The 442,174-nt window shown below is 69.1% G+C and carries 454 protein-coding genes, 4 tRNA genes, 4 pseudogenes and 1 riboswitch (2 of these 463 running past the window's edge); of the genes and pseudogenes, 220 read left to right on the top strand and 242 right to left on the bottom strand.

All coding sequences use genetic code 11. The annotated features are described in order from the left end of the window. The 5 genes in view from GGQ91_RS12675 to GGQ91_RS12655 are tightly spaced (at most 41 nt apart) and all read right to left on the bottom strand, a layout consistent with a single transcriptional unit that may run on beyond the window. A protein-coding gene (locus GGQ91_RS12675; RefSeq protein WP_182592120.1) for a glycosyltransferase crosses the window boundary here: on the bottom strand, positions 1-451 show its start. 677 nt of this gene lie to the left of the window's left edge; 451 of the gene's 1,128 nt are visible here — the first part of the coding sequence; it begins with the start codon at positions 449-451; its stop codon lies off the left edge, out of view. Further along, the gene (locus GGQ91_RS12670; protein ID WP_043352918.1) at positions 448-1,389 is read right to left on the bottom strand and encodes a glycosyltransferase family 2 protein; all 942 of its coding nucleotides are present in this window, start codon (positions 1,387-1,389) and stop codon (positions 448-450) included. Before GGQ91_RS12670 ends, GGQ91_RS12675 begins: the two co-directional genes overlap by 4 nt. A gap of 41 nt (positions 1,390-1,430) precedes the next feature. Beyond that, complete coding sequence (locus tag GGQ91_RS12665; RefSeq protein WP_053608604.1) at positions 1,431-2,576, bottom strand: glycosyltransferase; 1,146 nt, start codon at positions 2,574-2,576, stop codon at positions 1,431-1,433. Positions 2,577-2,598: 22 nt separating this feature from the next. Beyond that, positions 2,599-3,483, bottom strand: a complete 885-nt coding sequence (locus GGQ91_RS12660) for a glycosyltransferase family 2 protein (protein WP_179698134.1) — start codon at positions 3,481-3,483, stop codon at positions 2,599-2,601. Continuing rightward, on the bottom strand, positions 3,473-5,524 hold the full coding sequence (locus GGQ91_RS12655; RefSeq protein WP_043755491.1) for an HAD-IIB family hydrolase: 2,052 nt from the start codon (positions 5,522-5,524) through the stop codon (positions 3,473-3,475). Before GGQ91_RS12655 ends, GGQ91_RS12660 begins: the two co-directional genes overlap by 11 nt. 93 nt (positions 5,525-5,617) lie before the next feature. On the opposite strand from GGQ91_RS12655, the gene GGQ91_RS12650 reads away from it, so the two are divergent. Beyond that, entirely contained in the window at positions 5,618-6,658 is a 1,041-nt protein-coding gene (locus GGQ91_RS12650; protein ID WP_182592119.1) for a glycosyltransferase, read from the top strand. Continuing rightward, positions 6,658-7,842, top strand: coding sequence for a glycosyltransferase family 4 protein (locus GGQ91_RS12645; protein WP_182592118.1), 1,185 nt, complete (start codon positions 6,658-6,660; stop codon positions 7,840-7,842). The genes GGQ91_RS12650 and GGQ91_RS12645 overlap by 1 nt, the downstream gene beginning before the upstream one ends. 37 nt (positions 7,843-7,879) lie before the next feature. Here the strand turns inward: GGQ91_RS12645 and GGQ91_RS12640 are convergent, their stop codons facing one another. Beyond that, on the bottom strand, positions 7,880-8,863 hold the full coding sequence (locus GGQ91_RS12640) for a glycosyltransferase family protein (RefSeq protein WP_182592117.1): 984 nt from the start codon (positions 8,861-8,863) through the stop codon (positions 7,880-7,882). Between the two features lie 92 nt (positions 8,864-8,955). Here GGQ91_RS12640 and GGQ91_RS12635 point away from each other — a divergent pair, with 92 nt between their 5' ends. Both GGQ91_RS12635 and GGQ91_RS12630 read left to right on the top strand, forming a co-directional pair. After that, positions 8,956-9,600 (top strand): hypothetical protein, encoded by a 645-nt coding sequence (locus GGQ91_RS12635; RefSeq protein WP_182592116.1) that lies wholly within the window; start codon positions 8,956-8,958, stop codon positions 9,598-9,600. Positions 9,601-9,604: 4 nt separating this feature from the next. Beyond that, positions 9,605-10,249, top strand: coding sequence for a hypothetical protein (locus tag GGQ91_RS12630; protein WP_182592115.1), 645 nt, complete (start codon positions 9,605-9,607; stop codon positions 10,247-10,249). A gap of 562 nt (positions 10,250-10,811) precedes the next feature. Here GGQ91_RS12630 and GGQ91_RS12625 read toward each other — a convergent pair. The 5 genes from GGQ91_RS12625 to GGQ91_RS12605 all read right to left on the bottom strand — a co-directional run bounded on the left by GGQ91_RS12625 (position 10,812) and on the right by GGQ91_RS12605 (position 15,942). After that, complete coding sequence (locus GGQ91_RS12625; RefSeq protein ID WP_182592114.1) at positions 10,812-11,996, bottom strand: DUF3095 domain-containing protein; 1,185 nt, start codon at positions 11,994-11,996, stop codon at positions 10,812-10,814. Positions 11,997-12,404: 408 nt separating this feature from the next. Beyond that, a complete protein-coding gene (locus GGQ91_RS12620) occupies positions 12,405-12,731 on the bottom strand; it encodes a hypothetical protein (protein WP_182592113.1) in 327 nt (108 codons plus the stop codon). A 100-nt stretch (positions 12,732-12,831) separates the two neighbouring features. After that, on the bottom strand, positions 12,832-14,703 hold the full coding sequence (locus tag GGQ91_RS12615) for a CHASE2 domain-containing protein (protein WP_343066785.1): 1,872 nt from the start codon (positions 14,701-14,703) through the stop codon (positions 12,832-12,834). Positions 14,704-14,717: 14 nt separating this feature from the next. Then, positions 14,718-15,239 (bottom strand): FecR domain-containing protein, encoded by a 522-nt coding sequence (locus tag GGQ91_RS12610; RefSeq protein WP_043352866.1) that lies wholly within the window; start codon positions 15,237-15,239, stop codon positions 14,718-14,720. 22 nt (positions 15,240-15,261) lie between these two features. Then, positions 15,262-15,942: a Crp/Fnr family transcriptional regulator gene (locus GGQ91_RS12605; protein WP_182592112.1), complete on the bottom strand. Its 681-nt coding sequence runs from the start codon at positions 15,940-15,942 to the stop codon at positions 15,262-15,264. Between the two features lie 642 nt (positions 15,943-16,584). On the opposite strand from GGQ91_RS12605, the gene GGQ91_RS12600 reads away from it, so the two are divergent. Next, entirely contained in the window at positions 16,585-18,198 is a 1,614-nt protein-coding gene (locus GGQ91_RS12600) for a GMC family oxidoreductase (protein WP_182592144.1), read from the top strand. A gap of 106 nt (positions 18,199-18,304) precedes the next feature. Further along, entirely contained in the window at positions 18,305-19,177 is an 873-nt protein-coding gene (locus GGQ91_RS12595; protein ID WP_043755407.1) for a class I SAM-dependent methyltransferase, read from the top strand. A gap of 393 nt (positions 19,178-19,570) precedes the next feature. Here the strand turns inward: GGQ91_RS12595 and GGQ91_RS28125 are convergent. From GGQ91_RS28125 to GGQ91_RS12565, 7 genes and pseudogenes are all read right to left on the bottom strand, one after another. After that, positions 19,571-19,714: pseudogene (locus GGQ91_RS28125) on the bottom strand (DNA-binding response regulator); the annotation flags it as partial. A 33-nt stretch (positions 19,715-19,747) separates the two neighbouring features. Next, positions 19,748-20,131: a hypothetical protein gene (locus GGQ91_RS12590; protein WP_182592111.1), complete on the bottom strand. Its 384-nt coding sequence runs from the start codon at positions 20,129-20,131 to the stop codon at positions 19,748-19,750. A gap of 594 nt (positions 20,132-20,725) precedes the next feature. After that, entirely contained in the window at positions 20,726-21,751 is a 1,026-nt protein-coding gene (gene dctP / locus GGQ91_RS12585; protein WP_182592110.1) for a TRAP transporter substrate-binding protein DctP, read from the bottom strand. Positions 21,752-21,912: 161 nt separating this feature from the next. Then, positions 21,913-23,886, bottom strand: coding sequence for an aconitate hydratase (locus GGQ91_RS12580; protein WP_182592109.1), 1,974 nt, complete (start codon positions 23,884-23,886; stop codon positions 21,913-21,915). A gap of 132 nt (positions 23,887-24,018) precedes the next feature. After that, positions 24,019-25,497, bottom strand: coding sequence for an aldehyde dehydrogenase (locus GGQ91_RS12575; RefSeq protein WP_403091213.1), 1,479 nt, complete (start codon positions 25,495-25,497; stop codon positions 24,019-24,021). 115 nt (positions 25,498-25,612) lie between these two features. Continuing rightward, entirely contained in the window at positions 25,613-26,806 is a 1,194-nt protein-coding gene (locus GGQ91_RS12570) for an iron-containing alcohol dehydrogenase (protein WP_182592107.1), read from the bottom strand. Between the two features lie 43 nt (positions 26,807-26,849). Further along, the gene (locus GGQ91_RS12565; protein ID WP_246410656.1) at positions 26,850-28,502 is read right to left on the bottom strand and encodes an MFS transporter; all 1,653 of its coding nucleotides are present in this window, start codon (positions 28,500-28,502) and stop codon (positions 26,850-26,852) included. A 440-nt stretch (positions 28,503-28,942) separates the two neighbouring features. Between GGQ91_RS12565 and GGQ91_RS12560 the strand changes: the two genes are divergently transcribed. Next, on the top strand, positions 28,943-29,617 hold the full coding sequence (locus GGQ91_RS12560) for a helix-turn-helix domain-containing protein (protein ID WP_182592106.1): 675 nt from the start codon (positions 28,943-28,945) through the stop codon (positions 29,615-29,617). 278 nt (positions 29,618-29,895) lie between these two features. On the opposite strand, the pseudogene GGQ91_RS12555 reads toward GGQ91_RS12560, so the two are convergent. Next, positions 29,896-30,024 (bottom strand): annotated as a pseudogene (locus GGQ91_RS12555) (IS3 family transposase); the annotation flags it as partial. Positions 30,025-31,928: 1,904 nt separating this feature from the next. Between GGQ91_RS12555 and GGQ91_RS12550 the strand changes: the two are divergent. From GGQ91_RS12550 to GGQ91_RS12540, 3 genes are all read left to right on the top strand, one after another. Next, entirely contained in the window at positions 31,929-32,189 is a 261-nt protein-coding gene (locus GGQ91_RS12550) for a hypothetical protein (protein WP_182592105.1), read from the top strand. A gap of 260 nt (positions 32,190-32,449) precedes the next feature. Beyond that, complete coding sequence (locus GGQ91_RS12545) at positions 32,450-32,656, top strand: hypothetical protein (RefSeq protein ID WP_182592104.1); 207 nt, start codon at positions 32,450-32,452, stop codon at positions 32,654-32,656. Between the two features lie 4 nt (positions 32,657-32,660). Next, positions 32,661-32,939 carry a hypothetical protein gene (locus GGQ91_RS12540; RefSeq protein ID WP_182592103.1) on the top strand — a complete coding sequence of 93 codons (279 nt, stop codon included), beginning with the start codon at positions 32,661-32,663 and terminating at the stop codon, positions 32,937-32,939. Between the two features lie 3 nt (positions 32,940-32,942). Here GGQ91_RS12540 and GGQ91_RS12535 read toward each other — a convergent pair whose 3' ends face one another. Continuing rightward, positions 32,943-33,206, bottom strand: coding sequence for a hypothetical protein (locus GGQ91_RS12535; RefSeq protein WP_246410655.1), 264 nt, complete (start codon positions 33,204-33,206; stop codon positions 32,943-32,945). Positions 33,207-33,747: 541 nt separating this feature from the next. Here GGQ91_RS12535 and GGQ91_RS12530 point away from each other — a divergent pair. Next, positions 33,748-34,572, top strand: a complete 825-nt coding sequence (locus GGQ91_RS12530; protein WP_182592101.1) for a BstA C-terminal domain-containing protein — start codon at positions 33,748-33,750, stop codon at positions 34,570-34,572. Positions 34,573-34,620: 48 nt separating this feature from the next. Beyond that, complete coding sequence (locus GGQ91_RS12525; RefSeq protein ID WP_182592100.1) at positions 34,621-35,085, top strand: hypothetical protein; 465 nt, start codon at positions 34,621-34,623, stop codon at positions 35,083-35,085. A 963-nt stretch (positions 35,086-36,048) separates the two neighbouring features. Here GGQ91_RS12525 and GGQ91_RS12520 read toward each other — a convergent pair. From GGQ91_RS12520 to GGQ91_RS12490, 7 genes are read right to left on the bottom strand one after another with little or no spacing between them, the layout of a single operon-like run. Beyond that, complete coding sequence (locus GGQ91_RS12520) at positions 36,049-36,405, bottom strand: hypothetical protein (protein WP_182592099.1); 357 nt, start codon at positions 36,403-36,405, stop codon at positions 36,049-36,051. A gap of 49 nt (positions 36,406-36,454) precedes the next feature. Beyond that, positions 36,455-37,000 carry a 3TM-type holin gene (locus GGQ91_RS12515; protein WP_182592098.1) on the bottom strand — a complete coding sequence of 182 codons (546 nt, stop codon included), beginning with the start codon at positions 36,998-37,000 and terminating at the stop codon, positions 36,455-36,457. Between the two features lie 4 nt (positions 37,001-37,004). Beyond that, positions 37,005-37,844, bottom strand: a complete 840-nt coding sequence (locus tag GGQ91_RS12510; RefSeq protein WP_182592097.1) for a glycoside hydrolase family 19 protein — start codon at positions 37,842-37,844, stop codon at positions 37,005-37,007. A 24-nt stretch (positions 37,845-37,868) separates the two neighbouring features. Beyond that, positions 37,869-38,201, bottom strand: coding sequence for a septal ring lytic transglycosylase RlpA family protein (locus tag GGQ91_RS12505; protein WP_182592096.1), 333 nt, complete (start codon positions 38,199-38,201; stop codon positions 37,869-37,871). A gap of 35 nt (positions 38,202-38,236) precedes the next feature. Next, entirely contained in the window at positions 38,237-38,782 is a 546-nt protein-coding gene (locus GGQ91_RS12500) for a hypothetical protein (protein WP_182592095.1), read from the bottom strand. Positions 38,783-38,792: 10 nt separating this feature from the next. Then, positions 38,793-39,803, bottom strand: a complete 1,011-nt coding sequence (locus GGQ91_RS12495) for a tail fiber protein (RefSeq protein ID WP_182592094.1) — start codon at positions 39,801-39,803, stop codon at positions 38,793-38,795. 17 nt (positions 39,804-39,820) lie between these two features. Continuing rightward, positions 39,821-40,507 (bottom strand): transglycosylase SLT domain-containing protein, encoded by a 687-nt coding sequence (locus GGQ91_RS12490; protein ID WP_182592093.1) that lies wholly within the window; start codon positions 40,505-40,507, stop codon positions 39,821-39,823. 234 nt (positions 40,508-40,741) lie between these two features. On the opposite strand from GGQ91_RS12490, the gene GGQ91_RS12485 reads away from it, so the two are divergent. The 5 genes from GGQ91_RS12485 (at position 40,742) to GGQ91_RS12465 (ending at position 43,658) form a co-directional block, all read left to right on the top strand. Then, positions 40,742-40,894, top strand: a complete 153-nt coding sequence (locus GGQ91_RS12485; RefSeq protein WP_182592092.1) for a hypothetical protein — start codon at positions 40,742-40,744, stop codon at positions 40,892-40,894. Further along, positions 40,894-41,283: a hypothetical protein gene (locus GGQ91_RS12480; protein ID WP_182592091.1), complete on the top strand. Its 390-nt coding sequence runs from the start codon at positions 40,894-40,896 to the stop codon at positions 41,281-41,283. The genes GGQ91_RS12485 and GGQ91_RS12480 overlap by 1 nt, the downstream gene beginning before the upstream one ends. A 268-nt stretch (positions 41,284-41,551) precedes the next feature. Then, positions 41,552-42,217: a hypothetical protein gene (locus GGQ91_RS12475; protein ID WP_182592090.1), complete on the top strand. Its 666-nt coding sequence runs from the start codon at positions 41,552-41,554 to the stop codon at positions 42,215-42,217. 4 nt (positions 42,218-42,221) lie between these two features. Next, entirely contained in the window at positions 42,222-42,464 is a 243-nt protein-coding gene (locus tag GGQ91_RS12470; RefSeq protein ID WP_182592089.1) for a hypothetical protein, read from the top strand. Between the two features lie 321 nt (positions 42,465-42,785). Continuing rightward, entirely contained in the window at positions 42,786-43,658 is an 873-nt protein-coding gene (locus tag GGQ91_RS12465) for a hypothetical protein (protein ID WP_182592088.1), read from the top strand. 549 nt (positions 43,659-44,207) lie between these two features. On the opposite strand, the gene GGQ91_RS12460 is transcribed toward GGQ91_RS12465, so the two are convergent. The 7 genes from GGQ91_RS12460 to GGQ91_RS12430 all read right to left on the bottom strand — a co-directional run bounded on the left by GGQ91_RS12460 (position 44,208) and on the right by GGQ91_RS12430 (position 48,081). Next, positions 44,208-44,783, bottom strand: coding sequence for a hypothetical protein (locus tag GGQ91_RS12460; RefSeq protein ID WP_182592087.1), 576 nt, complete (start codon positions 44,781-44,783; stop codon positions 44,208-44,210). A 294-nt stretch (positions 44,784-45,077) separates the two neighbouring features. Then, positions 45,078-45,869: a Rha family transcriptional regulator gene (locus GGQ91_RS28510; protein WP_182592086.1), complete on the bottom strand. Its 792-nt coding sequence runs from the start codon at positions 45,867-45,869 to the stop codon at positions 45,078-45,080. Then, positions 45,866-46,600 (bottom strand): hypothetical protein, encoded by a 735-nt coding sequence (locus tag GGQ91_RS12450; RefSeq protein WP_182592085.1) that lies wholly within the window; start codon positions 46,598-46,600, stop codon positions 45,866-45,868. Before GGQ91_RS12450 ends, GGQ91_RS28510 begins: the two co-directional genes overlap by 4 nt. Continuing rightward, entirely contained in the window at positions 46,597-46,926 is a 330-nt protein-coding gene (locus tag GGQ91_RS12445; protein WP_182592084.1) for a hypothetical protein, read from the bottom strand. The genes GGQ91_RS12450 and GGQ91_RS12445 overlap by 4 nt, the downstream gene beginning before the upstream one ends. Further along, positions 46,923-47,153 carry a hypothetical protein gene (locus tag GGQ91_RS12440; RefSeq protein ID WP_182592083.1) on the bottom strand — a complete coding sequence of 77 codons (231 nt, stop codon included), beginning with the start codon at positions 47,151-47,153 and terminating at the stop codon, positions 46,923-46,925. The genes GGQ91_RS12445 and GGQ91_RS12440 overlap by 4 nt, the downstream gene beginning before the upstream one ends. Continuing rightward, entirely contained in the window at positions 47,150-47,590 is a 441-nt protein-coding gene (locus GGQ91_RS12435) for a hypothetical protein (RefSeq protein WP_182592082.1), read from the bottom strand. The genes GGQ91_RS12440 and GGQ91_RS12435 overlap by 4 nt, the downstream gene beginning before the upstream one ends. Positions 47,591-47,778: 188 nt before the next feature. Then, complete coding sequence (locus tag GGQ91_RS12430; protein ID WP_182592081.1) at positions 47,779-48,081, bottom strand: hypothetical protein; 303 nt, start codon at positions 48,079-48,081, stop codon at positions 47,779-47,781. Positions 48,082-48,154: 73 nt separating this feature from the next. Here GGQ91_RS12430 and GGQ91_RS12425 point away from each other — a divergent pair, with 73 nt between their 5' ends. The 8 genes from GGQ91_RS12425 to GGQ91_RS12390 all read left to right on the top strand — a co-directional run bounded on the left by GGQ91_RS12425 (position 48,155) and on the right by GGQ91_RS12390 (position 53,369). Beyond that, positions 48,155-48,427, top strand: coding sequence for a helix-turn-helix domain-containing protein (locus GGQ91_RS12425; RefSeq protein ID WP_182592080.1), 273 nt, complete (start codon positions 48,155-48,157; stop codon positions 48,425-48,427). Then, complete coding sequence (locus GGQ91_RS12420; protein WP_182592079.1) at positions 48,420-48,668, top strand: hypothetical protein; 249 nt, start codon at positions 48,420-48,422, stop codon at positions 48,666-48,668. Before GGQ91_RS12425 ends, GGQ91_RS12420 begins: the two co-directional genes overlap by 8 nt. Beyond that, positions 48,665-48,871: a hypothetical protein gene (locus GGQ91_RS12415; protein WP_182592078.1), complete on the top strand. Its 207-nt coding sequence runs from the start codon at positions 48,665-48,667 to the stop codon at positions 48,869-48,871. Before GGQ91_RS12420 ends, GGQ91_RS12415 begins: the two co-directional genes overlap by 4 nt. 281 nt (positions 48,872-49,152) lie before the next feature. Then, entirely contained in the window at positions 49,153-49,431 is a 279-nt protein-coding gene (locus tag GGQ91_RS12410; protein WP_182592077.1) for a hypothetical protein, read from the top strand. Beyond that, entirely contained in the window at positions 49,428-50,252 is an 825-nt protein-coding gene (locus tag GGQ91_RS12405) for a hypothetical protein (RefSeq protein ID WP_182592076.1), read from the top strand. The genes GGQ91_RS12410 and GGQ91_RS12405 overlap by 4 nt, the downstream gene beginning before the upstream one ends. 141 nt (positions 50,253-50,393) lie before the next feature. Further along, positions 50,394-51,131: a DUF2569 domain-containing protein gene (locus tag GGQ91_RS12400; protein WP_182592075.1), complete on the top strand. Its 738-nt coding sequence runs from the start codon at positions 50,394-50,396 to the stop codon at positions 51,129-51,131. A gap of 40 nt (positions 51,132-51,171) precedes the next feature. Continuing rightward, entirely contained in the window at positions 51,172-52,767 is a 1,596-nt protein-coding gene (locus GGQ91_RS12395) for a hypothetical protein (RefSeq protein WP_182592074.1), read from the top strand. Between the two features lie 167 nt (positions 52,768-52,934). Beyond that, positions 52,935-53,369 carry a hypothetical protein gene (locus tag GGQ91_RS12390; RefSeq protein ID WP_182592073.1) on the top strand — a complete coding sequence of 145 codons (435 nt, stop codon included), beginning with the start codon at positions 52,935-52,937 and terminating at the stop codon, positions 53,367-53,369. On the opposite strand, the gene GGQ91_RS12385 is transcribed toward GGQ91_RS12390, so the two are convergent. From GGQ91_RS12385 to GGQ91_RS12335, 11 genes are all read right to left on the bottom strand, one after another. Then, positions 53,331-56,585, bottom strand: a complete 3,255-nt coding sequence (locus GGQ91_RS12385; protein ID WP_182592072.1) for a hypothetical protein — start codon at positions 56,583-56,585, stop codon at positions 53,331-53,333. The two genes, GGQ91_RS12390 and GGQ91_RS12385, sit on opposite strands and share 39 nt — an antisense overlap. Continuing rightward, positions 56,585-58,507, bottom strand: coding sequence for a hypothetical protein (locus GGQ91_RS12380; protein WP_182592071.1), 1,923 nt, complete (start codon positions 58,505-58,507; stop codon positions 56,585-56,587). Before GGQ91_RS12380 ends, GGQ91_RS12385 begins: the two co-directional genes overlap by 1 nt. 20 nt (positions 58,508-58,527) lie before the next feature. Continuing rightward, entirely contained in the window at positions 58,528-59,574 is a 1,047-nt protein-coding gene (locus GGQ91_RS12375) for a lysozyme family protein (protein WP_182592070.1), read from the bottom strand. Positions 59,575-59,577: 3 nt separating this feature from the next. Then, positions 59,578-60,981: a hypothetical protein gene (locus GGQ91_RS12370; protein WP_182592069.1), complete on the bottom strand. Its 1,404-nt coding sequence runs from the start codon at positions 60,979-60,981 to the stop codon at positions 59,578-59,580. After that, positions 60,981-61,385, bottom strand: coding sequence for a hypothetical protein (locus GGQ91_RS12365; RefSeq protein ID WP_182592068.1), 405 nt, complete (start codon positions 61,383-61,385; stop codon positions 60,981-60,983). Before GGQ91_RS12365 ends, GGQ91_RS12370 begins: the two co-directional genes overlap by 1 nt. Beyond that, complete coding sequence (locus tag GGQ91_RS12360; protein WP_182592067.1) at positions 61,382-61,696, bottom strand: hypothetical protein; 315 nt, start codon at positions 61,694-61,696, stop codon at positions 61,382-61,384. The genes GGQ91_RS12365 and GGQ91_RS12360 overlap by 4 nt, the downstream gene beginning before the upstream one ends. Continuing rightward, a complete protein-coding gene (locus GGQ91_RS12355) occupies positions 61,693-63,186 on the bottom strand; it encodes a hypothetical protein (RefSeq protein ID WP_182592066.1) in 1,494 nt (497 codons plus the stop codon). Before GGQ91_RS12355 ends, GGQ91_RS12360 begins: the two co-directional genes overlap by 4 nt. Then, on the bottom strand, positions 63,183-63,917 hold the full coding sequence (locus GGQ91_RS12350; RefSeq protein ID WP_182592065.1) for a phage adaptor protein: 735 nt from the start codon (positions 63,915-63,917) through the stop codon (positions 63,183-63,185). The genes GGQ91_RS12355 and GGQ91_RS12350 overlap by 4 nt, the downstream gene beginning before the upstream one ends. 46 nt (positions 63,918-63,963) lie before the next feature. Continuing rightward, positions 63,964-65,460: a gp53-like domain-containing protein gene (locus GGQ91_RS12345; RefSeq protein ID WP_182592064.1), complete on the bottom strand. Its 1,497-nt coding sequence runs from the start codon at positions 65,458-65,460 to the stop codon at positions 63,964-63,966. Positions 65,461-65,629: 169 nt separating this feature from the next. Next, positions 65,630-66,022, bottom strand: coding sequence for a hypothetical protein (locus GGQ91_RS12340; protein ID WP_182592063.1), 393 nt, complete (start codon positions 66,020-66,022; stop codon positions 65,630-65,632). 96 nt (positions 66,023-66,118) lie between these two features. Then, on the bottom strand, positions 66,119-67,219 hold the full coding sequence (locus GGQ91_RS12335; protein WP_182592062.1) for a N4-gp56 family major capsid protein: 1,101 nt from the start codon (positions 67,217-67,219) through the stop codon (positions 66,119-66,121). Between the two features lie 509 nt (positions 67,220-67,728). On the opposite strand from GGQ91_RS12335, the gene GGQ91_RS12330 reads away from it, so the two are divergent. Continuing rightward, the gene (locus GGQ91_RS12330) at positions 67,729-68,919 is read left to right on the top strand and encodes a hypothetical protein (protein WP_182592061.1); all 1,191 of its coding nucleotides are present in this window, start codon (positions 67,729-67,731) and stop codon (positions 68,917-68,919) included. A 67-nt stretch (positions 68,920-68,986) separates the two neighbouring features. Here GGQ91_RS12330 and GGQ91_RS12325 read toward each other — a convergent pair whose 3' ends face one another. The 16 genes from GGQ91_RS12325 to GGQ91_RS12250 all read right to left on the bottom strand — a co-directional run bounded on the left by GGQ91_RS12325 (position 68,987) and on the right by GGQ91_RS12250 (position 80,255). Next, complete coding sequence (locus GGQ91_RS12325) at positions 68,987-70,003, bottom strand: hypothetical protein (protein WP_182592060.1); 1,017 nt, start codon at positions 70,001-70,003, stop codon at positions 68,987-68,989. A 60-nt stretch (positions 70,004-70,063) separates the two neighbouring features. Then, positions 70,064-70,375 carry a hypothetical protein gene (locus GGQ91_RS12320; protein WP_182592059.1) on the bottom strand — a complete coding sequence of 104 codons (312 nt, stop codon included), beginning with the start codon at positions 70,373-70,375 and terminating at the stop codon, positions 70,064-70,066. A 15-nt stretch (positions 70,376-70,390) separates the two neighbouring features. Beyond that, positions 70,391-72,469 (bottom strand): portal protein, encoded by a 2,079-nt coding sequence (locus tag GGQ91_RS12315; RefSeq protein ID WP_246410654.1) that lies wholly within the window; start codon positions 72,467-72,469, stop codon positions 70,391-70,393. Further along, entirely contained in the window at positions 72,466-73,791 is a 1,326-nt protein-coding gene (locus GGQ91_RS12310; protein ID WP_210281229.1) for a PBSX family phage terminase large subunit, read from the bottom strand. Before GGQ91_RS12310 ends, GGQ91_RS12315 begins: the two co-directional genes overlap by 4 nt. Beyond that, positions 73,748-74,419: a GIY-YIG nuclease family protein gene (locus GGQ91_RS12305; protein WP_182592057.1), complete on the bottom strand. Its 672-nt coding sequence runs from the start codon at positions 74,417-74,419 to the stop codon at positions 73,748-73,750. Before GGQ91_RS12305 ends, GGQ91_RS12310 begins: the two co-directional genes overlap by 44 nt. Before the next feature lie 25 nt (positions 74,420-74,444). Continuing rightward, positions 74,445-74,720 carry a DUF5681 domain-containing protein gene (locus GGQ91_RS12300; RefSeq protein ID WP_182592056.1) on the bottom strand — a complete coding sequence of 92 codons (276 nt, stop codon included), beginning with the start codon at positions 74,718-74,720 and terminating at the stop codon, positions 74,445-74,447. Between the two features lie 16 nt (positions 74,721-74,736). Beyond that, entirely contained in the window at positions 74,737-75,012 is a 276-nt protein-coding gene (locus GGQ91_RS12295) for a hypothetical protein (RefSeq protein WP_182592055.1), read from the bottom strand. Next, positions 75,012-75,287, bottom strand: coding sequence for a hypothetical protein (locus tag GGQ91_RS12290; RefSeq protein WP_182592054.1), 276 nt, complete (start codon positions 75,285-75,287; stop codon positions 75,012-75,014). Before GGQ91_RS12290 ends, GGQ91_RS12295 begins: the two co-directional genes overlap by 1 nt. Beyond that, positions 75,287-75,475, bottom strand: a complete 189-nt coding sequence (locus GGQ91_RS12285; RefSeq protein ID WP_182592053.1) for a hypothetical protein — start codon at positions 75,473-75,475, stop codon at positions 75,287-75,289. Before GGQ91_RS12285 ends, GGQ91_RS12290 begins: the two co-directional genes overlap by 1 nt. Then, positions 75,469-75,696: a hypothetical protein gene (locus tag GGQ91_RS12280; RefSeq protein WP_182592052.1), complete on the bottom strand. Its 228-nt coding sequence runs from the start codon at positions 75,694-75,696 to the stop codon at positions 75,469-75,471. The genes GGQ91_RS12285 and GGQ91_RS12280 overlap by 7 nt, the downstream gene beginning before the upstream one ends. Beyond that, a complete protein-coding gene (locus GGQ91_RS12275; protein WP_246410686.1) occupies positions 75,693-76,643 on the bottom strand; it encodes a site-specific integrase in 951 nt (316 codons plus the stop codon). The genes GGQ91_RS12280 and GGQ91_RS12275 overlap by 4 nt, the downstream gene beginning before the upstream one ends. Before the next feature lie 108 nt (positions 76,644-76,751). After that, positions 76,752-76,994 (bottom strand): hypothetical protein, encoded by a 243-nt coding sequence (locus GGQ91_RS12270; RefSeq protein WP_182592051.1) that lies wholly within the window; start codon positions 76,992-76,994, stop codon positions 76,752-76,754. A gap of 309 nt (positions 76,995-77,303) precedes the next feature. After that, a complete protein-coding gene (locus GGQ91_RS12265; protein WP_182592050.1) occupies positions 77,304-77,765 on the bottom strand; it encodes a DUF6941 family protein in 462 nt (153 codons plus the stop codon). Then, on the bottom strand, positions 77,758-78,249 hold the full coding sequence (locus GGQ91_RS12260) for a helix-turn-helix domain-containing protein (protein ID WP_182592049.1): 492 nt from the start codon (positions 78,247-78,249) through the stop codon (positions 77,758-77,760). Before GGQ91_RS12260 ends, GGQ91_RS12265 begins: the two co-directional genes overlap by 8 nt. A 747-nt stretch (positions 78,250-78,996) precedes the next feature. Continuing rightward, positions 78,997-79,863, bottom strand: coding sequence for a hypothetical protein (locus GGQ91_RS12255; RefSeq protein WP_182592048.1), 867 nt, complete (start codon positions 79,861-79,863; stop codon positions 78,997-78,999). After that, a complete protein-coding gene (locus GGQ91_RS12250; RefSeq protein WP_182592047.1) occupies positions 79,860-80,255 on the bottom strand; it encodes a hypothetical protein in 396 nt (131 codons plus the stop codon). Before GGQ91_RS12250 ends, GGQ91_RS12255 begins: the two co-directional genes overlap by 4 nt. A 448-nt stretch (positions 80,256-80,703) precedes the next feature. Between GGQ91_RS12250 and GGQ91_RS12245 the strand changes: the two genes are divergently transcribed. Beyond that, on the top strand, positions 80,704-81,819 hold the full coding sequence (locus GGQ91_RS12245; protein ID WP_182592046.1) for a hypothetical protein: 1,116 nt from the start codon (positions 80,704-80,706) through the stop codon (positions 81,817-81,819). A gap of 508 nt (positions 81,820-82,327) precedes the next feature. On the opposite strand, the gene GGQ91_RS12240 is transcribed toward GGQ91_RS12245, so the two are convergent. The 13 genes and pseudogenes from GGQ91_RS12240 to GGQ91_RS12180 all read right to left on the bottom strand — a co-directional run bounded on the left by GGQ91_RS12240 (position 82,328) and on the right by GGQ91_RS12180 (position 88,990). Further along, a complete protein-coding gene (locus tag GGQ91_RS12240) occupies positions 82,328-82,576 on the bottom strand; it encodes a hypothetical protein (protein WP_182592045.1) in 249 nt (82 codons plus the stop codon). Then, complete coding sequence (locus tag GGQ91_RS12235) at positions 82,573-83,166, bottom strand: hypothetical protein (RefSeq protein ID WP_182592044.1); 594 nt, start codon at positions 83,164-83,166, stop codon at positions 82,573-82,575. The genes GGQ91_RS12240 and GGQ91_RS12235 overlap by 4 nt, the downstream gene beginning before the upstream one ends. Next, positions 83,138-83,623 (bottom strand): hypothetical protein, encoded by a 486-nt coding sequence (locus tag GGQ91_RS28120; RefSeq protein ID WP_182592043.1) that lies wholly within the window; start codon positions 83,621-83,623, stop codon positions 83,138-83,140. Before GGQ91_RS28120 ends, GGQ91_RS12235 begins: the two co-directional genes overlap by 29 nt. Positions 83,624-83,993: 370 nt before the next feature. After that, positions 83,994-84,611: a TRM11 family methyltransferase gene (locus tag GGQ91_RS12225; protein WP_182592042.1), complete on the bottom strand. Its 618-nt coding sequence runs from the start codon at positions 84,609-84,611 to the stop codon at positions 83,994-83,996. Positions 84,612-84,711: 100 nt separating this feature from the next. Next, positions 84,712-85,116, bottom strand: coding sequence for a RusA family crossover junction endodeoxyribonuclease (locus GGQ91_RS12220; protein WP_343066783.1), 405 nt, complete (start codon positions 85,114-85,116; stop codon positions 84,712-84,714). Between the two features lie 281 nt (positions 85,117-85,397). Further along, positions 85,398-85,667: pseudogene (locus GGQ91_RS12215) on the bottom strand (DUF2312 domain-containing protein); the annotation flags it as partial. A gap of 68 nt (positions 85,668-85,735) precedes the next feature. Next, complete coding sequence (locus GGQ91_RS12210) at positions 85,736-86,029, bottom strand: hypothetical protein (protein WP_182592041.1); 294 nt, start codon at positions 86,027-86,029, stop codon at positions 85,736-85,738. 2 nt (positions 86,030-86,031) lie between these two features. Next, a complete protein-coding gene (locus tag GGQ91_RS12205) occupies positions 86,032-86,295 on the bottom strand; it encodes an Acb2/Tad1 domain-containing protein (RefSeq protein WP_182592040.1) in 264 nt (87 codons plus the stop codon). A gap of 32 nt (positions 86,296-86,327) precedes the next feature. Further along, positions 86,328-86,975, bottom strand: coding sequence for a DUF2829 domain-containing protein (locus tag GGQ91_RS12200; protein ID WP_182592039.1), 648 nt, complete (start codon positions 86,973-86,975; stop codon positions 86,328-86,330). Between the two features lie 3 nt (positions 86,976-86,978). After that, positions 86,979-87,419 (bottom strand): hypothetical protein, encoded by a 441-nt coding sequence (locus GGQ91_RS12195; protein WP_182592038.1) that lies wholly within the window; start codon positions 87,417-87,419, stop codon positions 86,979-86,981. A gap of 359 nt (positions 87,420-87,778) precedes the next feature. Continuing rightward, a complete protein-coding gene (locus tag GGQ91_RS12190; protein WP_182592037.1) occupies positions 87,779-88,195 on the bottom strand; it encodes a hypothetical protein in 417 nt (138 codons plus the stop codon). 250 nt (positions 88,196-88,445) lie between these two features. Then, complete coding sequence (locus GGQ91_RS12185; RefSeq protein ID WP_182592036.1) at positions 88,446-88,751, bottom strand: hypothetical protein; 306 nt, start codon at positions 88,749-88,751, stop codon at positions 88,446-88,448. Further along, on the bottom strand, positions 88,748-88,990 hold the full coding sequence (locus tag GGQ91_RS12180; protein ID WP_246410653.1) for a helix-turn-helix domain-containing protein: 243 nt from the start codon (positions 88,988-88,990) through the stop codon (positions 88,748-88,750). Before GGQ91_RS12180 ends, GGQ91_RS12185 begins: the two co-directional genes overlap by 4 nt. Before the next feature lie 94 nt (positions 88,991-89,084). Between GGQ91_RS12180 and GGQ91_RS12175 the strand changes: the two genes are divergently transcribed. The 16 genes from GGQ91_RS12175 to GGQ91_RS12100 all read left to right on the top strand — a co-directional run bounded on the left by GGQ91_RS12175 (position 89,085) and on the right by GGQ91_RS12100 (position 97,975). Beyond that, positions 89,085-89,474, top strand: coding sequence for a helix-turn-helix domain-containing protein (locus GGQ91_RS12175; RefSeq protein ID WP_182592034.1), 390 nt, complete (start codon positions 89,085-89,087; stop codon positions 89,472-89,474). A gap of 438 nt (positions 89,475-89,912) precedes the next feature. Continuing rightward, positions 89,913-90,125 carry a hypothetical protein gene (locus tag GGQ91_RS12170; RefSeq protein WP_182592033.1) on the top strand — a complete coding sequence of 71 codons (213 nt, stop codon included), beginning with the start codon at positions 89,913-89,915 and terminating at the stop codon, positions 90,123-90,125. 93 nt (positions 90,126-90,218) lie between these two features. After that, positions 90,219-90,593, top strand: coding sequence for a helix-turn-helix domain-containing protein (locus GGQ91_RS12165; RefSeq protein WP_182592032.1), 375 nt, complete (start codon positions 90,219-90,221; stop codon positions 90,591-90,593). 2 nt (positions 90,594-90,595) lie between these two features. Next, entirely contained in the window at positions 90,596-90,814 is a 219-nt protein-coding gene (locus GGQ91_RS12160; RefSeq protein WP_182592031.1) for a hypothetical protein, read from the top strand. Next, positions 90,811-91,107 carry a hypothetical protein gene (locus tag GGQ91_RS12155; RefSeq protein ID WP_182592030.1) on the top strand — a complete coding sequence of 99 codons (297 nt, stop codon included), beginning with the start codon at positions 90,811-90,813 and terminating at the stop codon, positions 91,105-91,107. Before GGQ91_RS12160 ends, GGQ91_RS12155 begins: the two co-directional genes overlap by 4 nt. Then, a complete protein-coding gene (locus tag GGQ91_RS12150; protein WP_182592029.1) occupies positions 91,104-91,499 on the top strand; it encodes a hypothetical protein in 396 nt (131 codons plus the stop codon). Before GGQ91_RS12155 ends, GGQ91_RS12150 begins: the two co-directional genes overlap by 4 nt. Beyond that, the gene (locus GGQ91_RS12145) at positions 91,496-91,795 is read left to right on the top strand and encodes a hypothetical protein (protein ID WP_182592028.1); all 300 of its coding nucleotides are present in this window, start codon (positions 91,496-91,498) and stop codon (positions 91,793-91,795) included. The genes GGQ91_RS12150 and GGQ91_RS12145 overlap by 4 nt, the downstream gene beginning before the upstream one ends. Before the next feature lie 5 nt (positions 91,796-91,800). After that, positions 91,801-92,523 carry a YqaJ viral recombinase family protein gene (locus GGQ91_RS12140; protein WP_182592027.1) on the top strand — a complete coding sequence of 241 codons (723 nt, stop codon included), beginning with the start codon at positions 91,801-91,803 and terminating at the stop codon, positions 92,521-92,523. Next, the gene (locus GGQ91_RS12135) at positions 92,523-93,071 is read left to right on the top strand and encodes an NUMOD4 motif-containing HNH endonuclease (protein ID WP_182592026.1); all 549 of its coding nucleotides are present in this window, start codon (positions 92,523-92,525) and stop codon (positions 93,069-93,071) included. Before GGQ91_RS12140 ends, GGQ91_RS12135 begins: the two co-directional genes overlap by 1 nt. Continuing rightward, the gene (locus GGQ91_RS12130; RefSeq protein ID WP_182592025.1) at positions 93,068-93,748 is read left to right on the top strand and encodes a hypothetical protein; all 681 of its coding nucleotides are present in this window, start codon (positions 93,068-93,070) and stop codon (positions 93,746-93,748) included. The genes GGQ91_RS12135 and GGQ91_RS12130 overlap by 4 nt, the downstream gene beginning before the upstream one ends. Position 93,749: 1 nt before the next feature. After that, positions 93,750-94,217, top strand: coding sequence for a hypothetical protein (locus tag GGQ91_RS12125; RefSeq protein ID WP_182592024.1), 468 nt, complete (start codon positions 93,750-93,752; stop codon positions 94,215-94,217). Further along, the gene (locus GGQ91_RS12120) at positions 94,214-95,476 is read left to right on the top strand and encodes a phosphoadenosine phosphosulfate reductase domain-containing protein (RefSeq protein ID WP_182592023.1); all 1,263 of its coding nucleotides are present in this window, start codon (positions 94,214-94,216) and stop codon (positions 95,474-95,476) included. Before GGQ91_RS12125 ends, GGQ91_RS12120 begins: the two co-directional genes overlap by 4 nt. Further along, positions 95,476-96,372, top strand: coding sequence for a hypothetical protein (locus GGQ91_RS12115; RefSeq protein WP_182592022.1), 897 nt, complete (start codon positions 95,476-95,478; stop codon positions 96,370-96,372). The genes GGQ91_RS12120 and GGQ91_RS12115 overlap by 1 nt, the downstream gene beginning before the upstream one ends. A gap of 4 nt (positions 96,373-96,376) precedes the next feature. Continuing rightward, complete coding sequence (locus tag GGQ91_RS12110; RefSeq protein ID WP_182592147.1) at positions 96,377-96,562, top strand: hypothetical protein; 186 nt, start codon at positions 96,377-96,379, stop codon at positions 96,560-96,562. Further along, positions 96,552-96,824 carry an excisionase family DNA-binding protein gene (locus GGQ91_RS12105; RefSeq protein WP_182592021.1) on the top strand — a complete coding sequence of 91 codons (273 nt, stop codon included), beginning with the start codon at positions 96,552-96,554 and terminating at the stop codon, positions 96,822-96,824. The genes GGQ91_RS12110 and GGQ91_RS12105 overlap by 11 nt, the downstream gene beginning before the upstream one ends. Beyond that, positions 96,821-97,975, top strand: coding sequence for an integrase (locus tag GGQ91_RS12100; protein ID WP_182592020.1), 1,155 nt, complete (start codon positions 96,821-96,823; stop codon positions 97,973-97,975). Before GGQ91_RS12105 ends, GGQ91_RS12100 begins: the two co-directional genes overlap by 4 nt. Here GGQ91_RS12100 and GGQ91_RS12095 read toward each other — a convergent pair. After that, a tRNA-Met gene (locus tag GGQ91_RS12095) sits at positions 97,954-98,030 on the bottom strand. The genes GGQ91_RS12100 and GGQ91_RS12095 overlap by 22 nt on opposite strands. 259 nt (positions 98,031-98,289) lie before the next feature. Between GGQ91_RS12095 and GGQ91_RS12090 the strand changes: the two genes are divergently transcribed. The 8 genes from GGQ91_RS12090 (at position 98,290) to guaA (ending at position 105,215) form a co-directional block, all read left to right on the top strand. Then, the gene (locus GGQ91_RS12090; protein ID WP_182592019.1) at positions 98,290-98,745 is read left to right on the top strand and encodes a CHRD domain-containing protein; all 456 of its coding nucleotides are present in this window, start codon (positions 98,290-98,292) and stop codon (positions 98,743-98,745) included. Between the two features lie 74 nt (positions 98,746-98,819). Continuing rightward, on the top strand, positions 98,820-99,158 hold the full coding sequence (locus GGQ91_RS12085) for a hypothetical protein (protein WP_043348958.1): 339 nt from the start codon (positions 98,820-98,822) through the stop codon (positions 99,156-99,158). A gap of 116 nt (positions 99,159-99,274) precedes the next feature. After that, entirely contained in the window at positions 99,275-100,180 is a 906-nt protein-coding gene (locus GGQ91_RS12080; protein ID WP_111474241.1) for an aldo/keto reductase, read from the top strand. Continuing rightward, a complete protein-coding gene (locus tag GGQ91_RS12075) occupies positions 100,170-100,913 on the top strand; it encodes an NADPH-dependent F420 reductase (protein ID WP_182592018.1) in 744 nt (247 codons plus the stop codon). Before GGQ91_RS12080 ends, GGQ91_RS12075 begins: the two co-directional genes overlap by 11 nt. 106 nt (positions 100,914-101,019) lie before the next feature. After that, on the top strand, positions 101,020-102,393 hold the full coding sequence (locus GGQ91_RS12070; RefSeq protein WP_182592017.1) for an NTP/NDP exchange transporter: 1,374 nt from the start codon (positions 101,020-101,022) through the stop codon (positions 102,391-102,393). A 238-nt stretch (positions 102,394-102,631) separates the two neighbouring features. Then, positions 102,632-103,030 (top strand): hypothetical protein, encoded by a 399-nt coding sequence (locus GGQ91_RS12065; RefSeq protein ID WP_182592016.1) that lies wholly within the window; start codon positions 102,632-102,634, stop codon positions 103,028-103,030. After that, the gene (locus GGQ91_RS12060) at positions 103,027-103,446 is read left to right on the top strand and encodes a hypothetical protein (protein ID WP_043352116.1); all 420 of its coding nucleotides are present in this window, start codon (positions 103,027-103,029) and stop codon (positions 103,444-103,446) included. Before GGQ91_RS12065 ends, GGQ91_RS12060 begins: the two co-directional genes overlap by 4 nt. A gap of 212 nt (positions 103,447-103,658) precedes the next feature. Beyond that, positions 103,659-105,215: a glutamine-hydrolyzing GMP synthase gene (gene guaA / locus GGQ91_RS12055; RefSeq protein WP_043383638.1), complete on the top strand. Its 1,557-nt coding sequence runs from the start codon at positions 103,659-103,661 to the stop codon at positions 105,213-105,215. A 134-nt stretch (positions 105,216-105,349) separates the two neighbouring features. Here guaA and GGQ91_RS12050 read toward each other — a convergent pair whose 3' ends face one another. Continuing rightward, complete coding sequence (locus tag GGQ91_RS12050) at positions 105,350-106,042, bottom strand: SGNH/GDSL hydrolase family protein (protein WP_179698157.1); 693 nt, start codon at positions 106,040-106,042, stop codon at positions 105,350-105,352. Next, complete coding sequence (gene tsaA / locus GGQ91_RS12045) at positions 106,039-106,536, bottom strand: tRNA (N6-threonylcarbamoyladenosine(37)-N6)-methyltransferase TrmO (protein ID WP_043352118.1); 498 nt, start codon at positions 106,534-106,536, stop codon at positions 106,039-106,041. Before tsaA ends, GGQ91_RS12050 begins: the two co-directional genes overlap by 4 nt. Before the next feature lie 113 nt (positions 106,537-106,649). Between tsaA and GGQ91_RS12040 the strand changes: the two genes are divergently transcribed. The 21 genes from GGQ91_RS12040 (at position 106,650) to dprA (ending at position 127,671) form a co-directional block, all read left to right on the top strand. Beyond that, complete coding sequence (locus GGQ91_RS12040; RefSeq protein WP_043383644.1) at positions 106,650-108,143, top strand: AMP nucleosidase; 1,494 nt, start codon at positions 106,650-106,652, stop codon at positions 108,141-108,143. 149 nt (positions 108,144-108,292) lie between these two features. Next, the gene (locus tag GGQ91_RS12035; RefSeq protein WP_182592015.1) at positions 108,293-108,883 is read left to right on the top strand and encodes a hypothetical protein; all 591 of its coding nucleotides are present in this window, start codon (positions 108,293-108,295) and stop codon (positions 108,881-108,883) included. A 214-nt stretch (positions 108,884-109,097) separates the two neighbouring features. Then, a complete protein-coding gene (locus GGQ91_RS12030; protein WP_182592014.1) occupies positions 109,098-110,399 on the top strand; it encodes an SLC13 family permease in 1,302 nt (433 codons plus the stop codon). Between the two features lie 129 nt (positions 110,400-110,528). Further along, positions 110,529-110,930, top strand: coding sequence for a succinate dehydrogenase, cytochrome b556 subunit (gene sdhC, locus GGQ91_RS12025; RefSeq protein WP_043352126.1), 402 nt, complete (start codon positions 110,529-110,531; stop codon positions 110,928-110,930). A gap of 10 nt (positions 110,931-110,940) precedes the next feature. Beyond that, a complete protein-coding gene (gene sdhD, locus GGQ91_RS12020; RefSeq protein WP_182592013.1) occupies positions 110,941-111,360 on the top strand; it encodes a succinate dehydrogenase, hydrophobic membrane anchor protein in 420 nt (139 codons plus the stop codon). A 32-nt stretch (positions 111,361-111,392) separates the two neighbouring features. After that, positions 111,393-113,210 carry a succinate dehydrogenase flavoprotein subunit gene (sdhA, locus tag GGQ91_RS12015; protein WP_043383658.1) on the top strand — a complete coding sequence of 606 codons (1,818 nt, stop codon included), beginning with the start codon at positions 111,393-111,395 and terminating at the stop codon, positions 113,208-113,210. An 83-nt stretch (positions 113,211-113,293) separates the two neighbouring features. Next, a complete protein-coding gene (locus GGQ91_RS12010) occupies positions 113,294-114,118 on the top strand; it encodes a succinate dehydrogenase iron-sulfur subunit (RefSeq protein ID WP_024831121.1) in 825 nt (274 codons plus the stop codon). A 170-nt stretch (positions 114,119-114,288) separates the two neighbouring features. Next, positions 114,289-114,873: a protease inhibitor Inh/omp19 family protein gene (locus GGQ91_RS12005; protein ID WP_075381821.1), complete on the top strand. Its 585-nt coding sequence runs from the start codon at positions 114,289-114,291 to the stop codon at positions 114,871-114,873. Positions 114,874-114,964: 91 nt separating this feature from the next. After that, complete coding sequence (locus GGQ91_RS12000) at positions 114,965-116,830, top strand: ABC transporter ATP-binding protein (protein WP_182592012.1); 1,866 nt, start codon at positions 114,965-114,967, stop codon at positions 116,828-116,830. Between the two features lie 182 nt (positions 116,831-117,012). Beyond that, complete coding sequence (petA, locus tag GGQ91_RS11995) at positions 117,013-117,597, top strand: ubiquinol-cytochrome c reductase iron-sulfur subunit (protein ID WP_078946996.1); 585 nt, start codon at positions 117,013-117,015, stop codon at positions 117,595-117,597. Between the two features lie 13 nt (positions 117,598-117,610). Continuing rightward, positions 117,611-118,897 carry a cytochrome b gene (locus tag GGQ91_RS11990; RefSeq protein WP_043351447.1) on the top strand — a complete coding sequence of 429 codons (1,287 nt, stop codon included), beginning with the start codon at positions 117,611-117,613 and terminating at the stop codon, positions 118,895-118,897. Positions 118,898-118,915: 18 nt separating this feature from the next. Then, positions 118,916-119,827: a cytochrome c1 gene (locus GGQ91_RS11985; protein ID WP_043383665.1), complete on the top strand. Its 912-nt coding sequence runs from the start codon at positions 118,916-118,918 to the stop codon at positions 119,825-119,827. 296 nt (positions 119,828-120,123) lie between these two features. Beyond that, positions 120,124-120,999: an S-methyl-5'-thioadenosine phosphorylase gene (locus tag GGQ91_RS11980; protein ID WP_043760730.1), complete on the top strand. Its 876-nt coding sequence runs from the start codon at positions 120,124-120,126 to the stop codon at positions 120,997-120,999. Positions 121,000-121,083: 84 nt separating this feature from the next. Next, positions 121,084-121,671, top strand: coding sequence for an imidazoleglycerol-phosphate dehydratase HisB (gene hisB / locus GGQ91_RS11975; protein WP_043383667.1), 588 nt, complete (start codon positions 121,084-121,086; stop codon positions 121,669-121,671). A gap of 73 nt (positions 121,672-121,744) precedes the next feature. Next, on the top strand, positions 121,745-122,224 hold the full coding sequence (locus tag GGQ91_RS11970) for a DUF2628 domain-containing protein (protein ID WP_455709730.1): 480 nt from the start codon (positions 121,745-121,747) through the stop codon (positions 122,222-122,224). Positions 122,225-122,243: 19 nt separating this feature from the next. Then, entirely contained in the window at positions 122,244-122,903 is a 660-nt protein-coding gene (hisH, locus tag GGQ91_RS11965) for an imidazole glycerol phosphate synthase subunit HisH (RefSeq protein WP_043351441.1), read from the top strand. A 37-nt stretch (positions 122,904-122,940) separates the two neighbouring features. Then, complete coding sequence (gene hisA / locus GGQ91_RS11960) at positions 122,941-123,684, top strand: 1-(5-phosphoribosyl)-5-[(5-phosphoribosylamino)methylideneamino]imidazole-4-carboxamide isomerase (protein WP_043755576.1); 744 nt, start codon at positions 122,941-122,943, stop codon at positions 123,682-123,684. Positions 123,685-123,716: 32 nt separating this feature from the next. Beyond that, complete coding sequence (gene hisF, locus GGQ91_RS11955; RefSeq protein ID WP_012317478.1) at positions 123,717-124,520, top strand: imidazole glycerol phosphate synthase subunit HisF; 804 nt, start codon at positions 123,717-123,719, stop codon at positions 124,518-124,520. Beyond that, positions 124,517-125,821, top strand: a complete 1,305-nt coding sequence (locus GGQ91_RS11950) for a dihydroorotase (protein ID WP_182592010.1) — start codon at positions 124,517-124,519, stop codon at positions 125,819-125,821. Before hisF ends, GGQ91_RS11950 begins: the two co-directional genes overlap by 4 nt. Then, positions 125,821-126,423 carry a glycerol-3-phosphate 1-O-acyltransferase PlsY gene (plsY, locus tag GGQ91_RS11945; protein ID WP_246410679.1) on the top strand — a complete coding sequence of 201 codons (603 nt, stop codon included), beginning with the start codon at positions 125,821-125,823 and terminating at the stop codon, positions 126,421-126,423. The genes GGQ91_RS11950 and plsY overlap by 1 nt, the downstream gene beginning before the upstream one ends. Before the next feature lie 36 nt (positions 126,424-126,459). Continuing rightward, complete coding sequence (gene dprA / locus GGQ91_RS11940; protein WP_182592008.1) at positions 126,460-127,671, top strand: DNA-processing protein DprA; 1,212 nt, start codon at positions 126,460-126,462, stop codon at positions 127,669-127,671. Here dprA and ruvX read toward each other — a convergent pair. Together ruvX and GGQ91_RS11930 are read right to left on the bottom strand one after the other, a co-directional pair. Next, positions 127,661-128,167 carry a Holliday junction resolvase RuvX gene (gene ruvX, locus GGQ91_RS11935; protein WP_043355472.1) on the bottom strand — a complete coding sequence of 169 codons (507 nt, stop codon included), beginning with the start codon at positions 128,165-128,167 and terminating at the stop codon, positions 127,661-127,663. The genes dprA and ruvX overlap by 11 nt on opposite strands. Beyond that, on the bottom strand, positions 128,164-128,733 hold the full coding sequence (locus tag GGQ91_RS11930; RefSeq protein ID WP_182592007.1) for an SMI1/KNR4 family protein: 570 nt from the start codon (positions 128,731-128,733) through the stop codon (positions 128,164-128,166). Before GGQ91_RS11930 ends, ruvX begins: the two co-directional genes overlap by 4 nt. A 172-nt stretch (positions 128,734-128,905) precedes the next feature. On the opposite strand from GGQ91_RS11930, the gene GGQ91_RS11925 reads away from it, so the two are divergent. From GGQ91_RS11925 to gatB, 5 genes are all read left to right on the top strand, one after another. Next, positions 128,906-129,046 (top strand): hypothetical protein, encoded by a 141-nt coding sequence (locus GGQ91_RS11925; RefSeq protein WP_164706408.1) that lies wholly within the window; start codon positions 128,906-128,908, stop codon positions 129,044-129,046. A 183-nt stretch (positions 129,047-129,229) separates the two neighbouring features. After that, positions 129,230-129,517: an Asp-tRNA(Asn)/Glu-tRNA(Gln) amidotransferase subunit GatC gene (gene gatC, locus GGQ91_RS11920; protein WP_043355468.1), complete on the top strand. Its 288-nt coding sequence runs from the start codon at positions 129,230-129,232 to the stop codon at positions 129,515-129,517. A gap of 78 nt (positions 129,518-129,595) precedes the next feature. Continuing rightward, positions 129,596-131,074: an Asp-tRNA(Asn)/Glu-tRNA(Gln) amidotransferase subunit GatA gene (gatA, locus tag GGQ91_RS11915; RefSeq protein ID WP_170867456.1), complete on the top strand. Its 1,479-nt coding sequence runs from the start codon at positions 129,596-129,598 to the stop codon at positions 131,072-131,074. After that, positions 131,071-131,370, top strand: coding sequence for a hypothetical protein (locus tag GGQ91_RS11910; protein ID WP_043354732.1), 300 nt, complete (start codon positions 131,071-131,073; stop codon positions 131,368-131,370). Before gatA ends, GGQ91_RS11910 begins: the two co-directional genes overlap by 4 nt. Before the next feature lie 211 nt (positions 131,371-131,581). Continuing rightward, on the top strand, positions 131,582-133,054 hold the full coding sequence (gene gatB / locus GGQ91_RS11905; RefSeq protein ID WP_182592006.1) for an Asp-tRNA(Asn)/Glu-tRNA(Gln) amidotransferase subunit GatB: 1,473 nt from the start codon (positions 131,582-131,584) through the stop codon (positions 133,052-133,054). Between the two features lie 708 nt (positions 133,055-133,762). On the opposite strand, the gene GGQ91_RS11900 is transcribed toward gatB, so the two are convergent. The 5 genes from GGQ91_RS11900 to GGQ91_RS11880 form a co-directional block, all read right to left on the bottom strand. Continuing rightward, positions 133,763-134,245, bottom strand: a complete 483-nt coding sequence (locus GGQ91_RS11900; RefSeq protein ID WP_182592005.1) for a DUF3280 domain-containing protein — start codon at positions 134,243-134,245, stop codon at positions 133,763-133,765. A gap of 72 nt (positions 134,246-134,317) precedes the next feature. Then, positions 134,318-135,373, bottom strand: coding sequence for an efflux RND transporter periplasmic adaptor subunit (locus tag GGQ91_RS11895; protein WP_182592004.1), 1,056 nt, complete (start codon positions 135,371-135,373; stop codon positions 134,318-134,320). Beyond that, positions 135,373-135,567 (bottom strand): DUF1656 domain-containing protein, encoded by a 195-nt coding sequence (locus tag GGQ91_RS11890; protein WP_043347071.1) that lies wholly within the window; start codon positions 135,565-135,567, stop codon positions 135,373-135,375. Before GGQ91_RS11890 ends, GGQ91_RS11895 begins: the two co-directional genes overlap by 1 nt. A 24-nt stretch (positions 135,568-135,591) precedes the next feature. Continuing rightward, entirely contained in the window at positions 135,592-137,631 is a 2,040-nt protein-coding gene (locus GGQ91_RS11885) for an FUSC family protein (RefSeq protein WP_182592003.1), read from the bottom strand. A gap of 128 nt (positions 137,632-137,759) precedes the next feature. Then, positions 137,760-138,074 (bottom strand): hypothetical protein, encoded by a 315-nt coding sequence (locus tag GGQ91_RS11880; protein WP_053608680.1) that lies wholly within the window; start codon positions 138,072-138,074, stop codon positions 137,760-137,762. 240 nt (positions 138,075-138,314) lie between these two features. Between GGQ91_RS11880 and GGQ91_RS11875 the strand changes: the two genes are divergently transcribed. Continuing rightward, positions 138,315-138,950: a glutathione S-transferase N-terminal domain-containing protein gene (locus tag GGQ91_RS11875; RefSeq protein ID WP_043347074.1), complete on the top strand. Its 636-nt coding sequence runs from the start codon at positions 138,315-138,317 to the stop codon at positions 138,948-138,950. Between the two features lie 7 nt (positions 138,951-138,957). Here GGQ91_RS11875 and GGQ91_RS11870 read toward each other — a convergent pair whose 3' ends face one another. Continuing rightward, positions 138,958-139,422, bottom strand: coding sequence for a DUF2147 domain-containing protein (locus GGQ91_RS11870; protein WP_043347075.1), 465 nt, complete (start codon positions 139,420-139,422; stop codon positions 138,958-138,960). 268 nt (positions 139,423-139,690) lie between these two features. Here GGQ91_RS11870 and ndk point away from each other — a divergent pair, with 268 nt between their 5' ends. Together ndk and GGQ91_RS11860 are read left to right on the top strand one after the other, a co-directional pair. Further along, complete coding sequence (gene ndk / locus GGQ91_RS11865; protein WP_043073092.1) at positions 139,691-140,113, top strand: nucleoside-diphosphate kinase; 423 nt, start codon at positions 139,691-139,693, stop codon at positions 140,111-140,113. 168 nt (positions 140,114-140,281) lie between these two features. Then, entirely contained in the window at positions 140,282-140,647 is a 366-nt protein-coding gene (locus GGQ91_RS11860; RefSeq protein WP_043383689.1) for a hypothetical protein, read from the top strand. A 131-nt stretch (positions 140,648-140,778) separates the two neighbouring features. Here the strand turns inward: GGQ91_RS11860 and purN are convergent, their stop codons facing one another. Both purN and purM read right to left on the bottom strand, forming a co-directional pair. Further along, positions 140,779-141,429 (bottom strand): phosphoribosylglycinamide formyltransferase, encoded by a 651-nt coding sequence (gene purN, locus GGQ91_RS11855; protein WP_043383690.1) that lies wholly within the window; start codon positions 141,427-141,429, stop codon positions 140,779-140,781. Continuing rightward, positions 141,429-142,508, bottom strand: coding sequence for a phosphoribosylformylglycinamidine cyclo-ligase (gene purM / locus GGQ91_RS11850; RefSeq protein ID WP_043383692.1), 1,080 nt, complete (start codon positions 142,506-142,508; stop codon positions 141,429-141,431). The genes purN and purM overlap by 1 nt, the downstream gene beginning before the upstream one ends. Positions 142,509-142,647: 139 nt before the next feature. Between purM and GGQ91_RS11845 the strand changes: the two genes are divergently transcribed. From GGQ91_RS11845 to GGQ91_RS11825, 5 genes are all read left to right on the top strand, one after another. Further along, positions 142,648-143,772 (top strand): AI-2E family transporter, encoded by a 1,125-nt coding sequence (locus GGQ91_RS11845; RefSeq protein WP_182592002.1) that lies wholly within the window; start codon positions 142,648-142,650, stop codon positions 143,770-143,772. Positions 143,773-143,785: 13 nt separating this feature from the next. After that, positions 143,786-144,496, top strand: a complete 711-nt coding sequence (locus GGQ91_RS11840) for a P-loop NTPase family protein (protein WP_043383695.1) — start codon at positions 143,786-143,788, stop codon at positions 144,494-144,496. A gap of 105 nt (positions 144,497-144,601) precedes the next feature. Further along, a complete protein-coding gene (locus GGQ91_RS11835; RefSeq protein ID WP_043383697.1) occupies positions 144,602-146,980 on the top strand; it encodes an RNA degradosome polyphosphate kinase in 2,379 nt (792 codons plus the stop codon). An 82-nt stretch (positions 146,981-147,062) separates the two neighbouring features. Beyond that, positions 147,063-148,616, top strand: coding sequence for an exopolyphosphatase (ppx, locus tag GGQ91_RS11830; RefSeq protein WP_043383698.1), 1,554 nt, complete (start codon positions 147,063-147,065; stop codon positions 148,614-148,616). A 532-nt stretch (positions 148,617-149,148) separates the two neighbouring features. Then, positions 149,149-151,608: a methyl-accepting chemotaxis protein gene (locus GGQ91_RS11825; protein ID WP_251982304.1), complete on the top strand. Its 2,460-nt coding sequence runs from the start codon at positions 149,149-149,151 to the stop codon at positions 151,606-151,608. Between the two features lie 110 nt (positions 151,609-151,718). Here the strand turns inward: GGQ91_RS11825 and GGQ91_RS11820 are convergent, their stop codons facing one another. Together GGQ91_RS11820 and GGQ91_RS11815 are read right to left on the bottom strand one after the other, a co-directional pair. Next, entirely contained in the window at positions 151,719-153,161 is a 1,443-nt protein-coding gene (locus GGQ91_RS11820; RefSeq protein WP_043350875.1) for an acetamidase/formamidase family protein, read from the bottom strand. Between the two features lie 82 nt (positions 153,162-153,243). Next, a complete protein-coding gene (locus GGQ91_RS11815; protein ID WP_043383701.1) occupies positions 153,244-155,574 on the bottom strand; it encodes an NADP-dependent malic enzyme in 2,331 nt (776 codons plus the stop codon). Between the two features lie 78 nt (positions 155,575-155,652). Between GGQ91_RS11815 and GGQ91_RS11810 the strand changes: the two genes are divergently transcribed. Both GGQ91_RS11810 and GGQ91_RS11805 read left to right on the top strand, forming a co-directional pair. Next, a complete protein-coding gene (locus tag GGQ91_RS11810; protein ID WP_051044887.1) occupies positions 155,653-156,303 on the top strand; it encodes a CatB-related O-acetyltransferase in 651 nt (216 codons plus the stop codon). Beyond that, positions 156,300-156,551 (top strand): DUF3297 family protein, encoded by a 252-nt coding sequence (locus tag GGQ91_RS11805; RefSeq protein WP_182592000.1) that lies wholly within the window; start codon positions 156,300-156,302, stop codon positions 156,549-156,551. The genes GGQ91_RS11810 and GGQ91_RS11805 overlap by 4 nt, the downstream gene beginning before the upstream one ends. Here the strand turns inward: GGQ91_RS11805 and GGQ91_RS11800 are convergent. Genes GGQ91_RS11800 through aspS form a run of 4 tightly spaced genes read right to left on the bottom strand, consistent with a single transcriptional unit; the run spans position 156,521 to position 160,674 of the window. Next, positions 156,521-156,853 (bottom strand): type II toxin-antitoxin system HicA family toxin, encoded by a 333-nt coding sequence (locus tag GGQ91_RS11800; protein WP_182591999.1) that lies wholly within the window; start codon positions 156,851-156,853, stop codon positions 156,521-156,523. The two genes, GGQ91_RS11805 and GGQ91_RS11800, sit on opposite strands and share 31 nt — an antisense overlap. Further along, positions 156,850-157,926 carry an acyltransferase family protein gene (locus tag GGQ91_RS11795; protein ID WP_043755604.1) on the bottom strand — a complete coding sequence of 359 codons (1,077 nt, stop codon included), beginning with the start codon at positions 157,924-157,926 and terminating at the stop codon, positions 156,850-156,852. The genes GGQ91_RS11800 and GGQ91_RS11795 overlap by 4 nt, the downstream gene beginning before the upstream one ends. Beyond that, positions 157,923-158,795, bottom strand: coding sequence for a glycosyltransferase (locus tag GGQ91_RS11790; protein WP_182591998.1), 873 nt, complete (start codon positions 158,793-158,795; stop codon positions 157,923-157,925). The genes GGQ91_RS11795 and GGQ91_RS11790 overlap by 4 nt, the downstream gene beginning before the upstream one ends. 34 nt (positions 158,796-158,829) lie before the next feature. Then, positions 158,830-160,674, bottom strand: a complete 1,845-nt coding sequence (gene aspS, locus GGQ91_RS11785; protein WP_043760740.1) for an aspartate--tRNA ligase — start codon at positions 160,672-160,674, stop codon at positions 158,830-158,832. Positions 160,675-160,818: 144 nt separating this feature from the next. Between aspS and GGQ91_RS11780 the strand changes: the two genes are divergently transcribed. The 6 genes from GGQ91_RS11780 to xoxJ all read left to right on the top strand — a co-directional run bounded on the left by GGQ91_RS11780 (position 160,819) and on the right by xoxJ (position 166,997). Then, on the top strand, positions 160,819-161,217 hold the full coding sequence (locus tag GGQ91_RS11780; RefSeq protein ID WP_182591997.1) for a hypothetical protein: 399 nt from the start codon (positions 160,819-160,821) through the stop codon (positions 161,215-161,217). Between the two features lie 95 nt (positions 161,218-161,312). After that, a complete protein-coding gene (gene rnd, locus GGQ91_RS11775; RefSeq protein WP_182591996.1) occupies positions 161,313-162,500 on the top strand; it encodes a ribonuclease D in 1,188 nt (395 codons plus the stop codon). 131 nt (positions 162,501-162,631) lie between these two features. Further along, positions 162,632-162,898, top strand: a complete 267-nt coding sequence (locus GGQ91_RS11770; protein ID WP_246410651.1) for a hypothetical protein — start codon at positions 162,632-162,634, stop codon at positions 162,896-162,898. Positions 162,899-163,602: 704 nt separating this feature from the next. Continuing rightward, on the top strand, positions 163,603-165,408 hold the full coding sequence (gene xoxF1, locus GGQ91_RS11765; RefSeq protein ID WP_043356691.1) for a lanthanide-dependent methanol dehydrogenase XoxF1: 1,806 nt from the start codon (positions 163,603-163,605) through the stop codon (positions 165,406-165,408). A 132-nt stretch (positions 165,409-165,540) separates the two neighbouring features. Further along, positions 165,541-166,152, top strand: coding sequence for a c-type cytochrome, methanol metabolism-related (locus GGQ91_RS11760; protein ID WP_043383711.1), 612 nt, complete (start codon positions 165,541-165,543; stop codon positions 166,150-166,152). Next, positions 166,137-166,997 carry a rare earth element methanol dehydrogenase accessory protein XoxJ gene (gene xoxJ, locus GGQ91_RS11755; RefSeq protein ID WP_043356681.1) on the top strand — a complete coding sequence of 287 codons (861 nt, stop codon included), beginning with the start codon at positions 166,137-166,139 and terminating at the stop codon, positions 166,995-166,997. Before GGQ91_RS11760 ends, xoxJ begins: the two co-directional genes overlap by 16 nt. A gap of 46 nt (positions 166,998-167,043) precedes the next feature. On the opposite strand, the gene folK is transcribed toward xoxJ, so the two are convergent. The 16 genes from folK to GGQ91_RS11675 all read right to left on the bottom strand — a co-directional run bounded on the left by folK (position 167,044) and on the right by GGQ91_RS11675 (position 180,874). Beyond that, on the bottom strand, positions 167,044-167,514 hold the full coding sequence (gene folK, locus GGQ91_RS11750; RefSeq protein WP_053608686.1) for a 2-amino-4-hydroxy-6-hydroxymethyldihydropteridine diphosphokinase: 471 nt from the start codon (positions 167,512-167,514) through the stop codon (positions 167,044-167,046). Continuing rightward, on the bottom strand, positions 167,511-167,888 hold the full coding sequence (gene folB, locus GGQ91_RS11745; protein ID WP_179698194.1) for a dihydroneopterin aldolase: 378 nt from the start codon (positions 167,886-167,888) through the stop codon (positions 167,511-167,513). Before folB ends, folK begins: the two co-directional genes overlap by 4 nt. A gap of 2 nt (positions 167,889-167,890) precedes the next feature. Further along, complete coding sequence (gene folP / locus GGQ91_RS11740) at positions 167,891-168,727, bottom strand: dihydropteroate synthase (protein ID WP_075381835.1); 837 nt, start codon at positions 168,725-168,727, stop codon at positions 167,891-167,893. 85 nt (positions 168,728-168,812) lie between these two features. Beyond that, a complete protein-coding gene (locus GGQ91_RS11735; protein ID WP_043383718.1) occupies positions 168,813-169,175 on the bottom strand; it encodes a hypothetical protein in 363 nt (120 codons plus the stop codon). Next, entirely contained in the window at positions 169,156-169,881 is a 726-nt protein-coding gene (locus GGQ91_RS11730; protein ID WP_043383720.1) for a hypothetical protein, read from the bottom strand. Before GGQ91_RS11730 ends, GGQ91_RS11735 begins: the two co-directional genes overlap by 20 nt. Further along, positions 169,878-171,023, bottom strand: a complete 1,146-nt coding sequence (gene pqqE / locus GGQ91_RS11725) for a pyrroloquinoline quinone biosynthesis protein PqqE (protein ID WP_182591995.1) — start codon at positions 171,021-171,023, stop codon at positions 169,878-169,880. Before pqqE ends, GGQ91_RS11730 begins: the two co-directional genes overlap by 4 nt. After that, a complete protein-coding gene (pqqC, locus tag GGQ91_RS11720) occupies positions 171,020-172,102 on the bottom strand; it encodes a pyrroloquinoline-quinone synthase PqqC (protein WP_043755616.1) in 1,083 nt (360 codons plus the stop codon). Before pqqC ends, pqqE begins: the two co-directional genes overlap by 4 nt. A gap of 352 nt (positions 172,103-172,454) precedes the next feature. Continuing rightward, on the bottom strand, positions 172,455-173,354 hold the full coding sequence (gene pqqB / locus GGQ91_RS11715; RefSeq protein ID WP_182591994.1) for a pyrroloquinoline quinone biosynthesis protein PqqB: 900 nt from the start codon (positions 173,352-173,354) through the stop codon (positions 172,455-172,457). Positions 173,355-173,386: 32 nt separating this feature from the next. Beyond that, positions 173,387-173,476, bottom strand: coding sequence for a pyrroloquinoline quinone precursor peptide PqqA (gene pqqA, locus GGQ91_RS11710; protein ID WP_012317526.1), 90 nt, complete (start codon positions 173,474-173,476; stop codon positions 173,387-173,389). Positions 173,477-173,700: 224 nt separating this feature from the next. Further along, the gene (locus GGQ91_RS11705) at positions 173,701-174,405 is read right to left on the bottom strand and encodes a response regulator transcription factor (protein WP_043357098.1); all 705 of its coding nucleotides are present in this window, start codon (positions 174,403-174,405) and stop codon (positions 173,701-173,703) included. After that, positions 174,402-176,033 (bottom strand): sensor histidine kinase, encoded by a 1,632-nt coding sequence (locus tag GGQ91_RS11700; RefSeq protein ID WP_182591993.1) that lies wholly within the window; start codon positions 176,031-176,033, stop codon positions 174,402-174,404. Before GGQ91_RS11700 ends, GGQ91_RS11705 begins: the two co-directional genes overlap by 4 nt. Positions 176,034-176,099: 66 nt before the next feature. Next, on the bottom strand, positions 176,100-176,306 hold the full coding sequence (locus GGQ91_RS11695; RefSeq protein ID WP_043357102.1) for a hypothetical protein: 207 nt from the start codon (positions 176,304-176,306) through the stop codon (positions 176,100-176,102). An 84-nt stretch (positions 176,307-176,390) separates the two neighbouring features. Next, positions 176,391-177,185 (bottom strand): formylmethanofuran dehydrogenase subunit C, encoded by a 795-nt coding sequence (locus GGQ91_RS11690; protein ID WP_043357104.1) that lies wholly within the window; start codon positions 177,183-177,185, stop codon positions 176,391-176,393. 3 nt (positions 177,186-177,188) lie between these two features. After that, the gene (fhcD, locus tag GGQ91_RS11685; RefSeq protein ID WP_043357106.1) at positions 177,189-178,136 is read right to left on the bottom strand and encodes a formylmethanofuran--tetrahydromethanopterin N-formyltransferase; all 948 of its coding nucleotides are present in this window, start codon (positions 178,134-178,136) and stop codon (positions 177,189-177,191) included. A 27-nt stretch (positions 178,137-178,163) separates the two neighbouring features. Then, complete coding sequence (locus tag GGQ91_RS11680) at positions 178,164-179,810, bottom strand: formylmethanofuran dehydrogenase subunit A (RefSeq protein WP_182591992.1); 1,647 nt, start codon at positions 179,808-179,810, stop codon at positions 178,164-178,166. Beyond that, the gene (locus GGQ91_RS11675; RefSeq protein ID WP_043383726.1) at positions 179,804-180,874 is read right to left on the bottom strand and encodes a molybdopterin-binding domain-containing protein; all 1,071 of its coding nucleotides are present in this window, start codon (positions 180,872-180,874) and stop codon (positions 179,804-179,806) included. The genes GGQ91_RS11680 and GGQ91_RS11675 overlap by 7 nt, the downstream gene beginning before the upstream one ends. A gap of 469 nt (positions 180,875-181,343) precedes the next feature. Between GGQ91_RS11675 and GGQ91_RS11670 the strand changes: the two genes are divergently transcribed. The 8 genes from GGQ91_RS11670 to GGQ91_RS11635 all read left to right on the top strand — a co-directional run bounded on the left by GGQ91_RS11670 (position 181,344) and on the right by GGQ91_RS11635 (position 188,795). After that, positions 181,344-182,321, top strand: a complete 978-nt coding sequence (locus GGQ91_RS11670) for a beta-ribofuranosylaminobenzene 5'-phosphate synthase family protein (RefSeq protein ID WP_179698202.1) — start codon at positions 181,344-181,346, stop codon at positions 182,319-182,321. Positions 182,322-182,407: 86 nt separating this feature from the next. Next, the gene (locus GGQ91_RS11665; protein ID WP_043357114.1) at positions 182,408-183,301 is read left to right on the top strand and encodes an NAD(P)-dependent methylenetetrahydromethanopterin dehydrogenase; all 894 of its coding nucleotides are present in this window, start codon (positions 182,408-182,410) and stop codon (positions 183,299-183,301) included. Between the two features lie 21 nt (positions 183,302-183,322). Continuing rightward, positions 183,323-184,474: an ATP-grasp domain-containing protein gene (locus GGQ91_RS11660; RefSeq protein ID WP_182591991.1), complete on the top strand. Its 1,152-nt coding sequence runs from the start codon at positions 183,323-183,325 to the stop codon at positions 184,472-184,474. Further along, positions 184,471-185,445: a methenyltetrahydromethanopterin cyclohydrolase gene (gene mch, locus GGQ91_RS11655; RefSeq protein WP_043383730.1), complete on the top strand. Its 975-nt coding sequence runs from the start codon at positions 184,471-184,473 to the stop codon at positions 185,443-185,445. Before GGQ91_RS11660 ends, mch begins: the two co-directional genes overlap by 4 nt. Before the next feature lie 112 nt (positions 185,446-185,557). Further along, positions 185,558-186,466, top strand: coding sequence for an ATP-grasp domain-containing protein (locus tag GGQ91_RS11650; RefSeq protein ID WP_043383731.1), 909 nt, complete (start codon positions 185,558-185,560; stop codon positions 186,464-186,466). Between the two features lie 11 nt (positions 186,467-186,477). Further along, on the top strand, positions 186,478-187,341 hold the full coding sequence (locus tag GGQ91_RS11645) for a triphosphoribosyl-dephospho-CoA synthase (RefSeq protein WP_182591990.1): 864 nt from the start codon (positions 186,478-186,480) through the stop codon (positions 187,339-187,341). A gap of 238 nt (positions 187,342-187,579) precedes the next feature. After that, positions 187,580-188,092 (top strand): 5,6,7,8-tetrahydromethanopterin hydro-lyase, encoded by a 513-nt coding sequence (fae, locus tag GGQ91_RS11640; RefSeq protein WP_043353182.1) that lies wholly within the window; start codon positions 187,580-187,582, stop codon positions 188,090-188,092. A gap of 373 nt (positions 188,093-188,465) precedes the next feature. After that, positions 188,466-188,795: a hypothetical protein gene (locus GGQ91_RS11635; protein ID WP_246410650.1), complete on the top strand. Its 330-nt coding sequence runs from the start codon at positions 188,466-188,468 to the stop codon at positions 188,793-188,795. 106 nt (positions 188,796-188,901) lie between these two features. Here GGQ91_RS11635 and groL read toward each other — a convergent pair whose 3' ends face one another. Both groL and groES read right to left on the bottom strand, forming a co-directional pair. Beyond that, entirely contained in the window at positions 188,902-190,542 is a 1,641-nt protein-coding gene (gene groL, locus GGQ91_RS11630) for a chaperonin GroEL (RefSeq protein WP_182591989.1), read from the bottom strand. Positions 190,543-190,616: 74 nt separating this feature from the next. Then, complete coding sequence (gene groES / locus GGQ91_RS11625) at positions 190,617-190,907, bottom strand: co-chaperone GroES (protein ID WP_010682002.1); 291 nt, start codon at positions 190,905-190,907, stop codon at positions 190,617-190,619. A gap of 213 nt (positions 190,908-191,120) precedes the next feature. On the opposite strand from groES, the gene GGQ91_RS11620 reads away from it, so the two are divergent. Both GGQ91_RS11620 and GGQ91_RS11615 read left to right on the top strand, forming a co-directional pair. Further along, entirely contained in the window at positions 191,121-192,107 is a 987-nt protein-coding gene (locus GGQ91_RS11620; protein WP_043351732.1) for a CorA family divalent cation transporter, read from the top strand. A 206-nt stretch (positions 192,108-192,313) separates the two neighbouring features. Beyond that, complete coding sequence (locus GGQ91_RS11615; protein WP_182591988.1) at positions 192,314-193,774, top strand: methyl-accepting chemotaxis protein; 1,461 nt, start codon at positions 192,314-192,316, stop codon at positions 193,772-193,774. Between the two features lie 121 nt (positions 193,775-193,895). On the opposite strand, the gene pdeM is transcribed toward GGQ91_RS11615, so the two are convergent. The 3 genes from pdeM to GGQ91_RS11600 form a co-directional block, all read right to left on the bottom strand. Beyond that, complete coding sequence (pdeM, locus tag GGQ91_RS11610) at positions 193,896-194,609, bottom strand: ligase-associated DNA damage response endonuclease PdeM (RefSeq protein ID WP_043351737.1); 714 nt, start codon at positions 194,607-194,609, stop codon at positions 193,896-193,898. 41 nt (positions 194,610-194,650) lie between these two features. Further along, positions 194,651-197,248: a DEAD/DEAH box helicase gene (locus GGQ91_RS11605; RefSeq protein ID WP_403091163.1), complete on the bottom strand. Its 2,598-nt coding sequence runs from the start codon at positions 197,246-197,248 to the stop codon at positions 194,651-194,653. A 122-nt stretch (positions 197,249-197,370) separates the two neighbouring features. Next, positions 197,371-198,327, bottom strand: coding sequence for an alpha/beta hydrolase (locus tag GGQ91_RS11600; protein ID WP_043383200.1), 957 nt, complete (start codon positions 198,325-198,327; stop codon positions 197,371-197,373). Between the two features lie 287 nt (positions 198,328-198,614). Between GGQ91_RS11600 and GGQ91_RS11595 the strand changes: the two genes are divergently transcribed. Continuing rightward, a complete protein-coding gene (locus tag GGQ91_RS11595) occupies positions 198,615-198,968 on the top strand; it encodes a DUF6460 domain-containing protein (RefSeq protein ID WP_043351744.1) in 354 nt (117 codons plus the stop codon). 130 nt (positions 198,969-199,098) lie between these two features. Beyond that, on the top strand, positions 199,099-200,457 hold the full coding sequence (locus tag GGQ91_RS11590) for an MATE family efflux transporter (protein WP_246410649.1): 1,359 nt from the start codon (positions 199,099-199,101) through the stop codon (positions 200,455-200,457). Positions 200,458-200,491: 34 nt separating this feature from the next. Here the strand turns inward: GGQ91_RS11590 and GGQ91_RS11585 are convergent, their stop codons facing one another. Further along, positions 200,492-200,833, bottom strand: coding sequence for a hypothetical protein (locus GGQ91_RS11585; RefSeq protein WP_043383204.1), 342 nt, complete (start codon positions 200,831-200,833; stop codon positions 200,492-200,494). Between the two features lie 215 nt (positions 200,834-201,048). Here GGQ91_RS11585 and GGQ91_RS11580 point away from each other — a divergent pair, with 215 nt between their 5' ends. Further along, a complete protein-coding gene (locus GGQ91_RS11580) occupies positions 201,049-201,942 on the top strand; it encodes an HpcH/HpaI aldolase/citrate lyase family protein (protein WP_043383208.1) in 894 nt (297 codons plus the stop codon). Between the two features lie 92 nt (positions 201,943-202,034). Here the strand turns inward: GGQ91_RS11580 and GGQ91_RS11575 are convergent, their stop codons facing one another. The 4 genes from GGQ91_RS11575 to GGQ91_RS11560 all read right to left on the bottom strand — a co-directional run bounded on the left by GGQ91_RS11575 (position 202,035) and on the right by GGQ91_RS11560 (position 206,185). Continuing rightward, positions 202,035-202,310, bottom strand: coding sequence for a hypothetical protein (locus GGQ91_RS11575; RefSeq protein WP_043351746.1), 276 nt, complete (start codon positions 202,308-202,310; stop codon positions 202,035-202,037). Further along, complete coding sequence (locus GGQ91_RS11570) at positions 202,307-204,604, bottom strand: FdhF/YdeP family oxidoreductase (RefSeq protein ID WP_043383213.1); 2,298 nt, start codon at positions 204,602-204,604, stop codon at positions 202,307-202,309. The genes GGQ91_RS11575 and GGQ91_RS11570 overlap by 4 nt, the downstream gene beginning before the upstream one ends. A gap of 157 nt (positions 204,605-204,761) precedes the next feature. Continuing rightward, positions 204,762-205,838, bottom strand: coding sequence for a quinone-dependent dihydroorotate dehydrogenase (locus GGQ91_RS11565; protein ID WP_182591987.1), 1,077 nt, complete (start codon positions 205,836-205,838; stop codon positions 204,762-204,764). Further along, the gene (locus GGQ91_RS11560) at positions 205,835-206,185 is read right to left on the bottom strand and encodes a DUF952 domain-containing protein (RefSeq protein WP_043383220.1); all 351 of its coding nucleotides are present in this window, start codon (positions 206,183-206,185) and stop codon (positions 205,835-205,837) included. The genes GGQ91_RS11565 and GGQ91_RS11560 overlap by 4 nt, the downstream gene beginning before the upstream one ends. A 315-nt stretch (positions 206,186-206,500) precedes the next feature. On the opposite strand from GGQ91_RS11560, the gene GGQ91_RS11555 reads away from it, so the two are divergent. From GGQ91_RS11555 to GGQ91_RS11545, 3 genes are all read left to right on the top strand, one after another. Continuing rightward, positions 206,501-207,133 carry a S24 family peptidase gene (locus tag GGQ91_RS11555; RefSeq protein ID WP_043355978.1) on the top strand — a complete coding sequence of 211 codons (633 nt, stop codon included), beginning with the start codon at positions 206,501-206,503 and terminating at the stop codon, positions 207,131-207,133. Between the two features lie 96 nt (positions 207,134-207,229). Beyond that, entirely contained in the window at positions 207,230-208,327 is a 1,098-nt protein-coding gene (locus GGQ91_RS11550; RefSeq protein WP_182591986.1) for a two-component system sensor histidine kinase NtrB, read from the top strand. A gap of 220 nt (positions 208,328-208,547) precedes the next feature. Continuing rightward, on the top strand, positions 208,548-209,519 hold the full coding sequence (locus tag GGQ91_RS11545; protein ID WP_182591985.1) for a TIM44-like domain-containing protein: 972 nt from the start codon (positions 208,548-208,550) through the stop codon (positions 209,517-209,519). A gap of 45 nt (positions 209,520-209,564) precedes the next feature. Here the strand turns inward: GGQ91_RS11545 and rsmA are convergent, their stop codons facing one another. The 5 genes from rsmA to lptF all read right to left on the bottom strand — a co-directional run bounded on the left by rsmA (position 209,565) and on the right by lptF (position 216,604). Beyond that, the gene (gene rsmA, locus GGQ91_RS11540; protein ID WP_182591984.1) at positions 209,565-210,443 is read right to left on the bottom strand and encodes a 16S rRNA (adenine(1518)-N(6)/adenine(1519)-N(6))-dimethyltransferase RsmA; all 879 of its coding nucleotides are present in this window, start codon (positions 210,441-210,443) and stop codon (positions 209,565-209,567) included. Between the two features lie 10 nt (positions 210,444-210,453). Beyond that, the gene (pdxA, locus tag GGQ91_RS11535; RefSeq protein ID WP_053610019.1) at positions 210,454-211,569 is read right to left on the bottom strand and encodes a 4-hydroxythreonine-4-phosphate dehydrogenase PdxA; all 1,116 of its coding nucleotides are present in this window, start codon (positions 211,567-211,569) and stop codon (positions 210,454-210,456) included. Between the two features lie 120 nt (positions 211,570-211,689). After that, positions 211,690-214,269, bottom strand: a complete 2,580-nt coding sequence (locus GGQ91_RS11530) for an LPS-assembly protein LptD (protein WP_051976088.1) — start codon at positions 214,267-214,269, stop codon at positions 211,690-211,692. Positions 214,270-214,346: 77 nt separating this feature from the next. Continuing rightward, on the bottom strand, positions 214,347-215,435 hold the full coding sequence (gene lptG, locus GGQ91_RS11525; RefSeq protein ID WP_043760753.1) for an LPS export ABC transporter permease LptG: 1,089 nt from the start codon (positions 215,433-215,435) through the stop codon (positions 214,347-214,349). An 8-nt stretch (positions 215,436-215,443) separates the two neighbouring features. Then, positions 215,444-216,604, bottom strand: coding sequence for an LPS export ABC transporter permease LptF (gene lptF / locus GGQ91_RS11520; RefSeq protein WP_182591983.1), 1,161 nt, complete (start codon positions 216,602-216,604; stop codon positions 215,444-215,446). A 287-nt stretch (positions 216,605-216,891) separates the two neighbouring features. Here lptF and GGQ91_RS11515 point away from each other — a divergent pair, with 287 nt between their 5' ends. From GGQ91_RS11515 to msrP, 4 genes are all read left to right on the top strand, one after another. Continuing rightward, complete coding sequence (locus GGQ91_RS11515; protein ID WP_043755661.1) at positions 216,892-218,403, top strand: leucyl aminopeptidase; 1,512 nt, start codon at positions 216,892-216,894, stop codon at positions 218,401-218,403. A gap of 49 nt (positions 218,404-218,452) precedes the next feature. After that, the gene (locus GGQ91_RS11510; RefSeq protein ID WP_043383238.1) at positions 218,453-219,187 is read left to right on the top strand and encodes a hypothetical protein; all 735 of its coding nucleotides are present in this window, start codon (positions 218,453-218,455) and stop codon (positions 219,185-219,187) included. Positions 219,188-219,286: 99 nt separating this feature from the next. Then, the gene (locus tag GGQ91_RS11505) at positions 219,287-221,041 is read left to right on the top strand and encodes an AMP-binding protein (RefSeq protein ID WP_182591982.1); all 1,755 of its coding nucleotides are present in this window, start codon (positions 219,287-219,289) and stop codon (positions 221,039-221,041) included. A gap of 160 nt (positions 221,042-221,201) precedes the next feature. After that, positions 221,202-222,155, top strand: a complete 954-nt coding sequence (gene msrP, locus GGQ91_RS11500) for a protein-methionine-sulfoxide reductase catalytic subunit MsrP (protein ID WP_182591981.1) — start codon at positions 221,202-221,204, stop codon at positions 222,153-222,155. A gap of 124 nt (positions 222,156-222,279) precedes the next feature. On the opposite strand, the gene GGQ91_RS11495 is transcribed toward msrP, so the two are convergent. The 11 genes from GGQ91_RS11495 to carB form a co-directional block, all read right to left on the bottom strand. Continuing rightward, entirely contained in the window at positions 222,280-222,540 is a 261-nt protein-coding gene (locus GGQ91_RS11495; protein WP_043356002.1) for a YARHG domain-containing protein, read from the bottom strand. A 42-nt stretch (positions 222,541-222,582) separates the two neighbouring features. Next, positions 222,583-223,473: a LysR family transcriptional regulator gene (locus GGQ91_RS11490; protein ID WP_043356004.1), complete on the bottom strand. Its 891-nt coding sequence runs from the start codon at positions 223,471-223,473 to the stop codon at positions 222,583-222,585. A gap of 429 nt (positions 223,474-223,902) precedes the next feature. Beyond that, positions 223,903-224,718, bottom strand: coding sequence for an oxidoreductase (locus GGQ91_RS11485; RefSeq protein WP_182591980.1), 816 nt, complete (start codon positions 224,716-224,718; stop codon positions 223,903-223,905). Between the two features lie 110 nt (positions 224,719-224,828). Further along, complete coding sequence (locus GGQ91_RS11480) at positions 224,829-225,416, bottom strand: TetR/AcrR family transcriptional regulator (RefSeq protein WP_053610013.1); 588 nt, start codon at positions 225,414-225,416, stop codon at positions 224,829-224,831. Between the two features lie 101 nt (positions 225,417-225,517). After that, positions 225,518-225,643, bottom strand: coding sequence for a hypothetical protein (locus GGQ91_RS28395; protein ID WP_281375055.1), 126 nt, complete (start codon positions 225,641-225,643; stop codon positions 225,518-225,520). 402 nt (positions 225,644-226,045) lie between these two features. Then, complete coding sequence (gene trxB / locus GGQ91_RS11475) at positions 226,046-227,050, bottom strand: thioredoxin-disulfide reductase (RefSeq protein ID WP_182591979.1); 1,005 nt, start codon at positions 227,048-227,050, stop codon at positions 226,046-226,048. Between the two features lie 46 nt (positions 227,051-227,096). Continuing rightward, complete coding sequence (locus GGQ91_RS11470) at positions 227,097-227,411, bottom strand: hypothetical protein (protein WP_182591978.1); 315 nt, start codon at positions 227,409-227,411, stop codon at positions 227,097-227,099. A 14-nt stretch (positions 227,412-227,425) separates the two neighbouring features. Further along, positions 227,426-228,475: a mitochondrial fission ELM1 family protein gene (locus GGQ91_RS11465; RefSeq protein WP_053610010.1), complete on the bottom strand. Its 1,050-nt coding sequence runs from the start codon at positions 228,473-228,475 to the stop codon at positions 227,426-227,428. A gap of 51 nt (positions 228,476-228,526) precedes the next feature. Then, entirely contained in the window at positions 228,527-229,027 is a 501-nt protein-coding gene (locus GGQ91_RS11460) for a hypothetical protein (protein ID WP_043356024.1), read from the bottom strand. 3 nt (positions 229,028-229,030) lie between these two features. Beyond that, the gene (gene greA, locus GGQ91_RS11455; protein WP_170861838.1) at positions 229,031-229,507 is read right to left on the bottom strand and encodes a transcription elongation factor GreA; all 477 of its coding nucleotides are present in this window, start codon (positions 229,505-229,507) and stop codon (positions 229,031-229,033) included. 90 nt (positions 229,508-229,597) lie between these two features. Continuing rightward, the gene (carB, locus tag GGQ91_RS11450) at positions 229,598-233,071 is read right to left on the bottom strand and encodes a carbamoyl-phosphate synthase large subunit (protein WP_182591977.1); all 3,474 of its coding nucleotides are present in this window, start codon (positions 233,069-233,071) and stop codon (positions 229,598-229,600) included. A gap of 307 nt (positions 233,072-233,378) precedes the next feature. Here carB and GGQ91_RS11445 point away from each other — a divergent pair, with 307 nt between their 5' ends. Next, a complete protein-coding gene (locus GGQ91_RS11445) occupies positions 233,379-233,813 on the top strand; it encodes a pseudoazurin (protein ID WP_043356028.1) in 435 nt (144 codons plus the stop codon). A gap of 35 nt (positions 233,814-233,848) precedes the next feature. Here the strand turns inward: GGQ91_RS11445 and GGQ91_RS11440 are convergent, their stop codons facing one another. Both GGQ91_RS11440 and carA read right to left on the bottom strand, forming a co-directional pair. Further along, positions 233,849-234,226 carry a hypothetical protein gene (locus GGQ91_RS11440; protein WP_043356030.1) on the bottom strand — a complete coding sequence of 126 codons (378 nt, stop codon included), beginning with the start codon at positions 234,224-234,226 and terminating at the stop codon, positions 233,849-233,851. A gap of 162 nt (positions 234,227-234,388) precedes the next feature. After that, positions 234,389-235,621, bottom strand: a complete 1,233-nt coding sequence (carA, locus tag GGQ91_RS11435) for a glutamine-hydrolyzing carbamoyl-phosphate synthase small subunit (RefSeq protein ID WP_182591976.1) — start codon at positions 235,619-235,621, stop codon at positions 234,389-234,391. A gap of 192 nt (positions 235,622-235,813) precedes the next feature. On the opposite strand from carA, the gene GGQ91_RS11430 reads away from it, so the two are divergent. From GGQ91_RS11430 to GGQ91_RS11415, 4 genes are all read left to right on the top strand, one after another. Continuing rightward, positions 235,814-236,275, top strand: a complete 462-nt coding sequence (locus GGQ91_RS11430) for a GatB/YqeY domain-containing protein (RefSeq protein ID WP_043356034.1) — start codon at positions 235,814-235,816, stop codon at positions 236,273-236,275. Positions 236,276-236,375: 100 nt separating this feature from the next. Next, entirely contained in the window at positions 236,376-238,268 is a 1,893-nt protein-coding gene (gene dnaG / locus GGQ91_RS11425) for a DNA primase (RefSeq protein ID WP_182591975.1), read from the top strand. 198 nt (positions 238,269-238,466) lie between these two features. Then, positions 238,467-240,449: an RNA polymerase sigma factor RpoD gene (rpoD, locus tag GGQ91_RS11420; RefSeq protein ID WP_043356038.1), complete on the top strand. Its 1,983-nt coding sequence runs from the start codon at positions 238,467-238,469 to the stop codon at positions 240,447-240,449. A gap of 76 nt (positions 240,450-240,525) precedes the next feature. Beyond that, the gene (locus GGQ91_RS11415) at positions 240,526-241,785 is read left to right on the top strand and encodes an adenylate/guanylate cyclase domain-containing protein (RefSeq protein ID WP_075379617.1); all 1,260 of its coding nucleotides are present in this window, start codon (positions 240,526-240,528) and stop codon (positions 241,783-241,785) included. A gap of 103 nt (positions 241,786-241,888) precedes the next feature. On the opposite strand, the gene GGQ91_RS11410 is transcribed toward GGQ91_RS11415, so the two are convergent. Next, a complete protein-coding gene (locus GGQ91_RS11410; protein WP_246410648.1) occupies positions 241,889-243,010 on the bottom strand; it encodes a glycosyltransferase in 1,122 nt (373 codons plus the stop codon). A gap of 416 nt (positions 243,011-243,426) precedes the next feature. Continuing rightward, on the bottom strand, positions 243,427-243,876 hold the full coding sequence (locus GGQ91_RS11405; protein WP_244447738.1) for a TIGR02281 family clan AA aspartic protease: 450 nt from the start codon (positions 243,874-243,876) through the stop codon (positions 243,427-243,429). 293 nt (positions 243,877-244,169) lie between these two features. Then, positions 244,170-244,298: riboswitch (TPP riboswitch) on the top strand. Between the two features lie 64 nt (positions 244,299-244,362). On the opposite strand from GGQ91_RS11405, the gene thiO reads away from it, so the two are divergent. From thiO to GGQ91_RS11385, 4 genes are read left to right on the top strand one after another with little or no spacing between them, the layout of a single operon-like run. Further along, positions 244,363-245,586 carry a glycine oxidase ThiO gene (thiO, locus tag GGQ91_RS11400; RefSeq protein ID WP_075379620.1) on the top strand — a complete coding sequence of 408 codons (1,224 nt, stop codon included), beginning with the start codon at positions 244,363-244,365 and terminating at the stop codon, positions 245,584-245,586. Then, positions 245,583-245,795 (top strand): sulfur carrier protein ThiS, encoded by a 213-nt coding sequence (gene thiS, locus GGQ91_RS11395; protein ID WP_043356047.1) that lies wholly within the window; start codon positions 245,583-245,585, stop codon positions 245,793-245,795. The genes thiO and thiS overlap by 4 nt, the downstream gene beginning before the upstream one ends. A gap of 2 nt (positions 245,796-245,797) precedes the next feature. Next, complete coding sequence (gene thiG / locus GGQ91_RS11390; protein ID WP_043356050.1) at positions 245,798-246,601, top strand: thiazole synthase; 804 nt, start codon at positions 245,798-245,800, stop codon at positions 246,599-246,601. Further along, positions 246,598-247,242 carry a thiamine phosphate synthase gene (locus GGQ91_RS11385; protein WP_043755682.1) on the top strand — a complete coding sequence of 215 codons (645 nt, stop codon included), beginning with the start codon at positions 246,598-246,600 and terminating at the stop codon, positions 247,240-247,242. The genes thiG and GGQ91_RS11385 overlap by 4 nt, the downstream gene beginning before the upstream one ends. A 152-nt stretch (positions 247,243-247,394) precedes the next feature. Here the strand turns inward: GGQ91_RS11385 and GGQ91_RS11380 are convergent, their stop codons facing one another. The 6 genes from GGQ91_RS11380 to map all read right to left on the bottom strand — a co-directional run bounded on the left by GGQ91_RS11380 (position 247,395) and on the right by map (position 253,164). Then, positions 247,395-248,147, bottom strand: a complete 753-nt coding sequence (locus GGQ91_RS11380) for a proteasome-type protease (RefSeq protein WP_043356054.1) — start codon at positions 248,145-248,147, stop codon at positions 247,395-247,397. A gap of 44 nt (positions 248,148-248,191) precedes the next feature. Then, a complete protein-coding gene (locus GGQ91_RS11375) occupies positions 248,192-249,019 on the bottom strand; it encodes a transglutaminase family protein (protein WP_043755685.1) in 828 nt (275 codons plus the stop codon). Between the two features lie 21 nt (positions 249,020-249,040). Continuing rightward, entirely contained in the window at positions 249,041-249,988 is a 948-nt protein-coding gene (locus GGQ91_RS11370) for an alpha-E domain-containing protein (RefSeq protein ID WP_043383286.1), read from the bottom strand. Positions 249,989-250,053: 65 nt separating this feature from the next. Continuing rightward, positions 250,054-251,487 carry a circularly permuted type 2 ATP-grasp protein gene (locus GGQ91_RS11365; RefSeq protein WP_182591973.1) on the bottom strand — a complete coding sequence of 478 codons (1,434 nt, stop codon included), beginning with the start codon at positions 251,485-251,487 and terminating at the stop codon, positions 250,054-250,056. 96 nt (positions 251,488-251,583) lie between these two features. Next, positions 251,584-252,297, bottom strand: coding sequence for a RadC family protein (gene radC / locus GGQ91_RS11360; protein ID WP_051045073.1), 714 nt, complete (start codon positions 252,295-252,297; stop codon positions 251,584-251,586). A gap of 39 nt (positions 252,298-252,336) precedes the next feature. Continuing rightward, entirely contained in the window at positions 252,337-253,164 is an 828-nt protein-coding gene (map, locus tag GGQ91_RS11355; RefSeq protein ID WP_043383292.1) for a type I methionyl aminopeptidase, read from the bottom strand. Positions 253,165-253,363: 199 nt separating this feature from the next. Here map and GGQ91_RS11350 point away from each other — a divergent pair, with 199 nt between their 5' ends. The 5 genes from GGQ91_RS11350 to GGQ91_RS11330 all read left to right on the top strand — a co-directional run bounded on the left by GGQ91_RS11350 (position 253,364) and on the right by GGQ91_RS11330 (position 255,570). Beyond that, positions 253,364-253,621 carry a zinc-finger domain-containing protein gene (locus GGQ91_RS11350; protein ID WP_043356067.1) on the top strand — a complete coding sequence of 86 codons (258 nt, stop codon included), beginning with the start codon at positions 253,364-253,366 and terminating at the stop codon, positions 253,619-253,621. A gap of 12 nt (positions 253,622-253,633) precedes the next feature. Beyond that, on the top strand, positions 253,634-254,827 hold the full coding sequence (locus GGQ91_RS11345) for an FAD-dependent monooxygenase (RefSeq protein WP_182591972.1): 1,194 nt from the start codon (positions 253,634-253,636) through the stop codon (positions 254,825-254,827). 33 nt (positions 254,828-254,860) lie between these two features. Further along, positions 254,861-254,947: transfer RNA gene (locus GGQ91_RS11340), tRNA-Leu, on the top strand. Positions 254,948-255,053: 106 nt separating this feature from the next. Continuing rightward, positions 255,054-255,218 carry a hypothetical protein gene (locus GGQ91_RS11335; RefSeq protein WP_170861835.1) on the top strand — a complete coding sequence of 55 codons (165 nt, stop codon included), beginning with the start codon at positions 255,054-255,056 and terminating at the stop codon, positions 255,216-255,218. A gap of 103 nt (positions 255,219-255,321) precedes the next feature. After that, a complete protein-coding gene (locus GGQ91_RS11330) occupies positions 255,322-255,570 on the top strand; it encodes a hypothetical protein (RefSeq protein ID WP_043755687.1) in 249 nt (82 codons plus the stop codon). Here GGQ91_RS11330 and GGQ91_RS11325 read toward each other — a convergent pair. The 4 genes from GGQ91_RS11325 to GGQ91_RS11310 form a co-directional block, all read right to left on the bottom strand. Next, positions 255,560-256,258 (bottom strand): YoaK family protein, encoded by a 699-nt coding sequence (locus GGQ91_RS11325; RefSeq protein WP_182591971.1) that lies wholly within the window; start codon positions 256,256-256,258, stop codon positions 255,560-255,562. The genes GGQ91_RS11330 and GGQ91_RS11325 overlap by 11 nt on opposite strands. Before the next feature lie 111 nt (positions 256,259-256,369). Then, entirely contained in the window at positions 256,370-256,741 is a 372-nt protein-coding gene (locus tag GGQ91_RS11320) for a hypothetical protein (RefSeq protein WP_043755691.1), read from the bottom strand. 106 nt (positions 256,742-256,847) lie between these two features. After that, the gene (locus GGQ91_RS11315; RefSeq protein WP_043383304.1) at positions 256,848-257,081 is read right to left on the bottom strand and encodes a hypothetical protein; all 234 of its coding nucleotides are present in this window, start codon (positions 257,079-257,081) and stop codon (positions 256,848-256,850) included. Positions 257,082-257,231: 150 nt separating this feature from the next. Then, entirely contained in the window at positions 257,232-257,867 is a 636-nt protein-coding gene (locus GGQ91_RS11310) for a carboxymuconolactone decarboxylase family protein (protein WP_053610001.1), read from the bottom strand. 163 nt (positions 257,868-258,030) lie between these two features. On the opposite strand from GGQ91_RS11310, the gene hrpB reads away from it, so the two are divergent. The 7 genes and pseudogenes from hrpB to GGQ91_RS11275 all read left to right on the top strand — a co-directional run bounded on the left by hrpB (position 258,031) and on the right by GGQ91_RS11275 (position 265,311). Next, the gene (gene hrpB / locus GGQ91_RS11305) at positions 258,031-260,496 is read left to right on the top strand and encodes an ATP-dependent helicase HrpB (RefSeq protein WP_182591970.1); all 2,466 of its coding nucleotides are present in this window, start codon (positions 258,031-258,033) and stop codon (positions 260,494-260,496) included. A 47-nt stretch (positions 260,497-260,543) separates the two neighbouring features. Beyond that, positions 260,544-260,965 (top strand): annotated as a pseudogene (locus GGQ91_RS11300) (PaaI family thioesterase). Positions 260,966-261,039: 74 nt separating this feature from the next. Then, positions 261,040-262,263 carry an SMP-30/gluconolactonase/LRE family protein gene (locus GGQ91_RS11295; RefSeq protein WP_182591969.1) on the top strand — a complete coding sequence of 408 codons (1,224 nt, stop codon included), beginning with the start codon at positions 261,040-261,042 and terminating at the stop codon, positions 262,261-262,263. Positions 262,264-262,555: 292 nt separating this feature from the next. Next, positions 262,556-263,140 (top strand): DUF1285 domain-containing protein, encoded by a 585-nt coding sequence (locus tag GGQ91_RS11290; RefSeq protein WP_182592136.1) that lies wholly within the window; start codon positions 262,556-262,558, stop codon positions 263,138-263,140. Further along, complete coding sequence (locus tag GGQ91_RS11285) at positions 263,137-263,808, top strand: CoA pyrophosphatase (protein ID WP_182591968.1); 672 nt, start codon at positions 263,137-263,139, stop codon at positions 263,806-263,808. The genes GGQ91_RS11290 and GGQ91_RS11285 overlap by 4 nt, the downstream gene beginning before the upstream one ends. A 10-nt stretch (positions 263,809-263,818) precedes the next feature. After that, positions 263,819-264,076 carry a DUF6111 family protein gene (locus GGQ91_RS11280; protein WP_043755696.1) on the top strand — a complete coding sequence of 86 codons (258 nt, stop codon included), beginning with the start codon at positions 263,819-263,821 and terminating at the stop codon, positions 264,074-264,076. Then, a complete protein-coding gene (locus GGQ91_RS11275; protein WP_182591967.1) occupies positions 264,073-265,311 on the top strand; it encodes a tRNA nucleotidyltransferase/poly(A) polymerase-related protein in 1,239 nt (412 codons plus the stop codon). Before GGQ91_RS11280 ends, GGQ91_RS11275 begins: the two co-directional genes overlap by 4 nt. A 7-nt stretch (positions 265,312-265,318) precedes the next feature. Here GGQ91_RS11275 and GGQ91_RS11270 read toward each other — a convergent pair whose 3' ends face one another. The 7 genes from GGQ91_RS11270 to GGQ91_RS11240 all read right to left on the bottom strand — a co-directional run bounded on the left by GGQ91_RS11270 (position 265,319) and on the right by GGQ91_RS11240 (position 272,192). Beyond that, the gene (locus GGQ91_RS11270) at positions 265,319-265,720 is read right to left on the bottom strand and encodes a F0F1 ATP synthase subunit epsilon (RefSeq protein ID WP_043383318.1); all 402 of its coding nucleotides are present in this window, start codon (positions 265,718-265,720) and stop codon (positions 265,319-265,321) included. Positions 265,721-265,869: 149 nt separating this feature from the next. Then, complete coding sequence (gene atpD, locus GGQ91_RS11265; protein WP_043383320.1) at positions 265,870-267,324, bottom strand: F0F1 ATP synthase subunit beta; 1,455 nt, start codon at positions 267,322-267,324, stop codon at positions 265,870-265,872. 42 nt (positions 267,325-267,366) lie between these two features. Continuing rightward, a complete protein-coding gene (locus GGQ91_RS11260) occupies positions 267,367-268,257 on the bottom strand; it encodes a F0F1 ATP synthase subunit gamma (protein WP_043351709.1) in 891 nt (296 codons plus the stop codon). A 134-nt stretch (positions 268,258-268,391) separates the two neighbouring features. Then, positions 268,392-269,924 (bottom strand): F0F1 ATP synthase subunit alpha, encoded by a 1,533-nt coding sequence (gene atpA, locus GGQ91_RS11255; protein WP_043383323.1) that lies wholly within the window; start codon positions 269,922-269,924, stop codon positions 268,392-268,394. 54 nt (positions 269,925-269,978) lie between these two features. Then, positions 269,979-270,551, bottom strand: a complete 573-nt coding sequence (locus GGQ91_RS11250) for a F0F1 ATP synthase subunit delta (protein WP_043755699.1) — start codon at positions 270,549-270,551, stop codon at positions 269,979-269,981. A gap of 217 nt (positions 270,552-270,768) precedes the next feature. Beyond that, positions 270,769-271,458 carry a DsbA family protein gene (locus GGQ91_RS11245; protein WP_053609995.1) on the bottom strand — a complete coding sequence of 230 codons (690 nt, stop codon included), beginning with the start codon at positions 271,456-271,458 and terminating at the stop codon, positions 270,769-270,771. A 107-nt stretch (positions 271,459-271,565) separates the two neighbouring features. Continuing rightward, positions 271,566-272,192, bottom strand: a complete 627-nt coding sequence (locus GGQ91_RS11240; protein ID WP_043383327.1) for a 2-hydroxychromene-2-carboxylate isomerase — start codon at positions 272,190-272,192, stop codon at positions 271,566-271,568. Between the two features lie 201 nt (positions 272,193-272,393). Between GGQ91_RS11240 and GGQ91_RS11235 the strand changes: the two genes are divergently transcribed. Then, a complete protein-coding gene (locus GGQ91_RS11235) occupies positions 272,394-273,632 on the top strand; it encodes an argininosuccinate synthase (RefSeq protein WP_043356498.1) in 1,239 nt (412 codons plus the stop codon). A 32-nt stretch (positions 273,633-273,664) separates the two neighbouring features. Here the strand turns inward: GGQ91_RS11235 and GGQ91_RS11230 are convergent, their stop codons facing one another. Continuing rightward, positions 273,665-274,309 (bottom strand): hypothetical protein, encoded by a 645-nt coding sequence (locus tag GGQ91_RS11230; protein ID WP_182591966.1) that lies wholly within the window; start codon positions 274,307-274,309, stop codon positions 273,665-273,667. A 155-nt stretch (positions 274,310-274,464) separates the two neighbouring features. On the opposite strand from GGQ91_RS11230, the gene GGQ91_RS11225 reads away from it, so the two are divergent. After that, positions 274,465-274,698, top strand: a complete 234-nt coding sequence (locus GGQ91_RS11225; RefSeq protein WP_075379630.1) for a hypothetical protein — start codon at positions 274,465-274,467, stop codon at positions 274,696-274,698. A 597-nt stretch (positions 274,699-275,295) separates the two neighbouring features. Here GGQ91_RS11225 and mtgA read toward each other — a convergent pair. Continuing rightward, on the bottom strand, positions 275,296-275,940 hold the full coding sequence (gene mtgA, locus GGQ91_RS11220; protein WP_043356502.1) for a monofunctional biosynthetic peptidoglycan transglycosylase: 645 nt from the start codon (positions 275,938-275,940) through the stop codon (positions 275,296-275,298). Positions 275,941-276,100: 160 nt separating this feature from the next. On the opposite strand from mtgA, the gene GGQ91_RS11215 reads away from it, so the two are divergent. Then, positions 276,101-277,072 carry a polyprenyl synthetase family protein gene (locus GGQ91_RS11215; protein ID WP_043356504.1) on the top strand — a complete coding sequence of 324 codons (972 nt, stop codon included), beginning with the start codon at positions 276,101-276,103 and terminating at the stop codon, positions 277,070-277,072. Positions 277,073-277,377: 305 nt separating this feature from the next. Here GGQ91_RS11215 and mmsB read toward each other — a convergent pair whose 3' ends face one another. From mmsB to chvE, 3 genes are all read right to left on the bottom strand, one after another. Continuing rightward, positions 277,378-278,505 carry a multiple monosaccharide ABC transporter permease gene (gene mmsB, locus GGQ91_RS11210; protein ID WP_236962144.1) on the bottom strand — a complete coding sequence of 376 codons (1,128 nt, stop codon included), beginning with the start codon at positions 278,503-278,505 and terminating at the stop codon, positions 277,378-277,380. A 107-nt stretch (positions 278,506-278,612) separates the two neighbouring features. Beyond that, complete coding sequence (gene mmsA / locus GGQ91_RS11205) at positions 278,613-280,148, bottom strand: multiple monosaccharide ABC transporter ATP-binding protein (protein WP_182591964.1); 1,536 nt, start codon at positions 280,146-280,148, stop codon at positions 278,613-278,615. 101 nt (positions 280,149-280,249) lie between these two features. Then, positions 280,250-281,311: a multiple monosaccharide ABC transporter substrate-binding protein gene (chvE, locus tag GGQ91_RS11200; protein WP_182592135.1), complete on the bottom strand. Its 1,062-nt coding sequence runs from the start codon at positions 281,309-281,311 to the stop codon at positions 280,250-280,252. Positions 281,312-281,952: 641 nt separating this feature from the next. Here chvE and GGQ91_RS11195 point away from each other — a divergent pair. Then, complete coding sequence (locus tag GGQ91_RS11195) at positions 281,953-282,099, top strand: hypothetical protein (RefSeq protein ID WP_182591963.1); 147 nt, start codon at positions 281,953-281,955, stop codon at positions 282,097-282,099. A gap of 95 nt (positions 282,100-282,194) precedes the next feature. Here GGQ91_RS11195 and GGQ91_RS11190 read toward each other — a convergent pair whose 3' ends face one another. Beyond that, the gene (locus GGQ91_RS11190) at positions 282,195-282,944 is read right to left on the bottom strand and encodes an SDR family oxidoreductase (protein WP_182591962.1); all 750 of its coding nucleotides are present in this window, start codon (positions 282,942-282,944) and stop codon (positions 282,195-282,197) included. A gap of 216 nt (positions 282,945-283,160) precedes the next feature. Here GGQ91_RS11190 and GGQ91_RS11185 point away from each other — a divergent pair, with 216 nt between their 5' ends. The 5 genes from GGQ91_RS11185 to mutS all read left to right on the top strand — a co-directional run bounded on the left by GGQ91_RS11185 (position 283,161) and on the right by mutS (position 289,518). Continuing rightward, positions 283,161-284,894 carry a patatin-like phospholipase family protein gene (locus GGQ91_RS11185; RefSeq protein WP_182591961.1) on the top strand — a complete coding sequence of 578 codons (1,734 nt, stop codon included), beginning with the start codon at positions 283,161-283,163 and terminating at the stop codon, positions 284,892-284,894. A gap of 101 nt (positions 284,895-284,995) precedes the next feature. Next, positions 284,996-285,199: a hypothetical protein gene (locus GGQ91_RS11180; RefSeq protein ID WP_043356522.1), complete on the top strand. Its 204-nt coding sequence runs from the start codon at positions 284,996-284,998 to the stop codon at positions 285,197-285,199. Between the two features lie 70 nt (positions 285,200-285,269). After that, on the top strand, positions 285,270-286,127 hold the full coding sequence (locus GGQ91_RS11175; RefSeq protein WP_182591960.1) for an alpha/beta fold hydrolase: 858 nt from the start codon (positions 285,270-285,272) through the stop codon (positions 286,125-286,127). Positions 286,128-286,490: 363 nt separating this feature from the next. After that, entirely contained in the window at positions 286,491-286,670 is a 180-nt protein-coding gene (locus GGQ91_RS28590; protein ID WP_374701376.1) for a hypothetical protein, read from the top strand. Positions 286,671-286,800: 130 nt separating this feature from the next. Then, positions 286,801-289,518, top strand: a complete 2,718-nt coding sequence (mutS, locus tag GGQ91_RS11165) for a DNA mismatch repair protein MutS (protein WP_043383346.1) — start codon at positions 286,801-286,803, stop codon at positions 289,516-289,518. Between the two features lie 37 nt (positions 289,519-289,555). Here the strand turns inward: mutS and GGQ91_RS11160 are convergent, their stop codons facing one another. After that, positions 289,556-289,984, bottom strand: a complete 429-nt coding sequence (locus tag GGQ91_RS11160; RefSeq protein ID WP_043356529.1) for a response regulator — start codon at positions 289,982-289,984, stop codon at positions 289,556-289,558. 57 nt (positions 289,985-290,041) lie between these two features. Next, positions 290,042-291,088, bottom strand: a complete 1,047-nt coding sequence (locus GGQ91_RS11155) for a histidine kinase dimerization/phosphoacceptor domain -containing protein (RefSeq protein ID WP_281375053.1) — start codon at positions 291,086-291,088, stop codon at positions 290,042-290,044. Positions 291,089-291,322: 234 nt separating this feature from the next. Here GGQ91_RS11155 and GGQ91_RS11150 point away from each other — a divergent pair, with 234 nt between their 5' ends. From GGQ91_RS11150 to GGQ91_RS11140, 3 genes are all read left to right on the top strand, one after another. Continuing rightward, complete coding sequence (locus GGQ91_RS11150) at positions 291,323-292,711, top strand: AmpG family muropeptide MFS transporter (RefSeq protein ID WP_043383348.1); 1,389 nt, start codon at positions 291,323-291,325, stop codon at positions 292,709-292,711. 25 nt (positions 292,712-292,736) lie between these two features. Then, complete coding sequence (locus GGQ91_RS11145) at positions 292,737-293,675, top strand: EcsC family protein (RefSeq protein WP_043356534.1); 939 nt, start codon at positions 292,737-292,739, stop codon at positions 293,673-293,675. An 82-nt stretch (positions 293,676-293,757) separates the two neighbouring features. Further along, positions 293,758-294,417, top strand: coding sequence for an MgtC/SapB family protein (locus GGQ91_RS11140; RefSeq protein WP_083683302.1), 660 nt, complete (start codon positions 293,758-293,760; stop codon positions 294,415-294,417). 93 nt (positions 294,418-294,510) lie between these two features. Here GGQ91_RS11140 and ilvA read toward each other — a convergent pair whose 3' ends face one another. The 5 genes from ilvA to GGQ91_RS11115 form a co-directional block, all read right to left on the bottom strand. Further along, a complete protein-coding gene (gene ilvA, locus GGQ91_RS11135; RefSeq protein WP_075379635.1) occupies positions 294,511-296,103 on the bottom strand; it encodes a threonine ammonia-lyase, biosynthetic in 1,593 nt (530 codons plus the stop codon). A gap of 24 nt (positions 296,104-296,127) precedes the next feature. Beyond that, positions 296,128-296,475, bottom strand: a complete 348-nt coding sequence (locus GGQ91_RS11130) for a diacylglycerol kinase (RefSeq protein ID WP_043356538.1) — start codon at positions 296,473-296,475, stop codon at positions 296,128-296,130. Beyond that, a complete protein-coding gene (locus tag GGQ91_RS11125) occupies positions 296,472-297,530 on the bottom strand; it encodes an AbrB family transcriptional regulator (RefSeq protein WP_043356540.1) in 1,059 nt (352 codons plus the stop codon). The genes GGQ91_RS11130 and GGQ91_RS11125 overlap by 4 nt, the downstream gene beginning before the upstream one ends. A 110-nt stretch (positions 297,531-297,640) precedes the next feature. Continuing rightward, the gene (locus GGQ91_RS11120; RefSeq protein ID WP_182591958.1) at positions 297,641-299,131 is read right to left on the bottom strand and encodes an argininosuccinate lyase; all 1,491 of its coding nucleotides are present in this window, start codon (positions 299,129-299,131) and stop codon (positions 297,641-297,643) included. Positions 299,132-299,224: 93 nt separating this feature from the next. Then, positions 299,225-300,160: a LysR substrate-binding domain-containing protein gene (locus GGQ91_RS11115; protein ID WP_053609983.1), complete on the bottom strand. Its 936-nt coding sequence runs from the start codon at positions 300,158-300,160 to the stop codon at positions 299,225-299,227. Positions 300,161-300,293: 133 nt separating this feature from the next. Here GGQ91_RS11115 and GGQ91_RS11110 point away from each other — a divergent pair, with 133 nt between their 5' ends. Together GGQ91_RS11110 and GGQ91_RS11105 are read left to right on the top strand one after the other, a co-directional pair. Next, positions 300,294-301,883, top strand: coding sequence for a catalase (locus tag GGQ91_RS11110; protein ID WP_043356544.1), 1,590 nt, complete (start codon positions 300,294-300,296; stop codon positions 301,881-301,883). An 85-nt stretch (positions 301,884-301,968) separates the two neighbouring features. Beyond that, positions 301,969-302,445, top strand: a complete 477-nt coding sequence (locus GGQ91_RS11105; protein WP_043356545.1) for a cupin domain-containing protein — start codon at positions 301,969-301,971, stop codon at positions 302,443-302,445. Here the strand turns inward: GGQ91_RS11105 and GGQ91_RS11100 are convergent. The 7 genes from GGQ91_RS11100 to GGQ91_RS11070 all read right to left on the bottom strand — a co-directional run bounded on the left by GGQ91_RS11100 (position 302,397) and on the right by GGQ91_RS11070 (position 311,395). Further along, positions 302,397-303,641: an MFS transporter gene (locus GGQ91_RS11100; protein WP_182591957.1), complete on the bottom strand. Its 1,245-nt coding sequence runs from the start codon at positions 303,639-303,641 to the stop codon at positions 302,397-302,399. The two genes, GGQ91_RS11105 and GGQ91_RS11100, sit on opposite strands and share 49 nt — an antisense overlap. Next, a complete protein-coding gene (gene lnt / locus GGQ91_RS11095) occupies positions 303,638-305,293 on the bottom strand; it encodes an apolipoprotein N-acyltransferase (RefSeq protein ID WP_051976108.1) in 1,656 nt (551 codons plus the stop codon). The genes GGQ91_RS11100 and lnt overlap by 4 nt, the downstream gene beginning before the upstream one ends. 64 nt (positions 305,294-305,357) lie before the next feature. After that, positions 305,358-306,491: a hemolysin family protein gene (locus tag GGQ91_RS11090; RefSeq protein WP_182591956.1), complete on the bottom strand. Its 1,134-nt coding sequence runs from the start codon at positions 306,489-306,491 to the stop codon at positions 305,358-305,360. A 36-nt stretch (positions 306,492-306,527) separates the two neighbouring features. Continuing rightward, complete coding sequence (ybeY, locus tag GGQ91_RS11085; protein ID WP_043345720.1) at positions 306,528-307,007, bottom strand: rRNA maturation RNase YbeY; 480 nt, start codon at positions 307,005-307,007, stop codon at positions 306,528-306,530. Positions 307,008-307,009: 2 nt separating this feature from the next. After that, positions 307,010-308,116 (bottom strand): PhoH family protein, encoded by a 1,107-nt coding sequence (locus tag GGQ91_RS11080; RefSeq protein WP_043345723.1) that lies wholly within the window; start codon positions 308,114-308,116, stop codon positions 307,010-307,012. 37 nt (positions 308,117-308,153) lie between these two features. Continuing rightward, positions 308,154-309,491 carry a tRNA (N6-isopentenyl adenosine(37)-C2)-methylthiotransferase MiaB gene (gene miaB, locus GGQ91_RS11075; protein WP_075379638.1) on the bottom strand — a complete coding sequence of 446 codons (1,338 nt, stop codon included), beginning with the start codon at positions 309,489-309,491 and terminating at the stop codon, positions 308,154-308,156. A 167-nt stretch (positions 309,492-309,658) separates the two neighbouring features. After that, the gene (locus GGQ91_RS11070) at positions 309,659-311,395 is read right to left on the bottom strand and encodes an L-lactate permease (protein ID WP_043345728.1); all 1,737 of its coding nucleotides are present in this window, start codon (positions 311,393-311,395) and stop codon (positions 309,659-309,661) included. A gap of 262 nt (positions 311,396-311,657) precedes the next feature. Here GGQ91_RS11070 and GGQ91_RS11065 point away from each other — a divergent pair, with 262 nt between their 5' ends. Next, positions 311,658-311,939: a pentapeptide MXKDX repeat protein gene (locus GGQ91_RS11065; protein WP_244447739.1), complete on the top strand. Its 282-nt coding sequence runs from the start codon at positions 311,658-311,660 to the stop codon at positions 311,937-311,939. 123 nt (positions 311,940-312,062) lie between these two features. Here the strand turns inward: GGQ91_RS11065 and GGQ91_RS11060 are convergent, their stop codons facing one another. The 4 genes from GGQ91_RS11060 to GGQ91_RS11045 all read right to left on the bottom strand — a co-directional run bounded on the left by GGQ91_RS11060 (position 312,063) and on the right by GGQ91_RS11045 (position 315,045). Continuing rightward, positions 312,063-312,932: a 1-acyl-sn-glycerol-3-phosphate acyltransferase gene (locus GGQ91_RS11060; protein ID WP_182591955.1), complete on the bottom strand. Its 870-nt coding sequence runs from the start codon at positions 312,930-312,932 to the stop codon at positions 312,063-312,065. A gap of 4 nt (positions 312,933-312,936) precedes the next feature. Then, a complete protein-coding gene (locus tag GGQ91_RS11055) occupies positions 312,937-313,452 on the bottom strand; it encodes a GNAT family N-acetyltransferase (RefSeq protein WP_043345740.1) in 516 nt (171 codons plus the stop codon). Continuing rightward, positions 313,449-314,123 carry a tRNA (adenosine(37)-N6)-threonylcarbamoyltransferase complex dimerization subunit type 1 TsaB gene (gene tsaB, locus GGQ91_RS11050; protein WP_043760775.1) on the bottom strand — a complete coding sequence of 225 codons (675 nt, stop codon included), beginning with the start codon at positions 314,121-314,123 and terminating at the stop codon, positions 313,449-313,451. Before tsaB ends, GGQ91_RS11055 begins: the two co-directional genes overlap by 4 nt. A 355-nt stretch (positions 314,124-314,478) precedes the next feature. Next, the gene (locus GGQ91_RS11045; protein ID WP_043345741.1) at positions 314,479-315,045 is read right to left on the bottom strand and encodes a NifU family protein; all 567 of its coding nucleotides are present in this window, start codon (positions 315,043-315,045) and stop codon (positions 314,479-314,481) included. A gap of 66 nt (positions 315,046-315,111) precedes the next feature. Between GGQ91_RS11045 and GGQ91_RS11040 the strand changes: the two genes are divergently transcribed. The 4 genes from GGQ91_RS11040 to GGQ91_RS11025 all read left to right on the top strand — a co-directional run bounded on the left by GGQ91_RS11040 (position 315,112) and on the right by GGQ91_RS11025 (position 317,452). Next, entirely contained in the window at positions 315,112-315,690 is a 579-nt protein-coding gene (locus GGQ91_RS11040; RefSeq protein ID WP_246410647.1) for an atp-dependent helicase, read from the top strand. A gap of 122 nt (positions 315,691-315,812) precedes the next feature. Beyond that, entirely contained in the window at positions 315,813-316,220 is a 408-nt protein-coding gene (locus tag GGQ91_RS11035; RefSeq protein ID WP_043755748.1) for a DUF2934 domain-containing protein, read from the top strand. A 169-nt stretch (positions 316,221-316,389) separates the two neighbouring features. After that, positions 316,390-317,055, top strand: a complete 666-nt coding sequence (locus GGQ91_RS11030) for an HAD family hydrolase (protein WP_053609976.1) — start codon at positions 316,390-316,392, stop codon at positions 317,053-317,055. 190 nt (positions 317,056-317,245) lie between these two features. Then, positions 317,246-317,452: a hypothetical protein gene (locus GGQ91_RS11025; protein ID WP_043351410.1), complete on the top strand. Its 207-nt coding sequence runs from the start codon at positions 317,246-317,248 to the stop codon at positions 317,450-317,452. Between the two features lie 15 nt (positions 317,453-317,467). Here the strand turns inward: GGQ91_RS11025 and GGQ91_RS11020 are convergent, their stop codons facing one another. From GGQ91_RS11020 to GGQ91_RS11010, 3 genes are all read right to left on the bottom strand, one after another. Further along, the gene (locus GGQ91_RS11020) at positions 317,468-317,755 is read right to left on the bottom strand and encodes a hypothetical protein (protein WP_043383910.1); all 288 of its coding nucleotides are present in this window, start codon (positions 317,753-317,755) and stop codon (positions 317,468-317,470) included. A 109-nt stretch (positions 317,756-317,864) separates the two neighbouring features. After that, positions 317,865-318,158 carry a hypothetical protein gene (locus tag GGQ91_RS11015; RefSeq protein WP_043383909.1) on the bottom strand — a complete coding sequence of 98 codons (294 nt, stop codon included), beginning with the start codon at positions 318,156-318,158 and terminating at the stop codon, positions 317,865-317,867. 168 nt (positions 318,159-318,326) lie between these two features. After that, complete coding sequence (locus GGQ91_RS11010; RefSeq protein WP_043351405.1) at positions 318,327-318,707, bottom strand: DUF6481 family protein; 381 nt, start codon at positions 318,705-318,707, stop codon at positions 318,327-318,329. Between the two features lie 828 nt (positions 318,708-319,535). Here GGQ91_RS11010 and GGQ91_RS11005 point away from each other — a divergent pair. The 10 genes from GGQ91_RS11005 (at position 319,536) to GGQ91_RS10960 (ending at position 329,496) form a co-directional block, all read left to right on the top strand. Further along, the gene (locus GGQ91_RS11005) at positions 319,536-319,730 is read left to right on the top strand and encodes an AtzG-like protein (protein WP_182591954.1); all 195 of its coding nucleotides are present in this window, start codon (positions 319,536-319,538) and stop codon (positions 319,728-319,730) included. Continuing rightward, a complete protein-coding gene (locus GGQ91_RS11000) occupies positions 319,727-321,124 on the top strand; it encodes an AtzE family amidohydrolase (protein ID WP_182591953.1) in 1,398 nt (465 codons plus the stop codon). The genes GGQ91_RS11005 and GGQ91_RS11000 overlap by 4 nt, the downstream gene beginning before the upstream one ends. Beyond that, complete coding sequence (gene hpxZ / locus GGQ91_RS10995; RefSeq protein ID WP_043351400.1) at positions 321,124-321,507, top strand: oxalurate catabolism protein HpxZ; 384 nt, start codon at positions 321,124-321,126, stop codon at positions 321,505-321,507. Before GGQ91_RS11000 ends, hpxZ begins: the two co-directional genes overlap by 1 nt. 109 nt (positions 321,508-321,616) lie before the next feature. Then, the gene (locus GGQ91_RS10990; protein ID WP_053609973.1) at positions 321,617-323,239 is read left to right on the top strand and encodes an ABC transporter substrate-binding protein; all 1,623 of its coding nucleotides are present in this window, start codon (positions 321,617-321,619) and stop codon (positions 323,237-323,239) included. A 258-nt stretch (positions 323,240-323,497) separates the two neighbouring features. Beyond that, positions 323,498-324,451: an ABC transporter permease gene (locus GGQ91_RS10985; RefSeq protein WP_043383901.1), complete on the top strand. Its 954-nt coding sequence runs from the start codon at positions 323,498-323,500 to the stop codon at positions 324,449-324,451. 14 nt (positions 324,452-324,465) lie between these two features. Further along, positions 324,466-325,401: an ABC transporter permease gene (locus GGQ91_RS10980; RefSeq protein WP_043351394.1), complete on the top strand. Its 936-nt coding sequence runs from the start codon at positions 324,466-324,468 to the stop codon at positions 325,399-325,401. Further along, on the top strand, positions 325,398-326,453 hold the full coding sequence (locus GGQ91_RS10975; RefSeq protein ID WP_182591952.1) for an oligopeptide/dipeptide ABC transporter ATP-binding protein: 1,056 nt from the start codon (positions 325,398-325,400) through the stop codon (positions 326,451-326,453). The genes GGQ91_RS10980 and GGQ91_RS10975 overlap by 4 nt, the downstream gene beginning before the upstream one ends. Before the next feature lie 20 nt (positions 326,454-326,473). Next, positions 326,474-327,523 (top strand): ABC transporter ATP-binding protein, encoded by a 1,050-nt coding sequence (locus tag GGQ91_RS10970; RefSeq protein ID WP_374701321.1) that lies wholly within the window; start codon positions 326,474-326,476, stop codon positions 327,521-327,523. Between the two features lie 88 nt (positions 327,524-327,611). Further along, a complete protein-coding gene (locus tag GGQ91_RS10965) occupies positions 327,612-328,871 on the top strand; it encodes a hypothetical protein (protein ID WP_182591951.1) in 1,260 nt (419 codons plus the stop codon). A gap of 298 nt (positions 328,872-329,169) precedes the next feature. Then, positions 329,170-329,496, top strand: a complete 327-nt coding sequence (locus tag GGQ91_RS10960) for a hypothetical protein (protein ID WP_182591950.1) — start codon at positions 329,170-329,172, stop codon at positions 329,494-329,496. Here GGQ91_RS10960 and pdxR read toward each other — a convergent pair. Next, positions 329,471-330,976, bottom strand: a complete 1,506-nt coding sequence (gene pdxR, locus GGQ91_RS10955) for a MocR-like pyridoxine biosynthesis transcription factor PdxR (protein WP_182591949.1) — start codon at positions 330,974-330,976, stop codon at positions 329,471-329,473. The two genes, GGQ91_RS10960 and pdxR, sit on opposite strands and share 26 nt — an antisense overlap. Before the next feature lie 98 nt (positions 330,977-331,074). Here pdxR and GGQ91_RS10950 point away from each other — a divergent pair, with 98 nt between their 5' ends. Together GGQ91_RS10950 and GGQ91_RS10945 are read left to right on the top strand one after the other, a co-directional pair. Beyond that, positions 331,075-331,701 (top strand): FMN-binding negative transcriptional regulator, encoded by a 627-nt coding sequence (locus GGQ91_RS10950; RefSeq protein WP_182591948.1) that lies wholly within the window; start codon positions 331,075-331,077, stop codon positions 331,699-331,701. Next, positions 331,698-332,414, top strand: coding sequence for a GNAT family N-acetyltransferase (locus tag GGQ91_RS10945; protein ID WP_182591947.1), 717 nt, complete (start codon positions 331,698-331,700; stop codon positions 332,412-332,414). Before GGQ91_RS10950 ends, GGQ91_RS10945 begins: the two co-directional genes overlap by 4 nt. A gap of 7 nt (positions 332,415-332,421) precedes the next feature. Here the strand turns inward: GGQ91_RS10945 and GGQ91_RS10940 are convergent, their stop codons facing one another. After that, a complete protein-coding gene (locus tag GGQ91_RS10940; RefSeq protein WP_182591946.1) occupies positions 332,422-333,969 on the bottom strand; it encodes a GMC family oxidoreductase in 1,548 nt (515 codons plus the stop codon). Further along, the gene (locus tag GGQ91_RS10935) at positions 333,966-335,393 is read right to left on the bottom strand and encodes an alpha/beta hydrolase (protein WP_182591945.1); all 1,428 of its coding nucleotides are present in this window, start codon (positions 335,391-335,393) and stop codon (positions 333,966-333,968) included. The genes GGQ91_RS10940 and GGQ91_RS10935 overlap by 4 nt, the downstream gene beginning before the upstream one ends. Before the next feature lie 125 nt (positions 335,394-335,518). Here GGQ91_RS10935 and GGQ91_RS10930 point away from each other — a divergent pair, with 125 nt between their 5' ends. After that, positions 335,519-336,271: a GNAT family N-acetyltransferase gene (locus GGQ91_RS10930; RefSeq protein WP_179698252.1), complete on the top strand. Its 753-nt coding sequence runs from the start codon at positions 335,519-335,521 to the stop codon at positions 336,269-336,271. A 49-nt stretch (positions 336,272-336,320) separates the two neighbouring features. Here the strand turns inward: GGQ91_RS10930 and xseA are convergent, their stop codons facing one another. From xseA to GGQ91_RS10900, 6 genes are all read right to left on the bottom strand, one after another. Further along, a complete protein-coding gene (xseA, locus tag GGQ91_RS10925; protein ID WP_182591944.1) occupies positions 336,321-338,021 on the bottom strand; it encodes an exodeoxyribonuclease VII large subunit in 1,701 nt (566 codons plus the stop codon). Positions 338,022-338,101: 80 nt separating this feature from the next. After that, a complete protein-coding gene (locus tag GGQ91_RS10920) occupies positions 338,102-339,574 on the bottom strand; it encodes an MDR family MFS transporter (RefSeq protein WP_182591943.1) in 1,473 nt (490 codons plus the stop codon). 164 nt (positions 339,575-339,738) lie between these two features. Further along, positions 339,739-341,055, bottom strand: a complete 1,317-nt coding sequence (locus GGQ91_RS10915; RefSeq protein WP_043383873.1) for an MFS transporter — start codon at positions 341,053-341,055, stop codon at positions 339,739-339,741. Further along, positions 341,055-341,261 carry a hypothetical protein gene (locus tag GGQ91_RS10910; RefSeq protein WP_043383871.1) on the bottom strand — a complete coding sequence of 69 codons (207 nt, stop codon included), beginning with the start codon at positions 341,259-341,261 and terminating at the stop codon, positions 341,055-341,057. Before GGQ91_RS10910 ends, GGQ91_RS10915 begins: the two co-directional genes overlap by 1 nt. Positions 341,262-341,328: 67 nt before the next feature. Further along, a complete protein-coding gene (locus tag GGQ91_RS10905) occupies positions 341,329-341,586 on the bottom strand; it encodes a DUF6894 family protein (protein WP_043351991.1) in 258 nt (85 codons plus the stop codon). A gap of 109 nt (positions 341,587-341,695) precedes the next feature. Then, positions 341,696-341,959, bottom strand: a complete 264-nt coding sequence (locus GGQ91_RS10900; RefSeq protein WP_043351989.1) for a hypothetical protein — start codon at positions 341,957-341,959, stop codon at positions 341,696-341,698. Between the two features lie 539 nt (positions 341,960-342,498). On the opposite strand from GGQ91_RS10900, the gene GGQ91_RS10895 reads away from it, so the two are divergent. Together GGQ91_RS10895 and GGQ91_RS10890 are read left to right on the top strand one after the other, a co-directional pair. Next, a complete protein-coding gene (locus GGQ91_RS10895) occupies positions 342,499-343,515 on the top strand; it encodes an NAD-dependent epimerase (protein WP_043755780.1) in 1,017 nt (338 codons plus the stop codon). 246 nt (positions 343,516-343,761) lie between these two features. Then, a complete protein-coding gene (locus tag GGQ91_RS10890) occupies positions 343,762-344,127 on the top strand; it encodes a c-type cytochrome (protein ID WP_024831013.1) in 366 nt (121 codons plus the stop codon). Positions 344,128-344,193: 66 nt separating this feature from the next. Here GGQ91_RS10890 and GGQ91_RS10885 read toward each other — a convergent pair whose 3' ends face one another. The 3 genes from GGQ91_RS10885 to GGQ91_RS10875 all read right to left on the bottom strand — a co-directional run bounded on the left by GGQ91_RS10885 (position 344,194) and on the right by GGQ91_RS10875 (position 345,934). Beyond that, complete coding sequence (locus tag GGQ91_RS10885) at positions 344,194-344,712, bottom strand: MarR family winged helix-turn-helix transcriptional regulator (protein WP_043383865.1); 519 nt, start codon at positions 344,710-344,712, stop codon at positions 344,194-344,196. A 128-nt stretch (positions 344,713-344,840) separates the two neighbouring features. Further along, positions 344,841-345,785, bottom strand: a complete 945-nt coding sequence (locus tag GGQ91_RS10880; protein WP_043351984.1) for a site-specific tyrosine recombinase XerD — start codon at positions 345,783-345,785, stop codon at positions 344,841-344,843. Next, positions 345,782-345,934, bottom strand: a complete 153-nt coding sequence (locus tag GGQ91_RS10875) for a hypothetical protein (protein WP_043351982.1) — start codon at positions 345,932-345,934, stop codon at positions 345,782-345,784. The genes GGQ91_RS10880 and GGQ91_RS10875 overlap by 4 nt, the downstream gene beginning before the upstream one ends. A gap of 255 nt (positions 345,935-346,189) precedes the next feature. On the opposite strand from GGQ91_RS10875, the gene GGQ91_RS10870 reads away from it, so the two are divergent. The 4 genes from GGQ91_RS10870 to GGQ91_RS10855 all read left to right on the top strand — a co-directional run bounded on the left by GGQ91_RS10870 (position 346,190) and on the right by GGQ91_RS10855 (position 350,439). After that, positions 346,190-346,801 (top strand): shikimate kinase, encoded by a 612-nt coding sequence (locus tag GGQ91_RS10870; protein ID WP_051044824.1) that lies wholly within the window; start codon positions 346,190-346,192, stop codon positions 346,799-346,801. A 19-nt stretch (positions 346,802-346,820) separates the two neighbouring features. Continuing rightward, positions 346,821-347,966 carry a 3-dehydroquinate synthase gene (gene aroB, locus GGQ91_RS10865; protein WP_043755786.1) on the top strand — a complete coding sequence of 382 codons (1,146 nt, stop codon included), beginning with the start codon at positions 346,821-346,823 and terminating at the stop codon, positions 347,964-347,966. Positions 347,967-348,076: 110 nt separating this feature from the next. Continuing rightward, a tRNA-Thr gene (locus tag GGQ91_RS10860) sits at positions 348,077-348,152 on the top strand. Positions 348,153-348,960: 808 nt separating this feature from the next. Further along, on the top strand, positions 348,961-350,439 hold the full coding sequence (locus GGQ91_RS10855) for a methyl-accepting chemotaxis protein (protein WP_179698259.1): 1,479 nt from the start codon (positions 348,961-348,963) through the stop codon (positions 350,437-350,439). A 113-nt stretch (positions 350,440-350,552) separates the two neighbouring features. Here the strand turns inward: GGQ91_RS10855 and GGQ91_RS10850 are convergent, their stop codons facing one another. Next, a complete protein-coding gene (locus GGQ91_RS10850) occupies positions 350,553-351,023 on the bottom strand; it encodes a hypothetical protein (protein WP_182591942.1) in 471 nt (156 codons plus the stop codon). Between the two features lie 346 nt (positions 351,024-351,369). On the opposite strand from GGQ91_RS10850, the gene GGQ91_RS10845 reads away from it, so the two are divergent. Continuing rightward, on the top strand, positions 351,370-351,786 hold the full coding sequence (locus GGQ91_RS10845) for an ABC transporter ATP-binding protein (protein ID WP_182591941.1): 417 nt from the start codon (positions 351,370-351,372) through the stop codon (positions 351,784-351,786). A gap of 8 nt (positions 351,787-351,794) precedes the next feature. Here the strand turns inward: GGQ91_RS10845 and GGQ91_RS10840 are convergent, their stop codons facing one another. The 12 genes from GGQ91_RS10840 to GGQ91_RS10785 form a co-directional block, all read right to left on the bottom strand. Continuing rightward, a complete protein-coding gene (locus GGQ91_RS10840) occupies positions 351,795-351,992 on the bottom strand; it encodes a hypothetical protein (RefSeq protein ID WP_043351974.1) in 198 nt (65 codons plus the stop codon). Positions 351,993-352,132: 140 nt separating this feature from the next. Beyond that, positions 352,133-352,504 (bottom strand): hypothetical protein, encoded by a 372-nt coding sequence (locus GGQ91_RS10835; RefSeq protein ID WP_043351972.1) that lies wholly within the window; start codon positions 352,502-352,504, stop codon positions 352,133-352,135. Between the two features lie 54 nt (positions 352,505-352,558). Then, positions 352,559-353,089, bottom strand: a complete 531-nt coding sequence (locus tag GGQ91_RS10830) for a hypothetical protein (protein WP_182591940.1) — start codon at positions 353,087-353,089, stop codon at positions 352,559-352,561. Between the two features lie 309 nt (positions 353,090-353,398). Continuing rightward, positions 353,399-353,677, bottom strand: coding sequence for a DUF6894 family protein (locus GGQ91_RS10825; RefSeq protein WP_043351966.1), 279 nt, complete (start codon positions 353,675-353,677; stop codon positions 353,399-353,401). A 427-nt stretch (positions 353,678-354,104) separates the two neighbouring features. After that, positions 354,105-354,866 carry a hypothetical protein gene (locus GGQ91_RS10820; RefSeq protein WP_182591939.1) on the bottom strand — a complete coding sequence of 254 codons (762 nt, stop codon included), beginning with the start codon at positions 354,864-354,866 and terminating at the stop codon, positions 354,105-354,107. 60 nt (positions 354,867-354,926) lie between these two features. After that, positions 354,927-356,681 carry a proton-conducting transporter transmembrane domain-containing protein gene (locus tag GGQ91_RS10815; RefSeq protein WP_053609958.1) on the bottom strand — a complete coding sequence of 585 codons (1,755 nt, stop codon included), beginning with the start codon at positions 356,679-356,681 and terminating at the stop codon, positions 354,927-354,929. Next, positions 356,678-357,085, bottom strand: coding sequence for a sodium:proton antiporter (locus GGQ91_RS10810; protein ID WP_053609957.1), 408 nt, complete (start codon positions 357,083-357,085; stop codon positions 356,678-356,680). The genes GGQ91_RS10815 and GGQ91_RS10810 overlap by 4 nt, the downstream gene beginning before the upstream one ends. After that, positions 357,082-357,858, bottom strand: a complete 777-nt coding sequence (locus GGQ91_RS10805) for an MnhB domain-containing protein (RefSeq protein WP_182591938.1) — start codon at positions 357,856-357,858, stop codon at positions 357,082-357,084. Before GGQ91_RS10805 ends, GGQ91_RS10810 begins: the two co-directional genes overlap by 4 nt. Then, a complete protein-coding gene (locus GGQ91_RS10800) occupies positions 357,855-358,106 on the bottom strand; it encodes a Na(+)/H(+) antiporter subunit B (RefSeq protein WP_043383840.1) in 252 nt (83 codons plus the stop codon). The genes GGQ91_RS10805 and GGQ91_RS10800 overlap by 4 nt, the downstream gene beginning before the upstream one ends. Further along, positions 358,103-358,387, bottom strand: a complete 285-nt coding sequence (locus GGQ91_RS10795; RefSeq protein WP_182591937.1) for a monovalent cation/H(+) antiporter subunit G — start codon at positions 358,385-358,387, stop codon at positions 358,103-358,105. The genes GGQ91_RS10800 and GGQ91_RS10795 overlap by 4 nt, the downstream gene beginning before the upstream one ends. Further along, entirely contained in the window at positions 358,384-358,635 is a 252-nt protein-coding gene (locus tag GGQ91_RS10790; protein ID WP_043351953.1) for a monovalent cation/H+ antiporter complex subunit F, read from the bottom strand. The genes GGQ91_RS10795 and GGQ91_RS10790 overlap by 4 nt, the downstream gene beginning before the upstream one ends. Further along, positions 358,632-359,036, bottom strand: coding sequence for a hypothetical protein (locus tag GGQ91_RS10785; RefSeq protein WP_246410646.1), 405 nt, complete (start codon positions 359,034-359,036; stop codon positions 358,632-358,634). The genes GGQ91_RS10790 and GGQ91_RS10785 overlap by 4 nt, the downstream gene beginning before the upstream one ends. A gap of 215 nt (positions 359,037-359,251) precedes the next feature. On the opposite strand from GGQ91_RS10785, the gene GGQ91_RS10780 reads away from it, so the two are divergent. Next, positions 359,252-359,821, top strand: coding sequence for an NUDIX domain-containing protein (locus GGQ91_RS10780; protein ID WP_182591936.1), 570 nt, complete (start codon positions 359,252-359,254; stop codon positions 359,819-359,821). A 202-nt stretch (positions 359,822-360,023) separates the two neighbouring features. Then, positions 360,024-361,193: an acetyl-CoA acetyltransferase gene (locus GGQ91_RS10775; protein WP_053609953.1), complete on the top strand. Its 1,170-nt coding sequence runs from the start codon at positions 360,024-360,026 to the stop codon at positions 361,191-361,193. Positions 361,194-361,427: 234 nt separating this feature from the next. Here the strand turns inward: GGQ91_RS10775 and GGQ91_RS10770 are convergent, their stop codons facing one another. From GGQ91_RS10770 to GGQ91_RS10760, 3 genes are all read right to left on the bottom strand, one after another. Next, entirely contained in the window at positions 361,428-362,720 is a 1,293-nt protein-coding gene (locus GGQ91_RS10770; protein ID WP_043383831.1) for an O-acetylhomoserine aminocarboxypropyltransferase/cysteine synthase family protein, read from the bottom strand. A gap of 59 nt (positions 362,721-362,779) precedes the next feature. Continuing rightward, on the bottom strand, positions 362,780-363,166 hold the full coding sequence (locus GGQ91_RS10765) for a response regulator (protein ID WP_043351947.1): 387 nt from the start codon (positions 363,164-363,166) through the stop codon (positions 362,780-362,782). An 85-nt stretch (positions 363,167-363,251) separates the two neighbouring features. After that, positions 363,252-363,908, bottom strand: a complete 657-nt coding sequence (locus GGQ91_RS10760) for an alpha/beta hydrolase (protein ID WP_043351944.1) — start codon at positions 363,906-363,908, stop codon at positions 363,252-363,254. Positions 363,909-364,181: 273 nt separating this feature from the next. Here GGQ91_RS10760 and GGQ91_RS10755 point away from each other — a divergent pair, with 273 nt between their 5' ends. The 12 genes from GGQ91_RS10755 to GGQ91_RS10700 all read left to right on the top strand — a co-directional run bounded on the left by GGQ91_RS10755 (position 364,182) and on the right by GGQ91_RS10700 (position 374,710). Beyond that, positions 364,182-365,351 carry a cysteine desulfurase family protein gene (locus tag GGQ91_RS10755; RefSeq protein ID WP_043755812.1) on the top strand — a complete coding sequence of 390 codons (1,170 nt, stop codon included), beginning with the start codon at positions 364,182-364,184 and terminating at the stop codon, positions 365,349-365,351. A 68-nt stretch (positions 365,352-365,419) separates the two neighbouring features. After that, a complete protein-coding gene (gene sufB, locus GGQ91_RS10750; protein WP_043351940.1) occupies positions 365,420-366,889 on the top strand; it encodes a Fe-S cluster assembly protein SufB in 1,470 nt (489 codons plus the stop codon). Next, positions 366,882-367,154 carry a cytoplasmic protein gene (locus GGQ91_RS10745; protein ID WP_246410645.1) on the top strand — a complete coding sequence of 91 codons (273 nt, stop codon included), beginning with the start codon at positions 366,882-366,884 and terminating at the stop codon, positions 367,152-367,154. Before sufB ends, GGQ91_RS10745 begins: the two co-directional genes overlap by 8 nt. A 15-nt stretch (positions 367,155-367,169) precedes the next feature. Further along, entirely contained in the window at positions 367,170-367,922 is a 753-nt protein-coding gene (gene sufC / locus GGQ91_RS10740) for a Fe-S cluster assembly ATPase SufC (RefSeq protein WP_043351937.1), read from the top strand. 3 nt (positions 367,923-367,925) lie between these two features. After that, a complete protein-coding gene (locus tag GGQ91_RS10735) occupies positions 367,926-369,248 on the top strand; it encodes a SufB/SufD family protein (RefSeq protein ID WP_043351935.1) in 1,323 nt (440 codons plus the stop codon). 187 nt (positions 369,249-369,435) lie between these two features. Continuing rightward, positions 369,436-370,680: a cysteine desulfurase gene (locus GGQ91_RS10730; protein ID WP_053609949.1), complete on the top strand. Its 1,245-nt coding sequence runs from the start codon at positions 369,436-369,438 to the stop codon at positions 370,678-370,680. A 52-nt stretch (positions 370,681-370,732) separates the two neighbouring features. Further along, positions 370,733-371,116 (top strand): SUF system Fe-S cluster assembly protein, encoded by a 384-nt coding sequence (locus GGQ91_RS10725; protein ID WP_043351932.1) that lies wholly within the window; start codon positions 370,733-370,735, stop codon positions 371,114-371,116. A gap of 245 nt (positions 371,117-371,361) precedes the next feature. Continuing rightward, entirely contained in the window at positions 371,362-371,691 is a 330-nt protein-coding gene (locus tag GGQ91_RS10720; RefSeq protein WP_053609948.1) for a hypothetical protein, read from the top strand. Between the two features lie 299 nt (positions 371,692-371,990). Further along, positions 371,991-372,302, top strand: coding sequence for a hypothetical protein (locus GGQ91_RS10715; protein WP_053609947.1), 312 nt, complete (start codon positions 371,991-371,993; stop codon positions 372,300-372,302). Between the two features lie 271 nt (positions 372,303-372,573). Continuing rightward, positions 372,574-372,825, top strand: a complete 252-nt coding sequence (locus GGQ91_RS10710) for a beta/alpha barrel domain-containing protein (RefSeq protein WP_043351927.1) — start codon at positions 372,574-372,576, stop codon at positions 372,823-372,825. Positions 372,826-373,001: 176 nt separating this feature from the next. Further along, positions 373,002-373,934, top strand: a complete 933-nt coding sequence (locus tag GGQ91_RS10705; RefSeq protein WP_043351926.1) for an ABC transporter ATP-binding protein — start codon at positions 373,002-373,004, stop codon at positions 373,932-373,934. Beyond that, the gene (locus GGQ91_RS10700) at positions 373,931-374,710 is read left to right on the top strand and encodes an ABC transporter permease (protein ID WP_043351924.1); all 780 of its coding nucleotides are present in this window, start codon (positions 373,931-373,933) and stop codon (positions 374,708-374,710) included. The genes GGQ91_RS10705 and GGQ91_RS10700 overlap by 4 nt, the downstream gene beginning before the upstream one ends. A 4-nt stretch (positions 374,711-374,714) precedes the next feature. On the opposite strand, the gene GGQ91_RS10695 is transcribed toward GGQ91_RS10700, so the two are convergent. After that, positions 374,715-375,479 (bottom strand): alpha/beta fold hydrolase, encoded by a 765-nt coding sequence (locus GGQ91_RS10695; protein WP_043351922.1) that lies wholly within the window; start codon positions 375,477-375,479, stop codon positions 374,715-374,717. Between the two features lie 116 nt (positions 375,480-375,595). On the opposite strand from GGQ91_RS10695, the gene GGQ91_RS10690 reads away from it, so the two are divergent. Beyond that, on the top strand, positions 375,596-376,438 hold the full coding sequence (locus GGQ91_RS10690) for an FkbM family methyltransferase (protein ID WP_043351921.1): 843 nt from the start codon (positions 375,596-375,598) through the stop codon (positions 376,436-376,438). Here GGQ91_RS10690 and sfsA read toward each other — a convergent pair. Beyond that, the gene (sfsA, locus tag GGQ91_RS10685) at positions 376,425-377,138 is read right to left on the bottom strand and encodes a DNA/RNA nuclease SfsA (protein ID WP_043351919.1); all 714 of its coding nucleotides are present in this window, start codon (positions 377,136-377,138) and stop codon (positions 376,425-376,427) included. The genes GGQ91_RS10690 and sfsA overlap by 14 nt on opposite strands. A gap of 77 nt (positions 377,139-377,215) precedes the next feature. Here sfsA and GGQ91_RS10680 point away from each other — a divergent pair, with 77 nt between their 5' ends. Both GGQ91_RS10680 and GGQ91_RS10675 read left to right on the top strand, forming a co-directional pair. Continuing rightward, positions 377,216-377,956: a competence/damage-inducible protein A gene (locus GGQ91_RS10680; RefSeq protein ID WP_182591935.1), complete on the top strand. Its 741-nt coding sequence runs from the start codon at positions 377,216-377,218 to the stop codon at positions 377,954-377,956. A 50-nt stretch (positions 377,957-378,006) separates the two neighbouring features. Then, a complete protein-coding gene (locus GGQ91_RS10675) occupies positions 378,007-378,876 on the top strand; it encodes a formate/nitrite transporter family protein (RefSeq protein ID WP_179698273.1) in 870 nt (289 codons plus the stop codon). 206 nt (positions 378,877-379,082) lie between these two features. Here the strand turns inward: GGQ91_RS10675 and GGQ91_RS10670 are convergent, their stop codons facing one another. The 7 genes from GGQ91_RS10670 to GGQ91_RS10640 all read right to left on the bottom strand — a co-directional run bounded on the left by GGQ91_RS10670 (position 379,083) and on the right by GGQ91_RS10640 (position 383,225). Beyond that, positions 379,083-379,568: a F0F1 ATP synthase subunit B family protein gene (locus tag GGQ91_RS10670; protein ID WP_182592133.1), complete on the bottom strand. Its 486-nt coding sequence runs from the start codon at positions 379,566-379,568 to the stop codon at positions 379,083-379,085. A gap of 16 nt (positions 379,569-379,584) precedes the next feature. After that, positions 379,585-380,163 carry a F0F1 ATP synthase subunit B family protein gene (locus GGQ91_RS10665; protein WP_043383811.1) on the bottom strand — a complete coding sequence of 193 codons (579 nt, stop codon included), beginning with the start codon at positions 380,161-380,163 and terminating at the stop codon, positions 379,585-379,587. A 146-nt stretch (positions 380,164-380,309) separates the two neighbouring features. Beyond that, complete coding sequence (locus GGQ91_RS10660; protein WP_007566773.1) at positions 380,310-380,537, bottom strand: F0F1 ATP synthase subunit C; 228 nt, start codon at positions 380,535-380,537, stop codon at positions 380,310-380,312. Positions 380,538-380,612: 75 nt separating this feature from the next. Beyond that, positions 380,613-381,368 (bottom strand): F0F1 ATP synthase subunit A, encoded by a 756-nt coding sequence (locus GGQ91_RS10655; protein WP_043351912.1) that lies wholly within the window; start codon positions 381,366-381,368, stop codon positions 380,613-380,615. Between the two features lie 74 nt (positions 381,369-381,442). Further along, positions 381,443-381,817, bottom strand: a complete 375-nt coding sequence (locus tag GGQ91_RS28110; RefSeq protein ID WP_182591934.1) for an AtpZ/AtpI family protein — start codon at positions 381,815-381,817, stop codon at positions 381,443-381,445. A 191-nt stretch (positions 381,818-382,008) separates the two neighbouring features. Then, a complete protein-coding gene (locus GGQ91_RS10645) occupies positions 382,009-382,653 on the bottom strand; it encodes a DsbA family protein (protein WP_043351909.1) in 645 nt (214 codons plus the stop codon). Positions 382,654-382,742: 89 nt separating this feature from the next. Next, the gene (locus GGQ91_RS10640) at positions 382,743-383,225 is read right to left on the bottom strand and encodes a DUF721 domain-containing protein (RefSeq protein WP_043383805.1); all 483 of its coding nucleotides are present in this window, start codon (positions 383,223-383,225) and stop codon (positions 382,743-382,745) included. Positions 383,226-383,345: 120 nt separating this feature from the next. Between GGQ91_RS10640 and mutY the strand changes: the two genes are divergently transcribed. Continuing rightward, positions 383,346-384,680 carry an A/G-specific adenine glycosylase gene (gene mutY, locus GGQ91_RS10635; protein WP_182591933.1) on the top strand — a complete coding sequence of 445 codons (1,335 nt, stop codon included), beginning with the start codon at positions 383,346-383,348 and terminating at the stop codon, positions 384,678-384,680. A 209-nt stretch (positions 384,681-384,889) separates the two neighbouring features. Here mutY and GGQ91_RS10630 read toward each other — a convergent pair whose 3' ends face one another. Further along, positions 384,890-386,080 (bottom strand): site-specific DNA-methyltransferase, encoded by a 1,191-nt coding sequence (locus tag GGQ91_RS10630; protein WP_281375049.1) that lies wholly within the window; start codon positions 386,078-386,080, stop codon positions 384,890-384,892. 585 nt (positions 386,081-386,665) lie between these two features. On the opposite strand from GGQ91_RS10630, the gene GGQ91_RS10625 reads away from it, so the two are divergent. From GGQ91_RS10625 to GGQ91_RS10605, 5 genes are all read left to right on the top strand, one after another. Then, positions 386,666-387,016 carry a septal ring lytic transglycosylase RlpA family protein gene (locus tag GGQ91_RS10625; RefSeq protein ID WP_051044822.1) on the top strand — a complete coding sequence of 117 codons (351 nt, stop codon included), beginning with the start codon at positions 386,666-386,668 and terminating at the stop codon, positions 387,014-387,016. A gap of 123 nt (positions 387,017-387,139) precedes the next feature. Further along, positions 387,140-387,454, top strand: coding sequence for a polyhydroxyalkanoic acid system family protein (locus GGQ91_RS10620; RefSeq protein ID WP_043351901.1), 315 nt, complete (start codon positions 387,140-387,142; stop codon positions 387,452-387,454). 80 nt (positions 387,455-387,534) lie between these two features. Next, positions 387,535-387,771, top strand: coding sequence for a hypothetical protein (locus GGQ91_RS10615; RefSeq protein ID WP_075379679.1), 237 nt, complete (start codon positions 387,535-387,537; stop codon positions 387,769-387,771). Between the two features lie 66 nt (positions 387,772-387,837). After that, positions 387,838-389,640 (top strand): ATP-binding cassette domain-containing protein, encoded by a 1,803-nt coding sequence (locus GGQ91_RS10610; protein WP_182591931.1) that lies wholly within the window; start codon positions 387,838-387,840, stop codon positions 389,638-389,640. A gap of 44 nt (positions 389,641-389,684) precedes the next feature. Next, complete coding sequence (locus tag GGQ91_RS10605; RefSeq protein ID WP_182591930.1) at positions 389,685-391,184, top strand: carboxypeptidase M32; 1,500 nt, start codon at positions 389,685-389,687, stop codon at positions 391,182-391,184. Between the two features lie 39 nt (positions 391,185-391,223). Here GGQ91_RS10605 and GGQ91_RS10600 read toward each other — a convergent pair whose 3' ends face one another. Both GGQ91_RS10600 and GGQ91_RS10595 read right to left on the bottom strand, forming a co-directional pair. After that, positions 391,224-394,700, bottom strand: coding sequence for an ATP-binding protein (locus tag GGQ91_RS10600; protein ID WP_053609940.1), 3,477 nt, complete (start codon positions 394,698-394,700; stop codon positions 391,224-391,226). Between the two features lie 22 nt (positions 394,701-394,722). Beyond that, a complete protein-coding gene (locus GGQ91_RS10595; protein WP_182591929.1) occupies positions 394,723-395,961 on the bottom strand; it encodes a metallophosphoesterase family protein in 1,239 nt (412 codons plus the stop codon). 269 nt (positions 395,962-396,230) lie between these two features. Between GGQ91_RS10595 and GGQ91_RS10590 the strand changes: the two genes are divergently transcribed. After that, positions 396,231-397,016 (top strand): endonuclease/exonuclease/phosphatase family protein, encoded by a 786-nt coding sequence (locus GGQ91_RS10590; protein WP_246410666.1) that lies wholly within the window; start codon positions 396,231-396,233, stop codon positions 397,014-397,016. On the opposite strand, the gene GGQ91_RS10585 is transcribed toward GGQ91_RS10590, so the two are convergent. From GGQ91_RS10585 to GGQ91_RS10570, 4 genes are all read right to left on the bottom strand, one after another. Next, positions 396,934-398,370 carry a phospholipase D-like domain-containing protein gene (locus GGQ91_RS10585; RefSeq protein ID WP_043356343.1) on the bottom strand — a complete coding sequence of 479 codons (1,437 nt, stop codon included), beginning with the start codon at positions 398,368-398,370 and terminating at the stop codon, positions 396,934-396,936. The two genes, GGQ91_RS10590 and GGQ91_RS10585, sit on opposite strands and share 83 nt — an antisense overlap. Positions 398,371-398,436: 66 nt before the next feature. Then, positions 398,437-398,748: a hypothetical protein gene (locus GGQ91_RS10580; protein ID WP_043356346.1), complete on the bottom strand. Its 312-nt coding sequence runs from the start codon at positions 398,746-398,748 to the stop codon at positions 398,437-398,439. Positions 398,749-398,885: 137 nt separating this feature from the next. Next, positions 398,886-399,695 (bottom strand): enoyl-CoA hydratase, encoded by an 810-nt coding sequence (locus GGQ91_RS10575; protein WP_043383785.1) that lies wholly within the window; start codon positions 399,693-399,695, stop codon positions 398,886-398,888. Between the two features lie 176 nt (positions 399,696-399,871). Next, complete coding sequence (locus tag GGQ91_RS10570) at positions 399,872-400,237, bottom strand: AMP-dependent synthetase (protein WP_236952860.1); 366 nt, start codon at positions 400,235-400,237, stop codon at positions 399,872-399,874. A 378-nt stretch (positions 400,238-400,615) separates the two neighbouring features. Here GGQ91_RS10570 and GGQ91_RS10565 point away from each other — a divergent pair, with 378 nt between their 5' ends. Beyond that, complete coding sequence (locus GGQ91_RS10565) at positions 400,616-401,041, top strand: hypothetical protein (RefSeq protein WP_043353176.1); 426 nt, start codon at positions 400,616-400,618, stop codon at positions 401,039-401,041. Positions 401,042-401,056: 15 nt separating this feature from the next. On the opposite strand, the gene GGQ91_RS10560 is transcribed toward GGQ91_RS10565, so the two are convergent. Next, positions 401,057-401,746, bottom strand: coding sequence for a uracil-DNA glycosylase (locus tag GGQ91_RS10560; protein ID WP_043353174.1), 690 nt, complete (start codon positions 401,744-401,746; stop codon positions 401,057-401,059). Positions 401,747-402,030: 284 nt separating this feature from the next. Here GGQ91_RS10560 and hemH point away from each other — a divergent pair, with 284 nt between their 5' ends. Further along, positions 402,031-403,113, top strand: coding sequence for a ferrochelatase (hemH, locus tag GGQ91_RS10555; protein WP_043353172.1), 1,083 nt, complete (start codon positions 402,031-402,033; stop codon positions 403,111-403,113). 93 nt (positions 403,114-403,206) lie between these two features. Further along, positions 403,207-403,365 (top strand): hypothetical protein, encoded by a 159-nt coding sequence (locus GGQ91_RS10550; RefSeq protein ID WP_164706403.1) that lies wholly within the window; start codon positions 403,207-403,209, stop codon positions 403,363-403,365. A 294-nt stretch (positions 403,366-403,659) separates the two neighbouring features. Here the strand turns inward: GGQ91_RS10550 and GGQ91_RS10545 are convergent, their stop codons facing one another. Next, positions 403,660-404,589, bottom strand: coding sequence for a peptidylprolyl isomerase (locus tag GGQ91_RS10545; protein WP_182591928.1), 930 nt, complete (start codon positions 404,587-404,589; stop codon positions 403,660-403,662). A gap of 261 nt (positions 404,590-404,850) precedes the next feature. On the opposite strand from GGQ91_RS10545, the gene secA reads away from it, so the two are divergent. The 7 genes from secA to GGQ91_RS10510 all read left to right on the top strand — a co-directional run bounded on the left by secA (position 404,851) and on the right by GGQ91_RS10510 (position 417,006). Next, positions 404,851-407,745: a preprotein translocase subunit SecA gene (gene secA / locus GGQ91_RS10540; RefSeq protein WP_182591927.1), complete on the top strand. Its 2,895-nt coding sequence runs from the start codon at positions 404,851-404,853 to the stop codon at positions 407,743-407,745. Between the two features lie 7 nt (positions 407,746-407,752). Continuing rightward, the gene (gene bioD / locus GGQ91_RS10535; RefSeq protein ID WP_043755838.1) at positions 407,753-408,424 is read left to right on the top strand and encodes a dethiobiotin synthase; all 672 of its coding nucleotides are present in this window, start codon (positions 407,753-407,755) and stop codon (positions 408,422-408,424) included. Between the two features lie 126 nt (positions 408,425-408,550). Then, positions 408,551-410,494 (top strand): potassium transporter Kup, encoded by a 1,944-nt coding sequence (locus GGQ91_RS10530; protein ID WP_043755839.1) that lies wholly within the window; start codon positions 408,551-408,553, stop codon positions 410,492-410,494. A 307-nt stretch (positions 410,495-410,801) separates the two neighbouring features. After that, positions 410,802-411,206 carry a hypothetical protein gene (locus GGQ91_RS10525; RefSeq protein WP_043353166.1) on the top strand — a complete coding sequence of 135 codons (405 nt, stop codon included), beginning with the start codon at positions 410,802-410,804 and terminating at the stop codon, positions 411,204-411,206. A 159-nt stretch (positions 411,207-411,365) separates the two neighbouring features. Next, a complete protein-coding gene (ahcY, locus tag GGQ91_RS10520; protein ID WP_043353165.1) occupies positions 411,366-412,766 on the top strand; it encodes an adenosylhomocysteinase in 1,401 nt (466 codons plus the stop codon). A 375-nt stretch (positions 412,767-413,141) separates the two neighbouring features. After that, the gene (locus GGQ91_RS10515) at positions 413,142-415,736 is read left to right on the top strand and encodes a sensor histidine kinase (RefSeq protein ID WP_043353163.1); all 2,595 of its coding nucleotides are present in this window, start codon (positions 413,142-413,144) and stop codon (positions 415,734-415,736) included. A 37-nt stretch (positions 415,737-415,773) separates the two neighbouring features. Continuing rightward, positions 415,774-417,006 (top strand): MFS transporter, encoded by a 1,233-nt coding sequence (locus GGQ91_RS10510; protein ID WP_182591926.1) that lies wholly within the window; start codon positions 415,774-415,776, stop codon positions 417,004-417,006. Between the two features lie 210 nt (positions 417,007-417,216). Here the strand turns inward: GGQ91_RS10510 and tolB are convergent, their stop codons facing one another. The 4 genes from tolB to tolQ form a co-directional block, all read right to left on the bottom strand. Then, positions 417,217-418,554 carry a Tol-Pal system beta propeller repeat protein TolB gene (gene tolB, locus GGQ91_RS10505; protein WP_043387949.1) on the bottom strand — a complete coding sequence of 446 codons (1,338 nt, stop codon included), beginning with the start codon at positions 418,552-418,554 and terminating at the stop codon, positions 417,217-417,219. A gap of 66 nt (positions 418,555-418,620) precedes the next feature. Beyond that, positions 418,621-419,958 carry a cell envelope integrity protein TolA gene (tolA, locus tag GGQ91_RS10500; protein WP_182591925.1) on the bottom strand — a complete coding sequence of 446 codons (1,338 nt, stop codon included), beginning with the start codon at positions 419,956-419,958 and terminating at the stop codon, positions 418,621-418,623. Positions 419,959-419,967: 9 nt separating this feature from the next. Continuing rightward, positions 419,968-420,414, bottom strand: coding sequence for an ExbD/TolR family protein (locus GGQ91_RS10495; protein ID WP_179698287.1), 447 nt, complete (start codon positions 420,412-420,414; stop codon positions 419,968-419,970). A gap of 27 nt (positions 420,415-420,441) precedes the next feature. Further along, the gene (gene tolQ, locus GGQ91_RS10490) at positions 420,442-421,158 is read right to left on the bottom strand and encodes a protein TolQ (protein ID WP_043349106.1); all 717 of its coding nucleotides are present in this window, start codon (positions 421,156-421,158) and stop codon (positions 420,442-420,444) included. Between the two features lie 309 nt (positions 421,159-421,467). Between tolQ and GGQ91_RS10485 the strand changes: the two genes are divergently transcribed. Further along, positions 421,468-422,256: an HpcH/HpaI aldolase family protein gene (locus GGQ91_RS10485; RefSeq protein ID WP_043349105.1), complete on the top strand. Its 789-nt coding sequence runs from the start codon at positions 421,468-421,470 to the stop codon at positions 422,254-422,256. A gap of 105 nt (positions 422,257-422,361) precedes the next feature. Here GGQ91_RS10485 and ybgC read toward each other — a convergent pair whose 3' ends face one another. From ybgC to ruvB, 3 genes are all read right to left on the bottom strand, one after another. After that, entirely contained in the window at positions 422,362-422,814 is a 453-nt protein-coding gene (gene ybgC, locus GGQ91_RS10480) for a tol-pal system-associated acyl-CoA thioesterase (RefSeq protein WP_091995287.1), read from the bottom strand. 90 nt (positions 422,815-422,904) lie between these two features. Next, positions 422,905-423,630, bottom strand: coding sequence for a DUF4142 domain-containing protein (locus GGQ91_RS10475; protein ID WP_043755843.1), 726 nt, complete (start codon positions 423,628-423,630; stop codon positions 422,905-422,907). A 368-nt stretch (positions 423,631-423,998) separates the two neighbouring features. Beyond that, a complete protein-coding gene (gene ruvB / locus GGQ91_RS10470; protein ID WP_043349101.1) occupies positions 423,999-425,054 on the bottom strand; it encodes a Holliday junction branch migration DNA helicase RuvB in 1,056 nt (351 codons plus the stop codon). A 235-nt stretch (positions 425,055-425,289) separates the two neighbouring features. Here ruvB and GGQ91_RS10465 point away from each other — a divergent pair, with 235 nt between their 5' ends. Together GGQ91_RS10465 and GGQ91_RS10460 are read left to right on the top strand one after the other, a co-directional pair. Further along, positions 425,290-425,520: a hypothetical protein gene (locus GGQ91_RS10465; protein ID WP_043755845.1), complete on the top strand. Its 231-nt coding sequence runs from the start codon at positions 425,290-425,292 to the stop codon at positions 425,518-425,520. 148 nt (positions 425,521-425,668) lie between these two features. Continuing rightward, positions 425,669-426,058: a hypothetical protein gene (locus tag GGQ91_RS10460; protein ID WP_182591924.1), complete on the top strand. Its 390-nt coding sequence runs from the start codon at positions 425,669-425,671 to the stop codon at positions 426,056-426,058. Here GGQ91_RS10460 and GGQ91_RS10455 read toward each other — a convergent pair. Then, entirely contained in the window at positions 426,030-426,386 is a 357-nt protein-coding gene (locus GGQ91_RS10455) for a hypothetical protein (protein ID WP_111474131.1), read from the bottom strand. The genes GGQ91_RS10460 and GGQ91_RS10455 overlap by 29 nt on opposite strands. A gap of 73 nt (positions 426,387-426,459) precedes the next feature. Here GGQ91_RS10455 and GGQ91_RS10450 point away from each other — a divergent pair, with 73 nt between their 5' ends. Both GGQ91_RS10450 and GGQ91_RS10445 read left to right on the top strand, forming a co-directional pair. Then, a complete protein-coding gene (locus tag GGQ91_RS10450; RefSeq protein WP_043349093.1) occupies positions 426,460-427,356 on the top strand; it encodes a GGDEF domain-containing protein in 897 nt (298 codons plus the stop codon). Positions 427,357-427,568: 212 nt separating this feature from the next. Beyond that, complete coding sequence (locus GGQ91_RS10445; protein WP_043349091.1) at positions 427,569-428,255, top strand: LuxR C-terminal-related transcriptional regulator; 687 nt, start codon at positions 427,569-427,571, stop codon at positions 428,253-428,255. Between the two features lie 35 nt (positions 428,256-428,290). On the opposite strand, the gene GGQ91_RS10440 is transcribed toward GGQ91_RS10445, so the two are convergent. Continuing rightward, on the bottom strand, positions 428,291-429,544 hold the full coding sequence (locus GGQ91_RS10440; RefSeq protein ID WP_182591923.1) for a DNA topoisomerase IB: 1,254 nt from the start codon (positions 429,542-429,544) through the stop codon (positions 428,291-428,293). 136 nt (positions 429,545-429,680) lie between these two features. On the opposite strand from GGQ91_RS10440, the gene GGQ91_RS10435 reads away from it, so the two are divergent. From GGQ91_RS10435 to GGQ91_RS10420, 4 genes are all read left to right on the top strand, one after another. Beyond that, positions 429,681-430,844, top strand: a complete 1,164-nt coding sequence (locus tag GGQ91_RS10435) for a glycosyltransferase (RefSeq protein ID WP_053610970.1) — start codon at positions 429,681-429,683, stop codon at positions 430,842-430,844. Then, positions 430,820-431,506 carry a class I SAM-dependent methyltransferase gene (locus GGQ91_RS10430; protein WP_182591922.1) on the top strand — a complete coding sequence of 229 codons (687 nt, stop codon included), beginning with the start codon at positions 430,820-430,822 and terminating at the stop codon, positions 431,504-431,506. The genes GGQ91_RS10435 and GGQ91_RS10430 overlap by 25 nt, the downstream gene beginning before the upstream one ends. A gap of 163 nt (positions 431,507-431,669) precedes the next feature. Continuing rightward, positions 431,670-432,257 (top strand): NAD(P)H-dependent oxidoreductase, encoded by a 588-nt coding sequence (locus GGQ91_RS10425; RefSeq protein WP_078947308.1) that lies wholly within the window; start codon positions 431,670-431,672, stop codon positions 432,255-432,257. 67 nt (positions 432,258-432,324) lie between these two features. Beyond that, positions 432,325-432,939, top strand: a complete 615-nt coding sequence (locus GGQ91_RS10420) for a cytochrome b (RefSeq protein WP_043354496.1) — start codon at positions 432,325-432,327, stop codon at positions 432,937-432,939. Between the two features lie 51 nt (positions 432,940-432,990). Here GGQ91_RS10420 and GGQ91_RS10415 read toward each other — a convergent pair whose 3' ends face one another. Both GGQ91_RS10415 and GGQ91_RS10410 read right to left on the bottom strand, forming a co-directional pair. Continuing rightward, positions 432,991-433,878: an AprI/Inh family metalloprotease inhibitor gene (locus tag GGQ91_RS10415; RefSeq protein WP_075379696.1), complete on the bottom strand. Its 888-nt coding sequence runs from the start codon at positions 433,876-433,878 to the stop codon at positions 432,991-432,993. Next, the gene (locus GGQ91_RS10410; protein ID WP_043354484.1) at positions 433,875-434,846 is read right to left on the bottom strand and encodes a 2-hydroxyacid dehydrogenase; all 972 of its coding nucleotides are present in this window, start codon (positions 434,844-434,846) and stop codon (positions 433,875-433,877) included. Before GGQ91_RS10410 ends, GGQ91_RS10415 begins: the two co-directional genes overlap by 4 nt. 242 nt (positions 434,847-435,088) lie before the next feature. Between GGQ91_RS10410 and leuC the strand changes: the two genes are divergently transcribed. Together leuC and GGQ91_RS10400 are read left to right on the top strand one after the other, a co-directional pair. Continuing rightward, positions 435,089-436,501, top strand: coding sequence for a 3-isopropylmalate dehydratase large subunit (leuC, locus tag GGQ91_RS10405; RefSeq protein WP_043388616.1), 1,413 nt, complete (start codon positions 435,089-435,091; stop codon positions 436,499-436,501). A 67-nt stretch (positions 436,502-436,568) separates the two neighbouring features. Then, positions 436,569-436,653: transfer RNA gene (locus GGQ91_RS10400), tRNA-Leu, on the top strand. Positions 436,654-437,476: 823 nt separating this feature from the next. On the opposite strand, the gene GGQ91_RS10395 is transcribed toward GGQ91_RS10400, so the two are convergent. After that, positions 437,477-440,158 carry a bifunctional diguanylate cyclase/phosphodiesterase gene (locus GGQ91_RS10395; protein WP_182591921.1) on the bottom strand — a complete coding sequence of 894 codons (2,682 nt, stop codon included), beginning with the start codon at positions 440,156-440,158 and terminating at the stop codon, positions 437,477-437,479. 352 nt (positions 440,159-440,510) lie between these two features. On the opposite strand from GGQ91_RS10395, the gene GGQ91_RS10390 reads away from it, so the two are divergent. Both GGQ91_RS10390 and GGQ91_RS10385 read left to right on the top strand, forming a co-directional pair. Beyond that, positions 440,511-440,813 carry a phage gp6-like head-tail connector protein gene (locus tag GGQ91_RS10390; RefSeq protein ID WP_182591920.1) on the top strand — a complete coding sequence of 101 codons (303 nt, stop codon included), beginning with the start codon at positions 440,511-440,513 and terminating at the stop codon, positions 440,811-440,813. 189 nt (positions 440,814-441,002) lie between these two features. Then, positions 441,003-441,158, top strand: a complete 156-nt coding sequence (locus GGQ91_RS10385; protein WP_158498440.1) for a hypothetical protein — start codon at positions 441,003-441,005, stop codon at positions 441,156-441,158. Between the two features lie 1,001 nt (positions 441,159-442,159). Here the strand turns inward: GGQ91_RS10385 and GGQ91_RS10380 are convergent. Continuing rightward, a protein-coding gene (locus GGQ91_RS10380) for a hypothetical protein (protein ID WP_182591919.1) crosses the window boundary here: on the bottom strand, positions 442,160-442,174 show its end. It continues 375 nt past the right edge of the window; 15 of the gene's 390 nt are visible here — the last part of the coding sequence; its start codon lies beyond the right edge, outside the window; it ends in the stop codon at positions 442,160-442,162.

Raw genomic sequence — 442,174 nt, 5'->3', positions numbered from 1 at the left:
CCCGGGAGGGCGCAGTGATCCGGTGTCCCGGGGCGGGGCTCGCCTGCACGAACCAGCGCAGGGCGTCGTAGGGCGGTACGTGCAGCGACGTGACGGTGGGCGTCGCGGCGGTGCGCCGTTTCTCCAGGGGCAGACGGCTCAGGCTGTTGTTGTGGAGCACATCGAAGCCCCCGGCAGCGATCCGGTCGCAGGCGGAAGCGTAGCCGTCGTCGAGATGAGCCTTCAGGCCTGCATCGCCCCGGTGCTCCAGGCCGGCATGGCTCCGCTCGTGATGGACCGGGATCACAGGATCCAGCGCAAAGCGCGCGTCGCTGTCGCCGGAGGCGAACAGGGCGACGCTGTGGCCCCGGGCAGCGAGACCGTCCGCGAGGCTCCACGTATAGGCTTCGAGCCCCCCCGCGAAGGGCGGGGCGATCGGATGGCGGAGATGGGCAAGGAGCGCGATCCTCACGCCGTCACCGGCGCCGGCGATTTCGCGGCGGCCCCGGCATCCGTCCGGGCCTCGATGGCGCGGATCACCGACGCCGAGTTGGTGTAGGGCTGGTGGCCCAGCTGACCAGTCAGCGCGAGGTCGGCGGCGTCGGGCCGGCGCAGGATGCGGATCGGCCGATCGGGCGTGTCGTCGATCAGGCCCATCACTTTGAAGGCGTAGAGCCAGTGGCCCATGGTGCGGTAGCCCCACTTGGCCTCGAACAATTCGGCGTTGCGCACCACACTCTCGAGGTGATGGACCGGCGGCATGTGGTGCGGGTGGTACTGGTGATAGGCGCGCGCGCCCTTGATCCAGGCGATCGGGATGCCGCTTCGGTCGAGGAGCTTGCCGAAGTCGGTGTCCTCGCCGCCGTAGCCGGTGTAGCGCTCGTCGAAGCCGCCGGTCGCCAGGAAGGTGGCCCGCCGGATCGCGAAGTTGAGCGACCAGAAGCAGCGGTAATCGTTGCAGATCTCGATGCCGGAGGCCGGGGGCCCGCGGCGGTCGGAATGCCGCTCCGCCACGGCATCGAGGCCGGCATAGTCCCAGGTCCCCTGCGTGGCGCGCTCGGGCAGATGCAGCACCTCGCCCATCAGCAGCCCGTCGAGTTCGGAGAGCCCCCGCGCGTAGTCGGCGATGAGGTCGGGCGCCGGGATGCAATCGACGTCGAGGAAGACCACGGCGTCGCTGTCGACCGCCGCCACGCCGCGGTTGCGCGCCGCCGCCAGCGGCAACTCGCGGCCCCGCACCGGAATCTGATGCACCGGGAAGCCGACCTCGGGCAGGTCGTAGGGCGTCTCCTGCATCACCGCGACGATGAAGGCGGCGGGGGGCTGCGTCTGGCGCTCCAGGCCGCGGAGCACGTTGCGCAGATGCGCCGGCCGGCCCTTCGCGAGGGTCACCACGGAGACGGTGGACATAAGGCGATCGGGCTCCGGTTGGGTTGGGGAGACGGCGGCGGTCACTCGGCGGCGATGCCTGGAAGCGGGACGGTTTCGGCGCCGGCCGGTCCGCAATCCCAGAGCGCGTCGGTCAGCCCTTCGAGCCAGCCGGCGGCGCGGGCAGCGGCGTCGGGGGCGTAGAGGCTCCGCAGGGGAGCCCCGTCGAGGGCGCGGGCGCGGGCGAGGAGGTCCCGCCAGCCCCGGAGATCACCCGGCCAGGCGGGCGCCTGCACGGCAGCGCCGAGCCGGACCAGGGCCTCGGCCTTGCGGGTCTGCTCGGCGAAGTAGCGCCATTCCGGCATCACGATCAGGCGACCGCCGACCCGGGCAACCTCGTGGACCGTGTTGTCGCCCGCCGAGGCGATCACGATGTCGGCGGCGGCGAGGTAGTCGGTGACCGAGGACACCCAGCCGAGTTCGCGCAGATTCGAAAAGTCGGTCTCGTGGCCCTCGCGGTGGGTCGGCCCGAGGGTGAGCCACAGGGCGTCGGGTTCGGCGCGGGCCGCGACCGTGAGGGGCGCGAAGGGCGTGCCGCTGCCGCCGCCGCCGGTCACCGCCACCACGATCTCCCGTGCAGGATCGAGGCCGAGCTTGGCGCGGGCCTCCGCGCGCTCCGGCACCCGGTCGACGCTGGTGCACAGGCCGCCGCTGTAGAAGGTCTTGGCGCGCAGGGGTGCCGGGTAATCGTCTTGCTCCAAGCGCTCGTCGAAGGGGGCGAGCATTCCGACGCAGGCCTCGTAGGCGCCGACATGGCCGATATCGGACCGGTCGCCGTGCATGCGGATCTGCACCGCCGGCACGCTGGCGATGCGCGCGAGCAGCGCGATCTCCGCCGAGACATCGACCACGAACAGGCCGATTCCGCGCTCGTCGAGATGGTCGAGGATCGACCGCATCGTCCGGCGCATCGCGTCGAGACCCAGGGGAACGCAGTGCATCACCTGGGGCGTCGGCTCGGCGTAGAGGCGCGCCGTCGGCACGGCGGCGCCGATCATGTTGGGCAGCGCCACGATCTCGATGTCGCGGCCGAAGCCGTCGAACAGGCGTGGATCGGCGGTCAGCACCGAGACGGCCCGGTCACGAGCAAACTCGGCGGCCACCGCCATCGTGCGGTTGGCGTGGCCGCGGCCCTGATGATGAACGAAGAACGCGATCGGCTTCTTCATGGCGGTGGGTTCGGGCTCGCTCTCAAGAGAACAGGGCGTCGGGCCGCAGGGCCGCGGCGATCTCGGGTTCGGTCGGCGGGCGGATCAGGCGGATCGCGGGGGCGGCGACGTCCCAGTCGATCAGCCCGGCCGCGCGGAACTGGTCGAGCCAGTAGGTCATGCACCAGCGCCCGTGCCGCGCCCGGAAACGCGCCGCGTTGGCGAGGATCGACGCGAAATGCTGCAGCGGCGGCACGTGGACCGGATGGTGCTGGTGATAGGCGCGAGCCCCCGCGACCCAGAAGACCGGCAACCCGGCGGCGGCAAGCCGGGCGGCGAGGTCCGTCTCCTCACCGCCGTAGCCCACGAAGGCCTCGTCCATGCCGCCGGCCGTGCGCCAAACCGCGGCCGGTAGGGCGAAGGACAGGCCCCAGAGCTGGCCTGCATCGGGTTCCGGCCGCAGGCCGTTTTCGGGCAGGGCGGGCCGGGCCGGATGGGCTCGGCCGAGGCGGTCGAGTACCGCCGGCGTGCAATCGCCGGTGCCCGCGCCAGGCGGAAGGTAGAGGACCTCGCCGAGCAACAGCCCCTGCGCCGTAGCGCCGGCCCGCGCATAGGCGTCCGTCAAAGTCGGCGACGGGATGCAATCCACGTCGAGGAAGACGAGGAGTTCAGCGCACGCTGCCTCGGCGGCCCGGTTGCGCGCGGCGGCCAGCGGCATCGGCTCGCCCGGCACGTGGAGGTGCCGGATCGGGCAGCCGGGATCGGGCAGGTCCGGCGCACGCTCCGACTGCATCCAGGCGATCACCAGCTCTCGCGGGGGCAGCGTCTGGCGGGCGAGACCCTGCATCAGGTTACGGAGGCGGTCGGCCCGGCCGCGGACCAGGGTCAGGACGCTGGGAGCCGGCCCCTCCTCATGCTCAGCCGGCATCGGCGAGCATCCGGCGGAAGTGCGAGACCCCTTCAATGATGCCCCGGGCGTGGGTCCGGCGGGACACGTAGGAGTGCTTCAGGGCGGCATGGCTTGCGAGGTCGTCGGAATAGTTCGCCACGATGATCGCCTGCACGCGGGCGCCGAGCATCTCGATGTCGTTGCCGGAATCGCCGGCCACGAACACGGCATGCTCCGGCAGGTCGTACAGGGCCCGGACGTGGTCCACGGCAGTGCCCTTCGAGGCGGCCTCGGGCAGGACGTCGAGATACCGTCCATGACTGTGAATCACACGCGCGGCGATACCGGCCTCTGCCAGACGCGCGCGGACGCGCCGTTCGGTCTCGGTGTCACCGAAATAGCTCAGCTTTAGGGCCCGCTGCTCCAGAGGACCCTGGGGGCTCAGCCCATCAAGCCTGTCGAGCGCTGCGTGCACGGCGGGCCGATCCCAGCCGGGCTCTATGATCCGGCGCCACGCGGCGTCAGCCGTGTATGTCACGCCGTTGGCGTCGAGGTGGTAAATTTCGGATCCCACCGAGGTGATCATTACCTGGGGCCGGGGGCTGTCCTGTTGCTCCAGCACGGCCATCGCGCTGTGGAAGGACCGGCCGGTTGCGACGCCGAAGGCGAGCCCCGCCTGCCGGCTGCGCCACCGGCGGAAGATTCCCATGGCCGCATCGCAGCCGACCAGCGTGTTATCGATGTCGCAGACGAGCAGCTGCCGGGGTGTCCGGGTGGGCGGCTCCGGGGACAGCAGCGCGCGCAGCAGGACGTGATAGCGGGCGGCGTGTCGGTCCCAGTCGTAGGCTGCAGCCGCCCGGGCGCCGCCAGCCACGCAGCGTGCGTAGAGGACCGGATCGCCCAGGATCCGCAGGCACGCTTCCGCGATCGCCCCGTGGGTGCGTGGATCGACCAAGAGCCCGTTGCCGCAGGTCTCGACGATGTCGTTGGGGCCGCCGCTGTCGGTGGCGACCAGCGGCAGGCCGGCGGCAGAGGCCTCAAGTAGCGTCAGGCCGAAGGGCTCGTTGAGGGCCGGGTTGACGAACAGGCCGCCGCGCGTCCGGGCATGGGCGTAGATCGCCGGAACGTCCTCCGGACGGTGCGTCTTCGGGTAGGCGACGCGCCCGTAGAGATCGTAGCGATCGATCAGGACGAGGAGGTCGCGCATGGTCGCGGCCATGTCGCCGTCGAGGGTATCGATGTCGTCACGGGTCCCGGCGATGATCACGAGGTTGGCGTGGGCCTGGAGCGCACGACTCTCGCCGTAGGCACGCACCAGCGCAGCGAGATTCTTGCGCGCCACCGGCCGGGCGAGCGCCAGGATTGCCGGCCTGTCCGGATCGTCGAGGAAGCGGTCGATCGCCGCGTCGACCCGGGGATGGGTCTGGGCCGCGGCGAAGCGGGCGAGGTCGCTGCCTGGAGGCAGGACGCGGACGCGTCCGGGATCGTAGGCCGCATAGCCGGCGTACTGCACCTCCGCCTCGTCCCGCGAGGAGGCGATCACGAGCTGGGCTCGCGCCACAGCCTCCTCCTCGGCGGCGATCCGGCGGGCGAGATCAGGCCGGACGGGGGCCGTGCCCAGCATCGTTGCCTTCACGCGTCCGAGGGAATGGGCCGTGAAGACGAAGGGGATGCCCAGGCGATCTTCCACCAGGGCCGCCACCGTCGCCGCGTCCGCGTAATGCGCGTGAATGAGATCCGGCGCCCGGGCCTGGGCGGCGATCCAGGTGATGAGGTTTTCGGCGAAGGACGCGACCTCGGCGTGCATCGCCTCCTTGGCGCGGTAGTCCGGGGACGCGCTCGCGAGCCGCACGAGCGTGACCTTGTCGGCGATCGGCTCTTCGGGCACGGCGTAGGCGGCTCCGAGGGAGCCGCGAAACAGACGGGTCGCCACCACGATCCGCGTGAGATCGCGGTCCTGCACCGAGGCCGAGACCAGATCGAGCAGGTAGCGGATATGGCCGCCCGTGTCGGCGGTGAGCCCGTAGACGACGCCGTCGCCGCGCAGGCAGCCCTGCAGGGCGATATGCAGGACAAACATCAGGCGTGCGCTGCGGCTCTCGCGCGCCGCAGAACGCTTAACTTATGTAAAGCGAACGCCGCGCCCCGGCTTAACATATGTAAAGAGGTTGCCGTGCTTCGCGTCGCGCAGGTCGCTCCGAACATTTTTCCCGTTCCCCCAGACCATCACGGCGGCACCGAGCGGGTTGTGCACGATCTCAGCACGGCGCTACGAAGCTTGGGTGTGGAACTAACATTATTCGCCCCATCGGACAGTGCGACAGACTTACCGCGCGTCGGCAATTACCCGAGTCTCGCGGCGCTGGAACGGCAACACGGGTGCGTCGCACCCGGGGTGCCCGCCGCCCTGGAGGCTCTGCAGCTGGAGGACCTGCGGCAGCGGCTCGACGATTTCGACATCGTCCATTGCCACGGCGAATTCGCCCACGCGGCGCTGCTGGGCGCGCGGCGCCGACGCAGCCTGACCACCATCCACTGGCGGGTCGACGAGCTCGACCGGGCCTTGTTCTTCCAGGGCTTCCCCGACCTGCCCGTCGCGGCGATCTCGGCCGCGCAGGCGACCGGCATCCCGGCCGTGAACCTGGCCGGCATCGTCCATCACGGCATTGACCGGGCGCGCTACGCCTTCCGCGCCGCGCCGGACGACCATGTCGCCTTCGTGGGTCGCATGACCGACCAGAAGCGGCCCGACGTGGCGATCCGGGTCGCCCGCGCCGCCGGTCTGCCGATCCGGCTCGGCGGCACGATCGATGTCGGCAACCCGGACTATTTCGACCGCTGCGTGCGTCCCCTGCTGAGCGTCGACGCGACCTATCTCGGGCCCGTCGACGATACCCGGAAGGGCGAGCTCCTGGGCGGCGCCCGGGCGCTCCTGTTCCCGATCGACTGGCCCGAGCCCTTCGGCCTCGTGATGATCGAGGCGATGGCCTGCGGCACTCCGGTGGTCGCCTGGAACCGCGGCTCGGTTCCCGAGATCGTCGAGGACGGGGTGACGGGCTTCATCGTCTCCAGCGAAGCCGAGGCGGTCGCGGCCCTCGCCCGGATCGGGCAGCTCGACCGCGCCGCGATCCGCCGCCGGTTCGAGGAGCGCTTCACCGCCGAACGCATGGCCCGGGATTACCTCGCCCTCTACCACCGCCTGCACGCCGCCTGATGCGCACCGCCTTCCTGGCCTGGGACTACCCGCCATCGCCGAGCGGGCTCTCCACCGCGGCCCGAGAGATCGCCGAGAGCCTTGCGCAGGCGGGCGCGGAGGTGACGGTGTTCACCCTCGACCGGACCGGACACGAACGGATCGGCGGCGTCACCGTGTCGGGCCTCGCCCTGGCGCCTGGCAGCTCCCTCGCGCGCCTGCGCCTCTGGGGCTCCGCCGGCCATCTCGCCGCCCCGCTCGCCTTCCGGCGTGCCGTACTCGAGGCGCATCGCCAAGGGCCCTTCGCCGTGATCGAGGCGACCAATTGGTATGCGCCGGCTGCCCTGCTCGCCGGCCGGCGGGATCTGCCGCTGGTGACCCGCAGCTCCACGCCGGCCGCCTTCACCCGCGACCCGGCCGGCAGCCTGCGGAACCGCCTCGACGGCTGGACGGCTGACCGCCTGGAGCGTCGGCAGGCTCAGGCGAGCGCTGGGCTCATCGCAAACACCGCGACGCACGCGGGGGTGATCGCCCGTTGCTACGGGCTGACCGGGCGGCAGCCCGAGGCGGTGATCGGTCTCAGCCTGCCCCCCGAGGTCGCCGAGGCCGCGAGTGGCGCCCCCTATCCGGAGGCGGCGGAACCGATCCGCCTGCTCTTCGTCGGGCGGGCGGAGGCGCGGAAGGGGTTCGATGCCCTTCTCGGCGCGGTCGCGATCCTCGGCGCCGAGTGGGCGAGGGGCGCGCTGCCCGCCTTCCGGCTCGACCTCGTCGGGGTGCCGCCGGACGATCTCCCGGCCGATCTGCCCGATGTGGCGCGGCCGCACATCCAGGCCCGGGGCCGGATCGACGGCCGGGCGCTGTCGGCGGCCTACGCCGAGTCTCACGCGGTGCTGGCGCCCTCGCGCTACGAGAGTTTCGGCCTCGTCTACCAGGAAGCGCTCGCCTACGGCCGGCCGGTCGTGGCCTGCGCCGAGGATGCGAGCGCCCGCGCCTTCGTCGGCCTGCCCGGCGCCGGCCCCCTGGCCGCGGCCGCGACCGGGCCGGCCCTCGCCGACGCCCTGCGTCCGCTCCTCACCGATCCGGACCTGCGCCGCGCCTATCGCGCCCGCGCCCTGGCGGCGGCCGGGCGCTTCAGCCGGGCGAGCCTCGGGCGCGAGACCCTGGCGCTCTACGAACGGGCGATCACGGCGGCGCGGGGCGGCTGATCGTGCAGCCGCAGCAGATCCGGTCCGCTCCGACCCGTCAGTCTGCGTATGCGCGCAGCAACGCGGCCTCTTCCTCCGGGCGTCCGCGCCCGGGATCGAGCGCCTCGTAGCGCCGCGACCGTGCCCGGACATGGGCCGCACTCAGGCGATGCTCGATGCCGCCGTGCAGGGCGATGAGGCTCCCGGGCCAGCCGCGGTCGAGAACCGGGCGCTCATGGACGCGGCCGGCGTAGACCAGATGGGTGCGGTTCAACCGATACTGGACATCCGGGAACACGTCCGAGAGGACGCCGTCGACCCGGTTCGCCCGGGCGAGCCCGATCGAGACGACGGCCTCCGCCTCGGCCAGGGCCGCCAGGGCGGGCAGCAAGCGGCCGGTAGCCGGGCCGAGCGCCTCGTCGGCGTCGAGCTGCAGCATCCAGCCGTGGCGGGCGAGGCCCTGGAGGGCATTGCGCTGCGCGGCGAAATCCCCGTCCAGGGGGCGGGCGGCCACGCGCACCGCCCCCGCGGCGAAGCCCGCGACCGGGACCGGCACCGCCGCCCGCGCCGGCCCGTCGATCAAGATCGCGACGTCGTCCGTCCAGCCAGCCTGCGCCGGCAGCGAGGCCAGGACGGCGTCCCGGTCCGCCGGACGGCAGAGGAGACCGAGGGACACCGGGCGCCGGTCGGCGGCTTCGAGGGCGAACAGCTCAGCGTCGGCCGCCCGGGTACCGTGGGGGTGTCGGAGTTCCGCGCGGCCGGCCGCGTCGCGGGGACGGACGCCGAGCCGCCAACGGGTCGCGGCGCTACGCAGGGTATAGAGGTCGAGGCCGTAGGGCGCCTCCGGGTCGGGCGCGAAGACGGGACCGGCGAGGCTTCGGGCCAGATGCGCGCGGCAGGCCTCCGGGGCCGCGGCGTGCGCGAGCAGGACCCCGCAGGCGTTGCAGGCCAGCGGGAAGGCGCGGCGCGCGCCGCCCGGATAGGACAGGGTCCGGTCGCTCGGCCCGATCATGGCGGCGGCACAGACGAAACACCGGCGCATGATCCCATCTCCCACGCCCGCGATCCAGCACAGGGGCCTGGATGCGTCGGGCCCGCGCCTTACCTCCGCGGTTCCCATAACCCCTGCCGCACGTGATCCCGGACGTCGACTCCCTCCCTGCCGGACGCGCCGGCCTGCCAGCCGACGGGTCCCTCGCCATCGTGGGCAACGCGCCCGGAGCGGGGGCGTGCACAGCCGCGATCGATGCGGCGGACAGCGTGGTCCGCTTCAACAACGCGCTCGGCTTCGGCGGCGGCACCGGCCACCGCGTCACGCATCTCGCCCTGGTCAACCGCGGCGGCCAGCCGCGGGAATGGCTGGCGGACCGGCGCTTCCTCGAGCGCCCGGTGGTCCGCGCCGCGCAGGCCTTCATCCTGCCCTTCCCGATGCTGCCGGCAGAGCACAACGTCCCCGAGCCGATCTGCTGGACCCGCGAGCTTCTGGCGCGGCTGCAACCGTTGGGCCGCCCGGTCTTCCTCCTGCCCGAGACGCTGCACCAGCAGGCTCACGCCCTGCTCGGCCCGCGCACGGCGGGACACCCGAACCCGAGCACCGGCTTCCTCGTGACGCTCGCGCTGCTGCTCGGCCGCCCGGCGAGTGCAGGACCGGCGCAGGTCTTCGGCTTTGGTTACGACGGCTGGCCCGGTCATCCCTGGGCGGCCGAGCGCGCATGGTTCGCCGAGGCTGAGGCGGCCGGACGCATCCGTGTGCATCCACCATCTCTGACCGAGCAATAACCTCATGACCACGCTGATCACCGTCCTGAAGGGCGGCGGGCGCTACGACGCCACCTGGGTCGCCCGCCTCGCAGGCGGCATCCGCCGCCATGCCCCGGCTTTCGAACGGATCGTCTGTCTTACGGACCTGCCAGTGGCCGTCGCGGGCGTGGAGACGATCCCGCTCCGGCACGCTTGGTCGGCCTGGTGGGCGAAGATGGAAGCGTTCCGGCCCGGTCTCAGCACGGGTCCGACCCTCCTGTGCGACCTTGATACGGTGCTGACCGGCCCAGCCGATGCCCTCGCCGAGCCCGGCCTCGCTGCGATGGAGGACTTTTTCCACGCGGGGCGCCTCTCCAGTGCGCTGCTGCGCTGGTCCGGGGACGAGCTCGCATCGCTTTACACGACCTTCGCGGCCGACCCCGACCGCTGGATGAGCCCAGGATCCTGCGGCCCCGTGCCGAACGCGGTGCATGGCGATCAGGTCGTCATCGACCACCTGCTGCGTCGGAGCGGGCGGCAACCGGATTTCATCCAGCGCCTCCATCCCGGCCTGCTCGATTTCTATGACCCCCGGCGCGATTCCCATGGCCCGGTCGTGATCTTCATCGGAGCGGCGAAGCCGGATACGGCGACTGGAGCCGTGCATGCTGCGTGGACGCGTAGCTGATGGAGGATTCCCGACGTCGTCTCGGCTACAACTTCTGAAGCGTTATCGTGATCAGGTCGGCCGCGGGTAAAGACGACCTATCTGGACAGAAGCTCCGAAGCTGCCCTTTGCCTACGGGCTACGTTCTCGCATGATCCTACGCGTGCCAGTGGGTCGCAGTCGGGCAAGGAGAATGTCCGCATTTCGGGCGGCGGCATTCCGAAGCGGAATGGCAGGTTTCGGCCAGACCACGTCACGCCGACCCACAAATGCGCGCAGGAGCGGACATTCGGCTTCGCGTCCATCCCGGTCATTCAGCGTGTTTCGAGGACGCTCCGAAGCGGACATCCCTTCCGCAAAGATCCCAGGCCGGAGAAGCTCCTACACGGTGAAGATTTTCGCTCCTTCACCGGTCGCCGCTCGCAGGCAGCGGCACCGATCAGGCTGGCGCCGACCGCGAAGGTCCCGCTATCGACCAAACGCTCGCCGGTGCGGTGCTGCACAGTGATCCTGAACGCCGCTCGAGGTAGGTCGTCCCGAGCGCCCGCGCTTCATCCGGCAGCAGCCACGCTTCACAGCCCCCTCACGGGCTGGTCGGCACCACGGCCCCGACGCTTGCCGCCCGAGCCTTCAGCCTTGCGGCGGCCGCGGCGTAGCCTCCGCCAGCGCCATCGATGAAGTGCATGTGCCCGCGGCCGGGCACCGGAGGGCTGATGCAGGTCAAATGCGCAGCCAATTGCCGTTCCAGCCCGAAATGGCAGATCCCCCGCGCCTCCGCACCGGCGAGCTGCGCCTCCAGCTGATCCGCGAAGGCCTCTGTGCAGTCCAGCGTCATCCGCAGCGCATCATCGTATTTGCGGAAGTCCGTATTCCCGACGATCTCGTGCCGAAGCGCGGCCGGATCGAACCCTCCCACCCGCAAGCCGATGCGGTAGATCAGGTATTCGGGGATCGATCGTGCCACGAGGCGAAGCTTGCGCCAGAGGCGGCTCAGACGGGAGCCCGGCATGGCGCGCAGTTCAAGATCCAGGCCCGCCCACGGTCCGTGCATCTGCGGTCCCTCATCCTGCATCGGATGTGCGACCTCGGCACTGATCTCCACACTGTGCAGGATCTCTTGCACGAGTTGCCGGAAGGCCGGCGCGTCGCCGCTGTGCTGCGGCACGAGCATGAGCGAGAGCATCAACGCGTGGCGGGGACGGATTGCCTGCCAGCGGCAGGAGAGGCCGGTCAGGTCGGGCTGGCTGCCGGGCTCAGCCGGTGCGACGGCATAGTCGCCGGCCTTCATGGCGGCCTCTGCCCAGGGCAGGCCGCCTCCGCTGAACATGGCATAGGAAACGTGAGCACTGGGCGCGTAGCGCGCGACGCGCACGTCGAGCCCGCGATCGCGCACGGCTGAGACCGGTACCAGAGCGGTGCGCAACTCGAGCTGCAGCGCCTCGCGGACCCAGACGGCCGTTGCGGCCAGCGCTTCTCTGGCGGCGTCTACGTCTTCCGGGGCAATCGCGAAGCTTGCCCCGTCGCCGGCGAAGACGAACGGGAACGCGCGCCGGCCGAGGGCATTCGAAACGGCCGCGATGATGGCTGCGCCGGCCGCATTGACCGCCTTGTAGCGGCCGAGCCCGATCTGCTGCTGAGAGCCGACGACATCGGTCACACCCAGCCACCAGGTCGTGGGAAGCGGCCGATAGAGGCCTGGATCCATGAGGCTGGAGAAGGCGGTAAACCGGGGCAGGCTCGCGTAGAAATCAGGGGTCGTGCGGCCCATTGCGGGTTCGATTGGCTCCTCTGCACGTCCCGATGTCCTCGTCGCCGTCATCGCCCTGCTCCCCGGCACAGCCTCGGACGCGCGGCGCGCCCGGAACGCGGCACCGACATCTTCCTTGGTGGGACCACCATCACCACGGTCGCATGCACGCCTTCAAGCGAACGCGCTGCGGCGGCGACAAACTCACGACCGCTCCGCGCTGCCGCTCGGCTCATGTCTAATGCGGTTGCGGTTTGAATTTCGATATTCGGGCGGCGTCTTCGGGACGAATGGGTCCGGGGTGCCGGCTCCCATCCCGTCGTCACGGCAAGCTTTGGTGTGACGACGTCGGCCAACCGGCCGCCGCTGCGGGTGCAGCGGCGGCCGATCGCGCACCGGGGCCTCAATCAGCCGAAGACGGATGCTCCGTCAGCTGCAGACGCGCTCGTGTCCGAAGAACAAGGGGTTGTAGACGACGCGGCAATCCCTGAAATCCGAGCTCAGGAAGTAGCCACCCGTGGGATAATTCCAGTCGAACCCGCCGAAGTGCCGACGGTAGCCACGGTGGTGGAAGTATCGATGGTGGCCAAACCCGCCGTTTCCGAAGCGACCGTACCCGAATCCGCGATGGCCGAAGCCGCCGTGACCAAATCCGCCGTGACCGAACCCGCGGGCATCGGCGCTGGCGGCACCGCCGGCCAGTGTCGCCAGCGCGAGACCTGCGACCATCATCGTCTTCGTCGAAGTCGTCTTCATCGTGCTTCTCCCTGTTGGGGTGACAGCACTCTGCGCCCGACGATGGCCGGCCGCTGTGACCGCGGTCACAGAGGCCCGGAAACGCGGCGTGGCGCGGGATCTATGGCAGCCGCGCAGGTTCGCGCGTCAACCAAACCGCGATGGGTTGGGACCGTCCGCGGATGGAAGCCGTCCGCCGCTCGTCGAAGAGGCCGGCCGGCTCAACGATGCCGGCAGCCGTCAGGAGATCGGCGCTGACGGCGAGGCGGGCCTTGGCCTCCGACGCCACGGCCAGCAGGCGGCTCGCGACGTTGACGGTATCGCCCGTCGCCGTGACCTGCTGATTGGTGTCGCTGCCGAGGCGCGAGAGGATCGCCGGTCCGGAATGCGCGCCGATCCGCACGTCGAGCGCCCGTCCGGCGCCTGCCAGTTCGGGATCGCGCGCGATCCAGTCGCGGGTCCGGACGATGAGATCGCCGGCCGCCCGCACGGCGTTTTCCGCCTGCGCGGGATCGGGGTCCAGGGCGCCGAACACGACCATCGCGCCGTCGCCCATGAAGTTGACGACGAGGCCTTTGTGCGACGAGGCGGTCTCGTCCACGAGATCGTGGAACGTCTTGAGGAGGGCGCGGGTGCGGACCGGGCCCAGGCGCTCACTCTGGCCGGTGAAGCCGGTCAGATCGATGAAGAGCACCGGGATCTCGCGCGTGAGGGGTGCGGCCAGATAGGTCGGGTCCCAGGCGAGCCGTTCCGCGAGCGCGGCGGGTTGAAGTCGGCGCAGGGCCTGCTCCGACCGCGCGAGCCTCAGGCCCTGGCGGCGATCCAGCGTCTGGCGGGCCACCGCGCACAGGAGCGTCGGCAGGCCAGCGGCTGCGAGCGGCAGGGCGGCGCTCATCCAGATGCCCTGGCTGAAGGCGACGGTTCCCAGAGCGAACCAGGCGGCCAGGAGGAGGAGTACGAGGATGGCCGCTGGGAGCGGTGGGGCCAGCGCGATCAGGAGCACGGCGGCGCCCGCGAGAGTCCCGGCCGCCACCCCGTCGAGCCGCCGAACGCGCGCATCGCGCACGAGTCCGTCGCCCGTGGTCAGATGGGCGATGCCGGTCGCCAGCAGTTCGACGCCGGGCATCACGGGATCGAACGCCGTCGCAAAGGTGTCGCTGCCCCCGAGTGCCGTCGCGCCGATCACCACGACACGGTCCGCCAGAGCGGCGACGGGTGCCGTTCCATCGAGAAGTGCGGCGGCGCTCAAGGTCTGGATCGTGCGTCGCGGCCCGTAGGGACGGAGCGGAAGATGATAGCCGAGGTCGAGCCGGATGACGGCAGGCCCGATCCGGACCTGTCCCTCGGTCAGGACCGGATCGCTCCGGGCCGCCAGGGCCGCTGTGCGCAGGACGAAATGGGCCGCAACGCCGTTGTCCGCCCTGGCAACGAGAGGAAGGTGCCGCGGAACGCCGGCGGCGTCCTCGGACAGGTTGACGAGTCCCGTCAGCGCGGCCGCGCCGATCACCGGGATCGGGCGATGCACGGCGGTGGCGACCGGGATGCCCCCTTCGTTCGTGGCCTCGTCGAAGACGGCTGCCGCCGCCAGGACGGCGGGCACCTTGCGGAGGGCGGCGGCGAGGGCATGATCCGCCTCGGGCTGGCGCCCGTCTTCGAGGAACAGGACATCGACGGCGAGCGCACGGGGGTGGGCCGCGGCGATCGTTTCGATCAGCCGCGCCATCGTCGTGCGCGAGATGGGAAAGCCTCCTTCCCGGCGGACGATTTCGTCGTCGATGGCGACGATCGCGACATCTTTGGGCGGCATGCGTGGACCGGCCAGGCGCATGCGCAGGTCCGTCGCCGCCGCCTCCAGGTAATCGAGGGGCGTTGCCCGTCCGGCGATGTGCAGGTGCGCGAGCCAGCCGCTCCACCCCAGCGCGGCCACGAACATGAGGAGGGCGAAGCGTCGCTTGGTCCGCCCGGGGCGCGAGATCGACTCAAGCCGCGGCACCGGACCCGCGGCTCTCACCGCCCGAAGCGCTCGAGCAGGCTTCTGACGCGCTCCTGCGGCCACCGTCGCACGTCCAGGGGGGCCTGATCCTCACCGACATCGACGCCCTCACCCGGGCCGAGCGTGACGAACACGGCCGGGGTGTTCCGGCGCGCGACGGCGACGCGGCCGCGAGCCACGAAAACCGCCGTCTTGGCGGTGGTCACATCGACGGCGTAGATCGTGCCGCGCACGGAGGCAATCGCGTGGGGGGTGAGGATCTGGAAGCCGCCCCGGCGCGTCTTCGAGCGCGTCGGCAGGGTCACGAGTACGGCACTGCCGCCGATCTCCGCTCCCTCGAGCTGCCCGTCGCCGTCCCGATCCACCGGCCGTAACGTGGCCGCTCGCTCGGCTTCGAGCGTGAGCCCGTCGGTGCATCGCAGGATCCGCAGAGGCGGGTCGAAGCGGGTCGTTTCCGTGCAGCGCGTCTGGGCATGGACGGTGACAGGGACGACGACGGCCGCGAATGCGGTCACGACGCGCGCGAGATTCCTCATGGGGTGGATCCCTTCTGCCGCCTCAGAGCCGTGAGGGCGCGCCGAGGGCCGCCAGACGCGGCGCGACCTTCACATGCACGCGTGAGCGCCCAAGATCGATGATGCCGGATCGACGCCAATCCTGAAGGACGCGATTGACGCTTTCCCGCGCCGCGCCAACGTAAGCGGCGAGTTCTTGCTGTGTCACCTGGATTTCTGCGCCGTAATCCTCGGACAGCATAACCAGACGCCGCGCTAGCCGGGCATCGAGGGGAAGGAGCGTTGCCTCCTCCATGCGCTCGCTCATCCAGCGCAACCGTCGGCACAGGAAGCCGATGATCCGCGCCGCCAGGGCCGCGTCGTGCGCCAGGAGTTCGAGGAAGTCCCGCCGGTCGATGACGAAGAGATCCGTCGTCTCGAGCGCGATGGCCTCTGCGGTGCGGGCATGGCCATCGAGCAGGGCGATCTCGCCGAAGACATCGCCGGGGCCGAGGAGGTTGAGCGTCACGGACCGGCCGTCCTCGGTGCCGGTGGCGATGCGGATCTGCCCGCGACGGATCGCGTAGAGGGCATCGCCTGGGCCCCCCTTCTGGAAGAGGATCTCGTGACGCGCAACGCTGCGCATCCGGCAAAGGCCGGCGATGGCACGAAGAGCGTCTTGGCCCAGCTCGGCGAAGAACGCGTTGGCGGCCAAGAGCCCGACAAGCCTGTTCGGCGCGCTCACGACATCCTCTCTCGACTGTGCCGACCCAGGCTCGTGTGCGCTCCGCAGAGTTCTCCGCGGCGCAGCCTGGTGTCAGCATGACGCCGCACCCTGTCGCCTCTGACCGGCGGGCGGGTCCGTGACAAATCTCACAGCCCGGATGGCCACGCCGTCCCACGAGGACCGGCTATCGGCCAGCGATCGCGTATGGCCGCCACCGCCGCTCGGGGAGACGCGATCCGGGCTGCCCGCCGAACCTCCGGACGGGCCTGCTATGTCGGAGGTTCCCGCAGCCGGGATGCGGCTGTGACCGAAGGATCGGTTCGCCCCGAGGCTTTTCAGAAGGCCGGACCAAAACGCATCTCCGTCGGCAGGATCGACGACAATGGCGTGAGGGCGAACCGAGCATATCACGAGAAGCGCGACATGCAGATCTGCGAAGATCTCTGTAACGCATTCGTGAGTCGAAGCGAACAGGCCCTCGTGAACTTCATCCCGCGCTTCCAGTGTGACGTCGATCACAGTCGCGGAGGTCGAAGGCATGGAACATCGACCCGAATTCCTGCGGCTCAGGATCATTTTCGCGGGACCCGCCGTGTTGGCGGGACAAAACTCTCCGTTCATCAGCAACGGCAGCGCAGCATTAGAAGGATGTTACATATCATGAGCCAGTCTCGTCGCGAGGACCGCGATTCATCCCGGCGCGCGCAGGAGAACCAGCAGCGCCTGGTCGCCGACCTGCGCTCGCAATACGATGTCATCATTTGCGGCGCCGGATCCTCGGGCTCGGTCGTGGCGCGGCGCCTCGCGGAAAATCTTGACCTGCGCGTGCTGCTGATCGAAGCCGGAGGCAGCGACGATGCCGAGACGGTGCTCGACCCTGCACAATGGCCGGCCAACTTGGGCAGCGATCGGGATTGGGGATTTGAGGCGCAGCCGAACCCGCACCTGAACGGTCGTGCCCTGTCGATGTCGATGGGCAAAGGTCTCGGGGGCGGCTCCAGCATCAACGTGATGGTCTGGGCGCGGGGGCACCGCAGCGACTGGGATTACTTCGCGGCGGAGGCCGGCGATGCCGAGTGGAGTTACGACAGCGTCCTCCAGATCTATCGTCGAATCGAGAACTGGCGGGGTTCACCGGATCCGCGGTATCGCGGCGAGTCCGGGCCGGTCTGGGTCCAGCCCGCCTCGGATCCCAGCCCCATCGCATACGCGATGCTCGATGCGGCCCGCGAGATCGGCATCCCGACCTTCGCGCATCCGAATGGCAAGATGATGGAGGGGCCGGGCGGCGCCTCGATTTCGGACATGCTGGTTCGCGACGGCCGGCGCCAATCGCTTTACCGGGCCTATGTCCACCCTTGGCTCGACCGCCCCAACCTGACGGTCCTCACCGACACGACCGTGCGGCGCGTCCTGATCGAGCAGCAGCGCGCGGTCGGCGTCGAAGTGGTCCGCGCCGGGCAGGTCCTGGAGATCAGAGCCCGGGCCGAGGTGGTGCTGTCCCTGGGCGCCATCCAGACGCCCAAGGTTCTGATGCATTCCGGCATCGGGGACCATGCGGAGCTGACGCGCTTCGGCATCCCGGTGGTGCAGCACCTGCCGGGCGTCGGCCAGAACTTTCAGGACCATGTCTCGTTCGGATGCATCTGGGAGTATGCCGAACCCATCGCCCCCCGTAACAGCGGCAGCGAGGCGACCCTGTATTGGACGAGCCGCCCCGGGCTCGATGCGCCGGACGTGCTCTTCTGCCAGGTCGAATTTCCCGTGCCGAGCGATCGGACCGCGGCGCGCGGTGTGCCGGCGCAGGGCTGGACGATGTTCGCCGGTCTGGCGCGCCCGGCGAGCCGCGGCCGGCTTCGGCTGACGAGTGCCGATCCCGGAGTGCCGTTGGCGATCGATGCCAACATGATGTCCGATCCCGCGGATCTGACGACGGCCGTCGCCTGCGTGGATCTGTGCCGCGCGCTGGGCAACGCCCAGGCGTTTCGGCCGCATGTCCGCGGAGAGGCCATGCCGGGCGACATCCGGGGAGACGCACTCGAAGACTTCATCCGTGATGCCGCCGTGACCTACTGGCACCAGAGCTGCACGGCCAAGATGGGCCGCGATGCCATGTCGGTGGTCGATGCATCGCTGAACGTCTACGGGATCGACGCTCTGCGCATCGCGGATGCTTCGATCATGCCGCGTGTGACGGCGGGAAACACGCAGGCCCCCTGCGCCATCATCGGCGAGCGGGCGGCACAGATGATCGCTCAGGCGCACGGCCTGTGATCACCCTGCGGGTCGCGGCCCGGCCGGGTTCTGTGGCTGACGGGTCCGGCTCTTCTGCTTCGGGCGCCATGCCGCGTCGTGGTGAACTTCATTCTGGCAGTCGCCGATGACTTTCCAAGACGTTCAACACACGCTGCGGCAGATGGGCGATGCGGCAAGAGGCCTTGCCGCGATCGGTGCAGCCCTACGCCTGCGGCAGGAGGCGCCGGATATTCATCCCGAGGTCGCGCGCCGGTTGCACGACGTGGTCGCCGCCGTGGTGCCGGGCGGCCTCGGTGACCTTGATCAGGCGCAGGTCTCCGCGTCCCTGGCCTCCGTCACGCACGCCCTGCAGGAGGCGCGGGATCTGTTGGAGTGTCCCGAGCGACCGCCCGTCTGGCAGGTCCGCGATCCTGCGATGTTGCAGGCTCAGGGCCAAGCCTCGCGGGTCGTCGTACGGCGCTTGGCGGCCCTGGCGGCCGACCGCCCGGCGCTCGCGGCCGCCCTCACCGGGCGCTTCCTGGATGTCGGCACGGGTGTGGGCGGCATTGCTCTCGAAGCCGCAGCGCAGTGGCCCTCGCTGCGTGTCGTGGGCCTGGACATCTGGGAGCCGGCCCTCGAACTGGCCCGTGCGAACGTGGCGGCAAGCCCATTCCGCAGCCGTATCGATCTCCGCCTGCAGGATGTGACCCAGTTCGATGATCCAGCCGGCTACGCGCTGACGTGGCTTCCGGCACCCTTCCTTTCCCAGGACGCGGCTCGGACAGCGCTCGACCGGCTAACGGTTGCCCTCCAGCCGAAGGGATACCTTGTTGTCGGTCTCTACGCTCCGCCTCCGGATCCGGTCGGCGCCACGCTTGCAGCCCTGCGGCTGGCCCGAAGCGGCGGCCACCTATGGTCGTGTGCTGCGATGGAGGCTGAACTTCGCTCCCGTAAATTCACCGCCATCGAGACTTCTGCGGGACAGCCGGTCACGCTCATGATGGGACGACGCGCGTAGAACGCTTTCCGTCGAGGCGGTGGCCTGCCGCGACGGTGCGCATCAAGCCGGCCAGTACCGACCGGGTCCAAGGCAGCGCTATCAGGACCGACGATCGGGCGGCTCGAGAGCCGCTGCCGCGTCGCGCCTGCGAATGACTTTCGAAGCCGCGATCCGGTTGCTGGGGCGCACCCTGAGGCCTCTGCCTGAACCGCTTCGAGTGGCCGCTCCCGTGCGATTGGCCCCCCGAAGCGGACCGGCGGGTCTCGGCCAAATCCCGTCGTGGTGGCAGGCGCCTCTGAATGACTGGGGTGGGTGGTTTGCCGCCTGTCGGCTTTTGGTCGAGAGGTCGTCAGAGCGGACGAAATCCCATGGCTCCCCGAGGGATAGTTCCTTGAGGGGCGAAATAGGCCAGGCCCCGATTGCGATCCCCACAAGTTGGGCGTCAGTGCGCGCCCCAGGCGTGGCGCGGATCATCGAGAGGTTGTTGTGCACTGTCTTGAGGCTCAGATACAGCGCTTCGGCTACGCTCTGGGCGGTCATCCCGCCAGCGGTCAGGATTGAGGTTTTGGCTCAGGTCGGTGAAATCGCTCAGTAGCGAAACTCTTTCCGCTGGATCTGTCGCGCCCGCATCTCGTCCTCGCGCTCCTTCTCCCCATCCTTGTGCTCCAGGAGCGCCCACTTGGCGCAGTAGGCTATCGAGTCGTAGCTCCCGACCGGATTGGTGCCCGTCCCCGCGCGAGCGCATCGTTCCTGCTCGTCCGGGTAGAGCTGCGGCCACATCCCTTTGACGCTGTCGTAGGCCTCCTGGGCCTTCGTCATGCAGCGTTCGTAGACCGCTTGGTCATCCTTCGACCCGACGGCGCTCCTGCGAAAGGCGCTGCGGCAAATCTTGTCCACGTCGAATTTCGGGATCGGCTCTGCAACTGCGGTCCCGGCCAGGACGATGACAGCAAGCGCGAGGGTCGTTCTCATCGGTATGGGACCACGGAGTGCTCGCGCTACTATGCCATGCCCGAGCGACCAAGTAACCCGTATGACTCGGTGAGGACGAGGCCTCCGGAGAGCACCAGTTCGAGCCGGTCAGCGGCGACCCCCGTGAACCCCGTGGCCGGGCCGTGATACCTGTAGAACGCGAGCTACGCCTTCATGCCGGACGGCTGCTTTGGAGAAGCGCCGAAAGCGCTCTCGGCGGCCGGCATGGGTCGGCAGCGGGCCGTCCGCTTTTCCGGCGGACCTCCTCCGAAGCGGACTGGCGGCTTTCGGCCAGACTGCGTCACGCCGGATCGTCAGCGCACGCAGGACCAGACATTCGGCATTGCGCCCAAACCGGTCATCTGGGTCGAAACGCGGACATCTCGAAATCTGACCTGCGGCTTGAGCGGACATGCGGCTTGACGACCGCGCTGCAGGCCGCCGCGGAGGGCATCGGAGGCATCCCTTCGGTCTCGACGCGTGTCGGCATTCAGGGGGTCGATGCCGCGCTCGCAGATCCCGGCAGACATCTCGGCGAGCGTCGGATATCGCTTACGCGTTCCGCAGGAGGGGGGAGCCGCATCCGGGCGCACCTCACTGCACCTGCTCCGCGAGCCTGAGCAGTTCGGCGCACGAGGCGTTCTTGCCGGCGAAATCCTTCCAGGCCGTGTCGCGGGCCGCCTCACGCCATGTCTGAATGTGATCGGCCGTGAGTTCGTGGATCTTGGCACCGCGGGCGGCGTAGATCTTGGTGATCTCCTCGTCATCGGCCTTGGCGGCCGCGAAGGAGAAGGCCTCCAGCTCCTGGCCGATCTCCTGAACAGCCCTCTGCTGCTCCGGCGTCAGCGCCTCGAACGTTGCCTTGGAGATGATCAGCGGCTCCAGGATGAACCAGAAGGAGCGCCCCCGGCCGGCGGTGAGGTTCTTGGTCAGCTCGTCGAGACGGAACGAGATCAGGCTCGTGGAGGCGCTCACCGCCGCCTCCAGCGCACCGGTCTGCATGCCGATATACATCTCGCTCGACGGCATGGTGGAGACGATGGCGCCGGAGGCCTGGAACACGAGGTCCATCTCGCGGCCGCCGCCGCGGATCTTTACGCCCTTCACGTCGGAGGGCACGAGGATCGGGTGGACGCGCGAGGCGACCGCTCCCGATTGCCAGACCCAGGTCACGATCATCACGCCCTTGTCGTTGAGCGTTTTGGCGAGCCGCTCTCCGACCGGGGCGGTGCGCCACCGGGCGGCCTGATCGTAGTTCGTCACCAGGGCCGGCATCAGGGCGATGTTGGCCTCCGGCAGCTCGCCGCCCGCGTAGGAGAGCGGCACGAGGCTCAGGTCGACGGCCCCTTTGCGCACCGCGCTGAACTGCGCGAGCGTCTTCACCAGCGAGGAACCCGGATAGACCTGTACCGTCAGGCTGCCGCCGGTGCGCTTCTCGAGCTCAAGGCCGAAGCGGCGGCAGATGCGGTCGCGGGCGTCACCGGACTCCAGAGTGCCGCCCGGAAACTGGTGCGAGATGCGCAGCACCTTCGGCGCCTGTGCCCGCAGCACGGCCGGGCTGGTGATCAGGCCGGCGCCGATCGCCGCCGATCCGAGCAGGTTGCGGCGTGTGACGATCATGCTGAGTCCTCCATCTTTTCGTGACGGTGAAGCCTGTCACTGATAGACGTGTTCGATCTCGGGTTCTGGGGCGACCGGCCGGCGGCACCCGACCCGGGCCGGGAGCCAACGTGTGCGGCGCGCGCCTCACAGGTGCCGCTCGCCGGCCTGGTCAACAGTTCTCAGGCGACGGTGCGGGCGGGTTCGGGCTGGATGCGCCCGCGCAGCCAGTTGATCACGCCGCCCGCGAGCAGGATCTCGATCTGGCGCGGCGACAGGTCGTGCCGCAGCCGGATCGTCGCCTTGCCGCCCCGGACGGTCGCGGTGATCTCCCGGCCCGCCGCCAGCGCGTCGGCGACGCCGGTGATCTCCACCGTGTCGCCCATCTCCAGCCGGTCGTAGTCGGCCAAGTCCTGGAAGGTCAGCGGCAGGACGCCGAAATTTACGAGGTTCTGCCAGTGGATCCGGGCGAAGCTCTTGGCCAGCACGACCTCCAGCCCGAGATAGCGCGGGGCGAGTGCGGCGTTCTCGCGGCTCGAGCCCTGGCCGTAATTCAGGCCGCCGACGATGGCGTGGCCGGTGCGCTCCTTGCCGCCTTGCTTCGCCCGCTTCGGATAGGTGTCGTCGATCGGCTCGAAGGTGAACTCGCTCGTCTTCGGAATGTTCGACCAGTAGGGCATCACCCGGGCGCCCGCCGGCATGATGTCGTCGGTGGAGATGTCGTCGCCGGTCTTCAGCATCACCGGCACGCGGATGTCGGGCCCGAGCTTGCCGAGGTCGGGCAGCGTCGTGATGTTTTCGGATTTCTCCAGCCGCACCGCCCGGGCCTCCGCCTCGGCCAAGGGCGCCACCAGCATCGTGGTGTTGGCCGGCACCATCGCGGGCGGCACGATCCGCGGGTAGGGTATGTCGAGGGTGCGCGGATCGGTGATGATGCCGGTGAGCGCCGAGGCCGCGGCCGTCTCCGGGGAGCACAGGAACACGCTGTCCTCCCGGGTGCCGGAGCGGCCGGGAAAGTTGCGCGGCACCGTCCGCAGGGAGTTGCGGCCCGAGGCGGGGGCCTGGCCCATGCCGATGCAGCCGTTGCAGCCGGCCTGATGGACCCGAGCGCCGGCGTGGATAAGGTCGGAGAGCTGGCCGTCCCGGATCAGGGTCTCCAGCACGACCCGGGTCGAGGGGTTGATGTCGAAGGACACCCGATCGTGGGCGGTGCGGCCCTTCACGATGGCGGCCGCCACCGCGAAGTCGCGGAAGCCCGGATTGGCTGAGGAGCCGATGTAAGCCTGGTAGATCTCGGTGCCGGCGACCTCCGAGACGGGCACGACGTTGCCGGGGCTCGACGGCTTGGCGATCATTGGCACGAGGGTGGAGAGATCGATCTCCTCGTGGTCGTCGTAAGCGCAGCCCGCGTCGGCCGCGAGCGGCGTCCAGTCGCCGCCGCGCCCGACACCGTCGAGGAAGGCCTTCGTCGACGCATCGGAGGGGAACACGCTCGTGGTGGCGCCCATCTCGGCGCCCATGTTGGCGATGACGTGCCGGTCCATGGCGGTCAGACGCTCCAGGCCCGGCCCGTAATACTCGATGATCCGGCCGAACCCGCCCTCGACCCCGTGGCGGCCGAGCAGCGTCAGGATCACGTCCTTGGCGCTCACCCAGTCGGGCAGCGACCCGGTCAGCTTCACGCCCCAGACCCGGGGCATGCGCAGCTGTAAGGGCTCCCCCGCCATGGCGAGCGCCACCTCGACGCCGCCCGCCCCGAAAGCCAGCATGCCGAGCGACCCGGCCGCGGGGCTATGGCTGTCGGAACCGACCAGCGTCTGCCCGGGCTTGCCGAAGCTCTGCATGTGGACCGGATGGCTGATGCCGTTGCCCGGCCGCGAGTACCAGACCCCGAATCGGCGGCAGGCCGAGCGCAGGAACATGTGCTCATCCGCGTTGAGCTGGTCGTTCTGGACAAGGTTGTGGTCGATGTATTGCGCCGCGAGACCGACCTTGACGCGCTCGACGCCCATCGCCTCCAGCTCAAGCATGACGAGGCCGCCGAGCACGTCCTGCAGGAGGGTCTGGTCGATCCTGAGAGCGATCTCGCCGCCCGGGGTGAGGTCGCCCTCGGCGAGGTGGGACTGGACGAGCTTCTGCGTCAGGTTCAACGCCATCGGGGGCCTCCCTCGTGATCCGTGTCGCGGGCTGCCGGGCGCTAGCCCGGGCTCCCGTCTTGTCGTCGCCTCCAGGCGCCAGGTCTTGCAGTATTGTCCAGCCTGGACCGGCGCGCTGCACCTCTAGTTACATTATTGCAGAGTGAACGGGTTCGTGATGGACGATTTTGGATTGATAAAGACGCTCTTTGTCTCAAGGTACTCGTGGATCGCCGCGAGCCCGTTCTCCCGACCGATGCCGGAGTTCTTGAACCCGCCGAAGGGCGCGAGGTAGCTGACCACACGGTAGGCGTTCACCCAGACGGTGCCCGCACGCAGGCGCCTGGGCAGGTTCAGGGCCCGTCCGAGATCCGTCGTCCAGAACCCGGCGGCGAGGCCGTAGGGCGTGTCGTTGGCGATCGCCACGGCTTCGTCGTCGGTCTCGAACGTCATGATCGATAGCAACGGGCCGAACACCTCCTCGCGGGCGATCCGCATCTGGTTGGTCACGCCCGTGAAGATCGTCGGCTCGACGAACCAGCCCTCGCCGAGCCGGGGATCGCTCGCCCGCTTGCCGCCGAGCACGCAGCGGGCGCCCTCGGCCTTGGCGATCTCGATGTAGTCCAGGACCTTCGCGAGCTGCGGCTCGGTGGCGATCGGGCCGACATCGGTATCGGCCGCGCGGGGATCGCCGAGCCGGGCCTCCCGCATGCGCGCCACGAGCTTCTCGACGAAGGCGTCGTGAATCGAGGCGTGCAGCAGCAGCCGCGAACCCGCCATGCAGGTCTGGCCGGCGGCGGCGAAGATGCCGGAGATGACGCCCTTGACCGCCGCGTCGATGTCGGCGTCCGCGAATACGATGTGCGGGGACTTGCCCCCGAGTTCCAGCGACACGCGCTTGAACTGGCGGCCCGCGGCCTCCGAGATCTTGGCACCGCCGAGGTCGGAGCCCGTGAAGGCGATGCGCTCCACGAGCGGGTGCTCGACCAGCGCGCGGCCGGCCTCGGCCCCGTAGCCGGTCACCACGTTGACGACACCCTTCGGGAAGCCCGCTTCCTCGAACAGCCGCGCCAGCCCGAGCATGGAGGCCGAGGCGAACTCGGAGGGCTTGACGACCACGGTGTTGCCCGCCGCGAGCGCCGGTGCGAGCTTCCACACCGTCAACAGGAGTGGCGAGTTCCACGGCGTGATCGCTCCGACCACGCCGATCGGCTCGTGTACGACGTAGTTGAACATGCCGACCTTGTCGGTCGGCGGCACCGAGCCCTCGATCTTGTCGGCGAGACCGCCGTAGTATTGGAACCAGCGCGGCAGGTATTTCATCTGGCCGAGCATCTCGACCATGAGCTTGCCGTTGTCGCGGACCTCCAGATCGGCCAGCTCCTGCGCGTTCGCGGCGATCACGTCGCCGAGACGGTGGAGCAGCAGCCCGCGGTCGCTGGCGGTCATGCGCGCCCACGGACCGTCGGAGAACGCGGCGTGCGCCGCGCGGACGGCCGCGTCGACATCCGCGGCGCCGGCCTCGGGGATCCGCGCCCAGACCCGGTTGGTGTAGGGATCCTTGGTCTCAATCCATCGCCCGGTGGCCGAGGCACGCCAGTCGCCGTCGATATACATGTCCAGGTCGCGCACGCCGGCCTCCGGCCCGCGCTCCGACGCGGCGCTTGAACCCGGCTGGCCGGGGGTCGAGGACTCGTCCATCCCTGATCTCCTGATCTGTCTCTGGTTCCCGTGCGTCCCCTGGGCCTCAGCGGCCGAGGCAGCGCTCGTAGATCCGCGTCGCCTGCGCGACGGTCATCGGCCGGGCCGCCGGCGCGACGATGTGGGTATCCTCGTCGATGTGCGGCGGCGTCTGCGGCGCGTAGAGGCCCGGAACCGCGAGGCGGGCCATCTCGGCGCAGCGCTCCGGCGGCAGGTGATCCGGCGACAGATGGCGGGCGAAGCCGATGTCGTCGTAGAGGCGGAACAGGGCCGCGACGCCGGCCTCGACGGCCTGCGCGTCGGTGAGGCCGGCGACGTCGGCTCCGAGGGCCTCGGCAAGCCGTCGGCCCTTGGTGGGCACCGCCGCTGCGTTGTGGGCCATGGTCCAGGGCACGAGCGTCCCGACGCCGAGCGGGTGCGCGAGGTCGAGATGGCCTTCGAGGGGCAGCGACAGGGCGTGCGCGTGGCTGAGCCGGGCGTTGCCGCAGGCGATGTTGGACATGGCCGAGGCGAGCAGGTTGTCGGCCCGCGCGGCCTCGTCGCCGTCGAGGATCGAGGCGCGCATCGAGGCGGCCTGCAAGCGGGCCGATTCCAGCGCCAGCGCGTCGGTGAGCGGCGAGGCGAGATCCGACAGGTAGGCCTCGATCGCGTGCGTCAGCGCGTCGACCGCGGGCAGGACCGCCGCGCTCCGCGGCAGCGTCGCAAGCACCGCGGGATCGAGGACGGCGACCGCCGGGAAGCTCAGCGGCCCGCCGGCGAGGAGCTTCAGGTGCCGTTCCTCGTCCTTGACGATGGTGAACTGCGAAACCTCCGACCCCGAACCCGCCGTGGTCGGCACCATGACCATCGGCAGCGCCGGCCGGTCGAAATTCCCGGCGCCCAGGTGATCGCGCAGGGTGGTGCCGTTGGCCGCGACGATCGCCACGCCCTTGCCGGTGCACATCACCGAGCCGCCGCCGACGCAGACGATGCCGTCGATCCGCTCCGCGCGGCAGCGGGCCGCCTGTTCGTCGATATGCGCGAGCCGCGCGTCGATCCCGCAGGCGTCGAACAGCGCGGTCTCGAGCCCCGCCGCTCTCAGGCTGTCTAGGACGCGGGCGAAGAAGGCTTGCTTGCCGATCACCGGATCGGTGACGACCAGAACGTTGCGACATCCCAGGCCGTGGGTCGCCGGCCCGACGCCGTCGAGGGAACCGGGACCCCAGACGACCCGGGTCGGCATGAAGTAGGTCAGGCTCATGGCACGCTCCGCTGTGGCATCCGGCGTCAGGGCGCGGACTGGGTCAGGCCCGGGAGATGTCCGTCCCGCGCGTCTCGCGCGCGAACAGGAGGCTGAGGATCGCCGCGGCGACGACGACGCCGATCGGGTAGTAGAGGCCGGAATAGACGTTGCCGGTGGCCGCCACGATCGAGAAGGCGGTGGCCGGCAGGAACCCCCCGAACCACGCCGAGCTGAGATTGTAGGGAAACGACATCGCCGTGTAGCGGATGCGCGAGGGGAACATCTCCAGCAACGCGGTGGTGGAGGCCGAGAAGGTCATGGTGCCGAAGCTCAGGAGGACGAACAGCAGCAGCACGATCATCGGCTTGTTGATGGCGTTCGGGTCCGCGTCGCCGAGCGGGTAGCCGGCGGCGGCCAGCGCGGCCTTCAGCTCGCGCTCGAACCGCGCCTTCTGGGTAGCCGCATCGGGCGTGTCGCCCGCGTAGCCGGCCACGCGCGCGGAGCCGACCTGCACCGTCGCCGGACCCGTGCCGCTGCGCCGGTCGTAGCTGAGGCCGAGCTTGGCGATCGCGTCCGTCACCACGTCGCAGGACGACGTGAACGTGGCGGTCCCGACCGGGTTGAACTGCACCGCGCACTCGGCGGGATCGGCCACCACGGTGATCGGCGCATTCTCCTGCGCCCGCGCCAGCGCCGGGTTCGCGTAGGTGGTCAGGGCGTGGAAGATCGGCAGGGTCAGCACCGCCGCCAGGACGAAACCCATCAGGAACACCGGCTTGCGGCCGATGCGGTCGGCCAGGGCGCCGAACACCACGTAGAGCGGCGCCGAGAGCGCGGTGGCGATGATCAGGAGCAGGTTGGCGGTCAGCCCCTCGACCTTGAGGACCTTGGTCAGGAAGAAGAACGAGTAGAACTGGCCCGTGTACCAGACCACCGCCTGGCCGGGGACGATGCACAGGGCCGCGATGAGGATCAGGCGCAGGTTGCGCCACTGGCCGAAGGCCTCGGCCACGGGGGCCTTCGAGCCCTTGCCCTCCGCCTTCATGCGCCGGAACTCCGGGCTCTCGTCGAGCATCAGCCGGATCCAGACCGAGATGGCCAACAGGATCACCGAGACCAGGAATGGGATGCGCCAGCCCCAATCCGTGAACGGACCTGCCCCGAGGCTGAGGCGGAGCGGGATGATCACCCCGACGGCCAGCAGGAAGCCGAGCGCCGCGGTCAGGACCACGTAGCCGTTCCAGGCCGCACGACGGTCGGCCGGGGCGTGCTCGGCCACGTAGATGATGGCGCCGCCGAACTCGCCGCCGAGGGCCAGCCCCTGGATCATGCGCAGGGTGATGAAGGCGATCGGCGCCGTGATGCCGATGGTCGCGTAGGTCGGCACGAGGCCGACCACGAAGGTCGAGAGGCCCATCAGCAGGATGGTGACGAGGAAGGTGTATTTCCGGCCGACGAGGTCGCCGAGGCGGCCGAACACGACGGCGCCGAACGGGCGCAGCAGGAAGCCCGCGGCGAATCCCAGAAGTGTGAAGATGAAGCCCGCTGTCGGGTTCACCCCGGAGAAGAAGGCTTTGGCGATCTCAGAAGCCAGCAGCCCGATCAGGAAGAAATCGTAGAACTCGAACACCGTGCCGAGTGATGCGGCCACGATGACGCGCTTCTCCTTGGCCGTCATGCTCGCGGCACGACCCAACACAGCGGCTGTCGCCATCTCACATCCCCCCGGACGCTGAGGACAGCACTGTGAGGCCGCCCGTCCTGTTCTGAAGTTCGACATCCGAACAAGGAGGTTCGGCCGTCGAGTGCTCAAACTCCGGGGCGGAGTCGGTCTGGGTGAGGCCAGGCTTCGGACGACGTTCGGGCGAAGAGTCTCGCGCCAGCACCGCACGGCCCCGGACCTACGGATCCAGGGGGCATTCTAGGCGCTTCCTTCCCGATCGGCCGTCTCGGCCTTGTTCACCCCGCCCGCGCATTCACGGCCGGAATTGGTGATTCGCGATCACATTTTTCTTCTATAGAAGAATTCACTGGATTGATAGGGGATCATGGAACGGCCCGCGGGCTCATCTTTTCGACGACGCTTGGATCGCCGGTGTAGAGCCCTGTATGGCGGCCCGTGCTGCCGGGATCCTGGGATGTGGCTCGCCTCCGATGAAGACCTCGCCGAATCCTGATCGTGCTTTGACGGCCGACATCGGTCCATCACCGCTCGGCGACGAGAGCAGCGAGCACGACAGGGACGCTGAGTCGCAGGGGCGACTGTGCGAAACGGTCTCGAAAAATCTCGGCGGGCGCGTCCGTGACCTGCGCAAGAAGCGAGGCTTGACGCTCAACGAGTTGTCCGGGCGCTCTCAGGTGAGCCGGGCCTTCCTCTCCGCGATCGAGCGGAGCGAAAAGTCGCCGACCCTGCCGATCGTCGTGCGCATCGCGCGAGGGTTGAACGTTTCGATGTCGTCCCTGCTCGGCGTCGAGCCGGCGGCGACCGGGGTCGCGTCGAACCGGAGCGCGGACCAAGTCACGTTCCGCGATCCGCAGAGCGGCTTCGAGCGGACGGTGCTGTCGCCCCTGCGCGAGGGCGGGGGCGCCGAGATCGTCAAGCACTGCATTCCGCCCGGCCAATCATCCGGGCTTCTGCCCGTCTATCCGACCGCGGTCGAAAAACATATCCTGATGCAGGAAGGCGAATTGACCGCCCTGATAGATGACCAAGAGTACAAAATCTCGTCCGGGGACACCCTCTCCTTCATGATCGAGTCGTCTTACCGTCTGTGTAACGAGGGGTCTGTCCCCTGCGTGTACATCGTCGTCATGGTGGAGAGGGGCTAGCGCGGGCAGCTGGGCGGGTCCGGCGGCCTGCGAGTCGTAGCGGCCTATGCGCGGCGGCCCATGCTTCACTTGCGCCGGGCCCGGGGCGAACCCGGCCCCGTGAACCGGCCAGCCACGACGGGGGCGGCGTTCGGGATCCGGCTTACGGCCGGATAGATCGGGTCTGCTATTGCGGCGTGTCTCCTCCGGAGCGGACCAGCCGCTATCGGCCAGACTACGTCATGCCAAATCGCCATCGCGCGCAGAACCGGACGTTCGGCTTCACGTCCATCTCGGTCGCCGGCCTCAGTAAGGCGCTCAGTGTAGCGGATGCTGACGTAGTGCGAGCCGCGGTCGGAGTGGCAGACGAGGCCACTACCAGCGGAGGGGCGGCGCTCGTGCCTGGCCTGCTCCAGGACATAGAGGAGGCCTTGCTCCGCCCACATCGTCTTGTCCGCCGACGTTCGCAGGTAGTCGCTCACCGCGCAGGACGTTTCGTCCAGCCCCGCCTCGATGATCTCGAGCTGGCGGACGAACGTAGGCCGGACGGCCAACAGGGCTTCGATGTCGCCCGGCACGGGCTTGGGAGCCAGGGAGACCAGAAGGTCCGGCAGGTTGTGCCTTTGGATGAAGGAACGGAACTGCCGCTTGTAGGCATCTCCTTCGATGATCGCCGGCCTGCCTGCGCGGATCAATTCGTCGGCCCATTCCTTCGCGATGCCGATGGCGCTCCTGGCTATGGCCAACGCGAGTTCCGGCGGAACCGTCACCTCGATGAGTTTCAGCAAAGGCGAAACGGGAGGGTGGTCGCCGTTCTCCAGACGGAACCGAGCAATCACGCATGCTCGAAGGTCCTTGTCCGCGGCTAGATATCTTTTCAGATGCGATGCGCACGCGGCGGATGTCGCGGTATTCTAGACCAGTCTTCTGACCTTCGCGTCGACCGAGACCACCTCGTCTTTGCTGCGGGCTTCGTGAAGCGCCTGGACCAACTTTCCTGGCCGCGTCGGCACCACGTAGAGGCTGAACCGCGCCTTCAAGACGTCGATGCTGCCGCGCCGGCACCCTTCAAGCCAATGCGAAGGTCTTCCAGAGATCGGCCGTCCTGTCGGGCACCGGATTCTGCCTGGGCGCGCTCTTGCATTGCTTAAGCAGGACGGAGCCGTCCGGCTAGGGAACGGCGACATCGTCCAGGTGCTCGAGCGGGACGAGCGCTCCCGGCGGAGCCGTCAGAAGGTGATGGCAGAAGCGCACCGGCTGAAGCGCGAAGCCATTATACTGGCCAGGCGCCGCATGCGCGGCTTGCTTCGAGGCGATGTCCATTTCGTAACTTGAGGAACAGTTCCGCAAGGAAGAGGGAAGGTCATCTCCCTCGAGGTGCCCGTCACCCGATTTCCGTCGTTCTCCGCAGGTGCCGATGATGAGCCACTGCCCCCGCCTCGGCGAGCTCTGATGCAAGTGACGCGGGAGCACGCTTCCGGAGAGGCGGTGGGAGGCGACGATAGGACGTCCGCCGACTTGCGATCGGATGCCTCTCCCCTCCGTCCTTTCGATGGGAGGAGGATGCCGCCTACAGGACCCGTCGTCGATGGCGACACCTTCCAGGTGCGACGGCGCAGATCGTCGCCGTTGCCGGTCACGCCGCACGGTTCCTTCCGGCCGCCTGGCTCAGGCCGGGTTGAAGGAACCACTGTTCCTTCATTTCGAGCCTATCAGCTGTGTCGCGGCGCTTGGCGGCGCGAGACCGGTGTACCTTCAGAAGCTGGAGCCGGTGCCGCCGCGGGGGGACAAATCGGGGTCAAACCGCGAATCTAACTTTCGCAAAATCCAGCAAACGCAGCGACTTAGATGATGTCGAGTCATGCTGGCGGAGACGGAGGAAGTCGAACCCTCGTTCCAGCTTGGAAGATGCAACTACAAAAAGATGCCGATGCGACTCCCTTGCTGGCGCAGGACCGGTGGCCGACGTGCCACCACCATCGGCGCGATTGCCGGTCGTTGATCGCTTGAGCTGAAAGAACGAAAGCGCCATTTTAGAGCAATGGACCTGAAGCGGTCCATGCACACAGGCGACATCGGTACCAACCCGGTACGAGTTTACCGGTCGAATCGTCCGTGGCGCCGAAAAGCTCAATAAAATCAGTGGTAGCGAGGGAGGGATTTGAACCCCCGACACAAGGATTATGATGCCCGGCTTATGTGTTTCAGCTCAAGCGCTTAGCTGCTGAAATCGCGGCAAACCACACCACCAGTACCAATGGTTTAGGTGTCGGATTGTCAAACCATTTGTTGCCACCTCGACACCCGAGCGGGCCCGCGCTGCCCCTCGGCCATGGCCAAGGATCCCGCAACCGTCTCCGAGTTGCGCAAGGCCGCCGAGGTCACCGACCAAGAGGTCGACGCCGCGGTCGATGCGGTGCTCGCGGATCTGGCAACCGAGGCCTACCCGCTCGCGAAGGGATGGACGCTCGACCTCGTCGAGACGCTCCGCACCAACACCCGCGCGGCCGAGGCGCTCACCACCGACAAGCCGGCCTGGAAGCGCAACATGGTTCGGACCGCGATCCTGCTGGCCAATCCGATCAAGGGATGACACCGCAGACGGCACCCGGGTGAATCTTCTTCGCCACCATATAGCTCTCAGAACCTATCCTCGGTTACTCGGCATGCACAATGGCTTCGCGATTGGGATCTTCGGAAGCCTGATGCTCGTCAGGGCGCTGCTGCTCATGTTCGTTGAAGGTCGATAGGCCTACGCCATGCCCAGAGACCGCACTTTCCGGTTCGTTATGTACTCACTGGTCGCTGTCGGCGTCGCTCTGCTGTTGCTGCGAGAGTTCTTGGGGTGATGAGATGACCGAGGGTCCCGCTCCTCTACGCCAGCAAGCCGCGATCCAGTACATGATGCGCCGCGTTGACGGATTCGCGCGCGGGCTAGGTCTGGACGAAGCAGTCACACGACAGATCGTTGAGAAGATCGCCGCCGACCTGCTTGATCGATCGGACGAGGAGCGGCTGGAGACGGCTCGCGAATGCCTGCTGATGGCCGCCTTGGCGTAGCAACATGACCTTCGTTTGGCGCCGCACCTTCCCCGACACGCACCACGATTTCGTCGCCGAGGAAGCGGGTCAGCACGTCGGGCGCATCAAGCGGATCGACGGGGGGCCGCAAAACAGCTCGTGGACTTGGACCTGTACGGGCTGCCAGCGCGGGCACGAAGCGACGGGCGTCCGGCCGCTGAACGGCGAGGCCGCGACCCGGGACGAAGCGATCGAGGCGCTCGCCGCCGCGTGGGACCGAGCGAAGGCCTGGAGCGCGCGGACCGGGCGACCGCTGGCGTAAAGGTCAGCGCCCCTTCGCCGCGAACTCCCAGACCGGCGGTCCCCAGTTCTGACCCGGCTTCATCCGGTAGCCGGAGAAGCGATCAAACACGATCCGGTCCGGCTCGACGCCGACGACTTTGCTGTCGTTGACCATCAGGGCGCCGGCATACTCGACCCGCAGGAAGCCGTGCTCCGGGTGAACGCCGAAGAGCAGCGCGGCCGTCCAGCCCAGCCGGTGCGCCTCGGCGCCGTGCTGGTCGAGGAAGGCAAGCGCGTTCGCTCGCATCGCCGCCCATCGCGTCGGGGTCAGATATCGGCACGGAGAGGCGTGCTCAGACAGGCGCTCGATCTGGTCGCGCCAGGAGGCGACGGTCGGCGAGAGGTCGGCAGGAGCGAGGCTGGCTGACATGGCCGCTTCAGTACGGCGCCCAGGTGCGCTTCGCCATCGAGATGATGTCGCTCGTTAAGATCGCGATTTAGCCCATCAACCTCGACGGCCCGATGAGCTCGGCGAGCCTCGTTCAGATCAAGTGTTATCGGCATTGCTGCCCTGTGGAGGGGCTGTTTTGGGCAACCTGTGGATGCGAAGCCAGCTGTGAATATCGGGGCATAAGTCCGGCCCACGCGTCGACTTGCAGGCGACCCGCGTGCCTACTGGGTGTCTCGAAACGAGAAAGGCCGCCCCGACATGAGTCGGAACGGCCTTCCGTTGAGAGGCCGGTCAAGGGACCTGGACCACCTCGGGCAACCGGATCTAAGCGCTGATCCGGAGGATGAGTCCAGACCCTTGGCCGGTGTCATCAACACGCGGTTAAGGAGCTGTCACCGTGCAGCAGCATTTCGATCTCATCCCCCACCAAACGGCTGGCGGCCTTGTCTGCCAGCGGCCGAGCGACGGCTACATCAACGCGACGGCGATGTGCCAGGCGACCGGAAAACTCTTCGCCGACTACGTCCGCTTGCTGAACACTCGGGCGTTCCTGGCGGCGCTGTCGAGCGATATGGGAATCCCCATAACGGATTTGATTCAATCGGTTAGGGGCGGCGACCCGCAGCAGCAGGGAACGTGGGTCCACCCCGATATTGCCATCCACCTGGGCCAGTGGTGCTCGCCGGAGTTCGCTGTTCAGGTCTCCCGCTGGGTCCGCGAATGGGCGAACGGGCGAAATAAGCCGCGGTCGGTCATTCCGTACCACCTGCGCCGCCACATGGCGAACCACGGTCACGTTCCCGCCGGGCACTTCTCAATCCTGATCGAGATGACGACCCTGCTCATCGCCCCGATGGAAGCCATGGGCTACAGCCTGCCCGAGGGCATGCTACCGGACATCTCGCAAGGCCGGATCTTCTGCAAGTGGCTCCGGGACGAGTGGGACATCGACACCGATTCGATGCCCACCTACCCGCACCACTTCGAGGACGGCCGGGTCGTCATGGCGAAGGCCTATCCCGACGACATGCTGAAGGAGTTCCGGCGGCACTACTGGACGGTGTGGCTGCCGCAGCGCGCGGAGGCCTACTTTTCGGGCCGGGACAGCAAGGCGTTGGAGTTCCTGCCGCGGCTGATCGCCAAGGGCGCCACGGCGACGATCGCGGCCCCGTTCAAGAAGCTGCCGCCGCGGCCGATCCCGAAGAAGATGCGCCAAGCATAGCGACCTCTGTCGCCCAGCGCACCTGATAGGGAGTCGGGCGCTATCCTGATGGACTCCGGCTCATCCAATCTAGCCACGGCGATTGGCTCCCCCCCCGCGATCTGTTCAGCTTTCTCGCAGAGATCGCAGCAGTTGCGAGTGGCCGATCAAAGATTGGCGCTTGCGAAATCGCCTCTGCGCATCTTTCGGGCGGCAATATTTATATATCTCACCGAAATTCGAAAAGGGACTAATGTGGCAAAAAATTCAAATAATGAGCTTCGAAAGATTAGAGCAACGTTCTGGAATAACCTGGCGGTTGCTTCTGTTGTTGCCGGGGCCATTGGACCTTATCTGAAATTTTATGTCGGCATTGGCTCATATGTAAAAGAATACCGCGCTGGAACACTCTTTGTCTATGACAATATGGCGAGCCTTGCTGCCTCTTTAGGCGCATTTGTTCTTTCAATGTATGCGGCCAAACTATTTCGCAATTGGGCAGAAATTCAAACTTCCTTGATCAGTGACGATTAGTGCCTGATGCTGAAAGTCAAGAAGCGCGATGTCTGGCTTGCTGATAAGGCGGCTGCGCCTTGGTCATAGCTTCGGAGCGACCCTCTTCCGCTCGGCCCCGCCCCGATCTGCTCACGGGGCGGGCACCACTGTCCTGCAGCCTTATAGCTTGATTACGGAGAATTAGTTTGGATCGGTTTGTGGCCTCGGTTCGAAATTCATTGCAACAACAGAATTGGTATGGAGCTCTAACTCTTGCCTTAGCCCTTCCAGACATGTGTGTTTCCGTAGAGAACGGGCGCAAAGCTACGTGGCGGGAATATGTGGCTTGGTTCTCCAAGTGGGTTGAGCCTAGATACACCACAAAAAAAATGTATTACAATGAGGAGCATGCGGCAGATCCATTTGGATACAGACAGCGAATGCAAGAAGAAGGCCGCATAGACGAATACTTTGGCAAAGCGCCAACATTTGAGGCAACAATAGTGTTTCTGTCAGGCACCGACTGTTACTGCTTGCGATGCGCTTACATTCACGAGGCGTCGAGCGACATCACTAATCAGCGGGTGCGAGAGACAATAAGCAGATTTCACATAGTTTACCCGGTTCCGGGAATTTCACTGCACTGCAACAGGGCGACAGACGGTGATGTTGTAGTTCTTCAAATTCAGGTTGATATTTTTTGTAACGACATCTGCGACGGAGTCGCAGAGTGGATAAAGGACATGAAGAAAGACGGACGAGACATGAACACTGTACCTTTAATTGAAATCCACTCCGCTGCCAAAGGTTTCTGAGAATTAAGATGATAATTAATTATGCATCGTGTTGGATTGGCAAAATATTTCAGTCTTCAATGCTTTAGGCGTAGGAGCTGCTGAACGTCATCAGAGCATCAGAGCGTGATCCTGGCGTCCTGAACCGACAAAAAGCGCTCCGGCCGAAGCCAGGGCGCCTAGGGTGTTGACGGATGTCAACGGCCAGTCAGTCGAGCGGCCGGTGCATGAAGGCCTTCAGCATCGCCTCGCGCGTCTCCTTCATCTCGCCACGCACCGAAGTGACCATGTCGTCGATACGCCGCTCCAGACGGGTGATGACATCGCCGGTTACGTAGGTCCGGGCCACCTCGATCTTGAAGGCATTCAGCTTCTCGTCGAGCGCCCGGATCTCGATCTTGGCCGCGGCCATGTCGATCGTGAGCGGCGAGACCGCCTCCTTCGTGCCGGTGCGCAGCTTCCCGACGATCCAGTCGACGCCCTTGCCGACCGAGAACAGGAACAGCGCGAGCGCGATGAGCTGCGCCCAGGTGATCGGCCCGGGCGACAGGAAGGATGTGTCCATGGCGGCGGTCTTTCGCGGCCCCTTGAGGGGGTAAGGGTAGGATGAGGGGTCAGGCCTTTGTGCCGCCCGGCATCGCGCCGGGAACGCCCTGCGTCCGCTCAAGGGTGCGCTGGACACCGAGGCCGAGCATGCCGGTGAGCAGGACCATGAGCTGGCCGACCTCGATCAGAGGCGCGGCCGGCAGGGCGGCGCCGATCGCCGCGCCGATGATGCCCGTCAGCCAGGTCAGGATCGGGCCGAGCACGAAGGCATAGGCGAGGCCGGCGACGCAGACCCAGCCGGCGGTCGGCCGCCACCGGGCGCTATAGCGGTCGTTCCCCTGCGCCTCGGCGAGGTTCACCGTCGCTTGCGCCTTGGCGATCTCCATTGCCGCGTTGGTGGCGGTCGTGTCGCGCGCGGTGAGCGCCTCCTCGAGCGCGAGCTGCGCCGCGGCTTTCGCCGCGGGATCCGGGACGAGACGCTCCACCAGGGTCTTCGCCGCTTCGGCCGCGGGGGGGAGGGCGATCTTGATGCCCTCGCCGATCGCGGGGCCCATGCCGCCGGTGACGGCACCGCCGACGATGCTGCCGATGAAGCTTCCGAGGCCGCTCGACATGGCTTCAGCCTTTCACGGGGTAGGCCGCGCGCAGCCGGTCGGCGACGCGCTGGAACAGGTTGCGGGAGGGGGAGAGCGCCGGAGCCGGGGCGGGCGCGACCGAGGCGGCCGGCGCGTACGAGGCCGGCGTCGCGGGCTGGGTGGCGACGGGCGCGGGCTTGCCCAGCGCGTCGGGCATCCGGACGCCGACCAGCGGCATGCCGGCGGCGATCAGTGCCGCCTCGGCCTTCCGCGCGTAGCCGGCGATCAGCTCGGCCTTGTCCGTGCCGTTCACGGTCCGGCGGGCGCCGACGTAATCGCAGACGTCGCCGTGGATGTAGTCCTCAAGGGCCTTGCCGGTGAAGTCGCCCTTCTGGGACACGCCCCGGGTCACACCCTCGACGAGAATCCGTTTCGAGATGGTCGGGTCGAGCGCGAGATCCGGATCGTCCGCCAGCGGCACGCCGAGCAGCACGCCCATCCGGCGATAGTTGTCCTCGAAGGTGAGCTGCACGTCGCCGCGGCCGTAGAAGCTGAGGCCGCGGGCGTTCGGCAGCGCGTAGTTCCGGCTGATCGCGCCGCGGGCGAACAGCTTCGCCACCGCCGCGCGGGCGCCGGCATCCGTGGTCGCGAACCCCTCGCGGACCGGCTGCATCCGGCGGCCTGTCTCGTGGAACGAGGTGGCGATGATGTAGGCGAGCAGGCGCCGGTCGAGGACGAGCGCATAAGTCAGGAACACGTCGAGCAGGTGATTGAGCCCGTCGACCTGCGCCTGCGTGTACGAGCCGAACATCGGCTTCAGCGCGGCGAAGAACTTGGTGCGGTCCAGGCGCGCGAAGGCGCCCCCGTCGGTGGACGTGGCCATGGCGGTCTCCGGATCGTCGAGGGTTCAGCCCAGGATGGCGAGGTGGACGCGGCCGACGCCCGACAGGCCGATGGCCCGGGCCGCCCCGCGCGAGAGATCGATCGCCCGGCCGGCGATGAACGGGCCGCGGTCGTTGATCCGCACGACCACCGAGCGAGCGCCGTAGGTCACGCGCACCCGGGTGCCGAAGGGGAGGGTGCGGTGTGCCGCGGTCAGGCCGTCGGGCGCGAACCGCTCACCGTTCGCCGTGCGGTGACCGGAGCCGTACCAGGAGGCAGTCTCGGCCAAAGCGCGCGGCACCGATCCCGCGAGCGCGAGGCACGCGAGCGCGGCCCGCGCCGAAAAGCGCAGGGGCATCGGGATTCCTTGAGGGGGGAGCTTAGGAGGGGAGCTTAGGCGACCAGCTCGTTCGCGCGGGTCACGAGGTTCTGGACGTCAGCATCCGAGAGCGGGATCCCGAGCTGCGCGAGGCCGGCCACTGCCTTCTTCACGATCGGGTCCGTGATCCGGAGCTCGACCGCCAGATCCCAGTCCTCCTGCATGTCGGCATCGGAGGCGAGCATCGCCCGCACCGTCGGCCAGAGGCCCCTCTCGGTGAAGGCGCGCTTGAGCCCCAGCTTCGAGCACGAGGACGGCGGTGGCGCGGGCGGCAGCACCGGCTCCGCGGTCAGGTCCTGCGCCGCCGGATCCCCGAGAAAGTCGACCAGCACGGGCTCCGCACTCTTGAACCAGGTCTCGCCACGGTGATCCGCGACGAAGGCCCATGCCCCGGCCGCGAACACCGCCACCTGTCCGGCTGGCGCCGCTCCCGGCGCGACCGTCGTCGAGAACGCGGGCTCGAGATAGCTGCCGGGGTTCATCGGGTCGTCGTGCGCCTCGACCTCGCCGACATAGGCGCCTGAGCGCGCATCGTAGGCGTAGCGCGTGAGATCGGTCACGGGACGCTCCTCAGTAGGCCCGGATCAGGAAGGGGTAGGCGACGTTGATGGGGCGCGTCTCGGCGCCACCCGCCGGCGCGATGCTGTCGGCGTAGTAGCCGTTGTTCGGATTCCCGACGGACAGGTAGACCGTGTTCGGGCCGCCATAGAGCGTGATCGGCGCGCCGCCGTTTGCCATGGTGTGGTTGTGCGCGCGGAAGAGGTCGCCCTGCAGCGTGCCCATGCCGCGACCGCTGTCGAGCCCGCGTCCGCTGTCGAGCCCACGCAGGAAGACGCCATTGAGCGCAGGCAGGCGGAATGTCGTCGCCCCATCGCCCTGCGAGTAGAAGCCCTGGTAGAGGCCGGCATTCCCGAGCCAGTCTGCGTCGGATGCGGCCAAGCCTGAAGCCTGTGCGTGAGCCCAGAGCTTCGGATAGCTCGCCCGGGGCAACACCGCCCCGTTTGCCACAAGGAAGCCGGTCGGCGTGTTCGAGCCGGTGAACGGCAGCACGCCGCCGATCGGGAAGCCGCTGGCCATCAGTGCGGCGAGATCGGACGGCTGCAGGTCGAGCACGCGCACCCGCGTGACCTTCGTGTCGGTGCCGGCCGCGAAGTCGCCGCGAACCAAGACGGGCGCACCGAGCGGGAGATCGCCGTCGACGAGCGCGGTTCCGTCGCGGCGCAGGATCGGCCCGCAGTCGAACCCATCGACCTTCAGATGCGGGACGTTCGCCGCGGAGCCCGAGAGCGCGGTGTCGAAGGAGAGCCGCAACAGGAACGGCGCGGTGATCGCCGGCGGGATCCCGTTGATGCCGGTGGTGATGTCGACCAGGCCTTCATTCGAGGCCACGGAATAGACGTTGCTCGCCCCGAGGGTCGCGACGAGGCCGCCGAGCGCGTCATCACGCGCGGCCGCGCCGGTCGCCATGAGCCCCCGGATCGCTCCGAGGACTGTGTTGGCGAAGCGGCCTGGGCGCACGTCCGCGTTCGGGTCCGAGAACCCGTTGTCGGCAGGCGCGCGCCGCCAGTGATGGGGAACCATCGGTTGATCCTGATCGGCTAGAGCGGTGAGAACCCGAAGGCGAGGCGCGGCAGGATTCCGGTCAGACCCAGCCCGGTATCGGCCGGGCCCTGCCCGCCATTCGGCAGGCCGGTGACCGACGTCGGACCGCCCTGAGACGGCCCGTTGAGATCGAAGCTTGCGGCCGCCGGTGATGCACCCGGCAGCGCCATCGGCGGACCGACCGGCGCGGTTGGAGCCGGCGCGACGGGGGTGTTGTCGACCTTCCCGACCCACTTCGAGGCGAAGTCCCGGGCGAGCATGTTGGGGGAGCCGCCGTTGCCGGTAGCCGCGTCGCCAAGCCCCAGAGCCCCCATGGTTGACCCTGGGTTCGCCAGGATCTTCGAGGCGCCGACCGCGCCCTGCTGATGGGCGAGGTACATCTCTCCATCGGTCGGGGACCGCCCGAGCGCCTTGCCCAGCGTCCTCTCGTTCGACTGCGTCAGGCGCGCCGCCGCGTTCGAAGCTTCAACCGGGTCGTACGGGTTGCTCAAGCCGAACGCCTTCGCGGTCCTCGGTACGAACTGAAACAGCCCGGCCGCTCCGCTCCCGCTGTGCTTGGCGTTCGGATTCCCGCTGGACTCGATCTGGGCGATGCGCGGCAGATAGTTCGGCCGCGACCAGTTCAGGCCGCTGCGCTCCGCCGCCGCCTGGATCGCGGCGGCGACTTCTGGTGACATCGGCATGTGCGGGAGCGTCCTGAAACGCAAAAGGCCCGCACGGTGGCGGGCCTAGGGGTCGGGCGCACAGCGCTCGCGACAGTGGACATTTCCGACGGTTCGCCCGTCGGGTCAAGACTTCTGATTGTGGGCGCTATTTTTTGGCGCTATAAATTCGCGATGGTCGAGAGACAGGCGAAGCGGCCGCGGGGCCGCCCCAGGACCGAGACCGCAGCCGTGAACGTGCGGATGCCGGCGGACATGATCGACGCGCTCGACGCTGCCATGCTGGCGGCCTCGGCAGACGGGGCGCCGCTCACGTCACGCCCGGACGCCGTCCGCTACGTTCTGCGCGACTGGCTCGTCGGACATGGCTACCTGCGCCACCGCGAAGACCCCGAAGGAGCGAATTGATGTTGCGTCGATCATCTCTGGCGGCGCTGGCGCTGCTCATCTCCACCGCCGCCCAGGCCGCCGGACCGGGGTCGCGGGCGGCCGGCACCTTCGAGCACAAGGCGGACGGCTACGAGCAGGGCGTCACGGTTAAGGCCGCGGGCGGCGGCTACATCGGCGACTTCTCGACGGCGACGAACCGCGGGTGCGGCGGCGGCGTGAAGATGAAAGGCCGCGCCGTCGGCCCATCCACGATCGTGTTCAGCAAGGCCGAGGACGGCCAGGTCTGCCGGATCACCGCCCGCTACGCTGCCGGCTTCCGCTCCGTCGATCTGGATGAGGACGGCTGCACGCTCTGGCACGGCGCCTCGTGCGAGTTCCAAGGGACCCTGAAGCGGATAGGGCGGTAGGCGGTTCGACACATTCCCCAACGACGAGGGCCGGGTGCTTGTGAAAGCGGCCCGGCCCCGTCATCCTCGGAGGTGCGAAGCTACCGATGGATGACTGAATGATCTGCGTAAATGGCCGAAAAGCCAACCCGTCGCGGCATGAAACGTCGGGACGGGCCTCTAGCGGCTGTGCTTCCATTTGCGCCAGGACTGGAGGCAAACTGCCACCGAAGTCGCTACCGCGGCCAAACCCAGCAGCGTCACGAGGGAGATGCTGATGAGGTTGAAGATGTCCATGCCGACCATCTCCTCGCCCCTCGCCAGCCTTCTCTTTGACGTCTCGAACGTTGTGCTCAGCCTCGGAGCCGCCGCCGTCCTGATAGGAACGCTCGGCGTCATTTGGATGGGCTCTGTGAAGGAACGGTACAGCGACGAACGGATCGCCGCAAACGAGGCAAAGACGGCCACTGCCAACGCTGCTGCGGAAACAGCGCGAGCAGATGCTGCACGCGCGGACGAGCGAGCTGGGCTCGCCAACGAAGTTGCGGCTAAAGCCAACCAGCGCGCGAGCGAAGCTGATCTCGCACGAGCCAAGCTCGAAGCCCGCCTGGCGCCTCGACGACTGACAGACGAGGAAAAGCGCGCCCTGCAGCAGGTGTTGGGAAAGCGCCGAGATTACAAGCAAATTGATGTCATTTCGGAAGGCAGTCCGGAAGCGACCTACTTTGCGAGCCAGTTTGTCGAGTTTTTCAGATCTATCGGTCTGGAGAGCACGTTGCGATTAGATACTTTCGTCAGCGGCCCAACGCCCGCAGGACCTTTCGTTTTAAGATCTGATCCTGCCGGCATTATTCGTGAAGCGCTCTCAAGCGCTGGGTTTGCCTTCCGCGGTGAGGGTGGGCGAGACGACGAAGAGCCCAGCTTCATCATACCGCCACGCGCGGTTGAGGAGTGAAGCCATGCGCCGCTGGCCCATCATCGTCCTGTGCTTGGTCCTGTTCGCCGGGATCATGCTCGCCGTGCGGGCGGTACTGGGGGCCGGGCTGCACGCGACAATCCCAGGCTTCGACGCGTGGCGAGATGAAGCGATCGGCCACAGCGGTCATATTGCGATCCTGATCGCGGTCTTGCTGGCGTGCGCACTTTTCGGCTTCTGGCCCCGCGACGCGCGGGGACGCATGAAGCCTTTATCGCGCCGCTGACTGCCGCAATTCTCCAGCACCCCCGTTCGCCAGAGACAGCAGCCGAGACGAGAATAGCTCAGCATTCCGGCTACCCGGCTTTGATTGCGCCAGCGCCCGAAGATCCGGAAACGCCCGGCGGTCGAACATCAGCCGGGCTACGGCCTCGAAATTTTTAAGGTTCCTCGTTAGACTTGTAGCTTCCGCGAAGTGTTTTGAGGCCTAAACATGTCACCGGGTCAGATATGTAAGTTGTATGAAATACCTTATCTGAACCATCAGAGTTTAGGCGGACGATTTGTGAGTTCTCTTACATTTTACGACGGGGACTGGAGAACGTGGTTGCAGACAGCCGATAGCGAACAATTCGTAGAAGTGCATGCATGGCCAGCCGAAGCTTTCTATTGGTCCGCCGAACCGGCGAGCGAACACGATCATGCATTCCTTTTTTTCAATTTTATCGCGCAGTCAGCGAACCACAACAGCGTCATGCGTAGTTTCAAGGCGATACAGGATGATTATCTCAATATAGCCGCATCACTTAATAAGATATCACTCATTCACCGCACGAGCAGCAGTCATGATGGCTCGCCGCGACTTGCGGCGACTGAAGTGGAATACTTACTTACAACCTGCCGAAGCATTTTTGATTTGCTGCAAGAAATAATTTCCAAATTTTGGTCAAATGTCAAACTTGCAACTGAGGCAGTGAAAAAGAAAAATCTTCCTCTGACATTTTCCGACATAACCTTGCACGCGAATAATAGAAGAACCGCTGAGGAAATAGAAGGGAAATTTCGACTGCCTCCGCCAATTGCCCAATGTTATGTGCGCAATAGCGCAGTTTTCCAAAGGATTAGAGATTTTAGAGACAACATCATTCACCGCGGATATCATATGCAGATCATATTTTGGGACGAGAAAGAATTTCTAATCGAAAAAAAATTCGGACCATTCAAGGATCTGGATATATGGCACGCCGATGAGGTGGGTCAAAATCAGCTAGCAAGCTTGTCGGCTGTACTGAATATGATTGTTCAGGCCACGCTGTCTGCGTGCGACGATTTCGCCCTTACATTCTATCAAACGATTGGTTTTCCTCCCCCGACAGTACCAAATATGTACCTATTCATGCGTGGTTTTCATGGCGAGCATATCACGTCCGCTCTCGCGGATGCTGGCAAACGCATTCTTGAGGGGCGCTCACTTTTATAGACGTGCGCTCTACAGCAATTATTAGATGATAAGTTTAATCGCTGATGCATAGCGCATCGCAACAGCCATGAAAAAGTTCTTTAATCTACTGCAGACAAGTGGCTTATTGAGACAACCGTCGGCGAGATCAAGCCGAAGGCGCTGCGGCGGATCGCTGCCACATGGGTCCGGGCTCAGTCACAGCTAATCTAACGCATCAGCGAGAGAGGCCTGATCGCAGGTTTAAAACGCTAAACCGCAGCAGCCGCACTATCGAGCGCGGCTCTCGCGACGTTCGCGATTTCGCGCTTTTCGCCCGTCGGGTCAAACAAGATCGGGAGGCCATGACGCCTCCCGCCAGTGCCTTACCCCGCCTTACCGTGCCTGCGCTGGCCGTGCCGCGCCGCGCCTTGCCAAGCCGTGCCCTGCCTCGCCAGGAGAAATTTGCGGGCAGTGAGCGGCGAGCCGTAGCCCGCCGCCCTTCCTCACCGCGCCGGACCCTTCCGGACCGGAGCACGCCACGCCGAGCCAGGCCTAGCCGGACCCTGCGGGGTTACGGCCCCGCCGCGCTCACAGCGTCTCCACCGTGAACCGCCCGAACCGCGGACGCCAATCGCCGAGACCGACGACCTCGCCCGCTGTCCGAACCATCTCCGCGACCTCTGCAGGGTTCAGTTGACCAGGCATAAAGTCCACGAAGATCTCTGCCGACCAATTCCGGAAGATCGGCCGTGTTCTCATCACGCGAGCCTGTCCGACCCGTACGCCCGCCACGAGACGGAAGCGCTCATCGCTCCACAGATCGTCCGGCGCGCGCGGCCCATCGTAGACGAGCCGGTGATTCCCGTCCGAAAGCAGCCCGGCCTTCGCGGCCGGCCCCCGCTTCGATTTCTTGGCCGCGGCGATCAACGTTGCCTCGATCAGCTCGCCGGGGATGCAAGGGCCATCCTCGCCGACGTAGAGGCCGCCCAGGAACTCTATGCGCGCCAACTCCTCGAAATCAGCGTCGGTCTTGCCCCGCTTTCCAGAGACGACCTTGAGCGCCTTCGCCATCGGGTCGAGCGGGTTCGCCAACCGACCGTTGTGCATGACCAGGGGACTGACGGACGTGAGCTTGAAGCGCAGGCGTTGGTAGCCGTTCGACATGGCGAGCCTCGGAGATGCCCGGCGCGACGCGCGCGGACGGGGTGACGGGGTATGCGCGCGCGGCGTAGCGGCGGCGCCGGATGGTTTCGGTGATGGCGCGGTGGCAGCCGTCCGGGCCGCCACACAGCGTCGTCAGATCCTCGACGGTCTCGGAACCCAGCGGGTCGCCATACCGGATGTGATGGACCTCCAAGCGTTCGGTCGCCCCGCAGCCGCGACAGCGGAAGCCGTCGCGGATCAGGGCTTCTGAGCGCAACCGCGCCCAGGCCGAAGAGGCGATGTACTCCTCGTACGTCATCCCACGGCCCCCGCGGCGAACAGGTCGCCGGGCGAGGGCGGCGGCAGAGCGGGCGCCCGCAGCCGGTCGGCGAGCCAGTGAAGCCCCTTCGCGGTGACGAAGGTCTGGTAGCGCGCCCTCTCGCCGTTCAGCACCGGCTTGACGATGAACAGCCCGCGGTTGGCAAACAGCGCGCGCGGAACGAGGCTGCCGCCCTGGTAGAACAGCACGTCCCGCTTGAGCCGGTCGATGAACCCGTTGGGCGGCTGCCCGAGGGCGCGGGCCGCGTTCTGGAGCCCGTACAGACCATCGGCCGCGACGAACCGATCGACGAAGGCGAGCTTCGGCGCCGCCGCCTCCACAGCCCGTTCTGCCGCTTCGGCCCGCGCCGTCAGTTCGCGGTTCAACTCCACGAGCTGGCCGGCGATGAGGGCGAGCTGGCTGGGGTCGCGAACGTCGATCCGGGCCGACCCGCGTAGCCCGGCCTCCATCGCGTTGAACGCTGCGATGTAGGCCAGCTTGAACGCGAGCGCCCTGGCACCCGTGAACCCCATCGCGAGCAGGGCGAAGCCGTCCCGGTCCATCAGGAAGCGACGGTGTTGCTGTTGCCCGGTGTCCGGCCTCGTGTAGCCCCCCTGCGCAAAACTGCGCGGGGGTAGGGCGACGCCCGAGGAGAGCAGGGCGTCGATGGACCGGAGCACGTCGCGGTGGTTCTTCTCGAACAGCGCCGCCACGTCCCGGCTGTCGGCGACCGCCGCACCGTCGATGACGGCGACGACGGGCGAGGAAGCAAGGGCGGGGGCCGTCACGCGACGCCTCCCGCCAGGACAAGGATATCGCGTACGATCAGCGCCGCAGCGTCCGTGACCTCATCCCCGCGCTCGGTCGCCCGCTGGATGTGCCGAGCTTTCACGGCGAGCCCTTCCAGGGTTGAGGGCGTCGCGTCCTCGATCTCGCGCTCGATTTCGCCGACGACCTTCCCGAGACGCCGAGCCTCGCGCGCCGCCGCAGCGTAGCCGCTGGTCTCGCGCGCCGCTTTCTCCTCGGCCGTCCAGCGGTCCCAGGCCGCGGCGATCTCGTCGGCGCGATCCTGCGCCTCCAGCCAAGGGACCCGGCGCTCGATCATCGTGCCATCCGGCGTGCCATCGTCACCGGTTCCGGGGCTCTGCTCCCACTTCCAGTGGCGCCGCCGCCAGCCGCGCAGCTCGGTCTTGCCGCCCTCGTGACAGTAGCGCGGCCGGTCGTCGTCACCGTCCTCTCCCCGGCCGGTGGCATATTTGCCGAGGCCGAGATTGTGATCGCCTTGCCTCAGAAAAAGAGCCTCCGGGAGGGGCGGGCAGTAATCGTCCAGGGCCACTTCCACTTCGCAGGCTGCCTCGTAAGCGGCATTGGCCGGAAGCCAGCGCCGCTCCAGATCAAGCAGCGCCGCGTCGGGGTGCGGGTTCGCGGCCCGATGGGTCGCCCCGGAGGCGCGGATCTGATGGATGGCCACCGCCGCCGGTACGGCGAGGCCCGCGAGGAGAGTGCGCCGCGTCGTCATGCGCGGCCTCCCCGGCGGTTGGTGCGGCGGGCCGTGCGCTGAACGTCCTCGTAGACCTTCGCGGCGAACGCGTTGGCGGACGCCAGATCCATGAACGCGAACCGGATGCGCTTCTCGGCGTCCTCCGCGTTGCCCGCTCGCGCCGCGTCGAGCGCCAGCATCATGTTGCGGTTGGCATCCAAGAGATTGCGGATGCCATCCATGCAGCCATCCACCGTCGCCTTCCTCAGGGTGAAGGTCACGAGGGCGTTCTGCGGGTGATCGTCCCAGGTCTCCGGGGACGTGTTGTCGCTGACCAAGCGCAGCGTGCGAGGAGCGGGCTTCATGCGGCGGCTCCCACGTCGAAGCGGTGAGCGCCCGATCCGCACCACTCGCGGGCTCCGGTCTCCGGCTCCTCAGTCTCGAGATCCGCGTCGCCGTCGAGGGCGTCGAGGTAATCGATCAGGCCCTCGACCATCGCCTCAACTTCGGCGCGGGACGGGCAGCGCATGTTGCGCGGGAAGGCGATCGGCGAGGCGAGCGCGTCTGCGCGGCGGGTGACGGCGCGTCTCACTGGCGGCCCCTCCCGCCCTCGGCCTGCTTCGCGCAGGCATCGGCCTCGATCAGGCGGCCACGGGCGATCCGGCAGAGTTCGGCCAGCTCCTCGAAGTGATCGACGGCCAGGGCCAACTCGCCGAGGGCGTGCGTGACGTAATCGCCGGGCGCGACGGCACGGGCCTGGGCCGCTCGCTTCACTGCCTCGCGGCCGGACAGGTTCGTGAACTCCACCGAGAACCGGACCGTGCGGAGGTAGACCGCGCTCCAGAGTGAGTCGGACAGCGGGAAGCTGAAGTCGAGCGGGGTGAAGCTCGGCATCCGGCGGGCGCGTACGGCGGCCAGCGAGACCACGGTGGTGTGCGAGGGGTCGTGCTCCAACGCTACGGCGCGGATCGCGGCGGTGACGGGGCCGTGTGCGGTGGGCGCGGGCGTGCTATTGGCGTGATCAGCCATCGTTCTTCTCCAAGGGGTTCGGCGGTGATGGCCTCCGGGGTGTTCGAGCACCTTCGGGGGCCGCTTCGTTTGTAGGCGTCGCTGTCGGCGAAAGTCTGGGGTGAATTGACCCCAGGTTTGGGGTGAGATTTCCCCGGACATTCGCCCGGCTTTGTGCAAGCCGGCGCGCGGCCGGCCGGGTCTCCTCCTCAGTGAGCGATGGCGGCACGGGCGGCGCGAGCGGCCTGCCAAGCGGCGGTGAGGCCGACCGACATGGCGACACCCCAGGCGGCGCCCGTGCGGAGCTGGTGAGCCTTCGCGACCTCGACCGCAGCGGCCATGATGGCGGCCCGGTCGAACGCGCCTGTCGGGGTGACGAGGCGGGTACGGCGGATGCGGGCGAGACCCTGGATCAGCGCGCGGGCCGAGACGACGCCCGGGGCGACAACGGCGCGGTCGGCGCGGACATCGCGGAGGGCGGCGGTCCAGGAGATCTTGCGCTGGAGGGACATGGCGTTGAACCCTTCGTGTTGACGTGATACTTATGGATCACGGCGCGACGGAAGTCAACACCTTCGGATCGATATGAGCCAAAAAGATCATTATACAGCGACGGGCAGGCAGATCGCCGCCGCGCGTTCGCTGCTGGCTATGGGTCAAGCAGAGCTTGCGGCATCCGCCTCGATCTCCGTGCCGACCCTGAAGCGCATGGAGGCCAGCGAAGGCCCTGCGGCAGGTATGCCGAACAATGTCCGGGCGGTGATCGCTGCCCTCGAATCGGCCGGCGTCGAGTTCATCCCGGCCAACGGCGGCGGGCCGGGCGTGCGGCTGCGGGGTGGATCGCATTCCGATGGCTGAGACCCCCGCCGAGATCGCCCGGCAGATCACCGTCCACAACGAGCAGACGAAGATCCGGGCGACGCTGCTCAACACCGTGGCGGCCGGCTTCATCGTGGCTGGTGTCATCACCCCGATCGTGAGCGTCTCCCGCGACGCGGTCCATCCGACCGGCGCGACCCTGCTTCTGATGGTCGTTTGGTTCTTGCTCGCGGTCGCCTTACATTATGCGGCGTACCTGACCCTGGAGCGGCTGAGATGACCGAAGCACTCTGGCTGTCCATCTCCGCCGCCGCCGTCGCAACAGCCTGCCTCACGGCCGCGAGCTTGCTCCTGTCGAAGCGCAGCGCCGCCCGGATCGACCGCATGGTGGCCGAGCGCGAGGCGGCGGACCGTCAGCGCGTGAAGGCGGGCGACGACGCGGACCGGCTGCTGAAGGACAACCTGATCCGAACCCAGCGCTAGGTGTTCGGGGGCGCGATGCTTAGCGATCCGCTCTCGTGGCCGCTGGGCGCGCCGCTGATGCTCGTTGGCGCGGCCGTTATCGTCTACCTCGTGACACGCTTGCTGGACCGGGCGGACGGCGGCGCGCCGAAGTAGATGCGGCCCGGATCTGGGGGGGATTGGGGGGATTGGGGGGGATGTTTCAAGCGCATGCGCGATCGCCTGGAGGGTCGGGCATGCGCGTAAACAGTTCAAATATCCCCCCCAATCCCCCCAATCCCCCCCGAACTTGAGCCGAGGCCATGGAGCCGCTGACGATCCGCCTGCACTATGTCGAGGCGGACGGGCGCGTGGTGGATGCCCGGCGCGAGCTGCGCCTGGACCAGTGCGGTGGCATCGTGCCAGCGATCGGCGACGAGTTCCTGCTGCCGCTGGCGGTCGGCGAGAGCCTCGTCCCGATCCCGCGCCAATTGCTCACCGTGAAGCGGCGCATCTTCAACCCGCGCGACTTCCCCGATTACGTCGCCCTTGTGTGCGAGCGCCGCCCGGTGAACGAGGCCGAGGAGGAGTTATTGCCGTGAGGCGCCTGGATCAAACGACTTTGGTCAAAGACTTTTTCGAAAAACAGGCTCCAGCAGCAGCGGCGGCTCTGTTCTTGTTCGTGGCAGGCCTACTGTACGCCTTTTATCCAGATAGTTGGCCCGGCCGCGACTTGATGAGCAATATATTTGCTGGCGGCATAGATCTCGTATTTACGGTCGTATTTCTTGGATGGATACTTAAACGCAATGAGATGCGGCGCACTAAACCGATTAGATACGCGATATATATTGACGCTTGTCGCATTCTCGCAAAATATTGCGGAACATGGAGCGACGTTGTTAAGGCTACCAGCGATACCGCGCCGGAGGAGGGAACTGATTTCTTCAATGAGGCGACGGTACAGCTCGTATCGACACACTTCGACGCGAGTGCAAGCAGTGGACAGCTTCCCGTTACACCTTGGTGGCGTAGACTTCAGTCAACATCTATAGAAATAACTTCTGGTATCGATATAATAATACAGCGTTATCAGTCAACAATCGACCCAAATTTGCTTGGTGTTATGAAGGTCATAGAAAATAGCCCAACACTTACATGCTGGCGAAATATGCATCTGATACGCGATGTTTTATCTAGTCAGGGTCATAATGCTGATAATTTTCCAATTCTAGTGGAAGGCTTCGCGCAGAGTGATGGGGCCGCTCTCAGGAGACTGCATAGCTATCTTCTGAAAGCGTCAGGTGAGTTTGTCCGCGAGGCAGAGTATGCGCCGCCTTACGATATAACTTTTTTCGAGGCGACTCGTTTGATGAACGAGCGAACTGATATTTCTCCAGGACTTGGCACCGCAAGGCGATAGCTAGCGTCTTAAATCTTCGTGTTGTCACGTGTCGCACTGCCCGGTGGCCCCGGACGGACACGTAATGCGGCGAGACTGTGGCGGGCGTGCAATAGCGCCTCATCCACACTCGCGTAGGTTGTTCGAACAAGGACAACTGCCATGAACCGCTCTCGTATCGCCGTCGGATTCCACCGCGTCGGACTCATCCTCGCCGTGCCCGTCGCGGCAATAGGAGCTGGCCTCCTCATCGCCGGGGCGGCCGAGGCTGGTGATCGCAGCACTCTGGCGGCGGTCGGAGGGGTGGCGCTCGCCGTGGCCGGCGCTCTCTACGCGACGTGCTGGTCAGTCGGCTGGGCGGTCCGGGGGTTCATGGGCGAACCCGAAGTCGAGCCGACCCCGGCCAGCCTGGGCGCCGCCGCCAACCCGGTGCTCGCGCCCGTCGCTGTCGAGGGGCCGCGATGGGTCAAGCGCGCCCCACCGACCGGCTTCCGCGGGTGGCTGCTCCTGCCTGCGTTCGGGACCATCGTCGCCCCGTTCTTCCCCGCCAAGGCCGCGATCGACCTCGTCGAGGTGGTGACGCAGGCGAAGGACCGCAGCCACCCCGTCTTCCTGTTCGTGTACGGCGAGATCGCGCTGAACTGCGCGATGATAGCGCTCAGCGCGTGGGCGCTCGTCCTGATGGTGCAGCGGGACCGTCGCTACCCCAAGGTCTACATCGCCGCGCTCGCGGCCACCGCGGCCCTGGTCACGGCCGACGCGCTACTGGCGCAAGCGCTGTTCGGCGTCGCGATCGATCAGGAGACCGGGCGCTCGATGGGTAGGGCGATCGGCGCCGCACTGATCTGGATCCCGTACATGCGCAAGTCGAAGCGCGTCGCCGGCACATTTTCTAAATAAAACGATAGAAAAAAAACGTATAGCAGACGGAGGCGAAGCTTTGAGCGGTAAAGATGATGGCGATCAAGATGAAGGCCGCCCAATCAACAGCGATGCTCTTGGGGCGGTCGGAGAGGGGCGCTTCGCAACAATCTGCGCCGGCGCAGAGCTCATCGCTAATACGGCTCACCGAGATCGATCAGGATGGGATTTTATTGTTGAGTGGCCCATCAACCATCAGAGCGAAGCTGAATTAGACAAGAGAGAAAATCCCATTTCTGCTCATTTTCAGCTGAAATCTATGTGGCACGACAACAATCAAATTAAGTTTCGAATGACGTCAATTGAGCGTCTTGCTAAGGATCCCAAGCCGTCATTCGTATATATAACTAAGTTTAATCACGATCAGACGCCGAGCGAAGTTTTTCTAGCTCACATCATCGGCGACAATCTTGTTGCCGTTCTCAGAAAACTCCGAGAACTTCAGCAGGCAGGAAAAAAGAAAATCAATAATGAGTATATTTATATGTCCGCCACCATCATCGGCGCGCTGATAGGTGCGGATGGGAAGGCTCTGCGCGCAGCCGTGGAAGAGGCGATCGGGCCAGATCTTACCGCTTATCAAGCAGAAAAGACGCGTCAGCTTGCTGAACTCGGGTACGAGCCGCTGCGGCACACCCTCGATTTCAAACTTTCCGTTCAAAACGAAGAAGAGTTCACCGACGCATTGCTCGGGCTCAAAAGCGACTTGCCTTTCAGTTCCGCGGTAAACAAAGAGACCCGCTTTGGCATTGCCATTCAAACTAAAGATTTCCCCACCGAAGGAAAAATTTCATTCACCCCATCGCCGGCCGACACCTGCTCGATCATTGTCCGACGCAATAGATTTGCCGTTGCTGCGACATTCTCTGGTACAATTTTGATGGCACCTGGTTTAAACGACAACAAGAAAGCTAGAAAAATTGTTATAAGCTCTGAACTATTTAAATTCATTCTAACCGATGAAAGACTTGCGTTTCAGTCGGTTGACATAACTCCCGAAAATCCGAAACTTGATTCATCTCAATGGAAGAATTGGTATAGTTTTGTCAAGGAAATGACTAAGGAGGGCTGCCAAATCGAGCTGCATCCAAAGCGCCTGAAAAAGCAAACATTGAATTTGACCAAGAAAATTGACACCATCACCGAAGAAGAGTGCGTTATATCGCTTAATATTATTGATGATATCAATCTCGTTTTGTCGAGCGCATCTGGCGCTGCAGCGGCGATTTATGGACATGCCGCGATCGTTCGAAATGTGGAGAGCGCACGTGTATGCGCCGCGCTAATACGCGGTGATGATGCGCTATCAGTCAAAATGGGCCTCGGAGCACATTTACCAGAAGGCTTGCCTGAGCGCGAATATGGAAGGTTTATCGATACTATAGTTCTCGACAACCAAGCAGTATTGGCTATTGCGAGCGCTACGTTCATCTTTGATAGTAGCACCGAAATGCATTCGATTTCAGCAGAGGACCTCTCGCTACAAGATCTTGAGATTGTTCCAATCGACGATCTGCGCGGGCGAGTCGCCGAGCTGAAGTCGGAACCTGGCGCAGGAATATGCATGGTTCGCAACTTCGGCGAAGCTGAAGAGGGCGACAACACTACGACATAATGATGAAAGGGCGGCCCGAAGGCCGCCCATACCCCGAGGGGGTCCATACCTGGCCAAGCCCCACCATGCCGCGCGCTACCGCGCCGCGCAGTGCCAAGCCGGAAGAAGCATAGTGGCGTAATTGCCGAGCCTTGCAAGGGCGCCCATGGCGCTGGCATGGTGCAACGATGCCAGATCCCGGCACCCTCCTCGCCATCGTGCTCGTTGGCAGCCTCGCGGCGTGGGCCGCGAGCATGTACCTGCGCGACGCGCACGCCTACCGGGCCGGCCGGGGCGACGAGCGGTACGCATGGCTACGCCGCTCGCACCCTGACCATCCTGCATTGCCGCCCGCACCGCCGAAGCCGCTGCTTCGGGTGCTGCCGCACCGATGGGGGTGGCGGCACGCGGCAATCACCGCAGCGCAGGTTGCGGTGGTTGGCGGCGGGATGTGGCTGACCTTCGCCAGCCCGTATGCGGACAAGGGGCCGGTGCCTTGGCAGGCGTATCCGATCACCCTCCTGCTGTTCGCTGCTCTCGTCGGCATGGCTACGGTCGCGCTCACCCGTCTATGGGATCTCGCCTCAGCGACGCTCGCGCGGCGCCGCGGCGGACCCCGATAGCGCCAGCAGGCGATGGGTGAAGCCGAGGGCGTTCTTGCTCCCCGGCGCCGACTTCGCCAGAGCGCGCAGATCCGGCAGGGCCTTCGGGTCGAACAGCATCCTGGCCACAGCTTCGCCGTTGCGGGCGGCCTGATACCAGGAGAAGGCATCGGCCGCCGCCTTCTTGGCGCCGAGCACGCCGCCCGCCAGGGCGCCGCCCATTCCCGCCGCGCCCGCGCCGGCCGCCGCGTTGGCGAGGGCTCCCGCGATGGCCGGGCCGACCCCCTTCCCACCGGAGAGCTGTTCACCGACGCGGGCGTTGAAGGTCGCGTCGCCGCCCGCCTGCGGTTTGTAGCCGGTCGCCTTGAGCGTAGTCAGGAACCGGTCGAGGCTGCCCCAGAGCACGTCGCCGTCGGGCAGCGCCCGGATCGACGCTTCGAGGTTCTTGGCCTGCTGCGGATTCCCCGCCACGGCCGACGCGAACCCGGCCCCGCCGTACTGCGCCGGCAGGCCGCGCTTCTCGGCCACGGCGTCGTTGAACGCGGTCTCCAGGTGGATGCGGGCGAGTTGGCGCGCGGACTGCGGGTCGGCCTTCGCCAGCGCGCCCATCGCCGCGCCGATCTCGCGCTCACCGCCGGCCAGCGGGTCGCGATCGAACAGCACGCCGATCGCGCGTTTCAGATCGGGATGGCCCTCGGCGAGGTGCCCGAGCGGGGAGCGCTCAACCGCCGCCATGCCTTCGCGCGCCGTCGCGATGCCGGCGATGCGGTCGCGCACGGCCGGCATCTGGTCGAGGAGATCCGCGTGCTGACGGAGCGCGCCACGGAGCTTGCCGCCGTCGAGCACGCCCGTGGTCGCATCGGTCGCGCCGTCGAGCAGGCGGGTGGTGAGTTGACCTTCGAACGCGCGCCGCGCCTCGGGGCTCGCGATGGAGGCGAAGTCGCGCGCCGCGCTCGGACCCTCGGCGATCGCGCCGGGCACCTGCTCGGCCGGCATCGAGAACCGCCCGCTCGTCTGATCCTGCGCCACGATCCGGCCCGGGGCCGAGCCGGACGCGAACGGGTCGAGGTTGCGCGAGGCCGCCTCGAACCCGGACCGGGCCGCTTCGTATTCCGGCACCGCCGACAGGGTGCGGTCGAGGCGGTCACGAACCCCGAGGAGCATGCGCTGGGTCTGGGCCGGCGCCTTGTCGATCAGGTCGGACATCGCCTGCCGGGCGCCATGCAGGCCGGCCACCGTGAGGTCGAGCGTCTTGCCGTCCGGCTCGTACAGGGTGCGCCGGGCCTGCTGGAGCGCCACCGCCGCCGGCCCCTTGGCCGAGCGCATCGCCTCCTCGATGTGGTCGAGCACCGGTTGCGGGTTGGCCTGGCCGAACCGCACATCCGGGATCTGCTCCTGCACCGTGGTTGACTTCACGAACGGGGCGGGCGGCTCGCGGAGGGCTCCGATGGTCCGCTCCAGCGCGTCGAGCGGCTCGGCGGTCTCGCCGCGCATCATGGCGCCGAGGGCCCGGGAGCGGATGTCCGGATGGATGCTCTTCGGGTCGATGCCGGCCTTGCCGAGGTCGGCGTCCAGGCGGGTCTCGGCGTGCGAGAGCGCCGCCGCATACTCGTCGCCAAGTTGCCCGGAGGTCGGGCCGGCGACCTGCCGCTGCGAGCCGAGCGGGTACGAGGGCGCGCCGCGCTGCTCGTTCTGGAGCTTCCGCAGCAGCTCGGAAGAGATGTCCCGCGCCATGCCGCCGTCGGCATCGGGCCGGAAGTACCCCTCCTCGATCAGCCGCTCGCGCCAGAAGTCGTCGATGCCCTTACCATTCTGGCGCGCGACGTTCCCGACGCCAGGGATGTTGAACCGGTGGAGGTCCGTGGCCGCCACGTCGCCGTCGAGGCGCAGTCCGCCGTTGCGGGCGACGAACCGCGCGAGGCTCTCGGGGCCGGCCTCGGCGGGGGTGCCGTCGCCGCGACCGGGCGGCGGGCCGAGCGGGGCCGGCGCCTGATCCGTGAACTGCGGGCGGCTGTACTGCTGCTGGGTCATGATCGGCTCGCCCGGCCGCTCCACCGGCACGGTGCGCTCGATGCCGACGCTCTCCGGCGCGCGCTCGGCCGCGCGGTAATCCTGCTCGGCCAGCGCGGCCCGCATGCCCTCGCGGCGGTCGAACGCCTCGCGGAGCGCGGGCTGGATCACGTTCCCGGCCTGCTCCGGCGTGACGCGCGGGCCGGCGGCCTGCCGCGCCTCGGCGAGCGCCATGCCCTGCGGGGTCTCGGCGACGGCCGTGCGGGCGGCATCCTGCACCGATGCGCCGAGCGCCGAGGGCGCGGCCGGCGCATCGGCCAAGCCCTGGAACGCGGCACGGCCGGCAGCATCCACCTGCCCGGGGCGCGCGGCGTAGAACTCGGTGGCGATGCGCTGGCCCTCGCCGCCGCCCGTCGCGACGGTGTGGGCGAGTTGCGAGGCGCGCGTGGCCTGGCCGCCCGTGACTTGGTTCAGCGCCTCGTCCAGGGACAGCGGGACACCGCCGCCGGGAAGATCGCGCGCCGCCTGCATCACGGCCTGCGCGCGCTCAAGGTGTTCGGGCGAGATCCCCTCCAGCCCGTCGCGCATGACGGCGGATGCGCCGCGCGGAGCCTGCGCCACCGCCGCGCCCACGCCGCCGGCCAGCGCCCCGATGAGCCGGGCCGGCCCTTCCAGTTCCGGCGCGATGGTCCGAACCGCGCGGCCGACGCCCTCGGAGGCGAGGGCCGGCACGACAACCTGTCCGACACGCTGCGCCAGCGTGCCACCGCCCATCGCGGCGTTCGGCGCGAACTCGCCGACCGTGTGTGCCCATTCGCCGGCTGTGGTCTCAGGCTTGTAGGCGGGGCCGGTCGCGGCCTCCATCGACTTGGCGACCGTCGCCGGGGAGACAAAGCCGTCCGCGATCGAGGGACGGGTATCCCCGCCCGGCAAATCGCTGGCAGGCGTGAACCCCGTGGCCCGCACGATAGCTTTCGCTGGGTAGCTGAGAAGCTTGTCGCCGAGTGCCAGCAGCGCATTCGGCGCCCCGACCAAACCCGCCACGCCGGCATCCACGCCCGCCTCGGCTGAGCGCGCCATGTCCTTCGCGACGGCGCCGGCCTTCGCGGCGAGCGACGGCTCGTCCGCGAAGGGGTCGTGGTCGACGGGGATGAGCTTCGTGCCGGCCGACGCCTGCTGGCCCTGGCCGGCGAAGGGATCGAAGTCGACAGGGACGAGATCCACCATCACTGCACCTTCAGATACTTCCCGGGGCGGTTCGGGTCCGCGACGTACCAGTTGCCGTCGCCGGCCTGCCGCGCCCCAGCAGGCGCCCCCTGCGGCGGCCGGGCCGAAGCGTCCTGCCTGGGCTGGCCACCCTGGCCGCCACCGCCCTGCGAGCCTGGGAACTCGACGCTGGAGGCACCGAGCGGCCGACCTGTGAGCGGGCTGTTGATCGGGTGCTTGCGGTCATAGTCCGCGACCACATCGTCCCAGTTCTCCCAGTTCTCCTTCCGGCGCGCGAGCGCGGCGAGGTCGAGTTCATGCTGGGCCTGCTGCTTCTTGATATTGATCAGCGCCGCATTGCCCTCCGGGGTGAGCGTCAGGCCCGGGTTGTTGCGCAGGTACGTCGCGAAGTCGAACTGCGTCGGACGGGCCGTGAGTGACTTGGCGTCGGCCGTGGCAAGCTGCGTCCCGATCTTCGAGATGAGCTCGGACGGCGCGATGTCATCGCCGATGTTGAGGCCGAGCGATCCGCGGGCGAACTGCTTGAGGCCGAGCACGCGATCCGCCATCGGGCCGGTGGTGATCTTGTCGCCGCCGGCCTTCCAGGCATCCTCCAGGATGTTGAGCGCGGCCATCTTATCCCGCGCCGGCCGGGCCGCACCGATGTAATCGGCGAGGTCCGTGCCGATCGCGTCGCCGACCTTCTTGTCCCGCGCCAGCTCTTGCGGGGGCATGTTGATCGTCGTCTGGTTCCGGCCGGCCTGCGCGCGTTCGTTGATCCAGTCCTGAAGCGAGCCGGCGTACCCGCTGCTGCGCTTGGCTTCTTGCCAATTCTTAATATCAGCCGTCGCCTCCACCTCCTTCGGCACCGCCGCAACCGGCTGATGCGTGTCTGGGTCGAGCATGACCTGCCCGGGGCTGAGGATATCAGGCTCCTTCGGCGTGCCGGCGTCTGTGCCCTCGGCCTGCGCCTGTGCGGTTGCCTTGGTCTGCTCCGGCGTCGGACGCTGGGCGGTCGCGACGGCTGCCACCTGCGTCGGATCCTGCTGGCTGCCCGGCACTACCGACATCGTGCCGTCCGCGTTCCGCACCCGGCCATCCTGCGCGCCGAATTGCGAGGAGAGGAAGCCCTGCACGTAGGTGGGGTTCATCGCCAACGCGGTCGCGTCCTCCAGGGGGATGCCCATCTTCTGCGAGATGATCTTGGCCGTCTGGTTCTGCCCGGCGAGTTCGCGCTGAAGCTTGTACTGCTCCATGCGTGACTTCGCCTGCGCAAGGTCGTTCGCGCCCTGGTGCGCATTGAGGGCAGCCGCGTTCTGGACGCCCTGGCTGAGCCCCTCCGCGAAGTTCTTGCCGGAGAGGATGCCCGAGCCGACGCCGAGAAGCGTGTTGTAGACGCGGGGGTCGCTGAGGCGGCTCAGAAAGCCCGGAGAGTTGTCGGCGGTCGGTGTCGACGAAGGGGCGGCCGAGACGGGCTGCGGCGAGCCCGACACCGGCTGGCCCGTCAAAGGGTCAAAGCCGCTGACCGGCGACATGCCGGGACGAAGCGCCGACAGATCGGAGGCGCGCGCAGGCGCCGTCGGCGCGGCGATCTCCTCGCCGCCGCTCGGCGGTGGGGCTGTCTGCGGCTTCTGGATCGCCCCAGTCTCCAACGGCACGTTCGTTGGAGCCGCCTGCATCTGCGGCATCACGGGCGGCTCGGCGCCGAGCATGGACGGCACGGCCGTCGCCGGCGCGGCCACCTGCTGCGGCTGAGCCGAGACGATCGTTCCCGAGTTGCCCGAGAACGCGTTGTCGGGCGCGCCGAGAGTGCTGCGATCGAACAGGAGGCTATCGACCGAAGGGGCGGCCTGCGGCGGCTGCGCCTGAAGGAGCCGCGCGAGCAGATCCGGGGAGAGGCCGTCCAGCAGGGACGAGGCGTCGGTGGTGAGGCCAGCGGACATGGAGCGCCTTTCGTGTCGGGTTACTGTCCGGTCCGCTGCCCGGCGAACTGCATGGGCGACATGAAGCCGAAGGGCTTCGGCCTCACCGTGCGGAACTGCATCGGTGACGCGCCGCCGGATTGCTTCTGGCCGCCCTTGCCGGACCCGCGGCCCTGGCCGCCATCTGCGCCGGCCATGCCGGGCGCCCCTATCGCGGTCGCGCTCGGATCAGCCGTCGCCATGGGGTTCGGCGTCGACATGTCCCCGCCGCCGGCCGGCAGCACGGTCCCGGCACCGCCCGCCTGCGTCGGGCCGGACAGGCCGAACGCTGCCGGACGGCTCGAACCGCCCGGCATCGTCATCTTCGGCGCCGAGCCGCTGACCTTCCCCGCGGCCCAGTCCGTCAACTGGCCCGCCGTCATGTTCCGCAGGAACGGGTTGGCCGCGACCTGGCTGGCCTCAAGCACTTGGCTGACCGGCGTCGACGGGTCGGCCGAGAGGACGGAGCGAGCCCCACCGGCCCCGGCGAAGTGCGAGAGGTAGCGGGTGCCGTCGTTGTCGGGCAGGCCGGCCGCCCGGAGCTTCGCGCCGTTCTCCTCGGCGTAGTGGTTGACCATCTCGCGCGACAGCGCGGGGTCGTTGCGCAGGGAGAGGAGCTGTTCCCTCGGCAGGCTGCCGGCGAGGTCGGGCCGGTACCGCTTCATCATGTCGAGCCACGTGCCCGAGATGAACTGACCCGCCCCCGTCGCGGACGAGTTCGGGTTCTTCGCTGTGGCGTTCCCACCCGACTCCGCGCCGACGATCCGGTCCACGAGCGATGGGCTGACGCCACTCTGCGCCGACGATGCCTGCGCGGCGGCCGGCTGTCGTGGCGCCTCGGGCGGGCTCGGCGACAGGCTCATGGCCATCGGCGCCGGCTGCTGCGCGGGTGCGGGCTGGGCCACCGACGCGGCGGCGGCAGGCTGAGCCGGAGCCGGCGCCGCGGCGCCCCTGGCCGCCATCTGGCTGATCGCCGCGAGCATGTCGGGGGTCAGGCCAAACGCCTGATCCTGCGAGCCCATCGCCGGGATGCTGAAGCCGAAGGCCATGACCTACCTCCCGAAGATCGAAGAGGCGGCGCTGCGTAGGTACGGCGTCAGATACCCGCCCGCGCTGCTCGCACCGCTCATCCCGCCGATCCCGCCGGCGGCGGCGCCGACCGGCCCGAAGGCGCCCGTCATCCCGAGGAGCCCCAGGCCGCTGCTGAGGCCGCCGATGAGCGTCGAGCCCAAGCTCTGGCTCGTCCGGGTCTGCGTGCGGCCAGTCGAATCCGTCGTGCCGCCCAGGCCGGCAAGCCCGCCCATGAGGCCGGCGTATCTGTCCAGATTTGCCCACGGCATCTGGTTGGTCTCGTCGAAGACCTGCTGGGCGGCCCCGATGTTGGCCTGATCCTGCCCCTGCAGGATCGAACCGACACCGAGCATCTGCTGCGCGGGCGCGTACCGGGAGGCGTCGAGCGCCGGCAGCATGGAGGCTGCCTGGAGGGCCTGCGACTGTCCGGTCTGCCCGGCCCCAATGAACCCTTGCGCCTTCGTGACCCCCAGGTTGCTGTTGAACTCGTCCCCGCCCAGGACCTGCCCGAGGACACTCGCTTCCTGGCCCTGCTGGGCCTGCCTGAGCTGAGCACCGGCGAGCCGCTGGCTATTGTTCGTCGACTCCACCCCGCTCTTGGCGTTCGTGATCCCGAGGCCGAGCTGCGAGGCGGCCTGCCGTGCAGCGTCGATCTGCGAGTTGGCCGAGAGCTGACGCTGCGCCTCGGTGTTGTACTGAGAGGCGTAGAGTTGGCTCTGGGTATCGTTCACCGCCTTCGTGGCGGCGCCCGCGAAGGATCCGGACCCGTACCGGCCCGACGCGGCGAATGCCTCCTTCTGCGCCTGGAGGGCGTTGTCGGAGGAGGTCTTCACCAGCTTCTGGAAGATCGGGTTCGTGGTCGGGTCGAGGCTGTTGCCGGCGGCGATGCCCGACAGGTTGGTCTCGGCGGTCGAGGGGGCTTGACTCTTCGCGTAGAGCGCGTCGAGCTGCGGGATGGTGGTCAGGTCCCGCGAACCGGACATGAAGCTGTTGGCAGTCTGGTTGATCGGGTTGCTCGCGCTCCCGATCCGGTCGGCGAGGCCCGACAGCCGCGACGTATCGACGTTCGGCACGTTCGACAGCATCGACAGGCCCTGCGCCGTGGTCGGTGAGATCCCGCTGGAGCCGAGCAGGCTCTGGGCGAACGAGATGCCCTGCGGCGCGGCGTTGTCGGACGCGAACTGGTCGCGGATCGACTGCAGCCCGGTCAGGGCATCATCGCCGAGCTGCGCGACCCGCGGGCCCGAGTAGATGCCCGTGCCCGAGCCGCCGTTGTAGAGCTTGCCCGCGTCGCTGATGACCGCCTGCAGGCCGGGGATCGCCGGAGCCCAGGGCTGGGTCTCAGAATGCTGCTGCTGCGTGGAAGTCTGGGTAGAGCCGCCCATCACAGCGCCTTTCGGAAGTGGGTGTAGGAATCATAATCCGGCAGCAGTCCGGCCCAGCCGGACCGGCCCGCGAACTCGACGGTGGCGCAGCCGAGCCGCCGCGCGCCGGCCTCGATCAGCGCGAGGGTGTGCCGCCACGCCCGGGCGCCGCCGCCGCCGACGGCGAGCACCCAGCAGGAGCGGCTTTCGTCCCGGTGCTGGCGAACTTGCGTGACCCCGGCCGCGACCGGCGCACCGCCCGCGGGACCGATCAGGACGAGCTGGCCCTCACCGGCCCGGCACAGCGCGCGCAAGCCTTCGAGGGTCAGGTCGGATTCCGGCCGGTCGCAGACGCGCGCCAGCCATGGCTCCGCCACTGGCCAGATCGCATCGACCTGGTCGGCGGGCACGGGCGTGAGGATCATCCGCGGCGCCGAAGCTCGTAGTGGAAGGTACGGTCGGTCGCGGCCGAGGAGTCGTGGCCGACCGTGAACTGGCCGTTCTCCGAAGACACCGTCCACGGGCGCGCCGCGGCGGCCGAGGCCGAGGTCGGCGAGTAGGCGATCATCGTCCCTGCGGTGCAGAGGCGGTTCTTGACCACGGTCTGCGTCTTGTCGGGCGCCAGGACAAGGTCGCCCACGGCGTGCGAGGCGCCGGTCACCAGATCCCCGATCGCATCGACGTGCTTGTCGAGTTCGGAGCGGTCGAACGCACCGCTCTTCGATGGCATCTTCATGCCGATCCCTCCGGCACCGCATCGGGCTCGATGGCGGTGGCATAGGTCCACGCATCGCCGGCCGGGATCCGCACCTGCACCCGGTGGTACCGGCCCGAGGCGTGGCAGCAGGCGATGCGCTCGCGGTTCGGCGGGCTCTCGGCGCGGAACCGGACCGGCACCGAGACGCCGAGGCTCTCGCGCGTGCCGACCTGCGCGAACCAGGCGTCCGCGTCGGTATCTACCCGGACGCCCCGGGCGTAGGTCCGCCGCGGGCGCGACAGCATCGCGTCGGGCGTGGCGATCAGCGCTTCCATGCTCGGCCCCTCGAGGAGCGCGAGCCGGTTGTCCGTGCCCCAGACGCCGATGAGCGGCACGCCGCCGGAGAACAGCGCGGAGTCGAGCGAGAGACCGCCCGCGAAGTTGTATGGCGAGGTGCCTGCGTCGATGTCCTCGTTGATGGAATCGATGCTGACCGGCGCCGTCTCGGCGCGCAGCCAGTGGCGTAGGACGAGGTCGAGCTGCGTCCAGCGATCCTGCACGGAGTCGTAGACCAGCACGAGGTCGAGCAGCGTCGGATCCGAGACCCGCGTGCTCTTCATCGCGAACAACACGCGGCTGCCGGTCGGATCGCCTACCGCCACCGCGGTGTGTGCGAAGGTCGGATCGCGCAGGGCCTGGATCCAGCCGTTCACCCGGTTCTTGCCGATCGGCACCGAGGTGCCGGCCGCGAATGCGTAGACGCCATCCCGGTCGAGGAAGAAAATGGTCGGGCCGATCTTCACCACCGACCAGGGCGCCACCGCGCCGCGGTCGTCCTCCAGCTTCGAGCGCTGGAACACGGCGCTGCTGCCGGGGGCGAACACCATCTGCTGGATGGCGCGGTCCTGAAACACCAGCAGGCTCTCGCCGCCGACGAGGCCGGTGACGTGACCGCCGTCGGGGAAGATCTGGACGTCGGAATCCTGCACGCCCGGCGTCCAGAAGGTCGGATCGCCGATGCCCGACCACTGGATCGCGGTTGGGTCGGACAGCAGGCTCCCGAGAAACAGGAACTCGCTGACCACGGTGACGAACCGGGCCTTCGGCGGCGGGTTGGCCGGGTCGGCCGCGACGAGGTCCGCGAATTTGGTCCCGGTCGCGATGTCGATCACCTGCGGCACCGCGCCGAGATGCACCGCGAACAGCCGCGTGCCGTAGAGGGCGAACGACCAGTAATCCCCCTCGGGCACGAGGTAGGGGGTCGACCCGGTGACATCGTCCCAGGCGTTCGTGACCGGGCTCAGCCGGTAGAGCTTCGTCGTAGTCCCGGCGAACGCGACCCAGGAGCCATCCGGCGCCTGCACCGCGATCGATCCCCGGCATTCCTCCGGCAGCGGCTGCGTGACCGGGTTCGGCGCGGGGACGGGCCCGTAGCCGTCGGGACGCGGGAACACGTTGCGCGCCACCGCCGCGACGCTCGCATCGTTCGACGCGACATCGGGCGCCCAGGCGCCGAAGGAGATCTTCACAGGTCGTAGCTCTGCACGACGCCGGTGCCGGCCATCGTGGTGGCCAGCCCCTTGAGCGAGGTCGAGGCCTCGGACACCGCCACGTCCATAGCCTGCTTCAGGGACGGATCCTTGAGGCGGTGCAGGGCGAGGTAGCGCTTCGCGTAGGCCGCGATGAGGTCATAGGCCTCGTCGACCCAGGCGTTCGTGTCGGCATCGGTCGCGGGCGCGCCGAGCCGGACATGGCCGGTGAAGCGGACCGTGTAGACCCCGTCCGGGATCGGGAAGAGCCGGTAGCCCTCCGAGAACTTGGCGAAGTAGGCGGGCTGCCCGGCCTGATCCTGATCGCCCAGCGCGTCCAGGCTGGCGAGCGGCACGGGCTTCAGCTTCCAGGTCGTGTTCGAGCCATCGATGGCCACCGCGCTGTCGATGGCCAGCATGACGTTCTGCCCGGCGAGGCCGGCGCCGCCGTAGCCGGCCTGTCCAGGCACGGTGGCGAACTCAAGCACGCCGTCGTTGAACGGGAATCGCTCGCGCTGCCAGAAGCCGATCGCGAACCGGATCGCATGCCGGACCGCTCCGACGAGGTCGGGCCGGTCGAGCTCGTCGACGATCTGGTTGACCATGCGCAACAGCGTGGGCGAACCGTCGTCCGTCGAGGTGCCGTCCGCCTGGATCAGCGGATTGTCGACCGTCGCGGCGAAGGCCGACTTCACCTGTGCGGTGGAGTCGGGAAACAGTCCGGAGGACATGGCGCTCTCCGTGGTCAGCGATGGAAGGGCGGGGCCGGGACAGGCATCAGTTGCCCCACGCGCGCCAGACGATGTTGAGGTTGGCCTGCGCCGCAACCGCTCCGCCGTTTGTCACCGAGCGCCCGCGGAGGATCGCCGTTGTCTTCGTGAAGCTGTCCGCGGACGTGACATAGGCGACCGTCGCGCCTCCAGCCCCGGAGTTCGGATTGGTTGAAACGCCCCAGCAGGCATTCGGGAAGGCCAGCGGGAACGTCAGAGAAAAATCGGCAGATGTCGAACTCGCAGCACCCCACTGCTCGATGAAGCCATCAGACCACCTCCGGTAGCCATTCGGTCCAAGGCTCTCCGCGATCACGTACGGGGCGGCTGTCGCAGCCCGATCCGCATAGGCAGTCGTCGCGAGCTTCGTGCTGTTGTCGCCTGCGGTCGGGGTCGGGGCGGTCGGCGTTCCTGTGAAGGCCGGCGAAATGGTCGAAGCGGTGCTCGATGTGACCCAGTTGGTGCCGTCGTTCTGAAAGAAGAGCAGTGCGCCCGGCGGGACAGTGAGCGCCGCCCCTCCATAGGTGGACGTGAAGATGTTGGACGCGCCCTGTGAGGCGACGGTGATCGCTCCAGGGGCCGTGTTCAGAATAGCGACGGACTGATCGCTGCCAGTCTGGGACACTGTCGGCAGAGTGATTACGATACCGGCGGTCCCGGTGAAGATGAGCTTCCCTGCGGCCGAGCCATCAAGCGTCATGCTCGCGGATGTCGACTGGATCCCTGTTGGCCCCGCGCCGGCATTCTGCTTGGCTAGAATGCGCTGCGCTGCGGTCAGCGACTGCGCGACATCGGTGCGCACGACGGCGGTGTAGGGCGCCTTGGCGCCGAGCGCGGCCGCGATGCTGAAGGACGTCAGCGCCTTGGCGTCGTCCGTACCGGTCGCGACGTCAGTCTGGGTGGCCTTCGGGACCGTGATCGTGCGGTCGGCGGTCAGATCGCCGCCGCCGGTGGCGAGACCGCCGGTCAAGATCTGGCGGCTCGGCGGGACGCCCTGGTTTCCGCCCGCACCTGCGGCGACCGCCGTGGCGACGAAGTCGAGGCTCGCCGCTTGCGTTCCGGAGGTGCCCTGCGCCGCGGTCGGGACCCGAGGCACGCCAGTGAAGATCGGGGAGGCGAGCGGCGCCTTCAGCACCTCCACCCCCTGTGCACGGCTGGTCTCGTTCGCGATGGCGGTCGCGTTCGCGGAGACGTTGGTGGTGATCGCCTGCTCTGCCGCGATCGCCCGGGCCGTCTCGGCGGTCACCGCACCGCCGTCGGCAACAGTGCCCGCCACCGTCCCGACGTTGAGGTAGGCCGCGGCCCCAAGGGTGTTGAAGCGCCCCGCGACCAAGTTCTGGAGGAAGAGGTCGTTCGCGTAGAGCTTGTTGAAGGCGGTCGGCACCGCGTCGGGCTTCGGCCCGCTCGTCACCGGCTGCTGGAGCGCGGACTGGGCGAGCGCGAGAGACGGCGCCAGGGTAAGCGCAAGGACGCCGACGAGGCGTCGGAACCGGTGCGGGATCATCGACGGCCCTTCGAGCGGCGCGCGGGCTTCCGAGCCGCGGCAGGCGCGGGCTCGGGCTGGCGATCAGGCTGGGGAAGAGGAGCCGGCTCCGGCGCGGAGGCCGGAGCCGGTGCGGGCACTTCGGCGAGTGCGTGAGCGCCCGCGTGCAGCACCCAGAGCGCGGCGTGCATCAGCCGTCGTTGTTCGGGGCGTAGTGCAGCACGATGGTCGCCACGCCCGCGGCCGGGGCGCCCGCGATCGTGCCGTAGATCGGCGTATCGGCGGCGAGCCGGCCCTTCAGGGTGGCGGTGTCGATGCGCTTCACGCCCGCGGCGGTGACCGCGGTGTCACCGGCAGCCGCGAGATCGCTCCCGCCGGGGGCGGACCCGAGGGTGAGCGACGCGCCGGCCGAGAACGCAGCCTCGACGAGCACCAGGAGCGAGGTGATCAGCGCGCCGGCTGGGAGCGAGGCCGGCAGGACGAAGGCGCCGTTGGCGAAGGTGACGGTCAGGCGGACGTACTGCGACTCCTGCCGGCGATACTCGCGCACCGACGGGGACGCGGGGGGGACGTTGGTGGCCACGAGGACCTCCTGTTCAGACGGATCGGGGGAAAGGCGGGACGGGCCGGAGCGCGAGGCCCCGGCCCGGGTCAGCCGTCAGGCTGGATCGGCGGGGGCTTAGCCGGCGGGCGCGGCGTAGGTCGGGACGGTGATGACGCCGAAGTCGTCGCCGTTGAAGGTCGTCTTCTTCAGACCCCAGATCGCCCAGGCGGAGACCTCGAGGTTCCGCTTGTGGTCGTAGAGTTCCTCGTTCCAGCGGTAGCGCTCGTCGCCACCGGCCTTGCCGTAGGCCACGGTCGCGGCCTGGGCGCCGAGGAGGACGGCGCGGCGGGTGTTGGTCACGGCCGAGGTGCCGTCGACGGAGACGCCCTGCGTGACGTCCTGCGCCTCACGGAGCACGACGCCATTGTACATGCCGAGCGCGCCCGAGAAGATCGGGCTCTTGCTCGACTGCATGCCGGCCATCGCGGCCTTCTGGATGTCGAGCCACTGGCCGGCGGCGGTGTTGGTCCGCAGCGAGGTGACCTGCGTGGAGTGCAGGTACATCACGTAGACCTTCTGGCCGTCGACCACGACGGGGCGGATCATCACCTTGCCCGCGGCGCCGCCGGTCTTCGCCAGCTCCACCGCCTGGTCGATCAGGCTGAGGGTGAAGATGTCGCCGGCGACGAGGGCGGCATCGTTGGCGCGGCCGTTCGGGCGCAGGATGCGACCGGCGGACGGGGCCGTGACGAGGTTGTTGCCGTTGTACTTCCGGGCGTTCTTGCCCGGCAGCGCGTTCACTGGGGTGTAGCCGCAGACGTGGGCGAAGAAGATCTTCGCGCGGCGGGTCTGGAACCAGTCGGCGATGCCGGAGCGGGCCTGCTCACGCAGGTTGAACGGCACGCGCTGCGCGTCGATGGTGTTGTCCGACTTCACGCCGACCACGTGGCCGAGTTCGTCGATCGTCACCTTGTCGGAGTTGGTGCCGAGCTGCTCGCCGTTGCCCTCGGCGACGTCGTCGGAGGTGAAGCCGTCGCCCTTGAGCTGCATGCGCAGGCCGAAGGTGACCTGGTCGCCGTTGCCCTTCTTGGTCTCGGTCTTCTCCTGGATGATGGAGCCATCGGAGGTGCCGACCAGCGGGTCGATGTCGATGGACTTGTTGGCCTCCACTGCGAGCTTCTTGCTCCACAGCTTCTGGGCCATCGGATCGCCGATGCCGAAATTCGTGAACGACATGAGAGGTGCCTCTAAGGGCTGGATTCCGTGGGGGAGGGGTGCGTGCGGGCCGTGTCGTCGCCGCGCGGACGGAAGCCGGGCCCCAGGTGACCGTTGGGGACGGTGATCGGACGGGCGCCGTGCGTGGCGCGGACGGAGGCTGTGACGCGGCCGGGCGAGCCCTGTGACGGGGGCCAATCGGACGACCGAACATGCGAGAGCGCCCCGCTGGGAACAGCAGGGTGCGGCGCGGGCCGGTCGGAAACTAGTGGGATGCGGGACGGGGCCTCAGGCCTGCACGTCACGCGACATTGGCGATATCCGGTGTTTCGCCCGTCGGGTCAAGCGATTAGATGGATGGCGATCATTAACTAAGCCGATGAGAAAATCGACCGTCCCGGCAACACATTGGCTCCAACGGTAGAGGAGCACAATCAGCTATCCTCATAAGCTCGCTTCGATCGTTGATATCGGTCGTCCCGCAAAAATGCGTTAAGGAGTGTGTTTTATATTATTTCTTTGAATTCTTGATGGCGCTAATTATGTCAGATCACTCTCCGGAAGTAATCGAAAAAATATCAAAAACCATCAGCGCTGCTGAAAATGCGGTTAATTTTGTGCCTCCAAATGAGCATGTAGCAGAGGGAGAACTAGACAAACTTCGCACGGAGGCACAAGAGATCAAATCTCTTCTACTTACTTCAACGAGAATAGATCTGATAGAAAGAGTTTCTAGTTCTCTTAGGGGCCTGGAGTTTCATTCCATTGAACATGACACAGCGTCGCGCGGCTCTCTGGTTATCAGAATTCAGGCGCTTGAATTAACCAATCGCCTGCAGTCGTTACGAGATACCGCGAGAGAGAGTGGTTATTTCGATCAATCTCTCATGAATTTTAATCCCAGAGATGAAGTTCCCGCAAAATACATACAGGAAATAGACAAAAGACTTCAAGAAGTAAAAGATTTGACGCTTAATCTTGAAAAGCAGTTAGTTGAAAGTAAAAAAGCCAGCCTACGCTTGAGTATTGGGCCAGTTTCAATGCCGGTCAATGCGCTTGTGCAGATAATCAAACAAAATACCTCTGACGCCATCGAATACATTGCAATTCAAACTAACGTCAATGCTTCGGCTCTAAAAAACAAACTTCAGAGTGTTACCGACTCGTCCAGCGATTTGCTGAATGCAATGAAATCAGAGTCAAAAAGTTTCGGATCAAAACTGATAGAAGTATCTACCAAAATGGCGAAGGCCGCTGCGCAATCGTTGGCAAGCGGCCTGAGGTTGATCAAGAAAATATTTGTCAAGGATGTTGATCAATCTGACATTCCACTTGCGCAAGTCACGGATTTGGGTTCGGAGGGAAAGTTTATCTACGAATTTGTTTTTCCAATGTTCAACGATGAGCAAAGACAGCTCGCCAATTTAATCCGAGATGGGATTACAGCACTCAGGGACGTGGATGCATTGCATGAAAATTACATTACGAATGGTTCGGTAATCAACTGCAAGCTCACAAACCGAGACGGGTATTATGGTATTTCGATTACGATCAGGATTGCGAAAGACTTGCTACACGTCGAACGGGATAAGCCGCGGGTTTTCGATTTTACAATAAGCTCAAGCGATTTTATCAGATTCTCCAAACTGTCCAAAATCCAGATACAAGAGGCAGGACGATATGGTTTCAATCAAATGAAAGCCGCCAATCAAGGCGTCTAATGCCAACGCTTGTGGGCGTATAACGTCAAGACAATTCTAAGAAGCAGCGGCTCCAGTTGGTGGACGCTTATATCTCTGCTCCCATCAGGCGCGCCAGCTTGTCCGGGTTCTTGGTCGCGAACGCCTCGAAGTCCTTCTCGCTCATTGCGGCCAGCATCTCGAAGGTCACCTCACCGGCCGGCGCGCCACCGGCGGCCGAAAGCGACTTGCCCGGACCGGCTTGGCCGGCGGCGACGCGTTCGACCTTCTGGGCCGGGGTCTCGGCGGGCGTGGCGGCAGGCGCCGGCTCCGCGGCCTTCGGGGCGAACCCGCGGGCCTTGGCAATCTGGAAGATGCGCTCGGCCGGGGAGACGCCCGCCTTCCGGGCTTCCAGGGCGACCTGGAACTCGTCCTGCTGGAGCGCCTGCTGGATCTGCTCCGCGGGCACGCCCAGCGCCGCATACTCGGCCGTGCGGCTCTGCATGACGTGGCGGAACGCGTCGGCGAAGGTCGGCTCGGCCGAGGCGAAGCGGTTCAGATCGGTCTGGTAGTCCCGGATAACCTCGCCCACCTCGCGCTCCTGGCGCTGGCGGGTCGTTTCCTGCGTGAAGCCGTTCTTCAGCTCCTCGATCTGCTTCTCGAGGTGCTTGGCGTAGCCGAAGATGTCCTCGTCCGGGCTGGGCGGCGCGGGCGGGGTCTCGGGCTGGGCGGCGGCCGCGGGCCGGGCCTGCATCGCCTCCGTGATGACGCGCAGGCGCTCGTCGCCGCGCGCGAACTTCTCGCGAAGGTCGTGCAATTCTTTCTCGACAGCCTTCCGGCGCTCGCGCTCCTGGTGGAAGGCACCGTGGCGGACGAACTTGCCCTTGTTCTCGTCGGGCGTGGCGGCATCGGTCTCGGGGTCGACGACCTCGCCCGGAGCGGCCTCAGGGACGGCAGCGGCGGGTGCGGCAGGCTCACCACCACCTGGGGCGCCCTCGGGGGCTGCCGGAGCCACGGCGGCACTGGACGAGCCGTCCTCGCCCCGCTCGTAGGCGTCCATGGCGGACTGCTCTTCGGGCGTGAAGATGCTGTCGCCCTCGCTGGTGGCGAGATCGTTGTCGAACATGTGGTCCTCGTGACGTGATGGAGACGGAAGCCGACGTGCGCCGCCGGCGGGCGGAAGGGGTCAGCGAACGGAGATCACCTCGCCCGGACGGAGCGGGCGGCCGTCGGCCATGCGCTCGCCCAGCGCGGTGTGGGCGCGGTCGCGGAAGTCATCGTGGGTCCGGCCCATCAGCGCCGCGTCCACCATCGCGGCGACGCGCTGCGGCGAGCCCTCGACCAGCAGCATCGGCACGCCGACCTTGAGCCACACCTGGGAGGCGGGCGGATCGGCCATGCCGTTCTCCACCATGCCGACGTTGTCCGGGGCGACGTAGACCGCCTCGCCGGGCGTCTCGGGATCGCCGGAGTAGATCCGGAGTTGGACGAGCTTCATCGGCAGGCCTGCGGGTTAGAAGCCGACCCGGGTCGGGTACTGCTCGGGCCCGGCGGCTGGCGGCGGCAGCATCGCGAAGGGCGCCCGGTCCACCGGGAGCGGCGTCGGGGCGGGCGAGGCGTGCCGGTGCTGCTCGGGCGACGGGGCGGCGCCTTGCGACGTCTGCTGGGTGCCGTGCGCGATCTCCAGGGTGCGGCCGACCGTGTCGACCTTATCGTACGTGCTCAGCGAGCGCTGGTGCTCGGCCTGGGCGCGCTTCAGCTCGGCGCCGGCCGCCTTCTCCTCGATCGCCGTGAGCGCCGTCTGCATGGCGATCTGCTTCTGCTGCTGCGCCTGCGGATCCTGCTGCTGGGTCGCGAGCAGCTCGCGCATCTTGGCGACGAAGCTGTCCGGGAACGGCGAGTAGGGCAGCACCTCGAGGAGCACCTGCGGGGTGATCATGTCCCGGATGATCGGCAGCACCGACACGAAGGTCTGCCAGACCACCTGCTGCTGGTTCGGCGACGAGGGCGCCTCGTCGATGATCACGTCGAAGTCGCCGGCGGTCTGGTCGCGCAGGAGCGGGATGACCTTCTGGCCGGCCGGCCCGGTGATCCGCACGAGGCGGCCGTCCGAGAGGTAGCGCTGGATGAAGTAGAGCCGCACCCGGCCGATGTGCTTGCGGGCCCGCCGCAGCGCGTTGAACGCGGTGGCGAGGATGTTCATCGCCGCCTGCTTGCGATGGTACTCCAGGATCCCAGCCTGCTCCTGCTGCTGCTGGCCGAGCAGCTCCAGGTTCACGCCCGAGGAATCGCGGATGGAGCCGATGGCGAACTCCATCATCTGCCAGTGCCCGGCGGGCAGGACCGGCAGGGGCTTCTCCTTGATCGCGCCGGAGCGCAGCGCGCCCGGGTTCACCCAGGTGGTCGCGCCCGGCTTGGCCGCAGACGCCTCGAACTGCCGGACGTCCTTCACCGCCGAGGTTTCGGCGAAGTGGCCGCCCTTGGACTGCCGGTTGAGCATGTCCATGGTCTGGCTCAGCCACTTGTTGGCGAAGCGCTGCGGGTCGCGCATCGGGCGCACGATCCCGAACCACGAGCCCTTGTTCTGGTCCCGGTCGCCCGTGAGGAACGCGTAGGAGAAGCGGTCACCGGCCGGGGCCGGGCCCTCCTCCAATACGGTCGCCCCGAGGAACGCGCGCCGGTAGACGCGCTTCATCTGGTGGAACACCTGCACCGGCGGCATGCCCATCGCGGCGGCGCGCTGGACCAGCACCTTCGCCTGGGCCGGGTCCATGTCCATCGGCTCGCCGCTCTGCGGGTCGATGACGATGGCGACCTTTTTCCGCTCCCACCACTGCACCTCGACGATGGTGACGCGGTCGGTACCGGCGTCGGCCGCCTCGCGGCGGTCCATGCGATGCTCGCCGGGCTGGAGCTGGTGGTGCGGCTCGCCGCCGTCGCGATCCTCGGCCCAGGCCGCGTCGAGGTCGGACGGGTCGGCATCCGGGAACAGGCCCTCGGCCTCGGCCCGGTCCATCGTCTTCGCCCGGAACACCCGGCGCGCGTCGGACAGCCCGCGCTTCGTCGCGGTGTGGTCCCAGAACATCTCGAGCGGGTTGACCCGGTCCTCAACGTACGCGCCGTCCGGGTTGATCTCGTAGTCCAGGCGCTGCTCGATCACGCCGACGCCGCAGATCACGGCATCCACGAAGGCGTCGCTCTCCTCGTCCTCGGCGTCGGCCTCGTCCGCGAGGTAGCGGGAGGCCTCGGTGAGCACCTCGTTCAGCGCCGCGTCGCCGACCTCGCGCGGCAGGTACTGGATGTCCTGGCGGGTCGAGACCTCGGAGCCCGCCACCGCCTTGATGACCGGCAGGACGCGGTTGAACGTGATCGGGGGCCGGCCCTGCTCCTTCAGCACCGCCTCATCGGCAGCCGACCACTGGTGGCCAGCCACGAAATCGAAGTCCTCTCGGGCGTCCTCGCGCCACTTCGAGGAGGCGTCCCGGTCCGCGCGGAACCACGCCCGCAGCTTGCGGAACAGGGCGTCGCGGTCGAGTTGCTCCTGCTCCTCGGGCGAGACGGCCTCGTCGGCCGGCGCGTCGGTATCGGTCATGCCGCCCATCCGGTGCCTTGCGTGGTCTCAGCGCGCTCACGGCGACGGCGCCGGTCGTAGCGGTCGTTCGGGGTGTTCACCGGCGGATCGTCCGGCCTGGGCTCGGCGATGGCGACGGCGAAGTAGCGGAAGGCGTCGGCCGCGTGGCTCGCCCAATCGTGGAGCGGGTTCTTCGAGAAGGCCTGCGTCATCTCATCGACGTCGTAGCGGTAGTTCCGCAGCGCCTGGATGCCGTCGGCGCAGCGCTCCTCGTCGAAGAAGCACCGAGCGAACACCTGGCGGGCCGCGTCGATGCCGGATGCCACCGAGAGCTTCGGCGTGATCCGGACCTGATGCCCGGCCGCCCACATCTGCTGCTCGATCGTGCGCTCCGAGGCGAGCAACTCGTTCCGGGCGTCATGCGGGAGCCAGTGCTCGCCGTAGACGTAGCCCTTCCCGCCCTGCTCGACCGGGAGCGCCCGCTCCTTCAGCACATCGAGGTAGTGGCCGAGCGCGTGGCCGCGGTTCTCGTAGAAGTCGATCAGCCGGAACTCGAAGCCGACGATCTGGGCGAACCATATGCTGGTCTTGTCCGCCCGGCCCAGGTCCCAGAACGTGTGAACCGGCTTGGTCGGATCGTAGGGGACCTTCGTGAACCGCTTGGCGGTCGCCGCGGCGAGGATCTCGTTCGCGTAGATCGCGCCGTCGAGGACCTGCTTGCAGTGCCCCTCCCACACCGTGGCATGCGCCACCGGGTCACGCTCGAGCAGGGCGTCCTTCTCGATCCGGAGCTCCTCGGGAAACCACGGGTTCTCGCTCCAATTCACCTTCCGGACGATGGCGTTGCTCGGCGCATTGGCGACGAACCGCTGATAGGTGATGTCGGCCTCAAGCTCCGGATTGAACGTGATCCATATCTCGCTGCCCGGCTTCCGGATCGTGGGGATGAGCGTGTCCCAACTCGATTTCGAGACGCTCTGTGCCTCTTCCACCCAGACCCGGGAGCACCCCTCGAAGCTCTTGATCTTCGATACGTTGTGGCGAAGGCCCGCGAACAGGAACTCGGAGCCGTTGCAGCCGCGGATCGTGGTCTGCTGCACCTCGTAGAAATCGCTGAGCCCGAGGCTCTCGATCTGATCCGCGAGCAACTTATGGACCGAGTCGACGAGCGAGATCTGGAACTCTCGCGTGCAGAGGACGCGCTGCGGGCTTTGCGCCGCCTCGATCAGCAGCGCTCGTGCGAACCCCCAAGACTTACCCGACCCGCGCCCACCGTAGGCGACCTTGTAACGGGCGCGCTCAAACAGAAACGCCAGCGCTTCCGGGAACTGTGCTTGCACCATCCGGCCCACACCTCTCGGCCTTCATGGCCGCCCGGCGCCATCGCTGATCACAGGCCTTCGAGCAGAACCGAACGGGCTTCATGCTCTTGGTCAGCCATTCCGACCCGCAATGCTCGCATACCGCCGGTCGGCCCAGGCGCTCGCGCGTCGCTCGCGCTGAGGCATGTCCGAGCATCCTGATATGAGCCTGCCCCTCTGGCGAGGCACGCCATGCTCCTGCCTTGAGCCGGCCTCGTGCCAGCCCGTCGGTGATTGAGGCTCTCGCCTCGTCGGATAGCTTGCGGTCCCGACCTCTGCCCTTCGCAAGCGCGGCAGCCTGGCGCTCCGTCAGGGGTCTTCCGCTGCACCCTTCGCCGCCGTCGGTTTCATTGATGAGCGCAATGCCCACCGCGCGCATCTCGGCGATCAGCTGACGCTCATGCTCAAATGCATCAAGTTCGGAGACTGCCGGATAGAGCGTGATCAGGATCGCATCCCGGCCATAGCTCTTGATGATGCTGCGGTGGCGACGCTTCCGGCGCGTGGGGCTCAAGTCAAAAGCCCGACGACGTGTGCCCTTCCCCACGTAGAAGACGGAACCGTCTGGTCTCGCGTGGGTGTAAACGAAGAATTGTGCCGGCACGCTCATGTGCCGATACTATCAAGTCCGCCGATCAACCGCCATTCGGTCGAACGAAGGTCACAACAATTCCGGTTGGGATCGCGCCGCCCTCACCATCCCCGTCGATGGGCTGGGTCGGCTTGCCGTAGCCACGATCCAGGATCGCGTTGGCTGCCGCTACGCGCGCGGCCTCGCTCTCGCCGCTCATCGCGATGTCGACGAGGACCTGGATGGCCGCCTCGGTGTGCTCGCGAGCGGCGTCGCGGACGCGGGCCGACGCCTTCGGGCGACCACCAGGGTTGCCCGACTGCCCAGGTTGGAAAGCCATTGCTCGGGCCTTGTTCTCAGAGCGCCCGCACGAACGGCAGCATCTCGGTCGGGACGGACCAGACACCATCGGCATCGGGCTCAAGGTCGACCACCTCGATGCCGGCGAAGCGTGAGGGCTCCCGGGCCTCGGCGGGCCGCATGGTGCGGAAGTCGAAGGCGTCGGATGTCTGCGAGGTGGCCTGACCGAACAGCGTGCTCGCGAGGTTGTCCTCGCGCAGGCGCTGAAGCCGCTCGCTCATCTCGGCCTGGGAGCGGAGCAGCTCCTCGGTCGTGAACGTGGTCGTCGCCATCAGGCCCCCGCCATCCCGTCGACCGCCACGCAGCGCGCCGACAGCGTGCGACCGCGCGGAGCCTCGCCGAACTGCTCGATGGTGGAGGCGTGGCCCTCGCAGGCGAACCGGCCGAGCCAGCGCCGGCCAGAGACCGGGAGGAGGCGGCAGTCGGCGCCGCGGCAGGCACGGACCTCGATGCGGAAGCCGACCGTCTCGGCATGGCCGGTCGCTACCGCCAACATCCACATCAGGAGCGAGACCGCGAGATAGAGCGGGACGATGCGCAGCAACATCAGAGCCGGCCTCCCTGGTGGACGCCGAAGCACCGGAGCGCCTCGTCGTAGGAGAGCTTCGCGATCGGGCCGGCCGGCGCGCCGAGGTCGGGGCCGGTCGACAGCTCGCGCTCGCCACGGTGGACGATCGGCGCGGGCGTGGCCGGCTGACCGCGGAGCAGCCAGCGGAGGACGAGGCGCTTCAGCATGGCCGGGCGTTCCTCATCGCCATGGAGCGCCGGACCTCGAACTCGCCGGCTCGGGCCTCGTCGTACGGGGTCTCGGCCGAGAGCGGCGTCGGCTGACAGAGCAGGCCCTGCCGGCGGAGGTGGTCGCCGTAGGCCTGCGCCGCCGGGTCGCGCTGGAGGCGCTGCGCATGGCGAAGCGCCCGGTCCGCGTCGGCCGGGGTGAAATCGGGGCGAGCTGTCACAGGAACCGCTTTCCGGCGTGATCGTCGAAGGCGCGGGCGCGCCGGTCGTATTTCTGGAGCGTCGTCACCGCGGTGTGCCGGGTGACGTGCATGACCTTGAGGACGTCGGCCCCGGCAGCGAGCGCCGAGGTGACGAAGCCGGCCCGCAGCGAGTGGCCGGAGAACAGCGAGGCATCGAGGCCGGCCGCCGAGGCGTGCCGCTTCACGATGTCGGCCACGGATCGATCGGTGAGGCGCTCGGCCGAGACCGCGCCGCCCTTGCCGACGGCCCGGAACACCGGTCCCGCCGTGATGCCGGCGACCTTCAGCCAGGCGTCCAGCGCCTCGCAGGGCTTGAGCTTCGCGCCGCGCGGGACGGCGATCTCCTGGCCCGCACCTTCCTGGTCCGTCTTGGAGCGGCGGACGTGGACGATGATCCCGTCCGGCACGCGCTCCAGGTCGGCGACGTCGAGGGCGACGAGCTCGGAGCGCCGGAGCGCAGCGGCGAACCCCAGCAGGATCAGCGCGCGGTCCCGCAGGCCTGCCGGGCCGTCGGGGATCTTGCGCAGCATCTTCCGCAAGGTCTCGGCCGTGGCCGGCGCCTTCCGGGTCTGGCGGGTGCCGAGCGCCCGGCGGGCGCCGCGGATCGTGGCCTTAACCGCCTCCGACGCGGTCGGGTTGTCGAAGCCGCCAGCCCGGTGCGCCGCGGCGATGGCCGCCACGTGCAGGTCGATGGTCGCTGGCTTCCGGCCGGTGTCAGCGAGGTGGGCGACGTAGGCCGCGACGGTCAGCGGGTCGGCCGGCATGGGGTCGGCGCCAGCCTCGCGGCACCAGGTCACGAACACGCCGAGGGCCGACGAGTAGGCCGCGCGGGTCCGGTCCGACCGAGAAGCGCCGGCGTAGGCCTTCGCCCGGTCGAGCGGGACGAGCGTATCCGCCGGCGCGGCGGGCACCGGCAGAAGGGACATCGTCACCCCGGAGTGGTCTCGGAACATTTCGAGCGGATTTTTTCCGCCCTCACGCTCTGCGGATCACTTCCGACAAGTTCCCTTGTCGGAGACGATCCGAGGCTCAGATCAGGCCGCTTTTCGCCGCCTCGCGACGGTGAACGGCTTGCCCTTCTCGCTCCGCCCAGCGGTGCCGAAGGTGCGCTTTTCGACGGTCCCGATCAGCGGCCGCAGCTGGCGGATCAGCGACCGGATGCGCCGGCAATGATGGTCGCGGGCTTCGAGGTCGACGTCCTGGCGCCCGGTCGCGCGTAGGCGGCAGAGCGCGAGGCTCTCCTCCTCGATCGCGGTGACGATAGCGTGGGCGCTCATCGGAGACCGATCATGACATGGAACACCGCCCGCGTCTCACGGGCAACGCCTAAGCTGTTCAGCGGGTTCGTTGAAGCTGGGTCCGGACATGCAAACGCCCGGGAGCTTCTCAGCCCCGGGCGTGCGTCTCGCGACGGTCGTGTTTTGCCGGGTTTCGCCCGGCGGGTCAAGACGAAGGCACAACGCCCTTCACGCTGAAGAACTCCAGTACACGCGTCACACCATTTTCTGCCGGCTCATCTAGAATTTGGCGGAGTCTGCGATGCAGTTAGACAGGATGGGGTACGAGTTTGGCGGCATCTATAATGCCTAAAGTTCAGCACTTACCTTGATGTTCGCATTTATCGAAGCAACAAACTTGACAGGAGGCCCAACTGATATCGGTATAGTCTCGCGGTACAATTCTATATTGTCAGCACCGCTAATGACGATTTCGTAATTTCCCGCCCCCGTAAAACGCATAGGAGGAATTTGAAAGTTTATAATTGCCCTATTTTCAGCAGGAGGATCGCCTGGGGCGATGTAGGTTCCTTCTAAATCAATAAAGTTGATCCTATCCGGGCGGACAAACTTTATAGAAAAATCGAATTTCGGAGTTTTTGGCCTAAGCACGATGCTAAAAAACAGAGGGGGCCATGCGGTCGGCGGCTCAGAAAACCTAATATTGCCCTGATAGACGCCAATTAAGATCGCCTTCCCGGAAGCATCCGAGGACACAAAATCGCAGATGTTGACACTTTCGACAGTAAAATGATGCACGTCATCAGCCATTGGTAATTGTTCTTACATGTACAACATCCCCGCCTGAGGATGGGCGAGACTGAAACGCAGTCAGGGTTGTATTCGAGCCAATCGCTTCAGACGAAATTTTGAATCCAGGACTGTAGTCGGTTATCGGACAAAACTTAAACGGCTGTCCGTCGATCAAATCGCTGTATATGTCATAATTGCTTGGAACAATTTTTTCGCGCGCTTTGACTGAGATTTCGATTTTCCCGTTCAAGGCCTCCGCAAGAGTGCCAAGAGTGTTGAGCGTCCAGTTCCCTGGTCCGGCGAGCGAGCGGGTAACCCAAGCGGCGTCGCAACCTACGAGCTTGCAAATGTCCTTCTTCCGCAGCCCTTCCGCTTGCCGCTCAAGCCAAAGATCATAGATCGCGTCAAAAGCAATGTGTTGTGCTCGCGCACGACCTAGCTCCCGCAGGCGATTGGTCTCAGGGCTATCTGATTTCGATAGCGTTTTCTGTGACGTAGTCACTGAGGATATTCCCTCGGAACGGGTTGATATTTGGGAAAAGTTTAGCCCACTCGGCAGAGCAATCTCTGGTCGCTTGACGCCATGTGGAGGAGCCCGCATCGCCCAACATGCCACGGGTATGCATGTGCGTTGCGACAAAAGCATTGGGCGCTACAAAGCGTCCAAACACCCTGATTTGGACCAGTGGCTGTGTGACCCTGAACTCCCAGACATCTGGTGGAGGAGCATCAAGGAGCGCGAGCGATGCTCCGGGCCTCTTGCCACGCAAACGAACGAACATTCGTCTGCCGACGACCCAAGTTTCAAGAAGCGCTTGGACGGATGCCTTGTCGCTGAGGAGGTTGATCGCTGAGTTGGGATCATCGAGAGCCCTCTGCGCCAATGGTGCCAGCCATACTGCCCGCGTGGCCGCCTCGCCTTGGGGAGGGTCGACACGGCGAAGGGCCGACGTGCCTTCGTGCGTTTTTATGAAGGCAGCAATTGACATATAAGTCAACCGGAAAGACGCGCAACCCCTACGCGGGACAGAGCATAAGGAAAGCTGTTGCTGGGAGGTGATGGCGTTGGTGCCTCCTGCAACATAGGGCTATCGAACCTAGCGGGCAACAATCTACGGTATGCCTGCGCCCCGTCGTTCAATCACCTCACCGCTTTTGGGTGAGGGGTCTGCATAGCACCGCTCATACCGGACACGTGGCCGCCAGATCCGATGAAGGCCGAGCAGCGGCCGGGCCAGCAGACCGCACATCAGGCCTCCCCGCCATCCCAGCATCGCACCGCCGTGATGTCTCGCACCCTGCCACGACCGGCGACGGCACGCTGGACATCAGGTTTGGCCTGCGGGGCGTAGCGAGCTACCTCGGCGCCCCAGTACTGGCCATGGCCGTCCGGAACGGCGCGTCCCTGCGCGTCGGTCTCCTCGCCGGTCTTCTGGCCCTGGAAGTAGCGTTCCTGCACGTTCGCCACACCCTCGGCCGCGAAGTCCTCGTCGAGGTTCTCCATCAGGATCCGGAAGTGCTCGGCGATGTAGGCGGTACCGCGGTCGCCACCCTTGCCGCGGGCCTCGGCGAACTGCGCGAAGGTCTGCCGGCCGGTGAGCACCTCGTGAAGGAATCGGGCCCCGGGCACGCCGACCGCGCGGACGACCTTGTCCTTGAGCTTCGCCACCAGCCGGGCGTCGTCGATCGCGTAGATGACCGACAGCTCGTGCGCGATGGTCATGTCCTTCGATCCGCGGACGCCAAAGTCCATGGAGCCGAGCCGGGCGCCGGAGGCGCGCTCGAAGATGGCCTGGACCTGGCGCCCGACCTCGTACTGCGAGACTGTCAGTCGCCCGTGCGAGCGCTCCATCTCCAGCACGTCGACCCGGCGATTGACCGAGGCGAGCGTGCGGCCGCCGGGCGTCCACGGATCGTCAACCGCCACGGCCGCGGTCTCGACCGGCCCGCGCTTGCCCCTGACCGGCTTCGAGAGGTCGGTGCGCGGATCGAAGGCTCCGGCATGGTCGTAACGGTCGCCGCGCGGATCCCGGCGCCGCTCCGGCTTGGCCGCGCGCACGTGGGTGTGGTTGGCCGGCGAGCCGGCGAGGGTGATGGACTTGGCCCTGGACGTCACGTTGACCCCTTTCGGTCGCTGGTCGCGTAGACACGACCGGAATTGGGTCCCGTGTTCGCTTGGGCACCGTCAAGCATTTTCTGTCGAGGCGCCGCAGCCGTTGCAAACAGCCGGTTTTTTTCTGCCGCAATCCTCTGGCAGGCGCGCATCCTCTTCCTGTCGAATGTGCGCCGTTGCATGTGGCGCGCTGCACAGTACTCCGCGATGGACCCGCCGACCTGTCCCTCAGTCACAATCGCCCGCGCCCAAATGAGCAAGATCTTCCGCTCCTCGGAGCGGTCGCCAAGCACCGAGCCGGTAAACGCCAAAATATCGAAGGTTGCACTCGGCTGATCCGCTACTGCACTTTTTAGGGTGTTGCCGCGCGGCGCGTAGATCGGTGTGTAGGGCATCGCCCGGAACGCTGTCTTCAGCCAGCGCTCGACATCAGCGCAGGTCCAAGGCTCACGAGGAGGGGCCGATCCGGAACTGAAGTGCATATTGTACGCGGCGCAAGCGGGAACCCAGTTTTTGCACCTAGATTAGAACAAATTCCCCGAAAAATCAATGTCTATATCTAAGTTGACCGGTTTGCGCAAATAATAATGTCGAAGACTGAAATATACTTGCGATGATTAAATCTCATAGATTATAGATAATCATAAAACAAGGCTGTGTTAAATTCTAATTTGGCGGCAATCTTCAACCAAAATATTCGAAAAGATTTAATGACCGCCAACTTTGTTAGCCTCAGTATGCCAGTAGTGCGCATCAACGATTATTAAGCAGGCGTGACAAATATGCACTCGACTCATGGCCCGCCAGCGATTTCCATGTATACAAGCAATCGTCGGTGATTCCATGCAACTGAAGCACGCCAATGCAGCATTGCTCGCGATTTTTGCGCTGGGTGGATGCTCTTCTCCTTATATAGTTGGCGATCCGTCCACTGGAATACCTGTTGCTGATATCTTGAAATCGATTAAATGCGAAGCTGTGACTTTTTTGGAAGTTAATAGACGCCAAAGAGAGGCATTTGGGATAAGGTTTCGTGCGGGCGACGAGCGGGCGTACCAATTCCCATATCTTGATATAGGAGACGCCCTGTACGCAGGTATATTCGTTGATCTGAAAGATGTCGATACGTTCAGCCTTACCGTAGGAGGCACAAGAGTAGTTCCCTTATCGCCGGAAAAAGCGATAAATTGGACATTTGGTCCATCGGCAAATCAAGTTAACACTTTCGAATTAGTTCAAAATTTTGCAATGCAACAGAACGCTAGCTTGAGCGATCCCCAGGATCTTCCGTTAAATCTGCGACGGACGCATGGGCCGTTAAACGAGCAGTTTCGCTGTTTTGACCGGTTGCGAGATAGCAAATCTGAGTTCATTGACTACGTCAGTTTATCTGATGGAACACGAAATGATTTAGCGCGTTTCGAACGGATATATGTCAATGGCTCTATAACATTATCTCAATGGCTCTATAACGTTGCAAGTACCATGTCAAAGAATTTCTTGTCTAGTGTAGAAAATCGGGAAGTACTAGCGCCAGGCCAGCTATCATATAGCTTCGTCTTTAACTACACGCTTGGTCTAAATGGAAAATATTCTTTGGTAGCTTCTCTATGGAGGCCGCTCGACATTGGCGGATCAGTTTCAAAAGAACACACGAGCAGCTTCCAAATGATTTTCAACACAAATTACGCGATAGCGGCTGCCGGGGCGCGAAATGGATCGGTCGAAAAGGATAGCATTCAAAATCCTCTAGCCATTCTCCTTCAGGACCGAACCGCACCCCCTAGAAGGCATGGTGAAAATTTTCTTCGAGGGGATTCGCGACGGGCTTCCAGACAGCTAGATATCCCTCCATCAACGCAGGATAGAGCACGACAGAGAAGCTTCGACGAGAAAAACAACCCATCTCTTATATTCCGAGCACCTCTCGCACTGCCGTCAACGATTCCTCCCCCTTGATCATTATATGCAGATCTAGTTCCGGAGCTATTGATTGCCGGTCGATGTCTTTTACGATATTAATCTGATAATCAAAAAGATCCTACTTCAGATAAGCGGAGGCGTTATCGCTTTTGCGATAGTGGAGCGCTGGACTGAATATGAAAGGTTGATCATTAAGTCGTCCGCCGGATGGCCACATCTTGGCCGGTAGCGGTCTGGTGTCAGGCTAAAGGTCGAAAGTGTACCATAGGGTCTTTTGATTTCGACCAGCGAAGAGGCTGGCAAGGCCGCTTGGTCGATTGCGTTCCAGATTTCGGCCGGGGTGAGCGTGTTGGCACTGGGGCGCGGTTCCCGCCGCGGCCGCGGATCTCTGCGACGTGCTGTAAATGGCCCCATAGACAGCCGTGAGCACCTCGAGCAGCGTAGAGGCCGGGCGGTGGTTGCTACGGAACCAGGCGGCGATCGCGGCATGAGGGACGGTAGGTCGTGGATTTTGGACATTGTGTCGTCCTATGAGGTCGCGGGTTTAGGCGACATGCGGGACCAGGATCGCCACCCGCGCCTCGATGATCGCGCGGCAGTCCTGGTCGGCGCACGACCACATGCCGTCGCTGCGATTCCGGAAAACACCGAAGCCGAACGAAGCGCCGAACACGCCGCAAGCCGCGCAGGAGCGCTCGACCGGGCGCTTGGCCGCCTGCTCTGCGGCCTCCTCGGCAGCCTGCCGCGCCGCCTCGCGGCGTTGAAGCTCAGCCTTCCAGAGGTCGGGTCTCACGACGCGCCTCCCGTCAGGCCCTGGCGCTGGTCGAGGCGGGCCATCAGCCGGCCGATGTCCGGACCGTGGCCGGTCGCGCGGAGCCGGGCGAGGTCCTCGTCCAGCTTCGCCCGCTGTGCCCGGGCGATCTCGGCCGGCGTCTCGGTGCGGTGCCGCGCAGGCTTGGCCTGCCGCATGCGCTGCAGGTGCGCTTCAGCCGCCTTCGCCACCTCTGCGCGCTGCTCTGGCGTCGGTACGTCGTAGATCTCGGCCTCCAGCACATGCCGGATGTGCAGGATCTGCATTCGAAGGGGGATCAGCCCTTCGCGCGCCTCATCCGCGAACTCGGCCGGGGAGGGCCGGAATCGCTTCGACCAGGGGCGGAGCGTCTCGCCGGACCGGAAGCGCTCTGCCGCCGCGTGAATCGCGGCCAGCGGCAACGCCTTCAGCGCCGACACGTATTCCGCGACGAGTATCTCGTTTTCGTCGTCGCCGCGCCCGCGACCCTGCTCGAATCCCAGCAGCACCCGGGTCACGACCGTGTCGACGTGCCGGGGATTCGAGGCCGCCGTTAGCTCGGCGTTAAGCCGCTCGGCGACGTCGGAGAGCACTCGACGCTCGGCTGTCGTGGCCGCCCTGTCCCGCCGCACGCAGTAGCGGGTCGGAAGGACGGGATGCGCCTCCAGACTGCCATGGAGTGCCGAGATCCTCTCCTCGACCTGAGCCGGCGTCGGGGTCGTTCGCGTCGATGGCAGGCGGTTCGACATCAAGGGCTCCCGTCAGGGATTCGGCGTGTTGGCGGATGAGGCGGGCGGCGAGACCGGTAGGCGCTGGCTGGGCGGGGCGGCCGCGCTCCGGTCGCCGGCCGGTGGCCTCGCGGCGGGCCTGCAGGCGCCGCTCGACCCAGGTCGAGAAATCGGCCAGTTCGCGGCCGTCGGCCTCCTCGATCAGGCCGAGCACCACCACGGCCTCGTCGTGGGCGATGCCGAGCCAGTGGCCGATCAGGCCGCGGGCCGAGTGCTCGGACCGGCCGGTATTGGCGCAGATCAGCCCGATACCTCGGGTCATCAGCTCCCGGCGGAAGCTCCGGGGCTCGTCGCCATCGGCCGCGGCTGCGCCGCCAGCCTGCCCGACGTCGTCGGCCGACCCGTCAGGGTCGGAACCGGGGGTTGGGGAGGGGTTAAGGGGTGGGGGTGGAGGTGCAGGAGGAGGGGGCGGACCATCCGGGGAGGGGACGGGGGGTAACGTGTCATCTGCGGTGTCACGTGACTTCACGTGACGCGTGCGCCCCTGGCGGACCCGGTCGGAGGTCCGGCGCTTCTCGATCGCCTCTACGGCGACCTGTGCCCGGGCGAGCTCCATCGCGACGCGCTGGAGCAACTCGGGATCTAGGCCGGCGCGGGCTAGATCAGCGATGAGGGTGGGATCGCTCATCGGCCTACTCCGCCGCCATAGGCATGGGACCGGGCGCGTGATCGGCCTCGGTGAAGTCCTCCCAAGACATGCGGCTGAGCTGCGTCGGGCCGCGGTGGGAGACGTCCCAGACGAACCACGCGAAGGCCATGTTCGAGGAGGCCTTCGGGCCCTCCCAGCCGTCGCGGTGCATCATCGGCAGCCGCTTGCGGAAGCAATACACCCGGGCCAGCGTGCCGGTGTCGAGGATAGAGCCGCGCGAAATGCTCTCGTAGAACGAGAAGCGCAGCAGCATCATCACGCGCGGGCAGAGGCGCACCGCCTGCTCCACGAAGGCGCGGGCGTCTTTGTAGGGCGGGTTCGTGACGATGCAGTCGATGCCCTCGGGCGCCTCCTCGATCTTGAGGAAGTCGAGGCCCGAGACCTGCCCTTTCCAGCCATAGTCGACGAGATCCGTGGCCAGGACTTCACGACCGGCCGCGCATAGCTCGCGCACGATGGCGCCGGGCCCGCAGGCCGGCTCCCAGATCCGCTGCGGCATCCACTCAATCGCCATCAGCGCCCGCACGGCCACGGCCGGCGTCTCGTAGAGGTCGTTCCCGCGCTCCGAGAGCGCGTGCGCCTTGTTCTCGCGATGGGTCACAGCGCGGAACTCCGAAGGCGCGAGGATTCGGCGCTGGCGCGCTCGACGAGGGAGATGCTTCCGGAGAGCGCGCGGCCCGCGAGGATGGGGAGGTGCCATGTCATGCCACCGCCTCCAGCGGAGGGCGCACGGGGGCGATCGGCTCCAGGGCCGCGCCGTCCGAGAGGCCGCGCACCGTGGCGGTGACCTCGTCGTGCTCCGTGTGCCACTCCAGCAGCGCCCGCACCGCGTTCCGGTCGTTCTCGATGACGCCGTGCCGCTGCAGCAGGTCGGAGATCGCCTTCACCGAATTGTCGAGATCCATGCGGGACGCACGCGGCACGGCCAGCAGGAGGACGTACGGGCCCGGCACGCGGCCGGGCCGCTGCGCCTGGAGGCGCCAGCCAGCGCCGTCGATCCAGGCCCGGTAGACGTCGGACTTGTACGGGCCCTTGCCTCCACCGTGCCGGTAGAGGGCATTCACCGAGGGCGGGACCGGCAGGAGCACGGTGACGGAATCGACCACGCGGCGTCCGGGAGGCGCGAGCACGGGGCCATGAGAAGAGGGCTGGCGGCGCATGGCGATCACCGGCTCGCCACGATGGCGTCTTCGAGGTCGATCTGGCGAGCAGCAGAGCCGCCGCGGCGATTGCGCTTCGCGTGCGCCTCGACGCCGACCGATGCCGACGCGCGAGCGAGGCCAGCACCGGTGGTCTCGACGGGCTCGATGCCCGGCCCTGAGATCGTGATCCGGGCCTCGGCGAACTCCCGGCTTAACGCGGCACGGCCGAGCGGCGTGTCCGCCAGCATTCCGAGGGCCTGCATGTAGAGCTCGAGGATCGCCTCCTGCTCCTGGCGCTCGGAGTGATCCTGCTTGCGGATGCGGAGGATGGTCCGGATCGCCTTCGTGTCGAAGCCGCGACCCTTGGCTTCGGCGAACACCTCTTTGATGTCGCCGAGGATGCCAGCCTTCTCCTCCTCCAGTCGTTCGAGCCGCTCGATGAACTGTCGAAGTTCATCCGCGGCGACGCCATCAGCGGCCGAGACTTGATCGGATGAAGATCTTGTGGCCTTCATAGCTCAACCCGTCGCAGGGGATTTCATCGTCCGCCCGGTCTGTTCGCGCAGACCGGGCGGTTCTCGTTTCAGGGGTGCGGGCGGTTGCCCGGCAGGCGCGGGTCGCAGCCGCCGCGCCGGGGCACGCGCGGCTCCTCGACGACGGGCGAGCGGTCGCCGAGCGGCGCGTGGAACTGCTGCTGCGCGGGGAGGGCCGTCTTCTCGACGAGCAGCTCCGCCATCCGCTCGGCCCAGGCGAGGAGCGTGATCAGCCCGTTCCGCATCAGCACGTTCGCGGCGGTGGCAGGCACGTGCTGCTCGACGCCCTCACGGAGGACGCCGAGATGCCGGGGCAGACTGGTGACGAAGGCGCCGTCGGACATGATCAGGCCGCCGGCTTCGTCTCGTGCGACAGGACCGCGCGCGCGGGCTGGAACACAGCCCGGTTCACGGCCATGAAGCCGTTCTCGATCGCGGTGCGGCCGACGGCGAGCCAGCGCTTGTCGATGTCCGGGCGGGTCGCGAGGCTATCGAGGATTCGCAGCACGCGCTCCTCGGCATCCTTGTTCGCGTTCACCAGGGCCAGCGCTTCGTCGGTCTGCGGCCGGTAGCCCGCGACGGGGAGGCCTTGGTGCTTCTGGTCCGACATCGTCGGCTCCTTCTGTGCGGCGGGAGGGGAAGTCAGGCGGCGTCGGCCGGGAGGACCATCCAGTCCTCGGCGAGCATGTCCGTCTGGGAAGCGAGCCAGCCCATGAGGATCTCGCCCATGGCGGTCTTCATGGTGATGGAGGGGAGCACGGTCGCGGCACCGCCGTTCTGCTCGGCGAAGGCCCGGTTGTGCCGATTCCAGAACTTCTCGGCCGGCAGGTCCGGCGTGCCCTGCGTCAGGGCCAACCACATGCCCTTGCCATTCCAGCCCGCCCGACAGACGCGCTCGCCACCCTTCAGCGCCAGGATCGCGTCGCCGAAACCGAGGCCGGAGGTGAAGGGACGCTCGATCGGCGAGTAGCCGGCCTCGAACACCATCCGCGGCGAGTGCGAGAGGTAGCCGTCGCTCTGGCCCGGGATCGGCTCGTACCGGACGAGCATGTCGCCCTCGGTCGGCGCGCCGCGTGAGGCGAACCCCGCCGGCACGTCGATGAGAATGCCGCCCTTCAGCGCGATCCGACCCGAACCGTCCGATTGGAACTCGGCCGCCACGATCAGGTAGGCCTCGACCTGCTTGTGCGAGACGTGCGTCGGCGAGAACGGCGGAAGCTGGCTGCCGATGACGACACCCTGGTCCGCCGGCACCACGTCGCCGATCGCTGCCTTCGGGCCGATTCCCATCGCTCAATCCTCCTCGTTCGCGGCCCGCCACAGCGGCAGGTCCGTCAGTTCCAGCGGGTGCGTCGGAGCCTGTTGGCGAGCCGCACGCACCACTCGCGGAGCTGCGCCTTCAGCCGGGCCGCCAGCCGCGCGAAGAAGAGCCTCACCCTCGCGAACAGCAGGGTGCGCAGCCCCGGCGATGTGGGCGGTGATCGCGACGTCATGGGCCAGCCTCTCCAGTTGCTGCCGCTTCGCTGCGGCGTGCGCGGCCTCGATCCGCGCCAGGACGTGCGAGGCGATTTCCTTCGGCGGGCGGTATCGGAGCGCCCACAGCTTCCCGAATGGGATGGCGGCGCGCGTCGCGATCCGGCGCATGGCATTGGCCGTGTCGCCTGGACCGCGGCTCTCGAACCGCAGCAGTTCATCGAAGGCGCTGCGCGCCCGCATCACATCAGCGTCCGGCATTTGAGCTTTCCGCAAAAACCTTTTGCACATCAGCAAATCCGCCCGTGGTTACTGGTGACCACGGACGGAGGGAGCCGACATGCAGAGGGAGTTCTTGAGGGTACGCACGACACACAGCGCGACCGCCGGCTTGCAGGCGATGACGGGCGCGCAGGAGAAGGGACGACCCGGCCGAGGGTCCGAGTTTGCGATGGTCTCGGCCGGGTCGCTCGCCGGCGGGAGGCGTGAGCCTGCGACCGCTGCGATGGGGAACGGATATGCACAGGCCAGTATTCGCCGTTAGCGACACTGATCCGGTGTCCGCGTTACTATTGACGTGGACGGCGGACGATCGGGCGATGTGCACGCACAACGACATCTCAGGCGCGCCTCTTCAGACGCGCCAGACCGCGGCCCACGCGCTCGCGAAGCGAGGCGGCGTTGTCCTGCCCGACAACGACAACGTCCGCCGGTCGCGTAGACCGATCGACGGCCACGGGTTCGACCGGCACGAACACCAGCCCGCGGTCCATGGCCTGGGCCATGCGCAGCAAGTCGGCGAACCGACCGCGATGCGGGAGCAGCGCGAGCAACTCGGTGTCCTGGGACTGGTCCTGCAGCACCTGCGCCGCGGCTTCCAATTCCAGCGCGCGCTGGGCGCTTTCCTCGGGTTCGCTGCTGTCGAGGCGCTCGCCGCGCACGATCTCGGCAGCAAGGCGGCTCGCGTGGATCGCGAACGTGCCAGCGGCGCGGCGGCACGCGCAGCCGAGGGACATCAGGCGCTTGGCGTCGGTCACGGTGGGCTCCAGGCAGGAGACCGCCACCGAGGCTGAGGCCTCGACGCTAGCGACGGCAGGGTCACGCGGCGAAAGGCGAGGGGCGGCGCTCACTGGAGCGCTCCGCAGACGATCAGCCCGGCGCCGACGATGAGGCCGATGTGGCTCGCGCGGCAAACCAGGGCGTCAGACGGACCACCCGAGATCAGGGTGCGCCCAGCGGTGCAGCTCGCGACGGACCATGCACCGAGGAAGAGGCATGCCGCACCCATCAGCGCGCCCCCGACTGCGGGGCGACAGGGCCGCGAACAGGGCAGGCGTTCGAGGGGCCGGTGACCCGCAGCGTCGCGCCCTTGAAGGCACCCGAGCATACGACGCCCTGGACACACGCGCCGTTGACGCCGCGCGCCGTGAAGCTGGTGTGGAAGCTGTCGCTGTCGGCGCAGCCGAACGGCGTGTAGCCGCCGATCGCGATGTCGGTGAACCCGTAGGGCTCGACCGTCTGACGAGCGACGTCGCTATCGGAGCAGCCGGCCAGGACGAGCGTCGCGGCGAGGAGGAGGGCGCGGCGCATCACGCGGCCGCTCCCTCGACGGGCGCGGCACCGCGCTCCGCAGCACGAGCCTGCGCGGTGAAGACGTGATCGATTGCCGTGACCTCACCGCCGGTGATGCGCTGGATCTCGGCAGCCACTTCGATGGAAGGCATGGCATCGCCGTTCTTCACCCGCGTGATGAACGACGGATCGCGGCCCAGCTCCTTCGCCAGGGCGACCACTGTCTTGCCTTCGCGTTTGAGCCAGTCTGCGAGCGTCATGCCGCAAAACATGCATCTCATACACAATGCATGTCAAGCACGTTTGTGCATGGGCGAGCGTGGCGCTCTAAGCCCCTATGGCGACACTAGGCGCATGCCACCGATCGCAAAGCCAAAGCGCGAGCGCCGCCCAAACTTCCTCCGCCAGTGGCGCAAGCACCGCGGCTTCACGCTTGAGGCCGTCGGCGCAGAAGTTGGCATGACCGGGCCCAATTTAGGTCGCGTGGAGAAGGGCGAGGTTCCCTATTCGCAGGACCTGCTCGAATTGCTCGCTGACATGTACGGTTGCGAGATCGCCGACCTTCTCGTGCGTGATCCGTCGGACCCAGAAGGCATGTGGTCGATTTGGGAGCGTGCGCAGCCGGCCCAGAGGAATCAGATCGCCGCTGTGGCCAAGGCGCTGATCGGCGAGGAGGCTAGTAAGGCGTCGCAGCAGAGTACACCTGCTCCAAAACGGGCAAAGGCAGCACGCCGAAGCGCTTGAGGATGACTAGGCGACCCTGCTCGCCCGTCCGCATGTCGCCCCTCCACTTGTAGGCCAGGACGCCGGTCGCTCGCTTCTCTAAGGCTTCGGCCTTCGATACTGCTGCCTCGGGCGAGGGCTCTTGGATCGGCTCATCTCCGATCAGATCTCCTTCGCCATCCCGCCTAAACACTTGGACCATAAATCGCTCGACGACCGGCACCCACTCCTCCCAGGGCTGTGGTGACGCCTAGCTCAAATAGAACATATCAGGAACATGTCTCGTCGCTTTAGCGGAGCTTGAATTAGAGAAGTGTCTTCAGGCGCTTGGCCTGTGGATGACTGTGGAGGGAGACGGCCGCGGCAAAATATGCATCGTATGCATTTTCTGGGTTGACCGAGAAATGTGTATGTGATGCACTATCTCCATCGCCGCTCACCGAGCCGATGGAGCCCCTGATGCTCACCGCCTACACCCACATCGTCGAAGACAGCGCGAACCAGCTCTTCGCTGTTCGTGATGCCGGTTCGACCGAACTCGCCCACGCCGTCCGGGCTCTCCCAGTCAAACGGGTCCGCGGCGCCTACGAGCCGAAGAAGGGCGCCGGCGAGGGCCTGATCCGCCGCCTTGGCTGCCGGGTCGTCGCCACGCTCACCGCGCGGGCCGCGTGATGGGCGCCGTCGTCATCCTCGGCGTCGTCGTCCCGGCGCTGATCGTCGGGACCTTTGCACTCGGCGGCAACGCTCTCGGATGGGGGCGCTGACATGGCCGGCCAGCCTGCGACCGACGTCGACGTCCGGATCGGCGAGCGCATCTGCGCCGCTCGGATCCGGGCTCGCCTCACCCAGCGCACCTTGGCCGCCGCGATCAGCGTCTCGGCCGCCCAGCTCCAGAAGTACGAGAAGGGCACGAACCGCATCAGCGCCATCGCGCTGAGCATCATCGCCAAGCTCACCGGAGCACCGATCGCGTCCTTCTTCGACGAGCCGGAGACGCCCGCACCGCTGACGGCTCCGCAGACCGTCGACAGGGCTCGCGAGCATCTGCTGCGAGCTGCCGACCTCTACGTCGAGGCTCGCTTGGTGGCCGGTAAAGTCGCCAGTCGGCGCGCGCTCAACCTCGTTCCAGAGGCGGCCTGATCATGGCGCGCCTCGACCTCCCTGCCGGCTACCGGATCACCGGCTCCTCCGCCGGCTACGCCGCACACAGCCCCTACGGCCTCCTCGGCGACGACTTCGACTGCTGGGCCGCGGCCTGTTTCGCGGCCCAGGACCACGCCGCTTCGCTCGCGCTGGAGGCTGCCGACGAGCTGGCCGCCATCGCGGATTTCGAAGCTGATGAGCTCCGCGAGGCAGCATGAACGCCCAGCATCCCTTCCGCGCTCAGTTCGGCGCTCTGGCAGAGGCTGCCGAGCCGCTGCCCAGCGCCTCCGAGGCTCTCGGGCGCTTCGAATCCTCCCTCGCGATCCTCGACGCGATCAGCGAGTCCACGCTCTCGGCGGTCCACCACCTAGAGCGGGCCACGATCGCCGGCGCCGGACAGCGCGCCGATATGGGCCGCCTGGAGGACGTCGCCGCGAAGCTGGCTGCCGCCGCCCGCCGCGCAGAGGCCGCCCGCGCTCGCGTCTCCGACAAGCTGGCGGGTGCGCGATGAGCTGCGCCGTTCGCCCCGCCCCGGACCATCAGGCGTTCATCGCCCTGATCGACCGCCACCCCGCCGCCTTCGGCGTGCCGAGCTACTCTGAGCTGGTCCACGCCGTCCACGAGCAGGATCAGCGCGCGTCCGAGTTCTATGGCGCCCTGCGCGCCGCCGCCGAGAACGTCCGCGCGGCGCAGATCCTGATCGCCCAGGCCGCCCTCGATCAGCCACGCGACGACATGCTCCGCGACCTCGTCGAGGCGCTGAAGCACGCGACCGCCGCCAGCATGGTGGCCAACATCGCGCTGTTCACTGCCGAGACCCGCGTCGACCTCGACGGGCGCGACGACGTCACGGTGCTGGCCGATGCGCGCACGCGGCTCCGGGCTGCCGGGAGGCGCCTGTGACCCTCCCTCCTTTCTCCCACACCGAGGCTGTGATGACCCGCTCCGTGCTCCCCTTCGAGATGCGCGAGCCCCGCGCGGTCACCCCCGCCCAGCGCGCGACCTTCCTCGGGATCCGGGCGCCGGTCCGCGCCTGCGAGAGCACCCTCCGCGGCCTCGCCGACGCTGATGGGACGGTGTTCGCGCTGCTCATCCCGGCCGGCTCCCCGGGCCTGGATTGCGAGCGTGCCGAGATGCTCGCCGCCGCCATCAACGCGGGGCTCGGCGTCGCAGGGCAAGCCGCACCGGTAGAGGCCTGAGCGCCATGTCTCTGCTGGCCCCCGATACTATCGAGCGCCCTTCCACGGTGCGCATCCACGCCGACCTCTACCAGGGTACCGACGAGTGGATCGCGGCCCGCTGCGGGATGCTCACCGCCAGCGAGATGTCGCTGATCCTCACGCCGACCCTCAAGGCGGCCAGGAACGAGAAGGAGCGGGCGCACCTCTACGAGCTGCTCGCCCAGCGGATCACCCAGTTTGTCGAGCCGCGCTTCGTCAGCGACGACATGCTGCGCGGCCGAGACGACGAGGTCGAGGCGCTCACCCTCTACGCGAAGCACTATGCGCCAACCGAGACGGTCGGCTTCATCACCAACGACCGCTGGGGCTTCACGCTCGGCTACTCGCCGGACGCGCTGGTGGGCGCCGATGGCCTCGTCGAGTGCAAGTCGCGCCGGCAGAAGTACCAAATCCAGACCTTCCTCGAGCACGTGCCCGAGGGCGCGATCCCGGCCGATTACGTCCTGCAGATCCAGACCGGCCTCCTCGTCTCCGAGCGGCTCTGGTGTGACCTCGTCTCGTATTCCGGCGGCCTGCCGCTCGCGGTGATCCGCGCCTACCCGGACGACGCGATCCAGGCCGCGATCCTGTCCGCCGCCGGCGACTTCGAGCAGCGCCTCCGGGACGCGATGGGCCGCTACCGCGACGCGGTCGCCTCCGCCGGCAGCATCCCGACCCAGCGCATCGAACGGGAGATCATGGCGTGATGGCCGAGATCTGGATGCCCGTCGTTGGATTCCCCGATTACGAGGTCAGCGACACGGGCCGTGTCAGACGGTCCAGGCCGGATGCCCTCAACCACGCATGCCGCGTTCTGGTCCCCTGGTTGGGCAACCACCAGTATCCGACCGTCAGCCTCGCGCGCGATGGCCGGGCCTTCCGTCGCCTCGTCCACCGCCTCGTCTGCGAGGCGTTCCACGGCCCAGCGCCGACGCCAGGACACCAGGTCGCCCATGGCGACGGCACGCGCTGGAACGCTCGCGCCGACAATCTCCGGTGGGCGACACGCGCCGAGAACATGCGCGACTGCATAGCCCACGGCACGCGCGCCACCGGCCCGCGCCATGGCCGGACCACGAAGCCGGAGCGGACCCCGCGCGGAGAGCTGCACGGCCACGCGAAGCTCAGCGAAGCGGCTGTGATCGCCATCAGGTCGGCAACCGCGCGCACCGGGAGGTCCCTGGCGGCCGAGCACGGGATCAGTCCTGCCACCGTCTGTCTGATCCGCTCGAAGAAAATCTGGAGGCACCTGTGATCGACATCTCGCAGACCACTGCCCCTCGGTCGGACCAGCTCAACGCCGACGACCTGATCGGCGGCCCGCGCACCATCACGGTTACGCGCGTGTCGAAGATGAAGGAGCCGGACCAGCCGATCGCGATCTACTTCGAGGGCGACGGTGGCAAGCCCTACAAGCCCGGCAAGTCGATGCGCCGCGTGCTCCTGCGGATCTGGGGCCAGGACGGCACCGCCTACGTCGGTCGGCGGATGACCCTCTACCGGGACGACGCCGTGCAGTTCGGCGGCGCGGCCGTCGGCGGGATCCGGATCAGCCACATGTCCGGGATCTCCTCGGCAGTGACGATGGCGCTCACGGTGACCCGGGCCAGCCGCAAGCCGTTCACGGTGAAGCCGCTGCCCGAGAAGCGCTCGCGCGCGCCGGAGAAGAGGCAGGATGATCCTGCTCCGGCCGGTGAGCAGCAGGACGCGCCCCGCCAGCCGTCCTCGCGCGACCGCCTGTACGCCGCCGCCCGGGCCGAGGCCGCGAAGGGCAGCGACGCGCTGCGTTTCTTCCGCGCCGACCTCGACCCGCGGGCCGACCGCGCTTTGGACGCCATCGCCGACGATCTGGAGCGGATCGCCGCCGCCGCTGATGTCGCCGACGACGACGGATTCCCGGGCTTCGCGCCTCCCGCCGAGGAGGCCGCCTGAGATGGCCCCCATCTTCTGCGCCGACTGCGGCACCGAGTGCGCCCTGGTCGACGGCCGCGACGTCGATGCGCACAATCCCGAAATTGCCGACGCGTGGGTATGGGCGTGCCCGGTGTGCCCGGCATCGTGGGCGCATCAAGACAAGGACGGCGGCTGTGTCGGGCTCCCGGCCGGTCAGGCCACGGTCAACGCCCGCGCGCTGCTCCGCCTGCAGGTGATGGTGCCGCTCGTCCGGCAGGCCCCGCCGAACGAGCAGACCCTCGCCGCTGCCCGCGTCCGCGCCTTCCTCGCTGACCATCTGGATCTGGCCGACCAGGAGGGGCTTCTCGCGAACCTCAACCTGGATCAGCTCCGGCAGGCTTGGCGCATCCTCCACGCTGCGACCTACGACGACGTGCGGATCTGGGCGCAGCGGCACCGCGGCACGAAGCGGCGCACCCCGGCGAGCGGCGAAGGGGTGGCGGCGTGAACGCGCCCGCACCGATCCTCCGTGGCTCGAAGCAGCACGACCTCTTCGCGCTGACGGCCGAGCGCTTGGTCTACGATGACGCCGTCGAGATGACCCTCGCCTCGCTCCAGGCCTACGGCCCGCAGCACGAGCACTGGGCGATGGCGTGGTCGGGTGGCAAGGACTCGACCGCAACGCTGACGCTGATTGTCCACCTGATCGAGGCCGGCCGGCTTGCGCCGCCGAAGACGCTCACCGTCTACTATGCCGACACCCGCCAGGAGCTAACGCCGCTCGCGATCGCGGCGGCTGACGTCATGGCGCGACTCGCCCGCTTCCCGTGGATCCGGCTGCGCGTCGTCGCCGCGCCGCTCGATCGACGATTCCTCGTCTACATCCTCGGCCGGGGCGTCCCGCCGCCGAACAACAACACGCTCCGCTGGTGCACCCGGCAGATCAAGATCGACCCGATGGCTGCCGCGATCGAGGCCGACCTCGCCGGCCTGCCCGAGACCGACACGGTGCTGACGATCACCGGCGTCCGCCAAGGCGAGAGCGCGATCCGCGACAAGCGAATCGAGATGAGCTGCTCGAAGGACGGCGCCGAGTGCGGGCAGGGTTGGTATCAGCAGCTCCTCCCCGACATGAAGGGCGTCCGCGGGCGCCTCGCGACCCTCGCGCCGATCCTGCACTGGCGGGTCTGCAACGTCTGGGACTGGCTGCGGGTCTACGCGCCGATGCGCGCCTATGGCGGTTGGGCGACGGCGATGCTGGCCGACGCCTATGGGGGCGTTGAGGCCGAGGAGGCGAACGCGCGCACCGGCTGCGTCGGGTGCCCACTCGCCGCCCGGGACAAGGCCCTCGAGGCGGTCGTGGCGCTGCCGGCCTGGTCGTACCTCGCGCCGTTGCTCGGCCTGCGCCCGATCTACCGGGAGTTGCGGCTCGCCAGGAACCGGCTGCGCCAGCCTGGCGGCGAGACTCGCAAGGACGGCACGCTGGTGCCGAACCAGCAGCGCATGGGCCCGATCACCCTGCCGGCGCGCCTCGACGCGCTCGACCGGATCCTCGCCATCCAGGCGGCCTGCAACGCCGTGGCTGATCGGCTCGGCCGGCCGCACGTCGACCTGCTCAACGCCGAGGAGGAAGCGCGCATCCGCGAGCTGATCGCGGCCGGCACGTGGCCGCAGCGCTGGACCGGCGACGAGCCGACCGCGGACGTGCCGCTCGATGCGATCTTCCCCGACGGCTCGGTGCAGCCGCTCCTCTTCGGAGCGGACTGATGCTCGTTGCCCCCGTCCAGCACATCGAGGCGATCGACCGCGCGGAGCTGAACCGGCTCCTCGTCCGCTGGGGCCATCGCATGGGCCCGTACCAGCGCACGAGCTACGCGATCAAGGCGCACCACGCGATGTTCGAGCGCGGCGAGCCGGTCGCGGTGACGGCCGCGGGTGAAACCGTGCGCCACGTCGTCGGGCAGACCGGGATCCGACGCGAGCAGTGCGTCGAGCTGGCCCGCATGTGTGCGGCCCGGCCCGGTCTCTGCCGGCCGATGCTCCGTCTGTGGTGCGAGATGCTGTTCCCGGCGATCGCCGCCACCCACGGCCGCGCGCTCGCGGTCTTCTACCAAGACGAGGCCCTGCACTCTGGCGACCTCTCCCGCTTCGACGGCTGGCCGCTGGTCGGCCGCGGCGGTGGCGGCGGTCCGGACAGCCGGACCGGCCGCCCGGGGCGCCGCATGAAGATCTGGGCTGGCCGCGCGACGTCGCTGCCGCCGCTCTCACCCCCATCCCCGAAGCCGCGGAGTAGCCCCATGGCCGAATTGGTCTCAGACGGTGATGTCGACCACACGCTTCTGCGACGGGAGAAGGTTCAGACCGCCCTTTCTCTCCTGAATGCTCTCATCGTCGGACCCTTGCACTGCCGCCGTGACGGTATGCAGTCCCGCCCTGTGTTCGATCGCGGCCTCAGCTCGTGCCGATTGGATCATCTCCGTCGCCCTTACAGGCCCGACGGCGTTGATCGAGGTGGTGATCGTCATGGCTCGGACCTCCTCAAGCAGGATCTGAGCACGAGATCATTAAGCGATCAGTTTCGTATATCCGGTCAATTTTTCAGATCCGTGAAAGCGCAGCTGAACAACAGTCTTTCGGCCCTCATCTCTCTGATCTCGGAGTAGGAGCATGGCCGAGTCCAGTTCCATCACGCGCGAGATGATCGACGCGGCCGCTGCGGCGATCGCCAACGCTCGAGCCGGCCGGCGCGGCTCGCCGATGCATCCGACGGCGCGGGGCCGCTCGCACATCCCGGACCACGCCCGGCCGGTGCTGTGGAAGGACAGAAAGCTAGGAGGGGGAAGTGCCGCGTAGCGTCCGCACATCCGAACGGCCGGAGCGCCCCGCACTTCCGTTCGCACCCAAGGGCATCTCGCGGTTGGAGGCCGCCCGCTACGTCGGCGTCTCCGTGACCACCTTCGACGAGATGGTACGAGAGAGGCTGATGCCTCGGCCGAAGCAGGTTGGCACGCGCGTGCTTTGGGATCGCGCGCAAGTCGATCTATTCTTCGAGGCGCTGCCGGAACGCGAGGCGAACCAGGAGAGCGACGAGGATATCCTGGCGAGGCTCGGGTGACGCGCATCCGAGTGAAGGGGTTCAAGATCTTCGCGGACCGGCACGGCGCCATGCGGTGCTACCACCGGACGACCGGCGAGAAGATCGACCTGAAGAAGGCGCCGCTTGGATCCGCTGCGTTCTTCGCGGAGGTGGCGCGGATCGGGAAGAGCGCCGAGACCGCCGCTGCGCCCAAGGCCGGCACGCTCGGCAGCCTGATCGTCGCCTACCGCGCGCACGCGGCCTTCACCGACTTGGCCCCGCAGACGCGCGCAGACTATCAGAAGGTCCTCGACTATCTGAAGGACATCGACGGCACAGACCTTGAGCGGTTCACGCGCCCGTTCGTGGTGAAGGTCAGGGACCGCGCGGCCGAGCGGAAGGGGCGTCGATTCGGCAACTACGTGAAGGCGGTGCTGTCGCTGATGTTCGCCTGGGGGTCGGAGCGCGGCCACCTGCCAGCGAACACGGCCACCGGCATCAAGGATCTGCGCAAGAAGAAGGGTGAGCCCGACGCCAACCGCCCTTGGTCAGACGCCGAGCGCGAAGCTGTGCTGGCCGCCGCGCCGCCGCACATCCTCACTCCGGTCGCCTTGATGATGTTCACCGGCCTCGGACCGAAGGAGGCGCTCGGCCTACCGCGGGAGGCCTTTCGCGATGGTGAGCTGTCGACGAGTCGAGCCAAGACAGGCGAGCCAGTGTTCTGGCCCGCGCCGCTACCGCTCACGATGATCCTGGCCGCCGCGCCGGAGCACACGGCGCCGACCCTGTGCGCGAACTCCGAGGGTAAACCCTGGACGCTCAGCGGATTCCGCGCGTCGTGGCGGCCGATTCGATTGAAGCTGGAGAAGGCGGGGAGGGTGCAGCCAGGCCTCACGCTCTATGGGCTGCGGCACACCCTGGCCGTCGTGCTACGCGAGATCGGGCACGACGAGAGAGCCATCGCCGACGCGCTGGGACAGCGCACGATCGAGATGGCCCGGCACTATGCGAAGGGTGCGGATTTGGCGCCGAAGATGCGAGCGCTGGTGGCTTCGCTAGACGCCGAGTTTGCGCGCCGAAGCGCGGGCGGCCGTCAAACCCAGAGGCCAGAAACGTCAAACCCGCCAGGAGGCGGTTTGGGTCAAACGAGCAAAATCAAGAAGTTAGATGGTAGCGAGGGAGGGATTTGAACCCCCGACACAAGGATTATGATTCCTCTGCTCTAACCAGCTGAGCTACCCCGCCACGCGACACGACCGTCCGCGAGGACGATGCGTGCAGTGGCCGCGGTATAGGAAGAGCGGACGCTCGCTGTCAACGGTTTTGGGTGCGCAAAGCGCGCGTCCGGATCGAGCTCGATCCATGTCCCGCCGATCGCCGACGGGACAGCCCGGCTGTCACCGGAAGTCGACCGTCGCCGATGCGGCGGCCATGTGCGGTCCGTCGAAGCCCGCTAGGTTGACACACGGGCCGCCTGAAGGCCCGTCACATCGCGGAGCGTTCGATGACAGCGCGCACGAACCATCGTCGGAACACTAGCCTCGCCGCCCTTCTCGTGCTGGGCGTGCCGCTCCTCGCCGGCCCGGCCATCGCGGCGGGCAACGACGCCACCTATCGCGCGGCCCTCACCGGCAGCAGCGAGGTCCCGGCGACCACAGGCGCCGGCACGGGCGAGATCACCGCGACCTTCGATCCCGCCGCCAAGCGCCTCAGCTGGTCGGGACGATACAGCGGTCTCACCGGCCCGGTCACGGCCGCCCATTTCCATGGTCCGGCCAAGGCCGGTGAGAATGCCGGCGTGCTGGTTCCGGTGACGGCGGCGAGCAGTCCCTTCTCCGGCGAGGCGATCCTCGACGACGCGAAGGCCGCCCATCTCGCTGCGGGCCGCATCTACTTCAACCTTCACACCGCCGCGAACCCGAAGGGTGAGATCCGCGGCCAGCTGGAGCGCGCGCCCTGATCGGGAATGGCGAGAGCCTCGACGTTCCCGATCGCGCCCGGTAGGCGGATCCCATCCTCCTGCCGGAGCTTTCGATGAAGCAGATCGACGCCATCATCGCCTGGACGCCCCTGCGTTGGGCAGAGCTGAAGCCGGAAACCGCCGGGCAGGTCGTCGTCCTGCCCGCACCCGACACGGCGGGCGAGGCGAAGCGCTACATGATGCGCGCCGGCGCCAGCTCGTCCGCCCTGGCCGCCTTGTCGGAAGAGGCGCGCATCGCCCGCCTCTTCATCGACTTCCAGACCCTCGTGGTCCGCGACGGGATCGACCCGCAGGCGGCCCACCGGGCGTTTCTGACGATCGACGAATATCGGTTCCGCATAGCCCCCGACACCGAGGGTGCGGAGTTCGAGGATCCGCCCGAGGAGGATTAGCCTTCTGCCCGCGGCCGGCCGTTGCGTCGTGCTCACGCAAGCGTGAGAATTATGAATGCACACAGGCCGAAGCCGCCCTATCTTCCGATGGGTCGTAATTTCGTCCGAGGCCGGCCATGCCCGTATCCCGTCGCGCCGTCATCGCCGCAGCGGCCCTCGCCCCGCTCGCAGGGCGATTCGCCACCGCGGCGGAGCCGCTGATCCGCCGCCCGATCCCCTCCACCGGCGAGATGCTTCCGGCCATCGGGATCGGCACGTCCCGACGCTACGAGGTCGAGCCGACGCCCGACGCGGTGGCGCCGCTGAAGGAGGCGGTGAAGACCTTCGTCGCCCTCGGCGGCTCGGTGATCGACACGGCCCCGAGCTACGGGACCGCCGAGGACGTCCTCGGATTGATCCTGGCGGAGCCCGGCCTGCGCCAGAAAATCTTCCTCGCCAGCAAGGTCGACACGACCGGCCGCGATGCGACGCTGGCGGAGTTCGAGCGGTCGCTCAAGCGGATGAAGGTCGATACACTCGATCTCGTGGCGGTCCACAATCTGATCGACGTGACCGAGAATCTGGCGATTCTGCGGGATCTGAAGGATCGCAAACGCATCCGCTATGTCGGCGTCACGGTCTGGCGCGACAACCAGCTCGACGCGCTCGAAGCCGTCATGAAGCGCGAGACGCTCGACTTCATCCAGGTGAACTACGCCATCGACAACCGTGCCGCCGCCGAGCGCGTGATCCCGCTCGCCGCGGACCGCGGCGTGGCGGTGATGACCAACGTGCCGTTCGGCCGCGACCGCCTGTTTAAGGCGGTCCAGGGCAAGGAACTGCCGGCTTTCGCCAAGGACCTCGGCTGCGCGAGCTGGCCGCAGGTCTTCCTGAAATACGTGCTCGGCAATCCGGCCGTGACCTGCCCGATCCCCGGCATGGCGAAGGCCGCCTATGTCGAGGACAACCTCGGCGCCGCGCGGGGCAAGCTCCCGGATGCGGCGCAGCGCAAGCAGATGGAGATGTTCATCGATGCGGTCTGATCTCACCTCGCGCCGCGCGGCGCTCGCCCTCGCGGCCGGACTCGCCGTCGCCGCGGCCATGCCCGCGCTGGCCCAGGACGGCCCGAAAAAGATCCGGATCGGCGTCATCGGGGCCGGAAATATCGGCGGTACGATCGGGACGCTCTGGGTCAAGGACGGCCACGAGGTGATGTTCGCCTCCCGCCACCCGGAGCAGCTGGCGGCGATGGTCTCGGAGCTGGGACCGAACGCCAAGGCCGGCACGCCCGAGGACGCGATCAAGTTCGGCGATGCCGTGTTCATCGCCGTCCCCTACAAGGCCTATCCGGATCTCGCGAAGGAGATTGGCCCGGCTCTCAACGGCAAGGTCGTCCTTGACGCCGGCAACGCCACGCAGAAGCGCGACGGCGCGCTCTACGACGAGGTCCAGGCCAGCGGGATCGGCGCCACCTCGGCCAAGTACTTTCCCGGCGCCAAACTGGTGCGCGCCTTCAATGCGGCCAACTACAAGGTCTTCGCCAAGGAAGGCGCCGATGGCGGCAAGGGTCGCGCAGGCGGACGGATGGCGATCCCGATCGCCGGGGATGACCCGGAGGCTCTGAAGGTCGCCGAGGGCCTCGTCCGCGACGCCGGCTTCGATCCGGTGGTGGTCGGTCCGCTCAAGGAAGCCGACAAGTTCGCCATGGGCTCCCAGGGCTTCGGTCACGACGTGACCGCGTCGGAGATGCGCCAGAAACTCGGACTGGCGCAGTAGGGGCGTCATCCGATCCGTCGCCACGCCGTGCGGAGGCGACGGGTCGGACCGAGTCTCCGTGAGGGAGGCTTGCCCGAGGGAAAGCCCATTCCGGTGAGATCGGCCCATGTCTGAACCCGCACCCGCCCGCGGCACGCTCGCGCGCCTGATTGACGTTCAGCCCGGCGAGGGTCGGGCGCTGGCGTGGTCCTGGGCCTACATCTTCTCGATCCTGGCCGCCTACTACGTGCTGCGCCCGATCCGGGATCAGATGGGCGTCGCCGGCGGCATCGAAAACCTGCCCTGGCTGTTCACCGCCACCCTGGTGGGCATGCTCGCCCTCAACCTGCCCTTCGCCTACCTGGTGAAGCGGATGCCGCGGGCGCGGTTCGTGCCGATCACCTACCGGTTCTTCGCGGCCAACATCCTGGCCTTCGCGCTGACGCTCTATCTCGCCCCCGCCGAGTGGGGCGTGTGGATCGGCCGGGTGTTCTTCGTCTGGCTGTCGATCTTCAACCTTTTCGTGGTCTCGATCTTCTGGGCGACGATCGTCGACGTGTTCTCGAACGCCCAGGGCAAGCGCCTGTTCGGCTTCATCGCGGCCGGCGCGACGCTCGGCGCCATCGCGGGTTCGGCGACGACCGCGATCCTCGCCAAGAACGTCCCGACCTGGGGCCTTATGCTCTGCGCGGTGGTGCTCCTCGAGATCGCCGTGTTCTGCATGCGCGGTCTCGCGGCCCTGTCGACGCAGCTGCACGAGGTGCCGGGCCGCGACCGCAGCGCCGATGACGGGCAGGATCGGACGATCGGCGGCAGCGTGCTCGCCGGCGTCACGCGGACCTTCGCGTCCCCCTACCTGCTCAACATCTCGCTGTTCCTGCTCCTGTTCTCGGTGACCTCGACCTTCCTGTATTTCGAGCAGGCGGGCATCGCCAAGCGGAGCTTCCCGGACCGGGGTGCGCAGACCGCCTTCTTCGCCAGCGTCGACCTCGCGGTGAACGTCCTGACGCTGGGAATCCAGCTGTTCCTCACCGGCCGGATCGTGAATCGCATCGGCGTCGCCCTGACGCTGGCGATCCTGCCGGCCTTCAGCATCCTCGGCTTCGCGGCGCTCGCCGTCTGGCCCACGATCGGCGTGATCGTCGCGTTCCAAGTCCTGCGCCGGGCCGGCAACTTCGCCATCGCGCGACCGGTGCGCGAGGTGCTGTTCACCGTCGTCCCGCGGGAGGATCGCTACAAGGCCAAGAGCTTCATCGACACGGTGGTCTACCGCCTGGGCGACCAAGTCGGCGCATGGTCGTTCACGGGCATCCAGGGCGTCGGATTCGGCAGCGCCGGCGTGGCAAGCGCCGCGATCCCGCTCTCGGTGGCGTGGCTCGTGAACAGCCTCTGGCTCGGGCGCGCACAGGACCGGCGCCGGGACGAGCAGGCGACGGAGCCGGTCGGTGAGTCAGCGCGGCCCATGCCGTTCGGTCGTGGGGCGGCCTCGCCCGGCCGGTGAACGACGCGGGCCGGCCTACCGGTGCCGCATGAAATCCCAGACCAGGTAAGCCGGGAACGGCAGCATGATCGCGAAGAAGATCCAGTCGAACATCTGAGGCATCAAGCCATCTCCCGCTCGGCCCCCTCTGGTTCTACCGGCATGGCCGTGTGAAGTTCCGCGCGGCGGTGGCGGTCCGTTAAGAGGCGGTTTACCCTGACGGGCGACGTATCGCGCTCGGTCCGGGCGGGAGAGAGACATGGCGGGACCCGCATGGTCGGCGCCGCGGCGCTGGTGGCGCTCCGCCGAGCCCGCGATGGCCGTGCTCGGGCTCCTCGCCGTGACGCCGGCTCCGGTCGCCGCGCAGGAGCCGCTCTACATCCGCATCCGCCCCCTACCGGACGCCGAGGCCGCGCGCGTGGCCCGGGAGATGCTCTGGGCGCGCCGGCAGGCCCATGCCCGTGCGGTGATCGAATCCGTCTGCACCGGCTGCCTCGGTGCCTGGAAACCCGAGACCGTCCCGGCCCCGAGCCCGGCTCCGGCGCCGACGGAGGACCGGATTGCGAACCTCACCGTTCCGATAGGGGTTGAACTCGACCCCGGCTCCGGGGCATCCGACCCGCATCCCGATCCATCGACCTCCAAGAGGCATCCATGACGCAAGCGCATCCGACCAGCGGCGCCGAGCCCGAAGTCGATTGCCCGGTAACCCTCGAGGTCCTGGGCTCCGTCTACCGGGCCGACGATTTCGACCTGCCGCTGATCCTGGAGCAGATCCCGCCGCTGAAGCGCGCGCAGCTGGCCACCTACCTCTATGGCAAGAGCCACATGCACAAGCTCGGGCTGAAGGTCGCCCGCTCCTGCGAGCGCGACGACCTCATCCGCGTGGCGGGCGAGATCGGCTCGGTGATTCACGGACAGGCGCACCTGAAGCCGTCGCGGCCGGCGCCCGAGCCGGCTCCCCAGCTGCGTGCCAAGACTCCGCCCGGCCAGAAGAAGGTGAGCCTCGCCGGCGCCGCCGCGAAGCCCGCGATCAGCCTTGGCGGATCGGCCAAGGTCCGCAACTTCGACTGAGAGCAGACGCGTCGGGCCAGCCGAGACCACGTCGCGCGCCTGACCGGATCGGCCGATTCGGGTCCCGGGTCGCGCCGCGTGGCCCCGGGACGATGCAAGAGCGTATGACCGACGGGCGGAATCCGGCATTCCGTCGGCGTCAGCGCGTCGGAAGACCGGACAACCCGGACTTGTGCGTTGCACCCGCCCCGGCCTTCGGATAATCGCCCGCGATGAACACCGACCACGACAAGATCCTGATCGTCGATTTCGGCTCTCAGGTGACCCAGCTCATCGCCCGCCGGGTGCGGGAGGAGGGCGTCTACTGCGAGATCGTGCCCTTCACGAAGGCCGAGGCCGCGTTTCGCGAGCAGAAGCCCAAGGGCGTGATCCTCTCCGGCGGCCCCGAATCGGTAACCGTCGAGGCCTCGCCCCGCGCGCCCCAGCTCGTGTTCGATTCGGGCGTCCCGGTCTTCGGCATCTGCTACGGCCAGCAGACCATGGCGGCCCAGCTCGGCGGCGCCGTCGAGGGCGGACACCACGCGGAGTTCGGCCGGGCCGAGGTCGAGATCCTGGCCGATTGCCCCCTGTTCAAGGGCGTCTGGCACAAGGGCGAGAAGTACCCGGTCTGGATGAGCCACGGTGACCGCGTCACCAAGCTGCCGGACGGCTTCACCACCGTGGCGATCTCCAAGAACGCGCCCTTCGCGGCGGTGGCCGACGAGGCACGCAACTACTACGCGGTGCAATTTCACCCGGAAGTGGCACACACCCCCCACGGCGCCCTGCTGATCCGCAACTTCGTGCGCGACGTGGCCGGCTGCTCGGGCGACTGGACCATGGGCGCCTATCGCGAGGAGGCCATCGCCAAGATCCGCGAGCAGGTCGGCTCCGAGAAGGTGATCTGCGGCCTGTCGGGTGGCGTCGATTCCGCCGTGGCGGCCGTGCTGATCCACGAAGCGATCGGCGACCAGCTGACCTGCGTGTTCGTCGACCACGGCCTCCTGCGCCTGGGCGAGGCCGAACAGGTCGTGGCCCTTTTCCGCGACCACTATAACATCCCGCTGGTCCACGTTGAGGCGTCGGGGATGTTCCTCGCGGCCCTCGAGGGCGTCTCGGATCCCGAGGTCAAGCGCAAGACCATCGGTCGCCTGTTCATCGACGTGTTCGAGGCCGAATCGAAGAAGATCGGCGGGGCGAAGTTCCTGGCGCAGGGCACGCTGTATCCGGACGTGATCGAGAGCGTGTCGTTCACGGGCGGCCCGTCCGTGACCATCAAGAGCCACCACAATGTCGGCGGCCTGCCCGAGCGCATGGACATGAAGCTCGTGGAGCCGCTCCGCGAGCTGTTCAAGGACGAGGTCCGGGTCCTCGGCAAGGAACTCGGCCTGCCCGAGGGCTTCGTCGGCCGCCACCCGTTCCCGGGCCCGGGCCTGGCGATCCGCTGCCCCGGCACGATCACCGCCGAGAAGCTGGAGGCCCTGCGCAAGGCCGACGCGATCTACCTCGACGAGATCCGGCAGGCCGGCCTCTACGACACGATCTGGCAGGCCTTCGCGGTGATCCTGCCGGTGAAGACCGTCGGCGTGATGGGCGACGGCCGCACCTACGATCATGTCTGCGCGCTGCGCGCCGTCACGTCGGTGGACGGCATGACCGCCGATTTCTACCCGTTCGACATGGCCTTCCTGGGCCGCGTCGCGACCCGGATCATCAACGAGGTGAAGGGCATCAACCGGGTCACCTACGACATCACCTCGAAGCCCCCGGGCACCATCGAGTGGGAATAAGCAGGCCCGCAGCCGTCATCGCGAAAGCCGCGAGCCGATTCTGGGGAGCGTGACGGCAGGATTCCGGGCGCTCCCGGATCGCGCCGCGTCGCGCGCCGGGACGATGCGGACGCCGTGCCGCAGACCGCGCCCCGTCACGGCCCGCAGAGCGCCGGCTCGACCGCCTTCAGCGCCGGCCGGAACGCCGCGAGATGCAGCCCGTCCCGCAGGGCACCGGGCTTGGCGTAGCCGGTGTCGCCGTCGCGCAAGGCCGCGAACGGGTCCGTGAACACGCAGCCGAGCCGGCCGCACAGGTTGCGCAGGCGCTGCGAGTAAACTGCCACCGCGCCGGCATCGACGAGCTTGCTGAGCTCACGCCCGACCGGGGGGAGGGCCGTCACCACGACGCGCGGGGTCAAAATCTGGAGCCGCTTGATGATCGCCTCTGCGGCGGCTTCGAACTGCGCCGCCGGCTTGTCCAGCTGCGGGTTGTTCTTCACGAGGATGTCGTTGGTCCCGATCGTCAGCGCGGCGAGCCGGGGAGGGACCTTGAAGGTCAAGCGCGCGAGGTGGTCCGCATAGCTGGCCGCGGTCGAGCCGCTGATCCCGCCGTTGAGGAAGTCGAGGCCGCAGGGCCGCTGGCTGCCCGGCTGCAGCTCCACCTGGGAATCGCCGGCCCAGAACACGTAATCCGGCGGCGCCTCGTCGAGGCTGACCTGCACGGCGATCAGGCGCATCTCCGCGTAGGCCCGCGCATCGGCGGCCGGCCTATGCAGGCGCCACCCGGCGAAACCGCCGATTGCCAGCAGGGCGAGCCCACCGAGGATGAGAAGGGCGACGCGCCTCACGGCTCGGCCCCGGCCCGGTCGACCTGCGCGTCCGGCCGCGCATCCGTGGAGGCGTAGTAGGGTTTGATGTCGAGGAGCGGCGTACCGTCGAGGCAGTCGAGCCCGCGCACGCGGAGCGTGTCGCCGTCCCGGCCGAGCAGTTCCACCACCGACAGGGCGATCGGGTTGGGACGGGCGGGCGAACGCAGGGAGAAGGTGCCGCGGGGACCGTCGGCGTGGCGCGGGCGCTGGATCACGAGGCCGCGGGTCGCCCGGTCCATCCAGTAGAGCAGGATCAGGTGCGTGCAGCCCGTGACGTTGCGCAGGCCGGGGACGTAGGCCGGATCGACCTCCACGGTGCAGACCGCATCGGTCTGCAGGCCGTTCTTCGGACAGTCGGATCGCGCCTGCCAGGGCGTGCGCAGCCGGCCGATGAAGTGGAGGCCCGCATCGAAGGTCGTGGGCAATTCTGCCCTCACTTCGCCGGGACGGGTTCCGAACTCATCCGCGTCCATGCCGCCTCGCTCCGCGCCGGCGGGCTTGTCGGCCATGTGCCCGCGGCCCGCAACCCCGCATCTCGCCCCCGGATGGTGCGGGGTGTAGATCCGGCAGCAGGAACGGAGGCGACATGATCGAGCGGGAATTGCGGCCGATGCAGGCGGTGGCCGATGCCGGGACCGCCGTCGACCGGCTGGTCGAGCTCTACGACGACGCGGCCGGCGCCCTGCGAAATGCCCTGGAGCGCTACCTCGCCGGGGGGCCGCCGCCGGACGCCACCGAGCGGCTCGCCTTCCGCTACCCGGAGCTGCGGATCAGCTATCGCCCGGACGGGCCGCTGCCGCGCGTCCGGCGCGCCACCGCCAAGCTCCAGGCGGCCGGGACCTACGCCACGACGGTGACGCATCCGGCGTTCTTCCGGACCTACCTGACCCGTCAGCTGGAGCCGCTGATCGCGGATTACGGCATCGCCATCGAAGTCGGGCTGAGCGCGCAGGAGATCCCCTATCCCTACGTGCTGGAAGCCGGGCTCGACGCGGGCGGCCGGGCGGTCGACGGCGCGGATCTCGCCACCTACTTCCCGGTCCCGCTCCTGTCGCTCGTCGGCGACGAGATCGCCGACGGGACCTTCGACCAAGTGGCGGGCGAGCCGCTGCCCCTGGCGCTGTTCGACGGCGTGCGGGTCGATTACTCCCTCCGGCGGCTGGTCCATTACACCGGCTGCGACTGGCGCGACGTCCAGCCCTGGATCCTGCTCACCAACTACCACCGCTACGTCGACCAGTTCGTCCGCCACGGCCTGGAGCGGCTGGCCTCGGGCGCGGAGGGGTTCGAGCGGCTGGTCCTGCCGGGCGGAGTCTCCGTGAGCCGCGCCGAGGCCGCCGAGGCCGACCCCGCCGCGGTGATCGCCGCCTCGCCCTGGCACCGGCACCAGATGCCGGCCTACCATTTGGTGGCGCGCGACGCCGACGGGACCCAGCAGGGCACGACGCTGGTCAATATCGGCGTCGGCCCCTCGAACGCGAAGACGATCACCGACCATCTGGCCGTGCTGCGCCCGGATTGCTGGCTGATGGTCGGCCATTGCGGCGGCTTGCGGCAGTCGCAGACGATCGGCGACTACGTGCTGGCGCACGCCTATCTCCGCCGCGACCGGATCCTCGACGAGCTCGTGCCGCCGGACGTCCCGGTCCCGGCGCTGGCCGAGGTGCAGGTCGCGCTCCAGAGCGCCGCCGCTTCTGTGACGGGCGAGCAGGCCGATGCCCTGAAGCGGCGCCTGCGCACCGGCACGGTGGTGACCTATGACGACCGCAACTGGGAGCTGCGCTTCAGCCAGGAGCGGCGGCGGATCAACCAGTCCCGCGCGATCGCGGTCGACATGGAGAGCGGCACCGTCGCCGCGCAGGGCTTCCGCCTCCGCGTACCCTACGGCGCGCTGCTCTGCGTCTCCGACAAGCCGCTCCACGGCGAGATCAAGCTGCCGGGCGCCGCCAATGCGTTCTACGACCGGGCCGTCTCGGAGCATCTCCAGGTGGGATTGGCGGCACTCGACGTGCTGCGCGCCGACCGGCACGGTCTCCACTCGCGCAAGCTGCGCAGCTTCGATGAGCCTCCGTTCCGGTGAGGGGCGCCCGGCGCGGTCTTCATCCGGTCCGCGCCCGAGGACGGCTCTCGCGACGGACTGCCACGTCGCCCCAAATACTCAAGCTTGGATATCGCGGCGTTTTGAAGTGTTGGGAGATTAATACACCTCGCTTCAAGCTGAGATTTCCCATGACTCGTATCGCACTTGTTTCGACCGCTCTTCTGGCAGCGGTCGCTTTCGCTCCGACCGGTGCGGATGCGCGCGGCTTCGGCGGGGGTGGCTTCCACGGCGGAGGCTTCGGCGGTGGCGGATTTCACGGCGGCGGGTTCGGCGGCGGCTTCCGCGGTGGCAGCGTGGGCGGCGGATCGTTCCGGAACGGCGGCTTCGGCGGCGGGGCCTTTCAGAACGGCGGCGTCGGTGGGGCGCGGGTCGGCGGCCTGGGTGGTGGCTTCCGGGGCGCGGGGCTCGACGCGGCCGGCGTGGCCGGAGCCGGCGGGCTTCGGGGCGGCGGCCTCCGGACCGGCGGATTTAACGATGCCGGCCGGTATGGCGGGATCGGGAACCGCGGGATTGTCGGGCGTGGCTACGCCAACCGCGGTTATTACGGCCGGCGCTATGGCCGCGGCGTCGGCTACGGCCTTGCGGGGGTCGGGCTCGGCCTCGGGGTCGGCTACGGCCTGAGCGGCCTCGACTACGGGTACGACAATTGTGCCGACACGTACGGCTACGGGGCTTACGACCCGGCCGCCTGCAACGGCTACTACGGCTACGGCTACTGAGCCACGCGAAGCGGGTCCCCAAACGCTTTTGAGACAGCATTGCGCCCGGCCGGCTCTCGGCCGGGCGTCCGCGTTCGTAAGCAGGCCGGCGCGGCCCATCGCACTAAGAGCCTTCGCGGTTGGCGAAGGCTCGCTCAACAACTCCCGAATTGCGAACCGTTCCAATCCGACGAGGATGCCACCTTCGGCGTAGCGTGGTGCGGGGACGATCGCGGTGAGCGGGGAGGGGTCGATTGCGGCGACGGCGGCACTGCTCGTGGCGTGCATGAGCCTCTGGGCGACCGCCCTGCTGCCCGAGATCGTCACGGCGCTGGCCTTCTTCGGACTGGCGATGCTGCTGCGGCTCGGCTCCGCCGCGACGGTGTTCTCCGGCCTCTCGTCCTCCGCCTTCTGGCTGGTCCTGTCCGGCTTGGTGGTGGGGCAGGGCATGACCCGGACGGGCCTCGGCGCCCGCATGGCGCGGAGCCTCGCCCTGCGCCTCTCGGGCTCCTACGGCCACTTCATCACCGGGCTGGTGGCGCTGAGCTTCCTGATCGCCTTCGTCATGCCGTCGAATCTCGGCCGCATCGCCCTGATGATCCCCGTGACCCTGGCGCTCTGCGACGCCTTCGGCCTCACGGTCGGCCGCCCGGGACGGACGGGCGCGGTGCTGGCGGTCGGCATCGCCACGCCGATCCTGTCGGCAGCGATCCTGCCCGCCAACGTGCCGAACCTCGTCATGGCCGGCTCGGCGGAACACCTGCTCGGGCTGCAGCTCTCGTACCTGTCCTACTTCGTCCTGCACGCCCCGGTCCTGGCCGCGGTCAAGGGCGTCCTGCTGGTGGCTCTCATCGTCCGGCTGTTTCCGGACGACCTCGGCCCGACCGCGCCGACCCTGCCGGTGCTGCCGCCGCTCTCCGCGCCCGAGCGGCGCCTCGCGGTGATCCTCGCCTGCACGCTGGTCCTCTGGATGACCGACGCCCTGCACGGGCTCGCCCCCGCCTGGGTCGGCCTCGCCGCCGCGGTGGTCTGCCTGCTGCCGCGGATCGGGGTGCTGCCGCCCGAAGCGTTTCAGCAGGTCAACCTGCGGACCTGCTTCTACATCGCGGCGCTGCTCGGTCTGGTCGCCCTGGTCAACGAGACCGGTCTGGGCGGGCGTCTCGGCCATCTGCTCCTGGCGGTCGCGCCCCTGGCGCACGACGCGCCGACACAGAACTTCGCGGTGCTCACCGGCATGGCGACGGTGCTGACCCTGCTCGTCACCGCCAACGGCGCGCCGGCCCTCTACACGGCCCTGGCGGGCGAGATGACGGAGGCGAGCGGCCTGTCATCCCTCGCGGTCGTCTCCCTGCAGGTGATCGGCTACTCGACCATCTTCTTCCCTTACCAGGCGCCCCCGATCGTGTTCGCCAGCGAGCTCGGGGGCGTCCGCCTCGGGGACGCGACGCGCCTCACCGTGAGCTTCGGCTTCCTGTCGTTGCTGGTGGCCGCGCCCCTCGACTATGCGTGGTGGCAACTGCTGGGGCAGCTGAGGTGACAGAATCGGCAAAGTGTCGCCCCAGACGGCACATTGCGCCGCACCATGGCGGATTGCGGGTTGCCCGCTCAGCCACTAGCGCTACCAGATTAGAGACGGTCCAGTTCGCAGCTGCGAGGCTTCAACCCGATGGCACCCACCGCCCGCCCGACAGTGGCACAGCCGCTATCGCCCCATCTCCAGATCTATCGCTGGACCTGGACGATGGCGATGTCGGTGTTTCACCGTATCACCGGCACCGCGCTCTATGGCGGGACTGCACTGGTCGCCCTCTGGCTCGTGGCTCTGGCTTCCGGACCGGTCGGCTACTCTTACGTGGCCGGGTTCTTCGGCTCGCTGTTCGGGCGCCTGATCCTGTTCGTCTATACGTGGGTGCTGATGCACCACATGCTGGGCGGCATCCGGCACCTGATCTGGGACACGGGCGTGGGCTTCGATCGGGAGAAGCGCCTGTCGATGGCCCGGCTGACCCTGATCGGCTCGGTCGCGCTCACCCTCGTCATCTGGGCGGTCGCCCTTCTGGTCCGCTGAGGAGGCCCACATGGCTCAGAAAGAGGTCCGGCAGGACACGCGCGTCTCGATCCGCACCCCCCGCGCCCGGGTCCGCGGCCTTGGCGTCGCGCACCACGGGGCCGGCCACTGGTGGCTGCAGCGGCTGACCGCCATCGCCAACGTCGTGCTGATGCTGAGCTTCGTGGTGATCGTCGCCAAGATGTCGGGCCGCGGCTTTGCGGAGGCGCGGCTCCTCGTCGCGACCCCCGTGGTGTCAATTCTCCTGATCCTGGCGCTGCTGTCGGTTACGATCCACATGCGTCTCGGCATGCAGGTGATCATCGAGGACTACGTGCACGCCCCGGCCATGAAGGTTGCCGCGGTTCTCGCCAACAACGCCTACGCGGTCGTCGTGGCCGTGGCCTGCCTCTACGCGGTGCTGCGCATCGGCTTCGGACAGCCGGCCTGAACCCCGCCAACCCCTATTTCGAGGAGCCGAACATGGCCGCCAACGGCACAAACGGCAGCGGGCCTGCCTACACCATTCACGATCACGCCTTCGACGTGGTGATCGTCGGCGCGGGCGGCGCCGGCCTGCGTGCCACGGTCGGCTGCTCGGAAGCCGGCCTGCGCACCGCCTGCATCACCAAGGTGTTCCCGACCCGCTCGCACACCGTGGCGGCGCAGGGCGGCATCTCGGCGTCCCTCGGCAACATGGGCCCGGACGACTGGCGCTGGCACATGTACGACACCGTGAAGGGGTCGGACTGGCTCGGCGACCAGGACGCCATCGAGTACCTCGTGCGCAACGCGCCCGCCGCCGTCTACGAGCTGGAGCACTGGGGCGTGCCGTTCTCCCGCACGGAGGAAGGCAAGATCTACCAGCGCCCGTTCGGCGGCATGACCACCGATTACGGCAAGGGCACCGCCCAGCGCACCTGCGCGGCGGCCGACCGCACCGGCCACGCCATGCTGCACACCCTCTACGGGCAGGCGGTAAAGAACCAGACCGACTTCTTCATCGAGTATTTCGCCCTCGACCTGATCATGGACGAGGAGGGCCGCTGCCGCGGCGTCATCGCCCTCGACCAGGCCACCGGCGAGATCCACCGGTTCCGCGCCCAGATGACCATCCTGGCGACCGGCGGCTACGGACGCGCCTATTTCTCGGCGACCTCCGCGCATACCTGCACGGGCGACGGCAACGCCATGGTGCTGCGCGCCGGCCTGCCGCTGCAGGACATGGAGTTCGTGCAATTCCACCCGACCGGCATCTACGGCGCGGGCTGCCTGATCACGGAAGGCTCCCGCGGCGAGGGCGGCTACCTCACCAATTCCGAGGGCGAGCGCTTCATGGAGCGCTACGCACCGTCGGCCAAGGACCTCGCCTCGCGCGACGTCGTCTCGCGCTCCATGACCATGGAGATCCGGGACGGCCGCGGTGTCGGCAAGAACAAGGATCACATCTACCTGCACCTCGACCACCTGGATCCGAAGATCCTGCACGAGCGCCTGCCGGGCATCTCGGAATCCGCGCGGATCTTCGCCGGCGTCGACGTGACCAAGGAGCCGATCCCGGTCATCCCGACCGTCCATTACAACATGGGCGGCATCCCCACGAACTATCACGGCGAGGTGCTGACGCTGCGCGACGGCAACCCCGACACCGTGGTTCCGGGTCTCATGGCCATCGGCGAAGCAGCCTGCGTCTCCGTGCACGGCGCCAACCGCCTGGGTTCGAACTCGCTGATCGATCTCGTGGTGTTCGGCCGCGCCGCCGGCAACCGCTGCGCCGAGATCGTCGAGCCGAACGGCCGCGCCATGGAACTGCCGAAGGGGGCCACCGACAAGGCCCTCGAGCGCCTCGACCGGTTCCGCTACGCCAACGGCGCGACGCCGACCGCGGAACTCCGCGCCGAGATGCAGAAGACGATGCAGAACAATTGCGCCGTGTTCCGCACCGGCGAGGTTCTGGAGGAGGGCAAGGGCCTGATCCACAAGGTCTGGAACGCCGCCGCCGACGTGAAGGTCACTGACCGGTCGCTGGTCTGGAACACCGACCTCCTGGAGACCCTGGAGTTCGACAATCTGATCGGCCAGGCGGTGGTCACGATGGAATCGGCCGCCAACCGCACGGAATCCCGCGGCGCCCATGCCCGCGAGGACTTCCCGGACCGCGACGACAAGGACTGGATGAAGCACACGCTGTCCTGGCTCGACGAGGGCCGGCACCAGGTGAACATCGATTACCGTCCGGTGCACACCTACACGATGTCCAATGAGATCCAGTACATCGAGCCGAAGGCCCGCGTGTACTGATACGAACCTCTGCTCAACGACTGCGGCGGCGGGGCTTCTGCCCCGGCCGCCACGTCCTGCTCTAGCGGAAGCCGTCGAGAACCATGGCCCAGTTCAACCTTCCGAAGAATTCCCAGATCACGCAGGGCAAGTCCTGGCCGGCGCCTCCCGGCGCCAGGAACCTGCAGACCTTCAAGATCTACCGCTGGAACCCGGATGACGGGGCCAACCCGCGGATCGACACCTATCAGGTCGACCGCGAGGATTGCGGGCCGATGGTCCTCGATGCGCTCCTGTGGATCAAGAACAAGGTCGACTCGACGCTGGTCTTCCGCCGCTCCTGCCGCGAGGGCATCTGCGGCTCCTGCGCGATGAACATCGAGGGCCAGAACGCGCTCGCCTGCACGATGGGCATCGACGAGTGCAAGAGCCCCGACAACGCCCTGCCGGTCATGACCCGCAAGGACAAGGACGGGGCGATCCGGATCTATCCGCTGCCGCACATGCCGGTCCTGAAGGACCTCGTGCCGGACCTCACGAATTTCTACGCCCAGCACGCCGCCATCGAGCCCTGGCTGCAGACCGAGACGCCGGCCCCGGAGAAGGAGTGGCGCCAGACTCCGGAGGACCGCTCCCGCCTCGACGGTCTGTACGAGTGCATCCTCTGCGCGTGCTGCACCACCTCGTGCCCGAGCTACTGGTGGAACGGCGACAAGTTCCTCGGCCCGGCAGCCCTGCTGCAGGCCTATCGCTGGCTGATCGACTCGCGCGACGAGAACACGGGCCACCGCCTCGACGGGCTGCACGACCCGTTCCGGCTGTACCGCTGCCACACGATCATGAACTGCGCCAACACCTGCCCGAAGAGCCTGAACCCGGCCAAGGCCATTGCCGAAATCAAGAAGATGATGGTGGAGCGCACGCTCTGATTGCAGAGCCGGGCCACGTATTGAGGCCTGAAGGCCACACTGGGCCGAAAAGCCCGGCTCTCCGCAGCGGAGTCGTCTGAGCTTGAGAGGGCCGCCTTGCGGTCAGCGCAATTGGCACGGAGTCAGGGGCAAGCGCGTACGCGCCTCCAAGCCTGACCCAAAGTGGACCGATGCTGCGCCCGAGCCTGTCGACGTTCGCCGTTCTCTGCCTGGGCGCCAGCCTCGGCGCCTGTGCCTCGAGCCGCCTGGATGGGCCGCGGACGCGGGCGCCGTCGCCGCAGGCCTCCCTGGACACGGTGCCGGCCATGCCGTCGGGCACCGTGACCGCAGCCCCCCTGGCGCCTCCGCCCGGCGTGGCCGCGAGCCCCGACGCGCCGACCCCGCCCGGTGCGCAGGCGGCCGCGCCGCCCGCCGGTCCGACGGTGATCGCCGAGCCGGTCGCCCCGCCGGCGCCGCCGCCGCCGGTCGCCACCGGCGGCCGCTCCTCCGTGGTCGGAAGCTGGGATGCCCGCGATGCCACCGGAGCGAATTGCAAGGTGACGCTCTCGAGCACGCCGGCCCTCGACCTCTACAGGGCGACGGCGACGGGCTGCCCCAACAAGGATCTGGCCCGGGTCTCGGCCTGGGACTTCCGCGACGGGGAAGTCTACCTCTACCAGCCGGGCGGCTCCGTGGCGGCGCGGCTGCGCCAGGGCGGCGGCGGCCTGGAAGGCGCCCTGACCAAGTCGGGCGCCGCGCTGGCCCTGAACCGCTGAGACACCGCGGCGGCGCGACCACTCCGCACGGTTGGCGCGGGGCCGGTCGCGCTTACATGAGGGGCTCCCGCCGCGTCACGCCCCCGTAGACATGTTCCTCGATTGGCTTGAACGCCGCGTCGACCCCTTCGCGCCCTTCGACGAGGCGCGGATGCCGCCGCGGTCGATCCTCGGCTTTGCCTGGTTCTACCTGCGCCCGATCCGCGCCGCCCTGGCGGCCCTGTTCGTCATCGCGGTGATCGCCGGCACGGTCGAGGCGTCCCTCTACCTCGTGATGCGCTGGTTCATCGACCTGCTCGGCTCGGCCGATCGGGCGACGGTGCTGTCGGACCACGCGGTCGAACTCGGCCTCGTGGTCGTTCTCATCGCGGTGGTGCGTCCGCTGTCGATCTGGGCGCACGAGGTGCTGTCCAACCAGCTCATCGTGCCGCAATCGACCAGCCAGATCCGCTGGCGGGCGCATCTCTACACCCTCGGGCACGCGCTTTCGTATTTCCAGGGCGACTTCTCCGGCCGTCTGGCCAACCGCGTCGTCCAGGTGGGCCCGGCGGTGCGGGAACTCGCGGTCGTCTTCATCGACACGCTCCTCTACGTGGCGATCTACGCGATCACGGCGGTCGGGCTGTTCAGCGCGATCTCGCCGTGGCTCGCCGTCCCGGTGCTGCTCTGGATCGCCGCCTACGCGGCCCTGACCGCGTGGTTCGTGCCCCGGGCCCGGGCGCGCTCGCACAAGACCGCCGACACCCGCTCGACGCTCATCGGCCGGATCGTCGACAGCTACACCAACATCCTGACGGTCAAGCTCTTCGCACGCGACCGCGAGGAGCGGGCCGCGGTGCAGGACGCGGTGGACGTCCACACGGCCGCCTATCTTCACCAGTTCCGGCTGGTGACCCTGACCACCAGCCTGCTCGGACTCCTCAACAGCACGCTCCTGATCGCCACCGGTGCCGCGTGCCTCATCCTGTGGCGCGACGGCGGCATGACCACCGGCGAGGCGTCGGCGGGTCTCGCCCTCGTGCTGCGCCTGATCGCCATGTCGGGCTGGGTCATGCAGACCGTGCGCGGTGTCTTCGAGAATGTCGGCGTGGTCCAGGAGAGCATGCAGACGATGGCCCGGCCGCACGCCCTGGTCGACGCGCCGGACGCGCAGTCCCTCGTCGTCACCGGCGGCGAGATCCGATTCGAGGAGGTCGGCTTCCATTACGGACGCGGCGACGCCACGGTCATCGAGGATTTCTCCCTGACGATCCGCCCCGGCGAGAAGGTCGGGCTGGTCGGCGTCAGCGGCGCGGGCAAGTCGACCCTGGCGGGTCTGCTCCTGCGCCTCTACGACGTGGAGAGCGGGCGCATCCTGGTGGACGGCAAGGACATCGCCGCGGTGACTCAGCAATCGCTGCGCGAAGCCATCGCGATGGTCAGCCAGGACACGTCGCTCTTGCACCGCTCCATCCGCGACAACATCGCCTATGGCCGCCCCGGCGCCAGCCAGGCGGAGATCGAGCGGGCGGCCCGGCTGGCGCATGCGGACGCGTTCATCGCCGATCTCGTCGATCACAAGGGGCGGCGGGGCTACGACGCCCAGGTCGGCGAGCGCGGCGTCAAACTGTCCGGCGGGCAGCGGCAGCGGATCGCCATCGCCCGCGTCATGCTGAAGGACGCCCCGATCCTGATTCTCGACGAGGCGACCTCGGCCCTCGACAGCCAGGTCGAGGCGGCGATTCAGGACTCCCTCGACACCCTGATGGCCGGCAAGACCGTGCTGGCCATCGCACACCGCCTGTCGACCATCGCGGCCCTCGACCGGCTCGTCGTCATCGACCGCGGCCGGATCATCGAGGAGGGGACCCACGCCGAGCTGGTTGCCCGCGGTGGCGTCTATGCCGGATTGTGGTCGCGCCAATCCGGCGGCTTCCTGGATGACGGGACGGCCCGATACGACAGCGTCGTCGCGTGAGCGCCGCACCGGCAGCGTTACCGGCAACATACCGCGACGATCGCGGGTCGACCTTATCGCCGCGCCGCACACAGCGGCTTGACTCGGGGGCGTCAGACAGTCTCATTGCTCAGATTAGAACCATAATGCTTTGTTCCTGGATCGAGCCGGGACGAGGGCACCTGCGGCCCTGACGCCGACGCATGGAGTTCCGAACCTTGGCGAACACATCAGCCGCCGCTCCCGCGGCCTCTGGTCATGAGGGCAGCCGCCGTGACTTTCTCTTCCTGGCGACCGGCGCCGGGCTGGCGGTCGGAGCCGCGGCCGCGGCTTGGCCGCTGATCTCTTCCATGGCGCCCGATGCGGACACGATCGCCGCCGGGGCGCCGATCGAAGTCGATCTGACGCCGATCCAGGACGGCCAGATCGTCAACGTCTTCTGGCGCGGCAAACTGATCTTCGTGCGCAAGCTCACCGCCAAGGAGGTGGGCGACATGAAGGCGGTCCCGCTCTCGGCGATGATCGACCCGGCCGCCTTCCCGACGCGGGTCAAGAACGGCCACGACCAGTGGCTGGTGGTCTACGGCAACTGCACGCATCTCGGCTGCGTGCCGATCGGCCACCAGGGCAATTTCGAGGGCTGGGCCTGCCCGTGCCACGGCTCGCAATTCGACGCGGTGGGCCGCGTGCGCCATGGACCCGCGCCCATCAACCTGCCGATCCCGCCCTACGCCTTCGAGACGGACACCAAGATCCGGATCGGCGAAGGCGGCAAGGAAGCGGCCTGAGGAGGACGGAAGCATGAGCGGAACGGCCAGCACCTACGTCCCCAAGAGCCGCGTAGCCAAATGGTTCGAAGCGCGCCTGCCCATCGCCGGGCTGGTGCACTCGTCCTTCATTGCCTACCCGGTTCCGCGGAACCTCAACTACTTCTGGACCTTCGGGGCGATCCTCGCCGCCTTCCTGGGCATCCAGATCGTCACCGGCGTCTGGCTGGCGATGCACTATGAGCCTTCGGCGACGGGTGCCTTCACCTCCGTCGAGAAGATCATGCGCGATGTGAACTACGGATGGCTGCTGCGCTACGCGCATGCCAACGGCGCCTCGATGTTCTTCGTGGCCGTCTACGTCCACATGTTCCGGGCGCTCTATTACGGGTCGTACAAGGCCCCGCGCGAGGTGCTCTACATCCTCGGCGTCGTCATCTACCTGCTGATGATGGCCACGGCCTTCCTGGGCTACACGCTGCCCTGGGGCCAGATGAGCTTCTGGGGCGCCACCGTCATCACCAACATCCTGGCGGCGATCCCGGTGGTCGGCGACACGATCCAGACCCTGCTCTGGGGCGGCTACTCGGTGGGCAACCCGACCGTGAACCGCTTCTTCTCGCTGCACTACCTGCTGCCGTGGATGATCGCCGGCGTAGTCGTGCTGCACGTGTGGGCGCTGCACGTCACCGGCCAGAACAACCCGGCCGGGATCCCGATCAAGTCGGGCAAGGACGCGGTGCCGTTCACGCCCTACGCGACGATCAAGGACGTGTTCGCCACCTGCGTGTTCATGATCCTGTTCGCTTGGTTCCTGTTCTACCAGCCGAACTTCCTCGGCCACGCCGACAACTACATCCAGGCGAACCCGGCCGTGACGCCGGCGCACATCGTGCCCGAATGGTACTTCCTGCCGTTCTACGCGATCCTGCGTGCGGTCCCGAGCAAGCTCGGCGGCGTCATCCTGATGTTCTCGGCGGTGATCATCCTGGCCTTCGCGCCGTGGCTCGACACGTCGCGGATCCGCTCGTGCAACTACCGGCCGCTCTACCGCCAGTTCTTCTGGGTGTTCATCGGCGCGACCTTGCTGCTCGGCTGGCTCGGCTCGCAGCCGCCGGAGGGGGGCTACGTGCTGGCCGCTCAGGTCTGCACCATCTACTACTTCGCGCACTTCCTGATCGTCATGCCGCTCTGCGGCCTGTTCGAGACGCCGAAGAAGCTGCCGGGCTCGATCCTCGAGAGCGTGACCGGGCCGGGCAAGCAGGTGAGCGGATCCGGCATGCCGGCGGGCGCTGCCGCCGCACCGACCACCAAAGGTTGACGGGCTGACGACAGGACCATGATGATGACCCGCGTCCTCTCGACGACCGCCGCAGCCGCCCTGGCGGCCCTGCTGATCGGCGCCGTGCCGGTCTCCGCCCAGGAAGGGCATGGCGGGCCGATCCCGGCCCGCGTGAACTGGAGCTTCGCCGGCGTGTTCGGCCGCTTCGACACCGCGCAGCTGCAGCGCGGCTTCCAGGTCTACAAGGAGGTCTGCTCCGCCTGCCACTCGATGAAGCTGGTCTCCTTCCGCAACCTCGCCCAGGAAGGCGGACCGGACTTCACCGCCGGGCAGGTGAAGGCCCTCGCGGCGACCTATCAGGTGAAGGACGGCCCGAACGATGCCGGCGAGATGTTCGAGCGGCCCGGCCGGCCCGCCGACACCTTCCCGCCGCCTTTCCCGAACGATCAGGCGGCAGCGGCGGCCAACGGCGGCAAGGCCCCGCCGGACTTCTCGGTCATCGCCAAGGCGCGGACCTTCTCCCGGGGCTCGCTCTACTTCCTGACCGACTGGCTGCCCTTCGTCGGCTACTCGGAGCAGGGCCCCGACTACATCCACGCCCTGCTCAACGGCTACGAGGAGCCCCCGAAGGACTTCGCCCTGCCGGAGGGTGGTCACTACAACAAGTACTATCCCGGCCACATCATCGCGATGCCGCCGCCGATCACCGACGGGCAGGTCTCCTACCCGAAGAACGATCAGGGCCAGCCGGTCGTGCCCGAGACGGTCGATCAATACGGCAAGGACGTCTCGGCCTTCCTGATGTGGGCGGCCGAGCCGCACATGATGGACCGCAAGGCCCTGGGCTTCCGGGTGATCCTGTTCCTCATCATCCTGTCGGCACTGCTCTACTACGTGAAGAAGAAGATCTGGGCCGATGTCGGCGGCGAGGTGCACGGCCTCCAGCCGGAGCTGCACAAGACCTACTGAGGCGCTGCGCCGCGATCGACGAGACGGATGGGCTCCCGAAAGGGGGCCCATCTTTTTTGGGCTGGATCGCCATGTTAACCCGTGGCCACCGCGACGATCGGCTGGACGGAAGCGGGTTGAACCATCCCTCAACCTCATCCTGAGGTGCTGCGCAGCAGCCTCGAAGGACGGCTCCAGAGATCGCTGCGAATTCTGGAGCCCTCCTTCGAGGCCTCCGCTTCGCTCCGACACCTCAGGATGAGGTGGCGGATGGATCAGGCGGCCGTTATGTGCTGCGCGACCAGGGGAATACCTTCATGACGGCAGCGGTCCTCGGAGTGATGGGCGGGTCCGGCGTCTACGACCTGCCGGGTCTCGAGGACGTGCGCGAAGAGCGCGTGGCGTCGCCCTGGGGCGAGCCCTCGGACGCCCTGCGCATCGGGCGGATCGGCGAGACCAAGGTCGTGTTCCTGGCCCGGCACGGGCGGGGACACCGGCTCTCGCCGTCGGGCATCAACTACCGCGCCAACATCGACGTCCTGAAGCGGGCCGGGGTCACCGACCTCGTCGCCCTCTCGGCCTGCGGCTCGTTCCGCGAGGAGCTGCCGCCGGGCCTCTTCGTGCTCGTCGACCAGTTCGTCGACCGCACCCACGGGCGCGCCACCTCGTTCTTCGGCGACGGCTGCGTCGCCCACGTGTCCCTCGCCCATCCGGTCGGTCCGGGGCTGCAGGCGCGGATCGCCGTCGCCGCGAAGGCCGAGGACATCGCGGTGCATCGCGGCGGCACCTATGTCTGCATGGAGGGGCCGCAATTCTCGTCGCTCGCCGAATCCCGGGCCTACAAGGCCCAGGGCTTCGACGTGATCGGCATGACCAACATGCCCGAGGCCAAGCTCGCCCGCGAAGCGGAGATCACCTACGCCACCATCGCGATGGTCACCGACTTCGATTGCTGGCACCCGGGCCACGACGCGGTGGACGTCGCCTCGGTGATCGCGGTCGCCCGGGCCAACGCCGACAAGGCGGCGCGGCTCGTCGCCCGTCTCGCCCGCGATTTCCCGGCCGAGCGCGAGCCGTGCCCGGCGGGCGCGCACCGGGCGCTCGACGGCGCGATCATGACGGCGCCCGCGGTCCGGGATCCGGCATTGCTCGCCAAGCTCGACGCCGTGGCGGGACGGGTCCTCAACGGGTAGCCGGCCGCCCTTTCCATTCGGCGGCGAGTCCCTCTAGAAGGCGCGGGCGGCCGCGGCCGCCCCAGACGCGAAGTCCAGACCGAAATGCGCAGCGCCTCCATCAGCCGGAAGACCGCGGAAACCGATATCGCGGTCACCGTCCATCTCGACGGGACCGGGCGATCCAATATTGCCACCGGGATCGGCTTCCTCGACCACATGCTGGATCTGCTGGCGCGGCACGCCCTGTTCGACCTGGACGTGAAGGTCGTGGGCGACCTGCATATCGACCAGCACCACTCGGCCGAGGATTGCGGCATCGCCCTGGGCCAGGCCTTCGCCAAGGCACTCGGCGACAAGCGCGGCGTCACGCGCTACGCCGACATCCACCTGCCGATGGACGAGGCGCTGACCCGGGTCTGCGTCGACATCTCGGGTCGTCCGTTCCTGGTGTTCCGCACCGCCTTCCGCGTGGAGAAGATCGGGACCTTCGACACCGAGCTGGTGCGCGAGTGGTTCCAGGCCTTCGCGATGAATGCCGGCCTGACCCTCCACGTGGAGACTCTCTACGGCGACAACGCCCACCACATCGCGGAGAGCTGCTACAAGGGGCTGGCCCGGGCCTTGCGGAAGGCCGTGGCGATCGATCCGCGGGAGGAGGGGCGCGTTCCCTCCACCAAGGGCTCCCTGTAGACCTGTTGTCGCCGGGCGCCCGGATCGGCCACGCGGCCGTCGCGGCGCACGCTGTCGGAGTTTCGCGATGCGGATGCGCAGCTACACGCTCCACCTGCCGGCCGATGCGCGGCCGGGCGAGTCGGTCGAACTCGACCGGGCCGTGCTGGTGCGGGACGGCTTTTCCTGGCCGGCCTTCGCCTTCACGGTGCTGTGGTTCCTGTTTCACCGCCTCTGGCTCGCCGCCCTGATCGTCCTCGTCGGCCTCGTGGCATTGGCCGCGGCCGGCTTCGTGCTCGGGTTGCCGACCGGTGCCGGCTTGATCGTCTCCCTGCTGGCCGCTTGGCTGATCGGCCTCGAAGCGTCGAGCCTCCGCCGCTGGACCCTAGCCCGGCGCGGCTGGCCGGCGCGTGACGCGGTCATCGCCGCGACGCCCGAGGAGGCCGAGGCGCGGGCCCTGAACCGCTGGCTCGAAGCCAGCACGACAACGCCGCGGGCCCCGTTCCCGAGCGGTCCCAGCCGGCGGTCCGAGCCGGTGATCGGGCTGTTCCCCGCCCAGGAAGGCGCCCGGTGAGAGTCCGGGCGAGACGCGCATGAGCACCGAGACCGTCGCGATCATCGATTACGGGTCGGGCAACCTCCATTCCGCCGCCAAGGCTTTCGAGCGCGCCGCCCGCGAAAGCGGGCGCGATGCGCGGATCTGCCTGACCTCGGATCCGGAGGTGGTGGCCGCGGCCGACCGCGTCGTGCTGCCCGGTGTCGGCGCCTTCGCGGATTGCCGCCGCGGGCTCGATGCCGTCCCCGGCATGGTCGAGGCGATGACCCAGGTCGCGCACGAGGCGGGGCGCCCGTTCCTCGGGATCTGCGTGGGGATGCAGCTCCTGGCGACCCGCGGGCTGGAATATACCACGACGCCGGGCCTCGGCTGGATTCCCGGCGATGTCGGTCCGATCCGGCCGTCGGATCCGACCCTGAAGGTCCCCCATATGGGCTGGAACACCCTGCGGACCGAGCGCGACCATCCCCTGCTCGCCGGCATTCCCACCGGCGATGACGGGCTGCACGCCTATTTCGTGCACAGCTACGCGCTCAATGCGGAACGCCCGGACGACGTGGTGGCGCGCGCCGAGTACGGTGGCCCGGTCACCGCCCTCGTCGCCCGCGACAATGTCGCCGGCACGCAGTTCCACCCCGAGAAGAGCCAGCGGCTGGGCCTCGCGCTCATCGCCAACTTCCTGAACTGGCGCCCGTGAGCGCCGTTCGGCCCAGGCAAGAAGGACAGAAGCGCCCGTGATCCTGTACCCGGCGATCGACCTGAAAGAGGGGCGTTGCGTCCGCCTCATCCAGGGGGACATGGCGCAGGCCAAGGTCTTCGGCGACGATCCGGCCGCACAGGCCGCGATCTTCGAGGCGCAGGGCTTCTCCTGGCTCCACGTGGTCGATCTCGACGGCGCCTTCGCGGGCGCGCCGCGGAACGCGGAGGCCGTCGACGCCATCCTCGCGCGGGTGAAGATCCCGGTCCAGCTCGGCGGCGGCATCCGCGAGATGAAGACTCTGGAGGGCTGGCTGAGCAAGGGCGTCGCCCGGGCGATCATCGGCACCGCGGCGGTGCGCGATCCCGGCTTCGTCCGGGAGGCCGCCCGCAAGTATCCGGGCAAGATCGCGGTCGGGATCGACGCCAAGGACGGCCGCGTCGCGGTCGAGGGCTGGGCCCAGACCTCCAGCATGACTGCGGAGGAGCTGGGGCGCCGGTTCGAGGACGCGGGCGTCGCGGCGATCATCTACACCGACATCGCCCGCGATGGCATCCTGAAGGGCCTCAACGTCGAGATGACCCTGGCACTCGCAGAGGCCGTGCGCATCCCGGTGATCGCCTCGGGCGGCCTCGCGTCGATCGACGACGTGCACCGGCTGCTGCAGCCGGATTGCGCGCTGATCGCCGGCGCGATCACGGGCCGGGCACTCTACGACGGCCGCATCGATCCGGAAGCGGCCCTGGCGGCGATCGCTGCGGCGCGCGGCCCGGCCGCGTGATAGTCTGAGGCCTGCGATATGAGACGGCGCCCGTGCTGAAGACCCGCATCATCCCCTGCCTCGACGTGAAGGACGGGCGCGTCGTGAAGGGCGTGCGCTTCGAGGGTCTGCGCGACGCCGGCGATCCCGTCGAGGCCGCCAAGGTCTACGACGCGGCCGGCGCCGACGAGCTGTGCTTCCTCGACATCACGGCGAGCCGCGAGGCCCGCGGCACGCTGCTCGACATCGTCAGCCGCACCGCCGAGGCCTGCTTCATGCCGCTCACCGTGGGCGGCGGCGTGCGCACCGTCGAGGACGTCCGCGCCCTGCTGCTGGCCGGCGCCGACAAGGTCGCGATCAACACCGCGGCCGTGAAGGATCCCGACCTCGTGGCCCGGGCCGCCGAGAAGTTCGGCGCGCAGTGCATCGTCGTCGCGATCGACGCCAAGCGCGTCTCGCCGCCCGGCGCGCCGGCCGCCTGGGAGATCTTCACCCATGGCGGCCGCGACCCGACGGGGATCGACGCCGTGGCCTTCGCGCGGCTGGTGGCCGAGAAGGGCGCCGGCGAGCTGCTCGTGACCTCCATGGACAAGGACGGCACCCGCTCCGGCTACGACCTCGCGCTGACGCGGGCGATCAGCGACGCCGTCACCGTGCCGGTGATCGCCTCGGGCGGCGTCGGCGGCCTCGACGACCTCGTGGCCGGCGTGGCCGAGGGCGGCGCCAGCGCCGTGCTGGCGGCCTCCATCTTCCATTTCGGGCAGGCGAGCGTCGCCGAGGCGAAGGCGCACATGGCGGCAGCCGGCCTCGCCATGCGCCTCGACGGCCCGGCCTCTTCCGCGAGGGCGCCCCTGTGAGCAGCTATCTTCTGGCGAACGCCAACCTCCTCGATCCCGAAACCGGCCACGAGACCGCCGGCGCGGTGCTGGTACGGGACGGCCGCATCGCCGACATCGCCGCCGGCGCGGCGCCGGGTGCCCCGGCCGACGCGAAGCGCGTCGATTGCGCGGGCCGCGTGCTGACCCCCGGGCTGATCGACATGCGCGCCTTCGTGGGCGAGCCGGGGGCCGAGCACCGCGAGACCCTGGCCTCGGCGAGCGCCGCGGCGGCCGCGGGCGGCGTCACGACGCTCGTCTGCATGCCCGACACCAACCCGGTGATCGACGAGCCGGCCATCGTCGATTTCGTGCTCCGCCGCGCCCGCGACACGGCGAGCGTCAACGTCCTGCCGGCGGCCGCCATCACCAAGGGGCTTGCCGGCCGGGAGATGACCGAGTTCGGTTTGCTCAAGGAGGCCGGCGCGGTCGCCTTCACGGACGGGCTCCGGGCCGTGGCGAACGCCCAGGTGCTGCGCCGCGCCTTGACCTACGCCCGGGATTTCGACGCCCTGATCGTGCAGCACGTGGAGGAAGCGTCTCTCGTCGCCGAGGGCGTGATGAACGAGGGCGAGCTCGCCTCGCGCCTCGGGCTGATGGGGATCCCCCGCGAGGCGGAGACCGTGATGCTGGAGCGGGACATCCGCCTCGTACGGCTCACCGGCGCCCGCTACCACGCGGCGATGATCTCCTGCGCCGATTCGGTCGAGATCGTCCGGCGGGCGAAGCAGGACGGCCTGCCGGTGACCTGCGGCGTCTCGGTGAACAACCTCGTCCTCAACGAGAACGACATCGGCCATTACCGCACCTTCTGCCGGCTCTCGCCGCCCCTGCGCCACGAGACCGACCGGCAGGCGGTGGTGCGCGCCCTGGACGAGGGTGTGATCGACGTCGTCGTGTCGGATCACAACCCGCAGGACGTCGAGACCAAGCGCCTGCCCTTCGCCGAGGCGGCGGACGGGGCACTGGGCATCGAGACCCTGCTTGGCGCCGCGATGCGCCTCGTCCATACCGGCGACCTGGCGCTGCCCAAGCTTATCGCCGCGCTCACCGTGAACCCGGCGCGGATCCTCGGCCGCGAGGCTGGCCGGCTGGCGGTTGGTGCCCCCGCCGACCTGGTCCTGATCGATCCCGATCTGCCCTACGTCCTCGACAAGCGCCGGCTGAAGTCGCGCTCCAAGAATTCCCCGTTCGACGAGGCGCGCCTCCAGGGCGCGGCGGTGCTGACGCTGGTCGGCGGACGGATCGTCCACGCGGTCGACGATCTCGCGGCCGCCGCATGATGCTTCCCGATCTCGCGACACCGGCCGCCCTCGGCGGCCTCGCCCTCGGCTACGCCCTGGGCTCGATTCCGTTCGGGCTGATTCTGACCAAATTCGCCGGCCTCGGCGACGTACGGGCCATCGGCTCGGGCAATATCGGCGCCACCAACGTGCTGCGGACCGGCCGCAAGGGCCTTGCCGCGGCGACCCTGCTGGGTGACGCCCTCAAGGGAACCATCGCCGTCTTGCTCGCCAAGAACCTGGGCGAGGGTGCGGCGCTCGCCGCGGGGCTCGGTGCGTTCCTGGGGCACCTGTTCCCCATCTGGCTCGGATTCAAAGGCGGCAAGGGTGTCGCGACATTCATCGGCGTGCTCCTGGCCTTCAATGCCGCGGCGCTCGGTCTCTTTGCAGCGATCTGGCTCGGGCTCGCCTTCGCGCTCAAGTATTCGTCGCTGGCGGCACTTGCGGCATCCGCGGCGACACCCTTGGCCCTGTGGGCTCTCGGCGCGCCGACCCAAGCTTTGCTGTTCCTCATCTTGGCCGTGCTGCTATGGTGGAAGCACGCGCCCAACATCCGCCGGCTCGCAAACGGCACCGAGGGGCGCATCGGCCAGAAAGGCTGAGCGCACGCGCGCCACGCGCGGACCTTGGGGAAGTGCATGCAGCTCACCGACGCGCAGCGGCTCGACTGGCTGCGGCTGATCCGGACCGAGGGCGTCGGGCCGCGCACCTTCCGGAGGCTGGTGAACCGGTTCGGCGGCGCGGCGGCCGCCCTGGACGCCCTTCCGGATCTCGCAGGCCGCCAGGGTCGGCGGATCACGCCTCCGACGCGCAGCGAAGCCGAGGCCGAGATCGCGGCGCTCGCCCGCCTCGACGGCCGGCTGATCGCCACGGGCGAGGCGGACTACCCCCGGCTCCTCGCGCAGGTCGACGCGGCGCCGCCGCTCCTGGCCCTGCGCGGTGCCGGCATCCTGAACCGGCCGGCCGTTGCGCTCGTCGGTTCGCGCAACGCCTCGACGGCAGGGCTCGCCTTCACGGAGCGGCTGGCCCGCGGCCTCGGCGAAGCCGGCCTGACGGTGGTCTCGGGCCTCGCCCGCGGGATCGACGCCCGGGCGCACAGGGCCAGCCTTCCGACAGGAACCATCGCCGTGATGGCGGGCGGCCAGGATCGGATCTACCCGGCGAGCCACGCGGCCCTGGTCGAGGCGATCCTGGGGGAGGGCGGTGCCGTCCTCGCCGAGATGCCTATGGGCTGGGAGCCCCGCGGACGCGACTTCCCGCGGCGCAACCGGATCATCTCCGGCCTGTCCTACGGGACCGTCGTGGTGGAGGCCGCCCGCCGCTCCGGCTCGCTGATCACGGCTCGCTACGCCCTGGAGCAGAACCGGGAGGTCTTCGCGGTCCCGGGCTCGCCGCTGGACCCGCGCGCCGAGGGCACCAACGACCTGATCCGCCAGGGCGCCACCCTCGTCTCCGAGGTCGCCCACGTCGTCGAGGTGCTGGGCCCGATCATCGAGCGCGGCCCGGACGCGGAGGCGGCGCCGGCGCGCGGTCGGCCGGACCTCGCCGAGCAGCCGGATTTCTGGGACGAGATCGAGTTCGACGCGGCCGGCGCGGATTGCGATCCGGTCCCGCTGTGGCCCGACCGCGAGACTGCCGGCCGCCCCGTCTGCGAAGACGAGCCGCCCCAGCCCGCGGATGACCGGGCGCGGATCGTCGCCCTGCTCGGCCCGAGCCCGGTGGGCACCGACGAGCTGGCCCGGAGCGCCGGGGTCGGCGCCCGGACCGTGCAGAGCGTGCTGCTGGAACTGGAGCTCGACGGACGGATCGAGCGCCACGGCAGCGGCACGGTCTCCCTGGTCAGTCGCTGAGGAAATCGTCCTCGGTGTCGGCATCGGCGTCGGCGAGATTGCGCATGACGTCGAGGCAGCCCTGCAGGATGTAGGCGGCGGCGAGCTTGTCCACGAGTTCGCCGCGCCGCGCCCGCGAGGCGTCGGCTTCGATCAGCGCGCGCGTGACCACGGCGGTCGAGAGACGCTCGTCGAAGAAGACGTGGGGCAGGGGGAGGATCGGCGCGAGGTTGCGCATGAAGGCGCGGGTCGACTGCACCCGCGGCCCCTCGCTGCCATCCATGTTGAGCGGCAGCCCGACCACCAGGCCGCCGACCGCGTGCTGCCGGCAGAGGGTCGCGAGCCGCTGCGCGTCGGGGGTGAACTTCACCCGGCGGATCGTCTCCAGGGGTGTCGCGATCTGGCGGCCGAGATCCGACAGGGCGAGCCCGATCGTCTTGGTGCCGAGATCGATGCCGATCAACCGGGCGCCGCCGCGGGACTCGGCCGCGAAGGCGCGGATCGCGTCGAAGTTCATGACTCCGCCTGTGCGGTGCGCGCCAGGGTGGCCTCGGCAATACCCTCGAACCGGGCGGGGAGGGGCTCCGCGCCCGGCCCCAGAACCAGCGCCGCGGACGGCGCGGCGACCCGGGTGAAGAAATCGTCGAGGCTCTCGCCGCCGAACCGCACCGTCTCCAGATCGGGCGCGAGCAGCCAGACGTCGTACTCGCCGTCCGTCCCGGAGACGTCCCAAAACAGGAAGCTGCCATCCTCGCCCGCGCCGAAGAAGCAGGCGCGCTCGACGACGCTCGCTTCGCCGCCCTCGACATCGAAGCGGTGCGGCTCCGCGCCCTCTTCCAACATGGCGACGGCGGCACCGACGCTGTGGGCGATGAGCCCCGCCTGGGTCACCAGATCGCAGGCCGCGAACGGCGCCGGCACGGCGATGCGGAACTGTCCCCCCGCGAGGCCGACGCCGCAGGTCCGGCAGAAGGCGCGATAGGAGGCCGGCAGCGGAAAGCCGAGATTCGCCGCCGCACGGTCGAGAGCCCCTTCGTCCGGCACGAAGCCCGGCGCGAGATCCGCGAAAACCTGCTCCCACATCGATCCCGCTCCACCGTCCACAGGCTTCAGCTCCTGCGCAGATCGCCCCCGGTGCGCGCGGAGCCGTTCGCGTCTAGGTAGGTTAATGTTCCGTTAAACCACACTGTAGGGGCCCGCCTTGTCGACGAACGGCCAGCTCTCCTGTTCCGCACCGTCCGGATATCGGCGGGCGATGCCGCGCAAGCACCGCTGGATGCTGCTCCTCGCCTTCGAGATCCTGGTCGCGGGCTTCACCCAAGCCATGATCCAGCCGGTCCGGCAACCGGGAATCACCATCGAGATGTCGGTGACGCCCCACCACGTCGTGACCTGATCGGCCCCACACGAGTGTCGGCCTGCGGGTTCGGTCCCGGTGACGTCGCCAGGGCCGGCCTTCGTCTGCTCCGGCACGCCGGCCTTCCGCCCGCTTCGACCCGCGTTGCAGCGCGTCGAGCGCCGATGCTATAGCCCGACCGACTTCGGGAGAGTGCTCCCGGGCAGGGACGAACGGGACGGCATGTCGGTCGACGAGAAGACGGTTCGGCGCATCGCGCATCTGGCGCGGATCGCGGTCACCGACGACGAAGTCGGGCCGCTGCAGGGCGAGCTGAACGCCATCCTGGCCTTTGTCGAGCAACTCGGCACGGTCGACGTCACGGGCGTCGAGCCGATGACCTCGGTGACGCCGATGGCGATGAAGAAGCGTGAGGACGTCGTCACCGAGGGCGGCCGCGCCGCCGACGTCGTCGCCAACGCGCCCGAGACCGAGGACAATTACTTCCTGGTCCCGAAGGTGGTCGAGTAGGCCGAGGACGGCCCGGACCTTGCGGACCGGATTTCTGGCGGGCAGGCGCGCGACAGCGCGCGCGGGGACGTGAACAGCGTGGATCCGAACGAACTCACCCTGGCCGAAGCGCGCGATGCCCTGAAGGCGAAGCGGATCTCGGCCCGCGAGCTGACCCAGGCGCATCTCGACGCCATGGCCAAGGCCCGCGTCCTGAACGCGTATATCCGGGAGACCCCGGACCGCGCCCTGGCGATGGCCGAGGCTTCCGACCGGAAGATCGCATCGGGCGAGGGCCGCCCCCTCGAGGGCATCCCCCTCGGCATCAAGGACCTGTTCTGCACGCACGGCGTGACGACCACGGCGGGCTCCAAGATCCTCGAAACCTTCGAGCCGCATTACGAATCGGCCGTGTCGGCCAATCTGTGGCGCGACGGCGCCGTGATGCTCGGGAAGCTCAATCTCGACGAATTCGCCATGGGCTCGTCCAACGAGACCAGTGCCTACGGCAACGTGGTCTCGCCCTGGCGGCGCAAGGGATCGGACACGCAGATCGTGCCCGGCGGCTCCTCGGGCGGCTCCGCCGCGGCGGTCGCCGCGCGGCTCTGCCTCGGCGCCACCGCGACCGATACCGGCGGCTCCATCCGGCAGCCCGCCGCCTTCACCGGCACGGTGGGGATCAAGCCGACCTACGGGCGGTGCTCGCGCTGGGGTACTGTGGCCTTCGCCTCCTCCCTCGACCAGGCGGGCCCGATCGCCCGGACGGTGCGCGACTGCGCCATCCTCCTCGGCTCCATGGCGGGCCCCGATCCCCGGGATACGACCTGCACCGACCTGGCGGTGCCCGATTTCGAAGCCGCCGTGTCGCGCGGCGTGAAGGGCCTCACCATCGGCATCCCGAAGGAGTACCGGGTCGACGGCATGCCCGCCGAGATCCAGAAGCTCTGGGACGAGGGCGCCGCGTGGCTCAAGGCAGCCGGTGCGACGATCCGGGAGATCTCGCTGCCGCACACCGCCTACGCGCTGCCGGCCTACTACATCGTGGCCCCGGCGGAAGCCTCCTCGAATCTCGCGCGCTACGACGGCGTCCGCTACGGCCTGCGCGTGCCCGGCAAGGACATCGCCGGGATGTACGAGAACACCCGGGCCGCCGGCTTCGGCCGCGAGGTCAAGCGCCGGATCATGATCGGCACCTACGTGCTCTCGGCCGGCTACTACGACGCCTATTACGTCCGCGCGCAGAAGATCCGCACGCTGATCAAGCGTGACTTCGAGGCGGCCTACGCCGCCGGAGTCGACGCGATCCTCACGCCGGCGACGCCGTCGGCCGCCTTCGGCATCGGCGAGAAGGCCTCGGCCGACCCGGTGGAGATGTACCTCAACGACGTGTTCACCGTGACGGTGAACATGGCGGGCCTCCCGGGCATCGCCGTGCCGGCGGGGCTCGATGGCCAGGGCCTGCCCCTCGGCCTCCAGCTCATCGGCCGGCCCTTCGACGAAGAAACGCTGTTCGCGGTCGCGCAGGTGATCGAGGAAGCGGCGGGCCGCACCGTCCTGCCCGAGCCGTGGTGGTCATGACCGTCCCCTATTACCCCTGGACGATCTGGATCTGGGCCGGGTTCGATCCGGCGCTGATCGTGGTGGCGGTCTATCTCGGCTGGACCGCCAGCCAGTTCGGCAAGGTCTTCATCGCGGCGATCGCGGCGCTCGGATTCTCGGTGCTGTTCTCCTACGCGGTCAGCGCCGCCGGCATCCCCTGGCCGGCGCCGATCACCCGCGACGGCCCGACCTTTTTCCCGGTGCGCGCCGTCGCGGCTCTACTCTGGGCCATCCTCGGCTACGGCGCCCGGCAGGCGGTCAGACGCCGCGCTTGATCTTTTCGCGACGCCGCCCGTAAGTGACCGGACGACATCCACGCCCACCCGCGCCCTCGTCCCGAGGTGCCCGCGTGAGCGGGCCTCGATGGAGGCCTCCAGCCGGCCGCGCGATCCCTGGAGCCCTCCTTCGCGGCTGCTGCGCAGCACCTCAGGATGAGGGCGTGGGTGGGGGGATCACGCCAAGCTCCTTTTCTCGGCCCGGACGACCATGAACGCACCCGTCGACCCCAAGAAGCTGATCAAGGGCGGCCTCCACGATTGGGAGGTGATCGTCGGCATGGAGATCCACGCCCAGGTGTCCAGCCGGGCGAAGCTGTTCTCCGGCGCCTCGACGGAATTCGGCGGGGAACCCAACGACCACGTCTCCCTGGTCGATGCCGCGATGCCCGGGATGCTGCCGGTGATCAATGCGGAATGCGTGGCCCAGGCGGTGCGCACCGGCCTCGGCCTGAAGGCCAAGATCAACCTGCGGTCGGTGTTCGACAGGAAGAACTACTTCTACCCGGATCTGCCCCAGGGCTATCAGATCTCGCAGTACAAGGATCCGATCGTCGGCGAGGGCGAAGTTCTCGTGGATCTGCCCGACGGTGCGTCGATCACCGTGGGCATCGAGCGCCTGCACCTCGAGCAGGATGCCGGCAAGTCGCTGCACGATCAGGACCCGACCCGGAGCTTCGTGGACCTCAACCGCTCGGGCGTGGCGCTGATGGAGATCGTCTCCCGGCCCGACCTGCGCTCCTCCGAGGAGGCGAAGGCCTACGTGACCAAGCTGCGCACGATCCTGCGCTACCTCGGCACCTGCGACGGCGACATGGAGAAGGGATCGCTCCGCGCCGACGTGAACGTCTCGGTGCGCCGCCCCGGCGAGCCGCTGGGCACCCGCTGCGAGATCAAGAACGTCAACTCGATCCGCTTCATCGGGCAGGCGATCGAGACCGAGGCGCGGCGCCAGATCGCCATCCTCGAGGACGGTGGAAAGATCGACCAGGAGACGCGCCTTTTCGACCCGACCAAGGGCGAGACGCGCTCGATGCGCTCCAAGGAAGAGGCGCACGATTATCGCTACTTCCCCGATCCGGACCTGCTGCCGCTCGAATTCGACCAGGCCTATGTCGACGCCCTGGCCGAGGGGCTGCCCGAGCTGCCGGATGCCAAGAAGGCGCGGTTCGTCTCCGCGTTCGGCCTCTCGCCCTACGACGCCGGCGTGCTGGTCGCCGAGCGTGCCTCCGCCGACTACTACGAGGCGGTGGCCAAGGGCCGGGACGGCAAGGCCGCGGCCAACTGGGTGATCAACGAGCTGTTCGGGCGCCTCAACAAGGAGGGCCTGTCCATCGAATCGACACCGGTCTCGGCGGACCAGCTCGGCGCGATCATCGACCTGATCGGCGAGGGCGTGATCTCCGGCAAGATCGCCAAGGACCTGTTCGAGATCGTCTGGACCGAGGGCGGCGACCCGCGCGCCATCGTCGAGAGCCGCGGCATGAAGCAGGTGACCGACACGGGCGCCATCGAGGCGGCGGTGGATCAGATCATCGCGGCCAATCCCGACAAGGTCGCCCAGGCCAAGGAGAAGCCGACTCTGCTGGGCTGGTTCGTCGGCCAGACCATGAAGGCCACGGGCGGCAAGGCAAATCCCGCGGCGGTGAACGCGTTGCTCAAGGCGAAGCTCGGGATCGATTGACACCCGATGGCCCGAGCGGCGCGAAGTAGGCCAGCTCTGGGATATCGCGTGTGGGCCGAGCCATCGGCGCGGCGACATCGCAGGCCGATTGACCCGGAGCGCGGACGGCGCGCCCGGGCGCTCGAACCACCGTCGGTGCAAGATCGCGTCGTGACGGCAGGCCTGCCTTCCGGGCTCAGCTCCGCGCAGACAGGCGGTGAGCCGGCCGCCCTCGGGGCCACGACGAAATCCCGCCACGGCGAGGCCGGGCAGGCAATGGACCAGCAGCTTCTGTCTTAGGGAAACCGCGGCGGAACGGCTCAAAGTGGGGCATTTTGCGTGTTCGAAGGCGCGCCATAATTGGCCGCTTCTGCGCCCCTGGAGCCGCGTCCGTCCGGCTGTCCGTGTGCTGCCGCTAAGTTCCGGGCCGAACCTGTCCCTGAACCGTCTAGGCGGCTTTCCGCTGCGGTGGAGTCATCCCTGTCTCCTCCAGCTTCCGGCAACCGGACGTCTTACGAAACCTGACACCGTCAAGGTTTCCGTCCGGTCGGTGCCGGCTTTCGCCAAGCACAGGTGGAGACTGCGCCCGTCTTGCCGAGCCGTCAATAGCCATTTTGCCGGCACAGCGGCACCTCGCACGACATCGCCGGGGGATCGCAGTGCAGCGCCAAGCCCGTCAATCACTTGGATCGATCCTTCGGCGCTGCGAAATATCGGCTGGGGGGCGCGTTACTTGCCGGCACCCATAGTGTTCTCGACGAGAAAGCGAATACCGCGGTCGAAGGACTCGTCCGTGTTACCGCGCAGGTCGACGCTGTAGGCCCGCTCGGGCGCGTCGCCGGTGAGGGGCTTCACGTAGACGTTCAGGTTGAGGATCAGGTTCGAGACCTTCTGCACCTCGCCGGTGATGGCGACGTCGGCGCCGAGTTCGCGGGCGAAGTCATCCGCACAGCCGTTGCAGCGCCGCAGGTCCGCGCTCTTGGCGACCGCCGCCCGGACTGGATCGGTCGAGATCACGATGTACAGGCCCTTTCTCTCCAGCAGAGCGCGCAGTTTGGCGCTCACCCGCTCGAGGCGCGCGGCGTCCGCTGCATCGCTCGGAACCGGGGACAGGTTCGAGAACTGGAAGTCGAACACCGCCGCCTTCAGCGGCGCGGCCGCGGCGGGCCCTGCGGTCAGCAGGAGGCAGGCGAGTCCAAGCCATCGGTTCATCGGAGTCTCCCACGCGGTGGTGTCTCCGGGAAACCGCATCACCGGCCATCGGGATCGCGGCGGCGCGGCGATTCACCTCTGATCGGCCGCCGCGGTGGGTCCGGCTGCCGGCGTCATCAGGGCGGAGACCCGGTCGCGCAGGTCCATGAACCAGTTGGGCGCCGGGCCGCGGCCGCCGTTGACGAACACGGTCGCGGTCATGCCGGCGATGAGCGGGACGCCCGGCGGAACATGGTCGATGCGGATGCGGACCGGGACCCGCTGGGCGAGGCGCACCCAGGTATAGACCGGGTTGACGTCCGGCAGCCCCTGCGTGCTCGCAGCGGCATTGGCCGTGGAGATGCCCAGCGTGATGCTGTGAACCGTCCCGGTGAGATGTGGATCGAAGCCCATCAGCTTCACGTCGGCGCTGTCGCCGACCCGGATGTTGGACATCTTGGTCTCTTCGAAATAGCCGTCGATCCAGAAGGAATCGGTGTCGACCACGTTGATGTTCGCGGTGCCGGCCCGGGCATAGTCGCCGACGCGCATCAGCAGGTTCGTGACCCGCCCGTTGACGGTGGATGTCACCCGGGTGCGCTCCAGGTTGACCTTGGCCTGCCGCAATTGCGCCTGGGCGCTCTCCAGCGCCGCCTCGGCGATCTTGGCCGCGCCGGCAAATTGCTGCTTCTCTTCGACGGAGGTCGACACCGTCGAGAGCGCCTGCCGCCGGGCCGACTGGGCGTTCTTCACCTGCAGGTCGGCCTCGCGGTTCTTGACCTCGGCATCCGCCGACGCGACCGCGACCTCGAAGTCGATCGGGTCGATGACGTAGAGGACGTCGCCCTTGCGCACGGTCTGGTTGTCCTGGACGCGGACCTCGACGATCTGCCCGGCGACCTGCGGCGCGATGTTGGCGACCTGCACCCGGACCGTGCCGTCGCGCGTCCAGGGCGCCGCCACGTAGAATTCCCAGACGAAGGCCGCCGCCAGGATCGCGGCGAGCAGGATCACGCCGGTGGCCGCCAGCCGGAAGATCTTGGCGGCTCGGCCCCGGCGCGGGATGGCGGGCAACGGATCGCGCCGCCCCGGCGCATCGTCGCGGGCGGCGGGCTTCGGATCGTCCTCGTCGGCGGTCGTGTCGGGCATCAGATGAACGCTATCAGGAGGGCGAGAACACAGACGTAGAGGCCGGCCTCGGCGAGCGGGGCGTTGGCGACGTAGCGGCTGAAGCGGAGGCGCGCGAAGGCGAAGCGCAGAATGATCAGGATCACGAACGCCGCCAGGGCATAGGCGACGAAGGCCGTGACCAGCACCCCGCCGACATGGATGTCCTCGTGCATGGTAACCCCGGAAGAAGTCGCCCGTCAGAAGAGCGCGATGTCGAGGCGATGGAGGAATCGCCGGTGGCGGGTGATGGTCCGTGATGCCGTTACGAGATCGCTGGCCGCGCGGGCGGTGGTGAGCCGCACGGCCCGGCCCTGGCCGGCGGCGGCCCGGATCAGGTCACGCGCCGCGGTCTCGAGCCCGCGATCGTTGCCCGAAGCGAGGGCCTCCCGCGCCCGCGGGATCGCGCCGCGCAGGGCCTCGATGGACCAGAGGCGGCGCAGCTCCGCGTGGGCCCGGGCGGCGGCGGCCTCCAGACGGGCGAGGGCAAAGGCGTGATGCAGGTTCGCCCGCCGCACGGCGCCGCTCCCCGAGCTGTAGCCGGCGAACTGAAACAGCCGGTCGGCATTCAGGCTGGTGCGGGTGGTGGCATCGCCTCCCTGGCCGATTAGCGCGTCGGCGAGCGCCCGCCGGGCCGAATCGAGGGCGAAGCCCCGCTGCTGCGCAGGCGTGACCGGCAGGACCAGGCGGACGACGATCGACAGGATCACGGCCGCCGCGACCACGAGGAACGCGTTCAGCAGGAAGGTCAGGGCGTCGTAGGTCTGCGGATTCGAGGGGCCGAGCAGGACTGGAAAGAACACGATCAGGATGAAGCCGATGCCGAAGGTCTTCGGGTTCAGCGACAGGAAGCAGCCGAGGAAGATCACCGGAGCCATGACGATCGCCAGCATCGGGAACCCCTGGACACCGTTCAGGAGCGCGAAGCGGGCGATGCCCGCAAGGGTCGCCGCGAGCGTCATCCCGATGACGACCCCGTTGGCGAATTTCTTCGGATCCGGCGTCACGGAGGACAGGGCCGCGGTGGCGGCCACTTGGACCAGCGCGAAGGAGGCCTGCGGCAGGCCGAGCGCCACGAAGGCGGCGGCCGTCACGGCGAAGCTCAAGGCGACCCGCAGGGCGCCGCGGAGGGCGACCGGGAAGTCGCGATGGGTCGGCAGCCGGGCGTCGCGCAGGGGCTCGTGGCCGTCCGCCACCGCGCGGATGCCGTCCTGCGCGAAGGTCGCCGCACAGACGAAGTCCAGGGCGCGCTGGAGAACCACCACCTCGTCGAGGGGCCGGTGCCCGTCCCGGATCGCGGAATCGACCAGGTCGCGCAGGCGCTCGTCGTCGCGATCGAGGGCATCGGGATCGGGCGCGTCGGCCACCCTTCGGCAGATCGCCATCGCCTCCGCGACCGCCGGGCTCGGATGGCGCAGGCACGCGGCCGCAGCCGCCACGCTGCGGATCGCAGCCGCCATCGCGTACAAGGCGGCGATGCAGCTGCGCGCGCCGGCCGCACGGAACCGGCCGTCGTCGAGTTCGCCCGCGATGGCGCTGGCATCGGCCCGCATCGGCGCGATGGTGCGGATCAGCGCGGCGGTCCGCGTCGCGCCGAGATCGCCGGATTCCAGCGTCTCCCGGGCATAGCTCCGCGTGTCGTCCCAGCCCTTGCGGAGTTGGGGCAGCAGCGCCCGCCACGTGCTCGGGGAGGCGAGGGCGTCGTTGATGAAGGTGATCACGACGATGCCGAGAACGATCACGGCGACGCGGGACACGGCGGCGTCGAAGGTGCCCTGCGGGTCGTCGATCTGGCCCAGGGCGACGATCGCCACGGTGTAGCCGGACAGCATGGCGCCGTAGGCCCGTGTGTCCTGCAGGTACTGGGCGACGAAGACGCAGAGGCCGAGCCAGACGGTGAAGCCGAGGAGCAGAAGCACCCGGTCCTGCCCGAACAGGGCCATGAAGACGATCGACACCGCGGCCCCGATGAGCGTGCCGAGAAGGCGGTACACCGCCTTGGAAATGGCCTGCCCGCGCTTGGGCTGGGCGAGGATCGCCACGCAGGTGGCGGCGGACGAGGCGCTGTCGAGCTGGAGCCAGAAGGCCATCGCCAGCGCCAGCATCATGGCGATCCAGATGCGCAGGGCAAAGGCCCAGGCCGCCGGCTTGGGCACCCAGGCATCGAGGAACGCCACCGCGCGGTCGAGAAGCGACCCGGCCGACGGATCCGCGGCGGGCGCGACGGGGGCCTCAGCCATGCCGGACCCGGCGCGGTGCGCCGTCCGCCGCCCGTGGGGACGGATGAAGGTCCAACATGTCCTCGCCTTTCCCGCCGCCCCGCCGCGGATGTCTGAACAATCGAGAAGCGCTGCGGTTCGCGACCGGCTCAGGCTTTATCGCCGCCCTTCAGCCGCTTGTTGCACTTGCTCCAGTACTGCGGCCATTTCGGCCCCTGCGCGGCCTTCTGAGCGTCGGTCAGGGCGCGCCATTCGGCGCCGCAGGTCTTCTGCCGGTCGCGGGCGGCGGACTGGCCGGGGCTCGGCTGCTTCGCTGCGGGCGAGGCCGGCGCCGCCGAGGGCGCCTCGGAGGCCGGCGGCGCCTTGGCTGTCGACTCTTTGGCGGCCGGCTCCTTGGCGAGGACAGGCTGGGCGGCGAGCAGCGGCACGGACAGGATCGCGATCCTGACGAGACGATCGATCATCGGATATTCCCCCTCGGGCGTCGTTGCGACGCCCGAGACGCAGTCTCGCCGCTCGCCCCGGGAGACGGCAAGCCCGGCGCCGCAGCCGCCAACAGCTGCCGCCACGCCGTGTCGAATCCTCAGGCCCGCTCTCGGGATGCCCTTGAGCGTGGCCGGGAAATCGTCTTCACTGTCGGGGTTGTCCGGAAAAGGCGGAGGACCATCGCACCGCCGACGATTGGGTCCAGGAGCAGACAGAGCATGGCAGCGGTGTCCGGGCGGCCGATCGACGTCCATACCTGGAGTACGCCGAACGGCTGGAAGATCCCGATCATGCTGGAGGAGTGCGGGCTCCCCTACCGCATCGTTCCCGTGGATATCGCCAAGAACGAGCAGTTCGCTCCCGATTTCCTGGCGATCTCACCCAACAACAAGATCCCGGCCATCGTCGATCCGGAGGGTCCCGGCGGACAGCCGATCTCGGTCTTCGAATCAGGCGCGATCCTGCAGTATCTCGGCCGGAAAACCGGGCAGTTCTATCCGGCCGACGAGCGCGCCCGCGTCCTCGTCGACGAGTGGCTGTTCTGGCAGGTGGCGGGCTTCGGGCCGATGCTCGGGCAGACGCACCACTTCAAGATCTACGCGCCCGAGAAGCTGCCCTACGCGATCGACCGGTTCACCGCAGAGGCGAAGCGTCTGTACGGCGTGCTGGAGCGACGCCTCGAGGGCCGCGCTTTCTTGGCCGACGACTATTCCATCGCCGACATCGCGACGTTCACCTGGGCGAAGCTGAACTTCAAGCAGGGCGTCGACATCAACACCCTGCCGAACGTGGCGCGATGGCTCGAGAGCATCCTGGCGAGGCCGGCGGTGCAGCGCGGCCTCGCAGCGATCTGACAGGCGCTCAGTTCTTGTTCGCCGCCTGCTGGTTCACGTCCGGCACGCGGGTCCAGGTCTGGGATCCGCACAGGATCTTGAGCATGCAGCCAGAGACGTTGAGTTCGGCCTCGCTCTCGCGCTCCAGGCTGACCGTATAGATCTTGCCTTCTTCGATGTTGTAGAGTTCGCCGGTGTATTTCTCGTCGTCCGGCTTGAGGCCTTCGATGAGCTGCAGGCCGATCACCGGCCGCGCGCGCTTCTTCGGGTCGGGATTCTTGAGATCGGTGCGGGGAGCGCCGTTGTCGAAGGTCGGCGTCTTGAGCCAGACGACCTTGCCGCAGACGAGCTTCTGACCGGGCCCGCAGCGATCGATCCGGATCTTGGCGCGGCCGTCGCCGGTGAGCCAGGTGCCGGACGGATCCTTCGCGGTGTCGGCGGCGGCGGCGGTGAGGCCGGCGAGAAGCAGGCTGGCGCTGAGAGCGAGTCGCATGGTTCGTCTCCGGGATTGGGGCGTCGCGGACGCCCGAGGGGTGGACGAAGTCGGTTGGTGCGCGACTAGGCCGTCGCAATCGGGCGATTTTTCGGCCGTGTTGCGGCAGAGCCACGGCCGCGCTTGGACCGGCCGGTTCCGGGACGCCGCTTGAGACACGGGGGGGCGCCCGCTATAAGCCCGGCGCCGAAGCGAAATTTTCGCTGCCGCGGCGCGTCCGGCCTCCCGGCGTGCCGCAAACCTTTTCCACAGACAGACCGGACGCACCATGGCCACCGAGCGCACCTTCTCGATCCTGAAGCCCGACGCGACGCGGCGGAACCTGACCGGCGCGGTCAATGCCGTGATCGAGGAGGCGGGCCTCCGCATCGTCGGCCAGCGTCGCATCCGCATGACCAAGGAGCAGGCCGAGAAGTTTTACGAGGTGCACAAGGAGCGCCCGTTCTTCGGCGAGCTCGTGACCTTCATGACCTCCGGCCCGGTGGTAGTCCAGGTTCTCGAGGGCGAGAACGCGGTGGCCAAGTACCGTGAGGTGATGGGTGCGACCAATCCGGCCCAGGCCGCCGAGGGCACGATCCGCAAGAAGTTCGCCGAGTCCGTCGGCGAGAACACCGTGCACGGCTCCGACAGCGCCGAGAACGCCAAGATCGAGATCGCGCAGTTCTTCAAGGATTCCGATATCGCCGCTTGAGGCAACGGGCGGTGGCGGGTTGGGCACACCGACCCGCCATCGTCACGCACCGCACCCGGCGGCATCGGGAATGCCGCCGTGTGTGACCGGGCCGTCCTTGACGGGACGGAGCCCGGAAGCGTCCAACAGCCGAGCTTAGCCAACCTCAGCCCTCGGACGACCCCGACCATGACGATGCGCCGCCTGCCCCTGCTGATCGCGACCGGCCTATTCGCCCTCGGCGCGACCGCCGCCCTCGCGGGCGGATCCTCGGCCCCTTTCCAGCAGTACGAGCCGGATCCGGCCCTCAAGACCGCCAGCAAGGCCAATCTCGAAGGCCGCGTGCGCCACGCCTGCACGATCGTCCAGGCCCGCATGACCAGCGCCCCCGAGGCGTCCCTGGAGCGCCCCTGCGGCTGCTACGCCAAGCAGACCCTGCGCAGCCTCGACGCCGCCGAGATCGAGGCCTACCGGACCACGGGCTACTTCAACGATTCCGCCCGCGCGAAGGCCCTCTCGGCGCTGGACAGCTGCAAACTGCAGCGCCCCGTCTGAGGACGCAGACAGGGCTGCTTCGGTAGATGTCGCCTCTGCGAGCGCAGCGAAGCAGCCCAGCGCATCGGAACGTCGGCGAGCGGGCGATGCCGGATCGCCGGGCTCCGCCCGCAGGGACGATGGGCCGCCCGCTAAAGGCTTAACAGAACGCCGTCGGGCGCCTCGTCGGCGATCACCACGCGGTCGCCGTCCAGGCGGGCGCGGCCGCCGGCCACCAGGGCGAGCACGGCGGGGTAGAGACGGCGCTCCTGCACGATCACCCGGTCGGCGAGGCTGTCGGGATCGTCGTCCTGGCGGACCGGGATCGCGGCTTGAGCGACGATCGGACCCGCATCCAGTTCCGGCACGACGAAATGCACGGTGCAGCCGTGCAGGCGCACGCCGGCGTCGAGCGCCTGCCGGTGCGTGTGCGTGCCCTTGAACAGGGGCAGGAGCGACGGGTGGATGTTGAGCATCCGGCCGGCCCAGGACGCCACGAAATCCGTCGTCAGGATCCGCATGAAGCCCGCGAGGCACACGAGGTCGACCTCGGCCCCCCGCAGGGCGGCGTCGAGGGCGGCATCGAAGCCGGCGCGGTCGGCGAAGGCCTTGTGGTCGATGGCCTGCGTCGGGATGCCCGCCTCCGCCGCGCGGGCGAGGCCGGCGGCTTCCGGGCGGTTCGACACGACGAGCACGATCTCGGCCGGGAAGGCGGGATCCTGCGCCGCCTCCAGCAGCGCGACCATGTTCGAGCCGCGCCCCGAGATGAGGATGGCGACGCGGGTCTTGCGGGCGGTCGCCATCAGAGGGCGAGGTTTCCGCTGAAGGTCACGGGCTCGGAGCCGCGCGCCGTGATCCGGCCGAGGCGCACGGGCGTCTCGCCGGCCCGGGTCAGGGCCTCGTCGACGTCGTCCACCGCGTCGGCGGCGGCGATCACCACCATGCCGATTCCGCAATTGAAGGTGCGCAGCATTTCCGCCTCGGCGACGCCGCCCTCGCGGGCGAGCCAGCCGAAGACCGGGGGCGGGGTGACCGCGTCGAGGTCGATGGCGATGCCGACATCGTCCGGCAGGACGCGGGGCAGGTTGTCCGGGAAGCCGCCCCCCGTGATGTGAGCGAGCGCCCGGATCCCGTCCGTGGCGCCGAGCGCCGCCAGCAGGGGCTTCACGTAGATCCGGGTCGGCTCCAGCAGCGCCTCGCCGAGGCTGCGCCCGGGGGCGAACGGGGCCGGCGCGTCCCAGCCGAGGCCGCTTTTCGCGACGATCCGGCGGACCAGCGAGAAGCCGTTGGAATGCACCCCGGAGGAGGGCAGGCCGAGCACAACGTCGCCGGGCCGGATCCCCGGACGCGGCAGAAGCGTGCCGCGCTCAGCGGCTCCCACCGAGAAGCCCGCGAGGTCGTAGTCGGATCCGTCGTAGAGGCCCGGCATCTCGGCGGTCTCGCCGCCGATCAGCGCGCAGCCCGCCTGCCGGCAGCCTTCGGCGATGCCGCGCACGATTTCGGCGCCGACGCCCGGGACCAGCTTGCCGGTGGCGTAGTAGTCGAGGAAGAACAGCGGCTCGGCGCCCTGGACGATGATGTCGTTCACGCACATCGCCACGAGATCGATGCCGATCGTGTCGTGGCGCCCGGTCTCGATGGCGATCTTGACCTTGGTGCCGACGCCGTCATTGGCCGCCACCAGGATCGGATCGTGGAAGCCCGCAGCCTTCAGGTCGAACAGGCCGCCGAAGCCCCCGATCTCGGCGTCGGCGCCCGGGCGCCGGGTCGAGCGCACCAGCGGCTTGATCGTCTCGACCATGGCGTTGCCGGCATCGATGTCGACGCCCGCCGCCGCGTAGGTGAGCCCCGTCTTCGGCTCGTTGCCGTCTTTGGCCGTCATGCCCGCGCCACCTCGTTCCAATCTGGCCCCGCTCTAGCGGCTTCGCGCGCGCCACGCGAGTCGGCTGCGGCGGCGCCTTGATCGGCACGCGCCGCATACCCACTCTGCCCGCGGGCGGGGTGTCTGGGGGAGCGTCGACGTGCGCGCACGGGCTGTGATCGGGCTGGCCGCCGTGGTCGCTCTGGGATTGATCATCTACCTCCTCCGGGAAGTGATGCTGCCCTTCGTGGCCGGCATCACCCTGGCCTATCTCCTCGATCCCCTGGCCGACCGGTTGGAGCGCCTCGGCCTCGGCCGGCTGGCTGCGAGCCTGCTGATTCTGGCGTTGTTCGTCGTCGTCCTCGTGGTGACGCTGCTGATCCTGATCCCGCTCACGGCCAATCAGGTCGTCGCCCTGGTCAATGCGCTGCCCGGAATGGTGTCGCGGCTCCAGGCCATCATCGCGGAGCGCTCCGGGTCACTGCTGGAACGCGTCGGCGGCGCGAATGTCCTCACGGAGCTGCAATCCTCCGTCGGAACGCTGGCGACCCAGGCGGGGACGTGGCTCCTGGCCTTTCTGAAATCCCTCTGGTCGGGCAGCCAGGCCCTGATCTCGATCGCCTCGCTTCTCGTGGTGACGCCGGTCGTCGCGTTCTACATCCTGGTGGATTGGGACCGGATGGTCGCGGCCATCGACGGCTGGGTGCCGCCCCGGCACCGCGCGACGGTGCGTGACCTCGCGCGCCAGATCGACGGCGCCGTCACCGGCTATGTGCGCGGCCAGACCCTGGTCTGCCTCATCCTGGGCAGCTTCTACGCGATCGGCCTCTGGCTGGTCGGCCTCAACTTCGGCGTGCTGATCGGCCTGATCGCGGGGTTTCTCACCTTCATTCCCTATGTCGGCACGCTCACCGGCTTCCTGCTCTCCGTCGGCGTCGCCCTGGTCCAGTTCTGGCCATCCGGGGACTGGCTGTATCTCGGCCTGACCGTGGGCGTGTTCCTCGTCGGGCAGTTTCTCGAAGGCAACGTCATCTCGCCGAAGCTCGTCGGCGATTCCACCGGGCTTCACCCGGTCTGGCTGATGTTCGCCCTGCTCGCCTTCGGCACGCTGTTCGGCTTCGTCGGGCTGCTGCTCGCTGTCCCGATCGCGGCCTCCATCGGCGTGCTCGTCCGCTTCGCCCTGGCCCGCTATCTGGAGAGCTGCCTCTACCATGCCGGACAGCCGATCTTGATCGAGCACGACGGCAAGGACGCTGCGGCCTTGACCTCCACGGGCGGGGGGTGATCCTGGGCGACACATGCGCGAGAACGCACCACCCCGACAATTGGCCTTCGACCTGCCCCTCGACCCACGCTATGGGCGCGAGGATTTCCTCGTGGGACCGGCCAACGATGCCGCCTACGCGCTGATCGAGGCTTGGCCGGACTGGCCGGACAGTGTCCTGGTCCTCACCGGTCCCTCGGGCAGCGGCAAGAGCCATCTCGCGGCGATCTGGGCAGAGCGCGCCCATGCCTGGACCCTCCCGGCCGCCGAGCTGGGCACCGACGCGATTCAGCACCTCATCTCGAACGGCGCTCTGGTCATCGAGGACATCGACCGGACGGAACGGCTCGACGAGGCGGCGCTGTTCCATCTGCTCAACCGGGCGCGGGAGCGCGCCTGCCCGATCCTGCTGACGAGCGGCACCGGGATCGACGCCCTCGGCCTCGCCACGCCGGACCTGCGCTCGCGGCTCCGGCTGGCGCCGCGCATCGCCATCGAGGCGCCGGACGACGCCCTGCTGCGGGCGGTCCTGGTCAAGCTGTTCGTGGACCGTCAGCTGGTGGTCGATCTCGGGGTAATCGATTCGCTGGCCCTGCGCATCGACCGGTCGCTGGGCCGCGCCCGGGACGTCGTCGCCGAGCTCGACCGCGACGCCCTCGGGCGCGGACGCCGGATCAGCCGGCCGCTCGCGCTGGCCGTCCTGCGGCGCATGGGACTGGACGACGAGCCCGATCCGGCCGGCTGAACGCGGAATGCGGCGGCCGTCACGAAACTGTCGTGAAGGCCGCCGGTCTAGGGTGATACACGCTCCGCCGCCGCGAGGAGCGACGCGTAGAGACAGGGATCGGGGATGGAATCGACGCAGAAGCCCGTGGACCGCGACGCCGCCGACGAGGCAGCCGAGCCCCGTCGGCGCGCGGCGGCCAATCCGACGACGCGGCGCGCGCCCGCGACCCGGCGCACGCAGACCGACTCGATCGCCGCCGGGGCCGCTCCGGCAGCCGCCGCCGACGCCAGTGACGAGTGGCCGGCAGCCGCGGCTCCGGCGGAGCCCGTTGCCGGCGCGGCCCGCGAGCCGGTGCTGGAGGCCGGTCGGTCCCTCCGCCACTCGCCGGAGCGCTTCGTGAACCGCGAGCTGTCCTGGCTGCAGTTCAACCGGCGCGTTCTGGAGGAGGCGTCGAACCCGAATCATCCGCTGCTGGAGCGCCTCCGCTTCCTGTCGATCTCGGCCAACAACCTCGACGAGTTCTTCATGGTCCGCGTGGCCGGCCTGATCGATCAGGTGCGGGCCGGGATCACGGTCCCGTCGCAGGACGGCCTGTCGCCGTCCGAGCAGCTGGCCCGGATCGGCGTGGAGGTCTCGCGCCTCGCCGCCGACCAGCAGGCCCGCTGGCGTGAACTGCGCGCGGAGCTGCACGCCGCCGACATCGACATCGTCGAGCCCGCCGCCCTCTCGGCCGATCAGGCGGCGTGGCTGGAGGAGTATTTCCTCAACCACGTCTTCCCGGTCCTGACGCCGCTCGCGATCGATCCGGCCCACCCGTTCCCGTTCATCCCGAATCTCGGCACCACCATCGCGCTGATGCTGGTGCGTCCCAAAGACGGCCGGCTGCTGCGCGCCCTCATCCGCCTGCCCGGCGTGATCGACCGCTTCGTGCGCCTGCCGGTGAGCGACAGCGAGACCGCGGCGCGGCTGATCACGATCGAGCAGGTGATCGGGATGTTCACCGGGCGGCTCTTCCCGGGCTACCTCGTCAAGGGCAGCGGCGCATTCCGCGTCGTCCGCGACTCCGATCTGGAAATCGAGGAGGAGGCGGAGGACCTCGTCCTGCATTTCGAGACGGCCCTGAAGCAGCGGCGCCGGGGCGTCGTGATCCGGCTCGAGGTCGAGGCGGGCATGTCGGAGGATCTGCGCAGCTTCGTCGCCGACGAGCTGGAGATCGCCGCGGACGCGATCTTCATCGTGGAGGGCATGCTCGCCCTGAACGAGCTGTCCCAGGTGGTCGGGATCGACCGGCCGGACCTGAAGTTCAAGCCCTACAATCCCCGATTCCCGGAGCGCATCCGCGAGAGCGGCGGCGATGTCTTCGCGGCGATCCGACAGAAGGATTTCATCGTCCACCACCCCTACGAATCCTTCGATTCGGTGGTGCAGTTCCTCGCGCAGGCCGCCCGTGACCCGAACGTGGTCGCGATCAAGCAGACGCTCTACCGGACCTCGTCCAACTCGCCGATCGTCGCGGCGCTCGCCGAAGCCGCGGAGCTGGGCAAGTCCGTCACCGCGCTGGTGGAACTGAAGGCGCGCTTCGACGAGGAAGCGAATATTCGCTGGGCGCGCAACCTTGAGAAGGCCGGCGCGCAGGTGGTCTTCGGCTTCGTGGAGCTGAAGACCCACGCCAAGCTGTCGCTGGTGGTCCGTCGGGAGGGCGACAAGCTGGTCACCTACTGCCACGTGGGCACCGGCAACTACCACCCGATCACCGCACGGGTCTACACGGACCTGTCCTTCTTCACGGCGGACCCCGCCATCGCGCGGGACGTGTCGCGCATCTTCAACTTCATCACCGGCTACGCCGAGCCCGCGGAGCTGGAGCGGATGGCGGTCTCGCCATTGACGCTGAAGAATCGCCTCCTCGAGCACATCGACGCGGAGGTCGCCCATGCGAAGGCGGGTCGCCCGGCGGCGATCTGGATCAAGTGCAACTCGCTGGTCGACAGCCAGATCATCGACGCGCTCTACGACGCCTCGGAAGCCGGGGTTCAGATCGACTGCGTGGTCCGCGGCATCTGCTGCCTGCGGCCCGGCATCCCGGGCCTGTCGGAGACGATCCGGGTGAAGTCGATCGTCGGGCGCTTTCTGGAGCACGGGCGCATCTACGCCTTCGGCAACGGCGTCGGGCTGCCGCACCCGAAGGCCACGGTCTACATCTCCTCCGCCGACCTGATGAGCCGGAACCTCGACCGCCGCGTGGAGGCGCTGCTGCCGATCACCAATCCGACGGTGCATCAGCAGGTGCTCGATCAGATCATGCTGGCCAACCTGCTCGACAACCGTCAGAGCTGGCGCCTGCTGGCTTCGGGCGGCTGCGAGCGGATCCAGCCGGCCGATGGCGAGGAGCCGTTCAATGCCCACAAGTACTTCATGACCAACCCCAGCCTCTCGGGACGCGGGAAGGCCTCGAAGAAGTCGAGCCCGCGCGCCCTGAGCCGGCGCGCGCAGCGCAGCTGAGTTTCGCCGCGCAGCGACACTGGGCTAAACCTCCCGCACGGCGCGCCGGCAGGCGCACCGGGCTCATGAAGGACTCGGACGCTTGGGCAGCCCTCGTGCCAACCTCACCCTCGCGCATGATGCGGAGACGATCGGCAGCGCCGCGCATCAGCCGGTGGCAATCATCGATATCGGCTCCAATTCGGTGCGGCTCGTCGCCTATGACGGCCTGACGCGGGCACCGACGCCGCTCTACAACGAGAAAGTGCTGTGCGGTCTGGGCCGCAACGTCCTGACGACCGGTCGGCTGAACGAGGAGGCGGTGACCCGGGCGCTCGCCGCCCTCGCGCGGTTTCGGGTGCTGTGCGAGACGATGCGCGTGGGCCAAGTGTTCGTGCTCGCCACGGCGGCGGCCCGGGACGCCGAGAACGGTCCGGATTTCCTGCGCGCCGCGGAGGCGGCCTGCGGCCAGGAGATCCAGCTGCTCTCCGGACGGCGCGAGGCAGAATTGTCGGCGCTCGGCGTCGTCTCGGGCTTCCACGCGCCGAACGGGGTCGTGGGCGACATGGGCGGCGGCTCCCTCGAACTCGTGGACGTTCGCGGGACCGTGGTCGGTCAAGGGGTGACCATGCCCCTCGGCGGCCTTGCCCTCCAGGATCTGTCCGGCGGCTCGCTCAAGAAAGCATCCAAGATCGTCCGCGAGTATATGCGCAAGGCCGCGCCGCAGCTCGAGACCCTGCGCGGGCGGACCTTCTACGCGGTCGGCGGCACGTGGCGGGCGATCGCGCGGCTTCACCAGGCGGCCCGCGGCTATCCCGTCCACGTGATGCATGGCTACGCGGTAGAGCCGAGCGACGAGCTGAGTTTCCTGCAGGTCGTCGAGCAGACGGATGTGGCGCTGCTGCAGGACGTCGACGCGATCTCGGAAGCACGGCGCCCGCTGCTCGCCTACGGCGCCGTCGTGTTGGAGGAGATCATCCGGGTCGGACGCCCGCGGGAGGTGGCGATCTCGGCATCGGGGGTCCGCGAGGGCCTGCTGTTCGAGCAGCTCGACCGCGACACCCGGCTGCTCGACCCGCTTCTGGCCTCGGCGTCGGAGTTCAATGTTCTCCGGGCGCGCTCGCCCCGCCACGGGGAAGAGTTGATCGCCTGGACGGACCAGTTCGTCGCGACCCTCGACGGTCACGAGACCGCCGACGAGCGCCGTCTGCGCCATGCGGGCTGCCTGCTGTCGGATGTCGGCTGGCGGGCACATCCCGATTATCGCGACGAGCAGAGCATCGCGGTGATCCAGAACGCAGCGTTCGTCGGTGTCGACCATCCGGGGCGGGCCTATCTCGCCCTGGCGGTATCGCTGCGGCATACCGGGCTCGCCCCGGAAAAGGCGAACCCGATGCTCCGGAGTGTGGCCGGTCCGCGCCTGTTCGAGCGGGCCCGTCTGCTGGGCGCGTTGCTCCGCGTCGCCTTCCCGATCTCCGCCGGCATGGATGGCGCCCTCGGGCGGGCCCCGCTGGCCGTCGAAGACGGCCGCGTGGTGCTGCGGCTGCCCCATGCCTGGGAGGCCTTGAGCGGCGACCGCCTGTTGAACCGCGTTCGCGGTCTCGGACGCATCATCGGCCTCGACGGGCGCGTCGAGATTACGGGCGGATCCTTCTGATCTGATCCAGGCCGGGACCGGACGGAGCGACAGCGCACGTACGAGTCCGCCGCCGCAGGTCGGGTGAGCCACGTGGCGGATTCTTCGCCTTCGGGAATGCGGCGCGTCGCGTTCCTGCGCGCCCTCGTCGCGAACGCGCGATACGCCTCACCGCGACCCAGGCCTCGCAGGCAGCAGTTCCGAAGACAGGCAGACCGGCGCACGCCGGTTCTCGGACGCGATGGGCATTCCCCCTTAGAACGAGCACGACACAGCGAAGCATTTCGCTAGATATCGCATCTCTTGAGATTTCATTTTTTCGTTTTCAATTTCGAATGGGCCAGAATTACTCATAAGCCCGCTTAACAACAGTCGTAATTATCGACACGACCTCGTCAAACCAAGAATGATTCATTTTTAGCGCGTGCAATCGGCAGATTCTTCCGCTAAGAGGCTGGAATAAATTTCTTCCAGAACGATCTTGGAATAAATCAGCATGAATTTGCTCGGCATATTTTCAATTAGAGCAATAATGCTCACGATCATAATTGTAATGGCCGTTATGCTTCTGGGCTATTCGGGAGATAATCTGGTCTCTGCACACCTGACGGCGCAGCAGGCCCGGGAAGCCGTCAGTCTGTCCCGCGCGAGCCGGCACCTGCTCAAGACGATTCTTCCAGTACGGCTCGAACGGGGCTCCTCTCTTACCCTCGGCGGTGAGGACGTCGCCGACAGTGACAGCCTCGCCGCCATCGCCACGAACCGCGAGGCGATGATCACAAACCTCAAGGTCGTCCTGGACCTGCTGCGGGACCAGAACGTGCCCGCCGTGACTGCAACGCTCAACCGTCTCCATGCGGCTCAGGAGGCCGTGAACGCGCTCCGTCCCCGCGTGGATGCCGCCCTGCGTGTCCCGAAGGCGCAGCGAGACCCCACGCTGCTGCCAATGGTCCTCACCGCCTTTCAGGAACTTCTCGACGCGCTGACGGCGACCACGGACGCCGTGGATGCGGCGATCCCGCGATCCGACGCGATTCTGCAGCGCTATCTCGTCCTCAAGCGGTCCGCCTGGACGACTCGCGTCGCGATCGGGAACGTCGCCCTGCGGGTCCAGACATCGTTGGCCGCCGGAACCTCCTGGTCGCTTCCCGAGACGGTGGCCGCGGCCGAGGAGCGGGCTCAGGTCCGGACGGCCTGGCTGAACACGAGCGAGGCTGCCGCCGACCTGTCGGAGACCGCGCGCGCGGCGTTCGAGAAGGCCAAGCACAACAATTTCGAGGGGGAGGCCGCCGCCGGGGCCAAAACGATCTTCGATGCCCTGAGCCAGCAGCGGCCCGCGCCCTACACGTTCCAGCAAGTGCGGCGACGGAACACCACCGAGCAGATGACCATCGTCAATCTCGCCGATTCGGCCCTGGACGAGATGGTCGCCCGCGCCGAGACCCTTTCGGACTTGGCGCGCCACGGTGTTCTGCGCAATGCTGCGGCCCTCCTGGCGGCCGCGCTGCTCGTCGTCCTGGGACTCATTGCCCTGGTCGGCGGCGTGCTGCGGCCACTCCGGATCGTCGCCGGCGCGATGCGGTCGCTGACTGCCGGCGAAACGACGGTCGATCTTCCCGTGGCTGCGTATCGGAACGAGTTCGCCCCGATCATGGCGGCCGTGCAAGCGTTCCGGGACAACCTGACCCGCACCCGCGAATTGGAGGTCGAGGCCGAGCGGGCGCGCCTGGATGCCGATGACCAGCGGCGGGAGAGCCTGCGCCAGATGGCCCAGCGCTTCGAGCAGGCGGTCGGCGGCATGATCGGCCAGGTCGGGACGTCAGCCTCCGCACTGCAGGTGACGGCGCAGACGATGACCGCGACCGCCACGCAGACGGCCGGACAATCGGCAACGGTCGCGGCCGCCGCCGAGCGGGCGTCCAAGAACGTCAACACCGTCGCGGTCGCCGCCGAGGAACTGGGTGCATCCGTGCAGGAGATCGGGCGTCAGGCCGATGGTTCGGCGGAGCTCGCGCAGGTGGCTGCGGCCGAGGCCGATCGGACCGCGGCGCGCGTGCGAGAGTTGAGCAGCGCCGTGGACAAAATCGGCGACGTCGTGGGGCTCATCTCATCGATCGCCGAGCAGACCAATCTGCTGGCCCTCAACGCCACGATCGAGGCCGCCCGCGCCGGCACCGCCGGTCGGGGCTTCGCGGTCGTGGCCTCCGAGGTCAAGGCACTGGCTGAGCAGACGGCCAAGGCCACGGCGGAAATCTCCGGCCAGATCGCGGCGGTCCAGGCGTCCACCGGTCAGGCGGTCGAAGCCATCGGGGCGATTACCGCCCGGATCCAAGAGATCAACGGCGTGGCGACCTCGATCGCGGCGGCCGTGGAAGAGCAGGGCGCGGCGACCCAGGAGATCGTGCGCAACGTCGGGCAAGCCGCCGTCGGAACCGGGGAGGTCACCAGCAATATCACCGGCGTCGCTCAGGCGGCGGAGAGCACCGGACAGGCCGCGAGTCAGGTTCTCGATGCGGCCTCCGTCCTGTCGAATCAGTCCGAGCACCTGACCGCCGAGGTCGGACGATTCCTGGCCAGCGTCCGCGTGTCCTACGCCGTTTCGGCCGCGCAGGTCAGGCTGGTGCAGGACAGCTTCGCGAAGGTGCAATCGCTGGGCGACACCGCCTCGGACTTGTTCTACGGGCGCCTCTTCGAGACCGCCCCCCAGGTCCGCTCGCTCTTCCCGAACGATATGAGCGCGCAGAAGCGGAAGCTGATGGCCATGCTGGCCCTGACGGTGGCGAACCTGGATAAGCCGGAAGCTTTGGTCGCGACGGTGCGCGACCTCGGGGATCGGCACGTCGGCTACGGCGCCCTGCAGGCTCATTACGAGCCCGTCGGCGCCGCGCTGCTGTGGACCCTGGAACAGGGTCTGGGCTCGGACTTCACGCCGGAGATCCGACAGGCATGGTCCGAGACTTATCGGGTCATCACCGGTCTGATGACCATGGCCGGAACCGCGAAGGCCGCATGAGCCGGTTTCCCTGCGCAGGCTCGATCGACATCGGCCTCTCCGCGCGCATGATCGCCCGGAGATGACCTGGAGAAGCGCGACGCCGTCCGTGATCGGGGCGTCGCCGCATCTCAGGCGACCCGATCGGAGAAGATCGCCTTCTTGACCACGGCGTGGACGCCCCAATTGCCGTCCACGACCTGCGTGATCCCGAAATCGACCGCCACCGACATCAGCGAGATGGCCTCGTCCTCGGTGAGCCCCTTCGCGTGCATCAGGAACTGGCGCATCTTCCGGAAGGCGTCGCGCATGGCGAGGTCGATGGAGGATTTCTGAAAGATCGCAGTCTGTGCGTCCGGGCCGAGATCGCGCAGGTAGTTCGGGTAGCTGAAGCCCGACAGCACCCAGTCTTCCCGGGTTTCGATCATCGGGAAATCGAGCGCTTCGAGCGGCGTTCCGGGCAGGTCGGCCTTCTTGTGCAGGATGAACTGAAAGGTGCCGGTGAGCGAGCACTCGATCGCGGTGCCGCACAATTCGGAATCGCCCTGGCTGGCATGGGGGTCCCCCACTGAGAACAGGGCGCCCGGCACCGCCACAGGAAAGTACAGCGTCGCGCCCTTGCCGATCCGCCAATTGTCGATGTTGCCGCCGGTATAGCTCGGCGGGATCGTGTTGACCCGGTCGGCCTCGGCCGGCGCGACGCCCATGGTGCCGAAGTGCGGACGGATCGGTACCCGGATGCCCTTGAGAACCTCGTAGGTCTTCTGCGTCTTGGAATGATCGACCGGCAGGCCGGGGTAGTCGATGGTCGGGTGGGAGACGCCGAACGGATCGGTGACCCCGGGCCAGCGGAAGCTGTAGACCGCCCGGGCCCAGTCGCGCTCGCCGGTGGCGTCGACCTCGTAGATCGTGACGACCTCGCGCGGTTTATCGCCGGTGATCAGGTCGTTGTAATGATAGCCCCACCAGGCTGCCGCGTTGCTGCCGAAGGCGAGACCCTTGTATTTGGGATTGGCGCAGGGGCGGGGCGCCACGTCGAGGATCCGCACTTCCAACACGTCGCCGGGCTCGGCGCCGCGCATCGCCACCGGGCCGGTGCAGATATGAACGCCCTGACCGCCGCCGGGGCCGATCTTCGCGTCGAGGGCGCCGGCACCACGGGGCGAGACGCCCATCTTATCCTTGGTCCAGAGATAGACGCTCTCGGCGCCCGGATCGCCCTGGATCATCCGCTCGGCATCGTCGCTCGCCTGATGGGTGAGCGTCTCGATGGTGACGAAGTCCCCTGAGCCGATCTCGACCTTCGGCTTGAGGCTGCGGCTGAAGAAGCCCCAATGGACGGTCTCGGCATTCGCCGGCAGGTGATAATGCGCGGTGGCGGCGATCTTGGCCCCACTCGCCTGTGCCAGGGCCGGGCTCACCAGCGAGGGGCCGCCGGCCGCGAAGGCCGCGGCGGCGCCGGTCGCCGCGAAGCTGCTCTTCAGGAACGCGCGCCGTTCCGGTTCCAGATCCCGCCGGAACCGGCGGCGATGCTCCTCGAAGGCGTGGCAGGTTGGATCGTCGCCCGCGCACATAGCGTCTTCTCCCGATGGTTTCGTAACCGCGGGAGCAATAAGCAAATCGACGGCCACGCTCGCGGCCGTCGACCGGCGTTCCTCATTCGGAGATCATGCCGACGCCGCTCTCTTCGACCCTGGCCGAAACGGCCTCGTCCGCCTGAGCCTCGACGACGGCCGCAGCCGTGACGTTGACGATGCCGCGCGCGGTCACCGAGGGCGTCAGGATGTGGGCGGGCTTGGCCGGCCCGATCAGCAGGGGGCCGACCGGCAGGGCATCCGCCAGCACCTTGGCGAATTGGAACGCGATGTTGGCCGCGTCGAGATTCGGGAAGATCAGCACATTGGCCGCGCCCTTCAGCCGCGACCCTGGAAGCACGCGCTCCCGGACCATCTCGCTCAGCGCCGAATCCGCCTGCATCTCGCCGTCGACCTGAAGCTCCGGGTCGCGCCGCTGCAGGAGCGCGAGGGCGTCGCGCATCTTCATCGCGGAGGGAGAATCCGACTGGCCGAAATCGGAATGGCTCAGGAGCGCGATCTTCGGGGTCATCCCGAAGCGGCTGACATGGCTGGCGCAGGCCTGCGCCACGTCGGCGATCTCCTCGGCGGTGGGATTCTGGCGGACATGGGTGTCGGCCAGGAAGTAGGCGCCGTTATGGGTCACCACGAGGCTCATCGCCGCGCATTGCTCCACGCCCGGCGCGAGCCCGATCACATCGCGGATGATGCGCAGCCGGGTCTCGAACCGGCCCTCCAGGCCGCAGATCAGTGCGTCGGCCTCGCCCCGGCGCACCGCGATGGCGCCGATCACGGTGTTGTTGGTGCGCACCAGCGTGCGGGCCGCGTCCGGCGTGATGCCGCGCCGGCCCGCGACCTCGAGATAGGTCTGCACGTAGGCGCGGTAGCGGGGATCGTCCTCGGGATCGATCAGCTCGAAGTCGCGGCCGTGCTCGATCGACAGGCCGAAGCGCTTCAGCCGGGTCTCGACCACCCGCGGACGGCCGACCAGGATCGGCCGCGCGACCTTGTCCTCGACGATCGCCTGGACGGCGCGGAGCACCCGCTCGTCCTCGCCCTCGGCGTAGATCACGCGCTTGGGCTCGACCTTCGCCTTCGAGAAGAGCGGCTTCATGATCAGGCCCGACCGGTGCACGAACCGGTCGAGGCTGTCGACATAGGCATCGAAATCCGCGAGCGGCCGGCCGGCCACGCCCGAATCCATGGCCGCCTTGGCGACCGCCGGGGCGATGCGCAGGATCAGCCGCGGGTCGAAGGGGCTGGGGATCAGGGATTTCGGCCCGAACGGCCGGGCCTCGCCGCCATAGGCGCGGGCGACCACATCGGAGGTGGTCTCGTGGGCCAGACCCGCGATCGCCTTCACGGCGGCCTTCTTCATCTCCTCGTTGATCTTGTGGGCGCCGACATCCAGCGCGCCGCGGAAGATGTAGGGGAAGCAGAGGACGTTGTTGACCTGGTTCGGGAAATCCGACCGGCCGGTGCAGATCATCGCGTCCGGCCGCTCTTTCTCGGCCAGATCCGGCATGATTTCCGGATAGGGATTGGCGAGCGCCATGATCAGCGGCTTCTCGGCCATCTCCTTCAGGTATTCGGGCTTCAGCACGCCCCCGGCCGAGAGGCCGATGAACACGTCGGCACCCGGGATCACCTCGGCGAGCGTCCGCTTGTCGGTCTCCTGGGCGTAGATGTCCTTCCAGCGGTCCATCAGCTCCGGGCGTCCCTTGTAGACCACGCCCTTAATGTCGGTGACCGTGATGTTCTCGCGGGTCGCGCCGAGCGAGACGAGCAGGTTCAGGCAGGCCAGGGCCGCCGCGCCCGCGCCGGAGGTGACGATCCGGACGTCCGACAGGTTCTTGCCGGCGAGTTCCAGGCCGTTGAGGACGGCGGCCGCCACGATGATCGCCGTGCCGTGCTGGTCGTCGTGGAAGACCGGGATGTTCATCCGGGCCCGGCACTGCTCCTCGACCTCGAAGCACTCGGGAGCCTTGATGTCCTCGAGGTTGATGCCGCCGAAGGTCGGCTCAAGGGCACAGACCACATCGACGAGCTTGGACACGTCCTTCTGGTCGACCTCGATGTCGAAGACGTCGATGCCGGCGAATTTCTTGAACAGGACGGCCTTGCCCTCCATCACGGGCTTCGAGGCGAGCGGACCGATATCGCCCAGGCCCAGCACGGCCGTGCCGTTGGAGAGCACCGCCACGAGGTTCTGGCGGATCGTGAGGGTCGCGGCCTCCTGGGGATCGTCGTGAATCGCCATGCAGGCGGCGGCGACGCCCGGGGAATAGGCCAGGGCGAGGTCGCGCTGGTTGCCCAGCGGCTTGGTTGCCTGGATCTCCAGCTTCCCGGGCTTGGGCAGGCGGTGGTAGACGAGCGCCCCGGCCTTGAGGTCCTCGGACATGTTATCGGCCATCGCCCACGCTCCCGCTCACCTTTTTCACCGAGGACGACGCGGTCGCGCCTCGCACGGGCTCGCGTCTTGACCGGTCTGTTGCACCGGCTGCGCAGGGGGCGCAACCCGCACAACGAGACGCGGCTCCACCTCGCCAAACTGGCGAGGACCTACGGCTTCTCCATAGGCGCCTATTCGTATGGGCGTCCAAAAGTCCGCTTCCCGGAGAGCGGGCGGCGGCTGACGATCGGCCGGTATTGTTCCATCGCCGACAAGGTCGAGATCCTTCTCGGCGGCGACCACCGGCTCGACTGGGCGTCGACCTATCCATTTGCCGCCATGCGCGGGCTGTTCCCGGATGCCCGGGCGCCCGAGGATTACCATGCCTCCCGGGGCGACGTGGTGATCGGGCACGATGTCTGGCTCGGGTCCGGCTGCATGATCCTGTCCGGCGTCACGGTCGGGCACGGGGCCGTGGTGGCGGCAAGGGCCGTCGTGACGCGCGACGTCCCGCCCTACGCCATCGTGGCGGGCAACCCGGCCCGGGTGGTGCGGCACCGGTTCGACGCGGCCACGGTGGCGGCGCTCGTGGCGGCGGCGTGGTGGGATCGGCCGCACGACACGGTCACCCGGCTGGTGCCGCTGCTGCAGAGCGGCCGGATCGCGGATCTGCTCGCGGCGTTGCGCGTCAGCGCGGATTCCCGTACCGGCGGGGCCCAAATCGACGACGACCCGAGACCTGGACGATGACCGACACGCCTCCCGACCGCCTCGCCGCCAACCCCAACAGCCCGTTCTACGACGAGAAGGCGCTGGAGCGCGGAGTCGGTGTCCGATTCAAAGGGGTCGAGAAGACCAACGTCGAGGAATATTGCGTGAGCGAGGGCTGGGTCCGGCTCTCGGCCGGCAAGACCCTCGACCGGGCCGGCAACCCGATGACCGTGAAGCTGAAGGGTACGGTGGAGCCTTATTTCCGAGACCCGTTCGCGGAGGCCTGATCGCCCTTCCTGGCAAGAGCGCCCTGGAAGTTGCGCACGGCCTCTGCGACGAGAATCCGAAGTCGCTCCGGGGAGCGCGGTCCGTCGATGATGAGGCTTGCGAGAATATCGGTGCGGCGGGACCGTTGCTTGGCGGTGCGCGGGTGGTTCGACACGCGCAGGTGCCACGGGCCATCGGGCCGCTTCAGATACAGGCTGTCGCCGCGTTCGTTCCGGGCGACGACCGTGAAGCCGTTGGCCTCCAGCATCCGCGCCGCGAGGGCCAGCGCCTTCAGCGGCGAGAGCGGCCCGTCGGCGCTCACGATCCGGCGGGCTCGATCGTGCCGAGGCGACGCCGCCCCAGCGCCCGCACCTTGAGCGCCAGGGCCGGCCGCTCGATTCCGTACCAGGACACGGCGGCGACCGGTACGGTCAGGGCGAGGGCGGGGGCCAGCAATGCGGCTCCCGAGACGTCCGGCCACAGGGCATGCAGGCTCTGCTGGATCGGCCAGCCGTAGAGATAGATCCCGTAGGACAGGTCGGCCGGCGGATCGAACGGTCCACGCGCCAACGGGCCGAGGGCGAGCCAGACCACGCCGTAAGCCTCGGCCAGGAACAGCAGGGCCGGATAGGCCGGTGTCCGCGCGAGGACGAACGCGCCGAAGGCCAGGCAGGCGAGGGCGGCGGCCGAGACCCGCAGGCGGGCGCGCCACAGATAGAGCCCGGCCCCGGCCGCGAAGATCATCGGCAGGCGCAGTGCCGTCTCGGTGCCCTTGGGCAGGTCGAGGCCCCGCAGGGCGCCCATGACGACCAGCGCCAGCGCCAGGCCCACGACAATGATCAGGGCCGACCAGCGCCGCCGGAGCAGACCGCACAGGGCGGCGACGAGAACGCCGAGATAGCACAGCACCTCGTATTTCAGCGTCCAGACCGTTCCGAGGGGCGCCCGGTACGGGTTGCTCTCGAAGACGCCGGGGAGGGCGGCGTTGCTCTTGAAGGTCGTCAGCGTCCCACGGATGAACGACCACAGGCCGGGGTCGCCCAGATACGCGGAGACGGGCAGGCGGGTCATGGCCGCGCCGAGCCCCAGCGATACGACCAGCGTCGCCGCCACGAGTCCCGGCAGGATCCGCAGCGTCCGGGCGATGGCGTAGTCGCGGATGCCGCGGCGGTCGCAGCTCATGGTGACGAGGAAACCCGACACGGCGAAGAAGCCGTTCACCGCGTGCTCCCCGAGCGTGTAGCCGGTCAGACGGGCGAGAGGCTCGTCGCCGGCCGCGCCGGTCGCGACGCTGAACGCGTGGGACACGACGACCGCCAGGGCCAGCATCAGCCGCAGGCCGGTGAAGCCGTTGCGCTGGGCTTCGAGTGCGGCCGCGATCGTCGAGGCGCTCATTCGGTCAGGCCCTCTTGGGCCAGGGCGTCGCGGCCGCGCAGGAAGGCGAGGGCGCCCGCGGCCGAGCCGCCATAGCGCTCCAAGCCCGACCGGCGCAGAACCAGCGCCGACAGCAGCGCCTTCGGGACGTTGGTCATCAGGGTGGCGCGGCTCGGGTCGGGAAGGCCGTACTTGCGGCTGACATAGGCGCGCGACCAGGCCTGATGCCAGCGCGATCGGAACACGCGGCTCGGCTCCGGCGCCGAGGACCGGCCGCGACCGTGCAGCGCTTCGGCACCGTGGACGTGGATCAGCGCTCGGCCGCGATCGGCGACGCGCCGGCAGAGATCATCGTCCTCGTAGAACAGGAAGATGTTCTCGTCGAAGCCGCCGAGATCGAGGAACAGGGCGCGCGGCATCATCAGGCAGGCCCCGGAGAGGAACGGTGCGCAGGCATCGCCCTGGGGCAGCGCAGGCCGGCCGCCGGGATTGGCGAGATAGGGCGCCAGCAGCGAGCGTGCCTGGAAGAAGAAGCGCCCATCGGATTCGACGAGGCGCGGGGCCAGAAGGCCTGCATCGGGCCACATCCGGGCGGCCTCCAGCAGGGCATCCACCGCCCCCGGACGCAGGACCACGTCCGGGTTGACGATCAGGATGTGCTCCGCCGTCTCGGCGGCCCGGACGCCCCTGTTGTTGGCGCGGCCGTAACCCTCGTTGCGGGCGTTGCGGATCACCTGCGCGCCGGCGGCTTCCGCGACCGCCGCGGAGGCGTCGCGGCTGGCATTGTCGACCACGATCGCCGGGACGTGCTGACCGGCGAGCGCGGCGAGGCAGCCGGGCAGCACCGCGGCGCTGTCGTGGGCGACGACGATCGCGACGAGGCTCGGCACCGCGCGGCCGGTCCGCGGCCGGTCTAAGCGGACCTCAGGCCTTCTTCTCGGGCAGGTTGAGGCGGATGTGCAGCTCGCGCAGCTGCTTCGGGGTCGCCTCGGAGGGCGCACCCATCATCAGGTCCTCGGCGCGCTGGTTCATCGGGAACAGCACCACCTCACGGATGTTCGGCTCGTTGCACAGGAGCATGACGATGCGGTCCACACCCGGCGCGATGCCGCCGTGCGGCGGGGCGCCCATGCGGAGCGCATTCAGCATGCCGCCGAACTTCTGCTCCAGCACCTCGTGGCCGTAGCCGGCGATGGCGAAGGCCTTCTCCATCACGTCCGGGCGATGGTTGCGGATCGCGCCCGAGGACAGCTCCACGCCGTTGCAGACGATGTCGTACTGGAAGGCCTTGATCCCGAGGATCCGCTTGGTGTTCGCGCCGTTCTCATCCTCGCTGGCGAGGGCGTCGAGGTCGAGCGCCAGGAACTCCTCGCGGTCGATGTTCGGCATCGAGAACGGGTTGTGGGAGAAGTCGATCCGCTTCTCCTCCTCGCTCCACTCGTACATCGGGAAGTCGGTGATCCAGCAGAACGCGTACTGGTCCTTGTCGCAGAGGCCCAGCTCGTCGCCGATGCGGATGCGCGCCTTGCCGGCAAGGCCGGCGGCCTTGGCCTCGGGACCGGCGGAGAAGAACACCGCGTCGCCGGCCTTCGCGCCCGCCCGCTCGGCGATCAGCGCCTGAACCTCGGCCGGGATGAACTTGGCGATCGGCCCCTTGCCGGAGAGCTGGCCGTTCTCCTCCTCGAACACGACGTAGCCGAGGCCCGGCGCGCCCTCGGAGCGGGCCCAGTCGTTGAGCCTGTCGAAGAACGAGCGCGACTGCGCCGCCGCGCCAGTCGCCGGAATCGCCCGGACCGCGCCGCCGGAGGCGATCACGCCCTTGAACGCCTTGAACGCCACGTCATCGCGGGCGAACAGGTCGGTGACGTCGGCGATGATCAGCGGGTTGCGCAGGTCCGGCTTGTCGACACCGTATTTCAGCATCGAATCCGCGTAGGTGATGCGCGGGAATTCCTTCGTGACGCGCTTGCCGTCGGCGAACTCCTCGAACACCCCGCGCAGGACCGGCTCCACCGCCTGGAACACGTCCTCCTGGGTGACGAAGCTCATCTCGATGTCGAGCTGGTAGAACTCGCCCGGCGAGCGGTCGGCGCGGGCGTCCTCGTCGCGGAAGCAGGGCGCGATCTGGAAATAGCGGTCGAAGCCCGCGATCATCGTCAGCTGCTTGAACTGCTGCGGCGCCTGCGGGAGGGCGTAGAACTTGCCGGGATGGACCCGCGACGGCACGAGGTAGTCGCGGGCGCCCTCGGGCGAGGAGGCGGTCAGGATCGGGGTCTGGAACTCGAAGAAGCCGCCGTCGCGCATCCGGCGGCGGAGCGAATCGATGATCGCGCCACGCTTCATGATGTTGGCGTGGAGCTTCTCCCGACGCAGGTCGAGGAAGCGGTACCGCAGCCGCGTCTCCTCGGGGTATTCGAGGTCTCCGAAGACCGGCAGGGGCAGCTCGCCCGCCGGGCCGAGCACCTCGAGGTCGTCGATGTAGACCTCGACCGCGCCGGTCGGCAGCTCGGCATTCTCGGTGCCGGCCGGGCGCGTGCGGACGCGGCCGTCGATCCGCACGACCCATTCCGAGCGCACCGCCTCGGCGGCCTTGAAGGCCGGGGAATCGGAATCGATCACGCACTGCGTCAGGCCGTAATGGTCCCGCAGATCCACGAACAGCACGCCCCCGTGGTCGCGGATGCGGTGGCACCAGCCGGAGAGGCGGACACTCTGCCCGACGTCGGACGGGCGGAGCGCCCCGCAGGTGTGGGAACGGTAACGGTGCATGATGGGCTTCTTCTGAGGGAAGGCCGGCACCATTCACGCAAGGCCCCCCAAGTCAAGCGCGCGGCAAGCAGGACCGCTCCGAAAGCCGCGCCGCAATCGCCGTGCGGCCTACCGGGCGGACCCTCGAATCCCCATATGATGTTCATGAAAGACAACGTTTTTTTCGCGCCGGAGCGACCCGCGAGGCCCGCGCCTGGAAGCGCTCCTGTCGGGTGGCGGACCCTGCCCCTCGCAGGCCATTTCAGCCTCGTCTACGAGGACGCGGCCGGCGCCTGGAGCAACCGCTCCCTCGACGCGCGCGAGCTCAGGCTCGGTCCGGGCCGGACACTGCTCGGCGGCATCGACGCGCGACGCGGCGGCTATCGCGGGTTCCGGGTCGACCGGATCCGCCGGCTCGTCGATGGGGCGACCGGTGAGCGTATCGAGACCGGGATCCTCGACCGTCTGCTCGGGCGCGCGGAGGCGCAGCGACGGGCCGACGCCCTGCGGATCCGCCGGCAGACGCGGCTGCGCCGAAAGGCGGCTGTGGGGTCTCCGGCGTGACGAACGTCGCGCGGCGGTAACGGAACGCGCGCGAAAGATGGGGACCCGAGCGGGTGCGTCTCCCCATGTCGGCTGCGGTTGCGTATAGCCGATGCATGGACCTGATCACCACCACTGACGCGCTGCGCCAGATCTGCACACGTCTCGCCGAGCAACCCTTCGTGACCGTCGACACGGAGTTCATGCGCGAGACGACGTACTATCCGAAACTCTGCCTGATCCAGATGGCGGCCCCGGACGGCACAGGCGTCCTGGTCGATCCGCTGGCGCCGGGAATCGACCTCGAACCCTTCATCGCGCTCATGGCCGACGAGCGTACGGTCAAGGTGTTCCATTCCGCCCGGCAGGATCTGGAGATCATCTGGCTGATCGGCGGGATCCTGCCGCATCCGTTCTTCGATACGCAGGTCGCCGCCATGGTCTGCGGCTACGGCGATTCCGTCTCGTACGAGCAGCTCGTCAACGACGTCGCCAAGGCCAAGATCGACAAGTCTTCGCGGTTCACCGACTGGTCGCGGCGACCGCTCTCCGAGGCGCAGTTGAGCTACGCGCTGTCGGACGTCACCCACCTCGTGAGGATCTACGAGGTTCTCGTGGCCGAGCTGCTGCGCACCGATCGGGGCGCGTGGCTCGACGAGGAAATGGCGGTGCTGACCTCGCCCGAGACGTACCGTGCCGATCCCGCCCAGGCGTGGCGGCGGCTCTCCGGGCGGATGCGCAAGCCGCGGGAAATCGCCGTGCTGATGGAAGTGGCCGCGTGGCGCGAGAGCGAGGCGCAGGCGCGCAACGTTCCGCGCGGGCGGATCCTGAAGGACGAAGCGGTCATCGATATCGCATCCGCGGCGCCTCGGAACGCCGAGGCGCTCGGGCGGCTGCGGACGATCCCGGCGGGATTCGAGCGGTCCCGGACCGGGGCCGACATCGTCGCTGCCGTGGAGCGCGGCCTCGCTCGCGACACCAGCGCCGTCCGGATGCCCGAGCGGGTGCGGCGGAGCGGGGGCAACGGGGCCATCGTCGAGTTGCTGAAGGTGCTGCTCAAAGCGGTCTGCGAGACGGAGGGCGTCGCGCCCAAGATCATCGCGACGGTCGACGACCTGGAGGCGATCGCCGATGACGATACCGCCGAGGTTCCGGCCCTCCAGGGCTGGCGCCGGACCCTGTTCGGGGACAAGGCCCTGGCTCTGAAGCAGGGACGTCTGGCGCTCTCCGTCGAGGCCGGCCGCATCGTGGTGCGCCCGCCCCAGGGGGACACCGCGGCGGACGGCGTCGAGCGGGCCGGATGACAGCGCCGAGCCTGCAACGGGACAAATGACGCGCTCGGGCGTGACTCGCAGAAGGGCCGGGATTAAATGGCAATCGGATTGCCGCTTAGTCCCGCCCTTGCGCCCCGCGTATGTTCGAATCCAACGAGATCTTGAAGACGCTGACGGGGCGCGGTCTCGTATCGGCGGAGGGCTGTGAACCGGCCCGCGTCCGCTACCGGCTCGTGGTCGAGCGGCGCGAAGGCGGCATCGTCGCGTACGGCAACCTCTACGGCAGTTCAGCAGGCCTCCGGCCGATATGGCTCGAGCCGGATGCCCAGCTCAGGCTCTCCAACGGCCGCCGGCTCAACATCTCCGTGACGGATCTGGTCGGCGACGTCGCCGAGTTCGAGAGTACGGGACCGGTCGGCGCACTCTGACGCCCCGTCCAACACAGCACACCTGACAATCAGGCCCCCGGCGGCATCACCCCGGCCAGAACCCGATCGTTCCGGACCCGGGACGATTCGGCAATTTGTCGCGCCTGACGCCGGCTGCGACGGACCGGATCCGCGAAAAATTCGGATGCGGCGACTGGGCGCAGACGGGCAAACCGGGAAAATTCGGCAATGACCGGGCGTCGGACCGTTCTGCAGTGCAGTTGACTCGCCGACGTCCCGCGCGTTCGCTTCGACCCGCCATGCGGCCAGACCAAGCGGGCGGCGCATGCAGACACCCAGCAAAGCTTGTTCGTTTGCAAGATCCGCATGGGAGGCGCCGACGTCTCCTTCAGTTCTGCCTCAAAGAACGGCAAGCTCCTTGTGCATCGCAGCATTTCTTTTCGCAAACGCATGACATCGACCATGCCTTTGTCATGCGAAGAGAAGCTTTCACCGTGTGACCACAGCCCTCGAACGGCGAGTTGACGGCGCTCAAAAATCTCTTAAGGTCCGTTCAAGCCTCGGTTTCGAGGGAGCCGCCTCAGGGATGGCGGTTCCTGGCTAGGGGATCAGTAGATCTCCTCGAAGTCCACTATGCCCGCTACCGAGGCGTCCATCCCTGTCGCAAACAGTCAGGTCGGAGTCCGCGTGACGCCGTTATCGCTGCGCGTCGCAAATACTCTCAAGACTTGTCGGAGGAACCCATGAGAGCGGTACATCTCCTTGCGCTCGGCGCAGGTGTCGCGGCCGTCGCCGCGCCGGCGCTGGCCAATGAAAGCGTCATGAAGGGCATCGCCAACCCGGCGGAACAGGTTCTTCAGACGGTTGATTACGCGAATACGCGTTATTCGAAGCTCGACCAGATCAACGCCAAGAACGTCAAGGATCTCCAGGTCGCCTGGACGTTCTCGACCGGCGTTCTGCGCGGCCACGAGGGCTCGCCGCTCGTCGTCGGCAACATCATGTACGTGCACACGCCGTTCCCGAACATCGTGTACGCCCTCGACCTCGACCACGAGGCGAAGATCATCTGGAAGTACGAGCCGAAGCAGGATCCGTCCGTGATCCCGGTCATGTGCTGTGACACGGTCAACCGTGGCCTGGCCTACGCCGACGGCGCCATCCTCCTGCACCAGGCCGACACCACCCTCGTGTCGCTCGACGCCAAGACCGGCAAGGTCAACTGGTCGGTCGTGAACGGCGATCCGAAGAAGGGCGAGACCAACACCGCCACGGTTCTGCCCGTGAAGGACAAGGTCATCGTCGGCATCTCCGGCGGCGAGTTCGGCGTGCAGTGCCACGTCACCGCCTACGACCTGAAGACCGGCAAGAAGGTGTGGCGCGGCTACTCCGAGGGCCCGGACGATCAGATGATCGTGGACCCGGAGAAGACCACGTCGCTCGGCAAGCCGATCGGCAAGGACTCCTCGCTGAAGACCTGGGAAGGCGATCAGTGGAAGACCGGCGGCGGCTGCACCTGGGGCTGGTTCTCGTACGACCCGAAGCTCGACCTGATGTACTACGGCTCGGGCAACCCCTCGACCTGGAACCCCAAGCAGCGTCCGGGCGACAACAAGTGGTCCATGACCATCTGGGCGCGTAACCCGGATACCGGCATGGCCAAGTGGGTCTACCAGATGACCCCGCACGACGAGTGGGACTACGACGGCATCAACGAAATGATCCTCACGGATCAGAAGGTTGACGGCAAGGACCAGCCGCTCCTGACCCACTTCGACCGTAACGGCTTCGGCTACACGCTGAACCGCGAGACCGGCGCCCTGCTCGTCGCCGAGAAGTTCGACCCGGCCGTCAACTGGGCGTCCAAGGTCGACATGGACAAGGGCTCGAAGAACTACGGCCGTCCGCTGGTCGTGTCGAAGTACTCGACCGAGCAGAACGGTGAGGACACCAACTCCAAGGGCATCTGCCCGGCGGCGCTGGGCACCAAGGATCAGCAGCCTGCGGCCTTCTCGCCGAAGACCAACCTGTTCTACGTGCCCACCAACCACGTCTGCATGGACTACGAGCCGTTCCGGGTGACCTACACCCCGGGCCAGCCCTACGTCGGTGCGACCCTCTCGATGTACCCGGCCCCGAACTCGCACGGCGGCATGGGCAACTTCATCGCGTGGGATGGCGTCAACGGCAAGATCAAGTGGTCCAACCCCGAGCAGTTCTCGGTGTGGTCCGGTGCTCTGGCCACCGCTGGCGACGTCGTGTTCTACGGCACGCTTGAGGGCTACCTGAAGGCGGTCGACGACAAGACCGGCAAGGAGCTGTTCAAGTTCAAGACCCCGTCGGGCATCATCGGTAACGTGATGACCTACCAGCACAAGGGCAAGCAGTACGTGGGCGTCCTGTCGGGCGTCGGCGGCTGGGCTGGCATCGGCCTCGCGGCCGGCCTGACCGACCCGAACGCCGGCCTCGGCGCGGTGGGTGGCTACGCGGCTCTGTCGCAGTACACCAACCTCGGCGGCCAGCTGACGGTCTTCGCCCTGCCGAACTAATCGGCCGCAGGGTTAGACGTGAAAAACGATGCCGGCGCGGGTTCCCGCGCCGGCATCCTTGTGATTAGACTTTCTCGCAAGAGGCTGCGGCTCGAGGGAGACGAAGAGCCTCGATCCAGGGAGACACATGCGTTGCTCAACCTCAGCAAGATCGTAACGCGGCCGGTTATCGCCGCCCTCGCCCTAGCGACCGTCTCGACGGTTGCCGTACATGCTGAGGATGCCAAGCCCGCCGACCCCAAGCTCGCCAATTCCTTGAACGCGAACGACAAGACCGCCGAGCAGGATCCCAAGCTGCTGAAGCAGGATGCTGCGACGAAGGTCGAGGACGGCAAGTATTTCGATGCCGACGGCCACCCGACGTTCCACGTGACCCAGGACGGCAAGATGCTCGACTGGTACACCTACTCGGGCTACCGCCGCTATCACGCCGAGTGCCACGTCTGCCACGGTCCGGACGGCATGGGTTCGACCTACGCGCCGGCGCTGAAGGATTCGCTGAAGCACCTCTCCTACGAGGAGTTCATCGGCATCCTGGCGGGCGGCAAGCAGGAGGTGAACTCCGCCGAGCAGAAGGTGATGCCGGCCTTCGGCGACAACAAGAACGTCATGTGCTACTCGGACGACCTGTACGTCTACCTCAAGGCGCGCGCCGCCGGGGCGATCGGGCGTATCCGTCCGTCGGATCATGAGGACAAGCCCGACACGGCCAAGAAGGCCGAGAAGGAATGCATGGGCGGCTGATGTCGTCTCTTGCCCGGATCGCCGTCCTCTGCGCCCTGACATTCACCGGGGCGCAGGGGGCTCTCGCCCAGCATCTGCCGGATACGGTCACCACGGACGTGCTGCGCGTCTGCGGGGATCCGGGCAACATGCCGTTCTCCGAACGCAAGGAGGACGGCTTCGAGAACAAGATCGCGGCGATCATCGCCGACGAATTGAAGATCAAGGTCCGCTACTACTGGCTGACCCAGGGTCCCGGCTTCGTGCGCAATACGCTCGGGACCGGCCTCTGCGATCTGATCATGGGTCAGGCCTTCGGCAGCGACCTCGTCCAGACCACCAATCCCTATTATCGGTCTGCCTATACGCTGGTCACGCGCAAGGGTGAGTACGAGGGCGTGACCGCCCTCGACGATCCGCGCCTGAAAGGCAAGAGCATCGGCGTGATCGCCGGGACGCCGCCGGTCAACCGCATGGGAGATCTCGGCCTCGTCTCGACCATGAAGGCCTACGCCCCCTATCAGCTCGACCCGGCCCGCAAGCATCAGACGGTCGCCGCCGAGATCATCGCGGCGCTGGCCGCCAAGGAGATCGACGCGGCCGTGCTGTGGGGGCCTGCGGCGGGCTGGCTCGCCAAGCAATCGGGCGTCGCGATGAATGTCGTGCCCCTGCTCAAGGAGCCGGAGCGGCCGCCGATGGCCTACCGGATCGCCATGGGCGTGCGGATCGGCGAGAACGATTGGAAGCGCTCGCTGAACACCGTCCTGCGCAAGCGTAAGGCCGATATCGACGCGGTCCTGCGCGCCTACGACGTGCCGCTCCTCGAAGAGGATGACAACAAGCTCGCGGAGCCGGCCGAGCGCTGACGCACCGTTGCGGGTCGCCGCTCGACGGCGACCCGGCCGGGTCGGCTCAGACGCGCGCGATGCCGGTCCGGTCGAGCTTCGCCAAGGCATCCACCACGCGCTCGCCGCCGATCACGAGGTCGGGTGCGATCTCGGCCAGCGGCACCAGCACGAAGGCCCGTTCACGGACATAGCGGTGCGGCAGAACGAGACGCGCGTCGTCGACGGCGGCGCCCTCGTAGGCCAGGACGTCGATGTCGATCACCCGCGGCCCCCAGCGCTCCTCGCGGACCCGGCCGAGATCGTGCTCCACGCGGAGGCAGGCGTCGAGCAGGCCATGCGGATCGAGACTCGTCTCCACCGCCACGGCCCCGTTGAGGAACCAAGGCTGATCGGTCTTGCCCCAGGGCGGCGTGCGGTAGTCGGAGGACCGGGCGATGAGGGTGATGCCCGGATCCGCCGCGAGGCCCGCGACTGCGCGGTCGAGCATCGCGGCCATGTCGCCGACATTGCTGCCGATACCCAGATAGGCCCTCATCGGCCGGCTCCGCGACGACGCATGATCTCGATGCTGACGCTGTCCAGAATGGCGGGAACGGGAGCGCTCGGCTTGTCGACGCGGACCGCGACGGCATCGATCAGCGTGAAACGCGCCAGGATCTCCGCGGCGATGGCTTCGGCCAGGGCTTCGATCAGGTTGAATCGATGCTCGGTGGCGATCGCGACCGCCACCGCGGTGAGATCGGCGTAGCTCACGGTGCCGGCCACATCATCCGAGCGGCCCGCCGCGCCGAGGTCGAGCTGCGCTTCGAGGGAAATGTAGAAGCGCTGGCCCAGCACGGCCTCTTCGGCCAGCACGCCGTGTCGGCCGAACACCGCGATGCGGGTGACGCGGATCAGGTCGCCGGCCATGCTCAGCGCGCCTCCGGCCGCATCACGGCATCGACGACGCGCATCGCGTCGACATGCGCCGCAACGTCATGCACGCGCACGATGTCGGCACCGAGCGTCGCCGCGACGGCGTGGGCCGCGAGGGAGCCGGTGAGACGGTCCGCCGGCCGGGTCTCGCGATCATGCAGGCGTCCGAGAAGCGACTTGCGGGAAACACCGACCAGGACCGGAAACCCGAGGGCGCGGATCTCGGGCAGCCGCCGCAGCGCCTCGAGATGCTGGTTCCAGCTCTTGCCGAAGCCGACACCCGGGTCGAGCACGATCTCGGAATCGGCGAGGCCGGCGCGATGGGCGATGGTGAGGGACCGCTCGAAGAAGGCGAGCATGTCGGCCACGATGTCGAGATCCGGGTCGATCGTTTCCCGGTTGTGCATGATGATCACGGGCGCGCCGTGTGCCGCCGCCACGGAGGCGATGTCGGGCTCACGCTGGAGCCCCCAGACGTCATTCACGATCCGGGCACCGGCCTCCAGCGCGAGGCGGGCCGTGGACGCCTTGTAGGTGTCGATGGAGATCGGCACCGGCAGACGGGGCGCGATTGCCCGGATCACCGGCAGGACGCGCGCCTGCTCCTCCTCGGCCGGGACCGGAACGTGACCGGGCCGGGTGGACTCCCCACCGATGTCGAGTATCGCCGCGCCCTCTGCGACGAGGCGCTCGGCCTGGGCCACGGCTTCGGCCTCCCCGGCGAACAACCCACCGTCCGAGAAGGAATCGGGCGTGACGTTGAGGATGCCCATGACCAGCGTGCGGCCGCCCAGAGCAGGCAGCAGAGCGGACAGGCTGGAGGAGGGTGTCACGGTGCGGGTCCCGTTCACGAGCGCGGTTCGGGAGCCGGTGTGCGCGAATCGCGAGGCCGGCGCAACGCCGGCCTCGCCTCGCAACTCAGCCGTGATAGCAGCGAATCTCGGCTTCGGCCTGGGCGCGGCGCAGGTCCGCCACCTTGTCGTCGAAGATTTTGGTCGACTTGAACTCGTTCGCCCGGTTGCCGATGCCCTGCCGCATCGACAGGATGGTGCTCGCCTGGACGTACTTGTCGTACGGCAGGATCGCGGCGAGCTGGTCGAGCGAGCAGGAGCATTTCTGCAGGCTCTCGCGAGTCTGGCCGTTGGCGGCCATGCAGCCGAACACGTAATCGACCCGCGCGTCGGTCGGGTAATCGTTCTCCTCGGCGGCCCAGCCGGCCAGGCCCGACAGCGTCAGGGCGAGGGCAGCCAGGGCGCCCCGTTCAGCCAGCCTTCTGATCATAGTTCAGCTTCTCCTCAAGCAACTCACCGCCATCCGCGCTCTTCGACGACGCCTCGATCGAGACGATCTCACCCGGGACGGACGGGGCAGTGACGAAGGTATAGGTCATGTCGTCCAGGCCGCGCATGCGCTGCGCCATGGAGTCGCCCTGAAAGGGCTTCGTTACCACGCGCCAGCCGTCGACTTCGCGGCCGCCGACCGTCACCTTCGTCGGCGTCACGGTCGCCTTCTCACGCAGACCCTTGCGGATGGCGAGCTTGAGGTAGCGCGGATTGGCCTCCAACACCTTGGCCAAGCCACGCAGGTGGTTCTCCAGGAACAGGGAGACGATCGGGTTACCCGCCATGTCCTCGAACGGGCCGGCCGGCACACGGTTCAGCCCGGAAAACATCACGACGCTGATATCCCGGCCTTCCGCGCTCTTTCCGGGCTCGACCTTCAGCTGGACCGTGTCTTCCAGCGGTGCCCCGAACGGCCCCTTCGCGATGCCCGAACGGCGCAGATAATCATAGGTCAGCGTCGACCCCGGCGCCGCATTCTTCATATGCGGCTGGTCAAACAGCAGATCCGCGGCGGACGGCGCAGCGGCCGCGTTGGCCTGGGTCACGATGGCGGGCTTCGACGCATCCTCGGCGAGGGCCGGCAGCACGGCCAGCCCGAGCGCGACGGACGTCGTAGCAAGACCCTTTACGACAAGACCTCTCACGAGTGGACTTCCTCCTTGAGCGGCGACCGAACGTTGCTGCCGATCGTCCGATAAATGTAATCCGGCGGGTTTTCCGCAGCTTCCTCCGCGGCAAGGGCCCGCACCTTGGCGTGGAGCGGGGAGAGCGAGCAGGCAGGATCGGTGGCGGCCGCGTCCCCGGCAAGGGCCAGGGCCTGACAGCGGCAACCGCCCCAGTCCTTCTCGCGCCGGTCGCAGGAGCGACAAGGCTCCTTCATCCAGTCGGTGCCGCGATAGGCGGTGAAGGCGGGCGAGTCGCGCCAGATCTCGCCCAGCGCGTGATCGTTGACGTTCCAGAATTCCAGCCCCGGGATCGTCTCTGCCGCGTGGCAGGGGAGGACCTTGCCCTGGGGCGTCACGTTCATCAGCTTGCGGCCCCAGCCGCCCGCGCAGGCCTTGGGATATTTCGCATAATAGTCCGGTACGACGAGGTCGATGACGAGCTGGCCCTTCAGGCGCTCCCGGGCTGCCTCGACGATCCGGATCGACTCGTCCACCTGCGCCTTGTCGGGCATCAGCGCCGCGCGGTTGACGTAGGCCCAGCCGTAATACTGCGTGTGCGCCACCTCGAGCCGCTTGGCGCCCATCTTCACCGCGAGGTCGATGAAGCCCGCCACCTCGTGGATGTTGCCGCGGTGAATCACCGAATTCAGCGTCAGGGGCAGGCCGAGTTCGACAACCTTGGCGGCGAACTCGAACTTCTGCGGCTGGGCGTTCTTGAGTCCGCCGATCTTCTCGGCATTCTGCGCGTCGACGCCCTGCACCGAGAGCTGCACGTGGTCGAGCCCGACATCGTAGAGCGCCTGGAGCTTCGCGAGCGCCCCGCCGACGCCGGAGGTGATCAGGTTCGAGTAGAGGCCGAGATCGGCGCAGGTCTTGGTGATCTCGACGATGTCGTTGCGTGCCGTCGGCTCGCCGCCGGACAGGTGCACGTGCAGGACGCCGAGGGCCGCGGCCTCCCCGAGCACGCGCTTCCACGTCTGCGTGTCGAGCTCGCCCGACCGGCGGTCGAGTTCCAGCGGATTCGAGCAATAGGGGCAGCGCAGCGGGCAGCGATGGGTCAGCTCAGCGAGCAGACCCACCGGGGCCGGCGCATCGGGCCGGTTCGGCGTCAGCGCATTCATCGCTCAAGAACCCGTTTCTCCGCGAGGCCGTCGAGCATCACCAGGATGTCGGCCTCAATGGCCCGCGGCTCGGCCGCGTACGTCTTTCCGAGCTCGTCCGCGATGTCGGCGACGCTGCGCGCGCCGTCCACGAGCTTGAGCACCGCGACGGCGTTGTCGTCGAGATCGAAGGTGCGCTCGGGGGCGAGCAGAACCCACTTGCCGCGGGTTTCGTCGTTGCGCAGCCGGACGCCGCGCGGCAGCCGCGGACGGTCGCCGGCAGCCATCTTCCGGTTCCCGCCAACCCGGGCCGGAGATGCCTCGTTCACGAGGCCTTCGCCCGGTTGCCACGCGTCCGGGGGGACCATCCCGGGGGAAACGTAGGCGAAGTACAGGGCGTCGAGCTGCGTCCAGAGGACGTTGCACTTGAACGTCAGCGCCGCCATGGCCTTCCGCTGCAGCTCCGGCGTGGTCGCGTGCTGCTTGACGTAGTCCAGGGCGAAATCGGCATCCCGCGGCGCCTGGGTGAGACGCTTGTCGAAATACGCCAGCGTCTCCTTGGTGATGAAGTCATAGTTCTTCAGCATCCCGGCGACACGCTCCGAGATGATCGTCGGCGAGAACATCTCGGTCAGCGACGAGGCGATCGCCTCCAGGAGCGTCTTCTCGGTGACGAAATGCACATAGGCCTCGACCGAGAACTTCGTGGCCGAGAGAATGCCGCGGGTCGACAGGACGTAGTCGCGGTCGAAGCCCACGCCCTCGGCGAGCTTCAGCCAACGCTCGATACCGCCGTCACCCTCGTGGTCGCCGTCATGGTCGACGATGCGCTGGCGCCAGATCCGCCGCAGCGACGCGTCGGTCATGCGCGCCAGCACGGCGGCATCCTTCACCGGAATCATCGCCTGGTAGTAGTAGCGGTTCAAGGCCCAGGCCCGGACCTGATCCTTCGACAATTTGCCGTCATGGAGCAGGCGGTGGAACGGATGCAGGTTGTGGTACCGGCGCGCGCCGATGTCGCGCAGGGCGGCTTCCAGCTCCGCGGGGCTCAGGAGACGCTGGCTGTCGGCGGTGTCGGGGGTCGGGAAGACTGCGTTCATGGCGTTTCCGGCGTCCGTCCTCGGGTCGCGTTTCCTGTGCGGTCGTTCCGCCCTCGGCAACGGGGCGAATGCCGTGCTTCAACGACAATATAGTGCCGGCGGCTTCCAGGCCCAACCGGATGACCCGGACGCGTGCCCCATTCGCGCGGCCAGCACCTGCGACACAGGGCGCGTACGAAATCCGTCCAACCTCTCGGTCGCCGAGGCACCTCGCCCGATGCGACGGAGACTCAACGTTCGACCCCAGCCTGGGGCGCGGCGATGCCGCGACGGAGTCCTCCTCGGACGCCTCAGGATGAGGATGCGGAAGGGGTCGACCGGATTCTACGTGCGCTCCACTGTCGTCACAGCCTCAAAGCGACAGGCTCAGGCCGTCATGGGCTACGGTCCAGCCGGCGGCCTCGACATCCGCCCGTTCCGGAGAGCCTTCGACCAGGACCGGATTGGTGTTGTTGATGTGCACGAAGATACGGCGCCCGATCTCGACGGAACCCAGGGCGTCGATCGAGCCGTTCTCACCGCGCATCGGCACATGGCCCATGCGCCAGCCGGTCTTGGTGCCGACGCCCGCCCGGATCATGTCGTCGTCGTGCAGGACGGTGCCGTCGAACAGCAGCGCGTCCACGCCGGCGATGCGGGCGCGCAGCCCGTCCGTCACCCGGGCACAGCCGGGGATGTAGGCGAGGCGCCGGCCACCGGCCTCGATCAATGCGCCGACCGTCGTCTCGGTCTCGGCGCCGATCTCCAGGGTCTCGTCCTCGAGCCAGAGCGGCACCTTGCCGGGAACGGGGAAGAGGGTGACCGACAGGCCGGGCAGGGGCTCGAAACGCTGATCCATCCCGATCGGCTGGCGGTCGACCACGCCCTCGGCCATCACGTCGAACACGCGATTGGCATTCACCGATTCGAGGATGCCGCGGGTGCCGTAGAGCGTGTAGGGCTGGCCTTCGCGGAGGGTCAGGAGACCCGCAACGTGGTCGACATCCCCGTTCGTCAGCAGCACCGCCTTGATCGGCGAATGGCGCAGGCCCTCGCGCGGGTGCATCTGCGCATTGTCGAAGAGCTGTTGCCGGATGTCCGGCGAGGCATTGATGAGCAGCCAATCAGACCCGTCGGCGGAGACCGCGATACTCGACTGGGTCCGGGGGCGTACCCGGTCCGGTTCGGACCGTGCCAGCGAACAGATGGGGCAGCGGCAATTCCACTGGGGAAGGCCGCCGCCAGCCGCAGAACCGAGGATCACGACGCGCATGTGCGGCTCCCGAGATCCCCGGTCCGTAAAACTCAGTTGAAGGTGTCGATCTCAGCCGACTCGTAGCTCGTCACTTCCATGCCGACGCAGATCTCGGACACGATCGGGGCAGCCCACTTCATGGTGTTTCTCCTCAGGCGATATCTTCACCGAGCGTCACGCGGATCCTAAGAGGACCCTAAGACACTGATGGCGCTCTCATTTCTGGCGCGGGAGAGGTATCGACGATTCAGGCGCGGGCTACAAGCACTAAGTTGCCGGATCCTCCCAAATTTTTCGTGAGAGACTTCCTAAACGCCCGGAAACCATCACGAAACGCGCCGCCCTGCGACTAAAGTACAGTGGCTCACTGTCGAAAGTCGGGACCGCGCAGTTCGAGCATGAATCCCTTGCCACGCACCGTGACCAGGCCGGGACCGCCGTAGCGGACGAAATCGGCCATCTTCGAGCGCAGATAGCCGATATAGACGTCGACCACGTTGAGCGAGAGGCCACCCTGGCTGGCCCAGAGTCGGTCGAAGATATCGGCTCGGGAGACCGGCTTGCCGATGTTCTCCATCAACATGCCGAGCAGGTCGGCCTCGCGGGGGGTGAGGCGGGCGCTGGCCTCGCCGCAGCTGGCCTGCCGGGTCTCGAGGTCCAGCATCAGCTTGCCGACGGTGATGCGCGACCGCGGTGCCTCCGCCTGCTCGCGCCGCATCAGATGGGTCCGCAGGCGGGCGACCAGCTCGTCGAACTCGAAGGGTTTGATGATGTAGTCGTCGGCGCCGAGCGCCAGCCCTTCAGCCCGGTCACGAATCTCGTCCCGGGCGGAGAGGAACAGGATCGCCCCGGGAAAGCCGCCCTCCCGCAGGGAGCGGCAGACGTCGTGCCCCGACCCGTCCGGGAGGTTGATGTCGAGGAGCACGGCGCCGGGGGCCGGATCGTGGGCGGCCTTGAGCGCCTCGTCCACGCAGGCTGCCGTCCCGACTTCAAATCCCTCGGCTTCCAGGCCCCGAGCCAGAAGGCCGCGGATGTCGATGTCGTCCTCGACGATCAGGATCCGCGTCATGCGGCCGACTCCTTCACCTGCCCGCCGGTCGCGCCGTCGACCGGCCCCGCATCCCATGCCGGATCGAGGGCCGGGATGTCCAGGGTCACGCGGGCGCCGCGCCCGTCGGGCCCGGCACCGAGCCGAATCGTGCCGCCATGCTGCTCGACGATCCAGCGCGCCAGGGCGAGGCCGATGCCGAACCCGGTCTCGTCGGGACCCGCCCCCGATCCACGCCTGAAACGTTCGAACAGGTCGGCTTCGGATGCATTGAAGCCCGGACCGTCGTCCGTGACGGTGATCCGCCCGACGGGTCCCGGGCCCGCCGCCAGGGCGACCTCGACGCGGGTGAGGCCGGCGGCATGACGCAGGGCGTTGTCCACGAGGCTCTCGACGGTCTGGCGGATCCATTCGCGGTCGGCGAGGCACTCGACGTCCCGGGTGCCGGGATCGAGGCCGAGGCCGACGCGACGGCGGGCCGCTTCGGAGCTCATGTTGTCCACCGCCTCCGCGAGGAGCTGAGCGAGTCCCAGACGGCGCTTGTCGAACTCGATCTCGCCGGATTCCGAGCGCGCAACCCGCAGCAGGTCCTCGACCCGCAGCTTGAGACGCTGCGCCCGCTTCTTGATCGTCGCGAAAACCGGATTCGGGTCGGCGCCCCGGGATGCGCCGCGCAGGGCGAGGTCGCACTCGCCCAGGATGACCGTGAGGGGGGTGCGCAGCTCGTGGCTGACATCGGCGAAGAAGCGGCGCCGGGATTGGTCGACGGCTTCGAGGCGGGCGTTGGCGGCCCGCAGATCGGCCGTGCGTGCCGCCACGGTATCCTCCAGCGCCGCCCGGTCGGCCGCAACCCGCGATTCCCGCCGGGCGAGACGGGCGGCCATGCGGTTGACGTTGGTCATCAGCAGTCCGAGTTCGTCGCGCGTGGCGACGGAGAGCCGGGTGTCGAGGGCGCCGTGGCCGATGGCGCTCGCGGCCCTGCGGACCTCCTCGATCCGCGCCAGAGTCGGCCGGGTGACGCCGCGGTAGAGGATCGCCAGCAGCACGAGAGCCGCCGCCACCGCGGCGGCGGCGGCCAGACGCAGGCGCTCCGACAGCGCCCGGGCCTGCTCGGAGCCGAGGGCCATGCTGCGCCGTTCGGCCTCGATCAGGAAGGACAGGGGCTGGCCGGTCATGGCGCCGAAGCCGTTGAGCGCCCCCTTGATGGCGTCCTGGCGCCGCTCCGGATCGGTCTGGCGGCTGATCAGCGACACCTGCCGGTCCAGGACGGCGCGGGCCGCGCGCAGCTGGGCCATGGGGCGCGTACGGGCGGCGTACTGCATCCGGTCGGCCGGGTCGTCGCTCGGCGGGAAGCTCTTGGCGAGCGCCTCATCCACGGTGGTCAGGGCGCGGTCGGCATTGTCTCGGGCGATCGCCATCGCCTCGGGCTGGCCGTCGGGATTGCCGACGGTCTCCACGGCCGCCATGCCGAACTGGGTGAGGCGGCCCGACAGCTCGGCCAGAAGTTCCAGGCGACGCTGGGCCTCGAGGGTGCGGTCGACGGTCCGTTCCGCCGCCCCGATCGCCGCCAGCGCGGCCGCGGCCGCCAGCATCACGACGATGGCGGTGCCCCCGAGCAACAGGGCGAAGCGGACCTTCAGCGAGCGCATCGTGGTCGTCGCGCCGTCAATGCGGGACCGAGCATGTCACCGTCCGGCCGCTGAGCCAAGGTGCCGTCACAGATCCTTCGGCAGGCTGCCCTTGGCGGCGCAGCGCCAGCGTTCCACGTGCCATTCGGGATGCGCGGCCTGCCAGGTCGCCAGCGCACTCTGCGAGTTGCGCAGGCAGACGAACGGGCTCGCTTTCTCGAACGACATCTCGATCCGGTCCTCGCGGCAGGTCGAGGGTTGGGCGACGAGGCAGATCGACAGCAGCAGCAACATGGGCGTGTCCCCGGGTTGCCGGCCTCGATCGGGCCGGCTTGGCGGAGAGCATAGGACGCGTCCACGCCCCTTGCCCAGGCGGCGTCAGGCCGCGACCCAGATCTCGCCCTTGGCGATGGTGGCGAGGTCGCCCGAGTAGCGACGCAGCGGCTTGGCGAGCAGGTCGGCATGCTCGGCGCTGAGGCCGCGCAGCGCCTTCGCCAGGAGCCGGAGGAACACGAGATCGTGCGTCCCCGTCTCCACGAAGGTCGAAGCCATCCGGCCGTGCGCACCCAGGAGAAGCGTTCCGCGGCGCATGCCGAGACCGGGGTGATCGCCCACCGCGAGGGCCGCCAGGGTTCCGGCGATCATGCGCGATCCCGCGAAGGCCCCCGCGCGTCCGGCCACGATCGTCCCGCGCCGCATCCGGTCGCCGAGATGGGCGCCGGCCGTGCCGCGAATGATCAGGGTCGCACCGTCGAGCCCGGCCTTGGCGGCATAGACCGCACCGCCGGCGTAATCTCCGGCATCGCCCTCGATGGTGATCGTGCCGCCGGTGGCGCCGGAGGCCGCATAGGGCCCGGCATGGCCTGTGACGGTGACGCGGCCGCCCGCCATGCCGGCGCCGAGGCGCTGGCCGACATCGCCGGTGACCCGGATCGTGCCCGCCGACAGGGAGGCGCCGACCCGGTCGAGACGCTCGTGGCCGCCCTCGAGGGTCAGGGTGTCGGAGCCGTCCAACGAGACGGCGAAGCAGTCGCCGAGGCGCACGCCGGTCCGGGTGGTCCCGACCTCCAGGCGCTCGGCTTCGCCCTGCGACAGGCGGCTCAGAGCCGCGGGGTTGATGTTGAGGAAGTCCAGGCGCTCCGGCGGAGCCGCACGCAGGGTGAGGGTGCTCAAGGCTCAGCCCTCCGTCTTGGCGTCGTCGCGCGCGATCAGGTCGCGCAGATGGTAGTGGTGGCGGCCGAGATTGCCGCCGTAATTTCCGGCCGTGACCGCGATCAGCCCGTGCTTGCCGCCGATCTCGGTAGCCGCGTGCAGGCCGGCGCGCATCGAGTCGGACACGCCCTGCGAGGTCAGGGCGTCGATCACGATTTCCAGCACCACGCCGCATTCGGCCGGGAGCGCCGAGCCGGCGCGCCCCTTGAGGGTCGGGCAGTAAGCGTCGTTGGTCGAGGCCATCATGCCCTTGGTCCGGCCGCCGACCTTGGAGCCGGAGCGGACGATGCCGCCGGGGAACGGCAGGATCGCGCCCGGCACCGCCTTGGCGGCCTCCACGGCGATCTCGGCGACCTTCAGCGTCTCGGCATGGTTGCGACCGAGGAACAGCAGGTTGCCGCCACCGACCGCGCCGTCCACGGCCCGGACCGTGTCCTCGCAGAGGAACTCGCCGTCCATCACCGGGATGCGCCAGTAGCGCCGGGCCTTGCCGGTGGCGTCGGGCAGGCGCTTGGCCACCGCGAAGCCGTCACCGAAATAGCGGATCGCGCCGCCGAGCTTGATCTTGGTCGGCCCGTCGACGCCGGCGTAGCAGGCGGTGCCCGGGCAGGTGAGAATGCACTGGCCGACCCGCTTGATCAGCTGGTCCTTGAGGCCGTTCGGCTCGAAGCCGAACAGCAGGATGCGCACGCCCGGCCGCCCGTCGGGAGTCTCCTCCGGCGACAGCTCGGCGTCGATGCCCGCCTCGGCGCCGCAGCCGATCACCGAGGTGGCGAAGCCCGTCATCGTGGTGGCGGCGATCATCGCCCACTTGGCGGTGTCGTTCGTGACGATGATGGCGGTGCCGGCCACATCGAACGCTTCCGCGAAGGTGTCGATGACCGGGATGCCGTTGAGGGAGAGGTCAGACATCGTTCTTCCCGCGGCTCGCCCCTCTGATCACACCCGGCATGGCACCGCCTCGAAATTGTCCGGACCGTCGCCGAAGGCCGCGTCGGGCACGGCGAAGCTGTCGAGGCCTTCGCCGAACCGCTCCGTCAGGTAGGTGTCGGCGCGCTTCGCCATGGCCTTGTCGGACTCGACCGTCAGCGACAGCGTCCGGCCGGCCCGCCATTCCACCACTTCGCCGTCCTCGACGATCGGCACGCCGTCCTTGAGGACGAGCTTGGCGGCGGTGAACATCGCGGTTCGGTCGGTGTCGTCCCGGTAGACCGCCACGTCCGCCCGGGCACCGGCCCGCAGATGGCCGCGGTCGTCCAGCCCCAGCAGCTTGGCCGGACCCGACCGGGTCAGCTGCGCGATTTCCGAGAGCGTGTACTCGCGCTCCAGGCCCGGAAGGCCGGAGCGCTCGCCCACGATCTTGGGCAGCGTCGCGATCTCGCGGTCACGCTCCGACTTGTCCATCAGCAGGTGGATGATGCGCGGGTACTGGGTGAACGGGCCACCGTTCGGGTGGTCGGTCGTCAGGATCGTCCGCTCCGGGTCGGTGGAGAGCAGCATGATCTCCAGGCCGATCGCCCATTGCAGCGAGCTGGTCGGGCCCCGGGGCCGGTACAGGAACGGCACCACGCCGCCGCCCTCGGCGTCGCCCGCGTTCAGCACCCACTTCTTCGGCTTCGCGCCTTTCCGGCCCGCGAACTGACGGAGGATGTCGAGGGACACCGTCACCGTCTGGCCGAACACCACCTGCCCGATGTCGAGGGTGGCGTTCGGATTGTCGGCGATCGCCTGCGCGATGCGCTCGGCGGCCGAGCGGAAACCGCCGGTGCCGGGATTGGCCGGATCGACCGCGCCGTAGGCGTAGAACTGCGCGTGGGCGAAGTGGATGCGCCGACCCTCCGCTGCATCCAGGGTCGCCATGAAGCTGTCGTCCGCTCCGGGCAGGCCCAGGTTGTTGCAGTGGACGTGCAGCGGGTGCGGGACGCCGATCTCCTCGACCGCGTCGAGGAGCGAGCCCATGATCTGCCGGGTCGAGAGCCCGTAGCAGGGGATCTCGTCGTCCAGCGACAGGCGCAGCGCCCCGTCCTTGAAGGCGGAGGCGCCGCCCGCGTTGATGCACTTCACCCCGAGGCCGCGGGACTGGGCGACCGACAGGGCGACGAGGTCGCGCACGGCGTTTCCGCCCTGGCGCTCGCGCAGAATCTCCAGAAGCTGGTCGTCGTTGCCCATCACCGTGAGGGCGCCGCGGTCGAGCAGCGGGATGTCGGCGAGCTCGAGCTGCGTGCCCAGGGCGTGGGTCGGCGGCATCGCCGGCTCGACGGCCGTGGTGTAGCCCATCCGCGCGTAGGTCGAGCCGATCCAGGCCGCGGCCCCGCCCGCATGGGCGAAGGGATGGCCGTCGGGGGCCGCCTCGCTCACGTAGAGGTCGGGCAGGAGCAGCCGCGAGGTGATCACGTTGCCGCCGGCGATGTGCGAGTGCACCTCGACGCCGCCGGCCATCACAACGCAGCCCGCCGCATCGATCACGGCGTCGGGCTCGCGGCCCGGCGGATCGATGATGCGGCCATCCTCGATCCAGACGTCACCGACAGAATCGCGGGACGCGGTCGGATCGACGACGCGCCCGCCCCGGATCACGCTCAGCATGCGGAATCACTCCTCGACGCGGCCTGCAGCGTGGCCAGACGCTCCTTGAGCGCGGCCAGCACCGACGCGGCCGACGGCAGATCCGACGGCGCAGTGGCCGGCCAGAAGGTCAGGGCGGCGCGCTGCTCGTTCCACAGGACGCCGCCGTGGTCGCGGCCAGGCTGGCCGACAGAGATCACCACCTCGGCAGCCTGCGCCTCGCCTTCCGCGACCAGAGCCACGGACGGCACCGTGGACAGCCAGTCCGGGCGCGCCACCGGGACGGCACCGAGCCAGAGAACGGCGTCGGCCTCGCCAGCAGCGACCTGCCGGGCGGCGTCGAAGCGCCAGGGATCATGCTCGGGGACGCGGCGCCCGAAGCCGCTGCGCGGCGCCTGACCGGTCGTCCAGGCCGAGACCGGCACGACGGCCCGGTCCTGCCCGGCCGCACCGACCGCCAGGGTGAAGCAGCGTGTGGTCTCGCTCAGCTCCATGGCGAGGCCCTGGAGCATCTCGACACCGAACTCGCCGAGTTCGGCCGGATCGTAAAGCAGCACGCCGTACTGCGCGGCCGCGAGCCGGGACGCGATCTGCCCCGGCAAGGCGTCACCGGCGAGATGCCCGCGGGCATAGGCCCGCAGCTCGGCCACGGCCTCCGGCAGCCCGCCATCGGCGGGCCAGGCCAGCGCCGCACCGGCGTTCGCACCGACCGCCAGGAGGGCCCTGTCGGATCCGGCGGCACGCCCACGGGTCGGCTTGGCGTCGATCAGGCGTTTCATGAGCGGCGCCTGCCAGGGGGCGGCACCAACGACGAGAACCGTGTCGGCGCGTCCGACGGCCTCGGCAGGCGTCGTCGTGAGGGCACCGACCCGGCTCAGCGCTCCGAGCTCGGCATAGGTCCCGGCCGCGCCGGCGGTATCGACCGAGGCGCCGATGCGCCCCGCGAGATCATAGGCTGCGCGGATCGCAGCCACGTCGGCGCTGAGGCCGGCGATCACCGGCGCGCGCGCCTTGGCGAGCAGGGATGCGGCCGCCTCGACGGCGGTGCCCGCGTCCGTCGCGCCACCCTTCACCCAGGCTGCCATGCTCCCTCTCGCAACGTTCTTGCTTGGTTTCGGAGCGGGCGACGGCCGTAAGACCGGACGAAGCAGGTGCGCCTCAGCATGAGGGTTCCCCACCGAATCGGAATGGCGCATCCGCCCGGCATGTCCGGGCAGCGGCAAACTCGGCGCGCCGTCGCAACCCCTAGGTTTGCATTCATCCGCGCACCGCGGCAAGGGGGGTCCGGCGGCGATCCGCATCGCAAGGTGGATCGCCAGGGGGTTTGCAAGGTGGTTCGCGAGGTGGATTGCGCGGATGGGCCGGCGCCGCCCCGCGATCCTGCGGACACCTTGTGCGGACAGGCCGAGCGACCGCGCAACCTGAACTGGAACCGAGCGCCGGAATTGCCGTGATGGCGGTGCGATCCAGGCCTGTCCAAGTTGCCTGGCCCCGGGCCACGTGTGAAAAGCGCGCCGCGCATGCGCCGGGCCTGCGGGATTCGAGGGACGTGTGTTGGGCGAGGTCCCTGAAAGGAACGAGGTGGCAGCGGACGGTGCCGTGCGGGTCGAGGCCCCGGCACGGCTGCATTTCGGATTCCTGGACCTGCACGGCGGTCTCGGCCGCCGGTTCGGCAGCATCGGGCTCGCCATCGACGCGCCGTCCCTCGCCCTGAGCGCCCGTCGGGCAGCGCGGCCTTCCGTGGAGGGCCCCGAAGCCGACCGCGTGCGCGGCTATGTCCGTGCCGCCACCGCCCATCTCGGGCGCGGCGAGGATGTGGCGGTGACGGTGGAGCGGGTCATCCCGGCCCATGCCGGTTTCGGTTCGGGCACGCAGCTCGCCCTCGCGGTGGCGGCAGCCATGGCACGGCTCAGCGGCGAGCCCTTCGCGCCGGACGCCTTCGCGGCAACCCTGGACCGGGGCAACCGGTCCGGCGTGGGCCTGCGCGCCTTCACGGAGGGCGGCCTGATCGTCGATGGCGGCCGCGGTGCGGACGGGGGCCCGCCTCCGGTCATCGCGCGTCTGCCCTATCCCGAGGCCTGGCGGATCGTCTTGATCCTCGATCCGGGCATGGCGGGCGTGCACGGGACGCGCGAGGTCGAGGCGTTCCGCGATCTGCCGCGCTTTCCCGAGGCCCAGGCGGCGGAGATCTGCCGGATCACGCTGATGCAGGTCCTGCCCGCGGTCGCCCTGGCCGAGCCCCAGGGCTTCGGTGCCGGCATCACCCGAATCCAGACGCTGATCGGCGACCATTTCGCGCCCCATCAGGGGGGCCGCTACGCCAGCGCCGCGGTGGCGGAGGCGCTGGCGAGCATCGCCGCGCAGGGCGTGCCGGGCTACGGGCAGTCCTCCTGGGGGCCGACCGGCTTCGCCCTGATGGCGTCCGAGGCCGAGGCCCGCGCCCTGGTGGCCGGCCTCGACCGTGGCGGTCCGCTCCGGTTCGTCATCGCCCGGGGCCGCAACAGTGGCGCTTCGGTAACCGGTCCGGCGTGAGCCGCCCACCCCGGACTTGACCCGGGGCACCGCTCCGGGTTTGGACGGTGGACAGGCGCATCTGTCGCGCGCCGCATGAGGATTCCATGGCCCGCTCGATCCTCCACATGCTGACGCCGCTCCGGCACATGAGCCCGTTCGACGTGAACATGGCCGTGGATGCCGGGTTCGAGACGGTGGTGACCTACACCGAGGTCAGCCTCGCCGACGTGGTCTCGCTGACCCAGGATTCGATCTTCTCGCGGTCGCCGGCCGACGGGACGCGGACGGGCATCTTCATCGGCGGCAAGAACGCCGAGGACGCCCTCGACATGGTCGACCGCGCCAAGAAGGCCTTCGTGCCGCCCTTCGTGAACCACGTCTTCGCAGATCCGGCCGGCTCGTTCACCACCGGCGCGGCCATGGTCGCCCAGGTCTCCCGCGCCCTGCGGCAGAAGTTCAACACCGACCTCACCGGCAAGCGCATCGTGATCTTCGGCGGCGCCGGCGTCGTCGCCTACGTGGCCGCGGTGATCGGCGCCCTGCAGGGCGCCACCACCGTTCTGGTCGGGCACGACGGCGAGGAGCGGGTCTCGAAGATCGCCTTCACGATGAAGTGGCGCTTCGGCATCGAGGTCGGCGCTGTCGACGGCACGACCCCCGAGGATCGCCGCGCCGCCATCCGCGACGCCGACGTCATCCTCTCCGCCGGGCCGGCGGGCATCCCGATCCTCACCGCGGAGGACCTGAAGTCGGCGCCGAAGCTGCTCGTCGCGTCGGACGTCAACGCCGTGCCGCCTGCCGGCATCGCGGGGATCGACGTGAACGCGGTCGATGTCGCCCTGCCCACCGGCAAGGGCGTCGGCATCGGCGCGCTGGCAGTCGGCAACGTGAAGTACCAGACGCAGCGGCGCCTGTTCGACCGGATGCTCGCCTCCGACACGCCGCTCTGCCTCGATTTCCGCGACGCCTACGCGCTCGCGGTGGAGATCGCCGGCTAGTCCGATACGAGCCGGCCCCGGATGGCGGATGCGGTCCTGATCGCCGCCCAGGCCGGGCGCGCCCTGGCCGAGGCGGCGCGGCGTGCCGGGCTTCGTCCTTACGTAGCCGATCTGTTCGGGGACGCGGATACGCTCGCCGCCGCCGAGGCCTACCGGCCGCTGCCCGGCCGCTTCGGAACCGCGCCGGCCGTGGACGCGACGGTGGCCGCGCTCGACCATCTGGCCGGAGCCGCCGGCCGCCCGATCGGGCTCATTCTGGGCAGTGGCTTCGAGGACGCGCCGGACTTGATCGGGCGCCTCGCCGCGCGGCACCGGCTGATCGGCGCGTCGGCCGAGACCGTCTCGACCCTCAAGGCGCCCCTGGCCTTCGCGGCCCTCTGCACACGCCTCGGCGTGCCGCATCCCGCGGTGGCAACCGACCCGCCGCCGGATCCGCGGGCGTGGCTGCTCAAGCGCGCGGGCGGCAGCGGCGGCAACCACATCCGGGCTGCGACCCGGTCGCCGGCACCGCAGGGCCACTACTTCCAGCAACGCGTACCGGGCCGGCCGCACGCCCTGAACTTCCTCGCCGACGGCCGGACGATCCGCATCCTCGCCGTCACCGAGCAATGGTGCTCGCCGTCGCCGATCCGTCCCTTCCGCTATGCCGGGGCCCTGGCCCGCGGTGCCGGGGAAGCCCCGGCGCTCCCCGTTGCGCTCGTGGACGCCATCGCCGCCGGCACCGAGCGGATCGTCGCCGCGACCGGCTTGCGGGGGCTCGCCAGCGCCGACCTGCTGGTCGAGGGTTCGGCGTGGTGGCTCACCGAGATCAATCCCCGGCCCGGCGCGACGCTGGACATCCTCGACCGGCGCGGCGTTCCGCTGCTTCGCGCCCATATCGCGGCCAGCCTCGGCACGATGCCGGACCCCGGGCCGCATCCGGCGGATGCGGCGGCCGCGCAGATCTGTTACGCGGACCGGGAGCTTGCGCCTGTTCCGGACCTCGAGTGGCCGGACTGCGTGCGCGACCGTCCGTGCCCCGGCTCGGTGGTCCGCCGCGACGCGCCGCTCTGCACGGTGCTGGCCGAAGGCGCGGACCGGGCGGAGGTGCTCGCCCTGTTGGAAACGCACACGGCGCGCCTGCGGGCCGTCTGCGCGGCGAAGAAAACTCACCCCGAGGAAGCCCTGTCATGAGTGCCAGCCAATCCTATCCCAGCATCAACGCGCTCGCGGCGCCCCTCGTCGAGCGGCTCGTGGCGGATGCCGCGACGCTGCGGCTCTCCGTGACGCAGGCGGCCGGCGGCGCCCGGATGGTCGATGCCGGCGCGCAGGCGAGGGGGTCGATCGAAGCCGGGCGGCGCATCGCCGAGATCTGCCTCGGCGGCCTCGGCACCGTCACGATCGCGCCGACCGGACCGATCGCCTCGTGGCCCTATTCGGTGACGGTCCACGCCGCCGACCCGGTCCTCGCCTGTCTGGGGAGCCAGTATGCGGGCTGGAGCCTCGCGGACGAGACCGGTGATTCCGGCTTCTTCGCCCTCGGCTCGGGGCCCGGCCGGGCGGTGGCGGCCGTCGAGGACCTGTACCAGGAACTCGGCTTCCGCGACTCCGCCACGAAGACCGCCCTCGTGCTGGAAGCGGCGGGCGGGCCGCCGGAGAGCGTCGTCGCCAAGGTCGCCGAGGCCTCCGGCCTGAAGCCCGAGGACCTGACCTTCATCTTCGCGCCGACCCAGAGCCTCGCCGGCTCCACCCAGGTCGTGGCCCGCGTCCTCGAGGTGGCCCTCCACAAGGCCCACACGGTCGGCTTCGACCTGCACGCCATCGTGGACGGGATCGGCTCGGCGCCGCTGTCGCCGCCGCACCCGGACTTCATCAAGGCGATGGGCCGCACCAACGACGCGATCATCTACGGCGGACGCGTGCAGCTCTTCGTGGATGCCGACGATGCCGATGCCAAGCAGCTCGCCGAACAGCTGCCCTCGACGACGTCGAGCGACCACGGCGCGCCCTTCGCCGACATCTTCGGCCGGGTGAACGGCGACTTCTACAAGATCGACGGCGCCCTGTTCTCGCCGGCCGAGGCGATCGTCACGTCGGTGCGCACCGGCGTCACCTACCGCGGCGGCCGTCTGGAGCCGACGCTGGTCGACGCGTCCTTCGCGTGAAGCACGCCGGGCTCCCTCTCCCCTGCGGGAGAGGGAGCCCCAACCGGATCCGGATGGCGACATCTTCCTGGCCCCCCCGCAGGCGGGTGGCAGCGTGACGATCAGGACCCCCATGCGCATCGGGCTCGCGGCCGATAACGGCACCTGGCACAAGAACCGCCTGCTGGCGGCCCTGCGCGCGAGCGGCGTGGAGCCGGTCCTGTTCTCCCTGGCGGACGTCGCCGTGGTCACGGGCGGCAGCGAGCCCCTGCGCGTGCCGGGCTTCCCGGACGCGCTGCCGGACGGCGTGCTGATGCGGACCATCGCGGGCGGCACCTTCGAGGCGACGACGATGCGGCTCGGGGTGCTGCACGCCCTTGTCGCGTCTGGTGTCACCGTCTGGAACGCCCCGACCGCGATCGAGCGCTCGGTGGACAAGGCCGCCACGTCGCTGCTCATCGACCGGGCCGGGCTCCCGACGCCGGAGACCTGGGTCTTCTCGAAGCGCGAGGCGGCGGCGTCCCTGGTCGCCGCCGAGGCACGGCCGGGTGCGCCCCTGGTGCTGAAGCCGCTGTTCGGGTCACAAGGCGAGGGACTTGCCCTCATCGAGCGCCCGGAAGACCTTCCCGACGAGGAGGCAGTGGCGCGGGTCTACTATCTCCAGCGCTACGTTCCCCGCCGGGACGGATTGTGGCGCGATTACCGGGTGTTCGTCTGCGACGGACGGGCCATCGCCGGCATGATCCGCGAGGGCGACGGCTGGATCACCAACGTCCACCGGGGCGGCCGGCCGCTCCCCTGGGCGATGCCGCGTGCCGCCGCCGAGTTGGCCGAGGCGGCCGCCGCCGCGGTCGGCGTCGATTATTCCGGCGTCGACCTCGTCGAAGACGGGGAGGGCGGGTTCTCGGTCCTGGAGGTCAATTCCATGCCGGCCTGGTCGGGCCTCCAGACCGTGTGCGAGACCGATATCGCCGCCGCGGTGGTGCGCGGCTTCCTCGCCGCGGCCCGCGGCGCCAGCCGTCCCCGGCTCGTGGTGGCATGAGCGGACCCGGCATGAGCGGACCCGGCACGAGCGGAACCGGCACGAGCGGCCTCGACGCGGCGCTGATCGGCACGCTCTACCGGGCCGCCTGCCTCGCGGAGCTCGACGCCCTCAAGCCCGGCAATGTCCACGCCTACGCGCCCGGCCATCGCATGGTGCTGGCGGATTTCGTCACCAGCGCCGATGTCTCGGGGCCGGCACTGGCCCGGGCGGGCACCGGCGTGGGCATGCGGATCCGCGACGGCGTCGCCGCCACGATGGCGGCGGTGGGCCAGAACACCAATCTCGGCATCCTGCTGCTCTGCGCCCCCCTGGCCGTCGCGGCCGAGCGGGGCCTGACCGTCGCGTCGGCGCTCGATACGCTGAACGCCACGGATGCGGACGCCGTCTTCGCAGCCATCCGCCTCGCCAATCCGGGCGGCCTCGGCCAAGCCGAGCACCACGACGTCGCCCAAGCGGCGCCCGCCGCCCTGCACGATGCGATGGCGGAGGCCGCCAACCGGGACCGGATCGCCCGCGCCTACGTGACGGACTTCGCGGACGTGCCGGCGATCGGGCTCGCGGCCCTGGCCGAGGCCCGCGCCGGGGGGCTCGACCCCACATGGTGTACGACCGCGATTCATCTCGCCTTTCTCCAGGCGGTCCCCGACAGCCATGTCGCCCGCAAGCACGGCGCCGCGGCGGCCGAACGCATCCGCCGGGAGGCCGAGTCCCTCCGCGCCGGGATCGACCTCGCCGCACGGCCGGTCGACGCGCTGCTGGCCTTCGACGCGTCGTTGAAGGCGCGGGCCATCAATCCTGGCACGAGCGCCGATTTTACGGTCGCGACGCTGTTCTGGGACGCCCTTGCGGCTGCCGGCGCACGGCTGGTCTGACCCGGGCGCACGATCCGGGGATCGCGGCACCGGACAGATGGAAATTCCTTCGTGTCAGAGCCTTGCGCGGGTTGTGAGCCGCTGGGCCCCGCTGTAGGGTCCGCCGCGCTGTCCGGCCCAACCGGCTCGGCTCATCCGGCTCGGCCGGCATGGTCGGGCGCCGATAACAAGGATGGCTTCCCGGCCGCGGCACCGCCCGGCGCGCGGCTCTATTTCGGAATCCAGGGAGAGACACCGAATGGCGAAGATCACCAAGGTTCAGGTCGGCGAAGCGCTCGTCGGCGAGGGCAACGAGGTCGCCCACATCGATCTCATCATCGGACCGCGCGGCTCGCCCGCCGAGACGGCTTTCTGCAACGGCCTCGTGAACAACAAGCACGGCTTCACCAGCCTGCTCGCGGTCATCGCGCCGAACCTGCCGTGCAAGCCGAACACCCTGATGTTCAACAAGGTCACCATCAACGACGCCCGTCAGGCCGTCCAGATGTTCGGCCCGGCCCAGCACGGCGTTGCCAAGGCCGTGCAGGACGCGGTGGCCGAGGGCATCATCCCGGCGGACGAGGCCGACGACCTGTACATCCTGGTCGGCGTGTTCATCCACTGGGAGGCGGCCGACGACGCCAAGATCCAGAAGTACAACTACGAGGCGACCAAGCTGTCGATCCAGCGCGCCGTCAACGGTGAGCCGAAGGCTTCGACGGTCACCGAGCAGCGCAACTCGGCGCAGCACCCCTTCGCCGCCAACGCTTAGATCGGGGACGGTCCTGGGCAGAGCGAGCCTCCGCCCGCACCGCGGGGCCTGCTCCAGCGACTGGCTTCGATCTTCCTTGGCCGATAGGTAAGCCTTTGAACGGGACGGCGAAAGCCGTCCCGTTTTTCGTTCGTCGCCCGCCACTCGAAACGCCGCGAGACGGGGCTTCGGGCGCCGGCGCGCTGGACGCATCATGGTCGGCGCGCGCGACCGCGGACGCGCGGACTGAGCCCGAGACGTCGACCTCCCCTCGACCGCTGTGCGCCTTCGCGGCAGGGTAAGGCGCGGTCGCACCGGTGACGCGGCGGCGCCGCCGACGTCGCGGCTCCGCCGTTGATGTGGAAGAACTCCATCGCGGCGCGCGGATACTCTGTTGTCGCGGCCGCGCCAATCAGAGCCGCAAGGTCAGGTCATGCCAACAGCCGCCGAAGAATCCGCAGCCCTGCGCGATGATTGGATGCACGGCGGCCATCTGGTCCTCGTCGCGGATCCCGATCCGTCGGATCACGCGGCGATCCATGCCTGGATCCTCGACGTCATCGAGGGCGGCGGCGGAGACCCCGATCACGACGGTATCCGCGACCTGATCTACCACAGCCTGAACTTCGACATCCCTTTCCAGGCGACCGAGCGTGTCCGGCAATCCTTGATTGCCACCGTGCGAGCCCGCCTTCAGGCCCCGGCGTCGCGTCAAGGCCGCTGAGCCCGACCGGACTCCGCCGCGCGCGCCGAGCAGCCACGGCAGCGCCAAAAGAAAAGGGGCCGCCTCTCGGCGACCCCCTTCCTCCGTCATGCGCGGTGGCGTGGACTTAGAAGTCCATGCCGCCCATGCCGCCGCCCGGCATCGCCGGAGCAGGGCTGTCCTTCTTCGGAGCGTCAGCGACCATCGCCTCAGTGGTCACCAGCAGGCCGGCGACCGAGGCCGCGTCCTGCAGGGCGGTACGCACCACCTTGGCCGGGTCGACGATGCCGGCCTGGATCATGTCGACGTACTCTTCGGTCTGGGCGTTGAAGCCGTAGGTCTCGGAGTCCGCCTTGTCGGTGATCTTGCCGACCACGATCGAACCCTCGACGCCCGCGTTCTGGGCGATCTGGCGGATCGGGGCTTCAAGGGCCTTGAGGACGATCTTGATGCCGGCCTGGACGTCCGGAATGTCGGACTTCAGGGCAGCGACCGCCTTCTTGGCGCGCAGGAGCGCGGTGCCGCCGCCGGGGACGATGCCTTCCTCGACCGCCGCGCGGGTGGCGTTGAGGGCGTCGTCGACGCGGTCCTTCTTCTCCTTGACCTCGACCTCGGTCGCGCCGCCGACGCGGATCACCGCGACGCCGCCCGCGAGCTTGGCCAGACGCTCCTGAAGCTTCTCGCGGTCGTAGTCCGAGGTGGTCTCCTCGATCTGCGCCTTGATCTGGCTGATCCGGCCCTCGATGTCGGCCTTCTCGCCGACGCCGTCGATGATCGTGGTGGTCTCCTTCTCGATCCGCACGCGCTTGGCGCGGCCGAGCATCGGGAGCGTCACGTTCTCGAGCTTGATGCCGAGGTCCTCGGCGATCATCTGGCCCTTGGTCAGGATCGCGATGTCCTCGAGCATCGCCTTGCGGCGGTCACCGAAGCCCGGCGCCTTCACGGCCGCGACCTTCAGGCCGCCGCGGAGCTTGTTGACGACGAGCGTGGCGAGCGCCTCACCCTCGATGTCCTCGGCGATGATCAGGAGCGGCTTGCCGGTCTGGACCACGGCCTCGAGCACCGGCAGCATCGCCTGGAGCGAGGAGAGCTTCTTCTCGTGGATGAGGATGTAGGGATCCTCGAGCTCGGCGACCATCTTCTCCGCATTCGTGATGAAGTACGGGGACAGGTAGCCGCGGTCGAACTGCATGCCTTCGACGACGTCGAGCTCGGTCTCGGCGGTCTTGGCCTCCTCGACGGTGATGACGCCCTCGTTGCCCACCTTCTGCATGGCGTGGGCGATCATCTCGCCGATCTCCTTGTCGCCGTTGGCGGAGATCGTGCCGACCTGGGCGACCTCGTCGGAGGTCGAGACCTTCTTGGCGCGGGCGATGATGTCCTTCACCGCAGCCTGGGTGGCGAGGTCGATGCCGCGCTTCAGGTCCATCGGGTTGATGCCGGCGGCGACGTACTTGGCGCCCTCGCGGACGATGGCCTGGGCCAGCACGGTCGCGGTGGTGGTGCCGTCACCCGCGATGTCGTTGGTCTTCGAGGCCACTTCGCGCACCATCTGGGCGCCCATGTTCTCGAAGCGGTCGGCGAGCTCGATCTCCTTGGCGACGGTGACGCCGTCCTTGGTGATGCGCGGGGCGCCGAAGCTCTTCTCGATCACGACGTTGCGGCCCTTCGGGCCGAGCGTCACCTTCACCGCGTCTGCGAGGATGTCGACGCCGCGCAGCATCTTATCGCGGGCGTCGGCGGAGAAACGAACGTCTTTCGCTGCCATTGTGTGCCTCTTATCTGGTTGGGTTGCGCCCCAAGACTGTGGAAAGTCTCAAAGGGCGGTGAGAGGTGATCCGATCAGACGGCGACGACGCCCATGATGTCGGATTCCTTCATGATCAGGAGGTCCTGACCGTCGATCTTGACCTCGGTGCCGGACCACTTGCCAAACAGGACGCGGTCGCCGGCCTTGACGTCGAGCGGGTTGACGCGGCCCTGCTCGTCGCGGGCGCCGGGACCGACGGCGACGATCTCGCCTTCCTGCGGCTTCTCCTTGGCGGTGTCCGGGATGATGATGCCGCCCTTGGTCTTCTCCTCGCTCTCGATGCGACGGACGACCACGCGGTCGTGCAGCGGACGGAACTTCATGAGCTGCCCTCTTGCTTCAGGTCTGGAGTTGGCGTTGATGCGGCCGGCGGGACCGCTCGCGAACTCGACTGTTAGCACTCTGTCTCGGCGAGTGCCAAAGACGGCGGCGAGATAGGCTCGCTGCGGTTCCGAGTCAAGGCTGTCGCACCCCCGCGCGACGGTGCGATGACGCGCCGGCGGCCTTCCTTCTCGCCCCATGGATAATGCGCCGTCATGTTGAGCCTGCACGGACCCGAAGGCCCGGTGGCGTTGCAACCCGGCAGCCCGATCGCGCGCCATACGGTATGGCTCGACCTGAACGACCCGAGCCCGGAGGAAGCCAAAGCGGTCGAGGCGGCGACAGGTCTGCGCGTGCCGTCCCGGGCGGCGCTGTCGGAGGTCGAGACGTCGAGTCGCCTGCGCCGGGTGAAGGGCGGCCTGTCGCTCTCGACGCCGATGATCACCTTCGAGCAGAGCGCGTCGCAGGTGAAGCCGCTGGGCTTCCTGCTGACCAAGGACCACTTCGTCACCATCCGCTTTCACGACCTGCGCGCCTTCGACTCCTCCGCGAAGCGCATCGCGGAGGGCGATGGCAGCACGACCCCGAGCGAGATCTTCCTCGTCGTCCTGGAGGAGCTGGTCGACAGCCTCGCGGACGCCCTGGAGGACATGGGATCGGAACTCGACACTCTCTCGACCCGGATCTTCGACTTCGACGTCCGCGGTGCCGAGCGGCGGCGCCTGGAGAGCCCGCCGCCCCGGCGCCGCGACCTCGCCCTGCGCCGGATCCTGCGGGGCATCAGCAACCGCGGAAAGGTTCTGGGGAAGATCCGCGCCAGCCTGCTCGGGCTCGAACGGATCGTGCCGTTCGTCGCCGCAGCCTGCGACGGCATCGGCCTGCCGGAGGACGCGCGCTTCGAGACGATCAAGCGGGACATCGAATCCCTCGACGAGTTCGAGACGCGCCTCGCTGAGAACGTGCAGTTCCTGCTCGACGCGGCCCTCGGCCTCATCACCATCGAGCAGAACAACGTCTTCCGGGTGCTCACCGTCGTCTCGGTGGTCGGCGTCCCGCCGACGTTGATCGCGTCGATCTACGGCATGAACTTCAAGCATATGCCGGAGCTGGACTGGACTCTCGGCTATCCCTACGCGCTCGGCCTGATCCTTTTCAGCGCCATAGCGCCTATAGTATACTTTCGAATGCGCGGTTGGTTCTGATATTCAGACTGTTTTAACAGCACAAAAAGCGTCTCGCCAAGTGTTAATAGCGCTGAAATCGTCTACCCCGACCTCGAAGGCACTCCGTCATCGCGATCAAAAGTCTTCGATTGCCTACCGCCAAACGGAGACCAGCATAACGCAGCAAGAAAGAGTTCATTAACGCTGCGATGCGATACCCGCGGGCGAGGAATGCGAGTGTCGAAATGTTCAACCGTACGACTTTCAACGAAGCCCAGGCCAAGATCGATGCCCTGGATCGTTCGCTCGCGATCATCGAGTTTTCGATGGACGGAAACGTCGTCCATGCGAACAAGAATTTCTTGAAGCTGATGAAGTATGATCTGCCGGATATTCAGAACCGGCACCACCGTCTCTTCGTAGATAGGGCCTATGCCGAGACCGCAAAGTATACGGAATTCTGGGACAAGCTGAAGACGGGCGAGTACGTCACCGGCGAGTTCCTCCGCCTGGACAAGGACGGCAACTCGGTCTGGCTGGAGGCGACATACAATCCCGTCCTCGACGCCCGTGGCCGGCCCGTGAAGGTGGTCAAGTTCGCCTCGGACATCTCCGCCAAGAAGAAGGAGATCAACCGGCTCCTGACCATGATCGACAACGTTCCGGTGGCCGTCATGACGGCCGACCTCAAGAACGACTTCAAGATCGACTATATGAACGCCACCTCGCGCCGGACCCTCGGGACGATCGACCAGCATCTGCCGGTGAAAGTCGACGACATGCTCGGCCGGTCGTTCGACATCTTCCACAAGAATCCGAGCCACCAGCGCACCATGCTGGCGGATGCGAGCCGGCTGCCGCACTCCACCAAGATCAAGGTCGGACCCGAGACCCTAAACCTGCGCGTCACGGCCGTGAACGACGAGAAGGGTCAGTATCTCGGGCCGATGCTGACCTGGGCCGTGGTCACCGCGCAGGTGAACATGGAGACCGACGTCAAGCGGGTGGTCGAGGCGGTGGGCTCGGCCATCCAGGAGATGCAGAACTCGGCCGAAGGGCTGATGCAGTCCGCCGAATCCGCACGGCACAAGGCCTCGTCGGTCGCGGCAAATTCCGAGCAGATGAACGGCGCGATCCAGGAGATTTCCGGTCAGGTCGGGCGCGTCTCGGAGCGCGCGCAGCAGATCGCCGCGCAGGCCGGGACCACGGACGCGACCATGCGCCAGCTCGCCGAGAATGCCCGCAAGGTCGACGCGGTGGTCAGCATGATCAAGTCGATCGCCGACCAGACCAATCTCCTGGCGCTGAATGCGACCATCGAGGCGGCGCGGGCGGGGGCCGCCGGCCGCGGCTTCGCGGTGGTGGCCTCCGAGGTCAAGGCGCTCGCAGAGCAGACCGCCAAGGCGACTGGCGAGATCACACAGCAGGTCTCGGCGATCCAGAGCGCCACCGGCGAGGCGGTGGGAGCGATCGAGATGATCACCGCGGCGGTGGGCGAGTTGTCCAAGCTGACCCTGGCGATGGCGAGCGCCGTCGAGGAGCAGGCGGTCTCCACCCACGAGATGGCGGGCAATATCGGCGGTGTTTCCGAGGCCGCCAATGCCACCGGTCAGCTCGCCCGGGCCGTCCAGGATGTCGCCGAGAGCCTCGCGGGCCACTCGGCAAGCCTGTCGGACAGCGTGACCCGGTTCATGAAGACGGCCTGAGGCCGGATCAGACCGGGCGCCTCGCCGCGGCGCCGTCCTGCCGAACGAAGCGAGGCGATCCCGTCGGCGCGGCGCATCGAGACGACGCGCCGCGCGAACGTGCGCGGGATGACGGGCGCGCTCAGTCCCGGGCGAGCTGCGCCCGGCCGATGGCGAAGACCCGGCCGTCGCCGAGGAGGTGGGCGGTGAATCCCTTCGGGAACAAGCCCTCGATGGCCTTGTCGCGCACGTTCAGCCCGCCCGCATAGGCGCCGAAGGCCGGCATCACCAGCCGCGTGCCATCCGTGACGAAGCAGCGGCGGCGGACGGCCCGCCCCCGCATCGCGACCTTCCCGCAGGGATGGAGATGGCCGGCGATCTCGCCGGGAACGGGCTCCGGGCTCGGCTCGTGGCGCAGGACGAGGCCGCCGAGGGTCAGCGCGTCGGCGTAGCGCCCGCCGACGCCTTCGTTCACGGCCGCATCGTGGTTGCCGGCGATCCAGACCCAGTCCCGGCCCTCCTGCAGCGCCGCCACCAAGGCGCGGTCGCCCGGCTCCATGCGCTCGGGCCCGCGGGCGTCGTGGAAGGAGTCGCCCAGGGCGACCACGCGGGCGGGCTCGTGACGCGCCACCGCCTCGTGGAGGCAGGCGAGCGTCTCGCGGGTGTCGTAGGGCGGCAGGAACTGGCCGGATCGGGCCGCGTAGGACGAGCCCTTCTCCAGGTGGAGGTCGGACACGATCAGCGTCCGGTGCTCCGGCAGCCAGAGGCCGCCGCAGAGATCGAGCACCAGGGTCTCGCCCGCGAGCATCAGGGTGGGGTGCTTGTGAGTCTTCTCGAGTCTCAGGCCGGCCGCCAAGATCGCATCCTCGGTGTCGTCGGGGGAGGGCGGATCGACGGTCAGGACAGAGCCTCTTGGAGAAGCTCCGCCTCGGCCTCGGCCAGGATCTCGTCGGCGCCCTCGCCGTAGACCCGCTCGCGCCCGATCTCGAGCATCACGGATACGGAGAGCGGCGAGACCCGGTCGAGAGACCTGTGGATGATTCGCCCCTGGATGCGCTCTAGCATCATGCCGAGGCGCCTCACGTCGAGGAGTCCGGTTGCCGCATCCTGCCGCGCCGCCCGCAGCAGGAGGTGGTCGGGCTGGTGCTTGCGCAGTACGTCGTAGATCAGATCGGTCGAGATCGTGACCTGCCGGCCGGATTTCTTCTGCCCCGGATGGTGGCGCTCGATCAGCCCGGCGATGACGGCGCATTGCCGGAAGGTGCGCTTCATCATGGCCGATTCGTCGAGCCACGCCTCCAGATCGTCGCCGAGCATGTCGACCGCGAAGAGGTCGCCGATGAAGTCGGGATCGCGGGCGGCGCGTTCGGAAACGTCGCGGGTCGTCCAGATCGCGATGCCGTAATCGTTGGCCGCGAAGCCCAGCGGCCGCAGGCCGTCGCGCTCCAGCCGGCGGGTGAGCAGCATGCCGAGCGTCTGGTGCGCGAGGCGGCCCTCGAATGGGAAGGCGGTCAGATAGTAGCGTTTGCCCCGCGGGAACGTCTCTACGAGCAGATCGCGCTCACCCGGCAGGACCGAGCGGCGGCGCTGCTGGACCAGATACTCGCCGATCTGCTTGGGCAGGCGATCCCACGCGAACGGGTCGGCGATGAGTGCCCGGACCCGGGCGGCGAGGAAGGTCGAGAGCGGGAATTTCGCGCCCGCGTAGGACGGGATCGCCGGGTCGGTGCCGGGCGGTGCGCGGGTCACGAGGCACTCGTCCTCGGCGAGGCCCTCGAAGCGGAGGGTCTCGCCCGCGAACAGGAAGGTGTCGCCGACGGTCAGCGTCTCGGCGAACTCATCCTCGATCTCGCCGAGCACCCGGCCGGATTTCGGCAGGACCGTGCCGGGCTTGCCGCGCAGGGTCCGGCCCAGACGAACCCTGACCCGCGCCGCCTCCACGATGGTGCCGACATTCATCCGGTAGGCCTGCGCGGTGCGGGCGTCGCGCACGCGCCAGAGCCCGTCCGGGCCGCGCAGGATCTTGGCGAAGCGTTCGTAGGCGCGCAGCGCGTAGCCCCCGGTGGCGACGTAATCGACCACCTGCTCGAAAGCTTCCCAGGTGAGCCCGGCATAAGGCACCGCCGAGACGATCTCGTCGTAGAGATCGACCGGGTCGAAGGCGTCGGCGCAGGCCATGCCGAGCACGTGCTGGGCGAGGACGTCGAGGGCGCCCTGGCGGGCATCGGGGGTGTCCTGCGCGGCTTCCTCGACGGCGTCGAGCGCCGCCTGGCACTCCAGCATCTCGAAGCGGTTGCCCGGGACGAGATAGGCCTTCGAGGGCTCGTCCATGCGGTGGTTGGCCCGGCCGATCCGCTGCATGATCCGGCTCGCGCCCTTCGGCGCACCGACATTGACCACGAGATCGACGTCGCCCCAGTCGATGCCGAGATCGAGGGTCGCGGTGCAGACGATCGCCCGCAGCTGACCCGCCGCCATGGCGGCCTCGACCCGGCGGCGCTGCTGCGCGTCCAGCGAGCCATGATGGATCGCGATCGGCAGCGCGTCCTCGTTGAGCCGCCACAGCTCCTGGAAGGTGTACTCGGCCTGAAGCCGGGTGTTCACGAAGACCAGCGTGGTCCGGTGCTCCTTGATGAGCTCGTAGATGGCCGGCATCGAGTGCCACGCGGTGTGGCCGGAGATCGGCAGCGCCCGGCCGAGATCGAGCATGCGCAGATCCGCCTTCGCGCCGCCCGCCACCGTGACGAGATCGGCCATGGGGGGCGCGACCTGCCCCCTCTCCCGAGCGGGAGAGGGCTGGGGTGAGGGACGAGGAGTCTCAGGATCAGGCACGTCGGCGCCGGGCGTCGCGGTCGAGTCAGGTTCTGTGAGTTCTCGTTCTTCACCCTCTCCCGCTCGGGAGAGGGGACCCACGCCCGGTCCCACAACCGTGTCGGCCGTTTCGTCGTGCAAAGTGGGAGGCGCACCCGCAGACGGGGGGAAGGGAAGCGGCCCCTGCGGCACCAGATATTTCCGCAGCTCATCCGGCTCGCGCACCGTCGCGGACAGCCCGATCGCCGCGAGCCCCGGGCTCAGGCGATGCAGACGCGCCAGCGCCAGCGCCAGCAGGTCGCCGCGCTTGGACGTCACCAGCGCGTGCAACTCGTCCAGCACCACGCACCGCAATCCGGAGAAAAACTCGGCCGCCTCGCGGTGGGCGATCAGCAGCGCCAGCTGCTCGGGCGTGGTCAGCAGGATGTCGGGCGGACGGCTGATCTGACGGGTGCGCTTGTGCGCAGGGGTATCGCCGGTGCGGGTCTCGACGCGCACCGGCAACCCCATCTCGGCGATCGGCGCGTCGAGGTTTCGGGCGATGTCCACCGCCAGCGCCTTGAGCGGCGAGACGTAGAGGGTGTGGAGCCCCGCCGGCTTCAGCTTCTGCGTCCCGCGCTCAGCGAGGGCGACGAGGCTGGGCAGGAAGCCGGCCAGCGTCTTGCCGGCCCCGGTCGGCGCCACGAGGAGGGCCGACCGGCCGGCGCCGGCGATCCGCAGGAGATCGAGCTGGTGCGGCCTGGGCGCCCAGCCGCGGGCCGCGAACCAGGCCTGGAACCGCTCCGGAAGGACCTCGGACAGGTCGCTCAGGCGAGCGCCATCAGGAAACGGTCGATCAGTTCCAGGGCCCTCTCGCTCATCGGGCTCGGATAGCGGGCGAACACGTGACACCCGCCGGGATAGACCGCGGTGTGGCCGCCATTGCCGGCCGCCGCCCAGCGCGCCGACATGTACAGCGTGTCGTCGAGGAGGGGATCGGCAGTGCCGATGGTGAACAGGGCCGGCGGCAGCCCCTTCAAGTCGGCATAGATCGGCGACACGTCCGGCCGACGCCGGTCGATGCCCTCGCGGACATAGCCGTCGGCGAACTTGGTCAGGTCGCGGGTGTTCACAACGAGCCGCTCCTCGCCCCAGTTCCGGACCGATGGGGTGAGGCCGAGGTCGAAGAAGCCGGCATTCAGGTTGGCGCCCCGGAAGGCCCGCGGCAGGTTGTGCTTGTCGCGCAGCCGCAGCAGCACCATCACGGCGAGGTGCGCGCCCACCGACTCGCCCCCGATCGTCAGGGCGTGAATGCCGAACTCGACCTTGCCGGGGCCGGCCAGCCAGAGGGCCGCGGCCTCGCAATCGTGCAGCGCCGCCGGATAGGGATGCTCCGGGGCGAGCCGGTACTCCACCGAGAGGGCGACGAAGCCGCAGGTGTCGGCGATCCGCTCCAGCCAGGGATCCTGCTCGTCGGCGGAGCCCCAGACCCAGCCGCCGCGATGGATGTGCAGATAGGCGCCGCGCAGCTTCGTACCGGGCTTGGGCCGGACCACGCGGAGCTTGAGAGGACCACCGGGCCCGTCGATCGTCAGCCACTCCGCCCGGGCGCTGTGCGGCATGGCCGGCGCCGCCTTGGTGCCCAGGCGGCGGCGCTCGCGGACTTCGGCGATCGGCAGCGACCAGGGATCGGGCAGGGCGGCATGCGCCGCCACGATCTCGGCGTTGATCCGGATCGTCTCGGGATCGATCGTCGCCGGGTCGAACAGGGCGTGGTCGATCATCGTGCGTATGGTCCCGTCGGCACTCGAGCCTCTCACAACACTCCCATATCCCGGGAGTTCTCCCTTTGGTCGAGGGGGCGCTGCGACAACCCGGCGTCGTGCCCCACCCCGTCCTGCATCTTGGCCCTGCATCTTGGCGTGCGCGTCGCCGCTTGCCATCTGCACGGCGCAGGAGAAACCCGCCAACGCCCGATCCGCGTTCCGGTTTCGACGCGGTGTGGTGCGCCGGCCACGGTTCCGCCCGCTTCGTCGCCGATCCGAAGGCCCTGAGGCTTCACGAGGACGCAATGCTCGTCGATCACGACCGGCGCCGGCAAGGCTATCAGCAGGGCGCGCCGCCGAACGCCCCCTACGGGGCGGAGACCTACCGGTCGCGACCCTCGGCGCTCCGGCGCTTCCTCGGCGGCTCGCCCGCCGGCGTGTTCCTGCGCCTGCTGTTCCTGTCGGTGCTGGTCGGCGCCTTCATGTCGATGCTCGGCCTCACGCCCGGGCGGCTGTTCTGGCACGTCTATGATTCGGCGCGGGCGCTGATCGATGTCGGGCTCGCCTCGCTCCACGATTTCGGCGGCTGGATCCTCGCCGGGGCGATCGTGGTCGTGCCGCTCTGGCTGATCGCGCGCCTCTTCGCCGTCTCGCGCTGACCGAATTCGAGGCCGACCGGCACGGTCAGGCCCGTCATCCCGGCGCCGCGGAGCGGAGCCTGGGAGCCTGACCCGCCGATGCCCTCCTCCGGCTTTGCGCGGACGGCGCAGCTTACCAGCGTGAGGCCTGATGCACGCCGCCAGCCCCGGCCGCCCGACGAACCGCCGCGTCCTGGCTCTGGCGCTGCCGATGACGGTCGCCAACGTCACGACGCCGATGCTCGGCTTCGTCGGGGCGGCGGTGATCGGCCGGCTCGGCGACGCGGCGCTGCTCGGCGCCATCGCCCTCGGCGCGGTGATCTTCGACGCGATCTTCTGGTCGTTCGGGGCGCTTCGCATGGCGACCGCCGGCCTGACCGCGCAGGCGGTCGGCGGACAAGACGAGCCGGAGGTCGACCGCATCCTCGCACGGGCGCTGGCGGCGGGCGCCCTGATCGGCCTCGTCCTGGTGGTCCTGCAGGGGCCGCTCGCCCAGCTCGCCTTCCGGATCAGCGGAGCGAGCGAGGCCGTGATTGCGGGCCTTGCGACCTATTTCCACATCCGCATCCTGTCCGCGCCCTTCGTGCTGGCGAGCTACGGCGTGCTCGGCTCGGTCCTGGGGCGCGGGCGCACCGATCTCGGCCTGCTGCTGCAGGTCGCGATCAACCTGACCAATGTCGCGCTGACGCTCACCCTGGTCCTGGGCTTCGGCCTCGGGCTCGCCGGGGCGGCGCTGGCGACGCTGGGCGCCGAGGCGCTCGGGCTCGGCCTCGGGCTGGTCCTCCTGGCGCGCCTCGGCGCGCGGCCGTTCCGGGTGCCGCTGCGCGATCTCCGCGACGCCACGGCGCTCCGCCGGACGCTCAGCGTCAACGGCGACGTGATCCTGCGGACGCTCGCCCTGATCACCGGCATCGTGCTGTTCTCGGCGCTGGGCGCCCGGCAGGGCGACGTGGTGCTGGCGGCGAACTCGGTCCTGTGGAATCTTTTCCTGATCGGCGGGTTCTTCCTCGACGGCTTCGCCACGGCGGCCGAGACCCTCTGCGGCCAGGCGGTGGGCGCCCGGGACGCGGACGCATTCGATGCGGCCGCCACCCTGTGCCTGCGCTGGTGCCTCGGCTTCGGGCTCGCGGTCAGCCTGCTGTCGCTGGCGGGCGGCGCGGCCTTCATCGATGCCGTAACGACGAACGGGCCGGTGCGCGAGGCGGCGCGCTCCTACCTCGTCCTCGCGGCCCTGGCGCCGCTCGCCGCCGCTGCGCCCTTCGCGTATGACGGGATCTACATCGGCGCGACCTGGACCCGGGCGATGCGCAACCTGATGGCGTGCGCGCTCGCCGCCTATTGCGCGATCCTCGTGCTGGTCGAGAGCCTGGGCCTCGGCAATACCGGGCTGTGGCTCGCCTTCGTGAGCTTCCTGGGCGCCCGGGGCCTCGGACAGGCGATCGCCTTCCCGGGCCTCGCCCGGGACACGTTCCGGGAACCAGCGTCATCCGCATGCGAACAGGCGGCCTAGGCGGATTCCGCGTCCGTGCGAGGCGAGCGGCCTGCTAGCGCGGATCCTTCCAGGTGGTGGGCTGGGCGGACGGCGCGGCGCGGGCGACGGTGCCCGTGGTGCGCGGCATGACGGCCTCCGCCCGACGCGGGTAGGACCGGCGCGGCGCCGCGGAGCCGTAGCGGCGGCCCCGGCGGACATGGCGGCGCCCGCGCTCCGTCGAGTTCCCCACGAAGCCGCCGACCACGGCGCCCGCGACGGCACCGATCGGCCCGCCGACCAGCGCCCCCGCGACCGCGCCGGAGCCGACGCCGAGGGTGGTCCGGCTCTGGGCCCGGGCCGCCTCGGGTGCCGCCAATGTCCCGAGCAAGGCCAGGGTGACCAAGACTTTGCGCATCGTCGAGTTTCCGGGTTCCAAGAATTGGTTTCGTCCGGCCTTTAAGCGGCGGAACATGACCAAACCGCGGCTTCGATCTGCGCAGAGAGGCCGCGGTATCAAACCGCCCGGGAACTCACCGGCCCCGATCGTCAGGGTGTGGCGCGGCCGGTTTCGTGCTTTAGGGTGCAGTGCAACGACAGGAGGCCGCGCGACGGCCCAGGAGGGAGAAGCCGATGGCCACGACGACCGATCTGCGCCTGCGCCGGAGCGTGCTCTACATGCCCGGCTCGAACCAGCGGGCGCTCGACAAGGCCAAGACCCTGCCGGTGGACAGCATCATTCTCGACCTCGAGGATGCCGTCGGTCCGGAGGAAAAGGAGATCGCCCGGGAGCAGGTCTGCGCCGCCGTGAAGAGCGGCGCTTACGGCAGCCGCGAGCTGATCATCCGGGTCAACGCCCCGCAGACCCCCTGGGGTGAGGCCGATCTCCACGCCGCCATCGAAGCCAAGCCCGACGCGATCCTGATGCCGAAGGTCTCGTCGCCGGCGGTGCTGGAGAGCATCGCCGACCGGCTCGAATCCCTCGACGCCCCGGAGGGCATCGCGATCTGGGCGATGATCGAGACGCCGGCCTCGATCCTCAACATCCAGGAGATCGCACGGGCCAAGCGCGATCCGCGCAACCGCCTGACCTGCCTTGTGCTGGGCACCAACGACCTCGCCAAGGACACCTGGGCCAAGATCGTGCCCGGCCGCGTGCCGATGCTGCCCTGGATGATGATGGCGCTGGCCGCGGCCCGGTCGGAGGGCTTGGCCATCCTCGATGGCGTGTACAACGACATCGCCGATACCGAAGGCTGTCGCGAAGAGTGCCGTCAGGCCCGCGACCTGGGCTTCGACGGCAAGACGCTGATCCACCCGACGCAGCTGGAGCCCGCCAACACGTCCTTCGCCCCCACCGAGGAGGAGGTGCGCCGGGCCAAGCTGGTGATCGAGGCGTTCGAGCGCCCGGAATATGCCAAGCGCGGCGCGATCAAGCTGGAGGGTCGGCTCTACGAGCGGCAGCACCTCGGCGTGAACCGCCGGGCAGTCACCTGGGCCGAGGCGATCAAGGCGAAGGGGTTCTGAACCGTCTTCCAGCCCGCAGCGCCACCCTCTGCCGTGTCGCGCGGGCCTGGGTCATCGCGCGACCCTCGTGATGACAGGTCCGCGCTTGTTCATCACGTGGCGCACCCGGCGGATTCGTAGCGCGTCCGCTGGGTGCGCCCATCGCGCGCCGTGACCACGACGAGCCCCGCCTCCTCCAGGCCGACCAGCGACCGCAGCACGAGGGCGTGCTCCACCCCGAAGGTGCGGGCGAAGGCGCGGCTGTCGCCCGGCAGGCCGAGATCCAGCGCCGCCAGGAGACCCGCCGACAGCGGGTCGAGGCCGGGATGAGCGGCCGAAACCCGGTCGAGGGCGGCGACGAACGCCGCCTCGTCGGGGCCCTGGCTCACGCGGCCACGGGCGCCTGCAGGGTCACCAGCACGGACTTGGAGGTCGGCGTGTCGCTCTTCTCGCCGAAGGTCGACAGGGGCACCAGCACGTTCAGCTCCGGATAGTAGCCGGCCAGCGATCCCCGCGGCATGTCGAAGGGCACGAGGCGGAAATTCTCCGCGCGGCGGGTGATGCCGTCGTCGTGCGTGCCCACGATGTCGACGCGCTCGCCGAGCCGGTCGCGGATCGCCGCGAGGTCGTCCGGATGGGCGAACAGGACGCGGCGCTCGCCGTAGACGCCGCGGTAGCGGTCATCCATCCCGTAGATCGTGGTGTTGTACTGGTCGTGGCTGCGGAACGTCTGCAGCACGAACGTGTCGCGGGCCTTCCGGGCGGCCTGATGTTCGGTTTCGGCCGGCAGGGCATCCGCCGAGAAATTGGCCCGGCCGGTGGCCGTCTCGAACACCCGCTCGGCGGCGAGGTTGCGCAGCATGAAGCCGCGGGGCTTGCGCACGCGGGTGTTGTAGCCGGTGAAGCCCGGGATCGTGGCGGCGATCGCCTCGCGGATCCGGTCGTAATCCGCGGCGAAGCCGGCCCAGTCGATGGCGGAGGCGCCGAGTGTCGCCTGCGCCATCCCGGCGATGATGGCGATCTCGGACCGCAGCTCCTTCGAGGCCGGCTTGTTGATGCCGCCCGACCCGTGGACCATGCTCATCGAATCTTCGACGGTCACGATCTGGATCTTGCCCTCTTCGGTCCGGTCGATCTCGGTGCGGCCGAGGCAGGGCAGCAGGTAGCCGACCGCGCCGGGCACCAGATGGGCGTGGTTGAGTTTCGTGGCGATGTGGACGGTGAGCCGGCACGACGCCAGCGCCTGCGCCACCACCGGCGTGTCGGGCGTCGCCCGCAGGAAGTTGCCGCCGAGCCCGATGAAGGCCTTGGACGTGCCGTCCCGCATGGCGCGGATCGCCGCGAGCACGTTGTGGCCGTGCCGGCGCGGCATGGCGAGGCCGAAATGCTGCTCCAGGGCGTCCAGGAAGGACGCGGAGGGGCGCTCGTTGATGCCGACCGTGCGGTCGCCCTGAACGTTCGAGTGGCCCCGGACCGGGCACAGGCCCGCGCCGGGGCGGCCGATATGGCCGCGCAGGAACAGGAGGTTGGCGATCTCCCGGATCGTCGCCACCGAGTGCCGATGCTGGGTCACGCCCATCGCCCAGGTGGCGATGACCCGCTGCGCGCCGAGATAGACGTCCGCCATGGCGGCGATCTCGTCCATCGTGAGGCCGGACTGGTCGAGGATCGCGTCCCAGGAGGTCGCCTCAACGGCCGACCGATAGGCGTCGAGACCGGCGGTGTGGTGCTCCAGGAAGGCCTGGTCGAGGAGCGACGGCCGGCCGGCCGCCAGGGCCTCGGCGTCGCGGGCGAACACGATCTTGGCGATGCCCCGGAAGGCCGCCATGTCGCCGCCCGAGCGCGGCTGCAGATAGTGGCTGGCGATGGGGCGGCTCGAGCCGCGGAGCATCTCGACGGTGTTCTGCGGATCGGCGAACCGCTCCAGGCCGCGCTCGCGCACCGGGTTGAGCACCACGACCTGGGCGCCGCGCTCGGCCGCCCGGCGCAGGTCGCCGAGCATCCGCGGATGGTTGGTCCCGGGATTCTGGCCGACGCAGAAGATCGCGTCCGCCTTCTCGAAATCCTCCAGCAGGACCGTGCCCTTGCCGATGCCGATCGCATCGATCAGCGCCACGCCGCTCGCCTCGTGGCACATGTTCGAGCAGTCGGGGAAATTGTTGGTCCCGTAGGCCCGGGCGAAGAGCTGGTACAGGTAGGCGGCCTCGTTGGAGGCGCGGCCCGAGGTGTAGAACTCGGCCTGGTCCGGATGGTCGAGCCCGCGCAGGGTCGCGCCGATCTCCGCGAAGGCCGCGTCCCAGCTCACCGGCAGGTAGCGGTCGCTCGCCGCGTCGTAGCGCATCGGATGCGTCAGGCGGCCCTGGCCCTCGAGGGCGTAGTCGCTCCAGTCCCGCAGCTCGGTCAGCGTGTGCTTGGCGAAGAAGGACGGCTTCGTGCGCTTGTCGGTGGCCTCCCAGGAGACCGCCTTCACGCCGTTCTCGCAGAACTCGAAGGACGAGCCGTGCTCCGGGTCGCCCCAGGCGCAGCCGGGGCAGTCGAACCCGTCGGGCTGGTTGGCCTTCAACAGCGCGCGGGCGCCGGTGAGGGGCGCGCGGCTGCCGAGCAGGTGCTTGCCGCAGCTCTTCAGAGCACCCCAGCCGCCGGCGGCGGATGAGCGCTTGGAAGACCCTTCAGATTGGGCCATGAACCGTCCTGGATTGGCTGACGCGACGTGTCTCGCAGACGCGAGATAAGCGGCTCTCCAGGTCCCTCACAATGGCGTGCGGGCGCAGGCCCCTCATGCATGGGGCACAGGCTAAGCTCCCACTCCGCAAAGCCTTTCTAAACTGGCGCGTCCCCTCTCACGCGGTGCGGGCGAGTTCCGCGGCGTCCCGTCCGACCACCGTGGCGAGGCTGGTGACGCCGGCCCGGTCCATCTGCGCCAGCAGGCCCGCCTTGATGCGCCCGACCAGTCCCGGGCCCTCGTACACGAGCGCGGAGTAGAGCTGCACGAGACTGGCCCCGGCCCGGATCTTGGCCCAGGCGGCCTCCGCCGAATCCACGCCGCCGACGCCGATCAGCGGAATCGTGTCTCCGACCCGCAGGCGCGTCTGGGCCAGCATCCGGGTCGCCGGGCCGAAGAGCGGCCGGCCCGACAGCCCGCCGGTCTCCCGGGCGAGCCCCTGCTCGCGGAGGCTCGCCGGACGGGCCACGGTGGTGTTGGACACGACGAGGGCCTGGACGCCGCGCCGTTGCGCCGTTGCGCAGACCGCGTCGAGGGCGTCCAACGCCATGTCGGGGGCGATCTTCAGGAGGATCGCCGCGTCGGCACCCGCCGCGTCGCGGGCCTCGACCGTCCGGGCGAGCAGTTCGTCGAGGAAGGCCTCGCCCTGGAGGTCGCGCAGGCCCGGGGTGTTGGGCGAGGAGACATTGACGGTGACGAAATCGACCAGCGGCGCGAGGGCGGCAGTGCAGGCCGCGTAGTCGGCGAGGCGGTCGGTGGACTCCTTGTTGGCGCCGATGTTGACGCCGACGATCCCGGAGCGGCCTTTCCGGACACGCAACCGGCCGGCCACCACCGACACCCCCTCGCTGTTGAGGCCGAAGCGGTTGATCACCGCCCGGTCGGCGGTCAGGCGGAACACCCGCGGCCGCGGGTTGCCGGGCTGCGGTCGCGGCACCACCCCGCCCACCTCGACGAAGCCGAAGCCGAGGCTCAGCAACGCGTCGGGAACGCGCGCGCCCTTGTCGAAGCCGGCGGCGAGGCCGACCGGGTTGGGGAAGCGGCGCCCGAGCAGGTCGACGGCGAGCCGCGGGTCGTCCGTCGGCGGGCCAGCCGCCGGAAGGAGCGCCAGGGCGTGCAGCGTCAGGTCGTGCGCGCGCTCCGCGTCAAGGCGATGGAGGAGCGGCCGGACGAGCGGGAAGGCGGCGTCGATCATGCCGGCAGGATCCCGGCCGGAAATGCGTGCCGCCCGTCGCCGTCCAGCGGCATTTCGTCCACCGCGACCACGGCCGAGAGCGGCAGCGGACCGTAGAGGTGCGGGAACAGGTCGCCCCCCCGGGAGGGCTCGTAGCGCAGGCCGTCGTCGAGCGCCTCGGCCTCGACCGCAACGAGGAGCAGGTCGTCCTGTCCGGCGAAGTGTCGGGCGGCCGTCTCGGCGACCTGGGCGGCCGTCGAGAAATGGATGAAGCCGTCCTGGCGGTCGATCGGCGCCCCCGTGAATTGGCCCGCGGCCTCGGCCTCGCGCCACAGGGCACGCGGACAGATCTTGTAGATGAGCGGCATCGAAGCTCCCCGGAACCGACGCGTCGATAGAGGCGCCGGGCGCCGGCGGCAACACCGATGCGCTCTGCCGATTCGAGGAGCGATTGCAATCTGACGCCCGTAGTTCTACTTTCCTACAACTAGGCTGGACGTCACACAGCCCTGTCCGGACCGGCAGAGCGGATCCGGAAAGTAAATTGTCAAGTATCTCCGCGCGTACCCGGCGGGTTTTGAACGGACCCGGCGGACAAACCGTCTCCGTGCCCCCGAGGCAGCCGGATCCCGGCTGGTGAGACGGGGGTGCCGGCCCGCTGAGGGTGAGCCTCCGAGTCCGCGATGCTGTCGCACGAGCAGATCTGGAACGCCATCGACCGGCTCGCCGAGCGCCACGGCTACTCGGCCTCCGGGCTCGCCCGCCGCGCCGGCCTCGACGCCACGAGCTTCAACCGCTCGAAGCGCGTGGGCGCCGACGGCCGCAAGCGCTGGCCCTCCACGGAATCGGTGTCCAAGGTCCTGGCTGCGACAGGATCGAGCCTCGACGAGTTCCTGCGGCTCATCGAGGCGCGGGAGATTCCCGCCCGCACCATGGTTCCGCTGATCGGCCTGACGCAGGCCGGCGCCGGACGCCTGTTCACCGACGAGGGCATGCCCACCGGCGGCGCGGGCTGGGAGGAGATCGAGTTTCCGGATCTCGGCGAGGAGCGGGCCTTCGCGCTGGAGATCCAGGGCGATTCCATGCTGCCGCTGTTCCGGGACGGCGACGTGCTGATCGTGTCGCCCACGGCCAGCGTCCGCAAGGGCGACCGCGTCGTGGTCCGCCTGCATGGCGGCGAGGTCCTGGCCAAGGAGCTGAAGCGGCGCACGGCCCGGACCGTGGAGCTGGCCTCCCTGAACCCCGAACACGAGGACCGGGTCCTGAATCTCGGCGAGATCGCCTGGATGGCGCGGGTCATGTGGGTGCGCCAGTAGACGGTGCTCACGGCGGCCGGCGCTTGGCCATGACGCCGTTCATCGCTATCGCTGACCCGTCGCGGACATTCCGCATCCGCTGAGCGCGAACGCAGCATGGTGCAGCCCGGGACGGATCACAGTGCGGGCAGGGGGGAGCCGCTCGGCGGCGAGGCCCGCTCGCTCCTCGACGCGCTGCCGACGCCCAGCCTCCTGCTCGATCCGCAGGGCCGTGTCCTCCACGCCAACCCGGCCCTGGAGCATCTCGCCGGGTATCCGGCCGAGCGGCTCGCCGCGCAGGGTCTGGACCTCATGTTGGCCCATCGCACGACGGCGTTCGATCCCGTCGGCCCCGCGAGTCAGGAATTCCTGGCCGCACGCGCGGACGGGACCACCTTCTGGGCCCATCTGGACACGGCGCCGCTTCCCGGCACCCGCAACCGCATCGGCCAGATCCTCGACGTCACGGCGCGCCGCGAGGCCGAGGGGGCGCTCGCCCTCTCCCGCCAGCGCGAGGCACTGGGGCTGCTGACCAACAGCGTGGCGCACGAGTTCAACAACTTCCTGCAGATCCTGATCGGCTACATCGACGGGCTGAAACGTCGCCTCGGAGACCGGCAGGAGCCGTTCATCCAGCGGGCGATCGCCCGCTCAGCCGACGCCACCGAGCGGGCGGCGATCCTGACCCGGCACCTGTTGGCCTATTCCCGACGCATCGCGCCCGACGTCCGGGCGGTGGACCTCGACGCGATCGTGGCGGATCTCGCAGGCCGCCTCGAGCCCGATCTGCCGCCCGGCATCCGTCTCACCGTCGCGGCGACGCCTGGCCTGCCCCGGGCGATCAGCAATCCGACGCAGATCGAGTTCGCCCTGCGGCATCTCGTCGCCAATGCCTGCGAGGCCATGCCGTCCGGGGGAACGCTGACTCTGTCGACCTTCCGGATCGATCCTGGCGACCGGTCCTTGCAGCAGCCGGGCCTCGGCAGCGTCGGGATCGCGGTCGGGGATACGGGGCTGGGCATGTCGCCCGAGATGCTCACCCGGGCCCTGGCGCCGTTTCAGACCAGTCACGAGGCGGGGCGCGGCGCGGGCCTCGCGATCGTGCATGGGCTGATGAAGCGCCAGAACGGCACCATCACCCTCGACAGCCGCAGCGGGGAGGGGACCCAGGTGCGCCTCGTCTTTCCGGCGGCTCCCGAGCGCACTCTCCACTGAGCCGCCGGGTCCGACGCGCGGCGCAACGCAACCCCGGGCAGCGGGCGTTCGGCGTGCCCGGCTCGACCGGATCGCCGTTCTCCGCGTCCATGGACGGGGGGCGCTCCCGTGGAAAACGTCATCCCGGCGCCGTCGGGCAGGACTAAAACCCGAGCCGGGCCGTTCCCATATCGTCACTGGCGCTCCGCGCTCTTCGGTTCTCGTCCTCTGAGGCGTGTACATGTTTACTGAGATTTCGCGCCGCCGGCGTGTGGCCGCCCTCCTGGCGCTGGCCGCTGCGCTGACCGTCGCGGCGCCCGTCGTGGAAGCCCGTCCGGGCGGCGGCGGATCGTTCGGATCCCGTGGCTCGCGCACCTACACGGCCCCCTCGGCCACGCCGACGGCCCCGGGTGGCGGCATGACCATGCAGCGTTCGCAGACCGCGCCGTCCCCCGGCATGGGCAGCCCCGGCATGCAGGCTCCGGCCGCGCCCGGCCGGCGGTTCGGCGGCGGCTTCTTCGCGGGCCTGCTGGGTGCCGGCCTGATCGGCGCACTCCTCGGCGGCGGCTTCTTCGGCGGCCTCGGTGGCCTCGCCTCGATGATCGGCCTCCTGTTCCAGGTCGGGCTCGTCGTGCTCGTGGTGATGCTGGCCCTGCGCTTCTTCCGCCGCCGGAACGAGCCGGCCGGCGCCGGTGCCCCCTATGCCCGCTCGTCGCTCAACGACGAGCCCGGCGCGCGCGGCCCGATGGGCGGTGCTCCGGCCGGCCCCGCCGCCGGCAGGTTCGGCGGTGGCCAGCGGCCGCCGCAGACACGCCCGGTCCAGATCGGCCCGGCCGACTATCAGGCGTTCGAGCGGCTGCTCGGCGACGTTCAGGATGCCTATTCCCGCGAGGATCGGGTGACGCTGGGCAACCTGTCGACGCCCGAGATGGTCGGCTACTTCGATGAGGAGCTGCGCAACAACGCGGCCCGCGGCGTGGTGAACACGATCTCGGACGTGAAGCTGCTGCAGGGCGACCTTGCGGAAGCCTGGGGTGAGGATCGCACCGACTACGCCACCGTGGCGATGCGCTACGCCCTCAAGGACGTGATGGTGGAGCGGGCCAGCGGCCGCGTCGTCTCGACGGATACGTCCGAGGCGACGGAGCTCTGGACCTTCCTGCGCCAGCCCGGGCGCGGCTGGGTGCTCTCGGCGATCCAGCAGACCCGCTGATTGCGCCGCGCTCCGGCCTCCGGGCCGGAGCCCCCGTGCAGGCTTTCAAGCCGGCGCCGCCCCCGCGGTGTCGGCTTTTCTGTGCGCGTCCCACCGGTTCGCCAGATCGACGAAGCCTGCCACCGGGATTTCCTCGGCCCGCGCCGTCTCGACGAGCCCGGCCGCGGCCAGCAGGATGCCGGGCTCGGGCGTCAACGCCTTGAGGCTCTGACGCAGCATCTTCCGGCGTTGGCCGAAGGCCGCGCGGGTGACGGCTTCCAGCGCACCGGCGCGGCAGGGCAAGGGCTCCGCCCGCGGCACAAGCCGCACCACGCTCGACGTCACCTTTGGTGGCGGCACGAACGCCGAAGGGCTGACGTCGAACAGGATCTCGGCCTCGGTCCGCCAGCCGCAGAGCACGCCGAGCCGGCCGTAATCGGCCCGCTCCTCGGGACTGGCGACGATGCGCTCGGCGACTTCCCGCTGGAACATCAGCACGGCCTGATCCCACCAGGGCGGCCAGGCTTCACCGTCGAGCCAGCCGGTGAGCAGCGCCGTGCCGACATTGTAGGGCAGGTTGGCGACGATCCGGGCGGGACCATCGCCCACCAGCGGCCGCGGATCGAAGGCGAGGGCGTCGGCGTCGACCACCTCGAGGCGTCCCGGATAATGGGCGGCGATCTCGGCGAGCGCCGGCAGGGCGCGCGGGTCGCGCTCGATCGCCACGACGCGGGCGGCGCCCTCGGCGAGGAGCGCGCGCGTCAGGCCGCCCGGACCGGGGCCGACCTCCACCACGGTCACACCCGCGAGGGGACCCGCTGCCCGGGCGATCCGCCCGGTCAGGTTGAGGTCGTACAGGAAGTTCTGGCCGAGCGCCTTCTTCGGCTCCAGGCCGTGGCGGGCAACGACGTCGCGCAGCGGCGGAAGACCGTCCCCTGCGCTCATGATGGCTCTCTCACAGCTCGTCCTCGGCGTCGAAGTGGTGGGCGCCCGGGGATCGCGGCCGCCCGGCATAGACGCTGAACGGGATGATTTCGGCACCGCCCAACGGACTGCTTCGCAGCGCCGCGTTGGCGGCCAGCCGATCGGCGAGGCGCAAAGCCGCCACGAGGCTGTCGGGCCGGGCGATGCCCTGACCGGCGATATCGAAGGCCGTGCCGTGGTCCGGTGAGGTCCGCACGAAGGGCAGGCCGAGGGTGACGTTCACGCCGTCGTCGAACGCGATGGTCTTTATCGGGATCAGGGCCTGATCGTGCGTGGGCGCGAGGGCGACGTCGTAGGTGGTCCGGGCGCGGGCGTGGAACAGGGTGTCGGCCGGGAGCGGCCCGCGGATGTCGATGCCCTGTGCCCGCAGCCGCGCCACCGCGGGGGCGAGGACGTCGCGGTCTTCATGGCCGATCGTCCCAGCCTCGCCCGCATGCGGGTTGAGGCCCGCGAGGACGAGGCGCGGCTCCGGCAGACCGAACCGGTCGCGCAGGTCCCGGGCGACGATCAAGGCGGTCTCCTCGACGAGGTCCTGGGTGAGGAGAGCCGGCACGTCCTTCAGCGGCACGTGGATCGTCACCGGAACCACCGAGAGCTCCGGGCTCCAGATCATCATCACAGGCCTGGGCGGCGTCTGGCCGGGCGGGACCGAGAGGGCGGCCAGGAACTCGGTGTGGCCCGGATGGGCGAACCCCGTCCGGGTCAGCACGAACTTGGCGATGGGGTTGGTGACCACCGCGCTCGCGCGTCCGGCCTTCACGAACGCCACCGCCGCCGTGATCGACTCGATGGTCGCGCCGGCATTGACGGAATCGGGCACGCCCGGCTCGGCGGCGACGCGGGCGCCGCTCGGCAGCGACACCACCGGGAGGGCGCGCGGGAACACCTCGGCGGCGGTCTCGGGATCGACCTCGGCCACCGGAACGGGGCGGCCGAGGCGGTGGGCGAGGCGCTCGACGAAGTCCGGATCGGCCACGAGGAAGAACGGCGGCAGCGGCTCCGTGCCGCCCCGTCCGAGCCACGCGCTGAGCGCCAGCTCCGGACCGATGCCGGCAGGATCTCCGAGGGTGAGGGCGAGGGGCGGCATGGGCGGTCTATAGCGCCGGCGGGCCGCGGGCGCATCCTCGGCGCCACGGGTCCGAGCCGCCGGGGAGCGCGGGTCCACGGATAGTGGCTCCCGAGGCCCACAGACGCGGAGAGCGGGACTTTACCGCACCGAGGCGATGCCGTCCGCGGTGGTGGCGGTGCCGACGTTCTGGCGCAGATCCGCCTCACCCAGCGTCTTGAGTTCGACCCGCAGCAGGACGGTCTGGTTGCGCTCGCGGACGCCGGTGGCCGTCGCGATCGGGGAATTGATGTAGTTCAGCGAGACGGTGGTGCATTCGTCCTGATAGCCGCCGCCGAAGCTCGCCCCCGAGAGATAGAAGCGCCCCGGGTTCTGGTAGATCGGCACGGTTCCGATCGGGTTCGCCAGATAGGAGCTCAGGGCATCCGTATAGGTGTTGCGCACGTCCAGGTAGTGCGTGAGGTCGACGAGCAGCGAGCCCGACACGAACCAGTTCGGCGTGATGTTGTAGGTCGCGGACGCCGTGACGCCTTCACGGTAATGGCTGTAGCCGAGCAGCGGCTGCGCCTCGTAGTAGGAATAGAAGGCCGACAGCGTCAGCGGCGCGAACGGCGCGAACCGTGCCGTGACGCCGGTCTCGAACCGCGCCACGTGGAAGTCGGCCTGGTTGAACCGGGCACGGCTGATGAACGTGATGTTCTGGTTCGGCGAGACCTGGAACCGGCCGACGAAGTCCGATCGCTGCGTCTCGAGCCCGGAATCCAGGCCGGTATTGGCGATGTCGCCGCGACGGAACGAGTTGACGCCCGCGAGCTGGATCGACTCGCCGAACAGCACGTTCGCGTACCAGCCCGACGGGGTCACGACGGAGTACTGGCCGCCGAGATTGGTGCGCACGCCGCCTTCGACCCGGTCGTAGCCCGAGAACTTGTCCCATTCGAACAGCGACGTGTCGTCGAAGACGAGGCTCTGCGCGTCCTCGTTCGGCAGGCGGCCGATCCGGGTCTCCGACGGGCGCGCGATGATCTGGCCGATCGGCTCCAGGGTGTGGACGCCGAGCGCGCCGAAATTGGCGACGAACGGGTAGCGGTAATCGAGGCCGATCGCCGGCATGACCCGGCCGGCGAAGCCGTCGTCGATCTTCGCCACCTGCGGCGCGAGATCGTTCTGGTAGCCGGAGAAGCTCGGATTGGTGAAGAACGCGTCGGTGCGCAGATACGCGAACGGCGTGAACTTCTGGCCCCAGTCGTCGATGAAGCTGCGGCGCCAGGATAGCTCCGCGGAGGCGCGGGTGTTGGTGCCGGCGAGCCCGTCGATCGCGCAGAGGCCGCGCTGGAAGACCGTGCAGGTCTGGTAGAGCGGGAAGCTGACGCCGTTGACGCTCGGCGAGAACAGGTAGCTCGAGGTCCGCGGCAGGCCCTGGTACTGCGTGGTCTCGCGGGTCAGGCTGGTGATGTTCGCCTGGAAGCGCACCTCGCCGCCGATCTCCGAGGGACCGTTGACCCGCTTGTCGTAGTCGATGACCGGGGCGACGATCGGCTGCTGCTTCTGCCAGTCGAAGCTCGACAGGCCCTTGAAGTAGTAGCCCCGCGCCTCGAACCACGAGCGGTCGCCCTGGCCGATCAGGTACGCCGTCGAGGTCGCCTCACGGAAATAGTCCGTGGTGATGTTCTGGTTGCGGATCCGGTAATTGTCGAGGAACCACTTGTCGGTGACGCCGACGAGGTCCCAGCCCGTACGCCAGCGCGGGTTGATGTAGAACCGGCCCTGCGACTCCACCGAGCCGCGGAAATCGCGCTCGCCGGCGCCGAGGGGGCTCGGCAGGAAGGCCGAGGGCGTCGTCTGCGAGATGCCCGAAAGGCGGATGTTGTAGAAGCCGTTGTCGATCCGCTGGCGGAACTCGCCCTGCGCGAGCAGGCCCTGCCGGCTGAGCAGCGTCGGCGTCACCGTCAGATCGTAGTTCGGCGCCAGATTGATGAAGTAGGGAAGCGACACGCCGTTGCCGAGGGCGGTCGTCGTGATGAAGCGCGGCGTCAGGAAGCCGGTTTTGCGCTTCACCGTCGGATCCGGCGCCTCGAAATACGGCAGGTAGGCCACCGGGATCCCGGCGATCTCGAGCGTCGAGTCGTCGAAGTAGACCGTGTGGGTCTCGTTGTCGTGGATGATCTTCTTCGCCTTGATCTGCCACAGCGGCGGCGTCTCAGGGTTGTCCTTGCACGGCTCGCAGGCCGTGTAGCTGCCGGACTCGAAGCTCGTCTGCTCGCCGTTCAGGCGCTCGGCCCGGGGCGCAGAGAACCGGGTGCGCACGGTCTCGAACTTGCGCTGGACGGTCTGCTGGCCGCGGAAGGCATCCACGAAGCCGGTCTTGAAGTCGTCGGTGAGCTCCATGCGCGCGCCGGTCACGACGCCGCCATCGGCCTCGGTGAGGCGGACATTGCCCTCGGCGAAGACCCGGCCGGAAGTCCGATCGTAGCGCACGCGGTCGGCCTGCAGGGTCCGGGGCCCGTAATGCAGCTCGGCGTTGCCCCGCGCCGTCACGGTGCCGTGGTCGTTGTCGTAGATCAGCTCGTCGGCCTCGACGAGGAGCTTGTCGCCGGGCTTGCCGGCCGTCACGGCGGGCAGGCCCTGGGCATGGGCGGACAGGCCCCCCGCCAGCGGCGCGGCGAGCGCCAGCACAGCTCGGAAACCAGCCTTCCGCAGGATGTCGGCGACCTTACGCAACGCGCGTCCCAACCCCTGTGACGTCTGCCGCCACCAACCTCAACACCCGTCTCCCGTCCCGCGAAGGCTCGCGGAAGTCAGCCGTCTTCCTGGTACAGAAGCGTGAGCGTACCGAGAAGACTGCCTACCACGGCCGGGAACCAGGCCGCCACCGGTGCGGCGACGAGTCCGGACGCCCCGAGCCCCTCCATGACCTGTCGGACCACGTAGAGAGCGAAGCCGGCCGCGACGCCACCGAGCACGAGTTTTCCGACACCACCAAAGCGGAAGAACCGTAAGGAAACGGTTGCGGCGACGATGACCATGGCCACGAACAGCACCGGCCTTGCCCACAGGACATCGTACTGGAGCCGGTATCGGGTGGCGTCCAAACCGGCCCGCTCGGTCCGCGCGATCGTTGTGGGAAGTTGCCAGAAAGGCACAGATTCGGGGGGCGTGAACCCCTGACGCACCTGTGCGGGGTCGAGGTTCGAGGCGATCAGGTAGGTGTCGAACGACTCAGGGGGCGTGTCCGGTGTGAGAACGCGCACATCGGAGAGTTCCCAGTAGCCGTCGTGCAGCGTGGCGCGGGCCGCGACGAGCTGCTCGGCGAACTTGCCGGCCGCGTCGAAGGTGAAGACCGACACGCCGGCGAGGGTGGTCGTGCCCTCGATGGCGGTCTCGGCGCGGAGGATCGCCTCGCCGTCGAGGCCCTTCTGGCGGATCCAGAGGTCCTTGCCCGAACTCGCCTTGGTGGATTTGGCGAAGATCTTCGCCTCGATCTCGGTGGAGCGCTGTTTCAGCAACGCCGAGACCGGGTTGTAGACGCCGACGGCCAGCGCACCGAGGGTGAGGGCCACGAAGAAGCCGGGCTGCAGGAACTGCCACGCCGAGATCCCGGCTGCCCGCGCGACCACCAGCTCCAGCTTGCGCGAGAGCTGGAGCAGGGCCGCCATGGAGCCGAACAGGATCGCGAAAGGCAGGACGCCCTCAGCCACCGCGGGGGTGCGATAGAGCGAGAGCTGCGCCATCAGCCCCGCGGAGGCGCCCTGGGCCTCGCCAGCGCGGCGGAGGAGCTCGACGAAGTCCAGGGTGTAGACCAGGGCGAACACGGTCACGAACACGCCGAGCACCGTGCGGAGGAACCGGGCGGCGAAATACCGCCCGAGGGTGGGGCCGATCAGCATCATCGGGTTCAGGCCGCCGGCGCCAGGCGCGGGCCGCGGAACAAGCCGCGCACGAAGCGGGCCAGGGCGGCGTTGAATGCGCGCACCCGCGGTCCGAAGAAGATCAGGAGGCTCGACAGGACGATCGCCAGAAGCGGCACGCCGTAGACCGCCCCCACGGCCGCCGGGCTGCGCGCGGCGGCGCTGACCGCCGCGAAGCCGCCGATGCGCATGGCCACCACGGCGAGGATCGCCCCGGCGACCGCGACGCCGCGCCCCTGCCGTGTCGTGCGTGGGTCGCCCAGCGCCGCGAAGGCGATGAAGACCAGGGCCAGCGGGTAGAGACAGGCGGAAAGCCGGTCGTGCAGCTCCGCCCGGAACCGGCCCTTCTGCAGTTTGTAGTAGCCTTCGGTCGTGTCGGGGAACAGGAGCTGCGCCGTCGATCGCTCCCGGGGCTTGTAGATCGTGTCGGAATCCGGGGGCGCGAAGGCGGCGAGGTCGATCGTGTAGCGCTCGAAGGTCAGGATCGACGAATCGCGGGAATCCTTCTGCTGCTGATGGACGCTGCCGTTCTCCAGGATCAGATAGCTCTGTCCCTCGACGTCGGCCGCGTTGCCGCGCTCGGCGAGGTAGACCTTCGTCTTCCCGGCCTCACGCCGGTCCTGGATGAACAGCCCCTTCAGGGTGCCCCCCGGACCGCGCTCGCGGAAGTGGAAGGTGATGCCGTTGTCGAGCTGGGTGAACTGCCCCTCCTTGACGACGTTCGCGATGAAGTCGCCGCGGACCCGGGTGATCACGTCGCGCAGCTCCTGGAAGCTCGCGGGCATCACCACCACCACCAGGAATCCCACCAGGAAGCTGACGAACAGCGCAAGGGTCAGGAAGGGGCGCAGGAGCGAGCGGGGCGGCATCCCGGCCGCCGACATGACGATCAGCTCGGAATCGCCGTTCAACTTGTTGAGGGCGTAGATCGTGCCGATGAACAGGGCGACGGGGGCGATCACCACCACGAGGGTCGGCAGGGACAGGCCCGTGACGAAGAGGAAGACCAGCAGCGTCTGGCCCTTGGCGGTCACGAGGTCGAGCTCGCGCAGGGCCTGCGTCAGCCAGATCGTGCCCGTCAGCCCGATCAGGCAGGCGAGGGTGGCGCCCAGGGCGATCCGAAAGATGTAGCGCTCGATCTGCCTCATCGGCCCGGCAGTCCCGCTTCAGCATCGTCCCGAAAGGTGGTGCCGGCTTTCGGGCAAAGACGATGCGAATCCAAAGCTCGAGCCCGTCGTGCCGGATCCTTCAAATCCGGCATGATGGTCCCATCCTCTTGCGCCCTCGGAGCGGCAGGGACCCGACAAAAGGGGCGATTCCAGGGCTGTCACGCCGCGTTGCGTTCTCCGTCTCAGCGGCTACACAGAGCGGATGGCCCGCGCCTCGGCGCGCGGGTACGTAGTACGGCTCCGGGATAACGGGCAGGGCGACGGGTATGGCGGACGGTATCGAGATCGGTTTCGGTCCCCTGGAGCAGAGCGGCCAGGGCCCCGGCGGATCCGGCGATCTCGTGGTCTTCGTCGGCGACGACCTGTCGCTCGGATCGGCGGCCCGGGAAGCGCTCGGCGCCTCCGGGGCGGATCTCGTGGCCCGCGCCGCGGCCTCCGAGAAGTTCAAGGGCCGCGCGCTCAGCGCCCTGACGCTGCCGGCCCCTTCGGGCGTCGGCGCCGACCGCCTCGTGGTCGTGGGCCTCGGCTCCGAGAAGGACCGGGCCAAGACCGACTGGCCCGCGCTCGGCGGCTTCACCGCCGGCAAGGTGGCGGGGCGGACCGCCCGGGTCGTGCTCGACTGGCCCGGCACGACGGTCACGGCGACGCAGGCCGGCGAGTTCGCCCTCGGCGCGCGCCTGCGGACCTACGCGTTCGACCGCTACAAGACCAAGAAGAAGCCCGACGCCGACGACAAGTCCGTCACCGCGCTGACCCTGCTGCTCGCCGATCACGGCGCGGCCGCCCGCGAGGGTGAGGGCGCCCGGAGCCTGTCCGACGGCGTGATCCTGGCGCGCGACCTCGTGAACGAGCCGCCGAACGTGCTCTTCCCGGCGGAATTCGCCCGCCGCGCCTCGGAACTCGCCAAGCTCGGCGTCGAGATCGAGGTGCTGGAGCCGGCCCGGATGCGGGAGCTCGGCATGGGCGCGCTGCTCGCGGTGGCGCAGGGCTCGGCCCGCGAGCCGCGGATCGTGATCATGCGCTGGAACGGCGGCCCCGCGGCAGAGCCGCCCGTGGCCCTCATCGGCAAGGGCGTCGTGTTCGATTCCGGCGGCGTCTCGATCAAGCCCGGCGGCGGCATGGAGGACATGAAGGGCGACATGGGCGGCGCGGCCGCCGTGGTCGGTGCCCTGCATGCCCTCGCCGCGCGCAAGGCGCGCTGCAACGTGGTCGGCGCCATCGGCATCGTGGAGAACATGCCGGATGGCGGCTCCTACCGCCCCTCCGACATCCTGACCTCCATGTCCGGCCAGACCATCGAGGTGATCAACACCGACGCCGAGGGCCGGTTGGTGCTGGCCGACGTGATCACCCACGTCATTCGCAGCACCAAGCCGAAGGCGCTGGTCGATCTCGCGACGCTGACGGGCGCGATCATCGTGGCGCTGGGCCAGGACATCGCCGGCATGTTCTCGAACGACGACACGCTGGCGGGCAACATCCACGCCGCCGGCGAGGCGACCGGCGAGAAGGTCTGGCGGATGCCGCTGATCCCGGCCTACGACAAGGCGATCGATTCGAAGTTCGCCGACATGAAGAACACCGGCGGCCGTCACGGCGGCGCCGCCACCGCGGCCTCGTTCATCAAGCGCTATGTCGAGGACGTGCCGTGGGCGCATCTCGACATCGCGGGCGTGGCGATGTCGTCAAACGCCAGCGAGATCAACCGCAGCTGGGGCGCGGGCTGGGGCGTGCGCCTCCTCGACCGGCTGATTCGCGACCATTACGAGGCCCGCTAAGGCGGCCGCGGCGGTCCAGACGCCGCGCGCCGGTCCGGGCAATCTCAGCATGGCCGCACACGCCAACGCCGCGCGCGATCGGGCCGATCCGGGTGACGGGACGTCCGGAGGCCGCGTCGGCGGCCTCCTCCTGGCAGCCGTCGGGCCGATTCTCGCCATGCTGGCCGCCCTGGCGCTCGTCGCCGTCACCGGCCTGAGCCAGCGTGGTTCCGTGCCGGAGGCCCTCGAGCCCTGGATCTTCGGCTACTTCATCGGCCGCTACCCGCTCTTCGCCTTCGCGCTGGTCTACGGGCTGGGGCATCTCGCGCGCGCGGCGGCGGAGCCGGGTCCCGCCTCCGTCCCGCGCCGGGTCCTGTTCGGCCTCGCGGGGGCGGCCGCCCTTCTCGCCGCCGGGCTCTATCCCACCTTCGGCGGCCTCATCCTGCGCGGTGCCTTCGCCACCGGCGGCATGGCGTTCCTCACGCATCAGCCCCTGTGGTTGGCTTTCGGACTCGGCGCCGCTGTGGGTGCCCTGCTGTTCGGCGGCGTCCTCGGGCTGTTCGCGGTCGCGGCCAACCGCCCCCTGCGGCCGCGCCTGCGTCGGATCGGATTCGGAGCGCTCGCCTTCCTGGCCCTGTGGTTCGGCGCGATCCTGATCGGCCTCGCTGGCGACCTAGGCGTCGGCCCCTGGCCGCGCCGGGCGATGCGACCGGAGGAGGCCGCGCTCGCCGCGGGCCTGCTGATCGCCGCTGCTCTGCCCCACACCGCTCTGGCGACATTGCGCCGGCATCGTCGGGGCGTCTGAGCCCGCTGCCTTGCGGGCCGGCCTCCGTTCCCGCAGAGTCTGCGCGACAGGCGTAGCGAGACCCGGCCACCGAGAGTCGGGCCCGCGGGAGGCATCGCGATGCACGAGGCGAACGTGATCGAGCACGGCGCTCAAGCCGCTACGGCCGGCGCGTCGCCGGCCACGCCAAGCGGCGGGTCCTCCGACCGCCCCTGGCTGGCCTCCTACCCGTCCCGGGTTCCGGCGGAGATCGACGTCGCGGCCCTCGGGACCCTGGTCGGCCTGTTCGAATCCAGCATGGCCGCCTTCGCCGACCGGCCGGCGATGCTGTGCTTCGGCTCGACCATGACCTACGCGACCCTCGGCCAGCAGGCGCGCGACCTCGCGGCCTGGCTGCGCGGACAGGGCCTGGCAAAGGGCGACCGCGTTGCGATCATGCTGCCGAACGTCCCGGCCTATGCGGTCGCGATCTTCGGCGTTCTCCTGGCGGGCGGGACGGTGGTCAACACCAACCCTCTCTACACACCCCGGGAATGTGCGCAGCAGATCAACGATTCCGGTGCGCGGATCCTGATCGTCCTGGAGAATTTCGGCGCCACGGTCGCGGCAGCCCTGCCGGACGTCGCCCTGGAGCGGGTCGTCCTCGTGGGCCCGGGCGACGGGCTCGGGCTCAAGGGCCACGTGATCACGCTCGCCAGCCGGCATGTGCGCAAGGCCGTGCCGCCGTTCCGCCTTCCGGAGGGCCTCGCGATCCCCTTCGCCACCGTCCTGCGCCGGGGCCGGTCGATGCCGCGGGCGACGGTCCGGGTCGAACCGGAGGACCTCGCCTTCCTGCAATATACCGGCGGCACCACGGGCATCGCCAAGGCGGCGATGCTGAGCCACCGCAACATCATGGCGAATGTCGAGCAGTCGCAGCTCTGGTTCAACTCGAAGGATCCGAGCGTCCCGCGCTGCGTGGTCACGGCCCTGCCACTCTACCACATCTTCGCGCTCACCGCGTGCTTCTTCCAGTTCATGCGCAGCGGCGGATCCTGCCTCCTGATCCCCAATCCGCGCGACTGCGACGGCATGGTCAAGACGCTGAGCCGCACCCGCTTCACCCACCTGATGGGCGTGAACACCCTGTTCAACGTGCTGATCAACCACCCGAAGATCGGCACGGTGGATTTCGCCAACCTCGACTTCGTGGTCGGCGGCGGGACCGCCGTGCAGCGGGCGGTCGCCGAGCGCTGGAAGGCGCTGACCGGCAACACGATCATCGAGGGCTACGGCCTGTCCGAGACCTCCCCGGTCGTGTGCGTCAATCCGCACGGCATGCGGGATTTCTCCGGCACGATCGGCTACCCGCTGCCCTCCACCGAGGTCTCGATCCGCGACGTCGCCGGCGAACCGGTCCCGATCGGGCAGCCCGGCGAGATCTGCGTGCGCGGCCCGCAGGTGATGCGCGGCTACTGGAACCGACCGGAGGAGACGGCCCGGGCGATGACGGCGGACGGGTTCTTCCGGACGGGCGACGTGGCGATCCTGCAGGCGGACGGCCAGATCCGGATCGTCGACCGGATGAAGGACATGATCCTGGTCTCCGGCTTCAACGTCTATCCCAACGAGGTCGAGGACGTCCTGGCGGCCCACCCCGCCGTGCTCGAATGCGCGGTGGTCGGCGCACCGAGCGAGGAAACCGGCGAGATGGTGGTGGCCCACGTGGTCCTGAAGGATCCGTCGGTGTCCCCCGAGGCCCTGCGGGCGTATGCGCGCACCCAGCTCACCGGCTACAAGGTACCCCGCCGCGTCGTGTTCCACGAGACGCTGCCCAAGACCAATGTCGGCAAGGTGCTGCGGCGGATGCTCCGCGACGAGACCCCGCCGGCCTGAGCTCGGCCGATCGTCGGGCGCCCGCCTGCGTCCAGGTGCCGCTCACCTGCGGCGTAACGCCGGGATGCGGGTCGCCGAAAGGTGAGGCTGCGGCGCTTGCGCCCCTGTCGGTCGCGGCCGATCTGTGGGTTGTGCGCGCAGGACATCCGAGGAGACGGCCATGTTGATCAAGCGCAAGCGCGGTTGGGAGATTCCGGAGCATCTGGCGACGCCGGAGGCCGTCTTCATCAACCGGCGGGCCCTGATCGGCGGTGCGGCCGGGCTCGCGGCCGGCTCGCTCCTCGGCCCCCGTCAGGCCCTGGCGGCCGCAGGCGACCCGTCGCTCTATCCGGCGCCCCAGAACCCGGCCTACACCCTCGACCGGCCCCTGACGCCCGAGCGCTTCAGCGCCGACTACAACAATTTCTACGAGTTCGGCACGTCGAAGACGGTGCTACCGGCAGCCAACGCCCTCAAGACGCAACCCTGGACCCTGAAGGTCGACGGCCTCGTGGAGAAGCCGTTCGAGATCGGCGTCGATGACCTGATCCGGAAGGTGGGTCTGGAGGAGCGGCTCTACCGCCACCGCTGCGTCGAGGCGTGGTCCATGGCGGTGCCCTGGACAGGCTTCCCGCTGGCGAAGCTCGTGGCGCTCGCCAAGCCCGCCTCGGGCGCGAAGTACATCCGCTTCGAGACCTTCATGGACAAGGCGATGGCCCCGGGCCAGCGGGCCTTCTTCTACCCCTGGCCCTACACGGAGGGCCTGACATTGGCCGAGGCCGGCAACGACCTCGCCTTCATGGTGACGGGGGTCTACGGCAAGCCGCTGCCCAACCAGTTCGGGGCGCCGATCCGCGTCGCGGTGCCGTGGAAATACGGGTTCAAGTCGGCCAAGTCGCTGGTGAAGATCTCCTTCACCGCCGATCGGCCGAAGACCTTCTGGGAGGGGCTGCAGGCCTCCGAGTACGGCTTCTGGGCCAACGTGAACCCGGCCGTGCCGCATCCGCGCTGGAGCCAGGCCACGGAGCGGGTTCTCGGGACCGACCAGCGGGTGCCGACGCTGATCTACAACGGCTACGGCGAGCAGGTCGCCGGCCTCTACAAGGGCCTCGAAGGCGAACGCCTGTTCGTGTGAGGGGCTGCTCGGCGACACCCGCCTAGGCAAACCCGCCCGAGCCTCGCCCCACCGGGCGGGGCTTCAGTTCCTTGTCGTCACGCGTCTGTACGCGGGATCGGCGTCCACTGCGGCGGCGCGCACGCTAGCGCGGGCAGCCATGGGCGCGCTCGAAGGCCTGCAGCTCCGCCACGGTCGCCTGTTCCTGGCGCGAGAGCGGTATGCGATCCATGGCGTCGTACCGGCAATCGGTATTGCCAAAGGTCCGAATCGCCCGCGGCGTGCTGAAACAATAGCCGGCCTGCTTGTAGATCAGGTTGCGCTGGTACCAAGCTTCCGCGCAGTCATCCGCCATCGCGTTGGTCGAACCCGCGACGAGGATCAGAGCGTAGAGGGCAGCGCGCATCGAATCGTCTCCGTGAGAAGACGCGACTCAAGCATCGAATGCTCAGTAGGTCCAGCGCTGCGCCTTGGAGACCAGGAAGTCGCGGAACGCCTGGACCCGGGCGACCGAGCGCATCTCCTCGGCATAGACGAGGTAGCTCTCGAGGCTCGGCATCTCGGTCTCGCGCAGCACCTGCACGAGCTGCTGGCCGCCATCCACCGCGTAGTCGGGCAGAATCCCGATCCCGGCTCCCGCCTCCATCGCGCGCTGGAGGGCGCCGATGTTGTTCACGGTCAGGTGGACCTGACGCCGGTCCCGGCCATCGCGGCCGGCATCCGCCAGCCAGTGGGCCGCGAGCAGGTACGACGGCTCGTTTCCGCCGAACGAGACGAGGCGGTGATCGTCGAGTTCTTCGATGGTCTTGGGCTCGCCGAAGCGCTTGACGTAATCCGGGCTCGCGAAGGCATGGTAGTGCACGGTGAACAGCCGGCGCTGGATCAGGTCCGGCTGGGCCGGCCGCCGCATGCGGATCGCCACATCGGCTTCGCGCATGGCGAGATCGAGTTCCTCGTTGGTGAGGATCAGCTCGATGCGCACATCCGGGTAGAGGTCGAGAAACTCGCCCACGCGCTGCGACAGCCAGGAGGTGCCGAGGCCCACCGTGGTGGTGACCTTGAGATCGCCGGTCGGGCGCTCGGAGGTCTCCACGAGCCGGGCGCGGGTATTCTCCAGGCGCAGCTTCATGTCCCGGGCGGCGCGGAACAGGAGATCGCCCTGTTCGGTCAGCAGCAGGCCGCGGGCATGGCGGTGGAACAGAGGCGCCTTCAGCTCGCGCTCCAGGGCGCTGATCTGGCGGCTCACCGCCGATTGGCTGAGCCCGATATCGTCACCCGCCTTGGTGAAGCTCCCCGCCTCCGCGACGTTGAGGAAGATCCGGATCTTATCCCAGTCCAAGGCAAGAACCCCTACCAGCGCGCGCCCGCGGGTCGCGCCCGGGTCAGGATGGGCACGAGGCGGCGGGCAGATCACCGGGCGAACTGCGCGGCGCCGAGGGCGGATGACCGCTCGCGGCACCGCGCGGGCATGCAATCGGTGCATCCCGGCGCAGTCAGCACTCCTATGCACACAGCGCATGATGCGACGCAAGCGGTGAAGGCGGGAAGTTGTTGAAATGGTGGGCGCTGCGGGCGAAGCGCCGCGGCCGGTGCCGCCGGCATTCCGCTGCGCCGGCCTGAACCGGGCTCTCGCCGATCGTGCGGCTGGCGAGAGAAGTCTCGGTCTCCAACGCCGCCCGTCAGCCCATGCCGGCGGCGAAGAACGCCGTCTCGCCCGCTCTGTCCGGCGGCACCGCGCGCTGCCGTCCGAGCGGAGGTGCTCTCCCTGTCATTGCGGGAGCCGCATCTGCTTGCGGAAGCTTTTATCGAAGGCGCTAGCGGGCACGAAACGACGCAGCAGGCTGACCCGCCGGGCCATCTTGCCGGCGGTGTACCGGCTCTTCGGTACCGCCACGGTCGCCGCCGTCACGACCCTCTCGGCCACGATCCCCGGCGCGTCGGCAACCACCATGACGTCGCGCATCAGCCGCTCCTGGCCGGCGCGCGCGGCGTCGTAGACGGCGAGCGGCGCATCCGGCGTGACGAGGTTCCGGTCGAAGGCCGTGCGGGTATAGGCGGGCTCGACGAGGACGACCCGGATGCCCTGGGTCCTGACCTCGTGGTCGAGGGATTCGGAATAGCCTTCGAGCGCATGCTTGCTCGCGGCGTAGAGCGCCATGTACGGGGCCGGGACGAGCCCGAAGGCCGAGCTGATGTTGACGATGCGACCGCCACCGCTTGCCCGCATCAGGGGCAGGACCGCGCGGGTCATGCGGATGGCGCCGAACAGATTGACGTCGAACAGGGCCTGAGCCTGCGCGGTGGTGGATTCCTCCGCGCCGCCGCTGATGCCGAAGCCGGCGTTGTTGACCAGCACATCGATCCGCCCCGTCCGGGCGAAGATCGCCTCGACAGCACCCGCGACCGAAGCGTCCGAGGTGATGTCGCAGGGCAGCATCGTGATGCCGCCTTCCACGACACGGTCCACCGTTCGACTGGTGCCGAACACCCGGTAGCCCGCGGCCTTCAAAGCTCTCGCTGTCTCGAGGCCGATACCCGAAGCGGCCCCTGTCACGACCGCGATCCTGGTTTCGCTCTGCTGCACGGTGGTCTCCTACCGACGCGGCCTGCATCGCAACCGCTCCCCATATAAATTATGATCATAATTTATAATGGCAAGGGGAAAGCGTGCCCTGTCGCCGCGGAGGCGTGCCCCTATCCGCTGTTGGAGGGTCCCGCCGGCGTATCGCGTTCGGGCGCTTCGGCACCCAGCGAGGCGCGAGCCGCTCCGAGTATCTCCTCGGCCAGCGCTTCATCGTCGACCGCGCGGGCCAGGACTACGGCACCGACCAGCGTCGCGAGCGAGGACAGCGCACGCTGCCGCCTCTTCTGTTTCGGCGTCTTGGGCACGAGGGCCGCCATCAGGTCCACCATCCCGCGCACGCCTCGCGTGAAGCGGGATCGGACCGGGCTGTCCGGGGCTTCCCGTGCGACGTCGTTGGCGAGCGCGGCGACGGGACAGCCCATCCCGGGGGCGCGCACATGGGCGATCGACAGATAGTTGGACACGAGGCTGTCCAACTGTCCCCGCCCATTGTCGGTCAGCGCGGTCTCGAAGGCTTCAGCCGCCAGCGCGTCCTTGTTGGCGAATTGGCCATAGAAGCCGCCATGGGTGAGCCCCGCGGCACCCATGATATCGGCGACGCCGACGCCATGGAGCCCCCGCTCACGAAACAGCGTCGCTGCGACCTCGACCACACGCTGGCGGTTGAGTTTGGCCTGCTCCTGCGAAACTCTCGGCATCCCCGGATCCTCAGTGCGCCGCGACCGTGATCAATTTAGATGTTTAGTATCATTTTTGAAGGGATCGGCTGTCGCGTTCTCTGCCCCAGCGCGGGCGCTAGCTATGCAATAGCTGGCGAACGTTTCGCCTCGATCGCGGTGCGTTCGGGGACGATCGGCGCGTGGATGTCCGGCGGAGGCTTGCCGTCGGGGACTTCACCCGGCACGCGGATGTCGGTCTCGAGCACCGCGTCCGCATTGCGGATCTCCAGGTTGGCGATCTGGGCGAGCGGCCTCGGATCGCTTCGAGACCTTCTTCCGACGCCCGCAGAACGTCCGCTTACCCACACCCGACGGCCGAAGCGGGCTGACCGCCTCCGCCCAAGTTCGGTCCTCGGGGACCTGTCGGTGTCGTGGAGGCGAAGCACGCCGTTCCGGGAACGCACCGAGCCGTAAAGGTCGGCTTGCGCGGAGCCGAGGAGCGTTTTGAGGCCGCTCCAAGCAAGAAAGGACGGGCTAGTACCCTGGGGCCTGAGCCAGAGGATAGGGCCGCCGGGCCATGCGCGCGCCAGGGTCGTGACCTCCAGCGCGTCGAAGCCCGGCGCCGCCACGTCAGTGCGGCGCTGGATGCAGGGCGCGCGTCCGCTCGCCTAGTCGTAGGCGCCGATCATCTCCGGCTCCTGCAACTCCTCGGTCCTGACCTTCGGGTCCGGGGAGTGCTCGGCGAGGAATTTCTCCGCCTCGAGTGCCGCCATGCAGCCCATGCCGGCGGCGACCACCGCCTGCCGGTAGACGAACTCGGCGCAATCGCCGGCGGCGTAGACGCCCTCGACGCTGGTCCGCGTCGTGCCCGGCACGATCTTGATGTAGCCGCCCTCCAGCAGTTCGAGTTGGCCAGCGAAGAGCTTCGTCGCCGGGTCGTGACCGATGGCGACGAAAAGGCCGTCTGCAGGCACGTCCCGCGTGGCGCCGCTGCCGGTGTCGCGCAACCGCACGCCGGTGACGGCCTTCACCGGCTCCCTTCGGCCGAGGACCTCCTCGACCACATGGTTCCAGATGACCGCGATCTTCGGATGGGCGAACAGCCGATCCTGCAGGATCGGCTCCGCCCTGAAGCGGTCGCGCCTGTGGATGACGGTGACCTTCGAGGCCAGGTTGGCGAGGTACAGGGCTTCCTCGACGGCGGTGTTGCCGCCGCCGATCACGACGACCTCCTTGCCGCGATAGAAGAAGCCGTCACACGTCGCGCAGGCAGACACGCCTGCCCCGTTGAACTCGATCTCGGAGGGCAGGCCGAGCCAGCGGGCCTGGGCGCCCGTGGCGGCGATCAGGGTATCGGCGACGTAGGTGTCGCCGCCATCCCCCTGGGCCACGAAGGGGCGCTGAGACAAGTCGACCGACACGATGGTGTCGGAGAGGATCCGGGTACCGACGTGCTCGGCCTGCAGGCGCATCTGCTCCATCAGGTCGGGCCCCTGAACGGCGGTCGCGAAGCCCGGATAATTCTCCACGTCCGCGGTGATCGTCAGCTGGCCGCCGGGCTGGATGCCCGTCACGAGGATGGGCTTCATGTTGGCCCGGGCGGCGTAGATGCCCGCGGTGTAGCCGGCCGGTCCGGCCCCGATGATGAGGACCTTCGTCTTGTGAGTGGTCATGGCGAGCCTGGACGTAGCGAGGGAGCGGAGATGTCTTGAATGTGCTCTACGCCGCAGCTTCAAGCACGGGCCGCGGACGGTCGTCGTTCGCCGGGCAGGTGTTAGGATCCACACACATCCGGGACGCCAGCGGTTCGGAAATCGTCGCGAGCACGTTCGGGATCTCGGTCCCGGCGGTGCCGGGCGTCTCGCTCCGGGAGCCACCGTGGCACATGGGCAAAGACCCGTCGCCGATCGCCGTGGCCGGCTGAATGGGCAGCGCGGGGATGGGCTTCATGTCGGGCCGGGCGGCACAGAAGCCCACCGTGCCGGCGGCGTGCCCGGAGCCGACGATCACGCGTTTGGCGTACGTGTGGGCCATCTGTTTCGGCCTCCTCAGGCCGGTCCGGCCGCGCGTCGTGCGGCATACACGTCGGCGAGCGCCTGAGCGATCACCGGCGTCGCGTCGATCGGCTTGTACGTCAGCTCCGCCAACTGACCGGTGAACGGCCGCAGCGCTCCGGCGATGGCAAGCCCGGCGAACATCCGCCGATGCCGAATATAGGTGCGCGGCAGGTCGAACAGCAGGACCGGCGCGCCGGTCGCCACCGCTTCGCTGACCATGTTGGCCGAGTCGGAGGTGACCACGATCGCCTCGGCGAGCGCCAGCATGGCGACGTAGGGATTGTCGCCGGACCCGTCCCAGAGGAAGCCGCCGGTCTCTGCCGCAAGGGCCTTCACGGCTTCGCGGAGCGGGTTGGGCGTCCGGCGGGATATCGTCACCATGAGCCGGCAGCCCTGCGCCGCCAGCCCGCGCAGATCCTCCACGAGACGGACCATGTCGGTCTTGCGGTAGCTCAGATGCCGGCTGTCGCCGCCGACCAGGACCGCCACCCGCGGGCCGTCGAGGCGCGCGAGGCGCGGATCCGGGTGGGCCCGGGCGGCGGCCAGTCGCGCGGCCGTGACGAGATGCGGAGCCGTGAGGGTCGTGAAGACGTTCGGGCCGCGCAGGTCGTCGTAATCCGGCACCCAGATGAAGTCGGCGCTGTCCGCGCCCATCCGCGGATCCTTCAGGAAGGCCGTGAAGGTCCGGCCGCCCGTAGCGCGGCGCACCGCCCGCAAGTAGGGCACGGACCGGCGCCCGGACGCGATCAGGATGTCGGGGTAGGGGCCCGACAGGGCGCCGGCGCGCCGGCGCGGGCCCTCGCGGGGGTCGATCGGCCCCCACGGTGCCATCCACCCAAACGGTCCGGAGGCGGGCACCTTACGGGTCTCGAAGGCGAGCCCCAGGGTCTCGGCGATGCCGACGCACTGGTTCTCGTCGCCGGCCTTGCCGTCGGTGACGATCCAGGCGCGAGCGCGGGCGAGTTCAGGCAGGCGCCCGGGCCGCGAGTCCAAGCGGCTGAGCGGCGCGGTCTGCGACTCCGTCACGTCGATGCTTGCCATGCTCCTCACCGGAAACGCCCTACGCCGCGGGCCGGGGCGGACGGCCCTTCTCTAATCCCGCGGCAGGTCGCGGGCGAGCCACTGGGCATAAATGTCGGCGATCGCGGCCAGCCGGCGTTGCTCGAATTGCGGATCGTACCACGCGCCCCCGTAGCTGGACGGCGTCGCGGTCATCTGCGGATAGCGTCCCAGCACTTGGCCCTTGGGCCCGACCAGCAGGGCTTCGCCCTCCATGTAGTCGGTCTGGAAATTGCTGCCGAAGCCGGGCCGGTCGCCACTGCCGACATAGGGGCGCAGCGACAGACTGGTGACGACCACGACGAGGCGCGGCCCGCGGCCGCCGATGCGACCGGCGAAATTCTTCCGCAGGGCCGATGTGAGATCGGAAGCTAGCGCCTCGGCCTGCAGGCCTGCGCCCTTGTCCACGAGCGGCCGCACATCGACCCGGATGTCGGAGAAGACGGCGGTGGCGGGAAAATCGCCTGCCGCCGCGGATCCCGCGACGACACCGAGAATCAGGCCGGCAAGCCAGCCCCAGGAACGCGGGCGCATGCCTCAGCCGCCGTACTGGACGGCGACGACCTCGTAGGACTTGCCGCCACCGGGGGTGGTGACTTCGACGGTGTCGCCGACGCCCTTGCCGATCAGGGCGCGGGCGATCGGAGACGTGATCGACACGCGCCCGGAGCGCACGTCGGCTTCCGGCTCGCCGACGATCTGGTAGGTCTTCTCCTCTTCCGTGTCCTCGTCGACGAGCTTCACGGTGGCGCCGAACTTGATCTTGTTGCCCGAGAGCTTGGTGACGTCGATGATCTCGGCCCGCGCGATCATGCTCTCCAGCTCCATCACGCGTCCCTCGTTATGGGACTGCGCCTCCTTGGCGGCGTGATATTCGGCATTTTCCGACAGGTCGCCCAGGGCACGGGCCTCGGCGATCGCCTGGATGATGCGCTGACGCTCCACCTGCTGCCGGTGCTTCAGCTCCTCTTCGAGGGCTGCGAAGCCGCGCACCGTGATCGGAACCTTGTCTATCGTCATCGTCTCGCGCCACAATGAAGAGGCCCGGCCGAGAGTGGAGCACTCTCTCCGGGCCACGAGATAAAGTCAGCGGAACCCTCAGGTTCAGGCCGCGAAGTATTCCTGCAACGCGCGGACCTTGAGATCGCCTTCTAGATAGGCCTTGATCCCCTCGGCCGCGGCCATCGCGCCGGCTAGAGTGGTGTAATACGGCACCTTATGCAAGAGGGCCGCACGCCGGAGCGAGCGCGAGTCCGAGAGGGCGCCGGCCCCCTCGGTGGTGTTCAGCACGAGGTGGATGCCGCCGTTCTTGATCGCGTCGACCACGTGCGGCCGGCCTTCGAGGACCTTGTTGATCCGCTCGGCCGGAACGCCGTTCTCGACCAGATAGCGCTGCGTGCCGCCCGTGGCCAGGATGGTGAAGCCGAGATCGGACAGGAGCTTCATGGTCGGCAGGATGCGGGCCTTGTCGGCATCCCGCACCGAGACGAACACGGCGCCCGCCTTCGGGACCTGCGTGCCCGAACCGAGCTGGCTCTTGGCGAAGGCCACGCCGAAGCTGGTATCGAGCCCGATCACCTCGCCGGTGGAGCGCATCTCCGGACCGAGGAGCACGTCGACGCCGGGGAAGCGGGCGAACGGGAAGACCGCTTCCTTGACGGCGATGTGCGGCAGGGTCTTCGGCTTCAGGCCGAAGGTGGACAGCGCCTCGCCCGCCATGAGCCGGGCCGCGATCTTGGCGATCGGCTCGCCGATGACCTTGGCGACGAACGGTACGGTGCGCGAGGCGCGCGGATTCACCTCCAGCACGTAGATGACGCCGTCCTTGATGGCGTACTGCACGTTCATCAGGCCGACGACGTTGAGCGCCAGCGCCATCGCCTTGGTCTGCCGCTCCAGCTCGTCCATGATCTCGGGCGAGAGAGAGCGCGGCGGCAGGGAGCAGGCCGAGTCGCCGGAATGGATGCCGGCCTCCTCGATGTGCTCCATGATGCCGGCGATGAACACGTCCTTGCCGTCGCAGACCGCGTCGACATCGACCTCGACCGCATCCGACAGGTAGCGGTCGAACAGGAGCGGGTTCTTGCCCAGCACCGTGTTGATCTGGCCGGTCTTGTCGTTCGGGTACCGGGCCTTGACCTCGGAGGGGATCAGGCTCGGCAGGGTATCGAGGAGGTAGTCGGCGAACTGCGTCTCGTCGCGGATGATCGCCATGGCGCGGCCGCCCAGCACGTAGCTCGGGCGCACCACGAAGGGCAGGCCGAGATCGGCCGCCACGAGCCGGCTCTGCTCCACCGAATAGGCGATGCCGTTCTTCGGCTGCTTCATCCCGAGCTTGTCCAGCAGCCGCTTGAACTGGTCGCGGTCCTCCGCGAGGTCGATGGCGTCGGGCGAGGTGCCGAGGATCGGCACCCCGGCGGCCTCAAGGGCCCGGGCGAGCTTCAGCGGGGTCTGGCCGCCGAACTGCACGATGACGCCGTGCAACGTGCCGGCCTGCTTCTCGGTCTCGATGATCTCCAGCACGTCCTCGGCGGTGAGCGGCTCGAAATAGAGCCGGTCCGACGTGTCGTAGTCGGTGGAGACCGTCTCCGGGTTGCAGTTGACCATGATGGTCTCGTAGCCCACCTCCGACAGCGCGTAGCAGGCGTGGCAGCAGCAATAGTCGAACTCGATGCCTTGGCCGATCCGGTTCGGGCCGCCGCCGAGGATCACGACCTTCTTGCGGTCCGAGGGTTGCGCCTCGTCCACTACCGCGCCCGCGAAGGGCGCCACGTAGGTGGAGTACATGTAGGCGGTGGGCGACTTGAACTCGGCCGCGCAGGTGTCGATGCGCTTGTAGACCGGGCGCACGGACAGCGCACGCCGCGCCGCGCTGACCGCGGCCTCGTCGGTCTTGGCGAGGACGGCGAGGCGCGCATCCGAGAAACCGGCGGCCTTGAGCTGGCGGAAGGCGCCGGGGGTCTTCGGCAGGCCATGCGCCTTCACCCGGTTCTCCAGGTCGATGATCGCCTGCAGCTGCTCCAGGAACCACGGATCGATCTTGCACGAGGCATAGACCTGCTCGTGGCTGACACCCAGCCGCAGGGCCTGCGCGACCTTGAGCAGCCGGTCCGGGGTCGGCGTGCCGATCGCCGCCTTGATGGCGTTGTGGTCGTCGCCCTTGCCGAGGCCCTCGATCTCGATGTCGTCGAGGCCGGTCAGCCCCGTCTCCAGGGAGCGCAGGGCCTTCTGGAGCGATTCGGCGAAGCAGCGGCCGATCGCCATGGCCTCGCCCACCGACTTCATGGCGGTGGTCAGCGTCGGCTCGGCGCCCGGGAACTTCTCGAAGGCGAAGCGCGGGATCTTGGTGACGACGTAGTCGATCGTCGGCTCGAACGAGGCCGGGGTCGCGCCGCCGGTGATGTCGTTGGCGATCTCGTCGAGCGTGTAGCCGACCGCGAGCTTGGCGGCGACCTTGGCGATCGGGAAGCCGGTGGCCTTCGAGGCCAGCGCCGAGGAGCGCGACACCCGCGGGTTCATCTCGATCACGATCATGCGCCCGTTCTCGGGGTTGATCGCGAACTGCACGTTGGAGCCGCCGGTCTCGACACCGATCTCGCGGAGCACCGCCAGCGATGCGTCGCGCATCACTTGGTATTCCTTGTCGGTGAGCGTCAGCGCCGGGGCGACGGTGATCGAATCGCCGGTATGGACGCCCATCGGGTCGATGTTCTCGATGGAGCAGACGATGATGCAGTTGTCGTTCTTATCCCGAACGACCTCCATCTCGTACTCCTTCCAGCCGAGCACGCTCTCCTCGATGAGCACCTCGTTGGTCGGAGACGCGTCGATGCCGCGCTCGACAATGTCGAGGAACTCCTCGCGGTTGTAGGCGATGCCGCCGCCGGTGCCGCCCATGGTGAAGGACGGGCGGATGATCGCCGGCAGTCCGACCTCGGCCAGCGCCATCAGCGCCTGCCCGATCGCATGCTCGCCGTAGCGCTTGCGCCGGTCGGTCTCGCCCGCGGCCCAGCTCTTCTCGAAGGCGGCCAGCGCCTTCTGCCGCGCCTCCGGCTCCGCGTTGGCGGCTTCGATGCGGGCGATCTCGGCGAGGTAGGCCTGCCGGTCGGCCTTCTTGGCCGTTGAGGCGTTGGCCAGCGCCGATTTCGGGGTGTCGAGCCCGATCTTGGTCATGGCGTCGCGGAACAGGCTCCTGTCCTCGGCCTTGTCGATCGCCTCCGCGGTGGCGCCGATCATCTGCACGCCGTACTTCGCCAGCACGCCCATCTTCTGGAGCGACAGGGCGCAGTTCAGCGCCGTCTGGCCGCCCATCGTCGGGAGGATCGCGTCGGGGCGCTCCTTCTCGATGATCTTGGCGACGATCTCGGGGGTGATCGGCTCGACATAGGTCGCGTCCGCCATGTCCGGATCGGTCATGATGGTCGCGGGGTTCGAGTTCACCAGGACGATCCGGTAGCCCTCTTCGCGCAGCGCCTTGCAGGCCTGGGTGCCGGAGTAATCGAACTCGCAGGCCTGTCCGATGATGATCGGACCCGCACCGATGATCAGGATCGAGGAGATGTCGGTGCGTTTGGGCATCTGCGGCCTTGTCGGGCCAAGCGCGCCCGATCGGGCAGGGCTGACTTCAGCCCTGCTCCCGGACGCGCGTGGCGGGATTGTCGTTGAGCCCCGCGTTTACACGGGCCACGGGCGCATTGGAAGGCCGGGACAACCGCGCATCCTCACGGTGCGTTCGACGCATGGATGCGACGCCGGTCGGCCGAATTGGAGCTCTTATAAATGAACGCCCGCGCGGGAAGATTTCTTGCTGGGTTCCGGAGCGATTTGTAGGCCTCGATCGATCGGCCGATCCGTCGATCGATACCACAACGAGTCGAGACCGAAGATGCTCTGGCCAGCCCCTATTTCCGCAATGCTTCTGATCGGATCGATCCTGGGCGCGAACGCTTCGGAAGTCGCCATCAAGACCCTGAACAGCGGTCCGGGCGGGATGATGGTCTTCGACCCGGCCTACGTGAAAATCCAGCCCGGTGACACGGTGCGGTTCGTGCCGGCCGACAAGGGGCACAATGCCGAGCTGATCAAGGGCATGGCACCCGAGGGGGCAGCGCCGTTCAAGACGGTGGTCGGCAAGGAGGAGACCGTGACCTTCGACAAGCCCGGCCTCTACGGCATCAAGTGCTCGCCGCACTACATCATGGGCATGGTCGGCCTGGTCCAGGTCGGCGACAAGCCCGACAATCTGGAGGCGGCCAAGGCGGTCCCGCAGAACAAGCTGGCCGCCAAGCGCTTCGAACCGCTGTTTGCGAAGGTCGAGTAGGCAAACGGGGTGGCGCCAGGCCGCCCCGTCCCGACTCAGAGGCCGGCGTGAAGCGCCGCGACGGCCCGGTCGATCGAGAGATAGAAAACCCCGAAGGCCACCACGGCGGCGGCCGCGAACTCGACGGCGACGTTCGAGAGCGTCTGCGCGCGGCGCAGCGCCTCGCGGCCGAAGTAGAGAGAAACCCAGGCGAGGGCGAGGACCGCCGGCAAGGCGAACAGGTAGGACACCGTGCTCTCGACGCGGTCGAGCCCGCCCGTCGGATCGATGAGGGCTCGGATGTTGCGCACCCAGGGGGCGTAGAAGGCGGCATAGACGGCGGTCAGCCAGGACAGACCCACGGCGACGCCAAGGTGGAACGTGAAACTGCGATGCAGGCGGGAGAAATCGTCGCGCGCCTCGTCGATGGTCATCCGGCAATCCCCTGCGACGGGCCGAATGCGCGGGGCGCGGATGCGCCGCCGTTCAGGGGCCGTCGTGGGCTCTCTTAAGCTGCCCGATCTGGCGGATTTTATGGCCCCGCCGCGGCCCGATTGGGATCGGGCCGCGGGAGCAACGCGGGCTCGGATCCGGTCTCAGGCGCCCTTGGCGGTCTCCGGCGTGCCGGAGCGCATCAGCGTCACGAAACGCTCGAACAGGTAGTGGCTGTCGCGCGGGCCCGGGGAGGCTTCCGGGTGGTGCTGCACCGAGAAGGCCGGGCGGTCGGTGAGCGTCAGGCCGCAATTCGAGCCGTCGAACAGCGACACGTGGGTTTCCACGGCCGTCTCCGGCAGGCTGTTCGGATCGACCGCGAAGCCGTGGTTCATCGAGACGATCTCGACCTTGCCGGTGGTCTTGTCCTTCACCGGATGGTTCGCGCCGTGGTGGCCCTGGCCCATCTTCACGGTTCGGCCGCCGAGGGCGAGGCCCATGAGCTGGTGGCCGAGACAGATGCCGAAGGTCGGCACCTTCGCGTCCAGGAGCTTGCGAATCACCGGGACCGCATAGGCGCCGGTCGCCGCCGGATCGCCGGGGCCGTTCGACAGGAACACGCCGTCCGGCTTCAGCGCCAGGATTTCCTCCGCCGCGGTGGTGGCCGGAACCACGGTGACATCGCAACCGGCCTGGGCGAGGAGGCGCAGGATGTTGCGCTTCACGCCGTAATCGATGGCCACGACCTTGAGGCCCTCGCCGGGCGCGCGCTTGCCGTAGCCGTTGCCGAGCGCCCACACGGTCTCCGACCATTCAGACGGTGCGCGGCTGGTCACCGGCGGCACGAGGTCGAGCCCTTCCATGGGGGCGAGGGCCGCCGCCCGGGCCTTCAGGGCCTCGTGGTCGAACTTGCCCTCGGGATCGTTGGCGATCACCGCGTTCGGCATGCCCTGGTCGCGGATGCGGGCGGTGAGCGCCCGGGTGTCGACGCCGGTGATGCCGACGATGCCACGGGCCTTGAGCCAGCCGTCGAGATGCGACGACGAGCGCCAGTTCGACGGCTTCGTCACCGCCGAGGCGATCACCGTGCCGCGCACGCCCGAGGCCGGCGCCGCCTCCAGGCTCTCCAGATCCTCGTCGTTGGTGCCGACATTGCCGATATGCGGGAAGGTGAAGGTGACGATCTGGCCGGCATAGGAGGGATCCGTCAGGATCTCCTGGTAGCCGGTCATCGCGGTGTTGAAGCAGACCTCGCCGTCGGCCACGCCGGTCTGACCGATGCCGAAGCCCTCCAGGATGGTGCCGTCAGCGAGCACCAGCAGAGCTGTCGCGACGGGCTCGGCCCAGGGCTCGGGCGCCCGAGTCTCGGGGGCATGCGCGGCGGCGTCTTGCAGCATGGGCTGAGTCTCGCTTATGTCCGGCCGAAGGCGGGCACCGGGTTGCGGCGCTCTCGGCTTGCAGCATGATCGTGTGCGGCGCTCTTAGCGAGCGGCCCGCGATGGGGTCAATGTGGTCCCGGCGCCCGCAGGGCTCAACACCCGCAAACCGCAGGCCAGTCCCCCGCTTCGACCGTTGGAAGGTTCACCGAGATGCTGCGCGCGCGCTTCACCACCGAGATGAAGGAGGCCATGAAGGCCGGCGACAAGGAAAGGCTCGCCACCGTCCGCATGATCCAGGCCGCCCTCAAGGACAAGGATATCGAGGCGCGGGGTCTCGGCAAGGAGCCGGCCTCCGACGAGGAGATCCTGTCGCTGCTCCAGAAGATGATCAAGCAGCGCACCGAATCGGCGTCGGTCTACGAGCAGGGCGGCCGCCCGGAACTCGCCGCCAACGAGCGCGCCGAGATCGCCATCATCGAGAGCTTCCTGCCGAAGCAGATGGACGAGGCCGAGATGAAGGCGGCCGTCGAGGCGGCGATCGTCGAGACCGGCGCGGCCGGGCCCAAGGACATGGGCAAGGTGATCGGCGCCCTGAAGGGGACCTTCGCGGGCCGGATGGATTTCGGCAAGGCGAGCGGTCTGGTGAAGGCGGCGCTGGCCGCGAAGGGCTGAGCCTCTCCCCGCAATCCTCCACCGGATTTCGAGCGCGTGAGGGACTCCGTTACGCCTCACGCGCTATAGGTGCGGGTTCACGCAACCCATCCCAGGCCCCGTGCGCTATCCGCCCCACATCCTGGAAGAGATCCGCTCCCGGCTGCCGGCCTCGTCGGTGGTCGGCCGCCGCGTGCAGTTGAAGAAGGCCGGCCGCGAGTGGCGCGGCCTGTCGCCGTTCAACGCCGAGAAGACGCCGTCCTTCTACGTGAACGACCAGAAGCAGTTCTATCACTGCTTCTCGTCCTCCAAGCACGGCGACATCTTCACCTTCCTCATGGAGACGGAGGGTCTCAGCTTCCCCGAGGCGGTCGAGCGGCTGGCGGGCGAGGCCGGCGTCAGCCTGCCGGCCCCCACCGAGGACAACCGCGCCAGCGAACGCAAGCGCGCCGGGGCGATCGAGGTCATGGAGATGGCCGCGCGCTGGTTCGAGGACCGGCTTCGGGCGGGGCAGGGCAGCGAGGCCCGCGCGTATCTCGAACGCCGCGGGCTCAAGGACGAGACGCAGCGAGCCTTCCGCCTCGGCTACGCGCCGAACGATCGCTACGCCCTGCGCGACCACCTCGCCGGGCAGGGGGTCGACAAGGCGCTGATGGTCGAACTCGGCCTCATCGCGGCCGGAGAGGGCGTCTCGGTCCCGTACGATTATTTCCGCGACCGGGTGATGTTCCCGATCACCGACACACGCGGCCGGGTCGTGGCCTTCGGCGGGCGGGCTCTCGCCAAGGAGGTGCGCGCCAAGTACCTGAATTCCCCCGAGACGCCGCTCTTCCACAAGGGCCGCACGCTCTACAACCTCCACGGCGCGCGGAAGGCCGCGCACGAGCGCGGGTCGATCATCGCGGTCGAGGGCTACGTCGACGTCATCGCCATGACGCTCGCCGGCCATCCCGAGACCGTTGCGCCCCTCGGCACCGCGCTGACGGAGGATCAGGTCGGCCTGCTCTGGCGCCACGCCGACGAGCCGATTCTCTGCTTCGACGGCGACAAAGCCGGCCAGCGGGCGGCCTTCCGGGCTCTCGACATCGCGCTCCCGCTCCTCGCGCCCGGCCGCTCGCTCCGAATCGCGCTGCTGCCCGGCGGCCAGGATCCCGACGACCTGCTGCGGTCGGGCGGCCCGGCGGCCATCGATCAGGTGCTGACGGCGGCGTTGCCGCTCTCCGAGCTGCTGTGGCGGCGCGCCCTCGAAGCGGGGCCGGTCGACACGCCCGAGCGGCGCGCCGGCCTGACGCAGACCCTGCGCACCACCGTCGCGACGATCCGCGACGAGACCGTGCGGCGCTATTACCGCGACGATATCGAAGAGCGCCTGCGGAGCCTGTCACCCCGCAGCGCGCGAGCCGCCGCCGGCGGGGCTCCGCGCGGACGCCCGCGTTTCACCCGGCCCGGCGAGCCCGTTTCGCCGCGCATCACCGGGAGTCCGAGCCCCTCCATGACGGCCTCGGCAGGCTTCACGGGCGCCGCTTCGGTGCGCGAGGCAGTGATCGTGGGCACCCTGCTCGCCCATCCCGAGATGATCGCGGAGTTCGGCGAAGAGACCGCCGATCTCGATTTCGAGGATCCGGATGCGCGAGGGATTTTATCGGTCCTCCTGGCCTGCGCCGCCGAGGACGAGCATCCGGTGCCGGAAGTGTTGCAGAATCGCATCAATCGCGCCGGACTTGCTGCGGCTGCCGACAGAATCCTCGCCCTGGCCCGCTCTCGGGACCGCACGACCCTGGCCCCGCACGCCGATCCCGCACACCGCGCAGACGCCCTGAGACAGGCGATGATCTTGCACCGGCAGGCAGGAGCGCTACATAGCGAACTTCGCGAAGCACGGCAGGCGTTTGAAGACGATCCGACCGATGCCGGATGGGCATGGCTCTGCGAAGTGAAGGCGAGGCTGGAAACCGTCATCGCCGCCGAGGCGGAGGCCGACGCACCGGTGTCGAGCGACTCGACGGCCGCGTGATCCCTGTGTCATGGCGGTGGCGGCGGGCGGAGTCTCGCCATAGTTAACAATCGGTCAAGCCTCAGGCTTGCATACGGAAACCGACGACTCAAGGCGACTGGAGCAATCCGGCGCCGATCTCATACAGCGGCGCCGACGGCGTGGAGCGGCCCCATCGGGGCCTCCGCAACGCGCCGCGTGCGAAACAATAGGCTGATCATGGCGACGAAGGCAACGGAACGGGACGAGACGGACGCTGCCCCCGAGCAGCAGACCGACGGGCCGCTCCTCGACCTGACGGATGCTTCGGTCAAGCGGATGGTGAAGCTCGCCAAGAAGCGCGGCTACGTGACCTACGAGGAGGTCAACGAGGTTCTGCCCGAGGGCCAGTCCGATCCGGACCAGCTCGAGGACGTGCTGTCGCAGCTCTCCGAGATGGGCATCAACGTCGTCGAGGCCGAGGAGACCGACGAGGCGGCCGGCGAGAAGGCCGCCGAAGGCGAGGAAGAGGAGGCCGAAGGCGGCGAGGTCGCCGAGGTCGCACCGGCGCGCGCCGTCACCGTCGCCACGACCACCAAGGAGCCGACCGACCGGACCGACGATCCGGTGCGGATGTACCTGCGCGAGATGGGCTCGGTGGAGCTCCTGTCCCGCGAGGGCGAGATCGCCATCGCCAAGCGCATCGAGGCCGGGCGCGAAGCGATGATCGCGGGGCTCTGCGAGAGCCCGCTGACCTTCCAGGCGATCATCATCTGGCGGGACGAGCTCGTGGAGGGCAAGGTCCTCCTGCGCGACATCATCGATCTCGAGGCGACCTACGCGGGGCCGGACGGCAAGAACGCGCCGCAGCTCGGCGAAGGCGAGGAAGGATCCGAGGACGGCGAGCCGCCGGCGCCCCCGGAGGGCGGCGACGACGAGGACGACCTCGAGAACAACGTCTCGCTGGCCGCCATGGAAGCCGAGATCAAGCCGCGGGTCCTCGAGACCTTCGACGCGATCGCCGCGAACTACCGCAAGCTGCGCAAATTCCAGATCGAGGGCACCGAGCGCAAGGCGGCGGGCGAGCAGAACACCCCGGCCCAGAATCAGAAGCAGGCCGAGCTGAAGGACATCGTCGTCGCCGACGTGAAGTCCCTGTCGCTGAACAACAATCGCATCGAGGCGCTGGTCGGTCAGCTCTACTCGATCAACAAGCAGCTGATCGGCCACGAGGGCCGGCTGATGCGCTTCGCCGAGAGCCACGGCGTGGCCCGCGACGAGTTCCTGCGCCACTATCAGGGTTACGAACTCGATCCGAACTGGATGGAGCGCGTCGGCACGCTGGGCGGCAAGGGCTGGAAGAACCTGGTCGAGCGCGGCTCGAAGCAGGTGGCGGAGCTGCGCGCGCAGATCCTCGATCTCGCCTCCGAGACGGGCTTGGAGATCGGCGAGTACCGCCGGATCGTCAACATGGTCCAGAAGGGCGAGCGCGAAGCCCGGCAGGCCAAGAAGGAGATGATCGAGGCGAACCTGCGCCTCGTGATCTCCATCGCCAAGAAGTACACGAACCGCGGCCTGCAGTTCCTGGACCTGATCCAGGAGGGCAACATCGGCCTGATGAAGGCCGTGGACAAGTTCGAGTACCGGCGCGGCTACAAGTTCTCGACCTATGCCACGTGGTGGATCCGGCAGGCGATCACCCGGTCGATCGCCGATCAGGCCCGCACGATCCGCATCCCGGTGCACATGATCGAGACGATCAACAAGATCGTCCGCACCTCGCGCCAGATGCTGCACGAGATCGGCCGCGAGCCGACCCCGGAAGAGCTGGCCGAAAAGCTGGCCATGCCGCTGGAGAAGGTCCGCAAGGTCCTGAAGATCGCCAAGGAGCCGATCTCCCTCGAGACGCCCATCGGCGACGAGGAGGACAGCCACCTCGGCGACTTCATCGAGGACAAGAACGTCGTCCTGCCGATCGACGCGGCGATCCAGTCGAATCTGCGCGAGACCACGACCCGGGTGCTCGCCTCGCTCACGCCCCGCGAGGAGCGTGTGCTGCGCATGCGCTTCGGCATCGGCATGAACACCGATCACACCCTCGAGGAGGTCGGCCAGCAATTCTCGGTGACCCGCGAGCGCATCCGTCAGATCGAGGCCAAGGCACTGCGCAAGCTGAAGCACCCGTCGCGCAGCCGGAAGCTCAGGAGCTTCCTGGACAACTGAGCCCACGCCGCGGATTACGCGGCGCTTTCCCGTCGACCGCGTTGCTTCGGCGCTGCGCGGCATCCACTCTGGCGCCATGCTCGAACGCCGCCCGCCACCGCCCGGATCCCCGACGGCCTTCGCGGACGGATCGGAGGCCGACGACGTGCCCTTCGGCGCGCTCCAGCCCTCCGTCGGCATCCGCGATTGGCTGCTCGGCGAGGGGGCGCGGATGCCCAACGCCGAGGAGATGCTCACCGGACTCGCAGAGCGTCTGATCGCCGTCGGCGTACCGGTGGACCGGGCATCGACGGCCATCGACACCCTGCATTCGGAATATGCCGGCGTTGGCCGGATCTGGACCCGGGACGGCGGCACCACCGTGCGGCTGTTCCCGCACGGCGCCCGCTCGACGGACGCCTATCTCAACAGCCCGTTCCATACGGTCCACGCCACCGGCGATTGGCTGATCCTCGACCTGTCCAAGACGCCGGACGACGCCTACGCGATCGTTCCGGACCTGAAGGCCGGCGGCTACACCCACTACGTGGTGGCGCCGTTGTTCTTCACGAACGGCACCCAGAACGGCATCACCTTCGCCACGCGGGCCCCTGAGGGGTTCCGGGACGACGACATCGCGATCCTGCGCTTCGTCATGCCGGCGCTGGCGGCCGTGATGGAGATGCGCGTCCTCAACAAGCAGCTCGACCACGTCCTGCGTCTCTATGTCGGCGACGAGCCGCATCGGGCGATCCTGGCCGGCGACATCCGCCGCGGACAGGTGACGCGGATACGCTCGGCGATCCTGTTCGCCGATATGCGCGACTACACCCGGACCTCCGCCGACATGACGCCTGAGGAGGCCGTCGGCCTGCTCAACGTGTTCTTCGACTGCCTCGTGCCGCCGATCGAGCGGGAGGGCGGCGAGGTCCTGAAGTATCTCGGCGACGGTCTGCTGGCGATCTTCCGGGAGTCCGGTGACGACCTCGGCGGCGCGGCCAAAGGTGCGCTCACCGCGGCCCAGCACGCCCTGGCGGCCCTCGACGAAGCGAACGCTCTGCACCAGTTCCCGGTACCGGTGGCCGCGGGCATCGCACTCCACCACGGCGAGGCCGCCTACGGCAATGTCGGGTCCGGCTCCCGCCTCGACTTCACGGTGATCGGCCGCGACGTGAACCTCGCGAGCCGCATCGCGCAGCTGAATCGCACCCTCGGCGAGCCGCTGCTGATGTCCAAGCCCTTCGTGGACTTCCTCTGGGGTGATCCGATCCCGCTGGGCGAGCACCGGCTCAACGGGTTCGACGAGCCCATGGCAGTCTTCCGGCCAAAGTTCCTGCGCCCGCGCAAATCCAGCTGAGCCCCTCTCCGATCGCGTCCTCGATCGGCTCTCGGCGTCAGGAAGCCGTCCCACCCGTCCGCCGTGAACCCTGGCCCGCAGCCGATCCGTGCGCCGCTCGGACTCACCACGTCGGCACGAACGGCAGAGTGTAGGGGTTGTGCCGGCAACCCCAGACCGGGTCGATCATCCTCGCCATCACCGCCCGGGCCAAGGCGCCGGCATGTATGGCCACCTCCTTCGGGACATGCCTCCGTTCGAGGATCTTCAGGCAGGCATGTCCGCACGCGCTGTACTGGCCGATATGGTACGCGTTGATGGCGAACTCTTCGAGTATGCCGTATTCGTAGACCCACGGATTCAGGGAAATCCCCTCGCTCGGAAGTTCGAGTGCGAGGCCCGCCTCCGCGTATCGATATCCGTCCGCGAACCGCTTCCTCAACCGGCAGAACCGACTGGCCCCGTGGCGCGCTTCCGCCCGCGCGGGGCGGACGGAGGTCGCGCGCTCGTAGAGCTGCAACACCCTGTCCTCCGGCTCATCGAGGCGCTCCGCGTTCACGGCGGCCATCAGCAGATTGTAATAGACCTCCTCGTCCCATCCGCCCAGCTCTGCTCGTATCAGAAAGCATTCGAGAGCTTTCCTGTATTCTCCAGCAGCATTATACGTTGTCCCGAGGTACATCGTGTATCGGGCGATCATGTGGGGATCGGTCTCGACCGCCAACGCCTTCTTGAGAACGGCGATATCCCGCGCGTCCGCCGAGGTGTCTCGGTGACGGGCGCCGTCATCACCCCGGCGCATCGCGAGGGGAAGGACCGGTGTCTCGGAGACGCCGGGGCAGCTGAGAAATTCGTGCAGGACGCCCCGGTAGCGCCAGTTTTCCCGGCATCTGACCAACTGGGTGCGCCAGTATCGCGTCTGCTCGTCGATGATCTCGAACCGATAGCCGGGCGCATGCAACTTCGGCATCGTGAAGTCGGCCGGGATGACCAGCTCATCATCCGCATCGATGATCAGAGCGTACTGCGCGTGACGCCGCGCGAGTTTCAGGGCCTCGTTCCGATTGAAGGCAAAATCGACCCAGGGGCGCTCGACCAGGGCCCCCGGTATGTCCGCGAGCGCGGTACGGATAATATCCTGTGTTCCATCCGTCGATCCAGTGTCAACGATGATCCAATGATCGATGATCGGACGAACAGAGTCGATGCACCGACGGATCACGTGGGCTTCGTTCTTCACGATCATCGATAAGCAGATCGCGGATTCGCGATTCTTCATCCTGAAGCCGCCCCGTCATGCACTCACGCCTCGAACGCGCAGTCATCACGGCTACTAGCACCACATCAGCGCATTGACAAAACGACCGATTGCTCCATGACAATTCTGATTGATCGGCGTATTTGCAGCTTTATCGGGGTCAAACTCAGAAATATTCAGACACAATACACTAAGATCTATAAATTAACCGATAAAGATTGAATTATTCAACCGGTCGGGGACCATCCATCATCGGGCCGTCCGTGGCCTGCGCACCGAATATTTTCCGCACAGGATCGGCCGCGTGATCGACCTGGTCCCGCAGCCGATCCCGGGGAGACGGGCCGCGCCAGCCGCCGTTGGCGCACCGCGACCCCAGAGATCGGCATGGGCGTTCGGGCGTTTCAGCCCCTCAAAGTCATCGTGCTGCCGGAGACGCCGAAATCGCGCAGGCGTCTGAGGAATGACATGCCCAGCAGGCTGGTGGACAGGAGCCCGCGCGGGATCACGACCGCATCGACGTCTCGCACCGTGATCGATCCGATCTGCACGATCGCGATCCGGATCGGCGCCACGCGAACCGTCCCGTTCGCGGTGTTCCAGACGCGCGTGAAATCGGACGCAGCGACCTGGATCCCGATCCGCGCGGCGTCCTCCTCGGAGAACGCGCAGGCGCTCGCCCCGGTATCCACCATCATCGGCAGTGAACGGCCGTCCAGCAGAGCGTTGACGAAGAAATGGCCGTTGCGGCCAGCCTGGAGGGCCACACCGGCGGCGGCACGGCCTGCGAGATCCGGCTCCGGCGGCGGTGCGACGGCGAGCGCGACCGGCGCCGCCCGCATGCCGTCGCGCACCTTCAGGACGGCCGTGACGCCGAGAAAGCCGAGCATGCAGATCAACAGGATTGTGCGCACGCAAATTCGCCCGTGACGTGGAGTGCCGGCGCCCGGAGAAGGTCCGGGATCCCGGCGATCAGATCCCAGACGCGTGAAGGGATGGTGCGCGCCGCCTATCGCGACCGCTGTCCGCGCGCCGATTCCGGTCCGCTTGGTGTCTGGACTGTCACCGCGACCCGCGGATTGTCACGGGAATGATGCAGAGGCGGCGGCGCGGGGTTGACCGACACAAGCCGTGACGCCACATCTGCGTCTGTTCCAGGGAGATCCCCGGCAAGGGGCTGAGAAACCGCTGGCACGTCCCTTAGGACCTGCGGCGCGGAAATCCTTCGAACCTGATCCGGCTCATACCGGCGTAGGGATTGGACCGCGGCCGCCCGAAAGGCAGGCCATAGCTTCTGGTAGAAGCGCACGGCCCGCTCCCCGCGACGGCAATCCGCGGAGATGCCTGTGCCCTTCGACCGACCTGCCTCACCGATCGGCAGCCGCCGCAATCCCGAGGGCGTCGTCGCGCCCGCCGTCCTGCCGGCGCGGACCGCCGTCGCCGTCATCGGCGGCGGGCTGATCGGTCTGTCGATCGCGTGGCGGCTCGCGCGGGCCGGCCGCACGGTGACCGTGCTGGAGCGGGAGACGATCGGCGCGGGCGCGAGCCTCGCGGCCACCGGCATGCTGGCTCCGGCCGCCGAGCACGAGCCCGGCTCGGACCCGCTTCTGCCGCTCGCCCTGGACTCGCTCCGGCTCTGGCCCGGCTTCCGCGACGCCCTTGAGGCCGAGTCCGGCCGAACCATCGACTATCGGGCGGACGGCACCCTGGTGCTGGCGGTCGGCCGCGACGAGGTCGAACGCCTGCGCTTCCGCTACGACCTGCAGCGCCGCTCGGGACTCGACGCCACCTGGCTGCCGGGCAGCGAGGTGCGGCGCCTGGAGCCCGGCCTGCGCCCCTCCGTCACCGCCGGGATCCACTGCCCGCTGGACCATCAGGTCGATCCCCGTCTGGTCATGGAGGCCCTCACCGAGGCTTGTCGTCGGGCCGGCGTGATCCTGGTGGAGCGGACCGCCGTCACCACCCTCGACTGGTCGGGCGGCCGCGTGACCGGGATCCGCGCCGGCGACCGCGTCGTCGCCGCGGAGACCGTCATCCTGGCTTCCGGCGCCTGGAGCGGGGAGGGCGGTCTGCTCCCCGACGCGCTCGCCCTTCCGGTCCGTCCGCTGAAGGGCCAGTCCCTGGCGCTGCGCACCACCGCCCGCACCGGCACCCTCGCGCGGATGGTCTGGACCGAGCAGGTCCACATGGCGCCGAAGAGCGACGGCCAGCTCATCGTCGGCGCGACCGTGGAGGATTGCGGCTTCCGGCCCGGCGTTACCGCGGGCGGGCTCTACGCGCTGCTGGAGGGCGCCCGCCGGGTGCTGCCCGGTATCGAGGAGATGGAAGTCGAGGCCGTCTGGAGCGGCTACCGCCCGACCTCGGACGACGACGCGCCGATCCTCGACACCATCGCACCGGGCCTCGTCGCCGCCACGGGGCATCACCGCAACGGCTACCTGCTCGCCCCGATCACCGCCGAGGCGATCGCCGCGCTGGTGTTGCACGGCGCGCTGCCCGAGGTCGCCCGTCCCTTCACCCGCCTGCGCTTCGGCCAGCCGGACGCGCTGAGGGCCTCGGCATGAAGCTCGTCGTCAACGGTGAGCCGCGCGACTGCGCGGCCGAGACGGTGGACGCGCTGTTCCGCCTCGAGGCCGCGGAGAGCGGCATCGAGAGCCCGCAGGGCGTCGCCATCGCGCTGAACGGCCGGGTGCTGCGCCGCCGCGACTGGGGGGAAACCCGGATCGCGGAGGGCGACCGCGTCGAGATCGTTCGCGCCATGCAGGGAGGTTGAGCATGGATCAGACCCATACGCCGCTGCGTCCCGAAGGTGGGGATGACAGCCTGACCATCGCCGGCGTGAGCCTATCGTCGCGACTGTTCATCGGCACCGCCGGCTATCCGACGCAGGCGATCATGCGCGACGCCGTCCAGGCGAGCGGCGCCGACGTGGTCACCGCCTCGATCCGCAGGGTCTCGCTGCAGGGCCACGGCTCGGACACGGTCAAGATCCTGAAGGGCAAGCGCTTCCTGCCGAATACCGCCGGCTGCGAGACGGCCCGCGACGCGATCATGACCGCCGAACTCGCCCGTGAGGCGCTCGACACCAACTGGATCAAGGTCGAGGTGATCGGTGACCGGGAGACGCTCTACCCGGACGTGATGGAGCTGATCGAGGCCTGCCGCCATCTCGTCGATGACGGCTTCGTGGTGCTGCCCTACTGCAACGACGACCCGATCGTATGCCAGCGCCTGGAGGATATCGGCTGCGCCGCCGTGATGCCCATGGGCTCACTGATCGGGTCCGGGATGGGCATCGCCAACCCGGCCAATCTCGAACTGATCTGCCGCCGGGCGAAGGTGCCGGTCGTGGTCGATGCCGGGATCGGCACCGCCTCGGATGCGGTGATCGCCATGGAACTCGGCGCCGCCGCCTGCCTGATCAACACCGCGGTGGCCAAGGCCGACGATCCCGTGCGCATGGCCCGCGCCATGGGCCGGGCGGTGGAGGCCGGACGCGACGCGTATTGCGCCGGGCGCATTCCCCGCCGCGGCCGGGCCGAGCCATCGAGCCCGCAGCTCGGCCTCGTCGGCTCGTGAGGGCGCTGCCGTCGCCGCTGCTCGCGGTGACGGACCGGCACGGGCATCCACGGCCGCTCGCCGAGACGGTGCAGGCGATCCTCGATGGCGGCGGGCGCTGGATCTGGTTCCGGGACCGCGATCTGGAGACGGACGCCCGTCGGCGCCTCGGCGAGGCCGTGGCAGAACGCGTGCGGGCCGCGAAGGGCGTCCTGACGGTCGGCGGTGACGTCGCGTTGGCGCGCGCCCTCGGGGCCGACGGCGTCCATCTCGGCGGCGGCTCGGGACCGGAGGCCATCGCGGCGGCGCGGGCGGCGCTGGGAGAGCGGGCGCTGATCGGCGTGTCGGCCCATGCGGCGCACGAGGTTGCCCAGGCGGCGTCGGCCGGTGCCGATTACGCCACCCTCAGCCCGATCTATGCGACCGCCAGCAAGCCGGGCTACGGCCCGGCGCTCGGCCTTGCGGGCCTCGCGGCGGCCTGCGATCGCGAGCTTCCGATCGTGGCGCTCGGCGGTCTCGACGCGGACCGAATTGACGGATGCCGGGCCGCCGGGGCGGCGGCGGTCGCCATCATGGGTGGGCTGATGCGAGCGCGCGAGCCGGCCGAGGCCGCGCAGGCCGTCCTGAAGGCCTGGAGCTCGGCCGATCGCGCCCCCGCGTGAGGGGCGCAACCTGGTCGGCGCACGGGCCTCGCGACCGGCACGGACCCGGGGCCCTTTGCTCCGCTCGGAACGACGGGCGGGGCGATATCAGCCGCGAGTCCGCGCGGACACGGCGCCGGATTGGATCCTCGCGCAAGCCCTACGCGCAAGCCCTATTTGTCCGCCGGCCCGTAAGGCGGCCGCGGGATGGCCCGATGCGCGGCCCGGAGCGCCGCCGACCAGCGCTCGCGCAGGTCGTGGAAGTAGCCCTCACCAGCCTCGATCCGGTGATTCACTTCCAGCGTCAGCGCGTTCCGGCGAACCAGGGCGATGTCGATCGGCAGCCCCACGCCGAGATTCGACCGCATGGTCGAATCCATCGAGACGAGGCTGACCTTGAGGGCGTCGTACAGCTCGGTCGTGTATCTCACCGCCCGGTCGAGGATCGGCTTGCCGTACTTGTGCTCGCCGATCTGAAGGAAGGGCGCATCGGTGCTGCACTCGATGAAATTGCCGGCCGAATAGATCAGGTACAGGCGCATCTCGCCATTCCCGATCTGGCCGCCGAACAGCAGCGAGATCGAGAACCGGATGTTGGCCGCCTCGAACCCGTCCTTCTCGATCGCCCGCACCCGTCGGATGGCCCGGCCGATCAGCTGCGCGGCCTGGAACATGGTCGGCGCTTCGACGAGCTTCTGCGGCGGCTCGTCGTCCTCCTCGCCGGGCACGCCCTCCTGGAGCATGCTGAGGACAGACTGGGTGATCGAGAGGTTACCGGCCGAGGCGAGCATCATCACCCGCTCGCCCGGCACGTTGAAATGGTGCAGCTTTCGGTAGGTCGAGATATCGTCGAGCCCCGCATTGGTACGGGTGTCGGCGACCATCACCAGCCCTTCCTCGACCAGGACACCGACGCAGTAGGTCATTGTCTTCGGATTCTCCTACGGCCGGCGGACCGGTGTCTGAACGATCAGGATTGGGCGGCGGTCCTGCCTTGCTCGACCCGGAGCTTCACGTCCAGTGTTTCGGTGCCACCCCCCGTGCGGCTGCCGCGGATCGGGGCTGCGCCGAGATAGTCCAGGCCCGTTGCGACGCGGATGTAATTGTCCGAGGGGCTGACGTCGTAGCACGGATCGAACGCCACCCAGCCGAGATCCGGCACCAGGGCCTCGACCCAGCCATGGGGCGCCTCGACATCCGCCTGCCCGTCGTCCCGGGCCCGGTAACCGGCCACGTAGCGGGCCGGGATGCCGATGTGGCGGGCGGCGGCGAGGAAGACGTGGGCGAGATCCTGGCAGACGCCGCTCCCGGCCGCGAAGGCCTTGGCGGCTGGAACCGCGCTGGAGGCGGGGCCGGGCTCGTAGGTCACCGCGCCGCGGACGGCGCCCATCAGCCTGTGCAGGAGAGCCAGAACCGCACCGTCGCCCTCCGCGGCGACGCGTTCCGCGAAGGCGTGCAGCTCGGGGCTCGCCGCGCACAGATCCGTGTCGCGCAGGAAGAACTGATCCGGCAGGCGCTCCACAGTGCCGCGCACGACACCGTTCGTGTCATCGGTATCGACCTCGCCGGTCACGCGGATGGTGAGGGCGTCGGCCGGCTCGTCCGGGGTGAACCAATGGACGACATTGCCGAACCCGTCCTCGCGGGCGGTGAGCCGCCCGTCGATGGTGGTGTCGATCCGCCACGTGCGGACGTATTGGCCGTCATGATCCCGGGGCGTCAGCCTCAGGACCTGCACGAGCCCGCGGGCCGGTTGCTCGTAGGTGTAGAAGGTCTCGTGAACCACGCGGATGCGCATGCGCTGTCCTGTCCGTCTCGTTCAGCCGACCAGATACTGCTTGGCGATCGCCTCGCCCACCCTGTTGTTCTCGGCAATGAACACTTCGACGAATTCGTGCAGCCCTGAGGCGAAGACTCGGTTGATATCCTCGCCTTCCAGTTTCGCCAGCATGTTGCCGGCGAGCCGCTGGCTCGGGCCCCGGCGCCCGTAGGCGTCGGCGATGAGATCCAGATACTCGACGATCACGCCGTAGCAGTTGGCGAAGGAGCGCGGCATCTGCTTGTTGAGCATCAGCAGGTCGGCCACCAGCAGCGGCTTGACGCTCTCGCGATACACCCAGTGATAGGCATTGAACGCCGAGACTTCGCGCAGGATCGTGGTCCACTGGAAGTAGTCGAGGCTGCCGCCCACCGTCTCGTCGTGCGGCAGCAGGATCTGGTACTTCACGTCGAGGATGCGGGCGGTGTTGTCGGCCCGCTCGATCGCCGTGCCGAGCCGTGTGAACCAGAAGGCGTCGTTGCGCAGCATCGTCCGGAAGGCCGAGCCATCGAAGGTCAGCGAGACGGTCTTCACCCAGTCGAGGAAGCGGCCGAACTCGTCGCGGTTGAGGTCCTTGCCGGCGTAGTTGCGCAACTCCAGCCACGCGCCGTTGATCGCGTCCCACATCTCGGTGGTGAGCGCCGTGCGCACCGAGCGGGCATTCTCGCGGGCCGCCTCGATGCAAGAGCGGATCGAGGACGGGTTGTGCGGGCTGAAGGCCAGAAAATCGCAGACCGTGTCGGCGTTCACCGCACTGTAGTGCGTCTTGAACGCGTCCGGGTCGCCGGCAGAGGCGAGGGCGGATTCCCACTCGTTGCTCCCGCCGCCGCCGTAGCTCGTCGGCAGCGAGGCGAAACGGTGGGCCGCATCGAGGATACGGGCGACGAAGTCGGCCCGCTCCACGTAGCGCGAGAGCCAGAAGAGATTGTCGGCAGTCCTGGAAAGCATCGGTCTTCAGCCAAGTCGTGCGGACCACGGTGTCCGCGCCTCGGAACGTCCGGACGTCGCGGACCTTAGGCGTCGAGCACCCAGGTGTCCTTCGTGCCACCGCCCTGGCTGGAATTGACCACCAGGGACCCTTCCTTCAGCGCCACCCGGGTCAGACCGCCCGGCACGATCCGGATCTTGTCCGCCCCGCACAGCACGAAGGGCCTCAGGTCGACGTGACGGGGCGCAACGCCGGAGGCCACGAAGGTCGGGCAGGTGGAGAGCGAGAGAGTCGGCTGGGCGATGAACCCGTCGGGCGCGTGCTTGAGCTTTCGGGCGAAGTCGTCCAGCTCGCGCTTGCTGGCGTGCGGGCCGACCAGCATGCCGTAGCCGCCCGAACCGTTGACTTCCTTGACCACCAACTCGGAGAGGTTGTCCATCACGTACGCGAAAGCGTCCTTCTCGCGGCAGCGATAGGTCGGCACGTTGTGCAGGATCGGCTCCTCGCCGGTGAAGAATTTCACGATCTCCGGCATGTAGCTGTAGACGGCCTTGTCGTCCGAGATGCCGGTGCCGACCGCGTTCGCCAAGGTGACGGAGCCGCGCTCGTAGGCGTTCATCAGGCCGGGCACGCCGAGCACCGAATCGGGCCGGAAGACCAGCGGGTCGAGGAAATCGTCGTCGAGGCGGCGGTAGATCACATCGACCTTTCGCGGCCCCTCGGTGGTGCGCATGTAGACCACGTCGTCCTTGGTGAAGAGGTCGGATGCCTCCACCAGCTCGACGCCGAGCTTGTCGGCCAGGAACGAGTGTTCGTAGAACGCAGAATTGTAGCGGCCTGGCGTCAGCAGCACGACCGTGGGGTCCCGGGTCGTCGAGCCCGGCGCGAGGCTGCGCAGGGTTGCGAGCAGGGAGTCCGGGTAGTTCTCCACCGGCGCGACCCGGTGCTTGGAGAACAGGTCCGGGAACAGGCGCAGCATCACCTCCCGGTTCTCCAGCATGTAGGAGACGCCCGACGGGATCCGGGCATTGTCCTCCAGGACGAAGAAGTCGTTCTCGCTGGTCCGCACGATGTCGATGCCGGCGATGTGGACGTAGAGGTCGTGGGGGACCCGGAAGGACCGCATCTCCATGCGGTAATGGGCGTTCCGGTAGACGAGATCGGCCGGGATGATGCCGGCCTTGATGCACTCCTGGGCGCCGTAGATATCCTTCAGGAACAGGTTGATGGCGGTGACCCGCTGCTTCAGCCCACGCTCCAGGAAGGCCCATTCCGGCTTGGTGATCACCCGGGGAATGATATCGAACGGGATCAGGCGCTCGGTCGACTCGTTGTCGCCGTAGACCGCGAAGGTGATGCCGATCCGTCGGAAGAGCAGCTCGGCCTGGCTGCGACGGGTGTTGAAATGCTCGGGTGGCGTGGATTCCAGCCAGGCCTTGAGCTGGCCATAGGCGTCACGGACGGCAGCCGGATCGGACGCGCCGATCCCGTTCATCTCGTCGAAGGCCGTCACCGCCATCTCACTCCTCCCGTACGCTCCCGCTTCTGAGGCAAGAGGCGCGCCATTCATTCATGGCTATATCCGCAGGCGATAACGCTCAAGGCGGCCGGAGGATCAGATGAGCTTCAGGCCTTTCAGGCTAGCGTGACCGTTGCGGCCGAGGATCACGTGATCGTGCACCACGATCTTCAGCGGCGCCAGGACGGTCACGATCTCGCGGGTCATCGCCACGTCGGCGGCGGACGGGGCCGGATCGCCGGACGGATGATTGTGGGCCAGGATGATCGCGGTCGCCGACAGTTCCAGCGCCCGGCGGGCGACTTCGCGGGGATAGACCGGCGTGTGGTCGACGGTGCCGCGCCCCTGCACCTCGTCCGCGATGAGGTGGTTGCGCTTGTCGAGGAACAGGATGCGGAATTCCTCGCGCGGCGCGAACGCCATGGTGGCGCGCAGGTACTCATGCAGCGCGCTCCAGGATGCCAGAAGCGCGCGCTCGCGGATCGCACCGCGGGCAAGCCGCCGGCCCGCTGCCTCGATCACCTTGAGGTCCGAGGCGACCCCGGCGCTCACCCCTTCCACCTCCAGGAGCCGCGCCGGCTCGGCGCTGACCACCTCGGCGAAGCTGCCGAACCGGGCGACCAGCGCCTTGGCGAGCGGCTTCACGTCGCGCCGCGGGATCGCCCGGAACAGGACGAGTTCCAGCAATTCGTAATCGGGGAGCGCATCGCCGCCGACCGTCGCGAACTTCTCCCGCAGGCGGTCCCGGTGGCCGTGGTAGTGCGGCGGCTCCTTCTCCACGGACGACGGGACGGCACTGTCAGCGAACAGCCCCGCCTCACCCTCGTCCGGCCCCGGCGCCACGGCCGGTCAGGCCGCCGGGTTGACGGGCTGGTGCAGCCCCTTCGGCGAGATCGTAAAGATCTCGACGCCGGTCTCGGTGACGCCGACGGTGTGCTCGAACTGGGCGGAGAGCGAACGGTCGCGGGTCACGGCGGTCCAGCCGTCGCCCAGCACCTTCACGGCGGGGCGCCCGAGATTGATCATCGGCTCGATCGTGAAGAACTGGCCGGGCTTGAACGGCACGTCGTAGCTCGCCTCGACGTAGTGCAGGATCGTGGGCGCGTCGTGATAGGTGCGTCCGAGCCCGTGTCCGCAGAAGTCGCGCACCACCGAGCAGCGCTCGCTCTCGGCAAAGGATTGGATCGCCCGGCCGATGTCGTTGGTCGAGCCGCCGGGCTTCACCGCCGCGACGCCGCGCATCAGCGCCTCGTAGGTGATCTCGCACAGGCGCTGGGCCTTGCGCGGCACCTCGCCGACATAGGCCATGCGGCTCGAATCACCGTGCCAGCCGTCGAGGATCAGGCAGATGTCGAGGTTGACGATATCGCCCTCGCGCAGGGGCTTGTCGTTGGGGATTCCGTGGCAGACCACGTGGTTGATCGAGGTGCAGATCGACTTCGGATAGCCGCGATAGAGCAGCGAGGCCGGATAGGCGCCGTGATCCATGGCGAAGGTGTAGGCGAGCTTGTCGAGTTCCTCGGTGGTGACGCCGGGCTGCGTCGCCTCCATGAGCAGGTCGAGGGCCTCGGCGGTGAGGCGCCCGGCCCGGCGCATGCCCTCGAAGCCCTCGGGACCGTGAATCGGCGGTTCCGGGGCGCGGCGCGCACCCTGCGCACTGGCCTGTTCCTGCTGCATGGTCGGGACTTTTTCGCGGCGTCGTCAATCGGGCGTCGCTCTATGTACGGTGCGGCGCGCTGGAGGCCAAGCCGCGTCCGATGCAGGAGGAGCGAGGCTTGCGCCGGCTGCGGGGCTGGCGGCATAAGCGGCCGCGAGGCGCCCGGGCGCGCGCGGGCAGATTCGCCGCGCGATCGGTCACGGGGCAGGCGAGGGCCGGATGGCAGGCAAGGCGGTACCGCACTTCCACAACGAGCCGGGCGTGCCGGTGATCACCGTGGGCGTGAAGGAGTTCATGTGCATCGGCGCGCTGCCGCCGTTCGACCACCCGCACGTGTTCCTCGACATGGGCGCCGACAACGAGATCATCTGCCAGTACTGCTCGACGCTCTATCGCTACCGGGCCGGCCTGAAGGCCGACGAGGCGGAGCCGCAGGCCTGCGTGTGGCGGGACGACGCCAAGCTCGCGGCGGAGTAGGCGCCGCCCCCCGTGCCCTCTGACAGGCCATCTCTGCGGATCGGGATCGTCGGTGCCGGGATCGGCGGGCTGACGGCGGCTTTGGCGCTGTCGGATGCCGGCCATGCCGTGACGGTAATCGAGCGCCGGACCGGCTTCAGCGAGGTCGGGGCCGGGATTCAGATCTCGCCCAATGCAAGCCGGGTTCTGGCCGGCCTCGGTCTCTCGGCCGCCCTGCGCCGGGCGGCGAGCGAGCCGCCGTCGGTGGAGATCCGGGCCCTCGACAGCGGCCGCCGCATCGGCAGCGTGGCGCTCGGCGCGCAGGCGCAGGCGCGCTTCGGCGCGCCCTACTACGTCATCCACCGCGCAGACCTGCAGACCCTGCTCCTCGACGCGCTGCGCAGTCGTTCGGCGATCCGACTGATGATGGGCCGCACCGTGACGGCCGTCGCCCAGACACCGTCCGAGGCCGCCCTCACCGTCGAGGGCGCGAGCGGTGCCCAGGATGTCGCCTTCGACCTCGCGATCGGTGCGGACGGGATTCGGTCGCGCCTGCGCGCCCATCTCGATACGGCGCCGCTTCGCCCGGGCCAGGCCGCAGCGTGGCGGGCGCTGATCCCCATGGAGGCGGTACCGGAGGAGTTGCGCGGCGCCGCGACCGGTCTCTGGCTCGGCCGCGGCCGGCACGTGGTGCATTACCCGGTGCGGGACGGCCAGTTCCTCAACGTCGTGGCGGTCGTTCCCGAGGCGGTGAGCGACGAGGGCTGGGGCCGCCTCGGGGAGCCGGCCGTCCTGCGCGGGCATCTGCGCGGCTGTGCCGGGCCGCTGCGCGACCTTCTGAGCCTTCCGGATTCCTGGCTGGTCTGGTCGCTCGCCGACCGGGCCGTGGCGCGTCCGCTCGCGCGCGACCGGGTCGCGCTGATCGGCGACGCGGCCCATCCGGTCCTGCCCTACCTCGCGCAGGGGGCGGCCCTGGCGATCGAGGATTCCGCAGTCCTGACCCGTGCCCTCGCGGACCATACGGATGTGCCGGCGGCGCTCGCCGCGTTCTCGGGCGCGCGGACCGCCCGGGTGCGACGCGTCCAGAAGGCGGCACGGAGCAACGGCCGCACCTATCATGCCGGCGGCGTGGTGGCGCTCGTGCGCAACGCCGTGATCGCCCGGCTCGGCCCGGACGGCATGCGCGACCGCTACGCCTGGCTCTACGGCTGGACGCCCCCCGCTTGATCGGGCCCGCCGCCCCCGCTACCGAGAGCGCATGCGGACGTGGCGGAACCGGTAGACGCACGAGACTTAAAATCTTGCGGCCGCAAGGCCGTGCGGGTTCGAGTCCCGCCGTCCGCACCACCCCGCCATCGCGACGCGCCCGTCCGTGCGGTCGCAACCGGTTCGCAGCCCCGTGAAACCCAGCCCGCGCACCGCCCGTCGGACCGGGGCGCCGGAGGAGAATGGCGTGGTCTACGTGCTCATCATCATGCTGGCCGGCTCGGGCTCCGCGATCGGATCGGTCGAGTTCAATAGCAAGCAGGCCTGCGAGGCCGCCGCGAAGCAGATCGCCGAAGCGGAGCGGCCCTATGGCGGGGCCTCCCCGGTCACCGTGTGTGCGCCGCGGGGTTGAGACGGCTGCGGCGCGGGTCGGCCGGGATCGGTCGCATTTGAGCGATCACCGAAACCGGCTCTTGTCGTCTCCCTGCCAGGATCGCCCGCGGGGAGATTCCGACATGATCGACGCCCTTCAGACCGCCACGACCGGCATGACCCGGGCCACCGACCGGCTCGGGAAGGCGGCCGAGACCATCGCGGCGAGCGGTGCCCCGGTCGGCGACACGGCTCTGCCGCCCGCCGCCCAGGTGGATCTCACGAGTGCCGCCGCGGATCTGGTCGGGTCCAAATCGGCCTTCGCGCTCAATGCCGCGGTCGCGCGCACCGCCGACCGCATGATGGGCCAGCTTCTCGATATCAGCGCCTGAGGGCGGGCAGGGCGAGGCAGGCCAGGACCGCGGCCGCCGCGAACAGCAGCGCCACGCCGACGAGCCGATACGCGACCACACCCACCAAGCCGCCGCCCAGGAAGGCGCCGACGGTCAACAGATACAGCCGCAGCCGCACCGGATCATGCGGTTTCAGCCGATCGGACGCGGATGCATCGCGGTCCAGCCAACGCGCGAGCTCGATCCCGATATCGGTGATCATGCCGGTCACGTGCGTGGTCCGCACCCGCGCCTCGGAGATCTTGGTCACCGCCGCATTCTGCAGGCCCAGGATGAAGCTCAGGCCGAGGACAAGGGTGTGGCTCCGGACCGGCTCGGCAAGCGGCAGGACGAGCAGGCCCACGGCGACGAGGAGGAGCGCCTCCGCGCAGACGCTGTAGGCATATGCGCCGGGACCGGCCTTCCGGCGGCGGCGCCGGATCATCAAGGTCGAGGTCGTTGCCCCGAGCACGAACAGGACCACGAGCAGGCAGGCCTGCGCGGCGAGGACGAGATCGCCCGTGCCTGTGCGGTCGGAGATCGCCGAGACGTTCCCGGTCATGTTCGAGGCGTAGAGGCCGACGGCGTAGAACCCGGCGGTGTTCAGCGCGCCGGCCACCCCCGCGAGCGACAGGGCGAGCGCCCTGTCGGCCGCCGGGCTGCGCGTCTCGCCTTCGTGGATCAGCATGGAAGCGTCGGTTGAGTGTCGGAGGCCGAATCGGCCCGATGCCGCCGCCGTCTTAAGCCACGCGCCCGGGCGCCGTCACGGCACCCGGAGCGCCCCTGGGCTCACTAAAACTCACCAGCCGCGATAACCGTAGCCGCCATCCCAGTCACCGTGCCAGTGGCGGGCGGGGCCGTAGCCGACAGGAACCCGCTCGTACGTCACGGTCCGGCGTGTAGCGTAGACCGGCGCATCCTCCTCGTAGACGCGGTAGACCGGGGCCGGCCGTACCGCCACCGGGGCGGGGGCGTAGCCGTAATCGGCATAGCCATAGCCGTAACCGGGCGCCGCATGGGCCTGGGTTGCGGCGCCGATCAGCGCGCCGGCCGCGAGGCCGCCGATGATGCCCGCCGCGATGGCACCGCCGCCGCGGGCTTCGGCGGTCGTGGAGGCCAGGGAGCCCGCGCCGATCAGCGCGGCGGCCGAGAGCAGAGCGATGCGTGTCATGACCTGTCTCCAGAAAACCGGGGACCACCTGCGGCGTCCCGGATCACGAGAGAGACAGTGCCAAACCCGCGCTGCACCGAAGCTGAAGCCGCCCTGCAGCAACTGTTCAGCTTGTCGGCGCGCCCTCCGGATCGGGGGCGGTCCGGATGTACCCGCGGGAGATCAGGCGGCTGCGCTCACGGGTGCGCCGCTCGGCCTCCATCAGGTCGGACAGAGCGTCGGCGATCGCGCAACGCAGGGCGATGCCGGCATCGCCGCCGGCAAAGCCGAGATACGCAGTGCTGATCGCCTCGACGGGGCACACGTGATCATCGCGCTGGGCCAGGACCTGGGTCAGCATCGGGTTCTCCTTCGTTGCGTCCGGGAACGAAAAGAGAACAAGCCATAAGGGTTAACGTTCCGTCAACGTCGCCCCGGCCGTTCGCGCAACGCCCTCCGAACCCTGTGGAAAACACCAATTTCCCAGCTGACGGGCTGTGGATAAGCCGGCTCACTCGGGCAGGCGCGGCAGGGGCTTGCCGTCCGCGGGAATCGCATAGCGCGCCGCGTTCAGCTCCATGGCCAGGAACGTGTAGTAGCCCGAGATCGCCGCCAGATCGACGACACCGGGCTTGCCGAACCGGGCCTCGGCCCGCGCGAAGGTCGCGTCGGAGACGCGCTTGGTGTCCTGCAGTTCCGCGGTGAAGTCGTAGACGATGGTCTCGTCGTCGCTCATCTTCGCAGGCCGGCGGCCGTCGCGGATCGCCGCGATGATCTCGGGGGCAATACCGGCCTTCTCGGCGATCGGCGCGTGGACGTACCATTCGTAATCCTGCGTCCAGCGGCGGGCGGTCATCAGGATCACCAGTTCCGAGAGCGTGGTGCCGATCTTCGGCTTGAAGCGCAGGTAGTCGCCCATCGACCGGGCCAGCGTCATCACCTCCGGGGAATACATGAGCGGCTCGAACGGCCCGAAGGGCGGCTTGCCCCGGGCCTGCGCGAAGGCCTCGGCAGCCTGCTTCTGCTCGGGGCTGTAGTCCTTCGGCGGGATGGTCGGCAGCCGGTCCTGCGCCTGCGCGGCGGCCGTCGCCAGCGGCAGGGCCAGGGAGAAGGCGGCGAGCGTCAGCGCGCGGCGGAAGGGGTTCATCGGTTCTCTCATTCTGGGTGTTGTGCCGTCAGGCCGCACGATCGCGGCAGCGCCGTCCATATGCCAGGGTCCGCACGGCGAAGACCGTGTCGAAACCCGCGCGGCGTCACGGACCGGCCAAGCCGGTTGCGCTCGACGCCGCGCCGCGCCATCAGCGGCCGCGATGGCCGGCTCCGCATCCATGCTGCCGATCGAGGCGGCGCTCCCCGATCTGCGTCGCGCGCTCGCCGCGCGGAATGCCGCCGTCCTGGTAGCCCCTCCCGGAGCCGGCAAGACAACCCGCGTGCCCCTGGACCTGCTGGGGGCGCCCTGGCTCGACGGGCGCAGGATCATCCTGCTCGAGCCGCGCCGCCTCGCCGCCCGGGCAGCGGCCGCCCGCATGGCGCAGACGCTCGGCGAGCCGGTCGGCGGGACCGTCGGCCTTCGGGTCCGCCTCGGCTCGAAGATCTCGGCGCGGACGCGGATCGAGGTCGTCACCGAGGGCGTCTTCACCCGCATGATCCTGGACGATCCGGAACTCTGCGGGATCGGCGCGGTCCTGTTCGACGAGTTCCACGAGCGCTCCCTGGACGCCGACCTGGGCCTCGCGTTGGCGCTCGACGCGCAGGGCGGGCTTCGGGAGGATCTGCGGATCCTCGTCATGTCGGCGACCCTCGACGGCGCCCGGGTCGCGCGGCTGCTGGACGACGCGCCCGTGGTCGCCTCCGAGGGCCGCGCCTTTCCGGTGGAGACCCGATACGCGGAGCGCGATCCGAATCGGCGGATCGAGGATTCGATCGCCGAGGTGACGCTGAGGGCCCTGCGGGCGGATCCCGGTTCGATCCTGGTGTTCCTGCCCGGACAGGCGGAGATCCGCCGGACCGTCGACCTGCTGGCCGAGAAGGTCGGACCGGACGTGCAGCTCGCGCCCCTCTACGGGGCGCTGACACCCGCCGAGCAGGACCGCGCCGTCGCCCCGGCGGCCGCCGGAACCCGGAAGGTCGTTCTCGCGACCAGTATCGCCGAGACCTCGCTGACCATTGAGGGCGTCCGGATCGTGGTCGATTCGGGACTGGCTCGGGTTCCGGTCTACGAGCCGGGTCTGGGCCTGACCCGTCTTGTCACGGCCCGTGCCTCCCGCGCCTCGGTGGACCAACGCCGCGGCCGCGCCGGCCGCACCGAGCCGGGCCTGTGCTGGCGCCTATGGTCCGAGGCCGGCACCAACGCCCTCGAACCGTTCACGCGGCCGGAGATCCTGTCCGCCGACCTCGCCGGGCTGCTCCTCGACTGCGCCGCCTGGGGCGTGACCGATCCGGGCACGCTCGCCTTCCTCGACCCGCCCCCCGCGCCGGCCCTGACGGAGGCCAGCGCCCTGCTGACCGAACTGGGGGCGCTCGATGCCGACGGGCGCCTGACGCCGGTCGGCGCGCGCCTGCGAGCCCTGCCGCTGCCGCCGCGGCTCGCCCGTATGGTGACGGTCGCGGCCGGAAACGGCCACGCACGGGCCGCCGCCGACCTCGCCGCCGTGCTGGTGGAGCGCGGCCTCGGGGGGGACAGCCTCGACCTCGACGAGCGGGTCGAGCGGTTCCGCCGCGACCGCGGCGGACGCGCCGCCGACATGCGCCGGCTCGCCGACGGCTGGGTCCGGATCGCCGGGGCAGGCAATTCCGCGCTCCCGGATGCCGGCCCGGTCGCCGCCGGCCCGCTCCTGGCGCTCGCCTATCCCGACCGGGTGGCCCGGGCGCGCGGCCGCGACGGCGAGTTCGTGATGGCGAGCGGACGGGCCGGTCGCCTCGACCCGGCGAGCCCGCTCGCCCGCGAAACCCATCTGGTGATCGCCGATCTGGCGGGATCGGCCGCGAGCGCCCGGATCCTGGCTGCGGCGGCGATCGGGGCCGAGGCGATCGAGCGCCTCTTCGCCGACCGGATCGAGTCGCGCACCGAGATTGCCTTCGACCCGCAGGCCGCCGCCCTGCGGGCGCGGGCGGTCCGGCGACTCGGCGCGGTCAGTCTCGGGTCACGGCCGCTGCCGGTGCCGTCCGATCCGGAGAGCGCCGAGATCCTGGCGCGGGGCATCGCCGATCTCGGGATCGAGCGACTGCCGTGGACGCCGGCCCTGGCGCAATGGCGCGCCCGGGTGATTTTCCTCCACGCCGCCGAGGGCGACACCTGGCCGGACCTGTCGGACGCGGTGCTGGCCGGAACCGCGGAGACGTGGCTGGCGCCGTCCCTCGTGGGGCGCGCCACCCTCGCGTCGGTCACCGCGGACGATCTCGCCGGCGCCCTCCAGAGCCTGGTGCCCTGGGCGCTGCGCGCCCGGCTGGACGCGGAGGCGCCGACCCACGTGGAGGTCCCGACCGGCTCGCGCATCCCGGTGGATTACACGGCCGAGGAACCGGCCCTGGCCGTCCGGGTCCAGGAGCTCTTCGGCCTCGACCGGCATCCCCGCGCCGGTGGACGCCCGCTCGTCCTGCACCTGCTGTCGCCGGCCCAGCGGCCGATCCAGATCACCCGCGATCTGCCCGGGTTCTGGCGCGGATCCTGGGCGGCGGTGCGGTCCGAGATGCGCGGCCGCTATCCGCGCCATCCCTGGCCGGAGGATCCGCTCAGCGAGGCGCCGACGCGCCGGGCCAAGCCGCGCGGAACCTGACGGCCGCAACGCCCTTCCTCCGCATCGACACCAACGGATCGGACGCGATGACCACGGACACGACCGCTTTCGACCCCGCAGCCGCCGGCTGGGCGCTGGTGGAGGACAAGGGCTTCATCGCCCATGTCCGTCTCATGTCCGCGGCACCGACGGCGCCTACGCGTTTCGGGCCGAGCAGAAGCACGCCAACCTGATCGGCGTGGTCCATGGCGGCATGCTCATGAGCTTCGCCGACCGCGCGCTGGGCGAGACCGCGATGCAGGCCGCGGGCGGCGCCAATTGCGTGACGATCCAGCTGGAGATGAAGTTCATCGATGTCGGCCGCCTCGGCGACTGGATCGAGATCCGGCCGCAGGTGGTCAAGCGCACCGGCTCCCTCGTGTTCATGCGTGGCGACGTCCGCGACGACACGCGCCTCCTGGCCTCGGCGGACGGCGTGTGGAAGATCCTGCGCCGCCGCCCGGATTGACCATCTCAGGACATCTGTCCTAGCTTGCCGCCGCGCGTCGCGGCGTTCCGACCGGGTGCGCAATGGAGGATCGCATGCGATCGTCGCAGACCGATACATCCGGCGTCGAGGCGAAGCGCGGTCCGGCTCGACCCTCTCGACGCGCGATCCTCGCGGGGTTGGCGGCCTTCGCCGCAACGCCCGACGGAGCGGAGGCGCAACCTGAGCCGCCCAGCACGGTGACCAATCCGCCGCGCGACTTCCGGCCCGGCGCGGCCCCCACCACCTACTTCACCGATCCGGACGTCGTCGCGGTCGACCCGGCCTTCGAACCCTACATCGTGCCGAACAGCGCCATCCGCCGGCTCTGGACCGGCGCCCTCTGGGCGGAGGGGCCGGCCTGGAACGCCGTCGGCCGCTACCTCGTCTGGAGCGATATCCCCAACAACCGGCAGATGCGCTGGCTGGAGGAAGACGGGCACGTCTCCGTCTTCCGGATGCCAAGCAACAACGCGAACGGCAACAGCTTCGATCATCAGGGGCGGCAGATCAGCTGCGAGCACGCCACCGGTCGGGTCGTGCGCTACGAACTCGACGGGGCGGCGACGATCCTGGCCGATGCGTTCGACGGCAAGCCGCTCAACTCGCCCAACGATGTGGTCCAGCATCCGGACGGCGCCTACTGGTTCACCGATCCGCCCTACGGCGCGCTGCTCTACGAGGGACTGCCGGACGCGGCGGGCGGCCCGAGCAATCCGCAGGGCCATCTCGACCCGCGGCTCGGCCAGCCGGCCGGGACAGCGCCCCGGCGGCGAGTGCTGCCCAACGCGGTCTACCGCATCGACCCGTCGGGGCGGATCGACCGGGTGATCACCGACGATGAGGTGCCCGATCCGAACGGCTTGTGCTTCTCGCCCGATCACCGGACGCTCTACGTCTGCTCCACGGGGAAGGGGCCGGGGGATACGGGGCCTGGCGGCAAGGGCGAGATCTACGCCTTCGATGTCGGAGGCAGGGCCGCACTCTCGAACAAGCGCCTGTTCTCGGATTGCATCGTGGACGGCGTGAAATGCGGCCCCGACGGCCTGCGTGCCGATGTCGACGGCAATCTCTGGGTCTCGAGCAATGCCGGCCGGGCCGTGGGCTACAACGGCGTCACCGTCTGGTCGCCGAAGGGCAAGCTCATCGGACGGATCCGCCTGCCGGAGGTGTGCGGGAACCTCACCTTCGGCGGCCCGAAGCGCAACCGCCTGTTCATGGCGGCCAGCCAGTCGCTCTACGCGCTGACGGTGAACACGCAGGGTGCAGGGCCGGCCTGAGGATTCGGTCGCGCCCCGCAGCGCTCCTCCGCGGCAGCGACCCACCGCCCACGCCCTCTCGCTGGGGTGCCCGCGGCAGTGGGCCTCGAACGAACAGCCCGCGTGTGATCCCAGAAGCCCTCCGTCGAGGCATCCCCGCCGGGGCCCCAGGAGGAGGGCGCGGATCGGTGATCCGGCCTTCGCGCATGCGTGCGTCGGGCCGATAGCGCGGCCCTGCGATCGGGACCGGATCCGGCTGGATCCTTCGGCCGGCCATGGCTGACGGCGCACCGGCACGCTATCTGTCATGGGTATGAGCGTGGATCCCGCCCCCGACCCGACCTTGAGCCGCCTCAGCGCGGCCCTCGGGGACCTTCCCAAGCGCGGCCTGCCGCCCGTGGAACGCTGGGACCCGCCCTATTGCGGCGCCATCGACATCCGCATCGCCGCCGATGGGACATGGCACCACAACGGTTCGCCGATCCGGCGGGACAAGCTGGTCAAGCTGTTCGCCAGTATCCTGCGGCGCGAGCCGGATGGCCGGACTGTCCTGGTCACGCCGGTGGAAAGCGTCGGGATCACCGTCGAGGATGCGGCCTTCGTGGCCGTCGAGATGGCCGTCGACGGCACGGGAGCGGACCGGCGCCTCTCCTTCCGCACCAATGTTGACGATTTGGTGAGCGTCGACGCAGGACACGCCCTGCGCTTCGAGGAGGGGCCGGACGGGGCCCTGAAGCCCTACCTCCATGTCCGCCGCGGGCTGTGGGCGCTCGTGACCCGGGCGCTCACCTACGACCTCGTGGATCTCGCCGAGGAACGCCTCGTCGACGGGAGGCCCTGGCTCGGCCTGTGGGCCGGCGGCACCTTCCACACCATTGCACCGGTCGCCGCCGCGTGAGCGACCCGCTCGCCGAGTTTCTCGCCCGCGCTGCGGTTGGCCTGTCGCCGGATCCGCCGGGACCGGACGATCCGACCTCCAATCCCCGCGGCGACCACAGCCTCGATCCGGATGGCACGGCCGTGATGCCGCCGCCGCCCCATCGCCGGGCCGCAGTCCTCGTCCCGGTCGTGCGCCGCGCGGACGGTCCGAGCCTCATCCTCACCATGCGGGCGGCCAACCTGCGCGACCATTCCGGACAGGTCGCGCTGCCGGGGGGCAAGATCGATCCCACCGATCCCGGCCCCGCGGATGCGGCCCTGCGGGAGGCCTTCGAGGAGATCGGGCTGCTGCCCGCGGCCGTGCGGCTGCTCGGCTATCTCGACCCGTACCTCTCGGGCACCGGATTCCTGGTGACCCCGGTGATCGGCTTGGTCGATTCCGAGGTAACCCTGACGCCGAACCCTGCCGAAGTGGCCGATGTCTTCGAGGTGCCATTCCCGATTCTCATGGATCCGGAACGCTATCGCCTGCGCTCCCGCGCCTGGCAGGGCCGCGAGCGCTGGTTCTATGCCTTGACCTACGGCGAGCGGCTGATCTGGGGTGTCACCGCCGGGATCCTGAACAATCTCCGGGAACGGCTCTATCCGGAAACGGAGTCGGGCGACGTCGGTCGCCCGGCGCGATAGGCTGCCAGGCATGCTGCGCCGCGTCCTCGAAGAGTTTGGCCTCTTCCTCGTCCCCTTCGCCCTCTTCCTGGTCTACCTGCTGCTGTCCGGCCGCAACCCTCTGCGCCGGGTGCACTGGGACCCGCACCTGTTCCGCCTCGTCCTGGCCGGGCTGGCGGTGGTGATCGGCACGCTCGTCTACGAGGGGTTGTTCTCCGAGCGTCGCCCGGCGGGCTACGTACCCACCCACATGGAGAACGGCCGCCTCGTGCCCGGTGGATTCCGGTGAACCGCGCGCTCGACCAAGCCGGTCTCATGGCCCTGCTCGACCGCCCGGGCGTGCGCCGCGTGCTCGCGGCCCTGGATGCCCCCGGTGCCGAGACCCGCCTGATCGGCGGCTGCGTACGCGACGCGCTGCTCGGCGTGCAGACCGCCGACATCGATATGGCGACCACCCTGCTGCCCGAGGCGGTGATGCATGCGGCGCAGCGGACGCGCGGCCTCAAGGCGGTGCCGACCGGGATCGAGCACGGGACGATCACCCTGGTGACCGAAGACGGGCCGATCGAGGTCACAACCCTGCGCGAGGACGTCGAGACCGACGGACGGTACGCCGTCGTCCGCTTCGGCACGGACTTCCTCCGCGATGCCGAGCGCCGGGACTTCACGATCAACGCGCTCTCGCTCGGTGCGGACGGAACGCCGCACGATCCAGTGGGCGGCCTGCCCGATCTCGAAGCCGGGCGGGTGCGCTTCATCGGCGATCCGGCGACCCGCATTCGCGAGGACGCCCTGCGGATCCTGCGCTTCTTCCGGTTTCAGGCGCGTTTCGGCGCCGGGGCGCCCGATGCGGCGGCGCTCGCCGCCTGTGTGGCCGCGCGGGACAGTCTGGACCGGCTCTCCCGCGAGCGCGTGCGCGCGGAGTTCCTGAAGCTGCTGGCGGCCTCCGGCGGTCCGGCCATGGTGGCGACGCTGAGCGCGACCGGCCTGCTGCAGCGGATCACCGGCGGCGTCGGTGAACTCGGGCGGCTGGAGCGCGCCGCCGCTGCGGGATTGTCTCCGGTGATGCGCCTCGCAGCCCTCTCGGTCGGGGCTCGGCACGACGCGGATCGGCTGCGCGAGCGGCTGCGTCTCTCGAAGAGCGAGCACGGACAGCTCATCGGCTACGTGGAAGCGCTGGCCGATCTCCACGGACGTGCGGTGCTGGATGGGGTCGCGGCGCGGGCGCTTGCGGCCGGGCACGGCCTGTCGCGGCTGGCAGACATGCTGGCGATCCTGGCCGGGGAGCCGAGGCCTGCCGTAACAGAGACGGCGATCAGCGCCTTTGAAACCCTCAAGGGGGAGGGGGCGTCGCCGGCCTTTCCCCTGGCGGGGGCGGATCTGGTCGCGGCCGGCGTGGCGCCGGGTCCCGCGATCGGGCGTGGGCTGGCCACGGCGCGGAAAGTCTGGCTGGAGTTGGGCTGCCCGACGGATGCCGAGGCGCGGGCCGACCTCCTGGCGCGGGCGCTGGAGGGCGCCCGCTGAACGAGGCTCAGAGCTTCAGAAGCGCCTTGGTCTCCTGGAGCTGGACGATCTGGCCGTTCAGCTCCTCGCGCTTCTGCAGGTCCTCGGTGGCGTCACGCTGCATCTCGATGGCCTCGATGTCGCGGTCGAGGGATTCGTGCGTCAGCTCCTCGATCGGCGCAGCACGCTCGGCGAGCACGGTCACGGCCGTCGGGCCGATATCGGCGAAGCCGCCGCGAACGTAGATCCGCTTGCCGCTGCCCTGGCTCTCGGTGACCACGATGACGCCGACCCGCAGGGAGGTCAGCACGGGCGCGTGGCCCGGCAGCACCGTCATCTCGCCCTCGACGCCGGGCAACTGCACGGCGCTCACCTCGCCGGAATACAGCGTCCGCTCGGGGCCGACGAAATCGAAGTGGAAGGTGGCCATCTCAGGACGATCCCGGATCCGCAACAAGCTCTCCTCCCCGTGCGGGGAGGAGTTGGAGGTGGGGGTGGTTCAGGATGGAGCGCAGCGGCTTCGCCTGCACCATCCCCACCCCCGATCCCTCCCCGCGAGGGGGAGGGGAGGGCGTCGTCTTACGCGGCCTTCATCTTCTTGGCCTTCTCCTGGGCCTCCTCAATGGTGCCGACCATGTAGAAGGCCGCCTCCGGGAGGTCGTCGTAGTCGCCGTTCACAAGGCCCTTGAAGCCCTTGATGGTGTCCTCGAGGGCGACCTGCTTGCCCGGCGAGCCGGTGAACACCTCGGCCACCGAGAAGGGCTGCGAGAAGAAGCGCTCGATCTTGCGGGCGCGGGCCACGGTCAGCTTGTCCTCTTCGGACAGCTCGTCCATGCCTAGGATCGCGATGATGTCCTGGAGGGCCTTGTAGCGCTGCAGGGTCTGCTGCACCCGGCGGGCGACGTCATAGTGCTCCTCACCGAGGATGGTCGGCGACAGCATGCGCGAGGTCGAGTCCAGCGGATCCACCGCCGGATAGATGCCCTTCTCGGCGATCGAGCGCGACAGCACGGTCGTGGCGTCGAGGTGGGCGAACGAGGCGGCGGGCGCCGGGTCGGTCAGATCATCGGCCGGCACGTAGATGGCCTGCACCGAGGTGATCGAGCCCTTGGTCGTGGTGGTGATGCGCTCCTGCAGGGCGCCCATGTCGGTGGCCAGCGTCGGCTGGTAGCCCACCGCCGACGGGATGCGGCCGAGAAGCGCCGACACCTCGGAGCCCGCCTGCGTGAAGCGGAAGATGTTGTCGACGAAGAACAGCACGTCCTGGCCGTCGTCGCGGAACTGCTCGGCGATGGTCAGGCCGGTCAGGGCGACGCGCGACCGGGCGCCGGGCGACTCGTTCATCTGGCCATAGACCAGGGCGCATTTGGAGCCCTCGGCGGAGCCATGCTCCTTCGGGTCCACGTTCACCTTGGACTCGATCATCTCGTGATAGAGATCGTTGCCCTCGCGGGTGCGCTCACCCACGCCGGCGAACACCGAGTAGCCCGAGTGCACCTTGGCGATGTTGTTGATCAGCTCCATGATCAGCACGGTCTTGCCGACGCCAGCGCCGCCGAACAGGCCGATCTTGCCGCCCTTCGCGTAGGGGGCGAGCAGGTCCACCACCTTGATGCCGGTGACGAGGATCTGCGCCTCGGTCGACTGCTCGGCATAGGAGGGGGCCGGCTGGTGGATGGCGCGGTAGGTGTCGGCCTGGACCGGACCGGCCTCGTCGATCGGCTCGCCGATGACGTTCATGATGCGGCCGAGCGTGTTCATGCCCACCGGAACCTTGATCGGCTCGCCGGTGTCCGTGCATTCCTGGCCGCGGGTCAGGCCCTCGGACGTGTCCATAGCGATGCAGCGGACAGTGTGCTCGCCGAGCTGCTGGGCGACCTCGAGGACGAGGCGGGCGCCGTTGTTCTTGGTCTCGAGGGCGTTCAGGATCTCGGGCAGGTGGCCCTCGAACTGCACGTCGACCACGGGGCCGATAACCTGGGTGATCTTGCCGACCTTGTTGGAGCCGGCGCCGGGGAGTGCGGTGTTCGCCATCGTTAACCTACCCTTCAAGCTGTGCGTTCAGGTGGCGGAGCCTCAGAGGGCTTCCGCACCCGAGATGATCTCGATGAGTTCCTTGGTGATCATGGCCTGACGCGTCCGGTTGTAGATCAGCGTCTGCTTCTTGATCATCTCGCCCGCGTTGCGGGTGGCCGAATCCATGGCGCTCATGCGCGCGCCCTGCTCGGAGGCGGCGTTCTCCAGGAGCGCCCGGTAGATCTGCACCGTCAGGTTCTTCGGCAGCAGCGTCTCGAGGATCGCCTCCTCGGAGGGCTCGAACTCCAGCGCGGCGTTGCCGGCCGCAGCCTTCGCGGTCGTGTCGACCGCGGGCAGCTCCGCGGGGATCAGGCGCTGCGCGGTCGGGATCTGCGAGATGACCGAGCGGAACTCGGAGTAGAACAGGGTCGCGACGTCGAACTCGCCGTTCTCGAAGCGGGTCAGGATCTTGTCGGCGATCCCGGCCGCGAACTCGTAATCCACCGGGCGGTTGCCACGGATGTCCATGCTCTCGACGATCTGGTCGCGGTACTGCCGCCGCAGCGCGTCGAGGCCCTTCTTGCCGACCGTCATGATCTTGACGGTCTTGCCCTCGGCGGCGAGCTTCTGCGCGTATTCGCGCACCGCGAGGCGGACGATCGACGAGTTGAAGGCGCCGGCGAGGCCGCGGTCGCCCGTGCACACGACGAGCAGGTGTGTCTGCTCGGACCCGGTCCCGGACAGGAGCCGCGGGGCGCCGACGCCGCCGACGAGATTACCTGCGAGATTGCCGAGCACGGCCGACATCTTCTCGGCATAGGGACGGCCCGCCTCGGCGGCCATCTGCGCACGGCGCAGCTTGGCGGCGGCGACCATCTGCATGGCCTTGGTGATCTTCTGCGTCGCCTTCACCGAGGTGATGCGGTTGCGCAGGTCCTTCAAACTCGCCATCGGGTGAGGTCCAGGTCCGTTCTATGGGCCTCTCCTTCCCTCGGCGGGAAGGAGCCGGAAATTCGGGCGGTGCAGCGCGGATCGCAATCCCCCTGCACCACCCAAGATCCCTCCCCGCGGGGAGGGGCCTCACATCAGCCGATCGACTTGGCGACGCTCTCGACGACGCTCTTCAGCTTGCCGGCGTTCTCGTCCGACAGGTCCTTGGAGGCGGCGATGGAGTCGAGCAGGTCCTTGTGCTTCGAGCGGAGCGTGCTGAGCAGCGCGTCCTCGAACGGGCGGACCTTGCTGACCGGCATCTTGTCCAGATAGCCGTTCACGCCGGCGTAGATCACCGCGACCTGCTCTTCCATCTTCAGCGGCGAGAACTGCGGCTGCTTCAGGAGCTCGGTGAGCCGCGAGCCGCGGTTCAGGAGCGCCTGGGTGGAGGCGTCGAGATCGGAGCCGAACTGCGCGAAGGCGGCCATCTCGCGGTACTGCGCGAGCTCGCCCTTGATCTTGCCGGCGACCTTCTTCATCGCCTTGGTCTGGGCCGAGGAGCCCACCCGCGACACCGAGAGGCCCACGTTCACCGCCGGGCGGATGCCCTGGTAGAACAGGTCGGTCTCGAGGAAGATCTGACCGTCGGTGATCGAGATCACGTTGGTCGGGATGTAGGCCGACACGTCGTTGGCCTGGGTCTCGATGACCGGCAGCGCGGTCAGCGAGCCGTTGCCGGCGGCGTCGCCCATCTTGGCGGCGCGCTCCAGCAGGCGGCTGTGGAGGTAGAACACGTCGCCCGGATAGGCCTCGCGGCCCGGCGGGCGGCGGAGCAGCAGCGACATCTGGCGGTAGGCCACGGCCTGTTTGGAGAGATCGTCATACACGATCACGGCGTGCATGCCGTTGTCGCGGAAGTATTCGCCCATGGCGCAGCCGGCGAACGGCGCGATGAACTGCATCGGGGCCGCGTCGGACGCCGTGGCCGCGATGACGATGGAGTATTCCAGGGCACCTTGGTCCTCCAGCACCTTCACGAACTGGGCCACCGTCGAGCGCTTCTGGCCGATGGCGACGTAGATGCAGAAGAGCTTGGCCTTCTCGTCGCCGCCGGCGGCATGGCCGGGCTTCTGGTTCAGGATCGTGTCCAAGGCGATGGCGGTCTTGCCGGTCTGGCGGTCGCCGATGATCAGCTCGCGCTGGCCGCGGCCCACCGGGATCAGGGCGTCGATCGCCTTCAGGCCCGTGGCCATCGGCTCGTGCACCGACTTGCGCGGGATGATGCCCGGAGCCTTCACGTCGACGCGGCGACGCTCGGTGGAGACGATCGGGCCCTTGCCGTCGATCGGGTTACCGAGGGCGTCGACCACGCGGCCGAGCAGGCCCTTGCCCACCGGCACGTCCACGATGGCGCCAGTCCGCTTGACGGTCTGGCCTTCCTTGATCTCGCGGTCGGAGCCGAAGATCACGATGCCGACGTTGTCCTGCTCGAGGTTCAGGGCCATGCCGCGCACGCCCGACTCGAACTCGACCATCTCGCCGGCCTGGACGTTGTCGAGGCCGTAGGCGCGGGCGATGCCGTCGCCGACGGACAGGACCTGCCCGACCTCGGAGACCTCGGCTTCCTCGCCGAAGTTCTTGATCTGCTCTTTCAGGATCGCGGAGATCTCGGCGGCGCGGATGTCCATACTCGGGCCTCTGTCGCTGATGCGTCTATGCGTGTTCGGATCGGATGGGGGCGCTTAGCGCGCGGCCCGCATCGCGAGGCGGATACCGTTGAGCTTGGTCTTGAGGGACGCGTCGACCATGCGCGAGCCCATCTTCACGACGAGGCCGCCGATCAGGCTGGGATCGACCACGAGATCGACGTCGACTTCGGCCTTCGCGATGTCGCGCAGCGACGCCTTGATCTCCTCGATCACCGCGTCGGAGGGCTTCTCGGCCACCCGCACCTGGGCACGGACGATCCCCTTCGAATCCTGAACCAGACTCCGGAAGGCGCTGATCATGTCCGGGAGGGCGAAGAGCCGCCGGTTCGCGGCCGCGAGGCGGATGAAGTTGCCGGCGAGACCGCCGATTTCCGCCTTGTCGAGCACGGCGCCGATGGCGGCTGCCTGCTCCTCGGCGCTGAAGACCGGGCTGCGGATGAGGCGGCGGAGATCCGCGCTCTCCTTCAGCAGCGTGTCGAATTGGTTGAGGGATTGGGCGACCGCGTCGACCTGGCGCTCGTCGCGCGCGAGCTCGAACAGGGCGGAAGCGTACCGGCCCGCCACGCCTGCGACCAGGGGACCAGCCTCGGAACCGTTCTGCGCCACCCGTCGCTCTCTTCTCTGGTTGCCCGCCCGCTCCGCGCGCTCCGGCAGGAGCGCGGTGCGTGACCGTTCGGGACGTGGGATCGTGCCGGCAACGGACAGGGTCAAGACCTGTCCTCGCGGCGCGGCGACCGCCTAGCATGCCAGCATGGCCGCACGCAACACGGCAGGCGCACCGCGCAGCGCGTGACGACGGCGGAAGTGTGACGCCGGAGCTGCCTCAGCAGGCAAGCCGGTCGCAGCGCCGGACGCTCGCGATCATCTGCGCCATGGCGCGCGCGCCCGGATGGCCCAGGATGCCGTTGTTACCGAGCACGTAGGAGGGCGTCGCGTAGAGGCCGAGATCCGCCGCCATGCGCATCTGGCTCTTGAGCGCCGCGCGCACCTCCTCGCTGTCGGCGATCGCCTCGACGTCCGCCTGCGGGATCCCCAGCGCGGCCGCGGCGGCGAGCGCCCCGGGCCCGTCGATGCGGCCGGGCTTGCCGAGCAGCGTCTGATAGAAGCGCCAGGCGGCGTCCGAGCCGAGCTTGCGCTGCACGGCCAGCATCACCTTGGCGGCCTGAGCCGATTGCGGCGACAGGATCGGGTTGTGGACAAGCCCGATGCGCAGGTCCGCATCGCCGGCATGCAGGGCGACCACGTCGGCGGCGGCCTTCCGGCAATACGGGCAGTTGAAGTCGAAGAATTCGTAGAGCGTGGTCGCGGCGTCCCGCGGTCCGACATAGGTGACCCCGCGCAAGGCCGGAATCTGCCCGGTGATCTCGCCCGGCAGGATCGAGTTCGCCACTGCCTTGCCGTCATCGCCCGTGACTGCGACGCGCTGGCCATAGGATTGCGCAGCCGCCCGCCCGAAACCCGAACCCAGCAGGATGCCGGCGGCGGCGAGGATCAGGCGACGGGAAACAGGCATGGGACACGTCCAGGGCATCGGGGTCCCGCTCCGGTCGCGCCGAAGCGGAGCCGGACCAGAACCAGGGAGGCGAGTCGGTTTGATGGCGTATCGGCGTGACGGTGGCGCTACCGCAGCCCCTTCGGCCGGTCGCCGGTCGCCCAGGCCAGCGCCTGCTCCAGGCGGTCATTGCCCCAGAACAACTCGCCATCATCGGCCAGGAACGTGGGCGCCCCGTAGATCCCACGGGACCGCGCCTCCTCGACGCTGACCCGCAGCTTCGTCTTGTTGGCCTCCGCGGCAGCGGCGCGCACGGTCTGGGTCCCGTCGAGCCCGAGCGAATCGACGATCTGGGCCACGGCCGCGGGCTCCGCGATCGAGCGGCCCTCGGCGAAACTCGCGGTGAACACCGCCTTCGAGAACGGCACGAGCCAGTCCTGGTCCTGGCCCAGGATCGCCACCCGCACGGCACTGAGGCTGTTCTGCGGAAACTGCGCGGGGCGCGTCACTGGCGGCAGGCCGAGCCGTGCAGCCTCGCGCTCGACGTCCCGCCACATATTCTTGCCCTTGGCCGGGTAGAGATTGAAGGGCGAGGTCGTCCAGCCCTGCGCCGCGAAGAGCGGCCCGACCAGGAACGGGCGCCACCGGATCGCCACGCCCGCCTCGGACGCCGCCGCCTCGACGCGCATCGCGGCGAGGTAGGAGTAGGTGGAGGCGAATTCGTACCAGAACTCCAAAATTGGCTGGCGCGCCATAGACTTCGCTTCTCCGATGCACTCTTGCGGCGATGACGACTGGCAACGCCCGCGCCATTTCTCGCACGGCCGCAAGGCCACCGTGAGGCGAAACGCGGCCGATCTCTCGCCATCAGAGCTACGCGCGAGACGGCGCGCCGGTTGCAGGCCGGTGACACCCGCGATAAGCCGCTGACGCCCCGCCTCAGTTCCGGAAGTCGCATGTCCGTTCCCGCGAAGAGCCCCGTGAAGAAGGTCGTGCTGGCCTATTCCGGCGGCCTCGACACATCGATCATCCTGAAGTGGCTGCAGACCACCTACGGCTGCGAGGTCGTGACCTTCACGGCCGATCTCGGCCAGGGGGAGGAGCTGGAGCCGGCCCGCCGCAAGGCGGAGCTGCTGGGCATCAAGCCCGAGAACATCTTCATCGAGGATCTGCGCGAGGAGTTCGTCCGCGATTACGTCTTCCCGATGTTCCGGGCGAACGCCGTCTACGAGGGCGTCTACCTCCTCGGCACTTCGATCGCCCGGCCGCTGATCGCCAAGAAGCAGATCGAGATCGCCGAGAGGGTCGGGGCCGACGCGGTCTGCCACGGAGCGACCGGGAAGGGGAACGATCAGGTCCGCTTCGAACTCGGCTATTACGCCCTGAAGCCGGATGTCACGGTCATCGCGCCCTGGCGCGAGTGGGACCTGCGCTCCCGTGAGCAGCTCATCGCTTTCGCCGAGCAGCACCAGATCCCGATTGCCAAGGACAAGCGCGGCGAGAGCCCCTTCTCGGTGGACGCGAACCTCCTGCACGCCTCATCCGAAGGCAAGGTGCTGGAGGATCCGGCGATCGAGGTGCCGGACTACGTCTACTCGCGCACTCTCTCCCCCGAGGAGGCCCCCGACCAGCCGACCGTCGTCACGATCGGCTTCGAGCGCGGCGACGCGGTCTCGATCGACGGGGAGGCGCTGTCGCCCGCGAACCTGCTGGCGAAGCTCAACGAACTCGGCCGCGCCAACGGCATCGGCCGGCTCGACCTCGTCGAGAACCGCTTCGTCGGCATGAAGAGCCGCGGCATGTACGAGACACCGGGCGGTACGATCCTGCTGCCGGCGCACCGCGCCATCGAATCGATCACCCTCGATCGCGGCGCCGCGCACCTGAAGGACCAGCTCATGCCGCAATACGCGGAGCTGATCTACAACGGCTTCTGGTTCTCGCCGGAGCGCGAGATGCTCCAGGCGCTGATCGACAAGAGCCAGGAGAAGGTCACCGGTACGGTGCGGCTGAAGCTCTACAAGGGCGGCGTCCACGTGATCGGCCGCGAGAGCCCGCACTCGCTCTACGACCAGGATCTGGTGACCTTCGAGGAAGGCGCCGTCGCCTACGACCACCGCGACGCGGCGGGCTTCATCAAGCTCAACGCGCTCCGGCTGCGCACCCTGGCACAGCGCAAGAAGCGCGAGGGCTGAGGCTCGCCGGGGCCCGCCGACGCCGCAGCGCGTCAGGCGGGCTGCCAGCCCGCAGCCGACCGCCGGAAGGCGCCGGGCCCGAGATCGGCGTAGCGCAGGAAGATCTGCAGGGCCGGCTGCAGCTCGCGATGGAGGCGCACCAGCCGCGCCTCCGAATCGTCGTCGTCGTTCGCGGCCGCCCCGGCCACCGCGGCGAGATGGCGTGTCATGGCGGCGGTGTAGGAGGCGTCTTCGCCGTAGGGCCGCTGCGGGTCGACGTGCGGAACACCCTGCGCCGCGTTCCAGCCGACGTTGAGCCGTGGGATCAAGGCAAGGTGCTCCGGAGTCACCGCGAAGATGATGACGTCCGGCGTCTCGCCGGTCGCCGCATCCCGGAAAACGTCGCCGACCGCGCCCGGATCGAGCTTCGCCAAGCCATTGTGGTACTGGTATCGACCCGGCTTCAGCTGCGCGTTCTGAACGAAGACGGCGAGGCCGTCCTCGAGCGACCGGTGCTCCTCCTCGGCGCCCTCGTCGTCCCCGGTGATGTTGGCGATGTCGCCGTCGCGATCCAGGCTGCCATAGGGCGCCGCCGGGTGAACGGTCGGCGCCCCGGGCTCGGCGCCATCCCAGGCAACGACCATCCGGCGGATCAGGGCGATGCGCTCCAGGCTCAGGTCGTAGACGGCATCGCTCATCGTGTGTGGGTCCGCGTCCTCAGGGGGTGACGCTCCTCTTACAGACCGGATTCGGCCGTTGCTACCGCTGCCGACCCCGATGCTCTTTGAGTGAGCAGGCCCGGCCGAGGGATGTACCAAGCGGCTCTCCCAACTCTGCGAAGGCGGCTCCGCGTATGATCCGCTCAACGGTCCTCACCAGCGATCGCAGCCACGCCGTTCGCCTCGTGAAAGCGGGCACAGTTCCGGCCGACGTCCATCCAGCCGATATCGTGGAGATCGGGCGTTCGCGGGCGATTGTGCCGGAGGGGCACCAGTGGAAAGATCTGTTTCGGTATGAGCCGCGCGCCGGCGACGAATCGATTACAGAACGCGAGAACCTGCCCACGGATTGGCATAAGATTTTCTGATTTTTGGGATATTTACGATACAAATATTTGCATTAAAGCCGCAATGTCATATTGCTCGCCGCATAATATCAACTCAATATAATGGCGTAGCAATTCCTTATCTTGAGCTTACGCCGGGGAAGTACCCGTACGACGCGGGAAATTCTCACGCCAAGCTGAGCGTCGGACGGCGATCACGCATTTCGTTGCGCGGCGCGAGGCAGCGCCCTTCGCCGACAAGGCAGCGGCCGATTGTGGACACGTTCGCGCCGAGCTGCAGCGGGGCGGCACGCCCCGCAACGCGTACTTTACACAAAGTGACGCGCCCGGCGCGAACCCTTCGGACTTCAGACGGGCACGCAGCGCGCCCGGATTGAAAGCGGGATCGGCTATGGTTCGATCCGCCGCCGCTGAAGACCGGATTGCGGACTCGCGCCGATTGCGGACGGCGCGGCTGTCCGGGCGCACGGCACGGACGATGCCGCAACGCTCGGTCCGGGGCTCTGGACTCAGCCGGATCCGCACGACTGAAGCTCACCCGCTGTTGGCCAGGCATCCGTCCCGTCAGCGGCGGCCCCGGGACAGCCGACGATCGCGCCCCTGACCGGGACCGGGCCGCTACCGCCGCACGCAGCCGGTGAGCCCATCGATCTGACCCATCATGGCCTGGATCCGCGCTGCGCGGCGGCGCACGCCTGGAGAGGGGCGACCGGCGCTGCGGGTGATCGGATTGGGCAGGACGGCGGCGAGGAGGGCGGCCTCGTTCCGGGTCAGCCGGCTCGCGTCCTTGCCGAACCAGTGCCGGCTCGCCGCCTGCGCCCCGTAGATACCGTCGCCCCACTCGGCGACGTTGAGGTAGATCTCCATCATCCGGCGCTTGCCCCAGAGCGTGTCGAGCGCCAGCGCCAGCGGGATCTCGACCGCCTTGCGGATGTAGGACCGGCCCGGCCACAGGAAGACGTTTTTGACCGTCTGCATGGCGATGGTCGAGGCGCCGCGGCTCGGCGAATCCTCATCGTCGACCACGTCGCGGATCGCGCCGAAATCGACGCCGTGATCGAGGCAGAAGCGCTGATCCTCGGAGGCGATCACCGCCAGCGGCAGGACGGGCGCGATGCCCGAGAGCGGGACCGGATCGCGGCTCACCGGTTGAAGCGTCAACCACCGCCCGAGCATCAGGGTCGACGGCGGCATCACCGCGCTATAGACGAGCGCCAACGTCAGCGTGAGGACGAATCCGATCGCGGGGAGCAGGAGCAGCATCCCGACGATCCGGCGGACCGGGCGGGAGCGCCGCGGGCGCGCGAGCGGAAGGTCACGACCTGCCGTCTCTCGCCTGCGTCCCGCCCCATCCACCGTGAGTTCGTTCCCGCTCAACTGACGCTCGATTGGTTTCTAAGGCCAGGACCGGACGTAGCGCCCGATGACCCCGACCCCCTCAACGCAGGCACCGACCGGTTCGGTCAAGGCAGGCACGCCAGCCGTCGATTTTACCCACAGGTTGACGGAGGTCGCCGGGAAGGTCGAGACCTTCCTGGTCGAGCGCCTCGGACCGGACGTCGGCCCCGGCGAGATCGCACGGCCGTCCCGCCTGATGGAGGCCATGCGCCACGCGGTGCTCGGCGGCGGCAAGAGGCTGCGGCCGTTCCTCGCCATCGAGACGGCGCGGATGCTGGGCGGATCCGAAGCTGCGGCCCTCGCCGCCGGGGCGGGGGTCGAGCTGATCCATTGCTACAGTCTCGTCCACGACGATCTGCCGGCTATGGACGATGACGACATGCGCCGCGGCAAACCGACGGTGCACAAGGCCTATGACGAAGCCACCGCCATCCTGGTCGGCGACGCCCTGCAGACTTTGGCCTTCGAGATCGTGGCCGATCCGACCTGGCAGCCGGAGGCGCGGATCCGCGCCGACCTCGTCCTCGGCCTTGCCCGTGCCTCGGGCCTGGGCGGCATGGTCGGCGGCCAGCTTCTCGACCTCACCGCCGAGGGCCGGTTCGGCGTTGCCAACATGGACGTGGACGACACCCTGCGGATGCAGGCGATGAAGACCGGGGCGATCCTGGCCTTCTCGGTCGAGGCCGGCGCAATCGTCGGGGGCGCCGACGAGAGCCAGCGGGCCGCCCTGCTGCGCTACGGCCTCGCCCTGGGCCAGGCCTTCCAGATCGCCGACGACATCCTCGACCGGGAGGCCTCGCCGGAGGCCATGGGCAAGGCCACCGGCAAGGACAAGGATGCCGGCAAGGCGACGCTGGTCGATCGTCTCGGCATCGACGGCGCGCGCGCCGAATGCGACCGCCTCGTCGGCGTCTGCGAGGACGCGGTCTCGTCCTGGGGCGAGGGCGCGCGCATCCTGCGTGACGCCGCCCGCTTCACGGTGGCGCGCAAGACCTGAGCGTTTCGGCAGTGCCGTCCCCTATCGGCGTCGATCCGGTGGGGGGCGGAGGAAGGCCGGACGGGTGAAGCCGCCCGGATCAGGCGCGGCGGCTTCGTGGGTCCGGTGCGCCGCCGCGAGAGCCGCAGGGCGGCGCTGGCCTGCGGGACATGGGCGCCCGCGGGGCTGCGGGCCTTGCGCCCGCAGCGCATCGGCACAGATCGGCACCGTTCCATTCGGATCCGGGGGAAGCGAACCCGCGCGGGCCGATCGCCGCTTGCGCGGACGTGGTCCGGTCTCGGTCTGTCGCGGCGCGGACCGGCTGTTCAGAGCCGGTTGTTCTTGTTGTGGACATCCAGGCACACGGCGGCGAGCAGTACGACGCCCTTGATCACCTGCTGCCAGTCGACGCCGATTCCCAGGATCGACATGCCGTTGTTCATGATGCCGATGATGAACGCGCCGATCACCACGCCCGACACCTTGCCGATGCCGCCGGCCGCGGAGGCGCCGCCGATGAAGCAAGCCGCGATCACGTCGAGCTCCAAGCCGACGCCGGCCTTCGAGTTCGCGGTGTTGAGCCGGGCGACGAAGATCATGCCGGCGAGGCCGGCGAGCGCACCCATATTGGCAAAGGTCAGGAAGGTGAGGCGCTCGGTCTTGATGCCGGAGAGGCGGGCCGCCTTGATATTGCCGCCCAACGCATAGATCCGGCGCCCGATCGTCGTCCGCGTGGTGACGAAGCCGTAGAGCATCACCAGCGCCAGCAGGACGAGCAGGACGTTGGGCAGGCCCCGATAGGCACTCATCTGCCACGCGAAGGCAAGGATGAGGACGGCGGTGACACCGTTGCGGCCGATGAAGCTCGCCAAGCTCTGCGCCGCCTCTCCGGTCCTCACCTGCGCCTGCCGCCGCCGCCAGTTCAAACCGACCAGCGAGGCGACGAAGACAAGCGCGATCAGGAGGGACGTCGCAGGTCCGGCGAAGTTGGAGAGGAAGCCCTTGGCCAGCAGCTGGAACACTTCCGGAAAGGGGCCGATGGAGGTGCCCTGCAGCAGCACCTGGGTCAGGCCTCGGAACACCATCATTCCGGACAGGGTGACGATGAAGCTCGGTATGGCGAGATAGGCCACGAAGTAGCCCTGCAATCCGCCGATGACCGCGCCGACCGCGAGGCACAGAAGGGAGGCGGAGAGCGGGTCGAAACCGAAGCGGACCATCAGCAGCGCCGCGAGCGCGCCGACGAAGCCGACCACGGATCCGATCGACAGATCGATGTGGCCGGCCACGATGACGAGCAGCATCCCGAGCGCCATCACGACGACGTAGCTGTTCTGCAGGATGAGGTTGGTCAGGTTCAGCGGCTGGAACAGGACGCCGCCGGTGGCGACTTCGAAGAACACCGTGATCACCGCCAGCGCGAAGAGCAGCCCGTAGGTTCGCAACTGCGCCATCGGCAGCCGGCCGGGTCGGCCCCGCGGCTCGCTTGCGGCCGTGTCGCCGCCAACGTCGCCGCCAACGTCGCCGCCGGGAAGCATGGACTTGCTCATCGTGATGTCGGTCATCCGTTCAGGCCCTTGGAGCGCATGATCGCGCGCATGATCGCTTCCTGGCTGGCCTCGGCGCGCGAGAACTCGGCGACGAAGCGTCCCTCGTTCATGACGTAGATGCGGTCGCAGAGGCCGAGCAGCTCCGGCATCTCCGAAGAGATCATCAGGACACCGCGCCCGTCGTCGGCCAGTTCGTTGATGATGCTGTAGATTTCGTACTTGGCGCCGACATCGATGCCCCGGGTCGGCTCGTCGAGGATCAGCACCTTGGGCTGGGTGAACAGCCACTTGCTCAGCACGACCTTCTGCTGGTTGCCGCCGGACAGATTGACGGTCTGCTGCGTCACCCCGAAGGAGCGGATGCGCATCTTGGTGCGATAGCCGCCGGCGACCCGCTGCTCGGCCTCCTCGTCGATCACCGTCGCGGTCGAGATCCCGGGAAGGTTCGCCAAAGTCGTGTTCCGGGCGATGTCCTCGCCCAGCACGAGCCCGAGCTGCTTGCGGTCCTCGGTCACATAGGCGATGCCCGCAGCGATCGCCCGGTCGATCGTCGAGACGTCGACTTCGGCGCCGTCGATCCGGACGGTGCCGCGGACGCCCTGACCGTAGGAGCGGCCGAAGAGGCTCATGGCGAGTTCCGTTCGGCCCGCGCCCATCAGGCCGGCGATCCCGACGATCTCGCCCCTGCGCAGGGTCAGGCTGACGTCGCGCACCACCGCGCGATCGCCGTGAAGCGGGTGGTGAACGGTCCAGCCGCAGACCTCCATCAGAAGGTCGCCGATTCGCGGCGTCCGCACCGGATAGCGGTTCTCCAGGGTGCGACCGACCATGGCCCGGATGATGCGGTCCTCGTCGACCGCGCCGCTGCGGCAGTCGAGGGTCTCGACGGTGGTGCCGTCGCGCAGGACGGTAATCCGGTCGGCCACCTTCGCGATCTCGTTGAGCTTGTGGGAGATCAGGATCGAGGCGATGCCCTGCGCCTTGAAGCGCAGCAGAAGCTGCAGCAGGGCTTCGCTGTCCGTCTCGCTGAGGCTCGCGGTCGGCTCATCGAGGATCAGCAGCTTGACCTCCTTGGAGAGCGCCTTGGCGATCTCCACGAGTTGCTGCTTGCCGACACCGAGATGGGTGACGAGGGTGTCGGGGCTCTCGTCGAGGCCCACCATCGCCATCAGTTCACGCGCCCGAGCGGAAACCCGGCCCCGGTCGATGATCCCGAAGCGGGCCGGCTCGTTGCCGAGGAAGATGTTCTCGGCGATCGACAGATAGGGGACCAGGGCCAGTTCCTGGTGGATGATGACGATTCCGAGGCGCTCGCTGTCGGAGATGTTCCGGAACTGGCCGGGCCGGCCCTCATAGGTGATGCAGCCCGCGTAGGATCCGTGGGGATAGACGCCGCTCAGAACCTTCATCAGCGTCGATTTCCCGGCACCGTTCTCGCCGACGAGGGCGAGGATCTCGGCGGGCTCGACGGTGAGGTTGACGTCGTCGAGGGCCTTCACGCCGGGGAAGGTCTTGGAGATTCCCCGCATTTCGAGGACGGGCTGCATGCGACGCCTACCAGCTCGGACTGCACCTTCGGCCCCCGCGCCGGCTCGTGCGGCGCGAGGATGGGAATCGCCGGAGCCGGCGGGCTCCGGCCAGGCTTCGATCACTTGAGCTGGTCGAGGGTGTAGTAGCCCGTATCGACGAGGGCCGATTTCCAGTTGGCCTTGGTGACGATCACCGGCGTCAGCAGGTAGGACGGGACGATCTTCTTGCCGTTGTTGTAGGTCTTCACGTCGTTGACCTCGGGCTGCTGGCCAGCCTCGATGGCGTCGATCATCGCCACCGTCACTTTCGCCAGATCCCGGGTGTCCTTGAAGATCGTGGCCGTCTGCTCGCCCGCGATGATCGACTTGACCGATTGCAGCTCGGCATCCTGGCCGCTGACCACCGGCAACGTCACACCGCCGGACCCGTAGCCCACGCTCTTCACCGAGGAGAGGATGGCCGTGGAGATGCCGTCATAGGGCGACAGCACGGCATCGAGATGCGCGGTGCCGTAATAGGCCGAGAGCAGGTTATCCATCCGGGCCTGGGCAGTCGCAGGATCCCACCGCAGGATCGAGACCTTGTCCATGCCGAACTGGCCCGAGCGGACCACGAGCTTCTTCGAATCCAGGTAGGGTTTCAGCACCGACAGGGCGCCGTCGTAGAAAAAGTATGCGTTATTGTCGTCGGGCGAACCGCCGAACAGCTCGATGTTGAAGGGCCCCTTGCCCTCCTTCAGCCCGAGGGCGTCGACAATCGACGTGGCCTGCTGAACGCCTACCTTATAGTTGTCGAAAGTCGCATAGTAATCAACGTTCGGCGTTCCCTTGATCAGCCGGTCATAGGCGATGACCGTGACGCCCCGTTCATGCGCCTTGGCCAGGACATCACTCAGGGTCGTGCCGTCAATGGAGGCGACCACCAAGATCTTTGCCCCCTTGGTGAGCATGTTCTCGATCTGGGCGAGCTGCGTCGGGATGTCGTCGTCCGCGTATTGCAGGTCGGGTTTGTAGCCTTTGGCCTTCAGCAATCGGACGATGTTGTTGCCGTCGTCGATCCAGCGCTGGGAGGATTTCGTCGGCATGGCGACACCGATGGGATCGCTGCCCGCGGCCTGTGTTGATGTCACGGCGAGCGCCCCCAGAAGCGCAGCACTCAGGATTGACGGTCCGGAGCGCAATTTCTTCTTGGCGATCCCGGAAATCCACTGCTTGACGATCATGATTTTCCCCCTTTTTATCGTTATATTTATCCGATCAAATTGACGATCTCGCTTTGCCGAGATCGCGAAATACAAACTCAACGACCCGTTTTATTTGGTACAAACGCTGATGCACCCGGCCATCCACTGCGATACAGCCGACATGTGGCGCGAGAAACGGCTGCAAATATCTATTCTCCGGGCCCATTGAGACTTTTTAACTGGACATCGGGCTCTTCGGAACGTCGCCTCCCGGAACTGCCGACGTCAGCGCGCGAGACGCGCTATCTCCTCTCCTATGGAATTGGCTGCATCCAACCCGTTTTTCGTGACTGATTTGTATGAGTTATGAATTGGGCCGTCAATCGGCCCGCCTGGCTTTGCGCGTCAAAAATACGTGGCTTTGACGGGCGCGAGAGCCATGCGCGGCAGGTCGAGTGTCAGGGCGCTGACGGCCGCCTCTCGGCCACGATCGGGCGACCATCGGACACGACGAGGTCGCCTGTCGGGGTCACCGCTTCGCTGTCGCCGTGCTGGGCGGCATCCCGACCGGACAGGGGAAGATTGCGACGACGTGATCGGCCCGGCCGGCTCGCCGGATCGATTCAGGGGTCGCCTTCATGCGCAACGCGCTGTGCGTGCTTCGCGTGATCAGCGACGTTCCGGCGGCCGCGATCGCGATCCGCCCCTGGAACGAGGCTCGACCATGGGGCCGCGGGGCGACCGGCGCGACCGGCGCGACCATGTCCGGTCAGTTCTGGGCGTAGCGCTGCAAACGCACCGCAGGAGGCGTACCTGGACAGCACCGGCATGACCGGGGCCGCCCATCGACGGCGGCCGACCGTCGCGAATCCGGGGCGGCTCAGCCGCGCCCGACGAACGGCATCTTGGTGGCCATGATCGTCATGAACTGCACGTTGGCCTCCAGCGGCAGGCTCGCCATCGAGAGCACCGCCTGACCCACATGATCGGGATTCATCACCGCCTCGGCACGCAGGGAGCCGTCCGCCTGCGGGACACCGGCTTTCATCTTTCCGCCCATGGGCGTGTCGGCATTGCCGATGTCGATCTGTCCGCAGGCGATGTCATAGGCGCGCCCATCCAGGGATGTCGCCTTGGTCAGTCCCGTCACGGCGTGCTTGGTCGCCGTGTAGGCGATGGAATTCGGCCGGGGCGCGTGCGCCGAGATCGAGCCGTTGTTGATGATCCGGCCGCCCCGGGGATTCTGATCGCGCATGATCCGAAAGGCATGCTGCGTGCACAGGAACAGGGCGGTGAGGTTGGTATCGACCACCTGCCGCCAAGTCTCGAGCGGCAGATCCTCCAGCGGAACCGCCGGGGCGCCGATGCCGGCATTGTTGAACAGCAGGTCGAGGCGGCCGAATTCCGCCCGCGTGCGGGCGAACAGGGCGGCGATCGAGTCGGGATCGGTCACGTCGGTGGGCACCGCGAGAGCCCCGTCGCCGATCTGCGCCGCGACGTCGTCCAGGGGCTCCCGACGCCGCCCCGAAAGCACGACGCGCCATCCGGCGCCCGCGAGGGCCAGGGCGGCAGCCTTGCCGACTCCCGTCCCAGCCCCGGTCACGATCGCGATTCGCTCAGCCGTCGACATGCGTTCCTCCCGGTTCCGGCGTTGCTCCGCCTGTAGCGGATGGCCGGCGCGGCGCGAAGAGATCAGCGTTTCAGATGCGCGCCGCGGTCACGGTGCGTAGCGACGGGACGCCTGCTCTATGGTGGCGCGTCGCGCGCCGGACGGGGAGGGGGACGGAACGATGGGGCTCAGTGTGTCGCCAGGGCTGCGCCAGACGATCGCCGCGGCGGTGGCAGGGTGAGCGCCCCCGAGATCCCGTTCCTGGCCGGGCTCGACGCGGCGGCGGTCGCGGCCGTTCGGGCCCGCATGGTGCCGGTTGCGGTTCCGGGTGGCCGGATCCTGTTCGAGCAGGGCGAGACCGGAAACGCCCTCTACACGCTCGTCTCCGGCGTGGTCGGGGTCTCCACCCGCGACCACGCCGGTCGGCCGACCCGGATCGCGCGCCTGCGCCCCCCCGAAACCTTCGGCGAGATGGCCCTGCTGTCGGACGCTCCGCGGGCGGCCACCGTGGTGGCCCTGCGCGATTCGCATCTCCTGCGGCTCACCCGGGATGCCTTCGAGGCGGTCATCGCCGAGCATCCGCACACGCTCCTCTACTTCGCCCGGATGCTCGCCGACCGCCTGCGGGCGATCTACGACGGCCATTCGGTCCACCATGCGCCGCGAATCTTCACGATCCTGGCCGTGACGGAGGGGCCCGATCCGGCCCATGTTGCGCGGCAACTCGCCGGCGCCTTCGACGCCCTGCTGCCCGGCGCAACCGGCTGTCTCACCGACTGGCCGGAGGGGGCCGACGAGGCCTGGTTCCAGGCCTTCGAGGGCGGCCATGCGCGCACGATCTTCGCAGCGCACGACATCGACTGCCCCTGGTGCCGGCAGAGCCAGCGGCGCGGCGACCACGTCCTGCTCCTGGCCGAGCCCGGCGCGCCGCCGCGGCCCGGCGCGGCAGCCTATCTCGACCGGGTCCGCTCCGATTGGATCCGGATGGATGTCGTCGTCCGCCAGGATCCGGCGGCCCGGCGCCCGAAGCCCCTGCATCCGGAGGTCGCCGCCCTGCCTGCCGCGATGCGAATCCAGCTTCGAGACGGCAATCGGGGCGATCTGCATCGCCTCGCCCGGCTCGCCAGCGGCGCCGCACGGGGTCTCGTCCTCGGCGGGGGCGGAGCGCGCGGGCTGGCCCATCTCGGGGTGCTGAAGGCCCTCGACGAGGTTGGCTGCACGCCGGATTTCGTCGGCGGGACCAGCATGGGCGCGATCATCGCGGCGAGCCTCGCCATGGGCTGGAACGTCGCGGAGATCCAGGCGCAGATCGAGGCGTTCTTCGCCACCAGCAATCCGATCAACGACTACACGCTGCCGCTGCACGCCCTGACCCGCGGCGCCAAGGTCGATACCGGTCTCGCGGCGCGTTACGGGGGGGTGTGCATCGAGGATCTCTGGCTGCCGTTCTTCTGCGTCTCGTCGAACCTGACCACCGGCAGCACCATGGTGCATCGCTCGGGCGACCTGCCGAAAGCCCTGCGGGCCAGCATCGCGATTCCCGGCCTCCTGCCGCCGGTGCTCTGCGACGAGGGCGTCCTGGTCGATGGCGGCATGATGAACAACCTGCCGGCGGATGTCGCCGCCGGGCTGGAGCGCGGACCGGTTCTGGCCGTCGATGTCGGGACCGACCGGGCGTTCCAGGACATGCCGCAGCGCGGCTGGAGCGGCCGGCTCGTACGCAAGCTGATCGGCTCGCCGCTGGCGATGCCGGGTCTGGCACCGCTGCTGCTGCGCGCCGCCACCGTGTCGAGCGACGCCCAGAGCCTGATGGCGGCGGCGCACGCGACCGCCGTGCTCAAGCCCCAGCTCTCCGGCATCGATCTGCGCGCCTGGTCGCGCTTCCGCGAATCGGCGGAACTCGGCTACCGGGAAACCCGCGCCGGCCTTGCGACCGGGAGGCTCGCGCGCTGGCTCGACCCGGTGCGCTGAGATGTCCGCGTGCGGCGGCGCACGCGCGGGTCCCTCGGCCCTGTAACTCCGGGCATTCGGTGACGATGTCTCCTGCAGAATGTCCTTTGGAGATCAGAGCCATGCCCCACACTGCGACGCCTCCGACCGACACCGTGACCGGTTCCGAGCGGGACCGGACCGCTCCGGACGATCGCTCCGCACCGCACGCCCTGCTGCACGGGGCCGCCTTCGTCCTCCTGTGCCTCTGGACCCGGACTGCGCCGGAGCGCCTGCGCGACCAGCTCTCGCCTGAGGCGGAAACCTGCGGCGCGCTCGGCTTCTGAGCGGATCGGATCTGGACGCGGAGGCGTTTCCCGCCGCCGGCAAGGCGGGCAGGACGGAGCGCACGAGAACATGACCGTCGCGGGTGTGAGGTTGCGCCGGGTCGAGTTGCCGGAGGTGGGCCTGAACGTGTCCGAGGCGGGTCCCGAGACAGGACCGCCGACCATCCTGCTGCACGGTTTTCCCGAATTCTGGTTCGGCTGGCGCCATCAGATCGGGCCTCTCGCCGAGGCGGGTCTGCGGGTGATCGCGCCGGACCAGCGCGGCTACGGCCTCAGCGACAAGCCCGCGGGGATCGCCGCCTATCACCTGGATCGTCTGGCAGGCGACGTTCTGGCCCTGGCTGACGCCTATGGCGCTCCCACGGTCCGCCTGGTCGGACATGATTGGGGCGGCCTCGTCGCGTGGTGGGTGGCGAGCCGCCATCCCGAGCGGATCGACCGGCTGGCGATCCTCAACGCGCCGCATCCCGCCGTGGTCGGCACCTACATGCGGCACCATCCGGGCCAATGGCTGCGCAGCACCTATGTCGGCCTGTTCCAGATCCCGCACCTGCCCGAACGGCTGCTCACGGCCGATCGCTGCCGGGCCCTGCGCCGCGCGCTGACGACCACAAGCCGCCCCGGCGCCTTCGCGCAGGCCGACCTCGACCGCTACGTCGAGGCGTGGCTGCAGCCGGACGCGATGACCGGCATGCTGAACTGGTACCGGGCCCTGGTGCGGCTTCCCCGGGCGCGGCCGCCCCGGGTCCGCGTCCCGGCGTTGATCCTCTGGGGGCGACGGGACACCGCGCTGCAATCCGGCTTGGCGGAAGCCAGTCTCGCTCTCTGCGACGCGGGGCGCATCCAATGGTACGCGCAGGCCAGCCACTGGCTGGCGCATGAGGAACCCGCTTCGGTCAGCGCCGACCTCCGCACCTTCCTGTGCTGAACCCGTGTTCTGAACCACCGAGCGAACACGGCTTCTCGCCCGCCGCCCGGGCTGAGGTGAGAGCCGAAATCAATGCACGGACGGGTATCGCCGATCCCGGCACCGTCCCGCCCGGAGACGCGACGGCCGCCGCATCGGTCCGCACGCCGTCCAAAGAACGGGTATTATTTTTAACGCCGTGATCCGGAACATTACGATCACTTGTTTCTTAGCTGGTGGCTCATAGAAGCTGATCGGAGCTACTCCACGATGTCTGTTCGTTCTTTTCTAACCGCGGGTGTGGTCTTCGGTGGCCTTCTGGCCGGAACCGTCGCGTCGCAGGCCGCGCCGGCGATGGCGCAGCCCGGTCTGACGGGATCTGATATGGTCGAGACCGTTGCGATGCATCGGCATTACCGCATGCACCGCCATCACTCGGCCCGGCACCACCGCCGGATGCGGCGCATGAACACGATGCGCCACGGCGACCCGAATGCCCGCAATCCGTCGCGCCCCGGCTACCAGCAGCAGCTCGGCAACACCACGGGCGGCCCGCGCCACTGAGTTCCCAATGGCGCTCGGACCCGCGCTGCGTGCGTCGGATCCGGGCGCCATCCACCGGCGATACGCCTTCTCCCCAGCTGCGTCGGCTTGATCGGCCTGATTCGCCGTCGACGCTCTGCTAAGAGGCGGCATGGCCCGAACCGCCGTCCGCCCCGCCGCCGATACGACGCCCATGCCCGGTCTGGACCCGGCCGGCGCCACGCCGATGATGGCGCAATACATCGAGATTAAGGCTGCGAATCCGGACTGCCTCCTGTTCTACAGGATGGGCGACTTCTACGAGCTGTTCTTCGAGGATGCGGAGATCGCGTCCCGGGCGCTCGGCATCGTCCTGACGAAGCGCGGCAAGCACGCGGGCAGCGAAATCCCGATGTGCGGCGTGCCGGTCGACCGGTCCGACGACTATCTGAATCGCCTCATCGCCCTCGGTCACCGGGTGGCGGTCTGCGAGCAGACCGAGGATCCGGCCGAGGCCAAGAAGCGTGGGCCGAAATCCGTGGTCCGCCGCGAGGTCGTGCGGCTCGTCACCCCCGGCACGATCACCGAGGATCGGCTCCTCGACCCGGCCCGGGCGAATCTGCTCCTGGCGATCGGCCGCCGGAAGACCGGGGAGGGTGCCGTCGCCTACGGCCTCGCCGCGGTGGACATCTCCACCGGCCGCTTCTCCCTGAGCGAGGTCGCGGGCGGCGACCTGTCCGGTGCCATCGCCCGGCACGACCCGCGGGAGATCGTCCTGTCGGAGGCGATCCACGCCGATCCGGCCCTCGCGCGAATCTGGCAGGAGAGCCGCGCCGCGATCGTGCCCCTGGCCCAGGCCGAGCTTGAGCCCGCGGCCGCCGAACGTCGCCTGCGCGAGCAATACGGAGTCTCGACCCTGGAGGGGTTCGGCCAGTTCACCCGGGCCGAGATCGCGGCGGCCGGGGCCGCGCTGCTCTACATCGCCCGCACGCAGCTCGCCGCGCGACCCCCGCTCTCGGTTCCGACCCGCGAGGATGGCGGCGCGACCCTGGCGATCGATGCGGCGACGCGCGCCAATCTCGAACTCACCCGCACCCTGTCGGGCGAGCGGACGGGAAGTCTGCTCGCCACGATCGACCGGACCGTAACGGCAAATGGTGCCCGGCTGCTGGCCGAGCACTTGGCCGGCCCGCTCACCCATCTCGACGCCATTACCCGGCGGCACGCGGCGGTGGCCCATCTGGTCGAGGACGGCCGCCTGCGCGGCAGCCTGCGCGACGCCCTTGCGCGGGCCCCCGACCTCGCCCGGGCGCTGTCGCGAACCGGCCTCGGCCGTGCGGGACCGCGCGACCTCGCGGCCATCCGCGACGGCCTCGCCGTGGCGGCGGATCTCGGCGCCCGACTCGCTGCGATTCCCGACCTCCCGGAGGATCTCGCCCGGCTCGCCGAGCACTTGGCGGAGGCCAACCCGGATCTCATCGCCACCCTGGCGGCGGCGCTGGCCGACGATCTGCCGCTGAGCCGGCGCGACGGCGGCTTCGTGCGGGCGGGCTATCATCCGGAGATCGACGAGGCGCGAACTTTGGGCCAGGATTCCCGCAAGGTGATTGCCGCCTTGCAGGCGCGCTACGCCGAGCAGACCGGCTGCCGGACCCTACGGATCAAGCACAACAACCTCCTGGGCTTTTTCATCGAGGTTCCGCAATCCGTCGGCGAGGCCTGCCTGAAGGGTCTCCAGAGCGAGTTCGTCCACCGCCAGACCATGGTGGACGCCATGCGCTTCACCAGCGTCGAACTGGGCGAACTCGAGTCGAAGATCTCGGGCGCGTCCGACCGGGCGCTCGCCCTGGAAGCGGCCGTCTTCGACGACCTCGCGGCCCGCGTCTTGGCTCAGGCCGAGGCCATCGCCGAGGTGGCCGAGGCCCTCGCGGGTCTCGATGTGGCGGCGAGCCACGCCGAACTCGCCGTCGAACTCGACTGGCGCCGGCCCGTCGTCGATGAGTCCTTGAGCTTCGTCGTGGTCGGCGGGCGCCATCCGGTGGTCGAGGCGGCTCTGCGCCGGGCGGGCGAGCCGTTCATCGCCAATGATTGCGACCTGTCGGGCGATACCCGCGGGCGGATCCGCCTGATCACCGGCCCGAACATGGGCGGCAAATCGACCTTCCTGCGCCAGAACGCGCTGATCGCCGTGCTCGCCCAGATGGGCGCCTTCGTGCCGGCTGCGGACGCGCGCATCGGCCGGGTCGACCGGCTGTTCTCCCGGGTCGGCGCCGCGGACGACCTCGCCCGTGGCCAGTCGACGTTCATGGTCGAGATGGTCGAGACCGCCGCGATCCTGAATCAGGCGACCCGGCGCTCCCTGGTGATCCTGGACGAGATCGGCCGCGGCACCGCGACCTTCGACGGCCTGTCGATCGCCTGGGCGTGCCTGGAGCATCTCCACGAGGTGAATGCCTGTCGGGCGCTCTTCGCGACGCATTTCCACGAGTTGACCGCCCTCGGTGACCGGCTGGCGCGGCTGGACAATGCGACCCTGAAGGTGGCCGAGCATCGGGACGGCGTCGTGTTTCTGCACGAGGTCGTGCCCGGCGTCGCCGAGCGCAGCTACGGTCTGCAGGTGGCGCGGCTCGCAGGTCTGCCGGGCAGCGTCGTGACCCGGGCCGGGGCGATCCTCAAGAGTCTCGAGAAGGCCGAGATGGGCCGCCCCGCCCGCGCGCGGATCGACGACCTGCCGCTCTTTGCCGCCCTCGCGCCACCACCGCCGCCGGAGCCGCCGCAGGAGGACCCGCTGGGCGCGCTCCTCGACGCCATCGACCCCGACGCCCTGACGCCGCGGGAAGCGCTGGATGCGCTCTACCGGTTGAAGCGCGAGCGAGCGACGCGAAGCTGAGACGGCGAAGCCCCGTAGCGACGCGCCTCGACGCGAGTCAGACGGGCGCGGGCGAGAACCCGTCCGGACAGGCCGGCCCGTGGCGACCGGCCCGGCGATCGGCCACGTAGTCGAGGGTGCTGGCCACGACGCGCTCGGAATAGGGTTTCGCGATCACGCCGATCGCCCCGGCGAAATCCGCCGGAATGCGCTTGGCGTTGGCGGTCATGAACACCACCGTGGTGCGTCGGTCGGCCGAGAGCGCCCTGGCGACGTCGATTCCGGTCGGACCGTCGACGAGGTGGATGTCCACGAGCGCAACGTCGGGCGCGGTGGAGCGGCCCATGGCGATCGCCTCGGTGGCGTTGCCGGCGACACCGACCGTGACATGCCCGAGATCGTCCAGCAGGCATTCCAGCTCGAGGGCGATCAGGGCCTCGTCCTCCACCACGAGGATGCGGAGCGCGGCGGCGTTCCCGGTCCCCATGCGTTCATCGTCCTCCGGCCCCGTGGCCGCCGAGCTTGAAGCCTGCACGTCGATTTCTCAAGCCGGCTGCTGGAGCGGGATATCGATGTCGACGGTCGTGCCCGGACCGGCATCCGCCCAGGCGATGGTCCCGCGCATCTGCCGGACCACCATCTCCACCAGATTTCGCCCGAAGCCGGCCGGATTCGGAGCCGCCGCGGCGACACCGACGCCGTCGTCGCGAATCGTCATATGAATCCCTCTCTCGGTGCGGCGGGCGACGATCGACACGCGTCCCTCCCGCTCGCCCGGGAAGGCGTGGCGCAGGGCGTTTGCCGTGAGTTCGTGGATCATCAGGGCCAGGGGCGCCGCCATCGCGGCAGCTACGGCGATCGACTCGACGTCGGCCTCGACCCGGCGCCGCTCCGGATCCAGGCCGGCATTCATGTCGGCCAGGAACTCGGCCGCGAAGTCGCCGAGGTTGAAATGCGTGCAGTCGCCCTCGGAATACAGCATCCGATGGGCTGTCGAGAGCGCGCCGATCCGCTCGGCCATGCCTTGGAGCGCGTCCCGCGCCTCGCCCTCGGGCGTTCGCCGGGCCTTCAGCAGCATCAGCGAGGAAATCACCTGAAGATTGTTCTTAACCCGGTGATCAACCTCGTGCAGCAGGGCCGTCTTCTGCTCAAGGGCGGTGGTCAGATCCTGGGTCCGCGCGTTGACGAGGCGCTCCAGCTCGTCGTTGGTGCCGCGCATCGACACTTCCATCTGGTGGACATAGGTCATGTCCGCCTGGGCGGCATAGAAGAAGGCGAGACCCTCGGCGTCGTTCACCGGCGTGATGGTCATCGCGTTCCAGAAGGTCGTCCCGTCCTTCCGGTAGTTGAGCAGCTCGACGGAGATCGGCTCCGCGGCCTGTACGGCCGAGCGGATCCGCTCGACCGTGAAACGGTCGGTGGCCGGACCCTGCAGCATCCGGCAGTTGCGCCCGACGATCTCGTCAGCGGTGTAGCCTGTCACCTGCAGGAATGCGTCGTTCGCCCAGGCGATCGGGTTGTCCGGAGCGCGGGCATCGGTGATCACCATGGGCGACGGGCTGCGCGCGAACGCGTCGACGAGCGTCGCCAACGGCGGAGCGGACTCGGATCGGAGACTCAACGCATCATTCCACGACTGGGCGGCGTGCCCGTTCGTCCGGCGGCGCCTCCAACACGCCGCGATCCGTGGGACGTGGACACCGCGTTAAGCAAGCTTCTACCAAGATTGAGGCGCAACACATCACGATCCAGCGAAAACCGGTGCGGCGTAAGGCTGCCACGATTTCGCGAGATCAAGGCCACGAAGGCTCAGGAGTTCCATGCCATGGCGAACCAGCCACAGGCGATGCGTCGCTTCCGGCTCCGCGACATCGTCGAGGACCGGCGGATCGTGCTCATGCTGGCTCTCGGATTCTCCTCGGGCCTGCCGCTGCTCCTGGTCCTCGGCACCTTCACGCTCCGCCTCGCCTTCTCGGACATCGACGTGCGGGCGATCGGCCTGTTCAGCTACGTGGCGCTGCCTTACTCGCTGAAGTTCCTCTGGGCGCCCGCGATCGACAGGCTGAACGTTCCGGTGCTGAGTGCCCGCCTCGGGCGCCGCCGGGCCTGGATGGTGACCACGCAGGCCGCGGTCGCCCTGTGCCTGACCCTGATGGCCTTCTCGGATCCGAAGACCAACCTCGCGCTCCTGGGACTCGGGGCCTTCCTGGTGGCCTTCTGCGCGGCGAGCCAGGATGTGGTGATCGACGGCTGGCGCATCGACGCCGCCGGCAGCGACTTCCAGGGTATCCTGGCGGCGACCTCGAACCTCGGTTACCGCCTCGGCCTGATCACCGCCGGCGCGGGCGCGCTGTTCATCGCCTCGGCGGGGGGCTGGACGCTGGCCTACCTGATCATGGCGGCGCTCATGCTGGTCGGGATGATCGCCGCCCTGCTGGCCCCGGCCTTCGACAGGCCTCGTACGGTTCAGGCGGAGACGCCCGGCCGCTCCCGGTTCTGGTCGATGCGCCGCGCCGTGCTGGAGCCGCTCACCGAGCTGCACGGCCGGTTCGGCGGCGCGCTCTGGGGCATCCTCCTGCTCGTGGCCTTGTTCCGGCTCCCCGATTTCCTGTCCGGCGTGATGGCGAGCCCGCTCTACCGGACGCTGGGCTTCGACCTGAAGGAGATCGCCACCGTCACCAAGCTCTACGGCATCTGGGTCGGCATCGCGGGCGGGTTCGCGGGCGGATGGGCCCTGGCCCGGCTCGGCCTGTTCCCCACGCTGCTGCTGGGCGCCTTCCTGGCCGCGTCCTCGCACCTCGCCTTCGCGTGGCTGGCGGCCGGCGCGCCCGAGATCTGGCGCCTGACGGTCGCCATCTCGATCGAGAATTTCTGCGGCTCCTTCGCCGGCATCGTGCTCATCGCCTACATGTCGAGCCTCACCAGCCCGGCCTACGCGGCGACGCAGTACGCGCTGTTCTCCTCGCTCTACGCGCTGCCGGGCAAGCTGATCGCGGGCTCGTCGGGTTTCGTGGTCGCGGCGATCGGCTATCCGGCCTTCTTCGTCATGACCTCCCTCGTGGGTATCCCGGTCCTGGTGCTCTGCGTCGCGGTCGGGCGCAGGACCGGGCAGGCGGAGGCCGCGGCGGCACCGGCGCGGGATGCGCAGGAGGCGGGGAACCGCATCCCGGGGCCCGAGCTTCCTACCACGGCGCGCGCGCCAGGGGCGGCGTGAGCACGACAGATCCAGGGATTCACGGATGAGCACGAGCGACCTCACCTTAGCCGGCGAGACGCTGCCGGCGGCGACTCCAGAAAAGACGCTGAGCGACGCGGACCTCGCCGCCCTGCGCCGCGCCGTGCAGGTGCTGGAGCGTCCGAGCCTCGCGGGGCGGCTCTCCGCGGCGGCCGGCGCGCCCCTCGACATCATCGGCCGATCGCTGCCGGCTCCGGTCACCGAAGCCGTCAGCCGCAGCACCGAGGCGGCCATGCGGGGGGCGCTGCGCGTCGCCCTGGCGACGCTGCCGCGCCGGGAACTCGTTCCGGCCGAAGGGGAGGGCCTCGGTTCCGTCGCCGCCAAGGCCGAGAGCCGGTTCGCGCAGCTCCTCGGCTCGGGCGACGCCAAGCACAAGGCGATGGCGGCACTGTCCGGCGCGGTCGGAGGCGCGTTCGGCCTCGCGACGCTGGCCGTCGAGCTTCCGGTCTCGACCACGCTGATGCTGCGCTCCATCGCCGAGATCGCCCGGGAGGAGGGCGAGGATCTCGAGACCCCCGAGGGGGCGCTCGCCTGCGTCCAGGTCTTCGCCCTCGGCGGCCGGGCCACGGCCGAGACCGAGGCGGGCGCGGCGCTCACCGAGAGCGGCTACTTCGCCGTCCGCGCGGCCCTGGCCAAGACGCTGTCGGAGGCGGCCCGCTATGCCGGCAGCAAAACGCTCCTCGACCAGTCGGCCCCGGCGCTGATCCGCTTCACCGCACAGATCGCCGCGCGCTTCGGTCTGGTCGTGTCCCAGAAGGTCGCCGCGCAGGCGGTGCCGATCCTCGGCGCCTTCGGCGGGGCGGCGGTCAACACGGCCTTCATGAACCATTTCCAGTCGACCGCCCGCGCGCATTTCACGGTGCGGCGCCTGGAGCGGTCCTACGGGGCCGCCACGGTGCGGGCCGCTTACGAAGTCGAGAAGGCGGCCCTCGGGATCGCTTGATCCGCCCACGGCAAAGCCGCAAGGATCCGCGCCATCCGCACGGGGCGGAGAAACGGAGGCGGCTCTGATCGGCAACGGCGAGATGGTGGCCCGGCTGGCGTTGGCGGCCCTGTTCGGCAGCGTGATTGGCCTGGAGCGCGAGCGCCTGCTCTGGGCCGCAGGCCTGCGGACCCACATGCTGGTCTGCGTCGGCTCCTGCCTGATCATGCTGGTCTCGGCCTTCGGATTCGCCGACGTGCTGGGCACCGCCCACGTGGTGCTCGACCCCTCCCGGATCGCCGCGCAGGTGGTCTCCGGCATCGGCTTCCTCGGAGCGGGGACGATCCTGTTGCGCGGCGAGGTGGTGAAGGGTCTCACCACGGCGGCCAGTCTCTGGGGCGTGGCGGCGATCGGGCTGGCGATCGGCAGCGGCCTCTACGTGCCGGCCCTGGCCGCGACGGCACTCATCGTCGGCATCCTGGCGGGTGTGAAGCCCTTCGAGCAGCGCTGGCGCGACCGGATGCGCGCCCAGACCCTTCGGCTGACCGCCCGAAAAGGCGCGATGTCGATCGACACCGTGCAGGCGGCGACGGGCGAGCGGGCCTCACGGGTCCGGACCTTCACGGTCCATCCGGGTCCTGATGCGGACCACGAGGAAGTGACGATCACGTTCGTGCGTCTGTCCCGGACGAGCTTCGAGGCCATCGCGGCAAAGCTTCGGGCGATGCCCGATGTCGCGTCGGTGGAGGTGGCCGAAGAATGACCGCGCCCGACGCTGCCCCTCGATCATGAGAACAGCGACGTGACTTGAAGGCGCGCGACGAGAGCCCCCAGGGACAGCCTGGGCTGAGGGGGCTCAGGCCGCCCCGGCGCCCTCGCCGTCAAGGAACAGGCGGTAGGCCGGGTTCTCGGTCTCGTCGGTGGCCGGGTAACCGAGGGCGTCGATGGCGGCGTCGAACCGGGCGCGCTCGGGCGGCGGCACCGCGATCCCGGCGAGCACCCGGCCGTAATCGGCGCCGTGGTTGCGGTAGTGGAACAGCGTGATGTCGAAATCCGGCCCGAGGGCGTCGAGGAACTTCATCAGCGCACCGGGCCGCTCCGGGAACTGGAAGCGGAACAGCCGCTCGTGCGCGACCCCGACGGCACGGCCGCCGACCATGTAGCGGACATGGACCTTGGCCATCTCGTTGTCGCTCATGTCGAGGACGCGATAGCCGGCCTCGCGCAGCGAAGCGATCAGCGCCTGCTTCTCGCGCTTGCCGCCGCTGACGTTGATGCCGACGAAGATCTGCGCCTCCGAGCCCGGCGCATGGCGGTAGTTGAATTCCGTGATCGCCCGCGGTCCGAGGGCGTTGATGAAGGCGCGGTAGGCGCCGGGGCGCTCGGGGATCGTCACGCCGATCAGGACCTCGCGCTGCTCGCCGATCTCGGCGCGCTCGGCGATGTGGCGCAGGCGGTCGAAATTCAGGTTCGCCCCCGAGGAGATGGCGATCAGCGTGCCGTCACCGCCCTCGCGCTCGGCATACAGCTTGGCGCCGGCGAGGCTCAGCGCCCCGGAGGGTTCCGACACCGCGCGGGTGTCGTCGAAGATGTCCTTGATCGCCGCGCACATGGCGTCGGTATCGACGGTGATGACCTCGTCGAGATGCGCGCGGCAGAGCCGGAAGGTCTCCTCGCCGGCCTGACGCACGGCGACGCCGTCGGCGAACAGGCCGACACTGGGTAGGCTGACCCGCGTGTCGGCCGCCAGTGCCGCGGCCATGCAGGCGGCGTCCTCCGGCTCGACACCGATCACCTTGGTGCCCGGCCGCAGATACTTCACGAAGGTGGCGACGCCGGCAGCGAGCCCGCCGCCGCCCACCGGCACGAAGATCGCCTCGATCGCGCCGGTATGCTGCTCCAGGATCTCCTTGCCGATGGTGCCCTGGCCGGCGATCACGTCGGGATCGTCGAAGGGGTGCAGGAAGGTCAGGCCCTGCTCGGCCTCGAGGGTCTTGGCCTGTGCGAGCGCCTCGTCGAAGGCGTCGCCGTGCAGAACGACCTCGGCCCCCCGGGCCCGGCAGGCATCGACCTTGATCGACGGGGTGGTGCGCGGCATCACGATCACGGCGCGCGCCCCGAGCTTGGCGGCGGCCAGCGCCACGCCCTGCGCGTGGTTGCCCGCCGAGGCGCAGACGACGCCGCGGGCGATCTGGTCCGGACTGAGGCCGGACATCTTGTTGTAGGCGCCGCGCAGCTTGAACGAGAAGACCGGCTGGAGATCCTCGCGCTTCAGCAGGACCGGCCGCCCGAGCCGCTGCGTCAGCCGGGGCATCGGGTCGAGTGGGCTCTCGATCGCCACGTCGTAGACGCGGGCGGTGAGGATCTTGCGGATGTAGTCCGTCACGGTGTGGAGTCTCGGCCGATGCGCGGGGCTGTGCCGGCCAGATAGACCCTCCGGCCCGCGGATGCGAGCGCGCCCACGCGCGGCAGGTCAGCCCAGCCGCTCGACCAGCGCCGCCACCCACACGAGCAGCGCCGCCATCTGGGCCATGAAGGTGCCGGCGGAGGCGAGGTCCTTCACCGTACCGATCATCGGGTGATGCCCCGGATGGACGTGGTCGCAGAGCTTCTCGACGGCGGTGTTGAGGAATTCGGCGGCCAGCATCAGCAGCAGGCTGACCATCAGGGCGACCCGCACCCAGAGTGTCGCGCCGAGGAACAGGGCGACCGGCACGCCGAGAGCCAGGAGCAGGAGTTCCTGCCGCACGGCCCGCTCGGTGCGCGCGCCGTGGCGCAGGCCGCGCCAGGAATTCAGAAAGGCGAGAACCAGGGCGTTCATCGGATGGCGGTCTCCGGCACGGACCGGCTGATCCACTTGGCGAGCAGCGGACCGGTGAGCAGCACTACGAACAGGCGCAGGGTCTGGACCGCCAGCACGAAGGAGACGTCCGCCTTCGAGCCGACGGCGATGATCGCCACCGAATCGAGGCCGCCGGGACTCGTGGCGAGGACTGCGGTGAGCAGGTCGATGGGCAGCAGCAGCGTCAGCCCCCAGCCCCAGGCCGCGCAGAGGGCGATGACCGAGAAGGTCGCCGCCAGGATGCCGGGCAGGGCGGTGAATGTCAGGCGCAGCGTCTCCCGGGTGAAGCGCAGGCCGACATAGATGCCGATGCAGGCATAGGCGAGTTCGAGGAGGGGCACCGGCAGCGCCATGCGCACGAGCCCGGTGGCGTGGAGGAGGCTGCCGAGCACCATCGGGCCGATCTGCGCGCCGGCCGGCACCCGCAGGGCGAGCGCCGCGCCCGCGCCCACGATGGCGACGGCCAGCGTCGCGAAGACGGAGAGTGGCCCGGTCACCTCGGCGACGCCAGCCGAGGCCCCGGGAACCGGCGTCTCCATCAGGAAGCGGGCGGCCAGCGAGGCCGAGAACACCACGGCCGCGACGCGCACGTATTGCATGAAGGCCACGAGGCGCGGATCGGCACCGAAATCCTCGGCCATGGCGACCATGGCGGAGGCGCCGCCGGGGGACGATCCCCAAGCCGCGGTGGTCCCGGGCAGCACGCGCAGGCGGGTCAGGATCCAGCCGACCAAGCCGCTGACCGCGACGGTGACCAGCACGACCGCGACGATGAGCGGCCCGTCCTCCACCAGGGTCTGGGCGATCTGCCCGGTGACCGCATGCGCCACGAGGCAGCCGATCGCCGCCTGGGAGGCCTGGAAGGCGGCCCGGGGCACGCGGAGGCGCGAACCGCCGACCCCGAACGCGATGGCCGCGATCATCGGCCCGAGCAGCAACGCGGCCGGGAACTGCGCCTGCATCAGGCCGTATGAGACGGCCGCGGACGCGGCGGCGAGGGCGGCCCAGAGGCCGAGGATGCGGAGAGGGAGCAAGGCGACCGATCGGGAGAGGCCCGCTTCAGACGGCAGGCGTCAGGCGCGCGCTATAGCGCAATATTGGCCCTGTCACGGCAGAGTTTCGACACGGCCGCCCCGCGCAATCGTCAGGGCTCGTGGGTCAGGGCGGCGAAGGCGGTGTCGAGGCGTGCCCGGGCGTCGGCCAGGCCCTTGCGGCGGTCATCGCGCCATGCCCGATCGGCCTCAAGCCGCTCCCGGGCGCGGGCCAGCATGCGCCGGACCTCCGCGGGCTGCGGGCCGCCGAGGCCCGCAGCCGCGTCGATCATGCCCCGGGCCGACAAGGCCGCCCGGAAGCGCGCCTCGTCGAGGGGCAGGTCCGGCTTCAGGCCCGTCCCGGCGGCGGCCTCGGCGTAGATCCGCCGCACCTCCGCGAACGGGAGATCGGCGGGTCGCAGATCGTGGCTGCGGCCGTAGCTCACCAGCTCGGAGGCGAAGTGGTGGCCGAGCCGGAACGGCACGTCCGCCTCGCGCTGAAGCGTGTCGGCGAGTTCTGTGGTGGTCGAATAGTCGGCGGCGACCTCCTCGGCGGCCCGCGCCCGGTCCACGACCAGCCCGTCGAGGACGCGGGTCCAGCGCCGGCACAGCTCGACGGCCTCGGCGAGCGTCCGGCCCGGCGGCTCGGCCTGGTTGCGCTTGTAGTCCGGCATCCCGGAATCGACGTTGTGCGCCATGATGACGAAGGCCTGCGCGGCCCCGACCACGTCGCTCGCCTTCATGCGCAGGCCGTAGAGGGCGACGGGATTGCGCTTCTGCGGCATGATGCTGCTCGGCCCGGTCAGCGCCCCCTCCCGCAGCAGGATCCACGGCCGGGTCTGATGATACTGGGCGTAGAGGTCCTGCGCGAAGCTGCCGGCCGTGGTGGCGAGTGTCGCGGAAAGCCCGGTCAATTCCAGGCCCATATCCATCGGCGCGAGCTGACCGGCATCGTAGCTGTTCTCCACGGGCGCATCGAACCCGAGCAGCTCGGCCAGGCGCTTGCGGTCCACCGGGAAGCTCGACGTCCCGAGGGCGGCCGCGCCGAGGGGTGACAGGTTGAGCCGCGCCCAGGCCTCGCGGAGGCGCTGCGCATCGCGGGCGAGCACGGCCGCGTAGCCGAGATAGAGGTGGCCGAGCGTCGTCGGCTGGGCTTGCACGCCGTTTGTATAGGCCGGGACGATCGTGTCGGCCTCGCGGTCGGCCACGGCCAGCAAGGCCCCCCGGGTCTCGTCCAGGGCCTGGGCGAGGGCGAGGAGGCGGTCGCGCTGCTCAAGCTTCAGCACCGTCGGGATGATGTCCTGGCGGCTGCGCCCCGAATGCATCCGGGTGGCCTCCGGGCCGGCAATGGCGGTGATCAGCGGCTCGATCCGGAGATAGTCGTCCGGCCGTTCCGCGCCGGGCTTGGCGGCGTCGGCGGCGACCTGATCGAGCGCGCGGGCGATGGTCGCGGCCAGGGGGCGCGGGACGATACCGGTCTCGGCTGTCATCACCAGGGAGGCCCGGTTGATCTGATCGATCCGGGCGAAGCTGTCCGTCGGCGCGGCGTGGGCGCCGAGGGGGGCGAGCAGCGCCAGAATTGCCCCGATCATCCTGCGCCGCATCGGCCCGTTCCCCATGCCCTGATCAGTCCTGATAGACGCGCCAAGCGCGACCGTCTTCATCACAGCGGGGCCAGGTGCCCGCGACACCGCCGCTCACGCCACAGCGTCGTCGCCCCGGCAGGCCGTGGTTCCGGGCGGCGCGTGCGCCCGGAAGAAGGCGGCGAGGTTCGCCAGTCCCGCGGCGCGGGGATCGCTCGCCCGCCAGACCAGCGCGATGGTCCGGCCGGGACCGTCGACATCGAAGGCCCGGGTGACCGTCAGGCCGCTGGGATCGGGGCTGGCGGGCACCGCGAGGGCCGGAAGCAGCGTGTAGCCGGCGCCGGCGGCCACCATCGAGCGAAGCGTCTCCAGGCTGGTGGCATGGCGGCCGACCGACGAGCCGGCGCCGCAGGCCGCGATCGTCTGGTCGCGCAGGCAGTTGCCCTCATCGAGCAGCAGCAGGTCCGGCCCTGCGATCTCGGTCGCCGAGAGCGCGCCGCCCCGGGCCAGGGCGTGCTCGGCCGGGCAGGCGAGCCAGAACGGCTCGACGAAGAGCGGCGAGACCGCGAGACCGTTGGAGGGCAGCGGAAGCGAGACCAGGGCCGCGTCGATGCGGCCGTCGCGCAGGCCCTCGACGATGTCGGCGGTCCGCGATTCCGACAGAGAGAGCGTCAGCAGCGGGTACTGCTCGCGCAGCGGTCGCAGCACCAGCGGGAAGAAGTAGGGACCGAGCGTCTGGATCGCCGCCAGGATGAGGCGCCCGGTGAGCGGCGAGCCGCGGCCCTCCCTGGCGAGGGCCAGCAGCCGCTGCGCCTCCGCCAGGACGACGCGTGCCTGCCGGATGATGGCTTGGCCAGCCTCGGTCAGCAGGATCCGCCGGTTCGACCGCTCGAACAAAGTCAGGCCGAGCGCGGTTTCCAGCTTGCGGACCTGCACGCTCAGCGTCGGCTGGCTGACATTGCAGCGTTCGGCGGCCCGGCCGAAATGCCCCTCGTCGGCCACCGCGACGACATATTCGAGATCCCGGAGGGAGAGGCCAGCCAGATTCATAGGCTGTATCTATCAGAACCTTTGTGACGATGCATTTGCCTCGGGGTCATGCCGGGGTCATAACCTTTTTCCAGAACGGTTCCAGGCTGGCCTCGGCCCCCGAGAGCCTTCGCTGAACGGAGAGACGATACGCATGAGCGATCAACGCCCGATCCTGACCACCCGCCAGGGCCATCCGGTCCGGGACAACCAGAGCACCCGGACGGTCGGTGAGCGCGGCCCGGCGACGCTCGAGAACTACCAGTTCATCGAGAAGATCACGCACTTCGACCGCGAGCGAATCCCCGAGCGCGTCGTCCACGCCCGCGGCGCCGGCGCCCACGGCTGGTTCGAGGCCTACGGTAAGATCGGCGACGAGCCGGCCTCCAAGTACACCCGCGCCCGCGTGCTCACCGAGACCGGCGTGAAGACGCCGATGTTCGTGCGCTTCTCCACCGTCGCCGGCGCCAAGGAGAGCCCGGAGACCGAGCGCGACCCGCGCGGCTTCGCGGTCAAGTTCAAGACCGTCGACGGCAACTGGGACCTCGTGGGCAACAACCTCAAGGTCTTCTTCATCCGCGACGCGATCAAGTTCCCCGACATGATCCACGCGTTCAAGCCGGATCCGGTGACGAACCGCCAGGAGGCGTGGCGCTTCTTCGACTTCGTGGCCCAGCACCCCGAGTCGATCCACATGGTAACGCACCTGAAGTCGCCCTGGGGCATCCCGGCCAATTACCGCGAGATGGAAGGCTCGGGCGTCAACACCTACAAGCTGGTCAACGACCAGGGCGAGGCGGTGCTCTGCAAGTTCCACTGGATCCCCAAGCAGGGCGTCCGGAACCTGACCTCGCAGCAGGCCTCCGAGATCCAGGCCAAGGATGTCGGCCACGCGACCCGCGACCTGTACGACAACATCAAGGCCGGCAACTTCCCCGAATGGGAATTCGCCGTGCAGATCATGCCGGACGGCCCGAACGACCACCTGTCGTTCGACCCGCTGGACGACACGAAGCTGTGGCCTGTGGACCAGTTCCCGCTGCTGCCCTGCGGCCGGATGGTGCTCGACCGCGTGCCGGACAACTTCTTCGCTGAGGTCGAGCAGTCGGCCTTCGGCACCGGCGTCCTCGTCGACGGCGTCGACTTCTCGGACGACAAGATGCTGCAGGGCCGGACGCTGTCCTACTCCGACACGCAGCGCTACCGCGTCGGGGCCAACTACCTCCAGCTGCCGATCAACGCGCCGCAGCCCGGCGTGAAGGTCTACTCGAACCAGCGCGACGGCCAGATGGCCTACACGGTGGACGGGACGGGCCCGAACAAGCACATCAACTACGAGCCCTCGACCCTGGCCGAAGGCCTGCGCGAGGCGCCGAAGCCCGCCAAGGACTATCACCAGCCGGTCCAGGGCAATCTCGGCCGCTACCAGACCTCGCGCACCGAGGACGACTACACGCAGGCCGGCGTGCGCTACCGCTCCTTCGCGGATTGGGAGCGCGACGACCTGATCGCCAACCTCGTCGCCGACATGAAGCAGTGCCCGGAGCCGATCCAGCTGCGGATGGTCTGGCACTTCTGGCACGCCGACGAGGATTACGGCCGCCGCGTCGCCGAGGGCGCCGGGATCGACCTGGAGAAGGCCAAGGCGCTTCCGCCGCTGCCGGGGCGCGCCGCTCCCGGCAAGCGCCTGCAGTCCGAGACCTACACGGACGGGTCGCAGGCCCACCGGGTCGCCGCGGAGTAAGCGTCGCGGGTCCGCCGCCCATCGAAGCCCCGCGCGGTCATCCGGCCGCGCGGGGTTCTTGTTTGAACCTCCGGCGGGGACGGCGATGGCGAGTGTCGTGCATCGAGGGCTTGGCCCGAACGCCGTCATCGGCGGCATGCGGATCTTCTATCTGGCGCGCAGCGACGAGACGGCCGACGCCATGGGTGTCTATCGGGTCGAGATGGATCCACGGACGCCGGGAGCCGGGCTGCACCGCCACGCCCGGTTGACCGAGACCTTCTCGGTCGAGGCGGGCCGGCTCGCCCTTCATGTCGACGGCGCGGATCACGACCTCGGGCCGGGCGACTTCGCGCTGATCCCGCCCGGCATTGCCCACGCCTTCGCCAATCGCAGCGACCGGCCGGTGCGCTTCACGCTGAGCTTCGCGCCGGCGCTGGGCCGCGAAGGCTTCTTCGAGGGGCTGGCCCGGCTGGCCGCGGCGGGGCGTCTCTCGGATCGGGCGGCAATGGCCGACCTGATGGCGCGCTACGATCAGGAACCGCTGGCCGGTTTCGCGGCCTGGAGCGAGGTCAGCGGCTGAGCCGCAATGTTCCGCGCCTGGGGTTCGCCCGCGCAGACCTTGCGGTCGCGGCCGGCGGCTTGACCGATCAGGATCGCCGCGACGGCGATGGCGACGAACAGGGCACCCGGCACGCCCCAGCCGCCCGTGGCCTCATGGGCCAGGCCGAAGACCAGCGGCCCCAGGCAGGCGCCCGTATAGCCGATGCCCTGCGCCATGGCCGAGAGTCCTGCGGCGCTCGCCGCGTCGGCGGCGCGCAGGACGATCAGGGTGAGACCCAGGCCGAAGCAGCCCCCGATCCCGAAGCCGAGTGCGCCGGCGGCGGGAATGCGCAAGGATTCCGCGCCGAAGGCGAGGACCAGGAACGCCACGGCGGTGAGGCCCGGGATGGCGACGATCCAGGCCCGCTGATCGCGGGCGCGGGCGGCCAGCATGGCGGTCAGGAGCGCGCCGGGCGCCTGAACCAGGGTTGTCAACGAGGCGTAAAGCCCTGCATCCAGCGGCGTGAGACCACGGCCCTGCAGCAGCAGCGGCAGCCAGCCGAACAGGATGTAGGCGAGCGACGATTGCAGGCCCATGAAGCCCGTCACCCACCACGCCAGCGGGTCGCGGAGCAACCGCCCGGCGGAGGGCGCGGCGGTCGAGGTCGTCCGGCGGGCGAAGGGGATCCACACGAAGGCGGCAGCGAGCGCCGGCAGGGACCAGATCGCCAGGGCGGAAGGCCAGCCGCCCCCGAGGGCGTGCTCCACCGGCACCGCCGCCCCGGCGCCCGCGGCCGCGCCGAGGCACAGGGTCATCGTGTAGAGGCCGGTCATCAGGCCGCCGCTGGCAGCGAAATCACGCTTCACCAGAGCCGGCAGCAGGACGTTGTCGAGGCCGATCCCGATCGCGGCCAGCGCCGTTCCGGCGAAGAGCGGCACGAGACCGCCCAGGCCGCGAAGCGCCAAGCCGGCGACCAGGATCGTCGAGCCCGCGAGCACGGCGAGGTCGGGCCCGATCCGGCGGATCAGCGGCGCGGCCAGCGCACAGGCGATGCCCAGGCACAGGACCGGCAGCGTGGTGAGGATGGCGGCGCCCCCGGCACCGAGGCCCGTCCCGTCCCGGATCGTCGCCAGCAGGGGGCCGACCGTGCTGAGCGCCGGACGCAGGTTGAACGCCACCAGCATCAGCGCGAGTCCGAGCAGCAACCGATTCGCGGTGGCGCGCTCCGCGCTCACGGCCGCCGCCGCGCGACCACGGCACCGCCGAGGCAGGCGGCGAGCATCAGCGCGAAGGCGGCATCGCCGAACCGACCGTAGAGCGTGCCGCCGACGATGCGTGCGGGCAGATCTGCGTCGAGCCACGTCTCCTCGTCCAGCCGGGTGCGGGCGACGATGCGGCCATGCGGATCGATCACGGCGGAAATCCCGGTGTTGGCATCGCGCACGAGGGGCATTCCCTCCTCGACGGCGCGCAGGCGCGCCTGGGCGAGGTGCTGGCGCGGACCGGGCGTGTCGCCGAACCACGCGTCGTTGGTGACGTTCAGGATCAGCCCCGGCGGCTGCGGCGACGGCGCAGCACGCCCGGCCGGTAGGATCGCGCCCGGGAAGATCGCTTCGTAGCAGATGGTCGCCGCCACCGGCGGCAGACCCGGAACCGCCAGGATCCGCTGCCCGGCGAGCGTCCCGGCCGAGAACCCGCCGGGTATCGCCACGAACTGGCGCAACCCCACGGCCCGCAGGGCGGCGTCGAGGGGCGCCGGAAGGTACTCTCCGAAGGGGACGAGGTGGACCTTGTCGTAGCTGTCGGAGATCTTGCCGTCGGACCCGATCACCATGACGGCGTTGAAGTAGCGCAGGCGCTCGCCCGGCAGCGGCTCCTCGGCGCGGGCCGCGCCGGTGATCAGCTCCTGCCCAGGCTTCAGCCCCGCCGCGACCTTGGCCAGGGCGTCGGGATCGCGCTGGATGAGGAACGGGAAGGCGGATTCCGGCCAGACGATGTGGGTCGGCTCCGGCGCTCCGGCCTCCGTCGGACGCTGGCTCAGCTCGATGTAGCGGTCGACGATGTCGGTCCGGTTCTCCGGCCTGAACTTGGCATCCTGAGGCAGGTTGGGCTGGACGAGTCGCAGCCGGACACCGGCCACCACCGGATCGGGCGGGCCGAGACGCTCGGCCCCGTAGAGCGCCAGGCCGGCGAGCAGGATGGCGGCCGCGGCGCTCGGCCCGAACCGGCCGCGGAGCCCCCCGCCGTTGGCGAGGGTCGCGGGTGCGGCGCAGACGAGCACGGCCAGGATGCACAGGCCGTAGAGCCCGATCACGGCAGCCCATTGCATCAGCCAGAGATTCTGGGCCAGCGCCATCCCGAGGGTGTTCCAGGGAAAGCCCGTGAACACGTGGCCGCGCAGCCAGTCGGCGGCGCCGAGCCCGAAGGCGAGGGCGGCGATCCGCGCCGCGCCCCGGCTCCACAGCAGGCCCGCGGCGCCGAACCCGGCGCCGTAGAACAGGCCGAGGGCGAAGGGCAGACCGACAACGCCCAAGGGCAGGGCCCAGAGGAACTCGTCGGCCTCCACCAGGAAGGCCTGGCCCAGCCACCAGAGTCCGGCGGTGAGGTAGCCGAAGCCCCAGGCCCATCCGACCAGGAAGCAGGGCCAGAACCGCCGGAGGGTGGTCCGCCCGGAGGCGGCCCCGTCCTGCAGCCAGACCGCGACCGTCAGGGACAGGGCAAGGGCCGGCAGGATCCCGTAGGGTGGCATGGCCAGCGCGCCGAGCGCGCCCGCGAACCACGCCAGCCCGAGGCGGCGCCAGCCGGTCAGATGCGTGATCGCCAGCACGGCGCCCGGCACATGCGCGCGCTCCGGATCGGGCAGGGGATCCCGCATCGGCCCGCGCATGGATGCACCGGCCGCTGCGGGCGACCGGGCGAAACCGTCCGCCAGACCCGTCACGCCACGACCGTCACGGGTGCGGCGTCTCGGCGACCGGGGGGCTCGATGGCGGGGGCAGGGCGAGCGGCACGACGGTCCCGATCCGCGCCGCGCCCTTGTGGAACCGCAGGCGCTTCAGACGCCGCGGATCGGCGTCGAGCACCTCGAATTCGAGATCGCCCGGACCGGCGATCAGCTCGCCCCGCGACGGGACGCGGCCCGCCAGCGTCACGATCATGCCGCCCAGCGTATCGATCTCCTCGGCCATCTCGCCGACCGCCGCCACGAGGTCCACGCCCGTCACCTCGGAGACCTCGGCCAGCGGCGTGCGCGCGTCGGCCACGAAGACCTCGCCCTCGCCGTCGACGCGCTGGACGAAACTGTCCTCCGCGACGTCGTGCTCGTCCTCGATGTCGCCGACCACGACCTCGATCAGGTCCTCGATGGAGATCAGCCCGTCGGTGCCGCCATACTCGTCGATGACGAGCGCCATATGGGTGCGGGTCGCCTGCATGCGCACCAGCAGGTCGATCGCCGGCATGGAGGGCGGGACGAACAGGACCGGCCGCTGGATGCGCGTCGCCGCCAGGGTCGTCGTCAGGTCGACCTTTCCGAGGTCCAGGCCCCGCGGAACCCTTGGAGCCGGTCGGCGCGGCCGCGGTGCGGCCGCCGCATCCGCGGCACCGTCGACCACGGTCTCCGCGGGCTTCACGACAGCGGCGGCACTGCGCCGGGCCGGCTCGGCCTTGGCGGCGATGTGATCGACGAGGTCGCGGATGTGGACCATGCCGCGGGGGTCGTCGAGGGTCTCGCCATAGACCGGCAGCCGGGAATGACCGGCCGTGCGGAACAGTTTGAGCAAGTCGCCGAGACTCGTGTCGTTCGACACGGCGACGATGTCGGCCCGGGGGACCATCACGTCGTCGACGCGCACCTTATGCAGGCCGAGGACATTCTTGAGCATGACACGCTCAAGCGGCGTGAGGCCGCTCTCGCCGGCATCCGGCTCCGCCAGCGCCTCCTCAAGACCCTCGCGCAGCGAATCGCGCGGCTTGAGATGAAGTGCCTGGAGCAGGCGGTCGTACCAGGGCTCCCGATGCGGGGATTCACCCTCGGTGGAACTGGGCGCGGCCAGGGCCGCGCCGCGACTTCGATCGTTGCTCATGTCTCTCGGGTCTGGGGTCGATCGGGCGTCGCGCGCTCAGGCATAGGGATCCGGGATGCCCAGCGTCGCGAGAGCCGCGACCTCAAGGGCTTCCATGGCATCGGCCTCGGCTTCGCCGATCTCGTGGTCCTGACCGAGACAATGCAGGATGCCATGGACGAGCAGATGGGCGAGGTGATTCTGGAGCGGCTTCGACTGCTCCGCACTTTCGCGCACCAGGGTCTCGTAAGCAAGGACCACGTCGCCGAGGGGCGTCGGAACGCCGGGATGCACCGGCTGCGGGGCGGCGGGGAAGGACAGGACGTTGGTCGGCTTGTCCTTGCCGCGCCAGGTCCGGTTGAGGTCCTGCACCGCGGCATCGTCGGCCAGCAGGATGCTGACCTCGACAGGTCCGTCCGGCCGGTCGGGGGCGATGGCGAGGCCGGCTTCCACGGCGCGCGTAACCCAGGCTTCGAGGTCCGGGATCGCCGTCTCCCAGCGCGCGTCCTCGACGGCGAGATCGATCGCGTGCGGCATGCTCACGCCAGCGGCCGTCGGCGGGGATTGGGATTGCGGTCGGCCTCGGCGCTGCCGTGGGCGGCGCGCTCGTAGGCGGTGACGATCCGGCGCACGAGGTCGTGGCGGACCACGTCGACATCCTTGAACCGCACGCGCCCGATCCCCTCGACGCCGTCCAGGACGCCGACCGCTTCCACGAGGCCGGATTTCTGGCCCGGCGGCAAATCGATCTGGCTGGGATCGCCCGTGATGATCATGCGGGAGCCCTCGCCCAGGCGGGTGAGGAACATCTTCATCTGCATGGAGGTCGTGTTCTGCGCCTCGTCGAGGAGCACCACGGCGTTGGTGAGGGTGCGGCCACGCATGAAGGCCAGCGGCGCGATCTCGATCGTGCCGGTCTGCAGGCCGCGGTCGACGTGACGCGCCTCCATGAAGTCGTAGAGGGCGTCATAGATCGGCCGCAGGTAGGGATCGACCTTCTCGCGCATGTCGCCGGGCAGGAAGCCCAGGCGCTCCCCGGCCTCGACCGCCGGACGCGACAGGATCAGCCGCTCGGCATGGCCCTGCTCCAGGAGCGATACGGCGTGGCCGACCGCGAGCCAGGTCTTGCCGGTCCCGGCGGGCCCCTCGGCGAAGACCAGCTCATTGGTGCGCAGGAGCTTGATGTACTCGTCCTGTGCCGGATTGCGGGCCCGCACGGCGCCGCGCTTGCGCGTTGCGATCTGCTCGAAATGCGGCGTGTCGGCCTCGGCGGCGATCGCCGCCGCCGGGAACAGGGTTGCCTGGGCGGTGGCTTCGCGGATGGCGCCGTCGACGTCGCCGAGGCTGAGGGTGCTGCCGCCGGTCCGCACTCGGGCGTAGAGTTTCTGGAACACCCGCCGCGCCGTCTCGACGGCGTCTGCGGGGCCCTTGATGACGAGATGGTTGCCGAGCGCCGTGGCGGTCACATCCAGCCGGCGCTCGATATGGGCGACGTTCTGGTCGTATTGGCCGAAGACGAGGCTCGCGAGGCGGTTGTCGTCGAAAGTCAGCGGCACCTCGACCGCCTCGTCCGATCCGGCCGGCAGCGCCGCCGGGCCGCGACCCCGGAGCGCGCCGCGCGCACCCCCACCGTCCGACGCGCTCAATCCGTCATCCTCGCCATCCGTCCGACCGTTCCGATCCTCACGCCGCCGCAGCCTCCGAGACGAGTTCCCCGAACAGGCTGTTGGCGCCCGCCTCGGTGATCCGCACCGGCACCACCTGTCCGATATGGTGCGGCGCGGCGTCGAACTGGACGGCCAGCAGGTGCGGCGTCTTGCCCGCGACCTGACCCGGGTGCCGTCCCGGCTTCTCCACCAGCACGTCGAAGACCCGGCCCTCGGCCGCCCGCTGATAGGCGTGCCGCTGGCTGTCGAGGAGCGCCTGCAGCTCGGCGAGCCGCGCGGCCATCACGGCCTCAGACACTTGATCGGTGCGGTCTGCGGCCGGCGTCCCGGGACGGGGGCTGTACTTGAACGAGAATGCGCTCTCGAACCCGACGTCGCGCACGAGCCGCAAAGTCTCGGCGAAATCCGCATCGGTCTCGCCGGGGAAGCCGACGATGAAATCGGAGGACAGGGCGATGTCCGGCCGCACGGTCCGGATCCGGTCGATCAACCGGCGATACGCATCGCCGGTGTGCTTCCGGTTCATGGCGGCGAGGATCCGGTCCGACCCCGACTGCACCGGCAGGTGCAGGTAGGGCATCAGGGCCGGCACCTCGGCATGGGCCCGGATCAGGGCCTCGTCGAAGTCGTTCGGATGGCTCGTCGTGTAGCGGATCCGCGCGATGCCGGGGATGCTGGCCACCGCCCGCACCAGCGCGGCAAGACCCACGGGCGCGCCGTCGGGCCCGTCGCCGTGATAGGCGTTGACGTTCTGACCGATGAGGGTGATCTCGCGCACGCCCCCTTCGGCGAGCTTCTCGGCCTCGGCGAGCACGGCCGCCACGGACCGCGAGACCTCCGCACCCCGGGTGTAGGGCACCACGCAGAAAGCGCAGAATTTGTCGCAGCCCTCCTGCACGGTCAGGAAGGCCGAGGCCCCGAGGGTCCGCCGGCGGGGCAAGTGGTCGAACTTGTCCTCGACGGGAAATTCGGTGTCGACGACGCGGCGCTCGCGGGACCGTGTCAGGAGATCGGGCAGGCGGTGATAGCTCTGCGGCCCGACCACCACGTCGACAGCGGGCTGCCGCGCCTGGATCTCGGCGCCCTCGGCCTGGGCGACGCAGCCGGCCACGACGATGCGGGTGTCGAGGCCTTTCGCCTTCCGTTCACCTTTCAGGACGCGCAGCCGCCCGAGTTCGGAATAGACCTTCTCGGCAGCCTTCTCGCGGATATGGCAGGTGTTGAGGACCACGACATCCGCGTCCTCGACCGAGTCGGTCGCCGTATAGCCCTCGGCGCCCAGGACGTCGGCCATGCGGGCCGCATCGTAGGCGTTCATCTGGCAACCGTAGGATTTGACGTAGGCCTTCTTCAACGCGCGCCGTCCTGAACCAATCCGCTTCAATCCCCACGCCCGTCCCGCGACGCGGGCCGGCGCGTGGCCTGTAGCACGGATCGCGCGGCCCGTCGCGGCGCCAAAACGCGACCGGCCGCCCGAAGGCGGCCGGTGCAACGGTGCGGCGGAGGATTCCTCCGCCGGCTTCAGTGGGCCGCCGGCGCGGCGGCGGGCAGGTCGATGACCATCTGCTGGAAGAAGGGCACGTAGGCCTGCAGCATCACGAACAGGCCGACCAGGCAGGCGAGCGCGATCGAATGCCAGAACACGAAGCGCAGGATCTTGCCTTCCTGGCCGAAATAGCCCGTGGCCGTGGAAGCGACGACGATCGACTGGGCGTCGATCATCTTGCCCATGACGCCGCCGGACGAGTTCGCCGCCGCCATCAGCACGCCGGACAGGCCGAGCTGCTCGGCCGTGATCCTCTGGAGGCCGCCGAACAGCACGTTCGAGGCCGTGTCCGACCCGGTGAGCGCCACGCCGAGCCAGCCGAGGAGCGTCCCGAAGAACGGGTAGAGGATGCCGGTTCCGGCGAAGGCGAGGCCGAGGGTCGCATCGACGCCCGCGTAGCGGGTGAGGACGCCGAGCGCGAGCATCGCCGAGATCGTGATCAGCGAGTACCGCAAGGCCCAGATGGTCTCGAAATACGCCGTCACGAGGCGCACCGGCGAGAACCGCATGATCAGGCCGGAGATGATCGCGGCGATCAGCACGCCCGTGCCGGTGTAGGACATGTAGGTGAACAGGAAGACCGCGCCCTCGGGCACCGGCTTGGACACCACCGGGGGCACCTTCATGATCACGTTGTGCAGGCCCGGCACCTCGTACTTCCAGGTGAAGATCGGGTTGACGATGCCCTTGAACCAGCCGGTTCCCCAGATGGCGACGACCACGGACAGGATGACCCACGGCACCCAGGCCCAGAGGATATCGCCCTGGGACGCCGTGCGTGCACCGATATGGACCGGGGGCGTGCCGGGCACGCCGGCGCCGAGCGCCACGGGGCGCGGACCGGCCACGGCGAGCGACGGATCGTGCCCGCGCAGCGCCGGCGACGTCCAGATCTCGCGGGGCTGCCAGACCTTCAGGAACAGGACCAGGGCCAGCATCGAGGCGATCGAGGCGCCGATATCGACGATCCAGGGATTGACGTAGTTCGAGATCAGGAACTGCGCGACCGCGAAGGAGGCGCCGCAGACCAGGATCGGCGGCCACACCCGGATCATGCCGCGGAAGCCCGCGAACACCCAGATCAGCCAGAACGGCACGATCAGCGAGAACAGCGGCAGCTGCCGGCCGATCATCGCGCCGAGGATCTCCGGCGGGTAGCCGGTCACCGAGGCGAGTCCCTGGATCGGCGCGCCGAGCGCCCCGAAGGCCACCGGCGCGGTGTTGGCGATGAGCGACAGGCCCGAAGCGGCGAGCGGCGAGAAGCCGAGGCCGATCAGGATCGCGCCGGTGACGGCGACCGGGGTGCCGAAGCCGCCCGCGCCCTCGAAGAAGGCGCCGAACGCGAAGGCCACCAGCAAGAGCTGCAGGCGCCGGTCGGCCGTGATGCCGGCCACCGATTGCTGCAGGATCGCGAACCAGCCCTTCTCCACCGTCAGGCGGTAGAGGAAGATGACGTTGAGGATGATCCAGCCGATCGGGAAGAAGCCCGTGACCATCCCGAGGATGGCCGCCCGGCTGGCGAGATCGGTCGGCATGCCGAAGCCGACGATGGCCACCAGCATGGCGAGGCCGAGGGCGATGACGGCCGCGATATGGGCCTTCACGCGCCCGCTGGCAATCATGGCGAGCAGTGCGATGACCGGCACTGAAGCGGCGAGCGTCGAGAGCCAAGCGCTCCCGAACGGATCGTAAACCTGATTCCAGGTTTGCAACGGGCGTCCTCCACAAATCCCGACTGTTCCGGGTTGCGGCCTAGCTAGCAGACGGGTTCGACCCGCTCAATGCGCTGCATCATGTATTCCAGGGTCGTGCCTCTCGATCTTCGGAGATCTGCGGCCCCAAGATCTCGCATCCCGCCTGACGTCGGCGCGCGTCCGACGCCGGAACGGGCCTGTTCGGGCGCTAACACACTCGCTCGACGAACGTTTTCTGGAGGCCCGTAACCGCGGGCCGAAGACGGCCGAACGTCCGGATGTGCTGCACGATCAGCACAGTTCGCGAGGTTTCGACATGCGCAACGGGTTACAGCTCTCCGCCGCCTTCTTCGCCGCCGCGCTGGCCGCGGCTCCGGCCGTAGCGGAGACCATGAACAAGGATGCGATGAGCAAGAATTCCATGGCCAAGGACAGCATGGCCAAGGACAGCATGGCCAAGGACTCCATGCATAAGGGAGCCATGGAAAAGTCGGCTCCCATGGGAAAGACCGATGCCATGGACAAGGGTGCGATGAGCCGGAGTGACGCACCGAAGCGGTAGAGCACGGCAGACGCGCGGCGGAGACCGGCCGGGATCGGCAGATCCGTCGCGCGTCTCGAACCGCGCTGTCCGCGACCGCGGCGCCGGGGACCACCTGCCGAGCCCGCGGTCGAACGGCTCCGCTCAGACCGTCGCAATCTCCTGACCCTGGAGGCCGAGGTCGCTGGCCGCTGGCCGGACATTCGGCGCGGGCGCGACCCCGTCGCCGCCCGCGCCGATGCCCCGCAGGGCAGCGCGCACCTCGGCCTCCGCGGCGACGGTGGCGGCCTTCCGGTCGGTTGTCGCCTCGAAGACGATCGGCGCCCCCCAGACGACGTGCACGTCGATGGGGCCGCCCTGCACGAAGGCGGCGAGGTGGGGGGCCAACTCCATGTCCCCGTACCAGGCGATCTCGGCGCGCTCGGCCCGCGTCACCGGCAGGCCGTTGCGACGGGGATAGGTGATGGCCAGCGGCTGGAGGCGCACCCGGCCGCGCCCGGCCTCGGCTTGCAATGCCGCCCGGGCTGCGCCGACCAGGGAGGAGCGGAATGGCAGGAGCCGGGTTCCGTCGCCGGTGGTCCCCTCCGCGAACAGAACGACGAGCTCACCTTCGGCCAGCCGATGACCCATGGCGGTGCTGACGGTGGCGGTTGCCCCGCGCCGCTGCCGGTCGATGTAGATCGTCCGCTGCAGCCCCGCGAGGGCGCCGATCAGCGGCCAGCCGGCGATCTCGGACTTCGCCACGAAGGAGAGCGGCCGCAGCGAGCCCACCGCGATGATATCCAGCCACGAGACGTGATTGGCGAGCACCAGGGCCGCCTCGCCGGGGGCAGGGGGTGTTCCGCTCTGCATGACCCGCACCCCGAACAGGCGCAGGAAAGCGCGGTGGAACAGGACCGGCGCCAGGGCCGCGCGGCGACGCAGCAGCCGCAGGGCGATCCAGTGCGGAGGCCCCAGCACCGCGAAGGCGAGGCCGAGAGCCGCGACGCGCCAAGCGATACCGAGGCGGCTCACGGCGTCACAGATCGGCGCTCATCGTCAGCGCAGTCGCACGGCTGCCGTCGGCCTTGAGATAGTAGCCGGTGCGCGAGCCCACCTGTCGGAAGCCGTGGCGCGCGTAGAGCCGCAGGGCAGGGGCGTTGCCCTCGTCGACCTCCAGATGCACCCGGGCGACCCCGGCGAGGGCGAGGCTCGACAGGTGCTCGCGGAGCAGCTTGCGGCTGTGGCCGCCGCCGCGCAGCGCCGGGGACAGGACCACCGTCAGGATCTCCGCCTCGTCGGCCGCCCGGCGCGAGAGCACGAAGCCGTGGAGCGTGCCCGCACGCCACAGGGCGTGCGCCTGGGTCGAACGCTCGCAGAGCATGCGCTCGAATTCGTGGGCCTCCCAGGGCCGCGCGAAGGCGGTCGCGTGGAGCCGGGCGAGGGCAGGGGCCTGCGCCGCGTCGCGGAGCGGGGCGACGTAAGGCTCCGGGGTCAGCGCGTCCCACCACGCGAACCACCAGTCGAAGGGCCAGAAAGGCAGCGGGCGGGTCATCGCCGTGCGATCCGCGCATGATCCTGCGGCCGGGCATCCGGCCCGCGCAGGTAGAGAGGCCGTGCCAGCGCCTGCGCCGGGTCTGCGACGAGACCGAGGGAGGCTACCGACGCGATATCCGGGCCGGATACGTTGGCGACGCGCGCCGCGACGCCGCGTTCGGCGAGCGCCGTGGCCAGCATCGGTGCACCGGAGCCCGTGAGCACCACCGGGCCGGAACCCAGCTGCTCGGCCGCCGCCTCGACGGCGAGGTGCGCGGGGGCGAGGCCGTCGCCGGGACCGAGGGCCTGGACGTAGACGGCGCCGTGGCGGGCATCGATCACCGCCGCGATCGTGCCCTCGACGGTCTCCGCCAGGAGGGGAGCGAGGAGAGCCGAGAGGGTGCCGACGCCGACGACCGGCTTTCCGGTGGCGAGTCCGATGGCCCGCGCCGCCGACAGGCCGACCCGCAGCCCGGTGTAGCTGCCCGGCCCGACCGTCACGGCGACGCGGTCGATCGCCTCAAATCCGCCCTCGACCCGGGCGATTACCCGCTCGATCAGCGGCAGCAGCGATTCCGCGTGGCCGCGCGCCATCGGCAGCGCCTCGGCGGCGAGGGGCGCCTCGGACTCCTCCGCCATGACGCAGGCGGCGCAGGTGTCCAGCGCTGTGTCGATGGCCAGGATACGCACGCTCACTCCCACAGGACGGTCCGAACCGGCCGCTTCCTCCTGCGTCACGACGGACGCGAAGAGTCTCAAGCGTTAGAGCAAAACCGCCGCTTCGTCAGCGGCGGGGGAGACCGAGCCAGCTCTTCGGCGGTCGAGTGTTGCCGGCTTGCGCCGCTCGGCCTGCACACTGGGAGGCCCCAAGGCCGCACCAAGGTCGGACGCCTTCGCTCGGCGCGCGGCCGCGGCACGGATCACGCCCTCTGGCGCCGGCGACGACGCGCGTCACCCGCTTGAGACGCAGCGTCGACGGCCATGGGAAAGCTCGAGGACGATGCCGGCCGGCAGGATCCTCAAGCTATACCGCGGAAACGGATCGTCAGATCGCCTGGACTTCGCGGATCTCCGGCAGGAAGTGCCGGAACAGATTCTGCACGCCGTGCCGCAGGGTCGCCGTGGAGGACGGACAGCCCGAGCAGGCGCCCTTCATTTCCAGGTAGACCACGCCCTCCTTGTAGCCGCGGAAGGTGATGTCGCCGCCGTCGCCCGCCACCGCCGGGCGCACCCGGGTCTCGAGCAGGTCCTTGATGGTCACGACGGTGTCGTGGTCGGCCTCGTCGTAGAACTCGTCGCTGGGCTCGATCTCGCCGTGGCTGCCCTCGGCCATCACGGGCACGCCGGACTGGAAGTGCTCCATGATCGCACCGAGCACCGCCGGCTTCACCTGCGCCCATTCCGAGCCGTCCTCGGCCTTGGTCACGGAGATGAAGTCGTGCCCGAAATAGACGCCCGCCACACCCGGGACGGTGAACAGCGCCGCAGCCAGGGGCGAGCGGGCGGCGGCCTCGGGATCCCGCGCCTCGAAGGTCGATTCCGGAAGGACAACACGGCCGGGCAGGAACTTCAGGGTGGCCGGGTTCGGCGTGGCTTCGGTCTGGATGAACATGGTGGGATCACTCCGCTGCGCCGGTTCAAGGCCGGCCGGGACAGGCGCCGCGAGGCACCGCCTCCCATGTGGACCGGCAAGCGGATTTTCTCAACCGGTCGTGGCGTCCGCGCCCATCGACGAGAGTGGACATTCCTGCAGCGGCGCGACAGGACGGGCGGAATCGGGATGCCAGAGGAGCCGGCAGTGGACGTGACCGCGGACCAGACCCTCGCGCAGGAATTGCTGAAGGATCTGCGCGAGACACAGATCAAGCTGGAAGCCGCGCGGACGGAGGCGGCGTCACTCAAGGTGCTGCTTGCGTTGCGCACCCATCAGCACGACCAGGCCTGGCAGGACGGGCGGCGCCTGGCGGCCGCGCTCGAAGACGCGGAGGCGCGCACGAAGGCGGCCACCGAGCAGGACGCGGCGCGGGAGAACACCGCGTCGGCCGAAGCCGTGGCGATGGCCGACGAGCGCACCGAGGCGGTCCGGACCGTGCTGTCGGCCGTCCTCGCGAGCATCGGCCAGCGCGCCCTCGACCGGCGCCGGTTCCAGGAGATGATCGCTCGGGCCGGACGCGAGGCGCCGGATCAGGGACCGGGTGCGGCTCGCCACGCGGTACTCCTGACCGAGGCGCGGCGGGTGCTCGGGATCGCCGAATAGGCCGCGGGCACGTTCCCTCGGAGGGGGGCCGCGTCCGGCTCCCGGCCCCGGCGGGCAGGGTTAACCGACGCTTAACCCGGCTCTCCCATCGTCGATCCCGGGACGGACAGGAGATCGACTGCATGCTGATCAGCGAGCACCAGGTGCGCGAATGCGCCTACTACATCTGGGAGAACGAGGGCCGGATTCACGGCCATGCGGCCGCCCACTGGATCCGCGCCGAAGCCGAGCTGCGCGCCAACGCGATGCTGGCGGCCGGCGTCGCCTCCAAGACGGTCGAAGCTCCGAAGGCCACCAAGGCCGCCGCTGCGAAGACCGCTTCAGCCAAGCCCGCGGCCGCCAAGCCTGCGACTACGAAGTCGGCCTCCGCTAAGCCGACCGCCGCCAAGCCGACCGCTGCCAAGCCCGCGGCCGTGAAGGCCGCCGCGAAGCCGGTGGCCCCGAAGACCGTTCGCGCGTCCAAGGCGGCGGTGACCGCCGGCCTCGCCGCCAAGGCGAAGCCTGCCCGGACCGCAGCCTCGATGCACTGACGGGCCGGCGCCGCCGCGCCGATGACGTTTCAGGAGCCCGCTTCCCGAGGGGAGGCGGGCTTCCGTCGTTTAAGCATCCGGCTCCGCGAATCCGGCCTCGCGGAACAGGCTGGCCCCGGCCCGGTTGTCCGGCCGAACGCGGGCGCCGGGCACCGCGAGGGGGCTCGCGATGCGCGCGGCGATTTTCGACATCGACGGAACGCTGCTCGACAGCGTCGATCTGCATGCCCGGGCCTGGGTGGAGGCCTTCGCGCATTTCGGGGTGACGACCGACCCGGCGGAAGTGCGGCGACAGATCGGCAAGGGCGGCGACGAGTTGATGCCCGTCTTCCTGTCGCAAGAGCGGATCAGGCGCGAGGGCGAAGCGATCGAGGCGTACCGCTCGGACCTGTTCAAGCGGCGCTACCTGCCGGATGTGCGGCCCTTCCCCGGTGTCCGCCCGCTGTTCGAGCGCATCCACGAGGCCGGCCTGACCATCGCCCTGGCCTCGTCCGGTAAGCGTACCGAGGTGGATCGCTACACCGAGATCCTCGGGATCGGCGATCTCGTGGACGTCGCCACCAGTGCGGACGATGCCGACCGCTCGAAGCCGCATCCTGACATCTTCCAGGCCGCCTTGCGGAAGCTCGACGGCGTGGCGCCGGACGCGGCGCACGTCGTCGGGGACACGCCCTACGATGCCGAGGCCGCTGCAAAGGCGGGACTGCCCACGATCGGCCTGCTCTGCGGCGGCTTCCCGGAAGCGGATCTGACCGCTGCGGGCTGCGTGGCGATCTATCGAGATCCCCAGGACCTGCTCGCCGGGTTCGCGTCCTCGCCGCTGGCCGGCACCTGAAATCGCGATCGGGCAAGCCGATTCGGACTCTCAGCCCGAGTCGTCCACACTTTACCGCCGCGCTGTTGCCCCACGGTGACGGAGACTGATGCCGGCTACGTAATCGCGCGAAAGGGGCTGGTGTCCGTCGATCGAAAGGCGTAGCGACCCGCCCGCCAATCTGGACTCTTTCGAAGGACGAGCGCCTCGCATGCCCCAGACTCATCAGGCCGGCCCGGCACCGCGCTACGTTCCGGCCGCCAAGTCCCTGCCGGAGCAGATCGCCGACGCCGTTGCGTGTCGTTCGACCCCGCTCAGCCACTTGCTGCGCCTGATGGCCGCGCTCGATGCCGAGGGTGGCAACGAGGCCCTGCGCCTCCGCCTCCGCGCGCGGATCGGCGCGCCGCTCGACGCCTGACAGCGCCGCCGCCGCTCAGCGGCGTCGGCTGCGATGCCGCCGACCACCGCGCCGGGCCGCCGGCGCGGTCACCTGTGCGACGCGCTTCATGCAGGCGAAATAGATTCGCCGCCCGATCTCCTCGAGTTCCAAACCCTGAGGGTTCGGCGTGGAGAACACCTTGGCGCGGGCCTCAAGGCGGCATGCCGCATCCTCGGGGCTCCGAATCGGAGGCTCTGCGCGGGCCGTTCCACAGCTCAGCGCCGATGCGATCCAGACCGCGGCGAACATCGACACGCGGGTGCTTTCGAGGATACGCGGCATACTGATGTTCAGGGCTCACACGCTCAAGACGTGAGAAATAGCGCGTCTTGCTGAGCCGTGAAGCTTCGTCAGAGTGCTGGCCTGACCGAAAAACGAGGGCGTGCCCGGCTTACGGGACAACCCAGAGACACCGCCCCGCATCGGCAACACTCATGCACTCGTAAGGCGCCCCGCCGATCAAGGCCCGTTGCTCGACAGCGCCGATGGCGCTGCGCGGGATGCGGCGGCAACCGGTCTCCCCAAGCGCTTGACGCTCGGCACCCGCGGCAGCATCGATCCGGCGTGCGGAGATCAGCGTCTCGCAGGCGGTCACCGTCTCCGAATCCTGCGCGTGCGGCTGTTCGGCGGCGAGGAGGATCGGCAGAGCGCCGACGATGAGGGCCAGTCTCGTCCAGGTTTGCATCGCGACCTCGGCTGCGCCCGCCGAGCGAGGACGTCGCGGGTTCGACCGGCCCCAACGCGCGGGCACACGCAGCGGTTGCCGAGCCGGCATGCCCCAAAACGCGAAGACGCCCGCCTGGCGGGCGGACGTCTTCGGTTTCCGTGGCGCGAATGAGCCGTCGGTGCGCGTTCAGCGCTTGGTCTTGACCTTTGCCTTGCGGGCCGCGTAGCGCGCATCGCGCTGGGCCTTCTTGGCAGCCAGTTCGGCCGACTTGCGCTCCTGCGCCGCGGCCAACTCGGCGGCCTCGCGGGCGAGCTGGGCGGCGAGTTCCGCCTCCTCCCGCTGACGCTTCTCTTCGGCGGCCTGCCGCTCGGCGGCGATCCGGGCCGCCTCGCGCTCGCGGGAACGCTCCTCGCGGGCCTTGGCGATCTCCGCGCGGGCCTTCGCCTTGGCGATCACCTCCGGATCATCGGCCGGCGGACGGGCCTTGAACTTGGCCAGCAAGGCGGCCTTGGCGTTCTGGGAGTTCTGACGACGGTCGTCGAAATTCCTGTAGTCGAATGCGCTCATCTGACCTTTCTCAGTTGGGTACGTCTCGCGTGTCGCGGGGACATCCGGCGGGGCCGGGCACGTACTGAGTCTGCCGGTTCCAACGCCATCCCCGCGCCCCGGAACCGCACCGATCCATCGGCTGTACCGATGGTTCGACCCGAACGCTCGGCGTGCGTCTGAACGCTCGGGTCGGACCATTGTTTCGAAGATCGCAGAGCCCTTAACCAGAGCTCCCCGTACGATGCAATCGTCGGAACCTGCGCAGGCGGGCGACAAAGCGACAATCCACGCCGTCTCTGTAAGAGTTTCGTCCGGCGATGCGGAAAAACCTCAAGCCGAGGGCCGAGCCGCAAGGTCGGAACGCCCGCGTGTGGCTCCCGTCGTCCTGCAGGTCTGACTGTGAATGATGTAGGTAGGTCGCGTGCGCGCTGAGAACAAGGATTGAACGTTCGCAATCCACCGACACATGGACAGCCGGGCCCGGGCGACGCCGTCTCAGGCTATACGTGCGCGGTCTTGCTTCCGGGCGGAGCATTCTTCGATCGCAAAGCAGACCTGCAAAATCGGCAGTCTATAGGAGGTCTTGGCTAGCCGGGCACGTGCAACGGCCACCGAAGCCACCTCGACCGAAGGCCGGGCTCGCCAGATCCCAGTCCTGCTTACGACGCGGCGCCCAAAGCGCGGGCAACTGACCGCGCCGCCCGCGGATGGCGTGTCACGTTCGTCGATATGCTCAAAATTTAGGCACAATCGGATGCCGATCGGCAGTTCTATCGTGGCCTGCGCGGCACAAGGCCTGCTTCCCTCGCGAGACCTGCCTGAATCGACATCACACCGAAAGCAGCGATGCCCGAGACCTGCCCGCCCTTCGATCCCGAGAGCTATGCCGCCGTCACGGCAGCGCTGCTCGGCCTCCCGCTCGATCCCGCCTGGATGGGGCCGATCACGGCCAATCTCCGTGTCCTGGCCGCGGCGGCCGCGTTAATGGGTGCGTTCCCCCTCGCCGACGAGATCGATGCGGCGCCGAGGTTCGAAGCGTGAGCGCATACGAGCTTTCGACGGCCGTCGCGGTCGCCGCAGCCATCACCGAGGGCCATACCACCGCACGGCAGGTCGTCACGGCGGCTCTGGACCGGATCGGGCGGCTGGACGGCCGGGTCGGCGCCTTCACCGACGTGGTGGCTGCCCGCGCCCTGGCCAAGGCCGACGCCCAGGATGCCGCGCTGAGTGGCGGAGCGAAGCCGGGACCGCTGACCGGCGTGCCGTTCGCGGTGAAGAACCTGATCGACATCGCGGGCCTGCCCACCCGCGCCGGATCGAAGATCAATCGCGAGCGGCCTCCGGCCGAGCGGGACGGTGCCCTGGTGCGGCGCCTGGAGGCGGCGGGAGCCATCCTGGTGGGCGCCCTCAACATGGGCGAATACGCCTACGACTTCACAGGCGAGAACGTCCACGACGGCGACGCCCACAATCCGCACGCCCTCGACCACATGACCGGCGGCTCGTCCGGCGGCTCAGGCGCGGCCCTCGCCGCCGGCATGGTGCCCCTGACGCTGGGCTCGGACACCAACGGATCGATCCGCGTCCCCGCCGCCTTCTGCGGCTGCTTCGGCCTCAAGCCGACCTACGGCCGGCTGACCCGCGCGGGCAGCTTCCCCTTCGTGGGGAGCCTCGATCATCTCGGGCCCCTGGCCCGGAGCGTGACCGACCTCGCGCTCGCCTACGACGTGATGCAGGGCCCCGATCCGGACGATCCGGTGGCGACGCTCCGGCCGGCGGAGCCGGTCCTTCCGCATCTCGATGCGGGGATCGATGGCCTGCGCATCGCGGTGGCTGGCGGCCATTTCGCGCGCGGCGGCGGCCCGGACGCCTTCGCGGCGGTGGCGCGCGCCGCCGAGGTCCTGGGTGCGCGCGGCACGGTCGAGTTGCCGGAAGCGCACCGCGCCCGCGCGGCCGCCTACCTGATCACCGCCGCGGAGGGCGCGACGCTGCACCTCGACCGCCTGCGGACGCGCCCGCAGGATTTCGATCCGGCGGTGCGGGACCGGTTGATCGCCGGGGCCATGATCCCGGCCCCCCATGTGGAGCGGGCGCAGCGGTTCCGCCGCTGGTACCGGGCGCGGGTGCTGGAGCTGTTCGAGACCGTCGACGTGATCCTGGCCCCGGCCACGCCCTGCCGGGCGCCGAAGGGCGGACAGACCCACTTCGTCCTCGACGGCGTCACGCTGCCGGTGCGCGCCAATATCGGCGTGTTCACGCAGCCGATCTCGTTCATCGGCCTGCCGGTGGTGGCGGCACCGATCCGGCTGGACGCCGGATTGCCCCTGGGGGTCCAGGTGATCGCCGCGCCCTGGCAAGAGGATCTCGTCCTGCGCGTGGCGCGTCACCTCGAACGAACCGGCGTCAGCACGGCGCCGATCGCGGAGCTTGCCTGATGATCATCGACGATCCCGCCGTGAAGGCCGAGGTCGAGGCCGCGTTCCGGGCCTACGAGACGGCACTGACGACCAACGACGTCCCGACCCTCGAGGCCTTGTTCCGGGACGATCCGCTGACCATCCGCTACGGCATCGGCGAGAATCTCTACGGCATGGACGCGATCCGCGCCTTCCGCCGGGCCCGCTCGCCGGTGGGCCTGGAGCGCACGCTGGCGCAGACGCAGATCACCACCTACGGGCGCGACTTCGCCACCGCGATGACGCTGTTCGCCCGCGCCAGCGCGCCGGGCAAGATCGGCCGCCAGAGCCAGACCTGGGCGCGCTTCCCCGAAGGCTGGCGGGTGGTCGCCGCCCATGTGAGCCTGATCGACGCGCAATAGCCACGACACGCTCCCTGCATGCAGGACGATCCGTCTGGCCGCAGGCTTGCATAAGGTCGAGCGTATCCCGGGCCCTCAGGCTCGGGCCAACGTGAGCACCCGACGCAAGATGCTGTCCCGTCTGAGAAAACTCGGCGCCCGTGCGGCGCTGGCCGGCGCCCTGGCGCTCTCCGCGAGCACCGCTGCCCTCGCGCAGGGGACGCTGCGGATCGGCATGACCGCCTCCGACATCCCTCTCACCACCGGCCAGACCGACAATGGCGGCGAGGGCATGCGGTTCATGGGCTACACGGTCTATGACGGCCTGATCAATTGGGACCTGTCGAGCGCCGAACTGGCCTCCGACCTCGTGCCGGGCCTCGCCACCAGCTGGGGCGTCGACGCCACCGACAAGACCAAGTGGACCTTCAAGCTCCGGCCGGGCGTGAAATTCCACGACGGCTCGGACTTCACCGCCGACGCGGTGGTCTGGAACCTCGACAAGCTCCTGAAGGCCGACGCGCCGCAATACGACCCGCGCCAATCCGCCCAGGGCAAGACCCGCATCCCGGCGGTGGCGAGCTACCGGGTGGTCGACCCGCTGACCGTCGAGATCACCACCAAGGCCCCCGACGCGACGCTGCCCTACCAGATCGCCTGGATCATGATGTCCTCGCCCGCCCAGTGGGAGAAGCTCGGCAAGTCCTGGGACGCCTTCGCCAAGCAGCCCTCGGGCACCGGCCCGTGGAAGCTGACCCTGTTCGCCCCGCGCGAGCGCGCCGAGATGGTGCCGTTCAAGGAATACTGGGACGCGAACCGCGTCCCGAAGCTCGACAAGCTCGTTCTGATCCCGCTGCCGGAGGCCAATGCCCGGACCGCAGCGCTCCGCTCCGGTCAGGTGGACTGGATCGAGGCGCCCGCTCCGGACTCGGTGGCGTCGCTGAAGAGCGCCGGCTTCACCGTCGTCACCAACGCCTACCCGCATAATTGGACGTGGCACCTCTCGCGCGTCGAGGGCTCGCCCTGGAACGACATCCGCGTGCGCAAGGCGGCGAATCTCGCCATCGATCGCGACGGTCTGAAGGAACTGCTCGGCGGCCTCGCGATCCCCGCCAAGGGCTTCATGCCGCCCGGCCATCAATGGTTCGGCCATCCGACCTTCGATGTGAAATATGACCCCGACGCCGCCAAGAAGCTGCTCGCCGAAGCCGGCTACAGCCCCGCGAAGCCGCTGAAGCTGAAGGTGGCGATCTCGGCCTCGGGCTCGGGCCAGATGCAGCCGCTGCCGATGAACGAATTCGTCCAGCAGAACCTCGCCGACGTGGGCATCCAGGTCGATTACGAGGTGGTCGAGTGGAACACGCTCATCAACATCTGGCGGGCCGGCGCCAAGGCCGACATCTCCCGCGGCGTCTCGGCGATCAACTACTCGTACTTCATCCAGGATCCGTTCACCGGCTTCATCCGCCATCTGCAGTGCAACTTCGCCCCGCCGAACGGCACGAACTGGGGCTATTACTGTGATCCCGCGATGGACAAGCTGTTCGATCAGGTCCGCAACACCTTCGACAAGGCCGAGCAGACCAAGGTCCTGGAGAAGATCCACGAGAAGTATGTCGACGACGCGCTGTTCATCATGATCACGCACGACGTCAATCCGCGGGCGATGAGCCCGAAGGTCAAGGGCTTCGTCCAGGCGCAGAACTGGTTCCAGGACTTCTCGAAGATTACGATGGCGACGGCGGGGCGGTAGCGCCGCCGTCGTGCCTGCGAGCTATCGGAGGCACGGAGCGGGTTTTCTGGAGGGGCGGGTTCCCTCTCCCATGCGGGAGAGGGACAGGGTGCGGGGTGCGACCTCTCCGGATGGACCTGATCCCTCACCCCAACCCTCTCCCGCACGGGAGAGGGGGGATTGTCGCGCCTCGCAAGGACCGAAGCGTGATCTTCGAAGGCTCTCCACGGCGGGGGCGACCGGACGGCGACAAAATATCGGTGGGCCAAAAGGCGAATAATGCTGCTCTACATCCTCAAACGGCTGGTCTACGTGACGCCCGTGGCGTTCGGGGTCAGCGTCGTCTGCTTCCTCCTCGTCCATCTCGCGCCGGGCGATCCCCTGAGCGCGGTCCTGCCCGCCGACGCCACCCAGGCGACCATCGACGAGATGCGGGCCGCCTACGGGTTCGATAAGCCCCTGCCGGTCCAGTACCTGATCTGGCTGTGGCACGTGCTGCATGGCGATCTCGGCACCTCCATCGCCACGGGCCGGCCGGTGCTCGGCGAGGTCAGCCGCGCCGTGGTGAACTCGCTGATCCTCGCCTCGGTGGCGACCGTGATCGGGTTCACCTTCGGCACCCTGTTCGGCTTCGTGGCGGGCTACCACCGCAACTCGCTGGCCGACCGGGCCGCTTCCGCCGTCTCGGTCTTCGGCGTGAGCGTGCCGCATTACTGGCTCGGCATGGTCCTGGTGATCGTGTTCTCGGCCAATCTCGGCTGGCTTCCGCCCACCGGCGCCGGGCCCGACGGCTCCGGCAACTGGCGGCCCGACTTCGAGCACCTGCGCTACCTGATCCTGCCGGCGATCACGATGTCGGTGATCCCGATGGGGATCATCGCCCGCACGGTCCGGGCGCTGGTAGCCGACATCCTGTCCCAGGACTTCGTCGAGGCCCTGCGCGCCAAGGGCATGGATGAGCGCGGCGTGTTCCGGCATGTCGTGCGCAACGCCGCCCCGACGGCGCTGGCCATCATGGGCCTGCAGCTCGGCTACCTGCTGGGCGGCTCGATCCTGGTCGAGACCGTGTTCGCGTGGCCGGGCACCGGCTTCCTCCTCAACGCCGCGATCTTCCAGCGCGACCTGCCCCTGCTGCAGGGCTCGATCCTCGTGCTGGCGATGTTCTTCGTGGCCCTCAACCTGCTGGTGGACGTGATGCAGACCGCCCTCGACCCGCGCATCGAGCGCGCCTGACCCGGAGCCCGATGATGACTGCTCCCGTCACCGCCGCCTCCGTGGCCCTCGACGGCGGCGTGCTTGCCGCCGAGGACGTGACCCACGGGCCGGAGGCCGCCTTCGCCCCGTCGCGGGGCTTCTGGGGCCATGTCGGCCACCGTCTGGTGCGCGACCCCGTCGCCATGGGCGCCGGCGCCGTGATCCTGATCGTCGTGCTCATCGCGATCCTCTCGCCATGGATCACCCCGATGGATCCCTACAAGGGCTCCATGCTGCGCCGCCTGAAGCATGTCGGCGACGCCACCTACTGGCTGGGCTCGGACGAGCTCGGCCGCGACATGATCAGCCGGCTGATGCTGGGCTCGCGGCTGTCGCTGTTCATCGGCGTCACCCCGGTGCTGATCGCCTTCGTGATCGGCTCGGGCATCGGGATCCTGGCGGGCTACGTCGGCGGCTGGACCAACACGATCCTGATGCGCACCATCGACGTCTTCTTCGCGTTTCCGTCCGTGCTCCTCGCGATCGCGCTGTCCGGGGCGCTCGGCGCCGGCATCTTCAACTCGATCGTCTCGCTGACCTGCGTTTTCGTGCCCCAGATCGCCCGGGTGGCGGAGAGCGTCACCACGGGCATCCGCAAGCGCGATTACATCGACGCCGCCAAACTGTCGGGCGCCTCGGCCCTGACGATCATGCGCGTGCAGGTGCTGGGCAACGTCGTCGGGCCGATCTTCGTCTACGCGACCAGCCTGATCTCGGTCTCGATGATCCTGGCCTCCGGCCTGTCGTTCCTCGGCCTCGGCGTGCGCCCGCCCGAGCCCGAATGGGGCCTGATGCTGAACACCCTGCGCACCGCGATCTACGTCAACCCGGTCGTGGCCGCCCTCCCGGGCGTCTGCATCTTCATCGTCTCGATCGCCTTCAACCTGTTCTCGGACGGGCTCCGGTCCGCCATGGAGATTCGCCAGTGAGCGTCATCCCGGACGCACCCGACCCGTTCGCCCGCGACCGCGGCGGACCCGCCCAGCCGCTCCTGTCGGTCTCGGGCCTCATCAAACACTTCCCGGTCCGCAAGGCCGGCGGAAAGAAGCAGGTGGTCCGCGCCGTCGACGGCGTCGACTTCGACGTGCTCAAGGGCGAGACGCTGGGCATCGTCGGCGAATCCGGCTGCGGGAAGTCGACCACCGCCAAGCTGCTGATGGGTCTGATCGAGCGCGATTCCGGCAGCCTGCTCTACGACGGGCAGGCGGTCGGCGAGCGCGCCATGCCCTGGCGATCCTACCGCCGGCAGGTCCAGATGGTCTTCCAGGACAGCTACGCCTCGCTCAATCCGCGCATGACCGTGGAGCAGTCGATCGCCTTCGGCCCGAAGGTGAACGGCGTGCCCGGCCGGGAGGCGGTGGAGCGCGCCCGCGCGCTGCTCGCCCGGGTCGGCCTGGAGCCGAAGCGCTTCGCAGGGCGCTACCCGCACGAGATCTCCGGCGGCCAGCGCCAGCGGGTCAACATCGCCCGCTCCCTCGCCCTGGAGCCGCGGCTCGTGCTGCTCGACGAGGCGGTCTCGGCGCTCGACAAGTCCGTGGAGGCTCAGGTCCTGAACCTGCTCCTCGACCTCAAGGCCGAATTCGGCCTGACCTACATCTTCATCAGCCACGACCTGAACGTCGTGCGCTTCATCTCCGACCGGGTGATGGTGATGTATCTCGGCCGGGTTGCGGAGATCGGGCCGTCCGACACGGTGCTCGACGCACCGGCGCATCCCTACACCGAGGCGCTGCTCGCCTCGATGCCGTCGCTCGATCCCGACAACCGCACCCAGGCCGCGCTGCTGGCCGGCGACCCGCCGAACCCGATCGACCCGCCCCCGGGCTGCCGCTTCCACCCACGCTGCGCCCTGGCGGAGGGCGTGTGCAGCCAGAAGGAACCGCCCCTCGACGCGATCCGGCCCCTGCACCGTGTCGCCTGCCTCGCCCGTCAGCCCGGATCGGGCCATTCCGCGGCCCGCGCAGACGCGCTCGCCGCATGAGCATGCCCATGAGCACGCCGATGAGCACGCCGATGAGCACGCCGATCTCTTCCTCAGAACCCGCAGTCGTCCTCAAGGACCTGCGCGTCGCCTTCGGCAAGGTTCAGGTGGTCGACGGCGTCGACCTCACCGTGGAGCGCGGTCAGGCGATGGCGCTGATCGGCGAATCCGGTTCCGGCAAGAGCGTCACGCTCCGCGCGATCCTGCGCCTGTTCCCGGAAGGGCGCAGCCGCATCGAGGGCCGGATCCTGGCCGCCGGCAGGGACGTACAGGCGCTCACCAAGCGTCAGCTCGCCGATTTCCGCGGCGGCGACGTCTCGATGATCTTCCAGGAGCCGTTGCTCGCCTTCGACCCGGTCTACACCGTGGGCCGGCAGATCACCGAGGCGATCCTGCGCCACGAAACGATCTCCAAGGACGAAGCCCGGAAGCGGGCGCTGGCCCTGTTCGAGCGGGTGCGGATCCCGAGCCCGGAGCGGCGGCTCGACAACTACCCGCACGAGATGTCGGGCGGCATGCGCCAGAGAGCGATGATCGCGCTGGCGCTGGCCTGCCGGCCGCAGGTGCTGCTCGCCGACGAGCCGACCACGGCGCTGGACGCCACGGTGCAGATCCAGGTGCTGCTGCTCCTGCGCGAGCTCCAGCGCGACCTCGGCCTGTCGATCATCATCGTCACCCACGATCTCGGCGCGGCCGTGGAGGTCGCCGACCGGATTGCCGTGATGTACGCGGGCAAGATCGTCGAGACCGGCACCGCGCATCAGGTGGTCCTGGACCCGCACCACCCCTACACGATCGGCCTTCTGCGCAGCCGGGCGGAAGGGGCGCTGGCCAAGGGCTCCCGGCTCGAGACCATCCCGGGCAGCCCGCCCGACCTCGCGAACCGCCCGCCGGGCTGCCCCTTCGCGCCGCGCTGCTTCCTGGCCGAGGAGCGCTGCCGCCGGGAGATGCCGCCGGTCGCCGAGATCGCCCCCGGCCACCGCGTCGCCTGCTGGCGGACCGAGGAGGCCTCGGCGGCCTACCGGGCCGGCCCGACGCCCGTGCGCGCCGCCGAGCCGGTCCCGGCCTGACCTCGACGCCCCCGCGCCGAGGCTTTATCCGGCTCGGCGCGGTCCCGCGGTGGCGGACCGCGTCCGATCCGGCCGCGCGGGCATCACGATGAGCCAAGTCCTCTCCGAGCCAGTCTCGTCCGAGATCCTGCTCGTTCCCCGGGGCGAGGCCGGGCACTTCCTGACGGCGGCCCTCGGCTGGCTGGGCAAGCGGATCACCGTCACGGCCCAGCCCGGCACGGCGAATCACGTCCTCTGCCTCCCCGTCCTCGATTTCGTGCGCCTCGGCTTTCCGGAGGCGAACGGCCGCCTCGACCTCCTCGAACCGGGAGACGCCGAGAACCTCCGCGCCGGGCGCGCCGCGCTCCTCCTCGATCTCTCCAACGAGGGGCCGGGCCTGCACGCGCCGACCTTCGAGGCGCTTCACCGCAACCTCGCGGGGCTCGGCATCCCGCGCGATCGGGTGATCCTGGTCACGCAGAACCGGCTGCTGCGGCTCGATTACGAGCGGCTCTACGGCGAGGGACTGCGGTTCTGGACCTTCGAGTTCTTCCCGCTCCAGGTTGCCCTCTGGCTGGACGCCGAGGCGGGTCCGCGGCTCTTCCCCCAGCATGCCCTCGATCGCACCGGCTACACGCCCTTCGCCCGCGCCTCCGGCCCGGCCCGCTTCCTCTGCCAGAACGCGGCTTTGCGCTGGCACCGAGTGCTGCTCTACCGGTGGTTCCAGCTCAACGGGCTGGACAGGGACGGGCTGATCTCCTTCCACGGCATCGGCGAGGACAACCCGAAGGCGGGCGGCATCAACGTCTTCCACGCTCCGCCTGAGATCGAGGCGGCTTTCGGCCCTCTGCTCGCCGATGTCGGCAGCTGGATCCCGCGCCGGGCGCGGCGGATCGATGCCGATCAGGGCACCGACATGGTCATGACCCTCGACACCGGCGCCTACGCGGAGTGCGACCTGACCGTCATCTCGGAGACCGACTTCTTCGAGCAGGGTGTCGAGCGCATCACCGAGAAATCCATCAAGGCGGCGGCGACGGGCCTGCCCTTCGTGATGGTGGGCGCGCCGCGCGCCGTCGAGCGGCTGTCCGAACTCGGCTTCCAGACCTTCGGCGGCCTGATCGACCACCAGTACGATTTCGCGGCCGACCCGGCCGAGCGCCTGCCGCTCGTGTTCCGGTCGATCGAGCGGGCCTGGGCGACGTGTCGGGGCGACCGGGCGCGCTGGCATCGTCTGGCCCGGGAGCAGGCTGAAGCCAATGTCGCCCATGCCCGAACCGGATTGCTGCCGCAGCTCGACCGGGTGATGGTCGCCCCGCTGATCGTGCGCCTGGCCCGGTTCATGGAAACGGGCGCGATCGTGCACTGACGGCACTCCGACCGTGACCGCAGCCCCTCTGTCGCCGGACCGCCATTGCACCACCTGCGGGCGCGGCCACTACATCGCCGTCCAGTTCTGCCCCTTCTGCGGCGCCGCCCAGGAGCCGCCGCGTTCTGGCCCGGATGACGGGCCCGTCCCCGCGGTCCGCGTCCTGCTGGTGCCGTCACCGGAATTGGACTGACCGGCGCGCGCGACGGCGCCGTCCGCCCCGGAAGCCCTGCTTCACCCAGCGCCTCCATTGCATCGACCGCCGCGCTCGGCCGTACCGGCCCGGCGGCCCCGCCGCGTGCCGCGGCCCCGCCGGGTCGTGTTGGCGCTCTTCACCATCGGCGCGCTCGCGTGGCTCGCGCAGGGCAGGCGGACGGGGCGTCCCGCGCCGGTCCGGATCACGGCTCAGGCCGGCTGGACGCCTGTGACCCTCGCGCCCTTCCGGGGCGTAAGGCTGCTGCGGGTCACGGGGGAGACCGCCTTCAGCCTGCGCATCGACGGGGAACGCATCGTGCGCGTCGCACCGGACCGCGGCGCGACCGTCCGGATGAAGGCCCTGCGGAGCCTGGACGTGCGGGCCGCCCAGGGGCGCACCGTCGTCACGCTGACACCGCGACCGGAGTGATCGGGACGGCGCGCAGGGTCTCCGCCAGGCGCAGCACGGCCGGGTCGATCGCCCGCTCCGGCACAGCGGCATAGCCGAGCAGCAAGCCCGGCTCCGCCGGCCCGGCATGATAGGCCGAGAGCGCGACCGCGGAAATTCCCGCCCGGCCGAGCGCGGCTGCGGCGGCCACGTCGGTGAGGGCTGCGCCCCAGGCTGGCCCCGGCCGGGCGATGACGTGCATCCCGCCCTCCATGGGGGCGATTGCGGCGACATCCCCGGCATGGCGGCGCGCGGCCTCGATCAGCGCCTCCTGGCGCAGGGCGTAGAGGCGTCGCGTCCGGCGGAGATGGCCGGCGAGGTGTCCGTCCTCGATGAACCGGGCCAGCGCCCACTGACCGATCCCGGGCGGGGCGGGCCCCGTCTCCGCGAGGGCCTGATTCACCGGCGCCACGAGCCCGCGCGGCAGCACGAGATAGCTCAAGCCCAGTGCGGGGAGCAGCAGCTTGGAGAAGCTGCCGACATAGATCACCCGTCCACCGCGATCGAGGGCGCGCAGGGGCGCCAGCGGACGCCCGGCATAGCGATAGGCTCCGTCGTAGTCGTCCTCGACGATCCAGCCCGAGACCGCCTCGGCCCAGGCCAGGAGGTCGAGGCGGTTCTCCAGGCTCATGGCGTACCCGAGGGGGTAATGGTGGGCCGGCGTCACCACCGCGAGCCGCGCCTCCGCCGCCGGCGCGGCGGCCAGGGCCACCGACAGGCCGCCGGGACCGACCGGGACGGGCACCGGGCGCAGGCCGGCGCTGGCGAGGGCCTGCGCGATGCCGGGGAAACCCGGCTCCTCGACCAGGGCGGTCTCGCCGGGATCGAGCAGCAGCTCGGCGAGCAGGCGCAGGCTCTGGCGGATGCCCGCCGTGACGATGACGTCCTCGGGCTCGCAGGCGACGCCGCGGGCCTGTGCCAGATAGGCGGCGATGGCGCCGCGCAGGGCCGGCGATCCGCGCGGGTCGGGCTTCTCCGTCGGACCGTGGCGCCACTCGGCCTGGAGCAGGCGAGCCCAAACCTCGAACGGGAAGGCGTCCTGCGCAGGCCGGCCGAGGGCGAAGGCGTCGGGCACGCCCGGCCCCGCCATGTAGCTCCGTGCCGGAGCGGAGACGAGGCGGGCGCCCCGGCGCGACAGGTTCGGGGTCGGCTCGACGCCCGGTCGCCGGATCGGGCCTGGCGCGGGGAGCGCGTCGTCGGGAAGGGTCGCGGCGACGCGGGTCGCCGAGCCCGGCCGCGCCGTCAGGTAGCCCTCGGCGGTCAGCTGCTCCAGCGCCAGGACCACGGTTCCGCGCGCGCAGCCGAGATCGGCCGCCAGGACCCGCGAGGCCGGAAGCCGGGCCCCGCGCGGCAGGCGGCGGTCGAGGATCGCGGCGCGCAGGGCCTCCCGGAGCTGCGCGTGCAGCGGCGTCGAGGCAGCGGCATCCAAGGCCAGCGTCAGCGGCAGGGGGCTTCGGGACATGGCGCAAACTGGTCCAGTCGCAGTTCGAGAATTGGACCTTTCGCCTGGACCGCCGAACGGTCAAGCACGCGTGGGCATCACCGCCGCAGGACGGACCCATGTACCAGCCGCCTCACTTCCGGGACGATTCGCGCGCCGCTCAGCACGCGCTGATCCGCGCCTATCCCCTCGGCCTGCTGATCACGGCCGGCTCGGGCGGCCTGACGGCGAACCCGATCCCGTTCCTGCTGGATGAGGCCGGGCCGCACGGCGTGCTGCGGGCGCATATCGCCCGCGCCAACCCGCAGGGCCTGGATCTCGCCGCGGTGGAGGAATGCCTGATCGTGTTCCAGGGGCCGCAGGGCTACGTCACCCCGAGCTGGTACGCGAGCAAGCGCGAGCACGGCCGCGTCGTCCCGACCTGGAACTACGCCACCGTCCATGCCTGGGGCCGGCCGCAGGTGATCGAGGATGTGGAGTGGCTCGGGCGCCAGATCGCCGACCTCACCGCCCTGCGCGAGTTGCCGCGGGCCGAGCCGTGGGCGGTGGCCGACGCGCCGGAGCCCTTCGTGGCCGCCCAGGTCCGGGGAATCATCGGCATCGAGATTCCGATCACGCGGATCGAGGGGAAGTGGAAGATGAGCCAGAACAGGCCCGAGGCCGACCGACACGGGGTCATCGCGGGGTTGCGCGCCGAGGGCGAGGCGGGTCTCGCCGGGCTGGTCGCCGAGCGGAGCGGACTGTGAGCGCGCGCCTCAACGCCTTCGGCCAACCCATCGGCCCGGCGCTGCCGGACTGGAGCCCGCGTCCGCGCCCGCCGCGGACGCCGATGGAGGGCCGCACCTGCCGGCTCGTCCCGCTCGACGCCGCCGCCCATGGCGAGGCCCTGTTCGAGACCTACAGCGCTGCCCCCGACACGCGCGGCTGGACCTACCTCGGCGACGAGATGCCAAAGAGCGCGGCGGCCTACCGGGCGCGGCTGGAAACCCAGCAGACAAGCGAGGATCCGCTGTTCTACGCGATCCTCGATCCCGCGCGCGGCGACGCGCTCGGGATCGCCTCGTATCTCCGGATCGATCCGGGCAACGGCGTGATCGAGGTCGGCCATCTCCATTTCGGGCCGCGTCTGCAGCGCTCGCCCGCCGCCACGGAGGCGATGGCGCTGATGATGGCCCGGGCCTTCGACGAACTCGGCTACCGGCGCTACGAGTGGAAGTGCGACAGCCTCAACGCCCCGTCCCGGGCGGCGGCATTGCGGCTGGGCTTCACCTTCGAGGGCATCTTCCGCAACGCCGTCGTGGTGAAGGGCCGCTCCCGCGACACGGCGTGGTTCTCGATCACCGCCGCGGAGTGGCCGCGGGTCCGCGCCGGCTTCGCCGCATGGCTGGACCCGTCGAATTTCGACGGGGAGGGCCGGCAGCGGCACGGGCTCGCGGACCTGCGCGCCGCTTCGGGCTGAGGCATCCTCAGGCCCGACCGGCCAGGAACGCCTCCGCACTGCGCAGGCTGAGCGCCATGATGGTCAGCGCCGGGTTCGCCGCGAGCGAACTCGGGAAGGTCGAGCCGTCGCAGATCCACAGGTTGTCGATGTCGAAGCTGCGGCCGTGCGGATCGACGACGGCGCTCGACCCGTCGCGGCCCATCCGGCAGGTCCCGAGCGTGTGGGCGACGCGCTCCAGCACCCAGATGTCCTCGGCCCCCGCCTCCTCCCAGAGCCCGCGCATGACCTTCGTGGCATGCGCGTTGAGGCGGTCCTCGTTGGTGCCGTAGCCGAAGCTGATATGGGCCTTGCGCATCCCGTGCGCGTCGGTCTCGTCGGCGAGGGTCAGCACGTTGGCGTCGCAGGGCAGCGTCTCGCCGTTGATGCCGATGCCGGCGAGGCGGTTGTAGCGGTCGAGGTAGTCGAGGAGCGGCTTCCCCCACAGGCCGCGCCCCCGCGCTACCGCATTGCCGAAGGTCACCGGCACCACGCCGAGGCTCTGGATGAGGTAACCGCCGGCGAAGTCGGCGCCGGCGCGGATGAAATCCTCGGTGATCAGCGAGGACGGATACCCCCGGTTCATCCGGACCTCGTTGTCGAAGGTGCCCCAGACCTGGGTCGCCACGTGCCCCATGTAGTTGCGCCCGATCTGGCCGCTGGAATTGGCGAGCCCGAGATTGAGCAGCAGGCGCGGAGTCTCGACGGCCCCGGCACAGAGGAAAACGGCGCCGCACCGCTGCCGGCGATCCTCGCCGTCCTGGCGGTAGACCACGCCGGTGACCCGGCCGTCGGCAGCGCGCTCCAGGCCGTGGACGAAGGCCTCGGCCCGGATCTCGGCACCGCGGGCCACCGCGTACGGCAGGTAGGTCACGTCCATGCTCGCCTTGGCGCCCGTGCGGCAACCCTGGTGGCAGAAACCGCAATTGATGCAGGCGTTGCGGCGGGGTCCGTCCTCGGACTGGAAATCCTGGGAGACCACGGCGGCGGGCGCGTCCGCCCACCGGATGCCGCGGGCCTCGCAGGCCCGCGCCATGATCTCGGCCGGGCCATTCCGCGGGACCGGGGGCAGGGGATAGCGCCGGCCGGCATCCCACGGATAGCTCGGCGCGCCCGACACGCCGAGAAACCGCTCCACCCGCTCGTAGAACGGAAGCAGGTCCTCGTAGGTCAGCGGCCAGTCGACGCCTTCGCCGGTCTCCGTATGGAGCCGGAGGTCGCGGGTGTCGGCCCGGGGCACGAAGGCACCCCAGTGCAGCGTCGAGCCGCCGACACCCGTGCCGCTGTTGTTCGCCCCGAAGGCCTCCGGGGTCGCGCCGCCGCTCAGCCGCTCATCGGTCCAGTAGATCTCGTCCGCCAGCGTCTCGTCGAAGGCGAAGCGCTCCGGCGTGAAGTTCGGTCCGGCCTCCAGAGCCACGACCCTGAGGCCCGCGGCGGCGAGGCGCGCGAGGAGCGGCGCGCCGCCCGCGCCAGTCCCCACCACGACCGCATCGACGACGTCGTCCGCGCGGTAGGTCCGCATGCCCGCGAGATTCATCGTCCTGCCTCCGTCTGCAGCGTTTGGGGCTCCCAGGGTTCCGGCGCGTCGAGCCCGACCGCGTGGAAGCCCGGCAGGCCGTCGGCGATTTCTCCCGGCCGGTCGCCGCCGGCACCGATGCCCGAGAAGCCGATCCGCGCCAGCGCCGCCGGGTGGCCGAGCCAGAGCCGCACCGCGTCGGCGCGGAGATCCTCGAACCAGAACCGCATCCGGTCGGCGTCGAGCCGGCCTCCGAGGGCGTCCGGGACCGTCAGGTCCCCACGCTGGCAGAGGGTGAGCAGCGCGTCCTGCCGTGGCGCGTCGAGGGTTGTGAACGGGCGGCCCTGCGCGGCCCGGGCGGCGGCATCCAGGGTGCGCAGGGCGGCGCGGTAGGCGTCCGCGTCCGGCGGTAGGGCCGAGAAGCGCCAGCCGTCGCCGGCGCCGGACGCCAGCCGCCGATCGAGGCGGGCCGCGAGATCGAGATGCGGCACCGGCATCACCCGGGCGAGGGCGGCCCGCAGGATCGCGAGTTCCACAGGGTCGAGGGCCGCCGGTCGATAGGCGGGGTCGTCCGGCGCGGCGCGCTCCGCGAGCGCCTGGCGCAGGCGGCCGTTGACCCGCTCGGAGGCGATCAGCGCCGCGTAGTCCGGCGCCACCGTCGGGGCCGCCTCAACCGGTCGGCGGGGCCGGTCGTCGAAATGGGCGCGCAGCCCGTCGGCCAGGGCGGCCGGCCGCTCCAGCGGCAGGAGATGGCCGACGCCGTCGACCGTCACGAGGCGATGATGTGCGAGGTGGGGCGCCGTCAGGGCCTGCTGCGCGTCGGGTCCGAGGTCGGCGTCCTCGGATCCGGCCAGAATCAGCGCCGGGGTGCGCAGGACGCCGACGCGGCGGCACCAATCCTCGTTGGCGCCCGCCTCGAGCCAAGCCTTCCAGGCGGCCGGCGCGGCCCGCAGGACGTCGGCTACCGCCCGTTCCTCGGTCTCAGGGTCCAGCCGGTCGCCGACATTCGCGCGTACGAAGGCCTGGGCCTCGCGCCGCCGCGTCTCGGGATCCGCGTCGATCCAGGCGAGCATCTCGGCGCGCCGGTCCTCCGGGATCGGCTCCGGGCTCGGCGGCGAGCCGGAGACCAGGATGAGATCGGTGAGGCCGGTCAGACCCGCTTCGCCATCCTCGGCCCGGCGCGCCAAGGCCAAGGCGACCTTGGCCCCCATGCTGTGACCGGCGATCCCGAACCGGGCCGGAGCCCGCGCGCGGATGGATTCGGCCACGTGATCGGCCATCGCGGCGACGGAATAGCCCGGCGTGCCGGCGGCATCGCCGAAGCCCGGCAAGTCGACCGGCACACATGTCAGCGGCGTCCCCGCGAGGGCACGCGCCAAAGGCTCCCAGCTTCGGGCGCTGCCCCCCAGGAAGTGAAGGCAGAACAGGACTTCAGGTTCGGACATTGCGGAGACATCGCGCGGTGCCAGAGTGCTTCAAGCGTACGCGACGCCGCATGGCCGACGTTTTGCCCCGGACCGAACGGTCAAGCCGGGACGGCGTGCGATCAGGGCATACGGAGGAGACCGTGGTGACGGATCTTGAACAGGCTTGGCGCGTGGAAGAAGCCTGCCTCAACGCCTGGCCGAGCCCGCGCGAACTCCTGATCCACGGCTACCTGCTGCGCGCCGCGGGCGGGCGTTCGAAGCGGCAGAATTCCGTGACCCCCATGCGGGGGAGCGGCGCGCCCGGACCGGCCATCGAGGCCGCGCGCGCCATCTACGAGCGTCTGGGGCGGCGCGCGATCTTCCGGATTCCGGCGATCGCCCCGCAGATGGAGCCGCTCCTGTCCCACGCGGACTTCGCCGTCGTGGACGAGACCTGCACGCTGCTCCGCGCGCTCGATGACCTGCCGGCGGTGCCTGAGCCGGCAGCGACGGTCGCCGCCGTCCCCGGTGAGGACTGGCTGGCGGTGCGCGATGCCGTGAACCATGCGGACGCCGCAGCCGCGCAAGTCTTCCGCGACACCGTCGCCGCCCTGTCCCTGCCGCGGGCCTTCGCGGCGGCCGTGGCCGAGGGCGGGATCGGCGCGATCGCCTTCGGGGTGCTCGACGGTGGTTGTCTGGTGATCGAGGCGGTGGCCACCCCCGAACCCCTGCGCGGCCGCGGCCATGCCCGGCGCGCCGTGGCCGCGCTGCTGCGCTGGGGGAGGGCGGAGGGCGCCCGGGCGGCCTGCCTGCAGGTCGTCGCGGCGAACACGCCGGCGCGGGCGCTCTACCGCGCCCTCGGCTTCGAGCGCGAACTGTACCGCTATCACTATCGGGTCGGTCCGGAGCCCGGCTGAGACGCGAGCCGGAACGCGGCCCAGTCCCGCACCCGCTCCGGCCGTGGTCTCAGGCGTCGAACAGCGAGCCCTGCCGCGTCGGGGCAGGGCGCGTACCGGTCCGCCTGCCCGACGTTGCCGGCGAGGCCGCGCCGCCGCGACGCGCGGGCTTCGCCGACGGGGATGGATCGGACGTCCCAGACGGATCGGCCGTCCCGTCGGGCACGGCCGTCACGGTCCCGTCGGCGAATTGCAGACTGAGGCGGGTGGCCGCCGCCGCATCCGCGGCCCGGCGCATCGGCAGCCCCGCGGCATCGCGCACCAGCACGTAGCCGCGGTCGAGCACGGCGCGGTAGCTGAGCGAACCGAGCAGGCCCGCCAACCCGTCCAGACGGTCGCGGCGGCGCTCGATGCTGCGCGCCCCGGCCTGGGCGAGGCGCTCCGACAGCGCGTGCAGGCGGTCGGTGTGGCGCGCCTGCAGCGCCCGGGCCCGTTCCAGGCCGGCCTCCCGCGCGACGACGAGGCGCCGCCCGAGCTGGATCAGGGCTTCGCCCTTGCGCTGGACGTCGTTGCGCAGGGCATTGAGCGGCCGGTGGTCGATCCGCGCCAGCCGCGCGCGGGCGTTGGCGAGGACCACGTCGGGCGAGCGCCGGGCCATCCGGTCGAGGAGGAGCTGGAGCCGCGCGCGATGGCGGCTGGCGCCCGCCGCGAGGGCCGGGGCGAGGCGCGCATCGGCGAGGTCGAGCCGCTGGCGCTTGGCCGCCAGCAGGGCGTCGGCGCTGGGCAGAGCGCGTCCGAGGGCGCGCAGATCCGACCGGTCGCGGTCGATCCGGCGCCCGACCGCCCCTCTGCCACGGGCGGAGAGGTCCGCCACCGTGGCGATCAGGTCGGCGCGGACCGGCACCGCCATCTCGGCGGCGCCCGTCGGGGTCGGCGCCCGGCGGTCGGACACGTAGTCGATCAGCGTGGTGTCGGTCTCGTGCCCGACCGCCGAGATCAGCGGGATCGCGCTCTCGAAGGCGGCGCGGACGACGCATTCCTCGTTGAAGGCCCAGAGATCCTCGATGGAGCCGCCGCCGCGGGCGACGATCAGCACGTCCGGGCGCGGGATCGCGCCGCCCGCCGGAAGTGCGTTGAAGCCGCGGATCGCGGCCGCGACCTCCTCGGCCGCGCCGTCGCCCTGGACCCGCACCGGCCAGACCAGGACGGGCCGCGGGAACCGGTCCTCCAGCCTGTGGAGGATGTCGCGGATCACCGCGCCGGTCGGCGAAGTGACGACGCCGACGACCCGCGGCAGGTAGGGGATGGGCCGCTTGTGCTCGGGGGCGAACAGCCCCTCGGCGGCGAGCAGCTTCTTGCGCTCCTCCAAAAGAGCCATCCAGGCCCCGAGACCCGCCGGCTCCAGGTTCTCGATGACGATCTGATAGGAAGACTTCCCGGGAAAGGTGGTGATGCGACCGGTGGCGACGACCTCCAGCCCCTCCTGGGGGCGCTGGCGCAGACGGCCGAACACACCCTTCCAGACCACCGCGTCGATCCGCGCCTGCCCGTCCTTCAGGGAGAAATAGGCGTGGCCCGAGCCGTGCTGGCCGCGATAGCCCGAGATCTCGCCGCGCAGGCGGACATGGCCGAAGGCGTCCTCCAGCGTGCGTTTCAGGGCACCGGCCAGTTCTCCCACCGACCATTCGGGCTGGTTGGCATTGAGCACCCGGGTCGGCGGGATATCCGCCGCGGGCTGGGCTGCGGGGCGCGGGGGCGGCACGAGGGGCATGGCCGGACGCTAGGGGGCTCCGGCAGGACAGTCAAAGGTCCGCTGTGGAGATGCGGTCGTTCGGCCGGAGCGCTGCGCCGCTACTCCACGGCGAGTTCGCGCGGACGGTCCGAGATCGCCACCCGCGGAACGAGGAGCGACAGGAGCAGCGTCAGCACCGCCACGACGAAAACCGTCCAGAACGTGCCGTGCAGCGCGTGCTGCAGCCCGTGCCGGATGGCTTCGCCGCCGGCGCCGAGGCTGCCGGGATCGTCGAGCAGGCGGCGGAGCTGGTCGGAATTCACCGCCGGGCCGCTCGACGGGTGCGCCAGCCGGTAGTTCAGCACGGCGCCCAGCACGGTGGCGCCGAGGGTCGAGCCGAGATTGCGCGAGAAGATGTTCGAGGCCGTCGCCGCCCCGCGCTGCGCCCAGGCGACGCTGTCCTGGATGATCACGATGGCGGCGGTGGACAGGAAGCCCATGCCGAGCCCCATCACCACGGAGCCGCAGGCCGCCACCACGGGGGATGTATCCGGCCCGAGCGCCACGAAGGCGATCGCGCCGAGGGGCAGGAGGGTCGCGCCGACCAGCAGGATCGGGCGCAGGCCGAACCGCACGAAGCTGCGCGCCGCCGTGGTGGCGCCGATCGGCCAGCCGAGCACCATCAGGGTCAGCGTCAGGCCGGCGATCAGGGGCGATTGCCGCAGCACGCCCTGAACGTACATCGGCAGGAACGCCGTGAGCCCGATCACCGTCATGCCGGAGAGCAGCGTCGCGGTGTTGGCCGTCGCGATGGGGCGCTGCATCCACAGCTGGATGTCGAGCATCGGGTCCGGGGCACGCCGCTCCTGGACGACGAACAGGATCGCGGCCACCACGAAGGCCAGCGCCGGCCACAGGGCCGCTTCGGCCGATTCACCGGCCTCGGTCAGCGCGAGCATCAGCGCCGCGATGGCCGCGGTGAACAGGGCCGCGCCGATCACGTCGATCTGGCGGCTGCGGCGCTCGACGCCCTCGTGGAGGAAGCGCAGGAACAGGCCGGCCGCGATCACGCCGATCGGCAGGTTGATCCAGAAGATCCACGGCCAGCTCAGATGGCCGATGATCAGGCCGCCGACCAGCGGCCCGGCCACCGACGAGATCCCCCAGACACTGGCGAGGAAGCCTTGGACCCGGCCGCGCTCGCGGGCCGAATACAGGTCCCCGACGACGGTCAGGCTCACCGGCTGGATCGCCCCCGCGCCGACGCCCTGCACGAGGCGGAACAGGATCAGCGAGGGCATCGACCACGCGAGCCCGCACAGCAGGGAGCCCGCGAGGAACACCGCGATGCCGAACAGCAGCACCGGCCGGCGCCCGTAGAGGTCCGACAGCTTGCCGAACACCACCGTGGTGGCCGTCTGGGTCAGCAGGAAGGAGGCGAACACCCAGGCGTAGAGGTGGAGGTCGCCGAGCTGTCCGGCGATCTGCGGCATCGCCGTCGAGACGATCGTCGCCTCGATGGCGATCATGAACATCGCCGCCATCACCGCGGCGAGGACCAGCGGGCGGCGCGTCTCGGAAGGCTTCGGCATGGCGCCGGTCTAGGCCCCACGAGCGTGCCGACCTAGCCTCGAAACCGGCGACCGGTTCTCGGGCCGCGAGAGCCGTGCGCGAGCGCACATACACCGGCACCTGGCCCCGCGGCCCATGCATGGGCATGGCGCCGCGATGCTCAGGGCGCATGCGGCCGGTCTGTTCAGGCCTCCGCATCGGCGTCGAGGTCCCGCCCGCGCGTCTCCGGCAGCAGGAAGGCGGCAACGGTCCCGACGAGGCTGAACGCGGCGAGATAGTAGGCCGGCGCGAGCCGGTCGCCGGTCGTGGCGATCAACCAGTTCACCACGTAATTGGTGCTGCCGCCGAACACCGAGACCGAGACCGCGTAGACGATCGACAGCCCGGCGCTGCGGACGGCCCGCGGCAGCGCCTCCGGAATGCCGACGATCACCGCGGCGGCGTTGATGGAAGACAGCGCTGACAGCAGGAAGGTGACCGCGTAGACGCTGGCGGCGCTCGGCGCCTGCACGACCCAGGCGAAGGCCGGAACCGCCAGGATCAGGATCAGCGCGCGCGGCCAGATCATCACCGGCCGCCGGCCGACCCGGTCGGCGAGCCAGCCGCCGAGCAGCGGAAAGATCACGGAGGCGAGCCCGAGCGCGATCGGCACCGCCGTGGCGGCCGTCTCGCTCAAGCCGAGCGTCGCGCCGGCGAAGACCGGCATGTTGGTGCCGACCGCGTTCGACACGGTGGAGGCGGCGATGACCAGGAAGGTCAGGCCCAGCAGCCGGCCATGCTCCCGCAGCAACCGGCCGACCACCGCCAGGGTCGAGGCGGCCGCGTCCGGATCCTCCTCGGCGCCGGCCGTCTCCGGCAGATGACTGCGGATGACGAGGCCGACCGGCACCACGCACAGGCCGAGGGCGAACATCAGCCGCCAGCCCCATTGCGCCATGGCCTGGTCGCCGAGGACGAGCGCCAGGGCGGTCGCGAAAATCCCGGCGAACAGGGCCGCACAGCCCTGGCTGGCGATCTGCCAACTCGTCACGAAGCCGCGCTTCTCCGGCGGCGCCGCCTCCAGCAGGAAGGCAGTGGACGGGCCGACCTCGCCGCCGAGGGCGAGCCCCTGCACGAGCCGTCCGGCGATGACGATCACCTGCGCCCAGCCGCCGATCGTCGCGTAGGCGGGGCAGGCGGCCAGCATCAGCATGCCGACCGCCATCAGCGCGATGGTGATCAGCATCGCGGGCTTGCGGCCGGCACGGTCCGCGAAGGCGCCGATCAGCACGCCGCCGATGGGCCGCATGACGTAGCCGATGCCGAACAGGGCCAGCGACGCCAGCAGGCTGTGGGTCGGATCGTTTGCCGGGAAGAAGGCCTCGCCGATCGGCTTGGCGAAGAAGGCGTAGACCGTGAAATCGTAGAACTCGAGAGCATTGCCCAGGACGACGGCCCCGACCGACTTGCGGTCGAGCGTAGGATGATGTGCGCCGGGATGCGGTGCGGTCCGGGCGTCCATCAGCGGGCCGATCCGTCGACCGGGTGCTTGGCGAGACCGCCGGTCACGGATTCTGCGCCATCCGCCAGGGCTTCGTCATGACCGGACAGCCGGAGCGCGGGCGCTTCCGTCCCCTGCGCGCAGGCGCGGGCTTTCGCGGCCGAGCCCTTGGCGGATGCGGCTCGGCCGAGCGCGCGGGCATCGAGATCGTTCGGGGGCGAATCCATTCGGGCGCAGCTCCGTATCGGTAGGCTGCGCCGCGATGTAGGGCGCGGATCGCGCGCGTCGTCGCTCTCAGTGACGCGTCGGATCCTCCGACGGCGGAAGCACGACGGCCTCGCTGAACGGGAATTCCAGCACGACCTCGCCGTCATCGTCCATGACCACGAGGCATGCGGTCATCAGCCGGGCCTGATTCTGCGGATTGCGCAGGGCGGCGCGGATCGTCTCCTGGGCCATCTCCCACGCCGCGTCCGGATCGCGCAGCTCGGTCCCGGTCGGGTCGGAGACGACATCCGCGCCGATATGCGTATGGAAGAAGTACCGCGGCATGGCTTTTACCGGCTCGGAGGCGTCCGCCAGGGCGGAGCGATCCGCGATAGGTGGGGATCGCCGGTCCTTGGACCAAACCGCAGCGCAGGCCGCCCAGCCGCGCCCGTCCTCAGCCGTTCGCGGCGCGTCTGTCCGGTGCGGACGGGACCGGGCGGAGGGCCCGCACTTGGCCGGTGACGCCGGCCGCGCGGTGCTGCTTCTCCATGGCCATGAGCGGACGCAGTTCCGGCTCGGCGAAGTCGAGGAGCTTGGCGTTGCGCCAGCGCGGCTTACCGGAGCCGCGGCCGAACCAGCGGGGACGCTCTTCCTCGACCAGCAACACCAGTCGCCCCGTCCAGGTCTTTCGGAACCAGAAACGCCCCGTCAGAGACATCGCTCAATCCTTGCAGCAGAGCCGCCCCCGTCTTGGTGCCTCAATAGCGAACTCGGCGGTTCGCGTACGGTTAGAAGAAGCAGAAGGCCCGACGAAATCCCGCTATCCACAGCAGCCGGCGCAGCGGCACGGCGGGGAGCGCCTACCGTGCGAAGTGCCGGAGGGAGAGTGCCAGGACGACGAGCCAGACGCCCCCCGAAACGGCGAACACGAACCCGCGGAGGATCGCTGTCTCCAGCGCCGCGTGCGCCGAGCGCCGATCCGGTGTTCGTGACACGCCGCCCCTGCGCGAAGGCTCGGGACGCGCTCCGACCGGCCGCTGCTCCGGCACGGCGAGCAGGCGCGTCAGGCTGTCCGGGAGCGGTCGCGGGTTTGTCTGCACGGCACCCGCGAACCTACAGGGCTCAGAGCCGGGGCGACAAGCCGTGCAGGGGCATCCCGGATCGCCGCTCCCGGCGCCCGCTGCGATCCGATTTGTCGGCTTCCGGCCCCATGCTACAGCGCGCGTTCGGCGGGCTTGTCCGCCCGTCGGTCCGCGGATGTCACAGCCCCCTGTCTTGATCACCGGCGTCGCCGGCTTCATCGGGAACCAGCTCGCTTTGCGTCTCCTCGAGTCCGGCCGCCAGGTCGTCGGACTCGACAGCGTCAACGCCTATTACGACGTGCGGCTCAAGGAGGCCCGGCTTTCCCGTCTCGCGGGCTTCGAGGGCCACAGCTTCACGCGGCTCGACCTCGCGGACCGGGACGGCCTCGACGCGCTGTTCCGCCGTCACGACTTCCGGACGGTGATCCACCTCGCAGCCCAGGCGGGCGTGCGTCATTCGCTCACCGATCCCCATGCCTATGCGGCGAGCAACCTCGTCGGCTTCCTGAACATTCTGGAGGCCTGCCGCCACGGGGGTGTGGAGCATCTGCTCTACGCCTCATCGAGTTCCGTCTACGGCGGCGGCACGACCATGCCCTTCTCGGTGCATCAGAACGTCGACCATCCGCTCAGCCTCTACGCCGCGACCAAGAAGGCGAACGAGCTGATGGCGCACAGCTACAGCCATCTCTACGGGCTGCCGACCACCGGCCTGCGGTTCTTCACCGTCTACGGCCCCTGGGGTCGGCCGGACATGGCCCTGTATCTGTTCACCCGCGCCATCCTGGCGGGCGAGCCGATCCGGGTGTTCAACGAAGGGCAAATGCTCCGTGACTTCACCTACATCGACGACATCGTCGCGGGGATTCGGGCTCTGACGGAACGGCCGGCCACGCCAAACCCCGCCTGGAGCGCTGCCGAGCCGGATCCGGGGACCAGCGCCGCCCCCTACCGGATCTACAACATCGGCAACAACGAGCCGGTGGCGCTTCTGGAGATGATTGCACTCCTTGAGGTGGCCCTGGGCCGCAAGGCGGAGAAGATCCTGCTGCCTATGCAGCCGGGCGATGTTCCGGCGACCTACGCCGACATCGACGATCTCGTGCACGAGACCGGATTCCGCCCCGCCACGCCGTTGAAGACGGGCATCGGGCACTTCGTCGATTGGTATCGGACCTACCACGGCGTCTGAGACAGGCGCGGTGAGCGCGCGACCGGCCGCCGGCGGCCGGACGGGGCTTCCAGCCATCCGGGGAGCCAAACCGGCCGCACCGTGTTGAGGCAGGCGGCGCGCCGGGTCGGCCGCCGATCTGAACACGGGCGACGGCTTTGCCAGACTAGGCCGTTGCGCCCGCCGGGCAGATTCATTTAGAGCTATTCCAGGCAGGCAAGCTCTGCCCGCATCGCTGCCGCAACGGTGGCCAACAGGAGGAAATCCATGCGTTCACTCGTTTTCGGCGCCGTCCTTGCCGTTGTCATGCCGCTCGCGGCACAGGCCCAGGAGGCCGGGGATGCGGCCGCCGGCGAGAAGGCGTTCGCTCCCTGCAAGGCGTGCCACAATTTCCAGAAGAACGGCGTGGGCCCTGACCTGAAGGGTGTCGTCGGCCGCAAGGCGGGCACCTACGAGGGTTACAACTACTCCGCCGCCCTGAAGAACTCGGGCATCACCTGGGACGAGGCCAACCTGCACGAGTGGCTGAAGAACCCGAAGGCGAAGGTCCCGGGCACCAAGATGATCTTCCAGGGCTATCCCGACGACAAGAAGATCAACGACGTCATCGCCTACCTCAAGACGCAGTCCTGAGAGGCGAATCCGCGCAAGCCAGAACCGGGAGCGACCGCGCGGTCGCTCCCGGGCCGGGTGCGGTCCCTAGTCGGACGCGAGACCTGCCTGAAGGCTCAACCTGAGGGTAACGAGATCGTGAAGGAGATCCTTGCGACCCTGGATGTCGAAGCCGGTCAGGCCGCCCGCCTCGTCGGGGATGCAGGCCAGTTCGTCGCGCAGGGCTAGGCCGGCCGGGGTGAGGAAGATGCTGACCTGACGCTCGTCGACCCGGTCGCGGGCACGGCGAACCCGGCCTGAGGCCTCGAGGCGCTTCAGAAGCGGCGTCAGCGTACCTGAATCCAGGAACAGACGATTGCCGATCTCCTTCACCGAAAGGCCGTCCTGCTCCCAGAGCACCAGCAGGACGATGTATTGCGGATAGGTCAGCTCGTAGCGCCCGAGAAGGTTTCTGTAGGCGCGACCGAAGGCGTGCGCGGCGGCGTAGACCGCGAAGCACAGCTGATTGTCGAGGCGCTGCCGCTCCTGCTGCGAAGGCTGATCGGCACGCGTGTGCCCCGCCTGATCCAGCTCAGCGCCGATCTGCGAGGCCGAAGGGCCTGACATAGGAAAACTCTCTCTGGTAAAGGCTGGCTCGCGTACCGGTATGGCGAAAGGCCCCTCTTAGGCATTTCGCATAACCTATACAATTGGGGCGATCGACCAGGATTGCCACGCGTTCTGTGCGGTGATCCTCAGCCATCCATCAACGGATGCAGATCGCGGACCATCGCCTTCAGGCGTTCATCGAGCACGTGCGTGTAGATCTGCGTTGTCGAGATGTCGGCATGACCGAGCAGCTCTTGGACGATGCGCAGGTCGGCCCCGTTCTGCAGGAGATGGCTGGCGAAGGCGTGACGGAGCACGTGGGGGCTGACGCGGTCCGGATGCAGGCCGGCCGCCGCAGCGAGCGTCTTCAGGTCGCGGGCGAAGGCCTGCCGGGTGAGATAGCCGCTGTCGCTGTCGGCGGGGAACAGCCACGCGGAGTCCTCCGGCACCGCCGGAAGATGGGCCGACATGGCGGCGCAGGCCGCCTCGGTCAGGGGGACCAAGCGCTCGCGGCCGCCCTTGCCCTTGATGAAGAGGTAGCGCTCGCGGCTCACGCCCGCCGCGCGCGGCAGCGCGACCAGCTCCGAGACGCGCAGGCCCGTAGCGTAGAGCAACTCGAGCAGGCACACCATCCGGCGTGCCCGGCGGGCCGGCCCCGGCGGCTGCTCGGCGGCGGCGGCCGCCTGCGCGGTGGCGAGCAACCGGTCGACCTCCGCGATGGAGAGCACCTTGGGCAGCGACCGTCCCCGGCGCGGTCCGGAGACCGCGACGCTGGGATCGCTCTCGGCGCCCCCCTCGGCGTACAGGAACTTGTGGAAACCGCGCACGCAGGACAGGCGCCGCGCTGCCGAGGAGGCCTTGAGGCCGCGGGTCTCGAGATCGATCAGGAAGGCCCGGAGCGTGCCGGAATCCACGGCGTCGAGCGCGGTCCCCGACCGGGCGAGGTAACCGAGATAATCCTCCAGATCGCGCCGGTAGGCGGTCAGGGTGTTGAGGCCGGCACCGCGCTCGGCGGCCAGCATGTCGAGATAGTCGGCGGCCTCGGGGCAGAGCGCCCGGCCGGCATCGCCGGAGACGTCCGACCCGCTCAACGGTTGCCGGGCTGGAGCTTCGAGGCGGGGATGGAAACAGTCATCTCCCGCGGCGTCGGCTGGACGAAATTCGCCAAGGCGAACATCGCAGCGAAAACCAGACCCGCCAGGATCGCGAGGGTGGCGAAGAAACGGAATAGGGTCGGCACGTCGGTCGAACCTCGGGCAGACGGGCGCTGGCGGCGGGAAGGGGGACGGGCGAGGGCTGTCTCCGAGCCGCCGCGGGTGCTCGGGTTCGACCACGCGAACGCGGCGCTGACAAGGCCCACAACGACACAGCGATGCGTTTCGCAGCCCGCTTGAATCGCGCTAAGAGCCTGCCGCAGGATGGAGGCAGCCCGGCGACAGCCGCTCGGGGGCCGGTGAGGAGGCGGGGACGCCACACGGATGCGATGCAGGAGTCGATGCAGGAGGCCATAAGCGAGGAGGCGGCGGGTGAACCGATCGAGGCGCGTCTGCGCCGCGCGCTCGGCCTGCGCTCGATCGTGCTCGTCGGCCTCATGGGGGCGGGCAAGAGCACCGTCGGCCGGCGCTTGGCGAGTCGCCTCGGGCTGATCTTCAAGGATGCCGACATCGAGATCGAAGCGGCGGCCGGCCTGACGATCCCCGACATCTTCGCCATCTATGGCGAGCCGAGCTTCCGCGACGGCGAGGAGCGGGTGATCTCGCGGCTTCTCCGGGCCGGCCCGCTGGTCCTGGCGACCGGCGGCGGCGCCTACCTCCGCGAGGCGACGCGCGCCCGCATCGCCGAATCCGCGGTCTCGGTGTGGCTGAAGGCCGATCTGGACGTGCTGATGCGGCGCGTGCGCAAGCGCGGCAACCGTCCGCTGCTGCAGACCGAGGACCCGGAGGCGACGATGCGGGACCTGATGGCCGTGCGCCACCCGGTCTACGCCGCCGCCGACGTGATGGTCATCTCCCGGGAGGTGTCGCACGACCGGGTCGTCCAGGACGTGCTGGAAGCGCTGGACGCCCATCTCAGCGGCGAAGGCTCCGTCCCCGTTGCCGCCCAGTGAGACCCGAGCGAACCGCCCCATGACCGAGCCGACGCCCCGTCAGGACCTCCTGACCGTCCACGTGCCCCTCGACGCCGGCCGCGCCTACGACATCCTGATCGGCCGCGGGCTGATCGACACGGCCGGCGCCGCCGTGGCCGCGCTCGGGGGACGCCGCGCCGCCATCGTGACGGACGCCACCGTCGGCGCCCTCTATGCCGCGCGGCTTCGCACCAGCCTGGAGCGCGCCGGCCTTCAGGCGGGCGTGGTGACGGTGGCACCGGGCGAAGCGTCGAAGTCCTATGCGGGCTTTGCGGAAGTCTGCGACGGTCTGCTCGCCCTCAAGGTCGAGCGCGGCGACCTTGTCGTGGCCCTGGGCGGCGGCGTGGTCGGTGACCTCGCCGGCTTCGCGGCCGCCACCCTGCGGCGGGGCGTGCGCTTCGTGCAGGTGCCGACGAGCCTCCTTGCCCAGGTCGATTCCTCGGTGGGCGGCAAGACCGGCATCAATGCGCCGCTGGGCAAGAACCTGATCGGCGCCTTCCACCAGCCGCGTCTCGTCCTGGCCGATACGGCCGCCCTCGACACCCTCTCCGAGCGCGAGATGCGCGCCGGCTATGCCGAGGTCGCCAAGTACGGGCTGATCGCCGATCCGGGCTTCTTCGACTGGTGCGAGGCGAACTGGCGCGGGATCTTCTCCGGCGGCCCGGAGCGCGAGCAGGCGGTCGCCTCCTGCTGCCGGGCCAAGGCCGCGGTGGTCACCCGGGACGAGCGGGAGGACGGGGAGCGGGCGCTGCTCAATCTCGGCCACACCTTCGGCCACGCCCTGGAGCGCCTGACGGGCTACGATTCCGCCCGGCTGGTGCATGGCGAGGGCGTGGCGATCGGGATGGCGCTCGCCTTCCGCTTCTCGGCCCGGCTCGGGCTCTGCGGCGGGCAGGATGCCGGCCGCGTCGCCAACCATCTCGCCCTCGCCGGGCTGCCGACCCGTCTGCAGGCGGTCCCGGGCGGATGCGGCACCGTCGAGTCGATTCTCGACGCGATGACGCAGGACAAGAAAGTCCGCGACGGCGCGCTGACCTTTATCCTGGCCCGCGGGATCGGCCAGAGCTTCATCGCCCCGGGCATTGACCGGGCGGCGGTGGCGGCCTTCCTGGAAGACGAACTGGCGTCGCATCGAGACCTCTGAAGTGCTCGATAGTCGGCGGTGGCCTTGCCTAACGCAGGCCGTGCCGCTATGAGCCTGCCACGTCCGGCGCCGCACACTGCGTGCGTCGGTCACGGTTCCTCGGGACCAGGGCCGCAATAGCTCAGCTGGTAGAGCACCTCATTCGTAATGAGGGGGTCGGGGGTTCGAATCCCTCTTGCGGCACCACCACTTAGCCCTGCGCTTGCTGACCGAATGACCGGCCCGACGGACATGGCAGGCAGCATGGCGAACAACTCGACCATCTCCGAGCTGCGCTAGGCCGCCGTTGTCAGCGGCCAGGACATCGACACCGCCGTCGATGCGGTGCCGGCCGAGCTCGCTACCGAATCGTATCCGCTCGCGAAGGCTGGGCGCCGATCTCGTCGAGCCCCTCCGTACGCACACCTGGGCGACCGAGGCGCTGATCGCCGAGAGGCCGGCGTGCCTGGTGGCCAACAGCCCGGCCATCAGCCAGAAGCAGCGGACCGCGATCCCGTGGCGCTTCGCGAGGGCCGCTCCCGCCTCTTGATGATGCGAGCCCCGCGACCGCATCAGGCAAGGCCGCTTTCGACCCGCCTCGGTGACACGCGGAAGGATATCAACGCTCCGCGGGCGGCAGTTGAATGGACACCTCGCGCCACAGCGCGACCGGCGGCCGCGTAGTCGCACTCTCGCGACCGGCCGGCATCGTCGTGTCCTGGGCCAGCGCTTCTCAATGACTGGATCTGGCCACTGCAGACCGCGGTGATCTCGTCGAATTCCCGGGGATAGTTATCGAAATTTATCTCTATCCACCGCGAGCGATCGGGAAATACATGACCAGCAGCAGATGGCAGGCCGGCAGCACTACGAAAATATGAGACGAATCAACTTAAAGTAGAAAATGCGGCGCCCGATCTTTCTCAAAAAATCTACACTTAAAGAAAGTTTACTGATATTTTATTAGTTTATGAAAGAATTGGCATAGAAACGCCGGTATTAAAAGCAGGTTAAGATGCTGTCTCTCCGCCCCAGCCATCACGCGAAATTGAATGCGCTCGACAGCTCCCACGCACTGATCGAATTCGATCTCGACGGAAAGGTCGTCACCGCCAACGCCAACTTCCTGTCGATCCTCGGCTACCGACTGGACGACATCAAGGGGCGGCATCACTCCATCTTCGTCGACCCGGTCGAGCGCGAGAGCGCAGCCTACAAGGCGTTCTGGGACGCTCTGCGCAGCGGTGTACATCAGACATCTGAGTACAAGCGCATCGGCAAGGGCGGCCGCGAAGTCTGGATTCAGGGGAGCTATACCCCACTCATCGGGCGCAACGGCAAACCCTACGGCGTCTTCAAATGTGCCACGGACATCACAGCGCAGAAATTGCGCAACGCCGATTTCGAGAGCAAGCTGAATGCCCTCGACCGCTCGCAAGGGATCATCGAATTCAACCTCGACGGGACGATCATCACCGCCAATGAGAACTTCCTCGCGGTGGTCGGCTACAGCCTCGACGAGGTGAAGGGCAAGCACCATGCGATGTTCGTCGATGCGGCAGACCGCGATACCGCGGCCTACCGGGCCTTCTGGGACCGGCTCCGGAGCGGCGAGTATCAGCAGGCGGAGTACAAGCGCATCGGCAAAGGCGGCCGCGAGGCCTGGATCCAGGCCACCTACAACCCGGTCCGCGACGCCGCGGGCCGCCTCGTGAAAGTGGTGAAGTTCGCCACCGACATCACCGAGGCCGTGGCCGAGCGGCTGCGGCGGGCCGAAATCCACCGGGGCGTCGACCGCGACCTCGACGTCATCAGCGGCTCGATCTCTCATGCGTCGCAGCAGGCGGTGAGCGCGGCAAGCGCGGCCGCCCAGGCCTCAGGCAACACCCAGAGTGTCGCCGCCGGGTCCGAGGAGCTTGCCGCCTCGGTCGGCGAGATCAGCGCGCAGGTGAACCGCGCGCTGCAGGTCACGGGGCGGGCCGTCGAGCAGGCGGTCGCCACCTCGACAGTGGTCGCCGGCCTCGCCTCCGCCGCCCAGCGCATCGGCGAGGTGGTCGAAATGATCAACACGATCGCCGGGCAGACGAACCTGCTGGCGCTGAACGCGACGATCGAGGCCGCCCGGGCCGGCGAGGCCGGCAAGGGTTTCGCCGTGGTGGCCACCGAGGTGAAATCCCTGGCGGCACAGACCGCGAAGGCGACCGAGAGCATCAGCAGCCAGATCGCGCAGACGCAGGACGCTGCGAATCAGGCAGCCACCGCCATCGCGGGCATCGGGCAGACGATCGGAGAGGTCAACGAGATCTCCTCGGCCATCTCGACGGCCGTCGAGCAGCAGGCTGCGGTCGCCCAGGAGATGTCCATCAACATGCAGGCCATGACCCAGGCCGTAGGGGAGATCAGCCGCAATGTGAGCGTGATCGCCGCCTCGACCCAGGAGGTCGACTCCTCAACGCGGCTGGTGCGCGAGGCGTCACGGGCCATGGTGTCTTAGACGCCGCCCATCGCTGCCGCTTCTGCCTCTGCGGTCGTCCGCTCCAGCGCGGGCCGCCGTAAGGCCGTCCGTCGCGGAGCGCGCGAGTCGGTTCGACCGCGGGACCGGGAGGCTCAAGACGGTGAGGCGCTGTCGCCCCGTGGCGGCACCTCACGCTTCCGCACGATCCGGGCCCGGTCCCGCAGCGTGACCTCATGGGTCGGCCATTCGCGGCAGGCAGCCTCGAACGCGGCGAGCGCCATCGACAGCGGGTAGATGGTGGCGAGGTGCAGCGCGACGTTGCCGCCGGCGTCGCGCCAGACCTCGATCGTGTAGGGCACCCCAGGCGGCACCGGCGGGATCTGCTTCGCCGGCGGCGGCAGCGTGATCGCGGCGAGGCAGAGGCGCTCGTATTTCCGCGCGGGCGTCGCCCCGGGCCGGCGCTGGTAGCGGCACGACGCCGTCAGGTGGCGGAGCAGATCCACCGTCGGGACGTCGGCGCCGTAGCGATCGATCAGGCTGGCCACGGTGTAGCGTCCCGAGCGCTTGCAGGGCGCGCAGTCGACGTAGACTCGACCAGGCTGGACGTTGCCCAGGCGCCCCATTCTGGTGCTCCTCCGCTTGCGAACGAACGCAGAACAAGCCTGAGGCGAGGGGAAGCTTCAAGGCGCCCGCGCCTCTGATCTTCGCAACCGGTGGACGAATGTGAATGGCGGCCGATTTCGGCTGTCTGGGCATCGGCTTATGAGAGAACCGCGCTTGGATGATATCGGCCCGCGCCCAGGCCATCGCCTGTCTCGGCCTGCGGACCGCCACGAAGAAGCAGCACGTGGCCGAGCATGCCGCCGACCGGCGGTCCGGCAACTGGGGGCTCGGGGACTCTCACAGGCCAGTGCGTCCGAGAACGATGCCGCCCCACGGTCGAGGGCAGCATCCAAGCCAGGAGGCTCCATGAGGCAGGCTGCGAGCGATGAACGGCTCTCCCTCGACGCCGTGTCGGTCGAGGACCTGAACGCCGCCCTCCGCGTAGTCCGGCGGCTGCCCCTGGAACTGCTGGGCTTCCTCATCCTGTTGCCGATCGTCGGCATCGGCCTGTCGTGGCTCAGTACGGCCCTCGCACCACCCTATGGCCTCTCCATCTTCGGGCAAGGCCTCGTGACCTGGGGCCTGCTTCTGACGCTCGCCCTGCTGTTCGGGCTGTTCTGGTGGCGGGGACGACAGGTCGGGCTTCTCCTGCACGACCCGGCCATCCTGGCGTCGCCGGAGATGAGCCTGATGTCGGTGCCCGGCGTGTTGGCCGCGCGAGCGCAGGCCCTGGGCCTGGAATGGAGCGGGTTCTACGGGCCGCTCCGCCCGCGCCGGAAGTGAGTCCGCGTCTAGATCAGGCCGCCTGACGATCCCGCGGTCAGCGTCTGGCCAGCCCGGTTCACGAGCTTCGCGAAGGCCAGCGCGGCCGCCGAGGCCTGGGTCTCGGACGGAAAGGTGCGGTCCGATTCCAGGACCGTCATCTGCGTCGCGTCGAGCAACACCCAGGTCCAGAGGTGGCGGCCGGTGGCGCGGATCTCGAAGTGCATGGCAGGCTCGTGGCGCAATGGGACATGCCCGCACCATGCGCCGCGAAAAGGCCTGACGCGTTAATGGCTTGGCCGGCGCAACAACCTGCGTCGGCTAACCACGCGGTTGCCCCCGACATCCTCGCAGATCACAGGCGGGATCAGCCGCGCCCCTTGGCCGCGAACTCCCAGACCGGCGGTCCCCAGGTCTGACCCGGCTTGGTCCGGTAGCCGGAGAAGCGGTCGAACACGACCCGGTCGGGCTCGACGCCGGTGACCCGGCTGTCGTTGACCATCAGGGCGCCGGCATATTCCACGCGCAGGAATCCGTGCTCCGGATGGACCCCGAACAGTTGCGGCGCGGTCCAGCCGAGCCGATGCGCCTCGGCGCCGAACTGGTCGAGGAAGGCCAGCGCGCTCGCCCGCATCGCCGCCCACTTCGCCGGCAGGAGATACCGGCACGGCGAGGCGTGCTCGGACAGGCGCTCGATCTGGTCGCGCCAGGACGCGACGGCGGGCGGGAGGTCGGACATGACGGCCGGGGTAGAGCCGAATGGTTGCTGAACCGCAAAGATTTTGGGCTTACGCTAACCAACCTGGGGGAGCTTGCAGTGCTCTATGATCTTATGCGCCAGAAGCACAAATTTCATCGTGTATGTCTCGATAATATTTAAGCTATTATTTAGATCTCTCAAATCTCCATTCAATATCTCCATCACGGGCTCGCCATTTATTTCGACGTATCCCCTGAACGAAATCTGATGCTTTCCGGTTTCTTCCTTTCTATCGATTAGCATGCCATGAGCCATGAAGTGGCGAATCTTTTCGAACTGCAGAATGCCATCGACTGCAGCGTGAAGTTCTTGTCGAAATTGTTCGATCGGTCCGGGCAAATCTGCAATTGATTTCAACCTCTTGAGCTTCGTCTCAAGCTTATATGGAAGTTTGTTCGGAAGATGGTTGTATTCCTGCAGATTTCTTGCCCTAAAATATAGATCCGCCAGCAAAAATTCGACCTGGGAGTATGCCGTAATGATGGCACCACGGAGCAGGTGAATGGTGCGGATGTCCGCTTCTTCTTGATCAGAAGCGCTCAACGTCAGATCATACTCTTCCATAGGGTCCCCATGCGTGGTCATAGCTCAGCATAGGACGGCGCTCGACGAAGGCATACTCAGGCTCTCAAAGCCAACCTGTCATCGGTGTGCTGTAAATTCGTGAGCCATCGCATCCGCTCGGCCCCGCCCCGATCTGCTCACGGGGCGGGGGAGCGTCCGATCTCACCAGCGATGAGCCGAGCCGATACGCAGCGCGGCTCAAGGCCAAGAGGCTGACACCCGAGATACAGCGCCGCCGGTGCGTCGAAGCCGCGCGTGACGCTGGCGCCGGCGAGGATCAGACCGACTTCGATGCCGCCGTGGGACAGATCAGGACGCCGGGGAAGGCCAAGGGCCGAGCGAGCTCGCGGCGTCGTTGAGCCGGACTCCCGCGAAGGTGAGCGTCGCCGTGTAGACCACGGTTCCAGCGTCATCGCGGACCAGGATAACGAAGGCTTGGTTATCCCCGTCGCCCGGGATCGCGAACCGCGCGATCTCGGGCAGGCTTCGCATCGCGAGAGCGCGGGCCGCCTCAAAATTAGCGCAGTCGCTGCCTTCCTCGTCGCGATGGAAGCTTCGGTTGCTGATGTCGAAGAAGTACCGTGGCATGGGGCGCTCCACAGTAAAGGGGCGGGAGCACGCTCTACTCTCGGCCACTGACGCCCGAATCAGTCTGCCAGCGATAGGCGCACCTTTACACGGTTGTCCGTGGTCGGGTTTGATTTGGATCGTCGAACACCGCCGATCTATGATGGCCACACGGCATCATCGCTGACGAATCAGCCCGCACCGGCGGACCGGGCGGCCCTTTCGGGATCCGCGCCCTGGGACATGAAAAGCCGGATCCGCGGCGCGAAGCGGTCGTTGCCCTGCGCCTCGGCGCGATGTTGATCGCGTTCCGCGGCTGGAGCGCTGCCGTGAGGGCCTGCTCGATCTCGGCGATGCTCGGGATCGGCGCGGCGATACCGGCCCCGGGCGCGCGCCGCCCGTCCGGACGCCGCCGATGATGGATCCGGTGAGGCGCACAGCGCGTCGATCACGGCGCTGGCTCCGATGCCCTCGGACGGTCTCCGGCGGAGACACCTGACGGTCCGATCGGTTCGTCCTGAACCGCCCGACGGCGCCAAGCCGTGAGCAGAGCGGCGAGGGCGTCGGGGTCCAAACCGTAGCTGTCCGGCAGCCCGGCTCCACGCCCGGTGAGCTGGCGGTTCAGGGCGACGAGGCGGCCCTCTCCGACGCGCGCATCGTCGAACACGACCATCCGCTGCATCGTGCCCTTCACGGTCACCGCTGCGAAGCCGCTGACGTCGTGCCAGGACATGCGCCGCGACCGGCCGGCCTGCACGATCGTTAAGCCCGTGCCGTCGAGATGCAGCGACGAACCCCGGATCGCCACGAGGATCAGGACCGGCAGTCCGCCCAGGAACAGCACGACACCCGGCCAGAGCAGCACCCGCATCGTCACCGACGGCGCCTCGTGCATCAGCATCCAGACCATGACCCCACCGAAGACGGCCGAGAGGGCGGCGAGGAACAGGATCTTCTTCACCGAGGCCCGTAGAACCACCGGACCGGGATAATGCGCGAGCACGGTCTCCGCCGAGCGGGTCTCCGATTCCAGCAACCCGGGCCGCATGTGCCAGACGGAGACCGCCGCACAGACCCCGAAGAACGCTGTCGTCGCGACGCCACCGTCCGCCCCCGTGACGATCATTCCGACGCCGCCGGCGACGAGAACGAGGCTGAGGCCGAGCAGCAGCGCGTGTCGAAAACGGGAACCGCTGGCTTGGTTCGACACGGACGACCTACCCCTGATGGGCGCGGCCGATCAGGTTCGTCCGCGTCCGGTTGCGCATGGTCACGCCAAGGCCAGCACGCCCGCGACCACCGCCACGCCGACCCCGAGCCACGCCACATAGTCGCCGATCAGGCCGCTGTGCAGCACCTCCAGCGCACGGGTCGGCGCCGATTGCGTCGCGCTCACCGGCCGGACCACCAGCGCCGGCAGGCGTCTCCGGAACAGCCCGTAGCCGGCACCCGCCAGCGCGGCGACCACGGAAATCCATGGCAACCAGCCCGGTCCCTCCGCGAGGGTCTCCACCGCCGGCCGGTGCAGGAAGGCCGACGCCGCCCGCGGAAGGGCGTGCTCGATCAGGCCCGCCGGCACACCGACGTCGAGGGCGAGCAGAACGCAGCAGGGCGCCAGCATCAGCCAGAGCGGCCGATTGGCCTTCTCGCGCTCGTCCTCGCTCGGTGCCCCGGCCTCGTCGCCGGGATCGGGCCCCAGGCCCAGGAAGATGCGTCCTGCCGCCCGGAGCACCGCCGCCCCCGTCAGGGCCGCGCCGATGGCGCCGGCCGCCAGCGCGATCCCGTGCCCCTGCTGCGCCAGCGCGCCCTGGACCAGGCGCGTGCCCTGATCGAGCACGCCGAGCGGGAGGCCGCAGAGCAGCAGCCCGGCCAGACCCATGGCGATCCCGGCGGGCCAGATCCCCCGTCCGAGCCCCCGCAGGGCGATCTCGTCGATGCTGGCCTGGGTCGCGAGCAGGATGCCGGCGATCATGAACAGGGCCCCCTTCACCAGCCCGTGGCCCACCACGTAGACCAGCATCCCGCCGGTCCCGTTCACCGAGAGGGCCCCGAGGCCGGTGAGCATGATCCCGGCATGCGAGATCGTCGAGAAGGCGAGCATCCGCTTCAGATGGCGCTGCAGCAGGGCCATCCAGCCGCCCAACAGGGCGGTGAAGCTGCCCAGGCCGATGAGGAGCGCCGGCAGGGCGTGCCGAACCTGATCGGAGCCGCCGAACACGACGGCGCTCACCTTCGCGAGGCCGAACAGCCCGAGCGAGACCATCGCCCCCGAGAAGATCACCGAGACCGGGCTCGGCGCCACCGCGTGGGCGTCGGCGAGCCAGAACTGGAACGGCACGATCGCGCCCTTGATCATCAGGGCGGACGCCACGAGGCAGAAGGCTCCAGCCACCACCGGATCCCGGCCGCCTTGCGCCACGGCGGCCGCGATGCCCTCGAAATCGAGCGTGCCGGTCTGGGCGTAGATCAGCCCGATGCCCCCGAGCATCAGGAAGCCCGCGAGGCTGTTGACCACGGTGAAGTTGATGGCACCCGCCAGCGACGATTCCGCCAAGTGGTAGGCCGTCAGCGCGAAGGCCGCGACGCTCATCACCTCGAACCACACGAACAGGTTGAACATATCGCGGGTGAAGCAGAACCCGACCATGGCGGCCAGAAACAGCAGCATCAGGATATGGAAGTGGCCGTGGGTGCGATCGAAGAAGCCCCAGGCGAACACGAAGGTCAGGGCGTAGAGGAGGCCGATGAAGGCCGCGACCCAGCCGCTGGCCTCGTCCACCGAGAAGCCGATGCCGAGATGGACGCCGTCGCGCGGCTCCCAGCCACCGAACCAGTAGACCAGGGGCCCGTCGGCGGCATGCACGGCGATGGCGCCGCAGAGCACCGCGACGCTCAAGGCCGCCAGCGTCGCCAGGATGTCGGGGAGGCGGCCTGGCAGGAAATGGGCGGTCGCCAGCATCGCCGCGCAGATCACGAGCGGGATGGCGACCGGTAGCGGGAGGAGGGCGGCGGGAAAAGCGGTCACGAGGCTTTCCGCTCCCCATCGCCCACCCGGTTCGATCCCCGATCGCGCCCGGACTGGCCGACCGCGCGCATCGGCCGGAGCTTCTCCGGGTCCAGGCTGCCGCCGCGCTTGTAGGCCTGGATCGTCAGGACGAGGAGAAGCGCGGTGAGCGTTGCGCCGACCACGATGTCGGTGAGCACCAGCGCCTGCATCACCGGGTCGACGGCGGGCGTTCCCGGCGGGTGGTCGTAGAAGATCGGCGCGATGCTGCCCCAGCGATAGCCGAGGCCGAGCAGGAGCACGTAGGTCGCCGATTGGCAGACGCCGAGGCAGCCCACGAGGTGGATGAAGTTGCGGCTCGTGGCGATGCCGTAGAGACCGATCCCGAACAGCCAGGCGGCAACCGCGTAGGGGAGAACACTCACGCGGATTCCTCCCCCGGTTCCTCGGGCTCGCGCGCCTCGCGGGTCTCCTCCATGAATTCCAGGAAGAGCTGCGTGAAGCCGCCCGTCACCGCCAGGGCGACGCCGAGGTTCTCGACGAGCATCAGGCCGCCCGAGAACAGGTCGCGGAAGGTGCCGAGCGGCAGGATGTTCTGCATGAAGGCGGCGCCGGTGAGCATCGGCGCCAGCCCGCACAGGGCGAAGAGCAGCGCCCCCCCGCCCTCCAGGGCGTCGAGCCAGTGGCTGCGGATGGCGTCGCGCCAGCCGGCATAGCCCTCACCGAGATAGATCAGCAGGGTCCCGGAGGCGAGGATGACGCCGCCCTGGAAGCCGCCGCCCGGCGTCACGGTCGCGTGCAGCACGACGTAGAGGCCGAACAGCGCGGTGAGCGGGCCGGCTATCCGGCAGGCGAGCACGACGGCCTCCGAGCGCGGGATCACGGCGCGGCCGGGCCGGCGCATGGCGCGCTCGGTGTTGCCCTCGCCGCGCCGCCCGCGCAGCAGCACCACCGTGCCGGTGATCGCCGCGAGCAGCATGAACTCCTCGCCGAGGGTGTCGAGGCCGCGCAGGTCGAAGTTGATGGCGCTGACCATGTTGGCGACGTGCCGCGCCTCGGGGGCGACCGCGTTGATGCGTTCGCCATACTGCGCGATCGTCGATCCGAAGGCCGGCAAGCCGGCGATCACCGCCGCCGCGCCGGGGAGCAGGACGAGGCCCGCGAGGGCCAGAAGGACGATCCGGGCGTTCGGGCTCACGAATCCTCCTCGGGCGGCTGGGTCTTCACCGCCATGAGCGCCACGAGGAAGAGGAGCGGGACGGCCGCCGTGCCCACCGCCAGTTCGGACAGGGCGACGTCGGGCGCCTGAAGGGCGTCGAACAGGATCGCCAGGACGAGCCCGTTGACCGCGATGGCGAAGACCTGCCGGGCGGGATCGCGCACGAGGACCACGGCAGTGCCCGAGATCGCGGCGAACAGGAACAGCAGCGGCAGGATCGCCGTCATGCCGAGCGCCCCTCGCGCATCAGCACGGCCCGGCCGGAGACGTGCGACAGCACCGCCGCCCAGGCGAGGAACACCACCATCATCACCAGGATCTTGAGCGAGCGCCCGGAGACGCCGTCGGCGAGGAACGCCGCCATGGTGACGAGGACTGAGGCCGCGACGTTGAGGAAGGCCAGCGCGTGCAGCCGGTCGAGGGCCCGCGGCAGGCGCCACAGGGCGAGCGCGGCGAGCCACGTCACCGCCACCGCGAGGGCCAGCAGGACACCGATGACGACGCTCATATCCAGCGCTCCAGGAAGACGGCGAGCAGCATCGTGCCGGGCAGGTTGAGCAGAACCAGGGTGAGGGCGAGGTCGGTGATCGAAGCTTGGTCCGTGGCGAAGGCCATGAGCGTCAGGATCAGGACCGTGACGCTGCCGGCGAGCTGGTAGGCGGCGAAGCGCTGGCCGGGCCGGCCCCGCCACGCCAAAGCCGCCGCAACGGCGAGCGGCGGCAGCAGCGCCAGGATGGCGGCCGTCCAGACCGTCATCGCGCCTCCTCCAGGCCGTGCGTCACCACCGTTCCGTGATCGCGGTCGAGGGTGAGGACGTAGCTGTCGGGGGCGAGCGAGGCGGCGAGCAGTCCGACGGCCCGCGCGGCCGGCGCCGTCGCACCGTCGGGCGTCGCCCAGGCGAAGTCGGAGGCGCTCCGCTCGCGGGTCGTCCCGCCGCCGGCGCCGCCGCGCAGGGCCCTGACCAGTTGGCCGCCCACCTGAACGGTCTCGCGGGGCAGGCCGCGCAGGGCCCGCCAGATCGGCCGCAGCGTCCCCCGGTCGAAGCGGAACCGCACGCCGCCGCGCCGGCCGACGCCCCACCACCACAGCGTCCCGAGGCTGGCGCAGACGAGGGCGGCGAGTCCCTCGTTCACGCTCACCGAGCCGGCAAAGACCATGTATGTCAGTGCTAGGGCGACCCAGATCGCGAGGCCATCACGCCCCGAGCGCCTTCTGAGTCCGCTGATCGGTCCTGCCCGCATCGATCCTGACCGGAGCGCGCCCCGCGGAAGCGTGGCCATGCGCATGCCCGACCGAACGTCACGGCGGGCGCCCGCGTTCCCGGAACCCGAAGACACGCTTCCGTGTAGGGCGATCAGAGCTGGGAGTGCGCATGAAGGCCGAGATCCTGAACATCCGCTTCCTCCACGAGGGCTGGAGCCGGTTCGGCATCGCGCAGGTGCGCCTCGCCGACGGCGCCGTGGTCGAGCGGGAAATCGAAGATCACGGCAACTCGGTGGGGATCCTGCCCTACGACCCGGAGCGGCGGGTCGCGACGCTCGTGCGCGAGTTGCGGGTCCCGCCGCTATTCGCGGCCGGCGAGCAGGTCCAGCTGGAAGCCCCGGCCGGCCTGATCGATGACGGCAGCCCGGAGGAGAATGCCCGCCGGGAGGCGATGGAGGAGGTGGGCCTGCGCCTGCACGCCCTGGAATTCGTCGGCGCCGCCTATTCCTGCGCGAGCCTCACCACCGAGAAGATCCACCTGTACCTCGCGATCTACGGCTTGGCGGATCGGGCCGAGGCGGGCGGCGGGGCCGAGGGCGAGCACGAGAACATCCGGGTCGTCGAGATCCCGCTGGCCGAGCTCGCCGCCCGGGCCGACCGCGCCGAGATCACCGACCTGAAAACGCTCACCCTGATCCTCGCGCTCCGGGCACGCCATCCGGAGCTGTTCCACCGGTGAGGAACCGCCAGCGCGCATTCGCCCAGGGTCTGCTGACCGCGCTGGTGCTGGCCGGGGTCGCGTGGATCGCGTTCCACCTGCGCTGAAAACGACCTGCGTGAAGGACACTCAGGCGGGCAGTAAGCTCCGAAGAGCCGTCGGCACGTCTTGATCGCCGGCCACGGCGGGCCCATCGTCCGCGCAAGACTCGGGAGGTCACCGGATGACGCGCGCCTGCATCGTGGGCTGGGCCCACACACCCTTCGGCAAGCTGGAGGAGCCGGATGTCGAAGGGCTGATCGCCCGGGTCTCGGGCGAGGCGCTGGCCCATGCCGGCGTCGAGGAATCCCAGGTCGACGGCATCTATGTGGGCTCGATGAACACCGGCTTCTCGAAGCAGGGCTTCGAGGGCGCGCTGGTGGCGGTGAATCGGCCCGGCCTCGCCCACGCCCCGGCGACCCATCTGGAGAACGCCTGCGCCACCGGGTCGGCGGCCCTCTACGCGGCCCTCGACTTCGTCGACAGCGGCCGCGGCCGCGTGGCCCTTGTGATCGGCGCCGAGAAGATGACGGCCAAGACCGTCGCCGAGACCGGCGACATCCTCCTGGGCGCCTCCTACCGGAAGGAGGAGGCCGACATCGAGGGCGGCTTCGCCGGCGTGTTCGGGCGGATCGCGGCGGGCTATTTCCAGCGCTACGGCGACCGCAGCGAGGAGCTGGCCCGGATCGCCGCCAAGAACCACCGCAACGGCGTCGGCAATCCCTACGCGCAGCTGCGCAAGGATCTCGGCTTCGACTTCTGCAACCGGGTCTCGGAGAAGAACCCCTACGTGGCCGCACCCCTGCGGCGCACCGACTGCTCGCTGATCTCGGACGGCGCGGCGGCCCTGGTGGTGGCGGATGCCGAGACGGCGGAGGGTCTGGAGCGGGCGATCGGCTTCCGCGCCCGGGCCCACGTCAACGACATCCTGCCGCTGTCCCGCCGCGACCCGGCGGAGTTCAAGGGCGCGCGGATGGCCTGGGAGAAGGCCCGCGCGCAGGCCGGGATCGCCAACGAGGACCTCTCCTTCGTGGAGACCCACGATTGCTTCACCATCGCCGAGCTGATCGAGTACGAGGCGATGGGCCTCGCAGCCCCCGGCGAGGGCTACCGCGTGGTGCGCGAGGGCTTGGCCGAGAAGGGCGGGCGGCTGCCGATCAACCCGTCCGGCGGCCTGAAGGCCAAGGGCCATCCGGTCGGCGCCACCGGCGTGTCGATGCACGTGATGGCCTGCCTCCAGCTCATGGGCGAGGCCGGCGAGATGCAGGTGCCCGGTGCGGAACTCGCCGGGATCTTCAACATGGGCGGCGCGGCGGTCGCCAACTACGTGTCGATCCTGGAACGGCGGCGCTGAGCGGAGGCTCGGCGGCCCGGCGACGATCCAGAGGGGCGGGCTGCCTCTCTGGACCGGACGAGGATCGAACGCGAGAGGTCAGGTCCTTCGCGAGGTCTCGCGGTCGCGTTCTTCGCGCGACCGGGGCGCGGCAATCCAGCAGGGCGATGACGGCCAGCGCACATTGCCGTGGTTCGCTGCGGTCGCGGCGGATGAGGAGAGGGGCCGCACGCCCCTCGGACGCGAGCGTCTCGCTCAGCCGAGCCGGTCCAAGGCCTGCGTGAGATCGGCGATCAGGTCGGCCTCGTCCTCCAATCCGATGGAGAGGCGAACGGTTTCGGGCCCGACCTGCGCGGCGGCCTTCTCGTGTTCCGGCAACTGCCGGTGGGTGGTCGAGGACGGGTGGATCGCCAGCGACTTGATCTCGCCGATGTTCACGAGGTGCGAGATCAGCTCCAGGGCGGCGATGAACGTCAGGGCCGCCGGCTCGCCGCCCTTCAGGGCGAAGGTAAAGATCGAGCCCGGCCCGTTCGGCGTGTAGCGCCGGGCGAGGTCCTCCCCGGGCTGTCCCGGCAGCATCGGATAGCTCACCCAATCCACCGCCGGATGGTCCTTGAGGAAGGCCGCGACCGCCCGCGCATTGGCGCAGTGCCGCTCCATGCGCAACGGCAGGGTCTCGATGCCCATGAGCGTCAGGAACGCGTTCATCGGCGACAGGCCGGGCCCGAGGTCGCGCAGGCCGAAGAACCGGCAGGCGGCCGCGAACGGGGTTTCGGGGAAGGCCTTGGTCAGGACGAGGCCGTCATAGTCCGGCCAGGGCTCGGTGATCAGGTTGTAGCCGCCGGCCTTTTCCCAGTCGAAGCGGCCGGCGTCGCAGATCACGCCGCCGATGGTCTGGCCGGAGCCGCTCAGGAACTTCGAGGTCGAGTGCCAGACGATGTCGGCGCCGTGCTCGATCGGTCGGATCAGGGCCGGCGAGGCCAGGGTATTGTCCACGACGAGCGGGAGATTGTGGCGCCGCGCCACCGCGGCGATCCCATCGAGGTCCACCACCGACGCGCAGGGATTCACGATCGATTCGCAGAAGATGGCCCGGCAGTCCGGGGTGATGGCCGCCTCGAAATCCTCCGGGGCCATGCCGCGTGCGAAGCGGGGCTTCAGGTCGTAGCGCCCATCGAGGCGGCGCATCAGACCGAGTGACCCGCCGAACAGGCGTGGCGAGGCGACATAGGCGTCGCCGCTCTTCATCAGCGTCATCAGGACCAGCTGCATGGCGGACTGTCCTGAAGACACCGCCACGCCGGCCTTCGCGCCCTCGAGATCGGCGATGCGACGTTCCAGCGCGGCGACGGTGGGGTTCGAGCCGCGGGAATACGAGAAGCCTGTCCGCCGGCCGGCGAAGATGTCCGCCGCCTGCTCGGTCGAGTCGAACACGAAGCCGTTGGTGAAGTAGATCGGCTGGACCCGCGCGCCCGTGGCGGGGTCCGGCGCCGCGCCGGCATGGATGGCCCGGGTCGCGAAACGGTGCGGTCGGTTCTGATCCGTCATGGCTCTCGGTCGGGTGTTCGATGCCCGGACCGGGGCGTCAGCCCGAGCGGATCCGTGCGTCACGCCGCGCGGCGGAGGAAGGCCTGCAGGGTTCGGACCAGGGTGGTCGGCTCGTAGGGCTTCGGAATGAACCGGGCGCCCTCCGGCATGTCGTTGGGACCGGGCGTACCCATGCCCGACACCACAAGAACGGGGATCGACGGCCAGCGATACGCCACGAGGCGGGCGAGGGCGAAACCGTCCATCGAGCCCTGCGGCATGTCGACGTCGGTCATCAGGACGCCGACATCGTCACGGTTCTCCAGGACCTTCAGCGCCTTGTCGGCGTGCGTCGCCTCGACGACGGTGAAGCCCGCATCCGCAAGGGTGTCAGAGGCCTCCATCAGCAGGAGGCCGTCATCCTCCACCAGGAGCACCACGGGTTGATCGGACGGGCTATCTGACATCAGACCTGCGAAGGTGAGTCTCAATTCCGAAGTCCGCGCCCTATTCCTCCGGGGCTCCCCCCGTCAAGGCGCGGGACCGGTTCGGTCAGGCCGCCTCCTCGCGCTTGCCCAGGCGCTTGTCGAGATAGGTGTCCACCGTCTGTGTCAGTTCCTCGACCTTGCCGTCGAAGAAGTGGTTCGCGCCATCGACCATCTGGTGCTCGATGATGACGCCCTTCTGGGTCTTCACCTTCTCGATCACCGGCATGACCTCGCGGGCGGGCGCCACCCGGTCCTCGGAGCCGTGCACGAACAGGCCGGAGGAGGGGCAGGGGGCCAGGAAGGTGAAGTCGTAGCGGTTCGCCATCGCGGCGATGGAGATGAAGCCCTCGATCTCGGGGCGGCGCATCAGGAGCTGCATGCCGATCCACGAGCCGAACGACACGCCGGCGATCCAGCAGGACTTCGCCTCGGGGTTGACCGACTGCACCCAGTCGAGGGCGGCGGCGGCATCCGACAATTCGCCCGAGCCGTGATCGAAGGAACCCTGGCTGCGGCCGACCCCGCGGAAATTGAAACGCAGGGCTGCGAAACCGCGATTGGCGAAGGTGTAAAAAAGGTTGTACACAATTTGATTGTTCATCGTACCCCCGAACTGGGGGTGCGGGTGCAGGATAATGGCGATCGGCGCACCGCGCTTCTTGGGGGCTTGATAACGGCCTTCCAGGCGGCCGGCCGGGCCGGTGAAGATGACTTCGGGCATCGCTCGTCTCTCACTCTCGAGATCGCCCGCCGGGCGATCGGCACGGCGACGCGGCAGCCTTGACTCGTCGCGCGCGCCCCATAAAAGCAGTCTTAGAATGGTTCTAGATGATTAGAACTATTCTAAAGAAGCCGCCTGAAGCTTCGCGCCGGCTGCCACGCCGACCGGATTGGGGCGGCGGGATCTCATTCTCTCGGCGCGCCTTAGCACGGCGAGCCGGTGCGCGGGCAAGGAATTGTGACGCGCCGCAGCAGAGGACTTAACGGAACGCGGATGAGCCGGGGACGCGCCTATCTCGACTACAATGCGACAGCTCCGGTCCGTCCGGCCGTCGCCGAGGCGGTGGCGCGCGCGCTGATGCTCCCCGGTAACCCGTCCTCGATCCACGCGGAGGGTCGGGCCGCCCGGGCCGCTCTTGAAGCGGCCCGCGCCGAAGTCGCGGCCCTGGTGACGGCGCGGCCCGAACAGGTCGTCTTCACCAGCGGCGGCACCGAAGCCGCCAACGCCGCCCTGTCGGGCGCCCTGCGTCGCCGCAGCACGCCAGCTCCGACCCGGCTCCTCTACTCGGCGACGGAGCACCCCTGCGTCGCGGCGGGTCACCGGTTCCCGGAAACGGCCGCGGAGGCGTTGCCGGTCACGGCCGACGGCGTGGTCGACCTCGCCGCCCTGGGGACACGGCTCGCCGCGCTGTCCGACGAGTCCGTGCTCGTCTCAGTCCATGCCGCCAACAACGAGACCGGCGCCGTGCAGCCGCTGGCCGACATCGTCGGGTTGGCTCGCGAGCACGGCCGGACCATGGTCCACAGCGACGCGGTGCAGGCGGCCGGGAAGGTCCCCCTCGACATGGCCGGCCTCGGCCTCGACGCACTGACCCTGTCGGGCCACAAGTTCGCGGCGCCGAAGGGTGTCGGCGCGCTGGTGCTGGCCGACGGGGTCACCCTGGAGACCGCCTTTATGCGGGGTGGCGGGCAGGAGCGCCGGCAGCGCTGCGGCACCGAGTGCCTGCCGGCCATCGTCGGCATGGGCGAGGCCGCGCGGATCGCCCGCGAGTCGCTCGACCGGGAGAGCGCGCGCCTCGGGGCGCTGCGCGACCGGATCGAGGCTGGCATCCGGGCCCTGGCGCCCGACGCGGTGGTGTTCGCCGCCGGGGCCCAGCGCCTGCCCAACACCCTCAGCTTCTCGGTCCCGGGCCTCGATGCGCCCTCGGCCCTGATCGCCCTCGACCTCGCCGGCGTGGCGGTGTCGTCGGGCTCGGCCTGCTCTTCGGGCAAGGTCGCGCGCTCGGCGACGCTCGCCGCGATGGGCGTCGGTCCTGACCTCGCCGGGGGGGCGCTGCGCGTCAGCCTCGGCTGGAACACGGTGGACGAGGAGGTGGCATGCTTCCTCGACGCCTTCGAACGGGCCTTGCAGCCCCTATATAGACGGCGAGGACAGGCGGCCTGAGGGCCGCGCCCCCGCTATCCGACAGACGCTTCCCGGCCCTTGACGCCGGAGATGCCCAGGAGACGCTGATGCCTGCCGTGCAGGAAACCATCGACCGGGTCCGCTCGATCGACCTCGACCAGTACAAGTACGGGTTTGAGACCACCATCGAGATGGAGAAGTCCGCGAAGGGCATCTCCGAGGACGTCGTGCGCTTCATCTCGGCCAAGAAGAACGAGCCCGCGTGGCTGCTGGAGTGGCGCCTCGACGCCTACAAGCGCTGGCTGACCATGAAGGAGCCGGAGTGGGCGCGGGTCTCCTACGACAAGGTCGATTACAACGACATCTACTACTATGCGGCGCCCAAGCGTCCGGCGGCGATGTCGCTCGACGAGATCGATCCTGAGATCCTGAAGACCTACGAGAAGCTCGGCATCCCGCTCCGCGAGGTCGAGGTGCTGGAGGGCATCGCGCCGGAGCGCCGCGTCGCGGTCGACGCCGTGTTCGACTCGGTCTCGGTGGCCACCACCTTCAAGAAGGAGCTGGAGAAGGCCGGCGTGATCTTCATGCCGATCTCCGAGGCCGTGCGCGAGCATCCCGAGCTGGTGAAGAAGTACCTCGGCTCGGTCGTGCCGGTGACCGACAACTTCTTCGCCACGCTCAACTCGGCCGTGTTCTCGGACGGGTCGTTCGTCTACATTCCGCCGGGCGTGCGCTGCCCGATGGAGCTGTCGACCTATTTCCGCATCAACGAGCGCGACACCGGCCAGTTCGAGCGCACGCTGATCATCGCCGACAAGGGCTCCTACGTCTCGTATCTCGAGGGCTGCACCGCCCCGAAGCGCGACGACAACCAGCTCCACGCCGCGGTGGTCGAGCTCGTCGCCCTGGACGATGCCGAGATCAAGTACTCGACGGTCCAGAACTGGTACCCGGGCGACAACGAGGGCAAGGGCGGCATCTACAACTTCGTGACCAAGCGCGGCGATTGCCGTGGCGCCCGCTCGAAGATCTCGTGGACGCAGGTCGAGACCGGCTCGGCGATCACCTGGAAGTATCCGTCCTGCATCCTGCGCGGCGACGATTCCCGCGGCGAGTTTTACTCGATCGCGGTGTCGAACGGCATGCAGCAGGTCGATTCCGGCACCAAGATGATCCATCTCGGCAAGAACACGACGAGCCGGATCATCTCGAAGGGCATCTCGGCGGGCCGGTCGCAGAACACCTACCGGGGGCTCGTCTCGGCCCACAGGAAGGCTTCCAACGCCCGGAACTTCACGAACTGCGACTCCCTGCTGATCGGCGACCAGTGCGGCGCGCACACCGTGCCCTATATCGAGTCGAAGAACGCCTCGGCGGTGTTCGAACACGAGGCGACAACCTCGAAGATCTCCGAGGACCAGAAGTTCTACTGCCAGCAGCGCGGCCTCTCCGAGGAGGAGGCGACCGCACTCATCGTCAACGGCTTCGTCCGGGACGTGCTGCAGCAGCTGCCCATGGAGTTCGCCGTCGAGGCGCAGAAGCTGATCTCGATCAGCCTGGAAGGCTCGGTTGGCTGACCGCCTGGGCGGTTTCGACGACGACGTGCTGCGGGCCGCGCATCGGCACAGCGCGCGGCACGCCGACGAGGTCAGGAGCAGCGTCCTGTGCGGATGCTTCTTCTGCCTCGAGGTTTTCGCGCCGGACGAGATCGCGGGGTGGATCGCCGATGATGGCACCGCCCTCTGTCCCCGGTGCGGCATCGACGCGGTGATCGGCGATCTCTCCGGCTACCCGGCCGGGAACCTCGCGTTCCTGCGGGCGATGCGAGACGAATGGTTATGAAGGACTTGGACTGACATGCTGGAAATCAAGAACCTCGTCGTGCAGATCGAGGACAACCGCATCCTGAACGGCCTGAACCTGACCGTGAACGACGGCGAGGTCGCGGCGATCATGGGGCCGAACGGCTCGGGCAAGTCGACCCTGTCGTACGTCATCGCCGGCAAGGAGGACTACGAGGTCCTCGACGGTGAGATCCTGCTCGACGGGCAGAACGTACTGGAGATGGCCGCCGACGAGCGCGCCGCGGCCGGTATCTTCCTGGCCTTCCAGTACCCGCTGGAGATCCCCGGCGTCGGCACCATGACCTTCCTCAAGGCCTGCCTCAACGCGCAGCGCAAGGCGCGCGGCGAGGCGGAGCTGTCGACCCCCGACTTCATCCGGGCGGTGAACGGCGCCGCCGACAAGCTCGAGATCAACAAGGAGATGCTCAAGCGCGCCCTCAACGTCGGTTTCTCCGGCGGCGAGAAGAAGCGCATGGAGATCCTCCAGATGGCGCTGCTGCAGCCGAAGTTCTGCGTGCTCGACGAGACCGATTCCGGCCTCGACATCGACGCCCTGCGCATCGTGTCCGAGGGCGTGAACGCGCTGCGCGACAAGAACCGCTCGTTCCTGGTCATCACCCACTACCAGCGGCTGCTCAACCACATCGTGCCCGACACCGTGCACGTTATGTCGAAGGGTCAGATCGTGAAGACCGGCGGCAAGGAGCTCGCCCTCGAACTCGAGGCCTCCGGCTACGCCGAGTATCGCACCAACGAGGCGGCCTGAACCATGGCCGGCGTCACCAACCTCCGCTCCCCCGCCGAGGCCGGCCTGTCGAAGCTGTTCGAATCGGCCCGCCAGAGCTTCGCCAGCGAGACGGCGATCGCCCGCGAGGAGGCGTTCCGCTTCTTCGAGGCGACCGGCCTGCCCAGCCGCCGGGTCGAGGCCTTCAAGTACACGGATCTGCGCGCCGCCATCACCGAGGCCGCGCCGCCGGCCGATGCGCCGAGCCTCGAGGTCGCCAAGGCGGCCGTCGCGCAGGCGAAGGGCTTCTCCGGCATCGAGGCCGCGCGCCTGACCTTCGTGAACGGACACCTCATCGGCGAACTGTCGGATCTCGATGCGATCCCCGAGGGTGTCACGGTCGTGCCGATGTCGGAGGCCCTCGCCCAGGGCCATGCCGGTCTGAAGCAGCTCGCCCCGGTCGCACAGGCCCGGGAGAACCCGGTCTACCAGCTCAACACCGCCTTCCTGGCCGATGGCGCGGTGATCACGGTCGCTGCCGGTGCGAAGCCGGTGCGGCCGCTGCATCTCCGCTTCGTGGGCACCGGCGACGCGCCGTTCTCCACGGCGACCCGCGTGCTCGTCCAGCTGGGCGAGGGCGCGGAGTTCAGCCTGCTGGAGAGCCATGAGGGAACGGACGGCCTCACCTGCCAGCCGAACGACGCCCTCGACGTGGTGGTCGGGCCGAAGGCTGCCTTCCGGCACACCCGCCTGAACATCGAGGGCGATGCCACCATCGCGCTCTCGACCCTGTCGTTGAAGGTCGAGGCCGAGGGGCAGGTGGAAACCGTGAACCTCGTGACCGGAGCGGTGCTGTCGCGCCACCAGATCTTCGTCCACATCGCGGGCGAGGACACGAACGTGGTCGTCAACGGCGCGGCCATGCTGCGCAGGGGACAGCTCGCCGACTCGACGCTGCTCGCCGACCATGCCGCCGTGGGCGGTGTCGGCCGCGAGCAGTTCAAGTGGATCATCGACGGTGACGCCACCGGCGTGTTCCAGGGCAAGATCATCGTCCGTCAGGCCGCCCAGAAGACCGACGGCAAGATGAAGTCCGACTGCCTCCTCCTCACGGACGAGGGGCAGATGATGAACAAGCCGGAGCTGGAGATCTTCGCCGACGACGTCGCCTGCGGCCACGGGGCCACCTGCGGTGCGCCGGACGACGATCTGCTGTTTTACCTGATGGCCCGCGGCCTGCCGCGCGCGATCGCCGAGAGCCTGCTCGTGCAGGCCTTCGTGGGCGAGGCGGTGGAAGCGGTCACGCACGAGGGCGCCCGCGCGGCGCTGGTCGGCGAGATCGAGGCCTGGCTGAAGGCACGGGTGTAGCGTCCGCAACCCGCTCCGTCCTGCACGCGATGCGCTCTCCTCCCCCGTGCGGGGAGGAGCCCGAGGTGGGAGCGGCGCCGGTCGAATCTCGGCGGCGCCTCATGACCCGCCCGCACCCTTACCCCTCCCCGCATGGAGGAGGGGGCCCGTCCTCTTCGAAGGGTGGGCGCTCAGTGAGTGAGAAGCGATGAACGCACCCGTCCTCACCCCCGCCTACGACGTCGAGGCGATCCGCAAGGATTTCCCGATCCTAGGCCAGCAGGTCTACGGCAAGAAGCTGGTCTACCTCGACAACGCCGCTTCGGCGCAGAAGCCCCGTCAGGTGATCGACGCGATGGTCTCCTGCATGGAGACCGGCTACGCCAACGTCCACCGCGGCCTGCACTACATGGCGAACGCCGCCACGGAGGGCTTCGAGGGCGCCCGTGAGACCACGCGGCAGTTCCTCAACGCCGCCTCCACGGACGAGATCATCTTCACCCGCAACGCCACCGAGGCCTACAACCTCGTGGCCTCGTCGATGGGCTGGGCCGGCCTGATCGGGGAGGGGGACGAGATCATCCTCTCGATCATGGAACACCACTCCAACATCGTGCCCTGGCACTTCCTGCGCGAGCGCCGGGGCGCCGTGATCAAGTGGGCACCGGTGGACGACCAGGGCAATTTCCTGGTGGAGGAATACGAGAAGCTGTTCTCGCCCCGCACCAAGATGGTGGCGATCACCCACATGTCGAACGTGCTGGGCACGGTGACGCCCGCCGCGGAAATCGTGCGTATCGCCCATGCCCACGGCGTCCCGGTTCTGCTCGACGGCGCACAGAGCGCGGTCCATCAGCCCGTCGACGTGCAGGCGCTCGATTGCGACTTCTTCGTCTTCACCGGCCACAAGGTCTACGGGCCGACCGGAATCGGCGTGCTCTACGGCAAGAAGGAATGGCTGGAGCGCCTGCCGCCCTACCAGGGCGGCGGCGAGATGATCCGGACGGTGAGCGAGGACGCGGTCACCTACAACGAACCGCCGCACAAATTCGAGGCGGGCACCCCGGCCATCATCGAGGCTGTCGGCCTCGGCGCGGCGCTGGAATACATGATGACGCTGGGACGCGACGCGATCGCCGCCCACGAGGCGAAGCTGACGGCTTACGCGCAGGAGCGGCTCGGCGCGATGAACGCCCTGCGCCTGATCGGCACGGCTGCCGGCAAGGGCGGTGTGATCGCCTTCGAGATGAAGGGCGCTCATGCCCACGACATCGCCACGGTCATCGACCGCCAAGGCGTGGCGGTCCGGGCCGGGACCCACTGCGCCATGCCGCTGCTCCAGCGGTTCGGCGTGACCTCGACCTGCCGCGCGTCCTTCGGGCTCTACAACACGACCGCCGAGATCGATGCCCTTGCCGAAGCGCTCGGCAGGGCGGAGATGCTGTTTACCTGATATCTGGATCCGAGGCTGGTCCCGTCCGCGCGGGTCCGGGGAGAGTGAAGCGATGACCACCGACGCCACCATCACGGGGGGCATGAACGCCCCCGCCGTCGAAGGCGATTCCGCGATCCCGCAGGCGGAGCTCGATCGCCTGACCGACGACATCGTCGCGGCCCTGAAGACCGTCTACGATCCCGAGATTCCGGCCGACATCTACGAACTCGGCCTGATCTACAAGGTCGATATCGGCGACGATCGGAAGGTCGCCATCGACATGACGCTGACCGCCCCGGGCTGCCCGGTGGCCGGTGAGATGCCGGGCTGGGTGGAGAACGCGGTGAGCGCCGTGCCGGGCGTCCAGTCCTGTTCGGTGACCATGGTGTTCGATCCGCCGTGGGATCAGAGCCGCATGTCGGACGAGGCGCGCGTCGCCCTCGACATGTGGTAGGGCGGATCCGCGTTCACAGGCTCCTGAACACGCATGGGCGCGTGCCGCGAGGCGCGTGACCGCGCTTGAGTTTCGCTGCTGCGACAAGCGCATAAGCCGAAACCTTGGCGTTGCGAAGGAATGGACGGCACCGGCGGACCTGCGGCGATCTACGTAGCCGTTAAGGTCTCGCTAACCATCGCGGCGCAGAGCGGAGACGGCCGCAGCAACAGCGGCAACTCCCTCAATACGGTTGGTGGAAACGGATGGCTTCGGGCTACGTGGTCGCGGCGTTCCTGGAGGCGGCCGGGCTGGTCGGCCTCGTGATCGCGGTGCTCCGGATACGGACGGAACGCCAGGCGAAGGCCGCCGAATTGCGGAGCTTTCTCCGCTCCGGGCAGATCCCGTCCGCCACCGCCGGAACGCTCCGCCGCGTGGACTTCGCGTCGCACGCGGTCGCCGTCCCGTTCACACCGGGCCGTGGCAGCGGATTGCAGGGCCGCCCTTCGGCAGCCCGCTCGGCGCTCGGACGCGCCATCGTGCGCGGCGGCCCGGCCCTGCCGCCCCGCCTGACCGGTGCCATCAGCGCAGGATGATGTCGAGGCCGCTGCCGAAGAGAACGACGGCGCTGAGCGTCAGCATGAACTTCAGATCTTCCAGGCGCGCGCTCATGATCGATCCTCGTTGTTCGGCTGACGGGCCGCCGCTGCGATGTCCGATCATCATCCAAAGCGTGGGATTCTCGCGAGTCCTTTCAGGTTCCGTTAGGGATTTACCGACGGTTTCTGTTTACTAACGTTACCGCTGCGTTAATTCGGGATCCGCAGGCGGCGGTTCATCTTGGTCCGATCCGATGCGGCGCTACGCACCTGCTGGAAGCAGGAAGGTTCGAGCCATGGCCCCATCACCGCCCACGACCGTCCGGCGGGCGCTCGATTGGCTGTTCCGCGACAGGAACACCGGCGCCATGACGGTGGCCCAGTGGCCCAATCTGCCGCTCTGGCTATTTGCTGGCTTCAGTCTGGCCGCTTGGTCGGCGCAGGAGCACGGGCCGCTCGCATCCTGGCTGTCCCTTGGGGCGGATCTTGCGCTGGCTTGGTGGGCTGCCGATGAGCTGCTGCGCGGCGTGAATCCCTGGCGTCGATTTCTCGGCGGTGCGACGATCCTGGGATTGGCCGCGCTGTTCGCCCTACGCCACGCGGCCTAGGGCGGCATTGCCGCCACCTATAGTTGTATTTTTTGATGATGTTCCAGCGTGGAGGTTGCTTCACGCTGGCCGAATCCGGAGGCACGCCCACCGATCTGCCTCTACGCGCCAGCCATTCGGCCTTAAGTCGCAGCCCTCTTCCGAGGTAGAGCCATAACGGTAGGTTGCACCCGCCGCGAGAGTGTGAATGGTAGAGCCGCGCCGCGCGAACGGCGCGTGTGTGGGACCCCGTGCATTCGCGCTCGGCTGAAGGATTGGTTTCGAAGAGATCATGACGGACGCGGGCGGATTCGATCTCGACGGCGCGGCCCAGTCGGCTCGTGAGCGGGACAAGCTGCTTCGAGACATCGCCCGCATGTTGAACGTTCCGGAATCCACATTCCGGAGGCCGCCAGCCTCCGGGGGAACCCGCGGCCCGAGCGCCGCGGAATGTGCCGCGCTGCTGACGGCCTTCTCGCGCATCGAAGATCCGGATCTCCGGAAGGAGTGCGTGGCGCTGGCGGAGCGCTACGGCCGCACCTAAGGGACGCGGCGTCCTCGCGGTGCGGTGGCACACACGGGGTCTGTCAGAACCGTGATTGCCGCGTGCTATAGGGGCGCCCGCTACCGAAGACGGTCCGATCGGTCGGCCCACCGCGTTTCCGGTGCCGGCCTCATGGCTGCCGGCACCGCGCATGCCCCAGCTCGTTCCAGGCCCCGATGCCGATCATCTCCATCTCGAAGCTGTCGAAGACCTACACGTCCGGCTTCACCGCCCTGCGCGACATCGACCTCGCCATCGAGCGGGGGGAGATCTTCGCGTTGCTGGGTCCGAACGGTGCCGGCAAGTCGACGCTCATCAACATCGTCTGCGGCATCGTCACCGCCAGTTCGGGAAGCGTTCTGGTCGACGGCCACGACATCGTGGCGGATTACCGCGCCGCACGCCGGGCGATCGGCCTCGTGCCGCAGGAACTGACCACCGACGCCTTCGAGACGGTGCTGAACACCGTGAGCTTCTCCCGCGGCCTGTTCGGGATGAAGCCCGATGCCGGGCATATCGAGCGGATCCTGCGGGCGCTGTCCCTATGGGACAAGCGCGACAGCCGGCTGATGACCCTGTCGGGCGGGATGAAGCGGCGCGTGCTCATCGCCAAGGCGCTGTCGCACGAGCCCCGGGTGCTGTTCCTCGACGAGCCCACCGCAGGCGTCGACGTGGAGCTGCGCCAGGATATGTGGCGCCTCGTGCGCGACCTGCGCCAGCAGGGCGTCACCGTCATTCTCACCACCCACTACATCGAAGAGGCCGAGGAAATGGCCGACCGCATCGGCGTCATCCGCCGGGGCGAGATCATCCTGGTCGAGGAGAAGGCCGCGCTGATGCACAAGCTCGGGCGCAAGCGGCTGACCCTGCATCTCCAGCAGCCGATCACCGCGGTGCCGCCGGAACTCGCCGATTACGGCCTGGCGCTCTCGGGGGAGGGCAGCGAGCTGGTCTATACCTATGACACCCGCGCCGAGCGGACCGGCATCACCGGGCTTCTCACCGGCCTGGCGGCGGCGGGCATCCGCTTCAAGGACCTTCACACCGAACAGAGTTCGCTGGAGGACATCTTCGTGGGCCTCGTGCGCGAGGAGAGGGCACAGGCATGAGCGCGGCGTTCACCCTGAACTGGCCGGCGGTCCGGGCCATCTACCGGTTCGAGATGGGCCGCTTCTGGCGCACCGCCGGGCAGAGCATCCTGGCTCCGGTCATCTCGACCACCCTGTACTTCGTGGTGTTCGGCGCCGCGATCGGCTCCCGGGTCTCGGCGGTCGACGGCGTGCCCTACGGGCTGTTCATCGTGCCCGGCCTGATCATGCTCTCGCTGCTCACGCAGAGCATCTCGAACGCCTCCTTCGGCATCTACTTCCCGCGCTTCGCCGGTACGATCTACGAGATCCTGTCGGCGCCGATCTCGCCGCTCGAGGTGGTGCTGGGCTTCGTCGGCGCGGCGGCCTCCAAATCGATCCTGATCGGGCTGATCATCCTGGCGACGTCGGCCCTGTTCGTACCACTGCGAATCGATCACCCGCTCTGGATGCTCGGCTTCCTGCTCCTCACCGCGGTGACCTTCAGCCTGTTCGGCTTCGTCATCGGCCTGTGGGCGGACGGCTTCGAGAAGCTGCAGCTGGTGCCGCTCCTCGTCGTGACCCCGCTCACCTTCCTGGGCGGCAGCTTCTACGCGATCTCCATGCTGCCGCCCTTCTGGCACGCGGTGAGCCTGCTCAACCCGGTCGTGTACCTGATCAGCGGTTTCCGCTGGGCGTTCTTCGGCAAGGCGGACGTGAACATCGCGATCAGCCTCGGCATGACCGCTCTGTTCCTGGTGATCTGCCTCGGCCTCGTCACCTACATCTTCCGGACGGGCTACCGGCTGAAGAGCTGAGGCTTCAGGGCTGCGCGGCCAGGAAGGCCAGCACCCCGTCCCGGTGCGGCTTGGCACCGACCGCGGTGGAGTGGTCCTTGCCCTCGATCTCGAGGGCCCGGGCGTCCGGGATCAGGGCGGCGAGCCCGGGGCCGGAGCCCGCGACCGTATCGAGGGTCCCGACCGAGACCAGAACCGGGACCTCGATCTGCGCGAGTTCCCCCCGGCTCAGCGTCTGACGTGAGCCGCGCATGCACGCGGCCAGCGCCCGCAGGTCGCTGCGGGTCTGCTCGGCGAAGGTGCGGAAGGCTGCGGCCGTCGGGTTGGGCGCCGGCGTCCCGGCGGGCGCCTCCAGGGCCTCGGCGATCCCCGAGGGCAAACCCTTGCCTTCGATGAGGTGCATTCCGAGGCCGCCGATCAGGGCCGAGCGAACCCGGTCCGCATGGTCCAGGGCAATATGGGCGGTGATCCGCCCGCCCATCGAGTAGCCCATGACGTGAGCGCGCTCGATGCCGAGATGGTCGAGAAGCCGGATCGCGTCGTTGGCCATCGCGTCGGAGCTGTAGGCGGCCGGATCGTAGAGCTTCTCGCTCTCGCCGTGACCGCGGTTGTCGAGCGCGATCGCGCGGTAGCCGGCCTGGGTCAGGGCGCGCACCCACTGGGTGTTGACCCAATTGACCGCATGGTTCGACGCGAAACCATGGATCAGAAGGATCGGCTTCCCGGCCCCGTCCGCGGGCGGGACGTCGATATAGGCGATCCGCACGCCGTCGGAATTGAAGGACTCCATGCCGCGCAACCCGTGTTCATCAAGCTCGGCCACGGCTTAGACCACCGGAGCGCGCCGGAGCAACGTGGATCGATCCGCTTGCGGCTCGGGGCGCCGGCTGGCAAACCGCCCCGGTCATGACCGACATCCAGCCCTACGGCACCTATGAACCGTCCGGTCTCGTCGCGGCGATCACCCGCCGCACGAACCGGATCCCGGCCGAATCCTGGTACGGGCGGCGCCTCGCGCTGTTCCTGCGCCGGATCGCCATCGCGCGGCTCGGGGGCAAGCCCCTCGACGTGACCCGCTACGGCGCGCGGATGCGGCTGCACCCCTACAACAACAACTGCGAGAAGAAGGTGCTCTTCACCCCGCAGTTCTTCGATCCGGAGGAGCGCGCGCTGCTCCAGAAGCACCTGCCGAGGGACTGCGTGTTCCTCGACATCGGAGCCAATGTCGGCGCCTACGCCCTGTGCGTGGCGGCCTTCTCGGGCCCGGGGGCGCGGATCGTCGCGGTCGAGCCCCAGCCCGACGTGTTCGACCGCCTGACCTACAACATCGCCCAGAACCCGTTCCACACCGTGAAGGCGGTCGCCTGCGCGGTGGCCGACAAGGCAGGCGAGCTGACCCTGTTCATCGATCCGCGCAACCGCGGCGAGTCGAGCCTGCGCATCGTCGGCACCAACGAGGGTGCGCGGATCACCGTCCCGGCGGTGACGCTCCTCGATCTCCTGCGGAGCGAGGGCCTGACCCGGGTCGATGCCGTCAAGCTCGACGTCGAGGGCGCCGAAGACCTCATCCTGGAGCCGTTCCTGCGCGAGGCGCCGGACGCGCTCCTGCCGCGGATCCTGTTGATCGAGAACGGCACCGGGCAGTGGCAGCTCGACCTGCTGCAGCATCTGGCGCGCTACGGCTATCGCGAGATCGCCCGCTCCCGGCTGAACCTGATGTTCGAGCGCAGCACCGTCAGGGCGGCGTGACCACCGGAATCTCCCCGGCGAGGACGACGCCCTCCGGCCCGACGGCGCATCGGTAGGCCCGGACCGCCACACCCGCCGCTCGCGCCTCCCGGAACGCCCGGTCGAAGGTGGGGTCGATGTCCCGGGCGACGTCGAACGCCTCGGCCTTCATCTGCACGACGATGACCACCAGCGCCCGGCCCCCCTCGGCCACGACCTGAGCCAGGTCGCGCATGTGCCGGGCGCTGCGGGCGGCTTTGCAATCGGGGAATTCCGCGAGGCCCGCCCGACGCATCATGTGGCAGTTCTTCACCTCGACGTGGCAGGGGCCGGCCACCGCGCCGCTCGCCAGAAAATCGACCCGGCTGGCCTCGGCATAGCGGACCTCCGGCTTCAGCGTATCGTGGCCGGCGAGCGCCGTGATCGCGCCGGCGCGAAAGGCCTCGGCCACGAGGGCGTTCGGGCGCAGGGTGTTGATGCCGACCCATTGCAGCCCCCCGGGCAGGTCGGCCTCCACCAGCTCCCAGGTCAGCGGCAGCTTGCGTGCCGGATTGGTCGAGCGCGACAGCAGCACCCGGGCGCCGGGCGTGTTCAGCCCGAGCATCGCTCCGGGATTGGGACAGTGCACCGTGACCCGTCCCTCATCGGTATCGATGTCGGCCAGGAAGCGCTTGTAGCGTTGCACGAGCCGTCCCGGCACGAGCGGCGCGGCGAACTGCATCGGGTCCTCGGGGTTCACGTAGTCGCGGGCAGCGGTTGCGCTATCTGCCTGCAGGCCCAGCCCGACGCCAGAGTTCCATGACCCAGCCTTCCGAATCCGTCACCGCCGCGATCCTCGTCATCGGCGATGAGATCCTCTCGGGTCGCACCAAGGACAAGAACATCGGCACGATTGCCGACTTCCTCACCGCCGCCGGCATCGACCTGCGCGAGGTGCGGATCGTGCCCGACGAGGCCTCCATGATCGTCGAGGCGGTCAACGCCCTGCGTGCCCGCTACACCTATCTGTTCACCACCGGCGGGATCGGCCCGACCCACGACGACATCACCGCCGATTGCGTGGCCGAGGCCTTCGGGGTCGGCATCGATGTCGATGAGCGGGCGCGTGCGATGCTGCTGGAGCGGCACAAGCCCGAGGACCTGAACGCGGCGCGCCTGCGCATGGCGCGGATTCCGTTCGGAGCCGACCTGATCGCCAACCCGGTCTCGAAGGCGCCGGGCTTCCGCCTCGGCAATGTCCACGTGATGGCCGGCGTGCCCAGCATCATGCAGGCCATGCTGGATTCGATCGCCCCGACGCTGACAGGCGGCGCCGCGATGCTGTCCGAAACGATCGAGGCGGCCGGCCTCCCGGAGGGCAACTACGCGGGCGACCTCGGCGAGATTGCCAAGGCGCGGCCGGCCGTCTCCATCGGCTCGTATCCCGCGATGACTCCGGACGGTTTTCGCAACCGGATCGTCGTGCGCAGCCGGGACGCGCAGGCGCTCGCGGAGGCACGGAGCGCGGTCGAGGCGCTGGTGGCGCGTCTCTCGGCCTGACGGACTATCCTGCATCCGATCGGATCGAGTTGCGTTGCGGAGCTGGGCGGATGGTTCGGGACAAGAATAAGCGCGGCGATCCGGAGGCTCGCCGCGACGCGTTGCTGAAGGAGGTCTCCGAGATCGTCCGGCCCGATGCCTACGTCCTGCACGAGGTCATCCGGCTCGGCGGCGACGAGGAGCTGCGGCGCCACGGCCTCGCCCTGTTCCTCTCGGCCTTCGCCGCCGGCCTGAGCATCGCCCTGTCCCTGATCGTGCCGGGGGTCCTGCGGAGCCACCTGCCCGAGACCGATTGGGCCAAGATTGTGAGTTCGATGGGCTATGCGGTGGGATTTCTGGTCGTCGTCCTCGGGCGCCAGCAGCTCTTCACCGAGAACACGATCACGCCGATCCTGCCGCTGCTGCACGACCGCTCGGTGAAGACGGGCCTCCGGGTCATCCGGCTCTGGACCATCGTGCTGTCGGGCAACATCCTGGGAACGCTGGCGATCGCGACGCTGCTCGCCCATTCGGGCGCCTTCGAGCCGCCGGTCCTCAAGGCCTTCGCGGAGATCAGCCACGATGCCATCGCGCACGGCTTCTGGGCGACGTTCATCAAGGCGGTCTTCGCCGGCTGGATGATCGCCCTGATGGTCTGGTTCCTCCCCGCCACGGCCAGCGCGGCGCCGTTCGTGATCCTGCTGATGACGTGGCTGGTGGCGCTCTGCAGCCTCGCCCACATCGTCGCCGGCTCCGTGGAGGCCTTCTACCTGGTCGTTACGGGGGCGGCCTCAATGGGCGATTACGGGCTGAAGTTCTTCCTCCCCACGCTCCTCGGCAACACCTTCGGCGGCGTGGCGCTGGTGGCGGTGCTGAATTACGGGCAGGTCGCTCCGGAGGTGGAGGAGACCAAGGCCGTCGAGGGCGAGCGGACGGATTAGACCCGGACGCCCGGTCCAGAACTGGTCCTGCCACCGCGCGGATCGAGCGCGGTCCGACCCGAAGCGGCCCTCAGCCGATGCGGCCTCGGCCGGACGGCTGGCGCCGACCGAGACGACGACCGCCGTCGCCGTGCAGAGGCCTCGCAGTTCCCGAAACGAAAAAAGCCGCCCGAAGGCGGCTTCTCATTGCGGCGATGCGGGCGCGATCAGGACCGCATGCGGGTCCGGACCTCGCCGAGGCTCGCACGGATCAGGCCCTGCGCCGCCTCGCCCTGCATCCGCTCGCGCAGGATGGTCTCCGATACCTTCACCGCAGCCTCCGCGGCAGCGGCGCGGACCTGGGCCTCGGCCTGCGCCTCGGCCTGGGCGATCTTCGTCTCGGCAGCCTTGGTGCGGCGAGCGAGGAAGTCATCGAGCTTGCGGTGACCCTCCTCGGCGGCGCGCGCGGCCTCCTCGCGGGCACCGGCGACGATCGACTCGGCCTCCTTCTCGGCCTCGGCGCGGCGACGCTTGTAGTCGGCGAGTACGGCGGCCGCTTCCTCGCGCAGGCGCCTGGCCTCGTCGAGTTCGTGGCGGACGCGGTTGGCGCGGCCGTCCAGACCCTTGGTCATCGTCGAGAAGGCACCGGCCTTCCAGGCGATGCCCATGAAGATGACGAAGGCGACGGCGACCCAGAATTCGGCTTCGAGCAGCATCGTGGGATCCCGTTCAGTGTGCGGTGGCGTCGAGGGCGCGGTCGAGGGTGGCCCGGTCGGGGGCCTGACCCGTCAGACGCTCGACGATCGCCGAAGCGGCCTCGCCCGCGATGGAGCGGACGTTGCCCATGGCGGCTTCGGTCCGCGTGCGGATCGTCGCCTCGGCAGCGACGAGCTTGGCGTTCAGCTCCGCCTCCAGCGCCTTGCGCTTGGTCTCGGCCTCGGCGGCCAGCGTGTTCCGGGTGGTCTGCGCGATGTCGCGCGCCTTGCCCTGGGCATCCCGGAGGCCGGTCTCGAAGGCCACGCCGGCGGCATCCGCCTCGGCCTTCATCGCCTGCGCCTGGTCCAGGTCGGCACGCAGGCGCTCGGCGCGGGCGTGCAGGATCGACTGGATCCGCGGCAGCGCGATCTTGTCCATCAGGTAGTAGAGGAGCCCGAAGGCCAGGGCGAGCCAGATCAGCTGCGCCAGGAAGCCCGACGTCTCGAAGGGCGGGAAGGCGCCCGAATGCGCTTCCGTATGCTCGACATGGCCCGGCACGAGCTTCGTGTCGGCGCCCGGGGGCGGCGTGGTGAGGGGATTGGGCTGCGCCATGAGACCGCTACACTGACACCGTTCGGTGAGGCCACCGCCGGCGCGGTGACGGACGAAGGAGGACGCCCCGTCGCGGGAGCGTCCACCCGTTCATCGGGCCGGAGCCCGGGAGGAGACCGCGGGGACCGCGGCCTCCGGGGCGCCGATCAGACGGCGAAGAGCAGCAGCAGGGCGATCAGCAGCGAGAAGATGCCGAGCGCCTCGGTGAGGGCGAAGCCCAGGAGCAGGGTGGCGCGCTGGCCGTCGGCCGCAGACGGGTTGCGAAGGGCGCCGGCGAGGAACTGACCGAACAGGTTGCCGAGGCCGATGCCCGCACCCGCCATGCCGAGGCAAGCGAGGCCGGCGCCGATGTACTTCGCAGCGACGGGATCCATGGTAACTCCTGAGGTCTCTTCAGATCGAAACGTGCAGTGACGTTTGCGGCGGGTGGAGCCGGCCAGGTCTGACGACTAGTGGCCGGGGTGAAGGGCGTCGTTGAGGTAGATCGCCGTCAGCGTCGCGAAGACGTAAGCCTGAAGCGCCGCAACGAGGAACTCGAGAGCGGTCAGCGCGATCGTCAGGAACAGCGGGAGCGGCGATAGCACGCTCCAGGCGCCTGCGAGAAGAAGCTGGACCACGAAGAAGGCGAAGATCTTCATCGCGATGTGGCCGGCCAGCATGTTGGCGAACAGACGGACCGACAGGCTGATCGGGCGCGAGATGAACGAGATCACCTCGATCGGCACCAGGATCGCGAGAAGCGGCTTCGGCACGCCCGACGGCACGAACAGGCCGAAGAAATGGGTGCCGTGCTTCATCACACCGAAGATCACCACTGTGGAGATCACCAGCGCCGCGAGGCCGAAGGTGATGATCAGGTGGCTGGTCACCGCGAAGGCGTAGGGGATCATCCCGAAGAGGTTCAGGACGAGCACGAACATGAACAGCGAGAACACCAGCGGCAGGAACCGCTTGCCGCCGTCGCCGGTCGCCTGATGCACGGTATCGGCGATGAATTCGTAGAAGATCTCGGCCAGCGCCTGCATGCGGCCCGGCACGACCGAGCGCGACGCCGTCGCCACGATGGTGATCAGCGCGATCACCCCGACAGCCGCGAACATGTAGAGGGCGGACTGTGTGAACGCGAGCTGCTGATGGCCGATATGGCCCAGCGAAACGAGCGGCTTCAGCTCGAACTGATGAATCGGGTCGATCGTGACCGCCATTCCCGCTTCCGCCCTTCTTGTCCGGCGCGCCGACGGGTGTCGGCCGCCCCACATTCCCTACCGATCGGCGCGCCTTATGGCTCCTGCCGATCGCGCCGTCCCGGACGCGCGCCGGCGAAACCCGACACCCGCATCACGTTGTAGATCCCCGCGACGAACCCCAGCATCAGGAGGACGATCAGGCCCCAGGGCTTCGTCCCGAAGACATGATCGACGATCCAGCCGAGTATGCCCCCTGCGATCACGCCCGCGACGAACTCCGTGGAGATCGTCATGGCCTGGCCCAGCGAGGATGGCCCGCCGTTCCGAGGGCGCGTCGATGGATCGGGAGCAGCCTGCGGCCGCTTCCGTTCGATCTGCGTCTCGAGACGTTTGAGCCTCGCGGAGAGTTCGCTGTCCGTCGGCGTCTGCTGGGTCCCTTTCCCGTCCCTCTGGTCGTCGCCGTTCACGGCTCAAAACTCATCGGGCAGGAGGATCTGGAACCCGCTGGACACCCCCAGCAAGCGGGGCGCACCATAGTTTCGCCTATCTTGAGTGTCAAGGCGAACCCCATACACAGTAAGTCTTTGATTTTGAGTTGGAATTCCAGCTTCAAGCGACGCGCCGGAGCCGCGTTGCGCACAAGGCTCCGGCAGGGCTCTCAGGCCCCGATCAGCGGCTTGATCACCTTCTCCATCCCCTCGACGGTCATCTCGCCGGTATAGCGCTCGCCGTTGATGAAGAAGGTCGGGGTCGAATCGACCTTGAACACGTCGAGGCCGCGCTGCTTCACGGCGTTGACGGCGCTGTAGATCTTCTGGTCCTTCAGGCAGGCCTCGAAGGTCTGCTTGTTGTAGCCGGCCTGCCGGAGCATCTGCTCCAGGGCGTCCACAGGCTTGGGCGTGAAGGCCCAGGCCGGCTGCTGGTCGAACAGCAGGTCGGTGATCGGGTAATACTTGGAATCGCCCTGGCAGCGCGCCAGCATGAAAGCCGCCGTCGCCAGCGGGTCGAGGGGGAACTCGCGGAGCGTGAACCGCACCTTGCCGGTGTCGATGTAGCGCTCCTTGAGGGTCGGCCAGGTGTTCCGGTGGAAGGCCGCGCAGTGCGAGCAGGTCATCGACGCGTATTCGATGATCGTGCACTTGGCGTCCGCCGGGCCGAGCCAGACATCGCCGAGGGGACCCGGCTGCAGCAGCGCGGCCATCTCGGAATTCTGCGCCCGGGCGGGCCGCGCGAGATAGGGCAGGGCGAGACCGGCGCCGAGGGCGAGGCCGGAGAATTTGAGAGCGTCGCGTCGCGTCGTCATCGGGCAGGCTCCGCCGGATTGAACAGTCGTGGCGTTCCGAAGCCGGTACTCGGGCGCGACCGTCCTGGCAAGGTGACCGAATCGACCGCTCACCGGTCCGGGCGCGTCGCCACCGCGGCGATGCCGAGGCGATCGAGGGCGGCGCGCAGGCCGTCATCGGCGATACCCGCTACGGCGCGCTGCACCTCGACGGCGGCGGCCGGATCGATGCGGGCGGGGGAGGGCGCTCGGGCGCCGCGCCCGACCCGGTCCTGCTGCAGAACGATCCGCGAGACGCAGGCCCAGCCGTAATGAGCGTTGATCCGCTGGATCACCACCGGCGCGAGATGCTGCAGCTCGAGGGCGAAGACGCCCTCGACGCGCACCACCAGCGTCCCGGATTCGGGCGTGCCGGCATCCTTCCGGCGACGCTTGGGCCATTCGAGCTTGGAAGGCCGGCAATATCGCGCGAGCCGTTCGCCGACGATCTCCGGCCAGGCGGCCAGGATGTCGGTCGACGCGAAGCCCTGCGCCGCGAAGGCAGGTCCGATGCAGCTCTCGATCAGCTCGGCCAGCGGTTTGACGCGCGCCATGGTGGTTCCGGCCCTGTGGATCCGCGAAGGTTAGCGCAGGATGGTTGACGAAGGGAGCACGGGGCCGCGCTGTCATCGCCCTATGATCGCCGCCGACCTGCGGCTATGCAGCCTGAACGCATGCCGACCCGCACCGCCACGGATCCCAAGCCCGGCCCCGAACCGCGCGCCGACGAGCTGCTCGCCTGGTACGACCGGCATCGGCGGGTGCTGCCCTGGCGGGCGCTCGCCGGCGAGGTGCCCGATCCCTACCGGGTCTGGCTGTCCGAGGTCATGCTGCAGCAGACCACGATCGCGGCGGTCCGGCCGTATTTCGAGCGCTTCCTGACGCGCTTCCCCGATGTCGTCGCCCTGGCCGACGCCCCCGAGGAGGCGGTGATGTCGGCCTGGGCCGGCCTCGGCTATTATTCACGCGCCCGCAACCTCCATGCCTGCGCCAAGGCGGTCGCGGCGGCTGGCGGGCGGTTTCCCGACACGGCGGACGCCCTGCGCAAGCTGCCGGGAATCGGCGCCTACACGGCAGGGGCCATCGCGGCGATCGCCTTCGACCGGCCGGAGGCCGCCGTCGACGGCAATGTCGAGCGGGTCCTGAGCCGGGCCTACGCGGTGGAGACGCCACTGCCGGGCAGCCGGCCGGAGATCCGCCGCCTGACGCAGGCACTGGTCCCGGAGGACCGGCCCGGCGACTTCGCCCAGGCGCTCATGGATCTCGGCGCGACGATCTGCACGCCCAAGCGCCCCGCCTGCGCCCTCTGCCCGTGGATGCTGCCCTGCCGCGCCCGGTCGCTCGGCACCCAGCAGACGTTCCCGCGCAAGATCAAGGTCGCCAAGGGCGCGCTCCGCCGCGGTGCGGCCTTCGTGGTGATCCGCAGCGGCGACGAGGCGGTGCTGCTGCGGACGCGCGCGCCGGAGGGGCTGCTCGGCAACATGGCCGAGCCGCCGGGCAGCGCCTGGGAGCCGGACTACGATGTCGCCGCCGCCCTCCTGGACGCGCCGCTGGATGCCCGGTGGAAGCGGCTTCCGGGGCTCGTGCGCCACGGCTTCACGCATTTTCCGCTGGAGCTGACGGTCTTCGTGGCCCGTGTCGCGCTCGCGACACCGGTTCCGGCCGGTATGCGCTTCACCCCGCGCAGCGCCCTCGACGACGAGCCGCTCCCCGGCCTGATGCGCAAGGTCCTGGCCCACGCCTTCGATCCGAAGCCGGAGCCCGAGGCGAAGCCGCGCGGACGCCCCCGGAAGGAGCCGCCGCCGATGCCGCTCCTCGCGGCGATGGAGGCGCCGGTATCGATGCCGGATCCGGTTCCGCGCCCGCGCGTGCGGGCCGTTCCGAAGCCCCAGCCGAGGCCGGCGCCCGCGCCACCGCCCGAAGCGGACGATCTGCATGAGGGCGAGGTGGAGCCGCCCGCGACACCGACCTCGCCGCGGCGCCGGGGCCCGGCCCGAAGACGGTCCTGACCCGGTCGCACCGCACGTCCGGGGCTGCCAGCAGGCGCGAGCCCCGGAATCCAGCGACCCTGCCGGTCCGGGACGGTGCCTTTAAGCTCAGTGCCGGCGCGGTTCCGGATTCCGGGCGCAGCGACGGGGCCCAGGGCAGGGCGACATCCGACAGCGTCATGCCAGCCTGGATGGCGTCGCTCCGCCCGCGCGGACGGCCGCGACGTTTGTCAGCTGTTCGCCATCGCCTGCCGCAGGCCCGCCCGGTAGGTGTCGATCACCACCGGCTTGCCGCCGCGCTCCACGTGCCAGAAGGTCCAGCCATTGCAGGCCGGCAGGCCCTGGACCAGGGCGCCGATCTTGTGGATCGAGCCGATGACGAGGCCGTTGTCGAGCTGGCCGTCGGGGCGGACCGTGGCGCGGAAGCGGCGGCGCTCGTCCGTGACGGTCTCGCCGGGGCGGATATGGCCCGCCTCGATCACCGACAGGAACGGCACCCGCGGCTCGGCGCGCTTGGTCGGCGCCACCATGAGGGCGGCCTTCGACAGGGTCTCGACGGCGGCGATACGCTCACGGGCGGCCGCCGCGTAGGTCTCCTCGCGCTCGATGCCGATGAAGCGGCGGCCGAGGCGCTTGGCGACGGCGCCGGTGGTGCCGGTGCCGAAGAACGGGTCGAGGACCACATCGCCGGGATTGGTCGCAGCCAGCAGCGTCCGGGCGAGCAGGGCCTCGGGCTTCTGGGTCGGATGGACCTTGCGCCCGTCCGCATCCTTCAGCCGCTCCTCGCCGGTGCAGAGGGGGATGAACCAGTCGGAGCGCATCTGGAGGTCCTCGTTGCCTCCTTTCAGCGCCTCGTAGTGGAAGGTGTAGCCCTTCGAGTCCGCCGAGCGCGAGGCCCAGATCAGGGTCTCGTGCGCATTGGTGAAGCGCTTGCCGCGGAAGTTCGGCATCGGGTTGGCCTTGCGCCAGACGATGTCGTTGAGGATCCAGTAACCGAGATCCTGCAACGCGCTCCCGACCCGGAAGATGTTGTGGTACGAACCGATCACCCAGAGGGTCGCGTTCGGCTTCATCAAGCGGCGGCAGGCGGCGAGCCAGTCCCGGGTGAAGGCGTCGTAGGCCTCGAAGGTGGCGAACTTGTCCCAATCGTCGTCGACGGCGTCGACGCGGCTCTGGTCCGGACGCAGCAGCCCGGCCTCGCCGAGCTGTAGGTTGTAGGGCGGATCGGCGAACACGCAGTCGACGCTGGACGCCGGCAGAGCGTTCATGGCCGCGATACAATCCCCGACGAGAACTTGGTCGAGGGGTAGGGAACGCTGGGCGGGTACGAGACCCATCCGTGGCGCCGACGCGGGCCGCCCGGCACGCGAGACCTGTTTCCGGGCGACGGCGTCGGCAGCCACGGTACGCGGGGAAGCCATGGCAAACACCGGTTACGCGACTGACCGGCAGACCATGCCTCCGGTACGGTAAAGGTCACGTTGTCGAATTCGGCGGCGCCGCGTCCCGTTCTGGGGCTGCAGATTTTGCCGACCCCGCTCTCGGACAATCCTGCGACAGATTAAGCAACGGTTACCCGGCAATCCCGGGCGCCGTTTACGCCGCGATGACCCGTCACATCTGCGGGCGTCCGGCCCTAGCGCAGGGCCTGGACTGTCCGAACCGCCGGGCATGCCGGGCGGCCGCCATAAGGTCTGGTTTCCGCGTCCGCTTCCAGCTCAGCGGGATGCAGGGTCACAGCCGATGCAGGGCTTAGGAAAATCAGCCCATTTCGGCGCGCCGCAGGGTGGCCTGGACAGTACTTTCCGAATACGCGAAAGATCCAAACAATGCATTCTCCGCGAAACAAACGGAAACAAACCGTAATAAACCTCCATGTAATAATCATGATCAGGATGAAATCGGCCAAAATGTGACAGAATCGGCCCGCAAATGCCTGCCATAATCCGGCCGATTTCGGACACGACTGGCGCCGCCCCGACAACAACAAAGGGAATGCGTCGAGAATGTCGTTTGGTTTCGGTAAGCTCGTTGTCTCACTTGGAATGCTGTCCACCGTCGTCGGAACAAGCCTCCCGGCCGCCGCGCAGAGCGGAGCGGCCTCCTGGTATGGAAGCGGTCATCGCACCGCGAACGGCGAGCGTTTCAACCCCAACGGACTGACCGCCGCCCATCGCAGCCTGCCGTTCGGCACCCGGGTCCGCGTCGAGAACAGGCGGACCGGCCGCTCGGTGGTCGTTCGCATCAACGATCGCGGTCCCTTCGTGCGCGGCCGCATCATCGATCTGTCGCGTGGCTCCGCCCGCGCTCTGGGCATGGGCGGCACGACCTACGTGTCGCTGCAAGTCGTGCACTGATCCCTCACGGGCGCCGCACGCGCCGGGCCGCCGCCCGTCCGAGAGGGCGGGGCGGCTCCCCGGGCGTTGTCTGCCGCGCCCGGACGCCCCATCTGCAGCCGGGTTCAGCTCGGATCAGTGCCCATGCCCAAGCCCCTCATCGTCGACATCCCGCACGACCTCGGCCGCGATGAGGCCAAGCGTCGCCTGGAGCACGGCACGGATCAGGCGCGGGCCTTCCTGGCCAAGAGCGGCATCACCGTGGATCAGCTCGCCTGGACGGGGGACCGACTCGATTTCGGCGTGTCGGCGATGACCCAGAAAGTCGCCGGGACGATCGACGTGGGCGCCGAGAGCGTCCGCCTGGAGGTGAAGCTGCCGTTCCTGCTCGCCCTGTTCGCCGAGAAGATCCAGAAGGTCGCGAGCAAGGAGGGCAACCTCCTGCTGACGAAGAAGTAGCGCTCCGGAACCGGATCGGCCGGTCTCTGTTTCCGCGGGACCGGTGCCGAAGTGCGCCGTCGGTCTCGTGGAGGATTACGGTGCCCGATTACACCCTCGCCGATCCGGGGCAAGTCCCCGAGGTCCCGCCGCAGCCGGCTCCGGTGCCGGACCGGCCCTACGATCCGCCGCAGGCCCCGACGCAGCCGCCCGGACCGGAGATCCCGGGGAACACCCCGGCCGAGGCGCCGGGCGTCCATCCGCCGGAGATCCCGGTCAACGATCCGGGCGCGCCCGGGATCAGCCCGCCGACGGGACCGGCCAATCCGATCGCCTGACCGGCCGACGAGGTCGCGGGGCGGCGCCGTTTGAACAGGCCGCCCCACACTGCCATAAGCCGGCCCATGGCCGCTCCCCCGCTCCTCACCCTCCAGGACGTCGCCCTGACTTTCGGCGGCACGCCCCTGATCACCCGTGCCGACATCGCCATCGCGCCGGGTGAGCGCACCTGCCTCGTCGGTCGGAACGGGTCGGGCAAGTCGACGCTCATGAAGATCGCCGCGGGACTCGTCGATCCCGACAAGGGGCGCCGTTTCGTCCAACCCGGCACCACGATCCGCTACCTCGCCCAGGAACCCGACTTCACGGGCTTCGACACCACCCTCGATTTCGTCGAGGCCGGGCTGCCGCCTGGCGAATCGACCCACCGCGCCCGTTACCTGCTGGAGAGCCTCGGCCTCACGGGTGCCGAGGATCCAACCAAGCTCTCCGGCGGCGAAGGGCGGCGCACCGCACTGGCGCAGGCGCTCGCCCCCGAGCCCGACGTGCTGCTTCTCGACGAGCCCACCAACCACCTCGACCTGCCGGCGATCGAGTGGCTCGAGGCCGAGTTGAAGGGCACCCGCGCGGCCCTCGTGCTGATCAGCCACGACCGGCGCTTCCTCTCGGCCCTGTCGCGGGCCACGATCTGGCTCGACCGGGGCGAGACGCGCCGGATCGACCAGGGCTTCTCCAGCTTCGAGGCGTGGCGCGACGCCTTCTTCGAGGAGGAGGAGCGGGACCAGCACAAGCTCGACCGCAAGATCGCCGCCGAGGAGCACTGGCTGCGCTACGGGGTCACCGCCCGGCGCAAGCGCAACGTCCGCCGCCTCGGCAACCTGCACGAGCTGCGCCAGAACCGGCGCGAGGTGCGCCGCCCGGTGGGCAGCGTCAGCATGCAGGCCTCCGACGCGGAATCCTCGGGGAGCCTCGTGGTCGAGGCCCGCGACATCGCCAAGAGCTACGGGGAGCGCAAGATCGTCGACGGGCTGTCCCTTCGGGTGATGCGGGGGGACCGGCTCGGCATCGTCGGGGCGAACGGCGCCGGCAAGAGTACTCTGATCAACCTGCTCATGGGCCGACTCGCGCCCGATTCCGGGCAGGTCGTCCTCGGCACCAACCTGCTGCCGGTGGTGCTCGATCAGGCCCGCGCCGTGCTGGAGCCCGGGATGACCGTCACCGACGTGCTCACCGGCGGCCGCGGCGACAGCGTCGTGGTGAACGGCCAGAGCCGCCACGTGATCGGCTACCTGAAGGACTTCCTGTTCACCCCCGAGCAGGCCCGCACGCCAGTCTCGGTCCTGTCCGGCGGCGAGCGCAACCGCTTGCTGATCGCCCGGGCCCTGGCCCAGCCGGCGAATCTCCTCGTCCTCGATGAGCCCACGAACGACCTCGACCTCGAGACCCTCGACCTACTTCAGGAGATGCTGGGCGACTACCAGGGGACGCTGATCCTGGTGAGCCACGACCGCGACTTCCTCGACCGCGTGGCGGGCAGCGTGCTGGTGTCCGAGGGCGCCGGCCGCTGGGTCGAGTATGCCGGCGGCTACAGCGACATGCTGGTCCAGCGGGGTCAGGGCGTCGAGGCGCGGACCGTCGCGCCGAAGGCAAAGGAGCCGCGCGAGCGCAACGCCGCACCGGCGGCCCAGCCCGCGGGCAAGCCCAAGCTCGGCTTCAAGGACCAGCACGAGTTGAAGACGCTGCCGGCCCGCATTGAGAAGCTGGAGGCGGCGATCGCCCAGCTCAAGATGATCCTGGCCGACCCCGAACTCTACGCCCGCGATCCGGCCCGGTTCGACAAGGCTTCGACCATGCTGGCGCAGGCCGAGACCGAGCTGTCGCAGGCGGAGGATCGCTGGCTGGAGCTGGAGATGCTTCAGGCGGGGTGACCGCCGCAGCATCAGGCCGCGAGACGTACCGGACCGGAGACCGCATGACCGCCTACCAGATTCTCGAACAGCGCTTCGCCCGGCTCGCGGCTCTCGAGGGCGCGGCCGGGATCCTCGGCTGGGACGCGCAGACCCTGATGCCGGACGGCGCCGCCGAGGCCCGCGGGGACCAGCTCGCGATTCTGCGCGGGCTCGCCCACGGGATGCTCACCGCTCCCGAGGCCGCCGAGGAACTGGCGGCCGCCGAGCAGGGCGGGGAGCTCGAACCCTGGGCCGCCGCCAACCTGCGGGAGATGCGCCGCGCCCAGGCCCATGCCACGGCCGTCCCCCGCGACCTCGTCGAGGCCAGCTCCCGCGCCGTGTCCCGCTCGGAGATGGTGTGGCGCGAGGCGCGGCGCGACGCCGACTTCGCCCGCCTCGAGCCCCACCTCGCCGAGGTGCTGCGGCTCCAGCGGGAGATCGGCCAGGCGAAGGGCGCGGCCCTCGGGCTCGACCCCTACGACGCGCTCCTCGACGGCTACGATCCCGGCATGCGCCGGGCGACGATCGATCCGCTCTTCGCGGATCTAACCGGCTGGCTGCCGGACCTGATCGCCCGCGCGCGCGAGATCCAGGCGTCCCGTCCGGCGCCGCTCCCGCTCGCCGGCCCGTTCGACGTGGCGGTGCAGCGCGATCTCGGCCTCAGGCTGATGGAGGCGGTGGGATTCGACTTCACCCGCGGCCGGCTCGACATCAGTCTGCATCCGTTCTGCGGCGGCGCCACCGACGACGTCCGTATCACCACCCGCTACGACGCGGCCGATTTCGGGCGGGCCCTGATGGGCGTTCTCCACGAGACCGGACACGCCCTCTATGAGCAGGGCCGGCCGGCCGCGTGGCGGAACCAGCCGGTCGGCGCGGCGCGGGGGATGAGCCTGCACGAGAGCCAGTCGCTCATCGTCGAGATGCAGGCCTGCCGGAGCCGGGACTTCTTCACCTTCCTGGCGCCGCTCCTGCAGTCGGCCTTCGGGCGTTCCGGACCGGAATGGTCGCCGGAGAACCTGCACGCGCTCAACATCCGGGTGGCGCCGGGCTTCATCCGGGTGGATGCCGACGAGGCGACCTACCCGGCCCATATCCTCCTGCGCTACCGTCTGGAGACGGCGATGATCGCGGGCGACCTCGCGGTGCGCGATCTGCCGGGGGCGTTCGACGACGGCCTGCGCGATCTCCTCGGCCTCACCGTGCCGGACGACCGGGTCGGTTGCCTCCAGGATATCCACTGGCCAAGTGGCGCCTTCGGCTATTTCCCGACCTACACCCTCGGCGCCCTGGCCGCCGCGCAGCTGTTCCGCGCCGCCCGGTCGGCCGAGCCGGCCTTACCGGACCGCCTCGCGCAGGGCGATTTCGGTCCCTTGCGGGACTGGCTCCGGACGAACGTCCACGCGGTCGGAAGCCTGCTGGACACCGACGCGCTGCTCACCCGCGCCACCGGGACGCCACTCGGCACGGAAGCGTTCCGGGCGCATCTTGAGGCACGCTATCTCGGGGGCTCGGGCGCCTGAGGAGGGCCGCGCGCCGGGACGGGGCGCTTCCAGCCCCTTCTACAGCGCCACCACGTCCACCGCTTCGCCGAGCCTGTCACGGGCGATGTCCGCCACGTGGCGGTGGTGCGTGAACAGGATCGGCTGGACCCGTTCGCCGATCGCCGCCAGGGCGTCCAGACCGTAGCCGGTCCGGGTCTCGTCGAAGGTCGAGAACAGGTCGTCGCCGATGAAGGGCGCCGGCTCGGCGCGTTCGGCGTAGTCTTCCAGGTAGGCCAGCCGCAGGGCGAGGTAGAGCTGGTCGCGGGTGCCCTCGCTCATGCCCTCGATCGCCACCGTACCGCCCCCGGCGCGCTGCCCCGCGAGCTTCGGGGTGTCGGCCTCGTCGTAGATCTGGGCGAGTCCGGAGAACGCGCCGCCGGTGAGGGCCCGGAACAGCGCGCCCGCCCGGGCGACGAGGGGATCCTGCTGCCCCGCGCGATGGCGGGCCACCGCCTGCCCCAGCATCAGACCGGCGAGCCGCAGCACGGCCCAGGAGCGCGCCGCCGCCTGGAGATCCGCCTCCGCCGCCTTGCGCTCGGCGAGGGCCAGTTCGGCGCCGGTGCCGCCCTCCAGTTCCGCCCGGCGCCGCTCGGCGCGGTCGCGGTCGGCGAAGATCACCTGCCCGCGTTCGGCCTGCTCCTCGGCCTCGAGCGCCAGACGCGCCAGTTCGGCCTCGATGGCCTCTGGGGGCAGGGTCTCGAGACCGGCGCGCAGCTCGGCCTCGGGAAGCCCGTCGGCTGCGCCCGCGAGGCTGCCGCGGAGCCGCAGACGCTCGGCGCGCAGCAGCTCCCGGGCGCTCAAGCGGCCGAACAGACGATCGATCTCCGCAGTCGGGGCAGCGGCGAGGTCCGGCATCGCCTCGGCCACTAGCCGGACGAGGGTCGCCCGGGCCGCCTCGTGCGATTCCGCGGCATCGCGATGCGCCAACTCGGCCTCCTCGCGGCGGCGGTCGAGCTCGGCACGCCGCGCTTCCCGGGCCTGTGCGGCGACGAGACGGCCGTGGAGGGTCCGGATCGCACCGGCGGGCGGCGCCTGCGCGAGATCGGGCGCCAGGGCCTCGACCAGGGTGGCCACCGTGACCCGGAACGCCTCCATGTCCCGCCGGATGCCGGTGGACCGGCGCTGCAGGGCGGCCCGCTCCGCCAACCGGTCCGGCACGCTTCGCCATGCCTCCAGCGCGCCCTCGGCCTCTTCGGGCCCAGCCGCACCGTCGAGCCCGAGGGGCAGCAATGCCGCCGCCCAATCGGCCTGCCACGCGGCGCGACGGGAGGCGGTCTCGGCGAGGGCCCGCTCCAGCCGCTCAACCGAAAGTCCGGTGGCGCGCACCAGACCGGCAGTCTGAAGATTGGCTTCCCAGCGGCTTGCCAGGGTGGCGACCCGCGCTTCCAGACCGTCCAGCGCGGCAGCGATCTCGAGGTCCGGTGCGGCGTCGAGCCCGGCGCGGTGGCGCAGATCGGTCAGCGGCGCCCGGGCGGCCTCGATCCGCACCCGGAGGCGATCCGCCTCGATCCGCTGCGCGGCGAGCCGCTGCTCCGCTTCGATCAGGCTCTCTACCTCGGCGAGCCACGCCGCCATCTCGGCCGGCGGGCCGGGCACGAGGGCGGCGGGCCGCCAGGCCTCCTGCCAGGCCGCCTCGCCCGCGGCGAGCTCGGCGGCGAGGGCGGCGAGGACCTCATCGGCCTGCGTGGCCTCCGCCTCCTCGGTGGCGAGGCGCTCCAGGTCGGCGGCGTGGGCCGCGACCCGGGCCGCATCGGAGGCCCGCTCGTCGGCGACGCGGTCGGCCGACAGGAGCGCGCGCTCGAAGGCTGCGATCTCGGCGATCCCGGCCGGGCGCCCTTCCGCCAGGGCATCGCGGAGAAACGCGAAGGCGGCATCGCGGGTCGCCCGCAGCGCGTCGAGCCGCTCCCGGGTGGCGACGGGCCGGCCGGCCTCGCGCTCACGCAGCCGCGCCTGGGTGGCGGCGACCTGCCGGCGGGCGGTGTCGCGACGGTCGGCGGCCCGCTCGTGCTCGCGGGTCTTGGTCTCCAGACGCTGACGGTAACGCGCCACCGTATCGGGGGCGGGCAGAGGCGTCCGGACGAGGACGGCGAGGTCGGCCACCGGAGGCGACAGCCGCCCCGCCTGGTTGTGCAGCAGCGCCGCCTCTCGGCAAATGGCGGCGTCGAGGGTCTCGCGGGCGGCGATCCATTCGTGCAGGCGGGCGAGGGGCTTCAACGCCTCCCGCAGGGGGGTCGGATCCCGGGCCGCATCCGCCGCCTCCATCTCCCGGGCGAGGCGCTCCCGCTCGGCGCGGGCGGCGGCGAGGTCACGGGCGAGCTGATCCTCCGCGGCCGCGAAGGTCCGGCCCTCCCGGATCAGGCGCTCGATCCGCGCGCGCGCGGCGTCCGGAGGCTGCCCAGCCTCGAGCGCGGCGAGATCGGGGGCGCCGATCCGGCCGCGCAGCCGCTCAAGCTCCAGCCCGACCTTGTAGGCGTCGCCCTCGATCCGGGGCAGGTCGGTGCCGCCCTTCTCGAACTCCTTGGTGCCGCTGAAGGCCGCCAGGATCTCGTCGGCCCGGTGGGTCAGCGCCGGCTCGACCGGTACCGCCTCGGCCTCGCTCCGGGCCCGGTCGCGCGCGGCTTCGGCCCGCGCCGCCTCGGCTTCCGCAGCGCGGCACGCGTCCAGGGCGGCCCCGAAACGGGCGATCCAGGCGGGATCCGCATCGGCGAGGTCGGTCTCGGCGGCGATGCGCTCCTCCAGCGCGTCGATCTCGGCGATGATCGGCCGGACGCGCTTGAGCCGCTCCAGCCGGGCACGCGCCACCGCGATGGCCTTCTGCTCAGCCCGCAACGCCTCGAGCTGCGCGGCCGCCGCGGCGATCTCGTCGTTGAGCGCCCGCCAGTCGCCGGCGCGCAGGCCCCGCTCGCGGATCGCCCGCCGTGCCGTCTCGTGACGCTCCAGGGCTTGGTAGAAGGTCCGGTGCTTGGCTTGGCGCGGGGCGAAGATGGCGTCGGCCTCCGCGTCGAGTGTCGTCTGCAGCTCCGTGAGTCCGCGCAGGCCCGAACCCGCCGCGAACAGGCTCGCGCCAACCTCGCCCTCCACGTCGACCATCTCGCGCCCGCCGGCCCGGAGGCTCGACGCGTCGAGGCCGAAGGCCCGGCAGAAGACCGGCCGGGACAGTCCGCCGAGGAACGGCGCCAGCGCGTCGTCGGGGAGCGGCGCCTCGGCGGCGTCGATGAGGGTCCGGCTGTTGCCCTTCCGGCGCCGGAAGGACAGACGGCGGCCGTCGGCGGCGGCGATCTCCGCGCCGAGGCGCAGCTGCGGCATGTCGTGCAGGAAGGCGTAGGGGGTGGATTTACCGAAGCCGAACAGCAGGTCGGTGACCGCCGCCAGCGCGGTGCTCTTGCCGGCCTCATTGGCGCCCAGCACCACGTGAAGGCGCGCATCCGGCCGGAATTCGACCGTGCGGTCCGTGAAGGCGCCGTAGCGCTCCAGGGCGAGGCGGATCAGGCGCATCGGACCTCCATGGGCGATCGCCTCAGCAGTGCCGGCCGCCGAGGCGCCCGAGGACCAGCGCCTCCGCCTCGGCACAGAGGGCGTCGAATTCCGCGTCGAAGTCGGCTTCCGCTGCGGCGGTCACCGGGATCCGGCCACCGATCTCGGCCAGGGCCGCCTTGGCCCTTGTGCGGAAATCGGGGTCGCGGTCGAGTTCGGCCAGCAGCGCGGCGGGGTCGATGGCGGCACCGGAGGGCTCCACCGCGGCGCGCGGGCGGCACGTCTCGATCTTCAGGCGCTCCAGCCAGATATCTTCGTGCAGCCGGTGCGCGGCCGCCTGGATCTCGGCCGTCAGGGTCTCCCGGTCGGCCGCCAGGGCGTCGTGGGCGCGGGTGGTGCCGACGAGGTGGACGCGGACCAGGAGCAGCCGGCGGGCCGCGACGGCGGCGAGCGGCCTTAGGGCCGCCTCGACGGCCTCCACGGCGCCGCGCGGGTCGGCCGCCGCCGCGAGGTCGACCGCGATCCGCTCGAACCGGGCCCGATCGAGGGGCAGGCGGCTGACGCCCGTCACCCGCCCGTCGGCGACGTCCACCACGACCGCCCCCTTCTCGCCGCACTCGCGCACGCTCCGGCCCTGGAGATTGCCGGGGAACACGATCCAGGGATCCCGGGACAGCTCCGCGTATTCGTGGATGTGGCCGAGCGCCCAGTACTCGTAGCCCCGGGCCGCGAGGTCGGCGACCGAGCAGGGGGCATAGGTTTCGTGGGCGGCGTGGCCGGTGCAGGAGGTGTGCAGGACCCCGAGATTGAACCAGCCCGGCACGGCCGCCGGATAGGTGAGCGACAGGTTCTCTTCGACGGCCCGACCCTGGAAGCTGCGGCCGTGGATCGCGACCCGCAGCGCGTCGAGGCGCAGGGTGCCGGCGCGGGCCGCCGGGAAGACATGCACGGAGTCCGGCAGCGTGATCGAGCGCGTGATGACGCTCTCGGCGTCGTGGTTGCCGCGCACGAGGATGGTCGGGATGCCGGCACGGTCGAGGCGCGCCACCTGCCGGGCGAAGAACAGGCCGATCGTGGTGTCGGCCCAGTCGCCGTCGTAGACGTCGCCGGCCACCACCACGAAGGCGACCGACCGCTCGATCGCTTGGCTCACCATGTCCTCGAAGGCCTGCCGCCCGGCCGAGGCGAGGCGCCGGGCGAGATCCGCGTCACGCGTGGCGAGGCCCGAGAGCGGGCTGCCGAGATGCAGATCCGCCGCGTGGATGAAGCTGAACGCGGTCATCGGTCTCCGGGAGGGATCGGTGGCGAGCCGGGGCGCGATCGCGCGCAGCCGTCGGCATCACAATGCGGGCTCTTAGGCCGCCGACAGGGGTCGCCTCAAGCTGCGGCATGCGACGAGCTGTGGGGCACGTCGCCGGGGACGGCCTCTGTTGCTCGTCGATCGGGCCCTTCCGCGGCGTCGGTGCGAATCCGGTCGAACGTCCCGGCCGCGGGCGCGTTAGAGCGTGGCGGTGACGGGAGAGCCGCGCGATGAGGTACGAGACCGGCCCGATGAATCCTGCTGCACGCCCGGCCCGCCTCACCGCCGCACCGTCGCACGCACTGCCGATTTACCCCGCCGATCGGCCGCATCAGCCCTTCAAGATCGTGAGCTGGAACCTGCTGCGGCGCACCGGCGCGGCGGTTGACGACGTGGCCGCCCTCGTCGCCCAGGAGAAGCCCGACCTGCTGCTGATGCAGGAGGCGACTCGGGCCATCGGCTTCCTGCTGGACCGGATCGGCGGCCACTACGCCTGGGCACCCCTGCCGGGCCGGATCCACGGGCTGGCCATGTGGAGCCCCAGGCCCTGGCCGGCGCCGCCCCGGGTCATCGCGCTGCCCTCGGGGGCGCTGGTGCACCGGGTCTGCCAGATCCTGGACCTCGGCGAGTTCGGCGTGGCCAACGTCCACCTGTCGCATGGGCAGATGCTCAACCGCCGCCAGCTGCGCCGCATCGTCAGCGAGCTGCCGCCCCGGGCCGCGGTTCTCGGCGATTACAACATCGTCGGCCCCGCGATGATCCCGGGTTTTCGCGACGTCGGACCGCGTCAGTCGACGCACGCGATGGTCGAGGTGCTGCCCCTGCGGCTCGACCGCTGCCTCGCCCGCGGCCTCGTCTGCCACGCCCATGCGGTGCTGCCGCGGGGGCCCTCCGATCACCGGCCGATCATCGTCCATCTCGGCCCGGCCCCCGAGGCGCATGCCCCAGGACGCTTCAAAGGTATGGCAGCAGCAGTCGCACGCCTGCGTCGCGCAAACGGACCGGCAGGCCGCGCGCGGCGAGATCCTCCCGCCTGAGCTGCGTCTCCATCTTGCCGCGCATGAACCGGTCGAGCGCGGCCGCGCAATCCGCGTCGATGATCTCGACGTTCAGCTCGAAGTTGAGCCGGAAGCTGCGCATGTCCCAGTTGGCGCTGCCGACGAAGCACCAGATGTCGTCAACCACCATCGCCTTGGAATGGTCGAAGGGCGGCTCGTCGAGCCACACCTGCACCCCGGCCCGCAGCAGCGGCTCGAGATGCGCCCGGGTCGCCCAGTCGATGAACGGATGGTCGCTGACCCGCGGGATGATCACGTCGACGGTGATGCCCCGCATCGCGGCCTGCGCCAGAGCGCCGGTCACCAGTTCGTCGGGCAGGAAGTAAGGCGTTACGAACCGGACCTTCCGGCGCGCGCAGGCGAGCGTCTGAAGGATGACCTGCTCGATCTTCTCGACGTCCGCATCCGGGCCGGAGGTGACGGCCCGGGCGACGCTGGGCCCGCACGGCTCGAGATCGACGAACCACGGTTCGCCGTCGAGGATCTCGCCGTCCACGAAGGCCCAATCCGCCGCGAAGGCGGCGGCGAGTTGCTCGACCACGGGCCCGGTCATACGGAAATGCGTGTCCCGGATCGGATGCTCGGGCTTCAGCGCGACGCGATTCGCGTGCGAGATGTTGAGACCGCCCGTGAAGGCGATGCGCCCGTCGAGGATCAGCAGCTTCTTGTGGGAGCGCAGGTTGAGGAACGGCATCCGCCAGGGAAGGGCCGAGTGCATGAACAGGGCCACCGGCACCCCGGCCGCCGTCAGCCGGCGGTAGACGGGCGTCCGGAAGTAGCCGCCGCCGATCCCGTCGATGATGACGCGCACCATCACGCCGCGGTTCTGCGCCTCGACGAGGGCGTCGCAGAATTCGCGGCCGGTGGCATCGTCCCGGAAGATGTAGCTCGACAGGCCGATGCTGGCCTGCGCCTCGCGGATCGCCGCCAGCATCACCGGATAGGCCGCGTCGCCGTTTCGGAACATCTCCACCGCATTGCCCGCGAAGGCCGGGAGGCTGGTAATCCGGCGGATCGCCCGGTCGAGGGGCCAGAGCGTCTCCGGCACCACGGCGTCGTCGGTGTCGGGCAGCTGCGTCGCATCGGAGGGCTTGGTCCGCAGCCGCCGGGCGCGGCGCGAGACCCGGTTGATGCCGAAAGTCAGGTACAGGGCGGTCCCGAAGATTGGCGACAGCCACGCGAGACCAATCCAGCCGACCGCCACGCTCACCCGGCGCTTGCGCAGCAGGGCATGCAGGGTGACGCCGATCGCCAGCGCGACGCCGATCAAGGCCTCAACGTCCGCCCGCATCAATGCGGTCGACTGAACCCAGCGGAAGAGCGCGTTTTCCAAGGTCTCGGTATCCGGGTTCGCGTCGGGAGGCACCGGATTGGCCCAAGGCCCGTGCGGCGGGCGGGATTAATCCGCCGGCTTGGCCGGATGCGCAATGGCGGCGGTCCCGGCGGGCCGCTCGCAGCGATAGGGGCCGCTGCCGTCCAGCGCCCCATACAGGACCCGGCCGCCGGAGGCGATGCAGCGCGCCTTGGCTTCGGCGTAGGGCCGGTGGAAGCTCCAGATGGTGATCATGGGACCGATCGTGGCGAGGCAGATGCCCCCGAAGATCACAGCGGCGGCCCATGTCGCGCCGTTGCGATCCGGCCGCGGCGGTCGCGGCGGCGGCATCGCCCCGTAGAAGGCCAGCGTCAGTCCGAACAGGTCGATGGTGCTCATCAGCCGTTCCGCGTTGCGGCGCCGCATCCGACAGGATCGGGTGTGCCGAACCACCTAGGGCAGGGCGCGTCGTTACCTATAAGCGCGGCGCCGACCGGCCTGCGTCGTATCGCGCCACCGCGCGCGATCTCGCGGCCTCACGGCTCCCAGCGCGGCGGCCTCTTGCCCAGGAAGGCGTCGATGCCCTCCTGGGCGTCGGCCATCATCATGTTCCGCGTCATCACCTCGGCGGCGTAGCCGTAGGCGTCCTCGAGACCCATCTCGAGTTGGCGACCGAACGCCTCCTTGCCGATCGCCAGGACACGCCGGGCCTTCCCGGCGATCCGCGTCGCCAGGGCGCCGACCGCCGCGTCGAGTTCCGCCTCCGGGACCACCCGGTTGACGAGGCCGATCCGCAGGGCCTCCGCGGCGTCGATCGGCTCGCCCACCAGAAGCATCTCCAGCGCGGCCTTGCGCGAGACGGCGCGCGACAGAGCGACCATCGGGGTCGAGCAGAACAGGCCGATCTGCACCCCCGGCGTGGCGAAACGGGCCGTCTCGGTGCAGACGGCGAGGTCGCAGGTGGCGACGAGCTGGCAGCCGGCGGCGGTGGCGATCCCGTGAACCCGGGCGATCACCGGCTGCGGCAGGCGCGTCAGGCTCAGCATCAGCCGGGCGCAGGTGCGGAACACCGCCTCTGTCGCCGCGCGGGAGGGATCGGTCCGCATCTCCTTGAGATCGTGCCCGGCGCAGAAGGCGGGACCCGCCCCCTGGAGAATCACGACCCGGACCGCCGGATCCGCGCGGATGGCGTCGAGCTGATCCTGGAGGGCGCCCATGAGGGCCATCGACAGGGCGTTGCGCGCCTGGGGCCGGTTGAGCGTCAGGGTCGCGACCCCGTCGGCGTCGCTGCGCAGCAGTACCGGCGCTTCCGGAGCTGTCGCGGCGTGGGCCGTGGCTGAGGTCATCGCGGCGTCTCCCGGTGCCGGCCTCCCTGGCACGGGGCCGATCTCGTCCAGCGAGGTTAGCACGCCGGCTCCGGCTCCGCGATGCCGGCGCGGCGAGCCGCGCCGTCGGCCGTCCTCGAACCAACCCGGCGGCGCGCGGTGCGCGGGCACCGATCCCGGACCGGGTGGGCTGCCCGTCAGGCCTGCTCGGCGAGGGCGAGGTCGAGGCTGGCGTAGTCGGCGCCCGGGCCGTTCCACCAGACGGCGGGATAGCTGGCGAGCCGACCCATCAGCCCGGCATAGACATCGGCGAGGTTTGTATCGACGACGACCAGCGCGGCATCCGACTGGGACAGGCTATCGGCGAGGGCCTGGCCGCGGCCGGCGCAGTCCAGGCAAACCACGCGCAGGCCGAGACGGACGAGGCCGAGCCGCATGGCCTCGGCCTGACCGAGATCCTGCACCAGGAGCGCCACGGTCTGACCGGCGCGCAGGCCCTCGCTCCAGGCCCAGCGGGAAAATCGGTGCGGGCAGATCGCGGCGGCGGGTCCGGACGGTGCCACGCGACGATCCGCGTTGGCCCCTCCCGCATCGCCTGTCCGGACGCGCCGGTCGGCGTCCCGCGCCGGGACTGGAAGGAATGCCGCAGGAGGATGGACGCCGTACATGCGATGCGGACCGCCTGAATCTGGACAAATTGCAGGCTCTGGCGTGACGCGAGCAGGTTAACACTCTCTCACGCGCCGGCGTTCCACCGAAAAACGACGCCGTTTTCGTCGGCGTGCCGGGCAGGGACTGCCCCTATGGCCAACAGGCCGTGAAAGTAGATGCGCGGATTGCCGACAAATTCCGTCGCATTGGCGTGCGCACCGGACCGGCCTATGTCCCGGTGCCAGACGTGGCCCGCAAGAGGCCCCGCTCGATCGAGGAAACCACCGCGCATGCGCCCGACCACGACCCGGATCGCCCTCCTCGCCGCCGCCGCGCTGACGGCATTGCCGGCACAGGCGCAGATCCGCAACGCGCCGTCGCCGCGCGCCCTGGAATTCGCCTCCTACATCTTCGCCGCCTCCAATGTCTGCGGCTACCGGATCGGCAGCGCGCAATTCGAGGCCCTCCTGGCGAAGCAGAATGTTCAGATCGCCGACGTTCAGCCGCGGGGGCCGTTCGGCAACCGTGTGCAAACCATGTTCACGCTGATGTCGAACCAGATGGCGCAGAACCGCGACCAGGCCTGTCTCGCCGTCGCTGGCGAGTACGGGCCAGAGGGCACGGTGGCCAAGAACGTGCTCCTGCCGGCGGGCCAGGAGCCGGGCGCCCCGACCAAGACGCCTGCGGAGCCGGCCGAACCCGCCAAGCCGCAATAGAGATCGGCGACGGCGTCAGCCGAGGCGCCAGTCGATCGGGCGGCGCCCCTGCGCGGCGAGCCAGCGGTTGGCCCGGCCGAACGGGTCGGAACCGGGGAAGTCCCGGGCGCGGTTGAGCGGGGAGGGGTGACCGCTCTCGAACACGCCGTGGCGGTCCGCGTCGATCAGCGCGGCCCTGGCCCGCGCCTGCGCGCCCCAGAGCAGGAACACCGCCGGCTCCGGGCGGTCCGAGATGGCGCGCACCGCCTCGTCGGTGAGTGCGGCCCAGCCATAGCGCAGATGCGCTCCGGCCTTGCCGGCCTCGACGGTGAGGGCGCTGTTGAGCAGGAAGACGCCCTGCCGTGCCCAGGGCGTCAGGTCGCCGCCGGCGGCGCGGTCGGATCCGGCCTCCGCCAGGATCACCCGCAACGACGCGGGCAGGCGCCCCGCCCCGACGAACGAGAAGGCGAGGCCGTTGGCGTCGCCCGGGGTCGGGTAGGGATCCTGTCCGAGAATCACCGCCTTGACGTCCTGCAGCGGCGTCTCCCTCAAGGCGCGGAAGATCCGGTCCGGCGCCGGCAGCACCTGGGCCCCCGCGGCGATTCGTCCGTCGACACGGGCCGCCACGACGTCGGCCTGACCATCGGCGAAGAACGGCAGCGTCAGCCAGGACGAGCCGGAGGCGCGGAAGGCTTCGAGGGCATCGGCCACAGGCGTATCGGTCATGGTCTCTCGCGGGTCGGATCGGGGCCGAGATAGCGGGCAGCCGGGCGCCGTCATCCGGGCAGCGGTTGCGGCCCGAGGCCCCGCGTGTTTAGGGACATGGGTCGAGCGTGCCGCATATCGCGGTGCGGCATGTGGCGTCCGGTCTTCGCCGGGCGGCTTCGCACCCTACATGGAAGCACACCCCACGGGGAATTGAGCCCCCGGCCAGGTTCAGGCGTCCGCGCCGGCGGCCGGGTATCGGAAACCAGAAGAAGGATCTCGGCGCGCGGCGCCGGAACGCTGCCATGAACGAACGCGTCGAACCCGCCGCGCTGGCGAATGGCCGGCCCCTCGCACCGCTCAAGCCCGCGGCCGACACCCTGCCGGCGGATCACCCGAAGGTGGCCTGGGGTCGCGTGGGCGTGCTCCTGATGAATCTCGGGACGCCTGAGGGCACGTCCTACTGGCCGATGCGCCGGTACCTCAAGGAATTCCTGTCGGACCGGCGCGTGATCGAGGTGCCGCGGCTGATCTGGTGGCCGCTCCTCAACCTCATCATCCTGACGAAGCGCCCCGGGCCGAAGGGCCGCGACTATGCCAGCGTGTGGAACAACGCCCTGAACGAGGGGCCGCTGAAGACCATCACCCGCGGCCAGAGCGAGCGCCTCCAGGCCGCCATGGGCGAGTCCGTGGTGGTCGACTGGGCGATGCGCTACGGCAAGCCCGAGGTCGCCGGGCGGATCCAGGCGCTCCTCGACCAGGGCTGCGACCGCATCCTCCTGGTCCCGCTCTATCCGCAATACGCGGCGGCGACCTCGGCCACCGCCTGCGATCAGGCCTTCCGGGCGCTGATGGACATGCGCTGGCAGCCCACGGTGCGTGTCTCGCCGCCCTATCACGACGACCCGGTCTACATCGCCGCCATGGCCGATTCGATCCGCGAGGGCCTCGCGAAGCTCGATTTCGAACCGGAGGTGATCCTCACCTCGTTCCACGGGGTGCCGCGGAGCTACCTGCTCAAGGGCGACCCCTACCATTGCCAGTGCCACAAGACCGGGCGGCTGATCCGCGAGGCCCTGGGCCTATCGCCGGACAAGATGCGCGTGACCTTCCAGTCGCGCTTCGGCAACGAGGAGTGGCTGAAGCCCTACACCGACGAGACGGTGATGGACCTCGCGAAGTCGGGCGTGAAGCGGATGGCGATCGTCGCCCCGGGCTTCACGGCGGACTGCCTCGAAACCCTCGAAGAACTCGACGGCGAGAACCGCCATTACTTCGAAGAGAATGGCGGCGAGCGCTTCGCCTACATTCCATGCCTGAACGACAGCGACCTCGGCATGCGGGTGATCGAGCACGTGGTACGCCGCGAGCTTCAGGGCTGGGTCTGAGATCGGCGCCGGGTTGCCGCTTGCGGCGCGGCCCGGCCCCCCTATTATTTTCCTAAGCTGAACGGGCGCATCGGTTCGGCACGGGAGGATCTCATGGCGTTCTTCATCGGCATCGCGTGTCCGTGGCTCCTGATCGCGGTGCTCGACAGGATCGCCGAGGGGCGCCGGAGCGCCGAACTCGCGGCCCTCGGGCTCACGCCACAGCCGGCCCCGGCACAATCCAGCTACCTCGTCCCCGATCGGCCGTATTGAGGCCCGGCTGGGGCGTGACCCAGCCGGAACCTCGCCCCACGTCGGGCGGGCCCCGCATCGCCGTCACAGGCCGAGCGACGTGACCCAGGACAGCGCCGCTCTAGGACAGCGCGACGCCCGGAAGCGTGCCGTCACACGGATCGCTTCCGGGCGGTCGAAACTATGGCGGCTTTTCCGGTCCGTAGAACCGGACGACCGTTTCGCTGCGGGCCCGGTGCCGCGCGGACCGACCCATCATCTCTTCAGAGGGCTGGACCGAATCAGAACCCGGCCCGGCCCTCTGTCACATCCGGCTTACGGCTTCTTCGGCTCCGACTCCGGCTGAGCGGCCGGCGGCGCGTCGGTGCGCTCGATCTTGGCCTCCGAGCGGAGCTTCAGGATCATGTCCTGCTGCGCCTTGCGGATCAGGTGCTGGTCGATCTGTTCCTTCAGCTCGTCGAAGGTCGGCTGCGGCTTCGTCCGCTTCTCCTCCACCTTGATCACGTGCCAGCCGAACTGGGTCTTGATCGGGTCCGAGACCTGTCCGGGCTTCATCGCGAACGCGGCGTTGGCGAAATCCGGGACCATCCGTTCCTTCGTGAACCAGCCGAGATCGCCGCCCTCGGTCTTCGAGCCCGGATCCTTGGAGGCCTCGGCGGCGACCTTGGAGAAATCCTCGCCGCCCTTAATGCGCGCGGCGATCTTCTTGGCCTCGGCCTCGTTGTCCACGAGGATGTGGCGCGCGTGCACCTCCTCCTCGGGCTTCATCAGCTTGACGGTCTGGTCGTAGATCGCGTGCTCCGCCTCAGGCGTGACCGCGCGCTTGGCCTCCTGCTCCAGGTAGTCGTCGAGCAGCAGCTTGTCGCGGAAATAGGCGAGCTTGCGCTTGAATTCCGGCGTGTCGCCGATCTTGGCGGACTCGGCGGCCTGCGCACCGACGCGGAGATCGACCATGTAGTCGACGAGCAGGTTCTTCTTCTGCGCCTCGTCGACGCCCGGCAGCGACAGGGCGGGATCGTCCGCCGCGATGGCGAGGTCGCCCTGCGTGATCGGCTTGCCGTTCACGCTCGCCACGACCGAATCCGCGCTCGGCGCGGCGGCCGGCGCGGCGGCCGGCGTGTTAGCGGCCGGTGTGTTAGCCGCCGGTGTCGGAGCCTTCTGGGGGGCCTGGGCCAGCGCCAGTCCCGGCATCGCGATCATGACGGCGAGCGCGCTGGCGCGCCGGAGAAGGGCGGTGTTCGGCATACGGGCGAAGTCCTCGGCTCACGTCTTGGCGCCGCACCGGATCGGCCGGGCGGCAGGCCGCGGCACAGGTGGGCCGCGTCGGGCGAGAAGGCAAGCGCGGCCATTTCACCGGTGCCGGAACCGTGACCGTACCGGCATGCGTTGAGGGCTGCCCCTTCCAGGTGCGCCGGGCGATGTTTACCTCTATAAGCCCGGCCAACTCCGTCCAGGCCGGCCCGCCACGCTCACCCGTGTGCGGGCTCGCGCGTCCGCAGGTCAACGATGCTCGGCTCCTTCGCCAAGAAGATTTTCGGCTCCTCGAACGACCGCCGCGTCAAGGGCTATCGCCCGCGCGTGGCACAGATCAATGCGCTGGAACCGGAGATCCAGGCCCTCTCCGACGAGGCCCTGCGCGCCCGCACCGATATGCTGAAGGCGGAACTCGCCAACGGCAAGAGCCTCGACGACATCCTCGTGCCGGCCTTCGCCACGGTGCGCGAGGCGGCCAAGCGCGTCTTCGGCCAGCGCCACTTCGACGTGCAGCTCATCGGCGGCATGGTGCTCCACGAGGGCGGCATCGCCGAGATGAAGACCGGCGAGGGCAAGACCCTGGTGGCGACGCTTCCGGTTTACCTGAACGCCCTGGAAGGCAAGGGCGTCCACGTCGTCACGGTGAACGACTACCTCGCCTCGCGCGATGCCGAGTGGATGGGGCAGGTCTACCGATTCCTGGGCCTCAGCGTCGGCACCATCGTGCACGGGCTCGACGATGCGCAGCGCAAGGAGGCGTATGCCTGCGACATCACCTACGGCACCAACAACGAGTACGGGTTCGACTACCTGCGCGACAACATGAAGTACGAGATGTCCCAGCTGGCGCAGCGGGGCCATAATTTCGCGATCGTCGACGAGGTGGATTCGATCCTGATCGACGAGGCGCGGACGCCGCTGATCATCTCGGGCCCGGTGGACGACCGTTCGGAACTCTACGTGGCGGTGGACGCGCTGATGCCGCGCCTGCGCAAGGAGTTCTACGACCTCGACGAGAAGCAGCGCACCGTCTCGCTCACCGAGGAGGGGAACGAGTTCATCGAGGAGGCGATGCGGGAGGCGGGCCTCCTCAAGGAGGGCGACCTCTACGACGCCCACAACGTCACGCTGGTCCACCACGTGAACCAGGCCCTGCGCGCCCACACGCTGTTCACCCGCGACAAGGACTACATCGTCAAGAACGACGAGGTGGTGATCATCGACGAGTTCACCGGCCGCATGATGCAGGGCCGGCGCTACTCGGAGGGCCTGCATCAGGCGCTGGAGGCGAAGGAGCGGGTCACGATCCAGCCCGAGAACCAGACGCTGGCCTCGATCACCTTCCAGAACTACTTCCGTCTGTACAAGAAGCTCGCCGGCATGACCGGCACCGCCTCCACCGAGGCCGACGAGTTCGCCGAGATCTACAAGCTCGACGTGGTCGACATCCCGACCAACAAGGAGGTCGAGCGCGTCGACGAGGACGACGAGGTCTACCGCACCGTCGCCGAGAAGTACGAAGGCATCATCGCCGAGATCGACAAGGCGCATACCCGCCACCAGCCGATCCTGGTCGGCACCGGCTCGATCGAGAAGTCGGAGCACCTCGCCGAGATGCTCAAGAAGGCCGGCTACACCCTGCTCGACTATTCCGACCCGAACGCGCTCACCGACGTCTACGCCGCCGCCCGTGAGGGCCGGGTGACCAAGCGGTTTGCCGTGTTGAATGCCCGCTTCCACGAGCAGGAAGCCTACATCGTGGCCGAGGCGGGTGTCCCCGGCGCGATCACCATCGCCACCAACATGGCGGGCCGCGGCACCGACATCAAACTCGGCGGCAACGTCGAGATGCGGGTCGAGAAGGAACTCGCCGGGATGCCGGAGGGGCCGGAGCGCAATGCCCGCATCGAGGCCATCAAGGCCGAGATCGCCGAGAACCGGGCCAAGGTGCTGGCCTCGGGCGAGAAGGCGGATCCGGAGGCGGGCCGCAAGAAGGACCTGCCGGGCGGCCTCTACATCATCGGCACCGAGCGTCACGAGAGCCGGCGCATAGACAATCAGCTCCGCGGTCGCTCCGGCCGCCAGGGCGATCCCGGCCGCTCGAAGTTCTACCTGTCGCTTCAGGACGACCTGATGCGGATCTTCGGCTCCGACCGGATGGACGGGATGCTGCAGAAGCTCGGCCTGGAGCAGGGCGAGGCGATCATCCATCCCTGGATCAACAAGGCGATCGAGAAGGCGCAGCAGAAGGTCGAGGCGCGCAACTTCGACATGCGCAAGAACGTGCTCAAGTACGACAACGTCATGAACGACCAGCGCAAGGTCGTGTTCGAGCAGCGCCGGGACTTCATGGCCCAGGAGAGCGTCCGCGAGACCGTGGACGAGATGCGTGAGGGCGTGATCGACGACCTCGTCGCCCGCCACATCCCGGAAAACGCCTATGCCGAGCAGTGGGACGTCGCCGGCCTGCGCGAGCAGGTGAAGGAGATCCTGAATCTCGACGTGCCGGTCGAGGACTGGGCCAAGGAAGAGGGCATCGCCGACGAGGAGATGCGCGAGCGGCTGATGAAGGCCGCCGAGACCGCCTATGCCGAGCGGACCGAGAAGAACGGCGCCGAGGTCACCGCCTATATCGAGAAGCAGGTCCTGCTCCAGACCCTGGACCACCTGTGGCGCGAGCACCTCGTGACGCTGGACCACCTCCGGCAGGTGATCGGCTGGCGCGGCTTCGCCCAGCGCGACCCGCTCAATGAATACAAGTCCGAGGCCTTCGATCTGTTCGGCGGTCTCGTGACCGCCCTCCGCGAGCAGGTGACCGCCCAGCTGTCGCGGGTGGAGATCATGTTCCAGGAACAGCAGGAGGGTGAATTCCCGACGGCGCCTCCGGAACTGCCGCCGATGTTCGCCCAGCATCTCGACCCGGTCACCGGCGAGAACGAGATGGACCATGCCGGCTTCGGCTCGGGCAGCGACGGCGGCGGGGGACCGGCCTACGGCTACGCGGCGCAAGGCCTGGCGGCGGACGGGGCCGTGCTGGAGCGCGACCCGAACGACGCGAGCACCTGGGGCCGCGTCGGCCGCAACGAGCCCTGCCCTTGCGGCTCGGGCAAGAAATACAAGCACTGCCACGGCAGCCTCCAGGCCTGAGGCCGGGATGCCCGCGCGGGCGCTCTTCATCGCCGGGGCCGGAACCGAGATCGGCAAGACCTACGTCACCGCCGCCCTGACCCGCCGCCTGCGGGCGCAGGGCCGGGCGGTCCGGACCGTGAAGCCGCTCGCGAGCGGCGTCCCGTCCCTCGGCGATCCCGGCTTCATCGAGAGCGACACCGCCCGTCTTCTGGACGCGCAAGGCATCGCCCTCGACGCGGAGGCCGTGGAGTCCTGCTCGCCCTGGCGGTTCTCGGCGCCGCTCTCGCCCGATCAGGCGGCCGTGCTGGAGGGGCGGTCCCTGGACCTCACCGACCTCGTCGGCTGGTGCCGCGCAGAGATCGCCCGCACGGAGGGCACGCTGCTCATCGAGGGCGTCGGCGGCCTCATGAGTCCGGTCACCGCGGTTGCCACCGGCCTCGACTGGCTCCGGGCGCTCGGCGTGCCGGCGCTGCTCGTCTCCGGGAGCTATCTCGGGGCGATCAGCCACGCGCTCACCGCCTGCGAGACCCTGCGCCTCCACGATGTGCCGTTGCGCGCCGTGGCGGTCAGCGAGAGCCCGGGTGCACCGGCCCCCGCCGCGACCGTCGCCGCCGCGATCGCCCGGCATGCCGGCGCCCCCGTGTTCTGCCTGCGCCGCGGCGAGACCTGCCCGGAGGATCTGGCCGGCCTGATCTGATCGCGGCCGGTGTCCGTTGCTGGACGGCGCGGCCGCAGCCGCTAGCTTTATCGTTGCGGCATCACACCCGGCGCCGGAACGCGATGTCCGGATGTCGAGACCGGGTGGCCCTCGGGGAATCCTGCATTGAGCCAGACCCTTGCCCCGGCGGCGAAGACCCGGCCCGAGACCGGCACGACTGACGCGGATGCGGCGCGCGGCCGGCTCCGACCCGCCCTCGTCCTGGGCGCGCTGGGCGTCGTGTACGGCGACATCGGCACGAGCCCGCTCTACGCGTTCAAGGAGGCCGTGAAGGCGGCGACCGCCGGCGGGGCGTCGGTGCCGGCGGCGGCCACGGGGGCGGTGTCGCTGATCCTGTGGTCGCTGATCCTGATCGTGTCGCTGAAATACGCGGTGCTGATCCTGCGCGCCGACAACCGCGGCGAGGGCGGCATCGTCGCCATGCTGGCGCTGCTCGGCGCCCGGCAGGCCCGGCCGGGCACGGGGAGGGCGCTGCTTCTGGTGGTCGGTCTGGTGGGGGCGGCGCTGCTCTACGGCGACGGCGCGATCACCCCGGCGATCTCGGTCCTGTCGGCGATCGAGGGCGTGAAGGTCGATGCGCCGGCGCTCGGCCCGTACGTGGTGCCGATCACGCTCGTCATCCTCGTCGGGCTGTTCCTGGTCCAGCACAAGGGCGTGGCCGCCATCGGCCGCGTGTTCGGGCCCGTGATGCTCGTCTGGTTCCTGGTGCTGGGGCTGCTCGGGATCGCCGGCATCATCGCCAAGCCCGAGATCCTGGCGGCAGCCAACCCGTTGCGGGCGGTGGACTTCCTGGTCCATGCCGGCTGGCATGTCAGCTTTCTGATGCTGGGCGCGGCCTTCCTGGCGGTGACCGGCGGCGAGGCGATGTATGCCGATCTCGGCCATTTCGGCGCCCTGCCGATCCGCATCGCATGGTTCGCGCTGGTGCTCCCGGCGCTCATGCTCAATTACTTCGGCCAGGGCGCCCTGCTGATCGCCGCGCCCGACGCCCTCGAGAACCCGTTCTTCCGCCTCTGCCCGGATTGGGGACACCTGCCGCTGGTCGCCCTGGCCACGATGGCGACCATCATCGCCTCGCAGGCGATCATCTCGGGCGTGTTCTCGCTGACCCAGCAATCGATCCAGCTCGGCTTCCTGCCGGCGATGCGCATCGTGCAGACGGCGCACGAGGAGCGCGGCCAGATCTACGTGCCGGCGGTGAACTGGCTGCTGGCCGCAGCGACCCTCACGGCGGTGGTGGTGTTCGGCTCCTCCGACGCCCTCGCCGGGGCCTACGGGATCGCGGTGTCGATGCTGATGGGCATCACCACGCTGCTCGCCGCGCTCATCGCGCTGCGCTGGGGCTACAATCCGATCCTGGTCTTCGCGGTCAACGGCGCCTTCCTCGCCCTCGACGCCGTGTTCTTCGCCGCCAACAGCGTGAAGCTGTTCGAGGGCGGCTGGTTTCCCCTCGTGCTCGCCGGTCTCGTCGCCCTGATGATGCTGACCTGGAAGAAGGGCAACGAGCTGGTCGAGGAGGCGCGGGCCGCCCTGCGCCTGCCGGAAGACGTATTCCTGACCGGCCTCCAGCACCGCGATCTTCTGCGCCTGCCGGGCACGGCCGCGTTCCTCTCGGCCGCGGAGCACGGGATCCCGCTGCACCTCTCGCGCTTCGTGGAGCGCAACCGCGCCCTGATGGAGCGGATCCTGATCATCACGGCGCTTTATGAGGAGACGCCCACCGTCCCACGGGATCAGCGCGCCCATGTGACGATCCTGGCGCCGGACTTCTACCGGGTGATCCTGCGCTACGGCTTCATGGAGGAGGCCTCGATCCCGGAAGGCCTCGCATGCGCGGTCGAATCCCGCCATCTGCCGCCGCACATCCTCGACGACATGACCATCTTCGTCGGACACGAGACGATCATCCCGCGGAACGACAAGCGGGGCATGGCGCCCTGGCGGGAGAACCTGTTCGCCTTCATGCAGCGCAATGCCGAGCGCACCGGCGCGTTCTTCGGCGTGCCGACCCGGCAGGTCGTGGAGGTCGGCACCGAGATCGAGATCTAGCCCGGCGCCCGAGACATTCCCGCCGCCCGGACAGTCACCGGCGCGACGCGCGGCAGCAGAGGCCGAGTCGTACCGAGAGATCGACGGACCGGCGGCCCGTCGATATCCACCGATCGGGCCCCGGGGATTGGCGCGACCGCCGTCCTGTGCTCCGCGCCGATCCGGACCTGCTTCCGGCGTGCGTGCGCCGAAGCACGGAAACTTGAAGCCGCTCCGCCCCGCGGCGGGGAACCGGAGCCGTCCGCCGTCGTTCCGCCCCGACACAGGCGACGCGCCCCCTTTGGGCGCGCCCGATCGGAGAGACAGCATGAACAGGGATCATCTCGAAGGCGGCGTCCGCCATCTGCGCGGTCGGGTCAAGACGGCCGCGGGCGCGGTTCGCGGCCGGGCCGGCGACCAGTTCGAGGGCGCTTACGATCAGGCGGCCGGCGCCGCTCAGTACGCCTACGGCGAGGCCCGGGACACGGTGCGCGACCTGCGCCACGGGGGCGAGCACCTCGTCGAGGAGGGGCGCGCCCGGTTCCGTGAGGTCAGCGATCGCGGTCACGCCCTGGCCGACGAGGCGATCGAACGCGGTCATCACTACCGCGATCGCGCGGTGCACCACGGCCGCAGCCTCGCGGCGCGTGCGGACGAGAACCGCGGCGCGACCCTTGCCCTCGTGGCCGCCGTGGCTTTCGGCCTCGGATGGCTGGCGCGGCCGAGCCGCTGAGCGGCCACATCGACCCTGATCCGGAGCGGGGCGGGCACACGCGTGGCCGCCCCGCTGATCAGAACGCATAAAGACATCTTTATGTCTTGATTGCTTCGTAGGTCGCGGGATGGTAGGGGATTGCCCCGACCCGCAACGCGAACACGGAGCCATCGACTCATGGCCAAGGATTACATCGTCAAGGATATCGGGCTGGCCGATTACGGCCGGAAGGAAATCTCGATCGCCGAGACGGAGATGCCGGGCCTGATGGCGGTCCGCGAGGAGTACGGCGCGGCGCAGCCCCTGAAGGGCGCGAAGATCGCCGGCTCGCTCCACATGACGATCCAGACCGCCGTGCTGATCGAGACCCTGAAGGCGCTCGGCGCCGACATCCGCTGGGTCTCCTGCAACATCTACTCGACCCAGGATCACGCCGCCGCCGCGATCGCCGCCGCCGGCATCCCGGTCTTCGCCGTCAAGGGCGAGACCCTGGAGGAGTACTGGGACTACACCTCGCGCCTGTTCGACTGGCATGACGGCGGCATGCCGAACATGATCCTCGACGACGGCGGCGACGCGACCATGTTCGTCCATCTCGGCCTGCGCGCCGAGAACGGCGATACCGCCTTCCTCGACAAGCCGGAGAGCGAGGAGGAGGAGGTCTTCTTCGCGCTCCTCAAGCGGAAGCTCGCCGAGAAGCCGAAGGGCTGGTTCGCGGGCCTCGCCGACAGCATCAAGGGCGTCTCCGAGGAGACCACCACGGGCGTGCATCGCCTCTACGTGCTCGCCAAGGAAGGCAAGCTGCTCTTCCCGGCGATCAACGTGAACGACTCGGTCACCAAGTCGAAGTTCGACAACCTCTACGGCTGCAAGGAGTCGCTGGTCGACGGCATCCGTCGCGGCACCGACGTGATGATGGCCGGCAAGGTGGCCATGGTCGCGGGCTTCGGCGACGTGGGCAAGGGCTCGGCCGCCTCCCTGCGCAACGCCGGCTGCCGCGTGCTCGTGTCGGAGATCGACCCGATCTGCGCGCTTCAGGCCGCCATGGAGGGCTACGAGGTCGTGACCATGGAGGATGCGGCCCCGCGCGCCGACATCTTCGTCACCGCCACGGGCAACAAGGACATCATCACCATCGAGCACATGCGGGCGATGAAGGACCGGGCCATCGTCTGCAACATCGGCCACTTCGACAACGAGATCCAGGTCGCCGGCCTGAAGAACCTCAAGTGGTCGAACATCAAGCCGCAGGTGGACGAGATCACCTTCGCGGACGGCCACCGCATCATCCTCCTGTCGGAGGGGCGCCTGGTGAACCTCGGCAACGCCACCGGTCACCCGTCCTTCGTGATGTCGGCCTCGTTCACCAACCAGACGCTGGCCCAGATCGAGCTGTGGTCCAACCCGGGCAAGTACCAGAAGCAGGTCTACACCCTGCCGAAGACGCTCGACGAGAAGGTGGCGGCCCTGCACCTGGAGAAGATCGGCGTGAAGCTCTCGAAGCTCCGCCCCGATCAGGCGGCCTATATCGGCGTCGCCGAGAACGGCCCCTTCAAGTCCGAGCACTACCGCTACTGAGCCCGGCGTTCCGGGCGGCGCGCACGGCCCCGATCGCGGGCCGAGCGGCGCGCCGTCCGGTCCAGGCACGCGGCCAGTTCGGCAGGAATCCTGGAGGCCCGGCGCGCTGCGCCGGGCCTTCTCGTTTGTCAAGCACTCGATGCCGATTCGAACTGTGTCTTCTGTGTGTCGTTAACGAGTGATTATGCCGACATCGTCAAAGGCCACGCTTCGTTCCCCTTCCGGGTCGAATCCGCCCCACTGTAGAGTGTGGGCGAATCTTAGATCGGCGGGGCTGCGGCGGTTCGGGAGAATCACTGCAGGAACGGTGCGTTCCGCGCCGCGCGGTGACGCGCGCCGGCCGGACCGCCATCGGGCGCGAGGGCGGGGCGAAGCATGGGTGTCGGTCGTGCGACGCACGTTCGGATCGGCGTGGGCGCACTTGCCCTGATGACGGCGAGCGCGGCGCTCGCCGAGCTGCCGGAGGCCGCCGCGGCGCATCCCGCGCGGGAGATCCACAGCGTGGCCGCCCTGGCGATCCTGGGCGGCCTCGTAGCCTTCGCGGTGATCCTGTCGCTCCTCCACCTGTACGAGCGCGGGCGGTGGACCCGTCGCGAGCGCGAACTCGCCGCGACCCTCGATGTCCTGCGCGGCGCCCACGACCGGGCCGAGATGCTCCTCAACGCCGAGCGCCAGATCATCGTGACCTGGGATCAGCGCAGCGAACCGGTGGTGGAGGGCGACATCAGCCTTGCGATCCACGGCGAACGGCCGGCCTCGGGCTATGCCCGCCGGGTGCTGGCCTTCGGGACCTGGCTCGTCGCCGCCGACGCGACCGCAGTCGAGGCCGCCGTGGAAACCCTGCGGACGCGGGGCACGAGCTTCGCGCTGAGCCTGCGCAGTCAGACAGGCCGGAACATCGAGGCTCACGGGCAGGCCGTGGCGGGACGGGCGCTCCTGCGCCTGCGCGAGACGAGCCAGGAGCGCTGCGAGATCGCCGACCTGCGGGCGACCCTGGACGAGACCCGCCGGGGGCTGTCGGCCCTGTCGGGTCTCCTCGACGCGATCCCGCAGCCGGTCTGGCGGCGCAACCGGGACGGCGGCCTGAGCTGGGTCAACGCCGCCTACGTGGCGGCGGTCGAGGCGGAGAGCCGCGAGGCGGCCCTCGATGCCGGCCTGGAGCTGTTCGACCGGCCGGCGCGAGAGACCATCGCCCGCGAGGAGGCGGCCCGGTTCGCCGGCCTGACCCGAAGCGTTCCGCGCCTCTCGGCCATCGTGGCCGGCAACCGGCGCATGCTCGACGTGTTCGAGACGGGCCTCGAGACCGGCCGGGTCGGCATCGCCATCGACGTGTCGGAACTCGAGAGCGTGCGCGCCGACCTGCAGCGGCAGATGAACGCCAACGTCCGCACCCTCGACCAGCTGCCGACCGCCGTGGCGATGTTCGACGTCTCGCAGCGCCTGATCTTCCACAACGCCGCCTACCGTCAGCTCTGGGACCTCGATCAGGCCTTCCTGGACGGCCGCCCGTCGGACGGCGAGATCCTCGATCACCTCAGGGCAGAGCGGAAGCTCGAGGAGCATGCGGATTTCCGCGGCTGGAAGCAGGGCGTGCTGTCCGCCTACCGGGCCGCGGAGGCGAACCAGACGTGGTGGTACCTGCCCGACGGCCGGACGCTGCGCGTCGTCGCGGATCCGAACCCGCAGGGCGGCCTGACCTACCTGTTCGACGACGTCTCGGATCGCCTGAACGCCGAGTCGCGCTACAACGCCCTCCGGCGGCTGCAGGCCGAGACCCTGGACACGCTGGCCGAGCCGGTGGCCGTGTTCGGCGCGGACGGGCGCCTGACCCTCGCCAACCGGGCCTTCTGCACCGTGTGGCGGCTCGACCCGGCCATGGTCGAGGACCGCCCGCACGTGGACGCCGTCATCGCCGCCTGCCGCACCCTGGCGCCCGCCGAGGAGCCGTGGCTCGACATCCGGGATGCGGTGGTCGGCCTCGAGTCGCGCACCGCCCGCGCGTGCCGGCTTGAGGTGGTGGACGGCACCGTCCTCGACTGCGCGGCGCAGCCGCTCCCGGAGGGCGCGACGCTCCTCACCCTGATCGACGTCACGGCGAGCGTGAACGTCGAGCGGGCCCTCACCGAGAAGAACGACGCCCTGGAGAAGGCCGCGCAGCTGCGCGACACCTTCGTGCACCACGTCTCCTACGAGTTGCGCTCGCCGCTCACCAACATCATCGGCTTCACCCAGCTCCTGGGCGACGAGACCGTGGGCGCGCTCAACGAGCGGCAGCGCGAATATGCCGACCACATCATGCGCTCCTCGGCGGCGCTGCTCGTCATCATCAACGACATCCTCGACCTCGCCTCGATCGATGCCGGCTCGCTGGAGCTGCAGCGGGAAGAGGTCGACGTCCAGGCGACGATCGAGGCCGCCGTGCGCGGCATCGAGGATCGGCTGGCGGAATCGCACATCACCCTGGCACTCGACGTGCCGGAGGATATCGGCAGCGTCCATGCGGACGGGAAGCGGGTCCGGCAGATCCTGTTCAACCTGCTGTCCAACGCCGTCGGCTTCTCGGATGCGGGCCAGCGCGTCGAGGTCCATGCCCGCCGCACCGCGCAGGAACTTCTCCTCAGCGTCCGGGACCACGGCCGCGGCATGCCGCCCGAGATCGCCGATTCGGTGTTCAACCGCTTCGAGAGCCACACCCTCGGCACCCGTCATCGCGGTGTCGGTCTCGGCCTGTCGATCGTCCGGTCCTTCGTCGAGCTGCATGGCGGCCGGGTCCTGCTGGAGACCGCTCCGGGGAACGGCACCCGCGTGACCTGCACCTTCCCCACCGATCTCGCGGGGCACCCCCGGCGCGAGCCGATCCCCGAATCGCGCCCCCCGGTCCCGCCACAGGCGCCGCCGCGCAAGCCCGGTCTGAGCGTGGCCTCGAGCCGGCTCGAGGCTGCGACATCCGACCGACGCACGTCGCCGTAGCGCTTGCTTCTTCCGGCGGTCCCGCGCAGCAGGAAGCATGTCCGCACACGATCGTTCCGGCTGGTCCGTCTTCGGCATCGGTGATTTCCGCCTGTTCGGCGCGGCCCGTTTCCTGACGGGCCTCGCCTATCAGATGCAGGCCGTGGCGATCGGCTGGTTCGTCTACGATGTGACCCATTCCGCCCTGGCGCTGGGCCTCGTGGGTCTCGCGGGTTTCCTTCCGGCGGTGCTCTGCGCGCTGATCACCGGCCATGTCGCGGATGCCTACGATCGCCGCCTCGTTGGCGCCGCCGCCTTCGCCCTCCAAAGTCTGGCGAGCTTCGGCCTCCTCGCCTGCGCGCTCTCAGGCGTGCACACCATCTGGCCCATCTACGCCCTCGTCATCCTCGTGGGCACCGCCAGGGCCTTCGCCAACCCGGCCCTCCAGGCGCTGCTGCCGACCCTGGTGCCGGGACCGCTTTTCAGCTCGGCCATCGCGTGGAACGCGTCCCTGTGGCAGAGCGCCTCCGTGATGGGACCGGCTTTGGGCGGCTTCCTCTACGCCCTCGGGCCCGCCGTGGTGTTCGGCGGAGCCGGGGCCAGCTTCGCCGTGGCCAGCGCCCTGACCCTGCTGATCCGCTTCCGGCCGGCGGCGGTGAGCGAGCGGCCGCCGATCACCTGGGCAGCCCTCTCGGCCGGCATCGCCTACATCCGCTCGCAGCCCGTTGTGCTCGGGGCGATCAGCCTCGACCTGTTCACCGTGCTGCTCGGCGGCGCCACGGCGCTGCTGCCGATCTATGCCGACGAGGTGCTGCATGTCGGCCCACTCGGGCTCGGGGCGCTCCGGAGCATGCCGGCCTTCGGCGCGGTCGCCATGGCGGTGCTGCTGGCGAATTACCCCCTGCGGCGCCATGCCGGGCTGCGCATGCTCCGGGCCGCCGCCGTGTTCGGCGCCGCCACGGTCGCCTTCGGGCTCTCGACGTCGCTGCCGCTTTCGATGGCCTGCCTGTTCGTCACGGGCGCCGCCGACATGATCTCGGTCTACGTGCGCCAGACCTTCGTGCAGGGGGAGACGCCGGACGCCATGCGCGGCCGCGTCTCGGCGGTGAACACGGTCTTCATCGGGGCTTCGAACGAACTCGGCGAGTTCGAATCCGGGCTGCTGGCCGCCGCCATCGGGGCGGTCCCGGCGGTGGTGGTCGGGGGCGCCGCGACGATCGGCGTGGCGCTGCTCTGGGGCCGGCTGTTCCCGGCCCTCAAGGCGCGCGACCGGCTGATGGTGCAGAGGTGACGAGATCGGGACGCGGCCGGAGATGCCTCGGCGTCGTCCGCGATGGCCCGCGTCGCCGCCGTGTTCGCGCGCCGAGCGCAGCGATCCAGGCCGGCGCCACGCATGCGGACCTGACGCGGCCCTGGGTCACCGCACGACACGCGCGATGACGGGCGGAGCCGCGGCGTCCGACAACACCGGACGCCGCGGATCGGGAGAGGTGGCTGCCGCTCAGCGGCCCGCCAGCAGCGGCGACCATGTGGGATCCGACGCGTAGGCGGGCGTCGGGACCGGCTGCTCGACCTTGCCGGTGATGTCGACCATGAACAGCTTGCCGCCGCCCTGACCGCCCGGATCGCGGAAGAACAGCACGTACTGGCCGTTCGGCGCGAAGGTCGGGCCCTCGTTGTGGAAGCCCTCGGTGAGGACGCGCTCGCCGGACCCGTCGGGCTTCGCCACGCAGATGGCGAACCCGCCGTTGCGCTGCCGGGTATAGGCGATCAGGTCGCCCCGGGGCGACCAGGCCGGCTGGGAGGCCGAGCCGGCGCCGAAGGTGATGCGGTGCGGGTTCGAGCCGTCCGCCCCCATCACGTAGACCTGCTGCGAGCCGCCGCGGTCGGACTCGAAGGCGATCTGCGCGCCATCCGGCGAGTAGGTCGGCGAGGTATCGATCGCCATGCCGTTGGTGATCGACCGCTGGGCCTTCGAGGCGATGTCCATGGTGACGATGTCGGCGTTGCCACCCTGCTGGACGCTCATCACGATCTTGCGCCCGTCCGGGGAGAAGCGCGGGCTCGCGCTCATCGAGTCGACATTGCCGAGCGCCTGGCGCGATCCGGTCTCCAGGTTGATGACCTGGACCCGCGGCTGGTGGCCGGTGGCCTGCGCCATGAAGGCGATGTCCTGCGTGGCCGGCGAGTAGCGCGGCGCCACGATCGACATCTCGCCGGTGGTGATGGCCCGGACGTTGGCGCCGTCCTGGTCCATGACCATCAGGCGCTTCCGGCGGTTCTCCTTCGGACCGGTCTCGTCCACGAAGGCGATGCGGCTGTCGAACCAGGGGCCGAGGCCGGTGATCTTGGTGTAGACCGCATCGGAGATCAGGTGGCCGGTGCGCCGGACGTTGGCGGCGTCCGTGCCGTATTGCTGGCCGGTCATCTGCTGGCCGGAGGTCACGTCCCAGAGCCGGAACTCGACCTTGACCCGGCCGGCCTCTCGGACGACGCGGCCGGTGACGAGCCCCTGGACGCCGGTGGCGCGCCACTTCTCGAAATTCGGAGCGGCATCGAAGTTCGGCTGCTCCGGGAAGCGGGCGTGTTCGAGGGGCGTGAAATAGCCGGAGCGGCGCAGGTTGTTGGTGACCACGCCGGAGACGAGGCCGCCGAGGCTCGGGTCGCCGCCGAAATCCGCGATGGCGATGGGCATCGGCTGGAAGTTGCCGCCGCCGATGCGCAGCTGCAGCTGCGCCTGGGCGGGCCCCGCCAGGAAGCCCGTCAGCATCACGAGAAGCGCGATCAGGCGCGCGGCATAGGACGTCGGGAGACGCCCGACGAAGGGGAGGTGCAGCATGATGGGTCGGATCCGAGTGACGATCAGACGAGGACGCGGGGACGGCGGTACGCGGGCTGGAAGACCTCAGGTCGCCGTGAACTCGAACTCCGCGTTGATGGCCTTCCAGTCGTTGTAATACGGCGCATAGGTGGCCGGAATGTTGTACGGCGCGCAACGGCGCACCGCCCGGAGCGCGGCCTGCGCGATCGACTGATCCACCGCGCTCGACCCGCCGCGCATGATCCGCGGCTCGGTGCTGAGCGAGCCGTTCGGGTTCAGGCGGATGTCGAGCACCGGCAGGACCACGCCCTGGGCCGCGCCGGGAGGCGCCGAGTAGCAGCGCTCGATCTGCTGCTGGAGCAGGCCGACCAGGGCGTCGCGCAGCGACGGCGACAGACGCTGCGCCGTGCCGGTCGCGGCGCCCAGCGCCGCCACCTTCTGGACCGTGTGACCGGTGGCGCCGGTGGATTGCGACGGCGCCTTCGAAGCCAGCATCGAACGGATATCGCCAGCATTGAACTTGTCGGCGAGTTCGGCCTGCTTGCGCGCCTTGGCCTCGGCGTCGGCCTTCGCCTTCGCATCCGCCATGGCCTTCGCCTTCGCTTTGGCAGCAGCCTCCGCCTTGGCCTTCGCGGCGGCTTCCGCCTTCTCGCGCTCCGCTTCGGCCTTGGCCTCGGCGATCTCCTTCTGGCGCTCGGCCTCCGCCTCGGCCTTCGCCTTGGCGTCCGCGGCCTTCTTGGCGGCTTCCTTCGCAGCTTCCTTCGCGGCTTCCTTGGCCGCTTCGGCCTTGGCGGCGGCCTCGGCCTTGGCCTTCGCGGCGGCCTTCTGCGCGGCGGCCTCGGCTTCGGCCTCCTGCTTCTCGATCAGCTTCTCGAGCTGTTCGCGCTTCTCGGCTTCGGCCTTGGCAGCGGCGGCCTCGGACTTGGCCTTCGCCTCGGCCTTGGCGGCCTTGTCGGCCGCAGCCTTCTCCGCGGCGGCCTTCTCCGCAGCCTTCTCCGCAGCCTTGGCGGCTGCCTTCTCGGCGTCGCGCTTCTCCTGCGCCGCCTTCGCGGCCTGAGCCGCCTCCTGCGGATCCGGCTCGCCGCGGAGCGGCATCTCCTCCGCGTTGGCGAGCTTCATCTCGGCGGTGCGGGTGGGGGCGGTGGGGGCGTCGGTCTTGGCGTTCTCGGGCTCGCGATCCTCGAACTTCTCGGCCTTGCGGTCCGCCCGCGACGTCGCGTTCGGCATCGGCTTGTCGGCCTGCCGCTCACCCTTGGTGATCTCGGAGAACTGGTTCTCGGTGATCACCTCGACGGGCACGCCCTCCTGGGCCTCCGGCAGGGCCGGGGCCGCAACGCTGACGAGCGCCAGCGCGAGCAGCGCGACATGGGTGCCGGCGGAGATCCAGACACCCGGTTCCTTGCGGTCGAAGCGGAACTCCACGGGACGGCCCTACTGATGCTCAGGCTCGGTGACGAGGGCGACCTTCTTGAAGCCGCCGCCGGTCACGATCGCCATCACCTGCGCCACACGGCCGTAATCGACCCGCTTGTCGCCGCGCACGAAGACGCGCTCCTCGGTCCCGGTCTTGGCGGTCTCCATGAGCTTCGGCACGATCGTGTCGTCCGTCAGTTCGTCCTCGCCCAGGAAGACCTGGCCGGTCTGGCGGATCGACAGGGTGATCGGCTTCACGTCGGAATTCAGCGGGGAGGCCTTGGATTGTGGCAGATCCAGGGGAACGCCCACGGTCATCATCGGCGCCGCGACCATGAAGATGATCAGGAGAACGAGCACGACGTCGATGAACGGCGTCATGTTGATCTCGTTGATGGGACCGCCGCGGCGGCTCCGGCGCCGGCGGCGCTTGCCGCCCTGCGATGCGCCCGCTGCCATGCCCATGGATCATTCTCCTCTGGATCAGCCGGGTCAGGCGGCGAGCGGCAGCCGCTCGTCGATCTGGCGGGAGAGGATGGCGGAGAACTCGTCGGCGAAGCCCTCGAGGCGCGACTGCGCCTTGGTCACCTCGGCCTGGAGCTTGTTGTAGGCGAGCACCGCCGGGATCGCGGCGAACAGGCCGATGGCGGTGGCGAACAGCGCCTCGGCGATGCCGGGAGCGACGACCGCGAGCGACGTGTTCTTCGAGGCCGCGATCGACGTGAAGGCGGTCATGATGCCCCAGACCGTGCCGAACAGGCCGATATACGGGCCGGCCGAACCGATCGAAGCGAGGAACAGGAGCCGCGACTCAAGCCGCTCGACCTCGCGGTGGATGGTGACGTCGAGCTGCTTCTCGATGCGTTGCGAGAGCGACTGGATCTGCCGGCCGGATCCCTCGAAGGAGCGCTTCCACTCCCGCATGGCGGCGACGAAGACGGCGGCGAGGCCGGTGGCCGGACGGTCGTTGAACGAGCGGAACAGCTCCTCCAGGGAGCGGCCGGACCAGAACGCGTCCTCGAACGCGTCCATCTCGGCCTTCGTCCGGCGGAACAGAAGTGTCTTGTCGACGATGATCGACCAGCACCAGATCGAGGCGCTGAGCAGCCCGATCATCACGATCTTCACGACGAAGTGGGCCTGCAGGAACAGGCCGAGCAGCGTCATGTCGGCGACAGGCGCGGCCTGCATCGCGTCGGCTGGGTTCATCCGTCGAGATCTCCTGCTCCGGATCGCGATGCGCCGGGCGAGGCCCGCGTCCGCCGGATCCGTGAGCGATATCAACGCTGTCGCCCGCGAATCTGTCGAAAGTAAGGGCCGTCGGCGGCCCCGCGCCCCGCCGTGGCATCGCCTCCGTTAAGGGCGCGGCAGGGTTAAGGATCGGTTTCGATCCAGGCGATCCTGAGGCACCGGACGCGGGCTTCCGCGCCGTTCGGGCTGGACCTGCCGAAAGAGCCTCCCGTATGGTCGCTGCCAGCGGCGCCGAGTCGAGAGCCCTGAGATCCACGCAGGACGCGCATGACCCTCCCCGTTCCCAGCTTGCCCGACCTCCTGCCCACCGGCCCGGCCCGGTTCCTGGGCTGGTCCATGATCGCGGACCCGATGGTGGCCGGCTTCCTGGCGCGCGCGGGTTTCGATGCCGTGCTCTTGGATCAACAGCACGGCACCCACGATTACAAATCTTGTTGTGCGGCGATCACGGAAGTGGCGCTGGCCGGCAAATCGACGCTGGTGCGGGTGCCGGTGGGCGACTTCGCCATGGTCTCGCGGATGCTCGATGCCGGCGCCGCCGGCGTCGTGGCGCCGATGATCAACACCGTGGCGGACGCCGAGGCCTTCGCCGCCGCCGCGAAATTCCCGCCGGTGGGCCAGCGGAGTTGGGGACCGGACCGGGCCATGTGGCTGTCGGGGCTTCGGAACGGGGCGGATTACCTTGCAGGCGCCAACGACCGGGCCCTCACGATCGCCATGTGCGAGACCCAGGCGGCGATCGCCGACCTGGAGGCGATTCTCGCCGTACCGGGCATCGACGGGATCCTGGTCGGGCCCGCCGACCTGTCGATCGCCCTGTCGCAGGGGACCGTCATCGATCCCCTGGGATCGGCGGTGACGGCAGCCCTCAGCGAGATCGCGCGCAAGACCCGGGCGGCCGGCAAGATCCCCTGCGCCTTCGCGCCATCTCCTGCGCGGGCGCGGGAAATGGTCGGGATGGGCTACCAGCTGGTCTCGATCGAGTATGACGCGATGACCATCGTCAACGCCTTCGCCCGCGTGCTGTGCGAGGCCGATCCATCCCGGGCGGGCTGAGCTCCGGGTAGGCTTGCGTTGGCAAGCCGACGCATGATCCGCTCATGGCGCTGGCTGATGCCGGGTATCCGCCGCAGAGCCGGCGGCCGCTTTTGCAAAATCTGATCAGGCGGCCTCTCCCGGCGCGAGACGCTGCCGGAGCGCGTCCGGGAGGCGCACGGCGCGCCCGTCCCGCACGCAAGCGACTGTCACATCGGCGGAAACCAGAACGGCATCGCCCCGCCGGACGTCCTGGGTCAGGTGCATCGATGCGCCGCGCAGGGCGCGGGTTCGGGTGACGACGGTCAGGAGATCATCCATCCGGGCCGGCCGAATGAAATCGAGGCTCATGCGCCGCACGACGAAGACGAGACCCCGGGCGTCGCGGTGCAGATCGGACTGATCGCCGGCGAGTTCCCGCAGGAGTTCCGTGCGGCCGCGCTCCAGGAAACGCAGATAGCTCGCATGATACACGAAGCCCGAGAAATCGGTGTCCTCGTAGTAGACCCGCACGCCAAGCCGGTGGCCCTGGCCATCGACCTCGGCCGTTTCGTGCATGTGGGGCTCGATCGCGCTCATGCGCTCCTTTAGCGACGGCCTGAGCGACGGCGCAACACGACGAGGGCCGCCCGGGGGCGGCCCTCGCACAGATCAGCGATGACGCGCGGCTCAGCCGCCGATGCGGGCCGCGAGGCTCGCCGAATGGGCGTGCTCGTCGGCGATGTAGGGCAGCGCCTCGGTGGCGAACTTGCGGCCCTGGGCGTTGTCGCCGGACTTGGCGTAGGCGTCGTAGAGCGCCAGGGTGCGGGCGTCAGAGCGGGCCTGCTGGTCGATATAGGTCCGGTCGAAGGCCCGGCCGCTGCGCGCCGCCTGGAGCTGCGCCAGACGCGCCTGGCCGCGATCACCGAGGGCCACGCGGCGGCCCGGCTCGGCCGGGTTGTTGTCGACGAGCCCGACCGCGCCGAGAGCGCCGCCGACGATGCCGGTGCCGATATTGGCAGCCACCGTGACCGGGGCGAGCACGAGGCCGACCGGGTTGCTCAGGTCGGTGCGGATGCCCTGGTTATCGGACACGACCGAGCCGCTGCGCGACAGCGAGGTGTTCGGCGGCAGCAGCGCGTCGGTGGTCGCCTTGCGCTCGACGAGGACGCGGTTGGCGTAGTTGCGGACCTGCGGGTTCCGCGACCGCTGAAGGGCCATGCGGCTCGCCTCGATGCTGGCAGCATCCGAGCGGAGCGCCTCGGCCCGGAAGGCGGGCGTCTCGGTCGCAGCGGCGCCGACGCCGTCCTGATTGGCGAAGGGCAGCACGCGGATCGGAAGGGCGTCCTGCGCGAAGGCCGGCGCAGAGATGGCGGCGACGGACAGGCCGAGCACGGCGAGCGTAAGCTTCTTCATGGCGGAAGTTTATCCCTGACGTTGTTTTTGAGATCTCGAAGATCTGTCGCGATCAGAGAGACAGGGCCTCGATCCCAACAGGCTTGCCGGCGCCCAGCAGACTGAGCGCGGTCGCCTCCACAACTGTCGCGTTTGGGCGCTGTTCCATGAGATCCGTCACTTTTTTCGTGCAGATCATCAGCAAAGTCGGCATCTAAGCTTAGCAATATTGCTTGAGCGCCGTCACCAAAAGGGCTTGCACCGCAGCGACTTACTGATGGTGCGCCGCAAAACCTCTTCGCGGGAGCGTCGTTTTTCGGGGCAATCGGCGCATGAGTTGCGGGAAATGCTGATCCGAACTCCATGCATGGGCAGGTCGGCGGCGGGCCTTACGGCGCGTCGTCTCCGAAGAAGCCGAACTGTCCCGGCGTCTCGCGCTTCGGCTCCGGCAGCTGCATGTGGCGGTAGGCGTGCCGGGTGAGGACGCGGCCGCGGGGGGTGCGCTGCACGAAGCCGCGCTGGATGAGATACGGCTCGATGATGTCCTCGATCGCGTCGCGCGGCTCCGACAGGGCCGCCCCGATCGTCTCGATCCCCACGGGCCCGCCCCCGAAGGAGCGCGCGATCAGGCTCAGGTACTTGCGATCCATCACGTCGAGCCCGGCCGCGTCCACGTCGAGCAGCTGCAGCGCCCGGTCGGCGATCGCCCGCGTCACCGTCTCGGCCTCCGCCACCACGGCGAAGTCCCGCACCCGCCGCAGGAGACGCCCGGCGATCCGCGGCGTGCCCCGCGCCCGCCGGGCGATCTCGTTGGCGCCCTCCGCCGACATGCCCAGGCCCAGGACCCGCGCCCCGCGCGCCACGATCTGCTCCAGCTCGTCGATCTCGTAGAATTCCAGCCGGATCGGGATCCCGAACCGGTCGCGCAGCGGCGTGGTCAGAAGCCCCGCCCGGGTCGTGGCGCCCACCAGCGTGAACTTCGGCAGCTCGATCTTGACCGAGCGCGCCGCCGGGCCCTCGCCGATGATCAGGTCGAGCTGGTAATCCTCCATGGCCGGGTAGAGGATCTCCTCCACCGCCGGGTTGAGCCGGTGGATCTCGTCGATGAACAGGACGTCGCGCTCCTCCAGGTTGGTGAGCTGCGCGGCCAGGTCCCCGGCCTTGGCGATCACCGGGCCGGAGGTCGAGCGGAAGTTCACGCCGAGTTCGCGCGCCACGATCTGGGCGAGCGTCGTCTTGCCCAGCCCCGGCGGGCCGACGAACAGCACGTGGTCCAGCGCCTGGCCGGTCTTCCGCGCCGCCTCGATGAACACCTGCATGTTCGCCCGCGCCGCACGCTGCCCGATGAACTCGGACAGGCTCAGAGGGCGGATCGTCTGATCCACATCTTCGGCACGCTTCTCCGGCGTCAGGAGCGCGTTGGTCGGAGGCTTCGGCTTGCTCATGAACCCTTGCTTCGTGGACCGAGCCGCGCAGCCCGCGATCAGGGACCTCGCAGGACGTCAGGACACCGGCGCGTCCGGTTTTGTTCTTCCTTACTCGCGAATGCCGGGAAATCTAAGCGCCGCGGCCGCGGATGTGAGAGGGCGCACGGCTCACCGCAGCGGATGCAACCGAACCGGCGGCCCGTGCATTCCTGAAGCGAATCCCCAAGCACGGCCGCAGAGCGCGTTTCCCGCCATGAAGATCCGTTTGATTGCCGCCGGCGCAGCCGGCGCCGCATTGCTCCTCATGCCGCTCGCGGCTCAGGCCGCACCCACCCCTGTCGAAACCAAGGTCGCCGAAGCCGATCCGCAGGTTCACGGCGCGACCGTGGAGCGGGACGACGACGTCACCTGCAGCCGGGCCCGTCGCCGCCTGTGGATTGAAGGGGAGGGCTGGGTGGTCCGGCGGATCACCACCTGCCGGTGAGTGTGCCGCATCCGAGGGTCGATCGTGCCGGTATGAGGGGTTATTCAGCACTCTCCGCGGCTGGAAACGCGGAACGGCGGATGATCCGGTCTGTTGGCCCCGCATCCGGCGCGGACCGAGCGCGCCGCCCCTCATCGGAGCCGGCCTCATGACAAACCGGATGGTCCTGACGGTGATCGCCCTGGCGGCGGCTGCGCCCGCGTCGGCGCAGACCTTCCGGAGCATCGAGCCCTACGCGCCGGTCTCGTACGGTTCGGGCTATGCCGGCGATCCGAGCTTCGCCGGCGAATTCGTGCGCGGAACCTATATCGGCGCTCCGCTGACCCGCGTGCCGCGCCCGAGCCAGATCGTGCCCGCTCCATGGAGCTACGGCACTTACGGCATCCCGACGGTGACGGGAATTCCGGCCGCTCCAGCGGCCCAGCCGACCCTGACGGTGATCAACGCCGCGCCCAAGGCTCGGCGCCATGAGCGCGCGGTCGGCGCAGTCCCGGTGGCCGGGGCACGGGTCATCGCGGTTCAGGTTCCCCGGCGGTGAGCGCCGCAAACCACGGCGCGTAGGGCGTGTTGCGGACGAGGTGCCGGTTCAGGTCTGGCGCGCCGTCCGTCCACCAGACCGGCCCGCGCTCGCCGAGGGCGATCTTGGCCGCGTCGACCGCGGCCCTTGCGGCCGTCAGCGCTTCCGCGGCCCCCGCTTCGCCGGCCCGCTCAGCCTGCTTGGCGTGTTTGACGTCCCGGCGCGCCGCCATCAGGCGCTTCACCAGCGCCGCCCTGCAGGCCTCCGACAAATCCGGGTTGGCGCAGCGCCACAGGCGTTCCCGAACAACGATATAACGCCGATCCGGAGTGGTAATCGCCACGCTCATGCTGAAATCAGCTCCGTTGGGGGGGAGTTAAGCCTTCCAGCTTAAACCGCGGATCTCAGTTGCGGGTCACGCCATGCAGATTGTCATCGTCGACTCGAGCCGCGTCGTGCTGCAGATCATCACGTCGCTGATCGAGCCTCGGGGCCACGCGGTGCACGCCTTCACGGATTCCGAGCAGGCGCTGCAATTCCTGGCGGCGACGCCCGCGGTTCGCGTCCTGATCACCAGCCTGGAGGTCCGGCCGCTCTGTGGGCTGGAACTCTGCTGGTCGGCCCGGCTTCTCGCGGAATCCCGCGGGCCGCTGCACGTCATCACCATGTCGTCGGCGCGCAACGTCCGCAGCCTGGCCGAGGCCCTCGACAGCGGCGCCGACGACTTCATCGAGAAGCCGCCGAGCGCCGAGGAACTGAACGCGCGGCTGCGCGCGGCAGAGCGCCTGACGACCCTGCAAGAGGAATTGATCCGCCTCGCCGAAACGGACCCGTTGACCGGCTCCTACAACCGGCGCGCCTTCTTCAACCGGGCGCGCATCGCCGTGGAGCAGCACCGGACCCCGCCCGCGATCTCGGCGATCCTGCTCGACATCGACCATTTCAAACGCATCAACGACGAGCACGGTCACGATGTCGGCGACGTGGCGATCAAGGCCGTGGCCGAGACGATCTCCGGGGAGGGGATCGCCGGACGCCTCGGCGGGGAAGAATTCGCCGTGATCCTGCCGGGCTGCAGCCTTCTGAGGGCGGTGGCGCATGCCGAATATCTTCGTATCGGCGTCCAGGCCCTGAAGATCCGCGGGACCAAGGGGCCGGTGGGCTTGAGCTGCAGCTTCGGCGTCAGCACGTGGCGCGACGGCGACAGCATCGAGGCCCTGGTCAAGCGGGCGGACATCGCCCTCTACGCCGCCAAGGGAAGCGGCCGGAACCGGGTGGTGCCGGACCGGGGCGAGGGGGCCCGGGCCGTCGCAGGTTGAGACGGCGGGGCAGGCCCAAATCGGCACAGTCTGTCGAGCAGTGTTCGGACGTCGTCCCAGATCGGCGCATCGATCCGCCGAGTATCCGCCAGAGCGGCGCGATTCCGCCAATATAAAGCTTAATATTCATCAACCGTTATTGGAACGGATCTTGGAACTTCGCCTTCGATCCCGGCCGCCTGTATCAAGCTGGGAGAGCGAGGTGCGAGGTCATGAGTACGGCCGTTGGCGTCCTGATCCTGGATGAGCCGGAGGACCTGAGCGCGACGGTGCGCGCCACACTGGAACACATGCCGGAGTTCCACACCGTCGGGGAAGCCGATCTGGACCGCGCTGACGCCGGCAGCATCGTCGCCCTGGTCTTTCTCGACGAGATCCGGCTGGCCGACGGCATTGCCCGCATCGTCGCGCTGAAGGAGCGGCAGCCGAACCTCCGCACGCTGGTCGCCTTCGGCGCCCTCACGGCGGACGACCTGCGCGCCCTGCTGGCCGCGGGCGCAGACGCCTTCGTGGCGCGGTCCAAGTCGCCGCGGGAACTCGGCGCCGCGTTGCTCGCTCTCGCCGAGGGCTCCGATTGCCTTGTTCCCCCGGAGCAACCGGTGGCGCTACCGGCCGAGGCGGGGGACGGCCTCGGGCTCACGCCCCGGGAGGCCGAGGTGCTGCGCTTCCTCAGCTCCGGGTTCAGCAACAAGGAGGTCGCGCGGCGGCTGGCGCTCAGCGTCCGCACCGTGGAGACTCACCGGCTCAACCTGCGGCGCAAGACCCAGACCGGACGGCTGAAGGATCTGGTCTCTCTCGCCCGGCAGCTCGGACTTGCGCCCGTCGTCGAGAGCGGGGAGCAGGTCCGGCGCGGGACCGACAGCCGGTCATCCGGCAACGACAACCAGTCCCGGCACTGAGCGGGACTCCGGGCGGTCCCGCCGGGACCGCCCCCCTAAGCAGCCGCAGCCTTCCTGCGGACCCGGGAGGCCCGTTTGGCCTTCGGCGCGGTCTCGGCCATGCCGGACGTCTTGGAAGCGGTCGTCGGCGCCGCAACCTTATCCCGCGGCTTCTTCGAGCCGCGCATGCGCGTTCCCGCCGGCTTGACCCGCGCCCCGGCCCGGACGCTATCCCCGGCCGCGGACAGCCGCGCCTGAAGCAGACCCAGCACCGCCGCCTCTTCCGGCCGCAGCCGCGAGAGATCCTCGCTCAGCTCGGACTCGACCGCGCCCTTCACCTGCAGGAGCAGGTCACCCTCCAGATAGCAGTCGAGGATCTGCGGGTGGATGTAGCACTTGCGGCAGATCGTCGGGGTGTTTCCGAGGCGGCCGGCGACGCTCTCGATGGCCGCACGGATGTTGCGCTTGGCCCCCGCCTCGCTGTCGAAGCTTTCGAACTCGCGCAGCGCCAGCGCCGCCAGCACCGTACCGGCCCAGGTCCGGAAATCCTTGGCGGTGAAGTCCTCGCCGGTGATCTCCCGCAGATACGCGTTCACGTCCGAGGAGGAGACGTCGCGCTGCGTGCCGTCCGGATCGAGGTACTGGAACAGCTCCTGTCCGGGCAGGTCCTGGCAGGCCTTCACGATCCGGGCGACGCGCCGGTCCTTCAGCGACACGTCCCAGATCTTGCCGCTCTTGCCCTTGAACCGGAACGACAGGGCCGAACCCGCGATCCGCACATGGGGATCGCGCAAGGTCGTCAGGCCGTAGCTCTTGTTGGTCCGCGCGTAATCGTCGTTGCCGACGCGGATCAGCGTTGTCTCGAGCAGGTGGACCACGGTGGCCAGCACCTTCTCGCGGGGCAGGCCCGGCCGTTTCATGTCGGCATCGACCCGCCGGCGGATGCCCGGCAGGGCGTCCGCGAAGGCCATGATCCGCGAGAACTTGTTGGCCTCTCGCGCCTGCCGGAAATCCGGGTGGTAGCGGTACTGCTTGCGGCCCTTGGCATCGCGGCCGGTCGCCTGGATGTGGCCGTTGCTGCGGGGGCAGATCCAGACATCCGTGTAGGCCGGAGGGATCGCCAGCGCGCGGATGCGGGCGAGCTTCGCCTTGTCGCGCACCGGGGCGCCCTTCGCGTCGAGGTAGCGGAAGCCGGAGCCGCTGCGGCGGCGCGACAGGCCCGGCCGGCCATCATCGACGTAGACGAGGCCGGCCTCCGCCGCCGCCGCACGGAGGTCTCCGCCGTTTTCCGCCGTCTCGACACCCGCCATGCGCCACCCCTCCCATCTACGCCGCCCGGCTGAGCGCCCGGCGGGAAGGCCTCGATCAACTGGCATCCCCGGATCGCCGTTCCGGGGCAGCACATCCGTCGCAGGACGATCCGCGCCGACGTGCTAGAGGGATCGGATGCAGTCCGAAGCCACCCCCGGGAACAGGCCCGTTCCGATGCGCCGTCTGGTCTTCGTGGTGACCGAGGACTGGTTCTTCGCCTCGCATTTCCTGCCGATGGCCCGCGCGGCGATCGCCATGGGCCTCGCGGTCGCGGTGGTGACGCGGGTCCGGGCCCATCGCGCCGTCATCGAGGCGACCGGCGCGCAGGTCGTGCCCCTGGAAGCCGAGCGGGCGAGCCTCAACCCGATGGCCGCGGGTTACGCGGCCGGGCAGCTCGCGGCCATCCTCAAGGCCCTCAAGGCCGACATCGTCCACTGCATCGCCCTCCGCGGGATCCTGGTCGGCGGCACCGCCGCCGCCATGGCGGGCATCCCGTCCCGGGTCTACGCGCTGACCGGCCTCGGCCTCGTCGGGGCCCGGGGCGACCGGCTGGGGCGGGCGGCCCGCCTCGCCCTGCGGACACTGATCCGCGGCCCACTGGCCTCGTCCCGAACCCGCTTCCTGTTCGAGAACCCGGACGATGCCCGGGCCCTGGGTCTCGATCCGCTGGAGCAGTCCGTGACCGTGGTGGGCGGCGCCGGCGTCGATCCGGCCGCGTTCGTCCCGCGCCCGCTGCCGCCCATGCCGCCGCTCCGGGTGGCCGTGGTCGCCCGCATGCTCTGGTCGAAGGGGATCGACGTCGCCGTCGAGGCGGTCCGCCTCGCCCGGGCCCAGGGCGCGCCGGTCGAGCTGGCACTGTATGGTGCGCCGGACCCATCGAACCGGCGGGCGATCGACGAGGGGACCCTGCGTGCGTGGAGCCGCGACGGCATCGTCTGGCATGGGCCGACGACCGACGTGGCGGCGGTCTGGGCCGGCCACCATGTCGCCTGCCTGCCGTCTCGCGGCGGCGAGGGCTTGCCGCGGACGCTGCTGGAAGCGGCCTCCTGCGGCCGGGCCCTGGTCGCGTCCGACGTCCCGGGCTGCCGCAGCCTCGTGCGCGATGGCGTCGAGGGCCTGCTGGTTCCTCCGAACGACGCGCCGGCCCTGGCCGCCGCCCTCGCGCGCCTGAGCGGGGATGCCGGCCTCGTCGCCGGCCTGGGCGCGGCTGCACGAACCCGGATCGAGACCGGGGGCTTCACCGAGGCTGCCGTGACCGACCATGTCCGCGCCATATGGCGCGACCTGCTGGAGGCCTGATCGTGCGCGCACCGGACGATCCCGCCGGATTCATCCGGGCCAACACCCGTCTGCTGCCCGTGCCCCATGCACCCGAGATCCATCTGCACGTCGCCGACGAGGCGACGGACCTCTGGCAGCGGACCGAGGAGGAGTTGCAGGAGATCGGGCTGCCGCCGCCGTTCTGGGCCTTCGCCTGGGCCGGCGGGCAAGCGCTCGCCCGGTACGTCCTCGACCACCCCGACGTCGCGGACGGGGCCCGCGTCCTGGATTTTGCCTCGGGATCCGGCTTGGTGGCGATCGCCGCCGCGCTCGCCGGGGCGGAGAACGTCGTGGCCAGCGACCTCGATCCCTTCGCCAAGGCGGCGATCCGCCTCAACGCCGAGGCCAACGGGGTCGGCGGACGGATCACCCCGGTCTGCGACGACCTCCTCGGCCGCGATCCGCAGGTCGACCTCGTCCTGGCCGCCGACGTCTTCTACGAGCGCGACCTCGCCGGGGCCGTGACCGCCTGGCTCTCCGGTTTGCAGGCGCGGGGCGTCACGGTGCTGATCGGCGATCCGGGCCGCACGTACCTGCCGCGGGACCGCCTCGATTGCCTCGCCACCTATGCGGTGCCGGTCTCGCGTTCGCTGGAGGATGCCGAGATCAAGCGCAGCCATGTCTGGCGGCTGCGCGGATGAGGGGCTGCCAGAGACGGTCGCGTCGGACCGCCGCCCATGCGGCCCCGCCGAGGGTTTATACGGCGCGGGAATGCGCTACCGTCAAAACCACTCGTGTCGCGTGCCGCGCATGCGCCAGAGTTTGCGAAGGCCCGGATCGGGGCATGCTGCGGCGGAAGGTTTCGTGGTGAGTGTCGAGTCGAGTGTGAAGCCCAGCGTTGCCCGCATCGTCGCCTTCTCGGGGAGCGCCAAGCGGCCCTCGCGCACCCGCATCCTGGTCGAGGCGCTCGGCGCCGAACTCGGACGCCTCCGCGGGATCGATCTCGCCGTCTACGACCTGATGGATGCCGGCCCGGGCCTCGGCGCCACGCAGCGGGACGCGCTGTCGGCACCGGCCCTGCGCCTGGTCGAGGCGATCGAAGGAGCGGACGCCCTCATCGTCGGGACGCCGGTCTATCAGGGCGGCTATGCCGGGCTGTTCAAGCACGTGTTCGACTTCGTCGATCCCGCCCGGATGATCGGCATGCCGGTGGCCCTCACCGCCACGGGCGGCGGCCTTCGCCACGCCCTGGTGGTCGAGCACGGGCTCCGGCCGCTGTTCGGCTTCTTCGCCGCGCATGTCGCGCCGACCTCCGTCTATGCCGGATCCGACGACCTGGTGGATGGCCGCATCGTCGACGAGACCGTGGCGGCCCGGATCCGCGCCGCGGCTGCGGAGCTTGCCGCCCTGCTCGACGTGGCGCGGACGGCCGCACCCGGCGCATCCGACTGACGCGAGACTCCCCCGGCCTGCCGCGGGCCCTAGATCGAAGGCGGACCACGCTCACCCGCGAGGGATCATGTCAGGTTCTCCGATCACGGCCGGCAAGGCGGCGACAGCGCTGCCCGCAACCTACGTCACGGCCTCCGGCCTGCCGCGCTACCATCCGGTGTCGCAGGCGCTGCACTGGCTGAGCGCGGCCCTTGTCCTGGCGGTCCTGCCGCTCGCCTGGGTCGCGATCAGCCTGCCGCCGACACCGGCCAAGGGCAGCATGTTCGTGCTGCACAAATCGGTCGGCCTCACGATCCTGGCGATCGTGGTCCTGCGGATCGTCTGGCGGATGATCCGGCCGGCGCCGCCGGATCCGCAGGCGCCCCGGCTCCTGACGCTGATCGGCCGCGTCAATCACTATCTTTTGTACGCGATCTTCCTGATCATGCCGATCAGCGGGTACCTGCTCAGCGCGCTGTCCGGTCGCGACACGCCGTATTTCTGGCTGTTCACGGTCCCGGGGCTGCCGAAGGACGACGCGGCCCAGAAGATCTTCGAGGCGATCCACGTCTTCGGCCAGTGGCTCGTCTACGCGCTGGTCCTGCTGCATGTCGCCGGGACGGTGTGGCACCTGATCATCCGGCGGGACGGACTCCTGGAGCGGATGCTGCCGGTACAGGACGGTCGCGGGTCGTCCCGCTGACGCATCGCCGGTCGCTCGCGTGGCCTCTCTGACGGAAACCCCGCGGCGCGCTCAGTCGACGCGGCGCAGGACGAAGGCGGTGCCGACCTCCGGTTCGCGCCGCCAGCGTCCGTCGCCACTCGGCACGAGGTCGATGCTGTGGCCGCGCTTGGCGGTCAGCGTCATCCGCCCGTTCGCGTAGCGCCAGCGGACCGGATCGAACACCTCCAGGCCGCTGTCGTGGCAGCCCGGGACGATGTGCACGCCGCCGCCGGTGCCATCGAGGGTGATCCGGCAGGTGTCGCGCTGCTGGAACCGGTCGAGGGCATAGAGACCCGGTGCGGGGGCCGCCGAAGCAGTCGCCGCCGGCTGCAGTTCGGCCGGAACCGGGGCGGCGGCCTGGAGCGGGGCGGGGTTCGGGCTGGCTGCCACGGCCGGCTCGGACTCGGGCGAGCCTGCGGCGCCGGCCGGACGCATGGCCACGATGTCGAGGGGGACGAGGCTGTAGCGGTTACCGTCCTCGGCCAGCGCGACGAGGCTGCGCTGGTCCGGCCGCCGGGTGAATTCGAGGACGGGGCGGACATTGCGGTCCACGAAGCGGACGTTCCCTTCGACGAACAGCCAGCCGGCGACGCCGTTCAGGACGGGCAGGGCCCGGCGGCATCCGGCCGGGAAGCGCAACTTTTGGCCCGCATCGCCGCTGTCCAGCACCAGGGTCATGACGCAGCGGCGGTTGGTGCCGTCACGGGACAGGTCCCACGTCCCCGGCGCCTGACCGAGCCTTTCGGGCAGGCTGGGCGGCGCGGACGGGACGGGCGGCGCGGCGAGCGTCTCCGCGGCCGGCGGAGCACCCGGTTCGACGGTCGCGGCCGGCACGTCCTGCGCGGCGGCAGGCTGGGCGACCGCGCCCATTGCGATGAGGGCGGATGCGGCCAGTCGGGCGGCCTGTGCCGGTGTCACGCGTTCGGTCTCCAGGGTGTCTCGGCGACGGGCGTCAGCGGGCCCCGTCCCTCGAACCACGAGACGACGTTGTCGACGACGAGCTGGGCCATCGCCGCGCGGGTGTGCTCGGAGGCCGACCCGACATGCGGCAGCAGGACCGTATTGTCGAGGGCGGCGAGGTCCGCCGGGACGTGCGGCTCGTTCTCGAACACGTCGAGGCCGGCGCCCAGGATCGTGCCCGCCGTCAGCGCTGCGGTCAGCGCCGCCTCGTCGACGAGCGTCCCCCGGGCGACGTTGATCAGGATGCCCTCCGGGCCGAGCGCCTCCAAAACGTCGGCGTTCACGAGATTGCGCGTCTCGGGCCCGCCGGGCGCCACCACGATCAGGATATGGACCGCGTGGGCGAGGCCGATCAGGGTGTCGTGATAGGTGTAGGGAACGTCCGCCCGTCGGCTGCGGCCGTGATAGTCGATCGCGACGCCGAAGCTCTCCAAGCGGTGGGCGATCGCCCGCCCGATCCGGCCGAGACCGAGGATGCCGACCCGCCGCCCGCGCAAGGAGGCCGTGAGCGGGAAGGGGGCCTTGGGCCAGTGGCCGGCGCGCAGGTAGCGGTCGGCCTGGGGGATCTTCCGCAGGGTCGCGAGGACGAGGCCGAGGGCGAGGTCGGCGACCTCGTCGGTGAGAACGTCCGGCGTGTTGGTGACGATGATTCCGCGCCGATGCGCCGCCACGGCGTCGACGGCATCGTAGCCCACCCCGAAATTCGCGATGAGTTCCAGGTTCGGCAGCCGGTCCATCAGCGCCCCGTCCACGCTGACGTGACCGCCGACGCAGAGCGCGCGGACCCGCGGGCCGATCTCGGCCAGCAGGGCCTCGGGATCCGCGGCCTCCGACAGCCTGTGGACCCTGTGCCGCCCCTCGAAGGCCGCCTCGACGAGCGGATGCATCTTCCGGAGCAACAGGATCTCGACCGGGGCCTCAGCCATCGTTCACTCCCATGTTCGGCCGTTCATCCGCGCCGGCCCCCGCCATCGTCCCGGCATAGAGCCTGTGCGGGGTCGCGCGCCAGCGCGCCGGGCCGCCCGCGGTGACAACCGCACGGATCAGCCGGGCGGCCAATCGACCGGGACAGGGCTCGCCTCTTTCGGAAACCGCGCGCGATGCCTACTAAGGACTACGCATCATCGCGAGAGTTCTGAACCGATCCCATCTCCGAAGACGAAGACCGATGACCAGCCCGCGCACCCTCTACGACAAGATCTGGGACGACCACGTCGTCGATGTTCAGCCGGACGGCTCCAGCCTCCTCTACATCGACCGTCACCTCGTTCACGAAGTGACGAGCCCGCAGGCGTTCGAGGGTCTCCGCGTGGCCGGCCGGAAGGTGCGCCACCCGGAAAAGACGCTCGCCGTGGTGGACCACAACGTCCAGACATCGGACCGCACGCAGGGCATCGACGACCCTGAGAGCCGCACGCAGCTCGAGGCGCTCGCCGAGAACGTCCGCGATTTCGGCATCGAGTTCTACGACGCCCTCGACCGGCGCCAGGGCATCGTCCACATCATCGGCCCCGAGCAGGGCTTCACGCTGCCCGGGCAGACGATCGTCTGCGGCGATTCGCACACCTCGACGCACGGGGCCTTCGGGGCGCTGGCCCACGGCATCGGCACCTCGGAGGTCGAGCACGTGCTGGCCACCCAGACGCTGGTGCAGCGCAAGGCTCGGAACATGCGCGTCTCCGTCGACGGGACGCTGCCGCCGGGCGTGACCGCGAAGGACATCATCCTGGCGATCATCGGCGAGATCGGGACGGCTGGCGGCACCGGCCACGTCATCGAGTATGCCGGCGAGGCGATCCGCGCCCTCTCGATGGAAGGCCGGATGACGATCTGCAACATGTCGATCGAGGGCGGTGCCCGCGCCGGCATGGTGGCTCCCGACGCGACGACCTTCGCGTACGTAAAGGACAGGCCGAAGGCACCCAAGGGAGCGGCCTTCGACGCGGCGCGGCGGTACTGGGAGAGCCTCGTCACGGACGACGGCGCCCATTTCGACCGCGAGGTGCGCCTCGACGCGGCCGCCCTCCCGCCGCTGGTGAGCTGGGGCACGAGCCCCGAGGACGTGATCTCGATCCAGGGCCGCGTGCCGGACCCGTCCGAGATCGCCGACGAGAACAAGCGGCAGTCGAAGGAGAAGGCGCTCGCCTATATGGGCCTGACGCCGGGCACCAAGATCACCGACATCACCCTGGACCGGATCTTCATCGGATCCTGCACGAACGGCCGCATCGAGGATCTGCGCGAGGTCGCGCGGGTCGTCGGCGACCGCAAGGTGCACGAGGGCGTCTCGGCGATGATCGTGCCGGGCTCTGGCCTCGTGAAGGCGCAGGCGGAGGCGGAAGGGCTCGACAAGATCCTCAAGGCCGCGGGCTTCGACTGGCGCGAGCCGGGTTGCTCCATGTGCCTCGGGATGAACCCGGACAAGCTGCGTCCGGGCGAGCGCTGCGCGTCGACGTCGAACCGCAACTTCGAGGGCCGCCAGGGTCCGCGCGGGCGGACGCACCTCGTGTCCCCGGCCATGGCGGCGGCCGCGGCGGTGGCCGGTCGCTTCGTCGATATCCGGGAATGGCCGCAGGGCTGAAATCCCGATTGACGGCGGCGGCTCGGTTGCCTAAACGGAGCCGTCGCCGGCCGATGGCCGACGGCAAGCCCAGGTGGCGGAATTGGTAGACGCGCTGGTTTCAGGTACCAGTCTCGCGAGAGGTGAAGGTTCGAGTCCTTTCCTGGGCACCAAATGCCTGACAGCAGCCCGCCAACGCATTGGCGGGCTTTGTTGTTTCTGAGGTGCGGAATTCCTGGGCCCAGGGGGCGAGAGTTCTGCGCGCCTCGCGGGCCATCCGAGCCCGGTTGGTCGTCCGCGTGTAGGTTGCGCTCTCCCGACTTCCGTCGGCCCAATCGAACAGGGCTTCGAGCTGCGCCTCTGTCGCCCCATCCTCGGCAGCGCGACGCGCTCCGGCCTTCCGCAGCCCATGAGCCGGACCCGGGCATTGGGCCTCGCGGCAGACCTTCCCGACCCACGTGCCGAATGATTCCTTGGTGGACGGCCCTCCGCGCTCGGTGCAGATGAACGACGGATCGCCCGTCGGCCCCGCGGCGTTCGACGCGGCGAGGGCCGGCAGGATCGGCGCGATCACCACCATCCGGGTCTTTCGGTGCGGATGGGGAATTCACCGTTCCGGACGTGCTGACAGCCGAGCCGAACCGCGTCGCCCCGGCGCAGGCCGGTGTAGAGCAGCAGATCGAAGGCGAGGCGCTGCGGGTGCCGACCGGCCAGCAGGCCTCGAACCGCGCCAATTCCTCTCCGGTCCAGGCGTGGAAGCCGCCCGCATCGTTCCGGCCCGAGAGGAGCGACACGCCCAGGGTCGGATCGGACGGCACCAGCCGGCGCGCTACGGGGCCGTCCCCACGGCTGCGATCCGATGTGTCGCCCGGGGGCCGCTCTGACCGGAAGGGACAAATGATGGTCGGACCGCTCACCGGCCGCGCATCGAGTGAACGGAGATCTGAGGGGTGCAGGAGCAATGATGGATCGCGCCCGGAGCAGGGGCAAAGGTCGCTAAGCGACCTCAAGGTCACGATCGAGATCGACGAGCGCGCGGTAGGAGGCGATCGGCTGCGGCTTGCCGCGCAGATAGCCTTGTATCTCTGCACACCCGTGCTGCCGCAGAAACGTGAGCTGCGCCTCTGTCTCGACGCCCTCCGCAATGACCGGAATGTCCAAGCTCTCACCGAGACTGAGGATTGCCCGGACGATCGCGCCGCCTTTGCTCGTCACGCCGATCTGCCACACGAACGACCGATCGATCTTGATCTTGTCGAACGGAAAAGCCTCCAACGTCGCCAGGGATGAGTATCCCGTTCCGAAATCATCCATCGAGATGCGCACACCGAGCGCCTTCAGGTCGCGCAGTGTCTCCTGCGCGCGTGCCGAACCCTTCAGAAAGAGGCTCTCGGTCACCTCGAGTTCGAGACGGTCGGCCTTCAGTCCGGTCTCCTCGAGCACCGCACCGACGACATCGCACAGGTCGGCTTGCTGGAGCTGCGCGATCGAGAGATTGACGGCGATGCCGAGGGGCAAGGCCCAACGCGCAGCCTCGCGGCAAGCCTCACGGAGCACCCACTCGCCGAGCGGGAGGATCGCCCCGGTCTCCTCTGCCAGCGGTATGAACTGCGCTGGCGAAATCGTCCCACGGGTCGGATGAGTCCATCGCAGAAGCGCTTCGAAGCCGCAGGCGCGATCCGAGGCGACTCTGAACTGGGGCTGGTAGTGCAGCGCGAATTGTCCGGTGCCGATCGCCGCGCGCAGGTCCAGAGCCAACCGGTGCCGCTCGAACGCTGCCTTATCCATCTCCGCCTCGAAAAAGCGGTAGGTTCCCTTGCCTTCCTTCTTGGCGCGCACCAGCGCCATATCGGAAGCGGATAGCAGGGCGTCGTAGGTGTCGCCATCGTGGGGGAAGAGAGCGATCCCGACACTGCAACTGACGGAATACCGCAGCTCGCCGTCGGCGTAGGGCGCAGAGATCGCCTCGATGATCGCCTGGGCCCTCGCGGCAGCGTGCCCGGTGGCGGCGAGATCTGTCGCCAGCACCGCGAATTCGTCGCCGCCGAGGCGCGCGACCGCGCCGCGCGCGCCGATCAATCCCTTTAAGCGCGCGGCGACCTCGATCAGCAGGCGGTCTCCGGCCGGATGGCCGAACAGATCGTTGACCTGCTTGAAGCCGTCGAGGTCGAGACAGAGAAGGGCCACATCCTCGGCCCGATCGGCGCTTGCCGCCAACTCAAGCTCGACGACCTCCTCGAAATGCAGGCGATTCGGCAATTGGGTCAGGACGTCGTGCCGCGCCAGGAAGCGCAAACGCGCTTCGCTCCGACGGCGCTCCGTGATGTCCTCGTGCGTCGATATCCAGCCTCCGTCCGGAAGGAGCACGCGGAGGACGCTGATGTCCCGATCGTCAGTCAGATGCATGACGCTCGCCGTGTCCGAAGGCACCCGGGGTAATGGCGGCGTCAGCACGGCTTCCCAGGGACCTCCTGAGCCGCGGTGCTGCGCCAGCACGAACCTGCGGAGATCCTCGGCTTTCGTGCCGGGTTGCCGAAGGTGATCGGGGATTGCGTAGAGACTGGCGAAGCGCGCGTTCAGGATGACGAGCCGCTCGTCGGCGTCGAACAGGCAGAGCCCCTGGACCATGTTGTCGAGAGCGACGCCGAACCGCTCGTAATGGGCGCGTAAGTCACGCTCGCTGCGGGCGCGTTCTTCGGCGCTCGCGATCCGCCGCTCGGCGCTCGCCCCCCGAAGAAAAAGCCGAAACAGGGCCGCGATGCATACCAGAAGGAGTGCCGTTGCTGCACTGACCGCGAGCGCCTGCCGGCGGAAGGGGGCTAGGCACGCTTGCGTCGTGCGACTGATGCTGAGAATGAGCGGGTAGCCGGCGAGAGCCTTCGTCGCGATGATGCGTTCTTGATCATCGACGGGGCTCACGTTGCGCATCACGCCGCCCAGAGGACTCGTCTGGGCGATCCGCGCGGCCCCCGTGGTCGGCAGAATCTTACCGATCACGTTATCCCGATAGGGATGACGGACGAGCAGCATCCCGTCGTGGCGGAAGACCGAGACAACAGCGTCGTCGGTCGGTGCGATCTGCCGGTACAGTCGTTCGAAATAACCGAGCTCGATCGCGCCGAGCACGAGGCCGAGGAACGTTCCGTCGGGCGCCGTGACCTTCCGGGCGATGTAGATCGTCCAAGCGCCGTCGCCGCGGTTCTGCACCGGTTGGCTGATGAAGCGTTGCAGCTTCGGGTCCGCAGCGAGTGCCTTGAAGTAATCCCGATCTGCGATGTTGACGTTCGGGATCGGCCAGAAGCGGCTGAAGTTCAGGAGCTGGCCGGCGTGATCGATGATCGTGACCGCGTTGACCTGTGGCAATGCCGCGACGCGCGCTTTGAGTGCCTCATGTAAGTCGCGCCGGCTCGCCGCCGCCGCGTACTCCGCGGGAGTCGAGACCTTTGCGCCGGCCATATCCTCGATGATGGCTTCTTGAACGATCTCGAGGGCCTGGAGCGAGCGATCGGCCTGATCAGCGAGGATCGTGGAGAGTCCGATGAGGTTGCGTTCGGTATCCTGCAGCGCCTGGCCGTACATGTCGGCGATGAAGACGATCGCGCCTGACACAATCGCAAAGGCCAGAACGACCAGTGACGTAACGAGAGCGGCATACGATCGAACAGGTGATCCGAACATCAATGGAACCCTGGCACTGATGTTCAACTTTATTCAGACTGGAAGCAAAAGGCGAAAACGTCGATCGAGGCGGTTAGTCCATGGCACGCGCGGCTCGCAGCCCTCAGCGGTCGTTCAGGGTCCTGCCGTCGCGCGTGTCGAGCTTGGCGGACCTAGCCGGGTCGGGACATGGAGCATGGTGATCGTTCAGGGCAGGTGACCGGCGAAGCCTCTCCGCCGACGCCTGGCGCACCTCTGGACAAGCCGATCGCACACAACCGACTAAGACATCGTTGCCAGGGCGAGACGCCCGTTTTCGGGACCTGCCGATAACGGCTCGGACGGCTGGGACAGGCGTTCGCTCGGCGAGCAGGTGCTCGAAACCGCCTTCCCGGCCGACCTCGATCCCGATGACCGGGTCTATCCGTGCCCGCCCGCCACGTGCCTCGTGGACGAGACGCCGGACCAGGAATCCGGCACCGTCACGGTGTGCTACCGAGCCGGCTACCCTGTGATGGACGGACGCAGCACGGTCCCGGCGCCGATCCGGCACGCGATCCTGCTGATGGTCGGGCACCTGCGCGACCTGCGCAAGATCGGCTGGGGGCTGGCCTCGGCGGTGCTGCTGGCCTTCGGGGGGATCATGCTGGCGAAGATCGGGCTGGCGGGGCGCTGAGCCCGATCGGAGACTCGAAACCGCGCCGTCTGCCCGCGCGCAGACCGGGCCTCGACATGCCCCGAAAAGACCACCGTGAACCGCCCGGCTCCGGCCGCGGCGGTTTATTTGCGGACTCAAGCGCAGCCGTCGGAACGACCCTCCGCCAGATCCCATTGTCCCCATACATGCCTTTCAGGGGGCCATGACATGCTGAAGGTCACCTACATCGACTTCCACGAGAAACCGGGCAGCACCGTTCACAGCGGCTGGTACATTACCGACGAGAACGGGGCGATGATCGGCGGGGCGCATCGCTACGCGGACCAAATCAGCGGACTGCGGGCCCTGCTCGCGCTCAGCTGATTTCACCCCTCGGAAGATCCCGGCCCGCCCGGTCCGCCGGCGCGGGCCTTTTCGTGTCGGCTGGCCCGCGGCTTGCGCTGGCCCAACACGCCACCCAAAGATTCACGCAGCCCCGCCGGCACCGCCGCGCGGGGCTTTTTCATCCGCCGTCGGCTTGCACTCTCGAGCGCTCGAACACAATCACGGGTCGAAAAATCGACCCAACCAATCAGCCGGGCTCACGTTCAGACGGATAAGAAAACTCTGGATTTTCCGAGTTCAGAGATGCCGCGTATGCCAGGCTCGCGAAGAATTTTCGGACCTTGTAGGGTGCACAATTATACAATTCACCGCGCCCAGGGTAGACCATGCCATACAGGGCCTGGCCTGGGTCGCCGATCTTGTCAGCATTTGCAGACCTGCAAACCATACGGAACTCTTTAAATCCTGCGAGGACCGGGCCGGTAAGATCGCTGACACGCACGTTCCACCCCCTCAATCGTACTCGGGCTCAATGAATCCATCCCGTTGCGATCCGCAAATATAGGCCATCACTCCGCAGGTCAATAAACCGAGCGCGGATTGGCTCCGACTCCGTATTCGATATCTGATTTGCGCGCGGTCTGTGTCGGTGCTGATGTCAATAAGGTGCGGTCGCCCAGACTCGATGATGAACGACGTCGCGTTTTGCGGCCCCGCCTGCGCCGTCCGTGAGGCAATGAGCCCACCGCTTGCGACGCTCTGCCCGCCTCTTCCCGGACCAATCTTCAGCCTCGCCGCCGCCGCGCTGGGCTGCTTCGTGCCCCGATACCCGGCGCGGTACCATCCTGAGCCCGGCCGGTATGGCCCGGTGACCGCCGCGGACGTCCTGAGCCCGAGCCACCTTAAGTATCGGCCCGGCCCAGACGTTGGTGAGATCAGGCGCTCCCCCGCCCCGTGAGCAGCTCGGGGCGGGGCCGAGCGGCCAATTCCCGGCGATGGCGCCCGCGCCACACGGGGCGGCGTGATGATTTCGGAGCCCGTTATCGACCCTTGCG

Origin of the sequence: Methylobacterium fujisawaense, from assembly GCF_014138435.1 — a bacterium.
GTDB classification, from domain to species: domain Bacteria; phylum Pseudomonadota; class Alphaproteobacteria; order Rhizobiales; family Beijerinckiaceae; genus Methylobacterium; species Methylobacterium fujisawaense.
The sequence above is the reverse complement of the archived record's forward strand: the minus strand, read 5'-3'. Positions and strand labels throughout refer to the sequence as shown.

Bases quoted from the DNA above. Each gene is read 5' to 3' on its own strand.
- GGQ91_RS12670 (WP_043352918.1), bottom strand. From the start codon at position 1,389: ATGTCCACCGTCTCCGTGGTGACCCTCGCGAAGGGCCGGCCGGCGCAT.
- GGQ91_RS12665 (WP_053608604.1), bottom strand. From the start codon at position 2,576: ATGAAGAAGCCGATCGCGTTCTTCGTTCATCATCAGGGCCGCGGCCAC.
- GGQ91_RS12660 (WP_179698134.1), bottom strand. From the start codon at position 3,483: ATGCCGGCTGAGCATGAGGAGGGGCCGGCTCCCAGCGTCCTGACCCTG.
- GGQ91_RS12655 (WP_043755491.1), bottom strand. From the start codon at position 5,524: ATGTTTGTCCTGCATATCGCCCTGCAGGGCTGCCTGCGCGGCGACGGC.
- GGQ91_RS12645 (WP_182592118.1), top strand. From the start codon at position 6,658: ATGCGCACCGCCTTCCTGGCCTGGGACTACCCGCCATCGCCGAGCGGG.
- GGQ91_RS12640 (WP_182592117.1), bottom strand. From the start codon at position 8,863: ATGCGCCGGTGTTTCGTCTGTGCCGCCGCCATGATCGGGCCGAGCGAC.
- GGQ91_RS12630 (WP_182592115.1), top strand. From the start codon at position 9,605: ATGACCACGCTGATCACCGTCCTGAAGGGCGGCGGGCGCTACGACGCC.
- GGQ91_RS12625 (WP_182592114.1), bottom strand. From the start codon at position 11,996: ATGGGCCGCACGACCCCTGATTTCTACGCGAGCCTGCCCCGGTTTACC.
- GGQ91_RS12620 (WP_182592113.1), bottom strand. From the start codon at position 12,731: ATGAAGACGACTTCGACGAAGACGATGATGGTCGCAGGTCTCGCGCTG.
- GGQ91_RS12610 (WP_043352866.1), bottom strand. From the start codon at position 15,239: ATGAGGAATCTCGCGCGCGTCGTGACCGCATTCGCGGCCGTCGTCGTC.
- GGQ91_RS12600 (WP_182592144.1), top strand. From the start codon at position 16,585: ATGAGCCAGTCTCGTCGCGAGGACCGCGATTCATCCCGGCGCGCGCAG.
- GGQ91_RS12595 (WP_043755407.1), top strand. From the start codon at position 18,305: ATGACTTTCCAAGACGTTCAACACACGCTGCGGCAGATGGGCGATGCG.
- GGQ91_RS12590 (WP_182592111.1), bottom strand. From the start codon at position 20,131: ATGAGAACGACCCTCGCGCTTGCTGTCATCGTCCTGGCCGGGACCGCA.
- dctP (WP_182592110.1), bottom strand. From the start codon at position 21,751: ATGATCGTCACACGCCGCAACCTGCTCGGATCGGCGGCGATCGGCGCC.
- GGQ91_RS12580 (WP_182592109.1), bottom strand. From the start codon at position 23,886: ATGGCGTTGAACCTGACGCAGAAGCTCGTCCAGTCCCACCTCGCCGAG.
- GGQ91_RS12570 (WP_182592107.1), bottom strand. From the start codon at position 26,806: ATGAGCCTGACCTACTTCATGCCGACCCGGGTCGTCTGGGGTCCCGGT.
- GGQ91_RS12565 (WP_246410656.1), bottom strand. From the start codon at position 28,502: ATGGCGACAGCCGCTGTGTTGGGTCGTGCCGCGAGCATGACGGCCAAG.
- GGQ91_RS12560 (WP_182592106.1), top strand. From the start codon at position 28,943: ATGAAGACCTCGCCGAATCCTGATCGTGCTTTGACGGCCGACATCGGT.
- GGQ91_RS12550 (WP_182592105.1), top strand. From the start codon at position 31,929: ATGGCCAAGGATCCCGCAACCGTCTCCGAGTTGCGCAAGGCCGCCGAG.
- GGQ91_RS12545 (WP_182592104.1), top strand. From the start codon at position 32,450: ATGACCGAGGGTCCCGCTCCTCTACGCCAGCAAGCCGCGATCCAGTAC.
- GGQ91_RS12540 (WP_182592103.1), top strand. From the start codon at position 32,661: ATGACCTTCGTTTGGCGCCGCACCTTCCCCGACACGCACCACGATTTC.
- GGQ91_RS12535 (WP_246410655.1), bottom strand. From the start codon at position 33,206: ATGCGAGCGAACGCGCTTGCCTTCCTCGACCAGCACGGCGCCGAGGCG.
- GGQ91_RS12525 (WP_182592100.1), top strand. From the start codon at position 34,621: ATGGACTCCGGCTCATCCAATCTAGCCACGGCGATTGGCTCCCCCCCC.
- GGQ91_RS12520 (WP_182592099.1), bottom strand. From the start codon at position 36,405: ATGGACACATCCTTCCTGTCGCCCGGGCCGATCACCTGGGCGCAGCTC.
- GGQ91_RS12515 (WP_182592098.1), bottom strand. From the start codon at position 37,000: ATGTCGAGCGGCCTCGGAAGCTTCATCGGCAGCATCGTCGGCGGTGCC.
- GGQ91_RS12510 (WP_182592097.1), bottom strand. From the start codon at position 37,844: ATGGCCACGTCCACCGACGGGGGCGCCTTCGCGCGCCTGGACCGCACC.
- GGQ91_RS12505 (WP_182592096.1), bottom strand. From the start codon at position 38,201: ATGCCCCTGCGCTTTTCGGCGCGGGCCGCGCTCGCGTGCCTCGCGCTC.
- GGQ91_RS12495 (WP_182592094.1), bottom strand. From the start codon at position 39,803: ATGGTTCCCCATCACTGGCGGCGCGCGCCTGCCGACAACGGGTTCTCG.
- GGQ91_RS12490 (WP_182592093.1), bottom strand. From the start codon at position 40,507: ATGCCGATGTCACCAGAAGTCGCCGCCGCGATCCAGGCGGCGGCGGAG.
- GGQ91_RS12485 (WP_182592092.1), top strand. From the start codon at position 40,742: ATGATCGACGCGCTCGACGCTGCCATGCTGGCGGCCTCGGCAGACGGG.
- GGQ91_RS12480 (WP_182592091.1), top strand. From the start codon at position 40,894: ATGTTGCGTCGATCATCTCTGGCGGCGCTGGCGCTGCTCATCTCCACC.
- GGQ91_RS12475 (WP_182592090.1), top strand. From the start codon at position 41,552: ATGTCCATGCCGACCATCTCCTCGCCCCTCGCCAGCCTTCTCTTTGAC.
- GGQ91_RS12470 (WP_182592089.1), top strand. From the start codon at position 42,222: ATGCGCCGCTGGCCCATCATCGTCCTGTGCTTGGTCCTGTTCGCCGGG.
- GGQ91_RS12460 (WP_182592087.1), bottom strand. From the start codon at position 44,783: ATGTCGAACGGCTACCAACGCCTGCGCTTCAAGCTCACGTCCGTCAGT.
- GGQ91_RS12450 (WP_182592085.1), bottom strand. From the start codon at position 46,600: ATGACGACGCGGCGCACTCTCCTCGCGGGCCTCGCCGTACCGGCGGCG.
- GGQ91_RS12445 (WP_182592084.1), bottom strand. From the start codon at position 46,926: ATGAAGCCCGCTCCTCGCACGCTGCGCTTGGTCAGCGACAACACGTCC.
- GGQ91_RS12435 (WP_182592082.1), bottom strand. From the start codon at position 47,590: ATGGCTGATCACGCCAATAGCACGCCCGCGCCCACCGCACACGGCCCC.
- GGQ91_RS12430 (WP_182592081.1), bottom strand. From the start codon at position 48,081: ATGTCCCTCCAGCGCAAGATCTCCTGGACCGCCGCCCTCCGCGATGTC.
- GGQ91_RS12425 (WP_182592080.1), top strand. From the start codon at position 48,155: ATGAGCCAAAAAGATCATTATACAGCGACGGGCAGGCAGATCGCCGCC.
- GGQ91_RS12420 (WP_182592079.1), top strand. From the start codon at position 48,420: ATGGCTGAGACCCCCGCCGAGATCGCCCGGCAGATCACCGTCCACAAC.
- GGQ91_RS12415 (WP_182592078.1), top strand. From the start codon at position 48,665: ATGACCGAAGCACTCTGGCTGTCCATCTCCGCCGCCGCCGTCGCAACA.
- GGQ91_RS12410 (WP_182592077.1), top strand. From the start codon at position 49,153: ATGGAGCCGCTGACGATCCGCCTGCACTATGTCGAGGCGGACGGGCGC.
- GGQ91_RS12400 (WP_182592075.1), top strand. From the start codon at position 50,394: ATGAACCGCTCTCGTATCGCCGTCGGATTCCACCGCGTCGGACTCATC.
- GGQ91_RS12390 (WP_182592073.1), top strand. From the start codon at position 52,935: ATGCCAGATCCCGGCACCCTCCTCGCCATCGTGCTCGTTGGCAGCCTC.
- GGQ91_RS12385 (WP_182592072.1), bottom strand. From the start codon at position 56,585: ATGGTGGATCTCGTCCCTGTCGACTTCGATCCCTTCGCCGGCCAGGGC.
- GGQ91_RS12380 (WP_182592071.1), bottom strand. From the start codon at position 58,507: ATGTCCGCTGGCCTCACCACCGACGCCTCGTCCCTGCTGGACGGCCTC.
- GGQ91_RS12375 (WP_182592070.1), bottom strand. From the start codon at position 59,574: ATGGCCTTCGGCTTCAGCATCCCGGCGATGGGCTCGCAGGATCAGGCG.
- GGQ91_RS12370 (WP_182592069.1), bottom strand. From the start codon at position 60,981: ATGGGCGGCTCTACCCAGACTTCCACGCAGCAGCAGCATTCTGAGACC.
- GGQ91_RS12365 (WP_182592068.1), bottom strand. From the start codon at position 61,385: ATGATCCTCACGCCCGTGCCCGCCGACCAGGTCGATGCGATCTGGCCA.
- GGQ91_RS12360 (WP_182592067.1), bottom strand. From the start codon at position 61,696: ATGAAGATGCCATCGAAGAGCGGTGCGTTCGACCGCTCCGAACTCGAC.
- GGQ91_RS12350 (WP_182592065.1), bottom strand. From the start codon at position 63,917: ATGTCCTCCGGACTGTTTCCCGACTCCACCGCACAGGTGAAGTCGGCC.
- GGQ91_RS12345 (WP_182592064.1), bottom strand. From the start codon at position 65,460: ATGATCCCGCACCGGTTCCGACGCCTCGTCGGCGTCCTTGCGCTTACC.
- GGQ91_RS12335 (WP_182592062.1), bottom strand. From the start codon at position 67,219: ATGTCGTTCACGAATTTCGGCATCGGCGATCCGATGGCCCAGAAGCTG.
- GGQ91_RS12330 (WP_182592061.1), top strand. From the start codon at position 67,729: ATGGCGCTAATTATGTCAGATCACTCTCCGGAAGTAATCGAAAAAATA.
- GGQ91_RS12325 (WP_182592060.1), bottom strand. From the start codon at position 70,003: ATGTTCGACAACGATCTCGCCACCAGCGAGGGCGACAGCATCTTCACG.
- GGQ91_RS12320 (WP_182592059.1), bottom strand. From the start codon at position 70,375: ATGAAGCTCGTCCAACTCCGGATCTACTCCGGCGATCCCGAGACGCCC.
- GGQ91_RS12315 (WP_246410654.1), bottom strand. From the start codon at position 72,469: ATGACCGATACCGACGCGCCGGCCGACGAGGCCGTCTCGCCCGAGGAG.
- GGQ91_RS12310 (WP_210281229.1), bottom strand. From the start codon at position 73,791: ATGGTGCAAGCACAGTTCCCGGAAGCGCTGGCGTTTCTGTTTGAGCGC.
- GGQ91_RS12305 (WP_182592057.1), bottom strand. From the start codon at position 74,419: ATGAGCGTGCCGGCACAATTCTTCGTTTACACCCACGCGAGACCAGAC.
- GGQ91_RS12300 (WP_182592056.1), bottom strand. From the start codon at position 74,720: ATGGCTTTCCAACCTGGGCAGTCGGGCAACCCTGGTGGTCGCCCGAAG.
- GGQ91_RS12295 (WP_182592055.1), bottom strand. From the start codon at position 75,012: ATGGCGACGACCACGTTCACGACCGAGGAGCTGCTCCGCTCCCAGGCC.
- GGQ91_RS12290 (WP_182592054.1), bottom strand. From the start codon at position 75,287: ATGTTGCTGCGCATCGTCCCGCTCTATCTCGCGGTCTCGCTCCTGATG.
- GGQ91_RS12285 (WP_182592053.1), bottom strand. From the start codon at position 75,475: ATGCTGAAGCGCCTCGTCCTCCGCTGGCTGCTCCGCGGTCAGCCGGCC.
- GGQ91_RS12275 (WP_246410686.1), bottom strand. From the start codon at position 76,643: ATGTCCCTTCTGCCGGTGCCCGCCGCGCCGGCGGATACGCTCGTCCCG.
- GGQ91_RS12270 (WP_182592051.1), bottom strand. From the start codon at position 76,994: ATGAGCGCCCACGCTATCGTCACCGCGATCGAGGAGGAGAGCCTCGCG.
- GGQ91_RS12265 (WP_182592050.1), bottom strand. From the start codon at position 77,765: ATGGCTGATGACGTGCATCATTTTACTGTCGAAAGTGTCAACATCTGC.
- GGQ91_RS12250 (WP_182592047.1), bottom strand. From the start codon at position 80,255: ATGCCCTACACACCGATCTACGCGCCGCGCGGCAACACCCTAAAAAGT.
- GGQ91_RS12245 (WP_182592046.1), top strand. From the start codon at position 80,704: ATGCAACTGAAGCACGCCAATGCAGCATTGCTCGCGATTTTTGCGCTG.
- GGQ91_RS28120 (WP_182592043.1), bottom strand. From the start codon at position 83,623: ATGACCCGAGGTATCGGGCTGATCTGCGCCAATACCGGCCGGTCCGAG.
- GGQ91_RS12210 (WP_182592041.1), bottom strand. From the start codon at position 86,029: ATGTCCGACGGCGCCTTCGTCACCAGTCTGCCCCGGCATCTCGGCGTC.
- GGQ91_RS12205 (WP_182592040.1), bottom strand. From the start codon at position 86,295: ATGTCGGACCAGAAGCACCAAGGCCTCCCCGTCGCGGGCTACCGGCCG.
- GGQ91_RS12200 (WP_182592039.1), bottom strand. From the start codon at position 86,975: ATGGGAATCGGCCCGAAGGCAGCGATCGGCGACGTGGTGCCGGCGGAC.
- GGQ91_RS12195 (WP_182592038.1), bottom strand. From the start codon at position 87,419: ATGCCGGACGCTGATGTGATGCGGGCGCGCAGCGCCTTCGATGAACTG.
- GGQ91_RS12180 (WP_246410653.1), bottom strand. From the start codon at position 88,990: ATGACGCTCGCAGACTGGCTCAAACGCGAAGGCAAGACAGTGGTCGCC.
- GGQ91_RS12175 (WP_182592034.1), top strand. From the start codon at position 89,085: ATGCCACCGATCGCAAAGCCAAAGCGCGAGCGCCGCCCAAACTTCCTC.
- GGQ91_RS12170 (WP_182592033.1), top strand. From the start codon at position 89,913: ATGCTCACCGCCTACACCCACATCGTCGAAGACAGCGCGAACCAGCTC.
- GGQ91_RS12165 (WP_182592032.1), top strand. From the start codon at position 90,219: ATGGCCGGCCAGCCTGCGACCGACGTCGACGTCCGGATCGGCGAGCGC.
- GGQ91_RS12160 (WP_182592031.1), top strand. From the start codon at position 90,596: ATGGCGCGCCTCGACCTCCCTGCCGGCTACCGGATCACCGGCTCCTCC.
- GGQ91_RS12155 (WP_182592030.1), top strand. From the start codon at position 90,811: ATGAACGCCCAGCATCCCTTCCGCGCTCAGTTCGGCGCTCTGGCAGAG.
- GGQ91_RS12150 (WP_182592029.1), top strand. From the start codon at position 91,104: ATGAGCTGCGCCGTTCGCCCCGCCCCGGACCATCAGGCGTTCATCGCC.
- GGQ91_RS12140 (WP_182592027.1), top strand. From the start codon at position 91,801: ATGTCTCTGCTGGCCCCCGATACTATCGAGCGCCCTTCCACGGTGCGC.
- GGQ91_RS12135 (WP_182592026.1), top strand. From the start codon at position 92,523: ATGGCCGAGATCTGGATGCCCGTCGTTGGATTCCCCGATTACGAGGTC.
- GGQ91_RS12125 (WP_182592024.1), top strand. From the start codon at position 93,750: ATGGCCCCCATCTTCTGCGCCGACTGCGGCACCGAGTGCGCCCTGGTC.
- GGQ91_RS12115 (WP_182592022.1), top strand. From the start codon at position 95,476: ATGCTCGTTGCCCCCGTCCAGCACATCGAGGCGATCGACCGCGCGGAG.
- GGQ91_RS12110 (WP_182592147.1), top strand. From the start codon at position 96,377: ATGGCCGAGTCCAGTTCCATCACGCGCGAGATGATCGACGCGGCCGCT.
- GGQ91_RS12090 (WP_182592019.1), top strand. From the start codon at position 98,290: ATGACAGCGCGCACGAACCATCGTCGGAACACTAGCCTCGCCGCCCTT.
- GGQ91_RS12085 (WP_043348958.1), top strand. From the start codon at position 98,820: ATGAAGCAGATCGACGCCATCATCGCCTGGACGCCCCTGCGTTGGGCA.
- GGQ91_RS12080 (WP_111474241.1), top strand. From the start codon at position 99,275: ATGCCCGTATCCCGTCGCGCCGTCATCGCCGCAGCGGCCCTCGCCCCG.
- GGQ91_RS12075 (WP_182592018.1), top strand. From the start codon at position 100,170: ATGCGGTCTGATCTCACCTCGCGCCGCGCGGCGCTCGCCCTCGCGGCC.
- GGQ91_RS12070 (WP_182592017.1), top strand. From the start codon at position 101,020: ATGTCTGAACCCGCACCCGCCCGCGGCACGCTCGCGCGCCTGATTGAC.
- GGQ91_RS12065 (WP_182592016.1), top strand. From the start codon at position 102,632: ATGGCGGGACCCGCATGGTCGGCGCCGCGGCGCTGGTGGCGCTCCGCC.
- GGQ91_RS12060 (WP_043352116.1), top strand. From the start codon at position 103,027: ATGACGCAAGCGCATCCGACCAGCGGCGCCGAGCCCGAAGTCGATTGC.
- guaA (WP_043383638.1), top strand. From the start codon at position 103,659: ATGAACACCGACCACGACAAGATCCTGATCGTCGATTTCGGCTCTCAG.
- tsaA (WP_043352118.1), bottom strand. From the start codon at position 106,536: ATGGACGCGGATGAGTTCGGAACCCGTCCCGGCGAAGTGAGGGCAGAA.
- GGQ91_RS12040 (WP_043383644.1), top strand. From the start codon at position 106,650: ATGATCGAGCGGGAATTGCGGCCGATGCAGGCGGTGGCCGATGCCGGG.
- GGQ91_RS12035 (WP_182592015.1), top strand. From the start codon at position 108,293: ATGACTCGTATCGCACTTGTTTCGACCGCTCTTCTGGCAGCGGTCGCT.
- sdhC (WP_043352126.1), top strand. From the start codon at position 110,529: ATGGCACCCACCGCCCGCCCGACAGTGGCACAGCCGCTATCGCCCCAT.
- sdhD (WP_182592013.1), top strand. From the start codon at position 110,941: ATGGCTCAGAAAGAGGTCCGGCAGGACACGCGCGTCTCGATCCGCACC.
- sdhA (WP_043383658.1), top strand. From the start codon at position 111,393: ATGGCCGCCAACGGCACAAACGGCAGCGGGCCTGCCTACACCATTCAC.
- GGQ91_RS12010 (WP_024831121.1), top strand. From the start codon at position 113,294: ATGGCCCAGTTCAACCTTCCGAAGAATTCCCAGATCACGCAGGGCAAG.
- GGQ91_RS12005 (WP_075381821.1), top strand. From the start codon at position 114,289: ATGCTGCGCCCGAGCCTGTCGACGTTCGCCGTTCTCTGCCTGGGCGCC.
- GGQ91_RS12000 (WP_182592012.1), top strand. From the start codon at position 114,965: ATGTTCCTCGATTGGCTTGAACGCCGCGTCGACCCCTTCGCGCCCTTC.
- petA (WP_078946996.1), top strand. From the start codon at position 117,013: ATGGAGTTCCGAACCTTGGCGAACACATCAGCCGCCGCTCCCGCGGCC.
- GGQ91_RS11990 (WP_043351447.1), top strand. From the start codon at position 117,611: ATGAGCGGAACGGCCAGCACCTACGTCCCCAAGAGCCGCGTAGCCAAA.
- GGQ91_RS11985 (WP_043383665.1), top strand. From the start codon at position 118,916: ATGATGATGACCCGCGTCCTCTCGACGACCGCCGCAGCCGCCCTGGCG.
- GGQ91_RS11980 (WP_043760730.1), top strand. From the start codon at position 120,124: ATGACGGCAGCGGTCCTCGGAGTGATGGGCGGGTCCGGCGTCTACGAC.
- hisB (WP_043383667.1), top strand. From the start codon at position 121,084: ATGCGCAGCGCCTCCATCAGCCGGAAGACCGCGGAAACCGATATCGCG.
- GGQ91_RS11970 (WP_455709730.1), top strand. From the start codon at position 121,745: ATGCGCAGCTACACGCTCCACCTGCCGGCCGATGCGCGGCCGGGCGAG.
- hisH (WP_043351441.1), top strand. From the start codon at position 122,244: ATGAGCACCGAGACCGTCGCGATCATCGATTACGGGTCGGGCAACCTC.
- plsY (WP_246410679.1), top strand. From the start codon at position 125,821: ATGCTTCCCGATCTCGCGACACCGGCCGCCCTCGGCGGCCTCGCCCTC.
- dprA (WP_182592008.1), top strand. From the start codon at position 126,460: ATGCAGCTCACCGACGCGCAGCGGCTCGACTGGCTGCGGCTGATCCGG.
- ruvX (WP_043355472.1), bottom strand. From the start codon at position 128,167: ATGAACTTCGACGCGATCCGCGCCTTCGCGGCCGAGTCCCGCGGCGGC.
- GGQ91_RS11930 (WP_182592007.1), bottom strand. From the start codon at position 128,733: ATGTGGGAGCAGGTTTTCGCGGATCTCGCGCCGGGCTTCGTGCCGGAC.
- GGQ91_RS11925 (WP_164706408.1), top strand. From the start codon at position 128,906: ATGCCGCGCAAGCACCGCTGGATGCTGCTCCTCGCCTTCGAGATCCTG.
- gatC (WP_043355468.1), top strand. From the start codon at position 129,230: ATGTCGGTCGACGAGAAGACGGTTCGGCGCATCGCGCATCTGGCGCGG.
- GGQ91_RS11910 (WP_043354732.1), top strand. From the start codon at position 131,071: ATGACCGTCCCCTATTACCCCTGGACGATCTGGATCTGGGCCGGGTTC.
- gatB (WP_182592006.1), top strand. From the start codon at position 131,582: ATGAACGCACCCGTCGACCCCAAGAAGCTGATCAAGGGCGGCCTCCAC.
- GGQ91_RS11900 (WP_182592005.1), bottom strand. From the start codon at position 134,245: ATGAACCGATGGCTTGGACTCGCCTGCCTCCTGCTGACCGCAGGGCCC.
- GGQ91_RS11895 (WP_182592004.1), bottom strand. From the start codon at position 135,373: ATGCCCGACACGACCGCCGACGAGGACGATCCGAAGCCCGCCGCCCGC.
- GGQ91_RS11890 (WP_043347071.1), bottom strand. From the start codon at position 135,567: ATGCACGAGGACATCCATGTCGGCGGGGTGCTGGTCACGGCCTTCGTC.
- GGQ91_RS11885 (WP_182592003.1), bottom strand. From the start codon at position 137,631: ATGGCTGAGGCCCCCGTCGCGCCCGCCGCGGATCCGTCGGCCGGGTCG.
- GGQ91_RS11880 (WP_053608680.1), bottom strand. From the start codon at position 138,074: ATGATCGATCGTCTCGTCAGGATCGCGATCCTGTCCGTGCCGCTGCTC.
- GGQ91_RS11875 (WP_043347074.1), top strand. From the start codon at position 138,315: ATGGCAGCGGTGTCCGGGCGGCCGATCGACGTCCATACCTGGAGTACG.
- GGQ91_RS11870 (WP_043347075.1), bottom strand. From the start codon at position 139,422: ATGCGACTCGCTCTCAGCGCCAGCCTGCTTCTCGCCGGCCTCACCGCC.
- ndk (WP_043073092.1), top strand. From the start codon at position 139,691: ATGGCCACCGAGCGCACCTTCTCGATCCTGAAGCCCGACGCGACGCGG.
- GGQ91_RS11860 (WP_043383689.1), top strand. From the start codon at position 140,282: ATGACGATGCGCCGCCTGCCCCTGCTGATCGCGACCGGCCTATTCGCC.
- purN (WP_043383690.1), bottom strand. From the start codon at position 141,429: ATGGCGACCGCCCGCAAGACCCGCGTCGCCATCCTCATCTCGGGGCGC.
- purM (WP_043383692.1), bottom strand. From the start codon at position 142,508: ATGACGGCCAAAGACGGCAACGAGCCGAAGACGGGGCTCACCTACGCG.
- GGQ91_RS11840 (WP_043383695.1), top strand. From the start codon at position 143,786: ATGCGCGAGAACGCACCACCCCGACAATTGGCCTTCGACCTGCCCCTC.
- GGQ91_RS11835 (WP_043383697.1), top strand. From the start codon at position 144,602: ATGGAATCGACGCAGAAGCCCGTGGACCGCGACGCCGCCGACGAGGCA.
- GGQ91_RS11825 (WP_251982304.1), top strand. From the start codon at position 149,149: ATGGCCGTTATGCTTCTGGGCTATTCGGGAGATAATCTGGTCTCTGCA.
- GGQ91_RS11820 (WP_043350875.1), bottom strand. From the start codon at position 153,161: ATGTGCGCGGGCGACGATCCAACCTGCCACGCCTTCGAGGAGCATCGC.
- GGQ91_RS11815 (WP_043383701.1), bottom strand. From the start codon at position 155,574: ATGGCCGATAACATGTCCGAGGACCTCAAGGCCGGGGCGCTCGTCTAC.
- GGQ91_RS11805 (WP_182592000.1), top strand. From the start codon at position 156,300: ATGACCGACACGCCTCCCGACCGCCTCGCCGCCAACCCCAACAGCCCG.
- GGQ91_RS11795 (WP_043755604.1), bottom strand. From the start codon at position 157,926: ATGAGCGCCTCGACGATCGCGGCCGCACTCGAAGCCCAGCGCAACGGC.
- aspS (WP_043760740.1), bottom strand. From the start codon at position 160,674: ATGCACCGTTACCGTTCCCACACCTGCGGGGCGCTCCGCCCGTCCGAC.
- GGQ91_RS11780 (WP_182591997.1), top strand. From the start codon at position 160,819: ATGAAAGACAACGTTTTTTTCGCGCCGGAGCGACCCGCGAGGCCCGCG.
- rnd (WP_182591996.1), top strand. From the start codon at position 161,313: ATGGACCTGATCACCACCACTGACGCGCTGCGCCAGATCTGCACACGT.
- xoxF1 (WP_043356691.1), top strand. From the start codon at position 163,603: ATGAGAGCGGTACATCTCCTTGCGCTCGGCGCAGGTGTCGCGGCCGTC.
- xoxJ (WP_043356681.1), top strand. From the start codon at position 166,137: ATGCATGGGCGGCTGATGTCGTCTCTTGCCCGGATCGCCGTCCTCTGC.
- folK (WP_053608686.1), bottom strand. From the start codon at position 167,514: ATGAGGGCCTATCTGGGTATCGGCAGCAATGTCGGCGACATGGCCGCG.
- folB (WP_179698194.1), bottom strand. From the start codon at position 167,888: ATGGCCGGCGACCTGATCCGCGTCACCCGCATCGCGGTGTTCGGCCGA.
- GGQ91_RS11735 (WP_043383718.1), bottom strand. From the start codon at position 169,175: ATGATCAGAAGGCTGGCTGAACGGGGCGCCCTGGCTGCCCTCGCCCTG.
- pqqE (WP_182591995.1), bottom strand. From the start codon at position 171,023: ATGAATGCGCTGACGCCGAACCGGCCCGATGCGCCGGCCCCGGTGGGT.
- pqqC (WP_043755616.1), bottom strand. From the start codon at position 172,102: ATGAACGCAGTCTTCCCGACCCCCGACACCGCCGACAGCCAGCGTCTC.
- pqqB (WP_182591994.1), bottom strand. From the start codon at position 173,354: ATGCGCGTCGTGATCCTCGGTTCTGCGGCTGGCGGCGGCCTTCCCCAG.
- pqqA (WP_012317526.1), bottom strand. From the start codon at position 173,476: ATGAAGTGGGCTGCCCCGATCGTGTCCGAGATCTGCGTCGGCATGGAA.
- GGQ91_RS11705 (WP_043357098.1), bottom strand. From the start codon at position 174,405: ATGACGCGGATCCTGATCGTCGAGGACGACATCGACATCCGCGGCCTT.
- GGQ91_RS11700 (WP_182591993.1), bottom strand. From the start codon at position 176,033: ATGCGCTCGCTGAAGGTCCGCTTCGCCCTGTTGCTCGGGGGCACCGCC.
- GGQ91_RS11695 (WP_043357102.1), bottom strand. From the start codon at position 176,306: ATGTTGCTGCTGCTGTCGATCTGCCTCGTCGCCCAACCCTCGACCTGC.
- fhcD (WP_043357106.1), bottom strand. From the start codon at position 178,136: ATGTCTGACCTCTCCCTCAACGGCATCCCGGTCATCGACACCTTCGCG.
- GGQ91_RS11680 (WP_182591992.1), bottom strand. From the start codon at position 179,810: ATGCTGAGCGTGATCCGGGGCGGGCGCGTCGTCGATCCGACCGCGTCC.
- GGQ91_RS11675 (WP_043383726.1), bottom strand. From the start codon at position 180,874: ATGGCAGCCTGGGTGAAGGGTGGCGCGACGGACGCGGGCACCGCCGTC.
- GGQ91_RS11665 (WP_043357114.1), top strand. From the start codon at position 182,408: ATGGCCCGCTCGATCCTCCACATGCTGACGCCGCTCCGGCACATGAGC.
- GGQ91_RS11660 (WP_182591991.1), top strand. From the start codon at position 183,323: ATGGCGGATGCGGTCCTGATCGCCGCCCAGGCCGGGCGCGCCCTGGCC.
- mch (WP_043383730.1), top strand. From the start codon at position 184,471: ATGAGTGCCAGCCAATCCTATCCCAGCATCAACGCGCTCGCGGCGCCC.
- GGQ91_RS11650 (WP_043383731.1), top strand. From the start codon at position 185,558: ATGCGCATCGGGCTCGCGGCCGATAACGGCACCTGGCACAAGAACCGC.
- GGQ91_RS11645 (WP_182591990.1), top strand. From the start codon at position 186,478: ATGAGCGGACCCGGCACGAGCGGAACCGGCACGAGCGGCCTCGACGCG.
- fae (WP_043353182.1), top strand. From the start codon at position 187,580: ATGGCGAAGATCACCAAGGTTCAGGTCGGCGAAGCGCTCGTCGGCGAG.
- groL (WP_182591989.1), bottom strand. From the start codon at position 190,542: ATGGCAGCGAAAGACGTTCGTTTCTCCGCCGACGCCCGCGATAAGATG.
- groES (WP_010682002.1), bottom strand. From the start codon at position 190,907: ATGAAGTTCCGTCCGCTGCACGACCGCGTGGTCGTCCGTCGCATCGAG.
- GGQ91_RS11620 (WP_043351732.1), top strand. From the start codon at position 191,121: ATGTTGAGCCTGCACGGACCCGAAGGCCCGGTGGCGTTGCAACCCGGC.
- GGQ91_RS11615 (WP_182591988.1), top strand. From the start codon at position 192,314: ATGTTCAACCGTACGACTTTCAACGAAGCCCAGGCCAAGATCGATGCC.
- GGQ91_RS11600 (WP_043383200.1), bottom strand. From the start codon at position 198,327: ATGATCGACCACGCCCTGTTCGACCCGGCGACGATCGATCCCGAGACG.
- GGQ91_RS11595 (WP_043351744.1), top strand. From the start codon at position 198,615: ATGCTCGTCGATCACGACCGGCGCCGGCAAGGCTATCAGCAGGGCGCG.
- GGQ91_RS11590 (WP_246410649.1), top strand. From the start codon at position 199,099: ATGCACGCCGCCAGCCCCGGCCGCCCGACGAACCGCCGCGTCCTGGCT.
- GGQ91_RS11585 (WP_043383204.1), bottom strand. From the start codon at position 200,833: ATGCGCAAAGTCTTGGTCACCCTGGCCTTGCTCGGGACATTGGCGGCA.
- GGQ91_RS11580 (WP_043383208.1), top strand. From the start codon at position 201,049: ATGGCCACGACGACCGATCTGCGCCTGCGCCGGAGCGTGCTCTACATG.
- GGQ91_RS11570 (WP_043383213.1), bottom strand. From the start codon at position 204,604: ATGGCCCAATCTGAAGGGTCTTCCAAGCGCTCATCCGCCGCCGGCGGC.
- GGQ91_RS11565 (WP_182591987.1), bottom strand. From the start codon at position 205,838: ATGATCGACGCCGCCTTCCCGCTCGTCCGGCCGCTCCTCCATCGCCTT.
- GGQ91_RS11560 (WP_043383220.1), bottom strand. From the start codon at position 206,185: ATGCCGCTCATCTACAAGATCTGTCCGCGTGCCCTGTGGCGCGAGGCC.
- GGQ91_RS11555 (WP_043355978.1), top strand. From the start codon at position 206,501: ATGCTGTCGCACGAGCAGATCTGGAACGCCATCGACCGGCTCGCCGAG.
- GGQ91_RS11550 (WP_182591986.1), top strand. From the start codon at position 207,230: ATGGTGCAGCCCGGGACGGATCACAGTGCGGGCAGGGGGGAGCCGCTC.
- GGQ91_RS11545 (WP_182591985.1), top strand. From the start codon at position 208,548: ATGTTTACTGAGATTTCGCGCCGCCGGCGTGTGGCCGCCCTCCTGGCG.
- rsmA (WP_182591984.1), bottom strand. From the start codon at position 210,443: ATGAGCGCAGGGGACGGTCTTCCGCCGCTGCGCGACGTCGTTGCCCGC.
- pdxA (WP_053610019.1), bottom strand. From the start codon at position 211,569: ATGCCGCCCCTCGCCCTCACCCTCGGAGATCCTGCCGGCATCGGTCCG.
- lptG (WP_043760753.1), bottom strand. From the start codon at position 215,435: ATGCTGATCGGCCCCACCCTCGGGCGGTATTTCGCCGCCCGGTTCCTC.
- lptF (WP_182591983.1), bottom strand. From the start codon at position 216,604: ATGAGGCAGATCGAGCGCTACATCTTTCGGATCGCCCTGGGCGCCACC.
- GGQ91_RS11515 (WP_043755661.1), top strand. From the start codon at position 216,892: ATGGCGGACGGTATCGAGATCGGTTTCGGTCCCCTGGAGCAGAGCGGC.
- GGQ91_RS11510 (WP_043383238.1), top strand. From the start codon at position 218,453: ATGGCCGCACACGCCAACGCCGCGCGCGATCGGGCCGATCCGGGTGAC.
- GGQ91_RS11505 (WP_182591982.1), top strand. From the start codon at position 219,287: ATGCACGAGGCGAACGTGATCGAGCACGGCGCTCAAGCCGCTACGGCC.
- msrP (WP_182591981.1), top strand. From the start codon at position 221,202: ATGTTGATCAAGCGCAAGCGCGGTTGGGAGATTCCGGAGCATCTGGCG.
- GGQ91_RS11495 (WP_043356002.1), bottom strand. From the start codon at position 222,540: ATGCGCGCTGCCCTCTACGCTCTGATCCTCGTCGCGGGTTCGACCAAC.
- GGQ91_RS11480 (WP_053610013.1), bottom strand. From the start codon at position 225,416: ATGCCGAGAGTTTCGCAGGAGCAGGCCAAACTCAACCGCCAGCGTGTG.
- trxB (WP_182591979.1), bottom strand. From the start codon at position 227,050: ATGACCACTCACAAGACGAAGGTCCTCATCATCGGGGCCGGACCGGCC.
- GGQ91_RS11470 (WP_182591978.1), bottom strand. From the start codon at position 227,411: ATGGCCCACACGTACGCCAAACGCGTGATCGTCGGCTCCGGGCACGCC.
- GGQ91_RS11465 (WP_053610010.1), bottom strand. From the start codon at position 228,475: ATGGCAAGCATCGACGTGACGGAGTCGCAGACCGCGCCGCTCAGCCGC.
- GGQ91_RS11460 (WP_043356024.1), bottom strand. From the start codon at position 229,027: ATGCGCCCGCGTTCCTGGGGCTGGCTTGCCGGCCTGATTCTCGGTGTC.
- carB (WP_182591977.1), bottom strand. From the start codon at position 233,071: ATGCCCAAACGCACCGACATCTCCTCGATCCTGATCATCGGTGCGGGT.
- GGQ91_RS11445 (WP_043356028.1), top strand. From the start codon at position 233,379: ATGCTCTGGCCAGCCCCTATTTCCGCAATGCTTCTGATCGGATCGATC.
- GGQ91_RS11440 (WP_043356030.1), bottom strand. From the start codon at position 234,226: ATGACCATCGACGAGGCGCGCGACGATTTCTCCCGCCTGCATCGCAGT.
- carA (WP_182591976.1), bottom strand. From the start codon at position 235,621: ATGCTGCAAGACGCCGCCGCGCATGCCCCCGAGACTCGGGCGCCCGAG.
- GGQ91_RS11430 (WP_043356034.1), top strand. From the start codon at position 235,814: ATGCTGCGCGCGCGCTTCACCACCGAGATGAAGGAGGCCATGAAGGCC.
- rpoD (WP_043356038.1), top strand. From the start codon at position 238,467: ATGGCGACGAAGGCAACGGAACGGGACGAGACGGACGCTGCCCCCGAG.
- GGQ91_RS11415 (WP_075379617.1), top strand. From the start codon at position 240,526: ATGCTCGAACGCCGCCCGCCACCGCCCGGATCCCCGACGGCCTTCGCG.
- GGQ91_RS11410 (WP_246410648.1), bottom strand. From the start codon at position 243,010: ATGATCGTGAAGAACGAAGCCCACGTGATCCGTCGGTGCATCGACTCT.
- thiO (WP_075379620.1), top strand. From the start codon at position 244,363: ATGCCTGTGCCCTTCGACCGACCTGCCTCACCGATCGGCAGCCGCCGC.
- thiS (WP_043356047.1), top strand. From the start codon at position 245,583: ATGAAGCTCGTCGTCAACGGTGAGCCGCGCGACTGCGCGGCCGAGACG.
- thiG (WP_043356050.1), top strand. From the start codon at position 245,798: ATGGATCAGACCCATACGCCGCTGCGTCCCGAAGGTGGGGATGACAGC.
- GGQ91_RS11380 (WP_043356054.1), bottom strand. From the start codon at position 248,147: ATGACCTACTGCGTCGGTGTCCTGGTCGAGGAAGGGCTGGTGATGGTC.
- GGQ91_RS11375 (WP_043755685.1), bottom strand. From the start codon at position 249,019: ATGCGCATCCGCGTGGTTCACGAGACCTTCTACACCTACGAGCAACCG.
- GGQ91_RS11370 (WP_043383286.1), bottom strand. From the start codon at position 249,988: ATGCTTTCCAGGACTGCCGACAATCTCTTCTGGCTCTCGCGCTACGTG.
- GGQ91_RS11365 (WP_182591973.1), bottom strand. From the start codon at position 251,487: ATGGCGGTGACGGCCTTCGACGAGATGAACGGGATCGGCGCGTCCGAT.
- map (WP_043383292.1), bottom strand. From the start codon at position 253,164: ATGCAGCAGGAACAGGCCAGTGCGCAGGGTGCGCGCCGCGCCCCGGAA.
- GGQ91_RS11350 (WP_043356067.1), top strand. From the start codon at position 253,364: ATGGCAGGCAAGGCGGTACCGCACTTCCACAACGAGCCGGGCGTGCCG.
- GGQ91_RS11330 (WP_043755687.1), top strand. From the start codon at position 255,322: ATGATCGACGCCCTTCAGACCGCCACGACCGGCATGACCCGGGCCACC.
- GGQ91_RS11325 (WP_182591971.1), bottom strand. From the start codon at position 256,258: ATGCTGATCCACGAAGGCGAGACGCGCAGCCCGGCGGCCGACAGGGCG.
- GGQ91_RS11320 (WP_043755691.1), bottom strand. From the start codon at position 256,741: ATGACACGCATCGCTCTGCTCTCGGCCGCCGCGCTGATCGGCGCGGGC.
- GGQ91_RS11315 (WP_043383304.1), bottom strand. From the start codon at position 257,081: ATGCTGACCCAGGTCCTGGCCCAGCGCGATGATCACGTGTGCCCCGTC.
- GGQ91_RS11310 (WP_053610001.1), bottom strand. From the start codon at position 257,867: ATGAACCCCTTCCGCCGCGCGCTGACGCTCGCCGCCTTCTCCCTGGCC.
- hrpB (WP_182591970.1), top strand. From the start codon at position 258,031: ATGGCCGGCTCCGCATCCATGCTGCCGATCGAGGCGGCGCTCCCCGAT.
- GGQ91_RS11295 (WP_182591969.1), top strand. From the start codon at position 261,040: ATGCGATCGTCGCAGACCGATACATCCGGCGTCGAGGCGAAGCGCGGT.
- GGQ91_RS11290 (WP_182592136.1), top strand. From the start codon at position 262,556: ATGAGCGTGGATCCCGCCCCCGACCCGACCTTGAGCCGCCTCAGCGCG.
- GGQ91_RS11280 (WP_043755696.1), top strand. From the start codon at position 263,819: ATGCTGCGCCGCGTCCTCGAAGAGTTTGGCCTCTTCCTCGTCCCCTTC.
- GGQ91_RS11270 (WP_043383318.1), bottom strand. From the start codon at position 265,720: ATGGCCACCTTCCACTTCGATTTCGTCGGCCCCGAGCGGACGCTGTAT.
- atpD (WP_043383320.1), bottom strand. From the start codon at position 267,324: ATGGCGAACACCGCACTCCCCGGCGCCGGCTCCAACAAGGTCGGCAAG.
- GGQ91_RS11260 (WP_043351709.1), bottom strand. From the start codon at position 268,257: ATGGCGAGTTTGAAGGACCTGCGCAACCGCATCACCTCGGTGAAGGCG.
- atpA (WP_043383323.1), bottom strand. From the start codon at position 269,924: ATGGACATCCGCGCCGCCGAGATCTCCGCGATCCTGAAAGAGCAGATC.
- GGQ91_RS11245 (WP_053609995.1), bottom strand. From the start codon at position 271,458: ATGCCTGTTTCCCGTCGCCTGATCCTCGCCGCCGCCGGCATCCTGCTG.
- GGQ91_RS11240 (WP_043383327.1), bottom strand. From the start codon at position 272,192: ATGGCGCGCCAGCCAATTTTGGAGTTCTGGTACGAATTCGCCTCCACC.
- GGQ91_RS11235 (WP_043356498.1), top strand. From the start codon at position 272,394: ATGTCCGTTCCCGCGAAGAGCCCCGTGAAGAAGGTCGTGCTGGCCTAT.
- GGQ91_RS11230 (WP_182591966.1), bottom strand. From the start codon at position 274,309: ATGAGCGATGCCGTCTACGACCTGAGCCTGGAGCGCATCGCCCTGATC.
- GGQ91_RS11225 (WP_075379630.1), top strand. From the start codon at position 274,465: ATGATCCGCTCAACGGTCCTCACCAGCGATCGCAGCCACGCCGTTCGC.
- mtgA (WP_043356502.1), bottom strand. From the start codon at position 275,940: ATGCTGCTCCTGCTCCCCGCGATCGGATTCGTCCTCACGCTGACGTTG.
- GGQ91_RS11215 (WP_043356504.1), top strand. From the start codon at position 276,101: ATGACCCCGACCCCCTCAACGCAGGCACCGACCGGTTCGGTCAAGGCA.
- mmsB (WP_236962144.1), bottom strand. From the start codon at position 278,505: ATGGCGCAGTTGCGAACCTACGGGCTGCTCTTCGCGCTGGCGGTGATC.
- mmsA (WP_182591964.1), bottom strand. From the start codon at position 280,148: ATGCAGCCCGTCCTCGAAATGCGGGGAATCTCCAAGACCTTCCCCGGC.
- GGQ91_RS11195 (WP_182591963.1), top strand. From the start codon at position 281,953: ATGCGCAACGCGCTGTGCGTGCTTCGCGTGATCAGCGACGTTCCGGCG.
- GGQ91_RS11190 (WP_182591962.1), bottom strand. From the start codon at position 282,944: ATGTCGACGGCTGAGCGAATCGCGATCGTGACCGGGGCTGGGACGGGA.
- GGQ91_RS11180 (WP_043356522.1), top strand. From the start codon at position 284,996: ATGCCCCACACTGCGACGCCTCCGACCGACACCGTGACCGGTTCCGAG.
- GGQ91_RS11175 (WP_182591960.1), top strand. From the start codon at position 285,270: ATGACCGTCGCGGGTGTGAGGTTGCGCCGGGTCGAGTTGCCGGAGGTG.
- GGQ91_RS28590 (WP_374701376.1), top strand. From the start codon at position 286,491: ATGGTCGAGACCGTTGCGATGCATCGGCATTACCGCATGCACCGCCAT.
- mutS (WP_043383346.1), top strand. From the start codon at position 286,801: ATGGCCCGAACCGCCGTCCGCCCCGCCGCCGATACGACGCCCATGCCC.
- GGQ91_RS11160 (WP_043356529.1), bottom strand. From the start codon at position 289,984: ATGGGGACCGGGAACGCCGCCGCGCTCCGCATCCTCGTGGTGGAGGAC.
- GGQ91_RS11150 (WP_043383348.1), top strand. From the start codon at position 291,323: ATGGCGAACCAGCCACAGGCGATGCGTCGCTTCCGGCTCCGCGACATC.
- GGQ91_RS11145 (WP_043356534.1), top strand. From the start codon at position 292,737: ATGAGCACGAGCGACCTCACCTTAGCCGGCGAGACGCTGCCGGCGGCG.
- GGQ91_RS11140 (WP_083683302.1), top strand. From the start codon at position 293,758: ATGGTGGCCCGGCTGGCGTTGGCGGCCCTGTTCGGCAGCGTGATTGGC.
- GGQ91_RS11130 (WP_043356538.1), bottom strand. From the start codon at position 296,475: ATGAACGCCCTGGTTCTCGCCTTTCTGAATTCCTGGCGCGGCCTGCGC.
- GGQ91_RS11120 (WP_182591958.1), bottom strand. From the start codon at position 299,131: ATGCGGCGCAGGATGATCGGGGCAATTCTGGCGCTGCTCGCCCCCCTC.
- GGQ91_RS11115 (WP_053609983.1), bottom strand. From the start codon at position 300,160: ATGAATCTGGCTGGCCTCTCCCTCCGGGATCTCGAATATGTCGTCGCG.
- GGQ91_RS11110 (WP_043356544.1), top strand. From the start codon at position 300,294: ATGAGCGATCAACGCCCGATCCTGACCACCCGCCAGGGCCATCCGGTC.
- GGQ91_RS11105 (WP_043356545.1), top strand. From the start codon at position 301,969: ATGGCGAGTGTCGTGCATCGAGGGCTTGGCCCGAACGCCGTCATCGGC.
- lnt (WP_051976108.1), bottom strand. From the start codon at position 305,293: ATGCGCGGGCCGATGCGGGATCCCCTGCCCGATCCGGAGCGCGCGCAT.
- GGQ91_RS11090 (WP_182591956.1), bottom strand. From the start codon at position 306,491: ATGAGCAACGATCGAAGTCGCGGCGCGGCCCTGGCCGCGCCCAGTTCC.
- ybeY (WP_043345720.1), bottom strand. From the start codon at position 307,007: ATGCCGCACGCGATCGATCTCGCCGTCGAGGACGCGCGCTGGGAGACG.
- GGQ91_RS11055 (WP_043345740.1), bottom strand. From the start codon at position 313,452: ATGACCCGCCCGCTGCCTTTCTGGCCCTTCGACTGGTGGTTCGCGTGG.
- GGQ91_RS11045 (WP_043345741.1), bottom strand. From the start codon at position 315,045: ATGTTCATCCAGACCGAAGCCACGCCGAACCCGGCCACCCTGAAGTTC.
- GGQ91_RS11040 (WP_246410647.1), top strand. From the start codon at position 315,112: ATGTGGACCGGCAAGCGGATTTTCTCAACCGGTCGTGGCGTCCGCGCC.
- GGQ91_RS11035 (WP_043755748.1), top strand. From the start codon at position 315,813: ATGCTGATCAGCGAGCACCAGGTGCGCGAATGCGCCTACTACATCTGG.
- GGQ91_RS11030 (WP_053609976.1), top strand. From the start codon at position 316,390: ATGCGCGCGGCGATTTTCGACATCGACGGAACGCTGCTCGACAGCGTC.
- GGQ91_RS11025 (WP_043351410.1), top strand. From the start codon at position 317,246: ATGCCCCAGACTCATCAGGCCGGCCCGGCACCGCGCTACGTTCCGGCC.
- GGQ91_RS11020 (WP_043383910.1), bottom strand. From the start codon at position 317,755: ATGCCGCGTATCCTCGAAAGCACCCGCGTGTCGATGTTCGCCGCGGTC.
- GGQ91_RS11015 (WP_043383909.1), bottom strand. From the start codon at position 318,158: ATGCAAACCTGGACGAGACTGGCCCTCATCGTCGGCGCTCTGCCGATC.
- GGQ91_RS11010 (WP_043351405.1), bottom strand. From the start codon at position 318,707: ATGAGCGCATTCGACTACAGGAATTTCGACGACCGTCGTCAGAACTCC.
- GGQ91_RS11005 (WP_182591954.1), top strand. From the start codon at position 319,536: ATGCCCGAGACCTGCCCGCCCTTCGATCCCGAGAGCTATGCCGCCGTC.
- hpxZ (WP_043351400.1), top strand. From the start codon at position 321,124: ATGATCATCGACGATCCCGCCGTGAAGGCCGAGGTCGAGGCCGCGTTC.
- GGQ91_RS10990 (WP_053609973.1), top strand. From the start codon at position 321,617: ATGCTGTCCCGTCTGAGAAAACTCGGCGCCCGTGCGGCGCTGGCCGGC.
- GGQ91_RS10985 (WP_043383901.1), top strand. From the start codon at position 323,498: ATGCTGCTCTACATCCTCAAACGGCTGGTCTACGTGACGCCCGTGGCG.
- GGQ91_RS10980 (WP_043351394.1), top strand. From the start codon at position 324,466: ATGACTGCTCCCGTCACCGCCGCCTCCGTGGCCCTCGACGGCGGCGTG.
- GGQ91_RS10970 (WP_374701321.1), top strand. From the start codon at position 326,474: ATGAGCACGCCGATGAGCACGCCGATCTCTTCCTCAGAACCCGCAGTC.
- GGQ91_RS10965 (WP_182591951.1), top strand. From the start codon at position 327,612: ATGAGCCAAGTCCTCTCCGAGCCAGTCTCGTCCGAGATCCTGCTCGTT.
- pdxR (WP_182591949.1), bottom strand. From the start codon at position 330,976: ATGTCCCGAAGCCCCCTGCCGCTGACGCTGGCCTTGGATGCCGCTGCC.
- GGQ91_RS10950 (WP_182591948.1), top strand. From the start codon at position 331,075: ATGTACCAGCCGCCTCACTTCCGGGACGATTCGCGCGCCGCTCAGCAC.
- GGQ91_RS10940 (WP_182591946.1), bottom strand. From the start codon at position 333,969: ATGAATCTCGCGGGCATGCGGACCTACCGCGCGGACGACGTCGTCGAT.
- GGQ91_RS10935 (WP_182591945.1), bottom strand. From the start codon at position 335,393: ATGTCCGAACCTGAAGTCCTGTTCTGCCTTCACTTCCTGGGGGGCAGC.
- xseA (WP_182591944.1), bottom strand. From the start codon at position 338,021: ATGCCCCTCGTGCCGCCCCCGCGCCCCGCAGCCCAGCCCGCGGCGGAT.
- GGQ91_RS10920 (WP_182591943.1), bottom strand. From the start codon at position 339,574: ATGCCGAAGCCTTCCGAGACGCGCCGCCCGCTGGTCCTCGCCGCGGTG.
- GGQ91_RS10915 (WP_043383873.1), bottom strand. From the start codon at position 341,055: ATGGACGCCCGGACCGCACCGCATCCCGGCGCACATCATCCTACGCTC.
- GGQ91_RS10910 (WP_043383871.1), bottom strand. From the start codon at position 341,261: ATGGATTCGCCCCCGAACGATCTCGATGCCCGCGCGCTCGGCCGAGCC.
- GGQ91_RS10905 (WP_043351991.1), bottom strand. From the start codon at position 341,586: ATGCCGCGGTACTTCTTCCATACGCATATCGGCGCGGATGTCGTCTCC.
- GGQ91_RS10900 (WP_043351989.1), bottom strand. From the start codon at position 341,959: ATGTCTCTGACGGGGCGTTTCTGGTTCCGAAAGACCTGGACGGGGCGA.
- GGQ91_RS10895 (WP_043755780.1), top strand. From the start codon at position 342,499: ATGTCACAGCCCCCTGTCTTGATCACCGGCGTCGCCGGCTTCATCGGG.
- GGQ91_RS10890 (WP_024831013.1), top strand. From the start codon at position 343,762: ATGCGTTCACTCGTTTTCGGCGCCGTCCTTGCCGTTGTCATGCCGCTC.
- GGQ91_RS10885 (WP_043383865.1), bottom strand. From the start codon at position 344,712: ATGTCAGGCCCTTCGGCCTCGCAGATCGGCGCTGAGCTGGATCAGGCG.
- GGQ91_RS10870 (WP_051044824.1), top strand. From the start codon at position 346,190: ATGCAGGAGGCCATAAGCGAGGAGGCGGCGGGTGAACCGATCGAGGCG.
- aroB (WP_043755786.1), top strand. From the start codon at position 346,821: ATGACCGAGCCGACGCCCCGTCAGGACCTCCTGACCGTCCACGTGCCC.
- GGQ91_RS10855 (WP_179698259.1), top strand. From the start codon at position 348,961: ATGCTGTCTCTCCGCCCCAGCCATCACGCGAAATTGAATGCGCTCGAC.
- GGQ91_RS10850 (WP_182591942.1), bottom strand. From the start codon at position 351,023: ATGGGGCGCCTGGGCAACGTCCAGCCTGGTCGAGTCTACGTCGACTGC.
- GGQ91_RS10845 (WP_182591941.1), top strand. From the start codon at position 351,370: ATGAGGCAGGCTGCGAGCGATGAACGGCTCTCCCTCGACGCCGTGTCG.
- GGQ91_RS10840 (WP_043351974.1), bottom strand. From the start codon at position 351,992: ATGCACTTCGAGATCCGCGCCACCGGCCGCCACCTCTGGACCTGGGTG.
- GGQ91_RS10835 (WP_043351972.1), bottom strand. From the start codon at position 352,504: ATGTCCGACCTCCCGCCCGCCGTCGCGTCCTGGCGCGACCAGATCGAG.
- GGQ91_RS10830 (WP_182591940.1), bottom strand. From the start codon at position 353,089: ATGGAAGAGTATGATCTGACGTTGAGCGCTTCTGATCAAGAAGAAGCG.
- GGQ91_RS10825 (WP_043351966.1), bottom strand. From the start codon at position 353,677: ATGCCACGGTACTTCTTCGACATCAGCAACCGAAGCTTCCATCGCGAC.
- GGQ91_RS10800 (WP_043383840.1), bottom strand. From the start codon at position 358,106: ATGACGGCGATCCTGCCGCTGCTGTTCCTGTTCGCCGCGATCTCGGGC.
- GGQ91_RS10795 (WP_182591937.1), bottom strand. From the start codon at position 358,387: ATGAGCGTCGTCATCGGTGTCCTGCTGGCCCTCGCGGTGGCGGTGACG.
- GGQ91_RS10790 (WP_043351953.1), bottom strand. From the start codon at position 358,635: ATGACGGTCTGGACGGCCGCCATCCTGGCGCTGCTGCCGCCGCTCGCC.
- GGQ91_RS10785 (WP_246410646.1), bottom strand. From the start codon at position 359,036: ATGGTCTTTGCCGGCTCGGTGAGCGTGAACGAGGGACTCGCCGCCCTC.
- GGQ91_RS10780 (WP_182591936.1), top strand. From the start codon at position 359,252: ATGAAGGCCGAGATCCTGAACATCCGCTTCCTCCACGAGGGCTGGAGC.
- GGQ91_RS10775 (WP_053609953.1), top strand. From the start codon at position 360,024: ATGACGCGCGCCTGCATCGTGGGCTGGGCCCACACACCCTTCGGCAAG.
- GGQ91_RS10770 (WP_043383831.1), bottom strand. From the start codon at position 362,720: ATGACGGATCAGAACCGACCGCACCGTTTCGCGACCCGGGCCATCCAT.
- GGQ91_RS10765 (WP_043351947.1), bottom strand. From the start codon at position 363,166: ATGTCAGATAGCCCGTCCGATCAACCCGTGGTGCTCCTGGTGGAGGAT.
- GGQ91_RS10760 (WP_043351944.1), bottom strand. From the start codon at position 363,908: ATGCCCGAAGTCATCTTCACCGGCCCGGCCGGCCGCCTGGAAGGCCGT.
- GGQ91_RS10755 (WP_043755812.1), top strand. From the start codon at position 364,182: ATGAGCCGGGGACGCGCCTATCTCGACTACAATGCGACAGCTCCGGTC.
- sufB (WP_043351940.1), top strand. From the start codon at position 365,420: ATGCCTGCCGTGCAGGAAACCATCGACCGGGTCCGCTCGATCGACCTC.
- sufC (WP_043351937.1), top strand. From the start codon at position 367,170: ATGCTGGAAATCAAGAACCTCGTCGTGCAGATCGAGGACAACCGCATC.
- GGQ91_RS10735 (WP_043351935.1), top strand. From the start codon at position 367,926: ATGGCCGGCGTCACCAACCTCCGCTCCCCCGCCGAGGCCGGCCTGTCG.
- GGQ91_RS10730 (WP_053609949.1), top strand. From the start codon at position 369,436: ATGAACGCACCCGTCCTCACCCCCGCCTACGACGTCGAGGCGATCCGC.
- GGQ91_RS10725 (WP_043351932.1), top strand. From the start codon at position 370,733: ATGACCACCGACGCCACCATCACGGGGGGCATGAACGCCCCCGCCGTC.
- GGQ91_RS10720 (WP_053609948.1), top strand. From the start codon at position 371,362: ATGGCTTCGGGCTACGTGGTCGCGGCGTTCCTGGAGGCGGCCGGGCTG.
- GGQ91_RS10715 (WP_053609947.1), top strand. From the start codon at position 371,991: ATGGCCCCATCACCGCCCACGACCGTCCGGCGGGCGCTCGATTGGCTG.
- GGQ91_RS10710 (WP_043351927.1), top strand. From the start codon at position 372,574: ATGACGGACGCGGGCGGATTCGATCTCGACGGCGCGGCCCAGTCGGCT.
- GGQ91_RS10705 (WP_043351926.1), top strand. From the start codon at position 373,002: ATGCCGATCATCTCCATCTCGAAGCTGTCGAAGACCTACACGTCCGGC.
- GGQ91_RS10700 (WP_043351924.1), top strand. From the start codon at position 373,931: ATGAGCGCGGCGTTCACCCTGAACTGGCCGGCGGTCCGGGCCATCTAC.
- GGQ91_RS10695 (WP_043351922.1), bottom strand. From the start codon at position 375,479: ATGGAGTCCTTCAATTCCGACGGCGTGCGGATCGCCTATATCGACGTC.
- GGQ91_RS10690 (WP_043351921.1), top strand. From the start codon at position 375,596: ATGACCGACATCCAGCCCTACGGCACCTATGAACCGTCCGGTCTCGTC.
- sfsA (WP_043351919.1), bottom strand. From the start codon at position 377,138: ATGCAGTTCGCCGCGCCGCTCGTGCCGGGACGGCTCGTGCAACGCTAC.
- GGQ91_RS10680 (WP_182591935.1), top strand. From the start codon at position 377,216: ATGACCCAGCCTTCCGAATCCGTCACCGCCGCGATCCTCGTCATCGGC.
- GGQ91_RS10675 (WP_179698273.1), top strand. From the start codon at position 378,007: ATGGTTCGGGACAAGAATAAGCGCGGCGATCCGGAGGCTCGCCGCGAC.
- GGQ91_RS10665 (WP_043383811.1), bottom strand. From the start codon at position 380,163: ATGGCGCAGCCCAATCCCCTCACCACGCCGCCCCCGGGCGCCGACACG.
- GGQ91_RS10660 (WP_007566773.1), bottom strand. From the start codon at position 380,537: ATGGATCCCGTCGCTGCGAAGTACATCGGCGCCGGCCTCGCTTGCCTC.
- GGQ91_RS10655 (WP_043351912.1), bottom strand. From the start codon at position 381,368: ATGGCGGTCACGATCGACCCGATTCATCAGTTCGAGCTGAAGCCGCTC.
- GGQ91_RS10645 (WP_043351909.1), bottom strand. From the start codon at position 382,653: ATGACGACGCGACGCGACGCTCTCAAATTCTCCGGCCTCGCCCTCGGC.
- GGQ91_RS10640 (WP_043383805.1), bottom strand. From the start codon at position 383,225: ATGGCGCGCGTCAAACCGCTGGCCGAGCTGATCGAGAGCTGCATCGGA.
- mutY (WP_182591933.1), top strand. From the start codon at position 383,346: ATGCCGACCCGCACCGCCACGGATCCCAAGCCCGGCCCCGAACCGCGC.
- GGQ91_RS10630 (WP_281375049.1), bottom strand. From the start codon at position 386,080: ATGGCTTCCCCGCGTACCGTGGCTGCCGACGCCGTCGCCCGGAAACAG.
- GGQ91_RS10625 (WP_051044822.1), top strand. From the start codon at position 386,666: ATGTCGTTTGGTTTCGGTAAGCTCGTTGTCTCACTTGGAATGCTGTCC.
- GGQ91_RS10620 (WP_043351901.1), top strand. From the start codon at position 387,140: ATGCCCAAGCCCCTCATCGTCGACATCCCGCACGACCTCGGCCGCGAT.
- GGQ91_RS10610 (WP_182591931.1), top strand. From the start codon at position 387,838: ATGGCCGCTCCCCCGCTCCTCACCCTCCAGGACGTCGCCCTGACTTTC.
- GGQ91_RS10605 (WP_182591930.1), top strand. From the start codon at position 389,685: ATGACCGCCTACCAGATTCTCGAACAGCGCTTCGCCCGGCTCGCGGCT.
- GGQ91_RS10600 (WP_053609940.1), bottom strand. From the start codon at position 394,700: ATGCGCCTGATCCGCCTCGCCCTGGAGCGCTACGGCGCCTTCACGGAC.
- GGQ91_RS10595 (WP_182591929.1), bottom strand. From the start codon at position 395,961: ATGACCGCGTTCAGCTTCATCCACGCGGCGGATCTGCATCTCGGCAGC.
- GGQ91_RS10590 (WP_246410666.1), top strand. From the start codon at position 396,231: ATGAATCCTGCTGCACGCCCGGCCCGCCTCACCGCCGCACCGTCGCAC.
- GGQ91_RS10580 (WP_043356346.1), bottom strand. From the start codon at position 398,748: ATGAGCACCATCGACCTGTTCGGACTGACGCTGGCCTTCTACGGGGCG.
- GGQ91_RS10575 (WP_043383785.1), bottom strand. From the start codon at position 399,695: ATGACCTCAGCCACGGCCCACGCCGCGACAGCTCCGGAAGCGCCGGTA.
- GGQ91_RS10565 (WP_043353176.1), top strand. From the start codon at position 400,616: ATGCGCCCGACCACGACCCGGATCGCCCTCCTCGCCGCCGCCGCGCTG.
- GGQ91_RS10560 (WP_043353174.1), bottom strand. From the start codon at position 401,746: ATGACCGATACGCCTGTGGCCGATGCCCTCGAAGCCTTCCGCGCCTCC.
- hemH (WP_043353172.1), top strand. From the start codon at position 402,031: ATGAACGAACGCGTCGAACCCGCCGCGCTGGCGAATGGCCGGCCCCTC.
- GGQ91_RS10550 (WP_164706403.1), top strand. From the start codon at position 403,207: ATGGCGTTCTTCATCGGCATCGCGTGTCCGTGGCTCCTGATCGCGGTG.
- GGQ91_RS10545 (WP_182591928.1), bottom strand. From the start codon at position 404,589: ATGCCGAACACCGCCCTTCTCCGGCGCGCCAGCGCGCTCGCCGTCATG.
- secA (WP_182591927.1), top strand. From the start codon at position 404,851: ATGCTCGGCTCCTTCGCCAAGAAGATTTTCGGCTCCTCGAACGACCGC.
- bioD (WP_043755838.1), top strand. From the start codon at position 407,753: ATGCCCGCGCGGGCGCTCTTCATCGCCGGGGCCGGAACCGAGATCGGC.
- GGQ91_RS10525 (WP_043353166.1), top strand. From the start codon at position 410,802: ATGAACAGGGATCATCTCGAAGGCGGCGTCCGCCATCTGCGCGGTCGG.
- ahcY (WP_043353165.1), top strand. From the start codon at position 411,366: ATGGCCAAGGATTACATCGTCAAGGATATCGGGCTGGCCGATTACGGC.
- GGQ91_RS10515 (WP_043353163.1), top strand. From the start codon at position 413,142: ATGGGTGTCGGTCGTGCGACGCACGTTCGGATCGGCGTGGGCGCACTT.
- GGQ91_RS10510 (WP_182591926.1), top strand. From the start codon at position 415,774: ATGTCCGCACACGATCGTTCCGGCTGGTCCGTCTTCGGCATCGGTGAT.
- tolB (WP_043387949.1), bottom strand. From the start codon at position 418,554: ATGCTGCACCTCCCCTTCGTCGGGCGTCTCCCGACGTCCTATGCCGCG.
- GGQ91_RS10495 (WP_179698287.1), bottom strand. From the start codon at position 420,414: ATGGGCATGGCAGCGGGCGCATCGCAGGGCGGCAAGCGCCGCCGGCGC.
- tolQ (WP_043349106.1), bottom strand. From the start codon at position 421,158: ATGAACCCAGCCGACGCGATGCAGGCCGCGCCTGTCGCCGACATGACG.
- GGQ91_RS10485 (WP_043349105.1), top strand. From the start codon at position 421,468: ATGACCCTCCCCGTTCCCAGCTTGCCCGACCTCCTGCCCACCGGCCCG.
- ybgC (WP_091995287.1), bottom strand. From the start codon at position 422,814: ATGAGCGCGATCGAGCCCCACATGCACGAAACGGCCGAGGTCGATGGC.
- GGQ91_RS10475 (WP_043755843.1), bottom strand. From the start codon at position 423,630: ATGAAGAAGCTTACGCTCGCCGTGCTCGGCCTGTCCGTCGCCGCCATC.
- ruvB (WP_043349101.1), bottom strand. From the start codon at position 425,054: ATGAGCAAGCCGAAGCCTCCGACCAACGCGCTCCTGACGCCGGAGAAG.
- GGQ91_RS10465 (WP_043755845.1), top strand. From the start codon at position 425,290: ATGAAGATCCGTTTGATTGCCGCCGGCGCAGCCGGCGCCGCATTGCTC.
- GGQ91_RS10460 (WP_182591924.1), top strand. From the start codon at position 425,669: ATGACAAACCGGATGGTCCTGACGGTGATCGCCCTGGCGGCGGCTGCG.
- GGQ91_RS10455 (WP_111474131.1), bottom strand. From the start codon at position 426,386: ATGAGCGTGGCGATTACCACTCCGGATCGGCGTTATATCGTTGTTCGG.
- GGQ91_RS10450 (WP_043349093.1), top strand. From the start codon at position 426,460: ATGCAGATTGTCATCGTCGACTCGAGCCGCGTCGTGCTGCAGATCATC.
- GGQ91_RS10445 (WP_043349091.1), top strand. From the start codon at position 427,569: ATGAGTACGGCCGTTGGCGTCCTGATCCTGGATGAGCCGGAGGACCTG.
- GGQ91_RS10440 (WP_182591923.1), bottom strand. From the start codon at position 429,544: ATGGCGGGTGTCGAGACGGCGGAAAACGGCGGAGACCTCCGTGCGGCG.
- GGQ91_RS10435 (WP_053610970.1), top strand. From the start codon at position 429,681: ATGCAGTCCGAAGCCACCCCCGGGAACAGGCCCGTTCCGATGCGCCGT.
- GGQ91_RS10430 (WP_182591922.1), top strand. From the start codon at position 430,820: ATGGCGCGACCTGCTGGAGGCCTGATCGTGCGCGCACCGGACGATCCC.
- GGQ91_RS10420 (WP_043354496.1), top strand. From the start codon at position 432,325: ATGTCAGGTTCTCCGATCACGGCCGGCAAGGCGGCGACAGCGCTGCCC.
- GGQ91_RS10410 (WP_043354484.1), bottom strand. From the start codon at position 434,846: ATGGCTGAGGCCCCGGTCGAGATCCTGTTGCTCCGGAAGATGCATCCG.
- leuC (WP_043388616.1), top strand. From the start codon at position 435,089: ATGACCAGCCCGCGCACCCTCTACGACAAGATCTGGGACGACCACGTC.
- GGQ91_RS10395 (WP_182591921.1), bottom strand. From the start codon at position 440,158: ATGTTCGGATCACCTGTTCGATCGTATGCCGCTCTCGTTACGTCACTG.
- GGQ91_RS10385 (WP_158498440.1), top strand. From the start codon at position 441,003: ATGCTGAAGGTCACCTACATCGACTTCCACGAGAAACCGGGCAGCACC.